The organism is Lactobacillus sp. PV034 (assembly GCF_014522305.1).
In the GTDB taxonomy this organism is placed as follows: domain Bacteria; phylum Bacillota; class Bacilli; order Lactobacillales; family Lactobacillaceae; genus Lactobacillus.
Map to the genome: position 1 here is coordinate 351,029 of NZ_CP041982.1, position 461,373 is coordinate 812,401.

General features: G+C 33.5%; 447 protein-coding genes, 2 tRNA genes, 2 other RNA genes, 17 pseudogenes and 1 riboswitch (2 of these 469 only partly in view). Of the genes and pseudogenes, 109 read left to right on the top strand and 359 right to left on the bottom strand.

From position 1 onward, the window contains the following. The 24 genes and pseudogenes from aspS to FP432_RS01935 form a co-directional block, all read left to right on the top strand. Positions 1–478: the 3' end of an aspartate--tRNA ligase gene (gene aspS / locus FP432_RS01815; RefSeq protein ID WP_265489164.1), read on the top strand. The gene continues 1,367 nt to the left of window position 1, outside the view; 478 of the gene's 1,845 nt are visible here — the last part of the coding sequence; the start codon falls outside the window, past its left edge; its stop codon occupies positions 476–478. 194 nt (positions 479–672) lie between these two features. Next, positions 673–1,107 (top strand): LytTR family DNA-binding domain-containing protein, encoded by a 435-nt coding sequence (locus FP432_RS01820; protein WP_265489165.1) that lies wholly within the window; start codon positions 673–675, stop codon positions 1,105–1,107. Then, positions 1,104–1,550: a DUF3021 domain-containing protein gene (locus FP432_RS01825; RefSeq protein ID WP_265489166.1), complete on the top strand. Its 447-nt coding sequence runs from the start codon at positions 1,104–1,106 to the stop codon at positions 1,548–1,550. The genes FP432_RS01820 and FP432_RS01825 overlap by 4 nt, the downstream gene beginning before the upstream one ends. A gap of 119 nt (positions 1,551–1,669) precedes the next feature. Next, the gene (gene msrB, locus FP432_RS01830; RefSeq protein ID WP_265489167.1) at positions 1,670–2,095 is read left to right on the top strand and encodes a peptide-methionine (R)-S-oxide reductase MsrB; all 426 of its coding nucleotides are present in this window, start codon (positions 1,670–1,672) and stop codon (positions 2,093–2,095) included. A gap of 70 nt (positions 2,096–2,165) precedes the next feature. Next, complete coding sequence (msrA, locus tag FP432_RS01835; protein WP_265489168.1) at positions 2,166–2,720, top strand: peptide-methionine (S)-S-oxide reductase MsrA; 555 nt, start codon at positions 2,166–2,168, stop codon at positions 2,718–2,720. A 103-nt stretch (positions 2,721–2,823) separates the two neighbouring features. Further along, entirely contained in the window at positions 2,824–3,702 is an 879-nt protein-coding gene (locus FP432_RS01840; RefSeq protein ID WP_265489169.1) for a YitT family protein, read from the top strand. Positions 3,703–3,816: 114 nt separating this feature from the next. Continuing rightward, a complete protein-coding gene (rpsU, locus tag FP432_RS01845; RefSeq protein ID WP_003647180.1) occupies positions 3,817–3,993 on the top strand; it encodes a 30S ribosomal protein S21 in 177 nt (58 codons plus the stop codon). A 97-nt stretch (positions 3,994–4,090) separates the two neighbouring features. Then, on the top strand, positions 4,091–4,534 hold the full coding sequence (locus FP432_RS01850) for a GatB/YqeY domain-containing protein (RefSeq protein ID WP_265489170.1): 444 nt from the start codon (positions 4,091–4,093) through the stop codon (positions 4,532–4,534). A gap of 68 nt (positions 4,535–4,602) precedes the next feature. Then, positions 4,603–5,511 carry a PhoH family protein gene (locus FP432_RS01855; RefSeq protein WP_265489578.1) on the top strand — a complete coding sequence of 303 codons (909 nt, stop codon included), beginning with the start codon at positions 4,603–4,605 and terminating at the stop codon, positions 5,509–5,511. Next, positions 5,511–6,035, top strand: a complete 525-nt coding sequence (gene ybeY / locus FP432_RS01860; RefSeq protein ID WP_265489171.1) for an rRNA maturation RNase YbeY — start codon at positions 5,511–5,513, stop codon at positions 6,033–6,035. The genes FP432_RS01855 and ybeY overlap by 1 nt, the downstream gene beginning before the upstream one ends. Positions 6,036–6,083: 48 nt before the next feature. Next, positions 6,084–6,992: a GTPase Era gene (era, locus tag FP432_RS01865; protein WP_265489172.1), complete on the top strand. Its 909-nt coding sequence runs from the start codon at positions 6,084–6,086 to the stop codon at positions 6,990–6,992. Continuing rightward, positions 6,992–7,744: a DNA repair protein RecO gene (gene recO, locus FP432_RS01870; protein WP_265489173.1), complete on the top strand. Its 753-nt coding sequence runs from the start codon at positions 6,992–6,994 to the stop codon at positions 7,742–7,744. The genes era and recO overlap by 1 nt, the downstream gene beginning before the upstream one ends. Positions 7,745–7,989: 245 nt before the next feature. Next, positions 7,990–8,907, top strand: coding sequence for a glycine--tRNA ligase subunit alpha (gene glyQ / locus FP432_RS01875; protein ID WP_265489174.1), 918 nt, complete (start codon positions 7,990–7,992; stop codon positions 8,905–8,907). Then, positions 8,900–10,972, top strand: coding sequence for a glycine--tRNA ligase subunit beta (gene glyS, locus FP432_RS01880; RefSeq protein WP_265489175.1), 2,073 nt, complete (start codon positions 8,900–8,902; stop codon positions 10,970–10,972). The genes glyQ and glyS overlap by 8 nt, the downstream gene beginning before the upstream one ends. 16 nt (positions 10,973–10,988) lie before the next feature. Further along, a complete protein-coding gene (gene dnaG / locus FP432_RS01885; RefSeq protein ID WP_265489176.1) occupies positions 10,989–12,800 on the top strand; it encodes a DNA primase in 1,812 nt (603 codons plus the stop codon). Between the two features lie 14 nt (positions 12,801–12,814). After that, positions 12,815–13,936: an RNA polymerase sigma factor RpoD gene (gene rpoD, locus FP432_RS01890; RefSeq protein WP_265489177.1), complete on the top strand. Its 1,122-nt coding sequence runs from the start codon at positions 12,815–12,817 to the stop codon at positions 13,934–13,936. A gap of 81 nt (positions 13,937–14,017) precedes the next feature. After that, entirely contained in the window at positions 14,018–14,704 is a 687-nt protein-coding gene (locus FP432_RS01895; RefSeq protein ID WP_265489178.1) for a tRNA (adenine(22)-N(1))-methyltransferase, read from the top strand. Continuing rightward, on the top strand, positions 14,697–15,494 hold the full coding sequence (locus FP432_RS01900) for a Nif3-like dinuclear metal center hexameric protein (protein WP_265489179.1): 798 nt from the start codon (positions 14,697–14,699) through the stop codon (positions 15,492–15,494). The genes FP432_RS01895 and FP432_RS01900 overlap by 8 nt, the downstream gene beginning before the upstream one ends. 14 nt (positions 15,495–15,508) lie before the next feature. Continuing rightward, positions 15,509–16,753 (top strand): peptidase T, encoded by a 1,245-nt coding sequence (gene pepT, locus FP432_RS01905; RefSeq protein WP_265489180.1) that lies wholly within the window; start codon positions 15,509–15,511, stop codon positions 16,751–16,753. A gap of 434 nt (positions 16,754–17,187) precedes the next feature. Beyond that, on the top strand, positions 17,188–17,559 hold the full coding sequence (locus FP432_RS01910) for a GntR family transcriptional regulator (protein WP_265489181.1): 372 nt from the start codon (positions 17,188–17,190) through the stop codon (positions 17,557–17,559). Next, entirely contained in the window at positions 17,556–18,263 is a 708-nt protein-coding gene (locus FP432_RS01915; protein WP_265489182.1) for an ABC transporter ATP-binding protein, read from the top strand. Before FP432_RS01910 ends, FP432_RS01915 begins: the two co-directional genes overlap by 4 nt. Next, complete coding sequence (locus tag FP432_RS01920; RefSeq protein WP_265489183.1) at positions 18,263–19,054, top strand: hypothetical protein; 792 nt, start codon at positions 18,263–18,265, stop codon at positions 19,052–19,054. The genes FP432_RS01915 and FP432_RS01920 overlap by 1 nt, the downstream gene beginning before the upstream one ends. A 5-nt stretch (positions 19,055–19,059) precedes the next feature. Beyond that, the gene (locus FP432_RS01925) at positions 19,060–19,875 is read left to right on the top strand and encodes a hypothetical protein (protein WP_265489184.1); all 816 of its coding nucleotides are present in this window, start codon (positions 19,060–19,062) and stop codon (positions 19,873–19,875) included. 270 nt (positions 19,876–20,145) lie between these two features. Next, positions 20,146–21,353, top strand: a pseudogene (locus tag FP432_RS01935) (IS110 family transposase). Positions 21,354–21,592: 239 nt separating this feature from the next. On the opposite strand, the gene FP432_RS01940 reads toward FP432_RS01935, so the two are convergent. Beyond that, positions 21,593–21,778 carry an LBP_cg2779 family protein gene (locus FP432_RS01940; protein WP_265489185.1) on the bottom strand — a complete coding sequence of 62 codons (186 nt, stop codon included), beginning with the start codon at positions 21,776–21,778 and terminating at the stop codon, positions 21,593–21,595. Positions 21,779–21,799: 21 nt separating this feature from the next. Next, complete coding sequence (lepB, locus tag FP432_RS01945) at positions 21,800–22,387, bottom strand: signal peptidase I (protein ID WP_265489186.1); 588 nt, start codon at positions 22,385–22,387, stop codon at positions 21,800–21,802. Positions 22,388–22,470: 83 nt separating this feature from the next. Between lepB and FP432_RS01950 the strand changes: the two genes are divergently transcribed. From FP432_RS01950 to FP432_RS01960, 3 genes are read left to right on the top strand one after another with little or no spacing between them, the layout of a single operon-like run. Beyond that, positions 22,471–23,214, top strand: a complete 744-nt coding sequence (locus tag FP432_RS01950) for an SAM-dependent methyltransferase (RefSeq protein ID WP_265489187.1) — start codon at positions 22,471–22,473, stop codon at positions 23,212–23,214. Continuing rightward, positions 23,214–24,194, top strand: a complete 981-nt coding sequence (locus FP432_RS01955) for a hypothetical protein (RefSeq protein WP_265489188.1) — start codon at positions 23,214–23,216, stop codon at positions 24,192–24,194. Before FP432_RS01950 ends, FP432_RS01955 begins: the two co-directional genes overlap by 1 nt. Beyond that, the gene (locus tag FP432_RS01960; RefSeq protein ID WP_265489189.1) at positions 24,187–25,587 is read left to right on the top strand and encodes an RsmB/NOP family class I SAM-dependent RNA methyltransferase; all 1,401 of its coding nucleotides are present in this window, start codon (positions 24,187–24,189) and stop codon (positions 25,585–25,587) included. The genes FP432_RS01955 and FP432_RS01960 overlap by 8 nt, the downstream gene beginning before the upstream one ends. 56 nt (positions 25,588–25,643) lie before the next feature. Here FP432_RS01960 and fni read toward each other — a convergent pair whose 3' ends face one another. From fni to mvk, 4 genes are read right to left on the bottom strand one after another with little or no spacing between them, the layout of a single operon-like run. After that, positions 25,644–26,669 (bottom strand): type 2 isopentenyl-diphosphate Delta-isomerase, encoded by a 1,026-nt coding sequence (gene fni, locus FP432_RS01965; RefSeq protein WP_265489190.1) that lies wholly within the window; start codon positions 26,667–26,669, stop codon positions 25,644–25,646. 13 nt (positions 26,670–26,682) lie between these two features. Then, the gene (locus FP432_RS01970; protein WP_265489191.1) at positions 26,683–27,759 is read right to left on the bottom strand and encodes a phosphomevalonate kinase; all 1,077 of its coding nucleotides are present in this window, start codon (positions 27,757–27,759) and stop codon (positions 26,683–26,685) included. Between the two features lie 32 nt (positions 27,760–27,791). After that, the gene (mvaD, locus tag FP432_RS01975) at positions 27,792–28,757 is read right to left on the bottom strand and encodes a diphosphomevalonate decarboxylase (protein ID WP_265489192.1); all 966 of its coding nucleotides are present in this window, start codon (positions 28,755–28,757) and stop codon (positions 27,792–27,794) included. 16 nt (positions 28,758–28,773) lie between these two features. Beyond that, the gene (gene mvk / locus FP432_RS01980) at positions 28,774–29,697 is read right to left on the bottom strand and encodes a mevalonate kinase (RefSeq protein ID WP_265489193.1); all 924 of its coding nucleotides are present in this window, start codon (positions 29,695–29,697) and stop codon (positions 28,774–28,776) included. 74 nt (positions 29,698–29,771) lie between these two features. On the opposite strand from mvk, the gene FP432_RS01985 reads away from it, so the two are divergent. The 7 genes from FP432_RS01985 to nth all read left to right on the top strand — a co-directional run bounded on the left by FP432_RS01985 (position 29,772) and on the right by nth (position 42,907). Further along, positions 29,772–33,239, top strand: a complete 3,468-nt coding sequence (locus FP432_RS01985) for a PD-(D/E)XK nuclease family protein (RefSeq protein ID WP_265489194.1) — start codon at positions 29,772–29,774, stop codon at positions 33,237–33,239. 1 nt (position 33,240) lies between these two features. Beyond that, positions 33,241–36,867 (top strand): helicase-exonuclease AddAB subunit AddA, encoded by a 3,627-nt coding sequence (gene addA, locus FP432_RS01990; RefSeq protein ID WP_265489195.1) that lies wholly within the window; start codon positions 33,241–33,243, stop codon positions 36,865–36,867. A gap of 21 nt (positions 36,868–36,888) precedes the next feature. Further along, entirely contained in the window at positions 36,889–39,696 is a 2,808-nt protein-coding gene (locus tag FP432_RS01995) for a helicase C-terminal domain-containing protein (protein ID WP_265489196.1), read from the top strand. Next, positions 39,689–40,183, top strand: a complete 495-nt coding sequence (locus tag FP432_RS02000) for a hypothetical protein (RefSeq protein ID WP_265489197.1) — start codon at positions 39,689–39,691, stop codon at positions 40,181–40,183. The genes FP432_RS01995 and FP432_RS02000 overlap by 8 nt, the downstream gene beginning before the upstream one ends. Positions 40,184–40,250: 67 nt before the next feature. Continuing rightward, entirely contained in the window at positions 40,251–41,549 is a 1,299-nt protein-coding gene (asnS, locus tag FP432_RS02005; protein WP_265489198.1) for an asparagine--tRNA ligase, read from the top strand. Between the two features lie 59 nt (positions 41,550–41,608). Beyond that, a complete protein-coding gene (locus FP432_RS02010) occupies positions 41,609–42,262 on the top strand; it encodes a DnaD domain-containing protein (RefSeq protein WP_265489199.1) in 654 nt (217 codons plus the stop codon). Positions 42,263–42,265: 3 nt separating this feature from the next. After that, complete coding sequence (nth, locus tag FP432_RS02015) at positions 42,266–42,907, top strand: endonuclease III (RefSeq protein ID WP_265489200.1); 642 nt, start codon at positions 42,266–42,268, stop codon at positions 42,905–42,907. 46 nt (positions 42,908–42,953) lie between these two features. Here nth and FP432_RS02020 read toward each other — a convergent pair. Beyond that, positions 42,954–45,333, bottom strand: a pseudogene (locus FP432_RS02020) (PBP1A family penicillin-binding protein). 2 nt (positions 45,334–45,335) lie between these two features. Further along, entirely contained in the window at positions 45,336–45,953 is a 618-nt protein-coding gene (gene recU, locus FP432_RS02025; RefSeq protein ID WP_265489201.1) for a Holliday junction resolvase RecU, read from the bottom strand. A gap of 63 nt (positions 45,954–46,016) precedes the next feature. On the opposite strand from recU, the gene FP432_RS02030 reads away from it, so the two are divergent. The 5 genes from FP432_RS02030 to FP432_RS02050 all read left to right on the top strand — a co-directional run bounded on the left by FP432_RS02030 (position 46,017) and on the right by FP432_RS02050 (position 49,491). Next, positions 46,017–46,577 carry a DUF1273 domain-containing protein gene (locus FP432_RS02030; protein WP_265489202.1) on the top strand — a complete coding sequence of 187 codons (561 nt, stop codon included), beginning with the start codon at positions 46,017–46,019 and terminating at the stop codon, positions 46,575–46,577. A 147-nt stretch (positions 46,578–46,724) separates the two neighbouring features. Beyond that, positions 46,725–47,129, top strand: coding sequence for a DivIVA domain-containing protein (locus FP432_RS02035; RefSeq protein WP_265489203.1), 405 nt, complete (start codon positions 46,725–46,727; stop codon positions 47,127–47,129). Between the two features lie 21 nt (positions 47,130–47,150). Continuing rightward, positions 47,151–47,510: RNase P RNA component class B (gene rnpB, locus FP432_RS02040), an RNA gene on the top strand. 85 nt (positions 47,511–47,595) lie between these two features. Beyond that, positions 47,596–48,720, top strand: a complete 1,125-nt coding sequence (locus FP432_RS02045; RefSeq protein ID WP_265489204.1) for a THUMP domain-containing class I SAM-dependent RNA methyltransferase — start codon at positions 47,596–47,598, stop codon at positions 48,718–48,720. A 66-nt stretch (positions 48,721–48,786) separates the two neighbouring features. After that, complete coding sequence (locus FP432_RS02050; RefSeq protein ID WP_265489205.1) at positions 48,787–49,491, top strand: DUF975 family protein; 705 nt, start codon at positions 48,787–48,789, stop codon at positions 49,489–49,491. A gap of 51 nt (positions 49,492–49,542) precedes the next feature. Here the strand turns inward: FP432_RS02050 and FP432_RS02055 are convergent, their stop codons facing one another. Then, the gene (locus tag FP432_RS02055; RefSeq protein WP_265489206.1) at positions 49,543–50,469 is read right to left on the bottom strand and encodes a DegV family protein; all 927 of its coding nucleotides are present in this window, start codon (positions 50,467–50,469) and stop codon (positions 49,543–49,545) included. A gap of 152 nt (positions 50,470–50,621) precedes the next feature. Here FP432_RS02055 and FP432_RS02060 point away from each other — a divergent pair, with 152 nt between their 5' ends. The 6 genes from FP432_RS02060 to FP432_RS02085 are packed head-to-tail and all read left to right on the top strand — an operon-like array spanning position 50,622 to position 58,268. Beyond that, a complete protein-coding gene (locus tag FP432_RS02060) occupies positions 50,622–50,984 on the top strand; it encodes a hypothetical protein (RefSeq protein WP_265489207.1) in 363 nt (120 codons plus the stop codon). Next, on the top strand, positions 50,974–52,647 hold the full coding sequence (locus tag FP432_RS02065; RefSeq protein ID WP_265489208.1) for a formate--tetrahydrofolate ligase: 1,674 nt from the start codon (positions 50,974–50,976) through the stop codon (positions 52,645–52,647). Before FP432_RS02060 ends, FP432_RS02065 begins: the two co-directional genes overlap by 11 nt. Continuing rightward, positions 52,647–53,135 (top strand): signal peptidase II, encoded by a 489-nt coding sequence (lspA, locus tag FP432_RS02070; RefSeq protein WP_265489209.1) that lies wholly within the window; start codon positions 52,647–52,649, stop codon positions 53,133–53,135. The genes FP432_RS02065 and lspA overlap by 1 nt, the downstream gene beginning before the upstream one ends. After that, the gene (locus FP432_RS02075) at positions 53,128–54,039 is read left to right on the top strand and encodes an RluA family pseudouridine synthase (RefSeq protein WP_265489210.1); all 912 of its coding nucleotides are present in this window, start codon (positions 53,128–53,130) and stop codon (positions 54,037–54,039) included. The genes lspA and FP432_RS02075 overlap by 8 nt, the downstream gene beginning before the upstream one ends. A 1-nt stretch (position 54,040) precedes the next feature. Next, complete coding sequence (locus FP432_RS02080; RefSeq protein ID WP_265489211.1) at positions 54,041–55,096, top strand: carbamoyl phosphate synthase small subunit; 1,056 nt, start codon at positions 54,041–54,043, stop codon at positions 55,094–55,096. Positions 55,097–55,100: 4 nt separating this feature from the next. Next, positions 55,101–58,268: a carbamoyl phosphate synthase large subunit gene (locus tag FP432_RS02085; protein ID WP_265489212.1), complete on the top strand. Its 3,168-nt coding sequence runs from the start codon at positions 55,101–55,103 to the stop codon at positions 58,266–58,268. Between the two features lie 71 nt (positions 58,269–58,339). On the opposite strand, the gene FP432_RS02090 is transcribed toward FP432_RS02085, so the two are convergent. Next, entirely contained in the window at positions 58,340–60,031 is a 1,692-nt protein-coding gene (locus FP432_RS02090) for an Rqc2 family fibronectin-binding protein (protein ID WP_265489213.1), read from the bottom strand. 254 nt (positions 60,032–60,285) lie between these two features. Here FP432_RS02090 and FP432_RS02095 point away from each other — a divergent pair, with 254 nt between their 5' ends. The 5 genes from FP432_RS02095 (at position 60,286) to FP432_RS02115 (ending at position 64,261) form a co-directional block, all read left to right on the top strand. Next, on the top strand, positions 60,286–60,696 hold the full coding sequence (locus FP432_RS02095; protein ID WP_265489214.1) for a MarR family transcriptional regulator: 411 nt from the start codon (positions 60,286–60,288) through the stop codon (positions 60,694–60,696). A gap of 86 nt (positions 60,697–60,782) precedes the next feature. Next, positions 60,783–61,667 (top strand): DegV family protein, encoded by an 885-nt coding sequence (locus tag FP432_RS02100; protein ID WP_265489215.1) that lies wholly within the window; start codon positions 60,783–60,785, stop codon positions 61,665–61,667. Positions 61,668–61,734: 67 nt separating this feature from the next. Then, on the top strand, positions 61,735–62,733 hold the full coding sequence (locus tag FP432_RS02105) for an asparaginase (protein ID WP_265489216.1): 999 nt from the start codon (positions 61,735–61,737) through the stop codon (positions 62,731–62,733). A 24-nt stretch (positions 62,734–62,757) separates the two neighbouring features. Next, entirely contained in the window at positions 62,758–63,330 is a 573-nt protein-coding gene (locus FP432_RS02110) for a TetR/AcrR family transcriptional regulator (protein ID WP_265489217.1), read from the top strand. A gap of 79 nt (positions 63,331–63,409) precedes the next feature. Then, entirely contained in the window at positions 63,410–64,261 is an 852-nt protein-coding gene (locus FP432_RS02115; RefSeq protein ID WP_265489218.1) for an N-acyl homoserine lactonase family protein, read from the top strand. Positions 64,262–64,318: 57 nt separating this feature from the next. On the opposite strand, the gene FP432_RS02120 is transcribed toward FP432_RS02115, so the two are convergent. The 4 genes and pseudogenes from FP432_RS02120 to FP432_RS02135 all read right to left on the bottom strand — a co-directional run bounded on the left by FP432_RS02120 (position 64,319) and on the right by FP432_RS02135 (position 67,169). Next, entirely contained in the window at positions 64,319–64,663 is a 345-nt protein-coding gene (locus FP432_RS02120; protein ID WP_322555886.1) for a DUF2255 family protein, read from the bottom strand. 34 nt (positions 64,664–64,697) lie between these two features. Beyond that, the gene (locus FP432_RS02125) at positions 64,698–65,630 is read right to left on the bottom strand and encodes an aldo/keto reductase (RefSeq protein WP_265489219.1); all 933 of its coding nucleotides are present in this window, start codon (positions 65,628–65,630) and stop codon (positions 64,698–64,700) included. Between the two features lie 10 nt (positions 65,631–65,640). Beyond that, positions 65,641–66,048 (bottom strand): MerR family transcriptional regulator, encoded by a 408-nt coding sequence (locus FP432_RS02130; protein WP_265489220.1) that lies wholly within the window; start codon positions 66,046–66,048, stop codon positions 65,641–65,643. 88 nt (positions 66,049–66,136) lie between these two features. After that, positions 66,137–67,169 (bottom strand): annotated as a pseudogene (locus FP432_RS02135) (alcohol dehydrogenase catalytic domain-containing protein). Positions 67,170–67,429: 260 nt separating this feature from the next. Between FP432_RS02135 and FP432_RS02140 the strand changes: the two are divergent. Together FP432_RS02140 and FP432_RS02145 are read left to right on the top strand one after the other, a co-directional pair. Then, positions 67,430–67,840 (top strand): annotated as a pseudogene (locus FP432_RS02140) (cyclophilin-like fold protein). A gap of 10 nt (positions 67,841–67,850) precedes the next feature. Then, entirely contained in the window at positions 67,851–68,738 is an 888-nt protein-coding gene (locus FP432_RS02145; RefSeq protein ID WP_265489221.1) for an alpha/beta hydrolase, read from the top strand. A gap of 56 nt (positions 68,739–68,794) precedes the next feature. On the opposite strand, the gene FP432_RS02150 is transcribed toward FP432_RS02145, so the two are convergent. Together FP432_RS02150 and FP432_RS02155 are read right to left on the bottom strand one after the other, a co-directional pair. Then, a complete protein-coding gene (locus FP432_RS02150; protein ID WP_265489222.1) occupies positions 68,795–70,159 on the bottom strand; it encodes an FAD-dependent oxidoreductase in 1,365 nt (454 codons plus the stop codon). A gap of 74 nt (positions 70,160–70,233) precedes the next feature. Beyond that, positions 70,234–70,617 carry a VOC family protein gene (locus FP432_RS02155; protein ID WP_265489223.1) on the bottom strand — a complete coding sequence of 128 codons (384 nt, stop codon included), beginning with the start codon at positions 70,615–70,617 and terminating at the stop codon, positions 70,234–70,236. 165 nt (positions 70,618–70,782) lie between these two features. Between FP432_RS02155 and FP432_RS02160 the strand changes: the two genes are divergently transcribed. The 8 genes from FP432_RS02160 to FP432_RS02195 all read left to right on the top strand — a co-directional run bounded on the left by FP432_RS02160 (position 70,783) and on the right by FP432_RS02195 (position 81,178). After that, complete coding sequence (locus FP432_RS02160) at positions 70,783–71,634, top strand: patatin-like phospholipase family protein (RefSeq protein ID WP_265489224.1); 852 nt, start codon at positions 70,783–70,785, stop codon at positions 71,632–71,634. 97 nt (positions 71,635–71,731) lie between these two features. Continuing rightward, on the top strand, positions 71,732–71,962 hold the full coding sequence (locus FP432_RS02165; RefSeq protein ID WP_265489225.1) for a hypothetical protein: 231 nt from the start codon (positions 71,732–71,734) through the stop codon (positions 71,960–71,962). Between the two features lie 173 nt (positions 71,963–72,135). Beyond that, the gene (gene alsS, locus FP432_RS02170) at positions 72,136–73,821 is read left to right on the top strand and encodes an acetolactate synthase AlsS (protein ID WP_265489226.1); all 1,686 of its coding nucleotides are present in this window, start codon (positions 72,136–72,138) and stop codon (positions 73,819–73,821) included. Positions 73,822–73,841: 20 nt separating this feature from the next. Then, on the top strand, positions 73,842–74,558 hold the full coding sequence (gene budA, locus FP432_RS02175; RefSeq protein WP_265489227.1) for an acetolactate decarboxylase: 717 nt from the start codon (positions 73,842–73,844) through the stop codon (positions 74,556–74,558). A gap of 170 nt (positions 74,559–74,728) precedes the next feature. Next, entirely contained in the window at positions 74,729–78,871 is a 4,143-nt protein-coding gene (locus tag FP432_RS02180) for a mucin-binding protein (protein WP_265489228.1), read from the top strand. 98 nt (positions 78,872–78,969) lie between these two features. Further along, positions 78,970–79,263 carry a type II toxin-antitoxin system Phd/YefM family antitoxin gene (locus FP432_RS02185; RefSeq protein ID WP_265489229.1) on the top strand — a complete coding sequence of 98 codons (294 nt, stop codon included), beginning with the start codon at positions 78,970–78,972 and terminating at the stop codon, positions 79,261–79,263. A 326-nt stretch (positions 79,264–79,589) separates the two neighbouring features. Then, a complete protein-coding gene (locus FP432_RS02190) occupies positions 79,590–80,807 on the top strand; it encodes an IS110 family transposase (protein ID WP_416202883.1) in 1,218 nt (405 codons plus the stop codon). A 179-nt stretch (positions 80,808–80,986) separates the two neighbouring features. Next, the gene (locus tag FP432_RS02195; RefSeq protein WP_416202887.1) at positions 80,987–81,178 is read left to right on the top strand and encodes a Txe/YoeB family addiction module toxin; all 192 of its coding nucleotides are present in this window, start codon (positions 80,987–80,989) and stop codon (positions 81,176–81,178) included. A gap of 45 nt (positions 81,179–81,223) precedes the next feature. On the opposite strand, the gene FP432_RS02200 is transcribed toward FP432_RS02195, so the two are convergent. The 4 genes from FP432_RS02200 to FP432_RS02215 all read right to left on the bottom strand — a co-directional run bounded on the left by FP432_RS02200 (position 81,224) and on the right by FP432_RS02215 (position 86,106). After that, the gene (locus FP432_RS02200; protein WP_265489230.1) at positions 81,224–82,567 is read right to left on the bottom strand and encodes a replication-associated recombination protein A; all 1,344 of its coding nucleotides are present in this window, start codon (positions 82,565–82,567) and stop codon (positions 81,224–81,226) included. Between the two features lie 183 nt (positions 82,568–82,750). Further along, positions 82,751–83,833 (bottom strand): tyrosine recombinase XerS, encoded by a 1,083-nt coding sequence (xerS, locus tag FP432_RS02205; RefSeq protein WP_265489231.1) that lies wholly within the window; start codon positions 83,831–83,833, stop codon positions 82,751–82,753. Between the two features lie 857 nt (positions 83,834–84,690). Next, complete coding sequence (gene glsA / locus FP432_RS02210) at positions 84,691–85,620, bottom strand: glutaminase A (RefSeq protein ID WP_265489232.1); 930 nt, start codon at positions 85,618–85,620, stop codon at positions 84,691–84,693. 45 nt (positions 85,621–85,665) lie between these two features. Beyond that, positions 85,666–86,106, bottom strand: a complete 441-nt coding sequence (locus FP432_RS02215) for an 8-oxo-dGTP diphosphatase (protein ID WP_265489233.1) — start codon at positions 86,104–86,106, stop codon at positions 85,666–85,668. 159 nt (positions 86,107–86,265) lie between these two features. Between FP432_RS02215 and FP432_RS02220 the strand changes: the two genes are divergently transcribed. After that, a complete protein-coding gene (locus FP432_RS02220; RefSeq protein ID WP_265489234.1) occupies positions 86,266–86,979 on the top strand; it encodes a C39 family peptidase in 714 nt (237 codons plus the stop codon). 313 nt (positions 86,980–87,292) lie between these two features. Here the strand turns inward: FP432_RS02220 and FP432_RS02225 are convergent, their stop codons facing one another. From FP432_RS02225 to FP432_RS02260, 8 genes are all read right to left on the bottom strand, one after another. After that, positions 87,293–88,033 carry an LrgB family protein gene (locus FP432_RS02225; RefSeq protein WP_265489235.1) on the bottom strand — a complete coding sequence of 247 codons (741 nt, stop codon included), beginning with the start codon at positions 88,031–88,033 and terminating at the stop codon, positions 87,293–87,295. Then, positions 88,033–88,482 carry a CidA/LrgA family protein gene (locus FP432_RS02230; protein ID WP_265489236.1) on the bottom strand — a complete coding sequence of 150 codons (450 nt, stop codon included), beginning with the start codon at positions 88,480–88,482 and terminating at the stop codon, positions 88,033–88,035. Before FP432_RS02230 ends, FP432_RS02225 begins: the two co-directional genes overlap by 1 nt. Before the next feature lie 97 nt (positions 88,483–88,579). After that, positions 88,580–89,851 (bottom strand): peptidase T, encoded by a 1,272-nt coding sequence (gene pepT / locus FP432_RS02235; protein ID WP_265489237.1) that lies wholly within the window; start codon positions 89,849–89,851, stop codon positions 88,580–88,582. A 20-nt stretch (positions 89,852–89,871) separates the two neighbouring features. Continuing rightward, positions 89,872–90,585: a YoaK family protein gene (locus FP432_RS02240; protein WP_265489238.1), complete on the bottom strand. Its 714-nt coding sequence runs from the start codon at positions 90,583–90,585 to the stop codon at positions 89,872–89,874. A 5-nt stretch (positions 90,586–90,590) separates the two neighbouring features. Beyond that, the gene (locus tag FP432_RS02245; protein ID WP_265489239.1) at positions 90,591–91,292 is read right to left on the bottom strand and encodes a YoaK family protein; all 702 of its coding nucleotides are present in this window, start codon (positions 91,290–91,292) and stop codon (positions 90,591–90,593) included. A gap of 12 nt (positions 91,293–91,304) precedes the next feature. After that, positions 91,305–91,892, bottom strand: a complete 588-nt coding sequence (locus FP432_RS02250; RefSeq protein ID WP_265489240.1) for a peptidylprolyl isomerase — start codon at positions 91,890–91,892, stop codon at positions 91,305–91,307. A 190-nt stretch (positions 91,893–92,082) separates the two neighbouring features. Continuing rightward, entirely contained in the window at positions 92,083–92,397 is a 315-nt protein-coding gene (locus FP432_RS02255; protein ID WP_265489241.1) for a type II toxin-antitoxin system PemK/MazF family toxin, read from the bottom strand. After that, entirely contained in the window at positions 92,387–92,659 is a 273-nt protein-coding gene (locus FP432_RS02260; RefSeq protein WP_265489242.1) for a type II toxin-antitoxin system RelB/DinJ family antitoxin, read from the bottom strand. The genes FP432_RS02255 and FP432_RS02260 overlap by 11 nt, the downstream gene beginning before the upstream one ends. Positions 92,660–92,820: 161 nt before the next feature. Here FP432_RS02260 and FP432_RS02265 point away from each other — a divergent pair, with 161 nt between their 5' ends. Together FP432_RS02265 and FP432_RS02270 are read left to right on the top strand one after the other, a co-directional pair. Next, positions 92,821–93,699 (top strand): LysR family transcriptional regulator, encoded by an 879-nt coding sequence (locus FP432_RS02265; protein WP_265489243.1) that lies wholly within the window; start codon positions 92,821–92,823, stop codon positions 93,697–93,699. A 36-nt stretch (positions 93,700–93,735) separates the two neighbouring features. After that, a pseudogene (locus FP432_RS02270) lies at positions 93,736–95,123 on the top strand (IS3 family transposase). A gap of 76 nt (positions 95,124–95,199) precedes the next feature. Here FP432_RS02270 and FP432_RS02275 read toward each other — a convergent pair. The 8 genes from FP432_RS02275 to parE all read right to left on the bottom strand — a co-directional run bounded on the left by FP432_RS02275 (position 95,200) and on the right by parE (position 107,253). Further along, positions 95,200–96,162, bottom strand: a complete 963-nt coding sequence (locus FP432_RS02275) for an alpha/beta hydrolase (RefSeq protein ID WP_265489244.1) — start codon at positions 96,160–96,162, stop codon at positions 95,200–95,202. A gap of 41 nt (positions 96,163–96,203) precedes the next feature. Beyond that, on the bottom strand, positions 96,204–97,208 hold the full coding sequence (locus FP432_RS02280; protein WP_265489246.1) for an alpha/beta hydrolase: 1,005 nt from the start codon (positions 97,206–97,208) through the stop codon (positions 96,204–96,206). A gap of 159 nt (positions 97,209–97,367) precedes the next feature. Beyond that, entirely contained in the window at positions 97,368–99,884 is a 2,517-nt protein-coding gene (locus FP432_RS02285; RefSeq protein WP_265489248.1) for an excinuclease ABC subunit UvrA, read from the bottom strand. A 2-nt stretch (positions 99,885–99,886) separates the two neighbouring features. Further along, positions 99,887–100,633, bottom strand: coding sequence for an alpha/beta hydrolase (locus FP432_RS02290; RefSeq protein ID WP_265489249.1), 747 nt, complete (start codon positions 100,631–100,633; stop codon positions 99,887–99,889). 50 nt (positions 100,634–100,683) lie between these two features. Beyond that, on the bottom strand, positions 100,684–101,619 hold the full coding sequence (locus FP432_RS02295) for a manganese-dependent inorganic pyrophosphatase (RefSeq protein WP_265489250.1): 936 nt from the start codon (positions 101,617–101,619) through the stop codon (positions 100,684–100,686). Positions 101,620–101,677: 58 nt separating this feature from the next. Continuing rightward, positions 101,678–102,607, bottom strand: a complete 930-nt coding sequence (locus FP432_RS02300; RefSeq protein WP_265489251.1) for a LysR family transcriptional regulator — start codon at positions 102,605–102,607, stop codon at positions 101,678–101,680. 196 nt (positions 102,608–102,803) lie between these two features. Next, on the bottom strand, positions 102,804–105,287 hold the full coding sequence (gene parC / locus FP432_RS02305; RefSeq protein ID WP_265489252.1) for a DNA topoisomerase IV subunit A: 2,484 nt from the start codon (positions 105,285–105,287) through the stop codon (positions 102,804–102,806). Between the two features lie 16 nt (positions 105,288–105,303). Continuing rightward, a complete protein-coding gene (gene parE, locus FP432_RS02310) occupies positions 105,304–107,253 on the bottom strand; it encodes a DNA topoisomerase IV subunit B (protein ID WP_265489253.1) in 1,950 nt (649 codons plus the stop codon). A 94-nt stretch (positions 107,254–107,347) separates the two neighbouring features. On the opposite strand from parE, the gene plsY reads away from it, so the two are divergent. After that, positions 107,348–108,010 carry a glycerol-3-phosphate 1-O-acyltransferase PlsY gene (gene plsY / locus FP432_RS02315; protein WP_265489254.1) on the top strand — a complete coding sequence of 221 codons (663 nt, stop codon included), beginning with the start codon at positions 107,348–107,350 and terminating at the stop codon, positions 108,008–108,010. 92 nt (positions 108,011–108,102) lie between these two features. Here plsY and FP432_RS02320 read toward each other — a convergent pair whose 3' ends face one another. The 13 genes from FP432_RS02320 to FP432_RS02380 all read right to left on the bottom strand — a co-directional run bounded on the left by FP432_RS02320 (position 108,103) and on the right by FP432_RS02380 (position 121,448). Beyond that, entirely contained in the window at positions 108,103–108,978 is an 876-nt protein-coding gene (locus FP432_RS02320; protein ID WP_265489255.1) for an aldo/keto reductase, read from the bottom strand. Positions 108,979–109,081: 103 nt separating this feature from the next. After that, positions 109,082–109,966 carry an aldose 1-epimerase family protein gene (locus tag FP432_RS02325; protein ID WP_265489256.1) on the bottom strand — a complete coding sequence of 295 codons (885 nt, stop codon included), beginning with the start codon at positions 109,964–109,966 and terminating at the stop codon, positions 109,082–109,084. Between the two features lie 19 nt (positions 109,967–109,985). Beyond that, on the bottom strand, positions 109,986–111,380 hold the full coding sequence (hslU, locus tag FP432_RS02330; protein ID WP_265489257.1) for an ATP-dependent protease ATPase subunit HslU: 1,395 nt from the start codon (positions 111,378–111,380) through the stop codon (positions 109,986–109,988). 9 nt (positions 111,381–111,389) lie between these two features. After that, positions 111,390–111,914 (bottom strand): ATP-dependent protease subunit HslV, encoded by a 525-nt coding sequence (hslV, locus tag FP432_RS02335; protein WP_265489258.1) that lies wholly within the window; start codon positions 111,912–111,914, stop codon positions 111,390–111,392. Position 111,915: 1 nt separating this feature from the next. Beyond that, the gene (gene xerC, locus FP432_RS02340; RefSeq protein ID WP_265489259.1) at positions 111,916–112,845 is read right to left on the bottom strand and encodes a tyrosine recombinase XerC; all 930 of its coding nucleotides are present in this window, start codon (positions 112,843–112,845) and stop codon (positions 111,916–111,918) included. Then, positions 112,842–114,155: a methylenetetrahydrofolate--tRNA-(uracil(54)-C(5))-methyltransferase (FADH(2)-oxidizing) TrmFO gene (gene trmFO, locus FP432_RS02345; protein WP_265489260.1), complete on the bottom strand. Its 1,314-nt coding sequence runs from the start codon at positions 114,153–114,155 to the stop codon at positions 112,842–112,844. Before trmFO ends, xerC begins: the two co-directional genes overlap by 4 nt. Positions 114,156–114,260: 105 nt before the next feature. After that, the gene (topA, locus tag FP432_RS02350) at positions 114,261–116,345 is read right to left on the bottom strand and encodes a type I DNA topoisomerase (protein WP_265489261.1); all 2,085 of its coding nucleotides are present in this window, start codon (positions 116,343–116,345) and stop codon (positions 114,261–114,263) included. 62 nt (positions 116,346–116,407) lie between these two features. Beyond that, on the bottom strand, positions 116,408–117,256 hold the full coding sequence (gene dprA / locus FP432_RS02355; protein WP_265489262.1) for a DNA-processing protein DprA: 849 nt from the start codon (positions 117,254–117,256) through the stop codon (positions 116,408–116,410). 53 nt (positions 117,257–117,309) lie between these two features. Then, positions 117,310–118,065 carry a ribonuclease HII gene (locus FP432_RS02360; protein ID WP_265489263.1) on the bottom strand — a complete coding sequence of 252 codons (756 nt, stop codon included), beginning with the start codon at positions 118,063–118,065 and terminating at the stop codon, positions 117,310–117,312. After that, on the bottom strand, positions 118,062–118,901 hold the full coding sequence (gene ylqF / locus FP432_RS02365) for a ribosome biogenesis GTPase YlqF (protein ID WP_265489264.1): 840 nt from the start codon (positions 118,899–118,901) through the stop codon (positions 118,062–118,064). The genes FP432_RS02360 and ylqF overlap by 4 nt, the downstream gene beginning before the upstream one ends. A 13-nt stretch (positions 118,902–118,914) precedes the next feature. Then, the gene (locus FP432_RS02370; protein WP_416202884.1) at positions 118,915–120,336 is read right to left on the bottom strand and encodes a S41 family peptidase; all 1,422 of its coding nucleotides are present in this window, start codon (positions 120,334–120,336) and stop codon (positions 118,915–118,917) included. A 15-nt stretch (positions 120,337–120,351) separates the two neighbouring features. Continuing rightward, positions 120,352–120,585, bottom strand: coding sequence for a YozE family protein (locus FP432_RS02375; RefSeq protein WP_265489265.1), 234 nt, complete (start codon positions 120,583–120,585; stop codon positions 120,352–120,354). 8 nt (positions 120,586–120,593) lie between these two features. Then, positions 120,594–121,448, bottom strand: a complete 855-nt coding sequence (locus tag FP432_RS02380) for a DegV family protein (RefSeq protein ID WP_265489266.1) — start codon at positions 121,446–121,448, stop codon at positions 120,594–120,596. A gap of 126 nt (positions 121,449–121,574) precedes the next feature. Here FP432_RS02380 and trhA point away from each other — a divergent pair, with 126 nt between their 5' ends. Next, positions 121,575–122,240 carry a PAQR family membrane homeostasis protein TrhA gene (trhA, locus tag FP432_RS02385; protein ID WP_265489267.1) on the top strand — a complete coding sequence of 222 codons (666 nt, stop codon included), beginning with the start codon at positions 121,575–121,577 and terminating at the stop codon, positions 122,238–122,240. Positions 122,241–122,271: 31 nt separating this feature from the next. Here trhA and FP432_RS02390 read toward each other — a convergent pair whose 3' ends face one another. The 17 genes and pseudogenes from FP432_RS02390 to FP432_RS02470 form a co-directional block, all read right to left on the bottom strand. After that, positions 122,272–123,477, bottom strand: a complete 1,206-nt coding sequence (locus tag FP432_RS02390; protein ID WP_265489268.1) for a CCA tRNA nucleotidyltransferase — start codon at positions 123,475–123,477, stop codon at positions 122,272–122,274. Positions 123,478–123,707: 230 nt separating this feature from the next. Further along, positions 123,708–124,964 carry a tetratricopeptide repeat protein gene (locus FP432_RS02395; RefSeq protein ID WP_265489269.1) on the bottom strand — a complete coding sequence of 419 codons (1,257 nt, stop codon included), beginning with the start codon at positions 124,962–124,964 and terminating at the stop codon, positions 123,708–123,710. 100 nt (positions 124,965–125,064) lie between these two features. After that, the gene (locus tag FP432_RS02400; protein ID WP_265489270.1) at positions 125,065–125,340 is read right to left on the bottom strand and encodes an HU family DNA-binding protein; all 276 of its coding nucleotides are present in this window, start codon (positions 125,338–125,340) and stop codon (positions 125,065–125,067) included. Between the two features lie 194 nt (positions 125,341–125,534). Continuing rightward, positions 125,535–126,842 (bottom strand): ribosome biogenesis GTPase Der, encoded by a 1,308-nt coding sequence (gene der, locus FP432_RS02405; RefSeq protein WP_265489271.1) that lies wholly within the window; start codon positions 126,840–126,842, stop codon positions 125,535–125,537. A gap of 83 nt (positions 126,843–126,925) precedes the next feature. Continuing rightward, positions 126,926–128,116, bottom strand: coding sequence for a 30S ribosomal protein S1 (rpsA, locus tag FP432_RS02410; RefSeq protein WP_265489272.1), 1,191 nt, complete (start codon positions 128,114–128,116; stop codon positions 126,926–126,928). A 50-nt stretch (positions 128,117–128,166) separates the two neighbouring features. Next, positions 128,167–128,844 carry a (d)CMP kinase gene (gene cmk, locus FP432_RS02415; RefSeq protein WP_265489273.1) on the bottom strand — a complete coding sequence of 226 codons (678 nt, stop codon included), beginning with the start codon at positions 128,842–128,844 and terminating at the stop codon, positions 128,167–128,169. Positions 128,845–128,958: 114 nt separating this feature from the next. Next, positions 128,959–129,672 carry a LysM peptidoglycan-binding domain-containing protein gene (locus tag FP432_RS02420; protein WP_265489274.1) on the bottom strand — a complete coding sequence of 238 codons (714 nt, stop codon included), beginning with the start codon at positions 129,670–129,672 and terminating at the stop codon, positions 128,959–128,961. A 71-nt stretch (positions 129,673–129,743) separates the two neighbouring features. Further along, positions 129,744–130,331, bottom strand: a complete 588-nt coding sequence (locus FP432_RS02425) for an ECF transporter S component (RefSeq protein WP_265489275.1) — start codon at positions 130,329–130,331, stop codon at positions 129,744–129,746. An 87-nt stretch (positions 130,332–130,418) separates the two neighbouring features. Then, a riboswitch (FMN riboswitch) is annotated at positions 130,419–130,531 on the bottom strand. 62 nt (positions 130,532–130,593) lie between these two features. Beyond that, a complete protein-coding gene (locus FP432_RS02430; protein WP_265489276.1) occupies positions 130,594–131,307 on the bottom strand; it encodes a pseudouridine synthase in 714 nt (237 codons plus the stop codon). Positions 131,308–131,322: 15 nt separating this feature from the next. Further along, a complete protein-coding gene (gene scpB, locus FP432_RS02435; protein ID WP_265489277.1) occupies positions 131,323–131,907 on the bottom strand; it encodes an SMC-Scp complex subunit ScpB in 585 nt (194 codons plus the stop codon). Further along, positions 131,897–132,640, bottom strand: a complete 744-nt coding sequence (locus FP432_RS02440) for a segregation and condensation protein A (protein WP_265489278.1) — start codon at positions 132,638–132,640, stop codon at positions 131,897–131,899. Before FP432_RS02440 ends, scpB begins: the two co-directional genes overlap by 11 nt. Before the next feature lie 6 nt (positions 132,641–132,646). After that, a complete protein-coding gene (locus FP432_RS02445) occupies positions 132,647–132,994 on the bottom strand; it encodes a reductase (protein ID WP_265489279.1) in 348 nt (115 codons plus the stop codon). A 10-nt stretch (positions 132,995–133,004) separates the two neighbouring features. Next, positions 133,005–133,904 (bottom strand): site-specific tyrosine recombinase XerD, encoded by a 900-nt coding sequence (xerD, locus tag FP432_RS02450; protein ID WP_265489582.1) that lies wholly within the window; start codon positions 133,902–133,904, stop codon positions 133,005–133,007. Continuing rightward, a complete protein-coding gene (locus FP432_RS02455; RefSeq protein WP_265489280.1) occupies positions 133,885–134,781 on the bottom strand; it encodes a S1 RNA-binding domain-containing protein in 897 nt (298 codons plus the stop codon). Before FP432_RS02455 ends, xerD begins: the two co-directional genes overlap by 20 nt. Before the next feature lie 116 nt (positions 134,782–134,897). Continuing rightward, positions 134,898–136,328, bottom strand: a pseudogene (gene pyk, locus FP432_RS02460) (pyruvate kinase); the annotation flags it as partial. Positions 136,329–136,375: 47 nt separating this feature from the next. Next, a complete protein-coding gene (gene pfkA / locus FP432_RS02465; RefSeq protein ID WP_265489281.1) occupies positions 136,376–137,335 on the bottom strand; it encodes a 6-phosphofructokinase in 960 nt (319 codons plus the stop codon). A 177-nt stretch (positions 137,336–137,512) separates the two neighbouring features. After that, positions 137,513–140,631 (bottom strand): annotated as a pseudogene (locus FP432_RS02470) (DNA polymerase III subunit alpha). A gap of 102 nt (positions 140,632–140,733) precedes the next feature. Between FP432_RS02470 and FP432_RS02475 the strand changes: the two are divergent. Next, positions 140,734–140,937 (top strand): YjzD family protein, encoded by a 204-nt coding sequence (locus tag FP432_RS02475; RefSeq protein ID WP_265489282.1) that lies wholly within the window; start codon positions 140,734–140,736, stop codon positions 140,935–140,937. Positions 140,938–140,993: 56 nt separating this feature from the next. Here FP432_RS02475 and FP432_RS02480 read toward each other — a convergent pair whose 3' ends face one another. The 8 genes from FP432_RS02480 to uvrC form a co-directional block, all read right to left on the bottom strand. Then, a complete protein-coding gene (locus FP432_RS02480) occupies positions 140,994–142,559 on the bottom strand; it encodes a bifunctional metallophosphatase/5'-nucleotidase (RefSeq protein ID WP_265489283.1) in 1,566 nt (521 codons plus the stop codon). 62 nt (positions 142,560–142,621) lie between these two features. Further along, positions 142,622–142,810 carry a 50S ribosomal protein L32 gene (gene rpmF, locus FP432_RS02485; RefSeq protein WP_265489284.1) on the bottom strand — a complete coding sequence of 63 codons (189 nt, stop codon included), beginning with the start codon at positions 142,808–142,810 and terminating at the stop codon, positions 142,622–142,624. Between the two features lie 116 nt (positions 142,811–142,926). Then, on the bottom strand, positions 142,927–143,283 hold the full coding sequence (locus FP432_RS02490; protein WP_265489285.1) for a LapA family protein: 357 nt from the start codon (positions 143,281–143,283) through the stop codon (positions 142,927–142,929). 18 nt (positions 143,284–143,301) lie between these two features. Next, complete coding sequence (locus FP432_RS02495; RefSeq protein WP_265489286.1) at positions 143,302–144,096, bottom strand: SDR family NAD(P)-dependent oxidoreductase; 795 nt, start codon at positions 144,094–144,096, stop codon at positions 143,302–143,304. Next, complete coding sequence (gene rnz, locus FP432_RS02500) at positions 144,089–145,033, bottom strand: ribonuclease Z (RefSeq protein ID WP_265489287.1); 945 nt, start codon at positions 145,031–145,033, stop codon at positions 144,089–144,091. The genes FP432_RS02495 and rnz overlap by 8 nt, the downstream gene beginning before the upstream one ends. A gap of 13 nt (positions 145,034–145,046) precedes the next feature. Next, a complete protein-coding gene (locus FP432_RS02505) occupies positions 145,047–146,969 on the bottom strand; it encodes an acyltransferase family protein (protein WP_265489288.1) in 1,923 nt (640 codons plus the stop codon). A 24-nt stretch (positions 146,970–146,993) separates the two neighbouring features. Further along, positions 146,994–148,292, bottom strand: coding sequence for a GTPase ObgE (gene obgE, locus FP432_RS02510; protein ID WP_265489583.1), 1,299 nt, complete (start codon positions 148,290–148,292; stop codon positions 146,994–146,996). Positions 148,293–148,370: 78 nt separating this feature from the next. After that, positions 148,371–150,173, bottom strand: coding sequence for an excinuclease ABC subunit UvrC (uvrC, locus tag FP432_RS02515; protein WP_265489289.1), 1,803 nt, complete (start codon positions 150,171–150,173; stop codon positions 148,371–148,373). 140 nt (positions 150,174–150,313) lie between these two features. On the opposite strand from uvrC, the gene FP432_RS02520 reads away from it, so the two are divergent. Together FP432_RS02520 and FP432_RS02525 are read left to right on the top strand one after the other, a co-directional pair. Then, complete coding sequence (locus FP432_RS02520) at positions 150,314–150,928, top strand: DedA family protein (RefSeq protein WP_265489290.1); 615 nt, start codon at positions 150,314–150,316, stop codon at positions 150,926–150,928. Positions 150,929–151,073: 145 nt separating this feature from the next. Beyond that, entirely contained in the window at positions 151,074–152,468 is a 1,395-nt protein-coding gene (locus tag FP432_RS02525) for an APC family permease (protein WP_265489291.1), read from the top strand. Positions 152,469–152,521: 53 nt separating this feature from the next. Here FP432_RS02525 and FP432_RS02530 read toward each other — a convergent pair whose 3' ends face one another. Beyond that, entirely contained in the window at positions 152,522–153,160 is a 639-nt protein-coding gene (locus FP432_RS02530; protein WP_265489292.1) for an SDR family oxidoreductase, read from the bottom strand. A 141-nt stretch (positions 153,161–153,301) separates the two neighbouring features. Here FP432_RS02530 and FP432_RS02535 point away from each other — a divergent pair, with 141 nt between their 5' ends. Both FP432_RS02535 and FP432_RS02540 read left to right on the top strand, forming a co-directional pair. After that, positions 153,302–153,436, top strand: a complete 135-nt coding sequence (locus FP432_RS02535) for an SPJ_0845 family protein (protein WP_265489293.1) — start codon at positions 153,302–153,304, stop codon at positions 153,434–153,436. A gap of 252 nt (positions 153,437–153,688) precedes the next feature. Continuing rightward, positions 153,689–154,126, top strand: coding sequence for a hypothetical protein (locus FP432_RS02540; protein WP_265489294.1), 438 nt, complete (start codon positions 153,689–153,691; stop codon positions 154,124–154,126). Between the two features lie 151 nt (positions 154,127–154,277). Here FP432_RS02540 and FP432_RS02545 read toward each other — a convergent pair whose 3' ends face one another. The 11 genes and pseudogenes from FP432_RS02545 to FP432_RS02595 all read right to left on the bottom strand — a co-directional run bounded on the left by FP432_RS02545 (position 154,278) and on the right by FP432_RS02595 (position 160,984). Beyond that, positions 154,278–155,006 carry a Rib/alpha-like domain-containing protein gene (locus FP432_RS02545; protein ID WP_265489295.1) on the bottom strand — a complete coding sequence of 243 codons (729 nt, stop codon included), beginning with the start codon at positions 155,004–155,006 and terminating at the stop codon, positions 154,278–154,280. A 110-nt stretch (positions 155,007–155,116) separates the two neighbouring features. Beyond that, positions 155,117–155,389 carry a hypothetical protein gene (locus FP432_RS02550; protein ID WP_265489296.1) on the bottom strand — a complete coding sequence of 91 codons (273 nt, stop codon included), beginning with the start codon at positions 155,387–155,389 and terminating at the stop codon, positions 155,117–155,119. Further along, complete coding sequence (locus tag FP432_RS02555) at positions 155,389–155,793, bottom strand: hypothetical protein (protein WP_265489297.1); 405 nt, start codon at positions 155,791–155,793, stop codon at positions 155,389–155,391. Before FP432_RS02555 ends, FP432_RS02550 begins: the two co-directional genes overlap by 1 nt. Before the next feature lie 75 nt (positions 155,794–155,868). Then, positions 155,869–156,252, bottom strand: a complete 384-nt coding sequence (locus FP432_RS02560; RefSeq protein WP_265489298.1) for a DUF1828 domain-containing protein — start codon at positions 156,250–156,252, stop codon at positions 155,869–155,871. 141 nt (positions 156,253–156,393) lie between these two features. Continuing rightward, a complete protein-coding gene (locus tag FP432_RS02565) occupies positions 156,394–157,260 on the bottom strand; it encodes an aldo/keto reductase (RefSeq protein WP_265489299.1) in 867 nt (288 codons plus the stop codon). A gap of 176 nt (positions 157,261–157,436) precedes the next feature. Continuing rightward, positions 157,437–157,694 (bottom strand): annotated as a pseudogene (locus FP432_RS02570) (Txe/YoeB family addiction module toxin). Then, entirely contained in the window at positions 157,694–157,960 is a 267-nt protein-coding gene (locus tag FP432_RS02575; protein ID WP_265489300.1) for a type II toxin-antitoxin system Phd/YefM family antitoxin, read from the bottom strand. Before FP432_RS02575 ends, FP432_RS02570 begins: the two are co-directional and overlap by 1 nt. A gap of 354 nt (positions 157,961–158,314) precedes the next feature. Continuing rightward, positions 158,315–158,452 (bottom strand): annotated as a pseudogene (locus tag FP432_RS02580) (MerR family transcriptional regulator); the annotation flags it as partial. 65 nt (positions 158,453–158,517) lie between these two features. Beyond that, positions 158,518–159,000, bottom strand: a complete 483-nt coding sequence (locus FP432_RS02585) for a hypothetical protein (RefSeq protein WP_265489301.1) — start codon at positions 158,998–159,000, stop codon at positions 158,518–158,520. A 4-nt stretch (positions 159,001–159,004) separates the two neighbouring features. After that, on the bottom strand, positions 159,005–159,955 hold the full coding sequence (locus tag FP432_RS02590) for a hypothetical protein (protein ID WP_265489302.1): 951 nt from the start codon (positions 159,953–159,955) through the stop codon (positions 159,005–159,007). A gap of 369 nt (positions 159,956–160,324) precedes the next feature. After that, complete coding sequence (locus tag FP432_RS02595; RefSeq protein WP_265489303.1) at positions 160,325–160,984, bottom strand: helix-turn-helix domain-containing protein; 660 nt, start codon at positions 160,982–160,984, stop codon at positions 160,325–160,327. Positions 160,985–161,845: 861 nt separating this feature from the next. On the opposite strand from FP432_RS02595, the pseudogene FP432_RS02600 reads away from it, so the two are divergent. Then, positions 161,846–162,038, top strand: a pseudogene (locus FP432_RS02600) (ISL3 family transposase); the annotation flags it as partial. A 30-nt stretch (positions 162,039–162,068) separates the two neighbouring features. Here the strand turns inward: FP432_RS02600 and FP432_RS02605 are convergent. The 31 genes from FP432_RS02605 to FP432_RS02755 all read right to left on the bottom strand — a co-directional run bounded on the left by FP432_RS02605 (position 162,069) and on the right by FP432_RS02755 (position 192,202). Further along, the gene (locus tag FP432_RS02605) at positions 162,069–162,800 is read right to left on the bottom strand and encodes a DNA/RNA non-specific endonuclease (RefSeq protein ID WP_265489304.1); all 732 of its coding nucleotides are present in this window, start codon (positions 162,798–162,800) and stop codon (positions 162,069–162,071) included. A gap of 306 nt (positions 162,801–163,106) precedes the next feature. Beyond that, positions 163,107–163,997 carry a hypothetical protein gene (locus tag FP432_RS02610; RefSeq protein ID WP_265489306.1) on the bottom strand — a complete coding sequence of 297 codons (891 nt, stop codon included), beginning with the start codon at positions 163,995–163,997 and terminating at the stop codon, positions 163,107–163,109. A 250-nt stretch (positions 163,998–164,247) separates the two neighbouring features. Continuing rightward, positions 164,248–165,672 (bottom strand): N-6 DNA methylase, encoded by a 1,425-nt coding sequence (locus tag FP432_RS02615; protein WP_265489307.1) that lies wholly within the window; start codon positions 165,670–165,672, stop codon positions 164,248–164,250. A 4-nt stretch (positions 165,673–165,676) separates the two neighbouring features. Then, complete coding sequence (locus tag FP432_RS02620) at positions 165,677–166,228, bottom strand: restriction endonuclease subunit S (RefSeq protein ID WP_265489308.1); 552 nt, start codon at positions 166,226–166,228, stop codon at positions 165,677–165,679. Positions 166,229–166,701: 473 nt separating this feature from the next. After that, complete coding sequence (locus FP432_RS02625; protein ID WP_265489309.1) at positions 166,702–168,126, bottom strand: hypothetical protein; 1,425 nt, start codon at positions 168,124–168,126, stop codon at positions 166,702–166,704. After that, on the bottom strand, positions 168,116–169,138 hold the full coding sequence (locus FP432_RS02630) for a dsDNA nuclease domain-containing protein (protein WP_265489310.1): 1,023 nt from the start codon (positions 169,136–169,138) through the stop codon (positions 168,116–168,118). Before FP432_RS02630 ends, FP432_RS02625 begins: the two co-directional genes overlap by 11 nt. Positions 169,139–169,165: 27 nt before the next feature. Further along, complete coding sequence (locus FP432_RS02635) at positions 169,166–170,596, bottom strand: polysaccharide biosynthesis C-terminal domain-containing protein (RefSeq protein ID WP_265489311.1); 1,431 nt, start codon at positions 170,594–170,596, stop codon at positions 169,166–169,168. 4 nt (positions 170,597–170,600) lie between these two features. Continuing rightward, positions 170,601–171,719, bottom strand: coding sequence for a UDP-galactopyranose mutase (gene glf / locus FP432_RS02640; RefSeq protein ID WP_265489312.1), 1,119 nt, complete (start codon positions 171,717–171,719; stop codon positions 170,601–170,603). Positions 171,720–171,786: 67 nt separating this feature from the next. Continuing rightward, on the bottom strand, positions 171,787–172,344 hold the full coding sequence (locus tag FP432_RS02645) for a serine O-acetyltransferase (protein WP_265489313.1): 558 nt from the start codon (positions 172,342–172,344) through the stop codon (positions 171,787–171,789). Beyond that, positions 172,307–173,575, bottom strand: coding sequence for an O-antigen ligase family protein (locus FP432_RS02650; protein WP_265489314.1), 1,269 nt, complete (start codon positions 173,573–173,575; stop codon positions 172,307–172,309). Before FP432_RS02650 ends, FP432_RS02645 begins: the two co-directional genes overlap by 38 nt. A gap of 38 nt (positions 173,576–173,613) precedes the next feature. Further along, on the bottom strand, positions 173,614–174,600 hold the full coding sequence (locus FP432_RS02655) for a hypothetical protein (RefSeq protein WP_265489315.1): 987 nt from the start codon (positions 174,598–174,600) through the stop codon (positions 173,614–173,616). A 1-nt stretch (position 174,601) separates the two neighbouring features. Beyond that, positions 174,602–175,348, bottom strand: a complete 747-nt coding sequence (locus FP432_RS02660) for a capsular polysaccharide synthesis protein (RefSeq protein ID WP_265489585.1) — start codon at positions 175,346–175,348, stop codon at positions 174,602–174,604. 220 nt (positions 175,349–175,568) lie between these two features. Continuing rightward, positions 175,569–176,504, bottom strand: a complete 936-nt coding sequence (locus tag FP432_RS02665; protein ID WP_265489316.1) for a capsular polysaccharide synthesis protein — start codon at positions 176,502–176,504, stop codon at positions 175,569–175,571. Positions 176,505–176,506: 2 nt separating this feature from the next. Then, entirely contained in the window at positions 176,507–177,487 is a 981-nt protein-coding gene (locus FP432_RS02670) for a glycosyltransferase family 2 protein (protein ID WP_265489317.1), read from the bottom strand. Further along, positions 177,484–178,590: a glycosyltransferase family 1 protein gene (locus FP432_RS02675; RefSeq protein WP_265489318.1), complete on the bottom strand. Its 1,107-nt coding sequence runs from the start codon at positions 178,588–178,590 to the stop codon at positions 177,484–177,486. The genes FP432_RS02670 and FP432_RS02675 overlap by 4 nt, the downstream gene beginning before the upstream one ends. 8 nt (positions 178,591–178,598) lie before the next feature. Continuing rightward, positions 178,599–179,705, bottom strand: coding sequence for a polysaccharide pyruvyl transferase family protein (locus tag FP432_RS02680; protein WP_265489586.1), 1,107 nt, complete (start codon positions 179,703–179,705; stop codon positions 178,599–178,601). Positions 179,706–179,715: 10 nt separating this feature from the next. Continuing rightward, positions 179,716–180,216 (bottom strand): glycosyltransferase, encoded by a 501-nt coding sequence (locus FP432_RS02685; protein WP_265489319.1) that lies wholly within the window; start codon positions 180,214–180,216, stop codon positions 179,716–179,718. Beyond that, positions 180,216–180,665 carry a PssD/Cps14F family polysaccharide biosynthesis glycosyltransferase gene (gene pssD, locus FP432_RS02690; RefSeq protein WP_265489320.1) on the bottom strand — a complete coding sequence of 150 codons (450 nt, stop codon included), beginning with the start codon at positions 180,663–180,665 and terminating at the stop codon, positions 180,216–180,218. The genes FP432_RS02685 and pssD overlap by 1 nt, the downstream gene beginning before the upstream one ends. A gap of 22 nt (positions 180,666–180,687) precedes the next feature. Then, entirely contained in the window at positions 180,688–181,341 is a 654-nt protein-coding gene (locus tag FP432_RS02695) for a sugar transferase (RefSeq protein ID WP_265489588.1), read from the bottom strand. Positions 181,342–181,362: 21 nt separating this feature from the next. Next, positions 181,363–182,130 carry a tyrosine-protein phosphatase gene (locus FP432_RS02700; protein ID WP_265489321.1) on the bottom strand — a complete coding sequence of 256 codons (768 nt, stop codon included), beginning with the start codon at positions 182,128–182,130 and terminating at the stop codon, positions 181,363–181,365. A 3-nt stretch (positions 182,131–182,133) separates the two neighbouring features. Then, positions 182,134–182,889 (bottom strand): CpsD/CapB family tyrosine-protein kinase, encoded by a 756-nt coding sequence (locus FP432_RS02705; RefSeq protein ID WP_265489322.1) that lies wholly within the window; start codon positions 182,887–182,889, stop codon positions 182,134–182,136. A gap of 11 nt (positions 182,890–182,900) precedes the next feature. After that, positions 182,901–183,770, bottom strand: a complete 870-nt coding sequence (locus FP432_RS02710) for a YveK family protein (RefSeq protein WP_265489323.1) — start codon at positions 183,768–183,770, stop codon at positions 182,901–182,903. A gap of 2 nt (positions 183,771–183,772) precedes the next feature. After that, positions 183,773–184,801, bottom strand: coding sequence for an LCP family protein (locus FP432_RS02715; RefSeq protein ID WP_265489324.1), 1,029 nt, complete (start codon positions 184,799–184,801; stop codon positions 183,773–183,775). 296 nt (positions 184,802–185,097) lie between these two features. Beyond that, complete coding sequence (locus FP432_RS02720) at positions 185,098–185,244, bottom strand: hypothetical protein (RefSeq protein WP_265489325.1); 147 nt, start codon at positions 185,242–185,244, stop codon at positions 185,098–185,100. 113 nt (positions 185,245–185,357) lie between these two features. Beyond that, positions 185,358–185,705 carry a sigma-70 family RNA polymerase sigma factor gene (locus FP432_RS02725; protein ID WP_265489326.1) on the bottom strand — a complete coding sequence of 116 codons (348 nt, stop codon included), beginning with the start codon at positions 185,703–185,705 and terminating at the stop codon, positions 185,358–185,360. Between the two features lie 361 nt (positions 185,706–186,066). After that, positions 186,067–186,954: a hypothetical protein gene (locus FP432_RS02730; RefSeq protein ID WP_265489327.1), complete on the bottom strand. Its 888-nt coding sequence runs from the start codon at positions 186,952–186,954 to the stop codon at positions 186,067–186,069. Between the two features lie 101 nt (positions 186,955–187,055). After that, the gene (locus tag FP432_RS02735; protein ID WP_265489328.1) at positions 187,056–187,898 is read right to left on the bottom strand and encodes a hypothetical protein; all 843 of its coding nucleotides are present in this window, start codon (positions 187,896–187,898) and stop codon (positions 187,056–187,058) included. Between the two features lie 199 nt (positions 187,899–188,097). Beyond that, entirely contained in the window at positions 188,098–189,348 is a 1,251-nt protein-coding gene (locus tag FP432_RS02740) for a NupC/NupG family nucleoside CNT transporter (RefSeq protein ID WP_265489589.1), read from the bottom strand. A gap of 169 nt (positions 189,349–189,517) precedes the next feature. Beyond that, complete coding sequence (locus tag FP432_RS02745; RefSeq protein ID WP_265489329.1) at positions 189,518–190,276, bottom strand: SGNH/GDSL hydrolase family protein; 759 nt, start codon at positions 190,274–190,276, stop codon at positions 189,518–189,520. A 22-nt stretch (positions 190,277–190,298) separates the two neighbouring features. Next, complete coding sequence (locus tag FP432_RS02750; RefSeq protein WP_265489590.1) at positions 190,299–190,865, bottom strand: DNA-3-methyladenine glycosylase I; 567 nt, start codon at positions 190,863–190,865, stop codon at positions 190,299–190,301. After that, on the bottom strand, positions 190,862–192,202 hold the full coding sequence (locus tag FP432_RS02755) for a dihydrolipoyl dehydrogenase family protein (RefSeq protein WP_265489330.1): 1,341 nt from the start codon (positions 192,200–192,202) through the stop codon (positions 190,862–190,864). The genes FP432_RS02750 and FP432_RS02755 overlap by 4 nt, the downstream gene beginning before the upstream one ends. Before the next feature lie 129 nt (positions 192,203–192,331). Here FP432_RS02755 and FP432_RS02760 point away from each other — a divergent pair, with 129 nt between their 5' ends. Then, the gene (locus FP432_RS02760; RefSeq protein WP_265489331.1) at positions 192,332–192,847 is read left to right on the top strand and encodes a hypothetical protein; all 516 of its coding nucleotides are present in this window, start codon (positions 192,332–192,334) and stop codon (positions 192,845–192,847) included. 50 nt (positions 192,848–192,897) lie between these two features. Here FP432_RS02760 and FP432_RS02765 read toward each other — a convergent pair. Next, positions 192,898–194,245 (bottom strand): annotated as a pseudogene (locus tag FP432_RS02765) (DHA2 family efflux MFS transporter permease subunit). A 271-nt stretch (positions 194,246–194,516) separates the two neighbouring features. On the opposite strand from FP432_RS02765, the gene FP432_RS02770 reads away from it, so the two are divergent. After that, positions 194,517–195,164 (top strand): hypothetical protein, encoded by a 648-nt coding sequence (locus FP432_RS02770; RefSeq protein ID WP_265489332.1) that lies wholly within the window; start codon positions 194,517–194,519, stop codon positions 195,162–195,164. Between the two features lie 195 nt (positions 195,165–195,359). Here FP432_RS02770 and FP432_RS02775 read toward each other — a convergent pair whose 3' ends face one another. The 8 genes from FP432_RS02775 to FP432_RS02810 all read right to left on the bottom strand — a co-directional run bounded on the left by FP432_RS02775 (position 195,360) and on the right by FP432_RS02810 (position 203,139). Further along, positions 195,360–196,247, bottom strand: coding sequence for an SEC10/PgrA surface exclusion domain-containing protein (locus FP432_RS02775; protein WP_265489333.1), 888 nt, complete (start codon positions 196,245–196,247; stop codon positions 195,360–195,362). 502 nt (positions 196,248–196,749) lie between these two features. After that, on the bottom strand, positions 196,750–197,331 hold the full coding sequence (locus FP432_RS02780; RefSeq protein WP_265489334.1) for a hypothetical protein: 582 nt from the start codon (positions 197,329–197,331) through the stop codon (positions 196,750–196,752). Positions 197,332–197,618: 287 nt separating this feature from the next. After that, positions 197,619–198,593, bottom strand: coding sequence for a DUF3642 domain-containing protein (locus tag FP432_RS02785; protein ID WP_265489335.1), 975 nt, complete (start codon positions 198,591–198,593; stop codon positions 197,619–197,621). Between the two features lie 889 nt (positions 198,594–199,482). Next, on the bottom strand, positions 199,483–199,740 hold the full coding sequence (locus tag FP432_RS02790) for a HigA family addiction module antitoxin (protein ID WP_265489336.1): 258 nt from the start codon (positions 199,738–199,740) through the stop codon (positions 199,483–199,485). A gap of 828 nt (positions 199,741–200,568) precedes the next feature. Then, positions 200,569–200,880, bottom strand: coding sequence for a HigA family addiction module antitoxin (locus tag FP432_RS02795; protein WP_265489337.1), 312 nt, complete (start codon positions 200,878–200,880; stop codon positions 200,569–200,571). 41 nt (positions 200,881–200,921) lie between these two features. Continuing rightward, on the bottom strand, positions 200,922–201,047 hold the full coding sequence (locus tag FP432_RS02800; protein ID WP_265489338.1) for a hypothetical protein: 126 nt from the start codon (positions 201,045–201,047) through the stop codon (positions 200,922–200,924). A gap of 164 nt (positions 201,048–201,211) precedes the next feature. Continuing rightward, the gene (locus FP432_RS02805; protein WP_265489339.1) at positions 201,212–202,156 is read right to left on the bottom strand and encodes a restriction endonuclease; all 945 of its coding nucleotides are present in this window, start codon (positions 202,154–202,156) and stop codon (positions 201,212–201,214) included. A 68-nt stretch (positions 202,157–202,224) separates the two neighbouring features. Continuing rightward, positions 202,225–203,139 carry a restriction endonuclease gene (locus FP432_RS02810; RefSeq protein ID WP_265489340.1) on the bottom strand — a complete coding sequence of 305 codons (915 nt, stop codon included), beginning with the start codon at positions 203,137–203,139 and terminating at the stop codon, positions 202,225–202,227. 83 nt (positions 203,140–203,222) lie between these two features. On the opposite strand from FP432_RS02810, the gene FP432_RS02815 reads away from it, so the two are divergent. Further along, on the top strand, positions 203,223–204,320 hold the full coding sequence (locus FP432_RS02815) for a restriction endonuclease subunit S (protein ID WP_265489591.1): 1,098 nt from the start codon (positions 203,223–203,225) through the stop codon (positions 204,318–204,320). An 88-nt stretch (positions 204,321–204,408) separates the two neighbouring features. On the opposite strand, the pseudogene FP432_RS02820 reads toward FP432_RS02815, so the two are convergent. From FP432_RS02820 to FP432_RS02830, 3 genes and pseudogenes are all read right to left on the bottom strand, one after another. Beyond that, positions 204,409–204,708: pseudogene (locus tag FP432_RS02820) on the bottom strand (HigA family addiction module antitoxin). A 154-nt stretch (positions 204,709–204,862) separates the two neighbouring features. After that, a complete protein-coding gene (locus tag FP432_RS02825) occupies positions 204,863–205,171 on the bottom strand; it encodes a type II toxin-antitoxin system mRNA interferase toxin, RelE/StbE family (protein WP_265489341.1) in 309 nt (102 codons plus the stop codon). Continuing rightward, the gene (locus FP432_RS02830) at positions 205,171–205,473 is read right to left on the bottom strand and encodes a type II toxin-antitoxin system RelB/DinJ family antitoxin (protein WP_265489342.1); all 303 of its coding nucleotides are present in this window, start codon (positions 205,471–205,473) and stop codon (positions 205,171–205,173) included. Before FP432_RS02830 ends, FP432_RS02825 begins: the two co-directional genes overlap by 1 nt. Before the next feature lie 436 nt (positions 205,474–205,909). Here FP432_RS02830 and FP432_RS02835 point away from each other — a divergent pair, with 436 nt between their 5' ends. Together FP432_RS02835 and FP432_RS02840 are read left to right on the top strand one after the other, a co-directional pair. After that, the gene (locus FP432_RS02835) at positions 205,910–206,800 is read left to right on the top strand and encodes a restriction endonuclease subunit S (protein WP_265489343.1); all 891 of its coding nucleotides are present in this window, start codon (positions 205,910–205,912) and stop codon (positions 206,798–206,800) included. A 68-nt stretch (positions 206,801–206,868) separates the two neighbouring features. Further along, on the top strand, positions 206,869–207,801 hold the full coding sequence (locus tag FP432_RS02840; protein WP_265489344.1) for a site-specific integrase: 933 nt from the start codon (positions 206,869–206,871) through the stop codon (positions 207,799–207,801). Between the two features lie 25 nt (positions 207,802–207,826). Here the strand turns inward: FP432_RS02840 and FP432_RS02845 are convergent, their stop codons facing one another. From FP432_RS02845 to mazE, 14 genes and pseudogenes are all read right to left on the bottom strand, one after another. Next, entirely contained in the window at positions 207,827–209,023 is a 1,197-nt protein-coding gene (locus tag FP432_RS02845) for a restriction endonuclease subunit S (protein WP_265489345.1), read from the bottom strand. Further along, positions 209,013–210,649 (bottom strand): annotated as a pseudogene (locus FP432_RS02850) (type I restriction-modification system subunit M). The gene FP432_RS02845 and the pseudogene FP432_RS02850 overlap by 11 nt, the downstream one beginning before the upstream one ends. Positions 210,650–210,664: 15 nt before the next feature. Further along, complete coding sequence (locus FP432_RS02855) at positions 210,665–213,778, bottom strand: type I restriction endonuclease subunit R (RefSeq protein ID WP_265489347.1); 3,114 nt, start codon at positions 213,776–213,778, stop codon at positions 210,665–210,667. A 123-nt stretch (positions 213,779–213,901) separates the two neighbouring features. Next, positions 213,902–214,765 carry an NAD(P)-dependent oxidoreductase gene (locus FP432_RS02860; protein WP_265489348.1) on the bottom strand — a complete coding sequence of 288 codons (864 nt, stop codon included), beginning with the start codon at positions 214,763–214,765 and terminating at the stop codon, positions 213,902–213,904. Positions 214,766–214,832: 67 nt separating this feature from the next. Further along, entirely contained in the window at positions 214,833–215,678 is an 846-nt protein-coding gene (locus tag FP432_RS02865) for a DNA/RNA non-specific endonuclease (RefSeq protein ID WP_265489349.1), read from the bottom strand. Continuing rightward, complete coding sequence (locus tag FP432_RS02870; RefSeq protein ID WP_265489350.1) at positions 215,679–216,182, bottom strand: hypothetical protein; 504 nt, start codon at positions 216,180–216,182, stop codon at positions 215,679–215,681. Between the two features lie 58 nt (positions 216,183–216,240). Continuing rightward, entirely contained in the window at positions 216,241–216,516 is a 276-nt protein-coding gene (locus FP432_RS02875; RefSeq protein WP_265489351.1) for an FMN-binding protein, read from the bottom strand. Between the two features lie 74 nt (positions 216,517–216,590). Continuing rightward, positions 216,591–218,369 (bottom strand): DNA helicase RecQ, encoded by a 1,779-nt coding sequence (gene recQ / locus FP432_RS02880; protein WP_265489352.1) that lies wholly within the window; start codon positions 218,367–218,369, stop codon positions 216,591–216,593. 159 nt (positions 218,370–218,528) lie between these two features. Beyond that, positions 218,529–218,861 carry a hypothetical protein gene (locus tag FP432_RS02885; RefSeq protein WP_265489353.1) on the bottom strand — a complete coding sequence of 111 codons (333 nt, stop codon included), beginning with the start codon at positions 218,859–218,861 and terminating at the stop codon, positions 218,529–218,531. Between the two features lie 80 nt (positions 218,862–218,941). Further along, positions 218,942–219,607, bottom strand: a complete 666-nt coding sequence (locus FP432_RS02890; RefSeq protein ID WP_265489354.1) for a DsbA family oxidoreductase — start codon at positions 219,605–219,607, stop codon at positions 218,942–218,944. A 101-nt stretch (positions 219,608–219,708) separates the two neighbouring features. Next, on the bottom strand, positions 219,709–220,299 hold the full coding sequence (locus tag FP432_RS02895) for a DUF4767 domain-containing protein (protein ID WP_265489355.1): 591 nt from the start codon (positions 220,297–220,299) through the stop codon (positions 219,709–219,711). Positions 220,300–220,410: 111 nt separating this feature from the next. Then, complete coding sequence (locus FP432_RS02900) at positions 220,411–220,893, bottom strand: nitroreductase family protein (protein ID WP_265489356.1); 483 nt, start codon at positions 220,891–220,893, stop codon at positions 220,411–220,413. Between the two features lie 37 nt (positions 220,894–220,930). Continuing rightward, positions 220,931–221,317: a type II toxin-antitoxin system PemK/MazF family toxin gene (locus FP432_RS02905; RefSeq protein ID WP_265489357.1), complete on the bottom strand. Its 387-nt coding sequence runs from the start codon at positions 221,315–221,317 to the stop codon at positions 220,931–220,933. Continuing rightward, positions 221,283–221,507, bottom strand: coding sequence for a type II toxin-antitoxin system PemI/MazE family antitoxin (mazE, locus tag FP432_RS02910; protein ID WP_265489358.1), 225 nt, complete (start codon positions 221,505–221,507; stop codon positions 221,283–221,285). Before mazE ends, FP432_RS02905 begins: the two co-directional genes overlap by 35 nt. 149 nt (positions 221,508–221,656) lie before the next feature. Here mazE and FP432_RS02915 point away from each other — a divergent pair, with 149 nt between their 5' ends. Beyond that, positions 221,657–223,252 (top strand): Mbeg1-like protein, encoded by a 1,596-nt coding sequence (locus FP432_RS02915; protein ID WP_265489360.1) that lies wholly within the window; start codon positions 221,657–221,659, stop codon positions 223,250–223,252. Between the two features lie 68 nt (positions 223,253–223,320). Beyond that, positions 223,321–223,647: a heavy metal-binding domain-containing protein gene (locus tag FP432_RS02920; RefSeq protein ID WP_265489361.1), complete on the top strand. Its 327-nt coding sequence runs from the start codon at positions 223,321–223,323 to the stop codon at positions 223,645–223,647. A 30-nt stretch (positions 223,648–223,677) separates the two neighbouring features. Here FP432_RS02920 and FP432_RS02925 read toward each other — a convergent pair whose 3' ends face one another. The 10 genes from FP432_RS02925 to rpsO all read right to left on the bottom strand — a co-directional run bounded on the left by FP432_RS02925 (position 223,678) and on the right by rpsO (position 233,833). Beyond that, positions 223,678–224,154, bottom strand: a complete 477-nt coding sequence (locus tag FP432_RS02925; RefSeq protein WP_265489592.1) for a low molecular weight protein-tyrosine-phosphatase — start codon at positions 224,152–224,154, stop codon at positions 223,678–223,680. A 211-nt stretch (positions 224,155–224,365) separates the two neighbouring features. Continuing rightward, positions 224,366–225,133 carry a hypothetical protein gene (locus FP432_RS02930; RefSeq protein WP_265489362.1) on the bottom strand — a complete coding sequence of 256 codons (768 nt, stop codon included), beginning with the start codon at positions 225,131–225,133 and terminating at the stop codon, positions 224,366–224,368. 17 nt (positions 225,134–225,150) lie between these two features. Next, positions 225,151–225,669 (bottom strand): SA1002 family membrane protein, encoded by a 519-nt coding sequence (locus FP432_RS02935; protein ID WP_265489363.1) that lies wholly within the window; start codon positions 225,667–225,669, stop codon positions 225,151–225,153. An 85-nt stretch (positions 225,670–225,754) separates the two neighbouring features. Then, entirely contained in the window at positions 225,755–226,339 is a 585-nt protein-coding gene (gene yihA / locus FP432_RS02940; protein WP_265489364.1) for a ribosome biogenesis GTP-binding protein YihA/YsxC, read from the bottom strand. After that, positions 226,336–227,613 (bottom strand): ATP-dependent Clp protease ATP-binding subunit ClpX, encoded by a 1,278-nt coding sequence (gene clpX, locus FP432_RS02945; RefSeq protein WP_265489365.1) that lies wholly within the window; start codon positions 227,611–227,613, stop codon positions 226,336–226,338. The genes yihA and clpX overlap by 4 nt, the downstream gene beginning before the upstream one ends. A 124-nt stretch (positions 227,614–227,737) precedes the next feature. Further along, positions 227,738–229,126, bottom strand: coding sequence for a trigger factor (gene tig, locus FP432_RS02950; RefSeq protein WP_265489366.1), 1,389 nt, complete (start codon positions 229,124–229,126; stop codon positions 227,738–227,740). Between the two features lie 171 nt (positions 229,127–229,297). Further along, complete coding sequence (tuf, locus tag FP432_RS02955) at positions 229,298–230,488, bottom strand: elongation factor Tu (protein ID WP_265489368.1); 1,191 nt, start codon at positions 230,486–230,488, stop codon at positions 229,298–229,300. A 196-nt stretch (positions 230,489–230,684) separates the two neighbouring features. Beyond that, positions 230,685–231,542 (bottom strand): hypothetical protein, encoded by an 858-nt coding sequence (locus FP432_RS02960; protein WP_265489369.1) that lies wholly within the window; start codon positions 231,540–231,542, stop codon positions 230,685–230,687. Positions 231,543–231,546: 4 nt separating this feature from the next. Next, positions 231,547–233,397, bottom strand: a complete 1,851-nt coding sequence (locus FP432_RS02965; RefSeq protein WP_265489370.1) for a ribonuclease J — start codon at positions 233,395–233,397, stop codon at positions 231,547–231,549. A 166-nt stretch (positions 233,398–233,563) separates the two neighbouring features. Beyond that, positions 233,564–233,833: a 30S ribosomal protein S15 gene (gene rpsO / locus FP432_RS02970; protein ID WP_265489371.1), complete on the bottom strand. Its 270-nt coding sequence runs from the start codon at positions 233,831–233,833 to the stop codon at positions 233,564–233,566. Between the two features lie 194 nt (positions 233,834–234,027). Here rpsO and rpsT point away from each other — a divergent pair, with 194 nt between their 5' ends. Next, on the top strand, positions 234,028–234,285 hold the full coding sequence (gene rpsT, locus FP432_RS02975) for a 30S ribosomal protein S20 (protein ID WP_265489372.1): 258 nt from the start codon (positions 234,028–234,030) through the stop codon (positions 234,283–234,285). Between the two features lie 47 nt (positions 234,286–234,332). Here rpsT and holA read toward each other — a convergent pair whose 3' ends face one another. The 9 genes from holA to typA all read right to left on the bottom strand — a co-directional run bounded on the left by holA (position 234,333) and on the right by typA (position 243,863). Continuing rightward, entirely contained in the window at positions 234,333–235,319 is a 987-nt protein-coding gene (gene holA / locus FP432_RS02980) for a DNA polymerase III subunit delta (protein WP_265489373.1), read from the bottom strand. Continuing rightward, on the bottom strand, positions 235,306–237,429 hold the full coding sequence (locus FP432_RS02985; RefSeq protein WP_416202885.1) for a DNA internalization-related competence protein ComEC/Rec2: 2,124 nt from the start codon (positions 237,427–237,429) through the stop codon (positions 235,306–235,308). The genes holA and FP432_RS02985 overlap by 14 nt, the downstream gene beginning before the upstream one ends. Before the next feature lie 133 nt (positions 237,430–237,562). Then, on the bottom strand, positions 237,563–238,237 hold the full coding sequence (locus FP432_RS02990) for a helix-hairpin-helix domain-containing protein (RefSeq protein WP_265489375.1): 675 nt from the start codon (positions 238,235–238,237) through the stop codon (positions 237,563–237,565). Positions 238,238–238,309: 72 nt separating this feature from the next. Continuing rightward, complete coding sequence (locus FP432_RS02995) at positions 238,310–239,347, bottom strand: SepM family pheromone-processing serine protease (protein WP_265489376.1); 1,038 nt, start codon at positions 239,345–239,347, stop codon at positions 238,310–238,312. Beyond that, a complete protein-coding gene (gene coaD, locus FP432_RS03000; protein WP_265489377.1) occupies positions 239,340–239,828 on the bottom strand; it encodes a pantetheine-phosphate adenylyltransferase in 489 nt (162 codons plus the stop codon). The genes FP432_RS02995 and coaD overlap by 8 nt, the downstream gene beginning before the upstream one ends. Positions 239,829–239,831: 3 nt before the next feature. After that, positions 239,832–240,380, bottom strand: coding sequence for a 16S rRNA (guanine(966)-N(2))-methyltransferase RsmD (rsmD, locus tag FP432_RS03005; RefSeq protein ID WP_265489378.1), 549 nt, complete (start codon positions 240,378–240,380; stop codon positions 239,832–239,834). Next, a complete protein-coding gene (locus FP432_RS03010; RefSeq protein WP_265489379.1) occupies positions 240,377–240,709 on the bottom strand; it encodes a DUF2129 domain-containing protein in 333 nt (110 codons plus the stop codon). The genes rsmD and FP432_RS03010 overlap by 4 nt, the downstream gene beginning before the upstream one ends. Further along, entirely contained in the window at positions 240,709–241,893 is a 1,185-nt protein-coding gene (locus FP432_RS03015) for an FtsW/RodA/SpoVE family cell cycle protein (protein WP_265489380.1), read from the bottom strand. Before FP432_RS03015 ends, FP432_RS03010 begins: the two co-directional genes overlap by 1 nt. Before the next feature lie 113 nt (positions 241,894–242,006). Next, positions 242,007–243,863, bottom strand: coding sequence for a translational GTPase TypA (gene typA, locus FP432_RS03020; protein ID WP_265489381.1), 1,857 nt, complete (start codon positions 243,861–243,863; stop codon positions 242,007–242,009). A gap of 256 nt (positions 243,864–244,119) precedes the next feature. Here typA and def point away from each other — a divergent pair, with 256 nt between their 5' ends. From def to FP432_RS03040, 4 genes and pseudogenes are all read left to right on the top strand, one after another. Next, on the top strand, positions 244,120–244,674 hold the full coding sequence (gene def, locus FP432_RS03025) for a peptide deformylase (RefSeq protein ID WP_265489382.1): 555 nt from the start codon (positions 244,120–244,122) through the stop codon (positions 244,672–244,674). A 351-nt stretch (positions 244,675–245,025) separates the two neighbouring features. Continuing rightward, positions 245,026–245,250, top strand: coding sequence for a DNA-dependent RNA polymerase subunit epsilon (locus tag FP432_RS03030; protein WP_265489383.1), 225 nt, complete (start codon positions 245,026–245,028; stop codon positions 245,248–245,250). Then, positions 245,250–246,929 (top strand): annotated as a pseudogene (gene rnjA / locus FP432_RS03035) (ribonuclease J1); the annotation flags it as partial. The gene FP432_RS03030 and the pseudogene rnjA, both read left to right, overlap by 1 nt. Positions 246,930–247,045: 116 nt before the next feature. After that, positions 247,046–247,972, top strand: coding sequence for a diacylglycerol/lipid kinase family protein (locus FP432_RS03040; RefSeq protein ID WP_265489384.1), 927 nt, complete (start codon positions 247,046–247,048; stop codon positions 247,970–247,972). Between the two features lie 37 nt (positions 247,973–248,009). Here the strand turns inward: FP432_RS03040 and FP432_RS03045 are convergent, their stop codons facing one another. The 26 genes and pseudogenes from FP432_RS03045 to FP432_RS03170 all read right to left on the bottom strand — a co-directional run bounded on the left by FP432_RS03045 (position 248,010) and on the right by FP432_RS03170 (position 273,455). Continuing rightward, complete coding sequence (locus FP432_RS03045) at positions 248,010–250,415, bottom strand: ATP-dependent RecD-like DNA helicase (protein WP_265489593.1); 2,406 nt, start codon at positions 250,413–250,415, stop codon at positions 248,010–248,012. Positions 250,416–250,802: 387 nt separating this feature from the next. Beyond that, positions 250,803–251,045: pseudogene (locus tag FP432_RS03050) on the bottom strand (tetratricopeptide repeat protein); the annotation flags it as partial. Then, positions 251,045–251,710, bottom strand: a complete 666-nt coding sequence (locus FP432_RS03055) for a histidine phosphatase family protein (RefSeq protein WP_265489385.1) — start codon at positions 251,708–251,710, stop codon at positions 251,045–251,047. The pseudogene FP432_RS03050 and the gene FP432_RS03055, both read right to left, overlap by 1 nt. Positions 251,711–251,810: 100 nt before the next feature. Then, entirely contained in the window at positions 251,811–252,938 is a 1,128-nt protein-coding gene (mnmA, locus tag FP432_RS03060) for a tRNA 2-thiouridine(34) synthase MnmA (protein ID WP_265489386.1), read from the bottom strand. Positions 252,939–252,959: 21 nt separating this feature from the next. Then, positions 252,960–253,295 (bottom strand): DUF1831 domain-containing protein, encoded by a 336-nt coding sequence (locus tag FP432_RS03065; protein ID WP_265489387.1) that lies wholly within the window; start codon positions 253,293–253,295, stop codon positions 252,960–252,962. A 120-nt stretch (positions 253,296–253,415) separates the two neighbouring features. Further along, positions 253,416–254,567 (bottom strand): cysteine desulfurase family protein, encoded by a 1,152-nt coding sequence (locus FP432_RS03070; protein ID WP_265489388.1) that lies wholly within the window; start codon positions 254,565–254,567, stop codon positions 253,416–253,418. A 39-nt stretch (positions 254,568–254,606) separates the two neighbouring features. Further along, positions 254,607–255,308: a 5'-methylthioadenosine/adenosylhomocysteine nucleosidase gene (locus FP432_RS03075; RefSeq protein ID WP_265489389.1), complete on the bottom strand. Its 702-nt coding sequence runs from the start codon at positions 255,306–255,308 to the stop codon at positions 254,607–254,609. A gap of 18 nt (positions 255,309–255,326) precedes the next feature. Further along, positions 255,327–255,656 (bottom strand): hypothetical protein, encoded by a 330-nt coding sequence (locus tag FP432_RS03080; protein ID WP_265489390.1) that lies wholly within the window; start codon positions 255,654–255,656, stop codon positions 255,327–255,329. After that, positions 255,649–256,218, bottom strand: a complete 570-nt coding sequence (locus FP432_RS03085; RefSeq protein WP_265489391.1) for an NUDIX hydrolase — start codon at positions 256,216–256,218, stop codon at positions 255,649–255,651. The genes FP432_RS03080 and FP432_RS03085 overlap by 8 nt, the downstream gene beginning before the upstream one ends. Then, positions 256,219–256,443: a cold-shock protein gene (locus tag FP432_RS03090; protein WP_265489392.1), complete on the bottom strand. Its 225-nt coding sequence runs from the start codon at positions 256,441–256,443 to the stop codon at positions 256,219–256,221. Further along, positions 256,443–259,235, bottom strand: a complete 2,793-nt coding sequence (gene ileS, locus FP432_RS03095) for an isoleucine--tRNA ligase (RefSeq protein ID WP_265489393.1) — start codon at positions 259,233–259,235, stop codon at positions 256,443–256,445. The genes FP432_RS03090 and ileS overlap by 1 nt, the downstream gene beginning before the upstream one ends. Positions 259,236–259,461: 226 nt before the next feature. Beyond that, the gene (locus FP432_RS03100; protein WP_265489394.1) at positions 259,462–260,283 is read right to left on the bottom strand and encodes a DivIVA domain-containing protein; all 822 of its coding nucleotides are present in this window, start codon (positions 260,281–260,283) and stop codon (positions 259,462–259,464) included. Positions 260,284–260,287: 4 nt separating this feature from the next. Continuing rightward, entirely contained in the window at positions 260,288–261,082 is a 795-nt protein-coding gene (locus tag FP432_RS03105) for an RNA-binding protein (protein WP_265489594.1), read from the bottom strand. Between the two features lie 21 nt (positions 261,083–261,103). After that, positions 261,104–261,394, bottom strand: a complete 291-nt coding sequence (locus FP432_RS03110) for a YggT family protein (protein WP_265489395.1) — start codon at positions 261,392–261,394, stop codon at positions 261,104–261,106. Beyond that, the gene (locus FP432_RS03115; protein ID WP_265489396.1) at positions 261,394–261,825 is read right to left on the bottom strand and encodes a cell division protein SepF; all 432 of its coding nucleotides are present in this window, start codon (positions 261,823–261,825) and stop codon (positions 261,394–261,396) included. The genes FP432_RS03110 and FP432_RS03115 overlap by 1 nt, the downstream gene beginning before the upstream one ends. Before the next feature lie 14 nt (positions 261,826–261,839). After that, positions 261,840–263,168: a cell division protein FtsZ gene (ftsZ, locus tag FP432_RS03120; protein ID WP_265489397.1), complete on the bottom strand. Its 1,329-nt coding sequence runs from the start codon at positions 263,166–263,168 to the stop codon at positions 261,840–261,842. A 20-nt stretch (positions 263,169–263,188) separates the two neighbouring features. Continuing rightward, positions 263,189–264,562, bottom strand: coding sequence for a cell division protein FtsA (gene ftsA, locus FP432_RS03125; protein ID WP_265489398.1), 1,374 nt, complete (start codon positions 264,560–264,562; stop codon positions 263,189–263,191). A 67-nt stretch (positions 264,563–264,629) separates the two neighbouring features. Continuing rightward, a complete protein-coding gene (locus FP432_RS03130; RefSeq protein ID WP_265489399.1) occupies positions 264,630–265,481 on the bottom strand; it encodes a cell division protein FtsQ/DivIB in 852 nt (283 codons plus the stop codon). Positions 265,482–265,496: 15 nt separating this feature from the next. Beyond that, positions 265,497–266,612 carry an undecaprenyldiphospho-muramoylpentapeptide beta-N-acetylglucosaminyltransferase gene (gene murG, locus FP432_RS03135; protein WP_265489400.1) on the bottom strand — a complete coding sequence of 372 codons (1,116 nt, stop codon included), beginning with the start codon at positions 266,610–266,612 and terminating at the stop codon, positions 265,497–265,499. A 1-nt stretch (position 266,613) separates the two neighbouring features. After that, positions 266,614–268,002 carry a UDP-N-acetylmuramoyl-L-alanine--D-glutamate ligase gene (murD, locus tag FP432_RS03140; RefSeq protein WP_265489401.1) on the bottom strand — a complete coding sequence of 463 codons (1,389 nt, stop codon included), beginning with the start codon at positions 268,000–268,002 and terminating at the stop codon, positions 266,614–266,616. 27 nt (positions 268,003–268,029) lie between these two features. Further along, on the bottom strand, positions 268,030–268,998 hold the full coding sequence (gene mraY / locus FP432_RS03145; protein WP_265489595.1) for a phospho-N-acetylmuramoyl-pentapeptide-transferase: 969 nt from the start codon (positions 268,996–268,998) through the stop codon (positions 268,030–268,032). Positions 268,999–269,014: 16 nt separating this feature from the next. Then, complete coding sequence (locus FP432_RS03150; protein ID WP_265489402.1) at positions 269,015–271,171, bottom strand: penicillin-binding protein; 2,157 nt, start codon at positions 271,169–271,171, stop codon at positions 269,015–269,017. Next, on the bottom strand, positions 271,171–271,536 hold the full coding sequence (gene ftsL, locus FP432_RS03155; protein ID WP_265489403.1) for a cell division protein FtsL: 366 nt from the start codon (positions 271,534–271,536) through the stop codon (positions 271,171–271,173). Before ftsL ends, FP432_RS03150 begins: the two co-directional genes overlap by 1 nt. A 24-nt stretch (positions 271,537–271,560) precedes the next feature. After that, the gene (rsmH, locus tag FP432_RS03160) at positions 271,561–272,508 is read right to left on the bottom strand and encodes a 16S rRNA (cytosine(1402)-N(4))-methyltransferase RsmH (protein ID WP_265489404.1); all 948 of its coding nucleotides are present in this window, start codon (positions 272,506–272,508) and stop codon (positions 271,561–271,563) included. Positions 272,509–272,513: 5 nt separating this feature from the next. Next, positions 272,514–272,945, bottom strand: a complete 432-nt coding sequence (gene mraZ / locus FP432_RS03165; protein WP_265489405.1) for a division/cell wall cluster transcriptional repressor MraZ — start codon at positions 272,943–272,945, stop codon at positions 272,514–272,516. Positions 272,946–273,119: 174 nt separating this feature from the next. Then, entirely contained in the window at positions 273,120–273,455 is a 336-nt protein-coding gene (locus tag FP432_RS03170; RefSeq protein WP_265489406.1) for a DUF3397 family protein, read from the bottom strand. A gap of 105 nt (positions 273,456–273,560) precedes the next feature. On the opposite strand from FP432_RS03170, the gene FP432_RS03175 reads away from it, so the two are divergent. Continuing rightward, a complete protein-coding gene (locus FP432_RS03175) occupies positions 273,561–273,686 on the top strand; it encodes a DUF4044 domain-containing protein (RefSeq protein ID WP_265489407.1) in 126 nt (41 codons plus the stop codon). A 41-nt stretch (positions 273,687–273,727) separates the two neighbouring features. Here FP432_RS03175 and mreD read toward each other — a convergent pair whose 3' ends face one another. From mreD to ezrA, 24 genes are all read right to left on the bottom strand, one after another. Then, positions 273,728–274,264 (bottom strand): rod shape-determining protein MreD, encoded by a 537-nt coding sequence (mreD, locus tag FP432_RS03180; protein WP_265489409.1) that lies wholly within the window; start codon positions 274,262–274,264, stop codon positions 273,728–273,730. Then, positions 274,264–275,115, bottom strand: coding sequence for a rod shape-determining protein MreC (gene mreC / locus FP432_RS03185; RefSeq protein WP_265489410.1), 852 nt, complete (start codon positions 275,113–275,115; stop codon positions 274,264–274,266). The genes mreD and mreC overlap by 1 nt, the downstream gene beginning before the upstream one ends. A 46-nt stretch (positions 275,116–275,161) precedes the next feature. Continuing rightward, positions 275,162–276,163, bottom strand: a complete 1,002-nt coding sequence (locus FP432_RS03190) for a rod shape-determining protein (protein ID WP_265489411.1) — start codon at positions 276,161–276,163, stop codon at positions 275,162–275,164. 135 nt (positions 276,164–276,298) lie between these two features. After that, complete coding sequence (locus FP432_RS03195; protein ID WP_265489412.1) at positions 276,299–276,922, bottom strand: JAB domain-containing protein; 624 nt, start codon at positions 276,920–276,922, stop codon at positions 276,299–276,301. Between the two features lie 29 nt (positions 276,923–276,951). Continuing rightward, entirely contained in the window at positions 276,952–277,629 is a 678-nt protein-coding gene (locus FP432_RS03200) for an HAD family hydrolase (RefSeq protein WP_265489413.1), read from the bottom strand. Further along, a complete protein-coding gene (locus FP432_RS03205; protein ID WP_265489414.1) occupies positions 277,619–278,878 on the bottom strand; it encodes a bifunctional folylpolyglutamate synthase/dihydrofolate synthase in 1,260 nt (419 codons plus the stop codon). The genes FP432_RS03200 and FP432_RS03205 overlap by 11 nt, the downstream gene beginning before the upstream one ends. Further along, positions 278,878–281,517: a valine--tRNA ligase gene (locus FP432_RS03210; protein WP_265489415.1), complete on the bottom strand. Its 2,640-nt coding sequence runs from the start codon at positions 281,515–281,517 to the stop codon at positions 278,878–278,880. The genes FP432_RS03205 and FP432_RS03210 overlap by 1 nt, the downstream gene beginning before the upstream one ends. Before the next feature lie 300 nt (positions 281,518–281,817). Beyond that, positions 281,818–282,936: a zinc ribbon domain-containing protein gene (locus tag FP432_RS03215; protein WP_265489416.1), complete on the bottom strand. Its 1,119-nt coding sequence runs from the start codon at positions 282,934–282,936 to the stop codon at positions 281,818–281,820. 122 nt (positions 282,937–283,058) lie between these two features. Continuing rightward, positions 283,059–283,781 carry a pseudouridine synthase gene (locus tag FP432_RS03220; protein WP_265489417.1) on the bottom strand — a complete coding sequence of 241 codons (723 nt, stop codon included), beginning with the start codon at positions 283,779–283,781 and terminating at the stop codon, positions 283,059–283,061. Positions 283,782–283,785: 4 nt separating this feature from the next. After that, the gene (locus FP432_RS03225) at positions 283,786–285,726 is read right to left on the bottom strand and encodes a M13 family metallopeptidase (RefSeq protein WP_265489418.1); all 1,941 of its coding nucleotides are present in this window, start codon (positions 285,724–285,726) and stop codon (positions 283,786–283,788) included. A gap of 193 nt (positions 285,727–285,919) precedes the next feature. Further along, a complete protein-coding gene (locus FP432_RS03230) occupies positions 285,920–286,534 on the bottom strand; it encodes a hypothetical protein (RefSeq protein ID WP_265489419.1) in 615 nt (204 codons plus the stop codon). After that, positions 286,521–287,288 carry a DUF3114 domain-containing protein gene (locus FP432_RS03235; RefSeq protein WP_265489596.1) on the bottom strand — a complete coding sequence of 256 codons (768 nt, stop codon included), beginning with the start codon at positions 287,286–287,288 and terminating at the stop codon, positions 286,521–286,523. The genes FP432_RS03230 and FP432_RS03235 overlap by 14 nt, the downstream gene beginning before the upstream one ends. Before the next feature lie 18 nt (positions 287,289–287,306). After that, complete coding sequence (locus FP432_RS03240) at positions 287,307–287,906, bottom strand: hypothetical protein (RefSeq protein ID WP_265489420.1); 600 nt, start codon at positions 287,904–287,906, stop codon at positions 287,307–287,309. Between the two features lies 1 nt (position 287,907). Further along, positions 287,908–288,444, bottom strand: coding sequence for a hypothetical protein (locus FP432_RS03245; protein ID WP_265489421.1), 537 nt, complete (start codon positions 288,442–288,444; stop codon positions 287,908–287,910). 270 nt (positions 288,445–288,714) lie between these two features. Next, complete coding sequence (locus FP432_RS03250; RefSeq protein WP_265489422.1) at positions 288,715–289,284, bottom strand: hypothetical protein; 570 nt, start codon at positions 289,282–289,284, stop codon at positions 288,715–288,717. Positions 289,285–289,321: 37 nt separating this feature from the next. Then, a complete protein-coding gene (locus FP432_RS03255; RefSeq protein ID WP_265489423.1) occupies positions 289,322–289,903 on the bottom strand; it encodes a hypothetical protein in 582 nt (193 codons plus the stop codon). Positions 289,904–289,907: 4 nt separating this feature from the next. Then, positions 289,908–291,812 (bottom strand): DUF3114 domain-containing protein, encoded by a 1,905-nt coding sequence (locus FP432_RS03260; RefSeq protein WP_265489424.1) that lies wholly within the window; start codon positions 291,810–291,812, stop codon positions 289,908–289,910. A gap of 15 nt (positions 291,813–291,827) precedes the next feature. Continuing rightward, entirely contained in the window at positions 291,828–292,127 is a 300-nt protein-coding gene (locus tag FP432_RS03265; RefSeq protein ID WP_265489425.1) for a hypothetical protein, read from the bottom strand. Then, positions 292,127–292,384: a hypothetical protein gene (locus tag FP432_RS03270; protein ID WP_265489426.1), complete on the bottom strand. Its 258-nt coding sequence runs from the start codon at positions 292,382–292,384 to the stop codon at positions 292,127–292,129. Before FP432_RS03270 ends, FP432_RS03265 begins: the two co-directional genes overlap by 1 nt. Positions 292,385–292,556: 172 nt before the next feature. Then, the gene (gene gtfA / locus FP432_RS03275; protein ID WP_265489427.1) at positions 292,557–294,017 is read right to left on the bottom strand and encodes a sucrose phosphorylase; all 1,461 of its coding nucleotides are present in this window, start codon (positions 294,015–294,017) and stop codon (positions 292,557–292,559) included. A 27-nt stretch (positions 294,018–294,044) separates the two neighbouring features. Then, positions 294,045–295,262, bottom strand: a complete 1,218-nt coding sequence (locus FP432_RS03280) for an MFS transporter (protein ID WP_265489428.1) — start codon at positions 295,260–295,262, stop codon at positions 294,045–294,047. 327 nt (positions 295,263–295,589) lie between these two features. After that, positions 295,590–296,807, bottom strand: coding sequence for a tRNA uracil 4-sulfurtransferase ThiI (gene thiI / locus FP432_RS03285; protein ID WP_265489429.1), 1,218 nt, complete (start codon positions 296,805–296,807; stop codon positions 295,590–295,592). Between the two features lie 10 nt (positions 296,808–296,817). Beyond that, the gene (locus tag FP432_RS03290; protein ID WP_265489430.1) at positions 296,818–297,972 is read right to left on the bottom strand and encodes a cysteine desulfurase family protein; all 1,155 of its coding nucleotides are present in this window, start codon (positions 297,970–297,972) and stop codon (positions 296,818–296,820) included. A gap of 85 nt (positions 297,973–298,057) precedes the next feature. Continuing rightward, on the bottom strand, positions 298,058–299,785 hold the full coding sequence (gene ezrA, locus FP432_RS03295; protein ID WP_265489431.1) for a septation ring formation regulator EzrA: 1,728 nt from the start codon (positions 299,783–299,785) through the stop codon (positions 298,058–298,060). Positions 299,786–300,071: 286 nt separating this feature from the next. Here ezrA and rpsD point away from each other — a divergent pair, with 286 nt between their 5' ends. From rpsD to FP432_RS03320, 5 genes are all read left to right on the top strand, one after another. Beyond that, positions 300,072–300,683, top strand: coding sequence for a 30S ribosomal protein S4 (gene rpsD / locus FP432_RS03300; RefSeq protein WP_265489432.1), 612 nt, complete (start codon positions 300,072–300,074; stop codon positions 300,681–300,683). Positions 300,684–300,805: 122 nt separating this feature from the next. Next, complete coding sequence (locus tag FP432_RS03305; RefSeq protein ID WP_265489433.1) at positions 300,806–301,279, top strand: YueI family protein; 474 nt, start codon at positions 300,806–300,808, stop codon at positions 301,277–301,279. A 2-nt stretch (positions 301,280–301,281) separates the two neighbouring features. Next, on the top strand, positions 301,282–302,595 hold the full coding sequence (locus FP432_RS03310; RefSeq protein ID WP_265489434.1) for a replication-associated recombination protein A: 1,314 nt from the start codon (positions 301,282–301,284) through the stop codon (positions 302,593–302,595). A 297-nt stretch (positions 302,596–302,892) separates the two neighbouring features. After that, a complete protein-coding gene (locus FP432_RS03315) occupies positions 302,893–303,177 on the top strand; it encodes a hypothetical protein (RefSeq protein WP_265489435.1) in 285 nt (94 codons plus the stop codon). Positions 303,178–303,242: 65 nt separating this feature from the next. Beyond that, complete coding sequence (locus tag FP432_RS03320; RefSeq protein WP_265489436.1) at positions 303,243–303,725, top strand: universal stress protein; 483 nt, start codon at positions 303,243–303,245, stop codon at positions 303,723–303,725. 203 nt (positions 303,726–303,928) lie between these two features. On the opposite strand, the gene FP432_RS03325 is transcribed toward FP432_RS03320, so the two are convergent. The 20 genes from FP432_RS03325 to FP432_RS03420 form a co-directional block, all read right to left on the bottom strand. After that, complete coding sequence (locus FP432_RS03325) at positions 303,929–305,155, bottom strand: IS110 family transposase (RefSeq protein ID WP_265489437.1); 1,227 nt, start codon at positions 305,153–305,155, stop codon at positions 303,929–303,931. A 269-nt stretch (positions 305,156–305,424) separates the two neighbouring features. After that, the gene (locus FP432_RS03330; protein ID WP_265489438.1) at positions 305,425–306,615 is read right to left on the bottom strand and encodes an FtsW/RodA/SpoVE family cell cycle protein; all 1,191 of its coding nucleotides are present in this window, start codon (positions 306,613–306,615) and stop codon (positions 305,425–305,427) included. 14 nt (positions 306,616–306,629) lie between these two features. Next, positions 306,630–306,857, bottom strand: a complete 228-nt coding sequence (locus tag FP432_RS03335) for a DUF2969 domain-containing protein (RefSeq protein WP_265489439.1) — start codon at positions 306,855–306,857, stop codon at positions 306,630–306,632. Positions 306,858–306,865: 8 nt separating this feature from the next. Further along, positions 306,866–307,153: a membrane protein insertion efficiency factor YidD gene (gene yidD / locus FP432_RS03340; protein WP_265489440.1), complete on the bottom strand. Its 288-nt coding sequence runs from the start codon at positions 307,151–307,153 to the stop codon at positions 306,866–306,868. 7 nt (positions 307,154–307,160) lie between these two features. Then, on the bottom strand, positions 307,161–307,343 hold the full coding sequence (locus tag FP432_RS08005) for a DNA-directed RNA polymerase subunit beta (protein WP_322555884.1): 183 nt from the start codon (positions 307,341–307,343) through the stop codon (positions 307,161–307,163). 1 nt (position 307,344) lies between these two features. Continuing rightward, positions 307,345–308,340 (bottom strand): rod shape-determining protein, encoded by a 996-nt coding sequence (locus FP432_RS03350; protein ID WP_265489441.1) that lies wholly within the window; start codon positions 308,338–308,340, stop codon positions 307,345–307,347. A 106-nt stretch (positions 308,341–308,446) separates the two neighbouring features. Continuing rightward, the gene (locus tag FP432_RS03355; protein WP_265489442.1) at positions 308,447–308,677 is read right to left on the bottom strand and encodes a DUF1146 domain-containing protein; all 231 of its coding nucleotides are present in this window, start codon (positions 308,675–308,677) and stop codon (positions 308,447–308,449) included. Positions 308,678–308,725: 48 nt separating this feature from the next. Next, entirely contained in the window at positions 308,726–309,166 is a 441-nt protein-coding gene (locus FP432_RS03360; protein ID WP_265489443.1) for a F0F1 ATP synthase subunit epsilon, read from the bottom strand. 11 nt (positions 309,167–309,177) lie between these two features. Beyond that, complete coding sequence (gene atpD / locus FP432_RS03365; RefSeq protein WP_265489444.1) at positions 309,178–310,620, bottom strand: F0F1 ATP synthase subunit beta; 1,443 nt, start codon at positions 310,618–310,620, stop codon at positions 309,178–309,180. Between the two features lie 29 nt (positions 310,621–310,649). Further along, positions 310,650–311,600, bottom strand: a complete 951-nt coding sequence (locus FP432_RS03370; protein WP_265489445.1) for a F0F1 ATP synthase subunit gamma — start codon at positions 311,598–311,600, stop codon at positions 310,650–310,652. Between the two features lie 14 nt (positions 311,601–311,614). Next, positions 311,615–313,126 carry a F0F1 ATP synthase subunit alpha gene (atpA, locus tag FP432_RS03375; protein WP_322555885.1) on the bottom strand — a complete coding sequence of 504 codons (1,512 nt, stop codon included), beginning with the start codon at positions 313,124–313,126 and terminating at the stop codon, positions 311,615–311,617. After that, on the bottom strand, positions 313,116–313,685 hold the full coding sequence (atpH, locus tag FP432_RS03380; RefSeq protein WP_265489447.1) for an ATP synthase F1 subunit delta: 570 nt from the start codon (positions 313,683–313,685) through the stop codon (positions 313,116–313,118). Before atpH ends, atpA begins: the two co-directional genes overlap by 11 nt. After that, on the bottom strand, positions 313,685–314,185 hold the full coding sequence (gene atpF / locus FP432_RS03385; protein ID WP_265489448.1) for a F0F1 ATP synthase subunit B: 501 nt from the start codon (positions 314,183–314,185) through the stop codon (positions 313,685–313,687). Before atpF ends, atpH begins: the two co-directional genes overlap by 1 nt. A 42-nt stretch (positions 314,186–314,227) precedes the next feature. Then, complete coding sequence (gene atpE / locus FP432_RS03390; protein ID WP_265489598.1) at positions 314,228–314,440, bottom strand: F0F1 ATP synthase subunit C; 213 nt, start codon at positions 314,438–314,440, stop codon at positions 314,228–314,230. A 30-nt stretch (positions 314,441–314,470) separates the two neighbouring features. Further along, positions 314,471–315,187 (bottom strand): F0F1 ATP synthase subunit A, encoded by a 717-nt coding sequence (gene atpB / locus FP432_RS03395; protein WP_265489449.1) that lies wholly within the window; start codon positions 315,185–315,187, stop codon positions 314,471–314,473. A 108-nt stretch (positions 315,188–315,295) separates the two neighbouring features. Continuing rightward, positions 315,296–315,925 carry a uracil phosphoribosyltransferase gene (gene upp, locus FP432_RS03400; RefSeq protein ID WP_265489450.1) on the bottom strand — a complete coding sequence of 210 codons (630 nt, stop codon included), beginning with the start codon at positions 315,923–315,925 and terminating at the stop codon, positions 315,296–315,298. A gap of 116 nt (positions 315,926–316,041) precedes the next feature. After that, positions 316,042–317,043: an L-threonylcarbamoyladenylate synthase gene (locus tag FP432_RS03405; RefSeq protein ID WP_265489451.1), complete on the bottom strand. Its 1,002-nt coding sequence runs from the start codon at positions 317,041–317,043 to the stop codon at positions 316,042–316,044. After that, positions 317,044–317,886, bottom strand: a complete 843-nt coding sequence (gene prmC / locus FP432_RS03410) for a peptide chain release factor N(5)-glutamine methyltransferase (protein ID WP_265489452.1) — start codon at positions 317,884–317,886, stop codon at positions 317,044–317,046. Then, positions 317,879–318,967, bottom strand: coding sequence for a peptide chain release factor 1 (gene prfA / locus FP432_RS03415; protein ID WP_265489453.1), 1,089 nt, complete (start codon positions 318,965–318,967; stop codon positions 317,879–317,881). The genes prmC and prfA overlap by 8 nt, the downstream gene beginning before the upstream one ends. Before the next feature lie 28 nt (positions 318,968–318,995). Beyond that, positions 318,996–319,598 carry a thymidine kinase gene (locus FP432_RS03420; RefSeq protein WP_265489599.1) on the bottom strand — a complete coding sequence of 201 codons (603 nt, stop codon included), beginning with the start codon at positions 319,596–319,598 and terminating at the stop codon, positions 318,996–318,998. A gap of 136 nt (positions 319,599–319,734) precedes the next feature. Between FP432_RS03420 and FP432_RS03425 the strand changes: the two genes are divergently transcribed. Next, positions 319,735–321,087: a Mur ligase family protein gene (locus tag FP432_RS03425; protein ID WP_265489454.1), complete on the top strand. Its 1,353-nt coding sequence runs from the start codon at positions 319,735–319,737 to the stop codon at positions 321,085–321,087. 66 nt (positions 321,088–321,153) lie between these two features. On the opposite strand, the gene FP432_RS03430 is transcribed toward FP432_RS03425, so the two are convergent. After that, positions 321,154–322,170, bottom strand: a complete 1,017-nt coding sequence (locus tag FP432_RS03430) for a serine hydrolase domain-containing protein (protein ID WP_265489455.1) — start codon at positions 322,168–322,170, stop codon at positions 321,154–321,156. A 104-nt stretch (positions 322,171–322,274) separates the two neighbouring features. Between FP432_RS03430 and FP432_RS03435 the strand changes: the two genes are divergently transcribed. Continuing rightward, positions 322,275–322,346: transfer RNA gene (locus tag FP432_RS03435), tRNA-Glu, on the top strand. A gap of 6 nt (positions 322,347–322,352) precedes the next feature. After that, positions 322,353–322,425, top strand: a tRNA-Gln gene (locus FP432_RS03440). A 175-nt stretch (positions 322,426–322,600) separates the two neighbouring features. Here the strand turns inward: FP432_RS03440 and FP432_RS03445 are convergent. The 6 genes and pseudogenes from FP432_RS03445 to FP432_RS03470 all read right to left on the bottom strand — a co-directional run bounded on the left by FP432_RS03445 (position 322,601) and on the right by FP432_RS03470 (position 328,847). Further along, entirely contained in the window at positions 322,601–323,146 is a 546-nt protein-coding gene (locus FP432_RS03445) for a DUF1440 domain-containing protein (RefSeq protein WP_265489456.1), read from the bottom strand. An 89-nt stretch (positions 323,147–323,235) separates the two neighbouring features. Next, positions 323,236–323,676, bottom strand: a complete 441-nt coding sequence (locus FP432_RS03450; protein ID WP_265489457.1) for a hypothetical protein — start codon at positions 323,674–323,676, stop codon at positions 323,236–323,238. A 190-nt stretch (positions 323,677–323,866) separates the two neighbouring features. Next, a complete protein-coding gene (locus tag FP432_RS03455; RefSeq protein ID WP_416202883.1) occupies positions 323,867–325,084 on the bottom strand; it encodes an IS110 family transposase in 1,218 nt (405 codons plus the stop codon). A gap of 263 nt (positions 325,085–325,347) precedes the next feature. Further along, positions 325,348–326,731, bottom strand: a pseudogene (locus FP432_RS03460) (MFS transporter). 78 nt (positions 326,732–326,809) lie between these two features. Next, positions 326,810–328,150, bottom strand: a complete 1,341-nt coding sequence (locus FP432_RS03465; RefSeq protein ID WP_265489458.1) for a glucose-6-phosphate isomerase — start codon at positions 328,148–328,150, stop codon at positions 326,810–326,812. Positions 328,151–328,226: 76 nt separating this feature from the next. Further along, the gene (locus FP432_RS03470) at positions 328,227–328,847 is read right to left on the bottom strand and encodes a VanZ family protein (RefSeq protein ID WP_265489459.1); all 621 of its coding nucleotides are present in this window, start codon (positions 328,845–328,847) and stop codon (positions 328,227–328,229) included. Between the two features lie 158 nt (positions 328,848–329,005). Here FP432_RS03470 and FP432_RS03475 point away from each other — a divergent pair, with 158 nt between their 5' ends. Then, the gene (locus FP432_RS03475) at positions 329,006–331,180 is read left to right on the top strand and encodes an LTA synthase family protein (protein WP_265489460.1); all 2,175 of its coding nucleotides are present in this window, start codon (positions 329,006–329,008) and stop codon (positions 331,178–331,180) included. Between the two features lie 53 nt (positions 331,181–331,233). Here the strand turns inward: FP432_RS03475 and FP432_RS03480 are convergent, their stop codons facing one another. From FP432_RS03480 to FP432_RS03565, 18 genes are all read right to left on the bottom strand, one after another. Continuing rightward, a complete protein-coding gene (locus FP432_RS03480; protein ID WP_265489461.1) occupies positions 331,234–332,685 on the bottom strand; it encodes a sensor histidine kinase in 1,452 nt (483 codons plus the stop codon). A gap of 2 nt (positions 332,686–332,687) precedes the next feature. Further along, complete coding sequence (locus FP432_RS03485) at positions 332,688–333,398, bottom strand: response regulator transcription factor (protein ID WP_265489462.1); 711 nt, start codon at positions 333,396–333,398, stop codon at positions 332,688–332,690. Further along, complete coding sequence (locus FP432_RS03490; protein WP_265489463.1) at positions 333,398–333,790, bottom strand: SdpI family protein; 393 nt, start codon at positions 333,788–333,790, stop codon at positions 333,398–333,400. The genes FP432_RS03485 and FP432_RS03490 overlap by 1 nt, the downstream gene beginning before the upstream one ends. 19 nt (positions 333,791–333,809) lie before the next feature. Next, the gene (locus tag FP432_RS03495) at positions 333,810–334,778 is read right to left on the bottom strand and encodes a type I phosphomannose isomerase catalytic subunit (protein ID WP_265489464.1); all 969 of its coding nucleotides are present in this window, start codon (positions 334,776–334,778) and stop codon (positions 333,810–333,812) included. 37 nt (positions 334,779–334,815) lie between these two features. Continuing rightward, positions 334,816–335,988 carry a MalY/PatB family protein gene (locus FP432_RS03500; RefSeq protein WP_265489465.1) on the bottom strand — a complete coding sequence of 391 codons (1,173 nt, stop codon included), beginning with the start codon at positions 335,986–335,988 and terminating at the stop codon, positions 334,816–334,818. 1 nt (position 335,989) lies between these two features. Further along, positions 335,990–336,886, bottom strand: a complete 897-nt coding sequence (locus tag FP432_RS03505; RefSeq protein ID WP_265489466.1) for a DUF3737 family protein — start codon at positions 336,884–336,886, stop codon at positions 335,990–335,992. Positions 336,887–337,143: 257 nt separating this feature from the next. Further along, positions 337,144–337,510: a transfer-messenger RNA gene (gene ssrA / locus FP432_RS03510) on the bottom strand. 56 nt (positions 337,511–337,566) lie between these two features. Continuing rightward, positions 337,567–338,751, bottom strand: coding sequence for an acetate/propionate family kinase (locus FP432_RS03515; protein ID WP_265489467.1), 1,185 nt, complete (start codon positions 338,749–338,751; stop codon positions 337,567–337,569). An 18-nt stretch (positions 338,752–338,769) separates the two neighbouring features. Continuing rightward, positions 338,770–339,774, bottom strand: a complete 1,005-nt coding sequence (locus FP432_RS03520) for a class I SAM-dependent methyltransferase (RefSeq protein WP_265489468.1) — start codon at positions 339,772–339,774, stop codon at positions 338,770–338,772. Positions 339,775–339,972: 198 nt separating this feature from the next. After that, entirely contained in the window at positions 339,973–340,536 is a 564-nt protein-coding gene (locus FP432_RS03525) for a ComGF family competence protein (protein ID WP_265489469.1), read from the bottom strand. 5 nt (positions 340,537–340,541) lie between these two features. Then, entirely contained in the window at positions 340,542–340,742 is a 201-nt protein-coding gene (locus tag FP432_RS03530; protein ID WP_265489470.1) for a type II secretion system protein, read from the bottom strand. After that, positions 340,735–341,160 (bottom strand): prepilin-type N-terminal cleavage/methylation domain-containing protein, encoded by a 426-nt coding sequence (locus FP432_RS03535; protein WP_265489471.1) that lies wholly within the window; start codon positions 341,158–341,160, stop codon positions 340,735–340,737. The genes FP432_RS03530 and FP432_RS03535 overlap by 8 nt, the downstream gene beginning before the upstream one ends. Then, positions 341,132–341,455: a competence type IV pilus major pilin ComGC gene (comGC, locus tag FP432_RS03540; RefSeq protein WP_265489472.1), complete on the bottom strand. Its 324-nt coding sequence runs from the start codon at positions 341,453–341,455 to the stop codon at positions 341,132–341,134. Before comGC ends, FP432_RS03535 begins: the two co-directional genes overlap by 29 nt. A gap of 11 nt (positions 341,456–341,466) precedes the next feature. After that, positions 341,467–342,468, bottom strand: a complete 1,002-nt coding sequence (locus FP432_RS03545; RefSeq protein ID WP_265489473.1) for a type II secretion system F family protein — start codon at positions 342,466–342,468, stop codon at positions 341,467–341,469. Continuing rightward, positions 342,434–343,414 carry a competence type IV pilus ATPase ComGA gene (gene comGA / locus FP432_RS03550; protein WP_265489474.1) on the bottom strand — a complete coding sequence of 327 codons (981 nt, stop codon included), beginning with the start codon at positions 343,412–343,414 and terminating at the stop codon, positions 342,434–342,436. The genes FP432_RS03545 and comGA overlap by 35 nt, the downstream gene beginning before the upstream one ends. A gap of 175 nt (positions 343,415–343,589) precedes the next feature. Next, positions 343,590–344,231, bottom strand: coding sequence for a uracil-DNA glycosylase (locus FP432_RS03555; protein ID WP_265489475.1), 642 nt, complete (start codon positions 344,229–344,231; stop codon positions 343,590–343,592). A gap of 171 nt (positions 344,232–344,402) precedes the next feature. Then, the gene (locus tag FP432_RS03560) at positions 344,403–345,134 is read right to left on the bottom strand and encodes a YebC/PmpR family DNA-binding transcriptional regulator (protein ID WP_265489476.1); all 732 of its coding nucleotides are present in this window, start codon (positions 345,132–345,134) and stop codon (positions 344,403–344,405) included. Between the two features lie 77 nt (positions 345,135–345,211). Then, complete coding sequence (locus tag FP432_RS03565) at positions 345,212–345,715, bottom strand: VanZ family protein (RefSeq protein WP_265489477.1); 504 nt, start codon at positions 345,713–345,715, stop codon at positions 345,212–345,214. Positions 345,716–345,884: 169 nt separating this feature from the next. Here FP432_RS03565 and FP432_RS03570 point away from each other — a divergent pair, with 169 nt between their 5' ends. From FP432_RS03570 to FP432_RS03580, 3 genes are all read left to right on the top strand, one after another. Further along, on the top strand, positions 345,885–346,142 hold the full coding sequence (locus tag FP432_RS03570) for a hypothetical protein (RefSeq protein ID WP_265489478.1): 258 nt from the start codon (positions 345,885–345,887) through the stop codon (positions 346,140–346,142). Between the two features lie 114 nt (positions 346,143–346,256). Then, complete coding sequence (locus FP432_RS03575; protein ID WP_265489479.1) at positions 346,257–347,486, top strand: DUF4097 family beta strand repeat-containing protein; 1,230 nt, start codon at positions 346,257–346,259, stop codon at positions 347,484–347,486. A gap of 91 nt (positions 347,487–347,577) precedes the next feature. After that, positions 347,578–348,989 (top strand): IS3 family transposase gene (locus FP432_RS03580; RefSeq protein WP_265488160.1). Its coding sequence is split into 2 segments (ribosomal slippage): positions 347,578–348,058 and positions 348,058–348,989, totalling 1,413 coding nucleotides; the frame shifts between segments, so codons are not numbered across the junction. 56 nt (positions 348,990–349,045) lie between these two features. Here the strand turns inward: FP432_RS03580 and crcB are convergent. From crcB to murB, 7 genes are all read right to left on the bottom strand, one after another. Beyond that, positions 349,046–349,408, bottom strand: coding sequence for a fluoride efflux transporter CrcB (crcB, locus tag FP432_RS03585; RefSeq protein WP_265489480.1), 363 nt, complete (start codon positions 349,406–349,408; stop codon positions 349,046–349,048). 3 nt (positions 349,409–349,411) lie between these two features. Then, complete coding sequence (locus tag FP432_RS03590; protein ID WP_265489600.1) at positions 349,412–349,795, bottom strand: fluoride efflux transporter FluC; 384 nt, start codon at positions 349,793–349,795, stop codon at positions 349,412–349,414. An 86-nt stretch (positions 349,796–349,881) separates the two neighbouring features. Continuing rightward, positions 349,882–351,690, bottom strand: coding sequence for a glutamine--fructose-6-phosphate transaminase (isomerizing) (gene glmS / locus FP432_RS03595; RefSeq protein ID WP_265489481.1), 1,809 nt, complete (start codon positions 351,688–351,690; stop codon positions 349,882–349,884). Between the two features lie 200 nt (positions 351,691–351,890). Continuing rightward, entirely contained in the window at positions 351,891–353,249 is a 1,359-nt protein-coding gene (gene glmM, locus FP432_RS03600) for a phosphoglucosamine mutase (RefSeq protein ID WP_265489482.1), read from the bottom strand. Between the two features lie 14 nt (positions 353,250–353,263). Continuing rightward, positions 353,264–354,232: a YbbR-like domain-containing protein gene (locus FP432_RS03605; RefSeq protein WP_265489483.1), complete on the bottom strand. Its 969-nt coding sequence runs from the start codon at positions 354,230–354,232 to the stop codon at positions 353,264–353,266. Further along, positions 354,229–355,074, bottom strand: coding sequence for a diadenylate cyclase CdaA (gene cdaA, locus FP432_RS03610; protein WP_265489484.1), 846 nt, complete (start codon positions 355,072–355,074; stop codon positions 354,229–354,231). The genes FP432_RS03605 and cdaA overlap by 4 nt, the downstream gene beginning before the upstream one ends. Positions 355,075–355,176: 102 nt before the next feature. Next, positions 355,177–356,082, bottom strand: a complete 906-nt coding sequence (murB, locus tag FP432_RS03615; protein WP_265489485.1) for a UDP-N-acetylmuramate dehydrogenase — start codon at positions 356,080–356,082, stop codon at positions 355,177–355,179. A 103-nt stretch (positions 356,083–356,185) separates the two neighbouring features. Between murB and FP432_RS03620 the strand changes: the two genes are divergently transcribed. Further along, positions 356,186–356,719: a 3'-5' exonuclease gene (locus FP432_RS03620; protein ID WP_265489486.1), complete on the top strand. Its 534-nt coding sequence runs from the start codon at positions 356,186–356,188 to the stop codon at positions 356,717–356,719. Between the two features lie 16 nt (positions 356,720–356,735). On the opposite strand, the gene tsaE is transcribed toward FP432_RS03620, so the two are convergent. From tsaE to FP432_RS03635, 3 genes are all read right to left on the bottom strand, one after another. Continuing rightward, entirely contained in the window at positions 356,736–357,215 is a 480-nt protein-coding gene (gene tsaE, locus FP432_RS03625) for a tRNA (adenosine(37)-N6)-threonylcarbamoyltransferase complex ATPase subunit type 1 TsaE (RefSeq protein WP_265489487.1), read from the bottom strand. A 2-nt stretch (positions 357,216–357,217) separates the two neighbouring features. Beyond that, complete coding sequence (gene pta / locus FP432_RS03630; protein ID WP_265489488.1) at positions 357,218–358,192, bottom strand: phosphate acetyltransferase; 975 nt, start codon at positions 358,190–358,192, stop codon at positions 357,218–357,220. A 62-nt stretch (positions 358,193–358,254) separates the two neighbouring features. Next, positions 358,255–358,950: a uracil-DNA glycosylase gene (locus FP432_RS03635; RefSeq protein ID WP_265489489.1), complete on the bottom strand. Its 696-nt coding sequence runs from the start codon at positions 358,948–358,950 to the stop codon at positions 358,255–358,257. Positions 358,951–359,031: 81 nt separating this feature from the next. Here FP432_RS03635 and FP432_RS03640 point away from each other — a divergent pair, with 81 nt between their 5' ends. Next, complete coding sequence (locus FP432_RS03640) at positions 359,032–359,550, top strand: hypothetical protein (protein WP_265489490.1); 519 nt, start codon at positions 359,032–359,034, stop codon at positions 359,548–359,550. 6 nt (positions 359,551–359,556) lie between these two features. On the opposite strand, the gene FP432_RS03645 is transcribed toward FP432_RS03640, so the two are convergent. The 10 genes from FP432_RS03645 to FP432_RS03690 form a co-directional block, all read right to left on the bottom strand. After that, positions 359,557–360,099: a hypothetical protein gene (locus FP432_RS03645; protein ID WP_265489491.1), complete on the bottom strand. Its 543-nt coding sequence runs from the start codon at positions 360,097–360,099 to the stop codon at positions 359,557–359,559. 317 nt (positions 360,100–360,416) lie between these two features. Beyond that, positions 360,417–360,983 (bottom strand): GNAT family N-acetyltransferase, encoded by a 567-nt coding sequence (locus tag FP432_RS03650; protein ID WP_265489492.1) that lies wholly within the window; start codon positions 360,981–360,983, stop codon positions 360,417–360,419. Between the two features lie 17 nt (positions 360,984–361,000). Next, entirely contained in the window at positions 361,001–361,459 is a 459-nt protein-coding gene (smpB, locus tag FP432_RS03655; protein WP_265489601.1) for an SsrA-binding protein SmpB, read from the bottom strand. A gap of 12 nt (positions 361,460–361,471) precedes the next feature. Next, positions 361,472–363,796 carry a ribonuclease R gene (gene rnr, locus FP432_RS03660; protein ID WP_265489493.1) on the bottom strand — a complete coding sequence of 775 codons (2,325 nt, stop codon included), beginning with the start codon at positions 363,794–363,796 and terminating at the stop codon, positions 361,472–361,474. A 67-nt stretch (positions 363,797–363,863) separates the two neighbouring features. Then, on the bottom strand, positions 363,864–364,097 hold the full coding sequence (gene secG / locus FP432_RS03665; protein ID WP_265489495.1) for a preprotein translocase subunit SecG: 234 nt from the start codon (positions 364,095–364,097) through the stop codon (positions 363,864–363,866). 119 nt (positions 364,098–364,216) lie between these two features. Beyond that, complete coding sequence (gene eno / locus FP432_RS03670; protein ID WP_265489496.1) at positions 364,217–365,515, bottom strand: phosphopyruvate hydratase; 1,299 nt, start codon at positions 365,513–365,515, stop codon at positions 364,217–364,219. A 39-nt stretch (positions 365,516–365,554) separates the two neighbouring features. Then, positions 365,555–366,310 (bottom strand): triose-phosphate isomerase, encoded by a 756-nt coding sequence (gene tpiA / locus FP432_RS03675; RefSeq protein WP_265489497.1) that lies wholly within the window; start codon positions 366,308–366,310, stop codon positions 365,555–365,557. 21 nt (positions 366,311–366,331) lie between these two features. Beyond that, complete coding sequence (locus tag FP432_RS03680; RefSeq protein ID WP_265489498.1) at positions 366,332–367,549, bottom strand: phosphoglycerate kinase; 1,218 nt, start codon at positions 367,547–367,549, stop codon at positions 366,332–366,334. A 107-nt stretch (positions 367,550–367,656) separates the two neighbouring features. Further along, entirely contained in the window at positions 367,657–368,673 is a 1,017-nt protein-coding gene (gap, locus tag FP432_RS03685) for a type I glyceraldehyde-3-phosphate dehydrogenase (RefSeq protein WP_265489499.1), read from the bottom strand. Between the two features lie 51 nt (positions 368,674–368,724). Next, a complete protein-coding gene (locus tag FP432_RS03690) occupies positions 368,725–369,756 on the bottom strand; it encodes a sugar-binding transcriptional regulator (protein WP_265489501.1) in 1,032 nt (343 codons plus the stop codon). A gap of 416 nt (positions 369,757–370,172) precedes the next feature. Between FP432_RS03690 and FP432_RS03695 the strand changes: the two genes are divergently transcribed. Together FP432_RS03695 and clpP are read left to right on the top strand one after the other, a co-directional pair. Continuing rightward, on the top strand, positions 370,173–371,621 hold the full coding sequence (locus FP432_RS03695) for an APC family permease (RefSeq protein WP_265489502.1): 1,449 nt from the start codon (positions 370,173–370,175) through the stop codon (positions 371,619–371,621). A 179-nt stretch (positions 371,622–371,800) separates the two neighbouring features. Further along, positions 371,801–372,385 (top strand): ATP-dependent Clp endopeptidase proteolytic subunit ClpP, encoded by a 585-nt coding sequence (gene clpP, locus FP432_RS03700; RefSeq protein WP_265489503.1) that lies wholly within the window; start codon positions 371,801–371,803, stop codon positions 372,383–372,385. A gap of 43 nt (positions 372,386–372,428) precedes the next feature. Here clpP and whiA read toward each other — a convergent pair whose 3' ends face one another. The 16 genes from whiA to FP432_RS03780 form a co-directional block, all read right to left on the bottom strand. Continuing rightward, entirely contained in the window at positions 372,429–373,379 is a 951-nt protein-coding gene (gene whiA / locus FP432_RS03705; RefSeq protein ID WP_265489504.1) for a DNA-binding protein WhiA, read from the bottom strand. Continuing rightward, on the bottom strand, positions 373,376–374,413 hold the full coding sequence (locus tag FP432_RS03710; protein WP_265489505.1) for a gluconeogenesis factor YvcK family protein: 1,038 nt from the start codon (positions 374,411–374,413) through the stop codon (positions 373,376–373,378). Before FP432_RS03710 ends, whiA begins: the two co-directional genes overlap by 4 nt. 11 nt (positions 374,414–374,424) lie before the next feature. Beyond that, entirely contained in the window at positions 374,425–375,309 is an 885-nt protein-coding gene (gene rapZ / locus FP432_RS03715; RefSeq protein ID WP_265489506.1) for an RNase adapter RapZ, read from the bottom strand. A 101-nt stretch (positions 375,310–375,410) separates the two neighbouring features. Continuing rightward, positions 375,411–375,953, bottom strand: coding sequence for an HdeD family acid-resistance protein (locus FP432_RS03720; protein ID WP_265489507.1), 543 nt, complete (start codon positions 375,951–375,953; stop codon positions 375,411–375,413). Positions 375,954–375,995: 42 nt separating this feature from the next. Then, the gene (gene uvrA / locus FP432_RS03725) at positions 375,996–378,839 is read right to left on the bottom strand and encodes an excinuclease ABC subunit UvrA (RefSeq protein WP_265489508.1); all 2,844 of its coding nucleotides are present in this window, start codon (positions 378,837–378,839) and stop codon (positions 375,996–375,998) included. Then, positions 378,829–380,874 carry an excinuclease ABC subunit UvrB gene (gene uvrB / locus FP432_RS03730; protein WP_265489509.1) on the bottom strand — a complete coding sequence of 682 codons (2,046 nt, stop codon included), beginning with the start codon at positions 380,872–380,874 and terminating at the stop codon, positions 378,829–378,831. Before uvrB ends, uvrA begins: the two co-directional genes overlap by 11 nt. A 96-nt stretch (positions 380,875–380,970) precedes the next feature. After that, positions 380,971–382,698 (bottom strand): phospho-sugar mutase, encoded by a 1,728-nt coding sequence (locus FP432_RS03735; RefSeq protein ID WP_265489510.1) that lies wholly within the window; start codon positions 382,696–382,698, stop codon positions 380,971–380,973. A gap of 120 nt (positions 382,699–382,818) precedes the next feature. Beyond that, on the bottom strand, positions 382,819–383,772 hold the full coding sequence (trxB, locus tag FP432_RS03740; RefSeq protein WP_265489511.1) for a thioredoxin-disulfide reductase: 954 nt from the start codon (positions 383,770–383,772) through the stop codon (positions 382,819–382,821). 64 nt (positions 383,773–383,836) lie between these two features. Continuing rightward, entirely contained in the window at positions 383,837–384,847 is a 1,011-nt protein-coding gene (locus tag FP432_RS03745; RefSeq protein WP_265489512.1) for an NAD(P)H-dependent glycerol-3-phosphate dehydrogenase, read from the bottom strand. A gap of 34 nt (positions 384,848–384,881) precedes the next feature. Continuing rightward, positions 384,882–385,709 (bottom strand): prolipoprotein diacylglyceryl transferase, encoded by an 828-nt coding sequence (gene lgt / locus FP432_RS03750; RefSeq protein ID WP_265489513.1) that lies wholly within the window; start codon positions 385,707–385,709, stop codon positions 384,882–384,884. After that, a complete protein-coding gene (gene hprK / locus FP432_RS03755; RefSeq protein ID WP_265489514.1) occupies positions 385,709–386,662 on the bottom strand; it encodes an HPr(Ser) kinase/phosphatase in 954 nt (317 codons plus the stop codon). The genes lgt and hprK overlap by 1 nt, the downstream gene beginning before the upstream one ends. Before the next feature lie 33 nt (positions 386,663–386,695). Then, a protein-coding gene (prfB, locus tag FP432_RS03760; protein WP_265489515.1) for a peptide chain release factor 2 occupies positions 386,696–387,812 on the bottom strand; the annotation gives its coding sequence in 2 pieces (ribosomal slippage) (positions 386,696–387,739 and positions 387,741–387,812; 1,116 coding nt in all). Between the two features lie 42 nt (positions 387,813–387,854). Next, positions 387,855–390,254, bottom strand: coding sequence for a preprotein translocase subunit SecA (gene secA / locus FP432_RS03765; RefSeq protein WP_265489516.1), 2,400 nt, complete (start codon positions 390,252–390,254; stop codon positions 387,855–387,857). A gap of 133 nt (positions 390,255–390,387) precedes the next feature. After that, the gene (gene hpf, locus FP432_RS03770) at positions 390,388–390,930 is read right to left on the bottom strand and encodes a ribosome hibernation-promoting factor, HPF/YfiA family (RefSeq protein WP_265489517.1); all 543 of its coding nucleotides are present in this window, start codon (positions 390,928–390,930) and stop codon (positions 390,388–390,390) included. A gap of 71 nt (positions 390,931–391,001) precedes the next feature. Then, positions 391,002–391,685 (bottom strand): ComF family protein, encoded by a 684-nt coding sequence (locus tag FP432_RS03775; protein WP_265489518.1) that lies wholly within the window; start codon positions 391,683–391,685, stop codon positions 391,002–391,004. Beyond that, on the bottom strand, positions 391,682–392,926 hold the full coding sequence (locus FP432_RS03780) for a DEAD/DEAH box helicase (RefSeq protein WP_265489602.1): 1,245 nt from the start codon (positions 392,924–392,926) through the stop codon (positions 391,682–391,684). The genes FP432_RS03775 and FP432_RS03780 overlap by 4 nt, the downstream gene beginning before the upstream one ends. A gap of 82 nt (positions 392,927–393,008) precedes the next feature. Here FP432_RS03780 and FP432_RS03785 point away from each other — a divergent pair, with 82 nt between their 5' ends. Next, the gene (locus tag FP432_RS03785) at positions 393,009–393,671 is read left to right on the top strand and encodes a YigZ family protein (protein ID WP_265489519.1); all 663 of its coding nucleotides are present in this window, start codon (positions 393,009–393,011) and stop codon (positions 393,669–393,671) included. A 29-nt stretch (positions 393,672–393,700) separates the two neighbouring features. Here the strand turns inward: FP432_RS03785 and FP432_RS03790 are convergent, their stop codons facing one another. The 12 genes from FP432_RS03790 to FP432_RS03845 form a co-directional block, all read right to left on the bottom strand. Further along, positions 393,701–394,816 carry a glycosyltransferase family 4 protein gene (locus FP432_RS03790; RefSeq protein ID WP_265489520.1) on the bottom strand — a complete coding sequence of 372 codons (1,116 nt, stop codon included), beginning with the start codon at positions 394,814–394,816 and terminating at the stop codon, positions 393,701–393,703. Between the two features lie 121 nt (positions 394,817–394,937). Further along, complete coding sequence (gene rny, locus FP432_RS03795; RefSeq protein WP_265489521.1) at positions 394,938–396,569, bottom strand: ribonuclease Y; 1,632 nt, start codon at positions 396,567–396,569, stop codon at positions 394,938–394,940. A 123-nt stretch (positions 396,570–396,692) separates the two neighbouring features. Beyond that, the gene (gene recA, locus FP432_RS03800; protein WP_265489522.1) at positions 396,693–397,763 is read right to left on the bottom strand and encodes a recombinase RecA; all 1,071 of its coding nucleotides are present in this window, start codon (positions 397,761–397,763) and stop codon (positions 396,693–396,695) included. A gap of 163 nt (positions 397,764–397,926) precedes the next feature. Continuing rightward, positions 397,927–398,502, bottom strand: coding sequence for a CDP-diacylglycerol--glycerol-3-phosphate 3-phosphatidyltransferase (pgsA, locus tag FP432_RS03805; RefSeq protein ID WP_265489523.1), 576 nt, complete (start codon positions 398,500–398,502; stop codon positions 397,927–397,929). Further along, a complete protein-coding gene (locus FP432_RS03810) occupies positions 398,502–399,620 on the bottom strand; it encodes a helix-turn-helix domain-containing protein (RefSeq protein ID WP_265489524.1) in 1,119 nt (372 codons plus the stop codon). The genes pgsA and FP432_RS03810 overlap by 1 nt, the downstream gene beginning before the upstream one ends. Before the next feature lie 55 nt (positions 399,621–399,675). Continuing rightward, on the bottom strand, positions 399,676–400,404 hold the full coding sequence (gene ymfI, locus FP432_RS03815) for an elongation factor P 5-aminopentanone reductase (protein ID WP_265489525.1): 729 nt from the start codon (positions 400,402–400,404) through the stop codon (positions 399,676–399,678). Next, complete coding sequence (locus tag FP432_RS03820; RefSeq protein ID WP_265489526.1) at positions 400,401–401,639, bottom strand: M16 family metallopeptidase; 1,239 nt, start codon at positions 401,637–401,639, stop codon at positions 400,401–400,403. Before FP432_RS03820 ends, ymfI begins: the two co-directional genes overlap by 4 nt. Beyond that, a complete protein-coding gene (locus FP432_RS03825) occupies positions 401,636–402,850 on the bottom strand; it encodes a M16 family metallopeptidase (RefSeq protein WP_265489527.1) in 1,215 nt (404 codons plus the stop codon). Before FP432_RS03825 ends, FP432_RS03820 begins: the two co-directional genes overlap by 4 nt. Positions 402,851–402,852: 2 nt before the next feature. Further along, positions 402,853–405,345 (bottom strand): DNA translocase FtsK, encoded by a 2,493-nt coding sequence (locus FP432_RS03830; protein WP_265489528.1) that lies wholly within the window; start codon positions 405,343–405,345, stop codon positions 402,853–402,855. 12 nt (positions 405,346–405,357) lie between these two features. Then, on the bottom strand, positions 405,358–405,792 hold the full coding sequence (locus tag FP432_RS03835) for a DUF1149 family protein (protein ID WP_265489529.1): 435 nt from the start codon (positions 405,790–405,792) through the stop codon (positions 405,358–405,360). Further along, on the bottom strand, positions 405,782–406,348 hold the full coding sequence (locus tag FP432_RS03840) for a tRNA (cytidine(34)-2'-O)-methyltransferase (protein ID WP_265489530.1): 567 nt from the start codon (positions 406,346–406,348) through the stop codon (positions 405,782–405,784). Before FP432_RS03840 ends, FP432_RS03835 begins: the two co-directional genes overlap by 11 nt. A gap of 70 nt (positions 406,349–406,418) precedes the next feature. Continuing rightward, the gene (locus FP432_RS03845; protein WP_265489531.1) at positions 406,419–407,606 is read right to left on the bottom strand and encodes an AI-2E family transporter; all 1,188 of its coding nucleotides are present in this window, start codon (positions 407,604–407,606) and stop codon (positions 406,419–406,421) included. Between the two features lie 175 nt (positions 407,607–407,781). Here FP432_RS03845 and FP432_RS03850 point away from each other — a divergent pair, with 175 nt between their 5' ends. Continuing rightward, positions 407,782–408,801: a lactonase family protein gene (locus FP432_RS03850; RefSeq protein WP_265489532.1), complete on the top strand. Its 1,020-nt coding sequence runs from the start codon at positions 407,782–407,784 to the stop codon at positions 408,799–408,801. A 34-nt stretch (positions 408,802–408,835) separates the two neighbouring features. On the opposite strand, the gene FP432_RS03855 is transcribed toward FP432_RS03850, so the two are convergent. The 3 genes from FP432_RS03855 to FP432_RS03865 are packed head-to-tail and all read right to left on the bottom strand — an operon-like array spanning position 408,836 to position 411,146. After that, positions 408,836–409,711, bottom strand: a complete 876-nt coding sequence (locus FP432_RS03855) for an RluA family pseudouridine synthase (RefSeq protein WP_265489533.1) — start codon at positions 409,709–409,711, stop codon at positions 408,836–408,838. After that, positions 409,711–410,520: an NAD kinase gene (locus FP432_RS03860; RefSeq protein WP_265489534.1), complete on the bottom strand. Its 810-nt coding sequence runs from the start codon at positions 410,518–410,520 to the stop codon at positions 409,711–409,713. Before FP432_RS03860 ends, FP432_RS03855 begins: the two co-directional genes overlap by 1 nt. Then, positions 410,520–411,146, bottom strand: a complete 627-nt coding sequence (locus tag FP432_RS03865) for a GTP pyrophosphokinase (RefSeq protein ID WP_265489535.1) — start codon at positions 411,144–411,146, stop codon at positions 410,520–410,522. Before FP432_RS03865 ends, FP432_RS03860 begins: the two co-directional genes overlap by 1 nt. 91 nt (positions 411,147–411,237) lie before the next feature. On the opposite strand from FP432_RS03865, the gene FP432_RS03870 reads away from it, so the two are divergent. Then, complete coding sequence (locus FP432_RS03870) at positions 411,238–411,861, top strand: CYTH domain-containing protein (protein ID WP_265489536.1); 624 nt, start codon at positions 411,238–411,240, stop codon at positions 411,859–411,861. An 81-nt stretch (positions 411,862–411,942) separates the two neighbouring features. Next, on the top strand, positions 411,943–412,557 hold the full coding sequence (locus FP432_RS03875) for a DsbA family protein (RefSeq protein WP_265489537.1): 615 nt from the start codon (positions 411,943–411,945) through the stop codon (positions 412,555–412,557). A gap of 12 nt (positions 412,558–412,569) precedes the next feature. On the opposite strand, the gene FP432_RS03880 is transcribed toward FP432_RS03875, so the two are convergent. The 6 genes from FP432_RS03880 to FP432_RS03905 form a co-directional block, all read right to left on the bottom strand. Then, the gene (locus FP432_RS03880; protein WP_265489538.1) at positions 412,570–413,481 is read right to left on the bottom strand and encodes a competence protein CoiA; all 912 of its coding nucleotides are present in this window, start codon (positions 413,479–413,481) and stop codon (positions 412,570–412,572) included. 11 nt (positions 413,482–413,492) lie between these two features. Next, on the bottom strand, positions 413,493–414,167 hold the full coding sequence (locus FP432_RS03885; protein ID WP_265489539.1) for an adaptor protein MecA: 675 nt from the start codon (positions 414,165–414,167) through the stop codon (positions 413,493–413,495). A gap of 102 nt (positions 414,168–414,269) precedes the next feature. Continuing rightward, on the bottom strand, positions 414,270–414,674 hold the full coding sequence (gene spx, locus FP432_RS03890; protein WP_265489540.1) for a transcriptional regulator Spx: 405 nt from the start codon (positions 414,672–414,674) through the stop codon (positions 414,270–414,272). 290 nt (positions 414,675–414,964) lie between these two features. Further along, positions 414,965–416,704 (bottom strand): phosphoenolpyruvate--protein phosphotransferase, encoded by a 1,740-nt coding sequence (gene ptsP / locus FP432_RS03895; protein ID WP_265489541.1) that lies wholly within the window; start codon positions 416,702–416,704, stop codon positions 414,965–414,967. Then, positions 416,704–416,970, bottom strand: a complete 267-nt coding sequence (locus tag FP432_RS03900) for a phosphocarrier protein HPr (protein WP_265489542.1) — start codon at positions 416,968–416,970, stop codon at positions 416,704–416,706. The genes ptsP and FP432_RS03900 overlap by 1 nt, the downstream gene beginning before the upstream one ends. Positions 416,971–417,086: 116 nt before the next feature. Then, positions 417,087–417,275, bottom strand: coding sequence for a hypothetical protein (locus FP432_RS03905; RefSeq protein WP_265489543.1), 189 nt, complete (start codon positions 417,273–417,275; stop codon positions 417,087–417,089). Positions 417,276–417,473: 198 nt separating this feature from the next. On the opposite strand from FP432_RS03905, the gene FP432_RS03910 reads away from it, so the two are divergent. Beyond that, positions 417,474–419,633 carry an ATP-dependent Clp protease ATP-binding subunit gene (locus FP432_RS03910; RefSeq protein ID WP_265489544.1) on the top strand — a complete coding sequence of 720 codons (2,160 nt, stop codon included), beginning with the start codon at positions 417,474–417,476 and terminating at the stop codon, positions 419,631–419,633. Positions 419,634–419,698: 65 nt separating this feature from the next. On the opposite strand, the gene FP432_RS03915 is transcribed toward FP432_RS03910, so the two are convergent. Further along, a complete protein-coding gene (locus FP432_RS03915; protein WP_265489545.1) occupies positions 419,699–421,267 on the bottom strand; it encodes a peptide chain release factor 3 in 1,569 nt (522 codons plus the stop codon). Continuing rightward, the gene (locus FP432_RS03920) at positions 421,267–422,136 is read right to left on the bottom strand and encodes a hemolysin family protein (RefSeq protein WP_265489546.1); all 870 of its coding nucleotides are present in this window, start codon (positions 422,134–422,136) and stop codon (positions 421,267–421,269) included. The genes FP432_RS03915 and FP432_RS03920 overlap by 1 nt, the downstream gene beginning before the upstream one ends. Before the next feature lie 112 nt (positions 422,137–422,248). Between FP432_RS03920 and FP432_RS03925 the strand changes: the two genes are divergently transcribed. Then, the gene (locus tag FP432_RS03925) at positions 422,249–422,710 is read left to right on the top strand and encodes a hypothetical protein (RefSeq protein ID WP_265489547.1); all 462 of its coding nucleotides are present in this window, start codon (positions 422,249–422,251) and stop codon (positions 422,708–422,710) included. Positions 422,711–422,713: 3 nt separating this feature from the next. Here the strand turns inward: FP432_RS03925 and FP432_RS03930 are convergent, their stop codons facing one another. The 3 genes from FP432_RS03930 to recX are packed head-to-tail and all read right to left on the bottom strand — an operon-like array spanning position 422,714 to position 424,616. After that, on the bottom strand, positions 422,714–423,205 hold the full coding sequence (locus FP432_RS03930; RefSeq protein ID WP_265489548.1) for a hypothetical protein: 492 nt from the start codon (positions 423,203–423,205) through the stop codon (positions 422,714–422,716). Continuing rightward, positions 423,165–423,767 (bottom strand): DUF402 domain-containing protein, encoded by a 603-nt coding sequence (locus FP432_RS03935; RefSeq protein WP_265489549.1) that lies wholly within the window; start codon positions 423,765–423,767, stop codon positions 423,165–423,167. The genes FP432_RS03930 and FP432_RS03935 overlap by 41 nt, the downstream gene beginning before the upstream one ends. Before the next feature lie 33 nt (positions 423,768–423,800). Next, the gene (gene recX / locus FP432_RS03940; RefSeq protein ID WP_265489550.1) at positions 423,801–424,616 is read right to left on the bottom strand and encodes a recombination regulator RecX; all 816 of its coding nucleotides are present in this window, start codon (positions 424,614–424,616) and stop codon (positions 423,801–423,803) included. Positions 424,617–424,726: 110 nt separating this feature from the next. On the opposite strand from recX, the gene rlmD reads away from it, so the two are divergent. Continuing rightward, positions 424,727–426,100 carry a 23S rRNA (uracil(1939)-C(5))-methyltransferase RlmD gene (gene rlmD / locus FP432_RS03945; protein ID WP_265489551.1) on the top strand — a complete coding sequence of 458 codons (1,374 nt, stop codon included), beginning with the start codon at positions 424,727–424,729 and terminating at the stop codon, positions 426,098–426,100. Between the two features lie 305 nt (positions 426,101–426,405). Here the strand turns inward: rlmD and FP432_RS03950 are convergent, their stop codons facing one another. The 7 genes from FP432_RS03950 to map form a co-directional block, all read right to left on the bottom strand. Continuing rightward, positions 426,406–427,569, bottom strand: a complete 1,164-nt coding sequence (locus FP432_RS03950; protein ID WP_265489552.1) for a hydroxymethylglutaryl-CoA synthase — start codon at positions 427,567–427,569, stop codon at positions 426,406–426,408. Beyond that, complete coding sequence (locus FP432_RS03955; protein ID WP_265489553.1) at positions 427,569–428,774, bottom strand: hydroxymethylglutaryl-CoA reductase, degradative; 1,206 nt, start codon at positions 428,772–428,774, stop codon at positions 427,569–427,571. The genes FP432_RS03950 and FP432_RS03955 overlap by 1 nt, the downstream gene beginning before the upstream one ends. Next, a complete protein-coding gene (locus tag FP432_RS03960; RefSeq protein WP_265489554.1) occupies positions 428,774–429,937 on the bottom strand; it encodes a thiolase family protein in 1,164 nt (387 codons plus the stop codon). The genes FP432_RS03955 and FP432_RS03960 overlap by 1 nt, the downstream gene beginning before the upstream one ends. Positions 429,938–430,053: 116 nt before the next feature. Beyond that, positions 430,054–431,007, bottom strand: a complete 954-nt coding sequence (locus FP432_RS03965) for an alpha/beta hydrolase (RefSeq protein ID WP_265489555.1) — start codon at positions 431,005–431,007, stop codon at positions 430,054–430,056. Between the two features lie 436 nt (positions 431,008–431,443). Further along, positions 431,444–432,343 (bottom strand): UTP--glucose-1-phosphate uridylyltransferase GalU, encoded by a 900-nt coding sequence (gene galU / locus FP432_RS03970; RefSeq protein WP_265489556.1) that lies wholly within the window; start codon positions 432,341–432,343, stop codon positions 431,444–431,446. A 61-nt stretch (positions 432,344–432,404) separates the two neighbouring features. Continuing rightward, positions 432,405–433,322: a YihY/virulence factor BrkB family protein gene (locus FP432_RS03975; protein WP_265489557.1), complete on the bottom strand. Its 918-nt coding sequence runs from the start codon at positions 433,320–433,322 to the stop codon at positions 432,405–432,407. 6 nt (positions 433,323–433,328) lie between these two features. Beyond that, a complete protein-coding gene (map, locus tag FP432_RS03980) occupies positions 433,329–434,156 on the bottom strand; it encodes a type I methionyl aminopeptidase (protein ID WP_265489558.1) in 828 nt (275 codons plus the stop codon). Positions 434,157–434,312: 156 nt separating this feature from the next. On the opposite strand from map, the gene FP432_RS03985 reads away from it, so the two are divergent. Both FP432_RS03985 and FP432_RS03990 read left to right on the top strand, forming a co-directional pair. Further along, positions 434,313–434,759, top strand: a complete 447-nt coding sequence (locus FP432_RS03985; protein WP_265489559.1) for a flavodoxin domain-containing protein — start codon at positions 434,313–434,315, stop codon at positions 434,757–434,759. Further along, complete coding sequence (locus FP432_RS03990; RefSeq protein WP_265489560.1) at positions 434,752–435,273, top strand: GtrA family protein; 522 nt, start codon at positions 434,752–434,754, stop codon at positions 435,271–435,273. The genes FP432_RS03985 and FP432_RS03990 overlap by 8 nt, the downstream gene beginning before the upstream one ends. A gap of 23 nt (positions 435,274–435,296) precedes the next feature. Here the strand turns inward: FP432_RS03990 and wecB are convergent, their stop codons facing one another. From wecB to FP432_RS04155, 33 genes and pseudogenes are all read right to left on the bottom strand, one after another. Next, positions 435,297–436,439 carry a non-hydrolyzing UDP-N-acetylglucosamine 2-epimerase gene (gene wecB, locus FP432_RS03995; RefSeq protein WP_265489561.1) on the bottom strand — a complete coding sequence of 381 codons (1,143 nt, stop codon included), beginning with the start codon at positions 436,437–436,439 and terminating at the stop codon, positions 435,297–435,299. A gap of 1,060 nt (positions 436,440–437,499) precedes the next feature. Beyond that, positions 437,500–438,399, bottom strand: a complete 900-nt coding sequence (locus FP432_RS04000; RefSeq protein WP_265489562.1) for a GH25 family lysozyme — start codon at positions 438,397–438,399, stop codon at positions 437,500–437,502. Beyond that, positions 438,392–438,709, bottom strand: coding sequence for a hypothetical protein (locus tag FP432_RS04005; RefSeq protein WP_265489563.1), 318 nt, complete (start codon positions 438,707–438,709; stop codon positions 438,392–438,394). Before FP432_RS04005 ends, FP432_RS04000 begins: the two co-directional genes overlap by 8 nt. An 81-nt stretch (positions 438,710–438,790) precedes the next feature. After that, positions 438,791–438,838, bottom strand: coding sequence for a hypothetical protein (locus tag FP432_RS08010; RefSeq protein WP_416202888.1), 48 nt, complete (start codon positions 438,836–438,838; stop codon positions 438,791–438,793). A 175-nt stretch (positions 438,839–439,013) separates the two neighbouring features. Then, the gene (locus FP432_RS04015) at positions 439,014–439,427 is read right to left on the bottom strand and encodes a hypothetical protein (RefSeq protein WP_265489565.1); all 414 of its coding nucleotides are present in this window, start codon (positions 439,425–439,427) and stop codon (positions 439,014–439,016) included. Then, entirely contained in the window at positions 439,390–439,569 is a 180-nt protein-coding gene (locus FP432_RS04020) for an XkdX family protein (protein ID WP_265489566.1), read from the bottom strand. The genes FP432_RS04015 and FP432_RS04020 overlap by 38 nt, the downstream gene beginning before the upstream one ends. Position 439,570: 1 nt before the next feature. Continuing rightward, on the bottom strand, positions 439,571–439,963 hold the full coding sequence (locus tag FP432_RS04025; RefSeq protein WP_265489567.1) for a hypothetical protein: 393 nt from the start codon (positions 439,961–439,963) through the stop codon (positions 439,571–439,573). A 14-nt stretch (positions 439,964–439,977) separates the two neighbouring features. Next, on the bottom strand, positions 439,978–441,372 hold the full coding sequence (locus tag FP432_RS04030) for a hypothetical protein (RefSeq protein WP_265489568.1): 1,395 nt from the start codon (positions 441,370–441,372) through the stop codon (positions 439,978–439,980). An 11-nt stretch (positions 441,373–441,383) separates the two neighbouring features. Beyond that, positions 441,384–441,941: a putative phage tail protein gene (locus FP432_RS04035; RefSeq protein ID WP_265488045.1), complete on the bottom strand. Its 558-nt coding sequence runs from the start codon at positions 441,939–441,941 to the stop codon at positions 441,384–441,386. Continuing rightward, on the bottom strand, positions 441,934–443,082 hold the full coding sequence (locus FP432_RS04040) for a baseplate J/gp47 family protein (protein WP_265488046.1): 1,149 nt from the start codon (positions 443,080–443,082) through the stop codon (positions 441,934–441,936). Before FP432_RS04040 ends, FP432_RS04035 begins: the two co-directional genes overlap by 8 nt. Continuing rightward, positions 443,069–443,446, bottom strand: a complete 378-nt coding sequence (locus FP432_RS04045) for a DUF2634 domain-containing protein (RefSeq protein ID WP_265488047.1) — start codon at positions 443,444–443,446, stop codon at positions 443,069–443,071. Before FP432_RS04045 ends, FP432_RS04040 begins: the two co-directional genes overlap by 14 nt. 3 nt (positions 443,447–443,449) lie before the next feature. Next, complete coding sequence (locus tag FP432_RS04050; protein ID WP_265488048.1) at positions 443,450–443,809, bottom strand: DUF2577 domain-containing protein; 360 nt, start codon at positions 443,807–443,809, stop codon at positions 443,450–443,452. Then, complete coding sequence (locus tag FP432_RS04055; RefSeq protein WP_265488049.1) at positions 443,776–444,858, bottom strand: late control protein D; 1,083 nt, start codon at positions 444,856–444,858, stop codon at positions 443,776–443,778. The genes FP432_RS04050 and FP432_RS04055 overlap by 34 nt, the downstream gene beginning before the upstream one ends. Continuing rightward, a complete protein-coding gene (locus FP432_RS04060; protein WP_265488050.1) occupies positions 444,855–445,529 on the bottom strand; it encodes a hypothetical protein in 675 nt (224 codons plus the stop codon). Before FP432_RS04060 ends, FP432_RS04055 begins: the two co-directional genes overlap by 4 nt. Position 445,530: 1 nt before the next feature. Beyond that, entirely contained in the window at positions 445,531–448,899 is a 3,369-nt protein-coding gene (locus tag FP432_RS04065) for a tape measure protein (RefSeq protein ID WP_265488051.1), read from the bottom strand. 241 nt (positions 448,900–449,140) lie between these two features. Beyond that, positions 449,141–449,551 (bottom strand): phage tail assembly chaperone, encoded by a 411-nt coding sequence (locus FP432_RS04070; protein ID WP_265488052.1) that lies wholly within the window; start codon positions 449,549–449,551, stop codon positions 449,141–449,143. A 21-nt stretch (positions 449,552–449,572) separates the two neighbouring features. Next, positions 449,573–450,043, bottom strand: a complete 471-nt coding sequence (locus FP432_RS04075; protein WP_265489603.1) for a phage tail tube protein — start codon at positions 450,041–450,043, stop codon at positions 449,573–449,575. Between the two features lie 14 nt (positions 450,044–450,057). Further along, complete coding sequence (locus tag FP432_RS04080; protein ID WP_265488053.1) at positions 450,058–451,410, bottom strand: phage tail sheath family protein; 1,353 nt, start codon at positions 451,408–451,410, stop codon at positions 450,058–450,060. Next, the gene (locus tag FP432_RS04085) at positions 451,411–451,596 is read right to left on the bottom strand and encodes a hypothetical protein (RefSeq protein WP_265488054.1); all 186 of its coding nucleotides are present in this window, start codon (positions 451,594–451,596) and stop codon (positions 451,411–451,413) included. Then, positions 451,574–451,981: a phage tail terminator family protein gene (locus tag FP432_RS04090; RefSeq protein WP_265488055.1), complete on the bottom strand. Its 408-nt coding sequence runs from the start codon at positions 451,979–451,981 to the stop codon at positions 451,574–451,576. Before FP432_RS04090 ends, FP432_RS04085 begins: the two co-directional genes overlap by 23 nt. Further along, positions 451,974–452,414 (bottom strand): HK97 gp10 family phage protein, encoded by a 441-nt coding sequence (locus tag FP432_RS04095; protein WP_265488056.1) that lies wholly within the window; start codon positions 452,412–452,414, stop codon positions 451,974–451,976. Before FP432_RS04095 ends, FP432_RS04090 begins: the two co-directional genes overlap by 8 nt. Further along, positions 452,411–452,773, bottom strand: coding sequence for a hypothetical protein (locus FP432_RS04100; RefSeq protein ID WP_265488057.1), 363 nt, complete (start codon positions 452,771–452,773; stop codon positions 452,411–452,413). The genes FP432_RS04095 and FP432_RS04100 overlap by 4 nt, the downstream gene beginning before the upstream one ends. Continuing rightward, positions 452,773–453,177: a hypothetical protein gene (locus FP432_RS04105; protein WP_265488058.1), complete on the bottom strand. Its 405-nt coding sequence runs from the start codon at positions 453,175–453,177 to the stop codon at positions 452,773–452,775. Before FP432_RS04105 ends, FP432_RS04100 begins: the two co-directional genes overlap by 1 nt. Positions 453,178–453,188: 11 nt before the next feature. Beyond that, positions 453,189–453,308 (bottom strand): annotated as a pseudogene (locus tag FP432_RS04110) (HeH/LEM domain-containing protein); the annotation flags it as partial. Next, positions 453,304–454,251, bottom strand: coding sequence for a capsid protein (locus FP432_RS04115; protein WP_265488059.1), 948 nt, complete (start codon positions 454,249–454,251; stop codon positions 453,304–453,306). The gene FP432_RS04115 and the pseudogene FP432_RS04110, both read right to left, overlap by 5 nt. After that, entirely contained in the window at positions 454,251–454,802 is a 552-nt protein-coding gene (locus FP432_RS04120; RefSeq protein WP_265488061.1) for a phage scaffolding protein, read from the bottom strand. Before FP432_RS04120 ends, FP432_RS04115 begins: the two co-directional genes overlap by 1 nt. Before the next feature lie 113 nt (positions 454,803–454,915). After that, complete coding sequence (locus FP432_RS04125) at positions 454,916–455,323, bottom strand: hypothetical protein (RefSeq protein WP_265488062.1); 408 nt, start codon at positions 455,321–455,323, stop codon at positions 454,916–454,918. Beyond that, complete coding sequence (locus tag FP432_RS04130; RefSeq protein WP_265488063.1) at positions 455,316–457,232, bottom strand: minor capsid protein; 1,917 nt, start codon at positions 457,230–457,232, stop codon at positions 455,316–455,318. The genes FP432_RS04125 and FP432_RS04130 overlap by 8 nt, the downstream gene beginning before the upstream one ends. Continuing rightward, the gene (locus FP432_RS04135) at positions 457,216–458,643 is read right to left on the bottom strand and encodes a phage portal protein (RefSeq protein ID WP_265488065.1); all 1,428 of its coding nucleotides are present in this window, start codon (positions 458,641–458,643) and stop codon (positions 457,216–457,218) included. Before FP432_RS04135 ends, FP432_RS04130 begins: the two co-directional genes overlap by 17 nt. Next, positions 458,634–459,851 (bottom strand): PBSX family phage terminase large subunit, encoded by a 1,218-nt coding sequence (locus FP432_RS04140; RefSeq protein WP_265488066.1) that lies wholly within the window; start codon positions 459,849–459,851, stop codon positions 458,634–458,636. Before FP432_RS04140 ends, FP432_RS04135 begins: the two co-directional genes overlap by 10 nt. Further along, the gene (locus FP432_RS04145) at positions 459,826–460,347 is read right to left on the bottom strand and encodes a terminase small subunit (protein ID WP_265488067.1); all 522 of its coding nucleotides are present in this window, start codon (positions 460,345–460,347) and stop codon (positions 459,826–459,828) included. The genes FP432_RS04140 and FP432_RS04145 overlap by 26 nt, the downstream gene beginning before the upstream one ends. A 128-nt stretch (positions 460,348–460,475) precedes the next feature. Further along, a complete protein-coding gene (locus FP432_RS04150) occupies positions 460,476–460,925 on the bottom strand; it encodes an ArpU family phage packaging/lysis transcriptional regulator (protein ID WP_265488068.1) in 450 nt (149 codons plus the stop codon). Positions 460,926–460,977: 52 nt separating this feature from the next. Then, positions 460,978–461,373, bottom strand: the 3' portion of a protein-coding gene (locus FP432_RS04155; RefSeq protein ID WP_265488069.1) for an NUMOD4 domain-containing protein. It continues 36 nt past the right edge of the window; the window shows 396 of its 432 coding nt (coding positions 37–432); its start codon lies off the right edge, out of view; its stop codon occupies positions 460,978–460,980.

A 461,373-nucleotide genomic window follows, 5' to 3' on the forward strand; every position in this document is an offset into this window, starting at 1 on the left:
CAAGGGAATCGAATTATTAGAAACTGAACCACATAAGGCGCATGCACGTTCATACGATATTGTTATGAACGGTGACGAACTTGGTGGAGGTTCAATCCGTATTCATAAGCGCTCAATTCAAGAAAAGATGTTCAAAGCGCTTGGTTTTACTAAGAAACGTGCTTATGAACAATTTGGTTACCTAATGGATGCCCTTGATTTAGGTTATCCACCAGAAGCAGGTCTTGCAATTGGACTTGATCGTTTTGCAATGTTATTAGCTCAAAAGGATAATATTCGTGATGTTTTGGCCTTCCCTAAGAATGCTAGTGCATCTGAACCAATGATGCATGCACCAGCACCTGTAGCTGATCAACAATTAGCTGATCTAGGAATTGAAGTTGAAGAACAATTCCATGATAGTGTAGCTGAAACTAATGCGCGTCTTGAAAAAGAAGCTCAAGAAGATGCTGCTAAGAACAGTACTTGGGATGAATAAAAAGTAAAAGATAATTTTAAAAACCTCTTACCAAATTAGTGGTAAGAGGTTTTTTGGTGAGATTGCTCAAAAGACCAAATTTATTGTGAAAGAGACCATTTGATAAATAGAAAGTACCAAATGATGATGTTTTAGTATTAGGGATAATTTATTGGTTATACTTAGCATATAAAAATAAAGGGAGGTTAAACATTTTGAAAATTGTTTGTCATGTTGATTCCTCAATTCAAGAGGAAAGAGGTGAAATTTGGGTTCGAGATCTAACGCCAGAATTATCTAATCTACTTAATTTCGTGAATAATGGGCAACAAGTACTCTGGTGTATTAAGAATAAAGAATTAAAACCAATAAGTTATGAAGAAATTTTTGCAATACAGACTTCTTCTCATGGATTAGATGTGTCTACCGAAAAAGGACACTATGTATATCATGAAACACTTTCGAAATTAAAAGAAAAATTAAATGATACTTTTATTGAAGCTTCTCAAAGTGCTATTTTTAATTTTCACCATATTGATCATTTAGAATTGAATGACAATGGGACGATTGATGTTATTTTGAAAAATCAACAACGTATCCAAATAGCAAGAAGAAAAATTAAAAATTTAAAAAAGAGGTTAGGTATATGAAAAAACATATTTTTTTATTAATTAATGGTATAGCCTGGGGAGAAGTATATGGACTAGCTTTCTCAATTTTTTTTAGCTATATATTCCGATTAAATACTTATGCTCCCTCCACACCTGCTTTTACTGAGCACTTTACACGTCCCCTAGATGCAGTTTTAGCCTCAATAATATTATGGGGCTTAATGGGGTTACTTTTTAGTGCAGGTGCTCTAGTTTTTAAAGTGAAAAATTGGTCACTAAGAAAACAAACTATTATTAACTTTATTATTTATTACTTTGGATTTACACCTCTTGCGATACTTGCAGGGTGGTTTCCATGTAACCTAGTGTGGCTCACAATATTTACTATTATTTTTATTTTAATTTATCTTGTAATGTGGTCAATCAATGTATATATCTTTAAACGTGAAGTAAGAAAGATTAACCAAAAGCTTCAAAAATAAATTATAGAATTTTTCAAATTAAAAGGACTATGGCTTTAACCATGGTTCTTTTTTGTAAGCAATTTTGTATTTACTTTTAGTAAGATTTGCTATAGTTAAGTTAGAAAGAAGGGTAAAAGATGAGTGATAAAAAAGATTTAAGTAAGTTAACACCACTTCAATTTGAAGTAACACAACATGCAGCAACTGAAAGACCTTTTACAGGAAAATATGATGATTTTTATGATAAAGGTATATATGTTGATGTTGTTTCAGGTGAACCTTTATTTTCTAGCTTAGATAAGTATGATGCAGGATGTGGTTGGCCTTCATTTACTAAGCCAATAGAAAAATTGAACTATCATCGTGACACAAGCTATGGAATGGAACGAACTGAAGTAAGAAGTCCGCAGGGAGATTCCCATTTGGGACATGTTTTTACTGATGGTCCGATTCAAGCAGGTGGATTAAGATATTGTATTAATTCAGCTGCTTTAAAATTTATTCCCTATGATGATTTAGAAAAAGAAGGCTACGGCGAATATAAAAAACTTTTTGATAAGTAAAAAAGTGTGCCACAAATGTGCCACTTTTATGAAAAATACTGAAATTTATTGAAAGAAAGGGAAAAATGCAATGAACGATAAAAGCCTTGATAGTAAAGAAAATAAGCAGTATGAAACAGCTATTTTTGCAGGTGGATGTTTCTGGTGCATGGTTGAACCTTTTGACACTCAGCCTGGCATAATTAGTGTAGTGTCTGGTTATACAGGTGGTGATGTTCCCAATCCTACCTATGAACAAGTCTGCACGGGAACAACAGGGCATACTGAAGCAGTAAAGATTACTTTTGATCCTAAAATTATTAGTTATGCGGATTTAGTTAAGATTTATTGGCAAGTAACTGATCCAACCGATGCAATGGGGCAATTCCAAGATCGTGGATCTCAATATCAACCAGTTATTTATTATAATTCGCCTGAACAAAAGGAAATTGCCATCAAGTCAAAGGAAGATTTAGAAAAATCTGGTAAGTTTGATGAGCCAATTGTAGTGAGAATTGAACCTGCAAAACCATTTTATCCAGCTGAAGAATACCATCAAGACTTTTATAAAAAAGATCCTTTACGTTATCAACTAGAGGAAATGGGTGGACGTGAACAGTATAAAAAGAAGTACTGGAATAACTAATATTACAAACATGAAACTTTTACGATTTGTCTTGTTTTTATCTTAGCTACTCATTAAACTTAAACTATTGGTTTAATTATTAGGAGAGTTAAGGAAAAAACTATTGAATAAATTAGAAGATCTATCACGTCAACATGATTCGATATCCAAGATATCAGCCGGAATTGTTTATGCTTTAGCCGTAGCAATTGCATTGAATTTCTTTTGGACTCCTGGTCATATTTATGCATCTGGAATTACAGGTTTTGCGCAAGTAGTGCATTCATTTTCAAGACACCTTCTACCAGTTCCATTAGCTACTTCAGTGATGTATTTTGTATTAAATATTCCTTTATTTATTATTGGCTGGCGTAAAATTGGTCGTCGTTTTACTATCTATACGCTTTTTACGGTTTTATTGGCATCAATTATGATGCGCGTAATTAGTCCCGTAAAGATTAGTTATGATCCAATTATCTGTGCTTTGTTTGGTGGGGTAATTAATGGTGTCGGTACTGGTCTAGCTTTAAAAGCAGGTATTTCTACTGGTGGGCTAGATATTTTAGGGATTGTTTTAAGACAAAAGACAGGAAAAAGTTTTGGAACAATTAATATTGCTTTTAATCTTGTGATTGTTATTTGTGCCGGCTTTGTATTTGGCTGGAGTCGTGCACTTTATACCGCCTTGAATATTTTTATTAATGGGCGTGTGATTGATTATGTTTATAATCAACATCAAAAATTACAGGTATTAATTGTCACTGAAAAGCCAAAACATATTATTGAAGGCATTCAAAATAAAATGCATCGTGGTATTACAATCTTGCATGACGTAGAAGGTGCATATAGTCATACTGAAAAGACAGTTTTAATTACCGTGATTGATCATTATGATATGTATGATATAGAAAAAATTGTAAGTGAAAATGATCCTTATGCTTTCATGAGTATCTGTCAAGTTGCAACAATACACGGGCGCTTTGTTGAACAAAAGCCGGTATAAAAAAGTTGAAGAAAATTTAGTAATTCTATTGACCGATATTTTCAGGTTAGCTATAATCAATATATATGTTGTGGCACATTTTATGTGTCAAGAAATGGAAGGAGGGATCTCACTATGGCAAAGACAATCGTTCACGAAAACGAGTCTATTGATGATGCTCTTCGTCGTTTCAAACGTTCCGTTTCTAGAAGTGGTACTTTACAAGAATACCGTAAACGTGAATTCTACGAAAAACCTAGTGTTAAGCGTAAGTTAAAATCTGAAGCAGCACGCAAGCGTAGACATTATTAATAAATAAAAAGCCCTGATAGATTTGTATCTATTCAGAGCTTTTTTTGTTGAAAAAGTTTACAATATAGATAGTTATTCATTAGAAAGGAATTATATAATGGCTCTTAATGATACTTTGATGGAAGATATGAAAAATGCTATGAAGGCAAAGGATAAAGATAGCCTCACCGTGATTCGTTCGTTAAAATCAGCTCTAATGAATTATAAAATTAAAGTTGGTCACGAATTAAATAGTGATGATGAACTTGATGTCTTGGCTACAGCATTAAAGCAAAGACGTGAATCATTAGAAGAATTTTCTAAAGCAAAACGTCAAGATTTGATTGATGCAACTAATAAAGAAATTGAAACTATTGAAAAGTACATGCCAAAACAATTATCTAATGATGAATTAGAAGCTACGGTTGAAGAAACCATTAAAGAAGTGGAAGCAACATCTAAGAAAGATTTTGGTGATGTGATGCAGGCCTTAATGCCTAAGATTAAAGGAAAAGCCGACGGTAAAGCCGCTTCTGTAATGGTAGGGAAAAAGTTAAATTAATTAGCTATGGAGGCTCATTAGTGGAACAAGCAACAGCTATTTTTACTCCTACTAAACCTGAATCTATTATGAATTTAGTAGGAATAAATGATTCGAATTTAAAATTACTAGAAGAATCATATGATGTTCGGATAACCGATACTGGAAGTGAAATTGAAGTAATTGGGGCTCAAGAAGTTGTTGAAAAAATTCTGAATATCCTAACTGCTCTGGACAAAGTAATTACTCGTGGAATTCATATTAATGCTACAGATGTTGTAAGTGCCGTAAAAATGGCAGACAAAGGAACATTAGAATTTTTTGGTGAATTATATAGCAAAGTTCTAATTCGTGATGCTAAAGGTCGTCCTGTAAGAGTAAAGAATATGGGACAAAAAGCTTACGTAGATGCAATTAAAAAATATGATGTAGTTTTTGGTGTTGGTCCAGCAGGAACAGGAAAAACTTTTTTGGCTGTTGTAATGGCAGTCGCTGCTTTTAAAAAAGGTGAAGTTTCGCGTATCATTTTAACTCGACCAGCAGTAGAAGCAGGTGAATCGCTGGGATTTTTACCAGGCGATTTAAAAGAAAAAGTAGATCCTTATTTAAGACCAATTTATGACTCTCTTTATACTATTTTAGGAACCGATACAACTAATCGATTGATGGAGCGTGGATTAATTGAAGTTGCCCCACTTGCTTATATGCGTGGACGAACTTTAGACGATGCGTTTGTTATCCTTGACGAAGCCCAAAATACTACTGAAGCGCAAATGAAAATGTTTTTAACTCGTTTAGGCTTTAACTCAAAGATGATTGTCAATGGGGATCAGACTCAGATTGATTTACCAGGGAGAGCCAGAAGTGGGTTATTACAAGCTGAGCACATTTTAAAGGGGATCGATCAAGTTAAATTTATTCGTTTTACTTTTAATGATGTGGTTCGTCACCCAGTAGTGGCTAAAATTGTTAAGGCTTACGAGGAAGAGGAAAGATAGTGGATCAATTAGATATTTCGTTTAATGATGAAATTAATTTTTTAGAAGATAGTAATCGTGATTGGGTAAAATGGATCACGGATTTGTTACTTTCTGCTAAAGAAGCTATTCATAAAGAAAACGCACAAGAAATTAGTATTAATTTTGTTTCGCCTGAAGAGATCCATAAAATTAATAAGGATTATCGTGGAAAAGATCGTCCCACTGATGTTATCTCATTTGCAATTGAAGATGATGAAGATAATTTAATGGCACAATTTTTTGATGATCCAGATTTTGTTGAAGATATTGGTGATTTATTCATTTGCATTGATGTAGTAAAAAAACAAGCGGTTGATTATGAAACAGGTTTTGAGCGTGAATTTGGCTATACTTTGGTTCATGGCTATCTTCATTTAAATGGCTTTGATCATATTGAAGATGATGAAGCAGAAGAAATGTTTAGCATCCAAGGAAAGATTTTACGTGAATATGGCTTACCACTTCGTGCGAATCAAGAAACGCACGGAAAACAGATTCACTAATTAAAAGATAATTTTTGAAGAGATATTTTCATACTAGAGGTTTGAATAATGAATAAAGAAAATGAATTTAAATCTGGGTTTGTAGCTCTAATTGGACGCCCAAATGTTGGTAAATCAACTTTACTTAATTATTTAGTTGGTCAAAAAGTAGCTATCATGTCACCTCAACCCCAAACTACACGTAATAAAATTTCAGGAATTTATACTGATGAACATGAACAAATTGTTTTCATTGATACTCCTGGAATTCATAAACCTAAAAATAAGCTAGATGACTTTATGGATAAATCTAGCTTGTCTACTTTGGATGAGGTAGATGTAGTTTTATTTATGGTCGAACCAGAACCTGCTGGTAAAGGAGACCATTATATAGCTGATTTACTAAGTAAAATTAAAAAGCCTGTATTTTTAGTAATTAATAAGATTGATACTATTCATCCTGATAAATTATTAGAAATAATGAATTCTTATCGTTCATTAGGTGATTTTGCAGAAATAGTTCCTATTTCTGCTAGTCAAGGAAATAATGTTGATGAGTTGATTAAAACTATTGGTAAATATCTTCCTGAAGGACCCCAATTTTATGATACTGATCAAGTAACTGATCGTCCTGAATACTTCATTGTCGCCGAATTAATTCGTGAACAAGTTTTGCGTTTAACTCATGAAGAGGTCCCACATGCTACTGCTGTTGTAGTTGATCGGATGAAAGATCATGAAGCGGGTAAATTACAAATTGAAGCTACTATCTATGTTGAAAGAGATGGACAAAAGGGCATCATTATTGGTAAAGGCGGAAAGATGCTTAAGCAAATAGGGATTGCTGCTCGTCGAGAAATTGAAAATCTTTTGGGTGAAAAAGTTAACTTACGATTATGGGTCAAAGTTCAAAAGAATTGGCGTTCAGATCCTGCGTTTTTAAAGTCAATTGGCTATAATGCCAAGGAATTACGTTAATGGTACGAGAACTAGAAGAAGTTCAAGGGATAATTTTTAAAAGAAAAAAATATAAAGAAGCTGATGCACTATGCAAGGTTTTTTCAAAAGAAAAGGGAATTTTTAGTTTAGATATTCGTGGTGCCTACCGTCCAAAGTCAAAATTGGGCCCTGTTACTATGAACTATTCTTTTGGTACTTATGTAATTAATACTACCGGTAAAGGAATAAGTAATCTTCGCACCTATAAAAATATTAAGCAATTTGATGGGTTGTATCATGACTTGGTTAAACAAGCTTATGCAAGTTACCTTTTAGATTTAGTAGATCATGCTTTTTTGGAATATCAGGATCTAGGTCCAACTTATGATTTGATTTTTACTGCCTTGCAGAAAATTGATGATGGAGCCGATCCAGAAATTATTAAGCAAATGGTAGAATTAAAGATTTTACAAGCTTACGGAGTAAAACCGCAATTACGAGCTTGTATTGTTTGTGGCAAAACACAGGGAAAGTTTGACTATTCGTTAGAAAAGGGTGGAATAGTGTGTGAAGAGCACTATTCATTAGTTCCAAGTAGAATGCACTTAAATCCCAAGGTAGTAGCTTTAATTCGAACACTAGCTCTTTTAAAAATTGAACGATTGGGAGAAACTAAGATAAATGATCAATTAAAACGTCAAGGCAAAAAACTAATCGACCGTATGTATTCTAGTTATTTAGATTTAAACTTAAAAACCAAAAAATTCTTAGATGAATTGACAATAAGTTGATGTAAAAACCTAAATATTATGCTAAAATGTAAACGTAGTTTTGGCATATTAGAGGAGAGAAAAAAGTACTAGTAAAGCGAGTGTAGTATGGTGAAAGTACACCTAGGAAAAGGCACCTCTAAGCTAAAATCAATTAAGAGCAGAAAGAATAAGCTTTCTGAATTAGGGTGGAACCGCGAATCAATCGTCCCTATGCAAATTTTGCATAGGCTTTTTTTATTGCCTATGGTATGAGGAGAGATATTATGTCAGAAAAACTGAATGTCCAAGATATGATTTTTAAATTGGAACAGTTCTGGGCCTCAAAAGGTTGTATGATTATGCCTTCATATGATGAACAAAAAGGGGCTGGGACTATGAGTCCATATACTTTTTTACGTGCGGTTGGTCCTGAACCATGGAAAGCATGTTATGTTGAACCATCTAGAAGACCAGCTGATGGTCGTTATGGAGATAATCCTAATAGATTGTATCAACACCACCAATTCCAAGTAGTAATGAAGCCTGCTCCAAAAGATATTCAACAATATTACCTTGATAGTTTAAGAGTGTTAGGGATTGAACCTTTAGAGCATGATATTCGTTTCGTAGAAGATAACTGGGCAAACCCATCAATGGGATGTGCTGGTGTTGGTTGGGAAGTATGGCTAGATGGAATGGAAGTTTCTCAATTTACTTATTTCCAAGTTGTGGGTGAACTAGATGTTAAACCAACAATGAGTGAAATTACTTATGGTGTTGAAAGATTGGCTTCCTATATTCAAGATGTAAATTCTGTCTTTGACCTCGAATGGGGAAATGGCGTTTTATACCGCGATATTTTCAAACAACCTGAATATGAACACTCAAAATATGCTTTTGAAGAAAGTGATCAAGAACAATTATTGAAAGACTTCGAAAATTACGAAGCTACAGCTAAGCGTTTATTAGGATTGAACTTAATTCACCCAGCTTATGATTATATTCTTAAATGTAGCCATACATTTAACTTGTTAGATGCACGTGGCACAGTTTCAGTTACTGAACGTGCTGGCTATCTTTCAAGAATTAGAAACTTGGCTCATTTAGCAGCAAAGGGTTTTGTTGAAGAACGTGAAAAACGTGGTTTTCCATTATTAAAACACCAAGAAGAAAAGCAGAATGCGGGGCAAGAAAATGACTAAAGATTATTTATTTGAAGTTGGAACTGAAGAAATGCCAGCTCACGTTGTTTCTCGTAGTGTTAAACAATTGGCTGATAAAACTGGAAAGTTTTTAAAAGAAAATGGTCTATCATTTAAGGGAATCCGAACTTATTCAACTCCGCGACGTTTAACTATCTTGGTTCAAGATCTGACCGAAAAACAAGAAGATATTGACGAAGTAAAAAAAGGTCCAGCCAAAAAGATTGCTCAAGATGCAGATGGTAATTGGACTAAGGCTGCGGAAGGTTTTGCTCGTGGTCAGGGAATGACTACAGAAGATATTTACTTTGATGAATTGAAGGGAACTGAATATGCCTATGTTCACGTTCAAAAAGAAGGAAAAAAGGCTGAAGAAATCCTGATGGGAATGAGTGATATTGTTAAATCAATGAATTTCCCTACTAAAATGCGTTGGGGTACTTCAGGTGATTTTGAATTCGTGCGCCCAATTCATTGGATGGTTTCCTTATTTGATAGTGAAGTGATTCCTGTAAGATTACTTAATATTGTTGCTGGACGTAAAACTGAAGGACACCGTTTCTTAGGTGATAGTGTTGTTTTAGCAAACGCCGATGATTATGAAGAGGCATTGAAGAGCCAATACGTAATTGCTGATGCCGATGAACGCAAGGGCATTATTTTAAATCAAATTAATGAACTTGCTGCCCAGCATAATTGGAAAGTTAATATTGATCAAGGCTTACTTGAAGAAGTTACTAACTTAGTCGAATATCCTACTGTTTTTGCTGGTAGTTTTGATGAAAAATACTTGATTATTCCCGATGAAGTACTAATTACTTCAATGAAGGATAATCAACGTTACTTTGAAGTTTATGATGAAAATGGTAAGTTAATTAATCATTTCATTTCAATTAGAAATGGTAACAGTGAGTACTTAGATAATGTTATTTCAGGTAATGAAAAGGTTCTTGTCGCTCGTTTAGATGATGCTCAATTCTTCTACGATGAAGATAAGAAATATCCGATTTCTCATTTTGTTGATAAATTAGCTAATGTTTCATTCCATGATAAAATTGGTTCAATGTCTGAACATATGTTAAGAGTAAAACTAATTGGTGAATATCTAGCTCATAAACTTGGATTATCAGAAGATCAAGATAAAGACTTTGATCGTGCAGCAGATATCTATAAGTTTGATTTGGTAACTGCTATGGTAGGAGAGTTTGCTGAATTACAAGGTATCATGGGAATGCATTATGCTCGTTTGGCTGGTGAAAATAGTAATGTAAGTAATGCTATTAAAGAAAGTTATATGCCAATCAGTGCTGAGGGTGAACTACCGGAATCAGTAGTAGGCTCTTTACTTTCAATTGCTGAGAAACTTGATACAATTATTACTTTCTTTGGTGCCGGAATGGTTCCAAGTTCTTCTAATGATCCTTACGCTCTTAGAAGAAGTGCTTATGGTATTGTACGAATCTTACTAAATGAAAATTGGTCTTTATCAATTGAACAAGTATTGCCAGATTTGATTGAAATTTTAAGTGAGAAAACACCTGCTAAGTTACCAAAGAGTCAAGATCAAGAAACTGAAATTTCTAGTTTTATTCGCGATCGTGTAAAACAATATTTACAAGCTAATAATTTTTCATATGATGTGGTTGATGCTGTTCTTGCATCAAGTCAACAAGATCCTATTCAAATGCTTGAAGCAGCAAGAGCATTACAATCTCACCATGATGATAAGGACTTCAAATCAGTCGTTGAAAGTCTTACTAGAATTAATAATATTCTTAATAAGGCTGAATTTAATAATGATACTGAGATTGATGAAGAATTATTCGAATCAAATAGTGAAAAAGAATTAAATGCAGCTGTAAATCAACTTTTAGAAGAAAATTTAAATATTGCTGATTTATACAATGGTTTTGTAGAGTTACAACCAATAATTGATAACTATTTCGAGTCTAATATGATTCTTGCCAAAGACGAAAAAGTTAAAAATAATCGTCTCGCACAATTAGCTAAAGTTAATACTCTTGCAGCACGAATTGGTGACTTAAGTCAATTAGTAATTAAATAAAAGGAAAGAAAAACTAATGGCTGGTCGAATTCCAGAAAGTTTTATTAATGAAGTTAGTAATGCAGTAAATATCGTTGATGTAATTGGACAATATGTTTCTTTAGAGAAAAGGGGAAAGGACTATATTGGCCTTTGTCCTTTTCATCAAGAAAAGACGCCTTCATTTACAGTCAATGAGAGTAAACAATTTTTTAAGTGTTTTGGATGTGGTAAAGGTGGAAATGTCTTTAAGTTTTTAATGTATCAGGAAAATTTAAGCTTTCCTGAAAGTGTAAGACGCGTTGCAGAATTTGCTAATATATCGATGCCTAATGGGGTTGGTGCTCAAAGTACACCTCTTAGTCCATTATTAAAAATGTATGAAGAAGCAACCGAATTCTACCATCACATCTTACTTACTACTAAAGCTGGAGAAGTCGGCTTAACTTATGCCAAAAATCGTGACTTAAATGAAGAACTATTAAAGCATTTTAAGATTGGTTATGCTCCGGATAATGACACTATTCTTTTAACTTTTTTAAAGCAAAAAGGTTATGAGGAAGAATTACTTCGTCGAAGCGGTTTATTTGTTGAAACAAAAGATGGCCGCTTATTTGATCGCTTTCGCAATCGTTTAATGTTTCCTTTATCTAATGAGAATGGCAGAACAATCGCTTTTTCTGGTAGAAGAATTAGCGATAATCCTGAAATAGCCAAATATGTAAATAGCCCAGAAACAGAAATCTTTACCAAATCAAAACTTCTTTATCACTTGAGCGAAGCAAAAAAGGCTGTCCGTGATGAGGGCCACTTAGTACTTTACGAAGGTTATATGGATGTAATTGCAGCCTATAAAGCAGGAGTCAAGTCAGGAGTCGCCTCAATGGGAACCAGCTTGACCGATGAACAAGTTTATCTTTTAAGACGAATCAGACCTAATGTAATCATTAATTATGATGGTGACAAAGCTGGAGTACACGCTGCTGAAAGAGCAATTACACTCTTTAATAAAGTTTCGGGGTTTAACATAGGTATCGTTGTTTTACCTGATAACCTTGATCCAGATGAATATGTAAAAAAATATAGTGCAGAAAAGTATCGTCATGAAATTAATGGTGCAATTTCACCGACTAAGTTTTTATTAAAACGTAGTGCTGCAAAATACAATTTGCATAATGAGCGAGAAAAATTAGCTTATATTAATGATGGAATTGCCATTATCGCACAGTTAAATAATCCTGTCGAAAGTGATATCTACTTGTCAGATTTTGCCAAGGAAGTAGATGTTTCAATTGAATCGCTAAAAGTTTCATTGTTGAGAGAACAAAGGAAGCTGAGAAAGTCTCGCCAACATCAACAGCCTTCTTTACCAGCATCACAAATTAATGAAGTTGCGGATAATGTAGCAAGAGAACCAAAGCTATCTCCACAATATTCCTCTAAATTTCTAAGTTTACAACGTTTACTTTACCTATTTATTCATAGTGAAGAAGCGAGAAATTATTTACTTAATCTGAATTTCTTATTTCCAGATAAAAGTTATGCTTTAATAGCAGAAAAATGGTTAGAGTATTTAGGAAAAGATAGTGAACATTCAATTAAGGATTTTACAAATTTTATTCCTGAAGATTTGGGGAGTATAATAGTAGACATGGAATTGGCTGATATGCCAGCTGATTATTCAAAACAAGAGATTGATGATCAGATAAGAGCTTTAGAAGTTAACCGAATTGATGACCAACTAAATCAGTTACAGGAAAGTCTGAGAGAAGCTCAAAGAAAAAATAACAATTCAGAGTTATTAGATATAACTAAAAAAATAATCGAATTAAAGAGACTGAAAAGTTAGAGGAGGACTTATAAATGGCAGAAAAAAAGGCTACAGAAAGTATGCCTTCTTTATCATTAGATAAAAAGGTCAAAGAAGTAGTAAAAGATGTTAAGAAAAGTAAGTCTATTACAGAAACTGACTTTACAGAGCAATTAATCACTCCTTACAAACTAGAAGGCAAAGCTGTTGATCAGTTGGTTCAAGAATTTGAAGATAACGGTATTTCAATCGTTGATGAAAATGGTGAACCTTCAAAATTAGCTTTGAAGAAGCAAAAAGATGTTGAAAGAAAAGAATTAAATGACATGTCTGCGCCTTCAAGTGTAAGAATGAATGATCCTGTAAGGATGTATTTGAAGGAAATTGGACGTGTTTCCCTTTTAAGTGCTGATGAAGAAATTGCACTAGCCAAGAGAATTGAAGCTGGAGATGAAGAAGCTAAACAAGAATTGGCCGAAGCTAACTTACGTTTGGTTGTATCAATTGCTAAGCGATATATTGGTCGTGGAATGTCCTTCCTTGATTTAATACAAGAAGGAAACATGGGCTTGATGAAAGCTGTCGATAAGTTTGATTATCGTTTAGGTTTTAAGTTCTCAACTTATGCAACTTGGTGGATCAGACAAGCTATTACTCGTGCAATTGCTGACCAAGCTAGAACTATTCGTATTCCAGTTCACATGGTTGAAACCATTAATAAACTTATTAGAATTCAAAGACAATTGTTGCAAGATTTAGGTCGTGAACCAACTCCTGAAGAAATTGGAGCAGAAATGGATATGCCAACGGACAAAGTTAGGGATATCTTAAAAATTGCCCAAGAACCGGTTTCTTTGGAAACACCAATTGGTGAAGAAGATGATTCTCATTTGGGTGACTTTATCGAAGATAAAGATGCTACAAGTCCTGAGCAACATGCATCTGCTGAATTATTGAAAGAGCAATTAGAACAAGTCTTGGATACTTTAACTGATCGTGAAGAAAATGTTTTACGTTTGCGTTTTGGTCTAGATGATGGACGTACTCGTACTTTGGAAGAAGTTGGTAAAGTATTTGGTGTTACCCGTGAACGTATTCGTCAAATTGAAGCTAAGGCTTTACGTAAGTTAAGACATCCTAGTCGTTCTAATCAATTAAAGGACTTTATGGATTAAACATAAAAAGACTTTGGAAAAATATTCCAAAGTCTTTTTTACTACTATTATGCTAGAATTTATAGTTGAGGAGGGCGAATTATGCTTGAACAACGTCTAGCACAATTAGCAGATATGGTAGAACCAGGAAGCCGCGTGGCTGATATTGGAACCGATCATGCCTATTTACCAATTGCATTAGTCAAAGATGAAAAAGTTAATTTTGCAATTGCGTCTGATGTGGCCGCTGGTCCTTTGAATAATGCTATTAATGACATTAAAATGGCAGGATTAGAGGGCAAAATCATTACAAGATTAGGGTCAGGCTTAGAGACACTAAAACCTGAAGATAAGATTGATACAATCATTATTGCTGGTATGGGTGGTAAATTAATGCGTGATTTATTGGATAAACCAGCTCAAGAAAATAATTTTTATGAGAATTTAATTCTAGAACCTAATGTTGGTGAACCTATAGTAAGAAAATGGCTAATGGATCATTCATATAAGATTGAAGCTGAAAAGATAATTGAAGTATCAGGTCATATTTATGAATTGATAAAGGCTAAGTGGGTGAAAGATTTAGTTAATCTTAGTACTGCACAAATTCAGTTTGGTCCATTTTTATTAAAAGAGAAAAACAATATTTTTATCAAAAAATGGTCTAAGCAATTAGATTTTCAAAAAAATCTATTAAGTAACTTACAAAAAGCTAAACAACAAGATGCGAATAAAATAGAAGCTACGAAAAAGATAATAGCGATGATTGAGGAGATACTTCATGACTAAAGTAAAAGAGATTATTAATCAGTTGAATCAAATTTTTCCTGAAGAAATTGCATCAGCTGGAGATCCGGTAGGAATTCAAATTGGTTCAGTAAACCAAGAAGTAACTAAGGTGATGACGACCCTGGATGTAAGACCTCAAGTAGTTGATGAAGCGATTGAAAAAGGAGTTAATTTAATTATTAGTCATCATCCTTTGATTTTTCGACCAATCAATAATTTAGATTACGCTGATCCTCAAAAGGCAATGTACGCCAAAATCATCGCTAATAATATTACAGTTTATTCGATCCATACTAATTCTGATAAAGCTCAAAATGGGTCAGCTGACTGGGAAGCTGAAGAATTAGGCTTAAAAGAAGTTGAGCCTTTTGCTTTAGATAAAGATGGAATTGCAATTGGACGTAAAGGAAAATTACCTAAGGTAATGAGTGCAAAAGAATTTGCTTATTATGTAAAAGATCGGATGAATATTCCAATGGTCCGTCTAATAACTGCAAATAATGATGCAAAAATCTCAAGTGTTGGCTTTATTTGTGGAGATGGAGGCAAGTTTTGGCATCGAGCTGTAGATGAAGAACTTGATGCTTTCATTACCGGTGACGTTTATTATCATGTGGGGCATGATATGATTTCAAGTGGTATTACTGTTGTTGATCCTGGTCACTATACAGAAAAATTATTTAAATATAAGGTCTTTGATCTCTTACAACAATGGAACAAAGAAAATAATTGGAATGTGGGGATTGAATTATCTGAAGTTTCCACCAATCCATTCCAAGATTTATTTTAAGTAAGGAGAATAAAATGTCAGAATATCCAACTTTATTACCTAGATTTTTAAAGTATGTGAAGGTTAACTCGCGTTCTGATGAGCAGGCTGATAGATTTCCTTCAACTCAAAGAGAAGAAGATTTTCAAAAAGATGTAATTATGAAAGATCTTCAAGAATTAGGGCTGGAAGATGTTCATTATAATCAAAAAAGTGGTTGCGTAATTGCTACTATTCCATCCAATTTAGATTATGAAGTACCTACTTTTGGTTTATTAGCTCACTGTGACACAGCGGACTTCGACTCAGAAGATGTTAAACCTCAAATTGTAAAAAATTATGATGGAATTTCAAAAATCCAACTTGGTGAGAGTGAATTTTACCTAGACCCAGAAGTATTTCCACATTTGAAAAATTATAAGGGGCAAACTATTATATCTGCTTCTGGAGACACTTTGCTTGGTGGGGATGATAAGTGTGGTATCTCAGAGCTCATCACCTTTGCAGAGTATTTAATGAAGCATCCAGAAGAAAAGCATGGTAAGATTCGTTTAGCCTTTACTCCTGATGAAGAAATTGGAACAGGTGCACAACATTTTGATGTCGAAGAATTTTGTGCAGATTTTGCCTATACAGTTGATGGAGAAGCACCAGGTAAGTTAGACTGGGGTACATTTTCAGCAGCTCAATTTAGCTTAGACATTCAAGGTGTAAATGTTCATCCAGCGGTAGCAAAGGGTCAAATGATTAATGCGATTCAAGTAGGAATTAATTTCCAAAATGCTTTACCTAAAGATGAAGTCCCAGAACAAACAGATGGGAAAGAGGGATTTTTCCATTTAATGAATTTTGAGGGAACGGTTGACCATGCTCATCTAGATTATATTATTCGTGATTTTGAACGAGATGGCTTAGAAAAGCGTAAAAATTTAGTAAAAAGCATCGTTGAAAAAATGAATAAAGAATTTGGTACTGAACGTATTAAATTAAAGATGTGGGATCAATACTACAATATGGCTGATGAGCTTAAGAAGCATATGGAAATTGTAGATTTGGCACGAGATGCTTACAAGGCTGAAGGATTAACTGTTAATGAAGATCCCGTACGTGGTGGTACAGATGGTTCGCAACTAACTTATATGGGTTTACCATGTCCAAATTTGTTTGCTGGAGAAGAAAACATGCATGGTAGATATGAATATACAGTCCTAGAATCTATGTGGAAAGCAGTAGATGTTTTACGCCAAATTAACCGTTTGAATGTCGAAAGAAACAAGTAATATCAATGAAAAAAAGAGGGGTAGCATTATTGGTGCTAACCCTCTTTTTTTTCATTGCTTTACAAATTTAGGACAATTTTAGGTTAATTTGAGGTGAAAATTATAAAATGTGGAAAAAGTAGTTATAATTTCTTAGAAATTAAAATGTGAAACAAAAACAATAAAATATCTTTATGAATTGTAAAGGTAAATAAATATATTTATTTAAGAAACCCTTTAATATCGGGAAATAAAAATTAAATAACTCTTAAATATTTTTGTACACTTACATTAATAAAATTAAATATTAAAATTATTATCGTACACGACAAAAGGTTAAACGCTTACACAAAATAATTAAAGCAATTTAATTGGAATTGTGAAACAAAAAAGTTTATTGAATTATTTGTTTCAATATAGTAGTGTAATAGTTAATTAATACAGCAGGAGGGAATATGGAATTCCAAGATAATATACCAATATACCAGCAAATTCAAAAATACTTATATAAACAAATAGCATTGGGCTTAATTAAACCAGGAGAGAAAATTCCTTCAGTTAGACAACTAGCTGTTGATTTAACAGTAAATGTTAATACGGTTCAGCGAGCGTTAAATGAAATGAATAACGAAGGTATTTTAGAAGTTAAGCGAGGATTAGGATCATTTGTAACCACTGATATTAATCTGATTACTAATAAACGTCAGGAGTTGATTAAAGAAACTATGAGCGAGTTTTTGGAAAGCACTAGACAATTGGGCTTGACGCCGGAAGAAACGCTAAAAGAACTTAAAAATTACATTGAAGAGGAGAATAAAAGTAAATGAGCGAATGTGTAAAGCTAGCAAAGATAAATTATAAAAAGAACCGTCAGACAATTTTACAAGATGTAAATTTAGAAATTGAATCAGGAAAAATAGTAGCCCTTTTAGGTGAAAATGGTGCAGGTAAGACTACTTTAATGCGAATTATCGCTGGCTTAGCTAAACATTATCAAGGTAATGTGGCCGTAGTAGGAAAAGAAAGTGTAGTTCAAAGAAAAGCTCATTTATCGATGACTGATACCCTTCAGGGCTTTAGTGATGCATCTACGATTGCAGAAATTAAAGTATTTTATACTCATTTATACAAAGATTTTGATGTTCAAGAATTTGAACAACTAAAAGAATTTATGAAACTTAATGATGATATGAAATTAAATCAGTTGTCAAGAGGAATGAAACAAAAATTGGAGATTGCCTTAACATTAAGTCGAAAAGTAGATCTATATTTGCTTGATGAACCATTTTCCGGCATAGATGCTATGGCAAGAAAAAGAATTATTAATTCTATTCTCTTGTGGAAAGAACCTAAATCAACCATGATTATTTCTGATCATTTTGTCAACGAAATTACTTCAATTTTAGATGAAATAGTGATTATCAAAGATAAGACAATCTATCGTCACGCTTCTGCAGAAGATATTCGTAGTGAAGGTAAAAGTATTGAGGAATACTACGAATCCTTATATGAAGACGGAGGTGTTGAGTAGTGTTATCTTCGAGTTCTTTATTAAAATACATGTGGTGTAAAAAGAATAAGACAGTTAATTTACTTCTTTTAATGCAGTTTATTATTGCCATAATTGGAGCTATTTGGTCTGTATGTGCCAACTCTAAATTTACTTTTTGGCAAAAATGGTCTCAAGGTATTGCAATGGTAGGGATCACGACACCATTTGTTATAATTATTTATCTTTTTCTATCGATTTATCGCAATGAAAAGATAAATTCTTCTCAGAGCTGGCAGCTACTACCTATTTCAAGCACAAAGCTGTATTTGATAAATTTGTTTACGGCTATTCTCAATGGTCTTTACCTAGTTCTTGGGCAAATTTTGATGGCTTTGGTAGTCATAATTCCATTAATTTTTGATGAAAAATTTAGAAGGGGAACAGGAATTATTTGGCATAAAATTTGGAGTGATACGACCACTCTTTTCAAAGATGATCTTTCAATTTTCATTCTTAGCATACTTTTGATTTTACTTTTTGCGATTGCCATCTATTTATTCGTAACAACAATTAATTTTGTCAGTACTTTACTCTTAGAACAATTTTCAAAAAATAATACAAAATTTTTACGTTTCTTTTTAGTTATAATCTTAGTGGTTATAGCATTTATAATGGGACTTTACATTATTGATCTTTTGTCTAATGGTAATTTCTTTAGTTCAACAGGTTGGATTGAGGGGTGCCAAGCAAACTTTGTTATGTTAATAATTGATGCCATATTCCTTTCGATAAATCTGTGGCTTTTTCATAATTATCATGAGGGAAGGTAGGAGAAATGACAAGCTTTAAAAGTATTCTATGGGAAGAGTTAAAATTAAAAAGTAAAACAATCTATTCAATTTTCATTATCCAGCTAGTTGCAGGTTTATTAGTTAGTTTTTGGACGATGACCGATCATGTCTTTAGTCCATCGTTCTGGCAGGTAGACTTATTTGTGACGATGACTTGGTCTACAGTCATAGGATTGATTAGTTACTTTGTTATCTCTATTTATCAAAATAAAAATATTTTATTGTCTAAAACTTGGAATCTTGTACCAATCGAAACAGCTAAATTGTTATATACAAATTTTTTATCATCTATCATTGGCTTTTTTTATTTTAGTTTTTTACAGATAGTTTTATTATTAATTTTGTTGCTTCCGATTAATAAGATTTCCTCAACTGAATGGATGATTCATCTTCCTTTTGTCGGACCATATCTTGCATCTTCTTCGTCTTGGTCAAATCTTACGATTGATGATTATTTTAAAATTATTATTCTTGTATTGATTGCAGTTTTATTTATATATATTTTATTTGCATTTATTTCAATTTCTTCTCATGTGTTGAGTAGTTTTGTGAGAATAAAGTATCAAAAATTTGCTAAATTCCTGACAGATTTTGTTTTAATTATTGTCTCTTATTACATGTTTGTTCAGTTTTTTAGAGGAATAGGTGATATTTTACGGATTAATTTTATTATGAAAAATAATTTAACTAATTCAGGGATAGAGACGACAATCTTTTCAATTTTAATACTTGATATCGTATTTCTATTATTGACAACATGGGAAGTAAATAATCTTTTTGAAACTAAAGCACAAAATTAGAAGATAAAACATTCTAAGCTAAATAGTGAATTAGTTATCCGACGGGATAATTAATTCACTATTTTTTATTCTCTTGTAGAATTTAAGTAGTAGTAAAACGATATGTCAAAGCCTTTTTAGACACTTGATGTCGTAGACAAAACTGGCAGTTTTACTTAGGCTATCAATAATCTCTTCGAAGAATGTGGACACGTTGATGTCGAGTTTAGAAAATTAGATCTGATTTCTTAAGTAAATACGTTTTACTACTTAAGCTTAGGGGGTTATATAATGCAAATTACTTTTGGAATTGATGTAAGTAAGTCTACTTCTACTATTTGTGAGCTAATTGGTGAAAGTAAAAATGAATTTACCATTACTAACGACCGTCCTGGTTTTATTAAATTACTGCACGAATTAGCTGCTTTTACTAAACAGCCAGAGAAGCTACTGGTGTTTATTCACGCAGACTACAAGCTTTTCTAGAAGATTACGGTTATGAATATGTTGTGCTTAATCCTCTTAAAGCAAAAAAAGAAATGGATTTGGGACTACGTCATAATAAGACTGATAAAACTGATGCTTATCATTTAGCCTTAATTCAAAGACTTTATCATCATCCAGTTAGTCAAAATCAGTCTCAGTCTTATAAGCAACTCAATGCTTTGAGTCGTTTCTATGACCAGCTAACAGATGATTTAGTCACAGCTAAAAATAGACTTCACCAGGCTTTACAATCAACTTTTCCCGAAATTGAAAATCTATTTTCTACTGCTAAAGGTAATAATTACTGGCAAATAGTTGCTCATTACCCTCATTGCGATTTAGTAAGACAAGAGAACAAAAATCAAATTATTAATTGGCTAATGAATTTAAAAGGTATTGCATTTAAACATGCTCAAAAAACTGCTGATAAACTTATTGAATTAGCTTATCAAGCTTATCCAGTTGTCTCCGAGACTAGTATAGAAGTTCAACAAGTACAATATTATACCCAAAGACTACTTAATCTAAGTAAGCAAAGAGAACAATTAATTACAAGAATGGTTAAACTCGCTAAGACTTTACCTAATCATGATTTAGAAAATCTAGAAAGTATTCCAGGTTTTGCCCAAACTACTGCAGTTAGAGTTTTAGCAGAATTGGGAGATGTACGCAGATTTAGCAATCCCAATAAAATTAATGCTTTTATTGGCATAGATCCAGGTAGATATCAGTCAGGTGAAATGGATTCTAATTTAAGTATTACTAAGCATGGTAATGCAATAGCACGTAAATTGCTTTATCGTGCTATTGGTCAAATTGATAATGCGGCTAAGACTAATCCGTGTCACATAGCAGATTATTATGAAAGCAAAAAGCTATCTTCTCAAACCAAAGGGTTTAAAAAGATAGCTATTGCTTCAATACATAAACTAATCAGAACAATTTATGCCCTGATTATTAATGATCAACTATATGATTACAACGTAGCCACACATAACCAAAAAAGACTTTAGTCGTAATTAATTGATCAACTACATTATAACGCTAAGCCCAAAAATCAGATATAAACTTGGGCTTATTTATCGTGCTTAATTCCAAAAATATATCGACATTAATAGCTACTTAAACTAAAATTCAAGCTAAAAACATAGTCAAACATCGTATTGTGCTTGACTTTACGTAGAAAAAATGGACTAAATAAACTTTACTTTGTTTATTTAGTCCATTTTGTTTTGATAATTAATTATGAAGTTTAGGAATTAGTTTGGATATATTCTAAAATTCGTTCAACTTCTTCTGTTGTATAATTATTTTTCGCCTGTTTCATTGCATGAATTTTTTCAACTGAAAGATGACTTGCAAAAGCAAGGGCAGAATCAGTTACATCATTTTTTGCTTCAAATTCAATGATTTTATTTGATAATTCATCTGGGTTCATAACTTCTATTCCTTTCCAAAATTAGTTGTTAAAAACTTTCATATCATTAAATGGGAAATATCTTACTTTAACTTCACCGACAATTTGACTTTGTTTTACAAAACCAAAGTAACGAGAATCTTTAGAAACATCACGGTGATCACCCATTACAAAGTAGGAGTCCTTAGGAACTTTAGAAACGCCAGTTACCTGCTTTAGGGTGAAATTATTAGTATAAAGTTGCCCCTTAGGCATCTTCTTTTTGTATTGATTTAAATACGGTTCTTTTAGAGCTTTTCCATTCACATAAACCGTATCATTCTTGGCGTAAATTGTATCACCAGGCATCCCAATGATTCTCTTAATATAAAGCTCTCCTGGGGCATCAGGCGCATCAATAATCACTATATCCCCACGTTGAAGTTTTGTATGTCTGACGGCAATGTTTCTATCACCTGATTCAAAAGTTGGCTGCATTGATGGTCCTGAGACCGTTTCATTTGCTAAAACATACTTGAAGAGTAGGAAATACGCAAGCATACATACTACAACGGTAATTACAATCTCAAGAACTGATTTACCTAAGGATTCTTCAGATTGCGGCTTACTATTTTTTTTATTTTTTGACATTTTTTCTCTCCTTTTATTGACCAACTTCTATTATAACTTTTTTTATCAAAATTGAATGGTAAAATCATTATTGGGTAGATATAATGAATAATTATCAGAAGAAATTACATCACATTCAGCAAATCGTTTCTCTTCCAGAAATAGATTTACAAATTACTGAAATTGATCATATTATTGAGAGTTTAAATAAAAAAAGGGTTTTAAAACAAGCACCTGCAAAATTAGGTTTTTACCCAGATCAATTAGAAGAATTACTTGCTAAGAGACCAGTATATAAAGAAGAATTGATTACTTTAACCAATTTATTGGATAATTTTAGAAGCTTTTTGTCACGTCATTTTGGACTTTGGTCGTTAGCTAATCAGACTACAATTGAAGCTATTAAAGAGACTTATCATTGCAAAACTGGGTTAGAATTGATGGCAGGAAATGCTTATTGGTCTAAAGGATTCAATGAAGCAGGGGTAAAAATGCAAGCAACGGATTCCTTCAGTTGGGCTAAAAGTTCAGCTACAGGAAGACAAACCTTTTTTCCAACTAAAATGTATGAAGCTAGTCAAGCAATACGAGAATTCACTGATGTAGACCTTATTATTTGCTGCTGGGCGCCGAATTTTGGTGATGGCGATAAAAAAATATTGGAAACTTGGCGCCAATATGGCAATCCCAAAACAACGCTTTTATTTATTGGAGAGAAGAATGGTGCTACTAATACACCAGCTTTTTGGAAAGAAGCAATTGAAATTCACTCACCTCAATTAAGAAAAATTAATCGATCATTTTCTAGTTTTGATTTTATTGAAGAAAAAATATTTGAGATAAAATAATGAAATTACGCAATTTTATAGTTACACTAATATCTTTAATTTGTTTTATTGGAGTTGGTTTGAGCTTGTCACGTCAACAATCTCAGCGTGCCGATCAAGTTTTGAATAATAGCGGCTTATCTTCCCCATATTACGTATTTGATCCTAAAAGTCACCAAACGATTCAGCAAGTTATTCACTATCTGAACAAGGAGTGGCCTCATACGAATCTCCAAGTCCATTTTCGGTCTAAGTATGATTCAAATCAAATTTTAATTTGGGCTAACTATAATTTAAAATCCCAGCCAATGGCTAATTCAAGTTCAAGATATTTTAATAAGAGTGATTTTAAGGGGAGTATTCCTTTTGCAGTAATTTCATCAGAAACAAAAGAGAATCTTGTAACTTTGCAAAATAATCGATATCTAAATGAAAATGGTCACTATTTTTCCGTTATTGGACAATTAAAAAGGAATAGTGAAAGTCCTTATCGTCAGACAGCATATTATTTAACTACGGGTGAAAAACAAGTTACTGGGAAAGCAAAGGTAGAAAATTTTTATGTTGTCATTGATGGGTTACCAAAGAATAATAAAAATAAAGTTGCTCGCCATTTGAATGCTTCCACTCAAACCGTTAACTACGCTAATAAATATAATAAGCGCCATGGTATAAGTCCAACTAAAAAATTCATTTTTACTTGTATCTGTATAATTATAGCCTTAGTAAATAGTGGTGTTTGGGCAACAATAGCGATTGCCCCGGTAACAAAATTTAGAATAAAAAGTCCTATTCTTACTAAAATATTTACAAATTCATTTTTTAGATTTTTTGTTATAAATACTTTTTTATTAATTGTTTCCAGTATCGTCTTACCATTATTTAATTTTTATTCGAATCTTTCACAACTTTATCAGTTATTAGGATTTTTATGGATAATGGAAAGTTTAACTTTTATTATTGTTTTAATCTTATTACGGAGTAAACGGAAAAATGCTTAAATTACCAACTGAATTTGTCGAAAAATATCAAAAGTTACTTGGACTAGATGAAAGTAAAAAATTCTTTGAAGCAATTGAAGGAGAAAATAAAAAGGGATTTCGCTTAAATCCTTTAAAAAATGATTTTAAAAATGTAAGTTATGACTTAACTCATCCTGTTCCTGGAGTAGATAATGCTTATTATGGGAATATTAATGGCTTAAGTAGTGAATGGACAGGAGGCTATGTCTATTCTCAGGATCCATCAGCAATGTATCCTGCTCAATTTGCGCAAGTAAAACCTGGAGAAAAAGTATTGGATTTGTGTGCGGCTCCTGGAGGAAAATCCACGGCTTTAGCACAAGCTTTAAAGGGAGCGGGCTTATTAGTCGCAAATGAAATATCAGCCAGTCGTGCTAGTAATTTAAGAGAAAATTTAGAGCGCTGGGGTGCAAGTAATGTTTTAGTTACTAATGAAGATACAGAAAGTTTGGCAAAAGTTTTTCCAACTTATTTTGACAAGATTGTTGTTGATGCTCCATGTTCGGGAGAAGGGATGTTTAGAAAAGATCCAGATGCTATTCAGTATTGGTCTCAAGATTATGTGCTTACTTGTCAAAAACGCCAAAAGGATATTTTAAATGAAGCTGTAAAGATGCTGAAGCCAAATGGTGATTTGATTTATTCAACTTGTACTTTTTCACCTGAAGAAGATGAAGAAATAGTTGAATGGCTAAGTGAAAAGTATAATTTTAAAGTTTTAGATTTAGAAAAAGTTGCTGGGATGACATCAGGCGTTCCAAAATGGACCTTAAATAATTTTACTGATGTTGAAAAGACTGGACGTTTCTGGTTTCAAAATGGGGTAGGAGAGGGCCAGTTTGTAGCCTACTTGAGAAAACCTGGGAACGAATCTAGCTCTGATAATCTAGATAAAAAATCTAAAAAGCGAAAAAATAAAAAGAATAAAGATGATTTACCTCATTTAAATAAGAAGGAGAGAGAATTAGTCCAAAAAGTATTGCAAGATTTTACTTTACCTAATTCTCTTACAAATTGGGAAAAAGAGGCTCTTATTAGTAAGGATCATGTATTTATACCAATTATTGATCCAAAAGTAATTAAAAATCTCAGAATATTAAATAATGGGGTTGAACTAGGATTAATGAAAAAGAATAGATTTGAACCTGGCCATCAATTAGCTGAGGTACTAGGTCAACTTCCTCAAAAAAAAGTTGTTGAATTAAAAGATGAGGCCGAATACAGGGCTTATCTACATGGTGAAACTGTTCATTCTGATTTACCATATCGTGGGTATGTTCTAGTTGCATTTGAAGGACATATTTTTAGTTTTGGAAAAGTTGGTAATGATAATATTTTGAAGAATTATTATCCTAAAGGATTAAGAAAATAAAGAAAACCAGGATAAAAAATAGACGAGTAGATAAAGTTCTACTCGTCTATTTTGGTCTAGTTTATTTGTTTAGAAAAAATATATAAATTATTATCTAAATAATATTTAACTTTTTTGGCTTGAGATATGTCTGATAGGCCAAATAATGCCGTTAGCATTACAAGTTGATCCTTAATATTTTCAATTTCTTTAGTTAATTCATCAGTACCACGATAAGCAAATTCTAAAAAATGACTGGCCATTCCAACAAAATTCGCTCCTAACACAAGGCATTTAAAAATATCTAGACTATTTCTAATGCCACCTGAGGCAAATAACTGTTTTGGAAAATCGTGAGCTGCTTGCAACCATAGAAGTGCTTTTGGGGTAGATAAATTGATATCTTCTAAGAAGCTGAGTTCATGATGGGGACGACGGGAATTTTCAATCTTTGCAAAATCAGTTCCCCCACTTCCGCCAAGATCAAAATACTCAAATCCCTCTTTTTGTAAGATTGTAATGGTATCTTTATCTAATCCTTGGCCAACTTCTTTAATAATAATTGGAATATCAATGGAGTTTCTAATTTCCTTAAGGTTATCAAGCCAGAAAAAGTTTCTATCTCCTTCTGGCATAGCTGCTTCTTGAACTGTATTTAGATGAATTTGTAGGGCATCAGCATTTAAATCTCTTACAATCGTTTTAACACTTTGAGAAGAGGTATTAGGATTAACATTTGCAAATAGGAGACCATCAGGATTTTCTTGACGAGCTACATAAAAACTTTGAAGTTGGTCAGGTTCTTTTTCTAAAATACTAGCTGACCCTAAAGCTAAAGGAATATTTGCTTTAGCAGCAGCTTGACCTAATGTCTTATTAATACGAAGGGAAGTTTGTGAACCACCAGTCATTGCATTAATGTAGATAGGGGCAGCGATAGTTTTACCAAATAAGCGAGTATTAATACTTTTTGTTTGATAACTACTTTCAGGTAGCGCAGGTCTAATCAAATGAATATAATCAAAATCTGAAGGTATTTCTTTATTAAAAAACATCTTGGCTAATGCAAGATGTTCTTCTTTTCTTTGAGATCTTTGAGACATAATTTTCCTTAAATTAATGGGTTAATGAATGAACTTTGAAATTTAATGGTAAAATTCCATTCTTGCGCCACAAATTTTTTAATTCAGAAATATCAGTAGAAGAATCGGCAATAACGATTCCACAATCACCATTTCCAGCGCCTGAAGTTTTAGCAGCACCATTAAATTTTTCAGCAATATCAATTAGTTTAGTCAATTTTGGAATTTCAATTGCAATATGATTAAGTGAAGCAAATTTTTTTAAGATAGTGCGGTTAACGCGAATTTGTTGCTTAATTAGATCAATATTACTTGAACTAAACCCTTCAATCATTTTTAGAACACACTGACGGGATTTTTCCAAAAAGTCCTCATATTGATGTTTAATAGATTCCTTTTTAGCATTAGTTTTATCAACTAATTGAGAGGTAGAAGCTGGCTTTTGGCTCCAGCCAATTAAAAGTTCCATGCCAGTAGGTGGAGTTAAAAGATGAATTTTAAGTCCTGGCCAAGCTTCATTTAAAATTGTGCTTAGGCTCTGGTGTTTCAATTCATTAGTAAGCCAATTCTTGTCGAAAGTTTGATAGGCAAGCCAGCCACCATAAACACTAGCTGCAATATCGCCAGCGGAACCATTTCCTTGAACGGTGTAGTGTGAAATAGCAGAAAGTTTGTAAATTAAGTCGTTACTTGCATCAACATTGTAATATTGTAAAATGGCTTTTACCGTTGCAACAGTAACTGCTGCAGAAGAACCTAAACCATATTTTTTTCCATCTGCAGAATCTAGATCTGAATTTACATGAAGATCATATACCGATAGATCGATGCCTTGTTCTAAACAATATTGTTCAGTGAATTTAATGGCTGACAAGATGTATTCAAAAGGATTATCACGATTATCAATTACCATTTTATTGCCTTTGCGTACCCAATGGATTGAATCTTGTGAATATTGTTTTGAATAAATTAAACCACTTGTACTTTTGCTTTTAGAAATCGAAACTCGTACAAATTCGTTTACAGCTACTAAAATAGCAGGACAGTTTTGCTCTAAAACTGCATATTCACCTGCAATATACAGTTTTCCAGGAGCTTTTACAGTAACCAAATAAGTATTCCTCTAATCTATTACCAAATTTTTTAGTCCAAATAAGTTAGTCCAGGACCAAAACTCGCATCAACTATTTTAACATTCCCAAGTAGGTTATGAACAGCAGAAGATATTGAATTAATATTTTTTTCTTGAGTCAAAATCTTAACGTTAGGGCCTGCATCAATTGTGTAATAACATTCAATTCCTTGTTTGCGAAGATTATGGACGAGATGAATGAGCTTAATTGTTGCCGGTTCAAAGTAGGTAAAGCTTGGGGTGGCAGTCAAATTAGTTGAATGCATTTCATTGGCTGAGAGCTCAGCTAATTCACCTAATTTGGAAAAGTCTTTATTTTTAATCGCTACTTCAAGTTCATTAATTTCTAGGTCATTACGATCAAGCCATGGTTGATAAAAAGGAGAGGTTTGAGCATGTAACATCCCTTTACTTGAAGAAATTTTCTTTTCTCCAGTATTGATTTCAACTGCTAGCATATGTAAATCCCAATCTGGATGTTCATTAATTGGGATGGCAATTGATGTAATATCATCACCTTTAATCCATTTTACAAAACCACCATAAACTGAGCGCGTTGCAGATCCTGAACCTAAACGTGCTAAACGCGATAATTGCGGCATAGCAAGATCTAAGTTATAACTTTTAGCAAAAGCACCAGCTAAGGCCGCAAATGCAGAGGCAGAAGAAGCTAAGCCGGCTGCGGTAGGGACGTGGTTATAAGAATGAATTTCAAAATGATCATTTACCTTAAACATCTCTTGAAGCCGGCTAATATAATTAAAAACGCGTTTGCTATGCTCAGCATCTTGTTCTACATCATTTAAATAAAAACGATTTTTAGTCAAAGAGGGATCATGAATGACCTTAGTATCAGTATAAAAAGCATCAAGTGTCATTGATAAGCTAGACATTAAAGGGGTTTTTAATGTTTGATTATCTTTGCCCCAATATTTAATTAGCGCAATATTAGTATGTGCACGTACATTAGCTTCCATAAATTCTTTTTCTCCTCTAAATTTCTTCAATCCAATAATTGGCAAAGTAAGGTTGAGCAAGATGCGCAATTTTTTTGGCAGTTTCTTGGTCAGGACATAAAGAAATGACAATACCTCCCATACCACCACCGGAAAGTTTGGTTCCTAAAGCACCATTAGCTTGAGCAATTTTACTTATTTGATCAATTCGTTTAGTCGAAAGACCAAAAGAGGCAAGGATATTTTGAGCTTGGCTAAAAATTTTACCTACTTTTTGTGGGTTTCGTTGTGCCCAAGCATTTTTGGTCTCATCGGCTAATATTCCAAGTTGGTCTATTTTAGCTTTGTTTTCAGAAGAGGCTTCATACTGCTGCTTTACTAAACTAACGGCTTCTTTAGTATTACCTAATTCTCCCGTATCCATAATTAATAGGGTAGCACCCAAGGAGCCAGTTAATTCTTTTGGACCATCGTTTTTGTTAAAGAAAACAATTGAATCAGCTTTAACTGTTGCGCTGTCGATTCCTGATGCTTTACCATGATTAATCATTTCAGCATGATTGGTAATTGCCATAATTTCAGCATCATCTAAATTTAGCTCTAAATATTTATTTAAAGCAAGCGTAGTACCATAAGCTACTACTGCGCTTGAGCCTAAACCACGTTCCATTGGAATCTCGCCAGTATAGGTAATAGCTATTGGATCATCATACTTAGCTTTTTCCATTAAAGTTTTAAAAACATACTTAAGACCGTCATATTCACTGGGAGCTTTTAAGTAAGGACCGTGGTAATGAGTGGTACTCATCGTACTTTCATCACTTGCCGGTGAGACAGTTGTTGTAATATTTAAAGCTTTAATTGGCATGGCTAGTGCATTCTTCCCATAAACGACTGAGTGTTCACCGATCAAGATAACTTTTCCATGTGCTTTAACATCAAGAGATAAATTATTTTTCATTTTGTGATCCATCCTTTAAAACGACAATTTACTAAGTATCCCTATGATAAAATAATAATAAGGAGAAAATGTCAATGATTAATATTATTACTGGACGTCAAACTGATCATTTACAAAATACAATTTTGGATCAGGCAATTGAAGCTTATCATAAGGATGTGAATCATCCTATATTTATAATTGTACCTAACCATATAAAATTTTCGGTTGAGGTCAGAACACTTAATAAATTATCAAACCTCACTAATCAAAACCAGGTAACAGTTAAAAATTTACAAATTCTTTCTTTTTCACGTCTAGCTTGGTATTTTTTACGAGATAGTCAACAAATTATGCCCGAAATACTTGATGATGCTACAAGTATTATGCTTTTAGAGCAAATTGTTCAAGAAAAAAAAGATGATTTGTTACTATTTAAGGACAATGAAGTAACTCCTGGAGCGCTCAAACAATTATACGATGCAATTTTAATGATGCGTCAGGGTAATTTAGAAATAGATGAATTAGATTATGACAACTTAAATGAAGAAACAAAGTATAAAGTTCATGATTTAAAAATAGTTTCAGAAGAATACATTGAACGCCTAGCAAATAAGTTTGCTCCAAAAGACCAAATGCAATTACTCTTAAATCAGTTTCTAGCTGAAAATGATTTAAAAGAGATCGAATTTTATTTTAGTGACTTTTCACATTTTTCACGCCAGGAGCAGTTAACCTTACAATTAATTGCTAAAAAAGCTAAAAATATGACAATTGCATTTAAAACTCGAAACGGTGCTATTAATTCTCACTTTGAGCCGGGTGATTATGATTATGTGGTCCAAAAAACTATTAATAATCTTGAGCATTTTTTACAAAATCAAGCTTTAAACTATCAGGTTAGTGAAGTTCCAGTCAATAAGACTTTAACCAAACGTGAAAAGTTAAATAATATCTGGGCGAATAATCTCACGCAAACTGATCAAGAGCTTGAAAGTTTTGTTCAACCAGTTAAAGCAGATTCGCGGTATGCTGAAGCCTACTTTGTTGCGCGAACTATTTACCAACAAGTAGCCTTAAATAATTATCGCTATTCTGACTTTTTAGTTTTAGCACCTAATTTAGAAGCTTATGAGACTTATTTGACTCCAATTTTACGTCAAAATAAAATTCCGTTTTTCAATGATTTACAGCGAAAAATGAAATTTCACCCTTTAGTAATAGCAATAGAAAACCTATACCAGATTTATCAGCGTGGCTTTCAAACGAATAATTTACTTGCGTTTATTAAGAGTAATTTATTTGTTCCAGATTGGTATCATAATGATTCAGAATTTCAAAGCGATGTCGATCAGCTAGAAAATTTCGCTTTGGCACATGGTATTAATCAACACTTATGGACGCGCAAGCTCCAAAGTTTTGTTGATGCCCAAGTAATTGCGTTAGATGATTCTAAAGCACAGGTTGAGCGGCTAGAAAGGTTGCGCAAATACTATGTTGATCAAATTGATCAGTTATTTACAGAATTAAAAGTTGAAAAAGATTCTCAAACCGCCTTAACTAAGTTTTGGAACTTTTTAATTCAAAATAGGGTACATAAGCAATTAGAAAATTGGCGTACGCAAGCTAATAATGAAGATGACTTACAAAAGGCGCAAGAGCCTGAGCAAGTATGGTCAACACTGAACCAGCTATTAAAAGATTACCTCTTACTTAATGAGTCTTTTGATTTTGAAAGTTTTTTACAAGTTTTGATAGCTGGGTTTGGGGAGGCTGACTTTTCACAGATTCCATCTACTTTAGATGCAGTTAATATCTCTGAATTAGGGATGGTTCAAGGCCAAGAGTTTAAGCAAGTTTTTATTATGGGAGCTACCAGTAACGACTTGCCACAAATTGAAAAAATTCCTGGCTTTTTTAGCACGGAAAATCTTGAGCAATTAAATCAAAGCTTACAGGAAACGCAAAAAATAGAGGATAGTCAAAAGATTAACAATTTAGATCAAAATTATCAGTTTGGTAGAGCATTAAGTTTAGCCCAAGATAGAATTTATTTATCTTATCCTATTTTGAATACGGCTAATGAAGAACTTGAACCTTCTATTTTTTATCGTCAACTTCTAAATCGCCTAAATCTAAAGGAATATGAACAACACGACCTCCCACAATCTAGTGGCGAGATTTTATCATTTATTACTAATCCAGCTGCAAGTTTAGGATATGTGACCCACTTAAAGCGCGAAAACTATCGCGAGGCTGCACCACTACTTAAGCTTTCACAAGCTGAGCAACCAGATTTAACTAAAGAAGTGCTCCTAGCAACAGAGTTCAAAAATATTCCTCATCAATTAACTCCCGAACTTGCTCAAGCATTATACGGAGCAAACATTGAAACCTCGGTGTCGCAACTTGAAACTTATTACGAAAATTCTTTTGAGTATTTCTTAAATTATGGACTTCATCTGCATAAGCGTTTTGAAAATGAACTTGATGTCGTCCAAGCAGGAAATTACTATCATGAAACTTTTGATCGCTTAGTTAAATACTTACAAGATACTAAATTAGACCTGGTAAGTCTTTCCACAGCCCAATTACAAGAAATTTTGCTTAAAATTCATCAGCAAATGCAAGAACTGGGACGTTATCGTCAACTCTTAACCGATCCTTTTAATCAGTATCTTTTCCGTCAGTTAGATCAAACAACAGAGAATGTAGCTAAGTACTGGCACCGTAATATCAAAAAAACCACCTTTAAACCTCGCTACTCTGAATTAAGTTTTGGCCGCAATCAGCGCGTAAAAGGATTGGACTATAGTTTTACCAATCCAACTGGTGAGCACCAAATTGATTTAAGAGGAAAAATGGATCGCGTAGATCTTGCTGCCAACAGTGACAAAGTAATTGGTGCAGTTATCGATTACAAGTCCTCTGCTAAAAAGTTTGATTTAGGCTTATTTGCCAATGGAATTTCACTTCAAATGGTCTCATACTTGGATGTATTGAAGAAAAATCACGAATTCTTTGCTGGCGATAAAGAACTTGATTTGCTAGGTGCTTTTTATCAAACCATTACTAAGAATGTGGAACGGCTTAATTCTGATACGAATATTTATGCTAACTTTAGTCTGAAAGACATTAAAACTGATAATGATAAAAAGTTAATGTATAACGGTATTTTAAATAAGGACCCAGCTTTATTAGAAAGTATCGAGCCTTTATTACAAGAAGATCGTGCAGTTTCGGAACTTTATACTGGAGTAAAACGAAAAGTCGATGGAAGTTTGACTTTGCCGCGAGAAACGAGCTTTTCTAGTGATGATTTAGATAAGATTTTGAAATATAATTCTTACTTGATTGAGCAAGCAGCACAAAAAATACTTAATGGTAATATCGAGCTTAATCCATATCGTTATAATAAAAAGACACCGCTACAATATTCTGACTTTAAAGATATTTTCTTCTTTGATGCCATGTTAAAAGAAAATAATTACCATAAAATTACTTCTTTGAAAAAGAAAGAGTTGTTAGACCTAATTAAGGAAAAATTAGATAAGGAGGATTGAGATGGCAACTTTTACACGTGCCCAACAACAAGCAATTGATGATCATGGCAAAGATATTTTGGTTTCAGCCTCTGCTGGTTCCGGTAAAACCTCTGTTTTAGTTGAACGCGTTTTAAATAAGATTTTAAAGGGAACACCAGTTGATAATTTATTAATTATTACCTTTACTAAAGCAGCAGCTAACGAGATGAAGGAAAGAATTAAAACTGAATTAAGTGAGCGGCTAAAGAAAGAACAAAATAATAAATTTTTACGTGACCAACTATTAAATGTAGATACTGCTAATATTTCTACGATCGATTCTTTTTGTGTAGATATTATTCGACGTTTTTATTATGTGATCGAATTAGATCCTAGTTTTTCAGTTTTAACTGATGAAACTCAAGCAGCTCTTTTACGTGAACGAGCTTTAAATGAAATTGAGAAAGAATATTTAGAGCGCGATGATCAAGATTTTATTGAATTCTATGATAATTTTGCTGGCGATCGCGAGGTTGATGGTGCTCACAATCTCTTGTTAGATCTTTATAATAGTGCGATGACACAGCCGAATTATGAGAGCTTTTTAAAAAATTTAGCTAATTACTATGAAGTTGGTGAAGATTTAGTAAGTAGTAACTTATGGCAGGAAAAAATCAAACCATTTTTATTGGCTCAGTTAACAAGTATTAGAGCGCAAGCAGAAAAATTACTAAGTTTGAGTCAGTATGAACAAAAAGAATTAGCTAAGCAAAAAGAAAGTTTTATGCTTTTTGAAGCTAATCTAAATAATTTAATCACGGCAATTGAGCAAGATGAAGCCTACGATAATCAAGTCGCCCTCTTTAAATTGTGTAAATTTGAAGGAAATGCACGTATTTCTAAAAAGTGGGATGAAGATTTAAAGGAAGTTTTTGAAGAAGGCAAAACGTTTAAAAATACTGCTACAAAGCACCTCCATCAGTTATTTGCTCAATTTTACATTACTAATGAAGCTGAACAAATTAAAGTATTAAATAAATCCAAGAAATTAGTAACTACAATTGGAAAAGTAGAATTAGCTTTGATTAAGCGGTTTAATCGCTTAAAGAGAGAGCAAAACTTACTTGATTATTCTGATATGGAGCAACTAGCATATCAAATTTTGACAACAGATTCTTCAAAATCCCAATTAGCGCAAGAATACTACCAGAATAAATTTTCTGAAATCCTGATTGATGAATATCAGGATGTGAATGAACTTCAAGAAGAAATTGTTCAAGCTATTAAGAAAAAGGGCAAGAATAATTTATTTATGGTAGGGGATGTAAAACAATCAATTTATGGTTTTCGACAAGCTCGTCCCCAGTTGTTTTTGGAGAAGTATGAAGCATATGCGACTGCACAAGATGAGCAAACTGAAAGAATTATTTTAGCTGACAACTTTAGATCAACTAAAAATGTTACGACGACTGTAAATCGATTATTTAACCCTGTTTTAACTAAAGATTTTGGTGGGATTGATTACCAAGCAGAAGGTGAATTGGTCTTTGGAGCAAATTATTATCCTGATGATCTAGATACAACTAGTGAATTTATTTATGGTGATCAAGAAGAGAATCAAGTAAAAGTTGCTACTGCATCAAATGACAAAGAAGATTTTGCTGAAATTCAAATGGTTATTCAGAGAATTAAACAATTAAAGGAAAACCATTTTCAAGTCTATGATCCTAAAACAAAGTTAAAAAGAGGGATAGAATATTCGGATATTGCAATTTTAACCAGAACTCGTAGTGATAATTTAGAGATCATGCAAGAATTTGCAAAAGAGAATATTCCATTATTTATCTCTGATGCGCAAAATTATTTTCAAACTTTTGAATTAATTATCATTATGAATTTGTTGCGGATTATTGATAATCCTAGACAAGATATTCCTTTAGTGGCCGTTTTGAGATCACCAATTTTTAATTTTACTGAACCAGAATTGGCACAGCTAAGAATTAAAACTAAAAAGGGAGATTTCTTTGATGCAGTAGCTAATTATGCTAGTGAAAGCTCAAAATTAGGAGAAAAAAGCAGGAACTTTTTAAATCAATTGGAAGAATTTAGGAAATTTGCTACGACAAATCGAATTTCAGAATTAATTTGGACGATTTATGAAAAAACTCACTTATTAGAAATCGTAACTGGTTTACCAAATGGTCAACAACGTCGTCTCAATTTGCAATCTTTATATGAGCGAGCAAATTCGTATGAAACTGCTGGCTTTAAAGGGTTATATCAATTTATTTCTTTCATTGAAAGAATGCGCCGTAATCAAAAGGATTTAGCTCAACCTTTATTAAGTAATGATGTTGATAATGCAGTAAAATTAATGACAATTCATGGATCCAAAGGATTAGAATTTCCAGTGGTGTTTGTAGTGGGATTAACCCATCAATATCAAAAGCGTGACTTAAGTAATAGTTACGATATTAATAGTGATGTCGGTTTAGGTTTAACTCTTAAGACCCCTGAATATAAAATTGATTCTCTAGTAAAATCAGTAATTGATACCGCGAAGAAAAGGGAAAATTTAGAAGAAGAAGCAAGAATTCTTTATGTAGGCTTAACTCGTGCAAGACAAAAGTTGATTTTAGTTGCGGCCTTAAAGAAAGGTAAATCGGAAGATGATTTTTTCTCAAGATGGGAACAAGCCTTAGATAAACATCATAAAATTCCATTTAACCAGAAAGTTGCAGCTACATCCCCTTTATCATTTCTTGGGCCAGAGTTGGCAGTAGAACGAACGATTGATCATCGCATCACCGACCTAGCTCCAATAACTAGTGATAATAAAAATATTTATTTTATTAAATATGAGACTAGCCATCACAATAACAAGCATGACGTAGAAAAAAGTAAGTTAGGACAAGAAAATCCTAAATTGATCTCTGTGGTAGAAAAGCTATATAACTTTAAGTATCCTTTCATTGATGCTACTCATACAACTGCCTATCAAGCCGTGTCCGAGATTAAGCGAGCTTTTAATGATCCAGATGAAAATAAATTAGAAAATGCGCGGTTTATTCCATCTACAAATCGTTACCTTCAACCAATTGATGCAACCCCGAGTTTTTTGAAAAAGAATAATTTTACTGGAGCTGAGATTGGGACTGCAACCCACCTTTTGCTTCAATACTATGACTATCAAGGAGAGAAGGAAAACGAAAATTTAGATAAGGAAATTGAGAATTTAATTGCTTTGAAGAAGCTTAATCCTGATATTGTGAATTTTATTTCTAAAGATGCCATTAACTGGTTTGTTAATAGTGAATTTGCAAAGCCGTTTTGGAAAAATCCACAAAATTTAAAAAGAGAAGAAGAGTTCTCTAGTTTAATTGAGGCTAAGCAAATATTTAATGATTTTTCCGATCCAAGTGCCAAGATTCTAGTACATGGAACCATTGATGGATACTATATAGAGGATGATGGCATAGTATTGTTTGATTATAAGACCGATCATATTGATAAAAGTCATCTTGAAGCAGCAATTGAAAATATTAAGAAAAAATATCAAGGTCAGTTAAAACTATATGAGACTGCGCTAAATGGATTTAGTAAAAAGAAAGTAAAAGCTAAGTACCTAGTGTTGCTAGATATTCAAAAGCTAGTAAAATTAGACTAGTAGAGTTAGGAGGTGGGAGATATGGAACAGGCTTTTAAAAATGATACTTTTGCTGTAGTAGATTTAGAAACTACTGGTACGCAAAGAGAACAAGGGGATCGTATCATTCAATTTGGCTGTGCAATTATCAAAAAAAGAAAAGTAGTTAAAACTTATTCATTTTTAATTAACCCACATCATGAAATTCCTCAATCAGTAGAAAACTTAACTGGCATAAAGAATGAAGATGTAAAAGATGCTTATGATTTTTCATTTTATGCTAAGAAAATCAAACAAATTCTTGATAATACAATTTTTATTGCTCATAATGTGAATTTTGATTTACCTTTCTTAAATTATGAGTTGGTAAATGCAGGTTTAGAACCTTTAAGAGGGAAAGCTATAGATACAGTTGAATTGGCACAAATTGCTTTTCCGACTTATCCTTCTTATAAGCTAAAAGATTTAACTGCTCGGCTTAAAATTAAGCATTTAAATCCTCATCGAGCTGATTCAGATGCACTCGTAACTGCCAAGTTATTATTAAAAATAATTAAGCGTTTAGAACAGCTACCTACGGCAACCCTTAATCTTTTGACTACGCTGTCAAAGGGTCTTCTGCGAGATACATATTATATTTTTTTTGAAATAAGTCAGATGGCACGCCAGACTAAAAGACCGATATCAAAAGATTTAATTCAAGTTAGAAATCTAATTCTTAAAAAACAAAAATTACCTGAGCCCAACATGCGGGCAAACGAAGATAAATTTCCAGTTAGTGATAAAGAAAAGAAAGAACTTTTTAAAGGGAAAATCCGTTACCGTAAGGGTCAAACCGCATTAATAAATCGTCTTCATGAATTTATTGAGCATGATCAACAAGAAAATTTGATTGTCGAGGCACCAAATGGAAGTGGTAAGACTTTTTCTTATCTCATGGCTTATGCCTATGAACTATATTCTGGAAGAAAATTAGTAATTGCCACACCGACTAAGGTGCTTCAGGAACAAATTTTTCGTCAAGAAATTCCTCAATTAATTGATATTACTGGACTAGATTTATTTGCACAAGAAGTAAAGTCAAGTAGTCATTATTTAGATTTGGATGGCTTTTATAATTCACTATATCAACGCAATTACGACCAGCAAACCTTAGTCTGGCAAATGGAAATTTTGGTCTGGCTTACGCAAACTACAACTGGCGATCTTGATGAGTTACAATTAACCAATTATAATAATCCATTCTTTTCTCAAATTCAGCATCCTGGAGATGCTCGTCTTGGAACATATTTTTCAGAAGTGGATTTTTGGAATTTAGCACGTGAGCGGCAAGAACAAGCTGATATTCTGATTACTAATCATGCCTATTTGGCTAATCATTTTACTGATTCAATATGGGGACAAAATCCTTACCTTGTAGTTGATGAAGCACATCGGTTTGTTGATAATGTAACTAGTTCAAGAAGTGATGGATTACAATTTGAATCTTTTTGGGGAAATGCTAGTCATTTACGTAATTTACTTTTATTTGGTCCTAATTCGGTTAAAGAAAAATTTGGTAACCAGCAGGAATTTGGTTTAATCCTTGACCAATTGGAAGTCGATATTGCCAATTTAATTCATGCCATTAATCGGACTCAAGAATATTTTTATCAATTTCTTAATCAGGCAACTAGTAGAGTTGAGAAAAGACAGAATCGTGTAGACTTTGGCTTTCAAGGTCAAGATCTTTTCCCTAATCCTGACAAAACTAAACAATTACTAAATCAAATTCAAACTAGTATTGAAAAAGTTAGACAAGAAACAAATCAGGTTTTGTTTTTACTTTATCAGCAACAAGAACATCTAATTTCAAGTAATGATGTTTTAGTGCAAGATATTCAAGAGGCTCTAGACCAGCTAGACTTTTATGCTGAACAAACTTATCTATTGCTAGATCAGCTCAATGATAAAAAATCCTTAGCTGAGAAAGGATTTATCTTACAAGTTACGGATGTTAATGATCCATTATCTACAAATATTGTATGGATGATGCTTGACCCTAGCAATGAATTAAAGCAACTTTATCATTTTTTCTCCAAACGATTATTTATTTCAGCAACAAGTATGAATAATAATTCTTTTGAATTTATGGAGAAGAATTTATCTTTAGCTCCAGAAGACACATTAAGTTATCAAGCAAAGGCTTCATTTAACGTTGAAAAACATTTAAGTTTTTGGGCTTTATCTGATCCTAATGTTAACTTTGATCCTAATAGTACAGAATATGCTCATTTTATTGCTGAATTTTTAAAAGAAGCAATTTCACACCAAAGTCATGTTTTGGTACTTTTTACAAATTTGGATACAATTAAGAATGTCTTTACTGAGATTATCAACGATCCTAATTTAAAAGACTATGAAATTTTAGCCCAAGGCATAACCGGTTCTAACCAAAGAATTGCTAAGCGTTTTGGTATTGCAGAAAAGGCCATTTTGTTAGGTGCCAATAGTTTTTGGGAGGGGATTGATTTTAAAAATAAGGGAGTAGATTTAGCGATTGCTGTTAAACTACCATTTGAATCTCCTGATAATCCTGAAGTTAAGTTAAGAGAAGAAAGATTAAAGAAGCAATCAAATAATATGAGTATTTTTGAAGAAGATACACTTCCTCGAGCTTTAATCAGATTTAAACAAGGTGCGGGGCGGTTAATTAGAAATGAGAGAGATCATGGTATTTTTGTTATTCTTGATCAAAGAATTTGGCATAAAAATTATGGTCAACAATTCTTAAATGCTTTACCTGTAGGAGCAAAAAAAGTAACTTATAAGCAATTGATTTCATTACTAAAGGAAGACCATAATGAATAATCATGTTAAATCAATTTTTAAAACTGCCTTATGGACATTTATTGTTATTTTAATTATCTATTTTATCTGTTTTATAGTTTTCATGTTTGGAACACATCCTTATCGTGCACAAGCAAAAACAGTCAATAATTTAGCCCTAACTAAAACTCCTATTACTAAAATTAATCATACGTATCATATGAGTTTAAGCAAAGTAAGTAACAGTGTAGAGGGTACTGATAAAAAGGGAGCAAAGTACTATTTTACCTATCTTGAAGGGTCTAATAAAGCCTACTTATACAAAGCCAGTGAAGGTATAAGTCGAGCTCAAACCCAAAATGCATTTAATTCCAGGCATCCTGGGCATCACAATTTAATGACAACTTTTGGCTGGTATCAAAATAAACCAGTATGGGAGATTTCATATAAAAAGTCTAATGGCAATTATGGCTATGCTATCTATAGTTTTAAGACTGGAAAACAATTATTCTATGTTGATAATTTATAATGTTTTATAACAATAACTTAAGATTTTTAGTATAATTAAAGTAGTTTATTTATAAAGGTGGGTAATTATGACAGAATTAATTTCGATTAAAGATGCACCAAAACATGTAGATGAAGAAGTGAAGATGCATGTTTGGCTTACAGATAAACGTTCCAGCGGAAAAATTATGTTCTTACAATTACGTGACGGAACTGCATTTTTCCAGGGTATTGTTCTTAAAAAGAATGTTTCTGAAGAAGTTTTTGAACAAGCAAAGAAATTACACCCAGAAGCAAGTATGTACATCACTGGAACGATTCATAAAGATGAAAGATCCCAATTTGGCTATGAAATTCAAATTGCTGATCTTGAAGTAGTTACAAATACAGAAGACTACCCAATTGGTAATAAGGAACACGGAATCGATTTCTTATTAGATCACCGTCACTTATGGTTAAGATCAAAACGTCCATTTGCGATTATGCAAATTAGAAATCAAGCTTTCAAAGCAATTGTTGATTTCTTTGAACAAGAAGGCTTTATCAAGTTTGATGCGCCAATTTTGATGCAATCAGCTCCTGAAGGAACTACTGAATTATTCCATATTGACTATTTCAATACTGATGCTTACCTATCACAATCAGGTCAATTATATGCAGAAGTTGGGGCAGAGGCATTTGGTAAAGTATTTACTTTTGGGCCAACTTTTAGAGCAGAAGAATCTAAAACTCGTCGTCACTTAACTGAATTCTGGATGATGGAACCAGAAATGGCTTGGATGCACCAAGATGAATCTCTTGATGTTCAAGAAAGATTATTACAATTTGTAACTAAACGAATTCTTGATAACTGTGAATATGAATTAAAACTTTTAGGTAGAGATCCAGAAAAATTAAGACCAACTACCGAAGGCAATTTCCCACGTATCTCTTACGATGAAGCTGTTAAAATGTTACAAGATGCCGGAAGAGACTTTAAGTGGGGTGACGATTTTGGAGCTCCTGATGAAGCATATATCTCTGAACAATTCGATCGTCCTGTGTTTATCTTAAATTACCCTACAGCAATTAAACCTTTCTATATGAAGAAAAATCCTGATAATCCTAAAGAATACTTGTGTGCTGATGTGTTAGCACCAGAAGGATACGGCGAAATTATTGGTGGTAGTGAACGTGAAAGTGATTATGAAACACTTAAAGCCCAAATTGAGGAAGCAGGATTAAATGAAAAAGACTATGAATGGTACTTAGATTTACGTAAGTATGGTTCTGTTCCTCACTCTGGTTTTGGTATTGGTTTTGAAAGATACTTAGGCTGGATTTGTAAATTAGATCACATCCGTGAAGCTATTCCATTCCCAAGAATGATTAATCGTTTACAACCTTAATATTCATTAAATTGAACTGGAGATTTCTAGTTCAATTTTTTATTTTTGAAAGGCATATCATGGCTAATTTTTATGATTATCGTAGAAATGGATTTTCTACATTTTCGAATGTATTATTTAAGTATTATTCTAAATTAGATCTTTCTGAAATTGAGCTTGTGCTATTACTTCAATTAGAGGTATTTGATCAAGAAGGTAATTATTTTCCTAGTAATCAAAATCTCGCTGCTATTACTAATCTCTCGGCAATTGAGGTATCAGAAATAATTCAAGGTTTAATTAATAAAGAATTTATTTCTTTAGAGCAAACTCATGATTCTCAAGGAAAAATAAATAATTATTATAGTTTAAAGCCTTTTTATGAAAAATTAGATCAACTTTTAAATCAAGAAATGATCAACTTAAAATCTAACCGAGAAGTGGATGAGATATCTCTTAATAAGGAAGATAAAACTGATAATCCGATTCAAAGAACAGTGAGACAATTTGAGATCGAATTTGGGCGATTGTTAAGTCCAATTGAAAGACAAGAAATTGCTGCTTGGATTAATGAAGATCACTATGATCCAGAAGTGATAAAACTAGCCTTAAGAGAGTCTGTCTTAGCTCAAATATATAATTTCAAATATGTAGATCGTATTCTGCTTAATTGGCAACGGCACAATTTAAGGACAGTAGAGCAAGTAAAGAATTATTTACAAAGAAATGTATAAATTATGGAAAGTAAAGAACAATTATTAACTGATGAGGAAGCTCGTAAGGTGCTATATCGAATTCTATCTCTTTATCCTGATGCAAAAGGAGAACTTAATTGGGACACACATTTTCATTTAGTATGTGCAGTAATGATCAGTGCACAAACTACTGATAAAATGGTAAATTCGGTTACACCAAAGTTATTTTCAGATTATCCCGATAGTTTTGCAATGGCAAAAGCAGAATTAAAAGATATCGAAGAAGATATCAAAAAAATTGGGCTTTTTCATACCAAAGCAAAACATTTAAAAGAAACTGCTCAAATTATTTCAAGTAAATATCATGGTAAAGTACCAAATAATAAAAAGGAATTGATGGCTTTACCAGGCGTAGGTGAAAAAACTGCCAATGTAGTTTTAGCAGAAGGATTTGGTGTACCAGCAATCGCAGTCGATACGCATGTATCACGAATATCTAAGCGATTTAAAATAGTAGGAGCAAAAGCGAGCCCACATGAAATTAGCTTGCGCCTACAAGAATTATTACCCAAAGGGGACTGGATCAGAGCTCATCATGCAATGATTTTATTTGGGCGTTATACGATGCCTGCTAGAACTAAAGATAAAAATCCTTATGATTTTTTACCACCAGAAAATAAATAATTTTGAACCAAAAAGAGTGTCTCAATATTGAGACACTCTTTTTAGTCTAATGGGTATTAGAATTATTGGTAGTTGACGAAGAATTACTGTTGCCGTTTGTATTGTTATTAGTATTATTTTGGGTTTGTCCAGTTGAGTTATTAGCATTGCTGGAACTAGTAATTGAGCTTGAATCAAAATCCGCACTAGAGGATGAATTAGAATCCTTTTCCTTACTTGTATCATCATCTGGCTCAGATATTTTTATATCATCACTTGAAGAATTACTTGAGGAATTTGACTCTGCAGAGCTTTCATCATGGTCATCACTAGAATAAGTGTCAAAGTGACTATCTATTTCTTCATCATCTTCATTATCATCCTTGTATGGATTACTTGGAGCATGACCTTTAACAAATAACTGCCATGAGTAGTTGGTTGAAGTAGGTGAGGCTACCTTTTTTTCAGTACCGTTCACGATTCTACGTTTAACGACAGTACTTGGTTGTTTCCAATTCTTATTTTCCTTATTCTTCATTAAATATTCCATCATGTATTTATATAATACCTGAGCTGAAGTTTCACCAACCCCTGAGGGAGTACCATCCTTTAAATTATCATATCCCGTCCAGATGGCCATTGAGTAAGCACGAGTGTAACCAGCAAACCAAGCATCTTTTGGTGAGTTAGCATACTGCGGATATTTAACTAAATCATCATCAGAATATTTTACCGTTCCAGTTTTACCAGCTTCATATAAATCGCCAGCCTTTGCGGCAGTACCAGAACCGTGAGTAAATACGCCTTTAAGCATATCAGTCATAATGTAGGCAGTTGAAGTTTTCATCACACGTTTTCCTGAACTATCATAGTTGCGTGAAAGGCCGTCAGGAGTTTCAATTTTTGAAACAAACTGAGGTTTGTAATAAGTTCCGTTATTAGCAAAAGCCCCGTAAGCTCCGGCCAATTGGAGAGAAGAGGCATTTGCACCAATTCCGATTGAAAGACCAGAATCAGAGGGCACATTAACACCCATATTTCTAGCAAATAGGGAAGCCCGCCCAATACCTACCTTATCTAATGTTTTAACAGCAGGTACGTTACGAGATTGTTCTAGTGCTTGACGCATAGTAATCTTGCCCATATAAGTATTATCCCAATCATGTAACTGGATATTAGTTCCAGGATAGATATATTTGGTGTCATCAACCATATGAGAAGTACCCCAATTTAGATATTCAATTGCAGGACCATAATCTAGAATTGGCTTAATGGTTGAACCGGTCGATCGACCAGTTTGGACTGCTCGATTCAAGCCTAATTGAACGCTCGGTAGTTTTCTTCCACCAATAATAGCAATGACATGTCCATTTGAGGGGTCTACTATTGTAGCTCCAACTTGCATTTTATCGTTGGTAAACGGAACCTGACCATTATTAGCAAGATCGTAAAGTTTTTGTTGAGCTTTTTGGTCAATATTAACGGTAATTTTAAGATTATCGTAGGGGTTAAAGCCTTTATCTTTAACTTCTTCAAGTACTTCTTTAATGTAAGGGTCGTCAACTTTTCTCAAATCTGAATTAGTTGAATTTTTCTGAGGAACTAACCCTTGAGTTATGGGCTCTGCTTTTGCTTGGTCATATTGGCTTTGACTAATTTTTTTGTTCTGTAGCATAGATTTAAGCACAACATCACGACGATACTTAGCGGCATCTGGGTGTAAATATGGATCATAGGTAACTGGGGCATTTGGCATTCCAGCAATTAAAGCAATTTGTGCTAGATCTAATTGATCGAGATTTTTCCCGTAATAATAGTTAGCAGCTGTTCCCATGCCATAATTTCCGTAATTCATGTAAACCTTGTTGATGTAGAATTCGAGAATTTGATCTTTTGAATATTCTCGTTCAACTTTCATTGAAAGCCAAGCTTCCTGGGCTTTTCTTTTGAGGGTTCTCTGTGAAGCGGCAGTAGAAAATACAGATAATTTAACGAGTTGTTGAGTTAAAGTAGACCCCCCCTGCGGCAACACTATTCGACTTAGCATTTACCAAAACTGAACCAATAATTCTAATTGGATCTAGACCAAGTCCTTCATGGTAAAAGCGTTTGTCTTCTACTGAAACTACTGCATCTTTTAACTGTTGTGGAATTTTACTATTTGTAACATAGGTTCGTTTTTCTGAACCAAGTGATAGTAAAAATTTGCCATCAGTGGTATAGAGTGATGAACTGCCGCCGCTCTCTAGTTGAGCTCGTGAGATGCTAGGTGCATCTTTGGCATAAAAAGCGAACAGTCCCACACCAGCTACAATTATTAATAATGCGGTCACACATACCCACTTTAGAACTTGAAGCCAAATTCTTTTTTGTTGTGGACCTTGTTTATGGTGATAGTTTTCCATTCGTGATGATGGATGATTTTGATTTAAGTCTTTATTTTCCATTTTTATTTCCCATCTTGGATAAATTTATCAACGATATCTAAATACGGTAGCGTAGGCCTAAAACCACTTTTAATTTCATAAGAATTATGTTCAATTTCTTTAAGGGTAAGCGATTTTTTTGCCTTATCATTCCAGGCTTTAATAATAAAGCTTGCTGGAGTAATAAAATATTTATTTAAAGAAACAAATCTAATAATAGTAAAGCAGATCCCATTCTGCTGCAAGCATTGGTCTAAATGCGTAATTTGATGTTCATGAAAATTCTTTAACGGAAAAGCTGTCCTATTTCTTGTCTCTTTTGCTTCAAAATCCAGATAGCGTCCCTTATATACACCGTTATAATCTGTTGTTGAAGCTTGTCTAAAATAGGCTTCTTTGATAACTGCGCGTGATCTTTTTGGATAGTCAACCTTTACGATCTGAATAGGCGTGGGTTTCTTGTGAACGACAGCAATATTTTGAGTTAAATAATACTTATTTGACTCGTTAATTTGCTGTTCTAAGGACATTCCACGATCAGAGAAAATAATATTTTTCTTATGATAATGTTTATTTAATTTTAGAAGATCAGTGTGATCTGCATTGTAGTTAGTTAAACTACCAGTTGGATATTTGACCATAAATTATACTCCTGCTAGCATTATAACAAATTAATAAATAATAAATGAATAGGTAAAAAAACAATGAAAAGACTTTGGGTTTCAGGATATCGTAGTTATGAATTAGGAATTTTTAATCAAAAGGATAAGAAGATAGAGGTAATTAAATATGCTTTAAGAAAGTATTTTTTGCAAAAACTTGAATCAGCTGATTTAGATTGGATAATTTCTGGTCCAAATCTAGGAGTAGAGCAATGGGCACTGGAGGAAGGTGTGTCCTTAAGAAGTGATTATTCGGTCCATGTTTCAATGATCAGTCCATATTTAGATTTTAGTAAACGCTGGAATGAAAATAATCAACTTGCTTTTAATAAACTAAAAGATAAAGTTGATTTTTTTGGTGCAACTTCTAATTCTCCTTATCAGAATCCTGGTCAATTGAGAAACTACCAAAATTTTATGTTGCAACATACTGATGAAGCTTTATTAATATACGATCCTGAGCATCCGGGAAAAACTAAATACGATTATGATTTAATCAAAAAATTTCAAGATAACCATGCTTATCAATTAACCTTATTAGATTTTTATGATTTACAGGATCTGGCAGAAGAATATGAAGAGAGTTTACATTCTGATTTTTAAATAAAGTTTCTTTAAATATCATTAAGGATGTTTATCTAAATTGAATGGACTTAATTAATATTCTATACTTTTAATAGCTAGTACTTTAGCAAATATTTTATTAAGAACTTAAAAACATCAAATTTATGAATTGAAGGAATTAACACAATGGATTTAAATGATATTCGTCTTTCACCAAATGATATTTTAAAGAAACAATTTAAAGTAAAAATGAAAGGATATGATCAAGAAGAAGTTGATACCTATCTTGACCAGATTATTAGTGATTATGAAGTTTTTGCCAAAATAATTGCAGGCTTAAATGAAAAAGTAAACCAGCTAGAAAGTCAACTTAACCAAAATCAAGCAGTAAGTGTAGGTAATGAGGATGACGTCAAAACTTATCAGCCATCCCACCTTCAAAGTTATGAACCTAGTTCAACTTCATCTGAACCGGTGGAAAGTGAAACTACGAACGTGGCTATGATTCAGCGAATTTCTACGTTAGAAAGAAAAGTATATAATTTAGAACAAAGAATGAATGCACAAGATCGTACTTACCAAGCAAATTAATATGATATAATAGTTAATGCAAGTTTTGAGCAATCGCGGTTAACTTATGTTAGCTGAGGAAAGTCCACGCTCGCACGAGCTGCGATGCTCGTAGTGATTGTACTCAGCCCAATAAGCTGGGGGATTTCATCTGAAATCACGGCGGAGAAAACACTAAATCAGTTAGACATGTGTGAATATCCTTAAAAGTGCCACAGTGACGGAGCAATAGTGGAAACACTATTGGTGGAACGAGGTAAACCCTGCAAGCGAGCAACCCAAATTTGGTAGGGGCGTCTTATCTATGGAATTGAACTAAAGATAAGATCATATAATGAAGATAGATGGTTGCTGAAAATAGTCATTGATCAAGACTATTGGAACAAAACGTGGCTTATAGAAACTTGTTGGTCGGTTGAGCTTTTGCTCAACCTTTTTTTGTCGAATAAAGTAACAGATAACTGAAAAATAGAAAAAAGTGAAAAATATGAGTAAGTATAAACTATATGCAACAATGGGTGCTGGATTTGAAAGTATCGTTGCCAAAGAATTACAAAATTTAGGTTACGAAACTAAAACTGAAGATGGACGCGTATTTTTTGAAGGAGATCAGGCGGATATAGTTCGCACTAATTTATGGCTTCGTGCAGCAGATCGTGTAAAAATTCTTTTAAAAGAATTTAAGGCGACATCTTTTGAGCAATTATATGATGAAACTTATGATTATGATTGGGCAATGCTTTTACCAGTTGATGCAAAATTCCCAGTAAAGGGGAGAAGTGTCAAAAGTAAATTACATTCAGAACCAGATGTACAGTCAATTGTTAAAAAAGCTATTGTTAATAAGATGACTGATCAGTATCATCGACGTGGTTTTTTACCCGAAACGGGGAGTGAATATCCATTGGATGTTCATATCTATAAAGATCGGGTTCGTTTAAGTTTAGATACAACAGGTCCAAGTCTCTTTAAGCGTGGTTATCGTGTTGAACATGGTGGTGCGCCATTAAAAGAAAACTTTGCAGCAGGGTTAATTGAGCTTACTCCTTTTGATGGCTCACATCCATTCATTGATCCGATGACGGGATCTGGAACAATTCCAATTGAAGCTGCATTAATTGCTAAAAATGTTGCACCTGGTTTAAACAGAGAATTTGCTTTTGATAATTTTGATTGGTTTAATAAGGAACTTCATCCAGAATTGGTTGCAGAAGCTAAAACTAAGGAGAAAAAAGAACATGCACCAATTATGGCTAGTGATATTGATCAGTCTATTTTAGAAATAGCTAAAGTTAATGCGCATAATGCTGGCGTTTTACAGGATATTCGCTTTAAGCAAGTAGCTGTGAAGGATTTTGCAACGGATCTAGAAAATGGTGTGATTATTGCCAATCCGCCATATGGTAAAAGATTGAAAGATCGCGAAGCTGCAGAAAAAATTTATGAAGAAATGGGACAAACACTGCGCCCATTAACTTCATTTAGCCAATATTATTTGACCTCTGATCCAAATTTTGAGAAATATTTTGGCGAAAAAGCTACTAAGAAGAGAAAATTCTTTAATGGTAACTTAAGAACTGATTATTACCAATACTGGGCAAATCAACGTTAAATTCACATTTATCTTTTTCCTTGAGATTGATATAATTTAAAAGATATCTAAATTTAGGAGGAAAAAATGAAATTTTCTGAATTAAAAAGTGAAGCTCGATCATTATTAAGTGGTCATTGGGGTTGGGGGGTAGCCATAGCCTTAGTAAATAGTATTTTTGCTGGTATGCTTGGAAGCGCAACTAGTACAAGTACAGTACATGGCTTGGACGATTTGACTAAAATTCTTAATTTTGAGGGCCTTGATATTGACAAGATAGAACTTTCAGTTTCAACCCAAACTACGGTTGTTTTAAGTTTATTAGTTGCAGCAATGATAGGTTATAGTATTTTCTATACCTTTTTAAGATTAGTAGACACGAAGGAAACTGGAAATGTAGCAACTGGTGCTTTATCAGCTATAACAAGTAAAAGAATTTTACCAACATTTTTAACTAGTTTTATGACTGGTATTTTTGTATTTCTATGGAGCCTACTCTTAATTGTTCCTGGAATTATCAAAGGTTATGCTTATTCAATGGCACCATATATCGTAAAAGATTTAACTGATACTGGTAAAGAAGTAGAACCAACGGAAGCGATCAATTTAAGTCGTGAAATTATGAAAGGCCATAAATGGCAATTATTTTGTTTAGATTTAAGTTTTATTGGCTGGTTTGTTCTATCAATCATTACTTTAGGAATTGGCTTTTTATGGTTGCGTCCATATTTTGGTGTGACTCGTGCCAATTACTACCGTCATTTAGTTGGTGACCGTTTTACTAAAGCTTAAAAAAATAGACCTTAGAGTTTTAAAACTCTAAGGTCTATTTTTTGCTTTCTATTACAATGAGGGAGAATTAATTTGATCAGCAGCAAGGGGAGTTCCATCAGAAGTAAAGTAGGAATCTAAATCTCGACACCAGATGATAGCAATCGTATCTTGGCCGACATGAACACCTACAACAGGCCCAATAATACTATGATTAATTTTAACTTCTGGGAAGGCAGAAGTATAGTTCTCATTCCATTCACGGGCACGTTGATCAGAATCCGCATCAAAAATAGTTAACTGAACCGGGTAGGGAAGCTGATTAATTATTTGGGCAAAATCAGTTTGAATTCGCTTGACTGCTCTTTTATATTGACGTTCCTTACCCGAAGCAATAATTTTACCTTCTTTTTGTACATCCATGGTTAAGATCGGTTTAATATGTAACAAGCTACCCACAAAACTTGCCGCATTTGAGAGGCGACCAGTACGTTTTAGATGCTTTAAATCATCAACCATAAACCTTACGCCAATGGTTTTTCTGAGATCACTTAAATCATGTATAATTAAATCGAGCGAAGCACCCGCTTGAATTAAACGAGCCGCTAAAATGACTAGATCTGCTTGACCAGCGCAGGTTACTTTAGAATCAAAGGCATGAATTTTAATCCGATCTTCATTTTTGGCGATTGTAGTAATATTGCTATAAGTACTAGAAATTCCACTAGAGAGAGGAATGATAATTAAATCTGTATAGCCTTCATCAATGAATTTATCTATATGTGCTTGAATTTCACCAATTGAAGGTTGAGAAGTGGTTGGCAGGCTCTTTTGACTGGCAAGTCTCTGATAAAATTCATGATAACCAATATCAATCATATCGTGATAAACTTTATTATCCCAAATAAGTGAGATTGGAATAACATCGATATTATATTTTTTTACTTGTTCGTCAGTTAAATAAGCAGCGCTGTCAGTAATAACACCAATTTTTGCCATTAAATATCTCCATGTTTCTTAATTAGTATATCTGTTTAACTATCTTTAAATTATAGTTATTTTAGCTTAAAAACCTGGTAAAATAAAATAATTTTTTTATTATCTGTTATAATAAGCAAGAGATTTGTAAGTAGGAGGGGACCTAAATTCTAATGAAGCGGCATTTTATCTTTTTGGGTGCACCAGGCATTATTTATTATTCATGGTTACTTGTAGTTATTTTTGTGGGCGTTAGTTTTGCCTACGAGAGTAATAAAACTATTAGTTTACCAAGTTTGATATTATGTTCACTTTTTGTCATTTTACTGATTTATACTTGGTTTTTCTCATATACAAAGCGGGTTAAGTCAGAAGAATTTGAATTTAAGTTACCGTATCGTAAAAAATCTAAGATTTCTAAACCACAAATAATTTTCCAATGGCATTTTATCCGTACACTCAAAATTAATGATAAGTATCAAAAATATTATGTTATTGAATTTAATAGAAAAAAGGAGTTATCCAATGGAATCTGATATTAAAATAGCACAAAAAACTAACGCATTACCTATTACTGAAATCGCAGAAAAAGTAAATTTAAGTTCTGATGATATTGAACTTTATGGTAAAGATAAGGCTAAGATTTCTTGGCCAGCAATTAATCGCGTAATGCAAAATGATAAATTGGGTAAATTAATTTTAGTCACTTCAATCTCTCCAACCCCTGCAGGCGAAGGAAAGTCTACTATTACTATTGGTCTTGGAGATGCATTTAGTAATCAATTAAAGAAAAATACGATGATTGCGCTTAGAGAACCATCTATGGGGCCTGTTTTTGGACTAAAGGGTGGAGCCACAGGCGGTGGTTATGCTCAAATTATCCCTATGGAAGATATTAACCTTCACTTTACTGGTGATATGCATGCACTTACTAGTGCAATCGATACTTTAGCAGCTTTAGTTGATAACTATATTTATCAAGATAACAGTCTTAAACTTGATCCGGAGCGTCTTTTACTTAAACGCGGAATTGACGTAAATGATAGAACTTTGAGAAAGGTTACTATCGGTCAAGGATCTAAATTTAATGGAATTGAGCATGAAGCTAGCTTTGCTATTACTGTAGCTAATGAATTAATGGCTATTTTATGTTTAGCAACTGATATTAACGATTTGAAGAGAAGAATTGGAAATATGTTAGTTGGTTTTTCAACTGACGATGAACCAATTTTTGTTAAAGATCTTGGCTTCCAAGGTGCAATTGCTGCTTTACTATCAACTGCTTTAAAACCAAATCTTGTTCAAACTTTAGAGCACACCCCAGCTTTAGTTCATGGAGGACCATTTGCTAATATTGCTCATGGTGCTAATTCTGTGATGGCAACTAATTTGGCGCTTCACTTAGGTGACTACGTTTTAACTGAAGCGGGATTTGGTGCCGATTTAGGTGGACAAAAGTTCATGGACTTTGTTTCCAAGAATCTTGCTAAAAAGCCAGATGCAGTAGCAGTTGTAGCCACAGTACGTGCCTTAAAATATCAAGCTGAAAAATCAACTGAGAATTTAGCTAATGAAAATTTAGATGCGCTAGAAAAGGGATTTGCTAACCTTGATCGTCATATGAAGAATATGGCTAAGTATGGGCTTCCTGTAATGGTTTTAATTAATCAATTTGATACTGATACTCCAGCTGAATTAGCTAAGCTAAAGGAACTAATTGAAAATGAAGGCTTTACTTGTGAAGTAGTATCTTACCATGATGATGGTTCTAAGGGTGGAGTAGAAGCTGCCCAAAAATTAGCTGAATTAGCTGATAAGGGTGGCAATTATCACTCTATTTATGAAGACGATGATGATCTCAAAGTAAAAATTGAAAAGATTGCTAAAAATATTTATGGTGCTGCTGAAATTGAATATTCAGATAAAGCTGAAGAACAATTAAAGGAAATTAAGGCAATGGGTAAAGATAAGTTGCCCGTAATTATTGCGAAAACTCAAGCTTCATTTACTGATGATAAAAAGCAATTAGGAGCACCGACCGGCTTTACTTTGCATGTAAAAGATTTGGCCCTTAAGAATGGAGCTAACTTTGTTGTTGTAGCTACAGGTCATATTTTAGATATGCCGGGACTACCAAAACATCCTGCGGCCCTTGATATTGATGTTGATAACAATGGTAAGATTTCTGGCCTATTTTAATGAAAAACTCTAAAAAGATTTTTTATCTCTTAATTTCACTTTTAGCAGTAATTGCTGATCAAGCCTTAAAATTTTATATTGTTAGCAATTTTCATCTTGGCGAAAGTAAGTCATTTATTCCGCATTTAATATCTTTTTACTATCTAAGAAATAATGGAGCTGCATGGAATATTTTTCCAGGACAAATGATCTTGTTTTATATAATTTCAATTGTCGCCATTATCGTAACGCTTTATTATTTGTTAAATCCAAATTATAAAAGTAAAACTTTTAATGTGGGTTTGGCTTTAGTTTTAGGTGGAATAGTTGGAAACTTTATTGATAGATTGAGACTACATTACGTAGTTGATATGATCCAGCTTGATTTTATTAATTTTAATATTTTCAATATTGCTGACAGCTGTATTACCATTGGAATAATTTTGATTTTTATCTATTTATTATTTATAGAAGGTAAAGATAAAAAGGAAACTGGTACAAGTGAATAAAGAATATGAATTAACCGTAGAAGATGAAAAGGGACGTTTAGATAAATTTATTTCAAGCAAAATAGATACTCTAAGTAGAACCCAAGTACAAGATCTCATTGCTAAAAAGCATGTTTTAGTAAATAACAAAGAAGTTAAGGGATCTTATAAGGTCACCCTTGGTGATAGAATTCTTATTACCGTTCCGCCTAAAGAGCCATTAAGTCTTGAACCTGAAGATTTAAACCTGGAAATAGTTTATGAAGATCAAGATGTTATTGTAGTTAATAAACCCCAAGGAATGGTGGTTCATCCAGCAGCAGGGCATCCAGATCATACTTTAGTAAATGGACTGCTGTATCACACAAAGAAATTAGCCCAAAGTCCTGAGGGATTTCGCCCGGGAATTGTCCATCGCATCGATAAAGATACGTCTGGTTTGTTAATGGTAGCTAAGAATGATCAAGCACGTTTAAGTTTAGAACAACAACTGGCAAGTAAAACTAATAAGCGAGAGTATTTAGCAATAGTTCATGGAAACTTTGATAATACGGCCGGAGTAATTGATGCTCCTATTGGGAGAAATCCTAATAATCGTAAACAAATGGCTGTTAATCCTAAGGGTAAGCCTGCGCGAACTCATTTTGAAGTTTTGGAACAGTTTAAGGGCTATTCTTTAGTTAAGTGTGTGCTTGAAACTGGTAGGACTCACCAAATTAGGGTTCATATGAAGTACATTGGACATCCTTTAGCTGGTGATCCTTTGTATGGTCCTAAGAAAACACTTAAAGGAAAAGGACAATTTCTCCATGCTGCAACTCTAGGTTTTGAACAGCCCACAAGTCATCAATGGCTTGAATTTTCAGCACCAATACCCTTAATTTTTCAGCAGCAACTTGAAAAATTACGTAGCTTGAGGAGGTAACATGAAACGCTATTTAATTTTAGAAGATGGGTCAGCTTTTAGTGGCCATCCGTTTGGCGCTACCACTACTTCTACTGGCGAATTAGCAATTCAAACTTCTAATTTTGGTTATCAAGAAGCAATCTCAGATCCTGCTAATTTCGGTAAAATTTTAACTTTTACTACTCCCATGATTGGTGGTAGTGGAATTAATCCAATCGATTATGAATCAATCGATCCCAGTGTTCGCGGAATCATTGTAAATGATATTGCACGACATATTTCAGCTAGTGCAAGCTTTCAAGACCTCGATCAATTTCTAAAGGAGAAAAGAATTCCTGCAATCTATGGAATAGATACTAGAGCAATCGTTAAAAAATTGAAAAAAAAGAGAGCAATCAAAGCTTCCTTGATGGATACAGACGATGATCATGCTTTTGATCAAATCAAAGCATTAGTTCTACCTAAGAATCAAACTGCACAAGTTTCTACAACACATGCATACGCAGCACCGAATGTGGGGAAGACAGTTGCCGTCATTGATCTTGGTTTAAAACATTCTTTATTGCGTTCACTTTCATTACGAAAAATAAATAGTGTAGTCTTGCCATATAATGCTTCCATTTATGACATTACCAATATCAGACCGGATGCAATTGTTCTTTCAAATGGGCCTAATGATCCCAAAGAATTAGAAAATATCTTAAAACCATTATTAGATAATTTTTATGGAAAATTACCAATCTTAGGAATTGGTCTGGGCTTTTTATTAATTAGTAGGTATCTAGATTTTGATTTAATTGACTTAATTCCAGCATACAATGGGAGTAATTATCCAATTATTGCTTCAAATACCAATAATATTTACCAATCAGCTATTAATTTAGGAAAACTTGTTGATCCTAATAGCATATCCTTATCCTTAAGCGAATTATTTTATGACATTAAATCTAATCTTGTTGCAGGTTTTGTTGATAATAAAAACAAGATCTTAACGGCTGCTTTTAATCCTGAAGGATCTCCAGGAAATTTTGATGCGACTGTAATTTATGATCGATTTATAGAGATGATGGAGTAATAGAATGCCACTACATAAAGAAATTAATAAAGTGCTGATTATCGGAGCAGGTCCAAGGGTGGTTGGAGAAGTAATGGATATGGATATTCTAATTGAACAAGCGCTAGATGCCTTAGTTGAAGAGAATATTCAAGTAGTTTTAGTAAACCCAAATCCTGCAACTATTGAAACTGATCCGCATAAAAATGTAAAAGTATACCTGGAGCCACTAACTATAACTTTTCTAAAAAGAATTATCCGGATGGAAAAGCCAAATGCTCTTCTTCCAGTCTATGGTGGCAAACCAGCACTTAAATTAACCAATCAACTTGTTCGTGATGGAATTATTGATGAGATGGATATTGAATTGCTTAATGTTAATAAATTAAGTTTGAAAATCCAAGATCATAAAACTTTACACGACTTTTTAGAGGTCAATAACTTACCCGTTGCTAATCAGTGGATGTTAGATAATGATGCAGATACGATTGAGAAATTGGCATCTGCGCACTATCCTTTGCTCTTAACAAAGAAACAGAAGTATCGACCTGATCAGCATCATAGTTTAAATAGCTTTGCCGATGTTAAACAATATTTTGAAAATGAACAAAAGCAAGAGCATTTTGACTGGCATAATTACCTCCTAAATGAAGATCTTTCTTCTTGGGAAGAATTAATTTTTAATGTAATTCGTGATAATCATGGTAATTATAATTTCTTTAATAATATGGGAAGTATGGAACCAGTTGGTATCACAGCCAACGACTCGTTATTAGTTAGTCCTATCTTAACCAGAAATAATAACCAAATTCAGAAATTACGTAATGCAGTGAAAAAAATAGCCAAACTACTGCATCTCCATGGTACTTTAGTTGTTCATTTTGCTGTTAAACAAGAAGAAGATAACTTTCTTTATAAGATTCTAATGGTTAAACCTCGTTTAACTGAAACGACTTTATTAGGATACCGAACTGGCATTTACAGTATTGGTTATATAAATGCCAAAGTTGCCTTAGGTTATAATTTAAATGAAGTGATCGACCCGCAGTCAAAGTTAAACGCGGTTATTGAACCGGTAAAAGATGCTATTGGCGTTAAATTACCATTCTGGTCTTTTGTTGAATCTGGCTATAATCATTATCACCTTGGAACACAAGAAACTTCAGGAGGAGCGGCTTTAGGAATTGGTCGCAATTTTGAAACAGCATTTTTAAAAGCTATTCATGCATCTACGAATTTTTCAAATAATAAACGAGTTTGGCAAAAGGAATTCGAAAAAGATAGAGAGAAAATATTATTAGATTTAAATCATCCACAAGAAAGTCATTTGATTACTTTACTTGCAGCAATCGCTAATGACATAGATTATCAGACAATCCATGATAATCTTCACATCCATCCGATTTTTCTTCAAAAATTTACTCATATTGTGATCTTAATTAAGGAACTGAAGGAAGAAGAATTAACTCCCCATTTATTACTTAAAGTTAAGAAAAATGGTTTTTCTAATAAGCTTATTGCATCTCTAACAGATAAAACTGAAAAAGAAATCACTGCGCTCCTTGAAGAAAATAAAATTTATCCGTCCTATTTGGAAATTGATGGTACAGCTGGTATTGAATCCCCTAAAGTTAATGCTGTCTACTCAGCGTATGATGTGCAAAATGAAATCGAAGCTATTGATACGCAAAATAAATGTCTTATTTTAGGTTTAAAACCATTTCAAGTTTCTCAAAATGAAGAATTTGATTACATGCTTTATCATGCGGCAAAAACTTTAAAAGAAAATGGTATTAGTCCGATTATCTTGTCCAATAATCCTGAATGTATTTCAAATTCGTATGATGTCTGTGACCGTATTTACTTTGACCCGATCACATTAGAAAACATTTTAGCAATTGCAAGAAAAGAAAATATCCATTGTGTACTTACACAATTTTCAGGGAAACAGGTAAATCAATATCGGCAGCGTTTATTAGATCATAACATTCAAATTTTGGGTCAAGAAAATCTTTCTGAAATGTTACATCAACCATTTACTACACTTTTTGAAGCTAAAAACTTTAAGCATGTACCATTCTTATTGAGCAAAAATGAAAAAGAAATTCTTGATTTCGCCGATAAGTTTCATTTTCCAGTATTAATTGGGGGAATAAATAATCATAAAAAGAGTAAATCTGCTGTAGTTTTTGATTTACCGGCTTTAAAACGTTATATATCAGAAAACGAATTAGACCAAATTTCAATTTCTAAATTTATTGAAGGCGAGAAGTATGAGGTTACAGCTCTTTCAGATGGTAATAAAGTGACAATCCCTGGAATAATCGAACATTTTGAACAAACTGGTTCGCATGCTTCTGATTCAATTGCTGTCTTTAAGCCACAAAATTTAACTCCTCACAGGGAGCGGCGATTAAAAGATGCAGCTCTCACGATTGCTCATAAATTACATCTAAAAGGGCCAATTAATTTACACTTTTTATTTAAAGATGATGAGCTTTATTTACTTCAGGCTAAAACTTATGCAGGTCATAACGTTGCCTTTTTAAGTAAATCTTTACATACAAACATTGTGAAATATGGCACTGAACTTTTACTAGGAAAAACATTAAGTGAACTTAATCTCCAAGAAGACAGTTGGTCAACAGATAGTTCGTTAATTCATATCAAAATGCCTGTTTTCTCTTTACTTCGATATCAAAGTGAAAATACTTTCGATTCAAAAATGAAAACATCAGGAAGTGTCATTGGAAGTGCAAAAACGCTTCCCACAGCACTATATAAAGGATATGAAGCAAGTGATTTAATTATTCCTTCTTATGGTACTGTCTTTATTTCAGTACGTGATCAAGATAAGGAGAAAGCCATTAAATTGGCAAGACGCTTGCATAAGTTAGGCTTTAATCTTTTAGCTACTGAAGGAACCGCGACCACCTTAGCCGAAGAGGGAATTACAACTGGTATTAGTGCCAAAATTCAAGAAGGAAATCAGAGTTTACTTGAAAAAATTGTGCAGCATAAAATTAATATGGTAATCAATGTTAAGGATCTTTCCGATTCAGCAAGTCATGATGCAATATTAATTCAGGATGCTGCCTTGAGCACTCATATTCCTGTCTTTTCTACCATGCAATCTATCGAAGATATAGTATTGGTATTAGAAACAATGGCGATGTCAACACAACCTTTGTAATTTTTAAGTTAACAATAATTTTATTATGTAAACTAAATAACCTAGCTATCTTATCGATAGCTAGGTTATTTTTATTTTATTCTTTTTTTCAAAATTGTTTCTTCATCAGGTGTTACTTGAATAGATTTTTGTCCTGTATAAATTACAAAGCCTGGTTTAGCACCGTTAGGCTTTTTAATTCGTTTAACTTGAATGTAGTCAACCGGGACATGAGCAGAATGTTTAGCCTTAGAATAGTAAGCTGCAATTTCTGCTGCCTCTCTAATATCTGTTTCACTGGGATTATCAGACTGGAGAATGACATGAGACCCTGGAATATTTTTAACATGGAACCAATAATCCTTTTTATCAGCCTTTTTAAGAGTTAACCAGTCATTTTGATAATTATTTTTACCAACTAAAACTGTTTTACCATCACTTAGTTTAAATGTATTGAGTGATTTTTCCGTTATCTTCTTTTTACGACGATGAGAGGTTTGCTGCTTTAAATAACCTTGGTTAGTCAACTCATCAATGATGGCATCAATATCTTGGGGATCTGCATTATCAATTGCTGTTTGAATTGAATCAAAATAATCTAAATTCTCTTTCGTAATTCTTAATTGCTCATTTATATGCTTAATCGAATTACGTAGTTTTTGATACCGGGTAAAGTATTTTTGAGCATTTCGAGCAGGTGAGAGAGCAACATCTAATTTAATCTTTAAGTCTTTATTATTTTCATAGTAATTAGGCAAGGTGATTTCTTGCATACCTGGTTTGACTTGATGAAGATAAGTATTTAATAGTTCTCCTTTAATGCGGTAACTTTCTGAATTTTCAGCTCGATCTAACTCTTGATTGAGTTTAATTATTTTCTTTTCTAATTTTTTTCTTTCATTAGAAACAATATTTTCAATACGTTTTGCTTTTTGACGGACCCATTCCCGTTTTGCTTGTTCTTGGTAAAAATCTTCCAAAGCCTCATTCACATTGGTATTAGAGGAAATAAGTTGAAGATCTAAATGATAGGGAAGATAAATGAAAAAACGATCCTTATGTTTCTGTGTTTGAAAGACGTAACCCTTCGGATGATCAAACTGGTCAAAAAATGTTTTTAACGAAGAATAAGAATAATCATCTTCAAGATAACCAGTAAATTCTTTGCGGTCATCTCCATCTAAACCGTTAAAACGTTTAGCGAGATCAATTGGTTCAGGGTAAGTTTGCTTAAGCTGATTAAATTCTTCTTCAGTAAGCTTTAACCCGTTTATACCCTCAGTTAGTGGAGGCAATTCGTACTTGGCATGAGGTAATAATAAGCGCGCTCTATTTTCATCAGGGTTAATTCTTTTCAAAAGGTCAATAATTTTATTATCAGTTGCATTATAAAGAATTACATTGCTATGTCGTCCCATCAATTCAACTGATAGAATTAATTGCATTTCATCGCCTAGTTCATTACGGTTGGAAAAATAAAAATTTACTATGCGCTCAACTCCAACTTGTTCAATTTTTTGTAAAATTGAGCCTTCCAAGTATTTGCGTAATACCATTACAAAAGTTGGTGCAACGTCAGGATTAACGATTGTTTCAGTAGTTAAATAAAAACGTGGAGTTTGAGCATTTGCCGAAATTAAAAGTTTCTTATTTAGTCTATCTTTTCTAAAATTTAAGATTAAATCTTGCTCAAAAGGTTGGTAAATCTTAGTTAACTTTCCCTTTTCTAAAGTAGGAGAGAGACTAGTGAGTAAACTATGAATAAATAAACCATCAAAAGCCATTTTCGTATCACCTCAAATAAAATTCTATCTTACTAATTATACTATTTCTCGCCATAATCATAAAATCTCATATTATTGTTAAAGCATTCACAATACATTGATAAAAATTCACAAAGTTGAGTAAAATTATTGTTTTGGTCTACTATTTGAGCTACAATTAACTTGTTGTTTTTTAAAACCAATGATATACATAGCTTTAAGCGCTACTATCAGAATTTTCTTATGTGTTTCACAAATGTTGAATAGGAGAGAATATGGATATCCTAACTTTTAATTTAGTAGAAGATAAAATTAAGAAAATTATCTATCAAAAATGTGGTTTAAATCAATCTCAAACTCGCTTATTACTTTATTTTGATACAAACAATAATAAGAAGCTTTCTATGGGACAGTTGGCTGCAGAACTAAATATTTCGCTATCCACTTTAAGTAGACAAATTAACCAAAAGAAAACACTGGAATTAGTTGATTTGGAGCGCTCAAAAATTAATTCTACAAAGATGCTTTGTTTAAATGAAAATGGTTTAAAAAAAGTGACGCAATTGACAAAATTACTAGAGGATATTCAATTACTTCTATTAAATGCTTGGGGTAAAGAAGAATTGGCTCATTTTCAAAAGCAATTAAACAAAGTATTAGTAACTTTAAGTGAAGAAGTATCTTAAAGCGCTATGTTTAAAAAATATGGTTAACTATGGTAGAATTAGTTTAATTAATGATTAAACTAATATATTTAAGGTAGGTTTTTGTAGTGAAAATTGCTGTTGTTACTGATAGTACGAGTGACCTTACTTCGACAGAATTAAAAGAAAATCCAAATATTACTGTTATTCCACTTCCAGTCATTATTGATGAAAAAACTTATTTAGATAAAGTGGAAATTGATGCAGAACAAGTTTTTGAATCACAAAGAAATGGTTCGTCTTTCCCTAAAACTTCTCAACCAGCATTAGGTGAATTGTTAGAGTTATTTGATAAGCTTCATGATGAGGGATATGAGGCTATTATTGCTATTCCTTTGACTTCAGCAATTTCTGGTTTCTATAATTCATTAGTTAGAATTGCAAAAGATTATCCAAAATACAATTTACATCCATTTGATTCTGGGATGACTGTTCGTTCTATGGGAATGATGGTACTAGCTGCTGCGCGAATGGCACAAAATGGTTTAGATGTAGATGAAATCTTTAAGCGACTTGAAATGATGCGTGATTCAATGGGCGTTTTATTCGTTGTTGATGATCTTCAAAACTTAGTTCATGGTGGTCGTTTAAGTAATGCAAGTGCTTTTATTGGAACTTTGTTAAATATCAAACCATTATTAACTTTTGATAAGAAGACTTATGAGATTAGAAGTTTTGATAAAGTACGCTCGTTAAAACGTGCTATTAAAAAGAGTGAAGAACTAGCATTTAAACAAATTGCAGAGTCGCCATATAAAGATAAATTGCGCTTCTCAATTTATAACTCTAATGACGAAAAGCAAGCTGGAGAAGTAGCTGATAAGTTCGAAGAAATGTATCCAGATGCAACAGTCGATCGTCAAACTTTTGATGCAATCGTAGCTACTCACCTTGGTGAAAAATCTCTAGGTATTACTTGGATTCTGGACCCTGATAAAATGGATTTAAATTAACACTAAACCAGAGCTAATGAGGATTAGTCCTGGTTTTCTTTTTCTTAAAAAGTACTAAGGAGTAAAAATGGCAGAAAAGAGACTTTTATTATTAACTACTGGAGGAACGATTGCTTCAGAAGCTTCAGAAGCTGGCTTAGTCCCACGTGAATCTGGTCAAAGTTTAGTTGAACGCTTAGAAAAGCTGCCTTTTGACATTGATGTGAGGGATATTTTACAATTAGATTCTTCTAACATTCAGCCTGAAGAATGGCAATTAATTGCTACTGAAATTTATGACAATATGGATAAGTATGATGGAATTGTTCTTTCACATGGGACTGATACCATGTCTTATACTGCTTCCATGCTTTCTTTTATGATTCAAAATGTTAAGGTCCCAGTGGTCTTAACAGGAAGTCAGGTACCAATTAATGTTGTTTTAAGTGATGCTCCTGATAACCTCCGTTTAGCTTTCGTCGCAGCTGCCACTTGTAAACCAGCTATCTATTTAGCTTTTGATCGAAAAGTAATGCTTGGTTGTCGGACAGTTAAAGTAAGGACAATTAACTTCGATGCTTTTGAAAGTGTAAACTTACCTCCAGTGGCTACCGTAACGTCAGACGGCTTAGTATTTAATACAAATATTTCGCTTCCCCAAAGAAATAAAGAATGTTCATTAAAAACGAACCTTGAAACACAAGTATCTCTAGTTAAGTTATTCCCAGGATTTGATCCTAATTTATTATTTGCGATGGTTGATGCAGGGTGTAAGGGAATTGTTATTGAAGCATATGGATTAGGTGGCATGAATTATATTCGGCGTAACCTGGTAGCTGCCATTGGAAAACTAATTGCTCAAGGTATTCCAGTAATTACTAGTAGTCAGTGTCTCTATGAACGTAGTGATTTAACTCGTTATGAAGTGGGACGTCTAGCCTTGTTAGAAGGTGCAATTAGTGCCCATGATATGACCTCAGAAAGTGCAATTACTAAATTAATGTGGGGCTTAGGGCAAAGAATGGATGTTCATCAAATCGCTCGTTTATTTGAAACTGATCTAGTAGGTGAAGTTACCTTAGAATAGTATTGATAATTAAAAGGTTAGAAAATGAATCCTTATCAAGTTAATCTAAATCTTCCTCCTAATTACACCAAAGCACAAAAAGATATTCATCAAGCTGCAATTAATTTTTTAGCTAAGAATAGTGAAGAAGATTTAACAGTTTCAAAATTATGTAAAGTAGCAAAGATTTCGCGTAGTACGTTTTATTTAAATTATGGGTCGATTTATGAATTATTAACTGAGATTGAAGACGAATGGCTAAAACAATTACTTGATCTAGATCATGAGCTAACAAATTCAGAAAGAAAAAGTTGTACAGACTTTAGCTATTTTGCACAAGTACTAGATTTTATTGATGCTAATTTAAGTTTTGTTAAAGCCTTTTTGATTAATAATTATAATTTACGACTAGTAGAAAAATGGAAAACTGCCTTAAAGCAGCAATTCTGGGATCGCTTAGGTAAAAAAGAGATCACTTCCCAACAAGATTTTGTCTTTGAAGTAGTTGCATCGACCACAATTAATTCTTATATTTACTATGCTAAACACGGAACTTTGATACCCAGACACGAAATTTATGCAATAATTGCAAAAGTGCTGAAATTTCTCGAGGACTAGACAAATTTTAAAATATTGTCCTGTTAGTTTGATTTTTGACTTCTTATAATTAAAATAACTAATTTAAGGAGTGATAACTATGACTAATCAATATAAATTACATTTACTTCATACTGGTAAAGTTCGCATTGAACCCGAATTAGCTTTTGGTGGTGATCATGCTAGTTTGGCTAAAGCTTCAGGTTTTTCTTTAAAGCGTTCTCCTAAGATTTGGCTACCAGTTTCAGTATTTTTGATTGAATCACCACACGGCTTACTTTTACTTGATACTGGATGGAGTAGAAGTATGAGCCCGAAAGGAGAATTTGATAAAAAAGCTCAAATTAAATCTTTAGGTTCTCGGATTCTTTATCATGTTAATCAGGGTGTGGTACCTTATGGAGAAACTGCTTCAGAACAATTAGCACAAAAGGGTATCCAGCCTAAAGATATTCAAGCAGTTATTATTTCTCACCTTGATTGTGATCATGATAATGGCCTTGAACAATTTAAAAATGCAAAACGAGTTTTGGTTTCAGAAGAAGAATATGAATATGCTTTAAAACATCGAATTCGTTTCTATAAAAAATGGTGGTCAGATCTTAAAAACTTAGATCTATATCAATGGAATGATACTGAAGGTCCATTTAAGCAATCTTATGATGTTTTTGGTGATAAAACTGTTAAGTTAATTAACATTCCTGGACACACTGCGGGGCAAGTAGCTACTAAGATTACTAATCCTGAGACAGGTAAATTTATTTTGTACGTAGGAGATGGTGGCTACGGTGAAAAGTCTTGGAAGAAGATGATTACCTCTGGAATCTCCATGAATAAAGATTGGCAAAAGAGATCATTAGAATGGATTAGAAAACAAAGTCACGATCCTAATTGCAAAGGAGTGTTTGCTTGCCACGATGCCAACCTAGAACCAATGACAATTGAATTTTAAACATAAAATATTAAAAAAAGCTGCCAAGTTTTAAGACTTGACAGCTTTTTAATTATTTTAGTTTTTAACTAACTCAACAGTAGCATTAGCACATTGATCTGAAATCATCATATCAATGGGATATTGGCCATGATATTTTTCTAAATAAGCTTTTGTTACTTGTTCTTCTTCATTTTTATTATTGACTGGAAGATATTTAATTTTGACAATTTGTCCATCTACTTCAATTTGACCACCATTTTTAATACCTTCCTGATACCATTTACTTTCGCGTCCTTTTCCCGCACGTAGGTAAACACGGTCGCCAATAGTTACAGCCCAAAGAGGATTATCTTGAAAGGGTTCTTTATTATCATTATAAGGTTGATTTTGAATTGTAGTACTTTGATTAATTTTATCAATTCATTCTTTAGACCAAGTCATTATATCTTCTCCTTTATTCGTTCATATCAGGTTCCCAACTACCAGTTGTATTAACATTAATTTTATCAGCGATTGCTTCTAATTCTTTAATTTCTGCTTCAGTTAAACGAGTGGCTACAACTTGCGCTGCATCTTCAACCTGATTAACTTTAGTCACCCCGATAATAGGGAAAGTACCTTTTGAAAGAGCCCAAGCCATAGCCGTTTGAGCTGCAGATAAATCGTGCTTTTCACCAATTTCCTTTAATTTATTAACTAAATCAGTTAATTCAGGTAATTTGTCATTGTAAACTTGCGCACGGACACTACCAGCAGGGAAGAGGATATTTACGTTATATTTCCCAGTTAGAGCTCCTTGCTCTAAAACCATATAAGCAAAGAATTCTAAGTTATTTTCTTTACAGTAATCTAGGATGCCAGCTTTTTCTGAGCTACGGTCTAATAAACTCAAATGATTTTGAACTGCATCTAATTTAAATCCTTCTTCAGCTAAGATTTCTTGAACTCTTTTAATTTCACTTAAAGTATGGTTAGAGACACCAATGTGTTTGATTTTTCCTTCTTTTAAAACTGGTAAAAGATCATGTGTCCATTTTTCAACATCTGCATCATTATGAATCCAGTAATAATCAATATAATCGGTTTTTAAACGCTTTAAACTTTCATCAAGCATAGTTTGAACCGGGTTAGTTGTAGCAGGTGCCATTTGAGGGGTAAATTTAGTAGAAATTGTTAATTCTTGACGTGGTGTGTCTGCCATTAGGTCACCTAAGATTGTTTCTGAACCACCATTACCATATGCAGTTGCAGTATCAAAAAAAGTTAATCCTTTAGCAATAGCTGCATCATATACCGGTCTAAAGTGATCTTCATCATAACTATTACCAAAGTAACTATTGTTATCTCCCCAAGCCCAAGTTCCAAGGACAATTGTGTTTTGTGTCATAATTATTCTCCTAATCATCTAAAATTTTATATTCTTCAAAATAGTTCTTATTTTCTTTGATTTCACCAGATTCATAAAGTGAAATCTTATGCTTTAATCGCTTAATTGAACGATTAAGATTTTTCTTTTTATCTTCTAACTCTTGTAGTTGTTCTTTTAAAAGATCTTCACGAGCAAGGAGAGTGCTATCTCCTTCACGTAACATATCTGCATAATCAATCAGTTTTTCGATAGGAACACCTGAATGTCGCAAGCAGACAATCATTTCAATCCAGCCTTGCATGCCTTCATTAAAGTAACGATTCCCATTACTTTTCCGTGGAATAGGGGGTAGTAAGCCAATTCGCTCATAATAACGAATGGTATCTGGTTTAATATCGTATTTTTTACTAATTTGGGTAATAGTTAAATCTGCCATTGCTATACCTCCTAAATTTAATGTACTACTTAGAGTTAACTCTAAGTCAACAATTATAATTAAATATTTAATCACCTTATAATTACTATTAATCAATTTTAAGATAAGATTTAATTGTTTTCCGATCAGCCATATCTTGATAAGCATCGTTAATCTCTTCCAGAGTATAAGTATGAGTAAAAACTTTTCCTGGATTAATTCTGCCTTCTAAAACGGCTTTAAGTAAAATTTCTTTATCATAAGTAGTAACGGATGCAGGTCCACCTGCTAAAGCTTTATCTTGATAGAAAGTTTGTGCAGGATCAATCTTACTTCCATGAGGCAGACCGACACGGCCAATAATTGAGCCTGGACGACCTACTTGCAGTGCTTCTTGAGTTTGATTGTTCAGTTCCCCCACATTCTAAGACAGCATCAGCACTACCATTTGTAGTTTCAAGTAATTGCTTAATTCCTTCATCACCACGTGTAGCGATATTTTCAGTTGCACCAAATTCACGAGCTAAAACCTCACGATCAGCATGACGACTAGTTGAAATAATGCGATTAGCTCCGCGCATTTTAGCTGCAATAATTGCGCAAAGTCCAACAGCTCCATCACCTAAAACAATTACAGTATCGCCTGGTTTTACATTGGCTACTCGGGCAGCATGATAGCCAGTAGCCATTACATCAGCTAAGGTTAAAAGAGATTTTAACATTCCTTCACTATAATCTTCAGGTTTACCTGGAACCTTAACTAATGCCCATTGACCGTATTTAAAACGTAAATATTCAGCTTGAAAGCCATCACTCCAATTATCGTTGTGACTCATGCATACGCCATCAAAGCCAGCTAAACAAGCACGACAGTGACCGCAGCCATGGGTAAAGGGCACAATAACAAAGTCGCCTGGTTTCACACTTGTAATATCTTTACCCACAGCTTCGACAATTCCCAAAGCTTCATGGCCAGAATTAATTAAACCCTTTTCGGGAACATCATGATAAGTCCATAAATCAGACCCGCAGACACAAGTGCGAACTACACGAATTAAAACATCTTGATCATTTTTAATTACTGGTTTGTCTACTTCAACGAGTTCAATTTTGTTATTTAGTTTAAATTTAGTACTTTTCATATCTTTTGCTCCTTTGTTTAGTTTAAGGAACAGTTTACTACCTTGAGTTAGCTCTAAGTCAATATTTTTATTTATAGTTTTTGAGAATAGTTTTTAATAACAAAAAGGCATTTTAATTCGGAGATAGTAAATGTTACAATCTCTTCAAAACAATTATTTAGGAGGAAAAAATGAAAAGAATCAAGCTTTTGCTAATTGCTGCTTGCATATTATTTTTAGCTGGATGTAGCACACATGGATCCCATTTACAAAGTCATGAAATGGTAAATACTGGAAAAAATAATAGTAAAAGCGAGAATAAAAAATTGACAAATTTAAAAATTACGATTGATGGCAAAATTTTAAATGCACAGTTAAATTCAACGGCGGCAGCTAAAGAGTTTAAACAAGAGTTACCTAAAACCTTAACTTTTACTAGTTTTATGAGTAATCCCGAAAAAATGGCAGATTTAAATCATTCTCTATCTTTAAAAGGGATGAGTACCGGCGAGGAAGGTAAGGCGGGTGAAATTGGTTAGTGGGCACCTGATAGAAGGATTATCTTTTATTATGGACACGTCGATTATTATCCAGGTATTCATATTATTGGTAAATTTACAACTGAAGATTATCATAAAGTAGTAAGTAAAATGAAAGATAATACTAAAGTAAAAATAGAATTAGCAAGATAAGGAGAAGAGTATGCAACACAAAAGCGCTAATATTGTCGCATTTGTAATATTGTTGATTGCGATTATTTGTGGATGTTGGTTTGCATTAAGCCAAAACAACCAGAACCAACAGGTGGTTACTAAGAAAATTACATATAAAAATGTCCCAACTTTCTTTTTTCATGGTTGGGGGAGCAGTTATCATGCTGAAGAAGATATGGTGAATGCTATTAGAAATGCGAAAGTAACTGATAACGTGATTCGCATCAATGTTACTAAAAATCAAAAAGTAATTTTCCATGGTCATTTAAAAAAGAATGCTAAAAATCCAATCATTGAAGTAAACTTTGATGACAATAAGTTAAATGCCTATCGGGGTAATTATGCCGATGGCTATAAAGATTTAGGAGCTAAATACGTCAAAGCAGCAATTATTGCTGTTAATGAAAAATATCATTATAAAAATATCAATATCGTAGCTCACTCAATGGGTAACTTAGAAACAGCTTATTATTTTGAACAATATCCTAATTTACAAAAGAAATATCCAGTAGATCATTTTATTTCGATTGCTGGCCACTACGACGGTATTATTGGTGAAAATGATAGTCAAAATAGATTAAAACTTAATGCCAAAACTGGTAAACCAAATATTATCCAACCAGAATACCGTGGACTTTTGCCTTTGCGCCAGACTTTCCCAAGAAACACTCGTGTGTTAAACATCTTTGGTAATTTGGAAGATGGTACTAATTCTGACGGGGATGTTTCAAATAATTCTGCTAAATCACTGAAATACTTGGTTGCAGGTCGTGCAAAGAGCTATCGGAACTTGATGATTAAGGGGAAAAATGCGCAACATAGTAAATTACATAATAACCAAGAAGTAAATAAAGCGATTATTAATTTCTTGTGGTAACAAAAAGTCGTTGCTTTTAGGGCAACGACTTTTTATGGTTCAAATTATTCAATTATTTAGAATCTTGCTCGACCTAAAGCATGTTGAGCAGCTAAATTAAGCAAACTCCATTGACGATCAAATCCTGGTTGGAAGAAGAAGTCTTGTTCTGCCAAGTCTTCAAGAGTCATCTTATGACTAATTGCTAGAGCTAGAACATTTCCTTGAGTAGTAATATCATATTTAGATAATACTGCACCACCTAAAATCTGATGGGTAAGTTGGTTAAACGTTAAACTTACATAAACTTCTGGATTATTTGTACTTGGTACATAAGCTGGACGCATAGAATCTTCATAATAACTTTCTGCATGATCAATTCCTAATTTCTTAGCAGAAAATTCATTTAATCCTGCGGTAGCAAATTTATAATCAAAGAAACTTAAAGCTGATGCACCCACAACTCCTTTGAAAGGATACGCAGGTTTTTTATCAAATATATTATTTACAATATATTGAGCTTCACGTCTGGCAGTAGTTGCCAAAGCAATTGGCATCTTTTGATTGGCGGGAATGGAGAGAGGCTTAATTGCATCCCCAATTGCCATAATATCTTCATGATTAGTACGTAAATAAGCATCAGTTTTAATAAAACCACGTTCGTCTAAATCAATTACGTCTTTAAGCCAAGCAGTAGCAGGTTTTACACCAGCAGCAATTACTACTAAGTCGGCATCAACGTCTCCGTTGTCAGTTTTAACCTTAGTTACAGTCTTATCACCTTCAAAACCAAGAATTTTTGCTCCCATCTTAAGGTCCATATGTTCTTCAAAAATAGGCTCCAAAATATGAGTGAATTTTTGATTTAAATAAGTTTCAAGTGGGTGATCAATCATATCCATTAAAGTTACATGTTTGCCAGCTTTAGCAAATACTTCACTCGCTTCAGTACCGATATACCCCGCTCCGATTATTGCCACATTTTTAATTGCGGGATCGTTAGCAGCATCTTTGAGTTGGATTGCCCAATCACGACCACGCATTAAATATATATTACCTAAATCATTTCCCGGAACTGGCAGAGTCTGCGGTTTAACACCAGAAGACAAAATTAATTTGTCATAGTGAACATCTTTACTGGTATCAGTTTCTAAATCTTTTACTGTTACTGTATGTTTATCTGGATCGATATCAGTCACTAAATGATTGGCATAGATATGACCACCACGTCTTTCAATATCTTCAGCTTTAAAATTACGGACATCATCACGATGAGTTACTTTATCTTCTAGGTATAGTTGCATTCCGCACGACATAAATGAAATAAAGTCAGCTGCTTCATAAACTGTTACATCTACGTCGTCATACTTATCTAATAATTCAATGGCAGATTCATGACCGCCATGAGAAGCTCCGACAATAACTACTTTGCGTTTATCCATTGGAAAAACCTCCTTAAATACAATCACCATAATTTTAGTTTAGGAGCTTTTCCGGCAAAATAAAAATTATTAGCTTAAGAATAGGAACATATCTCTACTAAATTTTGATCAGGATCTCGTAAATAGATTGATTTCATTTCTCCTTTAGCACCATGACGAATAACTGGTCCTAATTCAAGCGGGATATGTTTGTGTCTTAGTTCTTGGCATACTTCTTCAAGAGAAGAACTGGTTTGAAGGCAAAAATCAAATGCACCGGCAACTAAATTCTTAGCTACGATTGAATTAGAGCTATTAGTTAGAGGCCGCAATTTGATTAAACTAGAACCAATTCTAAAATTGATACTCCCATTATTTGATTCAATTAGCGGTAAATTTAAAGTATCTCGATAAAAAGCGATGGATTTATCTAAATTAGCTACTGTTATGACAAAGTGATCGAGATTAGTTAGTTTCATTCGAACATACTTCCTTTCATAATAAAAGATTATCTTTAGTTTAATTAAATTAACTAATTGATCAAATAAAGAATTACTCACTTTTATAAAGAAAAATATTACCTTAATTGTATTTAGTAAGTTAAAATAAACTATATTTACAGTAAAGTAAAGGAACATAAGATTATGAAAGAAAAAACTTCATTAGTTTTAGAAGGTGGAGCAATTCGAGATATCTTCACAACCGGTGTCTTGGATGTTTTTTTAGACAATAATATTACATTTGATCAAGCAGTAGGTGTTTCAGCTGGGGCTGCTTTTGGAGTAAATTATAAGTCTCATCAACCCCAAAGAGCCTTGCGTTATAATAAACGCTTTGCTAAAGATGATCACTATGCTAGTTTAAAAAGTTGGCGCAAGACTGGGAATCTTTATAACGTAGAGATGTGTTACCACATTATTCCTGATTTGATAGATTACTTTGATTATGATGCCTTTGCCAGAGATCCCATGGATTTTTGGGTATGTGCAACCGATATTCAAACAGGAGAACCAACTTTTCATCGCTTGATTAGTGGTAGAGGGGAAGACATGAATTGGATCAGAGCTTCAGCTTCAATCCCAGTTTTTGCTACTCCAGTTGAAATTGATGGGCGTACTTATTGGGATGGTGGCGTTAGTGATTCAATTCCAATTGATTTTTTTCCTCGCTTTGGTCCTACCAAGCAAGTTGTGATTACTACGCAGCCTCGTGATTACCGCAAGACTCCAGGTAAACACCAAAGACTTTATTCGCGAATTTTTAAAGACTACCCAGCTGTTAAGGCAAGAGTTTTGAATCGGGCTAATGATTATAACCACACTTTAGAAAAAATGCTGGAATTAGAAAAAGCTGGAGAAATGTTAGTAATTGCCCCACCTGAACCCTTAAAAGTCAAAACCTTTAAAAATTCTCCGCAAGCAGTGCAACATATTTATGACATTGGGGTTAAAACTGCTTATAATAATCTTCAAAAGATTAGACAGTTTTTAAACTAAGAAGTAGAACTTCTATTATTTGATTGCTACGCTGATTCTTTTTATAATTTATATGAAAGTATTATTAATGAATCTTCAAGAAAAGGAGTTGTGAATTATGAGTGCAAATGAAAAGATTATTGCATTAGTTAAACCAGAATACTTAGAAAAAATTCCTAAGATGTTTCGTAAGCATGCTATGGAAGGAACTTGCAATTTAATCGCTCATGAACATGCAAGCCTTTATGCGGCCTTTGAAGGAGAACCTAGTGCTGCAGATAAAGAAGAAATGACCAAATTAGTTAATGGCATTTTTGAGCAAAGAATGAAGAAGCATAAATTCTTATAAATTACCTATTTGATCAATGAAAGCATATTTCACTTTAAAGAAATATGCTTTTTTATTTCTTAGATTAAAAAACAACTCTGATTACACGTTAAACAATAGCTTATTTAACTATATTGGTGTTACAATAACATAGTTAGCTTAAGTAAGTATTTAATAAAGAAAGAAGTAGGAAAATGGAGAAAAAATTACATGGGGCAGATATCATTATCGATAGTCTAAAAAAACATAAGATCGATATGGTTTTTGGTATTCCAGGAGCTAAAATTGATCGGCTTTTTGAAGCATTAGATGGGAAAGATAGTGAAGATGCACCTGAATTAATTGTTACGCGTCATGAACAAAATGCGGTTTTCATGGCACAAGCTTATGGTCGTTTAACCGGTAAAACAGGAGTAGCTATTTCAACTTCAGGACCAGGAGTCGGTAATTTAACCACTGGATTAATGACTGCTAATGCCGAAGGAGATCCAGTTTTAGCAATTGGTGGTCAAGTTCAACGTAAAGATCTTTATCGTGCTACACACCAATCAACTCCTTCAAGAGCATTAATGAGTCCAATTACGCAATTTAGTGCTGAAATTCAAGATCCTAATAATATTTCAGAAACAATGGCTAATGCGATTGAAGCTACACAAAACGCACCTAAAGGAGCTGCTTTTGTCAGTTTACCTCAAGATGTTGATGATGCTGTCATTACTGAAAAGCCACTTCCAGTTTATCCTTATCCTAAGATGGGGCCAGCAGATCCAAGAGACCTTGAAGAAGTAGCAAAATTATTGAATAAGAGCAAATTACCTGTAATTCTTGTGGGTCAAAGAGCAGGGGATGAACGTTCTACTGAAGCTTTACGTATGTTACTTGAAAAATTCCATTTTCCTGTAGTTGAAACTTATCAAGCTGCTGGAGTAATTTCCCGTCAATTAGAAAAGCATTCTTATTTCGGTCGTGTCGGTTTATTCAGAAACCAAGTTGGTGACCGCTTATTAGCAGAAAGTGATCTTGTCTTAGCAATTGGTTACGATGCAATCGAATATGAACCTCGTAACTGGAATAAAGAAGGTAAGCTTCAAATTGTTAACCTCGATACTGTTCCAGCCCAACTGGATAATAATTACACACCAGTAATGCAATTAATTGGTAATATTGCAACTAGTTTGGTTGAGTTAAACAAGATCTTAGAAAAAGAAGATTATCATTATCCTGAAGCAAGTGCACAAAGATTAGCAGAGTTTAAGCAGGATCTAGATCAAGAAACTAAATTACCAGTTCATCAAGAAAAAGAAAAATCAGATCCATTAAATATTGTTGAAGCCCTACAAAATAACGTTAACGACGACACCATTGTTGCCTTAGATGTAGGATCACACTACATTTGGATGGCACGCTACTTTAGAGCATACCAGCCAAGACATTTACTTATTTCTAACGGAATGCAAACTCTTGGAGTTGGTCTGCCTTGGGCAATTGTGGCTGCTTTACTATATCCTGAGAAAAAGGCTGTTGCAGTTTGTGGTGATGGTGGCTTTATGTTTTCTGCTGCTGAACTTTCAACTGCCGTTGAACATAATCTTAACTTAGTAACCATTGTTTGGAATGATGGTGGTCACTACGATATGGTTAAATTCCAAGAAGAGTTAAAATACCCTCAAGCAGCCGGAGTTAACTTTGGTCAAGTTGATATTGTTAAGTTTGCTGAGAGTTTTGGTGCAACAGGGATGCGCGTAGAAAAACCAGCTGATTTAAATAAGGTTTTGGCCAAAGCCTTTGCCACTCCTGGCCCAGTTGTGGTAGATGTGCCAGTTGATTACTCTCATAATAAAGAATTAGCTGAACACTTAATTGATAGTCAATTAGGTTAATGAAAGGTGAGATGATAAGAATGAGAACTTTATTTGAACATGGTACTCTAGCTACTTTAATGGCCGCTAATTTGGATGGAACCATTACTTTAGAAGAATTATTAAAGCATGGTTCCCAAGGATTAGGAACCTTTGTTGGGCTTGACGGGGAAGTTGTTATACTTGATGGCAAAGTTTACCAAGCAGTTTCAAGTGGTAAAGTAAATGAAATTACTAATATGAAGCAAAAATTGCCTTTTGCCTCAGTTCATTTTCCAAAACCCCAAGAAAAAATTGAATTAGCTAAGGCTAATTTTGAAATTATAAATAAAGAGTTACCAGAAAAGTATGAATTACGTAATGTCTTTGCCGCATTAAAATTAGATGGTACTTTTCCTTTAGTTCACACGCGAATTGCTGCTAAACAAGTTAAACCTTATCCAAGTTTATTAGAAGTAGCACAGGATCAAGCAGAATTTACTTACGAAAATCTCAAAGGTACGATTGTTGGCTATTATGCGCCAGAAATTTTTAACTCAGTAACTGCAGGTGGTTGGCATTTACACTTCATTAGTGATGATCGTCAAGTTGCGGGTCACTTACTTGAGTTCCAAGGACAGAATTTAACTGGTAATTTGGAAGTCTTTGATACTTTTGAGCAACATTTCCCAATTGAAGATCAAGAATTCAGAAGAGGTAATGTAAATCTTGAGACTTTAAAAGCTGATATTGCAGCATCTGAAGGAAATAACGATTAAACACAATAACACATACAAAAACCGACCAGGTGATATCCATTTGGTCGGTTTATTTTTATCTCAAATTTTTAGGAAAATTTATTATATTAATATTTTATAATTCCATAGAATTAAATAACGTATTATGCTATACTTTAGTCAAATGTTAATGTATACAAAAAGGATAGAGTATGGAAAATAAAAATAAAACAAAAAACAACAAAAAATTAGTAACCAGTGAAACAACCCAACATTATTCTATTCGTAAATTTAGTGTTGGGGTAGCTTCAGCATTGATTGGAACAACTTTATTTTTAGGGGCTAACAGTCAAAAAGTTCAAGCTGCTGATAATAAGCCTACTGTTACAGAAGAAAGTAACTCTCAATTAGCTTCAGGTAAAGATAATTTGGACAGTAAAAGTGACAATCTGTCAGGAAAAGAACAAGCTCTTGTTGCGCCTTCTAATGAAAAGAAGGATAGTAATGCTACTAATCCATCCGTTGAAGGCAACGAGACTAATGAGCAAGTATCAGCATCAGCACAAGATGATATAGCTAAACAAGAGTTAACTGGTGATACGAATGGATCAGGTAACCTTGATAAGCAACAATTGAGTCATAAGGCGACATCAATAAATACCGATTCAAATAAGTTTGAATTAACTTCAACTATTACCAATAATGCTGATTATGATGATAAAAACATCTTTGTAGTTACAGTATTGCCTAATACAAAAGATGGTAAGAGTGAATTTAACACTCACTTAACCGGTCCAGTTGAAGTCAGTGGTAGTGAAAATGCTGAAAATATGACAAACTGGTATGTCACAGGAGAAGCTGGCCAGTCATTAGATAAGTTGCTCATTAAAGACAGTGAGGGTAATTATGTTCCAACTAAAGAGGCACTTGAATCAGCTACTGTTGAAGGCTACTTTAAAGTAAAAAAGTGGAAACAAGCTGATTGGGATAAAGTTACCGCAGTTATTACCACTGTTGATAGCTTAAAGAGTAAATCAAACTTGACCATTCATTTGCATACTTATGATCCAACTGTTGAAACCGATGTTAGCAAAAATGCATATATGTCTCAAGCTGTAATGGATTCAACTTCTTTTAAGAAGTTACGTACTGGAAGAACTATTAATTTTGTCAATGGTGCTGATAAAAGTTTAGGATCACAAAAGCAATCCATTAACGATGTTGCAATCTATCACACCAATGCTGTTACTGGAGATATGGTTGGGGATACTGTTTTAGAAAAAGGTTTACCAGGATTTGAAATTCCAACATTTGATGGCTATAACTTTAAAAGTATTTCTGGTGGGAATAATGAGTTTTGGCAAGACTATAATCCTGATAATCCAACAGAGATTCTGCCAATAAAAACTATTAAAAACTTACAAGATGCTAAAGTAAGTACACGCACTGGATATGCCCAAATTCCAAATTATACTATTACAGTTATGTATGATACGGTTACAGATAATACTGCTTCTAATGCGGGCCGCAATACTAATGCTTTGACTCTGTTCAATATGCTTGCTGCAGTTCCTCAAACACCTGATCAAGTAGAGCAACACACTTCAATCATCAATCCTGGTGATAGTAATAGTGCCAAGTTAACTGTTGTTGGTAAGCAAAAGATCAATATTAGTTATATTGATGACACTGAAGGCAAGCAGCTTGGTCAAACTGATTCAGTTGAAGGTTTACCTGGTGAAACGGCAGCTTATTCTACAGCAGATCGAATTAATGAATATAAGAAACAAGGCTATGACTTAGTCAGTGATGGAACTAAGTCTCCAGCTGGTCAAAGTACTTTAATTTACGATAATGACTATCAAACTGATCAAAACTTTGAAGTTCACTTGAAGCATGACACTAAACCTATTGACGATGATAGTACAGTAACTGAAACCATTCACTATATCTATAAGGATGGTACTACTGCAAGTCCTGATAAGGTTCAGACTATTAACTTTAAACGCACTGGTACTAAAGATCTTGTAACTCAGGATGTAACTTGGAATCCAGTTGATCCGCAAACTTTTGCGAAAGTAGATTCTCCAGAAATTACCGGTTATACTCCTGATCTTCCAGCAATCGATGCAATTACAGTTAACTTTGGTGATTTGAACATTGAAAAGACTGTAACTTATACTGCAAATGATCAAAATGCGAAGATTACTTATATTGATGATACAACTGGTACTTCATTAAAGAGTGAAGCTGCCAATGGTAAGTTTGGCGAATTAATTGAATTTCCTACTGATGTAGATAATCAAATTAAAGCCTATGAAGATAAAGGCTATGAATTTGTTTCAAATAACTTTGAATCCAATAAATATCAAGCCGATAATGCCAAAAATGTCTTCGAAGTTCATTTAACTCATGGTTATACCACTCCTGAAATTACTGTGCGTCATGCTACTTGGACTATCAATTATGTTGGTAGCGATCATAATCCTGAATCTAACCACCAAGAAGTGACCTTCACCCGTACTGTTTATACTGATAAGGTAAATAATGAAGTACATGATTCTGGTTATGTACCAGATAACCAATTTAAAGATATTAAATCTCCAGCAGTAGCTGGCTACAGCCTTTACAATCCAGCTGAAAATGCAGTTGTGCACCAAGATACCAAATTAGGCGAGAACGATAGTGATATTCATTACGTAACTACTGTGCCTTACGTGAAAGACCGACCAGGTACTGACTTACCTGATCCAATGGAAAGTCGTCAGTCAACATGGACTATTCACTATGTTGGGTTAGATAAGAACCCTGAGGATGTAGTTCAAACTGTCCACTTCATTAAGGAAGGTGACAAATTTGTTCCTACTACTAGTTTTAAAGATATTGATTCACCTAAAGTTGATGGTTACGATGTTGATATTCCAACTGCTCATCAAGATACTGTTTTAGGTAAGGATAATACTGATGGTAATTTTGAAACCACAGTAATTTATACCAAACCTAGCCAATTCGTTGATACTGATACTCCAGTCGAAAGTCACCGTGCTACTTTAACTATCAATTATGTTGGTACTGATAACAATCCTAAATCAGTAGTTCAAACTGTTTACTTCTTTAAGAAGAATGGTAAATTTGTTCCAACCGGCAATTTTGAAGATGTAGTTTCACCTGAAATCAATGGTTATCGAATTTGGCAACCTAAAGATGAACCAACTAAATATATTAACGTTCATCAAGATACTAAACTTGGTGAAAACGATACTGATATTGATTATGTAGTTGATGTACCTTACGTAAAAGATGAACCAGGTATTGATTTACCAAACCCTGTAGAAAGCACTAGTCAAACTTGGACTATTCATTATGTTGGTCTAGACAAAAATCCAGAAGATAAAGTTCAAACTATTCATTTCATTAAGAAAGGTGATAAGTTTGTTCCCGTTGATTTTTATGAAGATGTAACTTCACCAGAAGAAAAGGGCTACAATGTTGATACTAAGATTGCAAAAGCTGAAAATGCTAAGGTTTTACCTGATGGTAATCTTGAAACTACTGTAATTTACACTAAGCCAGTTGCACCTATCGTTGATACACCAATTGCTGGGGAAGGTATGGTCCCACCCGAGGTCTTTGAAAATCCAGAAGCACCGATTCCTAATATCTACATTGATACCCCAGGCATGGAAAGTACAGATCAAACTTGGACCATTCACTATGTTGGTTTAGACAAGAATCCTGATGATGTTGTTCAAACTATTCATTTCATTAAGAAGGGTGATAAGTTTGTACCTATTGATTCTTATGAAGCTATACCTTCGCCAGAAGTCGCTGGTTATGATGTCGATACCAAGGTTGCTCACGCTAAAAATGCAACGGTACTCCATGATGGAAATCTAGTAACTTTTGTTATCTATACCAAATTAAATACTTTTGTTGATACTCCACCATTAACTGACAAGAAAGTTCCAAAGGATCCTGATCCAGAAATTAAGATTCCCGACGAACCAACGCCAGTAAGACCAACTCCAAAGGTACCTCAACATCCAACTCCAAACAAAACACCAGCTCCTGTTCCTGATCCAATTCCAGATCCTAAGCTAATACCACGTAAGACGCCTTTAACCCCTGATGAATATGCACGAAGTAAAGCACAAACTTTAGGTTTTGATGTCAATAAGACACGCCCTGAAAAACAAAATAAGGCTAAAGTAATTCCTAAACAATATCTCGACAATCGTTTCTTACCCCAAACTGGTAAAAGAAGTTCTAGTGCAGATTCAATATTAGGTTTAGCTGCTCTAAGTCTAAGTGGTTTAATGAGTCTAGCAGCGACTAAAAAGAAAAAACATAATTAATTGATAAACTAAAAACACCTAGCTCTAAAGGAGACAGGTGTTTTTTCTGTAGACGTAATTGTGGACACATAGTATACTTAAACTAAGAGGTGAAGAAGATGGACTATATAGCTAACCAATTAAAAGCTGTGACTGCACGAGATTTGCGAAATAACTTTAAAAAAATAGCTGACGACATCAGTGAATACGACGATACTGTAGTTGTAGCCAGACCAAAGAATAAAAATGTAGTTATTATTTCTGAAAAACAATATAATTCATGGATGGAGACAAACTATCTTTTGAGTAGTGAAGCAAACAGAGCTGCCTTACAAAAATCAATCAAGGAATTAAAATCTGGAAAGAGTAAATTACTTACTCCTGAAGAATTTAAACAATTAAATAATGACTAAGTTAAATATAATGTTCACTGCTTCTGCTTGGAAAGAATATATTGAATGGAAAAAAGAAGATAAAACATTCTAAGCTAAATAGTGAATTAGTTATCCGACGGGATAATTAATTCACTATTTTTTATTCTCTTGTAGAATTTAAGTAGTAGTAAAACGATATGTCAAAGCCTTTTTAGACACTTGATGTCGCATTAAAAACTGGCAGTTTTACTTAGGCTATCAATAATCTCTTCGAAGAATGTGGACACGTTGATGTCGAGTTTAGAAAATTAGATCTGATTTCTTAAGTAAATACGTTTTACTACTTAAGCTTAGGGGGTTATATAATGCAAATTACTTTTGGAATTGATGTAAGTAAGTCTACTTCTACTATTTGTGAGCTAATTGGTGAAAGTAAAAATGAATTTACCATTACTAACGACCGTCCTGGTTTTATTAAATTACTGCACGAATTAGCTGCTTTTACTAAACAGCCAGAAATTATTTTTGAAGCTACTGGTGTTTATTCACGCAGACTACAAGCTTTTCTAGAAGATTACGGTTATGAATATGTTGTGCTTAATCCTCTTAAAGCAAAAAAAGAAATGGATTTGGGACTACGTCATAATAAGACTGATAAAACTGATGCTTATCATTTAGCCTTAATTCAAAGACTTTATCATCATCCAGTTAGTCAAAATCAGTCTCAGTCTTATAAGCAACTCAATGCTTTGAGTCGTTTCTATGACCAGCTAACAGATGATTTAGTCACAGCTAAAAATAGACTTCACCAGGCTTTACAATCAACTTTTCCCGAAATTGAAAATCTATTTTCTACTGCTAAAGGTAATAATTACTGGCAAATAGTTGCTCATTACCCTCATTGCGATTTAGTAAGACAAGAGAACAAAAATCAAATTATTAATTGGCTAATGAATTTAAAAGGTATTGCATTTAAACATGCTCAAAAAACTGCTGATAAACTTATTGAATTAGCTTATCAAGCTTATCCAGTTGTCTCCGAGACTAGTATAGAAGTTCAACAAGTACAATATTATACCCAAAGACTACTTAATCTAAGTAAGCAAAGAGAACAATTAATTACAAGAATGGTTAAACTCGCTAAGACTTTACCTAATCATGATTTAGAAAATCTAGAAAGTATTCCAGGTTTTGCCCAAACTACTGCAGTTAGAGTTTTAGCAGAATTGGGAGATGTACGCAGATTTAGCAATCCCAATAAAATTAATGCTTTTATTGGCATAGATCCAGGTAGATATCAGTCAGGTGAAATGGATTCTAATTTAAGTATTACTAAGCATGGTAATGCAATAGCACGTAAATTGCTTTATCGTGCTATTGGTCAAATTGATAATGCGGCTAAGACTAATCCGTGTCACATAGCAGATTATTATGAAAGCAAAAAGCTATCTTCTCAAACCAAAGGGTTTAAAAAGATAGCTATTGCTTCAATACATAAACTAATCAGAACAATTTATGCCCTGATTATTAATGATCAACTATATGATTACAACGTAGCCACACATAACCAAAAAAGACTTTAGTCGTAATTAATTGATCAACTACATTATAACGCTAAGCCCAAAAATCAGATATAAACTTGGGCTTATTTATCGTGCTTAATTCCAAAAATATATCGACATTAATAGCTACTTAAACTAAAATTCAAGCTAAAAACATAGTCAAACATCGTATTGTGCTTGACTTTACGTAGAAAAAAAGTATCAAAAAAATTGATAAATTAATTGATGATACTTTACGGCATCCCTTTGAAGGAATAGGAAAGCCTGAGCCCCTACAAGCAGAATTATCTGGATACTGGTCTAGAAGAATTAATACTAGGGATAGAATGGTTTATGGTGTTACAGAAAAAGCTATTGAAATACTTCAATTAAAATATCATTACTCCAAATAAGTCCAAAAAGGTGTTACCGAGGAATTAAAACCTGGGTAACACCTTTTATTCTTGATAAGGATTGAAGTGTTCAAAATGGGATAAATCATCATTTTCTTTGAAGGGCATCCCATAAATATATTCAAATAATTTTTGATATTGATAATACAAAGTTTGCTCATTTTTATTAGGAGCAGGTTCATAGTAGTGTTTACCAATTAGATCTTCTGGTAAATAAGCTTGCTTAGCTACTTTCTTTGATTCAGCAAACATATTTTTCATGATCCCTGCACCACGCAATTTATCAGCTCCGCGGTAATGAGAATCACGTAAATAAGTTGGCATTGGGTGCCTGTTAGGGTGCTTAGCATCTTGAGCCGCTCGATGATAAGCTTGCATAACTGAATCTGAACGCGGGCTAATCGCTAATAACATTGTTGCCATTGCTACGTGAGTAGTTGCACGAAGTAACCCAATTTCTAACGCAGTATTAGCTAAAGTGATTATCTGCACACTGCGTGCAGGATCAGCTAATCCTAAATCTAACGCACTCATATCTTTTAAACTACGTACTACTGATTCTAAGTCACCAGCTTCTAGCAAAACGGCTAAATAATAAAGAGCTGCATCAGCATCAGAGCCCTCAATCGAATCGCGCCAGGCAGATAAGTAATCATAATGCTGTGTAGCATCTTTATCATAAGCTAGATGTTGCTGGCGACTAAAACTTTTTACTTGTTCCACTGTCAATTTGTCATGATACATGGCAAAAAGCGTCTCAAGAACGTTCAAAGAGGTCCGCAAGTCTCCATTTCCTGTATTAGCAATCATATGGGCAATTTCTCTAGGAATCTCATAGTTAAACACTTGATAAGCTGCACGGATAATCATTTTTTCGACATCATCGATTTTTAAAGCTTCAAATTCAAATATCTGACATCTTGATCTAACGGCTGGTACTAAAGAAAGAATTGGATTTTCTGTCGTTGCCCCAACTAATAAAATATGCCCATTTTCTAAATAAGGTAATAGGTAATCTTGAATAGGCTTAGTTAGACGATGAATTTCGTCTAATAGCAAAACAAAAGATTCATTTGGATGACGATTGATAATTTTAGTTAATTGCGATTTATTTTCAATACTGGCATTAAATTGTTCCAAAGGATAATGCAATTCATTTGCTATTACGTGAGCTAAAGTTGTTTTACCAGTACCAGGAGGGCCCCATAAAATTAAAGAAGTAGGAATATGCTCATCAATAATTTGACGTAAAGGTTTTCCCGAGGCAAGTAAATGTTCTTGCCCTACCATTTCTGAAAGATTATTCGGTCTCATTTGAGCTGCTAAGGGTTCTTTAAAATGCTTATTTGAGGATTCTTCTTCTGGAAAAAGTGAAATATCTTCTGTCATTATAATTTTCTTTCTTAATTCTTACTTACTTTTAGTATACATCAAACTTGAGTTGACTAAGAAGTAGAGTAAGTTAAAATAGCAACTAATATGAGGTGAGCTTATGGTATTAAAAATGAAAGATATTGCTAAATTAGCCCATGTATCGACTTCTGCGGTTTCATTAGCCTTAATAGAACTGACCTATTTTTTTGTTTGATTATCTTTTTTAGTAATATTATTTAATGCCTCCCGCTGTTTAGTCTGATCAATATGAGTATATAGACCAGTAGCTGAAGTTCCTTTTTGACCTAATTGTTGTGCAACTAATACTTGATCCTTAGTTACAGCATAAAGTTCACTAGCTACAGTATGACGTAATTTATGAGGAGTAAGCGGATGACCAAAAGCAGTTGAATATTTGCTAACCATTTTTTCAATGGCATTACTAGTTATTCGACGCGTTTTACCATGCCAAGTAGTTAAGAAAAAAGTACTTTCTCGACTTAAAGGAGAATAAAAAACAGTTCTTTTTTCTGCGTAAGCTTTGATGTAGTCTAGAGTCCATTCAGCAATGGGGACACTGTCATGTTGACCACCTTTACGAGTAACTTCTAAATTAGCATTTTTTAAATTAATATCATCAACATCAACTCCAGCACATTCAGATACCCGAATTCCTGTGCCAAAAATTAAAGCAATTATGGCTAAATCTCTAGTTTTATTTTTTAAAAAGGAAGTACGTGCGCGTGGACTACATTGCTTTTCATATTGAGTATTTAAAAAGTCAAAGAAATCATATTTTAATTGGCCAGTATACATATGAGATTCAAGCATATGAGCACGATAATTAAGTGTTTGGGTATCATTTAAAGACTTTACTTTTAGCATTACATTGCGATAAAAGTATGGTTCACCATCTTGATGTTCAGAAGTAACAGTTAGGAATAGGAACTTGAAAAGTGAGCGCAGTGCATTTAACGAGCGATTAATAGTAGTAGGAGAATTTAAATTTCCCTGTTGGTTTTTAGTATGACTTAAATGATCTACGTAGAGCATAATTTGAGTACGTTGTAAGTGTTCGAGGGTAGTGTACTCAATCTCAGCATTTGTTTTTGCTGCTGAGATATTTTCTTGACGCAACCAATCGAAAAAACGACGAATTTCAGTTAAGTACTGATATGAAGTAGCAAGTGAATGATGAGTAATTAAATTATATTCTTGAACAAATGGTGGCATTTGCTTTAATTCAACTTTAATTAATTCAAGGTATTTACTAGTTTCCAAAATAAAGCTCCTAATAAGCATAATAAAACATATGTTTGCTAGCATTAATTATAGCAAAAAATAAAAAAGATAATCTCGAATAAAATCAAAATGGATAACTTAGGTAAAAACCTATTTTCTTAATTTAAAATCTAATGATTAAAAACATATGATCAAATGTAGGCGATGATTCTATATAACTGTTCATTAAAATATTAGTTTTAATGAACAACATCTATAAATGCTTTGATAGATCAGTATTTATAATATATTTTTTATGATACTTATTCTTAAACCTTTTATTTATAACTTTAAATATTGTTTTATTATTACTAAATTTATTGATCTATAGCTTGATTTATAGCCTTATAGCAACAAATCTTGATCAAATTATCTACATATTCTAATCATTTATCACTTAATGGTAAATTTATTCGTTCTAGCTGTCTCAAGTAATTATTATATTTAAAGTTTAAAAATTTATGCATATATGGCAATTTAAATGCATTTAAATTAGGTTTAAGTGATTAATTATCAAATATGCCAAATAATTAGTCATAATATATGACATATATTAAAGAAATTAGTATTCAACAAATAACAAATAAATAAGCTAAATAAGATATAAGATATATAGTCACTAAAATATAAGAAGCCAAATTTTTATGTAGTTAATTTAAAATAATATTTAATTTAACTAATAAGTTGACCGCATGAAAAAAGAGTTGCTGAAACAAAAACAGTTAGTAATAAATAAAAGATAAACTTAATTAGAGACTATAAATTTATACTGAATATGTCTCTCTCGATTTTATTCATTTTACTTTACATAATATATATTATACGAAGTTATACTAAAAGAGAAAGACTTCTCTTTTTTATTTAAAGATATTCAAATCTAGCTTATCAACTATGCTTTGAAGTAAAGCGAGTCCTGCAACACTATTTCCTTCATCATTCAATGCAGGGCTAAAGATGCCAATCCCAAATTTATGTGGAGCAGCAGAAACTAAGCCGCCACCAACGCCGCTTTTAGTAGGAACACCAATTAAGCGTGAATAGGTTCCAGATTGATTATATAACCCAGCAGTCATCATTAATGATTTGGTTACAGTAGCACTTTCACTAGAAATAAGACGTTGATTATCCCAAGGCTTAATGCCATCATTTGCTAATACAGCACCCAAATTGGCTAAGCTTTTAGTAGTAACCATAATTGAACATTGTTTAAAGTAAGTATCTAAACTTGGCTCAACTTTGGCAATCATCATGTTTTTTGCCTTTAAATAATAAGCTAGTGAACGATTCAAATCACCAGTTTCTTTTTCTGAAAGATAAATCTGAGTATCTAAATATAAATCTGGATCATTACAAATTTCTTTTGTAAAAGCTAAAATTTCTGCAAAAGGATGCGGATTAATCTCTTTATCTTGAACTATTAATGATGTTGTCATGATTGCACCGACATTAACAAATGGATTCAAGGGCTTTTTTGCATGGGTTATTTCCATATTAAGAGCAGAATTAAAAGCAAAGCCTGTCTGCCTTGAACCAACGTAAGTAAATACTTCTTGAATCCCTAACTTTTTGATTGCCCAAAGTAAAGCAATTACTTTTGAGATACTTTCAATTGCAAATCTCGTTTTACTATCACCAGCCTGAATTATTTGCTGATTTTTTAAATCATAAAAAGCAATGCCTAATTGATTGGGGTCAACACTAGCCAAAGCTGGAATATAGCTAGCTACTTTACCTTCTTTTTGTTTAGGTAAGATTTCTTCAATTAAAGCGTTTAGATCTAAATTCATGACTATCACTCCTTTCTTGTAATAACTTATTGCTATGAGTGAGCTCTAAAAAAGTTCATCTCGTTTATCATCTAACATATGTTCACTAATATTTTCATCAAAATAAACTGGTAAGTCATGATCAAAGTTATATGCTAATTTTGATTGTAATAACTCAGCTTTAGTCATCCAGCTAAGTTTTCCTTCATCACTAGCATGCAAATGCCCATTAAATGCGGTTGCAATATAGAAAAATACTAAATACCGATGATGTTCTTTATCATAAAATTGCTTTACTCCTGAAAGCTTTGGTTCTTTAATAGTAAGTCCAGTTTCTTCTTTTACCTCCCGAATTACTGAATCATGAAATGATTCATGATCCTCAACATGTCCTCCCGGAAAGGTAAGACCAGGCCAGACGGGATCATTTCGATCTAAAACCAAAATTTTATCTTGTTTTTTTATCATACACATATTAGTTAAAGTAACCGGTTCAGTTCTACTCATTACGCTCTTCCCTCTTTTAAGACTTTGATGTTTACAGTTAATTATACCTTTAATTTAGTCATTAAGTTTTACTGATAAAACTTAAGTATCTAATTATTTTACCCGCTCATCTGTTATAATAATTATTAATATAACAAGTAAGATGGGAATACAAAAAGAATGCATAAAAAAAGAAATCATAAACGTCACATCTTGATCATTTTACTTACCTTCATTCTTATTGGTGTAGCAGGAGTTTTCATTACCATTAATCGAGAGCAAATAATTGATGAATGGGATTGGCTCACAATTAAGTCCGAACAAAAGATGGATGTTCCAATTGAAAACCAGTTGCCGGAATACCCTAATGGTTGTGAAGTGACTGCACTATCTATGCTTTTAAACTATTATCACGTAGATGTAACCAAACGGACTTTAGCAAGAAATATCAAACATGTACCATCTTTTGAAGGCGGAAAATACATGGGGAATCCTCATAAAGGATTCGTCGGTTACATGACAATTGCAAATGCTGGCTGGTGTGTTTATAATGAACCACTTTATGATGTTGCCCATAAATATACTAATCGAATTCGGAATTATACCGGCCACTCTTTCATTCAGGTAATGAAATTAGTTAGTGATGGCCATCCTATCATGATAATTTCAACACTCAAATTCAAACGGGTTAATGACATGCAAACATGGGACACTCATCAAGGTAAAGTAAAAGTAACCCCCTCTTCTCATGCTTGTGTAATTACAGGGTACAATAAAAAGAAACTAATTGTTTATGTAAATAATCCGTATGGGAAAAAGAATCAAGCTGTTAGTTGGAAAGATTTAGAAGCGAGCTTTAATCAACAAGGAAAACAAGCTCTATACATGAAATAAAGCACCAAAAAGTAGATTTTCTACTTTAGGTGCTTTTTTATTTGTTCTTTAGTAATTTATACACTTTGGATGATTGGCATAACAATAAAAAACATTAATAGTCGCTTTTATTCCAATCTCAATGCTTAATAGTTTATTGAGCAATAAAAAAGCATTACCTTTTGTCCTGATTGGTAATGCTTTTTTGAATCTATTGAATTTTAGATCTTTTAACTTGTCGCAAAGATAGTATAGCATGTTTTAAATTAACTGTACAATAATTAATAGCTAAAAAGTTACTAAGACATAAATTTTAGAAAGAATTATTATCCTTTTACATAAAAAGTTTCATATAAAGCGGAATCAAAATATCCATTGATAATGAAGTAACCAAAACAGCTACTCCCGCCATCGCTCCTTGAACTTCACCTAAAGAAAGAGCTTCAACTGAGCCGATAGTATGACCAGATGAACCAAGTGCTAATCCAGTAGCAATTGGAGAAATCTTATCTAAACGTAGGGCCTTAATTAAATAAGTTGAGCCAGCATAAATAATAACAGAGTTAATAATACATGCCATAGCAGTAACCGCACCAATTCCGCCAACACCTTCAGAAATTGGCATTGCTACTGCAGTAGCTGCAGCTTGTGGCATTAAGGAAGCTGTTGAAACTTCAGAAATTCCTAATAAGGCACAGAGATGTTGAATTAAGAAGATGGCAATAAATCCACCTAAAAAACAAATGATTAAAATATCAAACCAATATTTCTTAACTAAATAATTGACCCGATAAATTGGAATAGCAAAGGCAACCGTTGCGGGCTTAATAAACCAAGTAATAATATCTCCACCAGGTAAATAAAATTTATGGTAGACATAAGATGGATTTCTACCAATTCCCTTAGACCAAAGATAGATAATCGCAATACCTAATAATATTCCGAAAAATAAGGGGTTAAATAAAAAGAAGCCATGACTAGCCTTTGTAAGTCCAATTCCGATTAAGTAAACCATTAAAGAAATTAATACCCCCGTAATTGGCAGGGAAAGATTATTAACGATTGTGGTTTCCATTACTTGTTACACTCTCCTTCCTTATTACTTGGTGTACGACGACGAATCCGATGATGTATCTTCATTACCAAAGCACCCACATAAGCAATTGACGCAAGGATTATTAAAGTAGAAACAATTGCAATAATAAATACTTTAATTCCTTCTTTTTTAATTAAATCCATGTGATCAATCAATTGAATTCCAGAAGGAATAAATAAGAAAGGCAGGATCGACAGCATCGCATCCCCAGCCTTTTCTACCATCGGGAGCTTGATAACATGGGTTGCCAGTAAAATATAGAGAATAATCATCCCCATCAAAGGTGCGGGCACCACAAATGACTTAGGGAACAAATCAGAAATAATTTGTGCGAAAAACAAAATTACTCCAAAAATTCCCCATTGAACTAACATACTTGGTGCATTTGACTCTTTCTTTTCTTTTTCTACTTTTTTGTCATTATTCATTTAGTATTCTTCATCTCCAAGTTAGTAGCTATTTGTTACTTACTTATAGTAATTGCTACTTATTTTCGCATATATTTTAATCAATGTCAGCAAAATTTTATTTTCTTCTTAAAGGCGTATTATCTCTCTTTTTATCTAAGTCAACATGTAGATTAGCAATCGTTAATAAGGTTTTTGCTAACAAAGCCATATTTTCTACGGTTACATATTCATACCTGCCATGAAAATTAGCTCCACCATTAAATAGATTAGGAGTAGGAATGCCCTTTTCCGTAATAAAGTCGCCATCTGTTCCTCCTCTAAAAGGAACATAATTAATTGGCAACCCTAATTTTTCATAAGCATGTTTAGCAAGATTGACAACATATGGATGTTTCTTAATTTCATCACCGGGTGAATGATATTGATCATGCATTTCTAAACTAACGCGATCTTCACCATATTTATTATTCAAAGTATTAACAAGATTTTTAACCAATTGCTTTTTTGCTTTAAATTCTTCAGTATCAAAGCTACGAATAATTAAATCAATTTGTGCATGATCAACATTACTTTCATTTGATAAAACTAAAATAAAGCCTTGGTAGTCCTTACTTTTTTCTGGAACAAAGTCACTTGGTAATTGATTAATGAATTCATTGGCAATCAAAGTTGCATTAACCATCAAACCATATGCTTCTCCTGGATGAACTACTGTCCCTTTAATTTTAATTCTTGCACTTGCTGCATTAAATGTTTCATAAGTGATATCTCCTGGATTTCCATTATCTAAGGTATAAGCAAACTCAACTGGAAATCTTTCGATATTGAATCTAGCTGCTCCTTTACCAATTTCTTCATCAGGTCCAAAAGCAACCCAGATTTCACCATGCTTAAAGTCAGGATTTTCTTTTAAGTACTTTACCATCCCTAGGAGTCCAGTTATTCCAGCTTTATCATCAGCACCTAATAACGTATCTCCTGAAGTAGTAATCAGAGTTTGTCCAAGTACCTTATTTAAAGAAGGAAATTCTTTCCTAGATAGGGTATACCCATGTCCAAGATTAATATCTTCTCCGTTATAATTACGATAAACTTGTGGCTTAATCTTTTCCGCATTAAAATCCGCTGTATCCACATGAGCGACAAAGCCAATCGGAGCTACCTCTTGTGCTACATTACTAGGAATTCTTCCTACTACATAAGCATCTTCTTCTGAGTAAGAAACCTCCTTAACACTTAAAGACTTTAGTTCCTGGATTAACTTTTTTAATAAAACTATTTGCCGAGACGTTGAAGGAACATTAGTTGATTCCATCTCTGATCTAGTATTTAATTTAGCGTACTCAATAAACTTCTTTTCGAGATAGTCTTGTTCAATTGCTTTCATTTTATCTCTATCTCCCCTTACTACTTATTTCCCTTAAAACTAAATGACTTTCTTCGGTTTAACATCCAAATATAAGTTAAGTTGATAATTGTAATAATAAGAGCTCCTAATAAAATTGTTCTTAAATGCATTACTGTCTGTAAACATGCAGAAACAATTGCACCTAAAGCAAAGGCAATTACCAACCACATATAGTTGCGGGCAGCTGTCCCTTTTACCTTCTCTGCTCCAAAGAAATAAGCTGACCAAGCAATAACTGAATTACTTAAGTTACCTGTAGTAAAAGCATTACTATAATTCATTCCTTCAATCTTACTAAAAGAAGCATTTTGTAAGGCAAGGGAAAATGAAATCGCAGGCACGATCAGATAATTAGGTACAGTAGATGGTAAGAATCCAACAATTATACAGACTAATAAGATTGGAAATAAACAAAAAACACGCCAATAATTACTCTTAATATACTTATGAAAAAGACCTACAGTTAACAAACCAATCGAAAAGGCAAAGAAAGTTGAACCTCTAGTAAACATTCCCTCCAGGTTATCATTTACTAAAGATTCCCCAAAAAAGATTACATTGGCTGTTTGTTCTGCAGATAAGGTGTGACCCCGTTGCACAAAAGTATAACAGTCAACAAAGCCCCCAGAAAAAGTTAGCGCACAAGCAAGAAGACGGGATTCAGACGGCTTTTTTTCAGTAAAAAGTCCCCTAATTTTTGCTACTAATCTCACTTTTCTCATTCCTTATTATTCAAATTAAATTTGCGCCTTTTCATTAATAGCGAAATATAAACAATATTTATAATTCCTAAAATTACAACTCCAAACCAGATTGTTCTTAAATAGAAATAATTTTGGAGTAAAGCTGAAACAATCGCACCTACTGCAAAAGCAATCACCAGCCACATATAGTTAACTGCTGCATTGTATTTGGTTTTATCTTCACCAAAAAAGTAAGCTGACCAAGCGACCATTGACTTCTTTAAATTACCAGTTGTAAAAACATTGTTATAGCCGAGTCCTTCGATTTTACTAAAAGAAGCGTTTTGAATTGCCATGCAAAATGCAATTGCAGGAACAATGTAATAATTAGGGAATTCTTTCGGCAAGAAACCGACGATTGCACAAATTATCAAAATTGGAAACAGACAGAATACGCGCCAAAAGTTGTTTTTTACGTATTTATGAAATAGTCCTACCACTAGTAAACCGATTGAAAAAGCTAAAAATGTAGTTCCACGAGTTAACATCCCACGAACGTTTCCTTGGGCAAGTGAGTTCGCAAAAAAGATTACATTACCAGTTTGTCCAGCAGAAAGAGTGTGTCCTCGTTGAATATAAGTATAGGCATCAACAAAACCTCCAGAAAAGGTTAAGGCACTTGCAAGAAGACGTGATTCTGATGGTTTATTTTCATTAAATAATTTTTTTAAGTCCACAACTTCTACCTATTAATCTTCAATTGTTACTTTTTCGATGACAACATCTTCTTTAGGCTTATCATTTAATTTATTACGAGGTACTTTAGCAATTTCATCCACTACATCCATTCCTTCAATTACCTGCCCAAAAACAGTATGCTTTTGGTCCAGCCATGGCGTACCACCTTGTTTGTAACGCTTGATAATTTCTTTAGGATAGCCAGCTGGTTCCATTTCACGAATATAACGTTTAGGCATATTTTTGTTTTGAACAATAAAAAATTGGCTACCATTAGTATTAGGGCCTGCATTTGCCATTGAAAGTGCTCCACGGATGTTAAAAAGCTCATCAGAAAACTCATCTTCAAAACTTCCTCCCCAGATACTTTCACCACCAGTTCCATCACCATTAGGATCTCCACCTTGAATCATAAAGTCACTGATTACGCGATGAAAAATAGTCCCATCATAATATCCCTTTTTGGCAAGTTCTACAAAGTTCTCTACTGTTTTAGGTGCTTGTTGGCTAAACAATTGAATGACAATTTTTCCATGATTTGTGTCTAAAGTTGCTTTAGGTCCTTTAACATTTGCTAAATCTAGTTGTGGTAAGGTCATAATAATTCCTCCATTTATATTAATAGTATTATTCTAACACTCTTAACATAATAATGAATTGAGAGATGATCGGCGAAACAACAAAAAGCATTACCCTTGGTGGCAATCTGGTAATGCTTTTGAGCTCATTAAATTTTAGGACTTCTTACTTATTATTAATTATCACTAAACTATCGTGATATAAGTAATCTTATCTGTTTATAAATTTGGCCAGTTCAAGAATATCTTCCGTGCTAAGTTTTCCAATTTTCTTAAACTTAATCTTCTCCGGGTTCAAAGAATAAGTTTTAATTGTATCAATGTAAGATTGCTTTAGCAATCCTGCAGAAGATAAGTCTTGTATTTTATAATACTTATTTTTTATTGATTGGGATTTATTTTCATATTTTGTAGTAATCTTAAAAACCCGTACTTCTGTATTGGTAACATTAACAATTAAAACAGGTCGGCGCTTTCCACCATCTTGCCAAGAAATATAAGCAGTATAGACATCATTAATCTTCATCAAAGAACTCCGTCAATTCTTTATCTGTCTCGACTTTTTGAGTTGGAAGGTTCATAGCAGCTTCTTTGATTCTCATAGTTGCCAATTGTTCTGGAGTTAATGAAAAACTCAAAGGTATTTTACCAGTTGCAACAATCTCCCTATACAACGAATTAATCACTGCAGATGGCGTAAGACCAATTTGACTCATTACATTTTCTGCATCTTCAGCAATTTCCTTATTTACGTTTACTTGAACTTTTTTTGTCTCACTAGTTTTCATCATATACCTTCCTTTTTAAAATGCTTTATAATCATATTGTACTACAGAATGATTATATTTGAATATATTTAGCAAGTATCAAAGATATTAAATACTTGCTTTTGCCTATTCTACATTGTTAGTATCTGATCCGGATAAGTATTTGTTATAATGAAGTTATTATGGAAATGCGAATTTTGCGATATTTTTTAAAAGTATGTGAAGAGAAAAATTTTTCACGCGCAGCTGAGAAACTATTAATCTCTCAACCCGCTCTATCTAAACAGATTAAAGATTTAGAAAATGAATTAGGAGTTACATTATTTATTAGATCTCATCACCAACTTAAGCTGACTCCTGAAGCTTATTTTTTGCGTCAACGAGCTCAAGACATTATTAATCTTAATGATATTACCGAACAAACCTTAAAAAAGGAAAAAGTTATCAGTGGTGTATTAAGAATTGGTGCCGGTGAAAGTCTTGAATTAGGTAATTTGATGAAAATCCTTGGAGAACTTGGAAAAAATAATCAAGATGTTCAAATTGTGTTAGAAGATGGGAATGCAGATCAAATTGAAGCCAAGGTTGAAAATGGATTGTTAGATTTTGGTATTGTAATGGGCAATCGGAATCTAGATAATTTTAATAATATAGTATTACCTCAGAAAAATGAGTTTGTAGCCTATTTTAATAAGAATCTTAAGCTTTCAGAAAAAGATATTATTACTGCTAAAGATTTAATTGGATATCCCTTAGCTATTAGTAGTCAAAGTATGGTTAACAATAAATTTAAGATTTGGGCTCAAGAAAATTTCGATAAATTGCACTTTTATGCCTTTTCAAATTTGGCATATAACTCTGTTTTAATGGCATATAAGGCAAATACTGTCGCAATTACGTATAAGGATTTACCAGCAATTAATGACAAAGATTTTATTTATCGTCCACTTTCTCCTCAAGTTTTTGATTTAAATACCATTATTTGGAAGAAAAACAGTCAATTATCAGCCTTAGCTAATAAATTCTTAACCGAAGTAAAAAGACAGCTTATAATGATATGAACCCCGAAATTTGGACAAGAATTTCGGGGTTTTATTATGTCTAAATTAACAAAACAAGATAAAATTGATATTTATAATTATTGGAAAAAATATGGAAAAACTTCTACATGGTTAAGTAAAAAATACAGGATAAACTCAGGTAATATCCGTTATATGCTTAATTTGATAGATCGTCATGGAATCAATATTTTAGATAGATCTTCTTCTGCTTATACAATTGAATTTAAGGAAGAAGCAATTAGAAGAGTACTTATTAACAATGAAATTGCGCAACACGTATCCTTAGATTTAGCCTTGCCTAGCCAGGGTCTAATCCATAATTGGATTCGCAAATATAAAGAAGATGGGTATAATGTCATTAATCACAAGAAAGGCAAACCATCTCATGAAAAACAAAGACCAACAAATCAAAGAACTTCAAAAACAACTAAAAGACCTAAAACAAGAGAACTTAAGGCTTACTGTCGAAAACGAATTTGTAAAAAAATTAAGCGCCTTAGTTTCTCAAAGAAAAAACCAAAAGCCAAAGAAATAGCTCAGGTGGTTACTGAACTAAGGCATGAACTTCATGTAACCGTAACTTTTATCTTAAATACAATTAATTCTAATCCTGATTTGCCTCATTTATCTAAAAGCAATTACTACTATGTTTTAAAACAGGATGATAAAGATTTAAAAAATCAAGATATCATGAAACGGATTAAAGAAATATTTGAGGAACACAAGCATAGATACGGCTATAGGAGAATTACAGCCCAATTACACATTGAAGGCGTTAAAATTAATCACAAGAAAGTAAAGCGTCTAATGAAAAAGATGCATCTATTTGGTATTGCAATTAGACGTAGACGAAAATACTCAAGTTATCAGGGTACCGTAGGTAAAATCAAACCTAATTTGATCTGTCGCAATTTTCTAGCTATTTTGCCAGATAGAAAGTGGTACTCTGATATAACCGAATTTCATTTAAATGGAGAAAAACTATATTTATCACCAATTATGGATGGTTGCACTCATGAAATAATTTCTTACACTCTTAGTTGTCATCCAGTCTTAGAACAAGTAATGAACATGCTTGAATTAGCTTATAAAGATCATCCTGCATTAAATGGGCTTATCTTTCATACTGATCAAGGCTGGCAATATCAACATCCAGCTTTTCAAAATTGGCTTAAAAATCACGGGATTGAACAATCAATGTCTAGAAAAGGTAATTCATTAGATGATGGATTAATGGAAGGATTTTTTGGCATTTTAAAGCGAGAAATGTTCTATGGCTTTGAGAAAACATTTAAGAATTTAGATGAGCTGGAAGAAGCAATCAAAGAATATATTTATTACTACAATAACAAAAGAATTAAGAGCTCAATAAAAACCATACTCCGATTCAATATCGAAATATGGTTTTAAATCAAATGGCTTAATAATATGTCCTAATTTTAGGGTTCATATCATTATAAGCTGTCTTTTTGGGTGGATTCTATAAATTAATAAACTCCCTTATAAATTTTTATCAAAAAATGCAGTTATTTTATCAAATGGAATTATATTAGTATTATCATAAAAATCAATATGCTGACCATGTGGTAAAACAAACTTCTCTTTTGGTTCAGCTAATTTTTTATAAACTTCATCAGTAAATGCTTTAGAGTGAGCTTCTTCACTAGTAATCATTAATACCGGTCTGGGTGAAATGCTATCAAGATGAGTTGTAACACTAAAATTCATAAAGCTAGGAAAAGAAGTTGCCGTAATATTTGTTAAAGCGTGTGGATTCCAGCCACGCTTCATCCCGTAAAAACTAAAAAACTCGGCATCAACAGGATTTAAATTAGCAGGAACTTTATCAGCTGGCTTTTCAGGATACATCAGTTGATATTTTTCTGGATCAGTCCAGCGAACTTCGCTACCAGCATGAAGTTGCTTTTGTCGGTCTTCTCCCTTTACTGAACCTGCCAGAGATGGAATATCATATAGTACACTTGTTACAACTGCTTTAATACGAGTATCTTGCCGTGCAGCACCTAATGCAAAGCCACCACTAGCACATATTCCTATTGCACCAATCTTGGTACGACCAACAAAATCAAGAGTTCCGAGAAAATCTACTGCTGCAGAAAAATCTTCAACATAAGTATCAGGTGAACCAGTATAACGTGGCATTCCTCCACTAAAACCATGATAAGCAGGATCAAAAGCTAAGACTACGAATCCTTTTTGGGCTAATTGGTTTGCATACACTCCTGGTCCTTGCTCTTTCACGCCGCCAAAAGGAGGCCCAATTACAATTGCCTTATGAGGCAAATTTTTATCAATATCTTTTGCATAATAAAGATCAGCCGCAATTTCAATGCCGTAACGTGTATAGTAATTTACATGCTCACGTTCAACATTATCACTAAGTTTAAAAATATAATGCTCATTTTCTGCGGTCATCGGAAAAGCTTTAACTGAATGCTCCATTAAATCTTTCTCCTAACTAATTAAAATTAGATTTTACAATCTTAAAGATTCTTCTTAAAGAATTCTTCAAATTTATCAAAAGGAATCTTATCCATTTGATCGTATAAATCTACGTGGGTGGCATTAGGAACAATTACTAACTCTTTTTTATCTGTTAAGCGTTCATAAGCTTCTTCAGCCATATAGCGTGAATGAGCCTTTTCACCAGTTACGATCAATGCTGGAGCTGTAATTTGATCAATTTTTTGTTGTAAGGGGAAGTTGTAGTAACTCCAAGGAGTAGTTGCGTCCCAAGCTGAGTTAGAATTGATTGAACGTTGATGAAAAGCACGCACCTTATAATATTCAAAGAATTGTTTAGTTACATCATCTGCATCAGCAGGTAAACTTTCTCCAAATAATTTAGGAGCATAAATAGGATTATTATCTTTATCAAAAGGTAATTCATGCAACCCAGTAATTTGCTCCCCTTCATCTACTTCTTTCCAGCGCATTTCAGCTAGATATTGCTTTTCTAATTTTCTTTGTTCGTCGGTCTTGGTATTATTAAGTCCCTTCCACATTGAATCGGACATATCATACATGACACTTGTTGCCACAGCCTTAATGCGTACATCAATTGAAGCTGCAGTTAAAACATGAGAACCTAGACCACAAATACCAATGGCACCGATACGGTCACGATCAACAAAAGCTTGTTTACCTAAAAAGTCTACGGCGCTGCTATAATCTTCAACAAAGATATCACTACTTGCAACATCACGACGCTTGCCAGAACTTTCACCAGTCATTGACTGATCAAATGCCACAGTTACAAAGCCACGTTCAGCTAAGGTTTGGGCGTAAAGGCCGCTTGACTGTTCTTTGACTGCGCCAAATGGTCCAGAAATAGCAATTGCAGCATATTTTTTACTATTATCAAAATTTTCCGGAAGATATAAATGTCCTGCTAAAGTAAAACCATATCTATTTTCAAAACGTACATTTTGGACATCAATTTTTGGATTAATGTTAAAGACTCTTGTATCATTAGCTAGTTTACTCATTAAATCTCTCCTTTTATTTGTTATAGATATTATAGGATGCGTTTTTCACTAATACCAATATTTAGTAGTTAGAATCACCTATAACTTTTATTTATATAAAATTAGTTCTAATTCAAAATTACTACAAAAGGCATATCTCAATAGAGAGATGCGTTTTACTTATTGATTAAATTCTTTCCAATAATTAGCTAAATATTCAGTAGTCAAACTACTTGGATACTTAACCAACTCTTGTGTTAAGCCAGATGCGACAATCTGACCACCATTATTTCCTCCTCTAGGTCCCATATCTAGCATATAATCACTATTAACAATTAAGTTAAGATCATGAGAAATGGTGATAATAGTAGCACCTTGGTCAAGTAAACGTTGCATAACTTGGAGTAAAACTTTTACGTCTAAGGGATGCAAGCCAATAGTTGGTTCATCAAAAACAAATAGAGTATCGTCTTCTCTTCTGCCTAAGTGAGTTACTAATTTTAATCGTTGTGCTTCACCACCAGAAAGTGCCGGAGTACTTTCACCTAAATGCAGATAGCCCAACCCAACTTCTTGTAATAGTTTTAATTCACGTTCAATTTTTGGAACTTCTTTAAAAATTGGAATAGCCTCATTAACATCAAGTGCTAAAAGATCAACGATTGAATAACCATTCCAACGAACTTCTTGAACTTGTTCATTATAGCGATCACCATTACAAGTTGGACAAGTCTGCTGCATATCAGGTAAGAACTGAATATCCAAGGTAACAATTCCTGTACCACCACAAGTCAGACAAGCTCCTTCTTTATTGTTATAAGAAAAGTAACTAGGAGTATAATGCTTTTCTTTAGCTAAAGGCTGTTTGGCAAATAGTTTACGCAAATTATCCATAATAGAGGTATAAGTAGCTACGGTTGAACGTGTGCTCTTACCAATTGGACTTGCGTCAACACTAACTACTTTTTTAATGGAAGAAGAAAAATTAGTTACTTGTTTGGGAAAATCTTGCTTATCTTTTGCTTCAATTGCGGGAACTAAAGAATCTAAAATTAAACTTGTCTTCCCTGCACCCGAAAAGCCGGTAACAGCTGTTAATTGGTTAATTGGAATCTCAGCCTTAACATCTTTTAAATTGAAATAATTTTTAACTTCAAACTTTATTTTCTGCTCATTGACCTTCGATGCTGGTGTGCGGGCTAAGAGATCAGCGGTTCCATTAAGATAAGGTGCAATTAAAGAGTTAGAGTTATTACTTATTTGAGCAGTTGTACCTTGAGCAATTACATTGCCACCCTTTTGGCCTGAGCCAGGACCAATTTCAATAATTTCATCGGCAGCTGCAATTATATCAACGTTATGATCTACCACTACTAAGGAATTACCTTGTGCAACTAATTTACGCATAACTTTAATTAAGCCATCAACGTTAGCTGGATGAAGTCCAATTGATGGTTCATCTAACACATATAAAACACCAGTAGTTTCTGTACGTAAAGTACGTGCCAACTGAATTCGTTGTAATTCTCCCGTCGATAATGTGTTGCCTGGCCGTGCCATTGTTAAGTAGTCTAGTCCTAAGTCAAGTAAAGGTTGCAAATTATTAATAAATTCATTAATTAATTCACTCGCCATTTGCTGCATTTCTGCTGGCAAGCTTGCTAAAACATCCTGGCTCCACTGGGGTAATTCTCCCAGTGACATATTTTCAACTTCAAAAATATTTTTACCATTAACAAGCTGCTTAAGTAATTCTGGTCTTAAACGTGAACCATGGCATACCTCACAGGTAGAATATTTAAAGAATTCAGAAATTCGTTTTTGCGCGCGTTCACTCTTACTACTTTGAGCTGATTTTAGAACTGCTTGGTGAGCATTTTCGTAAAGTGCATTGAAATCGTGAAAGACACGGCCAGTTCCAGAAAGAAAATCCATTTTGTATTTTTTCTCTGGCCCATTTAGAACAAAATCCTTTTCTTTTTCAGTAAGATCTTTAAAAGGAACATCAATTCTCACACCAGCAAATTCTGCCACATTTGGCATAAAGTTACGCCCAGGAAGTGACCATGAAGCCACGGCTCCTTCTTTAATTGTCAGATTTTCATCTGGAACTAACTTGCTTTCATCTAGTTCTCTTACTTTTCCAGTTCCGCCACAGTTTTGACAAGCCCCATCAGAATTAAAGGCAAAATCTTCAGCACCAGGAACATAAAATTCTACACCACAGACTGGACAAGTAATTTGACCCATTTCACGTCCACTTTTACTCATCGCTTCAGCAATCACTAAACTTGGCTCTAAGCGGTGACCATTCGGACAAACTGGACTTCCAAGTCGAGAAAAAATCAGACGTAAAACATTAAAAGTTTCAGTTGTTGTCCCCACGGTATCTCGTTCATTAGGGACACTTGGGCGTTGACGTAAAGCTAAAGCTGATGGAATATGCTTAATACTATCCGCTGCCGCATTAGTTCCCTGTTTAATCCGTCTGCGCATATAGGTTGAAAGCGCATCTAAATAGCGCTTAGATCCCTCCTCATAGAGTGTTCCCATAGCTAGAGAAGATTTTCCTGAACCTGAAAGGCCTGAGATAGCCACAAATTTATGCAAGGGAAGATCAACATTAATATTTTTCAAATTATGCAGATGGGCTCCACGTACCTCAATATTAGTTGGTAAATTAACTTCAGTTGCCATAATTAACCTTCTTTTTTACTTAAAAAATCAGTAGCTATTTTTGCTCCAACTTCTTGATACGGAGGGTTAAAACGATGATCTCCACCATTGATTAATTCCAATCGACTATTGGCGTAAATAGTATTATATTTTTTCGCATACATTGGATCAACAGTTTTATCATTTGTCCCTGCTATTACAATTACTGGTCCAGCATAACGCTGTGCTTGCTCATAAATATGTAAGGCTTGCGCTGTCCGCAAATAAAAACCGCCTAATTTTTTACCATGGTAATCGACATAAGTTGGAATATGTTTAGGATCATAAGTAACTCCTTGGGTATTCCCAACTAATGCATCATTATGTAAGGCTGCAGCAGGAGCCATCAGGACTAGTTTTTTGATAATATCGGGATAAAGTGCGGCTAATAAGGAGGCTACAACACCACCTTGAGAATGGCCAAGTAAGTAGATATTTCTAACGCGTTTATCCTTAAGAGCTTCTTCTAAAACCGCATTAGCATCAGCTACTTCGTTAATAACAGTCATATTTTCGAATTTGCCGCCGCTTTCACCATGACCATTAAAATCAAACCTTAAACTCGCTATTTCTGCTTGGTTTAAATCAGCTACAATTTCTTTAAAAAGCGGTGTATTACGATTTGCTGTAAAGCCATGCATCATAATTACTAAATCATAATTATCTTGATTAGGTATTTCTAAATCTCCTACTAATTCTAAGCCATCACGCATAAATGTTACTCGAGTCATTTTCTTCTCCTAACAAAAAAACATCCCAAAAGAGGGATGTTTAAATATCTTTATCCTTCAAATGCTTTAGTCAATGGAGGAACAACTTGTTTCTTACGTGAAACAACCCCTGGTAAGTCAACACTTGAATCTTCAAGCTTTTTATCAAAAGCTTTTTCAAAAATTGCTTTATTTTCATCACTACCCACAATGATAGCTTCAGAATCTGAATCTAAAACATTAGTGATTACCAGCATAAACATGTCGTAACCATTTGCCTTACTTGCATCTTCCATTGCTTTAATAAAAGCTGCTTTTCTTTCCATAGCTTCTGGTAAATCAACAGTATTGATTTGTGCAATACGTACATTGTTACCGTTTAATTCAAAGCTCTTAGCATCTAAATCGATTAATTCTTCTTCAGACTTATCAGCAATATTAGTACCAGCTTTAAGCAAAGCTAAACCGTATTCATTGTAGTCAACACCAGCAATTTTTGCTAAGGCTTCAACTGCGGCTTTATCCTTATCAGTAGTAGTTGGTGACTTTAATAATAAAGTATCTGAAATAATTGCAGAAAGCATTAAACCAGCTAAATCCTTAGGAATTTCTATGCCAGCTTCGTTAAACATTTCCCACATGATAGTGCTGGTACAACCAACAGGTTCTGCACGATAGTATAAAGGATCAGCAGTATTAAAGTTCATAATACGGTGGTGATCCACAACGTGAGATACCTTAACCTTATCAATATCTGAAACACTTTGTTGAGGTTCATTATGGTCAACAAGCATTACACTATCTACTTCATTTGCGGCAGTTTCAATTACACGAGGTGCTTTAAAACCAAACTTATCTAAAGCATATTGAGTTTCATCGTTTGGTTCACCCAAAGCTACTGCTTCAGTATCAAAACCATTTTGATTTTGAAAGTATGAATATGCAATTGCAGTACCAATTGCATCAGTATCAGGATTTTGGTGTCCAAAAATAAGTTCTTTTGCCATTATCGTATGAGCTCCTTTATAAAAACATTCTACCTATATTTTAGTAGAATGTTCCTACCTAGTCTAGTCTAGAAGCGTAGTCTTTTGCGTTTAAAAACTTGTCCCATTCAGTTAAGAAATTGGCTAAACGAGGAATTTGTGCCTTATTTTTACGGTAAATAAAACAACCTTGAAAATCAATTAGCTCACTTGTTCTCACTTCATTTAAAGTAATTTCTTTCTGGTGAACTAGATAATAACTTTTAGTAACAAAGGTATTTAATTTATTTGATTGCGCAAAATCAACTAATTCATGCACACGAGAAAAACGTGCTTTTATCTCATTTTGCGGAATAATTGAAGCATAAAAGCGTTTAAAAATATGAGTAAGATAAGAATTTTCAGTATAAGACGCCCAGTTTTCATGCAGCATACTCTCTAATGAGGTATCCTTCTTAGAGCTTAGCAAAACAATTGATTCTTTGTTAATTTCTTTAGTCGTAAATTGACGCATCGTAGCGGCATTAGCATTAATATCTGGAATATATGAAACTGCGAAATCAATTTCGTTTTTATCAATTTTATTCCAAAGTTCTTCCCGATCATAAAAATTAACTATTAATCTCACATCAGGATATTTTTTACCAAAATTAATCAAAAATTCCTCAATAACTTTTGGCTCAAAAATATTTAGAATTCCGATAGAAATATAACCACTATCTGAATCAGTAAATTGTTGAATCTCATCAACAGTATCGTGTACTGTATCAAATAAAGTTCGGGCAGTTTCCTCCATCTTACTTCCAGCGTCAGTCAAATAAAGTTTTTTTCCGATTTGACCAAATAGAGGTGAACCAACAGCACGTTCTAATTTTTTGATTTGCTGAGTCAACGCAGGTTGAGTTATCCCTAAAATCTGCGAAGCTTGAGTATAACTCATGCTATCAACTAATTGTAAAAAATAGTGAAGTGATTTTGCGGATAAAACCGCATCTGCATTTGCTTTCACTTCGATTTACACCCTTTCTTTTTCTATTAAATAGAAAATCTTAAATTTTATTTAACTAATCATCCATACTCTATAATAACATCTGTTCTTTTATAGATAAACTATTATTTATAATTATTAATGATTCTTCCTATACTCAAAGTAAAAAAAGACTCTTATTAATAATAAGAGTCTTTTGAAATTAATTTTCATAAATTTAATTAAATAAGTTACTTACATCATCTTTTTTGTCTGACAAAACCTTACCTAGTTTAAGAGTAACAGGTTGACCATCAGTTGTTGGGTCTAAAACAAATGAGCCATTTGAATAGCGATCACCTAAAGGAAAGGCATTTGTGTCAATCTTAACTTGACGCTGAGAACTTGTTGTCAAAATTAATTCATGATTTTGACCATAACTTGTTAAAGTCGAAATACGATGCGGTTTCGTCTTTAACTCTCTTAAAATCATTACTCCACGTTTAGCACGTGTTACTTTATTAATCAGATCTAATTTCAATTGCTTAAAGGCTCCACGTTGAGTAACTAAACCAATTTTAATTTGCTCAACTGTTTCAGGTGAAGCAAGCAAGTAATCTACTACATAATCATTTTCCTTTAAGTTAACTGATTTTACACCTGCAGCTCGTGCACCTGAAGTAGGAACTTCGTTAATATCATAGCGAATTGCATATGCCTGATTAGTAATAAGAGTAATCTCTTGCTTACTATCAGTACTTACTTTATCGACCCTCACGACTTTGCTTTCTGGTGTCTTAAGCTTCATCGCAATAATTGCACGAGATTTATAAGTCCTCGTTGGTTGTAAATCGCTTAGGACAACTTGCTTAATGTAACCATCATCAGTGGCAAGTAAGAAATTAGCTGTTTCACTAAGGTCTTTAATTTCAAAGACACGAATAATTTCTTCATCTTGAGCTAAACCTAACTCTTGTGATAAGTGTTGTCCAGTTTCTTTCCATTTAGTTTCTATTAATTCATGAACTGGTCGATAAATTAAATTACCCTTATTTGTAAAGAGATAAAGATTATTTAAAGTAGACATTGTTTTTTCAAATACTACTTCATCCCCTGCTGGTAAGCCGTTATCTTGATCATCAGTTGATTGGAAAGAACGTAAAGATGAACGTTTTAAGTAGCCATCGCGACTTACTAAAACTCTAACTGTTTCGTCAGCAACTAGAGCTTTTTCGTTAATTTCAATTTTGGCAGCCTTTTCAGTAATTTCAGTTCTTCGTTCAGACCCAAAATTTTTCTTTACCTCTTTGAGTTCTTTTACAACTACCTTTTCTAAGACATCCTCATTATTCAAGATATCTTCATAAGTGGTAATTTTATCATTTAAGTCTGCCTTTTCTGCTTTTAATTGATTGACATCAGTATTGGTTAAACGATAAAGACGTAATGAAACAATAGCTTCAGCTTGATTTTGCGTGAAATCAAAGTTCTTCACTAAATTAGTTTGAGCTTCTTTTTTATCTTTTGAAGCACGAATAGTCTTTATTACTTCGTCTAAAATATCTAAAGCATGGATAAGACCTTCGACAATTTCTAATCTTTGTTTAGCTTTTCCAAGATCAAATTGTGTTCTTTTAGTAACTACTTCTTTTTTATGTTCTAAATATGAAGCTAAGATCTTTTTCAAACTAACTTGAACTGGTGCCATATGGTCAATAGCAACCATATTAAAGTTATAGGAAACTTGCAAATCAGTATTTTTAAATAAGTAATTTAAAATATTTTGACTGTCTGCACCCTTTTTAAGTTCAATTACAATTGATAAACCATGACGGTCAGTTTCATCACGAACTTCGGCAATACCATCAATTTCTTTATTTAGACGTATTTCATCAATTTTCTTGACCATCATCGCTTTGTTTACACCAAAAGGTATTTCGGTTACCACAATTTGTTGACGATGACCTTTAATATCTTGAATGCTGGTTTTTGATCGAATTTGAATTCTACCACGACCAGTTTCATATGCTTCTTTAATTCCTTTTTTGCCTAAAACAATTCCGCCTGTAGGAAAATCTGGCCCCTTAACGAACTTCATTAAATCATCAGTATTTGCTTCTGGATGATTTAAAAGATAAACAGCCGCATCAATAACTTCTCCTAAATTATGAGGAGGAATTTCAGTTGCATACCCAGCTGAAATTCCAGTTGAACCATTTACTAAAAGATTAGGAAAATGACTTGGCAATACAGTGGGTTCATACTCTGTATCATCAAAATTCAAAATCATTGGTACTGTATCTTTATCGATATCTTGTAAAAGTAAATTTGAAATTTTACTTAAACGCGACTCGGTATAACGCATAGCTGCAGGACCATCACCATCCATCGAACCATTATTACCGTGCATTTCTATTAATGGTTCACGCATTTTCCAATCTTGAGAAAGGTGAACTAAGGCACCATAAATGGAACTATCACCATGAGGGTGAAAATTACCCATGACATTACCAACTGCTTTGGCAGCTTTTTTATAGGGTTTATCAAAAGTATTATTATCTTTATACATTGCATAAAGAATACGTCTTTGAACTGGCTTTAAACCATCTCGTACATCCGGTAAAGCTCTTTCTTGAATAATATATTTTGAGTAACGTCCAAAACGTTCACCCATTACTTCTTCAAGGGGTAATTCTTTAATTCGTTCTACTGTATCAGCCATCTAATCGAAATACCTCCTAGACTCTTTCAGTTTCTAAAATTGAGCCATCTTCGCCCATACGGAATTTTACATTTTCATCAATCCATTTACGACGTGGAGCAACTTTATCCCCCATCAATGTAGTTACACGTTTCTCTGCTAGTTGAGCATCGTCAATCTTTACTCTAATCAAAGTTCGTGTTTCTGGATTCATTGTAGTTTCCCATAATTGATCGGCGTTCATTTCACCCAATCCTTTGAATCGTTGCAAGGCAAAGCCCTTGCCCATTTCTTTTTCGGCTTCACTTAACTCTTCATCTGTCCAAGCATATTCAATTTTATTCTTTTTACCTGATCCTTTTTCTAATTTATAAAGTGGGGGTAAGGCAATATAAACTTTACCTGCTTCTATCATTGGTTTCATATAACGATAAAAGAATGTTAATAATAAAATTTGAATGTGAGCTCCATCTGTATCCGCATCAGTCATGATAATAACTTTATCATAATTAGCATCATCAATTTTAAATTCTGCTCCAACACCGGCGCCGATAGTATGGATCATCGTATTAATTTCTTCGTTTTTAAAGATATCTTGTAACTTAGCCTTTTGGGTATTTAGAACCTTCCCCCGGAGAGGAAGAATAGCTTGGAATTTACGATCTCTCCCTTGTTTTGCAGAACCTCCAGCCGAATCACCTTCGACTAGGAATAATTCATTCTTTTTAGGATTTCGTGATTGCGCAGGAGTTAACTTACCCGATAAAATTTCTTTCTTTCGACGCTTTTTACCACTTCTACTTTCATCACGAGCCTTTTTAGCTGCTTCACGTGCATCACGAGCTTTTTGAGCTTTTTGAACTAAATTTTGAGCAAACTCACCATTTTCCATTAAGTAATATGAAAGTTGCTCGTAAACAATAGTATCTACTACACTTCTTGCTTGTGGAGTACCAAGTTTACCCTTTGTTTGTCCTTCAAATTCCAATAATTCTTCAGGAATCTTAACAGATAATACTGCGCTTAAACCTTCACGATAGTCGGATCCTTCTAACCCCTTACCCTTTAGTAAGCCTTGTTTCTTAGCGTAATCATTAAATGCTTTAGTAAATCCACTACGAGCACCGGCTTCATGACTACCACCATCAGCAGTACGCACATTATTTACAAAGGAAACAAAGTTTTCTGAATAACCATCATTATATTGACCAGCAAATTCAACCTCAATACCGTTTTGCTTACCGGAAAAATAGAAGACATCTCCCATCGTATCTTTTTCTTCATTAAGATAAGACACAAAAGATTTAATTCCGTCTTCATATAAAAATTCATCGTGATGTTGTGGTTCACGTTCATCTGTTAAGGTGAACTTAACCCCCTTCAATAAGAAAGCTGATTCACGAATTCTTTCTTGGATAGTTTCATAATTATAAGTTGTAGTAGAAAAAATTGTTGGATCCGGTTTAAAAGTAATTGTTGTTCCGTTCTTTTCTTTAGTTTTACCTAAATGCTTCAAGGTTCCAACAGGATGTCCCCCATTACGAAATTCTTCTTCATAAGCTTCTCCGCCACGAACAACTCTAACTTTTAAATATTCAGATAAGGCATTAACTACAGAAGAACCAACTCCATGTAAACCACCAGAAGTTTGATAATTATTTTCGGTAAATTTACCTCCTGCATGGAGAACCGTCAAAATAACCTCAATTGTTGGAGCTCCAGATTCATGCATCCCTGTTGGCATTCCACGACCAAAGTCTTGCACAGTGACAGAATTATCTTGATGAATAGTAACATTTATCTCATTACCATAACCAGCCATGGCTTCATCAACTGAATTATCTACAATCTCATAAACCAAATGATTTAATCCATGACGATCAGTAGAACCAATATACATACCTGGACGTTTTCTTACTGCCTCAAGGCCATGTAGAATTTGAATGGATGAATCATCATAATTATGTGTTACTTTTTTCTCAACCAAATGAATTCCTCCGTTTTAAAAGTCAACAAATTTCACAACAACTTACCTAATCTTTGATAAAATAAAGCTAAGATTAAATTAAGGATGAAAATTGATGACTATTTTTGCTTATTGTCTTACATTTATTTTAGCATATTTAATTGGGTCATTTCCGACCGGTGTTATTATTGGAAAAATATTTTTCCATGAAGATATTCGAAAATATGGGTCTGGAAATATTGGTACAACTAATTCTTTTCGCGTAATGGGTCCCTTAGGCGGGTCAGTTGTCTTAGTAATTGATATTTTCAAAGGTGCACTTGCTACCGAATTACCTCTTCTCTTTCACTTAAATGGTCCTCATTATCTTTTATTAGTTGCTGGATTATGCGCCATTCTTGGTCATACTTTCTCAATCTTCTTAAAATTTAAGGGTGGTAAGGCTGTTGCTACAAGTGCTGGTGTTTTTCTAGGGTATAACATTAAATTTTTTGGATTTTGTGCAGTAGTTTTCCTACCAATCCTCTTTATCACATCTTACGTAAGTTTGAGCAGTTTAATTTCTATCACCATAATTTTTATTGGTTCTTTCTGGTTCCATGATATTTTCTTAACTGTCATTGCAGGGATTATGATGGTTATCCTCTTCGTTCGTCATAAGGATAATATCAAACGTTTAATTCACCACGATGAAAATATTGTCCCCTTTGGATTATGGTACTGGTATAAAAAAGCTCACCACAAGTTGCCAATTAAAAATAAAACTAATAAAAGTTAGTCTTAAGGCTAACTTTTATTTATTATAATTAATCGAACATACGTTTGCAATACTATAAAATAAAATGGATACTTCTTGAGTATCCATTTTTTCTATTCTGAATCACGTAATTGCTTTAAACTCTCCCCAAAAATATCATCAATTACTGCAGGATCACGATGATCAAAGAATTGTGATCCACCTTTATCTAAGTGTCTGATCTTTTCCATTTCTTCGCGAGTAAGTTCAAAATCAAAAATATCCATATTTTCTTTTTGGCGCTCATCATGAACGGACTTAGGAATCACAATAATACTTCTTTGGACTAACCAACGTAAAATTACTTGACCAACAGTCTTATGGTGATTTTCAGCAATCTCTTTTAATACTTCGTTATTGAAGATATCGCCCTTTCCTTCAGCAAATGGAGCCCAAGCTTCCACAGCAACATCTCTACCTTGGAAGAATTTAACATCATTAGTTTGTTGGAACCAAGGATTAATCTCAATTTGATTTAAAGCAGGCTTATCTTCATGAGCTAATTCAAGATTCATATACAAGTCAGGATAAAAATTAGACAAACCAATAGAACGAATCTTACCAGCTCTTTTAGCCGCTGCCAAAGCATTCCAAGCGCCATAGACATCTCCATAAGGTTGGTGTAAAAGCATTAAGTCAATATAATCAGTTCCTAACTCTTTTAAATCCTCATCAATAGCTTTTTCCGCTTTTGCAAAAGATGCATTTGAAACCCAAAGTTTTGTGGTCAAATATACATCTTCACGTTTTACGCCACTATTTTTCAAGGCTTCTTGAAAGGCGCCTTGATTTTGATAGACTTCAGCGGTATCAATTAAACGATAGCCATTATTAAGAGCTTGAGTAAGGGCTTTTACGGCATCTTCGTGTTTAGGAATTTGATACATCCCAAAACCTAATTGAGGGATCTTATTACCATCATTTAATGTAATTGTTGGAATATTACTCATACTAAAACTTCCTTTTTCTAATCTTTCACTCTTATTGTAAAACTAAAATATGCAAGAGTTAAAATTTATGCACTGAAAAAAGAGAGCGTTTGCTCTCTTTTTTTTAATTTATGTCGTGAAAAGTTATGTTGAATCCATTTTTCCAGGTCTCACCTGCAGGAAGATGATTCATACCCTTTTTATCTTCCAAATTACCACTTGCATCTATGGTATCAGCGATTCCCCACCAAGGTTCAATACAAGCATAATCAGCAGTGGTCGGATATTGCGACCACAGCCCAACATACGGTGCATTATCCATAGCTACGTCAACTTGATAAGCATTTTTATTGCAGGCCAGAGTTACTTTATTACGGTCTTTTAATTCGAATACCCAAGCATCATCTTTAAACATTAAATTACTAATTTGCAATAACCTGTGAGTATCATCTTCACTCTTTTCTTCCCAATCTAGCAGTGGCGCCTTTAGAGGAATTTTAATATGATTAATTGCAGGAGAAAATTTAAAATAATAGTTATCTTTGTGGATATTAGCATCCGTTGGCAAATTAAAACCTGGATGGCCGCCAATACCAAAAATCATAGTTTTATTATCTAAATTCTTAACGATAAATTCTTCTCTAACTGTATTCTGGTCTAAACGGTAATTTAATATTAATTCAAAAGCAAAAGGATAAACTAAGAAAGTTTTTTCATTTGATTTAAGAACTAAACTAATATAGTCAGTTCCTTGTTCTTTTACTTCAAAAACTGAATCTCTCGCAAAACCATGTTGCCCCAGATTGTAAACTTTCCCTTGATAACTGTATTGGTCATTTTTTAGACGGCCGACAATTGGAAAAAGAACGGGAGCGTGTCTTCCCCAAACATCGGGATTTGCTTGCCAGATATATTCGCGACCACTTTTATTGTCTTTGATGCTCTGAACTTCTGCACCTTGATTAGAAATTGTAACGGTTAAATTATTATTTTTAATTTGATAATCCATTTTCCTGCTCTAAACCCATTTATAGAATAAACTTAGTGAGATCTTTATTAGTAATTACATCATCTAATTTTTCAGTTACATACTTTTCAGTAATAGTAATTTCTCCCATATTCATATCTGGGCCTTCATATAGAACATCTTCCAGTAATTTTTCTAAAATTGTTGTTAAACGTCGAGCCCCAATATTATCGGTTCCCTGGTTAACTTGGTAAGCAATTTCGGCGATTTTGTCGATTGCTTCCTGTGTAAAAATAAGTTTAATCCCATCTGCATTCATTAACGCAATATACTGTTTTAAGAGCGAATTTGCCGGATCCTTTAAAATTTTCACAAAATCAGCCTGTGATAAAGCATTTAACTCTACCCTAATTGGAAAACGTCCTTGTAATTCAGGAATCAAATCACTTGGCTTGCTTTCAGCAAATGCCCCTGCACCAATAAATAAAATGTGTTCGGTAGAAACGGGGCCATATTTGGTGGAAACAGTTGAGCCTTCAACAATTGGCAAAATGTCTCTTTGCACACCTTCCCGTGATACTTGTCCTGAGTTACGTTTATCTCCAGCTGCAATTTTATCTATTTCATCAATAAAAATAATGCCATTTTGTTGTGCTTGTTCAATAGCATCTTGATAAAGGGAATCATAGTTGACTAAATTTTTAGATTCTTGTTGTATAAGAATTTCACGTGCTTCAGATACAGGAAGTGTTCGCTTGACTTTCTTCTTTGGTAAAAGGTCACCCATTAAACTAGACATGTCCATGCCCATTTGTCCCATCATATCTCCCATGGGATTTGCTTTAGGTGCTTGTTCTACTTCAATAGTTACTTCTCTATCTTCTAAAAGTCCATGAGCTAATTGATCTCTAACGCTCATGCGCTGGTTGCGGATTTCATCAGTTACTTCTTCAGTTTCTTGATTAGCTGATAAGTTCAAATTACCAGATAACATTTGCATCATCTGCTGCATTGAATTTTCACGGTTTTCTTTTTTGATACCTGGAACTAAAAGCTTGACTAATTGATCATTAGCCTTCTGGGTAGCAACAGATTTAACACGTTCAAATTCTTGTTGTTCTTCCATGCGAACAGCAGCTTGAGCTAAGTCACGTACCATCGATTCAACGTTGCGTCCAACATATCCCACTTCAGTAAATTTTGTTGCTTCAACTTTTACAAAAGGCGCATTTACAATTTTGGCCAAACGTCGTGCAATTTCTGTTTTACCAACACCAGTAGGTCCAGCCATTAAGATGTTTTTAGGTGTAATATCCTGTTGCATCGTCTTTGATAATTGAGTACGACGATAACGGTTATATAACGCAATTGCTACCTGCTTCTTAGCTTCGTCTTGTCCAATAATATATTTATCTAATAATTCAACTATTTGTTTTGGTGTTTTTTCTTTTGTCAATATATTCACCTAGATTTCATCTGTAACTATTTGATCATCTGTAAAGACGTCGATTCCCGAAGCAATTTTGACAGCCTCTTTGGCAATTTCATCTGCTTGCATCCCTTGACTATGACGCGTCATTGCAATCGCAGCTGCCTGGGCAAAATTTCCACCTGAGCCAATCGCAACTACGTTTTCATCAGGTTCAAGTACTTCTCCATTACCTGAAATTAATAAGAGATCTTTATCGTTAAAAGCAATCAGCATTGCCTGTAATTTAGCTAAAGCGGGATCTTTACGCCAACTCTGAGCTAATTCAACAGCAGCTCTTCTCAAATCACCAGAATAAGTTTCTAGTTTTCCCTCTAACATATCTTGAAGAGTAACTGCATCTGCCACACCACCAGCAAATCCAAGAACAACCTGGTTATGATAAATGCGACGAATCTTTTTGGCACTTGCCTTGGCAATAACTTTTTCTCCCAAAGTTACTTGACCATCACCAGCAATAGCAGTTTTACCATTATATCTAACTGAACAAATTGTTGTCATTTTAATTAGCCTCGTTTTCTTTTTTGTTTCTAGGAAAGAATTTATTGTAGTCACGTTGTAAATGTTGCATATTCACGTGAGTATAAATTTGAGTAGTAGAAATTGACTCATGTCCTAAAAGTTCTTGCACGCTACGTAAATCTGCTCCATTATTCAAAATCTCTGTCGCAAAAGTATGACGTAACATATGAGGATGAACATTGGAGCCAATTCCAGCTTTAGCAAAAACCTTCTTCATAATATATTCTATTCCACGTCCGGTAAGTGAATTACCTTGCTCATTGAGAAAAACATAATGCAAATCTTGGTTTTGTCCTAATAAATTGGGACGACTATCTTTTAAATAAGCTAAAAGAGCAGCATTTGCTTGGCTTCCAAAAGGAACATACCGATCTTTATTGCCTTTACCATGAACTAAAATCATTTTTAAATCAAAATCTATTTGATCTAATTTCAAATTACTAATCTCACTTAAACGCATCCCCGTTGCATAAAACAATTCGAATAATGCGCGATTTCTCAAAGATAGCTCATCATGGTCAAGTTGACTATCCAAAACATTTCTAATTTCATTGGCATAAAAAAATTGCGGTAATTTTTTTTCACCAATTCTAACCGTAATTGCAACCATTGGATTATTGGTTACAAGGTTACGCTTATTTAAATAACGATAAAAAGATCGTAAACTTGATGCTTTTCTTGCTTGCGTCGTACGTGACAATTTTTGTGAAGCCAAATTCTGAAGAAAAATCTCGACATCTCTAGTTTGAATTTTATCCCAACCAGAAAAACCGCCATTTTTTTCAAAAAAGTTCTTCACTTGCCTTAAATCTCTTACGTAAGAATCAATTGTATTTTTACTATATCCACGCTCATTTTTTAAATAATCAATAAATTGATCCAAATACTGATCATTTTGATTAGTCCTCAATCAAGATCTTCCTTTTTAAATTCATCCAAATCGGCTAAAGCTTTCTTTGAAATCTCCAGATGTCTTTCCTGTTTATTTCTAACTTTATGATCTAATTTAGGAATCAAGGCATAAGAAGCATTCATTGGTTGAAAATGTTTAGCACTTGTAGAAGTAATGTAGTGTGCCATTGATCCAAGAGCCGTAGTCTTAGGAAAAGTTACAGTCGACTCACCTAAAGCAAGACGCGCAGCATTAATTCCAGCTACTAATCCTGAACCAGCACTTTCAACATAACCTTCTACGCCAGTCATTTGACCCGCAAAAAACAATCCCCTTTGTTTTCTTGCTTCATATGAAGGCTGCAAAACTTCTGGACTTGCAATATAAGTATTACGGTGCATTTTACCATAACGAACAAATTTTGCATTTTCCAAACCCGGAATCATGGAGAAAACACGTTTTTGTTCACCATATTTTAAATGAGTTTGGAAACCAACTATATTATACATCGAAGCTGAAGCATTATCCTGTCTTAATTGGATCACAGCATAAGGTTTTTTACCAGTTCGTGGATCTTCGAGTCCTACTGGTTTTAAAGGACCAAAGAGCATAGTCTTTTCACCACGTTGTGCCATTACTTCAATTGGCATACAGCCTTCAAAGACATTACTATTTTCAAAACCATGGAGTTCAGCCGTTTCTGCAGCAATTAGATTTTTATAAAAATTAAAAAATTCCTCTTTGCTCATGGGACAGTTTAAATAAGCGGCTTCTCCTTTATCATAACGAGATTTTTTATAAACAATGTCATAATTAATTGAATCAGCATCAACTATAGGAGCAGCAGCATCAAAGAAATGTAAAGAATCGGTACCACAAAAATTCTGAATTTGGGCTGCTAACTTTTCTGAAGTTAAAGGTCCAGTGGCAATAATTGTTATGCCTGTTTCTGGAATCTTCTCAATTTCTTCATCATGAATATGAACATTATCCAGTGAGTGTAAAGTTTTAGTAATTTGGGTCGAAAAGCGATCACGATCTACAGCCAATGCCCCACCAGCTGGAACGGCATTTTCATCAGCAGCTTGCATAATTAAAGAATCAAGTTGACGCATTTCCTCTTTTAATAGACCGACCGCGTTAGAAAGTTGGTTAGATCGCATAGAATTGGTACAAACTAATTCAGCAAAATTTCCGGTTTCGTGAGCAGGAGTTAATTTATGGGGACGCATTTCATATAGATCTACCTCAATCCCACGTTTAGCTAATTGCCAAGCTGCTTCACTACCAGCTAAACCAGCACCAATGATAGTAACTTTCTCTGGCATATTTTTACCTCTCTTATAATTTATAAACTAATATATAAAAATAATATCATCAAACTTTTAAAAAGTAAGATGATATTATTTAACTTTTTAAATTCTTAAATAAAATTAATTTTCATCTTGGTCTTCACGATAATCCCCATTTGGACAAAGTACAACTAGACCCTTTTTCGTCTTCTTTTGAACCAAATAATGGCCATCATTAGGGCAATTACGCCCAATTGGTTGATCCCAAGAAACAAAATCACATTCTGGATAGCGAGAGCAACCATAGAACTTTCTATTTTTCTTAGATTTTTTCTCTATAATTTCACCTTTGCCACACTTTGGACATTTAACTCCAACTTTTTTGACAATCGGTTTGGTATTACGACAATCTGGGAAACGAGAACAAGCATAAAACTTACCATATCTTCCCATTTTAATTACCATCGGTGCTCCACAAATATCGCAATTAAAGCCAGCTGGTTCATCTTTAATTTGCACCTTTTCAATTTGTTCATCAGCTTTCTTAAGCTCTTGAGAAAATGGTTTATAATATTCATCAACTACTTTTACCCAATTTTTTTGACCTTCTTCAACATTATCGAGGTCATCTTCTAATTGTGCAGTAAAATCAACATTCACAATATCAGGGAAAAACTTTTCAATTAATTGATCAACTATTTCACCCAACTCAGTTGGAACAATTGATCGGCCCTCAAGTTTAACATAGTATCGACGTTGAATTGTATCAATTGTTGGCGCATAAGTTGAAGGGCGTCCCACCCCATTTGCTTCTAATGCGTGAACTAAACTAGCTTCGGTATATCTTGCTGGTGGCTGGGTAAAGTGCTGGCGATCATCTGTTTTAGATAATTTAACCTTATCGCCTTCTTGAAGGTCGGGTAATTCTTTATTCTTTTCCTTCTCATTATCATAAACTTTAGTGAAACCAGCAAATTTCATTTTTGAACCATTTGTGCGGAAAGTCACACCATTTTGTTCAATATCAGCTCTAACAGTATCATAAACTGCTGGTGTCATTTGACTAGCAACAAATCGTGACCAAATTAAATTATATAAGCGATATTCTTCTGGTGTAAGATATTCTTTAATTGATTCAGGCGTTCTAAATGCTGATGTTGGACGAATTGCTTCGTGGGCATCTTGAGCTTCAGCATCATTTTTAAAGTTTTGTGGCTTCATTGAAGCATAGCTTTCACCATACTTTTCATGAATAAATTTTGAAGCTTCGTGACGAGCAACATTGGCAATTCTTTTTGAATCAGTACGCATATAAGTGATTAATCCAACTGATCCTTTTCCCAAATTAACTCCTTCATAAAGAGATTGCGCAATTCTCATTGTGCGACGAGTACGATAACCTAACCGCTTATTTGCCTCTTGTTGCATAGTTGAAGTTGTAAACGGTGCAGCTGGATTACGACGACGTTCTTTCTTTACTACTTTTGTTACTTCAAAGTCTTGCTTTTTATCAATTTTAGATAAAACTTCTTTTACAGCATCATTATTTGGCAAATCCGTCTTTTTACCATTAAGGCCATAAAAACTGCCAGTAAATTTTTTGCGACTCTTGGTAAAATCCGCATCAATCGTCCAATATTCTTCAGGCTTAAAGTTTTTAATTTCTTTTTCTCGATCAATTACTAACTTTAAAGCAACTGATTGAACACGACCTGCTGAAAGTCCTTTTTTAACTTTAGCCCATAAAATTGGTGATAAAGAATACCCAACTAAACGGTCTAATACTCGTCGAGCTTGCTGGGCATCAACAATATCCATGTCAATTGAACGAGGATGTTTAAAGGCATTTTTAACAGCGTCTTTAGTAATTTCATTAAATGCAACCCGATTATTTTCTTTGGGATCAAGATCAAGTGCATGAGCAACATGCCAGGCAATTGCTTCTCCTTCTCGATCCGGGTCAGATGCAAGATAAACATATTTAGACTTTTTAGCTTCTTTTTTTAATTCCTTGATTGTTTCGCCTTTACCACGAATTGAGATATATTTAGGTTCATAATCTTTGTCAATATTAACTCCCATTTGCGATTTAGGGAGATCACGAATATGTCCCTTAGATGCAATCACATGGTAATTACTACCTAAATATTTTTCAATTGTTTTAGCTTTGTGAGGTGATTCGACGATTACTAAATTTTTCTTTTTTTTGTTTTTAGTAGCAGGCATAAGATGCCCCTTCCTATTTTTTCTTTCAAAGTCTAAATTACCAGAAAATGTCCCGCTGTCAACTAAAGCGTTGTTAATAAGTCTTCTTTTAAAATTGGGTAAGCCCCAGCAGCAATCAAAGCATTAGGCCCCTCTGATAAAGGACTCGAAACTGGTCCAGGGACTGCAAAAATATTACGATTTGCCTCTAAAGCATAATTTGCTGTGATTAGTGATCCCGACTTTTTCTTAGCCTCAGTTACAATTACGTTTTCACATAGACCTGCCAAAATCCGATTTCGTTCAACAAAACGAAATGGTAATGGTGGAGTATCGGGTAAGTATTCACTGATAACCAAACCATTTTTCATTATTTCTTGTTGTAAATTTTGATTGGATTGCGGATAAAAATAATTTAAACCATTTCCAATTACAGCAATCGTTTTTCCATTATTTGCTAAAGTTTCTCGATGTGCAATTCCATCCACACCACGCGCTAGCCCACTTGCTATCACAACATCTTGCTTAACTAACTCGGGTACCAATTGTTTTAAAATATAGGAACTATATTTGCTAGGATAACGAGATCCAACAATGACCGTGATTTTTTTCTTTAAAAGTCTTATATTTCCTCGCGCAAATAAAACAATTGGAGGATTGTAAATTTCTCTTAATTGCTCTGGATAAAGTTGATCAAAAAAAGTAATAACTTCACACTGAAATAAAATTCTTTCAACACATTGATTCAATTGCACATTTTTCATTGCATGGAAAACTTTATTGCATAGCTCTGATGATAACCCCAACTCTTGAATTAAGTCAAAAGTTATTTCTTGTTGTTGAAACCCTAATTTCTGAATAATCTCTTGCCGATTACGCGCCGTAATCCCCTTTTCTAGTTTTAGTCGTAAGCAAAATTCTTTTTGATTCATTAAAATAACCTCCAATATTCATTACGAAATTAAGAGGTTATTTTTTCTATCTTTTACTGGAAGTAATCACTTACAGGAGCAAAAGAACGCCGATGGATGGGGGTAGGTCCGTACTTCTTTAAAGCTGCAAGATGTTCTGCTGTTCCATAGCCGGCATTATTATGAAAGCCATATTCAGGGTATTTTTCTCCATAGGCATCCATTAAACTGTCTCGAAAAACTTTAGCCACAATACTTGCTGCCGCAATTGAATTGGATTTGGCATCCCCCTTGATTAATTCAATTTGAGGAATATCAATAGGTACATTCATTGCATCCACTAATAAAGCTGCGGGTTTAACTTGTAATCCTTCAACTGCCCGTGCCATTGCTACACGATCAGCTTCATAGATATTTATTTGATCAATTAAATCATTGTTAGCTAAACCAATACTTACAGCAACTGCCTGCTGCAATATTTTTGGAAAAAGTGCTAAACGTTTTTGCGGACTTAGTTTTTTAGAATCATTGACATCAACTAAGTTAAAATCTTGATCGATTATAACTGCTGCCGTAACGACTGGTCCTGCCAGCGGTCCACGGCCCACTTCATCTACTCCTGCAACAAGCTGATTCTTTTGCCAAAATTCTTGTTCATAACTGAATCTCTTTTTAAAAGCGGCAAGCTTTTCTCTGCGACGCACTTGCTCTTTTTCAAAGCTTTGGATTAAAGTTTGCACACCTTTACGCGGATCCTTCTTTAATTGGACTAATTGGTCGTCACTTAAATTTTGATTTGCTAGTAATTCTTTTATTTCTTTAATTGTCATCGTAAATCAAAGGTTATCCTTCCAATTTTACCCTTGCGTAATCGTTGTAACATAAAAATAGCAAAACGATCATAGTCATCTCTCATCCCATATTTTTGGGTCATTTCCAAAAGAATATCAGCATCGGATAACGTTTCTATTTGTTCTTTAGTAATTCGAGAAAATTTAAATAAGTCATTGAAATAATGTTCTTTTAAAAATCTAATCACAAATAAAGCTACATCATCTGCATGAAAAATATCTTCTTTAATTGCACCACAAGCAGCTAGTTTATAACCAACGGTTTGATCTTCAAACTTAGGCCATAAAATACCAGGTGTGTCTAAAATTTGAATATTAGTTTTAGTTTTTAACCAAGTTTGTCCTTTTGTTACACCGGGTTTATCCCCTACAATCGCAGCATTGCGGCCAACCAAACGATTAATAATCGTAGATTTTCCACAATTTGGAATTCCTGCAAGAGCCACACGGATAATAGGATTAGCTGCTCCTTTAGCGATCAATTTGTCGTTTTTTTCTTTTCCAGCAAGTTTAATTAACTTTATTAAAGCACTCATATTGGTATTATGCTGAGCATCCATCGAAATAACAAAACTACCTTCTTTTTGAAAGTAATGGGTCCATAATTTAGTCTGAATTGGATCTGCCAAATCACACTTATTTAATACCACAATATGTGGCTTTTTTTGAACTAACTTGCCAATCATTGGATTACGAGATGAAACAGGTAATCTTGCATCTAAAACTTCAATTAGGACATCAATTAAATCAAGATTGTCTTCAAGTTGATTTTTTGCCTTATTCATATGTCCTGGATACCACTGAATAGTTGCCATAAAATCTCCTTCTTTAATAGTTTAAACTCAGCGCTTTTTTAAGAGCTGGATTATCGTTTTGTAATTTTTGACCGGCAGTAAAGTACAACTCTTGCTCAGTATTTTGGTTAACTTCACCTGTTGCTGGAAGGCTATTAGCCTTTTGAAAAGCGATTACAGCTTGTTTTGTTTGTTCATCAAAAATTCCCGTTAAATGATCAGTTAAAAAGCCTAATCCCTCTAAATATTGTTGTAGAATCACAATATCAAGACCTGTCATAATTTCTTTTAGCGTTGTCTTAGTATGAAATAATGATAAATTAGCCAGCGGTGAAGGTTTTACGTAATATGTCGGTTTAAGTCCTTGATGATTGATCCAATTACCATTGGGTGTAAGCCATTTAGCTACTGTATATTTATATTCTGTCTGCTGACTTGTCCCTACTTCTTGTACAGTTCCTTTACCATAAGTAGTTTGACCCACTGTGACAGCACGTTTATTTTGAACCAGAGCTGCTGTAAAAATTTCACTTGCACTGGCCGTATTCTTATTAATCAAAATAATCGGTTTTAGCTGTGTCTTATAACCACCAGCTAACTTTTTACTTGACTTGATTACTTGTTTTTCTTGACGGCTTTGATATTGCATTAGCGTTTTGCCATTAGGAACAAAATATGCCGCACAAGTCAAAGCATCACTCATTACACCACCAGGATTATCTTGAAGATCAATAATTAGTTTAGGCGTTTTTTGAGGATTGATTTTTTTAAGAGTAGCTTTTAAATCTTTGGCAGTATTACTGTCAAATTGGCTTATTGTAATTATTGTAGCCTTGCCTTGAGTTCGCACACTAAGCATTGACTGCTTCAAACTAGTACGCTTTAAAGTGACTTTAAATACACGATTGTCCCGTTTTAGCTGGAGAGTGACTTTTGAGCCATTTTTACCGCGAACTTTTTCGACAACTTGATCCAAGTGATCTGGAGAAACTTGGTAATCATTAACTTTAATTAACTGATCACCTGGTTTAATGTTACTTTTAGCCGCCGGTGAATCTCTAACTAAAGAATCAACTAAAACCTTACCATCAGCTATCTTCATCTGGATGCCCACACCACTATAACTAGATCCTTCGAGCACATTATTAACATCAGTTTGATTTTGTCCAGTTAATTGAAGTGAATATGGATCATTTAAACTATTAAGCATCCCCTTGATTGCACCGTCTTGCAAAGTTTTTGAGGGGATTTTTTTAAAGTAGTTGGCTTGTAACTGGTAATACATTTTTTCAACAGGAGCTAGGGGAGAATGTTGCTGTTGATATGACATATAAGCGAACGTTCCCCCAGCACCAATTCCCAAGCTAACTAAACTGGTCAATACAAATTGAACTTTTCTATTAGGCTGTTTAACTTTTTTGGAATTAGCTGAAGTTTGTATTTCCTCGTCTTTCATTAACTGCCTCAAATTCTATTTATTATGCATATGTTCAACGTAAGATTGGTAAGCATCATCAAAAATACTCATACTTGGTAAATATCCCGCATTAAGTTCTAAATATTCCGAAATCTTATCATAATTCTCTTCATGCTTAGGAAATTGCGCATCGTGCTGCGCATTATTTGCAAATTGAGCAATTTCATCTTGAGAATCAGGATTACGTTGTGTCATTAGAAATTGATAAAAACTTTCTCTATATGCCATTAAATCACCTATTTATCGAGATAATACAAAATTGCATAAGCACCATTTCCAGAGTGAGTAGCAATAATCGGACTTGTTTGTTGAACCAAAACATTAATATCAGGATTTATTTCTTTAATTTTTTCAGCGAGTTCTTCACACTCTTCTGGTGTATTTACGTAAGAGATGCCAACTTCCTTAATTTCATGTTTGTGTTCTCTAATATCTTTTAATACACGACGATCAAAATTCTTGGAGAATTTCTTACCTCTTCCTTTCTTCGAGATTTCTAACTCTCCCTTAATCATAGTTAAGGCAATGCGAATATTCAAAAGAGTCGCAATTTTACCTGCAAGTGGCCCTAAACGCCCACCTTTGATAATATTATCAAGATTTACAACCATCATCTCTAGAACTTGATTATCACGAATTTTTTCTACATGAGCAATAATTTCAGCCATTGATTTTCCCATTTGGGCATCTTTGGTAGCAGCTAAAACTTGAAAACCTTCAGCCCGATCAGTTAATTGAGAATCAATAATTTTGATTTGTTGTTCTTTACCAATTAATTGGCTAGCTTGACGAGCTGCTTCAATTGTTCCACTTAAAGAGCGAGCTAAGAAGATACCAATTACTTCACTTCCATCTGCTGTTAACTCCTTAAAAATCTCTTCAAATTTTCCAAGTGCAGGCTGACTTGTTTTGGGTAAATTTTTAGCTTCATTCATCTTTTTAACAAATTCTGCACGTGAAATATCTTCCCCATCAACGTAATTATGTCCGTCAATTGTAATTGTTAAAGGAACGACTGTGATATCGTATTTCTTAATTTCTTCACTTGTCAATTGAACTGATGAATCTGTAACTACTTTAATTTTTGCCATCTTTTGACCTTCATTTCTTAACTGTAAAATTTGCAACTAATTATTAATTGTTATGTTAGAATTTAGCTAATACTTTAAACAAGTATAACAAAAATTTAAACGTCAGTTAAAAGGAAATCAAATTTTATGTCACTTAAACATCTTTTTAAAGAATCTAACCAACGCTCAAAAACCTATTATATTTTAGATAATATATTTAGTGCAGTTACACATGGTATTGGTTTTAGTCTTGCAATTGCCGGATTAGTGATTCTAATTGTAAAAGCAGCCCAAACCGGAAGTGCTATCCGTATCGTCTCTTTTACTCTCTATGGTGCAAGCTTAGTCTTACTTTATTTATTTTCTACCCTTTACCATAGCCTTATATTTACTCGTGCTAATAAAGTATTTCAGATCTTTGACCATTCATCCATTTTCATTTTGATTGTTGGTTCATATATGCCTTATACCCTTGTTACGATTGGTGGCAAAAAAGGTTGGTGGATGTTTGGTTTGATTTTAGCAATGGCAATCATTGGAATTTTATATTATATCCTTATTCCAGGTAACCATGTAATTGTTAATACTATTATCTATATCGGAATGGGCTGGCTAGTTGTTATTGCACTTAATACTCTCTACTTAGCTTTAGGGAAAATTGGATTTTGGCTCTTAGTTTTGGGTGGAGTCTCTTATACCATTGGTGCCATCCTCTATTGCTTAAGAAGAATCCCCTTTATTCATGTAATCTGGCACTTATTTGTAATGCTGGGTTCCATCTTAATGTACTTTTCAATCTTACTTTATGTGTAAAAAAGATCACTGCCAGAAACAGTGATCTTTTTTATTCATGATTAATGGTTTCAGTTAAAAATTGGCTAATCTCTTTTTGCTCGTTGGCCAATTCTCCTTCTACAATTTTCTCTTTAATTTTCTCTAAAATCTCTCCAACTTGTGGGCCTGCAGGAATCCCATTTTTTAATAAGAAACTACCATTAATTACTAAATCGCTATTCTCTTTAATTGGTAAAGCTTCATAACGATCAATCAAAGCTTGCCCATTAATTGGCTGCCCCAAAATATGAGCTAAATCAATGGCGGATGCAATAGTTGCTACATTAACTTTAAATAGATCATAATTAGTTGGATCTTGTGCCGAAATTAAGTCAAAAAATTCTACTGTACTTGCTACTTGTCTTTCTAGAGCATTAGAATTCTTCCACATTCTCATAAAATGAGCAATTTTATCATCAGGAATTTTAAGGAGAATAATCATTAAAGCCCACAAATTTGCTTCAGTCGATGGGGCAAAATTTAGTTTTGGGAAAATCGCCAAGGCATCGTTTTTACCAGCAAAGCCTGGAACATGTTCTGCTAAGCCAGTATCCAAAAATACTTGAAATGCCTCTCTACTTCCTGGCCCAATCCCCATTTTAACGAATTCATCACGAATACGTTCAACTGAAATTTTAGCTAATAATTCATGATTATCTTCAATTGCTTTACGTGTCAATGGATCTAAGTCAAACTCTAACTGACTCATAAATCTCACAGCACGCATCATACGAAGTGCATCTTCATGAAATCTATTTTCTGCTTTGCCAACGGCCTTAATTTTGTGTCGTTGCAAATCCTCTAAACCGTTAAAATGATCAATTATATTGCCCTCGGTATCCATTGCAAGAGCATTAATTGTAAAATCTCTTCTTTTTAAATCTTCGCTCAAATTTTGAACAAAAGTTACATGATCTGGCCGGCGAAAATCCTGATAACCAGATTCAGTTCTAAAAGTAGTAATTTCATAACTTTCATTACCCTGCAGTACTGTTACGGTTCCATGTTGAATTCCTGTATCAATCGTTTTTTTGAAAATATTTTTTATTTCTTCTGGGTAAGCACTCGTTGCGATATCAATATCATGAATATGTCGCCCTAAAAGCAGATCACGAACGCTTCCACCAACAAAATAAGCTTCAAAACCATTATTATTTATTTCTTCTAATACAGGTAGCGCTTTAGTAAAGATATCAGGTAATTCAGTAATTTTCATAGTTACCTCGTTTTTCTATTATCATAATTTATTAACAACTTGTGGTCATGAGTTTGTTAATTATGTTCGAAAAAATCAGTGTATTTTACACTTAAAATGAACCTTACTATTCTATTATAAACTATTTCATTTTTAACTGTATCCCAAAATATCACTACTTAACGATTCAATACCCATTTATATTACACAAAAATACATGATCCGCTAATAAAAGGACCATGTATGGAAGTTTATTCTTCGCTTAATTCATTATAAAGACTCTGCATCTCAGCATCTTCAGGAACTAACTTTAGATACTTCTCTAGAATTGCCTTTACGGTATTCCAGTCTGAAATTTCACGGAAAAATGTCAACATTTGTTTCAAGAAATCAGGATTTTCCTGAAAAGCTGGATAAGCACTCAAAAATTCACTCTTTGCCTTATCATAATCTTCATTACGTTGATAAGATAGGGCTAAGTTCCAGTGAGCTTGCGGTTCTATTTCTTCATCATCTAAATCCCTAAACAAGGCTATATTTTCTTCGTCTTGATTTTGATGTAAATAAAGATTCGAGAGTTCTAAGCGCAAATCACTACTTTCAGGGGCATGCTTTATTCCCTTTTGTAATAAACGTTCTGCTTCATCGACTTTATCTAAATTTGCAGCTGCTTTTGCTCCTAGTGCATAAAGGGTTTCATCATAGTCATTATAAGAAAGACCGGTTTGTGCTATGCGTAATACTTCTTCATTATTATCTTCATTGCTGTAGGCTTGAGCTAACAAAGGATAAGCATTCACATAATCTGGCTGATTTTTAATAACTTGGTTGAGATAATCAATGGCAGCTTTATTATCTCCTGCTGAAAGTAAAATTAAGCCCGCTTCATAAATGGCATCAATTGTTAAAAAGTCACTACTATTGTCCTTTACAACTTGAGCTGCTTCTTCATACTCACCTAATTTGGCTAAACATTCTGCAATTCGTTGAGAAAGCATCACTTCACCAAAGGTTTTTTGCTCTTTAAATAATTTTTGATAATATTTTAGAGCTTCTTCGTATTCCCCAGTCAAGTAATCAAGTTCGGCTAAGCCAAAAATAATAGCAGGTTCATCAGGAGCAAGTTCTTTAGCTTTAAGGAGCTTTTGTCTTGCTGTCTCAATCAGACCATTACTTTGATAATAATCAGCCTGAGCTAATAAGCTTTCGATATAGGCATCACTTTCGGGACTTATATCATAAAGTAAAGTTAAACCATCATCTTCTTGACCTTCATTAATTAATATTTCCGCTAAATATACTTTAAATAAATCTTCACGAGGAAATTTAGCAATCAAAGCTTGATATATCTCTTTAGCCATGTCAGAAAAGCCGAGATCAGTTAAATTGTCAGCCAAAGAAGCTAAGATTTCTGGATCATCATTATCTAAAGCATTTTTCAATAAAATATTAGTTTCTGAAAAATTATGATTTTGAATTGCATCTAATAATTGTTCTGAATAAGTCATGAATTAATCACCCGTTTTGTAAAATCCTTCTTATTCATTTTACACAAAAAAACACTAAACAAGTAGTTTAGTGTTTTTTTGTGTTAAATTATTCTTTTAATTACTTAACTGCATCTTTAAGAGCTTTACCTGGTTTAAATGCAGGAACCTTAGAAGCTGGAATTTGAATTTCAACACCAGTTTGTGGGTTACGACCCTTACGAGCTGCACGGTTACGTACTTCAAAAGTACCGAAGCCGATTAATTGAACCTTTTCACCCTTAGCAAGATCTTCTTGGATTGAGCTAAAAATTGCGTCAACTGCAGTAGCTACATCTTTCTTAGTTAAGTTAGTCTTTGAAGCAACTTCAGAAACTAATTCAGCCTTGTTTGCCATTCTCTTCACCTCCTGAATTGAATCTTATTTATCAGATTCAAAACTTACTCCCTATTTGGAAATAAGGAAGAATGATGACTACCAATCATTACTCTCTGCATTAAAATTTAGCATAGAAATCCCGGTACTACAAGCTTTTTTATTAATTTTTTATAAAAAAGTTCAATTTCATCATACAAAACAACTTTAAACTTTTATTTTCGTTTACGTGCCAAGATTTTTATTGGCGTTCCCTTGAAATCAAAGTTTTGCCGTAATTGATTAATTAAGAAGCGTTTGTAAGAAAAGTGTAGTAATTCAGGATCATTTACAAAAACAACAAAAGTTGGTGGATTTGATGCCACTTGAGTCATATAGTAAATTCTTAAACGTTTACCATTTACTAATGGCGTAGGAGTAATTCTAGTTGCTTCCAGTAACAAATCATTTAAGACACTAGATTGAATCCGACGCGTTTGATTTTCATGAACTTCATCAACTAAATTTAGGATATCAGGAATCCTCTGTCCTGTTTTGGCTGAAACAAAAATGATAGGAGCATAATCTAAATATTGAAATTCTTGACGAATGGTTTGCTCAAACTGCTTCATACTGTGAGCATCTTTTTCTGGTACATCCCATTTGTTAACCACAATAATTACTCCACGACCTGCATCATGAGCATAACCGGCAACATGCTTATCTTGCTCTCTAATTCCAGTACTTGCATCGAGCACAAGCAAAGTTAGATCACTATTTTCGATTGCACTAACAGCTCTTAAGACTGAATACTTTTCAGTTTTTTCATAAACTTTTCCCCGTCGTCTGATCCCAGCCGTATCCACGATGGTATATTTTTGACCATCATGCGTGAAAGAAGTATCAATTGCATCACGCGTAGTACCTTCCATATCAGCTACGATAACTCGCTGTTCTCCTAAAATAGCATTGACAATTGAAGATTTACCTACATTTGGCCGACCAATCACACTGAAACGAATTGAATCATCTTCATGTTGATTTGCCTTATCTCCAAATTGGGCTACTACTGCATCTAACAAATCTCCAATTCCTGTTCCATGGCTACCAGAAACTGGAATTGGATCACCAAATCCTAAACTATAGAAATCGTAGATATCGGTTCTTTGCTCTGGATTATCTGCCTTATTTATAGCTAAAACAATTGGTTTTTTGGTACGGTAAAGCATCTTAGCAATTGTTTCATCCATATTAGTCATATGACTAGTTACATCACCCAATAAGACAATTACATCAGCTTCATCAATGGCAATTTCAGCTTGGGCCTTAATTTGTTCTTCTATCTCACCAGAGTCTAAAGTTATCCCTCCAGTATCAATTAAGATAAACTCATGTCCCATCCATTCAGCTTTAGCATAAATTCGATCTCGGGTAACACCTGCTTCATCTTCAACAATCGCTACACGTGACTTAATTATGCGATTAAATAAAGTTGATTTCCCAACATTAGGACGTCCAACAATTGCAACTATAGGTAGTGCCATCTAGCTCGCTCCCTTCCCTCTATATTTATTCTTTCTATTTTCTAAAAGAAAAAAAGCCGACCGGAGTCAGCTTTTGATCAAAATTAGTCGTTATCTTTAAGTTGATCACCGACGATGTCACCTAAAGCAAATCCATTATCGTTGTCATTCATGTATTTATCAACACTAGAATCAGCTTCACGACGTGGAGTTTCACTCTTAGCTGCTGGATCAGCTTGCTTAATTGATAAGGAAATTCTTCTATCGCTAGGATCAATGTTTAAGACCTTAACCTTTACCTTATCACCAACTTTAAGAACATCACTAGGTTTTTCAACATGTTTATTAGAAATTTCTGAAACATGAACTAAACCTTGAATACCATCAGTAACTTCAATAAAGGCACCGAATGAAGTCAAAGTCTTAACTTCACCTTCAATAATATCCCCTTCAGTTAAGCCTGAAGTTGCTTCTTCAAATGGGGATGGTAAAGTTTGTTTAATTGAAAGGGAGATGCGATTTCTATCATTATCAATACCGATAACCTTAACTTTAACATCTTGGCCAGCCTTCAATACATCACTTGGCTTCTCAATGTGCTTGTATGAGATTTCAGAAATGTGTACTAAACCGTCTACACCACCAACATCAATAAAGGCACCGAAGTTAGTTAAGCGAGAAACTTTTCCTTCAACAGTATCACCAACAACTAATTGGTTTGCAACATTTTCAAAAGCTTCTTCTCTTTCCTTTTCAATTAAGTCTTTTCTAGAAAGAATCAAACGGTTCTTGTTTGGATCTATTTCTGTGATCTTTAAGTTCATCTTTTTACCAATGTATGGCTTAAGATCTGAAACATAACGATTAGAAATAAGTGAAGCTGGTAAGAAACCTCTGGTACCGACATCTACTAATAATCCACCGCGAACAGCACCAGTTACAGTACCTTCTACAGTTTGACCATCTTCGTAAACTTTTTCTAATTCTTTGTATGCTTCTCTTTCCTTCAAACGAGTTACTGAGAAGAAGAATTCACCGTTTTCTTTATCACCGCCAGCTCTTCTAAGAACTAAAGCTTCAAAAGTATCACCAGTTTTTACTAAATCACGTAAATCTGCATTTCTATCTGATGTAAATTCACGTCTAGTAATAACACCTTCAACACCGGCATTTTCTACACCAACAGTGACTTGACTGTCTTCAACATCTAAAGCTTCAACGTTTACGATGTTGCCGACTTCAACTCCTTGCATTTGCTCTAAAGCGTCTAAAAATTGATTACTATTATCTGACATATGTACCTCCCAATATCATTTTCCATTTTAAATTAAATGAACAATTTTTTCTACTCTTTTGTCTCTTTTTTTTGCTTTTTTTCGATCAATTCAGTAATTTTTTTGACAACCTCATCAATTGTTAAGTTAGTGGTATCTAATTCAATTGCATCAGCTGCTTTTTTTAATGGCGATATCTTTCGATGAGAATCTTTATAATCTCTTTGTTCAATATCTCTTTCAATTTCTGCTAAATCTTGATTAATTCCTTTTTCTTCAAAATCTAAATAACGTCTTTTAGCACGAGATGCTACACTTGCAACCAAAAATACTTTAAGATCTGCATGTGGTAAGACTGTAGTTCCTATATCTCTACCATCCATAATGACATTATTTTGACCAGCCATTTCTCTTTGAAGTTCTACCATCTTTTTTCTTATTCCTGGTAAAGCAGATACTTGAGAAACATTAGCAGTGATCTCTGGTGTTCTAATTGTCAAAGAAACATCTTGTCCATTAACAAATACTTTTTGTTCTTTTTCACCATTCTTAAATTCAATCTTACTATTTTCTAACAAGTCAAGAATCTTAGCTTCATCACCATAATCAACTTTACCGTTTTTGGCAATCAGTGTACAAGCTCGATACATTGCTCCGGTATCTATATAGATGAAATTTAAATTTTTAGCAACGATTTTAGCAACCGTACTTTTACCAGCAGAAGCTGGACCATCAATTGCAATCTGCATTCAAAAATAATATCCTTTCCAATTTATTCATCAGCAATTTTATCATAATCTTTATTTAAAAGTTTAATTCTAAACAAAAAAGAGCCAAATTATTTAAAATTTGACTCTTTTAAACTACTTAAGCTTTAAACTTTGGCCGGGATTAACAATATCATCTGATAAACCATTAAGTGATTTTAATTTATCTACAGTAAGATTATTATCTGCCGCAATCTTTGATAAAGAATCTCCAGTTTGAACTTGGTAAGTCTTGTTATCAGTAGTTTGGCCTGAAGTTTGGGCTTCATTTTGAGCAGAATAATTATTTGTTCCCGCTGCTACACTATTACTTTGATTTCCGGTAGTTGTATTAGCTGCCTGATTAGTAGTGTTTTGATAATTTTGAGTTGTTTGAGTATCAGAACTCTGACTTTGTGTCTGTTCGTGTTTGACAGTGGTCTTTTTAGCTTTCTTAGTTGTTTTCTTTTCAACCTTTTTCTTATTGCTCTTTTTAGGACTAGAAGAACTTTTTGAAGATTGAACTGGCTTTTCTGCCAAATTAGAACTTGATTTGTGTACCTGATTATTAATAATTGGAACTATCGCAATTATTAAAATAGCAATAATAATTAAAGTAGCCCAAATTTTTGTTGATCCTTTTGACGGCTGATCATCTTTATGAGAATTTTTTGGTGGTCTACGTCTAACTTCCTGGTCTCTTGAAGCGCGACTAACCGCTTGTGACTGATTATCTGCCTGAGCCCGCTTATGATGACGTAGCTCACTCCTACTTTGTGAAGGACGCTGTACATGCTTAAGTGGTTCTTCCTCACCTGATTGCTTATTCATCCATCTTCTCCTATCTGTAGCTTATTCAACTATCAATTTTATCATAGGAGTAAATATCCTGCAGAAACTTTTTAAAATCTGGATTTTACGAAATGATTTAAGGTTGGATAAACTGACTTCATTAATAAAATAATTAAAATTCCGTTTATTACACCCTTAATAAGATTAAAAGGTATAACTCCAACCACAATGGCATTGATAACCGCTTTATTGAATCCTAATCCTACTACCTTAAAGTAAAGTGGCATTAAGAAGAAATTAGCAATAGCCATTACAACCGTTAAGCAAATAGTTCCAATGATTAATCCTATAATTTGTGACTTAAGCTTCAATTGTCCTTTTTTTGCAATCAAATAAAATGGATAAATATAAGCTAGGGTTGCAATAAAACTAGTCAAATCCCCCAAAACTGATAAAGGATTAAATCCCGATAAGGCTGCCTTAAGTAAGATTTTAAATAAGGCGACCATCGTTCCACCAAAAATTCCAAAAATCATTGTCGCAATGGCCACAATTACATCAGAAACATCAAATTTTAAATAATCAATTCCTGGAATAATTGGAATTTCAATTTGCATGACCAAGAAGGCAATTGCTCCTACCATGGCCCAGACTAGCCAATATTTTAACCCATCTTGAGATGTACGATAACTTTTCATTTTTACCTCTTTTCTATATATGCAAAAAGGGTCAATTGCTTCAACCGCAAACAGACCCTTCAATTACTATCGAGATAATGTTAAAAAGTCTGTCTTCTCTCATCTAGACTTTACTATCGGTACAGAAAACTGATTCAACCAAAAATGGCTCGCGGACTTTTACCGCCGGTCGGGAATTTCACCCTGTCCTGAAGACAATTCATCCTTTATTCTTGCATGTCTAATCTTAATCTAAATTAGACCTTTTGTAAATTTAATTCAATTAATATTTTTTAAGTTGGGCAATTTCTTTATGATTTAACTCACGATATTGTCCAGAAGTTAGGGAATTTAAAGTTAAAAAGGCATATTTTTCACGCGATAATTTATCTACCAAATGTCCAACTGCTTGAAACATTCTTTTTACCTGATGATATTGACCTTCATGAATCGTTAATTGTACGATTTGGGTATTCTTTTTACGATCAGTTTTGACAATATTAACTTTCGCTGGTGCAGTCTTACGATTGTCAATTCTAACACCATGTTTAAGTGCATATATTTCTTCAGGTTTTAAAATTCCTTTTATTTTAGCTGTATAGACTTTTGGAACTTCATGACGGGGATGCATTAACTTATTAGCTAAATCCCCGTCATTGGTCATTAACAATAATCCTGATGTGTCATAATCTAATCGACCAATCGGATATAAGCGATAAGGCAATTCTTCAAAGAAATCCGTGACTGTTTTTCGCCCTTTATCATCACTTGTTGTCGAAATCACACCACGAGGTTTATAGAATAAGTAGGTATGTAAACTTTCGCGTTCGATAGGTACTCCATTAACTTCAACCGTATCCTTATCTTCGACCTTTGTTCCTAATTCCGTAATAATCTTGCCATTAACCTTAACTTGACCGGCCAAAATCATTTTTTCAGCTTTTCGTCTTGAGGCAACTCCGGCTTGTGCAATTGCCTTTTGTAATCTTTCTGACATTGAACTACCTCATTTCTATTCTATTTTTTGATTCAGATCTTCTTTTTCGTTAAATAAGTCTAGTTGCTCATTATCAGCATAATCTTCGGTAAATTTTTCAATTAGCGGCAAGTCATTCAAACTTGAATAATTAAAATATTGTAAAAAGTAATCGGTTGTAACGTATAAGTTAGGATGACCGGCCACTTCTTTTTTTCCTTCAACCTTTATTAGACCACGCCAAACTAAAGTCTGAATGGCACCAGCAGAATTTACCCCTCGAATCTCATCAATTTCTACCCGAGTAATTGGCTGCTCATATGCTACGATCGCTAAAATTTCTAATGCAGACTGACTTAAGTTCTTAGAAGAATCTTTCTGAAAATATTGTGAGATAACTTTACTACAACTAGGATCTGTTACTAACTTAAAATTATGATTAATTTCAATCAAATTAATGCCGCGATCTTTATCATTAATTAATTTATCTTTTAAATTAGTAGTTAATTCACGCAAAGCAGTGGGAGTAATAGCCAATAACTGACAAAGATCTTGCTGACTTATGCCTTCATCTCCAGCCGCATATAAAACTGCTTCCAATTCAGCGGTTTTAGTGGTCATTCTTATCTTTCCTCTCTATTAATAAGTCCCCAAATTCTCGATTTTGACTAACTCTAATTTTTTGATATCTAGCTAATTCTAATACCGCTAAAAAAAGAGAAATTACTGCATCTAAAGTGGTAAAGCCTTCTATTATTTCGAAGAAACTTAGTTTTATTTTTTGATTTACTTCTGCTTCTAAAAATTGCACCATATCTTCAATTGAAGTTTCATGAACTTCAACTTTTGCAGCATCAGGTTGGCGCAACTTAAATCTTTTTAAAATTATCGCAAAAGTATGTGCTAATTCTTCAGCTTGAATTTCACCTAAAGGCAAAGGATCTAGTGCTTTTTTGGGTTCAACAGAAGGCTCCTTAGCTATTGTAAAAGGAACTTCCTCATTGCGCTCTTTAAAGTAAGTAGAAATTTTCTGGAAAACCGAATACTGAACTAATTGTTCAACTAATTCATTACGAGGATCTTCTTCAAATTCTTCCACTTGTTCATCAAAATCATTCTTTGGTAATAAGTATTGCGATTTAATTCTTAAAAGAGTTGAAGCCATCACAAAATACTCACCAGCAATTTGTAAGTTTAGTTTTTGCCAGTGAGCAATATAATTGAGATACTGAGCAGTTATTTTTGCAATGGGAATATCATAAATATCAATTTTTTGTGAGCGAATCAAATGTAGTAACAGGTCCAATGGCCCTGAAAAATTAGGAAGTTCTAAGGTTAAATCTACGTTATTCATGATGCTTTATTTCGTATATTTTAATAAATTTGTCCAATTTGGGAAGGTAGTCAATTTCTTTTCGGGATATAGTTTATCCAATTCTTTGATTATATCTTGCGCTACTTCTGCAGTACGGTAACTTGGAGCTAAAGAAAGGTATCTGATAATAACAAAATGTGAAGTTAATTGAATTCCTACAATTCCCAAACAGTTACCCATCTCATTAGTGTAAGTTAAGACATCAAACTGATTATTATCGGAATTATAGAGTCTCATTTCATCAGCTAAATTTTGAAAATTTTTGAAGTCTGGTAAATATGATAAATATCCCATTACTTGTTTTTCAAAACTTTTTTTGTATTTACTAAGCATAAGATCCCTTCTAAGCACGTGGATGAGTCTTGCGATAAACTTCCATAATGTGTTTTTGCGTTAAGTTAGTATAAATCTGAGTTGTAGCAATATCACTATGTCCTAATAATTCTTGCACAACTCGCAAATCAGCACCATTTTCTAGTAAGTGCGTTGCAAATGTGTGACGCAAGGTATGAGGAGTAACATTTTTAGTGATTCCAGCAGTCTGACAATACTTTTTAAGTAATTGCCATACTGCCTGGCGACTAAGTTTACCACCACGTTGGTTAAGAAAAATAATATCTGTAAAACTTTTACTTTTCAAGAGTTGTTTTTGGCGTACTTGCTTATCATACTCATCAATCCAGGAAAGTGCAACATCACTAATTGGAATCAATCTTTCTTTTGATCCTTTTCCTAGTACTTTAATCAACTTAAGTTCTTGGTGCAAGTCACTCATTTTCAAATTTATAAGCTCACTCACACGCATTCCAGTCGCATATAAGGTCTCTAAGATAGCTCGATCTCTTAACCCACCACTTTTTTCTACTTGAGGTTGAGCTAGTAATTGATCAACTTCTGCTTCACTTAGGGCTAAAGGTAGTCTTTTTTCTTGCTTAGGAGCATCAACTTTTACCAATGGATCGCGCTCAATTAGGTCCTGACGCAAAAGCCATTGATAAAATTTTCTCAAACTAGAAACCATGCGACTAATAGAAGAGGTCGCCTTACCTTGATCACGAAGTTTTCCTAAGAATAAATCAACCTCAACTGCATCTACTTCCCAGATAGATTGTTGTTCTAACAATAAGAAATTCAAGTACTCGTTGAGATCTTGGCGATATGAAGCAATTGTATTATCACTTAATCCACGTTCTACTTGAGCGTAGCGAAGATAATCTGCCAGATTATCTTGTAACGTCGTCATTTTCCTTTTCACTACTTTCATTTAAACTTATTGTTCCAGCATCTTTATCTTCTGTAATTAATCCCGCTTTTAAGAGATGGCCCAAAGCACGTTTAAAGGCTGATTTCGAAATACCAAAATGTTGCTTAATATCACTGGCATTACTCTTATCATAGAAGGGCAAAGTCTTTGTTGCTTCACGACGTAAACTCATTAAAATCATCTGTGCATCATCGTCAATTTCTTCATGTGCACGAGGTAATACACTCATATTAAGGCGACCATATTGACTCACACCAATTACGCGTCCCTTTACCTTTTCTCCTAATCTTAATGGTCTAAATGTTTCTGAATTGTGAACAAAAGCCAGATAATATTGGTCCGTAATCAAAAATGCACCTATTTCATAGGTTTTGTATACAGTCCCCATTAAATTTTTATTTTCTAGATTAGAAGGAAAATTAGCAGCCAATTGTTCAAAAATGTTTTCGTCAGCCATTTTAGCCCAAATACGTTCTTTTTCATCTGTTTCAAGACGCACTAATACGCGATCATCTTTACGAGGCCATAATTCTTTATCAAGTGGTAAATCATCCAAAGAAATTACTACATCTTTATCATTTAAACCCACATCCACAAAGACACCTAAATCACGTCTTACTTCAGTGACAGTTCCCCAACCATACTGATCTTTTTGAGCAAAGGGATAAAATTGCGTCATTTCTTTTTTACCATCTTTATTTTCATAAATGAAACCTTGAACGGTATCACCCAGTTTAATTGGATCATCTTGAGTAATTTCTAATTTTTTTAATTCAAAAGTAAGACCATTAACTTGGACATAATATGCATCCGTGTTTTTATCTATTACTTTACCTTTAGTAATTTCTCCTAACATTTTCTTCCTCACTTCTTTTTACTTCTGTAGCCTAGTATAAGGTAAAAAGGCTAGAAAAGGCAAAAAATAGCCAGCTTACGCTGACTATTTTTCCAATATATTTAACTTAATTATTTAACTTTTCTGATAGTCATTAAGTTAGTCTTACCACTTTCACCTAATGGTAAACCAGCAACGATGATAATGTCATCTCCAGCTTCTGCAAGACCATTTTCTTTAGCTAATTTCATAGCTTGGTCAAGAGCAGCATCAGTATCTGCAGGCTTATTAGTAAGAACTGGGTCTACACCCCATACAATACCTAATGAGTGTTGTACCTTTTCGTCAAATGTCATAGCAAGAATGTTTGCATTTGGACGGTACTTAGAAATCATACGAGCAGTGTAACCTGAAGCAGTAATAGTAACGATAGTCTTAATACCTAATTCTTCAGCAGTTCTAACTACTGATTCACCAATAGCTTCAGTAATGTTTGAACCCTTGTAAGCTTCAAATCTTTGAAGTGCTAAAGTGTTACGGTCATCAAGCATTTGCTTTTCAGTACGTTCATCAATTTCAGCCATTGCTTGAACAGCCTTAACTGGGTAAAGACCGTTTGCTGATTCACCTGAAAGCATAGTTGCATCAGTACCATCTAAAACAGCGTTAGCAACGTCAGAAACTTCGGCACGAGTTGGACGTGGGTTTTCTTGCATTGAGTCAAGCATTTGAGTAGCAGTAATAACTGGCTTACCTAAAGCGTTACACTTTCTGATGATATCTTTTTGAACAAATGGAACGTTCATAAATGGAATTTCAACACCCATGTCACCACGAGCAACCATAATACCATCTGAAACTTCTAAGATTTCATCAATGTTATCGATACCTTCTTGGGATTCAATCTTAGGGAAGATCTTAACGTATTCACAGTTACCTTCCTTAAGTAAATTACGGATATCTAAAACATCTTGTGCTTTACGTACGAATGAAGCTGAAATGAAGTTAATACCTTGCTTCATACCAAACTTAATGTCATCAGTATCTTTTTCAGTGATACCTGGAAGGCGAATTTCAACACCAGGAGCGTTAACACCCTTCTTAGAACCAATTACACCAGTATTTTGTGCTTCACAAACAAGTTCACGGTTTGCGTCATCCTTGTCAAGGATAAGTAAGTCAACTAAACCATCATCGATTAATACGTGGCCACCCTTTTTGGTATCATCGTATAAACCATCGTAGGTAACGTAGATCTTATCCTTGTCACCCTTCTTAGTAGCGTCCATAGAAATTCTAATCTTGTCACCAGTATTAAGAGTGAACTTACCATCTTTTTGTTCAGTAGTTCTGATTTCAGCACCCTTAGTATCAAGGTCAATGCCAAGTAAAATACCAGTTTGCTTTTCAACATCACGAACCATTTGCATACGAGCTGCGTGTTCTTCGTGGTCACCGTGTGAGAAGTTAAAACGGAATACGTTTGCACCAGCTTTAGCTAATTCAGTAACAGTTTCAATATCATTTGAGGCTGGTCCTAAAGTACTAACAATTTTAGTTTTCTTCATTTGAAAAAATCTCCTACTTAAAAATATAAAATCAAAAACTACCTAACCTATTTAGCTAAGTCTTTGTTTAATGAGTATAATGACAAATTACCTTGGTGTTTTGCATCAAACAAGTCAAGCATGTCGTGGTGAGTTAACTTATTACCTTGGATACCAACGGCTAAGCCGCCTTTACCTTCTAGTAATAATTTAACAGCATATGCACCCATTTCGCTTGCTAAAACGCGATCACGAGTAGTTGGGCTACCACCACGTTGCATATGTCCTAAAACATTTGCACGAGCATCAAAATCACCATATTGAAGCAATTCTTTAGTAAATTTATCAGCATCCATAACACCTTCTGCTAAAACTACTAAACCATGCTTCTTACCATTTGCAAAACCTTGTTTTAAAGTTTCTGCAATTTCTTTAATATCATATGGTTCTTCTGGAATAACAATAGCGTCCGCACCAGTTGCAACTCCAACATGAAGTGCAATATCACCACAATCACGACCCATAACATTTACAACAAAGACACGTTGGTGACTTGTTGCAGTATCACGAATCTTATCAATTGCATCCATTGCAGTGTTACATGCGGTATCAAATCCGATTGTATAATCTGTATATGGAATATCGTTATCAATTGAACCAGGAAGACCAACTGCATTATAACCATGCTCAGTTAATCTCAATGCCCCATGATATGATCCGTCTCCACCAATTACGACTAATGCTTCAATACCATGCTTCTTTAATTGTTCGATTCCCTTTAATTGAGTTGCTTCTTCAGCAAACTCTGGAAAACGAGCTGAATAAAGAAAAGTACCACCACGACCGATTTTATCAGCCACAGTTGCGGAAGTCATTTGGAAAATATCACCAGCAACAAGGCCAGCATATCCATAACGAATTCCAAAAACTTCTAAGCCATTAGCGATAGCAGTGCGAGTAACGGCTCTAATAGCAGCGTTCATACCAGGAGCATCTCCGCCACTAGTTAAAATACCAATCCGTTTCATGAATTCACCTCTGCGATAATCTGTTTACTCACATCGACTTTATAGTACCATTTTTTCCTAAAGATGTCTGCATTAAATAGTGATATTTCTCTTAAACTTACTCCTTTATAAAATAATGTTTCCGCTTCCATTGCCTTTACTTTGTGATTTATTTAATTTATTTTTGGTTAAAATTTTTTATTCTTGATAATTAACTTGTTTGGCTGAAGTTAATAAATATTGCTTCTTTGTCGGGTCATATCGATCAGCCTGAGTTCTAACCTGTAGTAAATAAATCTGGCCCAATTCTAAAATAGTAGATAATTTTTCATATATTTTGGGAAAAATTGTAAATTCAAATTCTCCCTGACTATCAATAAAAGTTACAAAAGCCATTACCTCACCCTTTTTAGTGCGAATAGGCTTAATTTTTGTGAGTTTTCCGACTCCAACTCCAGTTTCATTAATTGAAAAATCTTTTAAAAGTTTGGCACCAAAACGTTGGGCATATTTTTGGACAGCAATTAAGGGATTCATTGTTGTCGCAAAACCCATCACCTCATCCTCCATCTGAGCTTTTTCACTATTGGTAGGCATCGGTTTTTCAATTGGTTTAGGCTCTAAGGTTTCAAACAAAGAAGTATTATTTCCCGACATCTTTACCGTATCAACTAAATCCTTACTTGTAGCTAATAACTTATTACGGTTAGGTTCTAATTTATCAAATGCACCGGACTTTATTAAGTTATCAATTGCTGCTTGATTTAAAAATTTGGAATCTATTTTAAGTAAAAAGTCAGATAAAGAAGTAACGGGTGACTTAAGCGCTGAAATAGCATCAATAAAATCTTGTCTTAATCCCTTGATTGCTCTTAAACCAACTAAGATTTGATTATTTTTTAAAGAAAATTCTTTTTGCGACTCATTAATATCAGGCCCAAGGACTTTTATGCCATTACTTTGGACCTGGGTTAAAAAGTCATTTATTTTATGCCGATTACCTAAATTACTATTTAACAAAGCTGTATAAAACGCAGCTGGGTAATGAACCTTTAAATATGCTAGCCAAAAGGCAATTTCACTGTAAGCAACTGCATGCGACCGATTAAAGCCATAGTTAGCAAACTGAGCAATATAATCATATACTTTTTCTGCAACTTGTTTTGATCTTCCCAGCTTGAGTGCACCAGCAATAAACTTGTCTCTCTGCTTTTGAATTACAGTAATATTTTTCTTCGACATTGCACGCCGTAATAAATCCGCTTCTCCCAGAGAAAAGCCAGCTAAAACTTGAGCAGTTTGCATTACCTGTTCTTGATAAACCAAAATACCGTAGGTTGGACTTAAAATCTCTTTTAAACTTGAATCAGGATAAGAAATAGCTTCTTTACCATGTTTACGATTAATAAAATGATCTATATTTTGAATCGGACCTGGACGATAAAGTGCATTTACGGCTACAATATCTTCAAAATTATCAGGGTGCAAACGGCGTAAAACATTTTTAATTCCATCTGACTCAAATTGAAAAACTGCATCTGTCTTGCCTTCTTGAAATAATCTCAAAGTCGCTGGATCATTCAAAGGTATTTGATGTGGGTCAAGCACAACTCCATCATTTTTTAATAAGTCCAACGTTGTTCCTAAAATTGTTAAATTACGCAAGCCCAAGAAATCAATCTTTAAAAGTCCCAAAGCTTCAACGTTTAACTTAGTTTGTTGCGTCACAGGAATACCTTCGCTACTTGCTTGCAGTCCCACTAAACTAGCAATTGAATTATCAGTAATTACTAAACCAGCCGCATGAATAGAATAATGACGTGGCAAACCTTCAAGATGCTTCGCGGTCGCAAACAATAATTGGTTAAAAGAAGAACTATTGACCAATAATTGTAAATCCTTTGATTCCTTATAAGCTTGATCAAGAGTAATTTGTGTTTTTGAATATGGAATTGCTTGGGTCCACTTTTTCATTTCAAATTGATTTAAACCAAAAACCCGACAAACATCACGTAATGCCTGTTTGGCTGCTAATGTACCAAAAGTTAAAATTTGAGCTGCATGATCCATTCCATACTTATGAAACATATACTGAATCACTTCTTCGCGCCGATCATCTGGAATATCCAAATCAATATCGGGCATTTGTTGACGGGCTGGATTCAAAAAACGTTCAAATAAAAGTTGATATTTTAAGGGATCAACTTCGGTTATTCTTAAAGAATATGCGACTAAACTTCCGGCTGCACTTCCACGACCTGGACCAGTAGTAACATCTATCGAGTGAGCATAATTCATTACATCCCAAACTATCAAAAAATAATCATCAAAGCCCATTTGATTAATTACTTGTAACTCATAATCTAATCTTTGCTGGTAAGCAAGCGGGATTTTTCCATTTTTAAAACGTTTAGTCAAGCCTGTTTGGGCTAAGTGACGCAAATATTCTTTAGAAGTGGGAAACTTATTTTGTTTAAACTTAGGTAATTCTGGATCTTTAAACGTAACTTGCGCATTGATTTCTTGACTAATTTTCTGTGCGTTCTTGATAGCATCATCTAAATCAAATTTATGATAATCGCTTATTAATTCACTACTCGTCTTTAAGTAATGTGACCCCGTTTGCTTTGCAAGCTGTTCAACATCATGTAATTGTGCATTGTCATTAATAGCCTGTAAACTTTTACGTAAAAACTGCTCATGCGGATTAAGATATTGCACATCCTCTGTTGCTACTAAAGGAAGATTAAATTGCTGGCTGAGACCGCGCACAAAATTAATATAATTTTCTTCAGTTTTACTTGCATAAACGCCTAAATATAAAGAAGAATTAGTAGGCAGTTCAGTCTTTAATTGGCGTAAATAATCACTTGCCAAACTAGGATTTTGGCGATATAAATTATGTAATTCACTCTGCTCATTTGCTGGAATCACTACAATTAAATCCTTAAAATATTTTTTAATTCATCAAATAAAAGTACTTTCTCTGTTTCACCATTATTCGTTAGTAAATTAATAGTGCTTGATAATCGTAAAATATTTTCAAATCCCCGATTATTTTTTGCTAAAACGATGAGATCATAGAGATTAGTTTGATCAATTAAGCCATTGAATCGAGCTTGCATCCCTAAAAGTGGCTTAATTCCAACTTCTTGAGCTGCTTTATAAAATTCTACTAACCCGTAAGTTACATTTAGATCCGTTAAAGCAATTGCCTCATAACCCCGGTCTTTAGCTGTTTGCGCTAGCTCTTTAACTTTTATTGGACTTTGAAGTAAAGAATAACTCGATAAATTCTGTAGGCCAATTGCACCCATTATGCTCGCTTCCTTTCTTATGTTATAAGTATACCAAAGCTTGCTATTTTTGAGTTTTTAGACTATCATTTTGTTATCGAGCTTGTGAAAGAAGGGAATTCCATGCGCTTTATCGTTACAATTTTTTGGGGTGAAATCTTCTTTGAAGTTATGGGCTTTATCGCTGCAAGTTTAACTTCAATGAAATTTGACCCTGTACAATCAGCTATTATTGGCTTAATCTTTTCAATTGCTTATGCCTTAATTATTCCTGCAATTAATGCTAAAAGTCATAAAGATAAGTCTAAATATGGCAAAATGCTCTAAAAAATTAAAATAAGAATATTAAAAAGAGGACTCACTTTAGTCCTCTTTTTTTGCTTCTAATAGAATTTATAATTCTTTTTGGTATCTACTTTTACGTCATTCTTAGTTAAGTATTCACTAAACATTTGGACATAGTCTTGATCAAAGGTCTTTTCAATTTTATCCATACTATAGCCTGGATAAAAGCCACCGCCTAAGGCACGATAATTATTAACCGCTAATTTATAGATCTTATCGTCTTCAATTTCTTTACCATCTAAAGTTAACTTAGTTAAACGGTGGTTAACTGGCTTAGATAAATCAGCTTCATAATGAACTGGATAGAACATATCAAAATGATAAAGCATTGGTTTAGGCTTAATCCAGCGATCAATAAATTTAATATTACCCTTTTTATCTTTTTCTAAAAAGGCACACGAATATTCAATGATATTTCTTAGATCTTTTCCAGAAACATTTACAATGCAAAGTTGATTAGCGTAAGGATAATTCAAAAGTACTTCACGCATGGTAACATTCTTAGAAAAGCCTTTAGCTGTTTCTGACATAATTGCTGTGGCAGAAATATCAGCATTTGTAAACCAAAGCTGCATTTGTTGAATTAAATTAATAAATGGTGCTCCATTAATTCTTCCTTCAATAGCATTTTCAATTGGTGCAGGCTCAGAAAGATGTGCAATTGGTTGATCAAGCCATTCTTGAGTACCCTTATCTAATGAACTAACAATTTTTTCAATCGCTGGATCTGGATCATAATCTTTGGTATCAATTAATTCTGTTTCCATTTTCTTAATAACTGCTTTGCCAGAATCATCTTTTTGAATATCTAACACTATCTTAGCTACAGCTTCACCACGATAACCAGGTTGAACAATCGCCGTATCTTTAGTTACTAAATTCAAACGACGATGTTGGTGTCCAGTTAAGAAAGCATCAATTTCTGGGATTTCAGTTAAGATTTTATAACCTTCATTTTCACCGGTATGTGGTTCAGTCGCTTCACCACTTAATGGATCTGATTCAAAACCGCCATGATATAAAGCTACCAAGACATCAACTTTTGGACGTAATTCTTTAGCCAATTTACTTAAAGTTTCAAATCCTGAAACAAATTTTAAACCTTTAGTATGCTCTTTTGGTTCCCAATGGGAAATGTATTGGGTGGTAATCCCCATAATACCAATTTTTAGGCCTGCTTTTTCAACAATAGTATAAGGTTTGCCAAAAGCAGGTTGATTAGTATCTTCGTCTAAAATATTGTCATTAATAATGGGGGCGTCATTATGATCAATATAATACTTTAAATAATCTAAGCCGAAGTTAAAATCATGATTTCCTAAGGCACGGGCATCATAACCTACTTCATTATAAGCAGCAGTAAATTTTGCTAATCCCTCATCAAGCGGTAATTTATGCGTATATGACGCTAAAGGTGAGCCTTGCAAGCAATCTCCACTATCAGTTACTAAAACGTTCTCTGAACCATACTTTTTACGTTCGGCTTTTACCACACTACTTACTCTGCTCAATGAGATTGGCGCTTGATAATTGTTTTTATCTTGATAATCCGTCGGTAATAAAAAGCCATGCGTATCACTAGAATGCAAAAGAACAAGTTTCATCTTTTTTCTCCTTGATATAATAATATTTTTGTATAAAAAAAGACACCAACCGGTGTCTTTTCTTAATCGTTATTTTGTTGCTTTTCGTTGGCAACTTGACGGCCTTTGTAGAAGCCCTTTGGTGAAACACGGTGGCTTAAGCGGTATTCGCCAGTAGTTGCATCATAGTGCATTGCTGGAGTAGCTAACTTAATATGACCACGACGTGAACGTTTCTTTTGCTTAGAAGTTTTTCTTGCAGGAACTGCCATTTGTTTTAATCTCCTTTGTTATAGAATTGAGACTGTTTGGACCTAAAAATAAGTCACTAAATACTCACGTATTTAAATCATACAATCTAAACCTTTAGAAATCAAGTCCAATCTGATTAATCCCCAGAACTTTCTGAATTTTTCTCTTGTTTAAGACGATCTACTTCTGCCTCTAATTCGGAAATCTTTTGTTCTTTTTCAGCAATAGTTCTTTCATATTGCTTCTTAAAACTTGATTCTTGCTTTTTAAGTGACTTATTAACTTTATACTTATTCTCGCTATTTCCAAGTAACCAAGACACGATTGCTCCTAACAACATCATTAATACTAAAATAATTATTAACGGCATTTTAGGTTGGAAAAAGCCAAAATTGATAGCAACTGGTTCAACATTTAAAACAACAAAAATAAGTAAGATCAAGGCAATAATAAGCCCTAAAACCAACTTAAATTGATTACTTTGTTTTTTCATTTTACTCTTCCCCATTTATTACTTTCTACTCCCAAATTTTAAACTTGCCCAATCTCCAAATGAAGGAAAAATTTGGTAGAGCTTACCTAAGAAAGCAAGACTTAGCGGTAAGTTCAATTCACGACGATTTGAACCAAAGAAATGAACTACTTGCCAGGCAACATCATCCGGATCTAGTACAAAACGCTTCACATTGTCCAAATACTTGCCTGAATGATCAGCAATATTAAAGAAATTTGTATATACTGGGCCTGGATTTACTGTCATCACTTTAACATTAAATGGTTTTAATTCTAAACGTAAAACATTTGAGAATTGAATCACAGCAGCTTTAGTAGCGCTATATACCGCAGTTTTAGTAGTTGGGATAATGCCAGCCATAGAACCAATATTGATAACTTGACCTTGATTTTGGTCAATCATTACTCGCGCAATTAAACGTGTAAAGTACATTAATCCTAAAACATTAGTTTGAAACATTTCAGTTGTTAATTGCGGATTCATATCCATAAAGGGCTCAAAAACCCCAAATCCAGCTGCATTTACTAAAAAGTCAATGTGATCTACTTTTTGAATAATCTGTCTAAAAGCTGCATCTATTTGATCAGCCTTACTAATATCAGTAGTAATTACATATGCCTCTTCACCAGATAAACGCTTGGCTTCATCAGCAATTTCCAATAAGCGCTCCTTACGGCGTGCAATTAAAATTACAGTTGCACCTCGACTTGCACTTTCTAAAGCAATCGATCTTCCTAAACCACTCGATGCTCCCGTTACAATTACTACTTTATCTCTTAATGAATCACTCATGATTTTCTTGCCCTCTTAATTCAACTTCAAACGAACTTAAATCTGTTGCTAAATGTACATTCTTAAATACACGACGAGCTTGTTTTTCTAGTTCTCGTCCATTTCTTCCAGTATACCTAGCAGATATATGGGTTAAATAAAGGGTGCCAACGTTATGTTCCGCTGCTACCTGTGCTGCATCAATACAAGTTGCATGATAATACCTATGTGCCATCTTAGCATCTTCCCCACTGAAAGTTGATTCATGAATCAGCACATCGGCATTCTCAGCTAACTCGCCGATTGAAGGAGTTGGTCGTGTATCATAAATTACCGTCACAATTCGTCCTGGACGTGGTTTACCAACAAAATCATGACCATCTAAAATGGTGCCATCAGCTAATTTAACCTTTCTTTTCGCCTTTAGCTGTCCAAGAAGAGGTCCATTAGGAATATGATATTCAGCCAGTTTATCCATTAATAATTCACCAGGACGCGGTTTTTCAACTACACGAAAACCAAAACTAGGTATTCGATGATCTAACTTTGCCGTATAAACAGCAAATAAATCATTTTCGTAGATTAACCCACTATCTTTTAAAATAACATACTTAATAGGATAAGCAACTTTTGTGCGTGAAACACGCAAAGAGGTTTGAACAAATTGATCGATTCCAGGAGGCCCAAAAATTGTCAATGGTCCCCCATCCCCCTGAAAAGAGCGTGAAGAAAGTAATCCCGGTAAGCCAAAAATATGATCACCATGATTATGAGAGATAAAAATTTTGGTGATTTTTCGGGGCCTAATATTGGTTTCCAAAACTTGATGTTGGGTTGCTTCTCCAACATCAAATAACCAAATTTCATTTAATTCATCAAGTAGTTTAAGTGCTGTAGAAGAAACATTCCGCCCTTTAGAAGGCTGACCTGCTCCTGTCCCTAAAAATTGTATTTCCATGTAACCCTAATTTCTAATATCTACCTTTTTCAACAATATTCTTAGTAATATAGGCAGAATAGTATTTTGAACCTGTTGGATTTGGATGTGTTCCATCTCCATAGAACCAATTTGGATGCTTAGCGGCTAAATCATACCAGTCGATTACCGTAATATTAGAATATTTTTTACTTGCAGCCTTAATTGCGGCATTTACTGATCCTTGCCAATCTTTAGATGGAACATAAGTATTAATCCAGAAAACTTTACGTTTAGTACCAATAATTTTCATCAAACGATCCAAATCTTGCGTACTAAATGGCCCATTTGTGCCCAAACCAATTAAGACATTTTGGTTAAGCGCACCTTGATTTTTATATTGTTGGAATAAGTCAATCGTTGACTCAAGTTGGCGAGATACTGCTGCATCAATAATTGCATGAGGCATTAATTGTTTCAAATTCTGGCTTGAACCTGCCATCACTGAATCACCAATTGCTGTTACACGAATATCCTGTGCCAATTGTAAATCAACTTGCGAGATATCAAATTTTTCAAACTCTTTATTAACAGGATGACTCTTAGCTCTCGCCTTAGCCTCAGCTAAAACTTTATTTTTAGTCTGATTCTTCCCTGTTTCATGTTGAGCCTCTTTGATAAGCTTCTTATTATCACGTAATTGTTGACCGCGGTTAGCCTTAATCTGTTTTGCTAATGGTGAGTTATTAGGATTAGCTGCTTTAGCAGTATTAGACTTGATCATCGCTGCTGACCCAACAATAAAAATGATAGTTGCAAGTACAGCAGTGGCCTTTTGCAAGAGATTAGTATTCTGTAAGCTAATTACTTTAGCAAAGTAAGCTTTGGTCTTGGCCCAAGTGATTTTACCAAGTGGTTTTTCAACATAACGATATGCTAATTCAGCTAAAACTAAAATGATAATTACTTCAATCACGCGATATAAGACAACATGATCAGCAATATTTTTAACTTTATCTTCGAAAAAAATCATTACCGGGAATTGATATAAATAAATCCCGTAACTTCTTGACCCAACCCATTTAAAGACAGAATTGGTTAACCAGCTATTCCAATGACTTCCGGGATGCGCAACAATTGCTACTAAAAGTGTAGTAAAAATGGTAAAGAGGAACATTCCACCATGGTAAACAAATCCTTTAACCGGATTGGATAAAGGTGACATAGCTAACCATAGCATCCCTACTAAAGCAATAGCTCCAATACCATCTAATAAACGCGTACTTTGCTGATCAATATCCTCTCTTAAACGCCAACTAGGCCATACTACGGCAAGCATTGCACCTAGTCCTAAAGAAAAGAAACGCGTATCTGAGCCATAATAAATTCTACTAGTATCAACACCAGGCTTAAATAAAAGAGCCATTTCAAGTGCTGAAAGAATTGTTAAAATGGTTAAAATCCAGAATCGAGTGCTCTTTTTTCTAACATACTTAACTAGCAAGAAAATTGCAAGCGGCCAAATAATATAGAACTGCCCTTCAATTGACATCGTCCACAAATGAGTAAAAGGAGATTCATTGGCTGCAAAACGTTCAAAATAACTTTGACCATTAAATATTTGCCACCAGTTATAAACATTAAGTAAATTACTAGCAACAATTTGATTTAATTTTGGTAATAAATTTCTTTGAAAGAGAAGGATATATGAACTACATAGCCACAATAAAGTAATCATTTGGGGATAAAGTCGTTTTAAACGCCGCAAATAAAATCCTTTATTATCATATATTCCCTTAGTCTCATAAGCATGAAACATATGATCTGTTACTAAATAGCCGGTTAAAACTAAGAAAATTGGTACTCCCAAATAACCACCCATAAAACGATTAGGATCCAAGTGGTATAAGATAACGCCAATTACAGCGAGAGTACGTAAACCAGCATATCCTGTAATGAATCGGTTCTTAGTTTTCAATTTAAATCCTCATTCAACTTAAAATTATTCTACATATTCAAAAGTGAAATCACCAATGGTTACATCATCACCATTTTGGGCTCCCTTTTCACGTAGAGCATTATCGACACCCATATTCTTGAGTTTACGAGCTAAGAGCATTACCCCATCATTGTGGTCCAAATTAGTTCTTTGTACTAGACGTTCAATTCGTTCACCAGTAATTTCAAAACTGTTTTCACCAGTACGGGTAATTTCAAAATGATCATCGAGCTTCTTAGCATTATAAACGTAAGCTTTTTCTTCAACCTCAGCTTGTGCAGGCTTTTCAGCTTCTTGTTTAGCAATTTTATCAACTAAATCTGCAGCTTTACTCATTAATTCTTTAACACCTTGATGAGTAACACTAGAAATTGGATAAACTGTTACATCCTCACCTAATTTTTTCTTAAATTCGGCTAATTTTTCTTCACTGCCAGGAATATCCATTTGAGAAGCTACAATGAGTTCCTTCTTGGCAGTTAAATCTGTAGTATATCCTGCTAATTCTTTGCGAATTGTTTGGTAATCTTCATATGCATCACGACCATTATTGGGATCCATCGATACCAGATGTAAAATTACTTTAGTTCTTTCAACGTGGCGGAGGAACTGAATTCCTAAACCGACACCTTTAGAAGCACCTTCAATTAATCCCGGTAAGTCAGCCATAGAAAAGTCACGTCCATCAGGTAAGACAACCATTCCTAAGTTTGGTGTTAAGGTGGTGAATTCATAAGCAGCAATCTTAGGCTTTGCCTTAGTAACGGTGGAAAGCAAAGTAGATTTACCGACAGATGGGAAACCAACTAATCCTACATCAGCCAAAACCTTAAGTTCTAAGCGTAATGTACGTAATTCACCTGGTTCTCCATTTTCAGCAATCTCAGGAGCGGTTCTAGTAGGAGTAGCAAAGTGGATATTACCACGTCCGCCACGTCCGCCACGAGCCACTAACAACTTTTGCCCATTTTCAACTAAATCACCAATTAATTCATTAGTATTAAAATCATAAACACTAGTCCCCATCGGTACCTTCAGATAAACATCTTTGGCACCGCGTCCATATTGTGATTTTATTCGACCATTTTCACCATTATCGGCCTTAAATTTTCGACGGAAACGAAAGTCCATTAAAGTACGTAAGCCGGAATCGGCAACCAGATAAATGCTACCACCACGGCCACCATCTCCACCAGCTGGTCCACCAAGTGGGACATATTTTTCATGGCGAAAAGCAACAGCGCCGTCGCCACCTTTACCTGCTTGGATATCAATTTTTGTTTGGTCTACAAACATCGCTATCCCTCCTTTTATTTAATAATCTCATTCTTCTATAATACCACATGGAATCACTTACTACATAGGCATTTGAAGCAATTTTTATAAGCTCAGCTTAACTGTTTGTGCTTGGGGCAAAGTTAAGCCAGCTGCCCGTAATTCTTCGATTGAAGCTTCTTTTATTTTTTTGAGTGAACCAAATTCACGTAATAACTTATTACGACTCTTTGGTCCGATACCCTTAATCTCATCTAATTTACTTGATAAAGCATTTTTTGCATGTGTTTTACGGTGGAAAGTAATTGCAAAACGGTGCACTTCATCTTGAATTCTAGTCATCAAATAAAAACCTTGAGATTTTGGATCCATCGGGATTAATTTTAATTCTTCACCTTTAGTTGGATCACCAAAAAGCAAGTGGTTAGTGCGGTGGTGATCATCCTTAACCATCCCGGCAACTGGAATATTTAAATCTAGCTCATTTCTAAGCACATCTAAACAAGCTTCTACTTGAATCTGACCACCATCCATTAAGATCAAATCAGGCATTCTTTGCTTTTCCCGCTTTAAACGACTATATCTTCGTCTCACTACTTCACGAGTATTGCGAACTTCGTCACCACCATTTTGGTGCTCAACTTCCCCCTTTAATTTATATTTACGGTAAGCATTTTTATCCGGTTCACCATCAGTAAACACCACTAGAGCCGATACAGGATCTGTACCTTGAATATGGGAGTGGTCAAAACTTTCGATCCGGTGACCATAAGGTAAGTTTAAAGCATCAAAAATTTCTTTTTGGGCGCCTTTAGTTTTGCGATTTCCTAGTTCTAAGAGACGGAATTTCTCATCCAGTTTAAGCTTAGCATTGTCATAAGCCATCTTTAATAAATCACGTTTTTGCCCTCTTTGCGGAATACGGACTGGTACTTTCAACACTTCACTCAGAGCTTCAATATCGGTTCCTGCGGGAACTAATACTTCTTTTGGCAAAACATGATTCTTCTGGCCATAAAATTGAGCAATAAAGGACATAAACTCTTCGCTTGGATTGCCTATATCAGTTAATGGAAACAACTTAGTTTCACGACGCAATAGTTTAGCTTGCCGAATAAAGAAAATTTGTATTGAAATCCAAGACTTATCAACATAAAAGTTGAAGATATCTCTTTGCGTATTATCATGAGAAATAATCTTTTGTTTTTCAACTGTTTGTTCAATGTAATTCAACTGGTCACGAATTTCTGCTGCACGTTCAAATTCAAGATTTTCTGATGCTTCTTGCATTTTTTCAGTTAACTCTTTTTTTGCCGGTGCAATATCTCCATTCAAAAAGCGCTTAATTTTCTTGATTTGAGCATCGTATTCTGCTTGAGGCACCTCTTTAAAACAAGCTCCCAAACATTGGTCCATATGATAGTAAAGACAAGGTCGACCTTGATGACCCTGACATCTTCTTAAAGGCCAAACTTTTTGAATAAATTTCAAAGTAGCTTGCGCTGCATATACATTTGGATAAGGTCCAAAGTAATAGCCCTTATCTTTACGAACAATCGAAGTTAATTTTGTTTGCGGATCACGCTCGTTAGTAATTTCGATATAAGGATAACCTGTTCCTTGCTTTAATTGGACATTATAGTAAGGTTGATATTTTTTAATTAATGTAATTTCTAGTAAAAAAGATTCTTTATCAGAAGAAACAGTAATAATATCAAAATCTCTAATTTCCTTAACTAGTTCTGCCCTACGCCCAACTTGTTTACTCTTAAAATATGATCTAACACGATTTTTTAAGTTTTTAGATTTACCGACATAGATCACATTTCCATTTACGTCTTTCATGAGGTAGCAACCGGGCTTATCAGGCAAAAGTTTAAGTTTATTCTCAATATGTTCTGTTGCCATTTTTAGCCTCCTCATAATTATTAGCACTAAATAGTTTAACACGATACACACAATAAGTAAGTATAAAAGATTAATCATAATATTTACTAAAGAAATTTCTCCCGATAAAATAGAAGAAAAACACTTGAAGGGATTCTTTAATGACTATTTGGCTCACTCATTTTATCGAACAATTTGGCTATCTTGCTATTTTACTGTTAATTACAGTTGAGAATATCTTTCCTCCTATTCCTTCTGAAGCAGTACTTACCTTAGCAGGTTTTCTTGTCACCAAAACTAAATTAACTGCTGCAGGCGTCATCTTGGCTTCAACACTTGGTTCTCTAATTGGGGCTATTATTCTATTTGCCGTTAGTCGTTTTTTAACACTAGCACGCTTGGAAAAGTTATTAGAAACAAAATTTTTTAAAGTATTAGGTTTTAAAAATACTGATGCCCAAAAAGCAATCGCTTGGTTTGATAAACATGGTACGGGGTCTATTCTTTATGGACGCTGCATTCCTGTGGTGCGAAGTTTAATCTCCATTCCGGCTGGAATTGCCCATGTATCATGGCCTAAATTTTTAACCTTAACTGCTTTTGGCTCATTAATTTGGAACAGCATTCTAATTTTACTCGGATTGTATACGGGCAAAAAATGGCAAATAATTGTTAAAATCTTCGATGATTTCACTATAGTGATTCTTGTTTTAATAATTCTAGCAGTATTATACTTTGGTTATAAATGGTATAAAAATCGCATTAAAAGCAAGTAAAAAAAGATGTTTGAGTTTTCAAGCATCTTTTTCTTTATCAAGATTAGCTTTCATTATTTTGAAATTTAAAAGTCTTTATCTACACCGAACTTTTTAAAAACATTTATACTTAAGATGAAAGAAAATAAAAAAGAGGTAAAATTTTATGAATAAAAAAAATTCTGTACCTAAAAAGCTTTCTTTCATTTCAATCTACTTTTTAGGTATTAATGCTGTTATTGGTTCTGGTACTTTCCTATTACCATCAACCATTTATCATTACATGAATCTAGCAGCCATTGGGGTTTTACTTTGTACCGCAGTTACGGTTTCAATGATTGCCCTCTGTTATGCTGATTTATCTAGTCGTTTCACTGGATCTGGTGCTGCATGGTTGTATTCCTACAATGCCTTTGGTCGATTTTCTGGGTACGAATTAGGTATTTTTACTTGGTTCTTAGGTTGTACTACTCTATCTGCCGAAGTTGTAGCGATGTTAACCATTTTGCGTAGTTTCTTGCCTATTTTTAAGAACCCTATTGTTTATGGTGCAGGAGTAGTAATTTTGATTTTACTATTCTCGATCATCAACTTCTTTGGCCGTTCTTGGGTAAAGGCAGTTAACAATATTTCTGCTGCTGCAAAAATTATCACTTTAATCGTCTTTATTGCAGTTGGTGCTTTCTTCATCAAGTTACAACACTATACTCCAATTATTCCAAAGGCAGCCTTAACTGGTGTCGGCCCATTCTTTAAACACTTTGGTGCTGCATTTACACCAATCTTTTATTTGTTTACTGGCTTCTCATTTATTCCAATTGCCGCTAAGCAAATGAAAAATCCAGAAAAGAATGTTCCTCGTGGTCTAATTGCTGTTATGACTAGTGTTACTATTTTGGATTGTTTGATGCTTTTAGTTGCTATTGGTTTATCTGGAGATAAATTAGGTGGTTACACTGATCCTTTAGCCAGTGCTTTAAAGACTGGTGTTGGTCAATGGGGCTTTGCCTTAATGATCGTTGGTATGTTGATTTCTATTTTTGGTGTTGCCTTTTCAGCATCATTTAATACCCCTTCATTAATTGCTTCACTTGCTACTGAACACAGTATGCTGCCAAAATGGATTGGTAAGAAGAATAAGCACGATGCACCTTGGGTAGGAATTATCTTAACTGCCATTCTTTCTTTAGCATTATGTACTCAAGATTATCTTTTCTTAGTTAACTGTACTGTGCTTGCATCATTCGTCCAATACGTACCATCAATTTTAGCTGTAATTAAATTTAAGCATACTAATGAATATCCAACTCATGGATTTTCACTTCCTGGTAAATATACTATTCCAGTTATTGCTTTACTAATTTCTTGCTACATGGTAACTAACTTTAATGTTAAAACTTTGCTTTTAGGTGCAGTTGTTGCTGTCATTGCTGCAGGATGTTACTTCTTTATCGATAGAGATAAAGATGAAGATAGACGTCACGAAGCTTATCTATCTGATTTAAGAAATGGTGTTGAAGATCTTGACACTCACTTTGATGATCTAAGCAACAGATTCTAATTAAAAGTTTAAATAAAAATAGTGAATTAGTTTTGTACTAATTCACTATTTTTTTACTCTATTTCGCTTAAAGCTTGGTCGATTGGAGTATCGCCTGATGCCATGATGATAACTTTACCAATAGTATTATCGAATTTTAAAATATCCGCTAAAGTTTGGGCAACATCAGGAATTGGATTTGTGCCAGGTTTGACTACATCTAAACTAATCTTCCCAGTTGCCTTTTCTTCGGTTAAGCCTCCTGGCTGTAAAATCGTATAAGCAAGCTTAGTTTGATTAATTAAGTAATTATCTGCGAAAAATTTAGCAATATTATAATCCATTAATTCTTTTAGCCCTGGCAGTTGCCATTTTTCAGGTTGAAGGGCAAAGACGGAACTAAGCATAATGTAGCGTTTAATTCCAACTTTTTCAGATGCTTGCATGGTCTTAACCGCACCAAAGGCATCCGTTTGGAGTAAATCTTTACCACGTGATCCAGCAGTAAAGTAAACGGCATCATTGCCCTCCATTAATTTAGCTAATTCATCAACGCTTACATGCAAATCTAAGTGAACTTTAGTTACACCAGCTAAATCAATAATATTATCTTCATGACGAGCTCCCGCTGTAACACTATGTCCATCTTTGACTAAATCTTTAATTAATTCAGTTGCGACTCGACCAGAACCACCAATAATAAAAATCTTCATGAAAGTCACTCCTTTTAATATATCTTTATTATAAAATATTTTCACCATTCAACTAAGCCATACAACTTGTAATCATAACTTAATGATTGAGCCTTAATTTTTCCTATATAATATAGGATGAAAAATGAGGAGGTATAAATCATGGGATTAACTTTTAAACGTAATGATGATTTAGAAAAGATGCTTGATAAATTTGCTATTATGCCCGATGAAGATAAAGATAAGGCTAAGAAGAAGCCAACAGATAAAAAGGAAAAGTCTGAAAACAAAAATTAATCAGTCATTATCTGGCCAGAATTTTAAGTTAAAACAGGAATAATTATTTAAGTCAACCTCATTACACCTAGTATGTAATTTTCATTATTAGTATTTTTTGTTAATAGAATGCATTTTACCCCCCCCCACTTTTTTTAAAACATGTTATATTTAATATATTGGGTTTATGACTACAACCTCTCATGCTCACAATTTGTAGTCTCTAAACCTCTTTGTATTAATATGTTAGACGATGAAGTGAGATGAGGAATTATGGAGACACGTCCAAAATGGTTACAAGTTTTTAATTTGTTAAAGCAAGAGTGCATATTCGATAAATGGGAGTTTCTCTACACTCCCCTTTTTCAGCAAAATAATAATACTCCAACCCCAAAAGAGTTTAAACAAGATAAAGCGAGCATCGTTTTTAGCCTAACTTTTGATAATTCACAGGATTTATTTGCTTCAATTGCTGGTGGCAACATTAAAGTCGAACCAGCAATGAATAATGCAGATTTTGATGATATGTATACGACTCTTACAGGTGGTGTAATTAGTGCTGAAGAGTTAAATGAAAATGTTCAGTACAATACCCCCCTTCTTAATAAAGCCTTAGAGAAAAAAGTTTCAAGAATGCAAAATGTTGTAAAGATGCATTTTCCTGAAGAATATGAACAAGGTGAACATGACTGGAATGCCTTATTTAATTAATCTAGTTTAGGGTAAAGTAAAAATGGCTAGCAGTAATTTTGAAACTGCTAGCCATTTTATTATATAGTTAATATTAAGAAAATTAATATAAAATAGGTTGTAATTCATTATTGAACTACAACCTATTTTTCTTACCGCTTAACTTTTAAAATTAATTTCTTTCTTTTACAGCAAATAAACCTAAACTTGCAAGAACGAGCATCATTCCTGAAATAAGAGTAACTATAACGTTCTTACTACCAGTTTGAGGTAAAGCACCGTCACCTTCAACGTGACTAGCTTCATTTTCAATTACAGCTGCTTCTGTCTTTGGCGCTACAGCTTCAGGAGCATTAGCACCATCTTTTTCAATAACTTTGTTTTGCTTAACATCAGATACAGTTACAGGTTCTGAAACATTGCTAGTGTCGCTTGCTGCTTGAGTTGAATCTTCATCATTACTTGTGACGCTATCTTCACTTGCTGCTTGACTTTCATCTTTTACTGCAGCACTATCAGTTGTCTTCACATCAACAGCTAAAGCAGAAGCAGAGCCATCTGGGAAAGTTACAATAATTTGACCGTAACTCATACCAGCCTTAGAAATATCTGGATTCATATTCCAAACTGCGGTTGTTCCTGCTGGTAAACTTGACCAGTTAGCTACACCAGCTTCAGCTGAAGGAAGTTCACCAACTGTAGTAGTAAGTTCTTGAGCAGTTAAAGGATAGTTATAAGCTTGCAAATCCTTATGTGCATTTAATTGATCTTGATCAACTTTAGCTTGATCATTAGTATCAGCAGCTTTAACACTTTGGCTGGTTAAACCTAAAGTTGCTACAAGAGCTAGAGCTCCTAAACCCATAAATAATTTATTTTTCTTAGTGCTTAATTTCTTCATTTTAATTTCTCCTCAATTGGGTTTAAGTTATCCCTAACCCTTTTTAATATAAACTTATTATACTGCTTTATTTACAAAAATGTTACATAAAAAACAACTTTTTTTACAATTTATTTACTTGCAATCAGATAAGCAAAACGTAAAATCTCTGCTGGTAAATTTTCTTCCTTGATATTGGTTAAGCTAAGCATGCGTTTACCCTTTTGATAACGCATCCGATATGTGCCATCTTCATCAAAAAAGAGATTAAAAGAAATCGGCTTGTCGTGTTTATTAAGCAAGCGTGTTGTCACTAAATAGTTATTTTCCTGAACAGTAGAAAATGAAACTAAGTTTTGACTCCAATCATTCCAGATTAGTTTAAGACGTTTACTTTCATCCATTAGCGAGCCCGTAACTGAGCGAAATCTACTACGTTGTCAAGAAGCTCAGCAAAATTTTGAACGGCTACATTTAAGTCATCTAAAGGAATACCATTATTGATAAATGCGCCTTGATTATCAATCAAAACACCATATTCTGAAGCCATTTGTGCTAAGTCAGTCATTAAAGGAGTAATATTGGTAATCTGTGAATTTACCAAATATGAGGTTAAAAGTTTATCGGTTAAGGAATAAGTTCCATCACTATTCAAAGTTAAATAAAAACTAATACCATCATTTAAACCGTTAACTCGATTAGTTAAAACTAGGTATTCATTATCTTCATAAGGCTTAATCGCAATATCGTCTTCTTTCCAGCTATTCCAGCTACTAGAAAGGACGTCAAATAAAGCATCGTTAAACATAATCGCACTCTCCTATCTTTTATTCTGTACTTTTATTTTAACGTAGGAACATTAGAAGTTTCAAAAATAAGAACTTTATCTGAGAAAAGAAATTGCAACTTGTAACTGAGCTAGATTATTAATCATCTCAGGCAGGTCTACTTGCTCTACCTCTTGAAAAATCTCATTAGTTTCTTCATCAAAATCAAAGCCTGATCCAACGGTGATATCAACTGCTGACTCGTAGAATTCTTCGTCTTCTTGATTAGGATCTAATTTATACATTAACCAGCTATCATCAGAAATACGATAGCCATCAGCTATTTTTTCAATGAAACAATAAATTTTTTGACCAAAGGCATCAATTAATGGAGTTTCTCCTTCAATAGTACTCTCACCCATCTGGTAAAATTCTAAATTATTCTTGATCCAATTAAAACTCGCCTGCGAAATTTCTTTTAATTCTTTATCTTCTGTCATTTTCTTTAACCAGCTTTACATAATTTTATTAATGTTTAATTACATCTAAAGTTAGTTTTATTTTACAAAAAAAGTCAGCGAATAAAAAGATCTTCGTTGACTGAACTGATTAATAATAAAAAAATGAACTAATCTAGAGATTTACATCTTGCCACCAAAAACCGGAAAGACACTTGCATCTCCATAATCTAATGGCTTCATTTTCTTCAAAATCTCCATATCTGCTGGCGAAATTTCAAAATCAATCTCACTATTGGCCTTCATATGCTCCGGATTAGTAGACTTAGGCAATACGACTGTATTTAATTGCCAATCATAGCGAATACACAATTGTGGCACTGATACACCATACTTTTGCGCCATTTTTATAATTTCTGGATCCCTCATTGCGGCTCCATGAGCTACTGGTGAAAAACTTTCAACTACAATATCGTTATCTTGACTATACTTAATCAAATCAAGTGGAGTAGCTGCGATATGGCAAAGAATCTGGTTAACCATTGGTTTATTTGATGAATTATCCATCAAATTATCTAAATCTTCTTTTTCAAAAGAAGATACCCCAATTGCACGCAATTTTCCTTCTTTCATAGCATCTTCAAGTGCACGCCAAGCTTCTAAATTGCCTTCAAAATGGCGATCACTTGATTGATTCACTTCATTCCATGGTTGAGGATTATGAATAATCATCATATCCAAATAATCCATCTTCATCTTTAATAAAGTTTCATCAATTGAAGCCTTAGCATCTTGATAATTCTTAATACCTGCTTCTACTTTAGAATTGATAAAAATTTCATCGCGAGCAATGCCACTCTTGCGCACGCCTTCCCCAACGCCTGCTTCATTACCATAAGCCTGTGCAGTATCAATATGACGATAACCAATCTTAATTGCTTCTTCAACTGCCTTTGGAGTTTGTGCATCAGTAATCTCCCAGACACCAAGTGCTAAACGAGGAATTTTTACGCCATTATTTAAAGTATAAGTATCATCAAAAATAGTCATTTATCTTTCCTTTTCTATATCTATACTAATCCTTAATAGTTTAACAACAGATATTTAAAAAGAAAAATACTTAGAATCTATCAATTTTGATAACTTTTAGGTATGAAAAAATGCTAATGAAATAGCGACAATTCTAATAAAAAATAGAATTGCCGCTATTTCGTGTTCTCTTTTAACTAATAGTGATCTTTACAAGAAAAAATTATTATCTGTTTATTTTCATAAGAATAGATCAGTCTATTTTTGGCATCAATTCTTCGGGACCAATAACCTGTTAAATTATCTCTTAGAGCCTCGGGCTTACCAATACCTTCGAATGGGATTCGCATAACGTCTTTAATTAATTTATTAATTCTTTTAATCTGTCGCTTCTCTCCACGTTCTTGCTAATAAAGGTAGTCTTTCCATCCCTTACTGGTCCAAATCAACATTATTAATTATTATCCGGATCTATTAAGTCAAGACTTTGCAATTTGGCTGCATTTACCTCACGATGTCCTGCAGCAATTTTTTCCATTAAATAGTCATTTGACTGAATTTTCATCGTTTCAATCATTGCATCATATTCATCTTTACTTAGTATCACTACATTATCTTCAGGTTGTTTGTTTGTAACAATTAAGGGTTCACTTCTATCATTTACTTGCTTAAAGTAATCTTTTAGATGTTCTCTAAAATTACTATAATTTACGGCATCCATTTAAAAGACCTCCTCTACTAAACGGACTATTAATTGTACAATAAAGAACTAATCTACGTAATTATTTTATAGATGAAAAAGGCAGCTCTATATTACATAGAGCTACCTTTCCGCAACGGTCTCGCTTAGAGTTCACCGTCACTGTTCATTTATTATTTTAATCATAAAATTATCTAAGTCAATTTTTGATTGCGTATGCAGCAATTTGTTATACTTAAATTATCAAAGATAACTTGTAAAGGATTAAAGCTGAGTTTCCGAATGGAAGTAAGGTATGAGACCAAGAATTCTCATGCTCCTGAGGTTATCTTTATTTTTTTGCTCTTATATAATTTTTCTTTCTAATTTATATTGTGAAAATCCTAAGTATTTTAAAAGTAAAATCTGTTGCAACTTAGCAAAATCTTGATCTGTATAACGTCGTGATACACTCTTATTATGAGTAGAAGGTTTTAATAAATTCTTTTGATCATAATAACGAATTGTGCGGATTGATACATGTACTTATTCTACAAATTCGCCGCTGGGGGAGTATTGTATATTCGGCTATTTTCAATCTAAAAATTATTTTTATCAGATTTTTTTATATTTTTATACTCAGCTTCTATTACCTTAAATAAAATATGAATAATTACAAATGCCTCAATAAATGAAAATATTAATATTCCAAATAAAAGTGCAAGTAACAGATGTGCTAACCCATTTGATGATTCAGAGTTAAAAAATAACATTATTAATGAAAGTAAAGACCCCAAAATAAATCCTATCATTGTAATTAACATTCTATCTAGTAATTTTAAATCTGTATATGAATTTCTTAACAACTTTATTAATTTTGAATTTGGTAAAGCAGGAATTAATGCAAAACTTGCCATTAGAAAGCCTGTTGCAATAGAAGATATAGATAAAATTCCAGACATAAAATCAGTATAGTTAGAAATCATCTTGGGTTGAATATTTAATCCAAAATAACATATTAAACTTGTAATTACCCCAATAGTAATCGGAATACTATTTCTCTTTAACCTACCCTCGTACATTCATCTAATTCTCCGTTCTAAGTAAATTTGCTAAAGAACTATATACTTGTCCATATTGTGTATCCAAAAATTCCATAACATTCTTATCAGTTATTCTATTATCAAATTCTAAATCACCTTCTGTTTTAAACTTATGTTGAATTAAATCTAGTGGTTCTTCAATACCATCTGCATTCTTGATTTGAGCTTGTAATTTCTTCACATGTAATTCTTCACTATGTTTAAATAAAAAACTTAATTTATTTTTAACTCCCTTAATATTTAAATTTCCTTCTCCTGCAACTATGGTTATTTCCATTTCTCTTCCACCAATTTCTTCAGCATATTCAATATCAGCTAATTCACTCCTATTAGGATCTCTCAAATTTTTTAATGCATCTATCTGTGCAATTTTATATGTAACTTTGCTTCCAGCTACCATATTATTTATATCCTTTAACCCATCCTTATCAGGAATAATAGCAAATGTAATACCTCTTACATCACAAAACTTTAATAAAAAACTTTTTAATAACTGAATATTCATACCTCCAGTTGTTCTAATTGTAGCAAAGACATGAGTAACAGGATCATATAAAAACTGAGTTTCCACTACCAAACCTTCTGAAGGGTTTATTTTTATCGGACGATTACGCTTATCCACCTTTTTTTGGGCCATATCACCTACTTCAACTTTTTTATTAGGATCTAATCTACTGATAGAGATTAACCAGGCAAAAGACTTTCCATTATCTGGATCCTTACTATATCCTTTGTCCATTGCACATATATAATAAGTATTATCTTTTATCTTAACTGAATCAATTTCATCTGATTTGTTATCTTTTAAAAGATTAAACGTATCTTCAAACTTTTTATCAATTTTAGATAAAATCTGTCCTTTTTTCTTACCATCAATAATACTTTTACTTTCTTCCAAATGATAGTAATTAACCACTTTATGTTTAAACTTCATATATTCTATGCATTCCTATTCTATCTTTATATTTATCTATAATTTCTAGCCTTTATTTATAATATTATCCTTTTACTTGCACTCTCTCACTTATTCCTTTCTCCTTAATTATTCGTATATTTGATTGTAAGAATTTAAAACTGAATCATCAAAATTATGGTTTCCTATAGCGATAAAGTTATGCTAATTCATTTAATTGCTCACCAGATTAAAGTAAAAATCCAAGTATGTATTTTAAAATTTTATTTTTTGACAGTTTCTTTATATAAAAGCAATTAAAAGATCAACAATATTTAAAAAGTAATTATGTATTTATAATCTTTACACCTAAAGACAAAAGTAAATGCCTTCATCTTTAAGATAATTATTTTAATTGAGATCTTTATCGTACTTCCACAATTGATTGACATAATTTTCGTTCTCAGAGAAAAATTGTGTATACTTTTCGCGAAAATGATAATTTTTAAAAAGATCAATATCTTTATATAATTTATGTTGTTCAATAAGGTAATTAAAGAAAAATAGTGCCGTATCATAAATTAAATTTAGATTATCTTCGTAGCTATCTAACTCTCCATTATTCCATTCTAAATTATCAAAAAAATTTACAAAAATATCGATAACCTCACTATAATTTGTGCTGATACTATCATTTAAATATAGTTCTTCATACATATCTTTTAATAATATATGCATTAATTGAATTGTTTGAATGTATTTTCCTTGATGTTGTTCTTTCCACTTTTCTATATTAACTGTTTTTTGTTCTAAACTTAATCTATTTTCATTTTTTATATCTCGTCTGGTGATATTTTTAGGAACTTTATTGGATAAAAATGAATCAGGAATATCTAAAGCGACTGACAATTCATGAATTAAATAGGCAGGTATATAACGATCTCCTCGCTCATAATTTCCAATTGCCGCACCACTTATTCCGACTTTTTTCCCTAATTGTTCTTGTGAAATTCCTTTTATTTTACGAATAAATGAAAGATTTTTACGAATTTGATCATTCCAAGTATTCATTAATCTTCAACTCCATTCTTTTTCTAACTATTAAAATTGTACCTCTTATTTTGTTGCTAATATAGTATCATTTTGTTGTTATCTTTGACATAAAATCCTTATTTTTTTCTATTATTTCATCAAATTACAACAAAATGATGTTTTTGGCTCCATAATTTTACTTATTATTAGAAGTATGATTAGAGTGTTTATACATAAGGATAATGCAATAAAATATTATCTGTCGTTTTTTACTTTTGCAATATCCTTCTATAAAACATAGAGTAGTTTTAGTCATCCTCTTAAAAATTTACTTGTTAAGCAGTGTTATGATGGATAATACATAGCCTTCACCTAATGATTATTTGGTCAATAAATAAGAACATAGGATTCATTTAAAATGTACTAATCTCAGCAAAAATTGAAATGCTTTCATTTTTTACTTAGGATTCTTCAAGAGAATAAAAAGTATTGAATCAATTTTCCTTCAGAAAACCAGCTCACTATTTAACTAATGATTTTTTCTAAGTTACTTTTATATTTAATACTACTATTTTTTATTAAATTACTGCTCATATCTTTATATAGTCTTAAGGATTGAAGTACCTCACATCTATGTATAACAATTATGAGCCACTTCATTTTACTTAATCTAGAAATATATTTTTATTCATTAAACTATTTAGTAAAAACCTCATAATCATTAGATCAATATCTAACGATTATGAGGTGCATGAGTTTCTGGCTCTATAATTTTTCCTATCGCTGAAATATCATATGACATTCTATTGACAGGATTTTTTTATTAAAAAAGAGGCCATAGCCTCTCTAACTTAAAATCCTTCTTCGACCAATTCAATTAAGTTTTTTAGGAGTTGTGCTATGTCCTCTTTTAATGATTGTATTAAATTTTCTCTTAATATTAAAGATAAAAATATTATTTTTCTTGATTTCTTTAACAAATTGATTAAGGGTAGAGCTCGTTCAACCAGCTTGTCCTTTTTGTGAATCTCTTAATCTTAAATATAATGGCCATTATCTCTCTAATATTCATTACACGACTGCTGATGCTAATATCCTGTCATTACATAAAATCTTCAAGTTATCATTCAACAATTCCTGTTTTATAAAAATTTAAAATACTATACCTCAAATTAGGTTTACCTTCAAAATTTTTCCAAAATTCCTCATTTCCAACATTTGGTATAAAAATATGGAATGGAACTTCGCCATTATCATTTGAGTTAAAATCTTTTATTCTCGAATCTTTTTCAAAGGCAATTAATTCACATCCTGCCGGAATTTTATCTTCTTCATCAAAAAATTTAGGTTTTATTTCATAATAAATATTTTTGTCATTTTCAACTGCATTTCTAATTTTAGCTTCAAAATATGATTGCCCCTTATATCCATCTGTACTCGAATTTATATTGGAAAATTGCAGAATAATATTTCGAATATTATTTTTAAAAAAGAATTTAACTTTTTCGGGAGTAGTAATTAAATATTTTTGAAATTTCTCCGCAATTAAATGTCCCTTATTTAAAATATTACGATTTTGAATATCAAATGAATATACTTTAATATTTGGTAATATCTCCTCATTATTTATAGGATTTTTAGTAAGATAAACTATCCATGATATTGGACGCTTTATCACCTCATAATTTTGAAATGTTTTGATTGGTTCGTTAATATTAACTGCATTAATTATTTTATTTAATTCTCTTTGTGTTGTATTTAAATTAAAATACCCTAGGATGTTTATACCACTATTTTCTTCTGAATTTATATCTAACTTAAATTTTTCCATAATTAATTTTTTTATTGCGTCCATGATAACTTTCCTATTTTTAAAATTCTTTTCAGGAACCCTCAATATATTACTTAAACTTTTATATAATCTCTGTAGCTCTTAATTTTATATTGTCAGATAAGATTCAAAACTTCTATGTCAAAGTCTATCATTTTTACTTCTCTTTATATTGTTTACTAAATTAAATTTAATCCTGTAAACTAAAACTATACCTTAATAATCTAGTAGTTTAAGTATATACTTGTTATTGGATGAATGAGTACGATATATTTTGAAGTTTCTCTCTTATTACCTATCATTTTACTACTTAATAACAAGCTTCTGCTTCTATTCGACATACAAGTTCTTATACATCGATTTATTAAATCCCACAAAATTATTAGACTCATCAACTTTACCTAGAAAATACCAAATTTCTTTTGAATTATTCCTTAATACATTTACTACTTCTGGTGCCCATGCACTTTCTCGTAGATAATATAAATTTGTTGCAATTGGCGCATATCCACTTACGCTAGGAATATCATTAACTAAGAAATCTGGTGTTATTAATAATAAATTTTTATTTTTTACCTTAACTTTTGCAGGACCATAAAAAATTCTAAATGTATTTTTAGGTAAATTCATATTATTTTGGGTATTTACAAATAAATCTTTCAATTTTATGCTTTCACCATTTATTCTACACTTTAAATTTCTTTTAGTTTTATCCCTGTATAATTCTAATAAAGAAGCTATAAAAGATACGCTTGTTGAATTATTTGCACGAGAGTGTATGTTGTCCTTTTTTCTTTTTTTATTATTAATTTTAGACATATCTTTATTTATTGGAAAACGCTTTATAAAGACTTCATTTAACTGAGTATCATTAATGATTCTTTTTTCTTTATTCATCAACAAATTATTATTTTTCACTAATTTAGTATTTATACCCTTCTTACCACTTACATTTGAACAATTACGATGTTTATTTTTATCCTTTTTTCTATTTTTCAAATAAAAATAAACTCGTTTAACTGTGTCATCTTCCCAACCGCTACATTTTAATGCAGCACCACAATTTATACAGAAGAAATTATTATCTTTTAATATATTTTTGAAATGATAGTCACGTGCCACTCGTGCATAAATACTTCCATCTTTTTCTACCTGTGACAATTCCACATTTTCTTTTTTTAGTGCTTTAAGAATTTCAACACTTTTAGCCCTTTCTGTCATATGACAAAGCCTCCAAATTCGAATATTCTATTATCTAATGTTATATTTTTAAATCTTTTTGATTTTAAATGAGATTATTTTTAACTCTCTTCAGATGATAGGAATTAACACATTTGTATTCAAAATCCATGTTTAACTCTGATGAAAATTTATATTATTAACTTAAAATATATCTAAATTCATTAAGTTACGATAATAATATTTCATTTATAAAAAATTAATTATTTCCTCCTTATAACTTAGAGCTTCACTATTTGACTTTTATCAAATCAATAAGTCTCTTAAGTTCTTCATTATCACACTTACTGTCAATTTGTTCTAAAGCTGATACTAATTCCTTATTATCTTTTTTTATTTTTTCTTGTATCTCTTTCAATTTAAAATTACTTTCTTGGAGAGAAGGTAATTTTGACTCATCAAAAGGACTAATATACCTAGAAATATTTAAATTAAAATCATTTTTTTTGATTTCATCCCAAGTAGCTAAGTGCGAATAGTTCTTAATTTCTGTCTTATTTTTGTAAGTATCAACAATTTTTTTTATTTCTTGATTATTTAACGCATTTATAAGGCGCCCTTTTTCATATTCCTGTGACGCATCAATAAAAAAGACATTCTTATCATTTCTATTCTTTTTTAAAATTATGATAATTAATGGAATTGCAGTGTTATATGATAAATTAGATGGTAATCCAATTACAGCTTCAATATTACCGTCTTCTAAAAGTTTTTGACGAATCTTTCGTTCTTTAGCACTTCTAAATAAAACACCATGGGGAAGAACAATCGCCATCGTACCACTTTCTTTAAGATGAGCTAACCCTTGTAGTAAGAATGCATAATCTGCTTTAGATTTTGGTGGTAAAACACCATATTTTTTAAATCTTAAATCCTTTAATAATTCTGGATTTGCATCCCACTTAGCTGAATACGGAGGATCTAAAGAAACAAAATCTGCATTTCCCTTACCATTCCATTTTTCCTCTAACGAATTAATATTTTTAATAGTGAATTGATTTAATTTTAAGTCATGAATAATTAAATTCATTTTTGCAATATTATATAGTGCTGGATTTATTTCATCGCCAATAATTGATACTTTTGTAGTATCAAGATTATCTAGGAAATTTACAATCATATTTCCAGTACCAATTGTTGAATCATAAATAGTCATTGTTTCATTCTTATTGTTAGTAATAAGTAGTTTAGCCACAACGTTTGAAATAGATTTAGCAGTACTAGTTATTACTGATTTAGCAATATATTTTTCAAATAAAATTTCAAAAAATTTTCCATAACTTATTTCAGTGAACTCTAATGTATTGACCAAAAGTAAGGCTTCTTTAAATAATGAAATTCGTTCATCAGTTGAATTACCATATTCAACTGAATTTAAATTTAAGTTTTGAAATATTCCATTTAAATTTTTACTTGCAGTTTCAACCGTATTCAAAGCACTCTGTAATTCTACAATTGTAAGTTTACCTTTTTTTGTTTCATCAACAATTGTTTGGAAATTACTTTGCTGGGAAAATTTCAAATTTAATGAAACTTTATGTTCCGAAATATATCGATAAAAAATAAAATTGGATATAAGTATGACAGAATTAAATAAGGAAGTCCGACCTCTTAATTGATTCATAACTTTCCAAACATACTCTTCTTTATTTTTCATTTTGTTAAACCTCCTTAACATAATTATTCAACATTGCTATAGTTGACAACTGCATTTGTTTAATAAAATCTTGATTATCCTTAATCTTCTTTTCAAGTGCTCGGTATGATTGACCAATTTGTTTTTGTTTCTCTAACCTTGGTAAATCTATCTCAAGATTTTTAATTAATCTAGCAGTAACTCTCCTGATAACTGTACCTTCCATTTTTTTATACTCTTGCTTTTTAACATCTATTGATTCATTTAACAAGAAACATAAAAACCAGGGATCAATCTGACCATTTGGCACTAGCTTCATAATTCGTTGCGACATTAATTTACCGTCATTATCTAAAGCAACAATAGTACTGGTGTTAGTCATTAAATTAATTACTAAATCACCTGCACTTAATAGATATTTGGTTGCTTTAGGCTTAGGTGGTTTTTTGTACCCCTTTGATAAATCCTCAACAAGATTTTCAGAAGTGTAAAGCACGTAATGTTCTTCATCTATTAATCTTTTTTGTTCTTTTAAATTGGGACCTGAAATGCAAGTAACAAAATCTGATAATTTCATTTTGTTTTCCTTTCATTAATATCTCACTCGAAATATTTTTCATTACAAGAATATATTAGCATTTTATTTTTAAAATATCAAATATTTCAAGCGAAACATTTTTAATTTAGAATGTACAAAGCTAGTAGAAAACCCAAAATGACCTAAAATTATTTATCAGAAAAGTACTGCTGACATCCTAGCATAATTAAAAATTTATCTCAATCTTCTGAAGATCGAATATTAAAAAATTATTTATTAAAAATAACTATCTCTGCTTCTACTATTCACAAAGTCTTAGATAGATATGGGACCTCCATCTAATGTTTTTCTTTTAGTATAATTACAAAAATTAGTAAAGTATTTATTTTTACTCAAAATTAGGTTGAAACAAAATAGAGTAAAAGAAAAAGAATCAAACGAATTAATCGTCTGATTCTAATTCATTGTCTCTCCATTAACAGGATTTGATAGAGAGACAATTTATAAATTCTTTAATTTTCTAATAAACTTTTTTCTATCTTAATAAATCCATTATATAATCTTTCATTTAGTCTTTCTTTTTTGGAAATGATTGATGCAACAATTAACTGATTATTTGGAAATTCCTTTTTTAAGAGAGTAAACATTAAATTTAAATTATTTTCATCTAATTCTCCAGTTTTGGGTGAATCTAGTATGATAGGTAACTCAATTTTAAAATAATCTTGCACTTCTTTTAATAAGGCCATTCTAAAAGTAAAAACTAGGAGATGTAATTTTGCACCAGAATATTGTTTTAAATTTTTTGTAAAAATAAAATCTTTTGATTCATCAATACTATCTTCTATTTTTAAAATTCGGCTATACTTCTTTATTCTCTTATAAATTTGCCTTGTAACTTTGGAATTATATAATTGATTCCTAAATAATTTATTTAATTTTTTTAATTCTTTAGTATACTTACTTATTAGTATCGAAATTTCTTGTTCAGAAAACATATTTGAAGAAATATATCCATTCAATTCTTCTAATCGATCCTCTATATTAATTAATTGGAGTTTTTGATTTAATTTTTCTTCTATCTTATATAATTGATATTCATATTCTTTTAAAAAACTCCTTTTCCTTGTTAATATTGCATCAATCAATCTTTGATTAGTATTATATCCAATAATGTTTTCTTTAGTTACGGCAACTTCTTTGTCTTCCATTTTAATTCGAATACCCGATTCTTCAATAAATTCGATTAATTTCTTATTATCCTTTTGTATTTTCACGTAGTCAGATATTTCTTTTTTTATTTGCTTTATTTCTAATCTTAATGATTTATGTCTACTTTGTAATTTTAAAGTAGATTCTTCTACTAAGTGTTCATTTCCATTATATTCAGTTTGTAAATTAATTAATTTCTCTAATTGACTGTATATTTTTCTTTCCTTAGATAACTTATCTATTTTATTTTTTAATTCTATTAAATTAGATTTTTCTAGTCCTTCAATTAATTCTTCGATTTGAAAATGTATACTCCCTATTACTAATCCTCTATTTAATAGAGTCCACCCCTTCTCTTGATCAAAATAAATTAATCCTAAAATATTATTTACAATTTCAGGAATATCAATTCCAAAAAGACTACTATGAAATTCATTTTGTTCTTCATCAATTTTCATTGAATATAATTTATTTTTAAAAAGATTAGTAGTTAATTCGTTATTACTTCTATTTATCAGAATAGTATGATTTTTGTCTGATAATTTTAAATTTAATGAAAGATTTTTAAAATTTAATCCTTTAGTAGAGGGAACATTATAGCCTAATGCATAAAGAATTAATCTTAATAAAGTAGTTTTACCTACACTATTTTTTGTGCTATATACAAGAGTTTTATTACTAAAATCAAACTTTTTATTATTTACTGATAATTCTTTAATCTTCATCACTAATTATGCTTTCCAAATTTCTAAAATATGTATCATGAATTATCCTTAACCAAATAATTAATTTAACAATATCCTGATCTGCCTCTTCTTCATTTAATCCCATTAGCTTAGATATTTTTTCATATTCATAATTTACAAACTCAATTTCCAGATCATTCTGTAGCATATTTTGATTTTTATTTGTATATTTATCAAAATCTTGTTGTATTACTGACATATATTTAAAGTTATTAAGAAATTTTTCTAACTGTTCAGAATAATTATTTGAAATATAGGTTTTATTACCAGTTCGTATTTGAAAAATACTAAAAAATTTATCTAAATTCGGTTCATCCATTATTGTAACTGCAGTTCTTTCAATAAATTTCTGGGGCGTTATTTTATACTTAATATTTTCTGAACTTCTATTAAACAAAAATGACCAATCCATTAATAACTGGCGATATCTACTCCTCTCTATTCTCGCCATTGTCATAAAGCTATAAATTGGAATCTCTAATCTTTCTAGAAGAGACGCATCATCACTACCCTGATAGGCAAGTTTTGTTACGCTTAATTTACTAAGAAGAAAATCAATATCAATCTCTTTTGGAAATTCTTGTAATATATCATTTATTCGCTTAGTTGCTATACTGGATAACCCTGAATAATCTATTTTTTTATAAGGAACTTTAAAATTATAATCTTTCTGAGTAAATGGATAATTACAATTAGTAATAATGCCTACTTCATCTAAATGATTATAATTTTGTCGTATGATATTATTGCTTAATGTATGTAAAGCGTCTCTTAATTCTGTTTTCTTCAGAGCGTTATCTATATTTTTTGTTTCCTTTGCTTGAAAATAACGTATTGTTCCATCTTTCAATTTTACATCTATATCTTCATTTCCTTCATTATTTAATTCAGCAATTTCAGATATATGCATCAAAAAATAGTATAAAGCTGCCATATCTTGATAATTAAAACCTTTTCTAACATATGAAGCATTCGTTGGGAATCCATTCATTCTTACTTCTCCTAATATAGTAAATATTTACTTTCTCCTTACCACACTCATCACAATATTCTTACCATCCTTCAAAATAGCAGCGCGCAGGATAAGCAACATTACTACATAAATCAATATTCCACATACGACTTCTACTCCAAGCATTAACCAAGAGTTCTTAAGGTGAGTATTCATCCAAAAAACAGGAATAAACATTACTAAACCCGCTACAAAATATTTCCAAGTTTCTTTCAATAAAATTTTAAAACTTAATAATTTTCGTACTGCAATAAATTGATAAAGAGTTACACTGATCTCTGAAATTACGGTTGACCACATGGCGCCGTATAAGCCCCATCGATGAATTAATGGAATATTCAAGATAATATTAATAATTGCTCCAAAAGTAACAGATGCAGTGAACTCCTTATTTTTCTTCAAAGGTAACAAATACTGTACTCCTATAACATTACTCCAGGCAATCATTAAAATTACTATCGATTCAATTAACATAGCAGGTCCCACGGGCCCATAACCAGAACCATAGTATTTCACTGCCAAAGTTAACGAAACACTCGCTAAACCAAACATCATTGGATAAGCAATTGCAGATACAAAGTCAAAAGATTTATAAAGCATATTATTAACTTTTTCCATATTTCCTTTAGCTACAGCATTAGCAACGTGAGGTAACATCACAGTTCCTGTCGCTGTCACTAAGGCCAAAATAAGTTTTACTAGATTATCTGAATATTGATAATAACCCGAAGCAGTTTCATTTACCATTCCACCAAGCATTGTTTTATTTAATTGAACATACACTTGGGTAGCTATTTGAGGGATAAAAAGCTCCGCCATAGGTAGAAAATGACGCCATGGATTTAAAATATTAGGACTAACTTTTGGCAAATCCTTAATTATATTTGGCCACAAAGTAAGATTTCCAAATAAAGTCGATAATGCTAGAACAATGATATATAGCATTAAATCACTCGGATTTTTAATAAAAATAAAAATGGCCCCCATTGACAATATTTTTACAAAAGAATTCTTTAAAACTGTTACCTTAAAATCTTCAATTCCTTCATAAAACCATGAAATATCAAATGCCACAGCTACTAAATTAATGGATTGAGCCCACATATAATTGCTTTGACGTGTATAAAATATCAAAAATATTTCAAATACAATAAAAGATAGAAGCGTCATCAAAGTTTTTACAATCTGAATTTCCCAGAAAGTTTGAGACATTTTTCTTCTATCTTCACGAACATATGCTATCTGCCTATTTCCATAGTAACCTATACCCATAGTTGCAATTAAAATAAAATAATTGATTATTGAGTTAGTAAACGCATTAATCCCCACACCTTTAGGTGATAAAACTCTGGCTACATAAGCTGAGGTAATCAACGGTACAATAATAGCTAAAACTTGATACCCAATATTATATAGATAATTCTTTATTACTTTCATTATTTTATTTACCAATAGTGTTTTCTACACTCTTCAATGCTTCAGCAATAACTTGATCCATATTGTAGTACTTGTATTGACCTAAACGTCCACCAAAAATAACTTTATCTTGTTGTTCAGCTAGTTCTTGATATTTCTTATATAACTCATTATTGCGTTCATTATTAACTGGATAGTAAGGTTCATCTCCATGTTTCCAATCAGCTGGATATTCACGGGTAATAATAGTTTTATCTTTATCTCCCTTACCAAATTCAAAGTGCTTATGTTCAATTACACGAGTATATGGAATTTCACGTTCCGTATAATTAATTACCGCATTTCCTTGGTAATTACCTACATTCTTTTCTTCGGTTTCAAAACGCAAAGAACGGTATTCAAGCTCACCCAGTTGATAATCAAAGAACTTATCAATCATGCCAGTATAAACTACTTTATCGTAATTCTTAAGATACTCGTCTTTCTTATCAAAGAAGTCAGTATTCAACTTAACGGTAATGTTAGAATTATCTAGCATCTTTTCTACCATTTTAGTGTAACCACCAATTGGAATACCCTGATAATCATCATTGAAATAGTTGTTATCATAAATTAATCGAACTGGAAGACGCTTGATAATGAAAGCAGGAAGTTCAGTACATTTTCTTCCCCATTGTTTTTCAGTATAACCTTTGATCAATTTTTCATAGATATCTCTACCAATTAAAGAAATAGCCTGTTCTTCTAGGTTTTTGGGCTCTTTACCAGCCATCTCTTGACGCTGTTCATTAATCTTGTCAAGAGCTTCTTGTGGAGTTCTTACTCCCCACATTTCGCTGAAAGTATTCATATTGAATGGCAAATTATACATATGTCCTTTGTAATTGGCCACTGGACTATTAGTATAACGGTTAAAATCAGCAAATTGATGAACATAGTCCCATACCTTCTTATTAGAAGTATGAAAAATATGGGCCCCATATTGGTGTACTTGAATTCCATCTATTTCTTTTGTATAAATATTTCCTGAAATATGATTTCTTTTTTCAATTATGGTTACTTGATATCCCCTATTAGCAGTTTCATATGCAAAAACAGTCCCATACAATCCCGCTCCAACTATCAATATCTTTTTATTTTTCACCGACTATAACCTCTTATAATATTTTTTTGACTACAAAGTTTTTATTATTTATAAAGAATTAATTTAATTATATTCTTTTATGAATTTTATTTATTTTCTTTATCACTTTTGCTGGATTTCCAACCACTATTGAATTACTTGGTATAGATTTAACTACCACACTACCTGCACCGATTATAACATTATCACCAATTGTACAATTTCCTAGAATTATAACATTTGCACCAACAGATACATTATTTCCTATTATAGGCGTTTTTCCATCAACGTGACCAATGGTAATCGAATGTCTAATATCAAAATTACTTCCAATTTTAGCCCCACTTCCTATAACTATCCCTCCATAGTGGTTTATTGCAAATCCACCTTTAATCTGTAGTTTATAACCAATTTGAATACCATACTTCACTTGTAATTTTCTATATTTTAATCTCGCCATAAACAAAATCATTTTAGAAAATCTTTTTGTAGAAAGATATTTACATATTCTCATCCAAGTAGTTACTTTAAAGCCTGGAGTTTTTATATATCGTACTAAAAAGTTTTTTAAACTTACCGAAGTTAATGAATTATCATAACCTACTACATCACTCTTTATTAATTGCTTCAATGGAGAATATTTCATTATTGTTCTCCCTGGTCGTAGAAAAGCTACTAAACCATATTAGTAAAAAAATCAAAATATAATTGTACGTAAATGCCGTTGTAACAAATAAATAAAATGTCATTACTACAAAAATTTTTTTAAGGCCGTCCTTAGTTAGTAAACCTTTAAAAAATGATCCAAAATATAGTATACCTAAATATAATCCTCCATTTGCCAATACTTCAGTTATAGAATTACTAAAACCAGGATTCCCCATCCTCCATAGTTCCATATTATTTCTTAAAGCATTGGAATTTGAAATTCCGGTTCCAAAAATAATATGTTGAGTCCATGTTTTTAATCCCACTCTATAATCATCAAATCTCACATCAACTGAACCACTACCATAAATTCTTTTTTGATTAAAAAGAACTATTAACAGTAAACTTCCCACAATTAAAATAGGAAGAATAAATATTAAATAAGAGATATTAAAAGAATTTTTCTTTTTTAAACGATCTATCCAATGTCCTAAAATTAAGATAGTTAAAAAGATGTAGCCTGTAGTTGTAAAAGTACTTGCTAGAGAAAAAACTAAAATTGTATTTTTTAAAACTAAATTTTTGGAACTACTATTTATTCCAATTAAAAGAGCCAATGAAAAGTTTAAAGCAGCCATTGGACCTTCAGTAAAAATTGCAGTATTTCTAATAAAAGTTCCTATAATACTATTAACACTTTGGGTTTCATAATATACATTAAAGTAACTATTAACTAAATGAGGAATTCCATCGAAAGCACCCCAAAAAGATTCTACAGTCCCAGTTGGCGAAATTAATCTAAATAATGAACCCAATACCCAAAATAATAAAGAAATTAATCCAATAATTATCATCAAATTCCAATAAGATATTAAAATACTAGGAATTCTCTTATTTTCCAACTTTATTAACCAAAAAAATAAAACTACTACTATCAGTAATCTAAGAGCAAATAACTTAGTATTAGGATATGTACTAAAAAAGATAAAAAGGCCCAAATAAACTATAATAAATAAACTATCTATCAGAATTGAAGATAGATTAACCTGATTTTTAGATTGAGTTAATAACAGAATTATATTTATGAGAGCAGAAGCAACTAATATAAAATACGTTACTGTATTTAATACTTCATTATTCAATCCACTTGCCCAAATAGATTGACAATTATAAATTAGTATAGCTGCTATTATATAATTAAAGAAGTTATATATTCGTCCTATTTTCAAAACTTATCTCGCTTTCTCCTCTCACCACACCAATATCGCTATTGTATTTTATCCAAAGCTTTATTTAAAAAGTATCCTTTTATTATTTTTTTTCTTAATTTTAATTCATTATTGACCATTTGAGTATAGTCATCCGGTGTTATATTCCTTAATTTATTCTCTAATTCATTTAGATTAGAAATAGTAATTCCTATTTTATATTTCTTTACTAGATCGGCCATTGCAGCATTTTTCCAAATAATTATTGGTAACTTTGCTACGATGTACATTGACACCTTATGAGGATTATTTATAGAAAGATACTTACCAAAGTATCCTTCACACGTTTTAGTACTCGGTCCATCCCATACTAATCCATATTTTCCTTTGAGCCGGCAATGAATAATACTTGATGGATATGCTCCATTATAATTTAAAGAAGTATATTTTTTATTTTTATTAAATCCTATTCCATATAAATTTACCTTTATTTGTTTAAAAACAGAATCAAGTTTATATATAAACTTTGATTTTTCTAAATTTCCAGCAAAACAAATTTCTTCTCTATCATTTATATGGTCATTTATACTATCTATATCTATCAGATAATCAAAAATTTCTAAATTAATTATTTTTTCTTCGGCTATTCCTTGTTTTATAAAAAAATCTGTCATTTTAGTATTATGTGAAATAATGTATTTAGCAGATTTTATTCTTTTAATTTCTTTTTTAACATTGCCATCGTATCTCAAAGTAGCTATATCATGAACTAATAAAATAACCTTTTTTCTTTTTTCAATTACTTTTAATAATGGATTAAAACCAACAGGTAGTGGGTATTGAATTAAAATATAATCCTGCTCTCGTACTTTACCCAATACGGACAAAATCTTGTATATTTTCTTTAAATGATTATTTCCAATATATGAATAAGGGAACAAGGGTATCATATCTCTCTTTTTTAATATCTTTTCTGCGTCTATTCGAGCTTTTGATCCCGCAGTTTTATTATCGCCAATTTGTTCACTAAAATAATAAATACTCATTTTATATCTCTTCTTTTAAATATTGTTCCTTCAATTTACCAAATACAGTTAAATTTCCATTTACATCTTTTTCAGAATAATTTTTATGAAAATTCAATTTATTAAAAGTATTATTTTTTAAAAAAACATCTATATTTTTATCATATTCGGTATTTAATTTTTTTACTAAACCTAAAACGTCTTTTTTATTATTAAAAAAAGTATCTATTTCTTTCTTTAACCAATTATTATGTTTTATTGCAATATAAAGAATATTTTCTACTAAAAGATAATTAATAAGATCATCTTCTTTTAAAATATATGTTTCTAGCATCTTTTTACAAAAAGAAAATATCTTTCTACTTTTTGGAGAATCATTTCTTCCCATAATAAATGGAGAAATTTTTCCACTAATATCTTTTTTTTGAGCCTCGGTTCTTACTACTGTAAAAAAATCCTTAGAGAATATGCTTTGAGGAATAGGATGAGATACAAAAACTGTTGCATCCAACCATAAACAATTATATTTTTCTAATAAAGAATAGCGAATTAAATCAGACTTTAATTGCATTGAAAATATACCATTATCAAATTTTCTTTCTATCTCTTTTGGAAATTTGGGTATCCATTCATATAAATTATGATCATCTAACACAATTACTTCATGATCAGCAGAATTATTTTTAATACTCGAAATACACAGCTTTACTAAATCAGGGGCATTTTTTTCTCCTTGATACCACAAAACAAAAATTTTACTTCTTTTCATTTTCACTAAAAAAACTCCTAATTATTAAACTATAGTTATTATTCAAATATGTATCTATTTTTTTATCTTTTTTTTGTGTCAATATATGTTCAAATTTAGAATTAGATCTATGACAAAGTTTTATTAATACTAATAAAAGAACATAGGTGTATCCATATTTTTTATTTTCTTTTTAGTTACTGTTGTTTTAATAAAAATAATAAAATTATTTGCTAACGATTTAAATTTTGACATTTGTAGTATTATTTCCAATATTCAATATTAAGTTCTGATATAAAGTTTGTTGTTTACTATTTACATTAAAATTCATCTTATAACTTAATTTATACAAATAAGTATCCTTAAAGTATTTACATTTTTTTACCGGAATATTTAAATATTTTCGTAAATCAAATACATGTGAATTATTTTTAGGAATATTATCAATTATCAATCTCACTTGATTATTAGATTCATATGCAAGTAATATAAAATAGTCTAAAAGAATATAATCAACCATATAATTATATTTTTTAAAGTATATATTAAAAGCATTAACCAAATATTTCATAATGATTGATCCTTGAATAGCCTCCATACAAAAAGTCGTCCATCGTCCGTGAGAAGGATCATTTGTATAATTCTCTGTTTTTATACTATAAAATTCTTTTTTCAAGATAGAATTTTGAATTTTTTTAGTAGCTAAAACTGTAGAGTCTATCCACATTCCCCCATAATTAAATAGTAAATTAACACGAATAATATCAGAAAAATGAGTAAATGATATTTTTTCTTCTTTAAATTTTTTTACTATTTCTTTTTCTAAAGTTACATATTTCAAATAATTGTCTTTGGTTATTACTACTACCTTTTTATTTTCATCACGTAGTTTTTTTATACAAACTTTTACAATATCAGGGGCATTCTTTTCACCTTGCCACCACATGGTCCAGATTGTGTTATTAATCTCTATACTTTTATTAATTGGATTGGGTTGAAGACTTATTTTATATGCTTCATTCCAAATATTTTCTATCAAAAATTTTTTTATTATATTTTCATTTTTTAAATTTATTTTTTTCCCGATCCAAGTATAATTTTTAAAAAATAGCCTTCTAATTGATTTACTCAAAAATATTTTTAGCCCAAACTCATTAATATATGTAATTTTTTTCATTTTTATAATTTCTTTTTTCTTAATTTCAATAATAATGGTATAAATAACGGACAAACTCTCATCATTGTAGCTCTAAGCCTATTTTGTTTCGACGTTGATACATTCCATGCAATAAGGGCCTGTTTTTTTGTAACTTTCATAATCCTATCAAATATATCAGGGTATTTTTGTTGTGCATTTGCTAATACCATATTATCGTATACATCCGAATTAGTTCGCCACCATGCGAAATTCCATGCATTTATTAATTGTTCAGAGGGATTATCATCTAATTTATTTTTTATTTTTTTAATTGCATATAATCCATTTTCCCACTTCTTCATTGAAAATCGTGTAGTTGCACTAGTTTCATTATCACGACGATAATAATAAATTTTTTTATCTGAAACAACTACTTTATTAGCAGCCATAAATGCATCGAAATTAAAATTAAATCCTTCTCCTATATACAGTTCCGTATCAAATTTTATTTTATTTTTAATTAAAAAGTCATGCTTAAATAATTTACTATAAACTCCAATCGGTATGTTATATGTAAGTATATCTCTTGCTGCATCTTTACCTGACACCAACATTTCATTATTCTTTTTAACCTGTTTTTTATTGAAATTGCTATACATTTTTCGTGTTAATGCAATATCTGCATGATAACAAATTAATAACTTATATAAATAACTTACATAATCTGTCGTAAGAATATCATCTGCATCAGAAAAACATATATATTCTCCATTAGCTCTTTCCAACCCATAATTTCGTGTATCACTAACACCCGTATTTTTTTTATGATATACATTAATTCTTTTATCTTTTTCAGAATAATTGTTCAAAATTTTTAAAGAACTATCTTCTGAACCATCATCAATTAGAATAATTTCTAAATTTTTGTAGTTTTGATTTAACAGCGAATCTAAGCACAGTGATAAATATTTTTCATCATTATAAACAGGTACAATGACCGAAATTAATGGTTGTTTCTTCATTTATTATTTTCCTTTAAAATTTTTTGATATTGTTTGTCTAAAATATCTACATCATTTTTTATACGATAATGATCTATAGCAGAAATATTTTCCTTAAAAAAATTATTTCTATCTTCTAATGAAGAGTTCATAATCGTTTTAGTCCATTTTTTTGGTGCATTATTTAATGACATAAATTTAAGATTCTTAGATAATTGAACTTCTGGTGTTATTACATCAGATACTAAACATGGTAGTCCAGAAATTTGTGCTTCTATCAAAGTCAAAGGTAATCCTTCAAATCTAGATGGAAAAACAAAGTAATCCATAGCTTGATATAAATCATTTGGTTTATTAGTTTCTCCATAGAGAATAATATTTTTTGAAAATTTTTTATAAATTATACTATTTCTAAACTTTTCAAAATCTGGACCATTTCCCACTAAAAGTAACTTTGCATTTTTCTTTTGTTTGAGTATCTCTTCAAAAACTGCTAAAAGAAATTTATGATTCTTTTGATAATTAAATCTTCCAACATGTCCAATAACAAAACTTTTATCTAGTTTCAATTCTTTTCTTATAAAGTTTCGTTTAACAGGATCAAATTTAAACCTATCTACTTCTACTCCATTTGGAATTATAGTAAACGGTTTATCCCCAAATAACCATTTCCCAGCTAATTTTCCACAAGCAAACCCATCAGTATAAGAAAAATTAAAAATTGGTTTCATCATTTTATGTATTCTCATACTGGTACTCGTAGTATTATGACTATGCGCTATACGAATTTTTATCCCACTTATTTTTGCTAAAAAAAGTTCCATTCCAATAGAAGCGTTACTTCCATGAACATGAACTATATCAAAATGATGAAATAATAAGTATTTGTATAATCCGTAATAAAATCTTACTGGACTTTCTTTTCTTGGAGCTAACTCAATAATTTGTACTTTTTTTCTCTTACAAATATTTCTATATTTTTGAGCCACGCCTTTTCCTACTATTAGAGTTACTCTATATTTATCTAAATCTAAATACGAAATATAATTCATAATAACTGTACTAATCCCGTTTAATTTAAGATTAGTGGCTATCATGGCCAGTTTGATTCTTTTATTTGACATAAATCCTATCACTCAACTTCTACTAACTGTTTTTTTAGATACTCTAAAGTTTTATGTCTTTCGTCTGAGATTATATTATCAACTTTTAAATAATCAATTTTATTATTTAAAATAGTATCCAACTTATCAATAGTATCTAATCTCTGATTATTTAAATTCAATCTATTTAAAAGGTCTGTAATCTTCTCTGAATTACCATAGCCTTGATTTCTAATTAAAGTTGCGAATCTTTTATGATTAATAATTGACATTATCGTTCCATGAAAAGTATCTGTAATTATATATTTAGCATTTTTAAAGTATTCGAGAACCTCAAACGGCTTACAATTAATAAAATAATCACAATAATGTTGTATTCCGCCTATACAAAGGATCTTTAATTCTTTTTTATCTGCAAATTCTCGTATTCTTTTACATTCTGCTTGAGAAAAGCGACCGTTATAACCATATAAGATCAAATAATTATATTCTACATTTATATTAGGAATAGATTCATATCTCATAAAATCGTAAATTAGAACCGGATCCAAATTTATATTTACTTCTTTGTTTGTTAAAGATTGAATAATATCTAATGAATTTTCATCTCTAACTGATAAAGCATCAAAATTATTAATCCACTTTTTTATAGACTGATCTTTATTATATTTCTTTATTTTTTTTAAAGTAGTATTTCCAAAAGAAGCAGCATAAGAAATTAATCTTTCGGCCTCTGAATTAACTCCAAATAAATCTCTCGAGAAACCTACATTTGGATTACTTTGGATACAATTAAATACTTCATCACTGCCGATAATCAACAAGTCAAGATTTTTGGTATCAAAATTTTTTTCTGATTTTAAATCTAAAAGAGGAAAAATTGTCTTACCATAGTTTCTTTTATAATTGATATAATCTAATTTAGATTTGATTGAAGCCTTAATCTTTAAGGTTTGAAAAACCTTTTTTAATTTTCTAACTAAATTAGTCCCTCTCTCTGTACTTATAATTGGCTTTCCAGGATGATAATCAACAAATTTGACTTGAGCATCTAAGGATTCAATTATTTTTTTTAATCCGTATGCCTGCAAAAAAGAACCATAATTGTAAATCCTTTGCATAGACATAATTCCCACTTTTTTCAAATTAATTCTCCATTAAATTATTTATAATTTTTTCTAACTTCTCATTAAATTGCTTATTATTGCTATTTTCACCAGCATTTTTAGTTTTAGCAATTTCATCATAATCATCAATTGTCTTCTTTAAATCATCAATCTCATAAGCAGGAATAATATTGTTCATTCTCTTTGCAATTAATTTAGTAACATCGACCTGATGATTATTTACATGCTCGTGAAATTTTTCTTGTCTTGGGACAACGATTGGAATTTTTCCAAATTGAAGAGCTTCAATAAAACTAGATGGTCCACCATGTGTAATCACTATTCGAGCATTTTTTAATGCTTCTTGCATTTCATCATAGGACATCATTTTATATGCTTCACAATGCTCAGGAATATAAGTACTAAACCCTATTTGAACAATAACTTTTTCTTGGATATCACCCTCAGCTACTAAGTCATCAATTTTTTTAACCAACCTATTAAAAGGTTGTTCATGTGTTCCAACAGTTACAAAAATCATTAAAAAATACTCCCTAAATTGATTGCTTTAGGATAAACTTTTTTCATTTCTTCCCATTCAACAATAAAACGATCGGTAATTGGATAAACAAGCTTTCCTGTTATAGTGGGTTTGTCATATCTATCAAATACCTCAATATATATAGTCTTTGCCCCCATTAATTTTCCGATATAAAAAAAAGGAACTGCTACTGCAGCTCCACTAGAAATGATAACGTCAGGACGTTCCTTGCGGAGCACTTTAATAGCTAGGAAAGTATTTTTAATCAAATTCTTTAGGTTTCTATTTGTAGGATAATAACAGCCATACATCTTCTCACCATTAAGCTTACTTCGCGCATCTTCTTTATCAAAAGTTACCCAAAATCTATCTTTATTTTTCCAAAAAGGCTTCAACATGTATAAATGGGTTAAATGTCCACCACTCGAACCGACTAAACATACTTTCATATTTGCTTTTTTTTCTCCAATTCTAATACCCACTATTTGGTTTAAACAATACACCAACAGTCTTAAAGATAATTCCCATATCATAGAAAAATCCACTGTTGTTAATATAGTCTAAATCTAATTCTACCATTTCGTCAAAGTTAGCATCATTACGCTTAGTTACTTGCCAAAGACCTGTACAGCCTGGAGTAACTTTTAAACGTTGTTTATCATAATCAGTATATTGCTCAACTTCAGATGGCAACGGTGGACGTGGTCCGACAAGCGACATATCACCCTTAAAAACATTAACTAATTGCGGTAATTCATCTAAAGAATGCTTACGAATAAACTTACCGATCTTAGTAATGCGGGGATCATCTTTAATCTTAAACATCGCCCCATCGACTTCATTTTGATCTTCGAGCTGCTTGACCATCTTATCAGCGTTAGGGATCATCGAACGAAACTTGTACATTTTAAAGAGCTTACCATCTTTGCCCACACGCGCTTGATTATAGAAAACTGGACCGCCATCTTCATGATGGACTTTGTAAGCAACCCAGGCAAAAACGGGAGAAAGTGCAATTAGCCCTAATCCGCTGCCTATAATATCAAACCCGCGCTTAACAAAATGATAAAAAGGACGAGGACCAACTTTACTAGGTGAAAGCTCTACCTGCTTAAACTCCGTAATTGTTCTCCCCCCCCTTTTTTTCTAAAAAATCCAAAATTTCTTTTTCTTTTTTAATGGTTTCCAGTCTAAATCCACTTGCTCTCCATTAATGAAGTTCTTGGCATTTTGTTGGAATACCGTAACTAAACTTTTGTCTTGTTTAGCAAGCTTTTGGTAAGCTTGCGTCATTTTTGATTCACGTTTAGCTAAGCTGTGAGCATCAGAAGCAAAAGTTGCTACCTGGCCTGCAGCAATTAAACGTTCACTCAAATCAGCAATTTCTTTACCAAAAACTCCGATATAAGAACTAGCAGTAACCTGTGTCAAACAGCGTTGCTGTAAGAACTCAGCTAAAATTTCTGGTTCATGTAAGATCCGATTATTACGTTCTGGATGGACAATGATTGGTGTAATTCCCCGACCTAATAAATTAAAGGTCATACTTTGTGCGTAAGTTGGTACATCTTCACTGGGAAATTCCAGTAGCATATACTTGCCATCTTCATCACAAAATAAAATATCATCATTGTCCAAAGCATCAGGAATATCAGCTGATAAGCGTACTTCTTGACTTGGATAAACGGTCAGTGGAATTTCAGCTTCATCAAGAGCTTCTTTGAACTCACTAGTTAATTTAATCACATCACTCTTGTGATTATTATAACGTCCATTTAGATGGTGTGGTGTCATCAAAGCATGAGTAATACCATCTTTTACTGCTGTTCGCGCCAGGTCTAATGAAGTTTCCATATCAGGCGACCCATCATCAATTCCTGGTAAGATATGTGAGTGAATATCTACTAAGACCATTGTTTAAGCCTTCTTAGTATCTTGTTCATAACCATAGCCGTAGCCATAACCGTATCCGTAACCATAGCCATCAGCACCAGTACGAACATCATTCATGATATAACCCAAAATTCTAGTCTTAGTGATCTCAAGCATTTCTACCGCACGCTTGATCCCAGCCTTTTGCGTTACACCTTGCCGAGCTACGAGGACAATTCCATCCATTTCACCAGCTAGAATTTGTGAATCAGAAATTTCAAGAATTGGTGCCATATCAAAGATTACGACATCATAGTGACTTGAAACATTCTCTAAGAATGCCTTCATTCTTTTTGATGAAAGTAATTCTGCTGGGTTTGGTGGAATTGGACCAGAAGTTAAAACTGACAAGTTAGGAATTACATCAGCATTAACTACTTGGTTCATGTAGATTTCATCAGCTTCTGATGTAAGGACAGTTGTTAAACCAACAACATTTCTTAATTCAAAGGTCTGATGCATGGTTGGGCGGTGCAAGTCGGCATCAATTAATAATACCTTCTTCCCTGCTTGGGCCATCGTGATTGCTACATTAGCACTCACAGTTGACTTACCTTCAGAAATGTTAGCTGAGGTAAAGGCAATTGTTTTAACCTTTTCATCAACACTCATAAAGTTGATGTTAGTTCTGATGGTTCTAAATTGTTCTGCAATTGGGCTCTTAGGTTTTGCGAGCGTGATTAATTTGGCACCATGCTTCATGGTTTCATTGGTACCACGTTTTTTCTTAAATAAAGCCATTGATGTCCTCCTTAAACACGTTTATTACGACGATTACCCTTATTCTTATCCTTGTTAAGACTGAAGCTGTTAGATAAGTTGAAGTGAGTAACCGTACCTAAATTGGTCAAACCTAATTCATTGCTTAAGTAATCATCCTCACGCACAGTAGTGTTCATGGCATCACGCGTAATAATAATTGCAATTGCGATAATGAAACCTAAGACTAAGCCACCAAGGGTGAACAACTTAGTATTAGGGAAACTCTTTACACCCTTACTTGCATGAGAAACAATAGTCACATTGTTTACATTCATGATCTTAGGAATCTTTTTCTTAAATGAGTTAGCCACTGCATTCGCAATTGCCTTTGATTGGTCAGGGGTAATTGCAGTTGCAGTTAAAGTGAAGACTTGAGAATTTTGTTGGGTTTGGACACTAACAGCCTTATTTAATTCTTTAGCTGAATAGTCGTAACTTTGACCATCACGTTCAGTCACAGCTGGTTGAGCTGCTCGTACTCGACGCCGAACACCATCTGCACCAACAACATATTTTGCTTTTTGTGCTTTCTTCACTACCTTAACTGGGTTAGCAAGATACTTAGAAGCATCATTCAAAATTACCGGACTAGTGATAATGTCCTTATAAGTATTGATCATTTGCACGTCGGCTTGTTGAGCATTGTAAAGCGCGTTGGGATCACGGTCTTTCTTCTGGTTAACCAGAATTTGCGCACTAGAACTATATTTTGGTTGAATAGCAAATTCTGCAACTGCAAAACCAATAATTCCTAAACCAACAGTCCAAATAATCACTGATAAGATATGTTGTTTAAATAATCGCCATAAGCGCAACAAATCAATTGAATTACTTTGTGCTGCGTTGTTGTTATTTTCCAATCCTATTCTCCATCCTCTATTACGGTTGCTTTGCTTAAACCTAAGTTTGAGCGAATTTCGTTACTTACGCGTTGGCGTTCCTTTTGGTTGATGTATTCTTCTTCCATCTGACCAAATCTTGGCGTATCAATCATTTGACCATGACCTTGGGCGTGATCAGTTGAAGTATGGTCAGTTGCCTGACGGTAATTCATTGCAATCTTCATCATTTGACCCATGGTCAAATCAGTTTGCATGTTAGAAGACATTGAATCTAAGAACTTCTTATTTAATAAGGTAGTTGGTGAAACTGACTTCTTAAGCAAAGCTACGATGACACGACGTTCACGATCTTGACGACCATAGTCATTATTTGGATCACCATGACGCGTTTGGGTAAAGGCCAAAGCTTTTTTACCATCAAGGTGGTACTTGTGACCCTTAACGAACTTGTAACCCATGTTTTCGAAAGTTAATGGTGAAACAACATCGATACCACCGACTTGATCAACACCCTTAACTAAACCTTCCATATTAACTAAGATGTAGCCATCAATTGGAACACTATAGTATTTATCAAGAGTCTTAATGGTTTCAGCTACGCCACCTTCAGCATAAGCGGCATTAATCTTAGTAAAACCATCTTGGCTGTAACCTGGAAGCTTAGCTTTCATATCACGAGGAATTGAAACAATCTTAGTTTGATTAGTCTGAGGATTGATGCTGACCATCATGATCGTATCGGTTCTACCTTTATAATCACGACCCATTGCACCAGTATCAGTACCTAATAGCAAAATATTGATTGGTTTCTTTTCATCGAGTAATTTATCAAGCTTTGCCCGATTCTTATTGCTTTGATTTGTTTTAGCAACTGGTGAGTAAGAACCATTAGTAGCATCCCGCAAGTTCTTATACATAAAGCCACCAACTAAAACCGCCGCAACAAAAAGCACGACAATAATACCGCCTAGCCACCACCAGAACTTTCTCATACGGTGGTGATGGTGATGATGTCTCTTCTTTACATTTTTCTTTTTATTTTCATCCATGTAAAAATTAACTCTCTTCTCTCAAGATTGCTTAAACATAAATGTTGCTATGAAAAGTTTACAATAAATTTAAGAATTTTACACCCTAAATTTCAAAAATGTTATTAAGAAGTCTCATCTGCAAATTTTCTAGACTCTTATTCTTATACCTTTAGCAGCTACTTTGAATATACAAATCTTTTAACTTAACAAAATTAACAAACTATTTCAGTTATAGTTTGCTATAAGCGTTATTTTATCAATCACATTAAATTTAGTTATAGAAAAAACGATACTTCGTTTTTGAAGTACCGTTTTTAATTCTTAGCTTTCATTTCATTACTTTCTTTTTTGTTAGCAGTTAATCTTAAGATAGTAATTACTAAGCCAATTGCCATGTTCACAATTGAAAAAATTAAGCTAATTCTTTTTAAAGTTGAAATTTCTTTATCTTTTTTTGTCATTTCTTCCACTCCACTTCTATTTTTATATTTTTATTGTACCCCTGCACCATTTATTCTTCTAGCAAAAAAGACAGCTTTTTTAGCTGCCTAGTGTATGTGTCCCTTTATTCAATTTATAGTTGTGCTCTTAGTTTTAAGAGTAGCTTTTTCTTCATTCTTTGCAAGCTGATGCGGGGAATCCCACATTCTTGGGCTAACTGGGTTACTGTCTTGTTGGCAAGTAAATGTTCAAAGAGCAAAGCATATTCAATTGGATTTAGCTTTTTGATTTCATCTTTTAAAACCACCAAGTTATCCCAATCAAGTTCTGGCTGATAGAGCTCATAACTTGCTTCTAAATCAGTATTACGCTCATCATGTTTTTGTACTTTACGCAAAGAATCAATGGTCTGCCAGATAATTTTTCTAAAGGCTAACTTATCGACTTCTGCTTGGTCCTTATCTGCCCACTTATCTAACATCTGGGCATAAAGAACCACGCCATCCTGCAATAAATCTTAGTAATTAATATAATCACGACGCACCGAAGCTGCTTTTAAGGCTCCGGCAACTAACTTCTTATTGTTCCAAGCTTTCATAAAACTTATTTGACTAATCATTGTGTGACAATCTCCTTAATTTCTTGTCACAAGCGCTTGTGCACTATTAGATTAGCAAGGATCAATTTTTGATAAAAACCAAGGTGAATTGCAGTTAAACAGACATCCCTCTTAAAAAGTTATCTCATTACTACATTCAAGTTTTCCTATAAGTGACGGCTAAAATCCTTTTTACCTTGGGACAAAAAAATCAGCAAACTTAGTTGCTGATCTAATTATTATGCTATTTTTGCTTCATAAAATTGTAAGTCGCCTTACCATCAAGACTAGTGTAAAGAATTTTACTTTGATCTGTAGGGTCAATTAGTGAAATTGGCTCATGGACCTCTAAAGTATCATAAATATTACTGGAAAGATCATCAAGAACTTTAGTTAATTGCCTCCATCCCTCCGGATCTACTCCTTCTTTTATTTCAGTAATATTCTCTTTTACATTTTCCCTAAGTGGTAGGAAAGTGAACATTTTCTTATTCTCATCGTAGCCAAATTGAACCTCGCCGTTAAAGTTATCATTCAATTGCTTTACTGCTTCATTAATCAAGAATTTTTTGCTTGCTTTTTCCCTATAAGCTTGACTAACATGCCCCGTAGCAAAAGCCTCGATATATTTATCTTCTTTCACTTTATATGGTTTAATATCAGCTTGTTTTACTGCTTGATCAAGTTCTTTTGTAATTTTAAGTTCACTGTATTTTACGTTATAGCCAGTAACAGCAAATATCTTAACTTTCATATATTTATGCTCATAGAGATTTTGATTTTGTAAAAGAACTAAACCGATTGAAATACATAATTTAAATTTATGATTCTTTACTTTGGCATAGCTTGTATCTTCACTAGAACCAAGGTTAGAAAATTTACTACGTCCTACTATAGGTGCCTGTGCCATCACTTTTGCACCATCAGGTGCATTGGTTGTTCCTGTTACTTCAACAATTGAACGAATATCAAGATCTGATGTTTTCACACTTTTTATCTTTGTTGAATAAACTGTTAATCCCTTATAAGTAGTACCACCACTACTTATGTTTTTCTTAGTGCCACAGGCAGCACTTACGATCCCAATCAAGACTACTATCGCCACTAAAGAAAAATATCTTAATTTTTTCACAACTTTTATCCTCATTCTTCCTTAAAATAACTTGCATTATTTTATCCTTTCTAAGAATAAAAAAACAACCAGCAAATTTACTTGCTGATTGCTGTTAAATCTTAATAAATTGAATCTTGACGTTTGCTGATTCTTTTCAATAATTTTAGATCACTTTCATTAACTGGCACATCGAACAGGTGGCTAATGGCACGTCCAATTTGTTTGAAATCAAGATCTTCTAGTTTAGTAATAATCTGTTTTAGCATCACTTCGTCATAAGTAATGAGCCGGCGTGGCATTAAATAGGCTTCATCATCTAAAATAGATGACGATCGTTTAAGACGCTTACAAGCACGTAAGTGCAAACCCAATTCATGCAAACTCTCTTTAATAATCTGACCCAAAATCCAGTTATGGGTAATCCCTTCGCCCAATCTTGCTGGCAAATGACGACAACAATTATTAAATTCAAAGCGATATCCCACCGTGGTAATAAATGAGATTTCTTGCTTATTTACTTGATAATCACTAATATGGTGCAAGCTAATCCAATCAGTATTCTGATCAAAATAGCCATTTAGTGAGAAATAGGCAGTTTGCCAGACGGAAATGATATGGTGATATTTAAAGCCGAGCATTTCATTAATATGTTTTTGAAAACTAGCACCGAAAAGTAATTTATTCCTAAAAAAATCGTGCACTAGCTGACGACTAGATTTTCTACTTAATACAATTCCTCTTTCTTGATCAAAAATGACGGTCTGATATTTACCTAACAAAGGCTCCTGCGAAAAGTCATATAAAGCAATCATCTGCGGATTTATGCTATAAGTAGAATCCTCATGCATCCGAGCTAAACTTCCTGCTTGCTTAACAATTGCTCGCTTAACCTTCTCCTTTGACCAAATCTTCTCTTGGGGCAAGCCAGCTTGGTATAAACTTAAGTCAGTTTGTCCTATCATGTTTTTCTCCTTTACAATATATTTTTCTCAAAAAATAGCATAGCAAGAAAGAAATTTAATAGGAACTGTTATTTTTGATCTTACCCAAAATGGATAAAACCCTGCACAAGTTACACGTTTTGGTTAAAAATTAGTCCTTTACTCATTTCTAGAGAAAGAAAAAAAGTTACTAGAAAATTCTAGTAACTTTTTAATATTTTTACCAAACGAATAAGCCCATCATTCCAGCAGTTAGCAATGATACTAAGATACCAGAAAGTAATAAGTAAGCAACGTTCTTAGAAATAAGATTATTCTTTTCTTTGTTAACAATTCCCTTGAAACATCCGATAATCATACCCAAAGTTGAGAAGTTAGCAAAACTAGTTAAGAAGGCCGTTAAGACTGCTTGGTAGTGAGGAGCATAAGATTTAACATGACCTGTTACTTGTCCCATTACCACAAACTCGTTAGTAACTAACTTGGTACCCATATGTTGGGCAAATTGGAGGGACTCAGTTGGGTTAAGTCCAGTTAGCCATGCAAATGGATACATTACGATTCCCAATAAGTGTTCAAGTGAAAGCCAAGGATTAATAAGTCCTAAAAGCTTGTTGATTAAGTCTGCTAAAGCAACAAAGGCAATAACATTAGCAGTAATAATTAAAATCAACTTACCTGCACCAAGGATTGAATCACCTAAGAAGGAGAAGAAAGGTTCCTTACCAGGAGTTGGTTCTTCAGCAGCTTTACCACCTTCAACTTCTTCTTCCGCAACTATTTCGCTACTCTTCATTGTCGCAATGGTATCTTCTTCAGGGGTAACCTTGATTGGATTAAGCATTGCAGTAACAATCAAAGCATTAATTACGTTTAATGGGACAGCGGTCAAAATGTATTGACCAGGCATCATTTTGGTATATGAACCAATAATTGAAGCAGTAACGCAAGACATTGACATCATGGCCAAAGTCAAATTACGTTTAGCGTTGATTTGCTTTAATTGTAAAGCGGAAACAGCTAAGGCTTCAGTGTTACCTAAAAACATCATTTCAACAGCGAAGAATGATTCAAATTTAGGTTGACCAGTAAGTTTAGATAAGCCCTTGCCAATCCACTTAACAATCCAAGGTAAGATACCAATATAAGTCAAAATATCAAATAATGGTACAATCATTAAAATTGGCATCAATACTTGGAAGAACCAATCCATTTGCTTGACATTCACCATACTTGGGAAGGCAAACTCAATTCCTTTGTAGGCAACATCCATCAATTCGTTAAAGCCACTAGCTGCTCCTTCAACAATGGCACGTCCAATAGAAAAACTAGTCAAGAACCAGGCTAAGATCAGGTTAAAGATAACCATGGTAATAACCCCACGCCAATTGATGGCTTTTTTATCCTTAGAAAAGATAAAACCGATCAAAAGAAAAATCAACACACCGACAATATTGATCGCTAAATACATCATGACCCTCTCTCATAGATAATCTCAAAATATTTTAATTTAAATTAATGTAAGTTTAGCCGAATATTAGCCAGCTGTAAACCTTAAATTGTTACTTTTTTGGATATTTTTATGAGAAAGTGTTTCACCTTAATCTAATAAAAGAGATCCAGCTTTTACTGGACCTCTATTACTTATTCAATATTTGCGTTAATTCTTGTTCAAAAACTGGTAACCAAAGCTTCAAGTACCCTTCTCGTGTTGGATGAATATTATCAAACATCGCATTTGGATGGGCAGACGTTGCCGCCATTAAAGCTTGATTATTGAAAAGATCAATAACTTTAAAATGCCACTTTTCTTGGATCTTTTTCAATAAGTCCACTAACTCTTGATATTGTTCAACAGGCTCTATTTGCGGACAAGTATAAAACACCAAGGGACAATCTAGTTCAGTAGTTATATAACGTGCTACTTCTTCAATGGCACCAAGCGTTGTCTCGCAGTCAAAATTTTCCTTTTGGCTAGCTGGTGTAATCTTACCGAGTTCTTTGTCATTTTTATAATCATTAGTCGATAGCTGACAAACAAAAAGATCATAATTCTGCTTTTGGTCAAAATCATGATAAAGGCGTTCAAGATAACCATCTTCAGTTAAACCTGCTAAGGTTGTCCCCGAAATAGCTGACTTAGTTATGGCAACCCCATCTTTAGCAGCCAAGTAATCAACAAATGACACATCTTTAGCCGCAAAGCCAGCAGTAATCGAAGAACCCAAAAAGGCAATCTTTTTACCAGCTAAAGGTGAAGTTGCATCAAAACTAACATAATCCGGACTAAAGCATTCAGCGTTTCCTTCTTCATAGCGAGGCGAATTAAGCATGGACATGATTTGCTTTAAACCTTCCCGTCTTTGACTATTACTTAATTCTTGCTTATTTTTACTCATTCATAATTCCTTCATTGTTACATTAATTCCTAAATTGACAGTTTGCTAAATGATCATTGACTAAACCCACTGCTTGTAAAAAAGAATACACTGTCACAGGACCAACAAACTTGAAACCCTCTTGCTTCATTGCCTTTGAAACCTTGGTAGACAGAGGTGTACTTGCTGGAACATCTGACATTTTTTGATAGTGATTATCAAGAGGCTGCGGAATATATTTTAATAAAAAGTCACGAAAAGTTTTATCTGCTTGATGCCACTTAACTAATACCTGAGCATTATTAATAGCCGCCCTAATTTTTAAACGATTTCGAATAATACCACTATTCTGCATTAATTGCTCAAAATCTGCTTGCGTAAATTGAGCGACTTTTTCGACATCAAAACCTGCAAAAGCTTGACGGAAGTTCTCCCGTTTATGGAGAATTGTTGCCCAGGTTAAACCTGATTGAAAACTTTCTAAAACAAGCATCTCATAAAGGTACTTTTCATCAAGATTCAACTTACCCCATTCATGATCATGGTAATTCCGATAAAGCTCATCACTGTTGTTACCCCAAGTGCAACGAGTTAATTCTTGCTTCACTATCTTAAGTCACCACCAACTTTATCAGCTAATGCTGGATAAATTGGTACGATTTGCTTTTCCCAATCTTTGCGACTAATTCCAAGAGCGATTGCTGGAATAAAGTTATTAATATCATCTGCGGCGGTGGCAGATAGTTCACTAGCACCAACTAAACGATCATCTTGATCAAAAACAAGGGTCAATTTTGCTGGCTTTTCATTAAGCCCAGCATAAAGGCTACTACCTGCTAAGTCATGTTCTTCCACCGTGTAGTGTTTGCTATCAGCTTCAGCCACTTCAGGATTAAGACCTGCTTGCGCAATCTCTGGGAAAGTAAAGGCTGCTGTACCAACAGTTGGACGCAAGTATGGTGCATCGCTCCCCTTTTCAAAGATTTCAAAGATATAGTTAGCTTCACTTTCAGCTACAGTAGTTAATTTAGGTAATTTTTGGTTAGCAACATCACCGATAGCATAAACGCCTGGTACACTTGTTTCAAGGTGGTCATTAACTTCAATGCCATGTTTTGAATATTTGATGCCAACATGGTCAAGGTCAAGTTTTTCAATATTAGGAATCCGGCCAGTAGCATCCAAAACATAATCAGTCATAAAGACAGAACCGTCTTTGGTCGTCACTACCATGCCATTACCAGTATCAGCGTTTTCAAGGGTATTTACCTCGCTAAACAAGCGAATATGAATGTTACGTTTTTCCATTGCTTCAACTAACTGCACCGTATATTTATGGTAGAAACCACGCAAAACGCGATCTGAACGAACTAAAATAGTGACGTCACTACCAGCAGCTGCGAGGAAAGTTCCTAGCTCCATACTGATATAACCCCCACCAATAATTGTGGTTCTCTTAGGCACATTATCAAGAGATAAAACATCATCGGAAGTATGGGTCTTATCATCACCGGGAAAACGTACTTTATGAGAGTGAGCACCTGTAGCAATGATGATCTTATCGCCTTCGTATTTTTCACCATTTACTTCAATTACATGAGGTTCAACAAACTTGCCATAACCTTCAGCTACATCGCCTAGCTTATAAAAATTAGCCTTAGTTTCTTCAGGCCAAGAATCAAAACGCGCCTTCTTATTTTGCATTAATTGTTGCCAATTAATTTTTGCTGGTTGGACTAAGCCACGTCCAGCTAATTGCTCAGTCATTAAAGCTGTATGAACTGTTCCCTCAAGAAAAATCTTCGGTTCACAACCAACGTTTGGACAAGTTCCACCAAACATGCCACCTTCAACAGCCAAAATCTTCTTGCTAGCTGCTGATAATTTACCAGCCAATTTATAACCAGCTGGACCAGTACCTAAAATAATATAGTCATATTTCTTCATCTTAAGGACCTCTTTTTTTCTTACTTTCACATATAGAATACTATTTTTAACCAGCAGATTAAATTTTTTAGCTTCATATATTATTGGTGAAAGTTTATAATTAAATAAAACACTTTTTTGGAGGAAAAGATGAAAAAAATTATTTTTGGTTCGATGATTGCTTTGCTTTTAACAACTGCTGGTTGTCGTGAAGATCCCGACGCCCATATTATTAAACATCCAAAAACAAGTACAAAAGTCGTTAAAAAGACTAAGAAAACTAGCAAGAAGTCTACTAAAAAGACTACACCTAAAAAAGAAACCACTAAAAAACCAGTAGAACAAAAAGAGTCACCTGCAGACGATTCACAAGCAGATACTGCTACTCAAAATCAAGGGACAGATTCAACTACTAGTTCTAATTCGCAAACAAGTCAAACTCAAAGCAGTCAGCCAAGTACTACTTATAACAATAGTAATAGTAACAGCTATTATCGTCCAACTACGCCAAGTTATCCAACTTATCACTACACTTCAAGCTACACGGCTCCAAGCTCTAATAATACTAACAGTGCCACATCAAGCAATGACAATACTAGTCAAATTACTAGTGAAGACACAGCAAGCAGTGAAGATATTAGTGATGACACTAATCTTGCAGAATAAAAAGAAGGAAGGTTTGAAGCCTTCCTTCTTTTTTGCTTTTATGCTTAAAGTTATTTTTCTTTCTTAATTAAGAGTCCAAGTAATAATCCAATTACTACTAGAACAACTGTGAAGTAGAAACCAAAGTGAGCACCATTAGTAAAGGCAACTGCTTTATTAGCAGTATGAGCTGCAGTTTGACCAGCTGCAAGTAAAATGGTAGCAATCGCAGTCGCAATCGCACCAACAATTTGTTGTAAGGTGTTCATAATTGTACTACCATCAGCTGATTGTGGTCCTTGAACTGCATTCAAGGCATAAGTTTGAGCTGGTGACATTGCTAATGGACAACCAATCATCAAGATAACTTGAGACAAGATAATGTACCAAATTGGTGAGGTAGTTGTTACACAAGCAAGCATAATTGCACCAACCAAGGCGAGCACAAATCCAATCATCACTGGTGCTTTGGCGCCGATTTGATCATAAACGCGACCACTAATTGCAGAAGTAATCGCATTAATCAAACCACCAGGTAACATAATAATACCGGTTAAAGCTACGGCTAATAAACGACCACTTTGGATGTATTGTGGTAATAAGTACATTGACGAAAGGATGATAGCAAAGTCAACCATCACAATTAAAGCCCCTACTCTAAATTGTTCGATTGAAAAAATACGTAAGTTTAAAATAGGATTCTTTAAGCTAACTTGGCGATGTACATATAAGGCCAAAATCACAATTGCAACGATGATTAAAGCCCAAACAACGAATGAACCTAAACCCATATCTCCAGCTAAACTTACACCACTAACTAAAGCAGAAAATCCAACTACTGATTCAATAATTGAAATAAAGTCTACTTTTGGTCTCGTTACTTCGTTAACATTAACTAAACCAGCAATGGCAAAAATCAAGGCAACTACTAAGAATGGGACAAACATCCAGAAAATCCAGTTCCAGCTAAGGACACCTAGGATTAAACCAGTAACAGTTGGGCCAATTGCAGGAGCAAGCATGATAACCATCGCACAGGCACCCATTGCAGCACCCAATTTATCTGGTGGAAACAAAAGCATGGCCACAGTAAACATTAATGGCAAAACAATCCCTGTTCCTATACCCTGGATCATTCTTCCTGTTAACACAATGGCAAAATTTGGTGCAAGAGCAGAAATAATTGAACCAATTAAAAAGGCCAAAAGACTAAAAAAAAACTAATTGTCTGGTTGAGAACCATTTAGTTAATAAACTTGACAATGGTAAGACAATTCCGATTACTAACATATAACCAGTAACTAACCATTGCACTGTACCAGTTGGTACATTAAAAGCTTTCATTAATTGAGGTAATGCAATATTCAATGAAGTTTCAGAAAGCATTCCTACGAAAGCTCCGAGCATTAAAGCAACCATCGCAATCCATGGATGATCAGCATGCACGATTGCTTGGCGTTTTGATGTTGTATTTTCCAAAAAAATTTCCTCCTTATTTTTGGGTCGTTGATTATCATACACTTTTATTTTTATCTTCGTAAGTAATTTTTTTGTAAATCAAAGAAAAAAATTTTATAATGTAGTTTTACATTAAAATTTAATAAGCTTTCGGTTGAATATGAATTTTCTTTGAAATATTTGTGAATATATATTAAAATTAAAAAACAACGTATTAATAAGAGGAGTAATTATGTCACCAATAGATGTATTAGATGAATTTGAAGAAGAAGAAGAAAATAATCTCCCTCTAGACGCTGATGACTTCGAATTAACTCTTTTTCTGAGTAATTTTGCTGAAAATTTAAAAAAAGAGTATCACTTTTCTGTTCGGCAAATCGCATGGACCATTAAAATGTACCTCTATGAGCGAACAATTGATTCTTTGCTCGATGAGCTAGATACTCTCGAAGAATCAGAAGTTATCACAGGGCTAGAAAAAGAAGGTCAGATTAATGAAATTACCAAGCAAGTTGCCAAACTAGAAGCACGCATTTGTGTGAAAAGATGCTTTGACCAAAATTTTCGGATTAATTTAACTAAAGCATTAGTTGCCCACCAGGTTCCAGAAAAGGTACAAACGGAAATTCTATTTTTGATGTGTGGTTTTAACGAGACACAATTTGAAGATGATATCGATGAAAAAGCCGATGTTTCTATTGCCTTAGCTCCATGGATTGATGATACGCAAGCAACTGAAACAGGCTGGCAAACCGGCTTAAGTGAAGAATTTGATGACATTATGGATACTTATGGTGGAATTATTATTCCCGCTTTAACTAAGTATTTGGGCGAAGATGAAGTCGAAGAGATCTTTGATAAAAGCTTTAATCAAAACTAAAAAAGAGCGATCAATAATTGATTGCTCTTTTATTTTGTATTTCTATCCAGTTTGCCTCCCCCCCTAATTTTAAAATCAAAAAATTATGGTTGGGGTTAGAAACATAACAGTAAAACAAAAAACCGAGATATTAATATCTCGGTTTTTATATGCTTATTATTTAATCGATAAAGACATGTATATTAGGAAAAACAATTAGATGTTTGCCTTAGTGTTAAATACACGACGGTTGGCAATGTATCTGTCTGCAACACCCATGAAGTGAACAGAAATTCTTGACTTGTTGTTCTTTAAGCCTGAGAAACTAAGACCAAAGTACTTAGTAGGAGCATCAGCACCCTTTAAACTTCTAAGACCTAATAAGTCACCAGCATGTTCCCATTCAGTGTAATGTGAAGCATCATTGAAGTTAGTCATTGAACCATAGAAACCACCGAATAACATTTGTTTAACGTTAAAGTAAATTTGTTCTTTTAAGGCGTACATGCTACGAACAGAACCGTTAAATTGTGAAGTAATTGGAAGACCTGATTCATCTTCGTAAACTTGACCAGCATTCTTTAAACCAGAAGCAACAGCTGCACGAGTAATACCTGCAACATAGTGATCTGCATCCCAATCGCTCTTACCGTTGTTAGTGTATTCTTTAGCAACTCTGTCAGCAAAAGCAATAGCTGAAGTGTTAAGAACCCAAGCCTTTTTACCCATTTGGCTACGAGCTGAGTTAATTAAGCTTAAAGCGTAACGGTTAATTTCAACTTTTTGACTCCAAGTCATGTTAGTAGTGTTAACCATAGTAGTTTTATCTTTAGCATTGTTGTCGTAGAAGTTGTTTTGCTTCATACCTTGTTGAGAAGCTTGAACTAAAGCTCTCTTATCAGCGTTAGAAATGCGGTTGTTGTTTACGTTTAAAATTCTTCTTGCAGTGTAACCAGCTGGTAAAGTAATTCTAGTTTGTTCAGTAGTAGCTGCGTGAACAGTTTCAGTCTTAACAGAATTATTTACTTGGTTAATAGTAGTAACTCCACCAACAGTTAATAAAGCGGCAATAGAAATTTTAGATAACAATTTAACGTTCTTCATAGATATTCTTCTCAACTTTCTAAAATAGTTAGTAACATGTTTTTCTCTTTTTCTCTCAACAACCTTATAGTACCAGGTTTTTAGAGCATGTCTAGGTGTGTATAGTGTTAAATAACAATATGTTATAAATAACAATTACACCCGTTATTTTTGAAGACAAAGAGATTACTCATTAGGTAATAGGTGTTATTTTAAAAAGTGAGAAATAAATAATTTCAAAAAAATTTTCAAAAAATCTAAAATATATAAAAAAGGAATGGAATTACAAGTGTTATAAAACAAGATGCTGATTTTATGGGGTTTTTGCCCCCTTTATAAAGATAAAATTTGATGAATTTTTCCTAGTTTAAATAATTCATTATTTAAACAGTAGTAAAATTACTTCCTAATTCAGATAAACAAAAAAACACTTAACAAATGTTAAGTGTTTGAAAATTGGTATTAAGAAAGAAAGAATTATCCTTCTTCACTATTAGCATTAAAACTTAATATTATCCCTTTATTAAGCTCTCTTCTTAAAGAAATAAGTAACTACACTAGCTAAAACAAGTGCTAATGAACCAAAAACAGTTCCTTGTAAAAGAGTTGCATTCTTCTTAACGTGCTTTTTAGTGGAAGCTTTTTTAGTAACATGCTTCTTAGCTTGAGTTTTTACTTCTTTCTTAGAAGCTTTTTGATTAGCCTTTTGTTCTTGGTGAGCTGGTTGAGTTGAAGTTGCTTGAGAACTTGCGGCTGGTTGGTTTGTAGTGGTTTGTGCAGGTTTTGCAGTACTTTTAGCTGCTGGAACTTGCTCTACATTAGAAGTTGTAACATTTTTGGTTGAAGTTGAGACTGTTTGCTTGTTAGTTGAATTTGAAGTTTGTTCTTCTTGAGGTGCATCTTGTGCTGGAGCTAATTTTGGATATTCAACATTAGTACCTTCAACACTGTTATCAGGTGATTCTTCACCACCACCTGCTAATGGTGCACAAATTGCTTCTTCATTATTATTTGTTGCAGCGTGTACATTTGAAGTAGTTCCACTGATCATTAAACCTAAAGTAGCAATAGTAACAAAACTGGTTAAATTCTTTTGTAATTTCATAATTAATATCTTTCTTTCTAATAACTTTTTTTCTTGGTGACTTAATCTATAAATATATTAACTCTTTTATCCGGATAAAACAACACCTGTTATTTATATTTTTATAAAATAATTATTATAGTTCACGAAAAATGTTGTTATACAAGGCTTTTTACCATGTTATAAAATTTGAAATTTTTTATATTTTTGTTTTTTGACGCTATTTTTAGGGTTATAAAATAAAAAATTGGGTCTAACAAAGAAAAAAGAGTTAATGACATTACTCATTAACTCCCTTTATCGATTCTTTATTCATCATCTGAATTATCACTATTTAAAGTTGCATCGTTATCCTGGGTTGGAATATCGCTAAATGATTTATTAGCATTCTTTTGGGCAGTAGCTTGATCCTTCCAATAAATCGCATTAGCCCACATACCGGCACCTGATGCGCTAACTAAAACAGTTTGTCCATCTTCGTGAGCGAGATAGTAATAACCACCTGCACCTGCGCTTTGCATCCAACTATAGGTATGAAGCAAGCGTCGGCCACGATAAGTTTCTAAGTATCCACGACTCCAATTCTTAGTTGCTTCCGTATATGATTGATCTTGTACATAACGAGAAAAGTCAAAACCTTTAGTCATCTTATGTAGAATTACAGTACCGCTTTCCTCTTGATTGCGATAAGAAATACGATGCTTATCAAGTGTTAATGTCGTGATTGATGAATTATCATTACCAGCATTATCCGCACTATACCAAGTGCCTTGCATGTCTGCTGGGATATCAAATAGTCCCTCATCACCTGCCACGGTCGATTTTTGCTCAGCGTTTGAAGTTGCCACTTGATTCTCAGAGCTTTTATCTTTTGCTAAAAAATTATCTAAGTTAAGCTTGTGTCCTTTCACACGTTTAAAAGTTTCAGTTTGATCATCTGCATCCTTAAGCTTTAATTTGCCTTTAGCAAGCTTAGCCGTAAATTCATGATTATTTTTGCGGTCATTAATTGTGACAACAAATGTTGAACTATTCTTTTTCTTCCAAGTAAATTCTGCATCGAGGTCATCTTTGCGAGAAACGTAACGCCCAGTGCCATCTTTTTTAAACAAAATAACAGCATTCTTACCATCTTGATAAGTACCAGCAATCTCGGCAACTTTTGTCTTAGTCACTTGGCTTGACTTTGCCGTTGAACCCTTTGGCTGGGTAGTTTTATTACTACATGCAGCTAAACTAGTCATAGCCAAAATCATTGACGCAATTCCTACAACTTTTTTCATAAAATACTCCTCTTTTATAATTGGTTTACCCCATTATTTAACCATAAGGTGAGTATTTTAGCTATTTTATCCTGTAAGTTCTGCGATCTTTCAATTTGTTATAATAGATATCAGATTAAAGTTAATGCCTAGCTACCATTAACTTTAATTTAGTAGATCAGAATAACTATCACCCCTCATTTAATTAATATCTACGGAGGTGAAGAGTTATGTCTAAATTTTGGATAAACTGGAGGGAATTTCACGGTTGATTTTGCAACCGGAATTTTGATTCTTTCGATTGCTGCAATTAACTTTGCAAAAGCATATCGGATAATCAAAAAAGCTAATCATAAAGATTAGCTCTTCCCAAAAGTTATTCAAATCTACGATTGAGAGTAATGAGTGGCCGCTCATTACTCTCTCTTCATTTATATTCTATTATAATTATGTAAGTTAATTAAAGCAAATTCTTAAGGAAATTAATCATTGAAATAAACAGTTTTTCCTAGTAAAATTGTAAGAGAAAAGGAGCTAACGAATGCGACTCGTTAACTCCAATCGTAACTCGAATGACTGAAGAGATTAGCTAATCCTTGTGATTAGCTTTTTTTGTTATTACATATGCCGTTGCACACCTAATAACAAATTTGCCTAATGCATTAAGAATGATACTTACTGCAATGGCTAATGCTACCGACAAGGCTGCCTACTTCTCCAGTCTATTCCATATTGCATGGCTCTCACCTCCGTAACTTCATAGATGTTGAGGGGTGCGCAGCCATCCTAGTTACTAAACTTTTGGGAGCTACCCAAAAGCCTAATTAATATTTTAACAAAAGTAGTTGAATAAAACTTCAAATTATTAAAACAAGCATCCTCTTAAGTTTGGGGATGCTTGTTTTGGTGTTTACATATACTTTGTATTTCTTAACTCAATTTCATTTTGAATATTAAAAAAGTATTTTGGAGATACTCCAAACAATTTTCCTAAGCTACGAGAAGTATCTACAGTAATTTTTCTTTTATCATGAAGAATATCTTGAATTATTGAAGTTGATTCATTGGTATATTGCGCAATCATATTAATAGACATATTCAAGGGTACCATGAATTCTTCATATAAAATTTCACTTAGTTTAGGAGTAGGAATATTATTATTTAACATTGGCTGTTTCCTTATCGTTATAATTTATACTTTGTACAATTAATACTGGAGTAGATAACAATTTGCTATAATATTGATAGGCTAGCATTAATATCTAGCTAATACTTAATGCTAGCTTAGTAGATAAGAATGACTAACACCCCTCATTTAGTTAAATTTTACGGAGGTGAAGAGTCATGAATAATTTGGATAAACTGGAGGTATATTTACGGTTGATTTTGCGACCGGAGTTTTGATTCTTTCGATTGCTGCAATTAACTTTGCTAAAGCCTATCGAATAATCAAAAAAGCTAATCACAAGGATTAGCTCAACCTCAGTTATTCAATTCTACGATTGAGAGTAATGAGTGGCGGCTCATTACTCTCTTTTCATTTATACTTATATTATAGTTATGTGAGTTAATTAATGCAAATACAATCATGTAAGGTAAGTACTACAAATTCTTAATGAAATATAATAATTGAAATAAAAAGTCTTTACGAGTAAAATTATAAGAGAAAAGGAGTTAACGAGTGCAGTCGTTAACTCCAATCGTAACTCGAATGACTGAAGTGGTAAGCTAATCCTTGTGATTAGCTTTTTTTGTTATTACATATGCCGTCGCACATCTAATAACAAACTTGCCTACTGCATTAAGAATGAAACTTACTGCAATAGCTAAAGCTACCGACAAGGCTGCCTACTTCTCCAGTCTATTCTATGTGGCATGGCTCTCACCTCCGTAACTTCATAAATGTTGAGGGGTGTGTAGCCATCCTAGTTACTAAACTTTTGGAAGCTACCCAAAAGCCTAGATACTATTTTAGCAAAAGTAGTCGAATAAAACTTCAATTTATTAAAACAAGCATCCCTTTATTTTTAGGGATGCTTGTTTTTGTTGTTGACATATATTTTGTATTTCTTAACTCAATTTCATTTTGAATATTAAAAAAGTATTTTGGAGATACTCCAAACAATTTTCCTAAGCCAGTAGAAATATTCACAGTAATTTTCTTTTTATCATTAAGAATATCCTGAATTATTGAAGTTGATTCATTGGTAGCTCGCGCAATCATTTTAATAGACACATTCAAAGGTACCATAAATTCTTCATATAAAATTTCACTTAGTTTAGGAGTAGGAATATTATTTTTCAGCATAAGTTTATTATCTATCTGGTTATAGTTTTCTAATTTTATCATCAAACGCCCAATTTTTTGAAATAGTCGTTTAAGTCATCAACATTATTGTCATCATCAGGTATTAGCCCATTCATAATAGCAAGTTCCTTATTCATGGCTTTTTTGCTTTCTTCATCTATAATCACTGTGATCTCTCCTCCATGTTTACTTATATATAAATTATATCTATTATTTCTATCTTTAATAAATTTTGAATGAAAATTCTTGGATATTTTGGGAAAATCAAAAATTAAAACAAGCATCTCTTTAAGTTTAGGGATGCTTGTTTTTTACTATCTTATAAGTTCTACTATTCAAAAAATTCATCATCAATATCATAAAGTTCATAACTTTGATGAATCTGAACTCCAACTTTATATTGAACCATCAAATTCGTTAACATTTCGCCATCAACCAACGCAATGTTAAGTTGTTTAGCTGCTACTTTTGCTCCACTGGTGAATGAGGAAGTTGTAATAAACACACCTCGATCTGCATGCTGGCGTCTTAATGCCCCAGCAAAACCATCAATTTCAGGACTTCCCACTACATTACCTTCCGCATAGCGCTTAACCTGAACATAAATTGTTTCCATTCCAAGCGGGTCTTTATTAATAATTCCGTCAATTCCACCATCATTAGACTTCTGAGTAACTAATGATTGTCCATCAGTTCCTTTATACCCCATTTCACTCAGTAGCTTGATCATCATGTGTTCAAATTCATAAGGATCAGTACTTCTTAGTTTTAATAAAAGTTGCTCAGTTAAATCGCTTTTCTGTTTATCAAACCAATTTGAAACTTGTTTTTCAGTAAGTTCAAATGTTTGCTCTTCACTTACTGCATTCGTCTCTGCTTCATTACTTTTATCTTTTAGTTTTTTCTGATGCTCAATATAAGCAGACTGAGAATGAACCAATTCACGAGTAATGCTTAAGCCGTGCTCTTTTAAAATTGTTCTTCCTAAATCTGAAATTTGATATACACCCCGTTTAGGTGCATCCAACAAACCGGCTATTTTCAAATCACTTAATGCCCAATTTACTCTATTAATAGCAACTAAATCATGCCATTTTGATGAATAAGTCATTTTAGCTAAATTATCAGGTAAGTTTACTTCTTCAAGAACATTGTTAATTAAATCTTGACGTTTCCAAATTTTTTCAGTCTCTGCTACTTTTAAAATTGGACCTAAGAATCCATCCCAAGTTGGCATACCATTATCACTATGCTTTAAAGTTTTATAATCTATCATGCTCTAGTCTCTTTAGTTAATACCTTTATATTTTTAATCTTTTAGGTGATAAGAATGCCTCACCTTGTTTAATCAAAAAAATCTTTATCTATCTCATATGTCATCTTTGGCGTTACAAATACTTGATACTTTGCAGTTAAATCTAATAATTTTTCGCCATCAATTAAAGTAATTACTCTTGTGCCTGAACGAGCAGCATTAATGGCATCTCTAGTGAAGGATGAAGTGGTAATAAAGATTCCATATTCTGCCCTAAATTTATCCATTGCCCCTCTAAATTTATCAATCTCAGGAGAAGACACTGAATTATTTAAATTCCATCTTTTTGCCTGTATTGCCACACGTGTTGTACGGAAATCATCGTTAATTAAGTAACCGTAACCATCTATTCCACCATCACCTGAAACATTTACACCGATTTTTTCATCAATATTTACACCCATCTTTTTAATTAATTGTCGGCAAAATTCTTCAAACTTAGCAGGTGACAGATTGTTAAGTGCAGTTTGAAGTTTTTCACGCCAATCATCATTATCATTGATTACTTTTTGAACTTCTTGCTCCTTAATCTTTAAAGAAGTTACTTTGGATTTTCTTTTTGATTTTTCTTTCCAAAGAGGCTCAGTTATTTGATAAATAGAAGTTATAAATTTATCTTCTTTATTTTCAAATTTATAGCTAGCCTCTCTACCCTTCTCTGTTAAAACTACTATTCCTGCCTGAGGTCGATCAAATAATTTTGCCATATTTAAATTTGTAACAGCAAAATTAAAGGGATAATCAAAAGGATGATAAGAATTACCATTTTTTGAAATTTTAATATATGTTAAGGCATCTTCAGGAATGAAATCTGCATTTTCAACTAAAGAGCGTTTTAATTCCTTAGTGGTCGCTTCTCCACCTAATCGTTTTAGTTCTTTTACTAAAGGAAATAGCAAAGACGATTCTTGTTCATGTCGAGATAAATTATAAAAATCTTTCATTTTATTACCTTTTAAAATTATTACCTTTTAAAACTATATCTTTTCTTTAATAGTGTAACTTTGATTTATATTTCTATCTACTTATTTTTGATTGGCAGCAAGGTAAGTTAGGAGATCTTGGGTCAGTTGCAATGAATAAAAGAATTTTTAAGCATCAAACTTCACCAATTGGAGAAATTCCCTTTTATAAAATTGGAACTTTTGGTAAACAAGCAGATTCTTATATTTCTCACGAACTCTTTGAAGAATATAAGAAAAATTATCCTTTTCCTAAGAAAGGTGATCTTCTTATTGCTGCTTCTGGAAGTATTGGAAAAATAGTTGAATATCATGGAGAGAAGGCGTATTTTCAAGATTCAAATATTGTTTGGTTGGATCATAATGAAAAAGTATTAAATTCTTACTTAAAAGCTTATTATCAGATAATCAACTGGTCCGGAATTGAAGGAACTACTATAAAAAGACTTTATAATAAAAATATATTAAAAACTAAAATATGCTTTCCTTCAATAAAAGAACAAAAGCAGTTAGGAATACTCATAAAAAAGCTTGAATTTCTTATCACCCTTTTGCAAAAGAAATCTTCTCTTCAAGCCCAATTACAGCAAGGGATGTATCAAAAGTTTTTTTCCCTTAAACAAAATTATCTTAAATTTAAAAATGAAGAAAATACTTCGAAAATTGTCCCCTTAAAAGAAGCCATCACTCATGAAATAAAAGGAAAAGCAAAAAAAGAAATGTTTGGAACAAATTCAATCTATTTAGATACAGCTTATTTAAATGGAGGAAATCCTTTTTTTGTTTCTACTTCAAGTGACGTTAAAAGAAGTGATATTTTAATATTATGGGATGGCTCAAAAGCAGGTACTATTTATCATGGTGTTGAGGGCGCTTTGGGTTCAACTTTAAAAGCATATACTCCTAAATACTTCAGTTCCTATTTATACCATTATTTAAAAAGCAACCAAGCAAAAATTTATTTTAGTTTTCGAACACCTAATATTCCTCATGTAATTAAAGATTTTACTAATAGATTCATGGTTAAATTACCATCTAACAAGGAACAAGAATTAACAGGCAAATTGTTAGATAAATTTGATAATTATAAATTGGAAACAAACAAATCTATAACTATATTTAAACAGCTTAAGCAATTCCTTCTTCAGAATATGTTTATATAAGCTTTCAAAAATTTTTAATAAAAAAGAGTTAACGACCATACATTCTACAGTAGTAGAATCTATCAGTCGCTAACTCTTTTTACTTTAATTATGCAAAAGATAATTGTTTAATTTGATTATAACTATCACTATGTTCTATTTCTGCATTTCTTCACTCAACATTATTTTGAATATTCAAAAAGTACTTTGGAGATACTCCAAATAATTTTCCTAAGCGTATTGAAGTGTCTACAGTAATTTTTCTTTTATCGTGAAGAATATCTAATATTCTTGAAGATGGGACATTAATTGCTTTAGCCACAGCATAAGCAGATATATTTAAAGGCAACATAAATTCTTTATACAGAATTTCACTTACCTTCGTTGTAGGAATATTATTCTTTAACATAGATATTTCCTCCTTGTTAATGATAGTCTACAACTCTATGTTATAAAAATAATTTTTTGTTTCTAAATATAACACAAACACAACATTAACTAAGGATTTTGTCTATTCAAAGTATATAGAGAAACTTTGAAAAAAATAAATATAAGACTATTGTTTAACGTAAATTTGAATGAAAAAGTTCTTTATGAGTTCCTAATCTCACTAATCTAAATATTTTTCTCGAATCATTTTTAGTATGAATTACCAATAAATCTATTTTTCCATCTAGAAGATGGAATTCCAAATAACCCACATAATTTAAACTATCATTAGTTAAAAGATGAGGATCATATTCTTTAGGAACCTCACCAGATTCTTGCATGTATTCAGTAACTGATTGAATTTCATCCCATAAATTTGGAATCTCTTTGCTCCAACGATTTACATCTCTTAAAAATGTATCTTCAACTTTAATTTCATACATTATTTAAGATCCTTTGCACGATTTTTCATATAATTTATCAAATCTTCATTATTTGTAAAACCAGGAGTATTATCTTCAATTAATCCCATATCTTTTGCCTCAGCTAAAAGAAGTGCTTTTTTAGTTTCTTCAGTTGGGGTATCAGAATTAGTAGTAATTGAAAAAGGGATACCTTTTTGTTTAATGATTTGTTTAAAATAAATTTTTATACTGGTAGATACATCTAAGCCTAATTCATCAAGTATTTTTTTTACTTCGTCATGATCTTTTTCATTAGCACGATAACTATAAGTATGTGACATAGATAATCAATCCTTTCACAATTTATTTATAATATTATACCACACATAAAATACAATGTATTTATATAGATAAGCAACGTATAAGCAAAAATACCTTATACTTTAAGCCTTGTTACTCTAATGATGATATATTTTTATACTAAAATTAACTTGGCAGCAACGTACCATTTCTAAAATTTCTAAACGTATAACTAGAAAAAATAAAGAATTAACCTCGAAGCGACCTTTAACTATATCTGCTCAATATGGTCTAGTTGATCAAACTAATTTTTTTAACAAGCAAGTTGCAAGTAAAGATCTTTCTAACTATTTACTATTATCCAAAGGTGATTTTGCATATAATAAAAGCTATTCATCTGAAGCACCTTTTGGAGCTATAAAACAGTTAGAACGCTATAAAAGTGGGCTAGTTTCTTCTTTATATTTTGCTTTCAAAGTGAATGAAGACATAAATGATAAGTTTGTTAAGTATTATTTTGATTCAGATAAATGGCATAAAAATATATATGAAAATGCTACTGAAGGTGCTCGAAACCATGGATTATTGAATATTACTGCACAAGACTTCTTTGCGAGCAAATTAAACATTTCCCTTAATACATTAGAACAAAATAGAATCGGCCAGCTTCTTTCAAAACTCGATGATACTATAACCCTTTTGCAACGAAAAAAAGGCAATTATGAAGAGCTTAAAAAATCTCTATTACAAAATTTATTTCTCGAAAAAAATAAACTTGAACCTATTTTAAGATTTAAAACTTTTAGTAATAAATGGCAACAAAGAAAGTTGAGCTACTACTTAAAGGAATATAAAGAAAAAAGTAAAATTAATAATCAATATCCAATTCTTACTTCTTCACGGAAAGGAATATTTTTTCAAAGAGATTATTATGATGGTCACCAAATCGCTTCAAAAAATACGGTTGGTTATAATATTGTACCTAGGGGTTATTTTACCTATAGACATATGTCTGATGATTTAGTTTTCCACTTTAATATTAATAATCTTTGCGATTACGGAATTGTCAGTACTTTATATCCAGTATTTAATGTTAAAAATAATATGGATAAAAAATGGTTATACTATTACTTAAATAATAGTAACGATATGAAAAAGTACGCTCTCCTTCAGAAACAAGGTGGGTCGAGAACTTATATGTATTATTCTAAATTAAAAAATTTATCTTCTAATTTTCCTACAAAAGAAGAACAAAAACAAATTGGAAATCTTCTTTCAAAACTTGATAAAACAATAATAAGTTTCCAAAAACAATTAGATCATCTTAGCAGACTGAAACAATTCCTTCTTCAAAATATGTTTATCTAAATAATTGCAAACTAAAAACCTCTTTGAAAAATAGTCTATGTGACTAATTTATTCAAGGAGGTTTTTATATGTCACGAAAGAAATATAGTACTAAGTTGTTTTATAAGTATTATCTAGATTGGATTCACCTGTATAAAGAAAATGCTATTCGACCAGTTACACTAAATAAATACTATCTTGTTCAAAGAACACTCAAAGAGATTGCACCTGGTTTACACATGAATGAACTTGATAGAAAAAGCTATCAAAATTTATTAAATATTTATGCATTAACTCATGAAAAAACAACTACTTTGGATTTTCATCATCATCTCAAAGCCAGTCTATTTGATGCAGTTGATGATGGTATCATCAAAATGGATCCGACTAGAAGAGCTATTATCAAAGGAACTGCTACTAAGAAGAAAAGGCCAAAATTCTTAAATCTTTTTGAGCTTCAAACTTTACTAAGATCTTTAAAATTAGGATCAGAATTAAATTGGGACTGGTTTATTCTGTTAGTTGCAAAAACAGGCTTAAGATTTGCTGAAGCATTAGCCTTAACACCTGAAGATTTTGATTATGAAAAACAAAGTATCATTATTAATAAATCCTGGAATTATAAAGAAAAAACTGGTCATTTTCAGCCAACAAAGAATCCATCGTCAAATCGTACAGTGATGGTAGACTGGCAAATAATGCAGCAATTTAAGCAAATGATAGAAAATAAAGATCAGAAGAAGCCAATCTTTTTTGAAGAAGAACAAAGAGTATATAATTCAACCTTAAATCAGCGATTAGCTTCTTACTGTAAAAAAGCTGGAATCCCACCAATTTCAATTCATGGTCTTAGACATACACACGCATCATTATTACTTTATGAAGGTGTTTCAGTTGCTAGTGTTGCTAAGCGTTTAGGACATTCAAATACAACGACAACTCAAGAAACCTATATTCATATTATTCAAGAACTTGAGAATAAAGATAATGATAAAATTCTGCATCATTTATCACAACTGTAATTAAAAAAGCGCCATTGGCGCTTTTTTAGATGAACATGTTTTGAAGTAGGAATTTTTTTAGATTAGTGAGAGCCTTTTTTTGTTTTTGTAACAGTATTAGAGTTTTATCAAGTTCTGATAAAAGCATACCAATTTTTTTCTGTTCATTAATAAAAGGAATTTGTACTTTTATATTTTCAATATCTTGATTGTTATATGATGGAAGTGCACCAACTTGAGCGAACGAAGGTAAATAAATAGTTTCAAAAAGCTTTTTAGTAAAATCAATATTCAATTTATTTATATCTAATGAAAATGCCATAGTATTGTTATCGAATAGGAAAGGTTTTCTACACAAACGTTTTCTATTTAAGAATATTGCTGCTCCAACTTTTGCAAAAAAAATAGCTGGTACTTCATTTAAAGGATGCCAATTGTTAGAAATAATTTGCTCAGTGGTAACATAATTTTGTGCTACTTTCATTTCAATTTCATTGCCTTGAAGACTCATATCTGAGACTTTAAAAAATGGAATTCCATTTTTACCAGATTGTTCTTTTTCTGGAAATCCTATTCCAGAAAAAGCTTTGCCAACGTCTTTTAACTTCCGTTGCTGCCATGTATCAGTGAAATTTTTAAATCTTAAACTTGGTACTATTTCTTTATTCTTTAAACTTGGTACTATTTCTTTATTCTTAGGAAATAAATTTTGTAATAATGCCGTCTTAAGAGTATTATATTTTTTCACTTTTCGTTGCAAAAGCGTGACAATATTATCGAGCTTTAAAAGAAAGCGGCCAATTTTCTTCTGTTCAGATTTAGAGGGAGTATTTTCTTTAATATTATTAATTGTTTTTTTAGATAAACTTGGTAATCCTGTTGATTCATCATATTTATTCCAATTAATATTTTGAAATAAATAAAATAAAAAGTTTAAATTGTTGTTTGCCTTAGGAGTTAAGTAAAATAGCGTATCTACAGTCCAAAAAGGCGCATGTAATAACTGTGGTTTATTAATTGTTCCTTTTCTTCCAATTCCAATTGCATCTTTTTTACTAAGTGATTTATCAACTGAAAGCATATATCCACCGGTCCCATAAACTGGTATTTTTCCTATATTAAGCTCTTTATAATCTTTTCCAGAATGAATTTTTAATCTATCCGCTAACTTACTTTGCTGCCATGCATCAGTGTATCCCTTAAATCTCAGTTTTGGCGCAGTTTGCTCTTCTTTATTCTTCATGTAATTCTCCCTCAAGTACTTTTATCATCTCATTTAACCCTTCCATAATCTCATCATCTTCTGATGTTAATTCTTTAAGCATCCCCACTAATTCTTTTTGATTCTTCTCAATTTCTGCATCAGTTTCTTTCAATTCAGCCGCAACTTTTTTCAAATCAACTGGTGGTTCAGGGACAAAAGTATCAACATAACGTGGAATGTTCAAATTAAAGTCATTTTCTTCAATTTCTTCCATTGTAGCTACATGAGCATAACGTTCTACATCTTCACGCTTCTTGTAAGTTTCAAGAATCTTATTAATATCTTCTTCTCTTAATTTATTCTGATTCTTCCCCTTTTCAAAACCTTTAGAAGCATCAATAAAAAGAACATCTTTATTAGGTTTATTCTTTCTTAAAACCAATACAACTGTTGGAATACCAGTTGAATAAAATAGTCCGGCAGGCAAACCAATTACAGCATCTATATGATTCTTTTTAAGTAGACTTTCGCGAATCTTACCTTCTTTAGCTCCTCTAAAAAGTACACCGTGCGGTAAAACAATAGCCATAGCTCCATCATCTTTTAAGTGATACAAGCCATGTAGTAAGAAGGCATAATCAGCCTTTGTCTTTGGCGCCAAACCGTATTCCTTAAAACGTGGATCTTTTAATTTGCGATCACTGTTATCCCAACGTGCTGAATACGGAGGGTTAGCAACTACCACATCGAATGATCTTGGACGATCAACTCCTTGAGCATCAAGACCATCTGGCCAATCTTGCTCTAAAGTATCCGCGTTCTTAAGTGTCATTCGATCATACTTAACTCCATGCATCATCAGATTCATACGCGCTAAGTTATATGTAGTAGTATTTAACTCTTCTCCAAAATATAGAGGTTTATTATTAAATTCATCTTTCAGAGTTAATAATAAAGATCCACTACCACAAGCAAAATCATAGACTGAAGGTTTCTTAAGATTTCGATCTAAATTAGCAGTGGCAAGTCTTGCCAATACTTGTGATACTTCATGAGGAGTATAGAATTCTCCCGCCTTTTTACCAGAATTACCTGCAAATTCCGCAATAAAAATTCATAGATATCACCTAAGATATCATGTCCACTTTCATCCTTATAATCAACTTGATCTACTAAGCTCACAATATCAGTCAAAGCCTTTGCTCTAGCAGCCGTTGTATTTCCAAGACGTGAATTAGACAAATTCATATCATCAAATACACCAGTAAAATCTTGTAAAGCATTAACGTTTAACTTTAAATTATTATCAAAGTTGCTAAACATACTTTGGAAAGTATCAGGAGAAATAGTACTATTATTAACTTCTTCAACAATAGTTTTCCAGGTATATTCAGGTGCAATTGCATAGCCCAAAGAACTTGCAATTTCTGCTAAATAGTCAGCTTTGTCTTCTCCACTTGCTTCTTCCTTATAGGCTTCATTAATATCATCAATATTATCTGCTAGTTGTAATTCAGTTAGCAGGTAATTTTCTTGGCGTTCTGACAAGTAACGATAAAACATGAATCCTAAAATATAATTTCTATATTCAGAAGCATCCATATTCCCTCGTAAACGATTAGCCATTTCCCAAATTTGACTAGTTACATCTTTTGCTTTACTCATAATCCTAAAATTCTCCTAATATTTTTTAACAATATCATCGGCAAATTCTTGCAAATGATCTCTTAGTTGTCGACGATATTTAATCTTGTTTAATGACTGTACTTCTTTATCTTCTGCATCTGTCTGATATACTGCTGAAGCTTCGCGGACGATGTCATCCATCTCTCCCGATAGGTTCAAATCATCTGTTCCCTCTATATGATTGTAAATTACGCTATTAACCTTCTGACTAGAGGCAATATCAACTAAGCCCCACTTCCGTTTGAAGGCTAAAATATCCTCACGCTCAGATTTATCAGAATAGTTTTGTAATAAGTTATCAATATCTTCTTGTTGAACTGGATATTCTTTACCCTTAACTTTATTTGCCAATACTTGATCAGCAAAATCGTTAATCTTATCAGCTTTTTTACGGTCATCCATTCGAGCAGAAAGTTCTTTAATCTTTTGAGCTGTAGCTTTGGCTCCTTCTTCATCATTTTCATGCTTTTGATTCATTAATTTTGCAATTAATTGTTTCAAATATGAATAAGAAACCCGAACTTCTTTAACGTGTTCCATTTCAAGATCTATTGCAGAAAAATCAATATTTCTACGTTTTGCAATCGTCTTTTTAAGATCAATAGCAAGAGTGGTAGTTAAAACTTCTTCTTGCTTTTCCGAAATTCCAATTTCATTTAAGAGAACATTAGGATTATCTGCATCATATTGATCATCTTGTTTAGCCATCGCCATTAGATGATTATATTCACGCAAATCTTTAAGCATTTGATCCTGACGTTCTTTTTCGAGCGATTGTGGAACTGTTGTAAACTCATCAGTCAAATCACTTAATGAACTAACAACTTTAGTTAAGTCCTTTTTTATTTCACTAAAGTTTGGTGCGATTACGCCAGTATTATCTGAACCTTCATCTGTTACTCCAATATCTAGTTGTTCATCAGCAGAATGGCGATCAGCATATTTACCTAGCGCCTGCTTCATATACTTTTCATTTTGAACAGGCCAACGATAATTGACGATTCTGCCAAAAGGTTTAGTTTGCATATTAAAGACACGATTTGTTCGAGAATATGCTTGAATTAAAGAAGCACCTTTTAGAGTACGGTCAACATATAGCGTATTTAATTGTGGTGCATCAAAACCAGTTAATAATTGGTCTACTACGATAACAATATCAAAGTACTTACCATCATCAATTGAACGGTTAAGCCTTGCTACTACTTGATTGGTATATTCTTTGACATCTTTTGGACCAAAGTTAGTACCAAACTCCGCATTATAATCGGCCATTGCCTCATACAGAGACTTGTTATTCTCTAATTGTTCATCATCATTGCTCTTATCTTGACTAAAAGTAATTCCAATTTTTAACGGTTTATCGCGTAAAGAATTTTGTTTCTTAAATTCTCGATAGTACATCATTGCCATTGGTGTAGAAGCATGATTTCCACCTACGTGAGTAGTAAAGAGAGCATTAAATTCTCCATTACGTGAGCGTTTATCCCAATTATCTAAGATATCTTTAACCACTTTCTCGACGTGCTTTTCATTATTATCATAGACACTTGGTTCAATCATATCGTCAGTATCTTCCGGTTGGAGGTTAGCAATTCTATTTTTAATATCATCCTCCGTATAGTTAGGATATCGAGCTTTAAAATATGCAGGTAAGTATTGCTCTTTTAATACTTCTTCACTTAAAGTTGTTTCAAAATCAACCTTAAAGCCTAAAGTATTACCATCCCTAATGGCATCAGAAATAGTATAGCTATGGATATTACTGCTAAATATATCTTTAGTAGTTGGAGAATTATCAAAATTAGGCGTGCCTGTATAACCTACCCAAGCTGATCTTGGTAAAGCCCTCTTAATATTATTCAACATGTCACCAGCAGTTGAACGGTGAGCCTCATCAACAATGAATAAAATATTCTTGTCAGCTAATGTACTAATATCCTTTTTGTCTTTTACTAGTGCTGACATCTTTTGTAATGAGGTAACGATGATACCATTACGTTTAGACTTAAGCTTATTAGCCAAAACCCATCTATTAGCTGCGTCAGTCACTACACCACCAATACCATTTTCATCCTTTTCAGGATCATAAGCACTATATTCTTCTACTGTTTGATTAGTAAGAGCAACTCTATCAACTAGAAAGACAACTTTATCTACATTTGGTAAATGAGAAGCCAGCCAAGCAGTCTTGAAAGAAGAAATTGTTTTTCCTGAACCTGTGGCATGCCAAACATATCCAATCCCTTGATCATGGATATCAAAATTATGTTGACGAACTTTATCAATAATTGAGCTTGCAGCATAAACTTGATACGGACGCATAACCTTAATTGCTTGATTCTTAGGCGTACCATCCAGAATCATGTAATTGGTTGCCATTTGGTGTGCCATTGGAATAGATAAGACATTAGAAGTAAATTCATTCCAATCCATCACTGGAGAATTATCTTTTTTTCTTTGCCATCTGAAGGCAAAAGTTTTATTAAACTTTTCATGCGTGGTATTGGCCATATATTTCGCATCTTCAGGCGTCATCCCCACAAGAATTTGTAAGGTAGAAAAAATACCAGTATATTGTCTTTCATAGATGTATTGCTGCATTTGATTTAGGGCTTCATCAACATCATGATTAGAAGCTTTTTCTTCAATTTGAATAATTGGTAAGCCATTAATAAGCAAAGTAGTATCAAAGCGCCGGTCTTGATAACCAGGAATAACAGCTGGTCTTTGAATCTGATTTACAACTTGATATTTAGTATTACCTGCTCCGACTTGAGCTTGATCAAACACCGTTAAATAAACATGATCTCCTGAATCTAAATCAACTTCAATTTGTGAGACACCATTTAAACCATAAAGAAACTGTCCTGCCTCATATGGGGTCTTTAAATTTTCAATAATTTGTTTTACTTGATTAAATTCGGTCTTAGATAAAGGATGATCAAGCTTATCTTGGTTATTATTTTCTAAGATATTTTTGAAATTATCCCATAAGTCAGCTGTAGTTTTAATATCTTTTCGATATTCCCATTGTTTAACTCCACCTAAAGTAGTTAGTTTATCTATTAATTCATCTTCAAATTTCAGTTCACTAGTTTGAATTGCCAAAACAATTACTCCTCTATTAATTTCTAATAATTAGATTATACAATATAAACTATCACTTGATTGGAACGAAAGTCATAAGACAAAACAAAAAAATAGCTAGTATTAAACTAACTATTTTCATCTCTATTTCCACCACAATTTAACCAGGGCTTGGGTACCATCATTACCTAAGCCTTTTTGGTCTACCAAAATTTCATATAACTTTTTAGCTTGCGTAGTGGCAGGTAAATCTAAGTTCATCTTTTCTGCTTCTTCCAAAGCAATACGTAAATCTTTCAAAAAGTGCTTGGCAAAAAATCCTGGTGTATAATCTTGCTTCAAAATTCTTGGACCATAATTGCTCAAACTCCAGTTTTGACCGGCCCCACTAGATACTGTTTTAATAACTTCATCCAGATCTAAGCCTGCAGCTTTGCCATAAACCAACATTTCGCTCATTCCAGTCATTGTGCCAGCAATCATAATTTGGTTAGCCATCTTGGCATGTTGACCGCTACCAGCTGGACCAAAATAATATTGTTGACTACTAATTTTAGTTAATAAAGGTTTAATTTTTTCAAAATCAGCCTTTTCTCCACCAATCATCATAGTCAAAGTTCCATTCTTAGCCCCAATATCACCACCTGAAACTGGAGCATCTAAAACTGCTACTCCCTTTTTGGCTCCATCTTGAGCAATTTTCTGAGCCAAACTTGGTTTACTAGTTGTCATCTCGATTAACAATTGCCCAGCTTGAGCAGCACCGAGAATACCATTTTTCCCATAATAGACTTCTTCAACATCTTTTGGAAAACCAACCATGGTCATCACTACATCATTATTTTTTGTTGCTGCCGCTGGCGTATCTGCCCAAACAGCACCTGCATCAAGTACTGCTTGCGCATGTGCCTTAGTTCGATTAAAAACTGTTACTTCATTTCCGTGTTTTAGGAGATTTTTAATAATTCCAGTTCCCATAACACCAGTACCAATAAATCCAATTTTCATAAAAATTCTCCTTTTTCAAAAAAATATTCTGATATTTTGCGTAATTAAAGATAGCTCTACTTTTATCTTACGCTACTTTGCTTGTGCCATCGTCATAATTTAAAGTTACGCCATTTTCCACATTAAAAATATAAACATTGAAGTGAACAGTATTAGAATTAATAGATTGGCCTTCCATCTCTACTCCACGTGCCAAAAGTTCATCACCACGAAAAATTGGCGTAACCCGATAACGAACATAATTATTAGGATTGGCTTTTAAATAATCAGCTACTTGATCTTCATATCTCACCATATCTGGATCATTTAATTGCCGTGTACCAGTCATTAAATTTTTCCAATTATTATTTTGACCAGTTAACTGATATCCAATTAAGTGTGAGCGATTATAGAGCCAGCCTCCAGCAATTCTCTTATTATGCCAGCCAGTTGGTGTAACATTTAAAGGCTGACGTTTAGTATGAGGCATAAGAGATCTATTTAGTAATGCATTAGCGGAAGTCACCCGGTTCAAGTTATCTAAATTACCATATTCTTGCCAAGCTCCCTTTTGTGTTGAAAGGTCAGCTGCACTAAATTGGGGATCATTATTATTTACTGTAATTACATCTTGGCCCGAATAATTTAACTGAGCTAGTTTATTAGCTGAAACAGATTCAACTGCATGCGCCCCAGTATATTTTTTTAATTGCTGGCGCGCTTTGGCAATTTTTTGATCTAAATCTTGAATCTCAGTTTCAGTTTTTTGATTTTCGGTTTCAATCTTTTTAGCTTTTTGTTCTGGGCTACGATCATACTTAATTACTTGCTTGATTTTAGCTTCAACATTAGTTTGAAGTGGTGAATTCAAAGTTGTTACCAGTCCACCTACTGCTAACCATCCAGTAATTAAGGTCACAATCTTTTTATTCATTTATCTCTTAGCCTTTCTATATCCTGCGGCTATTGCCTCTTGTTCACTATTAAAATAAACTACATTAGCTGAATTCATCCGATAACCAGCTTGTCCGGGAACATGATAAATATGAGAATGAGAATTACCAATAATCTTTTGTGAATTACTTGTATCTAAATCACCGTGCTGGGTAGTAGAAGTTGTTGTATCTACACTTGAAGAAGTATTATTTTCTCTTTGCTGCTTTTGTTCTTCTTGGGCCTGCTTTTGCTGCTCTTCTTGCTGTTTTTGATCATTGAGTTGATCTTGCAACTTCTGATACTCTTTTTCTTTATCCTTTTTTTCTCGCGTTAGCGTATCTTTTTTGGCTTTTGCACTTGCTAATCTTTTCGTTCCAACTTTCTTAACTTCGATATGTTCCTGGTTTGACGTTGAGTTAGTCGAACTGCAAGCACTTAAACCTAAAAAAGTGCCAAACAACATTACTCCACCTACAAATTTAACCAACTTATTCTTTTTCACCTAAAACTCCCTCATTACAAATAAAAGCGAAACTAGATTACTAGTTCCGCTTTTAAAATTACTTTTCAGCTTTACTCAAAGCTTCTTTAGTTGCTTCAATAACTGCTTTAGACGTAGTGGTTGCACCAGTAATAGCATCGACATCAGCCGATTGCTTAGCTAAAATCTCATCTTTTAAATGAGGTCCAGCCATTTTACCAAACATAATGCTTTCACAAGAAACATCAATGTTTACATCTTCTATAGCCGTTTCATTAACAGTTAAATCAACTTTAATCTCTCCTGACATACCTTTGGCAGTAGCAGAATATGAACCTGGATTGTACTTAATCAATTTACTCTACACTTTCCTTAAAACATATAATATGAGTTTATCATGAATTGACCTACATAAAAAGATGAAATTTACTAATTTTCATTAATTACAGCTAACATCTCTTTACCAAAGCGACGCATTTTTGTTTTACCAATTCCATTAATAGCTAACATTGCGGCTTCATTTTTTGGTTTGAGTTGGGCCATCATCTTTAAAGTTGCATCAGAGAATATCATAAAGGCAGGAACTCCTTCTTTACGTGCCAGTTCCCAACGTTTAGAACGTAGTGCTGCAAATAAATCAGCATTTTGCACTTCATCAACACGTGCTCCCTTTTGACTAACTGCACGTTTTCTTAATTCTCGACGTTGAACTTTCTTCTTACCATCAAGCACATCCCATCCCTTATTGGTTACATGCAAGATAGGATACGGATTACCATCAGATTCTAAAAATTCATTAGCAACTAAATAATTAATTAAATCACTGGCATATTGTTGAGAAGTTTTTAAACTTCCAAAATGCTTCATTTCATTAGCACCTATTTCGCGCATCCGCATTGTGGTTGAACCGGTAACTGCTTGCGCAATTACGCTCTTGCCAAATCGCCCATCTAATTCATAAATCATTTGAATAATCTTTTGAGCATCAGCTGTTACGTCTAACAATTTACCCCTTAATTTACAATTAGAACAATGGCCACAAGGATCACAATCCTGGCCAAAATAGCGCACAATAAACTGCTGCAAACATTGATCAGTATTCGCATAAGCACTAATAGCCGCTAACTTGCGATATTGCCGCTTCTTATAGTCATCATCAGCATCTGATTCATCAATAAACCAACGATATTGGTGCATGTCTCCAGGATGATAAAGAAAAATTGCTTCACAATCATCACCATCACGTCCTGCTCGCCCTGCTTCTTGATAGTAAGCTTCGATATTTTTGGCAGAATTAGCATGAATTACAAAACGAACATTACTCTTATCAATACCCATGCCAAAGGCATTAGTCGCTACAATTACCTGGACGCGATCATAAAGAAAATCATCTTGCACCTGACTCCTTTTTTCACTAGACATCCCACCATGATAGCCAGCCACTTTAATACCTTTAATAGATAAATATTCATTTATTTCTTCAACACGTTTACGGGTATTAGTATATACAATTCCCGCCTGATCTGGATGTTGCTGAATATAGCGCAAAATATAACGCTTGCTATCACGCACTCCATTTTCTACTGTAAACGCTAAATTCGGTCTTGCAAAGGAAGTAATCACATAATTACTAGTTGGAATCTCCAATTGCTCTCCAATATCTTTTTGGACTGCCGGAGTAGCAGTTGCGGTCAGTGCAAGAATATTAGGCTGACTTTTCAAACCATTAATTCCTGCAAGAATTTGGCGATAAGCTGGTCGAAAATCATGGCCCCATTGTGAAATACAGTGAGCCTCATCCACTGCTACGAGACTAATATTAAGAAAATTTAACTGATAGCGAAAATAATCTAAAGCTAAACGCTCAGGTGTAACATATAGTAATTTAAGCTTACCTTCATAAGCCCGACGCAAGATGGGATTAACCTCTTCTTGCGGCGTAGTCGAATTAAGTGCAGCTGCAGCAATCCCATTCTGGCGTAAAGTATCTATTTGATCCTTCATTAATGAGATTAAGGGTGAAATAACTAAAGTAACACCGTCCATTACCAAAGCTGGAATTTGATAACATAACGATTTACCGCCACCAGTTGGCATAATGGCAAGGGCATTTTTTCCTGAAAGTGCTAAATTAATAATTTTTTCTTGTCCAGGACGAAAAGAATCATAGCCGAAAAAATCTTTTAAAACTGTTTTTGGGTTACGCATTTTTCCTCCTGTTTCTTTTTAAAATACATACCAGATTATTTTACTCTTTTTTGTCTAAACAAAAAACCATTCCAAAGGAATGGTTTTTTCATAGTTAATTCAAGTGTGCTTTGTTTAACAATAAATCGTTTAATTAAAATTGGCTTAACAAGTTTCGTTTTATTGTTCAGCTTCTTCAATTAATTCTTTCAAAGTACTGTAAGTGCAATCTTTACCATACTTATTTTCCAATGATTCAAGAATATAAGCATTATCTTTGTTGCGGTGAATCATTTCACGGGCATCAGCAATAATTTGTTCCTTTAAATCATCAGAAACTTTGATATTACCATCTTTATCTACTTCAGCTAAAGTAGTATCACTAGCATCGGTATCACTACCGTTTTCAGCTTCATTTAAATGCTTTTGCTTAAGGTAATATGCAGTAGCAGCTGCAGCAATTCCACCTAATCCAGCAATCAATCCAACTTTGCCTAATACTCTTTTACTCATAATTATTACCTCTATTTCATATATTAACTCTACACTTATATTGTAGGTCCTTTCGCTTAAAAATACTAATAATAAGCTTTTTATTTAATCAAAAAATCATTAACAAATTCGTCAGCCTTAGGGTTTAGAGCTTGAGCATAAGCTACCTTAGGCTGTAATCCTTCTAGAACTTTATTATTGATTATAATGACAGGAACTTGATAGTTGCCCAAGTCTCTAAAACTTGCTTCTTGAACAATTACTTCTTCTCGATAAGCTGATGTACTTAAGACTTCTTTTGCTGCAGCAAGATCAAAACCAAGACTTTTAATGATATCTAGTAATACGGCATGATCACTTATATTCTTATTTTCAGCAAATTCAGCCTTAAAAATTGCATCAATTAGGGCTTGAGTTTTGGTAGAATTAGCTTCAACACTTTGAATCCACGCCACTAAACGGTGAGCATCCAAGGTATTAGTATTATAAGCAAATCCTGCTTCAACATCTATGCCTTCTTTTTTCCCTTCTTCTTGCCACTTTTTAAAATACGCTTGTGCCTTATCTAAAGTAATATCTTTTTTCAACGATAATTTAGCTGCATTAGTTTCTACTGCTTTATCAGATGCATTTGGATTAATTTGATAAGCACGTGCTTCATACTCTACTTTATCTGTTAAATTTAATGCTTTAATTACATTTTGTAATCTTACTTGTGCTAAATAAGATGCCGGAGATGTAAAATCCGACCAAACTATAATTTTCACATTTATCACCTCTCAACTTAAGTTTAATAATCCCAGATTTAACTTGCAATAATAATGACTCCAAGAAAAAATAAAAAGACAGGTCAATCCCTGTCTTCGTGTTAGTCTTGAGCCATAACTTGGTCAAAATTATTATTAAGAGTCTTATCTGTACTTTCAACTAAATTGATACGACTACTATCCCTTGTCGTGTCTACCAAAACAATTGGTTTATTATCATGCATACAGAATAAATACGTTTCATGATGTCCTTGGTTACCTAAATCATGATTGTAAATCGACATCACATCATAGTCATACTTATGCTCACCTTGAGGACTCCAACCAATTGATATTTTTTGTCCCTTTAAGTAGAAAGTATCCTTTTTAAAAGTATCCGGATAGAGCCGACCACCAGCCACTTTCAAGGAATGTTTATTATCATATTTAGTTAAACTAATCTTTCTTTGCTTAGCATACGCCTGCATTTTTTGATCAAGGGTAGCACTTTTACGCTCATCCCAGCGTTGAGTTTCTTGCTTACTACTTTGACTAGGAACTTTTTTAGTATTAGAAGTAGATTTTTTAACTGTCTTCTTAGTGGGTTTATTAATCTCTAAACTATTACCATCTTTAGATACATTAACACTACAACCTGTACTTAAACCAGCTACAACCAAGGCCAAAGTACCTAATAAATATACTTTTTTCATTTCTAACCTCTAGATTTATCTTTTTCTTTTATCCTACCATTAATCCCAAAAAATGCACAAAAAAATAATGATAGCTCAATACTACCATTGTTTTTTAAATCATCAATTAACTTATTTACGCGTAACCTTATAACGATTACTACGATCTACCTCTTTTAATTCCTCTTCAGGATGACCAATTGCAACAATCACACTGGCTTCAAAGCCATGATCAATGCCAATGTGTGACATCACTTCAGGATTCTTATTTAGTTCCATTGCAGATAAAGTATAAGTAGATCCCAAACCTAATGAAGCAGCTTCAATCATCACATTTTGGGCTGCTACAGAAGCATTTCTTTCGCCCATAGGGTCATCTTTGCGAGTAGCAATTACAAAAAGTAATGGTGCATTATGACCATGACCGTTAATGGCATTTTCAACTTCATCCAAATACTTAGGCTTTTGGACTACCATAGCCTGCATATTTTCAAATTTACCCATTGCAGCTGGCGAAGCATTAAAAGCCTTAACTAGTTTTTCCACATCTGCTTCACTAACAGTTTCACGACTAAATTTTCTAACTGAAACACGTTTTAAAACTGGATCTGACATAATAAATTCCTCTTTTCTTTCTCTCAATTTCATTTTATTAGTAATCAATCATTAATGCCAATGAAAGCAACTGGTGAACAAAAGTAAAATCAGAAGCTGTCATCCGCTCACCAGTTTTATCAATAATTCGGCTCTGGTCAAAACTATGGATTTGGGAACAATTAACACGTCCATGAACGGTTTCATAATTTACCAATTTAAAATATATTGGTGCATCCGAACCATGAGAGGTAATCGGACACACAATAACATAATTGCCCGCCCGATTATAACTGTCAGTTGAAACGATTACCGCAGGGTGCTTGCCACGCATTTCATTTCCTTCTGAGGGTGAAAAATTAAGCCAAACAAAGTCTCCCTGGTGATATTGGTTCTCTGGCTTTTCTTCTTTAATCTTCCCAGTCTTCACTTGCTCTTTGTTCAAGATACTCACCTTCTGGATCATTCATATCAATTTTTCCTTGTGTATAAGGGTTTTCAAGCTTAGGTGTCAGAATCAAAGCACCATTATGGGTTTTTGTAATCAAAAAAGCTTGATTAACTTCAATATTTAAACTTTTAGGTAAGATAATCGAAACTGAATTTCCTACTTTTCTACTTCTAATTTCTAGCATTACTATATCTCCTCTATCTTTTGCCTTAATATAATTATACATGTAAAACTTGAAATTATAAATATTAGTTACTTTTTAGCTTAAATTGTGTGCTTGGCCTTGACTAGAGGTAAAATATAAGTGATAGAAAAAAGGAAAGTCGTGTAATTATGGACAATAATAATATTCTTTCTTACATAACTTGGCGCGGAGATCTTGATTTTTCATCCCGTGCATTATCTGATGTAGATGCCTTAGTTTTGGCATGTTTTTCATATTTAGATTTAAATAATGTAGTTTCTTCGGGTAATGAAACAATTACCGTCAAAGCTGCTGCAAAAAAATACTTTAGTTTCAAGCACCCCCACTATAACGGTTCCCGATATGAACCCTTATTTCGTTTAATGGCAAAATCGGCTCGTTTTAGTGATGCAAAACTTTCTAACTTTGTGTTTGCTTTAACTGATCAAACCCAGTTTTGTGCAATAAAAATTCAGCTTGATGATGGTACTAACTTCATATCATTTAGAGGTACTGATGATACAATTGTTGGCTGGCGTGAAGACTTTGAAATTTCTTTCAAAACTACGCCTGCTCAAGAAGCAGCTGCAACTTATTTAAAAGAATTACTCAAAGATAACGATGAAATCTATAGCTTATGTGGTCACTCTAAAGGTGGTAATCTAGCAGAATTTGCGCTTTATGCACTCCCCAAAGATGAAAGAGACCGTATTTCAGCAGTTTACACTTTCGATAGTCCTGGTCTAGTAAAACGAGTTGAAAAGCATAATCCTAAAATTCATCGTTTTGTGCCTGAATTCAGTATTGTTGGTCGACTATTTGAACCCGATGAAGGTGATGAAGCCGTAATTGTGGTGTCTGATCGCAAAAAATTTGCACAGCATGACCCCCTTAGTTGGCAGATTGAGGGCTCACAATTTGTAACCAAAACTCACCGTAACGGTGAATCTAAGCTATATAATGACATGATCAATCAGTGGATTGCGGAAGCTTCACCCGAAGAAAGACAATCTTTAACTAATGATTTATTCGATGCTTTTGCGGCTAGTGGCTCTGACAAAATTACCGAACTTGGAAAAAATGGTTTAGGTAGTTTTGGTGCAATCTTGCTATCCTTAACTACCTCTTCTCGTAGGACGCGTTTTGTTCTGGGTAGTCTTTTTCAAACTATTTGGGAAAAAATTCGTAATCTGCACTTAGAGCGGTTATTTATCACACGTGATTCAATTATTGGATGGTCTTGTATGGTAATTGGAATAATTGCTTTACTAGTGCCTCACTATGCTTTTAGAGCTCTTGGATTGTTGGCTGCATTCTTTGGTCTATTTTGGAGTAGTCTCAAGATTATTCATACCGGGAATGCCAAGCTCAATTCTAAGTCAAAACGATTTTTTATTATTACATATTTAGTAGTGTTTGCCTTTTGCATGGGCATCATCTCTAATAGTACCTGGTTAGCTTTCCTAGCCCACTTTGTAATTGGTATTTTCTTAATTGGTTTTGCTTACAATCGACTGCGAGCAGTCATCTTTAAGCGCATTGAAGGTGTTCTACGAAACATCATCGATGTAATTGAAGCTATCTTAGCTTTCATCGTTGGTATTTTGATTATGATCAAACCAAAAAGTTTAAGTACTCAGGCAATAATTTCTTTAGGAATTTTCTTAATTGTTTACGGTCTGTTCAAATTAATTATTGATCTCTTTCGACAAAGAAAAATTCGTTTTCCAAAATCACATAAATAAGATCAACCTCTTCAAATTAGTTAGCCCGATAGGTATAATTAATTCTAACTAATTTGGGAGGTTTTTTTATGGAAAAAATTTTAGTCACTACTACCGAAACAATTCCAGGCAAAAAATACGAGATTATTAGTGAAGTTTTTGGAGTAACGACTCAATCACGTAATGCAATATCCGATTTTGGCGCAGGTCTTAAAAGTCTCGTGGGTGGTGAAATTAAAGGTTATACCAAAATGCTAACTAATTCACGTAATGCAGCAATTGATCGCTTACGTGAAGCAGCATTGGATTTAGGTGCAGATGCTGTTGTCATGATGCGATTTGACTCAGCTTCAATTGCCGGGGATATGCAATCAGTTGTAGCTTACGGTACAGCAGTAAAATTTATTGAGGATTAATAAAAAGCACTTCATAATGAAGTGCCTTTTTTAGTTATTAAGATTTTCAATTTTATTGTAAAGAGATTGACAGCCACGTTTAATTTCTTGATAAGCAGTTTCAAAATCACCGGTATACCAAGGATCATCAACATCAGCCATCGAATCAGCATAAAATAATAATTTCTTTTCCTTAAGTTCAGGATCCCCACTTGAAATTCTATTCATATCGTAGAGATTTTCTTCATCCATGCCAACTAAATAATCATAATTTTGATAATCTGCTTTGGTCATTAAGCGTGCAGAATGATTTTTAAAAGGAATTTGGTGTTGATCTAGCACTCTTCGTGCGCGATTATCCATTGCATTTCCTAAACCGGTTGGACTAATTTCATCGGTAGTTGTAGCAGCAGAATCAATTTGGTAGTCTGCTTGATGTCCATTTTTATTAACAATATCTTGCATAATAAATTGCGCCATCGGTGAGCGACAAATATTACCATGACAAACAAACAAGATTTTTTTCATATTTTTCAACCAACCTTTCCTTTATTCTAGGGCTTCTCGCTAATTTCTACATTCAGTAAATTTCAATATTATCATAAATTTTGTTTCTTTTTTGTCCCTTGTGATAAAAAAACATCGGAAAAGTACCGATGTTTTTGATAATGCAAGTTTTACATCTTAAGTATATCATGAATTCAAATTACTAAATTTATTTTTGCTTAGATTTACTTAATTATGAAGCAGCATGTTTTCCTTGATAGTCATTCTTATTGGATATTCTTTGCTTTCTCTTCCTTCTCTTTTCAATAGTTGCCCACCAAAACCAGATAATACCGATAATAATTGCGAGGACAATACTATTGTTAAAACTATTAGCCATAGTAACAGTTATGCCCTGATAAATTTCAGTTTGTAATTGTGTTTGTACTTGGCTAGTCACAAAAGCAATTATGGCATATCCACCTAGCGCAGCTAGCAAATATGGATAGACACCAAATCTTTTACCAAATAATACCAAAATAATTCCCAACAAATAAAGGCCAATAATAGCATAAAAAATCATCTGGTAGTAATTAATTCCTTGATTTATCTCTGACTTATTTTGTTCTAAGGCATTATTTACATACTTAGTTACTAAATCACTAATAGTTTTTTGTTGGTCAGTTTGATAAGGTAATCCAAGTTGACTACCTGATACTTCACCCTTATCTTGATATGCTTTGGCTAAATTATAAAGATCTAAATATGAGCTTGTAACTTTTAAATTTTTGGGAAGTTGATCAAAAATCTGATCTTCAAGTCCCAATGCATTAAGAATACCCCAACTACTCTTTACTACGTTACCTACTCCATACTGGTTAGCAGTCTTATTAATCGCTTCTTTAACAATGCCTTTTGTCGAAACTTGCATTGAAATATTAGATGATAAGGTTAACGACATTGTAATTACCATGCCAATAGAAATAACCAGTCTGACTACCCATGAAACTATTTTTCTCAAAATATATACTCCTTTAGCTAAATAGCCTTAATATGCTTTTTGAACAAGACAATGCTAATCCATGCAGACATAAACGATGGTAGAATTACAACTGCTAGCAGATTTGGATCTAAAATATTTCCGACCTTAATATATTTTGCCCAGTGTGATACTTTATCAATATTTGCAAAGATCGCTTGATAAACCGTAAAATAAATCAAAGTCCATTGAATATAATATTCAATAATAGTAAAAATTGTAGTTTCAAAGGGAAAGAATTTATTGCCAATTCTTAATCCTAAATATAAAAATTCTCCTACAATCACAATCATGATTGCCAATAGAATAAATAGATTCCCCAATTTTAATTCTTTATTAAAATGCATAGTTAAAAAGGCAATATACAAAAGAATTAAGAAAAGAATGACTGATGTAATTAACATTCCAGCAAACAGGATCAAAGCTTTGATAAATTCAAAATGACCTTGCTCTTTAAACAGCATAACAATGAATGGCACTAATAAGATTGCTAAAAAAATTGGCCAAATTTGTGTCATAATTTTATCTCCTTTAACTTCTTATATTATAAAAGTTCTTGTAGACAAAATAAAATAGGAAATAGAACTAAGTCTATTTCCTATTTTACATATTAGCTTGGATCCAATTCCAAAATTCATCAACATTTAATTTAGTAACACTTGAAAACGGTAAAAATGAGACATTATCATGATTTAAATCTAAGCTTTTGCCAACTTTTTGCTTAATTTGACTAGCTTCCATTTTCTTCAACTTATCCATTTTAGTTGCAACTACCAAAATAGGAATATCTAACATTAAAGCATAGTTATACATATTGATATCATCGGCTGTTGGATCATGGCGAGCATCCACTAAAAGAACTAATCCCTTTAAGTCAGCCCTTGTTTCTAAATAATCTTGGATCATTTCACCAAATTTCGCACGCTGCTTTTTAGAAACTTTAGCATAACCATAACCAGGTACATCAACTAAGTACAAATCTTCATTAATGAGATAAAAGTTTAAAGTTTGTGTTTTTCCAGGTTGCTGTGAGGTACGCGCCAATTTCCTACGATTAACAATGGTATTGATTAAACTAGATTTTCCCACATTAGAACGCCCAGCCAAGGCAAATTCTGGCAAATCATCCTTAGGGAATTGTTTTTCACCGACAGCACTAATAATAAAATCACTTGATTTTATTTTCATTTTTTAGCCTTTCCTACCACTTCTTCATCTTTTGTTTCATTGTCCTTTTTATAGGTAATTCGTGGTTGCGCATGTTTGGTAATTACGTCTTTTGTTACCTGCACGCTTTCAATGTTATCTTCACTCGGTGTACGATACATTACATCCATCAATGCATTCTCAATAATTGAACGTAAACCTCTCGCACCCATATGGCGATTAATAGCCAATTCAGCTATTGCTTGTAAAGCACCATCACTAAAAGTTAAATCAACATTATCTAGTGAAAATAACTTTTGATATTGTTTTACTAATGCATTTTTTGGCTCAGTCAAAATTCTAATCAAATCTTTGTCTTCAAGTCGATCTAAAGTACTAATAATTGGAATACGACCAATGAATTCGGGAATAAGACCAAATTTCACTAAATCTCCTGTAGTTAAATACTTCTGCCAGTTATCAGCATCTTTAGTATTAAAACCATTTTCAGCACCAAAACCAATTGTTTTTTCACCTAAACGATTCTTAACGATCGATTGAATACCATCAAAGGCTCCACCAACAATGAAAAGGATGTTACTTGTATCAATATGTAACATTTGTTGTTGGGGATGCTTACGGCCACCTTGAGGAGGAACTGAAGCCATTGTACCTTCAAGAATCTTCAAAAGTGACTGTTGGACCCCTTCACCTGAAACATCACGTGTAATAGACATGTTTTCAGCTTTTTTGGAAATTTTATCTATTTCATCAATATAAATAATACCTTTTTGGGCACGTTCAATATCATAATCAGCATTCTGAATTAATTTAAGTAAAATGTTTTCAACATCGTCACCAACGTAACCAGCTTCAGTCAAAGTAGTCGCATCAGCAATAGCAAATGGAACATTTAAAATTCTCGCTAATGTTTGAGCAAGATAAGTTTTTCCTGAACCAGTTGGTCCAATTAAAGCAATATTGGATTTTTGAAGTTCAGTCCCGTCTTGTTCTACTTCCATCTGATTAATTCGTTTATAGTGGTTATAAACTGCCACTGATAAGACTCTTTTTGCCCGATCTTGACCAATAACATATTCGTCAAGTTGTTTTTTTATTTCCATTGGCTTTGGCAAATCTTTGCTTTCTTTCAAAGAATCTGCCTTCAATTCGTCGTCAACTATGCGCTTTGAAAGTTCAATACATTCATTACAGATATAAACTCCATTACCCGCAACGATCTTTTTAACTTGAGATTGTGATTTACCACAGAAAGAACATTTAATTTCTTCTGTATCTTTAGTATCAATAGGCAAATTAAAAACCTCCTTATAAATAGTAAGCACAGTAACTTTATCATGAATAAAAAATATCGTAAAGTAATTTGTTTCAAAAAAAGAGCGGCCTCGAGCCGCTCCCTTTTTTCTCTTCTTACTCTAATTAGTCCTTATCAGATTTCTTAGTTGAAGATTTCTTAGTAGTCTTCTTTTCAGTAGACTTCTTAGTAGTTGACTTCTTTGCAGTTGATTTCTTAGTTGATGATTTCTTTGCTACTTCTTTAGCCTTATCAGTGATTAAATCGATAGCCTTTCTAATAGCAATATCATGCTTAAGCATATCATCTGACAAAGTATTACGTACAACTTTTTCATCCATGTTGTATTCTTTTGCTAAATCCTTGATTTCTTGTTCAATTTCTTTAGCAGTTGCGTCAAGTTTTTCTTCCTTAACAATTGCTTCTAACACAAGGTTAGTCTTAACTCTTTCTTCAGCATCCTTGGCAATTTGATCACGAAGTTGAGCTTCAGTCGTACCAGTTAACTTAAAGTAAGTTTGTGGATCAATACCTTGACGTTGCATATTACCCAAGTATTGATTCAATTGATTTTGTACGTCTTCATCAATCATTGCTTGAGGAATTTCGTCAATTTTGGCATTCTTCACAGCACCAGTAATAGCTGCATCTTGAATTGCTGCCTTAGCTGCATCTTCTTTTTGTTTCTTTAAATCAGCCTTGATTTTATCTTTTAATTCATCAAGTGATTCTACAGAGTCATCAATATCTTTAGCAAACTCATCATCTAATTTAGGTAATTCTTTAGATTTAACTTCATGAATCTTAGTAGCAAAGTGAGCTTCTTTACCAGCTAAATCTTTTGCACCGTAATCTTCTGGGAATGTTACCTTAACGTCAACATCATCACCCGCTTTGTGACCTTCAAGTTGATCTTCAAAACCTGGAATAAATGTATTAGAACCTAATTCAAGTGAGTAATTTTGGGCGCTTCCACCATCAAATTTCTTACCATCGATAGTACCTTCGTAATCAATAGTAACAGTGTCACCCTTCTTAGACTTACCATCTTTTAATACTAATTCAGCATTTTGTTCTTGACGCTTCTTAAGTTCAGCATCAACATCTTTAACTAAAACGCGCTTACTTTGCTTAGGAACTTCAATTCCTTTATAATCACCTAATTTTACGTCAGGTTTTACTGAAACAGTAGCCTTCATTACCCAAGGCTTGTTCTTTTCCATTGAAACTGGAGTGATTTGAGGTTGTCCAACAGGATCGATACCAGCTTCTTTAACAGCTTCTGTGTAAGCTTCTGGTAAAACAAGGTTTAATGCATCTTCATAAAGTGCTTCTTCACCATAAAATTGGTCAAAAATCACACGAGATACGTGACCCTTACGAAATCCTGGAACACGTAAGTTCTTCTTAACACGTTTAAATGCTTGATCTAAAGCTTTTTTAACTTGATCTTCTGAAATTTCAAAAGTTAATTCACCGGTGGTTTTACCGGTCTTTTCCCATTTTACAGACATTAATTAATACCTCCGATGTCAAATTTGGGTTTGCTATTGCACACTTAATTATATTACCCTAAACTAGCTCTAAACACAAATTTACAAGGATTTTTTTCAGATATTTCTCTCTTATTATCAAAAATTGGTAAAAAAAAAGATGTGCAAAGCACATCTTTTTTACTATTAGAATTAGTCAAGGATTTCAGTAACTTGACCAGCACCAACAGTCTTACCACCTTCACGGATAGTAAACTTAGTACCCTTTTCAATGGCAACTGGCTTAATTAATTCAACAGTGAATTCAACGTTATCACCAGGCATAACCATTTCAGTACCTTCTGGCAATTCAATCTTACCAGTTACATCAGTAGTGTGGAAGTAGAATTGTGGACGGTAATCTGAGAAGAATGGAGTGTGACGACCACCTTCATCCTTGTTCAAGATATAAACTTGACCCTTAAACTTCTTATGAGTTTGGATTGAACCTGGAGCAGCTAAAACTTGTCCACGTTCGATTTGGTCACGGTCGATACCACGAAGTAATACACCAACGTTATCGCCGGCTTCACCAAGATCAAGAGTCTTGTGGAACATTTCCAAACCAGTAACAGTTGATTTTTCAATGTCATCCTTTAAACCAACGATTTCAACTTCGTCACCAACTTTAACAGTACCACGGTCGATACGACCAGAAGCAACAGTACCACGACCAGTGATAGTAAATACATCTTCAACTGGCATTAAGAATGGCTTATCAGTATCACGTTCTGGAGTTGGAATGTATTCATCAACAGTGTCCATTAACTTCATGATAACTTTTTCTTGTTCTGGATCGCCTTCAAGTGCCTTTAAAGCTGAACCACGGATAACTGGTACATCATCACCAGGGTAATCGTATTCAGTTAATAAGTCACGAACTTCCATTTCAACTAAGTCGATCAATTCTGGATCGTCAACTAAGTCAACCTTGTTCAAGAATACAACGATGTATTGAACACCAACTTGACGAGCAAGTAAGATGTGTTCACGAGTTTGTGGCATTGGACCATCAGTTGCAGCAACAACTAAGATGGCACCATCCATTTGTGCAGCACCGGTAATCATGTTCTTGATGTAGTCGGCGTGTCCTGGAGCATCCATGTGAGCGTAGTGACGCTTAGCAGTTTCATATTCAACGTGGGCAGTGTTAATAGTGATTCCACGTTCCTTTTCTTCTGGAGCTGCGTCGATTTGTGAGTAATCTTCTGCTTGTGCTAAACCTTCTTTAGCCAAAACAGTAGTAATAGCTGCAGTTAAAGTGGTCTTACCATGGTCAACGTGGCCGATAGTACCAATGTTAACGTGCGGCTTGGTTCTTTCGTAATGTTCTTTTTCTGCCATTAAAATGACCCTCCTGTAAATTTGCAAGAAGTCCGTTGAGTAAGTAACGGATAATTCTCTGTTGATTATTATACTACTTTCAAAGGTAAAAGCATAGCTTTAATTGCTTTCTACCCCTTTGAAAATATCCTTAGTTGATTATACTAAATCTAGAAAAAAAGTAAACCTTTTTAATTGGGAAAATTAGTAAATATTATTAATTAAAATGATCATTAAGCCTCTCTTGTGCTAAAAATTGATAAATTTCATTTAATAGCTCTTGGTTGCTGCCACCCTTTTTTTCCTCAATATATTTACGAAAATCATGAGCAAATTGATCTGGATGTGAAATGAAATCATGTAGTTTAGGATAAAGTAACCCCATCACAATATTTAATTCTCCGATCATTAGGGTCAGCTTACTTGGATCGCGACGTAAATAATCTGCTATGCTGGTGCATACTTCACGATAAATTGGGTCTTTTTCCAAAAGCATTGTATTTTTTGGATTAAATGTTTTAACTTTTCCTAAAATAAATACTTGTATTTCTTGATCGATACCTAGCTTTATTAAATCTTCACACAAGGACAGACGTAAAGCAAAATTTTGACTCGGATCAAGTAAGAGACTTTGTGCAAGAAGTACAAAATTTTGCTTACTTAATTTAAATAATTTTAAATAATCTGATTCAGTTATATTCGTTAAGCGGCGAAAATTTTGCATTATGTTTTGTTGGTCTACTTCTGTAACCGGCATGATTTCGGTTTGAATTTTTTTACCTAACAGATATTCTAACTGCAATTTTTCAATATTAAAGTGACACGCCTTTAAAACTAAAAGGTAAGTTTGAAAGACATCTTGATTTGAAAAAAGATCAGGCTCTTCCTTAATTAGACTATATGCCTGATCTTCTTTTTTTTCACTTAAGTAAATTTCACATAATTCGCAAACTATCGCAGAATTATGTCCAATTCTTAAAGCTTCAAGCAAATACTGCTTAGCTTGCGGTAAATCATTTTTTTCTTTAGCTTGGTGAGCTAAAATAACTAAATTTTCTTGGCTAGAACTTTTCATCTTCTTAAGCCTTCTTTTGTGCTAAGTTATCTTTACTATGATTTTGCTTATTATTTGCTTTTTTATGTGGACGCTGATTTTTTGAACTAGTAGTATTAGACGTTTGAGAGCGATTTGGGCGAGCATTCTTATCTTTTATTTCTTCTTTTGCCTTGTGAAGCTCATTACGTTTTACCATCGCACGATGTCTATTTTGATTTACTTCCATTACGACTGGAAGTACAACTGGTCGACGACCGGTTTGCTTATACAAAAATTTTTCTACGCTATTTCTTACATCTTGTTTTAACTCTGTCCAATCAAAACGTTTATGTTCAAAATTATTAGCAATTGCTTCTTTGATAGCATCTACCGCACCATTCATCAACTCGTGGTTTGTCTTGATATAAACAAATCCTCTAGTTGATACTAATGGTTCAGAAACAATCTTTTTCTTTTTGCGGTCAATTGTTACTGCAGCAATGAAGACACCATCATCTGATAAAACTTCACGATCTCTTAAAACAATGTTTCCGACATCCCCTACACCTGAGCCGTCGATCATCGTATCTTCGCCTGGAACAGGATCACTAAGGTAGAATCTACCTTTTTCTAATTTTAAGACGTCACCATTCTTAGTTAAGTACACATCTTTAGGATCCATACCTACTTCAACGGCTAAATTCTTATGTAGTTCCAGCAAACGATATTCACCAATTGCAGGAATCAAGAATTTAGGTTTCATGGTATCAATTAAGATTTGCAAATCGCGTCCAGTAGCATGACCACTCGTATGACGTTCCCGGCCTAATTGTTTTACGGTACCACCAGCACGATAAATCATATCGCTGGTTTGAGCTACCATAGTTTCTACTGAATGAGAAGGAGTCGTTGCAATAAACACCATGTCTCCCTTTTTAATCTTAATCAAACGGTGACGATTAGTAGCCATCTTTTGAAGTGATTTAAGTGGTTCTCCCATTCTACCAGTTTCCAGAATTACTAGTTCGTTGTCTGGGATTTTCTTTAAATCTTTACTATGAACTAATAAATCTTTTGGAACATCAAGATAGCCCAATTTCATTGCAGTATAAACTATCTTACCAATGTCACGTCCGGTTAAATAGACATGACGTCCGGTTGCTGCTGCTGCTTGGAAAATTTCTTGAATTCTAACAATATTAGAAGCTTTAGAAGCAACAATAATTCTACCTTCATGGTTATTAAAGGTATTAAGAATATAGTTTTGAATTGATGACTGGCGATCGTTAGGGAAGACCGCTTCTGCATTAGTAGAATCACTTAATAAAGCTAAAACGCCCTTTTGAGATATTTCGGATAATCTAACAAAGTCAGTTCGATATCCTTCTTTAGCTGATGGATCAAACTTAAAGTCACCAGTATAAACAATTTCTCCTTCTTTTGTAGAAAGATCAATTCCGAGTGAATCAGGAAGTGAATGCGTAGTCTTAAAGAAAGATACACTTGCATTCTTAAAATCAATTTCAGTATCAGCATCAATTACATGGAATAAATTGTTTTTGCGACGCTTATTTTCACGTTGAACTGCAATTTTTGCTAATTCAATTGTAAGTTTAGAACCGAATACTGGAATATCATGATTGCGCAAAATATATGGAAGTGCTCCAATTGCATCATCATGACCATGAGTTAAAAAGATTCCTGCAATTCGATCGCCATATTCTTTGAAAAAGTCTAAATCTGGAATTACGACATCAATTCCAAGCATTGAGCTGTCTGGATATTTAAGTCCAGCATCCATAATAAAAATTTCATCGTCAACTTGAACAGCATACATGTTCTTTCCATTTTCACGCACGCCACCCAACATCATTATCTTAATGTTTTGTGCCATAATTTTCTTCTTTCTATACATTTATTCAATTTTCTTGTGGATCAATATGATCAAAACGAAATTTGTCTATTTAATTTTAGCATATTAAGACATGATTTTAAAAGCGTACAAAAAAAGACAGCCTCAAATTGATTCTGTCTTTTGTGTGCAATGCAAATATTTATTATTAACGACGTAAACCTAATTCTTGGATTAAGTCACGGTAACGTTGAATGTCCTTATTTCTTAAGTAACGAAGTAAGTTACGACGGTGACCAATCTTCTTAAGCAAACCACGGTATGAGTGGTGATCTTGTTTGTTTTCTTTTAAGTGTTCGTTCAAGTTGTTAATTTCGTCAGTAAGCAAAGCAATTTGAACTTCAGGAGAACCTGTATCACCTTCGTGACGACCATACTTCTTAATTAATTCATCTTTTTTTTCTTTTGAAATTGCCATGAATAAATACCTCTCTATATATAATTGCCACTAACATCGTTTACCGTCGGCAACGTGAAAACAGCGTTAATGGTTCCAACAAGGTTATATGATACCTGTAAGAATTTAAAAATGCAAGTACAATTTATCTTGCAAGCTATTGCCTCATTTAGTACAATTAACTGGTAAATCTATATTTTATCGAGGTGAAATTCATGCCACAAATTAAATCTGCAATCAAGCGTGTTAAAACTACTGCTACTGCTAACAAGCGTAATGCTTCTGAAATGAGTAAATTGAGAACTGAAATCAGAAAGTTCAACGAAGCTGTTGAAGCCAAATCAAAGGACGTCCTCGAATTACAAGTTAAAGCTGCTCGTGCTCTTGATAAGGCCGTTTCAAAAGGTCTTATTTCAAAGAACAAGGCTAACCGTGATAAATCACGTATGGCAAAAAAAGTTGCTGCTAAATAATTTTTAATCATAAAAAGACAGGAGTTAAAACTCCTGTCTTTTTTATTCTAAAGTGACAATATAAACATCTTAAGGTATTCATTACCTCGATATTGCCCATTTTTATAACCAAAATCAAGCGCAATACACTTTTGCAATAAGTATTTTAACTTTTCTAACGTGACCACATTTTGCATTGCTAATTTAATTCTGTACGGATTTGCCTTTAATTCTTTTATAATTTGTTCTCTAGTCCATCTTCTTGTTTGTAACGTCTTCACAACCATTAAAAATTCTATTTGCGACTCAAAAATTCCTAATATTTGGATAGCATTATTTCCTTCGCGTAAATGCTCATCCAGTCTAGCACTCGCTTGAGCGTAATCTCCTTTAAAAGCGACAGTTAGGATCTCAAATATATTTTCAGATAAAGAGCGATCAACATTCTGCTCGATTAAAGACTCTCTTATTTTTTGATCTTCACTGATACTTTTTAATTTAACATAATTATTTAAAGCTGTATCTAATACCTGGTCACTACGTTGAATTAGTAATTGTAAAGCCTGATTAGTAATAGTATAGCCTTCACTCTTACTGATTCCCTTTATCAGACCACTTATTTCATAAGGACGGTATTTAGTTTCAACTACATCGACTTGATCAAACAAGATTTTGCTTATTTTTTTACGTTTATCTATTTTTTCATAACTTGCAATAATAACTAGGATATTTTCTATTTCCTGTAGATGATCAAGGATTAGTTGTAATTTATTTACTTGTTTTTTGTATTTATCTGCGATTCTTGCAGTCAAAAAGAAGGGATTTTTAACAACAATCAATTTTTGTTGTGCAAATAATGAGGACTCGGTTAAGTTTGCAATTAATTCTTCTATCCCATCTTCACTACAATCAATAATAGTTTGTTCTAAATTTTTAAATTTTTCTTGTCTAATAAAATCTTTTGCAACATAATCATTTAAATATGCATCTGGTCCTGTAATTAAAGTGTGACTATTTTTTAAATTCGTGGGTTTGAATAATTCAATTAATGCCATGTAAAGATCCTTGATTAAAAGTTGTAAATTTATTCTGACGATTTAGTGGATAATATGTCCATGTAATTGTACCACTATCTTGAGTTGCATAATATGGAATTTTTAACGACTCCAGCGTTTGAAGTGTTTCTAAATGAGGATGTCCAAAACGATTATTTCTCCCCGCAGAAATAAAAACGAGTCGGGGATTAATAGTTTTTAAAAATTCGGGATTAGACGATGTTTTACTTCCATGATGTCCCAGTTTAAAGTAGTCCACTTGTATGGGAAATTGCTGAATAAGTTTTTTCTCTCCCTCCTGATCTAAATCTCCAGTAAAAAGCCAACTTTTACCGCCTAAATTAAAATATAACGAAAGTGAATCTTCATTTTTACCGGTTCCTGGTAAAAATGGATACATCACATGAAAAGTAATATCTTTATTCTTAACCACATCTCCAGCAAGTAATGGTACTAATTTTGTATGCTTAACTTTTCCATTAATTCTTTTAATAAATGAAGGATTCTCGTTTAAACCTTGAGCAAAATACAGTTTTCTTACGGGTACTTGATCTAATAATGGTCCCAAATCCCCAATGTGATCGGCATCCTGATGAGACAAGAAAACTGCATCCAAATGATCAATTCCTTGTGCATAAAGATAAGGTAATGTAATACGATTTATTTGAGGACTTGATTTTTTCTTACCAAAATTCACTTTTCCTCCTGTATCAATTAAGTAGGCTTTGCGTTTAAACGGTGTAGTAACTAAAATACTATCCCCCTGGCCTACATCTATAATTGAGACTCTACCGTACAAAGGAAAATGTATTGATACGAAAATAACCACATAGGTCATCAATAAACTTAAATAAAAGAGTCTTTTTTGCTGTTTCTTGTGACTATAAATAATAATGACTAATGAAAGAAGCAATAATAAGATAGTTTGCCACCAGTTAATTTTTCCAAAATTGATGATCCCTAAATTAGTTCTGGCTAATTTTTCCATGAGTTCCATAACTATATGAAAAATTTTTTCAATAAAGAAAGTTAGACCAGGGCATAATTTAAAAGTTATTACACCAATTAGCGTTAAAGGTAACAAGCAAAAATTAAAAATTGGTACAATTATAAAATTAAATAAAAGGCTTAAAGCATTAAATTGATAAAAATTATTTAACAAGATTGGTGTAATTAAGAGATTCAACAATAATCCCTGTTTAATTGCTCCTTTTTCGCCAATTAATTCTAAGCCCAAAACCAATAAATATGATAAGATTGCACCACAATTAAAAAATAAGCGTGGCTTTATAAATAGGTGAATTAGTGCTACTAACCCAAGACGATCTCCCCTAGTTAGGGGGATATTTTTCAAAGAGAATATTTTTCCTAGAAAAAAGCCTAAGCTTGCCCTAACAAAGCCAGCCTGAAAATCAGCTAAAGCAATTTCTATTCCCAAGACAAGGATGCAGATGAGAAAAGTTTGATATTCATCTCGTTTCAACAAAGTGCAAATAATTGAAATAAAAGTAGTATATAGTCCCACATGCAACCCAGAAATACTTAAGAGATGAATTACACCCAAATTTCGATAACTATCAAGAATAGTTTGATTTTTACTATCCAAATTTTCAGCTAGTAACATTTCACTTGTCATAAAGCCAACTAACCTCGGCAATTGTAAACAAAAATTTTTTAATTGATTACGTAAACCATGAAAATAGTCAATTAAGTTTCTTTTTTTAGGTAAAATTTGATAATTTTTTAAAATTACCCGCTCATAAATATGCTCACTAGCATAAAATTTTCGATAATCAAATTGACCAAAATTAGTGGCTGGCTCTATTTCTTGCGTTTGTCCAACTAAATTGGTAAGAATCACTGTTTTATTTTTATTCAAAGCCGCTTCTAATTCTTGCGATACTGGTAAACTAATTAGAATTTTATCATTTCCTATTTTAGCTTCTCCATGCCCAAATCCTTCCTTGATCTTTAATTGATCCGGTTGAAGGACGATACTATTACCTAAATCACACGTACTATATTTAGACTTAACTTTATCTCCTAAAAATATAAATACGATAATTAGTAAGAACATGAAAATATTTAGGCTGCGATTATATTTAATCATAATCAGACTCATCAGGTATCCAATAATAATAAGTCCTAAACAGTGCTGCAATGTTGTATTTGCTTCAAAATAATAAATTGAAAGAAGCGAAAACAATAATCCTAAAAGAAACAAATATCCAGGATTAAGACAATTATAAAGCCAATTGGTCTTTAAACTTCTCAAAGGTTTTATCTCCAATACCTGATACTTTAGTAATATCTTCTATTTGATTAAAACCACCGTTTGCATCTCTAAACTGAATAATTTGTTCCGCTCTTTTTTGACCAATTCCACTTAATTTTTGTAAGTCAGCTACACTAGCACTATTTAAGTGAATTTGTTCTTTGTTGGTATTATCAGTTGAAGTATTTGAGTTTTGTCCTCCAGTAGGCATAACGGGATCTACCTTTTCACCATCATGTGGGATATATATTTGATCTTGATCCTTTAATAATTGAGCGCGATTTATTGCTTTGATTTGTGCTTTTTCTGTTAGCCCTCCTGCTGCATCAATCAAATCTAATAAGCGAGCTCCTGCTTTCAAAGTATATACTCCACCATGTTTCACAGCCCCTGAAATATCACAGGTAATTTTAGTTGATGCAGATGTCTTAGGAGCCGTTGAAGCATTTGATGATAAATTTGGAGATGGAGCACTTTTGTTGGCTGACTGAGAACTTTGACTTGATTGTGGAAGTAAATTAGAATTATCAACCTCGCTTTTTTGAGCATTAATATAAAAAAACATTATTCCAATTAATAAAATTCCAATTAAGCAGTACTTCTTATTTTCTTTAATAATTTTCTTGATTTTTTCAAAATCCATTTTTATCACCTCATAACTAATTACGCATTTTTCGACAATTTTTATCATAAAAAAAGCTTTCAAATGAAAGCTTTAAATTTTATGTGTATTTAAATAAGAAAGAGCATCATTAAAATTATTTACTGGAATTATTTTCATTTTAGTATGAATTTTTTTTGCAGTTCTAACAGCTTCAGCATAATTTGTATCTCTTTGTTTAATTCCAACGGGTTGTTCAGCAGGAGCAAAAAATACTTTTATTCCTTGCTTACTGGCAGCGACAACTTTTTTATCTATTCCTCCAATCATTCCAACATGTCCCTTTTCATCGATCGTACCAGTTCCTGCAACCTTGGTTATTGATAATTTTTGATGAATAAAGTATTGATAAGCAGCCAAACTAAACATTAAGCCAGCTGATGGTCCACCAATATCACCTGCATCAATTGCAAGTCGCGGAATTGTTTTAACTTGCGAATGGTCAATTAACTGAATGCCAATACCAACTTGCTTAGTTCCTGCTATTTTGACTGTTTTTCCGGTCATTGTTAAAGAATGCTTAGCTCTGATTACCTTAAGTGTTATTGGAGTATTAGGTGCCAAATGATTGAGATAAGATTGTAGTTGTGCAGTAGACCTAAAATTTTTGTCGTTTACTGCTTGAATGTTATCACCAATTTGCAACTTATCTTTAAATGTTGAGTTAGATAAAATACTCATCACATAAACGCCTAGATATTTCTGGGAATATGGTACATTAGCTTTTTTTGCTGCATAAACCAGAGCATTATTTTGGCTAGTCTGCATATAATACTTTTGAATTTCATTATATTGTTTATTGCTAGCATCCCCTTGAATTTCCTTTTTTGTATATCGACTATCAAAGGGTCTTAAATAAGATGTAAGATAATCTATTAAAACTGCGGGACGTTCAGATACGGTAACATAATATAAATTATGATAATTATATTTTGATTTCGTTTTTATCAAACTACTTATCGGACTTGCTTGACCCGGGCTTTCAATCACATAATTAGTCGGCCAAAGACAAATTATAAGTGCAACAAAAAATGCTGCTATTATTAGCAGCCAATTTTTTATCTTAGATTTTGAATGTTCTTTTTTATTCATGTTGATTGACTTTCTTTTTTAGTCCAATTGCTACTTCACTAGGAACAAGTTTAGTTACATCTCCCCCGAACATTGCTGTTTCTTTAATCATCGATGAAGAAATAAAACTATTCTCTGGACTAGTTAACAAAAAAACTGTATTTAATTCTGGGGCGAGGGTTTTATTTATTTGGGCAATTTCACGTTCATAATTAAAATCAGCATCATTTCTAAGACCACGAACAATTATAGATGCATGCAGTTTTCGTGCTACGTCAACGGTAAGTTCCAGCGGGCGACCAATTACTTCAACATTCGTAATTGGATTCAATACTTTTTTTGCCAATTCAACTCGCTCTTTTTCATCAAATAAATATTTTTTTTGAGTATTGGTCATAATTACCACAAACAATTCATCAAACATTTTTGCAGCTGTCTTAATAGTTTCTAAATGACCATTGGTTAAAGGATCAAAACTTCCTGGAAAAATTGCCTTTACCATAAATTATATCCTCTCGTAAATCTTAACTTTGGTTCTTCCCAAGTGATGATTCTTTTTCAAATTAAAGCCATCTATCACTGGTAATTCCGTATGTTCATCAGTTTCTGCAATTACTAAGGCATGCTTATTTAGCAAATCTAGTTCCTGCAATTTTTTCATCACTTTAACAATCTTTTCTTTTGCATATGGTGGATCCAAAAAAATAAGATCAAACTTCTTACCATGTTCAGCCAACATTTTTAAAGCCTTAAAATCACTTGCTTTTAAAACTTTAAATCGGTCTGCTTCTCTAGTTAAATCAACATTTTTGTGAATAATTTTGCAAGCTTGGGCACTGATATCAACTAAATATGCTTCCTCATAGCCTCTGGATACCGCCTCAATTCCCAAGGCTCCGCTACCTGCATAAAGATCTAAAACACGTCCTCCTGAAAAAAACTGACCTAAAGAGTTAAACAGAGATTCTTTAACTTTATCGCTAGTTGGTCTCGTACTATTACTTTTTAGCGTTACTAAATTTCTTTTAGCATATTTTCCAGAAATAACTCTCAATTAAGTGTCTCTCCTTTATCTAACATTTCTTCAGCTTGAAGTCGCAAGTCTTCCATAAATTTTTCTTCGTATTCAGCTGAGAAATTTAAATTATCTTGCTGTGACCTTTCAACTTTTTTGACAAATTTTTCTTTTTTAAGAGAATTGATTGTTTGATCAACTTGTTCCGCATTTAAATAAATAATAACGTACTTGTTTTTTCTTGAAAAATATACAATATCACCGAAGTGTCTCAATTTATACTGGTCTCTTGCATTATAAAGCCAAACAATAATACTTTTTCTAGCTTCTATGTGATGCTTAGAATTATCCTGATAAACCAATCCCATTATTGTACGGTCTCGCTTTCCATAAGATATTTACGCTCACTTGCCGCAATATTTAATACGATTCCAAGTCCTGCACTTAAAACTATTAGTGACGAACCCCCATACGAAATAAAGGGTAAAGTAACCCCTGTAATTGGAAGTAAACCTAATACTGCTCCCACATTGAATAGGGTTTCGGTAAAAATCATTGTTGTGACACCAAAACATACTAAGGCATTAAACTGAGTATGAGCATGAATTCCTACTTCCATAATACGCCACATTAAGAAGAATAATAGTGAAACAATGGCGATTGCTCCGATTACACCAAGTTCTTCTGCCGTGATCGAAAGAATAAAATCAGTATAAGGTTCAGGTAAATAACCACGTTTTTGCATTGAATTTCCTAAGCCAGATCCAAACAAGCCACCATTGTGAATTGCGTAGTAAGAATTAACTAGTTGTGCACCACCTGTTTTTTCCAATTCGAAGGGATGAGCAAATGCAAGTAAACGTTGAAACTGATAAGATCCTTTAATAAATCCAGGTTCCCAAACGAGTAGGACAAAAACTAATAAAATAATGGCGATAAATAAGGTAGCTAACCATTCTAACGCTAATTTTGTCGGAATACCTGAAACCAAATACATCACAAATACAATCATAAAGAGAATTGCTGAACCACCAAAATCAGGTTCAACTATTACCAAAGCAATCATACAGAAAGAAATAATTGTTGGTCCAGAAAGATTTTCTCGGATTTGACCTGGAATAATTTTTCCATCTCGCCGATCTAAAACATAAGCTAAGTAAAGTACCAGAGACAATTTGGCTAACTCAACAGGTTGAATATTAATAAACCCTAAATTGATCCAGCCTACCGCACCATTAACAGCTGCTTGACCATGACTAATTATTTTTAGCGCAACTAAAAATAAAAGTAAGACAGCAGAAATCCCTAAATAAGATAAGACAAATTTTTTATTCTTGAATATTTTTAGCTTTAATCCAAAAGTTGGAATACCAAATAAAACAAATGCTGCAACAAAATAGATTATCTGACGTGACATATAGACTGTTGACTTGAAGCCATTGACTAATAAAATATCAGAACTCGCTGAATATACCATAATAATTCCCAACAAACAAAGAATAAGATAAGGAATTAAGATGGAATAATCTAAATACTTAATTTTTTTTCGCACGTTTGCTTACTTCCTCTCAGTTAATTGCTTATATTATATCATGCAATAATTTGAATTAAGACATAAAAAAAGACAAGGATTAATCATCCTTGTCTTTCAAGATTATCTTTAAATTACTTACCGCGTTTCTTGTCGGCTTTCTTTCTTTCATTGGTGTTTAAAATCTTCTTACGTAAACGAACACTTTGTGGAGTAACTTCACAATATTCATCTTCATTTAAGAATTCAAGAGATTCTTCCAAAGTTAACTTCTTAGGAGTCTTAATAGAAGCTGAGTGGTCCTTACCAGAAGCACGAGTGTTAGTTAAGTTCTTACCTTTAGTGACGTTTACGGCAATATCACGTTCACGAGATGATTGACCCACAATCATACCTTCATAAACTTCAACACCAGCTCCAAGGAACAATTCACCACGTTGTTCAACTGATTGAAGTGAGTAAGTAGTTGATTGACCCTGGTTAATCGAAACTAAAGCACCATTACGACGGCCTGGTTCCCAATTCTTAATTACTGGAGCATACTTTTCAAAAGTATGGTTCATAATACCATAACCAGCTGTTTGAGACATAAATTCGTTGTTGTAACCAATCAAACCACGAGATGGAACTAAAAATTCTAATCTAGTTTGACCATTACCAGTTGATTCCATATTCTTCATTTCACCTTTTCTTTGTGAAAGAGAATCAATAACAGAACCTACATATTCATCTGGTGTATCAACTTGAACAGTTTCATATGGTTCACTCATTACACCATCAATTTCACGATAAATTACTTTAGGACGTGAAAGTTGTAATTCAAATCCTTCACGACGTAATTCTTCAACTAAAATTGAAAGGTGAAGTTCTCCACGACCAGAAACAGTCCAAGCGTTAGTTCTATCAGTAGGTTCAACTTTTAAGGAAACATCAGTACGAGTTTCACGAATTAAACGATCTTCAAGTTTCTTAGGTGTAACTTGATCACCTTCTCGACCAGCAAATGGTGAATCGTTAGCAACAAAGTCCATTTGTAAAGTAGGTGGATCAATATTAAGAAGTGGTAAAGCTTCTGGTTTATCTGCTGATGCAATAGTTTCACCAACATAAATATCATTAATACCTGAAATAGCAATGATATCGCCAGCCTTAGCTTCTTTAATTTCATTACGCTTCAAACCGAAGTAACCAAATAATTTAGTTACTCTAAAGTTTTGAGTTGAACCATCACGTTTCATAACTGTAACGTTGTCACCAACTTTAACAGTTCCTCGGAAAACGCGACCTACACCGATACGACCAACATAGTCATCCCAATCAAGCATAGTAATTTGGAATTGCAATGGTTGATCAGCAGTATCTTCTGGTGCAGGAATACTCTTAATAATGGTATCAAAGATTGGATCCATAGTTTCTTCTTGTTTACTTGGATCAGAATCATATGAAGAAGTACCATTCAATGCACTAGCATAAACAACTGGGAAATCAAGTTGTTCATCAGTTGCTCCTAATTCGATGAATAATTCAAGAACTTCATCTAACACTTCTTGTGGACGCGCACCTGGACGATCAATCTTATTAATTACAACAACTGGCTTAACTCCAGCTTCTAAGGCCTTCTTTAACACGAAACGTGTTTGAGGCATGGTACCTTCATAAGCATCAACTAATAAAAGTGCACCATCTACCATGTGCATGATACGCTCTACTTCACCACCAAAGTCGGCGTGTCCTGGCGTATCCAAGATATTAATAGTAGTATCGCCGTATTTAACCGCAGTATTCTTAGATAAAATAGTAATACCACGTTCACGTTCAATATCATTTGAGTCCATTGCACGATCTTCAAGATTCATATGCTCTGGTAAAGTATCGGATTGCTTTAATAATTGGTTAACTAAAGTAGTTTTACCGTGGTCAACGTGCGCAATAATCGCAATATTTCTTACATCGTCTCTTGTTGCCAAAAGAAATTCCTCCCTGAATTTCATAAAAAAACTGTGACTCCAGTCACAGCCCTTCTATGCAAAAATAAAATTGCAGTTTGTTGAAGCTTTATCATCTGTATAGTTTCAGTTGAAGATTTTAACAAAATATTGGAGCAACGTCAATAAGGTCTACGATTTAAAGGTAGATAATACTTCAATAATCATTAAAAATGTTATAAACTGTTATAAGTTTGTTAATTAAATTTCTATTTCAATATAGTTTTATATTATATATTCTTAAGTTAAGGAGAGAATTATTTTGATCTTAATGCATGATATTGTTCGCGATGGCGATCCCGTTTTGAGAAAGGTAGCTAAGCCACTAACTTTTCCCCTTTCCGATGAAGACAAAAAATTTGCTGAGGAAATGATGGAATACCTTGTCAACTCACAAGATCCAAAAATTGCAGAAAAGCATCAATTACGAGCTGGAGTTGGTTTAGCTGCTCCCCAAGTTGGTCGTAGTATTCAAATGGCTGCATTATTAGTTCCAAATAACGAAGGCGAAATTATCTTTAAAGAAGTTTTTGTAAACCCTAAGATTCTTTCTGAATCTGTTAGACAAGCTTGCATTGCTGAAGGAGAAGGTTGTTTAAGTGTTGACGAAGACATTGAAGGGTACGTACCTCGACCAGACAAATTAAAAATTCATTATTATACTGTTGACGGTGAAGAAAAAACCATTCGTCTAAAAGATTATCCTGCAATTGTGGCTTCTCATGAAATTGATCACCTTAATGGTCATTTGTTTTATGATCGTATAAATAAAGAAAATCCATTTTCAATGGACGAAGATACTATTGTAATTTCCTAAAATTTCAATACTATAAAAAGACCAGGAACACATCACGAGTTCCTGGTCTTTTTGTCAACATGTTTATATAAATTATTGTAAGGCTTTTTCGCAAAAAAAGTGCTAGCACCACGCTAGCACTCCCATGTTACTTAAGAAGAATGAAGATACTCCTAATGTAGATGATAACCACTCATCTACATTAATAATAATACTTATAATTTTATAATTTGTCAATTATATATTAATAGATATTACAAATTCATCTTATATACTTACATTATAATTTATGGTAAAATTTTAATAGCTATTGAGTCAAATATTTAGTTTTGACTCACATTTGAACGTTTTATATATAAGGAGATTTAACAAATGATCTATAAAGTTTTATACCAAAAAGACCAGATCGTTAATCCAAGAAGAGAAACAACTCAAACTCTTTATCTTGAAGCAGATAATTTAGTTGAAGCAAGAAAATTGGTTGAGGATAACACCCCCTATAATATTGAACTCATCCAAGAACTAACTGGTAATTCCCTTGCTTATGAAAAGCAAAATCCAGAATTTAAGCTTACAACTATTGAATCTAAGGATTAATGGCTGTCAAATTAAAAAATAATGAAGTCGGCGTTTACGCTATTGGGGGTTTAGGCGAAATCGGCCGTAACATGTACTGCGTTGAATTCCAAGATGAAATCATCATCATGGATTGCGGTATCAAATTCCCTGAAGATGATGAAATGGGAATTAACTATGTAATCTCTGACTACTCTTACTTAGTTAAGAATCGTCATAAAATTAAAGCTTTAGTTATTAGTCACGGACATGAAGACCACATCGGGGGAATTCCATTCTTATTAAAGAAAATCCCTGAAATTCCGGTCTATGCCCCACCTTTTGCTTTGGCATTAATTAGAGGCAAACTTGAAGAACATGGTCTTTTAAAAACTACTGAACTCCATGAAGAACTCGAAGATACAGTATTAAAGTTTCCTAAACTTTCTGTTTCCTTCTTTAGAACTACTCACTCAATTCCCGATACACTTGGAATTACTGTTCATACTCCAGAAGGAGCCGTAGTTTTTACTGGAGATTGGAAATTTGATCTTACACCAGTTATGAATCAACCAGCACCAAACTTCCAAAAAATGGCTAAAATTGGTGAGGAAGGTGTACTTGCCCTACTTTCTGATTCTACAAATGCAGAAGTTCCTACCTTTACAAAGTCAGAAAGATTTGTTGCACAATCACTCCATAACATTATTACTGGTATTGATGGCCGGATAATTTTTGCTACTTTTGCTTCTAACCTTTATCGTGTATCAACTGCTATTCAAGCTGCAATTGATACTGGTAGAAAGGTAGCCATCTTTGGCCGCTCAATGGAAAACGGAGTTCAAAACGGTATTGATTTAGGCTACTTAACTATTCCAGACGGTACAATTGTAGATGCCAGTGAAATAAATAAACTTCCTCCTGAAAAGGTAATGATTTTATGTACTGGGTCACAAGGAGAGCCACTAGCTGCTCTTTCAAGAATTGCTAACGGTACACACCGTCAGATTTCTTTACAACCAAATGATACAGTGATTTTTTCATCTAACCCTATCCCAGGAAATACTACCAGTGTTAACCATTTAATTAATAAGTTAACTGAAGCTGGTGCAAAGGTGGTTCATGGAAAGATTCATAATGTGCATACTTCTGGACATGCCGGACAAGAAGAACAAAAAATGTTAGTTGAATTAATGAAACCTAAGTTCTTCGTCCCTGTTCACGGTGAATATCGGATGCAAGTAGTTCATACCCAAACTGCCCAAGAAACAGGTATGCCAGCTGATCATACTTTTGTATTAAAGAACGGAGATGTTTTAGCCTTAACCAGAGACTCTTCAAGATTAGCAGGTCATATCAACATTCCAGATGTTTACGTCGATACTTCTGGATCTGATGATGTTGGTAATGTTGTTGTCCGAGATCGTCAAATCTTAGCTGAAGAAGGTCTCGTAGTTGTGGTAGCAACGGTAGACTATGAACACCAACGTGTTTTAGCTGGTCCAGATATTCTCAGCCGTGGTTTTGTCTATATGCGTGAATCTACAGATTTAATTAGTGCTGCCCAAAAGCATGTTTACCATATCTTAAGAGGAGAAATGGCAAAGAAATCCAAACCAGATGAACGTGAATTAAAGAAGACGATTATTGAGAATTTACAAGATTTTCTCTATTCTCGCACTGAACGACGTCCAATGATTTTACCAATGATTATTGATAAAAATAGAAACGAAAAAACTTACAAAAAAGGTAAGAAAAAAGAACAAGACCAAAATCCAATAAAAAACGATTAAAGTAAAAACCCATCAAGGGTTTTTATTTTTTAGAACATATACTTATGAGTAAAAAATTTTATCTATTAGTTAATCTAAAATCAGGTGCAGATCGTGGTACCTTTTCTTATCGCAAAGTTACGAAAATCTTAGAGCAGCAAAATATCGAATATGAGACAATTCTCTCAAAATATCCACGTTATCTCATTAAAGCTGCACGGCAATTAGCAAATGAGCTCCAAAATGATCCGAATACTTATCTTATAGTAATCGGTGGCGATGGAACTTTAAATCAAGTTTTAAATGGCATTAAACAATCAGACTTCCCCTCTACACCGCTTGCTTATTTACCATCTGGTACAGGCGACGACTTTGCGCGTGCGCTTAATTTACAATCTTCGCCTGAAGCACTAATTAATAAATTGTGTACCAATCCTGAAGTAACTGAAATTGATTGTGGTTATTATTTTAATGTGAATAACCAACATGAAGGATATTTCATTAATAACTTAGGGATTGGATTGGATGCATATGTGGTAGCAGAAACCAATAATTCAAATTCTAAAAAACGCTGGGGCCATTTTTCTTATGGTCTTAACGTTTTTAAGGCGGTGCTCAACCAGCCAGGTTTTCCCGTCACAATTAAAGTTAATGATGAAGTTCATTCTTTTAATAATGCGTATCTTGTTACTACAACTAACCATCCGTTTTTTGGCGGTGGAGTCCCAATCTTACCTAAGGCAAGCCCTACTAATCATTTATTAGATGTCGTAATCGTAGAAAAACCTTCTCTTTTAAAATTTATCTATCTTTTTAGCAAAATGATCATTACCAAAAAACAAATAAAAGACCCTAATTTTCACTATTATGGTGCAAAAGAATTAGAAGTAAGTACAAAAGATCTAGAATATGGACAATTAGACGGTGAGGAATTAGGTAGTAAAAATTTTGATTTATTATTCCATATAGATAAATTTAATTTATTACATTAAAAAAGCCATTGAGTAATATAATACTCAATGGCTTTTTTTAACCTAATTTTATGTTTTCCATTCCAATCATCGGATCAATTTTTCCTGAATAAATTAATTCTGGCGTTAATATTTTTTCTGAATTGCTTATCTTTTCTTTATCTTCAATTTGAGAACCATCCTTCAATTGAGTATCTGATTTTAATTCTAAATTAGTTTTTATTGAATTAGTTAGCTCAATTTCAAGAATCTTTTGAATCTTTTGAATCTTTTTAGTTAGTCCAGTTTGACGATTATTTCCAGGTGTTCTTAGCGCCATTTCATACGCCCTTTTTTCACCTACCATCACCAAATTCTTGGACGCACGTGTAATAGCGGTATATAAAAAATTTCTTCGTAACATCATATAATTTTGCATCGTCAAATTTAAGATAACTAAGGGGAATTCTGACCCCTGTGACTTATGCACAGTAATGGCATATGCACGCGTTATATCAAGTAAATCTTTACTATCAAATTTTACTTCTCTTCCGTCAAAATTCGCGACAAGACACTCTTTGTTCTTCTCTTCATCAATCCCTATTACTTTTCCGATTTGACCATTATAGATATCTTTTTCAGGATTATTTTGTAATTGGAGGATGCGATCTCCAATATGAAAGACCTCATTATGAGCTTTTAATTCTTTTCTTTTATTCATATCCTCGGTTGCAGGGTTAATAATATCTTGAATTAAATCATTAAGATGGTTAATTCCGCCAATCCCATTATACATCGCACCTAAAACCTGAATTTCATCCTTTTTAAACCCCTTCTTAAGTGCATAATCAACAATTTGCTCAATTGCGGGGCCAACTAAATTAGGCTTACAAGGGATAAAAGAATAATTAGCAGTTTTCCCAAAAATTATTTTCTCAGCTAGTTTTTGATCTTCATTGATAGCATGAGCCAATTTAATAATTGAAGAATCTTCTCCTTGACGATGAATAGTATTTAACTGGGTAGTAGGAAATGCTCGAGAAGCAATCAAATCATGATAAATATTTCCGGCTCCAACTGATGGTAACTGATTTTGATCTCCCACAAAAACGATGTGCTTAGTTGAATCAATACTTTTAACTAGTAGACGAAAAAGAAACATATCAACCATCGACATTTCATCTACAATCAACATGTCGCCGTTTAATTCGTTTAACTCAGTATCATCATTTTCACCAATCCCTAATCCTAATAACCGATGTACTGTTTTGGCATTAATTCCAGTGATCTCACTCATTCTTTTAGCTGCCCTACCAGTTGGAGCAGCTAATAAAATTGGTGGGTCATCACTGTAAATACTCGCTGAAGGAATTTGGGCTAGTTCTTGTAGACATAAGATAATTCCATTAATAATTGTAGTTTTTCCAGTACCGGGACCACCTGTAAGAATAGTAACAGGATTTTGAATAGCATTTTTTATTGCTATTTTTTGAGTTTCATCATATTTTATTTTTAAAGATTTTTCAGCTTTCTTAATCGCTGAAGAAATTTCTTGATCAGAAAATTGTTTAGTTTTCGGACGCGTATTTACTATGCGCTTCAATTCTTGAGCTATATCTTGTTCTACCTGAAAGATATTTTGTAAGGCTGCGCTATCATCATCAACAACTACTTTTCCCTGCTTTTGAAGTTCATTAAGAGTAGTAGCAATTGGATCATATTCATTAATAGATAATAATTCACTAGCTTTAGTTAATAAATCAGCAAGTTTTACAAAAGTATCTCCCTGTGAAGCTAATGCACTTTGTAAAATTTGAAATATTGCACCTTTAATTCTACGTGTATCATATGGTTCAATTCCCAAATCCACTCCAATTTCGTCAGCAGTTTTGAACGCATAACCGCGAATTTCACTGATTAAATCATAAGGATCAGCCTGAATTTTTTCTAATGCTTGACCATGATAATTTTTATAAATTAAAGTTGCTACATTCTTTTTAATACCAAATTTTGCAAGTTTTAAAACTACTTCAGATAAAGAATCCATTTTATTAACACCGGATAAAAGACTATCTCTTTGTTTAGGAGTCAAATTTAAATTATCTATCTGATGAGGATTATCTTTAAGAGTATCCAATACATTGGTCCCCAATGTTGTAACAATTTTTTCAGCAGTTTTTTTCCCAATACCTGGAAATTGATCGGAACTTAGATACTTTGTTAGACTGTCTTCTTCATGGGGAAGCAGTTGTTCATAACTTGATGCTTTAAATTGAGGTCCAAATTTTGGGTGAACTATGAGTTCTCCTTTAAATTTATACGTCGATCCCAACTGAAGTTCTCCAAAATTTCCTGTTACCCGGATACTTTCTTGCTCATAATTTGGTAATTGGCTAATAAGATCAATATCTATTATTTTAAAAAGATCTTGATCATTTTCAAAAACAATATTATTTAATCTGCCAGTTAGTTCTGTTTCACTCATTTTTTCCCCTAAGCAGTTTGACCAGAGCAGCATACTGATTTTGCGCCTGTTTAAAATAGATTGGATCAATCTTTTTGCTAACTCAAAATATTTCTGTGCTTGATCACGATCATGATCAAATATTGTTAATCCTAACAAAAAGTTAACTTTAGCAGATCGCTGTTTCTTAGGAATTAGCTCAAATTGCTTTTGTGCCGTCGTTAATTCACCTAAGCTTAGCCAAATATCTCCTAACAATTCTAAAACTCGGTTATCTATTTGTTTAATTGTTAAAGCATATGCCAAAGCCTTTTGAAATTGGCCTAACTTCATAAAAATTAAAGCTTTTTGATATAAAGTTTCATCATCATTAGGTAAGGTATCGATAAGTGCTAAAGCCCTTTCAAAGTCACCTGAAAGATAGTAACAAATTGCTAAATTGTATGTTAATTTTTCTGGATCTGCTACAATTCCTTGAGCTTTTTGCAAAAGCTCCAAAGCTTGATCAATTGAATTTTCCTCTATCAAGTAAGTTGATAATTGAAGATAATTTTCAATATCTTTTGGATCTTGATCAATTTTTTTTACTAATAAATGGAAAGCCTGGTCTTTCTCATTATTGTTGAAAAGTTTATCAATATTCTTATCCATTAAATAGTATCCCTACTTGTAATTTTTCGATCTAAATATGAAGTTTCATTCCATAATTTTTCTTGGAATGTCTTTCCACCATCATCTGTTTCAAGTACGGTTAAGCTTGTATTAGTCAAACCTCCACGCTTTCTAATATCAGGTATCTCATACCCTTCTAACGTACGCGTTAAAGCACAGAGAGCTGCCCCATGACTCACTAATAAAACATTATCATCAGCTTTGGGATATTTTTTGACAATATCTTCGATTAACTCCTTGCCACGTTTAATCATATGTTCAAACGTTTCACCATTAAATGCTGATGAGTCATAATCTTTTGGTTCAAAGCGAAATGCATGAATTTGATCAGGATATTTTGCTTCAGCATCAACAAATTTCATCCCTTCTAATTCGCCTAAATTGAACTCTTTAAGCCGTCTATCTTCTATTACCGGCACTTGTATGCCCATGTCCTTTTTTAGAGTTTTAGCTGTTGTAACTGCCCTTTCAAGCGGACTAGCATAAAATGCTTGAAATTTAACTTGCTTTTTCTTTAAATATTCAGCCAATTTTTCTATATCTTCATAACTACTTGGGAGTAATGGAGAGTTCCCTCCTCCCCCTTGATAACGTCCCTCTAAGTTCCATTGTGTCTTCCCGTGTCTAACAAAATATAACTTCATAAATACGAATCTCCCATCATTATATTAATAATTATAATGATTTTTACTATTGTTTTACAAGAGAACTTAAAAAAAGAGGCCAAGTAATATTGGCCTCTTTTTATACTAATTGTAATTGCTTTTCGTTTTGATATGCCTTATCAATTGTCGCACTACCTAAACATTCATCACCTTGATAAAAGACGATTTCTTGTCCTGGAGTAACTGCACGTGCAGGTTCATCAAAATCAACATGAACAGTATTCTTAGCAGCATTATAATGCATAGTAACACCCACATCAGCTTGACGATATCTGAACTTAGCAGTACATTTGACAGTTAAATCTTCAGTTGGCATCCCTGTAAAGAAAGATACTTCACTTCCATCTAAACTAGTTGAGTAAAGTAAATTACTGTCATAGCCTTGTTCTACAATTAAACGATTATTTTCTAAATCTTTACCAACTACAAACCAAGGAGCAGTTGATTCCTTAGTAGAACCCAAACCAAGTCCTGATCTTTGACCAATAGTGTAGTACATCAAGCCCGCATGCTCACCAACAACTTTACCATCAGGGGTAACCATTTCCCCAGCCTTAGCAGGTAAAAATTCGCTCAAAAACTTCTTAAAGTTTCTTTCACCAATAAAACAAATTCCAGTTGAATCCTTCTTATTAGCAGTAATTAAACCAGCTTCTTTAGCAATCTCACGCACTTGTGGCTTAGTTAAATCAGCTAGTGGAAAGATTACCTTCTTAAGCTGATCTTGTGATAATTGACTCAAGAAATATGTTTGATCCTTATTACCATCCTTTGGACGCATCATATGAACAAGTCCGTTTTGATCCGTACTTGTCTTAGCATAGTGTCCCATAGCAATATAATCTGCATCTAAGCTCATTGCAAAATCTAAGAATGACTTAAATTTAATTTCTTTATTACACATGATATCAGGATTTGGAGTTCTACCTTTTTTGTATTCTCCTAAAAAGTACTCAAATACTCTTTCCCAGTATTCTTTTTCAAAATTAATGGCATAATATGGAATACCAATTTTATCCGCAACCTTTTTTACATCTTCAAAGTCTTCAGTTGCTGTACAAACGCCTGAATCATCAGTGTCATCCCAGTTTTTCATGAAGACACCAACAACATCATAACCTTGTTGTTTTAATAAAAGTGCTGAAACTGATGAGTCAACTCCTCCACTCATACCTACAACAACTCTGATTTTGCTGTTATCTACCATTTAAATCCTTCTCCTTTAAATTTAGGCCAATTTAATAATTTGATGATCTTCAAGATCCTTTAATGTGTAATCAAGTAGCTTAACCATTTCACTTAACTGTTCGTTTTTAAAAATATTAACTTTTTGTAATCCACTTCGATCTGTTATAACCATCGTAAGGTGATTCATCTCTTCGTTAATAGTTATTTTTAGCTTACAAGTAGCATTATATGGTGAATCATTATATAGTGGACGATCATATACAAAATTGCCACGTTTAGTTTGCTTGAAGCCAACGTCTATCAATGCATAACGTTTAACATTTGGATCAATTGTAAACTTTCTAGTATCACCGTTAATTATTATTGTATTTGCCATATCTATCATTTCTCTCTATTATTTTAGCTTACTTAAAATAAGTGTCAAGTTAAATTATTTATTTACTTAATTATACAAAAATAAGTCGTCTAAAAGTTCTTAATTAGACGACTTATCAAATTATTTACTTAATCGCTGACACATTTTAATTAAAGCCTTACTAAATTCCTCTACTTCTTCTTCAGTAGTAAAACGACCAAATGAAATTCTAATTGATTCAGCAATTCTTGGGGAATCTGCCCCATACATTGCAGTTAAAACATGAGATGGAGTAAGTGAGCCTGCAGTACATGCAGAACCACCCGACACAGCAAAACCAGCCAAGTCAAGATTTGTTAAAGCCGAATAAGTATTAATTCCTTTCAACCAAAGATTAAGAACATGATGAGAAACTTCTCCCGTAACATCGCCATTTATTGCATAATCAATTTTAGCATCATTCAAATTATCTAAAATAATTTGTTGCAAGCGAGCGTATTTTGTTTGCAAAGTCTCTTTATCTATTTTACTTTCTTCGTCAACTGCTACACCAAAACCAGCAATTGCAGGTACGTTCTCTGTTCCTGGACGACGTTTCTTTTCTTGTTCGCCACCAAGTAATAAATTAGAGATATTTAAACCATCACGTTCATATAAAAAGCCCAAAAACTTTGGTCCATTTATCTTATGAGCCGATGTGGATAAAAGATCAATGTGCATCTTTTTTACATCTACTTCAATATTTCCATATCCTTGAACATTATCAACGTGGAAATAAGCATTTGTTGGTGCAACAAGGGCCCCAATTTCTTCCAAAGGCATAATAGACCCTACTTCATTATTGACCGCCATAATAGAAACCAAAATGGTATCAGGTGTTAATTCTTTCTTTAATTGTTCTAATGAGATGTGGCCACTTTGATCAACATCTAAATAAACCACTTGATAGCCTTGTTCTTCAAGTTGTTTCATTGGATTCAAAACAGAAGGATGTTCGATCTTGGTAGTAATAATCTTTTTTCCAATATCACTACGAGTTTTAGCCGTTCCGAAAATAGCAGTATTATTACTTTCTGAACCACCAGATGTAAAAATAATATCACCGGGTTTTGCATTGATAGATTTTGCTAGAATATCACGAGCATGATCAACTGCTTCACGTGCCTTTCGGCCGAAAGCATGTTGACTTGAAGCATTACCAAAATCATTAGCCATTTCTTTACTAATTACTTCTACTACCCTTTGATCCATTGGTGTAGTAGCTGCATTATCGAGATATATGTTTTTAGTCAAAATTAATCTTTCTTTCTTTTTGTAAGTGAATGTTTAATACTAATTTAACACTTCTTTATCTAAATAGGAAGAAATAATTGTAGCTGCTTTTTGGCCGACTTCTTTGACAAAGGTATCAAAATCTTCATCTGCTCCTTCATCACCATTATCAGAGATAGCGCGTAAAGCAACTAAAGGAACGTTAAACTTGCTAGCTACTTGAGCAAAAGCAGCCCCTTCCATTTCAACACCTAAAGCATTTGGAAAGTTTTTCTTAATTGTTTCTTTTTGCTCATTAGAAGCAATAAAACTATCTCCTGTGACAATTAAGCCCTCTTTAAAGTCAATGTTATTATTCTTCAAATAATTTAAGAAATTACTTCTTGCCTCACTATTAAGTTCAAACTGAGCTGGTTCTTGAGGAATTTGCCCTTCAACATAATTTCCAGCCTTGGTATTATGCGCATCATGATAGGTAAAACTATTGGGCAAGATTAAATCTTTTTGATGAATATCTTTATTCATTGAGCCAGCTGAACCGGTCATAAAGATCAAGTCAATATTTTCATTTGCCAATAAAGCAGTTAAATTCATGGCTGCATTAACTTTTCCAATTCCACTTAATCCAATATAAACATCATTCCCACTAACAGAAAAATGTTCGAATTCTGTTGATCCGAACATTTTTTTGTCATCAGAATGGAAATGTTGCTTATAATATTCGGCTTCTTCAGCCATTGGTACAATAATTGCAACTTTCATTTTGATTCTCTTTCTTTTTTATAAATTAAATAATGCTACAAAAACTAAAATTAACAATAAAATTACTACTAATATCGCAAGATTCAATCGCTTCTTCAAACGACTAATTTTATTTTCACGTTCCTCATTCAGACTTAGTTGTTTTTGCGTAGAACGTGCAAGTCTCTGCTCGCTTACTTTAGTATCTTCCACAAAGGGAGTTCTTACTTTCTTCTCTTCTTGAGAAGAGCGAGTAAATTCTAGATTAACATCTACTTTATCATGAGATGGCGCTTTTGCTCGTTTCAGTAAACGCGATAAACTATCTTTTTGATGCTCCTTACGATATTGCGATCTTTTTTCAGTCATTATTTTGTTGTCCAGTTAGTAACATATTTTCCCAGAACATAATTGCGGTCACTGTTTTACCATCAACAATTTTTCCTTGAGAAATTAATTGCTTTAATTCATCCAAGCTATACCATTCTTGTGTTAAAAATTCATCTTCATCAAGTGGTCGCTTGTCTGTTTCATCTAACTTAGTTAACGTATCACAATAAAATAGATACATCTTTTCGTCACTAAATCCAGGAGAAGGATAAAATTCAGAAACCTTTTCCCAATATTCAGCTTTATAGCCACCCTCTTCATTAAGTTCACGCTTCATTGCATCTAAAGGCGAGTTATCAGTTGGATCAATTAATCCAGCAGGAATTTCTAAAGTAAGCTGCTTAATTGGTTCACGCCACTGCTTGACCAATAACATTTTTTTCTCACTATTAATTGCAATAGCTGCACTAGCATCGGGATGTTTTACTACTTCACGCGTAGCAGTTTTTCCATTTGGTAAACTAACCGTTTCAACTTTGAGATCAATTAATTTTCCTTCAAAAACAGGATTATTTGATATTTCGGTCTCAGTTAAATCCATTTAATTCTCCTCTTTATGGCCACGTTCAATGTAAATATTAATACATTGCAACCCCTTTTTACCTTGTGCAAGTTGGTAACGAACACGTTGACCAACTTCAAGACGTTTATAGCCATCTTCTTTAATAGATTTATAAAAGGCAAAATAAGTCGAATGCGTTAAATCGTCTTCAATAAATCCATAAGGTGCATTTTCATCAAATTGTGTTACAGTTCCAGTTCGCATTAATCATCAAGTCCTTCTTCAACTGCTTCTGGATAATTCTCACTAACAATTTTAGCACAACGTGCACATAAGTTAGGGAAATTAGGATCAGAACCGATATCTGTAGTAATGCGACGACATCTTGGACAAACTTCACCTTCCGCATGTTTCACCACAATTTTACCTGAAGGTAAATCTTGGGCATCAGCTGGTGCTTCATCATCTGGACTCTTAATGTCTAAATCAGAAACGATTAAGATTTGACGAATATTAGCATTAAGTTCTTTTAGTAATTCAGCGGTTGCTTGAGTTGGATAAATAGTAACTGCTGCATCAAATGATTTACCAATTACTTTATTGTTACGAGCAACTTCTAATGCCTTTAAGACATCTGAACGAACCTTCATGAATTCATTCCAACGAGCTAAAATTTCCGCTTCATTAGCAAAGTGTTCAATTTCAGGCATATTAGTTAATTGAATGAAGTCTTCAGGTTCTTTTAAGAAGCCCCAAATTTCTTCCATAGTATGGGGCAATACCGGAGTTAAAACTTTAGCTAATTTAACCAGGATATTGTAAATGACTGTTTGCATTGAGCGACGTGTTTCACTATTTTCGGGATCAATATAAAGAATATCCTTAGCCAAATCAAGGTAAAATGCTGACAAATCATTAGAGATAAAGCTCAAGATCTTCTTATAAACAGTCAAGAAGTCATATTTATCATAAGCAGCATAAACTTCATCAAGCAACTTATTAAGTTTTACTTCCATGTATTGATCTACGCCAGCCATATCAGGGTAAGCAATGGCATTAGCCTTTGGATCAAAGTCTGAAGTGTTGGCAAGCATAAAACGGAAAGTATTTCTAATCTTACGGTAACTTTCTGCACTTTGACGTAAGATATCTTGTGAAACAGCAACATCAGAAGTAGTATCTGAACTTGCTACCCAAAGACGGATAATTTCAGCACCCATTTGCTTAATTACGTCATTAGGTGCAATAACATTTCCTAATGATTTAGACATCTTGTGGCCTTTATCATCAAGCACAAATCCTTGAGATAAAGTAGCCTTATATGGAGAAAGCCCGTTAACAGCAGTTGAAGTAATCAAGCTTGAGTTAAACCAACCACGGTATTGGTCGCTACCTTCAAGATAAAGATCTGCAGGATAACCAAGGTTACGTGCTTCTAACACACCAGCCCATGATGAACCAGAATCAAACCAAACGTCTAGGATATCAGTTTCCTTGGTAAATTTACCATTTGGAGAATGTTCTGATTTGAAGCCTTCAGGAAGTAATTCTGTTGCAGTATGAGTATACCAAGCATTGGAACCTTCCTTAGCAAAGATTTCAGCAATATGTTCGATAGTTTCTGGAGTAACAATTGGAGTTCCATCTTCAGCATAAAAAATTGGAAGTGGTACACCCCAAGCACGTTGACGTGAAATTACCCAATCACCACGATCTTTAATCATATTGTGAAGACGTGTTTTACCCCAAGATGGAGTAAATTTAGTTTCATCAATTTGTTTAAGAATTTGATCACGAATCTTGTCAATGGAAGCAAACCATTGAGTAGTTGCACGATAAATCACTGGTTTCTTAGTACGCCAATCATGTGGGTATGAGTGAGTAAAGAAACTAAGCTTCAATAATGCCCCAGCTTTTTCAAGCTTGTCACTAACTACCTTATTAGCATCATCATAAAACATACCTACAAGGTCGGGATCTGGGATTTCAGCAGTAAAACGACCTTGTGCGTCCATTGGACTAAAGACTGGTAAACCATATCTTTGAGCTACATTGTAGTCATCTTCACCAAAGCCAGATGCGGTATGTACTAATCCGGTACCATCACCAGATGTAACGTGCATTGCATTCATCACTAAACTATCTTGATCGTATAATGGGTGCTTAGCGACCATGCGATCCATTTCAGTTCCCTTTAAATGTTGCACAACTTTATAATCTTCCCAACCAAGATCTTCAGCAACAGCATCTAAACGATCAGTACCAACAACATAGCGCTTATCGCCCACTTGAACTACTGAATAATCAAATTGTGGGTTAACAGTAATCCCTTGGTTAGAAGGAATTGTCCAAGGAGTAGTAGTCCAAATTACAAAGTAAGTATCCTTTTCATCTAAAATTCCTTTACCATCTTTAACTGGGAAAGCAATGTAGATGGAAGGAGATTTTACATCATGATATTCAACTTCTGCTTCTGCTAAAGTTGATTCACTTGACCATGACCAGTATACTGGCTTCTTACCTTTGTAAATCAAGCCCTTTTCAAACATTTTACCGAAGACACGAATTTCTTGTGCTTCAAACTCTGGTTGAAGAGTAATATATGGATGATCCCAATCTGCCATTACACCTAAACGTTTAAAATCAGCCCTTTGCTTTTGAACTTGTTCTTCGGCAAATTGACGACATAATTCACGATATTTGGCACGATCCATGGTCTTACGGTCAACACCCTTTTTAGCCAACTGTTGTTCAACTGGTAACCCATGAGTATCCCATCCAGGTACAAATGGCGCATAAAAGCCCTTCATACCCTTGTACCGAACAATAATATCTTTAGAAATCTTGTTCATAGCGTGACCCATGTGGATATTACCATTAGCAAATGGTGGGCCATCATGTAAATCAAAACGAGGGTGTCCTTCGTTTAACTTTAAACGCTTTTGATAAATATCATTATCTGCCCATTCCTTTTGCCATTGTGCTTCGCGAACTGGAAGATTTCCTCTCATCTTAAATTTAGTTTTGCCTAAATTTAAAGTATCTTTTACTCGCATATTAATTCCTTTCTAAAAATAAAAAAGGCTCCACCCAAATAGGGCGAAGCTTTCCTCGTGGTACCACCTAAATTGAACAATAAAAAATAATTGTTCCACTTAATTCCTCGTAACGTAAGGAAAACGATTAAGTCTATTGGCAGCTGATCAACTTTCAGCCTTGTTAGTCTTGCACCATCACTAACTCGCTAAACTGCTTACTTGTTTTACTGTCGACTTAAAATTATTAATGGTTTTTATAATCATCGGGGAAAACGATCGTTGGACCTTGGTCTCTCTTTGGAGCAGGTTGAGTAACGTTTTCTTCATGGCTAGGAGAATCCCCACTCAAGATTTGTGGTTGATGCTCATCTAAACCTTGTTCAGAGTTTACTTCATTTGATGTAGGATTGTCAACCGGAGATTGAACAGATATATTAATTGCATCTGCATTAACTTCTTGATTTGCCACATTTGACTCTGTTGAGCCATTACTTTCATTTTGATTAGTCTCATCCGTAGGAGTTTCATCAGGTAAAACTGGCTGTCCACCGTCTGCAGGATATAGACGCGTACGGCCATAATACTGATCTAAATAATATTGCCAGTTTTCATCATCTAACTCTTTAAGTTGATCCTTTAAAAGTTTTTGGGTCTCATCTCTAAAGTTTGCAACTTTTCCTTTTAACAATTCATAATCATTGTTTAAAGTATCATATTGCGCTTGTAAATCCTTCGTTTTATCAGCAGCATTGGTCTTTGCTTCATCTAAAATTTTTCGAGCCTCTTCATGAGCATCTTGCTTAATTTTTTCTGCATTAGCTTGTGCTGATATTAAAGACTTATTTAATGAGTCCTTAATTCGATCATATTCTGCTAATTGTTGCTTCAAATCGCTAATCTGTCTTTTTAATTGACGATTTTCATTAGTTATATCAATGTTCTTATCTAATGCATCTCCGTAAGCATCAACAATTCTGTCTAAAAAACTATCAACTTCTGTTTCATCGTATCCACGCATCTTAGTATTAAATTCTTTATTGTGGATATCCATTGGTGTTAATGACATATTTTCACCTTTTCTTCGATTGCCATAATTTTATATTCAAGCGATATTTTCCTTTTTTAGTTGTATTTACTCCAATAATTTTTATTCGCCCAAAATGACGAATACTTAAAATATCGTCCTCACTAACAATTATATTCGATTCCGTTGTTTCATGCCAATTTAATTTAATTTCTTTCTCCAAAAGCTGCCGTTTTACCTGACTTCGAGATAAATTCGTAACTGCAGCTACAACAGCATCTAATCTTAAAGTAACACTGACTGCTGTTGCCTCTACACTATCATCAGCAACTTCAACGATTTCTTTTTTTGAAATAGGAAGAAGATCAACTTTACTACGGCCAATTCTAGTAATATTCTCTATAAAAAAATTTGCCAGTTCTGCCTTAACAAAAAATTGCCAAACCTTATTATTGTTAATAATGTCGCCAAAAGTACTTAATTCCACACCTAAATGCGTTAATACACCCAAAATTTGACTATGACTTAACTCATTCCATTTTTGATTATAATTTATTTGAATTGGTACGATTTCAAACATCTCTGGACTGATGTTCTCTTCCCATTCACAAAGATAAATTCGTCTTTTTTCAGCATTTTGATACCCACCAAATTCTACTATTTGAGCTTCATTACCCACAATTTTTTTAAAAATATATCTTTCTCGGGGATTTAAAAAGTCAGTTAATATTGGCTCAGAAGTAAAAATAAACCGATTAAAAAGACCGGTAAAAAAATCAACTACCGGTCTTTCTTCAGGATCAAAATGTTGATAAAAACTACTTGCTTGTCGCTTTTCTATCATTTAGTTCCTTATTTAATTTTATCTAAATATGTGTATTAAAATATTTGCAATCCATACTAATACATAATTATTAACTAAGTAAATAACTAACAAAGCTAAAATTGGGGCAAAAGAAATTCCTGCAATGGGCGGAATTAGCCTTTCAAACCAATGTAAATATGGTTCAACAATTCTAGCCAAGATCTGTCCAACTTTAGTTTGTAGTAGTCTTGGAATCCATGTTAGTAACGTATATATTACTATTAAAATACTATAGATATAAAGGATCTGAGCTAAGATTCTTAATATCCACATACAAGCTAATAACATTAATCAATGTTATCTTTCTTTTCAACCAATTCAGCGATTTTTCCATCTGTTTCAAACTTAGGTGGAGTAGCTAAAAAGATTTTGTCACCTACTCGTTGAATTTCACCATTTAAAGCATAAACAGTTCCAGTAATAAAATCTACAATACGGCGAGATTGTGAATCATCCATACGTGCAAAATTAATAATAACTGCTTTATTGCTTAAAAGATTTTGAGCAACTTCTTTTGCATCAGAATACACACGTGGTTCATATAAAACAATCTTACTTGTTGGAGTATTTACTGAGTTAATTGAAACAACATTTGTACGTCTTTCGTTTTTCATTGGTTGATCATCTTCACTCATTTCAGGTTCTTCAACATATGAACTTTCATCCATCTCGTCATCTTCAGCAATGCCAAAAAATCTTCCTAATTTGTCAAATGCCATAATTTTCCTCCTAATTAACGCTTACGACGATGTTTAAAGAACGGAATATCATCATCGTCATCGTCTGTACTAGTTTCTATTTGTGAAATACTTTTTTGTGTATCCGCACTAAATGAATCAAAATTATTTTTTTCTTCTTCAATTTCAGCTTGATTCAAATCTGGACGGTTAACTTCTTTTTTATCTTGTTTCCAAACACTTGTTGGATCAAGCAATGAATCTTGATCTTCATGGTCTGTTTGCGCAGTTTGCTCAGCAACTGAAACATTATTAGATTGTTCATTTTCAGTTACTTGCGTATTTGTTGTTGGCTTTTCTGAAGTAGCTTGTTGCATTCTACTGCGGCGATTTAAGCGTCCAGTTTCTTTTGAAGCTTCTTCTTCGGCAGCTGCATCAATACCAGTTGCAATAACCGTAACAACTACTTCATCTCCCAAATTAGCGTTAATTGAAGTACCAAAAATAATGTTTACTCCATCTCCTGCTGCCTTGGAAACAATATCTGAGGCATCTTGAGCTTCAAATAATGTTAAGTCTGGTCCTCCAGTAATATTAAGAAGAACTTGTTTTGCACCATCAATGGAAACTTCCAATAATGGTGATGAAATAGCTAATTTAGTTGCTTCAACAGTTCTATTTTCACCACTTGCTCTACCAATACCCATTAAAGCGGCGCCTTGATTTTCCATTACAGTTTTTACATCAGCAAAGTCTAAGTTAACGTAATCAGTAGAGGTAATCAAGTCTGAAATACCTTGTACACCTTGTCTTAAAACATTATCAGCTTCTTTGAAGGCATCCATCATTGGAGTCTTCTTATCAACCATTTCTAATAAACGGTTATTTGCAATAATGACCAAAGTATCAACATATTGCTTTAATTGTGCAATACCCTCAGTTGCATTTTTAGAACGCTTTGGTCCTTCAAAAGTGAAAGGACGTGTAACCACGCCGACTGTTAAAGCACCTGTTTCTCTTGCAATTTTAGCAATTACCGGTGCCGCACCTGTACCAGTACCACCACCCATTCCGGCAGTGATAAAGATCATATCTGCACCTTTAAGAGAATCTTCAATAGTCTGTTGACTTTCTTCGGCAGCTTTTTCACCTACTTCAGGATGAGAACCTGCACCTAAACCTCTAGTTAACTTTGGTCCAAGTTGAATCTTGTTTTCAGCTTTGTTACTATTTAATGCTTGAACATCAGTGTTAGCAGCGATAAATGAGACACCTTGAACGCCTTCATCTATCATACGGTTAACAGCGTTTCCACCAGCACCACCAACACCGATTACTTTAATGACTGCATTTTTGTTGTCATCCGAATCGAAAGTAAAATCCATCTAAATTAACCACCCTTAAATTAATCGAAAAATTTCTTAAAGAAATCTCCGAGTCCTTTTTTATTCTTCTTATTATCTCTGGTACTGTCATTATTCTTTTTTTGCTGAGATACCACAGTACCTTTATTATAATCTTCTTTTCCAGCTATTTCACTATTAGACTGCACTCTTTTGAAAAATTTCACCTTTTCTGGAGAATTTTCTTGAGTTTCAGCAGCAGCCATAACAGGTGAATTATAAATTACACTATTTACTAAATAATCTATATCAGCTAAATCATAGGCATATTTTACCACGCCAAAACTAGCTGCATATAAAGGATTTCTCAGGCCAATTTGATTAGGCTGAAAAATTCGAGCTTTGACATCATAAATATCTTTTACAATATCATCAGTTCCTTGTAAAATGCTGGTTCCTCCAGTAATTGTTACGCCACCAGGTAGACGAAAGGCATCATGAGCTTCCAAGCCTTTACCAATTCTTGTCAAAATTTGTTCTAACCGAGCATTAATAATTTCACTTAAATATTCTTCATCAATCATTTGTGGTGCATTTTCACCTACAACATTAACTGGGAATTGATTATCAGGTGAAGTTAATTCTGGGTCTGCATAACCAAACTCTTGCTTAATTTTTTCAGCTTCTTTTTTAGAAGTATTAAGAACAACTGAAATATCTTTGGTAATGTCGTTCCCGCCTTCTAAATCTATTGTCGCATATTTAATTTTGTTTTCATGAATGACAGTAGCTGTCGTCGTTCCTCCACCTAGATCAAGAATAATCGAACCAAAGGTTCTTTCACCTTCATCAAGAGCAACACTTGCAATTGCCAATGGTGTTGGAACGAAGAAATTATTCTGATACCCTGCACGCTCGATTGCCTTACGAATATTATGCAAATCTGAAGCCGGAGCCGTAAGTAAAATTCCATGTACTTCTAAGGAATGTGCAATCATTTTTCGTGGGTCATCCACGTCTGTTTTGCCATCAATCAAAAATTTGTTTGGTAAAAATGCTATTGGTTCTTGCCCCTCTATAACAGCAGAGCTGATTGCAGATGCTAAAACTCGTTTAACATCATTGTCCCCAACTTCTTGTCCTTTTTCACCGATATTGATCAGGCCACTAGCACTATCTAATCTGAGCATTCCAACAGGAATTCCTGTAACAACTCGATAAATTTTAGAATTAGTCTTTTCAGAGACCTTTTTTAATGCTGATGAAATACTGCTTGCAGTTTGATCAATATCGACAATTTTGCCATGTCGCATTCCTTTTGTTGGACTACTTGCAGCGCCAATCACTCTTAATTCATTTGATGACGTATCTGCAACAACAGTTTTCACACTTGTTGTTCCAATGTCCAATCCAACTAATAAACCTGTCTTATCCATGATTATGCCCCCACATATTCACTGTTATTAAAAATTTTACCATAACAAAAGCGAAATAGTATAGTAATCATTTAATTCCTAATTTAGCTTTTTCGCTTGCAGATAATGGTCTTGAAAAAGCCCCAATTTCCAAATCTACAATTGATGGTTCACTTAATTGTTTTTTTATCTCTGGATAATACTTAATCTTATTATTAATGGTTGTCGTATTACCAATGATTACATTATTATCTTTCATTACCAAAATGATCTGCGTCGATCGTTTAGTTCGACCACTCATAATTTTAACTTGTTTTTGAATAGATTTAGGTAATTTTGCATAAATATCCAAATCATCTACCAAAGAAACACTCTTATTGTACCCTATAAATAAAGGCTTTTCCGGATTTATTTGTTTATCAGAAATAATTTGACTAGCTACTTTACCATTATTCAATATTTTTCGATAACCATTATCCTCTTTAATATAGCCAATTACTGGTTTTTCTTTGACATTCAAGACTAGATTATTTAAATGGTTCACGTGAAGACTAACACTTTCAACTTCAGGAAATCTTTTTTGTAAGCGTAAGCTGTAATCTTTATTTTTTAAAAGCAGGGGAATTACCTTATCCTGCGCTGTAATACCACTAGCTTTGACAACCTCATTGCCATTTAGTTCACTGGCACCCTTTATCTGGACACTAGCTATATTTGCTTTAGCTGAAACATAATAAGATAGGCTTAAAATTCCAATAACACAAATTGCAATGATAATACCTAATCTTTTAGTTAAAGACTTTCTACGTTCAGCTTGTAACTTATTTAATGAGGCAGACACCTTCTTTTTACTATTATTAGCTTGATCATTTTGTTTATATCGTATCCAACCTGATATTTCTTCATTTGGATCTTTTTTTGTAATTTTCTTTTTTGGCATCTACCTCACCTCTCTTTACTTCTTATTTTCGGTCAATTGTTCCATCACTTTAATTACTTGATCAGATGCATCCGGTACTCCTAATTGCTTAGAAGCTTTACTCATTTTTTTGGCATACTTTTGATCTAATAAAATATGATCAATTGAAGAAACAAAACTATTTGGATTTAAATCATTTTCTCCAATGACTAATGCTGCCCCTGCTTTTTCTAAATCAAGCGCGTTTTTCATTTGGTGATTATGCGTAACATTAGGGCTAGGAATCAAAATAACTGGTACTCCTAATGCAGTGAATTCAGCTAAACTAGTCGCTCCAGATCGTGCTACGACACAGGTCATCTCTGGTAGCAAAGCTGGCATATTATCAATATATGGCACAATCTTAATATTCTTATTTAATTGGTGTGATGCTAGTTCTTTTTTGATATTACCATAATATAATTGGCCCGTAGCCCAAATTATCTGATATGGCTTTTTCTCCAAATCTGGTAACGATTTCTGAACAATTTGATTAATTGCATAGGCACCTCGAGAGCCACCAAAAATTAATACCGTAGGTAAATTTGGATTCAAGTCCCACTTTTTAGCAATATCAATTTTCTTATTATTTAGACCTAAAACTTGTTGAGAACGAGGATTACCAGTTTTTACTAATTTTTTCTTTTCTGAAAACTGACTGGCTGCATCGTCAAAAGTATAACAAATTTTGTCAACATAATGAGCTAAAAATTTGTTTGCTAAACCGACAACTGAGTTAGACTCATGAATCATTGTCGGAATATGCATCTTTGCTGCTGTATACACAATTGCGCCTGAAACATATCCACCTGTACCTAAAACAATATCAGGCTTAAAAGACTTTATTATTTTCTTTGCTTCTTTGTTAGCTTCTAAAAACATTTTGATAGTCTCAAAATTTTTTAGTAAATGATGACGATCAAAACCTTGAATTTTTAATGTTTTAAAAGGAACGCCAGCTGCAGGCACAATTTTTGATTCGAGTCCTTTTTCAGTTCCAACAAATAAAATATCTTCATTTGTTACAAGCTTACGTTCTTTTAATCTTTCAATTAACGCCATAATTGGGTAAATGTGGCCACCAGTTCCGCCACCGGAAAATATAATTCTCATTTTATTTAGTATTTAAATCCTCTATAAATTTTACAAAATAGTCGCCACGTTCTTCAAACGTATTGAATTGATCCCAAGATGCACACGCAGGTGAAAAGAGAATAACATCACCCTCATTACTTGCTTCGTAAGCACGCGGAACTGCTTCTTGCAAAGTATTTACAATTATAATATTGCTATCTTTTATTCCAGCTTTTCTAGCTGCATCAGCTAAAAGATACTTTGTTTCTCCATATAGAACCGCAGTTTTAACATGCTCTTTAATTAATGGTACTAAATCATCAAAAGTAAATCCACGGTCTAATCCCCCCGCAATCCATACTTCAGGTACATTAAATGATGGAATTGCTACACTAGCAGCCTCAATATTAGTAGATTTAGAATCATTATAAAATCTTCTTTGATTATAAGTAGTTACATATTGTAGACGGTGTTTAGCACCAGAAAATGTACTTAAAACTGTTTGAATATCATCATTAGTTGCACCAAGTAGTTTAGAAATTGCAATTGCAACTAAACTATTTTGTTGATTGTGGATACCAGGAATCTTAATGTCATCTTTTTTCATGAATTGATGATCATTTTTTCCTTCAAGATACTCATCACCAATATAGTAATCAGCATGACTATCATTTTCAGAAAAAGTAATAATTTTTGCTTTTGTAGCTTGCTTTTCTTTTTCAAGAATATCTTTTTGATCCCAATTTGCAATAAAGTAATCACTCTCATCTTGTGCCTGGGTAATTCGTAATTTGGCATCAACATAGTTTTCAAATGTTTTATGATAATCCAAGTGCACATTATTATAGATATCAACTACAGCTGCGATTTTGGGCTTAATATCAGTTACTCCTAGTAGTTGGAAACTCGACATTTCTACTACCAATAAATCTTTTGCCGTAGCTTTTTCAACTACTTCAGAAATTGGCACACCAATATTTCCTACCGCATAGGCAAGTCCACCTTGCTTGCTTAAATGGTGATCCATAATTTTCTGAGTCAACATAACAGTAGTAGTTTTTCCATTTGAACCTGTTACACAAACGTATGGGGCTTCACTTACACTCAAAGCAACTTCCGGCTCTGTTATTACCGGAATATCTAAGGCCTGAGCTTTTTCAACCATTGGATTTTCATATGGAATTCCAGGATTTTTTACTAAATAATCAAAAGCTTCTTTTTCAAAAATATCAACTGGATGATAGCCAGAAATAACCTGAACACCCATTTTTTCTAATTCAAGTGCATTTGAATTATCACTCAAATCTTGTTGATCATTTAAAGTAAGTTTAGCACCAAGCTTTAATAATAGCTTAGCAACAGCAAAGCCACTTTTTCCTAATCCTAAAATTAAAATATTTTTTCCGTCATACGTTTTTACTTGTTTCATTTAACTACGACTCCAAACAATTTAAACCTAATAAATGCAGATTAAATAGATAGCACTACCAACTAGACCTACAATCCAAAAAACAATGTCTACTTTCCATTCAGACCAACCAAGCATTTCAAAATGGTGGTGAATTGGGGTCATTTTGAAAATTCTTTTTCCTGTAGTTTGGAAGGAAATAACTTGTAAAATCACACTAAGTGTTTCACCCACAAAAACAATTCCCACGAGTAGTAAAGACCAAGGATGGTGTAAATAAATAGATACCGCAGCTAAGCCCCCACCTAATGCAAGAGAACCAGCATCACCCATAAAGATTTTGGCAGGTTTGTGATTATATATAATAAATGCTACTAGACCACCAATCACACTACAAGTAAAAATTAAAACTGCCCAAGCATGTTGTTGGTAAGCCATAAATGCATAAGTTCCATAAGCAATAATAGATAATCCGGTGGCCAGACCATCCAACCCATCAGACAAGTTAACTGCGTTTGAAAAGCCAACTAACCAGAATAATACAAAAGCAATAAAAAGGATTGCGCTTTTTACCATTCCGATAAATGGAAGATAAAGTTCAAATGGAAAATGATCAGCAGCTGCAATAATAATGATAAGAGCAGCGATGATAATTTGCCCCAATAACTTTTGCCACGCACGTAATCCTAAATTACGTTTAAAGTAGAGCTTGAGCCCATCGTCTAAGAATCCAATTATTCCATATCCTAGAAATGCAATAATTAAAACCCAGATACTTTTATTTAAATTATGTTGCCAGATACCTACCCAAATAGAAGAGATAATACTAGATAAAACAAATACTACACCACCCATTGTGGGAGTACCTGACTTTTTCTGATGCCACTTAGGACCTTCATCCCTGATTTGTTGTCCCTCTTTATGCATAATCATATATCCAATAAATAATGGCAAACTAATGACAGCCAGTACAAAGCTTGATATAAATGGAATCAAACTATCCTGTAAATGCATAATCTAAACTCCTTTAAAATTATTTACAAGTTACCGTTAACTTACTATTTTGACTAATTACCTGATCTTTTGGTGTATTTTGAGAAGTTACCTTGTTGCCTGAACCAGAAATTGTAATCGAGATACCTGTTACTGAACTAAAACTCATTACTTCTTGTTTTGTCCAGCCTTTCATGTCTGGACATTTCACAGTACCACCTGTATATAATAAAACTTTTGTTCCATTATTCACCTTAACCCCAGCAGCAGTAGCTTGCTGAACAACAGTTTTACCATTACCAATTATTTCAGCTGTCAGTCCCCTGTCACCTAAGCTAGATTTAGCCTTATTAATACTCTTATTTGTTACATCTGGTACTTCAACCTTAGTAACTGAAGCATGGCTAGATGAAACGCTCAATCTATTAACTAAAGGTTTAAAAATTTGAGCTAAAATCATCTCGGGATCATCAGTCATTTTTTGTGGTTGACGCATTGTAATATAAACACAATATCGCGGATCATTAGCTGGCGTTAATCCTACTACAGAGAAAACATAGTTGTTATCACCTGTCAAATAACCACCAGTTGGTCCCGCAATTTGAGCTGTTCCCGTTTTGACAGCCAAACTTGTACCATCTATTTTATAAGCACGTCCTGTACCATACTCTTTATTTACAACATCTTGCATTAAGTCAAGTGTCTTTTTAGCTGTTTCTTCAGAAAAGACTGGACTACCAACTTTTTCACGATGGAATGATGAGACTGTTTTTCCATCCGGAGACACAATTTTATCTACCAATTGTGGTTTAATCATCTGACCGCCATTTGCTAACGCACTGTAAACTTGCATCATTTGCATAACATTTACATTAACACCCTGACCAAATGAAGTAACGGCACCGTCCAAATTACTTTTGACACTTACTAAACCAGGATTTTCTCCAGGAAGAGTAACATTAGTTTTTTCGCCAATATGAAATTTCTTTAAGTATTCTTTCCACGTCTTATTACCCATCTCTTGTTCGAGCGTTGCCATACCTACATTACTTGAACGAGGAAATGCTTGTGACATTGGAATTGAACCCCATCCACTTGTATTCCAGTCATGGATGGTTGAGCCATTTAAAGTAATTGAACCTGAACGATAAAGTTGATTAGGATTATAAGTACCAGTCTGAATTGCAGCAGTCATTGAAAGAATTTTAAAAACTGAACCAGGCTCATATGAATCTTGAATCAAAATATCACGCCAATTTGAATCAAGCCCCTTCTTGGTTTGAGGGTCAAATGTTGGTCGTTGAGATGCCGCAAGAATTTTACCTGTTTTTACATCTTCTACAACTGCGGTTAGACTTTTTGGATCATATTTATTTTGAACATTATCTAATAAGTTCTCCATATATGTCTGTAATTGGGAATCAAGGGTTAAATAAATATTATCCCCATCTTGCTTTGGTTTATAAACATGTGCATTAGAAGATGTTTGGTATTGAGCAGCATCAACGAAAGTCTCGCGATAACCATTTTTTCCAGCTAATTGTTTATTAAAATATTCTTCGATTCCCATTGTACCCACTAATGATTGACTTGAACTATTGTGAGAATCATTCTGTAATTGTGCCAATCCGATAATATGGGAAGCAAAGGTTCCATTAGGATAAAGACGAGAATTTGTTTCTTCAAATTTAATTCCTGGTAATTTCATGGCCTGAATTTTTTTCTTTTGTTCCATGGTTAAGCCAGAACCAGCACTACCAAATTCTACTTGATAAGCCTTATGCTTGGGATGAAGGTATTTCAGAATTTTTTCTTTACTAATAGGTAAAACCTCTGCTAGTTTACTGGCAGTCTTTTCTTTATCACTTACATACATGGGACGATTTTTGTAATCAACCGAACTTTTATCAAGAATCGCATATACAGTATAAGAATGAGAATCTTCAGCAATCGTTAAGCCATTACTATCATAAATAGTTCCCCGAGTTGCTTTTAAAACTTCATTACGCTTATACAAATCATTAGTTCTTTTAGCAATATCTTGGCCTGCGACATCACGTGAGATGCCTAAATATAAAAATCTACCTATAAATACAAGAAAAACCAAAGCCAGGACTACTTGGAGGATTCTCCCCACCGTAAAGCGGTAGCCGTGGGCTTTGGATCTATTCTTGTTCAAATTATTGAATTTTTTCATTAACGGACATTCCTAATGTTACTTTCAATTAGGCGTAAGCCTTCTTGTTTAGCAATTTTATTCATTCGAGATGATGAAGTTAATTCACCAATTTCTTGACGCAAATCTGTATTTCGATTTTGTGTAGCTAACACACTTTGTTCTGAATCGGTCAACTTATGCTGAGCATTAGTTGAAGAGATACTTGCTGAAACCAACAAGGTCATCATCACTAAAGTGATTAAGCTTCCTAATACAATCAATGTTTTCTCTAATCGATTTAAAGGAACATTTTTTGGATTAAGAATAATCTTTTTTTGTGGCTGCCCAGCCTCTCGAGTAACTGGTTCTTGATAATTATATATTTTTGCCGAGCTATCAGCCATACTTTTCTCCTTAGAATAAATTTCCTATAACTTTTCTGCAACCCTCAACTTGGCACTGTGTGAGCGATTATTCTCGTTCAATTCTTCACTACCTGCCACGATAGGTTTACGACTTACCAGTCGCAATGTTGGTTTGGCATCCGCAGGTGCCATTGGCATTCCTCGTGGAATCTCCACTTCGGAATATTTTTTAAAAATATTCTTAACGATCTTGTCTTCATGAGATTGGAAGGTAATAACACATATCCTACCACCTGGTTTAAGCAGCTCAATTGCTTCTTCAAGTGATTGTTTCAAGACATCCAGTTCATTATTCACAGCAACTCTAATTGCTTGGAAGGTCTTTTTGGCTGGGTGTCCACCACTTCTTCTTGCAAAAGCAGGGATTGCTTCTTTAATAATATCTACGAGTTCAAAAGTTGTAACAATAGGATGTTCTAGTCTTTTTTCAACAATCTTTCTGGCAATTTGGCGAGAATATTTTTCATCACCATATTGATAAAGAATGTCAGCTAATTCTTTTTGACTCCAGGTATTAACTATAGTATATGCATCTAATTCTTGATCACGGTTCATCCTCATATCTAGTCTTGCATCAAAGCGATAAGAAAACCCCCGTTCTGGTTGATCAAATTGCGGAGATGAAACACCTAAGTCATAATAGATTCCATCAATGCCATCAGAAAAACCTAGCTTTACTAGATTATCTTTCAAATGACTAAAATTATCATGAACTAATTCCAATCTCGGCTCACTGCCTGCTGCCATTTTATCCGCAAAGTTTAACTTTGCTGCCTCAATAGCATAGTCATCTTGATCAAATCCAACTAAAGTTCCCTTATCAAGTTGATTCAAGAGATAACGAGCATGACCACCGCCACCAAATGTAGCATCCACATAAAGTCCATTCTCTTTAAGATTTAAATTTCTAATTGTTTCGTGTAAAAGTACACTATAATGCTTGAATTCCATAATTATTATATCTCGATGTCATCCAAGTCTTCAGCGATGTCGTCATAGTTTTCGTTGGCATCATCGGCAAAATCTTCCCACCGATCTGCTGACCAAATTTCAATTCGATCAGATACCCCAACGATTACACATTCTTTCATCAATTCAGCGTGGTCTTTCAGTGTCGTGGTCAGATTGACACGGCCTTGCTTATCGAATTCAGTTTCCATCGCTCCTGAGTAGAAAAGACGTGTAAACTTACGCGCACTTCTCTTTGTCAGAGGAAGTTTGGCTAACTTAGCTTCAATTTTTTGCCATTCTGGTAAAGGATAACCAAAAATACAGCCTTCCATACCACGGGTAAATACTACTTTTTCACCAATCTCGTCACGAAACTTGGCTGGTATAATCAACCGCCCTTTGCTATCGAGATTATGATGATATTCACCCATGAACATGGTCTAGCCCTCCTTTCCAAATTCTAATTTACCACAAATCCCCACTTTCTACCACACAGTTTCCCATTTTTTTGAAAAATAAGTTATTTTATTAATACTTTTTATTTATATATACTAAAAAAGCCTTCTAGCATAAGAACTAGAAAGCTTAAATTAGACAAAAATAAGTGGGGCTTAAAGTAAAACTACAATAAATAAACCAACATACCAAAACACCGAGCACGCGATTAAATAATCCCACAATTGTCTCAAAGTCTTTTTCATTGAAATATTTTTATTTTGGACCGCTATCTTAATAGTAACAATTAAAATTAAAATAAAATAGAATAAAAACCCATACGGTAAAAACGAAGGCTTATGCTTCAAAGTTGTCAACAATTGACAAGCTGGAATGAAAAAGAGGGGCAAAATATCATATCCCTTAAATTTTGCTTTTGGAAATACTTTAACAATTAAAGCATCTAACAGTAAGCCTAATATTGGTAATAAAAAAATCCATATAATTTGCATGATTTCCTCCACTACATATTTTACCCTACTTTTCAAATTTAAAATATAGAATTGCAAAAGTTTAAGAGCTGGACTAGAATAAAAAATAATTTAGGAGGTTCGGTAATGAGCAGAAGAAAGAAAAAGAAGAAGTCAGGTTTTCAAAAATTAACCATTGTAATGGCTTGGTTGATGGCACTTATTACGCTAGTCGGCGTAGTTGCGACAGCTATTACTTATCTAATTCAATAATAAAAAAGAGAGGGACATATCCCTCTCTTTTTTATTGGAATTTATAAATAAGTTCTTTGACTTTCTAAAAATGGATATTTTTCTATTAAATTTTTCCAAAAGGCATAAGTAATAAAGAAAATAATTACACAAACTAACCAACTTGGAAGAATACTTAATAAAAACGTCTCAAAGCCAATTTGTTGAGTTCCTATAATCGCATAAATTAAGAAAACATATAATGAAACAAATAAATAGGCAAGTAAGCATATAATTAACCGAAACCACAAGGTTTCAGGTAAAAAGCGCGTTAATTTTTGTAAGATAAAATATACCAGCGGAAAAGCAACAGTATAAATACCAAAATAACCAAAATAATAACTATCAGCTAGTATTCCTATCCCGAGTACTAACCAGATATTATTTTTATTCAAATCGTCAAAAAGCGCAATTAAGCAAATACCCACGACAGTAAACCAACAAGCTGCACCCCAATTAGGATGATAAAACACCTTTTGAAAAGCTAGGGCTAACGAACCATCAAGAATCATTGCGAAAAATAGTGCAATTCCGACATACCATTTACATAATGTTGTCACTATTCTTCCACCTTTCTTTTGATTACACTTACAACAGATGGATCATTTAAATTTCCTGCAGGCTTAACTTCAATAATATCCGATAAACCGAAACTATCACGTGTAGTCTTGGTAACAGCTCCAATTAACAATCCTTTTGGAGAGTTACCACCCATGCCACTGGTATATATTTTAGTACCCTTTTTTAGCTTACTTGCATCTACTACTTGGGTAAATGCAAGTTGATTTTTACTCATAACAGTAATAATGCCATGGACTTTTTTTCCACTAGTAGAATCAGCTTCAACTGAAAAACGATTAGCTGATTTATCTGTTGAAGTAATTAGCTCAACCTTTGAACTAGTGGTATCAACTTCAATTACGCGTCCAATTACGCCTCCACCTGACATTACCGGCATATTCTTTTTAACGCCAGCTCGTGAACCTTGATTAATAATTAAAAGATCTGACCAGGTATCAGGACTACGTGAAATAACACTTGCATCTACTATATCATAATTAGTCAAAGTATCTTTAAGTTTTAAAGCATCTTTAAGTTGTTGATTTTCAGCTTCTAAAGCACTATTTCTAGCCTTTGTTTGGGCAAGACTATTAATTTGTTGCTTTAAATGATCATTTTCATTTTCTGCTTCAACTAACTGACTAACACTATCAGCACCACCTGAAACTAATCTGATAGGCCAATCCACTACCTGACTAACAATTGCCATTGTATCGTTACCTAGGCGCTGTACAAACAAAGGCGACTTTCGATTATTTCGCATCCTTACCGAAATAGAAAGCATGCACAAAACCCCAATAATGATAATTAAAATTGTTAGAACTTTTCTATTTCCAAAAAACTTTTTCATTTACTACATATCCTAATAATAAAAGCCGGCAATTGCCGACCCCTACTTACTTAACTTTACGCATTACTTCAATATTCTTTAATGATTCACCGGTTCCAATGGCAACACAATCAAGTGGATCTTGTGCAATAAAGACAGGAACTTTTGTAGCATCTGAGATAACTTCTGGAAGATTCTTTAGTAACGCACCACCACCAGTTAAAACAATTCCGTGGTCAATTACATCAGCAGCAATTTCAGGAGAAGTTTCTTCAAGAGTTTCTTTAATTGCAACAATAATGCTTTGAACCACTTCTTGAATAGCTTTAGCAATATCAACAGCATCAATATCAATGGATTTTGGTAAACCTGTTACTAAATCACGTCCACGGATATTTAATGATTCAATTTCGCTAGCTTTTTCAATAGATGCTGAACCAATTTGCATCTTAATAGCTTCAGCTGTACGTTCACCAATTAATAAATTAAAGTTTTGGTGAATATAGGCTGAAATAGCACTATTAAATTTATCTCCTGCCATTCTAGTTGAACGTGATGAAACAATTCCACCTAAAGAAATAGTAGCTACATCAGTAGTACCACCACCAATATCGACAACCATTGAACCAGTTGGATCCATAACTGGAAGTCCAGCACCAATCGCAGCTGCAAATGGTTCTTCAATAACATAAGCTTCGCGAGCTCCTGCAACTCTAGCTGCATCAATTACGGCACGCTTTTCAACTTCAGTAACTCCAGAAGGAACACAAATCATTGCTGCTGGTTTTGAATTGCCAACTGTCTTTTCAATAAAGTACTTGAGCATTGCAGCAGTAGTATCGTAATCAGCAATTACACCATCTTTCATTGGACGAATAGCCTTAATTGAAGCAGGCGTTCTACCAATCATTTCTTTTGCTTCAGAACCTACAGAAATAACTTCACCAGTTTGTGTATTCTTTGCTACTACTGATGGTTCTCTTAAAACAATACCTTTTCCTTCAGTATAAACGAGAGTATTGGCTGTACCTAAATCAATACCAATATTCTTACTTCCAAATCCAAACACGTTAGATCTCTCCTTAATTAGTTAATTTATTTTCTTAATTAATGCTAAATTTGTCGGTATTTAGTCCCTGTAATTATAGCATACAAAACTTAAACTTACCTCTTAGCTTTAAGAATTTAAAAACCTTAAGAGAATCTATAACAAATTTGCTTCACGCATACTGAGATAATTCTTATCAGTCACGATGAAATGATCAATAAATTCTAGCCCCATCATTACACTTGCAGCCTTGATTTTTTTAGAAATTTCAATGTCTTGGTGAGATGGTGTGTTGTCTCCACTAGGATGATTATGTACCAAAATAAAGCCAGCGCAATTATATAAAACAGCCCACCTAAAAATATCACGGGGATGAACTATAGCTTTGTTTAAAGTTCCTTGAAATACTAATTTTTCAGCAATAATTTTATTTTTAGTATTTAAAAAAATCACAAATAATTGTTCTTGCTCTTGACCACAAAGTTTATCACACAAATAGTATCCTACCTGTGAACTTGAACAAAAAGCTTCTAATTTTCCTGCTTCGACTTGCTTAATGCGCTTATAAATTAGTTCTACACAGAGAGCTAATTGCGGCCCGCAATTTTTACTGCGCGCAAATTCCCAGAGATCTTTAAAATCGGAAATTTTCATTTCATTTAGCCAAGTCTGAAGTTGGGCAAAATTCATAACTTGCATCTGTTCAAAATAATTAAACAAGCTAATCATCAATTCTTTGTCACTTTGCAAAGGATAAGGATTAAAATTTTTTTCTTTCATAAATACCTCCATCCCTTATTACGACAAAACTACTTAACTTGACTTAAGAACTTATCGAAACTGTCATAAATTAACGCATATTCTTTATCAGCAGCTGTTGGCTCCTTTAAATCAGGAATCATGACACAATTAATACCTGCATTTTTAGCTGCCATTACTCCAGTACTAGAATCTTCAAAAATTAATAAATTTTCTTTAGGAAGAGCTAATTTTTCTTGTGCCATTAAATAAATATCAGGAGCAGGTTTGGGCTTTAACTGATTTTCCAAAACATCTTTATAACTGAGTCTAAATTTAAAATACTGTCTAATTCCTGTCAGCCACACAAATTTATCAACTACTTTTTGATAATTGCTTGAAGCCATTCCCATTTTTAAATTTTGCTCATCAAAAAAATCTAATGCTTTCTGAACTCCTGGACGCAATTTTAGTTTACCTTGATCGCTCCATTGCCAAACTATCTCGTCTGTTCTTTTGATGAATTCATCTCTTACTTGATGGTTTGGAAAATATTGGTGATAAAATTTTTCCATTTGTTCATTACTGGCACCAATTAATTTTAAATATGAATCATCAGGAATATTTAAGTTAAACTCATGCGCTGCCTGCACATTAGCTTGCCAATACAACTTTTCTGAATCTACCAAAAGACCATCCATATCAAAAATTAGTCCTTGGATGTCATTTTTAAGTCCTTTAACTTTCATCTTTTTCCTCCCAGTAATTTAAGATTGCACCAACCAAATAAAAAGATCCAGTTACAATTAAGATATCATGCTTTTCTAACTTATTCTTAGCTAGGTCAAAGGCGGCTTTAAAGTCTTCAATATACTTCGCTCTATTCCTAATCGAGCTGGGAAAATCCTCAAGTTTTGCTGCTCTAGGATAATTAATTCTAGTTAAAATGAGCTTTTCAGAAGACTTAAATTCAGAAAATACTTCTTCAAGATCCTTGTCCTTCATCATTCCCATTAAAAAATATAGATTTTGATGTGGGACTTTTCGGACATAGTTTAACAAATTACTAATTGCTTGCACATTATGGGCTCCATCAAGAATAATCATTGGCTGCTCTTGAATAACTTGATAACGGCCTGGAATTACTGTTGTATTAAGGGTCTCACTTATTTCTTGAGCACTTAATTTGAGTGATAAAAGAGTAACAACTTCAATGGCAAGCGCCATATCAATTGCTTCGACGTCAGAACGAAAAGCAAGATAAAGATTATATTTATTATTAGAGAAATATACCTTTTTTGCTCCAATAATTTCTATTTTAAAATCTTTTCCATATTGAAAATAACTTGCTTTAACTTCTTGTGCTTTTCCTTTTAAAATTTCCTCTGGTTCAGTATCAATCTTTCCAAGTACTACTGGTTTATGTTCTTTAATAATGCCACTTTTTTCACGGGCGATATCTTTAATGGTTGGCCCAATAATATCTTCATGATCTAAACCAATTGAAGTAATTACACTTACTTCAGGATTAATTACATTAGTTTTATCGTGTTCACCACCAATCCCAACTTCAATTACAGCATAATCACTTTTTTTATACGCAAACAGCCAAAATGCCATTGCAGTTTCAAATTCAAATGTTACTAAGCTAAATTGCGGTTTACTTTTTCTGATTTGATTAATTGCTTGATTTACTACTTGATAGGCATTGATTAAATCTTCATCACTTATCAATTCCAAATTTACTTGAATTCTTTCATTAAATTTAGAAATATAAGGTGATACAAAAAGGCCGGTTTTTAAACCAGCCTTTTTTAAAAGATTAGTAATGTAATAAGCAGTAGACCCCTTCCCATTTGTCCCAGTTACATGAATTGTTTTAACTTTATTTTGGGGATTACCTAAATAAGCTAATACTTCCTTAATATAGGAAAGATCATTCTTTTCATGGAGCTTAGGCAAATGTTCAATCTGGTTAATTACTTCTTGAACTTTCATTAATTACTTTCTTTTAATTCTTGAATACGTTGACGGACGCCAGCTAATTGACTTTCATAATCAGCCTTCTTAGCCTTTTCTTTATCAACAACAGCTGCTGGTGCATGATCAACAAATCCTTTATTAGCTAATTTCTTTTCAGCACGTACAACTTCATCTTCAAGACGTTTTTCTTCTTTTTCCATCTTGGCAATTTCGTCATCAACATTGACTAATTCAGTTAATGGAACAAAGATTTGCGCACCTGGAACAACCGCATTCTTAGCAAGTTTTGGTGCATCAACACTTGTGCTTACCTTCAAAGTCTTAGGATGTAAGAAGTTTTCAACATATTCTGCATTATCAGTCAAAATATGTTGGTTCTTTTCATCATCTAATTGAATTAAAATATCAATTTCTGATGACATTGGGGCATTAACTTCCATACGAATATTACGTACTGCCTTAATCACTTCAATTAAGAAGTCCATTTCTTCATTAGCAGCTGAATTTTCAAATTCTTTATGGGTAGTTGGATATTCAGCAACCATGATACTTTCACCATCATGTGGCATTGACAACCAAAGTTTTTCAGTTACAAATGGCATAATCGGGTGCATCAAACGTAAAATTTGATCCAAAATCCAAATTAAGTTTTCTTGCTTACGAGCCTTTAATTCTTCATCATTACCATTTAAAGCGACCTTAGCCATTTCAATATACCAATCACAGAAGTCATTCCAGATAAAATTATAGAGTAATCTTCCTGCTTCACCAAATTGATATTCATCAAATAAGTGCGTTACTTCACCAACAGTCTGATTCAAACGGTCAAAAATCCACTTATCAGCTAAATCAAACTTAGTTGTATCTGGCATATGAGCTGGTTGGGCATCTTCTGGCAAGTTCATAATTACGAAACGACTAGCATTCCAAATCTTATTAATGAAGTTCCAAGCAGCATCCATTTTAGTATAACTAAAACGAGTATCTTGACCAGGCGCAGTACCATTCAGTAAGAACCAACGGAGTGCATCGGCACCATACTTATCAATGACATCCATTGGATCAATACCATTACCCAATGACTTAGACATTTTACGTCCTTGTTCATCACGAATTAAACCGTGTAACACAACATCATCAAAAGGTTTTTCTTCAGTAAAGTGTAAACTTTGGAAGATCATTCTTGATACCCAGAAGAAAATAATGTCATAACCAGTTACTAAAGCATTAGTAGGGAAGTAACGTTTAAAATCTTCTGAATTAGTATCAGGCCAACCCATAGTTGAAAATGGCCATAAAGCACTTGAGAACCAAGTATCTAATACATCTGGATCTTGTTCCCAATTTTCGATATCTTTAGGTGCTTCTTCTTGTACGACCATTTCACCAGTTTTTTTATTGTACCAAGCTGGAATTCGGTGGCCCCACCATAATTGACGTGAAATAACCCAATCATGAACGTTTTCCATCCATTGCTCTAAAGTATGAGCAAATCTTTCAGGAACAAAGTTAACTTTATTTTCACTATCTTGGTTTTCTAAAACCTTATCTGCTAAAGGCTTCATCTTAACAAACCATTGGGTAGATAATCTTGGTTCTACTTGAACACCTGAACGTTCTGAGTGACCCACAGAGTGAACAATAGGCTCTACTTTAATTAAGTAACCTTCATCTTCTAGATCTTTTACTAGAGCTTTACGAGCCTCAAAACGATCCATACCTGCATATTTACCAGCTTTATCATTCATCGTACCATTGGAATTCATCACATTGATTCTTTCAAGATTGTGACGATTACCTACAGCAAAGTCGTTAGGATCATGAGCTGGAGTAATTTTAACAAGACCAGTACCAAATTCTGGATCAACGTGTTGGTCTTCAATAATTGGAATATGACGACCTACTAATGGGAGAATTAATTCCTTCCCAACTAAGTCCTTATATCTTTCATCCCCGGGAGCAACAGCAACCGCAGTATCACCAAACATAGTTTCAGGACGAGTAGTTGCAATTTCAACAAAGCCTGAACCATCAGCAAATGGATACTTAATGTGGTAGAAGGCACCATTATCATCCTTGTGAATAACTTCAATATCACTTAGGGCAGTTTCTAACTTAGGATCCCAGTTAATGATATATTCACCACGATAAATTAAGCCTTCATTATAAAGCTTAACAAAGACTTTCTTAACCGCTTTTGATAAACCATCATCTAAAGTAAATCTTTCACGAGAATAATCAAGTGATAAACCAAGCTTAGACCATTGGCTCTTAATAATATTTGCGTATTCATCTTTCCAAGCCCAAACTTGTTCTAAGAATTTTTCACGTCCTAATTCATGACGATCCTTACCTTGTTCACGTAAACGAGCCTCAACCTTAGCTTGAGTTGCAATTCCAGCGTGATCCATTCCTGGTAAGTACAAGGTATCATAACCTTGCATTCTCTTTAAACGAATCAAAGTATCTTGAATTGCAGTATCCCATGCGTGACCCAAGTGTAATTTACCAGTTACATTTGGTGGAGGGATAACAATTGAATAAGGGTGAGCTTTTTTATCACCAGATGGCTTAAATAAATCTTCATCAAGCCATTTTTGGTATCTACCTTTTTCAACCTCAGTTGGGTTGTATTTAGGTGCTAGTTCTGACATAATTTCCTCCATAAAAAAAGTCCTAGACATTAGTCTAGGACGATTGAATTCTAATAACCGCGGTACCACCTAAGTTAGATACATTATGTATCTCTCTTGAATGCGGTAACGTTGCAAATAAACGGCATAACTTACTTATTAATTCAGCTATTCAGCTAACTAAGCTACAAACAAATTTCCAGCCTTTCAGCAACCTGGCCTTTCTCTGTTAATGAAATTCGTACCTCTTAGTTCTTGCTTTGTTAAAAATTATAGCATGTTTGCGTTAAATAAAAAAGAACTCAATTTTTATCAATCCATTTATCGTTCTCCTGGAGAAACCGGTAGTGTAAATTTAGTTGAAGAAACTTTTTCAACTTTTGTTCCATTTATATTATATAATTCTCCAACTTTTTCAAAAGTTATGGTCTCTGTACTTTCTTGATATGGTTCTCCATTTTGTAATTTAGGACTATTTTCAGGTAATGGACCTCCCGTCATTATTACATCAAATTTTAGTTTATATTTATCAGCACCTAATTTTTTATACTTTATATTACTTGCAAAATTAGTTGGCATGCCTGATGTCCAATAAGTTAAATGATCAGGCCGAAATGAGTAAACATCAGTAGGTTCTTGAGTTCGTGGAAGATCCTCATCACTATATTCCCCAACGATATCAGCAGGAATACCAGACTTCCAGTGACCAGCGTCAGAATCATTATCATCAGCATCCGTAGACTTTGAAGAAGAGATATTTTTGATTAATGACTTGATTATACTCATGTCATCACCAAATGTATTCTTTAAGCTATCCTTAGAAAAGGTAGTAGTTCCATCATTAGAAACCACAACTTCATCTTTTTTAACATCAACATCCACACTGCCATATTCATTGGATAAAGTATATGAATTAGACGAATTCTTTTGTGCAGTTAATTCGCCATCTTTAAAATAATCTTTTACTTCATCAATTGCACTAGCTGAATCTGAATCCTTGGCTTTATAGGCAATATACCCCATCATCATCCATTCATCATTACTATATTCAGAAGAAGTTTGATGAGTATTTTGGGTCTGCTTTTTAGTAGAAGGTGTCGCTTTCTTTGTAGTTGGCTTCTTACTTTGGACAGTTTTAACTTCAGCATTCTTATTATTTAAATATTGATGGCCAGCAAAGATCCCTCCACCAATAATTACGACAGCTAAAACGCCACCACAAATCCACATGATTTTTTTATTATTAGGTTTCTTTACCTTAAAATTGGCACGGGTAGGTGGCACTGTATTATTACTTGATAAATTAGAATTATCTTTAGTTTCAAACTTATTAACTGGTGAAGAATTAATTTCTTTTTTCTTTAACTGATAGCCACAGTTTCCACAAACATTATCACTGTCTTTAACTGGTTTCCCACAATTAGGACAAAATTTCTTCAATATTCTTTCTCCTCGTTAGTTGCAATTATTAATCTAGCAATCAGTTTACCTTTTAAATTTCATCTATGTCAATGAAGCTATTATCTAAAAATAATCTTCTCTAAAGATTAAAAGTCTAGGGATTACTCCCCAGACTTTTTCAATTTTTCCAATTCTGCTTCAGTCAGTTCACGGTATTGTCCCCGCTTTAATTGCGGATCTAAATGTAAACTGCCCATTTGTAAACGATCTAGTTCAAGGACCTTCATCCCTACTGCACCAAACATACGCTTAATTTGATGGTACTTACCTTCCTTGATTGTAATTCGAATCTTACTTCGATCCTGACTTTCATCAACGCTTAGAATTTCCAATTTTGCTGGTTTTAAAACTGTATCATCTTTTAACTTCATTCCAGCTGCAAAATCTTCTACTGTCTGCTGACTAACTTGTCCTGCAACTAATGCTTCATATACTTTATCAACGTGCTTAGTCGGTGCTAATAATTCATGATTCAATTGTCCATCATTTGTAATCAATAATAATCCCGTGGTATCTTTATCCAATCTACCAACTGGTGCTAAACCTTTGTACCTATCTTTGCTCTTCAATAAATCAATGACAGTCTTTTGGTGTAAATCTTCAGTAGCAGACAAGACTCCTTTTGGTTTATTAAATAAAAAATAATGATACTGCTGATAAGCTATCTCTTGACCATTTACTTCGACCAGATCATTCTCTTTTACTTTTTCCTTAGGTGTTTTGACCTTTTGCCCATTAATCGTGACGCTACCGGCTTTGATTAATTTATGAACTTCTTTTCTAGAACCAACATTCATATTGGCTAAATATTTATCAATTCGCATAATTTTACCAGATCTTTACTCTTTGATCAGGATCAAGCCACATCCCATCAGTTTCCTTTACATCAAAAGTTTCAAAGAATTCATCTTGACACTGGGCCGGAATATTAACTCTTGTTGGTTGAGGCGCATGCACATCGACCGCAATTTCTGTTTTAATTGCTTCTGGACGTTGTTTTTGAGCCCAAGAACGAGCATAATTTTCAAACAATTCCTTCATACTTCCGCCTTCTTGCTTATTCGCCTGAATTGCACAAGAAAGACCACCAAGATCAGCAATATTTTCAGCAACAACTTGCTTACCATTAAGTTTACTTGGTCCATAGCTTAACCCATCATAAATATCAATGACTGCCTGTGTCCGTTTGTTAAATTCTTTAAAGTCTTCATCGGTCCACCAGTTCTTCATGTTTCCATGTTCATCAAACTTAGCACCATTATTATCAAAAGCATGAGAAATTTCATGAGCAATAGTTGCGCCAATTCCACCATAATTAGTCCCACGAGATTGATTTAAATCATAAAATGGAGCTTGCAAAATTCCAGCTGGGAAAGTAATGTCATTTCTTTGTGGATCATAGCAGGCATTATTCATATTCCCTGGCATGAGCCATACGGAACGATCAACTGGTTTAGTTAATTGAGCTAAATTATATTTTTCAACGACTTGGGCAATATTTTTTTCATTTTCATATAGGTTCTTAGTTGGATCTACTTGAATTAAATCATATACTTCTTCTATTTTTTCAGGATAGCCAATTTTGAGTACTAAGGCACGTAACTTAACAATCGCTTTTTCTTTGGTTGCTTCAGATAACCAATTATTAGCCTGTATTCGTTCTTCATAGACCTTAATCATGCGTTGAATCATGTCGGTTACATCAGCTTTGGCTTCTTCGCCAAAATACTTCTTACCATAGTAAACCCCAAAAACTTCGCTAAAAGAACTATTTGCTAGATAGTAAGCATGACGCTTTTGTGGTGTTAATTCTGTTTGCCCACTAATAGCTTGTTGATAAGGGAACGCTGCTTCACGGAAACTTTGAGATAGGTAAGTTGCCACATTATTAATAAATTTTGTAATCATCCAGCCTTTAATTTCTTCAAAATTAGCAGGATTGATTAATTCTTCAGCATGATCCAAAAATCTAGGTTCTAGAACAATTACCTTCTCTGGCAGAACAGGTAAAATCTTACTTAAAAATTCTTTCATATCAAATGACTTAAATTTAGCCAAAAAGTCTTGTAAAGAATAAGGATTATAAGCTGCTGGATAATCTGCCCACTCTTCTGTTGACTTAACCACCTTAGCTAATTTTTGATCAAAGGCTAAAGCATCTTTGACATATTTAGCAGCTGCTGTTTCATCAACTCCAGCCATTGTTAACAAGTTAATTGACTGCTTTTCCAAAATACCGAGTAGCTTTTTAGCATCGCCTTGTTGATAACTAGTAGTGTCAGGTAAGAAAGTAGCTGGACCACCAAACTCAAAAACATGCTCCTGAGTATTCTTCATATCAGCCTCAACATCAAATGAAAACGGCAAGCTAGTTATTTCATTTAATGAACTTGCATTTTGATTAAATTGGTCAAAATTAGCCAGGTCCATTAATTTTTTTAGGTCAGCCTTAATTGGTTCTGCTCCATCTTGATTACGTCGATCAAAATCAAGAGCAAGTTTATATAGATTCAAGCCCTTTTCTAAATCTTGAATCTTTGGCAACTCTTCTTTTCCCACAGCTAAATTATCAAGATCAGCCATCATTCTTTTTTCAATTCGCATATCAATTTCAGTATTCACACCAATTTCAGTTCGGTCAGCTGGAATTACTGCATCTTTTTGCCAAGCAGAATTAACCGCCAAGTAAAGATTATCTTGAGGTCGAGTAGTAGTATTCAGTTCAGTTAAATCACCCGCACCGCCACGAATCGTAAAATTATTCTTCATTATTATCACCATTTATTATTAAATTAATTATTATCTTTCTAAGTTTATTTTAAACTATAGCACATTATTTACAAAAATTGGCACGAAGTAAATTAAACTTAAACTATTATAGGCAATCTAAAGAGTAGTAATCAGCAATTAAGATCAATTATAGACAAAAGCTCCATCATTGATGGAACCATTCTTCGATAGTTTATTCGTCTAAAAAATCCCCTGCTTTTATCTCCTTCACATATTCTTTCCAATTCTTTTCATACTCTTTGGCCGTTATATGAGGATAGGAATATTTGGCTATTGTTTCCCATTTATTTGTTTCTCTATCTATTAGTTGAACTTTTACTGGTAAACAATCATGATTGTAAAATATTTTTACTTTATATCCTTTAAATCCATCATCATGCCAGACATCAACTATCTTTTTTTGTTCAGGCCTATTTTTTACATTTTTTACTATTACATAGTTAGATTTTTTTACTTCACTAGTTGTGATTCGATCTTCCAGTATCGGATATAAAAAATATAAGTTTCTAAAATAGTTAAAACTCAACTTATTATCTCTAACTTTGCCGTCATAAGTATAAAGTAGACTATCTTTAACCACCCATTTGTACCCATACCACTGCTTTGTCGATAAATTCATATCTAGACTTATGCCGGATGATGGCAAATAAATTCGAACATAATTAGCCTTATCAATCTTTTCTTTAATTATTGCTTGGTTATTTGTACAGCCAGTAATAGTTCCTATAAAAATAAACGAAAATAATATATAAATAAACTTAATTTTTTTCATTTTAGTATTTTTCATTCTCTTTTATATATTCGTTAAATCCCGAAAATGCTCTTGCACCATGACTATCTTTCACCCATTTAACATATCCCTTATATTTCTTTGGCTTCTCTCTATCCGGTATCTTATTCCAGGCTTTCACATCTTTCTCTCCACCTGCTCCAACAATATTGACATAATTCCCACTCTTTTTCTTATCATCTACATCTCTTTCAGAAACATACTTGTGAGTTGCCACATCTCTAAGAACTGGATCCTGTGGATGATGTATATCAAGCTTATTATGCGTACTATCATATTCAGCTGAGAGTTCATATTTTCCTTTTGGTACCCCATAGTTAAATGATTCAGTATTCGCTATTTGATACAATTCTTTCTCTGTATAATCTGCTGGATTCGGATCTATTTTTCCATTATGCATGTGTTTATCATAGGCGTTCCATTCACTTACAGTTTGTCCAGTTTGAATATTGAAAATAAATTCGATCATTCGTGCATCATTATTTTTATCTTTTTTACTATCTTGTGTGAGTTGCACTTTCATATTCTCAGTATACTTATATTGCCCTTTCAAAGTTCGATTATGATAATTCACTCCAGTCTGGTAATCCGCCTTAAGGTTATTATCTTTTAAGGATTGCAAGAAGCGTTGATAATCACTCGCATTCCTCGGTAAATTGTGTTGCTTACCATCATAATTTCTAATATATTGAATATAAGTACGATCAAGATAGGATCTAAATAAGTGGAGGACTTTGCCTTCAAGCTTAATTTAAATATTTAACTGCATCTATTCATCCAAAAAGTCCCCTGCTTTTATTTTCTTCACATATTCTTTCCAATTTTTTTCATACTGCTTAGCCGTTATACGAGGATAAGAATACTTTGCAATTGTTTTCCATTTATTTGTCTCTCTATCTATTAACTGAACTTTTACTGGCAAGCAGTCATGATTATAAAATATTTTTACTCTATATCCTTTAAAGCCATAGTCATGTAGAAAATCCATTAATTTTTTTTGTTCTGAATTATTTTTTACATTTTTTACTATTACATAATCTGATCTTTTCACTTCACCTACGGTAGTTTTATCCGCAATTAATGGGTACAATAGATTTATTTTTTTCGTATAATTAAAGCCTAACAATTTATCCTGATAATTATCATCGTAATCATAGACTGTATTATTCTTCACCCCTTGACTATCTCCATATAGTTTTTTAGCAGCCAAATTAAAGTAAAGTTTTACCCCTGATTTTTGCAAATGCAATGTTACAATATTTGCCTTTTTTATATTTTCATTAATTGTTTCTTGGGTATTTACACAACCAGCAACACTCTCGATTAGAAAAAGGACAAACATGGCAAAAATAATTTTTACATTTTTCATCTTACTTTTTTTCTCCTTTCACATACTCGTAAAATCCCGCAAATTGATTATCTCTTTTATTATTCTTCACCCATTTAACATATCCCTTATATTTCTTCGGCTTCTCTCTATCCGGTATCTTATTCCAAGCTTCTACATCCTTCTCTCCGCCTGCTCCAACAATATTGACATAATTTCCACTCTTTTTCTTATCATCTACATCTCTTTCAGAAACATACTTATTAGTCGCTGCATCTCTAAGAGCTGGATCCTGCGGATGATTAATATCAAGTGCATTATGTGTACTATCATATTCAGCTGAGAGTTCATATTTTCCTTTTGGTACCCCATAGTTAAATGATTCTGTATTTGCTATTTGATACAATTCTTTATCAGTATAATCCGCTGGATTTGAATCTATTTTTCCATTATGCATGTGCTTATCATAGGCGTTCCATTCACTCACAATTTGTCCAGTTTGAATATTAAAAATGTACTCAATCATTCGCGCATCATTATTTTTTTCTTTTTTACTGTCCCTTTTGAGTTGCACTTTCATGTTGTCAGTATACTTAAATTGCCCTTTCAAAGTACGGTTATGATAATTTGCTCCTGTTTGGTAATCCGCCTCAAGATGGTTATCTTTTAGGAATTGCAAGAGTCTTTGATAATCGGTCGCATTCTTTGGTAAATTGTGCTGCTTACCATCATAATTTCTAATATATTGAATATAAGTACGATCAAGATAAGCTATTTATTCTCCAAACTTAATTTAAATATTCACCTCTACTTCAAACTATTAATAATCAACATCCAATCACATAGCTTCCTAATCAATGTATTCCCCATCTTTTATTTCTTTTACATGATTCTTCCAGTTTCTTTCATATTTTTTTTGAGTTAAATTAGGGTAAGAATACTTAACAATTGTTTTCCATTTATTAGTGTCAGCATCAAGCATTTGTACTTTTATTGGTAAGCAAGCATGATTGTAAAAAACTTTCATTTTATTACCTTTATGCCCATTATCATGCCAAATATCAATTATTTCTTTTTGGTTAGAATTATTTCTTACCTCTTTAACTATCAGATAGTTAGATTTTCTTACTTTGCTGATTGTTGTTTTATCCGCAACAATTGGATATAAAAGATTTATCTTTTTAAAATAGTTAAAACTTAACCAATCTGCTCTAAAATTTCCATTATAAGTATATGCAATATCATCTTTAACTGCCCATTTATATCCATACCATTGTTTTGTGGATAAATTCATATCTAGACTTATCCCAGATGACGGTAAATAAACTCGAACATAATTAGCTTGATCAATCCTTTGTTTAACTGTCGCGTGTTCATTCGAACAACCAATTAAAGTTCCTACAAAAACACATAAAAACAATATATGAATAACTCTTACTTTTTTCATTTATTCTTTACTAATCCAAAAAGTATCCCTCTTTTACTTCTTTCACATAATTTTTCCAATTCTTTTCATACTGCTTAGCCGTTATACGAGGATAGGAATATTTCACACTCGTTTTCCACTTATTTGTCTGTTTATCTATTAGCTGAGCTTTTATTGGTAAACAATCATGATTATAAAATATTTTCACTTTATATCCTTTAAACCCATCACCATGTGAGATATTAATTATTTTTCTTTGTTTAGAATTGTTTTTGACATCCTTCACTATCACATAATTTGATTTTTTTACTTCCCCAACCGTAGTTTTGTCTGCAATTATTGGATATAGTAAATAAATATCTTTATAATAATTAAATCCACTGGTCGTTGTTGAATACGTACCTTCGTATGTATAGTTCATATCTTCTCTTATTGCATGACCATTACCATACCAGCGTTTACTACTCAAATCCATATGTAATGTTGGGGGTAAATCTATTGTTACATAACTGGCCTTATCAATTTTCTCTTTAATTGTTGTGTGATTATCCGTACAACCAGTTAAAATTCCTACCAAAAAGCATAAAAATAATGTATAAATAATTTTTTTCATCTCATTATTCGTTCTCTTTCATATATTCATTAAATCCAATAAATTGTCTTTTATCAGTTTTTTCTTTCACCCATTTAACATATCCCTTATATTTCTTTGGCTTCTCTCTATCCGGTATCTTATTCCAGGCTTTCACATCTTTCTCTCCGCCTGCTCCAACAATATTGACATAATTCCCACTTTTTTTCTTATCTCCTATATCTCTTTCAGAAACATACTTGTGAGTTGCTGCATCTCTAAGAGCTGGATCCTTTGGATGGTCTATATCAAGCGTATTATGTGTTTCTTTATACTGTCTCGACAACTTCTTATGACTTCCTTTTGGTATCCCATAGTTAAATGATTCTGTATTTGCTATTTGATACAATTCTTTCTCAGTATAATCTGCTGGATTTGAATCTATTTTCCCATCTTTTAGCCTATGTTTGTCATAGGCATTCCATTCACTTACCAATTGTCCAGTTTTGATATTGAAAATATACTCGATCATGCGCGCATCATTATTTTTTTCTTTTTTACTGTCCCTTTTGAGTTGCACTTTCATGTTGTCAGTATACTTAAATTGCCCTTTCAAAGTACGGTTATGATAATTTGCTCCGGTTTGGTAATCTGCCTCAAGATGGTTATCTTTTAGGAATTGCAAGAGTCTTTGATAATCGGTCGCATTCTTTGGTAAATTGTGAAGCTCACCATCATATTCCCTAATGAACTGAATATAGGTACGATCAAGATAGGATCTGAACAAGTGTAGGACTTCGCCTAATGGCGTAGCTCCTACTTTTAAATCATCTTTACAATCAAGGCCATTTGTTTTTTCACCATAAGCATCAATTACGGTTTGCCGAAAAACAGGGAAGAACTTACTTAATGGATTAATCGATCCTTGCAAATGATATTTTGCGTTACCATTAGCATTTAATTGTAAGAAGTGATATTGATTGTCACCATCCTCTTCAACCTCACTTCCTAATTGATCCTGCATTAATTTTAATTTATGCATCTGATCTAACTTTGAGGCTTCAAAAACATCCGTATAAAGATCAGACCCTACTAGATGAAGTTCATTCCAGTAACCACTGATAGTCTGAGTCAATGAAAGATAAGAATTTTTGGCATCATCCACCGTATACTTGATGATATGTTTTAAATACGCATTGACTGCGGCTGGATCCCACCATTCACCTGCTCCGGCCATTTCTTTTACTTGCTGTGTCAACTGCTGCTTTAATAGGTCTATTTCCTGCTCGGATTTTCCTCTGGCAATTAAGGCTACTACAATACCCACTTCAAATTGGTATAGTTTGTCAGATTCGTCACCCTGTATTTTGTGGTCTAGAATCTGTTCAAAGTTTACTTTATCAAACAAGATGCCTGTTAATTTACCAGTAAGCATACGTAGTTCGCTGCTTACCCTGGTAAATAAATTGGCTGTATTGTGGTTAAATTCTCGCAAGTCTCTTAGCATCTTCTGATACTCATGTAATTGAACCTCAGCACTTTGAAAAAATGAATCTAAAAGTCCACTTACTCCCACCTTATCTAAAGCTGTTTGGAGTTCATGCATTCTATCTATTTTTGACCTGGTACGAGCAATTAAAGATTCAAGTCGGTCTTCATCTAAATATCCCCAATGATTAACTGAACTATCTTCCTGAATATAAATATTTAAGTTCCTTTGCATTTGTTCAGCTACATTTTCTAACTGATTAATCAGTGGTGTAACTTCATTTTCTAGGACAAACTTTCCAGCTTCATAAGCTAGTCCCTCCATCCCAGACCTACCGACCCTATTAACTAAGTTATTCTTGGCCGCTTTTAATTTACTTACTACTTCTTTTACTTCTCTAATATTGTGACGGGTAGTCTCAATTAAATTTTCAGACTCACTGCTTACATAAATTAATCCCATAGATTTATTCCAACTTTACCTTTCATCTATCCTATCTTGCAGCTGGTGCTTTTGCTTGCGATAATCCTCCTCAAGCTGGTCAAGTTCTTGCATACATCTTTGTTTTAATTTTCTTTGGTTATCTTGGACTTGCTCATAAATTAATCCCATCGTCTGGTTGCCTGCTTGAGCCATTAGCCCTACTGCTTCTAATATTTGTCGATCGTAGCTTTGAAGCTCTACAGCTGCACGATCAATCACTTCAATCGCCTTGTTCTTTTGCTGGTACAATTCACTAAGTTCTTCTTCTAATTTTCTTCGTTCTTCTGGCTTCATTACATCTCAAACTTTCCTTTATCTTGCCCATCTTCATTTTGTTTCTTGGCATCAACCTTTTTAAATTGTTCAGTAAATTCTTGCACACCTTTAACTAGCTGCTTCGCATACTTAATTACATCTTTATCAACTAACTGACATTCAATCATTCCGCGACAATTTGATCTTCCTAGTTCAACTTGCTTTCCCTTTACTTCAATATCTTGAAAATTCTTAACAACACTATTAACAATTTCTGAATCAGATGAAATTTTCATCTTACTCCTCCTTAATAATTATTATCCTAATTTTATCAAAGCCTGCTTACTCATAAAAATAAGCTCTTTATGCCCAATTCATTAGTTTTTCCTTTTAATTTTGCTCAAACAAAAAAGCTAGAAACCACTAATGTGATTTCTAGCTTTTTAAATTATAAATAGACTATCTAGATTATTTAGTTTGACTCATTACTTCTTCACCGTTAGCAGTGATGGTAAAGGTCTTGTTAGCAGCGTCTGCATCTAAAACAGCAACGTTCTTACCATCCTTATCTTTACGAGTGATCTTGATAGTAGTTTCAGTTGGAGTTTCAACATCGATTGAGCCATCAAGGTCAAAAGCGGCAAATTCGTTGCGCCATGAAAGAAGCTTCAAGAGGTTAGCAACGACTGGACGTTGAACTTCTTTAGCAACTTCTTCCTTAGTGTAGTAGTGACGGTTAATGTTTCTACCTTCTTTAGTCTTTTCAAGTAAGTCAAGGTCATTTGAACCAGCCAATAAACCAACATAGTAGATCATTGGAATACCAGGTGCAAAAATTTGAATCGCACGAGAAAGTAAGTAAGCATCATCATTATCACCCAATGCTGAGTAGTATGTGGAATTGATTTGGTAAATATCAAGGTTGTGGTATTCAGCACTTGAGTACTTACGTTTAACATTAGCCCCAACCTTGTAAAGTTCGTTAGAAGCGTAATCAATTTCATCGTCAGTTAAGATATCCTTAGCATCAACTACACCGATACCATCATGAGTATCAAGAGTAGTAAATTGTTTCATTGGAGACATCTTTAACCACTTAGCAAGACGGTTAGTTTTACCAGAGTAAAGAGTGTAAAGCGTAGTCATTGGTAAGGCAAAGTCGTAAACAAAGTAGCCATGCTTAGAGATCTTTTCTGGAATAGTGTAGTGTTCGTGGATTTCTGGCAAAATATCAGCCTTATATGGAGCAAGAATATCGCGAACTTCATTCAAAAGGTCCCAAATTTCTGGTTCAACAAAGAAATCATTAGTATCAACCTTTTTTACAGCGTAAGCAAAAGCATCCAAACGGATTAAGTCAGCACCGTGTTTAACCATGTCAATTAAGGTTTGCTTGAAGAATTCTTGAGCAACCTTACTCTTAACGTTGATATCAATTTGTTCTTCACCAAATGTGTTCCAAAGATGTTCCTTACTACCATCATCAAATTCGATTTCTTGTTCAGGAGCCTTGTCTTTGCGCTTGTAAATCATATCGATATCCTTTTGAGTAGGACGATCTTTACCAGCAGCTTCCCAGAACTTTTCCCAACGAATGAAGAAGTCCTTGTATTTAGAATCATCATGGTTCTTCTTGAAGTCTTGGTACATTTCTGACTTTTTAGAAATATGGTTGATCATGAAGTCAAACATTAAGTAGTATTCTTCTCCTAAGGCTTCAACATCATCCCAGTTACCAAATGCTGAATCAACAACATCATAACGGTATGGAGCAAAACCACGATCACCAGTTGATGGGAAAAATGGAAGTAAGTGAACACCACCAATAGCATCACCAATATAGTTTTTAAGAACTTCATGAGTTTCTTTAATGTTCTTACCCATTGAATCAGAATAAGTAATTAACATTGCTTTGTTTTGAATAGGCATAGTGAAAATCCTCCTAATTAATTTTAATTAAGCCTTTTTTGCATGACGACTTGCAAAGAAAATGATGATTCCAATTAGAATCAAGACAACACCATAAACTGGGAATGGAGCGGCAAGGCCAAGACCACTCAAAGGTTGACCAAGCAAATTGTTTGTCCATTGACCAATAGTTGGTGAGAAGAATGAACCAAAGTTAAATCCAATTAAACATAATGAGGTAACTAATGGTTGACGATTGGCAGGCGCCAAATCAGGAAGCAAGTTAAAGATTAATGGTGAAACTAATTGAAGTGGGAACCCAATTAAGAGTAATCCAATAACCATCAATACAAAGTTATGACCAGCAAAACCAAAGAAAAAGTTTGAAATAGCCATTAAACCAAGGCCAAGGTAAACAGTTCCAAAACCAAGTCGTTTATTAATTGGTCCGTAGCAAATTCCTCCAAGAGTTGCCCCAATCAGCATTAATGAAAGGAACATTGATGATCCAGTATATTGTTCACCATTAATAGCAACAGATAAACCAGGGAAACGGTTTTCCATCCCTACATAGTCAACAACCAAAAGGAAGGCAAACAAAACAAGAAGATAAACAACTGGACTAATCTTTGTGATTTCTTCTGTCTTTTCGTTGGTTAACTCTTCAGCCAAGTCATCTTCGGCAACACTATCATCTTGAGCTTTGCTATCATCAGGAACTCGCATTGCAAAGAAGAAGAGAATAACGAATGCAAAGGCATAAACAAGGAATGATGCGTGCCAGCCAGCATAGTTAAGAAGCAAGCCTGCCACAGCAAGGGTACATGCTTGACCAATTTGTTCAGCAGCTGCACGCCAACCGAGCATTTGTGCTCGGGTCTCACCTTGGTACCAAACTGAGATTAAGGAAATAGCTTGGGAATTATACAATCCATAACCGGCACCCAAAAGTAAACGAGAAATCAAGATGATGGTGTAGTTACTAATAAACATTGGCACCAACCCAGCAATCCCGACGATAGTAACACCAGTCATAATGATCTTTTTGTCAGAAATATTAAACCACTGTTGAAGTAATGGTGAAAGAATAACAAAGATCATTACCGCAAATGAAGGAGTGGTGACTAAATACTCCGATTGCGTTTGACTGATTCTTAATGCGTCCTTTAATTGAGGTAGTGAGCCTTGAATGGCATACGCACTAGTAATCATGAAGGAAACTGATAAGAAAGCTAGTTTGGTAACCAGTGAATTCCTATTGTTCATAGTTTAAATTACTCTCCATATATTAAAATTTTAATAAACTATTATTGTTTATATAGTTGAATAATACAATGGCTATTTTTTTATGTCAAACGATTATCAAAGATAAATACAATCGTTTTCATTATCTCTCAATTAGAATGAGGTGAGAAACAAAAACTTTTAATATTTAATTTCTAGTGGCGAACTTGAAGAAAAAGATGATGTGCGAAAAGAAAAAGCATTAAGCTATGACTAAATAGCCTAATACTTCCTCAAAAATTATATTGACTTCTATCTAGCAAATTGATCAAGAACTGAAATAAAATATCACCATAATTTACTTATACTTTAAAGTAAATCCATATCGATTTGAGCTTGATCATCCATAAATTTTTGGTTTGGATAGATTGGAGTAATTTCAATTCCATCAAGAGCTCTTTGAATTAGACCTTCAACATCTAATCTATCTTCCAATTTTCTTGCTTCATCCAACTTTGGTTTTGTCTTAGGACGAGGTGGAGCAAAAATTGTACAACAGTCTTCAAATGGTTCAATTGAAAGATCAAAAGTGCCAATATCTTCAGCTAATTTAATTATTTCAGTTTTATCCATAGTTGCAACCGGGCGTAAAACTGGAGTTGAAGTTACATCATTAATTGCAACCATTGATTCCAAGGTTTGAGATGCAACTTGCCCAACAGATTCCCCATTAAAAATAGCCAAACCGCCACGCATTTCACGAATACGATCTGCTAATTGCAACATGAATCTTCTTTGAATGGTCATTAAGTAGCCTTCTGGTAACTTTTCTTTAATTTGTTCCTGAATTTCAGCAAATGGTACTGCAATGAAGTTAATCTTTCCACTATAGTTTGCCAAAATACCAGTTAATTCTTTAGCCTTAGCTAAAGCCTTATCAGTAGTATAAGGTGGGCTAAAGAAGTGAACCATTTCAATATCTACCCCACGTTTTAAAGCTAAGTAAGAGGCTACTGGTGAGTCGATTCCTCCAGAGAGCATCATAACTGCTTTACCAGCAGTTCCAACTGGCATTCCACCTGCTCCTTTAAGCAATTGATTAGAAATATAAATAGCATCATTTCTAACTTCAATTCTTAAGACTAAATCAGGCTTCTTCATTTGAACTTTGAGATTATCCATATTAGCAAAAAGATAATCACCAATAATACTATTTAATTGGTTTGTGTCATATTCAAAATCATGATCACTACGACGAGTATTTACTTTAAAAGTCATCCCATCTTCAAAGGTTGCTTGCATTAATTCAAGTGAAGCTTTCTTAATCGCATCCAAATTCTTCTCTACTTTAATAGTTGGTGAGTAGGTTTGAATTCCAAAAACACGTTTCAAACGTTGATCAATTTCTTCAAATGGTGCACCATTTAATACAATGTGCATTCTGTCATGTTTAGGATGAATCTCTACTTCAGGAAAGTCATTGAGTAATTTAGTAATATTACCGGCAAGTCTTCCAATAAAATCCTTGCGGTTTTTTCCTTTAGTAGAAAGTTCACCATAACGAACCATTACTTCAGTATACTGCATAAATTTCACCTTACTTTAAATGATTAATTTCAGCAAAATGCTGATAAATATCGTCAAAAATGTCTATAAACTTATCTGCTTCTTCTAATGTATTGCTTGGATCAAAACTCAAGCGAATTGCACCGGTAGCAATACTATCATCAACTTTCATTGCGCTCAAAGTTGAACCTTCAACCCCGCTTCTTGAAGAACAAGCACTAGTTGTTGAAGTGAAAATGCCTTTATCTTCAAGAGTATGAACTAAGGTCTCGCCTCTAATTCCTTCTAAGGCAAAACAAAGAATACTTGGCGCAAATTTGTCATTATCTTGTGAAAAGATATGAATGCCTGGCTTATCTTTAAGATAAGCAATAATTTTTTCTCTAACTTTAGCTTCTTGTTCAGCGTTTTTCTTCTCATCTTCCAAATACAAACGCATCGCCTTAGCGGTCGCAGCAATTGCTGGTAAATTTTCGGTACTTGATCTAAGTGCCTTTTCTTGGCCTCCACCATCAATTAATGGCTTAATCATCTTACCAGCTTTTTTGTAAAGAATTCCTACACCTCTAGGAGCATGAAATTTATGTGAAGAAAGACTCATTAAGTCTACTCTTGGAGTAAATACTTCTGACCAAATGTTTTTACCAAGCGCTTGTACGTTATCTACATGGAAGGTTACGTTAGGATAATCTTCTAAGATTTGGCTAATTTCTTTAATCGGTTGAATACTGCCCACTTCGTTATTTACTCCCATAATTGAAACTAAAATTGTTTCATGGTCTAAAGCAGCCTTCAAGTCATCTGGATCAACACGGCCATCCTTGTCAACTGGCAAGACAGTAACACGAAAACCTAAATCTTCTAAGGCTCTAACAGAATTTGAAACAGCAGCATGTTCGACACTACTAGTAATGATATGATTACCGAATTCTTTTTTAGCTAAAGCAGTTCCCTTTAAAGCCCAATTGTCCGATTCACTTCCACTAGAAGTAAAAAAGATTTCATAAGGTTGCACACCTAATAAATCAGCCATTTGCTTACGAGATGCCTCTAATAATTGATGAGAACGGTCCCCTAATTTATGAAGACTAGACGGATTTCCCCAAATTTCTTTACTTACTTTTTCATAGGTATCTAAAGCAGCAAGATAAACCTGAGTTGTTGCACTATTATCAAAATAAATCACTTTTATTACTCCCTATAAAAAACGGCCACAATTGCGGCCGTTATATAACTAATAAGATACTAACTAAAAATTAGTAAAAAATCAATTATTCATCTTCACTTTCTTCATTTAATTCAGCGTAGTATTCTTTTTCAATTCTCTGGTATGCACCAGGCTCTGCCTTTTCAAGAGCTGTCGCAATCACATCAAGTGCATCCTTATAAGCATATTTATTCTTATAGAGATCATACGCTTCCTTGCGAGCGCGCTCAATCTCTTTACGACTACTATATTTATTTGAATATTGCATAGTTAATTCAAATAAATCTGCTGAATTTAAAATTTCTTCTGCTTCTTTTTGTAAGCGATCAATATCTTCTTGAATTTGAATCAATTCATGTGAGATTTTTTCTAAGTTAATACGAACCTGATTCAATTCTTCACTGGTTTCTGAAATTTCTTTAATAACAAGCGTATATAATTGGATAAATCCTTCCGGTTTTCCAGGAAGTTGACGCCGCTCAACTTTACGATAAATCAAAGAAACCTTTTGCTTAAATTGATTAATCGAGTCATTAGCAATCTTTTCCGCATCAAAAAGACCATCGACCTTATCTGATATTTGTTTTTCTCGCACATCAATTTGATCTAATTCTTTAAGCATGGCAAGCCATTTTGCTTCAATCTCAGAATAAACACCTTTTCCTTCTGTCAACTTTTGACAATCAGTATCAAAATCAGTGTTTAAATGGTTTACTCTACTTTCTAATTCTTTTCCTTCTTTTAATTCACCATGATTCAATTCATAGCTTTCATCAATGTGTTCGAGCTTAGCAACTAATTTCGAAGAACTAGTTCTCATGTGACTTAAGACATCAAATAACTTATCTCTATTTTTATCAACAAATGGTTTAGCTTTAAATTCCTTTGTTAGGATATCGTATAAATCATCAATCTCGATTTCAATTTCTTGATCTTGTTTTTTAACCGAATCCAATTCAAGAGTAGCAAGTTTATTCTTACTATCATCAATTTTTTCTCTTAGGCCCTTAACAGTTTTCAAGACATCAACTTCATTAATCATGTACTTATCTTTAATCATATTACGATAAGTATGAGTGATTTCATCCAATTGATCTGGAAAAATATTCTTTAGCTTATCATGAGCATCCTGAATATTAGGTAACTCATCTTTTAGATCATTTAGCTTAATTTGAATTTCGTCTAAAACATTCTTAGCTTCAACATGATCACCCTGATTAGATAAATTCTTTACAGCGTCAAATTGTTTTTCAAGTAAAGAAAGCTCCTTTTCCAATTCATCTAATGCTACTCCGTAATCAAAAGAATTGGCTAAGATACTTTTTCTTTGTTCTTGATATGTCTTTAATAAAGAAGCATATTTTTTTTTATTATCTTTGTTAGATTCCAATAAATCCTTGAGTATCTTTTTGCTATTTTCAACAACTTCTTTAGATTCGGCATAAATTTCTTGAACTTCTTTAATATATTTATGTGCCTTAATTAAAGAATATTTAGCATTAGCTGCAGCAGCTTCTTCCAAAAGATGACGTAATACACCAACTTTTTCTGTATTTACCCTTTGATAAGCTTCACGGTATTCTTGGAAGGTTTCTAAACTTTTACCTGCTAAATCCATCTTTTCTAGGCGCTTTATATCTTCTTTTACTTCAATATCATTTAATTGATCACACTCTCTATCTAAAAGTGCAATTTGATGATTAAAACGCTTATTAATAATAACTGCACTAGCAACACCAGCAATAATAACCAGTATTAAAATGATGATAAATATTGATTCACCTGATGACATAATTACCTCCAATACTAGTACTTCTAATTATAGCAAAAATATAATTGATAAACATAGGAATCTCTAAGTTTCAACTTGATTATTTAATTAAATATTCGTATAATTGAATTCGTGTAAAATATTTGCAGCAATAAGTGACAAGAACGTCAACATCTTAGGACGTTTAGTGAACGAGTAACCCGCCGCTGCACTGGGCGAAATATACAACTTAAGATGCACGAATGTTGAACTTATTCCTTATATTTTACTCCAGTAATTTTTATTAATTTAATGGAGGATATTATTTATGTCAAGATATACTGGTCCAAGCTGGAAACGTTCAAGACGTTTAGGTATTTCCCTTTCTGGTTCAGGTAAAGAAATTAGTCGTCGTAACTATGCACCTGGTGACCATGGTCCTAACAACCGTGCTAAGATTTCTGAATATGGTCAACAATTACACGAAAAGCAAAAATTACGTTGGATGTACGGCTTAAACGAACGTCAATTTAGAAACTTATTCGTTCGTGCTGGTAAGATTCGTGAAGGTAAACACGGTGTTAACTTCATGATTTTACTTGAAAGACGTTTAGACAACGTAGTATTCCTTTTAGGTCTTGCTACTACTAGAGAACAAGCAAGACAACTTGTTAACCACGGTCACATCTTGGTAAACGGCAAGCGCGTTGACATTCCTTCATACGAAGTTAACGTTGGTGACGAAATTAGTTTAAGAGAAAAATCAAAGAACTTACAACAAGTTAAGGATGCTCTTGAAGCAACTGCTTCTCGCCCATCATACGTTTCATTCGATGATAACAAGATGACTGGTACTTTAGTTCGTCTTCCAGAACGTGACGAAATGAACCCAGATATCGACGAAGCTCTTGTTGTTGAATGGTACAACCAAAGACTTTAATCTTAAGTCTATGTTTCAAAAAAGTCTTTTCATTTTTGAAAAGACTTTTTTTGTTTACTTTCTTTTCTTTATATTGGTTTCCCGGTAAACTAATAATTACAATGTAGTAGGAGGGATTACAAATGAGTGAATCGTTAAATGATCGACTACAACAAGCTGCTTCAGGTGTCACACCTCAAACTAAACCTGATGAACGCCGTAAGTTTTTAGGTTCTTTAAGAGAAAGAACCTATTTACGAATGACCGTAGCACAAACTCAAAATCCAAAATTACAGCAACTTTTTTTAGAGCATATAGATGACTATCGTCCCTATAGTATTTTAATTAATGGTAAGATGCCGCAAACTAATTTTGTAAATAAAGTGATGCAGGCATGCTCTCATAATAATATTAAATTTACTCTTATCAATGATCAGACCGCAAAAAATGAACCTGATGCAACTGGTATTTTAGTAGTGGCCAAAGATGCCATTAATCGTTATCGGATTGAAATCGATCAAGTATATGCTCCTTCTATTGAAGTGGCAGACAAATTAGATAATTCTCAGCCCAAGAAACATAGTTTCTTTAGAAAACTTTTTAGAAAAGGAAATTAAAGATGCAACCTTTAGCATATCGTATGCGTCCTACTAATCTCGATGAAGTTGTTGGTCAAGAGCACTTAATTGGTCCAGGTAAAATCATTCGTCGTATGGTTGAAGCACGCTTACTTTCTTCTATGATTCTCTACGGACCACCAGGAATTGGAAAAACATCGATTGCAAGTGCAATTGCTGGTTCGACTAAATATGCATTTCGTAAGCTTAATGCGGCTACTGATACAAAAAAAGATCTCCAAATTGTGGCTGAAGAAAGTAAAATGTCAGGAACAGTAATACTTTTACTCGATGAAATTCATCGTTTAGATAAAACTAAACAGGACTTTTTATTACCCTTATTAGAAGCTGGGCAAATCATTTTAATTGGAGCAACTACGGAAAATCCTTATATTTCTATTTCTCCTGCAATTCGATCAAGGTGTCAGATTTTTGAGCTTCATCCTCTTGAACCTACAGATATCAAAAAAGCAGTTCAAAGAGCCTTAAGCGACGAAGAAAAAGGATTAAAAAAGTATCATCCTACTTTAACACCAGAAGCAGAACAAATGCTAATTGATAAAGGAAATGGTGATTTACGCTCTACTCTCAATGGATTAGAGCTAGCTGTTACATCTACCTATCAAGAATTAAAATTATCCAATAAAGATACTACATCCCTAACCATTGATAAAGATGAAATGGGTAATTCTTTACAAATGAAAACTCAAAACTATGATCGCAACGGAGACGGTCATTATGATTTAATTTCAGCTTTTCAAAAGTCCATTAGAGGTTCGGACACGGATGCTGCTCTTTATTACTTAGCACAGCTCTGCGAATCCGGCGATCTTCCTTCAATCTTTCGGAGATTGTTGGTAATCGCATATGAAGACATTGGTTTAGCTAATCCTGCCGCTTGTCAACATACTACAGCCGCCGTTCAAGCTGCAAACATGGTTGGCCTTCCCGAAGCACGCATCATCCTTGCCAATGCTGTCATTGAACTATGTCTTTCACCTAAAAGTAATAGCGCAATTATGGCTATTGATGCGGCACTTGACGATGTACGTAATCAAAAAAATAATCCTATCCCTAATAGGTTAAAAGATGCTCATTATAAGGGAGCCAAAAAGTTAGGTCATGGTCTTAACTATATTTATCCTCATTCTTATCCGGGAGACTGGATTCCACAACAATACTTACCAGATAACTTAATGGGAAAATCATATTTTAAGCCAAAAGGAAATTCAAAATTTGAAAAAGCATTTAAAAAGCAATACGAAACCCTACTTAAATTACAAAAAGATGGCTTAAATAATGAGAAAAATAATTAAGATAATAAAATTGACTTAGACATCTAATTTGATAAAATATTAAATAGTCTGAGTTGATCGTGAGATTTAATAGAACAGTTGACCGATCAAACAATTGACGTTAGAGTTTGCGAATAACTACTGAATCGGAATACTAGCTTGTCCTAGGATCCATATTCACTGCGACGTAAACTCAGATTTTATCCATTATACGGGTTCAACTAGCGTCATTTTTTCTGAACGGACAACTCAGATCTTTTTGAAAATAAATAGCGCGGCAAGGAAACTTGTCGCGTTTTTTCGTGAAAGAGGAATTTTATGCTCATATATGTTGTAATGATTATTTTTATTTTTATTTTACTCCTAACCGGTGCATATATGCTATGGAGTGAAAGACATGGACAATTTTTAATTTTTAACTTTAGTAATGATTCTAAACTTAGCACTCTTTTTACTATAACCAGTGTTGCTCTTTTTGTAGTAAGTTTTTTGGGGATTTTTATCCTTTTCACTTTAAGCAAAAACTATAACTTTGTTACTTTAATTTTAGGCACTTTAATTATTTTGTTCTTTTCTGCCTCATTTAATCGTTATAATAAATAATCTAATCTTTTCGTTCATCTCTTATTCCAATATTTGGTAAAATAGAATTTGAGAGGTGAATTATTATGTTACAACAATATCAACATATTCAAGTAGCTGTCGATGGTTCAAAAGAAGCAAAGATGGCATTTGCAAAAGCTGTTGAGGTAGCCAAGAGAAACAATGCTACTTTGGAAATCGTTCATGTCATTGATACAAGAGCTTTTCAAGATATTTCTAGTTTTGATTCAGAAATGGTTGAACAAGTTACCAAGGATGTTAAAGGAAGAATTACTAATTACTATGACGAAGCAAAAAAAGCTGGCGTAGAGAAAGTAAATTACCATATTGAATATGGCTCTCCTAAAAATATTCTGGCACATGAATTTCCTGAAAAACATGATATTGATTTAATCATTATTGGTGGTACTGGTCTTAATGCAGTAGAAAGAATTTTAATCGGAAGCATTACAAAATATGTTACACGAACTGCAGACTGTGATGTGCTAGTTATTCGTGAGCCTGCTGCTCAAGATGAAGATATCCATAATAATAAAAACAACAATTAACGACTACTAAAAAAGCTTTGGAATAAAATTCCAAAGCTTTTTTCTACGTAAAGTCAAGCATATTAGGGTGTTTGGCTTTATTTTTAACTTAAATTTCAGTTTAAGTAGCTTGTAGTGTCAATATATTTTTAGAATTAAGCATGATAAATAAGCCCAAGTTTATATCTGATTTTTGGGCTTAGCGTTATAATGTATTTGATCAATTAATTACGACTAAAGTCTTTTTGATTATGTGTGGCTACGTTGTAATCATATAGTTGATCATTAATAATCAGGGCATAAATAGTTCTGATTAATTTATGTATTGAAGCAATAGCTATCTTCTTAAATCCTTTGGTTTGAGAGGATAGCTTTTTGCTTTCGTAATAATCTGCTATATGACAGGGGCTAGTTTTAGCCGCATTCTCAATTTGACCAATAGCACGGTAAAGCAACTTACGTGCTACTGCATTCCCATGCTTAGTAATACTTAAATTAGAATCCATTTCACCTGACTGATATCTACCTGGATCTATGCCAATAAAAGCATTAATTTTATTGGGATTACTAAATCTGCGAATATCTCCCAATTCTGCTAAGACTCTGACTGCAGTAGTTTGGGCAAAGCCTGGAATACTTTCTAGATTTTCTAGATCATGATTAGGTAAAGTCTTAGCTAGTTTAACCATTCTTGTAATTAATTGTTCTCTTTGCTTACTTAGATTAAGTAGTCTTTGGGCATAATATTGTACTTGTTGGACTTCTATACTAGTCTCAGGGACAACTGGATAAGCTTGATTAGCTAATTCAATAAGTTTATCAGCAGTTTTTTGTGCATGTTTAAATGCAATACCTTTTAAATTCATTAGCCAATTAATAAGCTGTCTTTTATCCTCTTGTCTTACCGAATCGCAATGAGAGTAATGTGCAACTATTTGCCAGTAATTATTACCTTTAGCAGTAGAAAATAGATTTTCGATTTCAGGAAAGGTTGATTGTAAAGCCTGGTGAAGTCTATTTTTAGCTATAACTAAATCATCTGTTAGCTGGTCATAGAAACGACTCATAGCGTTGAGCTGCTTATAGGACTGAGACTGGTTTTGACTAACTGGATGATGATAAAGTCTTTGAATTAAAGCTAAATGGTAAGCATCAGTTTTATCAGTCTTATTATGACGTAGTCCCAGATCCATTTCTTTTTTCGCTTTAAGAGGATTAAGCACAACATATTTATAACCGTAATCTTCTAGAAAGGCTTGCAGTCTGCGTGAATAAACACCTGTAGCTTCAAAAATAATTTGTGGTTGTTTAGTAAAGGCGGCTAATTCTTGAAGCAATTTAATAAAACCAGGACGATCGTTAGTAATAGTAAATTCATTTTTACTATCACCAATTAGTTCACAAATAGTAGAAGTAGACTTACTTACATCAATTCCAAAAGTAACTTGCATAATATAAACCTCCTAAGCATGAGTAGTGAAAAGTATTTACTTAAGAAATCAGATCTAATTTTCTAAACTCGACATCAAAGTGTCCACATTCTTCGAAGAGATTATTGATAACCTAAGTAAAACTGCCAGTTTTTAATGCGACATCAAGTGTCTAAAAAGGCTTTGACATATAATTTTACTACTACTTAAATTCTACAAGAGAATAAAAATAGTGAATTAATCATCCCGTCGGATAACTAATTCACTATTTAGCTTAGAATGTTTTTATTTTAAAAATCACCAGCTGTTGAGAACATGTAGTCCTTATGGTGCCACTTCATTGATAAGATTAGTCCAATACCAATCATATTTCCCAATAAGGCTGACCCTCCTTGAGAAACAAATGGTAGTGGAATACCAGTCAGTGGCAGTAAATCAATTCCCATTCCTATATTTTCAAATACGTGGAATAAGATCATCATAATAATTCCTGTTGAAATGTAAGAATAAAAGGCATTTCTCGTCTCAAACGTTATTTGTACCATTTGAAAGATTAGATAGAAATAAATAAATATTATTACACAGCAACCAATAAAACCAAATGTCTCTCCAATTACTGAAAATACCATATCTGAAGTACGAACCGGAACATAAACATTAATTTTTCCAAATCCTTGACCAAATAATTGACCAGAGCCAATGGCTTTCATACTTTGCCATAATTGGTAAGCTCCCTTGGAAGTATCACCTGATGGATCCAACCAAGAATTAATTCTTTCAAATTGATAGGCACGGAAAAAATGCCCTAAAATGGATTGACCACCAGGAGTCACAACCAATAAGATTGCTCCTGCACCTAAAATAAACACCGCCCCATAAATGGGCACAATAATTTTCCAGGAAATACCGGAAACTAAAATTACTCCCCCAACGATTGCAAAGAATACCAACATCGTTCCAAAGTCATTTTGTAGTTTTAACAAAACTGCAACTGGGATTAACCAAGCAAATATTTTTCCAATTAATAGCCAATCATTTCGTAAAGTATGAGCATATTCATTATTATGTTTCTGTACTACTCGTGCTAACATCAAAATAAAGGCTGGTTTCATTAACTCTGAAGGTTGGAATGTTAATGGACCTAGTTTAACCCAACTTTTCGCACCTGTATCAGCTGCTACTTGCCGATCATAAAGAAAAAGAACAGCAATTAAAAGTACTATTCCTATTCCATATGCAATTGGAGCTAACCGATATAACTGTTCAGCATCAAACTGCATCACTAATATTATCAGTACAACCGAAACTAGATACCATATAGCTTGAATTAATACTAATTGTTTTGGACTTCCCATCTTGGGGTCATTAGCTGCGGCAATCCAAATTGAATACAAACTGATTATCGCCAGTAATACTACGGGGATTACAATCCCCCATGCTATTCTGTCATACCAGTTCATTTTATTTTCAACTTTTGCCATAAATTAAACCTTAATTACTTTTCATGCAAAGTGAAGTAAGATAGCAATTCATTAATTGCACTTTCCAAAGTTTTTGAATATAAACTGTGGTTATTCTTACTGGAAACTGCATGATATTTTTCTTCAACTTGCTCAATAATTCCAATTGAGCGTTTCCCCGGAATTACAACTTCCCAAGTAGGATTAGCAACTCCTTTACGTTCATTAACTTCAATATCAATACTTTCTAATTTTCTAGACATACTTTCTCCTATTTTTTATGAAAAGCGTTTGCAATAATTTCATCCTCATAATTTTCAGGATGAGGATTTTTTCTTAAAGTAAAAAACTTTGGTACTGGATCTACTCCACCTTTGACAAAGGGATTACATCTCAAAATCCTAGCTATCCCCATTATTATTCCTAAAATAACCCCATGCATCTTTATCGCATCAATCATATAAGTTGAACATGTTGGATAATATCGACAAGTAGGAGGTAATAATGGCGAAATAAGATTTTGATAGAGCTTTACCAATCCAATAAATATATTTTTCATAGTTAAGTTAACTTAAAAACTGAAATAAGTGAATCCATGTTGAAGGGAAAAATAAATTAAAGGGGTTTCCACTAGCTATCCCACAACCAACAAAAGCTCCTATTAACATTACTATACAAAGTAATAAAAAGAACTTCCCTATTTTTTTTACTTCATTAATTATGGTCGCACTATTAAATAAATTATTCATTTTAATGCTTTCGTCGTGATTGTTTTTCAATATTCTTTAATAATGTTCCAGTTCCTAATGCCACCGCTTCAAGTGGTTCATCAGCCTTTAAAACAGGAACTTGCAAATAATAAGTTATTAACTTATCAATGTTAGCGAGTAGCGCACCACCACCTGTTAACATGATACCACGATCTATAATATCTGCTGATAATTCAGGAGGAGTTTCTTGGAGTACCTCTTTGGTAGCTGCCACTATTGACATCAATCCATCATTTAGTGCTCCCTGTACTTCTGGCGCGGTAATAGTTGTCTGCTTAGGTAAGCCATCAACCATGTCACGTCCACGAATCGTAATTGATGCTTCAGCATCAGCATCAAAGGCAGTACCAATTTCTTTCTTAATTTGCTCTGAAGTTCTTTGACCAATAAGCAAATTCTTTTCACTCTTAATATAGTTAGCAATAGATTGATCCATCTTATCACCAGCCCAACGTACAGATTGAGAGGTAACAATTTCACCCATTGAGAGCACAGCAATATCAGTAGTACCCCCACCAATATCAATTACCATGTTTCCTTGAGGTTTAAAAATATCTAATCCAGCACCTACAGCTGCTACTTTAGGTTCAAAATCTAGATAAACATTACCACCACCAGCTCTTTCCGCTGCCTGAATGATAGCCTTTTGTTCAATTGACGTAACCCCAGTAGGTGCACAAATTAAAATGTTAGGTTTGGACATAAATCCTTTAACATTTAATTTTTCAATAAAGTAAGTTAGCATTTCACCTGCTATATCAAAATCAGCAATTACCCCATTCTTTAATGGGCGAATTACTCGAATATTGCCGGGGGTACGGCCAACCATTTTATATGCTTCTGTTCCAACTGCTACTACTTTGTCAGTATCAGTGTCCACAGCTACTACGGAAGGTTCATTTAGAACAATACCTTTTCCTGAAACGTTGATTAGAACATTAGCTGTTCCTAAGTCAATTCCTATATCTCTTGCCACGTTAGTGCCTCCAGTTTTTAATCATTAAAAATTGTAACATAAAAAAGCTGTTTCTTTAAGAAATAGTCGCAACTTCTCTATTTTTAATAAAAACGTTAATTTTGCACTAAAACAGCATTTTTAAATATAAAGATTGATCAATTAGAGTAATTAAGAATTGTCCAACTAAAAATCCTAGAGCAATAGCTGAAAACAGAAGAAATAATTGAATCTCGAAATTATGTCCCTTTCGAAATAACTTCTCTATTCTTAATCCTTGAATTGCTTTAAATGAAAAAGCAATTGTCACAAAGTATGTAATAATGCTCACTATTGCATGTATTCCTATTTGTTGCATAATTTTCACCATAAAAAAAGACGGATTCTTATCCGTCTTTCAGTAATACTATTTTCCATAATGATTACGCACATTAAGTCGGTTAATTGCACGCCGTAAGGCAATTTCATTTTCCAACATTGTACGTTTATCATGTTTAGCCTTAGCCTCTTCAATATGTTTTTCTGCACGTTCCTTAGCTTCTTGAGCACGTGTTGCATCAATATTACGGGCACGTTCAGCACTATCAGAAATGATAGTAGCAACATTATCAGAAAATTCTATATAACCACCACTAACGGCAATTTCATCAAGACGATTATCCATATCTTGTCCACGTTTAATTTTCACGTCACAAATTTCTAATGGCGCTACAATAGGCATGTGATTATACATAATTGTCATGTCACCATCAGTTGCACGCATTTCTACGAAGACAGCGTGGTGAGAATAAACAATACCATCTGGTGTTACAATATTAACTGTTAAAAGATTCTCTGGTTCTGCCATTTTGCATCACCCTACTTTTCTTCCAACATAGCTTTAGCATCTGGATTCGAAGGAGTTACACCCATTTTTTCAGCCTTCTTGATTACGTCTTCAATTGGACCGACATTACGGAATGCATCTTCTGGAAGGTCATCAAGTTTACCTTCAATAATCATCTTAAATCCTTTAATAGTTTCTTTAATTGAAACATAAGAACCTGGGAGACCAGTAAATTGTTCAGCAACAAAGAAGTTTTGAGACAAGAAGAATTGAATCTTTCTAGCTCTTTGAACAATTAACTTTTCATCATCAGATAATTCATCCATACCTAAAACGGAGATGATATCTTGGAGTTCTTGATAGCGTTGCAAAATATGTTGAACTTCTACAGCAACGTGATAGTGTTCTTCTCCTACTACTTCTGGATCCAAGGCACTTGAAGTTGATTCAAGTGGATCAACAGCCGGATAAATACCCTGTTCAACTAAACGACGTTCCAAGTTAGTAGTTGCATCCAAGTGAGCAAAAGTAGTTGCTGGAGCCGGGTCGGTATAGTCGTCCGCTGGAACATAAACAGCTTGAATTGAAGTAATGGACCCCTTCTTAGTAGAAGTAATTCTTTCTTGTAATTGTCCCATTTCAGTTGCCAAAGTTGGCTGGTAACCTACGGCACTAGGCATTCTTCCTAATAAGGCAGAAATTTCTGAACCGGCCTGAGTAAATCTAAAGATATTATCGATAAAGAGTAATACGTCTAAACCTTCAACATCACGGAAATACTCGGCAATAGTTAACCCGGTTAAAGCAACACGCATTCTGGCACCAGGTGGCTCATTCATCTGACCAAACACCATAGCAGTTTTGGCTAAAACACCAGAAGCCTTCATTTCAAAGTAAAGGTCATTACCTTCACGGGTTCTTTCTCCAACACCAGTAAATACGGAAATACCACCATGTTCTTGAGCAATATTATGAATAAGCTCTTGGATAATAGTAGTCTTACCAACACCGGCACCACCAAATAGACCAACTTTACCACCACGAATATATGGTTCCAGTAAATCTATAACTTTAATACCGGTTTCCAAAATTTCTTCACTTGTGCTTAATTCTTCATAACTAGGAGCACCCTTATGGATACCTTCACGTTTTACATCCTTACCGATTGCTGGACCCCCATCAATTGGTTGACCTAAAACGTTAAATACACGACCTAAAGTTTCTTGACCAACAGGTACAGAAATTGGAGCACCAGTGTCTTCAACTTCCATTCCACGTTGTAAACCGTCGGTAGATTCCATTGCGATAGTTCTTAATACACCATCACCAAGTTCAAGCGTTACTTCAAGAACAATGGTCTTACCATCTTTGTTTTTAACCTTTAAGGCATTATTAATATCTGGCAAAGAATCATTGATTGGAAATTCAACGTCAACAACAGGACCAATAACTTGGTTGATTTCGCCTTTACTCAAAAATATCTACCTCCTTTTCTTTTCTATTATTATTCAAGAGCATTTGCACCACCAATAATTTCAGTAAGTTCAGTAGTGATTTGTCCTTGTCTTGCTCTATTTAATTTCTTCTCTAAATCAGAAACAATATCTTTAGCATTATCAGATGCACTTTGCATAGCTGTCATTGAACTGGCATGTTCAGCAGTTTTAGCATCCAAAATCGCACCAAATATCATTGATCTTGCATATTGAGGTAAAACAGTTTGTAAAACAGCATCTACATTTGGTTCAATGAGATACTCAGTAGATAGGGCTTTTTTATCTTGATTAATATCGATATCAGATAAAGGTAGCATTTTTTCTACTCTAAAAGCGGATGTCAAACTATTTACATGGTGAGTATAACAAACATATAGCTCATCATATACACCATTTAAATACATCTTTAGTGCAGTTTGAATAACATCTTTTACATCTTCATAGGTTGGTACATTTGCTACTCCGCTGTCTTCATAAACAACATTTAAATTTTGTTTTTTAAAGAACTGAGCAGCTACGCTACCAACAGCAAGAATTTTGCTGTCTTTCTTTTGAGCCTCATTATCCTTAAAAATACTCATCATATTTTTAATTACTTGACTGTTATATGATCCAACCAAACCTCTATCACCAGCAATTACGAGATAACCAGTGGATTTTATTTCCTTACGAGGCTGAATCAAATCGGTTAAACTACCAAGATTAAAAATATCACCATAATTAAGAGTAGATAAACTATTGCTATCACTGTTACCTACATCTAAAAATTCTGAGATTCTCCCGCTCATAAGGTGAGAAACAGTATCACGAACCTTATCGTGATAAACAGAATAATGTTCATCTAATTTTTCGGTCTGATTTAAGTGTACCCCTGAAACCATTCTCATAGCTTCAGTGATTTGACCAGTTTTCTGAGTAGAAGAAATTTTCTTCTTTAATTCAAGGAGAGATTCTGCCAATGAAAAAACCTCCTCTAATCTTTACTGATTGAAAAACCTTCGTTGAAGTTCTTTAAAGCAGCATTAAGCTTTTCTTCATCAGGTAAATCACCAGTCTTACGAATTACATCAAGTAAGTCATTATAGTTACTTGCAAAGTAATCGTACAAGTCAAGTTCATAACGTTGAATATCATCAACAGGAATTTTATCTAAAAATCCATGTGTTAATGCATAAAGAATCAAGACTTCATCTTCTACTGGTAAAGTCTTATGTAATGGTTGTTTTAAGACTTCAACAGTACGACGACCACGATTTAATTTAGCTTGCGTAGCTTGATCTAAGTCACTACCAAATTGGGCAAAACTTTCAAGTTCTCTATATGAAGCTAAATCCACACGCAAGGTACCGGCAACTTTCTTCATTGCCTTAATCTGAGCGCTCCCACCAACACGAGAAACTGATTCACCAGCATTAATGGCTGGACGTGTACCAGAATTAAATAAATCTGCTTCCAAGAAAATCTGACCATCAGTAATAGAAATAACATTTGTTGGAATATATGCAGAAATATCTCCTGCTTGAGTTTCAATAAATGGAATCGCAGTCATTGATCCACCACCAAGTTTGTCACTCAACTTAGCACTACGTTCCAATAAACGTGAGTGTAAGTAGAAGACATCACCTGGATAAGCTTCACGACCAGGTGGACGACGGAGAAGTAAGGATATTTCACGATATGCGACGGCTTGTTTACTTAAGTCATCGAATACGATTAATACATCCTTACCATTGTACATAAATTCTTCTCCCATGGCAGTTCCTGCATAAGGAGCAATGTAAAGCATTGGTGCAGGTTCACTTGGACCAGCTTCTACAACAATTGTATAGTCCATTGCACCGTAACGCTTTAAGGTTTCTACAGAATTTTTAACTGTAGATTCTTTTTGTCCGATGGCAACATAAATACAGATAACATCTTGTCCCTTTTGATTAATAATTGTATCAAGAGCAAGTGCAGTCTTACCTGTTTTACGGTCACCAATGATTAATTCACGCTGTCCACGACCAATTGGTACTAAAGCATCAATAGATTTAATACCAGTTTGAAGTGGTTGATCAACAGATTGACGATCCATAACACCAGGAGCCTGGCTTTCAATTGGACGAGTCTTATCTGTCTTGATTTCGCCTAAACCATCAACTGCTTGTCCAAGTGGATTAACAACACGTCCAATTAATGCATCACCCACAGGAACTTCCATAACACGTCCGGTTCTCTTAACTTGATCCCCTTCACGAATATTATCGAATTTACCTAAAATGATAATACCAACATCATTAGCCTCAAGGTTTTGCGCAATACCATATGAACCATTTGAAAATTGTAATAATTCACTTGATAAAGCATTATTAAGGCCGTGAGCACGGGCTATACCGTCACCGACGTAGGTTACAGTACCCACTTCGTCTATGTTGAGCTTGTCATCATATTTTTCAAGCTGTTGTTTGATTAAAGAGCTAATTTCTTCAGCTTTAATGCTCAATGGTTTCACCTCTTTTATTTTCTAGTAATTGCTCACGAATTTCTTGCAATTTGGTTCTAATTGAACCATCAATTCTAATATCTCCTACTTGGAGGACGACGCCACCCAAGATACTTGGATCGACTTTATTTTTAACCTTCAAAGTTGCTAGACCGTACTTCTTTGCGTAAGCATTAGCAATCTTGTCTAATTCTTCCTTTTGAAGTGCGATTGCTGTAGTAGCAATTCCATCAGCAATATTTTTAGCTTTGTTATAACGGACATCGAATGCTTCGATGATATCGATAAAATCACTAAAACGTTGATATTCAACTAAAAATTTTAAAAATTCTTTTGTTTCATCTGATGTTCCAGTAGTAAAAGTATCAAGGAAAGTTCTTTTTTCATCTTTACTTAAAATTGGATCAGATAAAAGTTGAATTATTTCCGGATTAGCTTTTGCAACTTGAAGTAAAACGTTTAATTCGTCATGAACTTCATCAAGAACATTTGCGTCATAACTATATTCAAATAAAGCCTTACTGTATCTAGCAGCAATTTCTTCTCTACTTAAAGCCATTAGTCATCGAGCCCCTTGATAAAACTATCTACCAAGTCTTTTTGATCTTCTTCATTTAAATTTTTACTAATTAGCTTTTCAGCAATTGAAATTGAAAGATCTGCAACTTGATCACGAGCTTCATTTAAAGCATCTGTCTTTGCTTGTTTTGCATCTTCAGCTGCCTTTTTTCTAATAGCGGTAGCTTCATCATCAGCTTGACTAATAATTTGATTTTTAGTCTTTTCCGCATTGCTTTTTGCAGTAGAAAGAATTTGAGTTGCCTCTTGTTTAGAGTCTTTTAGTGCTGCTTCACGCTCATTTGCAAGTAATTCTGCTTTTTTGCGGTCACTTTCTGCTTGATCTAAGTCATCAATAACTTTTTGACGACGCTTTTCCATCATATCAGTAACCGGACCCCAAGCATAATGCCCTACAAGAATAAGCAAAAGTGCAAAAATTAGAAGGTAATACAAAGTATCACCTAACTCTAGTTTTAAGGCTGCAAACATTAATTGCATAGTTTCCCCTTCTTTCTTGTAATAACGATCTCCTTAACGAAATTACATAAAGAGGATTAAGAAACCAATAACTAATGACAAAATAGGAACAGCTTCGATTAAACCTACACCGATGAACATCATTGATCTCAATGAGCCTGCAGATTCAGGTTGTCTTGCCATACCTTCAATAGTTTTTGAAATAACCTTACCGTTACCGTAGGCAGCAGCTAATGCGGCAAAACCAGCAGCGATTGCGGCACCAATATATTTCAAACCATCTTTCATAGTAAAACCTCCGTAAAATTATTCTTTAGTAACCTTCTTACCAATATATACCATTGATAAAGTTACGAAAACATATGCCTGGATAGAGCCAATAAAGACAGAGAAGCCTTGCCAAACTAAAGTTAATGGAATAGAAGCAACAGTAGTAATCCATCCTGCACTCTTAGCAAACCTATCACCGATTAAAGTTAGTAAAACTTCACCTGCATAAATATTACCGTAAAGACGTAATGATAACGTCAAGAAATTAGTAAATTCTTCGATAAGATTGATGGGCAACATAAAGCTGACCGGTCTTGCATATGATCCCAAATAGCCTTTTAATCCATACTTTGCAACTCCATAGTTATATGATAAAAGCAATGTCATTAATGCCATTGTCATAGTAATCATAGGGTTGGCTGTTGGTGATTTAACAAGGATATGGTCGTTAATTGAAAATTCAAAGAACAAACCTAATTGGTTCATGAAAAAGATAAACATGAACAATGTAAATGCATAAAGTGATAAGTGCTTTTGTGCATCTTTATCTTCAACATTGTCTTTTACAATATTATTTGTAAAATCAATGAAATATTCGATAAAGTTCTGCTTTTTGCTAGGTTTTAAACTAGCCTTATGGCCAAGCCAATAAAGTAGAATAAATGCACAAACCGCAACTAGGGTACCACCTAGACAGTTAGTTAGGTTAAAGTTCAATCCAAACAAATTAACAACGACTGATTTCTCACCCACTTCGTAACCTCCCTTCTTGTGCTGAATACCTCAAACACAATACTGATTTTAACACCAAGCAAAATAATTAAAAACCTGTTTTTAAAATATTTTGCATACTTTAGTAAGTTACTTTGTACCAAAAAGACGGTCACCAGCGTCTCCTAAGCCAGGATAAATATATCCGTTATCCATAAGTTTTTCATCTAGTGCAGCGGCATAAATATCTACATCAGGATTAGCATCTTGAATTGCTTTAACGCCTTCAGGAGCTGCTACTAAAACTGCGAGACGAATATTTCTAGCACCACGTTTTTTCAATGCTTCAATTGCCATATTTGCTGATCCACCTGTAGCAAGCATTGGATCAACAATGATACATTCACGTTCTTCAATATCAGGTGGCATCTTAAAGAAGTATTCATGGGGCTTTAAAGTTTCCTCATCACGGTACATTCCGATATGACCAACTTTAGCAGAAGGAATCATCTGTAACACTCCATCCACCATTCCCAAACCAGCACGTAAAATAGGTACTATTGCTAATTTTTTACCTGCAAGTTCTTTTTGGGTAGTTTTACCAACTGGAGTTTCAATTTCAATATCCTTTAATGGTAAATCACGTGTCATCTCATAAACCATCAGTCCACCAATTTCACCAACAATTTGGCGAAATTCATTAGTACCTGTATCTTTCTTACGAATGATAGTTAATTTATGTTGAATCAATGGATGATTTAAAACAGTAAATTTTCCCATAGTTACCTCCTATTTTTAATCCATTTCACCTATATTTTAGCAGACTATAAGGTTAAAGTTCGCACTAAATAAAAAAACTAAGGTTATCAATTCAACCTTAGTTTTATCAAATAATATTAATTATTTTTTTCAAAATGGTGACCTGCAGCTGACTTATTTAAACGATTCATGTAAGCTGCACTAATGTCACCTTGCTTAAATCCTTGGACGTAGATTTCTTTAATTTGAGCTTGATTGTCAAAAAAGCGCAGTGCGCCAAATAAATTATGGGCAGCCTCATCAATACTTGTACCCAAACTAAATTTATTCTTTGCTTCAATTTTATCTAAAACAGAATCTAAGGCGACTACACCAATATCATCCCCATGAGGGATTGAATTAAAATCTTCTTCACGATCTACAATATAAACGGGAGCACTTGGAGCATAATGTCGATACTTCATTCCTGGTGCTTTAGGTACACCAGCGGTCACTGCCGTCCCCTTATTCATTAATACTTCTTCACCAAGAACTTCTCCTAGTTCTTCAGGTGTAATTTCACCCGGACGCAAAACAATAGGTTTTGCTACTGACAAATCAATAATAGTTGATTCAAGTCCAATTGCTGTAGGTCCACTATCAATAATTCCAGCAATTTTTCCTTTCAAATCATGATAGACATGTTCAGCCGTAGTGGGACTAGGCTTAGTAGAAGTATTAGCGGAGGGGCCAACAATAGGAGCGCCTAATTGACTAATTAATTCATGTGTTAATGCATCATTTGGACATCTAAAAGCAGCAGTTGGCAACCCACCAGTTACTGCAGTTGGCAAACTTCCTTCTTTTGCTGGCAAAATCATAGTTAACGGACCTGGCCAAAAATGATTAATTAATTTTTGGGCACGTTCTGGAATATTTTCAACATATTGCGCCATCATCTTTTCATCAGCTACAGTTACAATTAATGGATTATCACTTGGCCGTCCTTTAGCAGCATACACACCTTTGACAGCTTTTTCATTAGTAGCTAAAGCCCCTAAGCCATAGACGGTTTCAGTAGGAAAGGCAACAAGTTCACCTTGCTTTAATAATTTTACTGCTTCAGGAATATCATCTTTCTTGAAAATCTTAGTTTCCAATTACTTTTGCCACCTTCCATGAACCATTCTTGGCTTTCCAGCTAGATCATTTCTAAATTCAATCTCAAAATCTGGCAATTCTTTTGCAAAAAGTTCTTCTAATTGTTCTTTTTCACTAAAACCAAACTCCATGAAGAATTGACCATAACTATTTAAGTGTTCACGAACTTGTTTGACGAATTTACGATAAAAATCTAAGCCGTCTGCTCCACCGTAAAGAGCCTCTTCTGGCTCATTCTTCTTTACATTTTCATCCATCAAATCTTTTTCAGAAAGTTTGATATAAGGTGGATTAGAAATGATTACATCAAATTTTTCTAGACCAATTAAGACATTTGCTTTTCTTGTAATAACATCAATATCATACTTTAAAAAGTTTTCTTCACTTTCTCGCAAAGCATTGTCAGTAATATCACTAGCATATAGTTGCAGATTATTAATATCTTTTTTGGCTAATTCTTGGGCTAAGGCTACCATAATAGCTCCAGAACCTGTTCCTAAGTCTAAAATCTTAGTCTGATCTTGGATGTTATCAAGTGCCCATTTGACTAGTTCTTCAGTTTCAAACCGAGGTATTAAAACTCCACGCTTAACTAAGATTTTATAGCCATAAAACCAGCTAAATCCAAGAATATATTGTGGAGATACCCCACGACGTAATTTTTTGATATCTTTGTTAGCTTGTTTTAGCTGCTCTTCATTTAACTCATCATTTAAATGTAACTGATATTCAGAAGGAGTGTAGCCAAGGCGTTCGCCTAAAACAAAATCAAGATCTCCTTCACGAATATCTGGGTTATCTTTCAAGGTGGTTTCTTTTATAGCATTTAAAGTATTAGGCATTTTCTTCCGCCATCTTCTCCAATTCTTGAGTTTGATAATACAAAACAAGGGCATTAATTACTTCATCAAGTTCACCGTTCATTACTCGATCAAGCTTATTAATTGTTAAGCCAATACGGTGATCTGTAACTCTGTTTTGTGGATAGTTATAAGTTCTGATTCTTTCAGAACGGTCACCAGTACCTACAGCACTTTTTCTTTCAGCATCATATTGATCACGATTTTGACTTTCGTAATAATCATAGACACGTGATTTCAAAATTTGCATAGCCTTTTCACGGTTTTGTTGTTGACTACGTTGATCTTGCATAGCCACTACAATACCTGTTGGCAAGTGAGTCATACGTACGGCACTGGAAGTTTTGTTAATGTGCTGACCACCGGCACCAGATGAGCGATAAACATCTACCCTAATATCTTTAGGATCTAAATCGATATCCACTTGTTCATATTCAGGCATAACCGCTACTGTAGCAGTTGAAGTATGAACTCTACCCTGAGATTCAGTTACTGGAATACGTTGCACACGGTGAGCACCATTTTCATATTTTAATTTGGAGTAAACCTTATCACCAGTAATCATAATCGCAACATGTTTGTACCCGCCCACTTCAGTTGGTTCAGAATCAATAACTGAAACTTTCCAACCTTGAGTTTCGGCATACTTTTCATACATTCTAAGTAAGTCGCCAGCAAATAAGGAAGCTTCATCACCACCGGCTGCTCCACGAATTTCCATGATAATATCCTTATCATCATTAGGGTCTTTAGGAAGCATCAAAATCTTGATTTTTTCTTCAAGTTCCTCTACTTCTTTTTCTAATTCTGAATTTTCTTCCTTTGCCATTTCTACTAAATCAGCATCAGATTCATTTGAAATAATTTCTTTGTTGTCAGAAACTTCTTTTTGATCAGCTGTATATTTACGATATGCTTGTACAACTTCTCTCATATCAGCTTCTTCTTTTGAAATTTCCATATAACGTTTTGTATCATTAATTACTTCCGGATCAGCCATCATTTCTTGAAGTTCTTCATAATGGGCAACTAATCCTTCTAGACGTGCCATAACTTTATCCATTAGTCTATAAATCCTTCCTTAAACAAAATTAATCTCTTTTTTCTCCCGGATGAAAATAATGAAAACGACAAACTGGATAATAGCTTTCATCGCCACCAATTTGTACTTGTTCTCCTTCATAAACAGGTTTTCCATTATTGATTCTCAAGTTCATGATTGCTTTATGTCCACAATAATGACAAATTGTTTTCATCTCTTCTATTTTATCAGCAAAAGTCAATAAATTCTCACTGCCTTCAAATAAATGATTTTGAAAATCATTTTTTAAGCCAAAAGTCATTACTGGGATTTTGAGTTCATCCACAATTCTAGTACATTCAAGGACATGATGCTTTTTCATAAATTGTGCTTCATCAATCAAGACACAGGCGATTCCTCCCTCACCTTTAGCAATATCTTCCTGATTTAGCTTATTTACATAATCAAAAAGATTGAGATTATCTTTAATTGGTAATGCATTACGATGAAGTCCAATACGAGAGGCAACCACTCCTTTACCAGTACGATCATCCAGTTCACTCGTCATTAATACAATCTGACGACCTTGGGCTTCATAGTTATGTGCTACTTTAAGTATTTCAATTGTTTTGCCTGAACTCATGGCTCCATATCGAAAAAATAATTGTGCCATCTTTAACCCCTTTTTCACTTTCTTCTGTCTAAATAGTATAGAGGAAATAAATATTGTTTAAAAGTACTTTGGAAATATCGTTTAAATGTGTTTCCTATGATATAGTAAAAGCTAGTTAAAAAGTGAGGGATTTACAATGAGTATTAAAACTGGAACTGCAAAATTAGCAGGCAAATCTTCTTATTGGTTTTTACACAATATTTTAAAGGGTGGAACAAGTTTCCCAGGAAAATTAGCTATGCAAATTGATCCTGATATTTTACATACCCTAGCTAAAGATTATGAGGTAATTATTGTTACCGGAACTAACGGTAAAACTATGACAACAGCTTTAATTACCGAAGCTTTAAGAAAAAAGTACGGGGATATTCTAACTAATCCCTCAGGTTCAAATATGCAACAAGGGATAGTTACGGCTTTCTTAGCGCATCATCCTCAACGCAATGGTAAAAAGATTGCCGTTCTTGAAGTTGACGAAGCCAACGTTAAATATATTACTAAGCTACTTCATCCATCTGCCTTCGTATTAACTAATATTTTTCGTGATCAAATGGATCGCTATGGTGAAATTTATACTACTTATGACAAGATTGTTGAAGGAATTAAATTAGCTCCTGATGCAACCATCATTGCTAACGGAGATGCAAGTATTTTCTCGTCAGTTGACCTACCTAACAAAAAAGTTTTTTATGGCTTCAAGTTACCTGACGATAAACCAGAAAATGATCTTACTGCTCCTGTTAATACAGATGGTGTTCTTTGTCCTAAGTGTAATCATATTCTTCATTTTCATGAAAGAATTTATGCTAACTTAGGAGACTTCTTCTGTCCTAACTGTGGCTATCATCGTCCTGACTTAACCTATACTGTCAATCAAATCATTAGCCAAACTCCTAACAGTCTTGAATTTAAAATGGGTGATAAAGATTACTCAATTGGTATCGGAGGAACTTACAATATCTACAATGCCTTAGCAGCTTACTCCGTTGCCCGTGAATTTGGTTTAACTGACGAAGAGGTAGCGCAATCATTTGCCGAAAATAAGCGCATTTTCGGCCGTCAAGAGCTAATCAACTACCAAAATAAAGAAATAGATTTAATCCTAGTAAAAAATCCGGTTGGGCTTGATGAAGTTCTTCATATGCTTAACACAGAAAAAGATGATTATTCACTTGTTACTCTACTCAACGCTAACCATGCTGACGGTATTGATACATCCTGGATTTGGGATGCTGACTTTGAAGGTCTTAACAAGGACAAAATTAAAAAGGTATTAGTTGGTGGTCAGCGCTGGCATGATATGGGCTTTCGTTTAGAAGTAGCAGGTTTTGATCCAGCTCTAATGACCACCGTCCCCAATGATGATGAAGTTATCAAGATGCTAGGTTCTTTACCTACTAAAAAGGTTTATATTCTTTCTACTTACACGGCTATGTTATCTCTTCGTAAAGCAATGGCTGAAAAGAAAATCATTAAAGCAGGAATGTAAATAATAAAAAGGTTTTCAAACTGAACTGAGACCAAAAAATTGGACAGTTCAAAACGAAAACCTTTTTTATTTTATCTTATTTTCTTGTAAAAACATCTTTACGATATGCTCTCGCATCGACAAAAATGCTAAGTTATGGCCACTAGGATGAATTCTATTAGTTAGTACAATCAATCCCGTTCTATTTAATCGATCAAGCAACATAAAAGTTCCCGTAAAGCCAGTATGATACAAAATGGGATGTCTATCTTCCGGGTCAAAGCACAAATCCCATCCCCATGTACGAGGATGTACACTCTTTGGTGTTTGAATATTATATAAGCTAGCCAAAGTATCTTGTTTTAAAGGCAATATATTTTTATCAACACCTAAATAAGCCTGAGATAATTTTATTAGATCATGAATATTACTAAACAAGCCAGCCGACCCACACCTATCTCCTAAGACTCGTGCCTTTGGATCATGGACAACTCCCTGTAAAACTTTTCCATTTGTCAATAAAGCGGTAGGAACACAATCCTTTTTAGAAGGAGTAAAAGTTGTCCTCTTTAAATTGGTTGGACGTAAAATTTCATTTGTAATTACTTTTTGAACTGGCTTATGATAAATTTTCTCCAGAATGAGACCAAGGATAATAAAATTAGTATCTGCATAACGCATTTTCGTTTCAAATTCATTTGTTACCGGTAAAGATACGAGTGCAGCGAGGAGTTCATCTTGATTAAGCTTGTCTCTATTTTCAATCCAGCCTCTAATTCCACTCGTATGAGTCAACAAATGAGAAATTCTAACCCTATTATCTTTAAACTGAGGCATAAAATTACTAATTTCTTCGCTAAAATTTAATTTTCCTTCTTCATATAATTTAAGAAAAACATTAGTTGTACCTAACACTTTAGTTAAGCTAGCTAAATCATACAAATCAAAAGGATTTAATTGCGTAACTGTTGGTAGTAAACTTTCAAAACCAACCGTAGAAGTAAAGACTTGGTTTTCTTTTAAAAGAGCATAATTTACACCAGGTACAATGCGATTTTTTACCATGCTCTCGATTAAATGCTTAGTTTTAAAATATTCGATCATTATTTCTCCTCTATAGATATAATACTCTATCATATTTACAGAAAAAAGCACTTTAACACTTGACAACATGGCCTCCATTCAATTATATTTACATATGTTAACTTTGCCCGTTGGTCAAATGGTTAAGACGCCACCCTCTCAAGGTGGAGTTACGAGTTCAATTCTCGTACGGGTGATATTACTGAGATATAGCCAAATTGGTAAGGCACAGGTTTCTGGTTCCTGGATGTTCCGGTTCGAGCCCGGATATCTCAATTTTGTGAAAGTCCCTTAATTCCGAGTGAGAGTAAGCCTTGGGGTTAAGGGATTTTTGTTTTTTAAAATTATCTAGAATTTGTGAAAATCATACTAAAAGGAGAATAATTCAAATGGATTGAATTATTCCCCTTTTTTTCATTCTTCAGGTATATATTTAAAATATTTACCTCTTTTACCAGTACTTATTAGTTAAAGTTTTAACTTTCTGCTTAGCAATCATAAAGTATCCAACAGCAGCAATTGACCAACCCCAGACCAAGTGACCTAAGAACTCTGATACATGTTCTGCAAACGGCATTTGCCAAGGCGCAGGAGTCGTCCCTAAAAGTGGCATTAAAATTATATGCCAAATGATCCAAATTAAGAATCCATAAAAAGTTCCTTGCCATAAACCAGCCCAGGCTGTCTTCTTATATTGCACCATATAAATTAAAAGCCAAGCAAAAAATATTGAAAATGAAAAGTGCAAAATTAAAGCTACCCAGAATACTTTTTGATCTGTATTATAAATAACATAAGCATGGGTAAACTGATAACTTGCACCCATTTGTTGCAACATATGCTGTGGTGGATTAACTACATCACGTGCCAAAGTTCTTGGTGGTAGAATCTTTTCCCAACCAATTTTAACCATACCTGAGATCATCCCAGCTATAATCCCTACCCAAACGCTTTTCCAGAAAATACGCCAGTTAGATACTTGCTTTGTATCTGCCATTTTAGTAACTCCTTTTTATAAATTATTGAGTTTATTATGTGCTTCTAAAATTTCATGTCAAGCATATTTTTTAGAATAACAAGGATGTTTTAGTTAAGCTCCAAATTTATCTGCTTAATAGAATCAATATTCATTTGGTCAATTCTATTTGTCATTTCTTGCCATTGGTGAGTAAGAGAATGTCCTTTTTTTGCGCGAACTTCTTTAACATAGCTTATTAATTTTATTAAATTATCATAATTTTGCAACAATTGATGAACTTGATTCTTTACCAGTTGAAAATCAGGTTTTATATCTTTAGCATTTTTACTTACCTCAATAATGGCCTTAACTTGCGGCTGACAAAAATCAATCAACGTTGCCCTAATCTCTTGCATTTTTTGAGCCTGCTCTTCTTTAAGAGTAAGTAAATCTTTCTGTGCATTTAAACTTACTAAATCAGCCATTGCTTCATTCTTAAAGAATAAATCTTTTGCAAAATTATAGATGGTACTTTCCATTTCTTGAAATTTTTCATTATTCTTAGCCATATTTAAACTCCCTCTTTTTTCTACGTAAAGTCAAGCACAATACGATGTTTGACTATGTTTTTAGCTTGAATTTTAGTTTAAGTAGCTATTAATGTCGATATATTTTTGGAATTAAGCACGATAAATAAGCCCAAGTTTATATCTGATTTTTGGGCTTAGCGTTATAATGTAGTTGATCAATTAATTACGACTAAAGTCTTTTTTGGTTATGTGTGGCTACGTTGTAATCATATAGTTGATCATTAATAATCAGGGCATAAATTGTTCTGATTAGTTTATGTATTGAAGCAATAGCTATCTTTTTAAACCCTTTGGTTTGAGAAGATAGCTTTTTGCTTTCATAATAATCTGCTATGTGACACGGATTAGTCTTAGCCGCATTATCAATTTGACCAATAGCACGATAAAGCAATTTACGTGCTATTGCATTACCATGCTTAGTAATACTTAAATTAGAATCCATTTCACCTGACTGATATCTACCTGGATCTATGCCAATAAAAGCATTAATTTTATTGGGATTGCTAAATCTGCGTACATCTCCCAATTCTGCTAAAACTCTAACTGCAGTAGTTTGGGCAAAACCTGGAATACTTTCTAGATTTTCTAAATCATGATTAGGTAAAGTCTTAGCGAGTTTAACCATTCTTGTAATTAATTGTTCTCTTTGCTTACTTAGATTAAGTAGTCTTTGGGTATAATATTGTACTTGTTGAACTTCTATACTAGTCTCGGAGACAACTGGATAAGCTTGATAAGCTAATTCAATAAGTTTATCAGCAGTTTTTTGAGCATGTTTAAATGCAATACCTTTTAAATTCATTAGCCAATTAATAATTTGATTTTTGTTCTCTTGTCTTACTAAATCGCAATGAGGGTAATGAGCAACTATTTGCCAGTAATTATTACCTTTAGCAGTAGAAAATAGATTTTCAATTTCGGGAAAAGTTGATTGTAAAGCCTGGTGAAGTCTATTTTTAGCTGTGACTAAATCATCTGTTAGCTGGTCATAGAAACGACTCAAAGCATTGAGTTGCTTATAAGACTGAGACTGATTTTGACTAACTGGATGATGATAAAGTCTTTGAATTAAGGCTAAATGATAAGCATCAGTTTTATCAGTCTTATTATGACGTAGTCCCAAATCCATTTCTTTTTTTGCTTTAAGAGGATTAAGCACAACATATTCATAACCGTAATCTTCTAGAAAAGCTTGTAGTCTGCGTGAATAAACACCAGTAGCTTCAAAAATAATTTCTGGCTGTTTAGTAAAAGCAGCTAATTCGTGCAGTAATTTAATAAAACCAGGACGGTCGTTAGTAATGGTAAATTCATTTTTACTTTCACCAATTAGCTCACAAATAGTAGAAGTAGACTTACTTACATCAATTCCAAAAGTAATTTGCATTATATAACCCCCTAAGCTTAAGTAGTAAAACGTATTTACTTAAGAAATCAGATCTAATTTTCTAAACTCGACATCAACGTGTCCACATTCTTCGAAGAGATTATTGATAGCCTAAGTAAAACTGCCAGTTTTGTCTACGACATCAAGTGTCTAAAAAGGCTTTGACATATCGTTTTACTACTACTTAAATTCTACAAGAGAATAAAAAATAGTGAATTAATTATCCCGTCGGATAACTAATTCACTATTTAGCTTAGAATGTTTTATCTTTTTTCTAATTTAAACATTCTCCAGTAACTAAATAAAATTAAAACTCCGATGCCAAAAATAATCCCAAAACTAACTTGGCTTCCTTTAGCAGTTAGTATTGCATAAGATTCTCCACCCTTATTTTGATAAATTGCTAAAATCGCCGCTAAAATTGTCGTCCCAACTGAGCCTGCCAATTGTTGTGCAGTTTGAAAGACAGCTGTTCCATCTGTCTGTAATTCACGTGGCTGAATCTTTGAAGCCTCTGCCATAGTATTGCCAAAAGACATCCGATGACCTAATGAAAATGTTCCATAAAAAATAATTATCATCAGCATGCTCAAATTAATACCCCAGATAGCAAATAAAAGGCCACCTAAAGTAAATAATGAACCTCCAATGTATAACAATACTTTTGCACCAAAATGATCATACAGGTTTCCAAACCAAGGTGTTAATAAACTAGCAATAATACTTCCGGGAAACAGAATTAAACCACCAATTAATGAAGACTGATGAGCTACTATTTGGGCATAGTTCGGTAAAACGAAACTTGTTCCAATATTACCAAATTGAAGTAAGAAGTATGCTAAAGCAGCAAAGCAAAAAGCCTTATTTTTAAATACTTCTAATATTTAAGATCTTCTTACGTGAATTTCTAGAATAACATCCATAACCTACAAAAGCCATAACCGAAAAGATTAGCAGGGCCCAGAATTTCCAATTACCTATTCCTTGTCCTAACTGGTTAAAACCAACAACTAAGCTTACTAATGCACAAATTAGGATTATATATCCCAACCAATCCATTTGTTCTATAGTTGGTTCATGATATTTTCCAACAACAAAAATCCCAATCAAAAATACAATTAAAGCAAAGCCAGTAACAATTAAAAAAATCCATTGCCAACCAAGAAAGTAAGTGACCACTCCACCAAATGAAGGACCTAAAGTTGGAGCTAATGCTAAAATCATTCCTCCAATCCCCATATAGAGTCCCCATTTAGCCTGTGGCATTACTTCGACAATTAAATTAAACATTAGAGGAATAGACAGTCCAGCCCCAAAAGCAGAAATTAACCGTCCTAATAGCATCAAAGTAAAATTACTTGCAAATGCTGAAACTAAACTCCCTACCATAAACGCAATGCATGCAAAAATAAAAATCTGTCTGGCCGTAAATCGTCTACTTTGATAGGAGGAGGTAAGCATAATAATCGCAATCATGAGCAAGTATCCTGTAGTTACCCATTGGATAATATTCATTGTGACGCTAAACTGTTTCATTAATGTTGGGAAAGTAACATTTAAACTCGTTTCTGTTAAAATTCCCACAAAAGACATGCACGCAACTGCTAATACAGCAAAAATATTCTTTTTTGTAGTTTCCTTTTTCATCGGTTCCCTTCCTATAACAAAATAAAAGAGTAGAAAGATTATCTCCCTACTCTTATATTCTGCTTTAATTTATTTAGATTAAAGACGCTTAGTTAAATCGTCATGTAAATCTTCATAACCAGGTTTGTTCAAAAGACCAAACATATTTCTCTTGTAACTTTCAACACCTGGTTGGTTGAATGGATTAATACCATTTAAGTAACCTGAAATACCAACTGCCAATTCGAACCAGTAAATTAAGTAACCTAAAGTATGAGCTGATTGATCTTCAATATCCACAGTCATAACCGGTACGCCACCATCAGTATGAGCTAAAACCACACCTTCGTAAGCACGGTCATTTACATAGTTCATAGTCTTACCTGATAAGAAGTTCAATTGATCTAAGTTTTCCTTATCATCAGGAATGGTTACATCGTGTTTTGGATGTTCAACACGAATTACAGTTTCCATTAAGTTACGACGACCTTCTTGGATGTATTGACCTAATGAATGAAGATCAGTAGTAAAGTTAGCACTTGATGGGTAAATTCCCTTTTGATCTTTACCTTCTGATTCACCCATTAATTGCTTCCACCATTCACCAAACATTCTTAAAGTTGGTTCATAGTTTTCAAGGATTTCAGTAGTGTAACCCTTACGGTAAAGAATATTTCTAAGAGCTGCATACTTGTATGGGTTATCACCAAGTACATCAGGATCTTGGTAAGCAGCACGTGCATCTGCAGCACCTTTCATCATTTCATCAATATCTCCACCAGCTACTGCAATTGGAAGCAAACCAACAGCTGAAAGAACTGAGAAACGACCACCAATATCATCAGGAACAACAAATTCTTCGTAACCTTCAGCGTCCGCTTCAGTCTTTAAAGCACCTTTAGCACGGTCAGTAGTAGCATAAATTCTCTTATTAGCTTCTTCCTTACCATACTTCTTGATTAATTTTTCTTTCAAGACACGGAAAGCAATTGAAGGTTCAGTAGTAGTACCTGATTTAGAAATAATATTAATACTAAAGTCCTTATCGCCTAACCATTCAAGTAAGTCATAAAGGTAAGAACCTGAAATTGAGTTACCACAAAATACTACAGTTGGGTATTTTTCTTTTTCTCTACCATAAAAAGCACTGTTTAAGAACTCAATTGAAGCTTGAGCACCAAGGTATGAACCGCCAATTCCGATACCAACTAAAACTTCAGAATCACTTTGAATCTTCTTAGCAGCTTTTTTAATACGATCAAATTCTTCTTTATTGTAATCAACTGGTAAGTTAACCCAACCTAAGAAATCTGCACCAGCACCACTACCTTCACGTAATTCCTTATCAGCAGCAGTTACCATTGGTTGCATTTCCTTTAATTCATTTTCATGAACAAAAGGCTTTAATTTACTAGCGTCAAAATGAACGACTTTTGTCATTTTAAATACTTCCTTTGTTTGATTTTTGTTTTCTTCTACATCATTTATTTTAGCAGATATTTAATAGAAAAATAAATTAATTAATTATTCTTGGATGAAACTTTATGATTAAATAATATAACCCATATCCTAGAATTGCACCGCACACATTAAAGAAGATATCATCGATATCACTAACTCCTGTCATCAAGATAAATTGAAAGCTTTCAATGGTAAATGACAATAAAAATCCTAAGAAGACGGTTAGTTTAAAACACCTTTTTCTTTGAGCAACAATTGGAAATAATAATCCAAAGGGCATAAACCATAAAATATTGCCAAAAGAATTGTAAAAGAAATCCAATAAACTAGCTCCTTTAGTAAGCTTCCAGGTTTCTTTCATAAATACTAAATTAATTTCATTCAAAGGTCTATGGAAATTCAACGACCACTGCCAGGGAAAATATGTATCTCTAAAAGTTGTTAACATTAATAATAATATTAAATAGAATGCAAAAATCCATACACATGCTTCTGATTTTAAAGACCGACGGTGTCGCACAAAAATTAACCAACATAATCTCAGAAATGCAAAAATTAAGAAATAAAAGATGGTTTTATCCAAGCTATAAAAAATCAACTTTAATAATGCAAAATGGTTTATTTTCCCAGCGGGAGAATTAGTTAAAATATTATAAAGTGGCTGTAAAAATAGCATAATCAGATCGCCTTTATGTTTTTTATTTTTATTATAGTTTACTTTGAATAAATTTCTTGTTTTTCCAGAATATTATTAAAAAATTTAAAACCTTGTAAGAAAATTTGTCGGATTAACAATAAACCAGTAAAATATTCCTTAATAAAAGGAGAAAAATTGTGAAAAAAAGAAAATTTTTGCAAACAAGAATTGGCTTTTTTACGCTATTAATACTTTGTTTTTGGCTAAAGTATATGTTTGCGGCTTATTTTGACTTTAAATTAGGAATCTCTGATCCTTATCAACATTTTATAATCTGGCTTACTCCCCTTGGCAGTGGGATTATTTTAATCAGTTTAGGATTATACATTGCAAAACCTATAATTTCATACATAGCAATGTTAATTTTAGATGTTTTGAATACTATCTTACTGTTTTCAAACATCATTTATTATAGGCAGTTCAATGACTTTTTAACTTTTAAAACAGTAGAAAATACCAGCAAGGTATCACAAGGACTTGGTAAAAGTACAATCGCTCTACTTCATCCCTCTGATATCATTATTTGGCTTGATATCATCATTATTATTCTCTTGCTTATCTTTAGAGTAATAAAGATTGATCCTCGTAAGTTTGGCTTTGTCCGACCTTTTGCCGTAACTTCATTTGGTGTTTTTATCTTAACCCTTAATATTATGTTAGCTGAGACATCAAGACCACGTTTAATGCGTAATACATTTGATCGCTCATATGTAGTTAAATATCTTGGAATTGATACTTATTCCATCTATGATATGGCAAAAAGTGCCCAGACTGATCAAGGTAAACGCAATGCAAATGCTGATGATATTAACAAGATATTAACCTTTGCGCAAAATAATTATGCTAAACCAAATGCTAAATATTTTGGTAAAGCTGAAGGTAAAAATGTTATTGTTCTTCACCTTGAAAGTTTCCAACAATTCCTAATTGGAATGAAAGTAAATGGTCAAGAAGTTACGCCATTTTTAAATTCTCTTTATCACAGTAAAGACACTCTCGCTTTTAATAATTTTTACCACCAAGTTGGATTAGGTAGAACAAGTGATGCAGAAAACATGATGGAAACAGGTACCTATGGTATTTCTGATGGATCTCTCTTTACTTCTTTGGGCTCAGAAAATACATTTCAAGCAGCTCCACAAATTCTTCGTCAAACCGGCTATACTTCTGCCGTCTTTCATGGTAATACTGGAACATTTTGGAATCGAAATAATGTCTATAAAAATCTTGGCTATAATTATTTCTTTGATGCTCAGTATTTCTCTAAAAATAAAGATGATTCTATTGGATATGGAATTAAAGACAAATTGCTCTTTGCTCAAAGTATTAAATACCTTGAGCAAATGCAGCAACCCTTCTATGTCAAATACTTAACTGTCACAAATCATATTCCTTTTGATATGAATCAAATAGATAAAGATAAAAACTTTACCACTACCGACACTTCTAATACCACTATTAATAATTACTTTGAAACCGCCCACTATTTAGATCAATCACTTAAAGAATTCTTTGATTATCTCAAAAAGAGCGGTCTTGAAAAAAACACTATGGTGATTCTATATGGAGATCACTACGGAGTAGGAAGTTCAAATAGTGAAACTAATGCTTTAGCACCTTTACTTGGGAAAGATAGTGCTAGTTGGAATGATTATGATCAGACGCAGATTCAGAAAGTGCCTTTTATGATTCATATGCCTGGAATCAAGGGAGGTATTAATTCTGAAATCGGTGGAGAAATTGATGCCCTTCCTACTATTCTTCATCTATTAGGTATTAAGACTAATAATTATATCCAGTTTGGTACTGACTTGCTTTCAAAACAACACAAGCAAACTATTGTATTCCGCAATGGAACAATTGTTACACCAAAATATATTATCCTTGGTAACAAGGGAATACGTGGTACAATTTATGATCAAAAAACTGGTAAGAAGATTACAAACCTAACTAAGAAACAAAAGAAGGAAATCACTAGCCTAACTAAATATGCAAAAACTTCTTTACATGATTCTGATCTTTTAAATAACCGCAATTTACTACGTTTCTACACTCCAAAAGGATTTATTCCTGATGATCCTAGTCAATTTGACTACAAAGATAATTATCTTCAAATGTTAAAAATTGCTAATGAATTAGGAAATAATTCTACTTCTCTTTATTCTCAACATAAAGGAACAACCACTGATTTATATGTCACTGATGCACCTGAAAGTACAAAAGATGAAATTACCAATATCCCTAAGAATATTGGGCCAAATCCTAATAGTTCTAGTTCAGAAGATAGTTCTTCTGAGCAATCAAATAAGTAGCAAAAAAATCGAAATTCTTAATTGAATTTCGATTTTTTATTGTATTTAATTTTCTACTTTTCTTTATTCTTTTCATATCCTTTATCATACAAAGTAACAATAAAAGTAGCTCCTTCTCCAAGCGTCGATTCAACTGCTATTTCTCCACCGTGTTGTTTAATTAGCGACATAACAATCGACAAGCCTAACCCCGACTCTCCAGAACCCAATTTTGCCCGAGAAGGATCTGCTTTATAAAATCTTTCAAAGATATATTTCTTTTGTTTTTCATCCATGCCAATACCTGTATCTTGAACTTCAATCTGAGTTCCATGTTCAATTCTTTTAGCAGAAATAATAATTTTTCCATTCTCAGTAAATTGTAAGGCATTCTGAACTAAGTTAACCAATATTTGAGTAAAACGATCCTTATCAGCATATATTGGTAATTTCTTAGGAGAAACTAATTTTAATTTATCATGTTTATCTTTTGCCTTCTGATTCATTTGAGTTAAAAGATTACGCAAGGTAGGATAGGCATTAAATTCAGTTTTATATAACTTAATTTGATTATTACGAATTTTTTCATAATCTAAGTTTTCATTTACAAGTCTTATTAATCTCTTAGTCTCACTTTGCATTAAATCTAAAGACTGAGGAACTGAATCTGCAGGAATAGCATTATATTTTAATCCCTCGATCAGTCCATTAATTGTAGTTAATGGAGTTCTCATCTCATGCGATACATCTGCCATAAATTCGTCTCTTCTTTTTTCTTGAGCTTGCACTTCATCATTAGCCCTTTTTAGAGAGTACGCCATTGAGTTAAAGTCTTGTGCTAAGTCATCTAGTTCATCTATGTCATGATTAGAAAGATGAACATTAAAATTACCCTGAGCAATTTTCTTAGTTGCTTGAGATAAGCGACGAAGACGCAAAGAAATAAAGTAAGAAATTATAAAACTTAGTACAATTGCAATTATTGCTGTAATTAATAAGGCTGTTAATAAATTACGTCTTTCGTGAATAATTACCTCTTCAACGTTTTGAACACGAGAACCAATCCAAATAACTCCTATTAGCTTTCCTTTATCAAACCATGGAACTAAAACACTTGTATATGCTTCATGATCTGAAAAAGCTAGCTGAGCATTTTGGTGATCATTTTTTATCCTAATAGTTTTTCCCTTTTTTAATTTATTGAAATAATCTTTAGGTAATTTCCATTGCATTGGAGAATGAGGATAAACTAAATGATTATCACGATTAAAAATTCTTAAAGTAGTATCTTCACCCTGCATAACTATCTGTAGTTTATCCAAAAAAGCCGCATCTAATTCATCCTCAGCAGGATTTTTTTGGGAGAGGACCAGTTGTTCTAATGAATCAGCATATCCTTCTAATCGATCATAGCTTTGGATATAAGCTTGCTCTGTATAGTAATTAGTGGAAGAATATCCAATAATAGTCAAACTAGAAAAAATAATCAATAAGAACCCGAGCATTAATTGATAAAAAAGCTTCAACTTTATACCTCGGTATCATCAAACTTATATCCAACTCCCCATACGGTTTGGATAACCTGCGGACCGGCTGCCTCTAATTTTTGACGTAACTTCTTAATATGCGCATCAACAGTTCTTTCTTCACCAAAGTATTCATAACCCCATACTAACTCTAATAATTTTTCTCTTGAGAATACTTGTTTTGGACTCTTAGCCATCGTCAAAAGTAAATCAAACTCTTTAGGAGTCAGGTCAGTGACAGGCTTATTCTCAAATAATACTTCACGGCGATCTTTTGAAATTTTTAAGTGTTTTGTAACTACATCAAATCCTTTATCTGTATCTTCACCGTCTTCACTATCATCAATATGAACCCGGCGATAAAGAGCCTTAATTCGCGCAATTAAAGCTAAAGGACTGAAAGGCTTAGTAACATACTCATCTGCTCCAATGCCTAAACCCAGAATCTGATCAGATTCTGAGTCTCTTGCCGTTAACATAATAATAGGGATATCTTTAGATATTTCTCTAATTTCTTTTGCAACTTGCATCCCATCTTTTTTAGGCAAGTTTAAGTCTAAGGTAATAATGTCGTATTTATCTTGATTAGCCATAAACATTTCAACTGCTTCTTGGCCATCGTTAGCGATATCAACTTCCCAATTTTCTTTTGCAAAAAATAATTTCATCATTTCTGCAACAGAATTGTCATCCTCAACCATTAAAATTTTCATTATTTGTTTCTAAATCCTTTTACTCTTTTTTTCTTTATTTCATCTAATTTTACATAATCATGAGGCAACTGTTTATTTTGTCTTAAATAATGTTGTAACTTTGTTTCTACTATCATCAATGGCGCAATTATAAAAAGATAGAAGGTTAATAACCAAATGATAAAATACTTATCCCAGTTTAGGCGATAAATTACGTAACCTAAAATCATTTGAATAACTCCAAACAAAATGAAGTAGTTTCTGCCCCATTTCTGAGCCAATTTAAAACTTTCTTTATTAGTCACTGCCAAATATGAAAGATAGCCATACATTCTATTTGGCCTTTTAGCTGGAACAAAAAGCCAAGTGACTCCAATTGCGAACATAATTCCTCCACAAGCTAGATAAATCATTTGGCTTCCTCTTTTCTATTTAATTTTCTCCAGGTGCAGAAATAACTAAACGTAAATTCTTACCAGAAAAACTAAATTTTTTCATCCCGTTTGGAATAATAAAATTAGTTCCTAATCTAATTGGATAGCTCTTTCCTTGATAAGTAAATTCTCCTTCACCCTTAATTACTGAAACTAGTAAATATGGATGATTGTTAAGACCCCACTTAAATTCTCCGTTAACATCTATTTGCCATAAATAAAAATGCGGAGATAAGGGTGGCTGTGCTAAAGTGGTAATTTCTGCACCAGGAACTTTTTCATGCTCAACATCTAGTTTAGGATCACTATGTGGTACTACTATTGTATCAAGAGATTGCTTAAGATGCAGGTCTCTTTTTTTACCAGTTTTCTTATCTACACGATCCCAATCATAAAGTCGATAAGTTACATCACTAGATTGTTGAGTTTCAATTACCATAATTCCTTTTGTTAGTGCATGGACAGTACCAGCAGGAACATATAAGAAATCCCCTGTTTTTACAGGGACATAACGAAAGAGGTCTTGCCATTTTTCCTCTTTAATCATGGACTCTAACTCCTCTTTACTTTTGGCATTATGGCCATAAATAAGCTTTGCCCCTGGTTCGGCATGAAGTACATACCAACTTTCCGTTTTACCAGAATCATTTTCATGGATATGAGCATATTCATCATCTGGGTGAACTTGTACTGACAAATTATCGTTGGCATCTAAAAACTTAACCAGTAAAGGAAATTCTTTTGCATTAGGATTTCCAAACAATTCAGGATGTGAAAGATATACTTCACGTAATGTTTGACCCTTGTATGGTCCTTGATTAACAGTCGAAGCATCATTTTTATACCCAGAAATTACCCAGGCTTCTCCCACTTTTCCTTCAGGAATATCATAATGTAATTCAGTATTTAATTTTCTTCCACCCCAAATTTTTGGTCGAAAATAAGGAGTTAAGAATAATGGTTCCATTTTTATTCTCCAATCAACTACGCTTTTACTTAATATTCTAATTATTTTTAGAATATAACGCAACGCCCCTTTCTAACTGCTTTAAGCCATCTTTCACCATAGGTAAAGGACAGGCCAAGTTAATTCGAATAAATTTATTTCCATCTCCACGATAAATTGCTCCTGAAGAAACAATTAATCCCGTTTTTTCCTTTAAGAAAGCAGTAAATTCTTCACTATCTTCAGTAATCTTACTTATATTAATCCACATCAAATATGTAGCTGGACCACTTTCCACTTTTAAATCTGGTAATTTTTCAGAGATTGTATCAATGGCATAATTAAAGTTTTCGTTTAATTGAACCTTTAATTCCTTTAACCATTCATGCCCCTTAGTATATGCGGCAATCGTTCCTGGTATTGCGAGAAGGTTAGGTTCAGCAACTTCATCTGAATTTATTCCTCTTTCTACAATCTGACGTAAATTTTTGTCCGGAACAATTGCTGTTGCTGCGTGTAAAGCTGCTACATTAAAAGTCTTACTTGGTGAAACTAGAGAAATTACAGCATCTTTAGCATGCCCCTTTACAGAAAACGCTGGAGTATAATCTTCACCATATCTAACAAGGTCACCATGAATTTCATCTGAAACTAGAGTTACATGATGCTTATGACATAATTCCGCAATCTTTTGAACTTCTTCTTTAGTCCATACTTGACCAATCGGATTATGTGGATTACAGAAAATCATCAGTGTAGTTAATGGATTTGCTAATTTTGCTTCTAAATCTGCCCAATCAATCTCATAATGATCTGTTCTAGGAATTAAATTATTAGATAATACGTGACGACCATTATTTTCAATTGAATTATAGAAAATATTGTAAACTGGCTCTTGCACTACCACATTATCACCGATATGAGATACTCGTCTTACAATTGATGATAAAGCAGGAATAACACCTGTTGAAAAAATCATCCAATCACTTTCAATGACAGCTTGATGTTCTTCTTTATACCATTTCTTTACCGCATCAAAGTAATCTTTTCTAGGCCATTCATAACCGAATGCTTGAAGTTCTATTTTCTTTTTCATCGCTTCTATTATTGCTGGTGCAGTTTTAAAATCCATATCTGCAATCCACATCGGCAATTGCCCCGATTCAACGTCCCATTTAATTGAATCAGTATTTCTACGATCTGGTGCTGTTTCAAAATCAAATTTTGTCATCTTATATCTCCTTGGGAGCCTGGTTAGTATCAGACTGATCAAACTCTTCTTTAATATCATTACAAATTATTTTTGTCTTCTCAGGATCTATTTTTGTTGGATCCATAATTAACCTTCCAATTTTTGGAACTTTTATTTTACCCGAAATTGGATTTTTAATACTCTCAATTGGTGCAATTAAAGTCGCTTTTATGTTAGACACATATTCAAAAGCCAAATCGGTATGATTTAATTTGCAATTATCCAAAACTAAATCATCGATATAATTAAGGCCTTGATTGCTTTCAATCTTACAATTGACAAATTTAATATGCTTACTATTCCATGCAAGATATTCACCATCAATTATTGAATCATAAATAGTAACATTATCACAATTCCAGAAAGCATCTTTAGAAACGAATTGGCAATTATGAACTTCAATATTCTTTGCCCCATCAAAAGCATAATTGCCAATGATATTAACATTTTCTAAATAAATATTTTCTGAATCTTTACCGAAATAATCTCCATTAATATCACTATTAGTTATCTTAATATCTTGGCAGGTCCACATTGTTTCTTCTGCATCAGAAAAATGTACATGATCCAATGTAATTCCTTTACCTCTTCTAAATAACTTAGGCGCCTGTAAAGAAGAATTACTAATTTGAATATTATTGGTATACCAAATACCACTTCGTGCCATTGTTTCAAAAGTAGTTCTTTCAACTTTTATATTTTCGTCATACCATAAAGGATATTTCCATTTAAATACTGAATCTATAACTGTAATATTCTTAGCTTCTTTTAGTGGGGATTCTCCATGACCCAAAGTTACATCAATTAGTTCAGCATCCTTTAAACCATATAAAATTCTTTCGCCCTCAAAATATTTATCTTTAATAATTTCTGTCATTGTCTAGTTTTCTTCTTTCTTTCATATTCATTTTAAGACTTATTTATCTTCACTACTAATATTTGAGATTCACTGTTCGCTTTCTGCAGTTTCTGGAACCTCTTATCTTAATCAGAGTACTCCTTGAAGTTAACTCCAAGTCAATAATAGAAAGATAAAACTTTGTAGCTAAATATAATAAAAAACACCTTTTATGTAGTCAAAGGTGTTTTTTATATTATATGTAAGCACTGATATATCAGCATTCCTATTTTATATAGTGGAGATGAGGGGAATTGAACCCCTGTCCAAACGCATTTTGTCATTAACCTCTACGATCATAGTTATATTACTTGAGTTCACTATAACTTCGCGCCATATAACAGGGCAAAGAAATTATAGCTAACCTAGTCAATCTTCTTTTTAACTATTCAGGTGAGGTAGTTAAACGTAGCTTGCTAAATGGTAAAACCTAATGATCATCACAAGCAAACCATCATTAGATCACACAGGCTGACTAAGCAGCTACTGCGTAAGAATTATTATTTTTTGCAGTTATATTTAAACTGTGACGTTTTTACGTAGACGTGACCTACGAATCGCAGTCAATGCAAATCTACGCCTGTCGAATCCCAAAACATCCCCATGATTAGGACAGAGTCCATTATACAATTAAATTACTCTATCCTCAATATTTTAGTTTATTCAAGACCTGCTAAACGTACCACATCTTCTTCGATCATCAATTCCTCATTGGTAGGAATGACCATTGCCTTTATCTTAGATTCTGGCTGAGTAATAAAGGTTTGTCCACCCTTTTCATTTGCCTTCAAATCAGGTTTTAATCCCATAAATTCAAAATATTCCATTACTCGCTTACGCAAATCATCATCATGCTCACCAACGCCGGCAGTAAAAATAATAGCATCAGCGCCCTTTAATTCTGCGATATATCCACCAACCGTTCTCACAATACGATTAATATAAATATCACGAGCAATTTTAGCACGTTCCTTATCTGATTTTCTAATATCACGCATATCTGGAGAAATTCCAGATACACCATACAGACCAGATTTATTATTTAAGATATCAATCATTTCATCCATACTTAAGTCTTCCTCATGCATTACATGTTGAAGAAGTGATGGATCTACACTACCTGATCTAGTAGCCATTTCAATTCCATCCAATGGACTAAAACCCATTGAAGTATCATAAGATTTACCATCTTTAACGGCAGTTATTGAAGCTCCAGAACCAAGATGACATACGATTAATTTAAGATGTTCAAGGTCAGTATTTAGCATATTAGATGCTTCTTTAATCACATATCTTACTGAAGTACCATGAGCTCCATATTTTCTTGCCTTATATTTTTCATAGTATTCATATGGAACTGGATAAAGATAATGAACAGGATCCATAGTTTCATGAAAAGCGGAATCAAACACTCCTACCTCTGGAACACCAGGTAAGACCTTCATGAATGCTTCAATTCCTTTACCTTCAGCCACATTGTGTAATGGAGCGTAATACTTTAATTCAAATATTTTTTGTAAGTTTTCTTTATTAATAATAGTAGATTTCTTGAAGTATTCTCCACCAGCCACAATTCTATGTCCAACGCCAGCAATTTCTGAGATTTCTTCAACAGCCTTATACTCCTTTAACATATCCAACAGTTTTTGAACTGCATCTTCTTGAGTAGGAATATCCTCTTTAATCGTATGTTTAATACCATCTGTTAATTTTATTTCAAAAGTTGAACCAGGTAAGCCAACACGATCTGCCATTCCTTCTGCTACCACTTCATTATTTGGGAGTGAAAATAATTTAAACTTAAATGATGAACTACCTGAATTAATTGCTAAAACTTTTTTCATAATCTCATCCCTTATCTACTACTGATTATTCTTATACCACTCATTCAATTTAACGCTAAATTCAATAAGTGCCTTATTATCTTTTAAAGAAGGTAATTGGGCAACTAATACATTTCTTTGCTTAGCAAGATCACCATGATTCTGGAAAACTAAAATTGATTTTTGCTGTGTAGCGTTAGCAAACATATCAGTAGGTAAATCAATAATAGCTTGAATATTAACCTTTTTTCCTAACCAATTGATAAATTCACCTTGCACTGCATTAGTAAACATGATCTTAGGTACTACTAAAAATGCAAAACCATTTTTATTTAAATTCTTTACTATTTGTTCAATAAATAAAATATGAGCAAAAGAATGTCCTTCTTTAGCATGATTTTCAAATCTTTTAGCATTATTATCAAGTGGATAATACCCCATTGGGATATCACTAAGAATAATATCAGCAGGTGGAACCATCCATGGATCTAAAGCATCTTGGTTAAATAATTCAATTTTTAATCCATCTAAGTGTGCTCCTACATCCGCCAAATCTAATAAGGTTTCGTCATTATCAATCCCAACTAACTTATAAGGATTCTTTGAATGATTTTCTTGAACTAATTGTCGAATTACTGAATAAAGTAAATTTCCAGTTCCAATAGCTGGATCGACTACTTCTAATTTGCTACTATCGGTATTAATTAACTTTTGCCATAACAAAGCAATAATTGTTGCAATAATTGAAGGCGTAGGAAGCTGCGTATAATTTCTTCCATCCTCATTAATTGACTTTAAGGCTAAAAGCGTGAAAACTTGTACCTTTAAATCTTTAGGTAAGTTTTCATAATTTAATTTACGATATTTTTCCGTTAATTCGGCAACTGTTTCCTTATCAGGGGCCCCCTCTTCAACTTTGATTTTTTCGTTTTCTAAATTATCAAAAGTTTCAGTTAAAGCAGAAGAGAAAGATACATTTAGGGCTTTTTGTAAAATTGAGACTACTTCTTGAAACTTTGGATAAATGTCAGTTATCTTTTCCATATAATGCCCCTCCTATGCTATACACTATCATTTTATAAATTTCTAAGTTCAGGGGCAAGAAGATAGGACCAAAATATTTAATAATTTAGATATCGTAATAATAATAAATTATTCTCCAAATTTTTCATAAAAATTTGTTGATAACAAGTAATGAACACAATGGAAACAAACAATAGTAAAATTGCACTTAAAAAAGCACTAGCTTTTAGATGAGTTACTTGATAAGTATTGTTCATTGGTTTTATTTCTGTCCTTATTTTTAATATCTTTTTTCTTAGTTTTCTCTTCAATTTTTAGTGGCTTATCTGTCTTAAATCTTAAATTACTTTTTCTTTTATCTTGCTCAATTACCTGAATTTCAAAAAAATCTTCTCCACATTTAAAAGAAGCTCTTTTGATATTAAGCAATAAAGGCATATGTCCTCTTTGATATCCAGTCATTCGGATCATATCATCATATTTTTCTAAGGAATATATCTTAAATTCGGGGCGTTTATTTTTTTCACCTATCTTTTTCTTTAAAATAATTTCCCGTGAATTTGAAGATCCAGTATCTACTTCTACATGCCCTTCTTCTTTTAAAAATTTCTCTAATTGTATGTATGAAAATGCTACTTCATTAATTGGCGCTCTTTTCCTATTAGCATTTTTTAAGCAACCTAGGATTCCTATTAGCATTTCAATGCATAACGCTGTAATTAATAAAGCTAAAATTGCTTCTGCAACAGAGAATCCTAATAACCTTGTATATTTTTTCATCATTTAAATTAATAAATTTTATTATGTATCTCTACTTTAGTTAAATTTGTTGTTTTTTTTATATGATTAGCCAACGCCTGATCAACCTTTGCTTCTATCTTATGTTCTACCTGTTTTTCTTGACCAAGTGTTAAAGCTAACAATCCTACTGTTAAGCAACAAATAATTAAACCAAGACTTGATTCCAGTAATAAAAATCCTTTAACCATCAATCATTCTTCCCCAACTCATTTGAATCTTTATTGTTTCCTGTCTCTTTTTCCCAATTACTGTTATTGTCCGAGGTGAGATAGTACCGTTATTTGAAATATAAACATTAAATAAATTATCAATAGTAATATTTGGATCAATTGGTATCCGATCAGTTTTATCCCCACAATTAATATCTATCTCATGATCATTTTTATAGTAACTTATTCGATAAACTTTTCGATTTAATAATGCCTTTCTCGTAGTATTTTCCACTACACTTTTGACTAAACGTGTTGTATTTCGGAGCTCTATTTTTTCTCTAAAGTCTACTAATTTCAGAGTTGGAATTGTAAAGATTAAACAAAAAATAAACAACACAATACTAGTTTCTAATAAAGTAAACCCTTTACTTCTTTGCTTCAGTAACATGGCCATTTACTATTGTGATCCCTTTTTCATTTGCTTTCTCTAATTGGCGATTAGAAATATATCCTTCTTTATTTAAAGCTTCTAAAGTAATATTTTTATCATCCGCTAGTTCTACTTGAGTTTGTAAAGTAGATCTAAATGCTTCATCAGTTCGATTTTCTGCTCGTTCTTTTTGTTTAGTTAAACTTGGCACGATTAATAAGATTAAAATCGCAATAATCGCAATTACTATTACCATTTCAATTAAGGTAAATCCTTTAACCGTTTCATTCTTTTTTAGTCTGTTCTTTAATCTTTTCATTATTTCTCCTTTTAAATTGTTTGCAACAAGCTGTACATCGGCATTAATATTTTTAGATACATTCCTAAGATACATATTCCGATAAACAAAAAACATATTGGTTGAACATTAACTATTAACTTGGTAAGTTTTAAATTTAATTCATAAAACAGCGTTTGACTCAAAAGGATTGCTTTTTTACCAATTTCTTCCCTATTTCCTCCACTACTTATCAGCATTAATAAATTATTTGGCAAAAACTCTTCTTGTCTAATCACTTCTGATAAATCTTTGCCTTGATTTAATTTCGATGCTACTTCATTACCAATGCATCCCTGTAATGAAGATTTTTCTTGTCCCTGAGCAAAATTACATATTTGTTGTAAAGAAAAACCATTTGTAATTAAAATTCCAATATCGTAAACCAATAAATATTGAATATAAAGATTAATTGTAGACCCGAGTAAAGGCAGCTTGATTAATTTTTTCAAGGAGTTATAGTCTTGCTTTTTTAATAAATAAAGAATAAAAATCCCTATTCCCATGCAAGCCACAACTATGCTTAAAAGCGCTAAAAAGATTAAATCATCTATTAAATTACGACTCGCCATTTCAGTTTTAAGAAATGTTTGTAAAGCAACCAATAAAAAAATCATCATTATAACAAGCAATGCCGGATAAGCTAATTCCGTCTTTAATTTTTTTAGCTGTTTATTTTTTAGTCTTAGGAGTTGCGTAAGTTGATCAAGACATTCAAGCAAACTTCCTTCTAAAAACGCCATGTTCAGCTGTACAGCAATATGTTTAGAGAAACCAAGTTTGTATAAAATTGTTCCTAAATTTTCTCCATTTTCTACTTTTAGATTTAAATTTTTCAATAAACTTGCTTTCTTTATCCATAAATGTGGCATCATTCGCAAACTCCAATTTAATGAAAAGCCATTTTTCAAACATTGGCTTAGATAATCTAAAAAGATTAATTGTTCTCCACTACTTAGCCTATCCTTTTTCGAAAAATGAAAATTGTTCTTCATTAATAATTTTCTCCTTTCTAAGCTTGGTAATATGTTCTTTCCAACTGATAAAATCATCTCGTTCATCATTTAGAATTGCCATTTGCAATTCTTTACCACTTACCGTATCCAATAAACAAGCTGGTTCTTGGAGCTTTTCATGCCAAATTAACCGTTGATAAGACACCGACGTTAAACTATTAAATAATTCACTTTTATTAATTCCTAGCCCTTCTAAACGACTAATGGTTTGAAGTGAGCTTTTGGCATGGACAGTTGCTAATACTAAATGGCCACTGAGAGCTGCATTTACTGCCATTTTTGCTGTTTTTTCATCTCGTATTTCGCCAATTATTAAAATATCTGGTCTATTTCGAAGAGCAGCTTTTAAAAGTTTTAAGTAATCAATATTTGCTTTTGGATTTATTTGAGTTTGTAAAAAGCGACTCTCATATATTTCAACTGGATCTTCAATAGTCATTACAATTTTATCTTTTCCTAAACTCCGAGCTAGTTGATACATTGTAGATGTTTTACCTGAACCTGTTGGACCACTTGTAATTACTAATCCCCTTTTTTGACATAAATTCTTTAATTCATCAATTTGTTCTTCAAAAAAATAATTATTCTTCTTAGCACCATAAATTAGACGAATTACTAATGCTTCTTGATTTAAAAAATTTCCAGTACTAGAAAATCTTAAATATACCTTTTCATTCCTTATCTCTTTCTTTAAAGCTCCAACTTGTGGTCGCCGATGTTCAGCAATATCCATTTCTCCAATAAATTTAAAATAGCTAATTAATTCATTTCCTTCTTGTTTATCAACCTTCTTTAAATTTTTAATACCAGTATTGGTTCGTACATTTATCTCAAAATACTCAGTATGGGGAAAAATAAAAATATCACTACTAGAATTTTTAACTGCTAACTCTAATATTTCTTTTGCTAATTTTTTAGTTTCCATATTTTTTCTTTCTTTAATTAATTTGGATCCACTTTAACTTACGCAAAAAGTAAAAATTTATTTTTAAATATCAAAAGTATTTTGTAAAAGATGTTTAAGCTAATAAAAAAGAGAACAATAAATTCTTAAGCGAATTTATCATTCTCATTTCTACTAAATATTAATTTGAATACTCTTATTCTCTTAAATAGGCTCTAATATGTAACCAATCTTTCTGAATCTCTTCCTGCAATTTACGTCGATATAATACTGCAGCAGGATGATATTCAAGAATAAGTGTATATGTTTTATTCGACCATTCATAACTATTTTTCTTTTCATTTAATTGTAAGATAGATTGATTTTTTAATACCTTGCCATGATCTTGAGAAATTTTATATCCTGGTCCTAACAGCCTACTAATAGCTGTTGATCCCATTGCCACAATCATCTTCGGATTCACCTGATTTAATTCATAGTCAAACAGGGGTGCATGAGCTAATATTTCTTTTTTTGTAGGTTTTCGATTAGGATATTTTATGATTTCTTTATTTAACTTTTTATCAAAAACAACTTTCTTACTATACGGCCTACTTCTAACAACTGATGTGATATACACATCCTCTCGTTTTAATCCCAATAACGATAAAGAATTCATCAGTTCTTTGCCAGAGCTTCCATTAAAAGGAATATTAGTTTTTATTTCATTACGGCCGGGAGCTTCTCCAACAAGCATTAACTTAGGATTTATTGGCCCAGCTCCTTCATTTATTCCTTCTAATTGCATCCCTTGACTTCGTTCTTTTACCTCTTCCAACAATTCTTCTGGATATTTCATTCTAATTATCCTACCATCTCTATTATTCTTTATATTTTCTTATTAGTCAGCTACTTCTACTTTAAGTATCCCATCTATTTTTCTCAATAAAAATTAAAAAGAACTAGTCTAAAAAAGCGATGAATTTTAAAATTCATCGCTTTTCTTAAATTGAGAAAATCATTCTCTTAATTATTCATCTTCCTCGGCTGCTGCAGTGTAAACGTTAGAAACATCATCACTATCTTCTAAAGCATCAATCAAATTATTAAATTGATCTTTCTTATCTGCAGGAACTGGAGTAGTATTTTGAGGAATCATAGTTAATTCCGCATTAGCAAGCTTGTAGCCAGCCTTTTCTAAGCTATCTCTAACATCAGTAAATTGCTTAGCATCAGTATAGATTTCATAAGCATCATCACTAGTTTGCAAATCGTCTGCACCTGCATCCATTACATCAAGTAACATTTGATCTTCATCAGCATCAGTAGTTGAACGATCAATTACAATGTAACCTTTTCTATCAAACATGTAGGCAACAGAACCGGTAGCACCAAGAGAACCACCATTACGAGTGAAAGCAACACGAACATCAGAAGCAGTACGGTTCTTGTTATCAGTCAATGCTTCAACTAAAATTGCTACACCACCTGGTGCATAACCTTCATAAGTAATTTCGTCATAGTGCTCGTCAGAGCCACCTTCGGCCTTTTTAATTGCACGTTCAATATTACTCTTTGGCATGTTAGCTGCACGAGCCTTATCCATTACCAAACGTAAAGCAGGGTTTCCGGAAGGGTCAGGACCACCACTCTTTGCAGCCATATAAATTTCACGAGATAACTTTTGGAATACCTTACCTCTTTTAGCGTCTTGCGCATTCTTGCGGCCTTGAATATTGTGCCATTTTGAATGTCCTGACATAAGAATCCTTCTTTCTTTTCATAAATATTGTATAACCTTGTTAATCTTAACGCAGTATGCCATTAAATTCAATTCGATTAACAAGCATTTTTTTGATTTATGTAATTTCTTATCAAATAGATTATCATGCAAATCAATATGGCAGCTAACGCACCACTAGAATCTAACACTACATCATGAATACTTGGAGTACGATCGCCAGTTAATAGTTGATGAAATTCATCGCAAAATGCTACAAAAATCGTACCTAGCCATATTAATAAAGGGCCACCCCAACTTTTAAAAATTTTATTTAATCCCAACGAACTAAAGAGTCCTAACAAGAAAAAGCTACCAAAATGAGCCATTTTACGCATTACAAATTGTGTCATCTCTGCACTACCATCTAATTGTGCATTATGCCAGCGACCACCATAATATATATTCCAGTGACCTACCCATGCTTCCATAAATGGCAAATATCTATGGATAAAACCTGGTTTCATTTCTTGTTGATGATACGTCATTGAACTTGACATAAATAAGAAAAGTAGGTCAAGCACCATTAACACAATAAAAATTACTCGCCAATTTTTTTTCATCTTTGTTTCCTCCCACTTATCCTTAACCTAATTCTCTTACTAACAAATTTTTATATATTTTCAAGACTTTATTTTTGATTTAATAAAATCTTAGTTCATAATAAAAGTTGAAAAGAGAAATCTAAATAATTTCCCAAATATATTTATTAACAAAAAGGAGATAATATTTATGTTTACAACAATTTTTTGGATTTTAGCTATTTGGTTTGTCATTAACGTTATTTGGATGTGGTTCCAACTCAACAACAAGACTTTACAAAAGACTTTTGCATGGATTAACGTTGCAGCAATTATTATTGGTTTCTGGGTTTACTACGGTGTAAGCCACGACGGTAACCCAGTTGCTGGTTGGTTCATTGCAATGAACTGGATCAACATTGTGGTTGCCTGCATCCAATTCTACTTTGGCTACCGTTCAAATAACTAAATTAGTAAATAGCAGAAAAATATTTAATTAAAGGGTATGACTATTTTGATAAAGATGGTTATATCCTTTTTTGCTTTTTGAATATGCTACAATTAAATATTAAAGGAGTCAATAATGTTTGAAAATCAATTTAATTCAATTTTAAGTAATTTGGATGAAGTAAAAACTTCATCTGCTGCTAACCAAACATTTTTTAAACAATTTAAAAAACAAGTTGTAGCTATAATTCAGAAAAGCGAACACCCTGAGCAAACAGAAAAACAGGTCAAAGATCATTTAACTCAAATTAATCTTTTATTAGAAAACATCAACTCTACTCAAGAAAATGAATCAATCAAAAAGAAAATTCAAAAACTTATTCAGCAATTATTTAATTTAGAGTTAGTTCAAGCTCTAAATCTTAACCTTACAGGCATCAGTGAATTGCACTTAAACTATCATATTGGGGACTTAATTATTTTACCCACTACTGCTCCAAATGCTACCTTGTGTGATTGGATGTCCAGAGATATTTCTAAATTACACTCTACCATCGAAAAAGTTGGTAATGTGATTAAAATAACTCAAGGCCCGCGTAAACACGTTGGTATATTTAAAAACAAAGTAATTTTATTTTTACCATTAGATTATACAGGATTTATTACTATTAGAAACGAATCTGATCAAATCTATGGTGCCAACTTACATAGTGATTGTATGGTTGATATTACTTCAATTACAGGAAATGTTTTATTAAATAATTTTCATGTTAAACGTCTTCAAGCTGATCTAACCTCAGGAAATATTCTTCTTACTAATTGCCAAGCCCAGGATATTCATGTCAACACACATTCTGGAAATATTACTACTATTAATGTAAAAGATACCAAACCTGATGCTGAAACCCTTTTAACTTCCACAAGTGGAAATATTAAATTAGATGATTTTTCTACGAATAGATTAGTTATTGAGACTAAGAGCGGAAATATTCATGCTGAAAGTCTCTTCAAGTCTGATTGTGATTTCTCTACCTTTTCTGGAAATATAAAAATATATAATTTAACTAATAGTGGAAATATAAGAAGTAACTCAGGGAAGATCAAACTTACTTTAAGTCCTAATTTTAATGAGATCCTTAAAGTAAAGACTATACTTAGTCCTATTAAGATCACAGTCGATGATAATTTTCCTCTTCAATTTCATGCAAAAGGAAAACTAGCTGCAATTACTTTACCCTTAGATGCAATCCTTTTTGACAATTCTAATTACGATAAGATTGATGGTTACTTAATTGACGAAAAAGCTTCCGCTTCAATTTATCTTGAATCAGAACATGGTACTATCGATGTCATGACAGAAAACTAAATTTATTTTAAAACACCTACTCTGAGAACTAATTTTCTGAAGTGCCTCATAATTGTTAGACATAAATCTAACGATTATGAGGTATTTTTTTATGACTAAATATTCTAATGAATTTAAAATACAGATTGTTTCTGAATTCTTTGATCATCAAAATTCAATGACAGGATTAAGTAAAAAATACAATGTTCCTTTATCTATGGTGCGTACCTGGATTCATCAAACTGAAGAAAATGGCCTTGACTCTCTTAAAGTTAAACATAAGAAAATGATCTATTCTCCTGAGTTTAAGTTAAATGTGATACGCTACTACTTAAATAATCCTAATTTAGGAAAAATTCCAGTAGCTACCAAGTTCAATATAAACGTTTCTCAGGTTTACACTTGGGTTAAAAAATTTAAAAAAGAAGGTATGGCTGGATTACTTCCTAAGCAGAAAGGACGTCCATCTAAAATGCCTAAGAAAACTAAAAAGAAACAAGCTCAAAAGATAAAACTTAGCGAAAAACAAAAATATGAAGAAAAGATTATTAAGCAAGAAGCTGAGATAGAAAAATTAAAACTGGAGAATCTTGTCTTAAAAAAAGTGGCTGCCCGATATCCTCGTTATCCAACAAAGAAAAAACAAGATTAATCTTGGATATTCGGGCTGAACAACCACAAGTAAAGCTTCAAATACTATTAAGCTTACTTAATTTAAATAGAAAAACTTACTATGACAATAAAAATAATCGTCTTAATAAGCCTGATAAATATGCAAAGGTAAAAGAAAGAATTAAGGCTATTTATTATGGCGATGAAGGGCGCGAAACATATGGCTATCGCCCAATGTGGGGAGCATTACGAGATGAAGGTATTTATCTTGCTCAAGAAACAGTACGCAAATTAATGCGTATGTTAGGTATCAAAACTACTCTATATCATAAAAATACTGGTAAATATAGTTCTTATAAAGGTAGTGTGGGTAAGAAGGCACCCAATATCTTAAAGCAAAAATTTGATGAAAAAATTCCATATCGCGTTCTCCATACTGATGTAACAGAAGTTAAGTTGACCACAGGTAAAAAAGTATATATCTCCCCAGTAGTAGATGAAGCTTCCTTAGAAATATTAGCTTGTTGCACTAGCTACTCACCTGAAATGAAAACTATTTATCAAATGCTTGATGAACTGGAAGAAAAATTACCCAAAGATGCCAATCCAATCCTACATTCAGATCAAGGTTTTCAATATCAAAATGCTGGTTATCAAGCCCGTCTTAAAGAAATGAATATTACTCAAAGCATGTCTAGAAAAGGAAATTGTCATGATAATGCACCTGGAGAGACCATTTTCAATCTTTTAAAACGTGAGCGACTTAATAGAGAAAAGATTAGCACCTTAGAAGAAATGAAAGAAATCTTAAAGGATTATATATATTGGTTCAACAATATCAGACGTTCAAACAAACTAAAATACACGACTCCTGTAAAATACAGAAATCGTGTATTAGCAAATAATATTTAAATTTTTATAAATGTCTAACTTTTTTGTAGCACTTCATTTCTCGTAGTAGGTGTTTTTTATATTAACTTTCCTATACTAAAGCCTAAAAATACAAATAAGAGTCCACCCAAATACGAGCAACACCCATAAAGTAAGAAGATCTTTTTTGAGTGCTTTTTAAATTCTTTTAGTAACTCAACATTTAAAGTTGAAAAAGTAGTATACCCACCCATAGTCCCCGTTCCAATTAAGGTATAGAAATCAAATTTTAAATTAAGAGCAAAAATAAGTCCTAAAATTAAAGCCCCACTTAAATTAATTACCAAAGTTGCCCAAGGAAAGTTTGTGGGCCAGTTTTTCTTACCATAATTAGTTAAACCATATCTAATCCAAGCACCAAAGATTGCCCCAATGCCTGCACTCGTAACTGTTGCTAGCATCCTTTAATTCCCCACTTTCTTTCCCAAACTTACTCCCACTCTCATCCCAAAATATGCAAAAACAAATCCTAAAAGAAGTGAAAGTATAAAATATACACTACTATTAAGCCATTGATTAGATTGTAATAGCTTTAATGTATCTAACTGAAAGGTAGAAAAAGTAGTAAATGCACCAACTAATCCTGTAGTCAAACCAGTTGTTAACCAACTTGGTACTTTTTTATATTCAACAAAAAAATAGGTAAATAGTGCTAAGAGAAAACATCCTACAATATTTGCAGCAAAAGTTCCATAAATTGACCATAATAAATTAAAATAGCAGCGCAAACCTCCACCCAAAAAGCCAAAAAAACCTACACTAACATAATTCTTTATTTTCCCCGACATTATCTTCACACTATCCTCTCTTCATACTAATTTTCATTAATGATTATACAAAAAATAGAACTTTCAATGAAAGTTCTATTTCTCACTTATTCAACTGTAACTGATTTTGCTAAGTTACGAGGCTTATCAACATCTAAGCCTTTATTCTTTGATGCATAATATGCTAATAATTGAGCTGGGATAGCAGTTACTAAAGGTGAAAGATAATAATCAATTTGTGGAAGAACTACATCGTCTCCTTCACGCGCAAAATCTTTTGCTACAAATGTCATAACATTTGCTCCACGTGATTCTACTTCTTGAATATTACCACGAGTTAGATCCGCTGTTGTAGGATCATTAATTAAAGTAATTACTGGTGTATCCTTTTCAATTAAAGCAATCGTACCATGTTTCAATTCTGCTGCTGCAAAACCTTCAGTTTCAATATATGAAACTTCTTTAAGCTTTAAAGCACCTTCTAAAGCTACGGCGTAATCAACGCCACGACCTAAATAAAAAGCATTACGAGTATTAGACAAGTATTTCTTAGCTAATTCATCGATCTTTTCTTTACCATCAACTAATTCTTGCATTCCTTCAGCTGCAAGTGCAAATTGATTCTTCAAATCAAAATTCTTAGCCTTTTCGAGGTTCTTCTTTTCACCAACTGCCTTAGCTAAAATTGCTTGTACGGCAATTTGTGCTGTATAAGCCTTAGTAGAAGCTACGGCAATTTCTGGGCCGGCTTCAAGTAACATAGTATAAGTTGCTTCACGAGAAAGAGTTGAACCTTCCACATTAGTCATAGTTAAACTTGGTAAGTTTCTCTCATTTACTTGCTTAAGTACTACGCGTGAATCAGCAGTTTCTCCAGATTGAGACAAGAAAATAAAGAACGGTTTCTTAGAAAGTTTAGGGAAGTGGTAACCAAATTCCGAAGCAAGTCCAACTTCAACTGGAATATCAGCGTATTCTTCAATAATGTTTTTACCAACTAATCCAGCATGATAACTAGTTCCTGCTGCTAAGATATAAATTCGATCACTTTGAGCCATTGCATCAACAATTGCTGGATCTACTTTAACATCATCACCATCAAAGTAATCTTGTGATAAACGTCTCATTACTGCAGGTTGTTCATCAATTTCCTTTAACATGTAAAATTCATAAGTGCCCTTTGAAGCAGCATTTGGATCAATATCCAAAGTATGAGGCTTACGTTCAACCTTTTTACCATCAATAGTTTCAATAACGACATTATCCTGAGTAACATCAGCTACATCACCATCTTGTAAATCAATAAAAGTCTTAGTTTGATCTAAAACAGAAATTGCATCTGAAGCAATAATGTTAAAGCCGTCACCAATTCCTAACATCATTGGACTCTTATTCTTAGCAATAAAGATGTGGTCTGGTTGAGTGTTATCAACTAATAAAAAGGCATATGAACCACGAACTAATTTAAGCGCTTCTTTAAATGCAGAAAAAGCATCTAAATTCTTTTCTCTCGCAATTTTATCAACTAATTGCACCACTACTTCTGTATCAGTAGTTGATTTAAAATCAACATCTTGAAGGTATTTTTCCTTTAATTCAGCGTAATTTTCAATTACCCCGTTATGTACTAAATAGAATCGTCCATCTTCTGAAACATGTGGGTGCGCATTGTCAACAGTTGGCTTTCCATGAGTAGCCCAACGTGTATGTCCAATACCAACTAATCCCTCTTCATCTGGAGTCAGCTTTTCTTCTAAGTTACTAATTCTACCAACTGCTTTAGTTAAGTATTCATTTCCTTGTAAATCATTTAAATAAATACCTGCAGAATCATAGCCACGATATTCAAGATTTTTTAAACCATTTAAAACAACTTCACGTGCAGGTTTTCCTACTACACCAACAATTCCACACATAATTTTTCTCCTTTGGTATATTCAATTTTTAAAATTGGTCTATACTATTAAATCCATTTGCAATAGCTCTATAACAGCTATGATATTAGTATTTTATAAATTGGTCAAGTGATTTATTTAGAAATTGGTATAAATATTTTAAACGTAAATAAAAAAAGACTTGTAACTACAAAGTTATAAGTCTTTTACTGAACTAATTATTAATCTTCGCTACCCATTTCTTGTTTAACAATATCAGCAACTTGTTTGCTATATTTATCAGCTAATTCTTGAGTAGGTGCTTCTGTCATAACACGTAAGAGGTCTTGTGTTCCTGAAGGTCTTACAAAAATTCTTCCATCATCGCCTAATTCTTTTTCAACAGTATCAATAGCATCTAAAATGGCTTGATGATCCTTCCAGCTCTTCTTATCTTTAACTGGAACATTAATTAAGGTCTGAGGATATTCTTTAAAATCAGTAAGTAATTCGCTCAATGATTTTCCAGTATCTTTCATAACATTTAGTAAATGTAAGCCAGTAAGCATTCCATCTCCGGTATTGTGATAATCACTAATTATTACGTGTCCTGATTGTTCTCCACCTAGATTATATCCGTTAGCACGCATTTCTTCAGATACATAGCGATCTCCAACTTGAGTACGTACATTCTTTAAGCCTTTTCTTTCTAAAGCTTTAGTAAATCCAAGATTACTCATTACAGTGGTTACAATAGTATCTTTTTTTAGTCTTCCATGATCTGCTAAGTAACTACCAATCACGTACATAATATGATCACCGTCGACCTCATTACCATTTTCATCAACAGCAATACAACGATCCGCGTCCCCATCAAAGGCTAAACCTAATTGTGCGCCCTGTTTGACAACTTCTTCTTGTAACTTTTCAGTATGTGTTGCACCAACCTTATCGTTGATATTCAAACCATCAGGGTGAGTGGCAATGGTAGTAAAATCAACACCTAAATCTGCAAATAAACGTGAAATTAGGGCACTTGATGCTCCATTTGCTCCATCGATAACAACTTTAATTCCACTTAAGTCTTCAGGGAGTGTATTCTCAATAAATTGAAGATATTTAGATGAACCTTCATGGTAGTTAGTTACAGTTCCTAAACCTTCTGCAGATGGACGAGGTAATTTATCTTCTGGAGCATCAATTAATGCTTCAATTTCTTCTTCTTTAGCGTCAGAAAGCTTTAAACCGTCACTACCGAAAAACTTAATTCCATTATCTTGAACCGGATTATGAGATGCTGAAATTTGAACACCTGCATCAGCACCTTGAGCTCTAACTAAATATGAAAGTCCTGGAGTAGTAATCACACCAAGTTCTAAAACTTCAATTCCTACTGATAAAAGTCCGGCAATCAAGGCATACTCTAACATTTGTCCAGAAATTCGGGTATCTCTTGATACAAGAACTTTAGCCTTTTCCCCTTCTTTTTTATCTTTAGTTAATACATAACCACCATCACGTCCAAGTTTAAAAGCCATTTCAGGTGTTAAGCCAGCATTAGCAACACCACGAACACCATCGGTACCAAAGTACTTAAGCATATTAAAAACCTCTCTTAATCTTTTTTACCATTACTATTTGAAACTTTAATTTTTACTGAAACTTGTGCAGGGTTAGTCTGATAAACACCCTTTGGTAATTTAATTGGTATAGTCTTTTCAGTATCTGCATTCACATGTGATAAATCAACATCAATAGGCAATTCATCAATCTTTTTCAAAGTTTCGTCTTTTCCATAAATTTTTATCGTATCAATATTACTTGACAATGAATAAATTTTGTCTTGATTGCCTCCATGAGATGTCAAACTTAATTTAACTGTTTTCTTAGGCAAACTAATAGGAATTGTCACATTTGTAGTCGCAGGATCAATTACCACATTTAATTGTCTTCCAGCTTTATCTTCAGCAATCAGAATTACTTCTCGTAAGTAACTCTTAATCTCATCTTTGGGAATAACAACCCGGGCAACGATTTTATCAATCTGGTTTACTTCACTTGTTGCCCCAGTGACTGTTACCACTGAAGGATCACTTTTAGCGGTACCAACCTTATAAGGAGTCGGTACAGCATCTTTATTATACTCTATTTGAACTGGAAAAGATTTAGATTTTCGTTTTTGAATATTAACCGTTATTTTCTTAGGATTAATGGAATAAGACAATTGATTACTCAAACCATTTACCTTGACTGGAACGGTGTGTTTTCCTGGTTTAAATTTACTCAAATCAATAAAGACCCTAAAATTTTGAGTATTTACTGTTGAAGTAACCAAAGCAGTTGATCCTGAAAGGCTTAAAGATACCTTCTCGGGATAGCCAGTCACGTAATACTTATCTGTATCAACCGATACCTGCAAAGGAACCTTAAGATTTTCTTTTTTGGTCGCAGTTTTTATAGTCGCGTTTCTTTGTCCCTCTGGCACAAAACCTGGTTGATTAAAATTAACATAAATGGCTAAAACAATTGCTAAAAATAGTGCAACTACCTTATAAAACCAGAGTCTATCAAAAAATTTTTTCATTTTTTGTTTGACCCCCAATTCCATATCTTATTAATAATTTGCTGATACCAACTTGGTTTTTTGTCTTGAGCTGGTACTAATTGTGCACGCAAATATTTCAAATATTCTTCCCGAGTTAAATCAACCATAAATTGGCTATTTCGTGTGATCGTAACACCACCAGTTTCTTCAGAAACAACAATTGTAATTGCATCCGTAACTTCCGAAATTCCGACTGCTGCTCGGTGTCTAGTCCCTAAATTTTTAGGGATAGCACTATTATCTGATAAAGGTAAATAAGCTGCTGCCACAGCTATCTTATTATCGCGAATAATTACAGCCCCATCATGCAATGGTGTATTAGGAATAAAGATATTAATTAGAAGCTCGCCGGAAATATCTGCATCCAATGGAATTCCTGTTTCAATGTAGTCTTCTAATCCAGTATTTTGTTGAATAGTGATTAAAGCCCCAATTCTTCTTTTAGACATATATTGAATTGCTTTATCAAGCTCTTCAACCATTTTTTCAGAAGTGTCATGCGCACTCATTGTACTACCACCAAAAATTGATGACCGTCCTAAATGCTCCAATCCACGTCTAATTTCAGGCTGGAATATCACAATTATCCCAATAACTGACCATGATAATATTTGATCAACAAAATAAGTTAAAGTGTGTAAATTTAAAAAGCCTGCAACAATTCTAATTATGATAATTAGAGAGATCCCTTTCAGCAATTGGACAGCTTTGGTCCCCCGAGCTAATAAAATCAGGCGATAGATTATGTACCAAACAATAAGAATATCTACTAAATTCATTAGATTTTGCCAAGTTAGCAGGCTTGAAATATCAAATTTCATAAGCTCTCCTTTTCTTACCATTTAATTATAACTAATCACCGATATACTGGCCATTTAATTTAAAAATAAAAGTCATGGCTCTCTAATAAATCTACCATGACTTTAATCTTTTTCTTTGCCAATAATCCTTACTTCTGTTTCTAGCTCAACATTAAATTTGGCTTTTATTTCCTTTTGAATTAAATGAATTAAATTAAGGTAATCAGTTGCAGTGGCTCCACCAACATTTACAATAAAGCCAGCGTGTTTTTTGGAATCCTCTGCTCCTCCAATTCTTTTACCTTGAAGTCCAGCCTTGATTATCATCGGACCAACATAATGGCCCGTAGGTCTTTTAAAGACACTGCCACAAGAAGGATATTCTAAAGGTTGTTTAGCTCGCCGTAATCCATTAAAATATTCCATCTTATTCTTGATTGCTAACTTATCACCTGGCTCTAAAATAAAAGTTGCTCCAATAACAATATCCCCATTTTCTTGCACAAGTGAATGGCGGTACCCGAATTTCATCTCAGCATGGCTATAAGTTTTTAAAATTCCAGTACGAGTTAAAACTTCTACGGTTTCAATAGTTGTTTGAGTTTCTCCTCCATAAGCTCCAGCATTCATGAAAACTGCTCCACCTACACTACCAGGGATACCTGCAGCAAATTCTAAACCACTTAAACTAGCATCAGAAGCCGCTTTTGAGACATCAATAATTCGTGCTCCCGCATCTGCTTTTACACGGTTGGTCTTATTATCAGTAACAATAGTCTTCATTTCGGTGAGAATTATTACTAAGCCTTTAATTCCACCATCACGAATTATCAAGTTAGAAGCATTACCAATTACTGTTAGAGGAATAGTTAGCTCATCAGTAAGTTTTACTATCCTTTTTAATTCGTCTAAATTTTTAGGAAAAGCCAAATATTCAGCAGGTCCCCCTGTCTCAGTAAAAGTAAATCGACTTAAAGGAACATTTTCCTGAATATCTATTCCCTCTTTTTTTAAGTCCATTAACTGCATAACTTTCCCTCCTTATTACTTTATAGTCTTACTGTATTGTACCCTAATATTTCCACCTTATGATATACTTTATCTAAAAATTATTCTATAAAGAGGAATCAACATGAATTTCACTGCAATGGATTTTGAAACTGCTAATCATTTTCCTGAAAGCGCTTGTTCTTTAGCACTAGTTTTAGTTAGAAATAACAAAATAATAGATCGTTTTTATACGGTCATTAACCCCCAAATGCCTTTTGATAGTCAAAATATAAAAATCCATGGCATTACAGCAGATGATGTTAAAAATGCTCCCACAATGGCTGAAGTATGGCCAAAAATAAAAAAATTATATCAACCAGGAATGCTAGTTGCAGCACATAATGCTCGCTTTGATTGTAATGTTCTCCAGAAATCTCTGGCACGCTATAATATTTCTGCTCCTCATTACTTAGCAATTGATACATTAGCTACAAGCCGTTTATTTGAACCTAATTTAAAAAATCATAAACTTGATACCGTTTCAGCTGCTCTAAATATTGATTTATGGCACCATCATAATGCTTTAAGTGATAGCGAAGCATGCGCTGAAATTTTAATTCACCAAAACAAAGAATTCGGAAATGAACCAATAAAAAATCTCGTAAAGCAAATTTAATGCTTCACGAGATTTTTTATTTATTCAAACTAGCTTTTACTTTCTGCCACCATTCTTTACTTTTTTCACCTAAAGCTGTGATTTCAACTTCACGTTCAGTCGAATCCCATGAATTATCTACACGACTAATTTTTAATTGTAAATAATTTTTTGGTAAATCATCAATAATAAATTCCGGCCATTCAATAACTACAATGCCAGGTTCAGCTAAATAAGCAGGCATATCAATACTTGATAAATCACCATTTTCTAGGCGATACATATCCATATGAAAAAGTGGCATTCGACCTTCCTTATATTCTCTTACAATTGTAAAAGTTGGACTTTTTACAGGACGACGTATTTTTAATGCTCTTGCTATTCCTTTAGTAAGGGTTGTCTTTCCTGCACCTAGATCTCCGGTTAATAATAAAAGGTCATGAGGAGAAGCAGTTGCGCCTAGTGCTTCTCCCAATTCTTGCATTTGAGTATCTGAAGTTATGTTTATTTTTTCCATTATTACTCCATATTAGCCTGTGCTGCAGTCAAAATTCCTAATAAATATACATCCTCAGTATTACAGCCACGAGATAAATCATTAATTGGAGCGGCTAATCCTTGCAAAACGGGACCGATTGCTTGAAAGCCACCTAATCTTTCAGCAATCTTATATCCTATATTACCCGATTGAAGCTCTGGGAAAATAAAGACATTGGCATGTCCTGCAACTTTAGAATTAGGAGCCTTTGCCTTTCCAACTTTTGGTACAATAGCTGCATCAAACTGTAATTCACCATCACATAGAATTTCAGGATGCTTTTCGTTCATTATCTTTACCGCATCTTGAACTTTTGTAACCATTGGGCCCTTAGCTGAACCTTTAGTTGAAAAGCTTAACATTGCCACTTTCGGATCTATATTTACCATCTTCGCAGTTCGAGCACTTTGATATGCGATTTCTGCTAAAGTTTCACTATCAGGATCAATATTAATTGCACAGTCAGCGAAAATATATTTTTCACTTTCGCGCTCCATAATCATTGCCCCCGATACACGCGTCATACCTGGCTTAGTTTTAATAATTTGTAATGCTGGACGAACTGTGTCAGCAGTAGAATGGGTCGCTCCAGATACCATACCGTCTGCATATCCTTCATAAACCATCATAGTTCCAAAATAAGGAGGAGTTTTTAACATTTCCTTAGCTTGTTCTAAAGTAGCTTTTCCATGTCTAAGTTCAACCAAATCCTGAGTCATCTTTTCAAGATGCGGATATTTTTCTACATCAATAATACTTACATCGCCCAAATTAATATTATTTTTTTGCGCTACTTCAAGAATTTCAGATGTCTTTCCTGCTACTTGTGCATTTGCATAACCATCTGCTTGAATTCTAGCAGCAGCTTTTAAAATACGTTCATCATTTCCTTCTGGAAAAATAATAGTTCTCTTTTTTTGTAAAGCCACTTCTTTTAACTTTTCAAAAACTTTCATAATCAAACCTCATTAACAAAACTTCTACACTAACAAAATTGACTTAACAGTTTATCAGTATCTCATACCACTTCTGCTTGCTCAATCTTCCGCGGAAGTTGCCAATCAATTGGAGCTTCACCAAAACTTTTTAAGCCATCATTACATTTAGAAAAGGGGCGGGATCCAAAAAATCCTCGATCAGCTGAAAAAGGACTAGGATGCGGAGATTTAATAATAATATTCTTCGATTGATCAATTAAAGGAATTTTATTTTGCGCAAATCTTCCCCAAAGAATAAATACAACTTTACCACGATTACTTAGTGCCTTTATTGCTTGATCTGTTACCAATTCCCATCCTTTACCCTGATGACCATTAGCATGACCATAAGGAACTGTCAACACAGCATTCAAAAGCAAAACACCCTGATCAGTCCATTTTTTTAGATACCCATGTTCTACTGGTACTGCACCAACATCATCGTATAATTCTTTGTAGATATTTTTAAGTGATGGCGGAAGCTTGACCCCGGGATTAACACTAAAACTCATTCCAGTTGCCTGACCGGGATTATGATAAGGATCTTGCCCTAAAATTACTACCTTTGTTTTTTTAAAGGAAGTTAACTTAAATGCTGTAAAAATATGGTACATATCAGGGTAAATAGTTTTAGTTTGATATTCACTTTTTAAAAAATTATGTAATTTACGATAATCTTCACTTATAAATACCGGTTCTAAAATTTCGTCCCAATCATTTCCAATTAATTTTTTCATTAAGAATTCCTCAGTTCTCAACCTTGTCCTAGCTTCATGATATCATAGAACTAGTTATTTAGTTAATTAATGAGGGAAAAGATGGAATACTCAATTTTACTCAACAAAAGTCCTATTTTGGGGCAGATGCCTGTAATTTATGATAAGGGAGAAATCTTATTTTTTTTAACAGGTAGTATCGATAATTTTAATCATACAATTATTCTTTCGAATAAATTCCAAAAAGAGATAGGTCGTTTATATTTGGATAATTCTAATCTGATAAACTCTTATATAATCGATGTAACCCACCATCCCATAGTAAAAATAATTAAGTTAAATAATCAACTTACTAATCTCTTTTATATAACCAAATTAAATTATTGGGTTAAGGGAAGTATAAAAAAGGGAAATTACTCTTTTTATAAAGGGTTAATTGAAAGGGCCAATGTTAAAACAATTATTACCACGGAAGGTAATACATTAGATTGTAATATTCAAAAACCAGAAGATGTCCCTTTCATTTTATTAACCAGTATTTTATTTACTCAATGGCATATAACTCCATTATCATTACCATCATTTCCAGTATTTCATCATAAATTTTGTGTACTTCATTAATCTACTTTATTCTTCAAATTCTTTGTCACCCCACAAATAGTGATAATTTTCTGATCTTAATTTTTTAATAAAAGATGGGTCTTCTTTTAGATGATTAAGGCGGTTTAAAATTGTTTCTAATTCTCGATACACAAGTTGCATATCTTTATGACAATCATGCGTTATCCAAACAAACAAATGCCCATAGATTAGATTAGTCAGTTCTTTAACTAAAAGTTGTGCAATACTTTCTTTTAGCTCCATTTTATTCCAAAAGAATTCACAAAGTTTTTCTTGTAAAAGATCACAGATACAAGTTTTTCCTAGTATTCGGAACATATTTTCATAATACATTCTTTCTCTTTGCAAATGTTGCAGTAAATGATAGAAAGAATCATTTAAACCTCGTCGCTTATGCTTTTTCATTTCGTCTTGTATATTTTGAATAAGGCATAAAGTCAAAAAATTCATCTTATTCGAAAATCGCTTATAAAAAGCATTACGACTACAATTTAAGGTTCGACATAAATAAACAACAGATACATCGTTTACTTCTTTTTTTGCTAACATTTCATAAATGGTCTTTTGTGCATATGTAAATTTTATTTGCATAACACCCTGGCCTTTCTTTCTATTATCGTCAAAGCGATTTACTTAAAAATCAGCTTACCAAAGCTTTTTATAAGAAACAAGCACTTAAATAAAAGTAGAACATTGCTATATTTTAAAAAAATTAAATAGCCCTTAACTTTAGCTCAATTTAAAATAACAAAAATTTTTTTGATTAATATAAAAAAATACCCTAGTGATTTAGAGTAATTCGTAATTATGAAATTTAATTATAAAAATCATTAATTACTTTATTTTTTCCTAATCACTAGGGTAATTTATTGTAAGATCATATGATCATAAACTCGATCTCCAATTGTCATTTCAGAAACGGTCTTAAAATTTAAATGATCGTACAATCTTTTTGCTCGAGTATTTTCTTTATCAACATTCAAACTAATTAACTTATATCCATGAGCTGCTGCAACTTTCGGAACAATACTTAACAAACTGGTCGCAATACCTTGGCCCCAAAACTTTGGATCAACCGCAAGCGAATCAATATACCATTCATTAACTAAGGCTTCATCATCGGTAAAAATAGTAAAATCTTTTGAAATACCTAATTGAGGTTGATACTTCTTAATTTCATCATGACTACCTGCTTCTTGATCCTCATAACTGTACATATCTAAGATTCCGATTGGTTTATCTCGGTTATCAGCTGCTACCCAAATATGCTTATAGCCAAAAGTAAATTTCGGGTCTCTAAAGCCAAGCTCCATTAACTGATAAAATTGTTCCTCAGGTATTTGCTTAATTGTTTCCAAATCCATTTCATCAAATATCTGATTTAAAATTGGAAAAACGTATTTAAAATCATCTAATTTTGCTTCTCTAATCATAGACATTGTCCAAAATGTTATACTCGATATTTTCTTCTAAGTTCGCGCTCTTGATCACGCTTTTTGATAGTTTCGCGCTTGTCGTATTGTTTCTTCCCTTGACCTACTCCAATTAGGACTTTGGCAAAACCATGTTTAAGATATACTTTTAAAGGAATAATAGTCATCCCTTGCTGGCTTTGAATACCAGCCAGACGTGCAATTTGTTTTTTGTGAAGTAACAGTCTTCTTTGGCGCAAAGGATCATGATTATAAATGTTTCCTTGCTTATACTCGCTTATATGAACATTTTCTAAATAAGCAGAGCCATTAATAATTTGAACATAACCATCACGCAAGTTAATTCTTCGGGCACGTACCGACTTTATTTCTGTCCCAGTTAAAGCAATCCCTGCTTCGAGAGTTTCCTTAATAAAATAATCATGACTAGCCTTTTTATTTTGGGCTATCACATTATCTTCTTTTTTTTGTTTCATCATAAACCCTTATTAACTCTTCTTTTTAAAAGAATTTTTTGCTTCACGACGCTTATGAATAGTAAATCTATTATTTTTACCACCAGAATTACGATTATTTCTATTTCTTGAATAGCTTCTCTCGAAATTGCGTCCTCGACGATTATTATGAGTCTTTGGTGCATTTGGATCATATATCTCAAAATCCAATTGATGTTGTTCAACATCTGCACGAATTAATTTAACTTTAATAGGCATTCCAACTTTAAATTCTTTATGAGAATTACGTCCAGTTAGAGTCATTGATTTTTCATTAAAGTTGTAATAATCATCGTTTAAGTTAGAGATATGAATTAAGCCTTCAACGGTATTAGGCAACTGAATAAACATACCAAAACTTGTAACGGATGATACTATTGCATCAAATACTTGGCCAACCTTATCAGCCATGTATTCTGTCATCTTAAGGTCATTTACACCACGTTCAGCATCAATTGAACGACGTTCTTGGCTTGAGGTTTGTTCAGCCACTTCAGGTAATTGGGATTTGAAATGATCCTGAATTTTTTCCTTCTTACCTTCATCAGCATAAGTATGAATCATACGGTGTACCATTAAATCTGAATAACGTCTAATTGGTGAGGTAAAGTGAGTATAATCTTTAGCAGCTAACCCAAAATGTCCTAAAGGATCTGGTGAATAGTGCGCTTGTTTCAAGCTACGAAGCATCATCATTTCCACTACTGCCTCTTCAGGTGTTCCTTCAGTCTTACTGATAATCTTTTGTAAATCTTTTGGACTAACATGGGCTGGATCAGCTGTTACGTGAAGTCCAAAAGCACTAACAAATTCAAAGAACGTCTTCATTTTTTCTTCATCAGGCGTTTCGTGAACACGGTATAAGAAAGGTACGTTCTTCTTGTAGTAATCTTGAGCTACGGTTTCATTTGCGATTAACATAAATGATTCAATCATTTTTTCAGCTGTGCCACGTTCACGAAGAATAATATCCACTGGTTTACCTTGAGCATCAACTTTAATCTTCGCTTCAGGTTCTTCAAAATCAATTGCTCCCCTTAAATGACGTTGCTTATATAATGCTTCATGCAATTTTGCCATTTCTTCAAGCATTGGTTTTAACTTGCGGTATTTTTCTTCCTTTGGATCTTCTTGATTTGGATCCAAAGTTTGATTTACCTTATTATAGGTTAAACGTCCATGTGACTTCATCACCGAAGGATGGATGCTATATTTAACTCGTTGTCCATCTGGTGTAATTTCCATATCACAAGAAAGTACTAAACGTTCTACTCCTTCATTTAAGGAACAAATACCATTTGATAGACGAAATGGTAACATCGGAATTACACGATCAACTAAATAGGTACTATTTCCTCGTTTGAATGCTTCTTGATCAAGTGGAGAATTTTCAGTTACATAATGGGAGACATCTGCAATGTGTACACCTAAATGATAATTTCCATTTGGTAATTTCCATAAAACTACGGCATCGTCAAAGTCCTTAGAATCATCCCCATCAATTGTTACTGCTGGTTGATCAGTAATATCAATACGTCCTTTTTTATCTGCATCAGTAACATGATCAGGAATGCTATTAGCTTGTTCCATCGCCTCAGTTGGCCATTCTATGCGAATTTCATTGTCGACAACAATTGACATAATATCCACACCAGGATCATTCTTATTACCAAGTGTTTTAATTGCAACTGCAGTCATTTCATCTGGATGATCTTCATTAGGGTAATCTTTTAAAGAAACTTGAACCATATCACCCATTTGTGGCTTTAAACCGGTATCCTCGATATTAATTTTAAATCGTTTAAGCTTACGATTTTCACTTGTTATATATCCAATATAACCGTATTTTGCTACTAAGTCATCACTATAGGGATGATATTCACCCACAAGATTTTCCACACCATGTGCTAAAATCTCATTGACTTTTCCTTCAGGGCCTTTTCCATTCCAAGGATTTGCGCCTGCAATGATAGTGACTTGAACTCTATCACCATCGATCGCATACCTAGTATTATGCTTATCTACAAATACATCCTCAGCTTTTTCATCATCTAATCTAACGAAGCCAAAACCTTTATCATTAGCCTTGAAGAGGCCTTCAACAATTATATTCTCTTGATTGAGCTGATATTTTCCTTTACCATTTGTAATAATTTTTTTCTCATGTTCTAAAAAAGTTAATGACTTTACAAGATCAGAAAACTCAAATTTATTATGTTTACTTAATTCTTTTTCTAATTGATCTACATCATATTGTTCTTGGGGATTATGGCGGAAAGTTTCATAAATTTCTGCTAATAATCGTTCATTTTGTGCCATATATATACCTCACATATTTATTCTAGGCCTAATAAAAAGACCTCCACAAATGTGGAGGCCGATTGTTTTACTTAGATGATAATGTCGCTAAAATAATCGCTAATACAAAGAAAATAACTAGTAATACACCAGTAATTCTTTCCATTAAAGCCTCAAAACCACGCTTTTTAGATTGGCCGCTAAATACAGCACCACCTGATAACGCATTTAAGGCATCTTGTTGTTTTTGTGGTTGCATCAACGTTGCAATAATAATTAAAATACTAACGATAATTATTAACGTCATGGTTAGGTTATACAAAGCGCTGCCTCCATTGCCTAAATTAACTACTATTAAAAGTTTACCATAAATCAAATACGATTGCTAAATAAAAAGGAGACTATTTAAAATAGTCTCCTTTTTATCAAATCATTTCAAGATTAGAATTGCTTGTGTAAGTTGTAGAAACTGTGGATACCTAAGTATTGACCAGTTGAGCCTAAAGCTTCTTCAATACGCATTAATTGGTTGTACTTAGCCATTCTATCAGTTCTTGACATTGAACCAGTCTTAATTTGACCAGCGTTAGTACCTACAACTAAGTCAGCAATTGAAGTATCTTCACTTTCACCTGAACGGTGAGAAACAATAGCAGTGTAGCTAGCTTGTTTTGCCATTTCAATGGCATCAAATGTTTCAGTTAAAGTACCAATTTGGTTAACTTTAATTAAGATAGCGTTAGCAACGCCCATTTGAATACCCTTCTTCAAGTAGTTGGTATTTGTTACAAATAAGTCATCACCAACAATTTGAATCTTCTTACCTAAACGGTCAGTAAAAGTCTTCCAACCTTCCCAATCGTTTTCGTCCAATGGATCTTCAACAGAAATAATTGGGTACTTGTCAACCCAGTCTTCGATTAATGAAGTCCATTCTTCTGCTGAGTAATCACGTCCATCAGCAATAGTTACATACTTCTTAGTTTCTTTGTTGTAAAATTCAGAAGCAGCACAGTCGAAGGCAATAGAAATATCTTCACCTGGTTTATAACCAGCACGTTGAATTGCTTCTACCAATAATTCAAATGGTTCTTCGTTATTTGCTAAGTTTGGTGCAAAACCACCTTCATCACCAACAGCAGTTGATTCGCCACGTTCTTTAAGAATACTCTTCAAAGTGTGGAAAGTTTCTGCACCCATACGTACAGCTTCATGTAATGATTTTGCACCAACAGGCATAATCATAAATTCTTGAATATCAACATTGTTATCAGCGTGTTTACCACCATTAAGAACATTCATCATTGGGGTTGGTAAAACGTGACCATTAGGTCCGCCTAAGTATTCATATAATGGGAGACCTAATTCATCAGCAGCAGCACGTGCAGCAGCTAAAGAAACAGATAAAATAGCGTTAGCACCTAGACGACCCTTGTTAGGAGTACCATCTAAATCAATCATAGTTTGATCAATAAGACGTTGATCAGTTACATCTAAACCAATTACAGCCTTTGCAATTTCGCCATTAACGTTTTCAACAGCAGTTAATACACCATTACCATCAAAACGTGACTTATCACCATCACGTAATTCAACGGCTTCATGTTCACCAGTTGAAGCACCTGATGGAACAATAGCGCGGCCAAAGCCACCTAATTCAGTATAAACTTCAGCTTCAACAGTTGGGTTACCACGTGAATCAAGAACTTCACGTGCGTGAATATCAGTAATTACAGACATAAAAATTCTCCTTTAAATTCTGTTTAAATAAATTGTTTATTAATCTTGGTAGTTAACTAATTCTAAGTAAGATTCTGGATCTAATGAAGCACCACCAACTAAACCACCATCAATATCAGGTTTAGCCATTAATTCCTTAATATTAGCAGGTTTTACAGAACCACCGTATTGGATACGAACATTTTCAGCAGTTTCTTCATTGTAAAGATCCTTAACAGTTTCACGAATGGTCTTGCACATTTCTTCAGCTTGATCAGCAGAAGCGGTTTTACCAGTACCGATTGCCCAGATTGGTTCATAGGCAATAACAACTTTTGATACTTGTTCTGCAGTTAAACCATCAAGTGCAGCCTTAATTTGACTAACTACCCATTCTTCTTGCTTATTAGCTTCACGAGTTTCAAGAGATTCACCACAACAAATAATTGGGGTTACGCCATTAGCAAATAAAGCCTTAGCTTTCTTGTTAATATCTTCATCAGTTTCGTGGAAGTAGCCTCTTCTTTCTGAGTGGCCAATAATACAATAATCAATACCCATTTCGTTCAATACTTTAGGTGAAGTTTCACCAGTAAAAGCACCTTCAACTTCAAAATAAGCATTTTCTGCACCAGTATGTAAGTTAGTACCCTTAGCATTTTCTGCTAAAACATAAAGGTCAACTGCAGGTGCAGCAATGACAGATTCAACTTTAGATGGATCTGGTAATTTACCTTTAACTGCCTTAACAAATTCAGCAGTTTGTTCCGGGTTCATATGTAATTTCCAGTTACCAGCAATAATTGGTGTACGCATAATAAATATTCCTCCTATGAATTACTTATCTGAAACGCAAGCGATACCAGGTAATTCCTTACCTTCAAGATAGTTAAGTGAAGCACCACCACCAGTAGAAATGTGGCTAATCTTTGGAGCAATACCTAATTGCTTAGCAGCTGCAGTTGAGTCACCACCACCAATAATAGTTACAGCATCCTTCAATTCAGCTAAAGCACGACCTACTTCTAAAGTACCTTCAGCATAGTTTGGCATTTCAAATGCACCCATAGGTCCATTCCAAACAACAGTCTTAGCATCCTTAAGAATATCCTTAAATTTAGCAACAGTCTTAGGACCAATATCTAAGCCCATCATGTTATCAGGAATATCATCGCCAACAACTTCGTGAGGAGCATCATTTGAAAATTCAGTTGCAGCAACGTTATCTACAGGTAAAACAATCTTGTCGCCAGCCTTTTCAAGTAATTCCTTGGCAAGATCTAATTTATCTTCTTCAAATAATGATTTACCAATCTTGTGGCCTTGTGCTGCTAAGAAAGTATAAGCCATACCACCACCAATTAAAATGTGATCTGACTTAGGAATTAAGTTTTCAATAACACCAATCTTATCAGAAACCTTAGCCCCACCCAAAATGGTTACAAATGGGTGAACAGGGTTTTCAACAGCATCACCTAAGAATTGAATTTCTTTTTCAAGTAAGTAACCAGCGGCAGCAGGCTTACCAGCTTTCTTCATAGCTTCAGCAATACCTACATTAGATGCGTGACTTCTGTGTGCAGTACCAAAAGCATCGTTAACAAAGATGTCACCTAAACTTGCCCAGTATTCGCCAAGTTTTGGATCATTCTTAGATTCACGTTTACCAAAGTCATTATCGATATCTTGGAATCTAGTGTTTTCAAGAACAACTACATCTCCATCTTTCATATTATCGATAGTTTCTTCTACTTCTTTACCTTCATTTTCAGGAACAAAGGTTACAGGCTTATTTAATAATTCACTTAAACGTTCTGCAACTGGCTTTAATGATAATTCCTTCTTATCTGCATCACTCTTTACACGACCCAAGTGACTTAATAAGATAGCCTTTCCACCATTATCAATGATGTACTTAATAGTTGGCAAAGCAGCAACAATACGGTTATCATCACCAATAACACCATCTTTAATAGGAACATTAAAGTCTACACGAACAAGAACTTTTTTGCCCTTAAGTTCATTTTTAAGATCAGAAACAATTAATTTAGCCATTGAATTAGCCTCCATGTTTTCATTTTTCTAAAAAAGGCGGAGGAAGAACTCTCCCTCCGCCTTCTCTTTGCTTATCTAATAGTCAAATAATATCTAAATATTACAGATTAAAGAGTAGCAAACTTCAATAAAGTACGAACCATTTGGCAAGTGAATGAGTATTCATTGTCGTACCAAGCAACAGTCTTAACTAATTGCTTGTCACCTGCAGTAGTAACCATAGTTTGAGTTGGGTCAAAGATTGAACCAGCAGTCATACCTAAAACATCAGTTGAAACGATGTTGTGGTCGTTGTATGCAAATGAAGGACTTTCGTACTTCTTCATAGCTTCATTAACTTCGTCAGCAGTTACGCTCTTGCCTAAAATAGTAACTAATTCAGTAACTGAACCATCTGGAACTGGAACACGTTGTGCGTGACCATTCAACTTGCCGTTCAATTCTGGGATAACAAGACCAATAGCCTTTGCAGCACCAGTTGAGTGAGGAATAATGTTGATTGCAGCAGCACGTGCAGAACGTAAGTTACCACCACGTACAGGACCATCCAAAAGCATTTGGGTTGAAGTGTAAGCGTGAATAGTAGTCATAGTACCAACTTCAATGCCGAATTCATTTTGTAAAGCATTAACCATTGGAGCTAATGAGTTAGTAGTACATGAACCAGCTGAAACGATCTTGTCATCTGGAGTTAAAGTATCTTGGTTAACACCGTAAACAATAGTCTTAAGATCGTTACCTGCAGGAGCAGAAATTAAAACTCTCTTTGCACCAGCTTTAAGGTGAGCTTCTGACTTAGCCTTGCTAGTGTAGAAACCAGTACATTCAAGAACGAAGTCAACACCATCGTTCTTAACCCATGGAATGTTTTGTGCTTGTGGTTCTGCGTAAACACGGTATTCTTTACCATCAACTACGATAGCGTCATCAGTAGATGAAACTTCGTGGTCAAAAGTACCATGAGTTGAGTCGTACTTAAGTAAGTGTGCTAAAAGTGAAGGAGTAGTTAAGTCGTTAATTGCAACAACTTCGATATCCTTAGACTTTTCGCCTAAATCCATAATACGACGGAATGCTAAACGTCCGATACGGCCGAAACCGTTAATACCAATTTTAACTGTCATATCCAATATTCCTCCTTAGGAATCTATGTAACAATTTATTTTAAACAGGAATTACTTCCCCTTTAAAACCATATTTGAAGCTCCCTCATCCGTGATAAGCCACGTCTGTTTAGGAGCATGATGCATGTAAGCTTCAATTGCAGCTGCTTTTTTAGCTCCTGCTGCAATTGCAAATACATGAGGTATTTTACCTAAATCTTCAAGTTGTAATCCAACTCTTGGGACTTGGTCAATCAGTCTTCCCTGCTGGTCAAAGAAATACCCAAAACTTTCGGCCACAGCACCCTTCTCTCGAAGTTTGGAACGAGTAATCACATCTAAATTACGCCTTTTGGCCATTTCATCTGCTAAACCAATTCCATGAATGACTGCATCACTATTATATATGTTTGAAATCGCATTCGCAATACCGGCATCTTTAATTAAAATATCCAATGCTTCCGCAGGTATATTCTCTGGTAAATACAATCCCTGATGTCTACCTCCAGTTTTAGAGGCCATCACTTGAGCAATTGTATTACTTTGAATTTCGACACTTTCGCCTAATGCTCCTCGTCCAGCAACAAAAAGCAAATCACGATAACGACTCAATTTTGTTGAAAGATGACTAGCTGCCTTTGAAATTGTTGCTCCGCCCAAAACAGTAATGATATTTTTTCCTAAAGGAAGTAACAAGTCTAAAGCAGATTCAAGTTGTTGACTTAATTGCTCAAAAACACGTTCTTGTCGATCACTGTTACCTGGCACCACTATCACTCGTTCAATTCCCAATTTATTTGCAAGATCTTTTTCTAAATTACTTGCATTAAAAATTCGGTCAATAAACGGGGCAGCTTCTTTCAAAACATGATTTCCCTTTTCGGTTAAAATCATTCCATATTTTTTAACCTCTATTAGGCCTAAGCTTTTCAAAAGATCAGTTTCTGTACGGATATTTCGTTCGCTTAGTCCTAACTTCTCCGCTATTACCCTTCGCCCCACAGGGGCAAATAAAGAAATTTGCTCAAGAACGAGAAATCTTTGTCGAACTATTTTAAGAATATCCGGAGCCAAATCTTGCAACAAGGTTAAGTCCGTGTCCATATTTGCTCCTTCTAATGGGTCAAATTGTGTCCCACGTTGTGACACTTTGTGACCCACAAACTTTAAAAATATTAGAGAAATTCAAAAACTTTCGTTTTTTCATTTCCCTTTCGACACCCATAGTATAACAATATAAAATTTAGATTTCAACCTTTAATAAAACGATTTCATATTATCATAACTAATTGTTAAAAATATGTCCCCCCTCAGAGTCGAACTGAGATCTTAAGAACCGGAATCTTACGTGCGATCCATTACACTAAGGGGACGAATATCTTAATAATATTGTAGCAGAAAAAAGAAATACGTAACAAGAATAAATATATCAATCAATCCTTTTATTCTTATCCAATTATTAGTTTAATTTCGATATAATTTACTTGGGTTAGTATTTATATCGAAGAAAGGTAATTTAAATGGAAGCTGAACTAAAACAAAATCAGGCTAAAAAAATGCTTTGGCCTACATTAGCCATGATGGCTTTCTCCACCGTATGGGGTTTTGGAAATATTATTAATGGCTATGGTTACTTTGATGGAACTCATGTCATCTTTAGCTGGATTATAATGTTTGCCTTGTACTTTGTTCCTTATGCTTTAATGGTTGGGGAACTGGGATCAACTTTTAAAAAAGCTGAAGGTGGAGTCTCTTCATGGGTCAATGCAACAATGGGACCTCGTTGGGCTTATTATGCCGGCTGGACCTACTGGGCTGTTCATATCGTATATATCTCAAGTAAAGGAACTGGTGGACTAAGAGCTATGGCTTGGGGTATTTGGGGATCAATTGATAAATTTGATGCTACACCAACGCTTTGGATCCAATTAGCTACTTTAGCAATTTTCCTTTTCTTTTGTTGGTTTGCCAGTCGCGGAATTTCATTCCTAAAAACTTTAGCTACAATTGCTGGGACATCAATGTTTATTATGTCAATTTTATTTATCATCATGATGTTTGCAGCACCTACAATTAATCCTAATAGTAATTTTCAAACCATTTCTTGGAATTGGAAGAATTTCTTACCTAACTTTAATATCAGTTATTTCACTTCACTTTCTATTTTAATTTTCTCAGTTGGAGGCTGTGAAAAAATTTCACCTTACGTATTTAAAGTTAAAGATCCAGCTAAGAACTTTCCTAAGTCAATGATCCTACTAGCCATTATGGTTATAATTTCAGCGATTTTAGGTACTTTTGCCTTAGCGATGATGTTTGATCCAAGAAAGGTATCTGGCAGCAGCGCTGATCTAGCAAATTACATTTCTAATGGGCCATATTGGGCTTTCCAAAACTTGGGTACTTACTATCATGCAGGTAATCTTTTCCTCTATCTTTATGCTTGGTGTAATGTAATTGGTCAATTTTCAACTTTAGTTATTTCTATTGATGCACCTTTACGAATGCTTTTAGGTAGTAAAGAGGCTCATGATTTTATTCCATCAAGTCTATTAAAGAAAAATCGTCACGGTGCTTACATTAATGGGATTTGGATGATAGTCATTCTTTCGGGAGGATTAACGTTAATTCAAGCTGTTGTTCCAGACGCTACTCAAGTTATGGAGCAGCTAGTCAAATTGAATTCTACAACTATGCCGCTCCGCTACTTATGGGTGTTTGCAGCCTATATTGCTTTGCGCAATGATCGAAATAAGTTTAATTCCGAATACCAAATGACAAAAAATCAATGGTTAGCCAAATTAAGTGGTTACTGGTGTTTCTTCTTAACAGCAGCTTGCTGTATAGTTGGTATTTATTCACCAGATCCCTTCACTTTATTTTTAAATATTTTAACGCCAATTATTTTGCTTGCCTTGGGTTTAATCTTACCTCTGATTAAAAAGAGACAAGATAAAAAATTAATCTAATTAATTCTAACCAACTTGTAATACCAGACAGATATCTGTCTGGTATTTTTGTGTAAATTATTGTAGAAAACATTTGAAAATTTTCAGTTCCAATAGTTGACCTTAAAACGATTATGTGCTTTAATTAGCACAGTACATGTTAGAGTGCTAATTTTTATACAATTTAGGAGGTATTTTATATGCTTGTACCTACAGTTGTCGAACAAACTGCGCGTGGTGAACGTGCTTACGACATTTATTCAAGACTTTTAAAAGATAGAATTATTATGTTGAGTGGCGAAATTAATGATCAAATGGCAAATTCTATCATTGCTCAACTTTTATTCTTAGATGCACAAGATAATACTAAAGACATTTCTTTATACATTAACTCCCCTGGTGGTGTAATTACTTCTGGCCTTGCAATTATGGATACTATGAACTTTATTAAGTCAGATGTATCAACTATTGCAATCGGAATGGCTGCTTCAATGGCATCTATTCTTTTAACTGCTGGAACCAAGGGCAAACGTTTTGCCTTACCAAACTCAACTGTTTTAATTCACCAACCATTAGGTGGTGCTCAAGGTCAACAAACCGATATTCAAATCGCAGCTGAAGAAATCTTAAAGAGTCGTAAGAAATTAAATCAAATCTTACATGAAACTACTGGTCAACCATTAGATAAGATTCTTAAAGACACAGAACGTGATAACTACCTTACTGCTGAAGAAGCTAAAGATTATGGTTTGATTGACGACATCTTAGTTAATAAAGAAAAATAATTTTTCAAATCAAAAGAGGATTCGCAATAGCGAATCCTCTTTTTTATTCTTTAACATTTTCAGCTTCCAATTTAGCAGCAATTTCTTTAATTTTTTGAAAGCGATGATTTACCCCTGACTTAGAGATTGGTCCTCCTGGAAGTTGTTGTGCAACCTCTTTTAATGAAAGCTCAGCGTGATCTAAGCGAAAACGTGCTAATGTTGCTAATTTTTCGGGCAAATTATCTAAACCCATTTCTTTATCAATGAGCTGAATTTGCTCAACTTGCTGAGCAGCTGCTTTAGCGACTTTTTTTAAATTTGCGGTATCACAATTTACCAATCTATTTACTGAATTACGCATGTCTCGCATAATTCTTAAATCTTCAAAAGCAAGCATAGCATTTACTGCTCCAACCACATGAAGAAAGTCACCGATCTTTTCTGCTTCTTTAAGGTAAACAATGTAACCACTTCGACGCTTAGTTTTACGCGCATTTAGATAAAAATACTTATTCATTAACGTAACAAGATCGGTATTATGATTTTCATATAAGGAATAGATTTCTAAATGATAGCGACTTGTCTCGGGATTATTAACGCTACCGCCGGCTAAAAAAGCACCTCTTAGATAAGACATAGCACGTTGTTCTGAATTCAGTATGTATTCCGGAATACCAGTAACTAACCCTAATTGATCATTGATTACATCTAAATCAGTTAGAATTTCCTTAACACTTTGTTGCAATCTCACCAAGTACTGATAATTTTTCTTTAATTTCATCTTCTTAGAAACAATCAGTAATGGTTCAATTCCATACGCCGTTTTTATCAAAGAAAATATTCTTCTTGCAATTGCTGGATTTTCGGTCACAATATCCAAACTAAAATGATGCTGGTGTAAACTCAAAGTCCCATTCATTCTTAAGAATGCAGCGAGTTCAGCCTTTGCATGTTCAGGATGAACGGGTAGACTAGTTAACTCTTTTTTCACATCACTGGCATAAGAACTCATCTTTCCTCCTGCTGTCTACGACAAAAGGCGTCGAAAGCCAAATTTAAAATCTCGTCGACTACTTTCTCTCCATCATGAAAAACTAATCCACTATGTTGATCAATAAAATCTGCCGTAATTACTCGACAATTTTGTTTTCTTAAACCTTCAAAATCATTTCTAACTGGTTCCAAATATTCATCATAGTCATTGGGGTTAAACTTCGACATATCAATTTTGGCACCATTAACAAGAACCGTATCAATATAATTACCACCTAAATGCTTATTCAGTACTCTTACATGATCAGCAACAGTGAAATGATCAGTTTCTCCTTTTTGAGTCATAATATTGCAAATATAAATAACTTCTGCCTTTGTTTGTCGTACTGCTTCTCCTAAATTTTTAATTACTAAATTAGGTAAGATAGAAGTAAATAAACTTCCTGGGCCTAAAACAACTGCATCTGCTTGCATAATTGCTGCTAAGACTGGTAAAACAGCTTTTGGTTCATCTTCCGAATTAGTATTCGTTACCCATATCCTTTTGATTCTTTTATCTTGAGCCGTAATTTCTGTTTCGCCTGCCTCCGTTGTCCCATCTACAAATTCAGCATTTAAAGTCAATGGCTCATTTGAAGCAGGATAAATTCTGCCATCTACATGCATCATTTTGGAAAGAGATTGTACTGCATCAAAAATATTTCCTTGCATTTCATTTAAGGCAGCAATAATCAAATTACCAATTGCATGCCCTGCAAAAAATGAATCTGATGAATCAAACCGATATTGAAAAACCTCTTTTTCCTTTTCTGGAATATCAGATAAAGATACTAAAACATTTCTGATATCTCCAGGAGGAACCACATTAATATAATCACGAATTGTTCCTGAAGAACCACCATCATCGGCTACTGTAACAATAGCAGTAATATCTGCATTTTGCTCTTTTAAGGCATTCAGAATAACTGGTAACCCAGTTCCACCACCAATAACTACAATTTTTGGCCGTCTTCCTTTTATGACACGAACTATTCGATTTTCTCCATATGCCATAAAACTCTCCTTTATTGTTTTATATAACGACTAATTTCTCTATGAGATATGTCTACGGGATTATTCGGATATTTTTCAGCTAGATCAACTGCCAATTGACGAGCAATGGAAACACTGCGATGTTGTCCACCTGTACAGCCAATTGCTATTGTTAATCTTTCCTTCCCCTCTTCAATGTACCCTGGAATTGCAGTTTCTAACATTTCCAAGAATTTTTGATAAAACTCTTTAGTTTCCTTCTTCTCCATTACATAATCGAAAACTCTTCTATCAAGACCTGTAAATGGTTTTAGTTGAGGAATATAAAATGGATTTGGCAAAAACCTGACATCCATCACAATATCCGCATCAATCGGAATTCCATACTTGAAGCCAAAACTCATTACTTCAATTGAAAAAGTATGAGTATCACTATCACTAAAAGTTTTAATTAATTTTTCTTTCAGCTGTTTTTTTGAAAGATTAGAAGTATCAATAATGTAATTAGAAACATTTTTTACACGATCTAAAACTTCTCTTTCTTTTTGAATTCCGTCCAATAATCTTCCCTTTTGTGCTAAAGGCGGGAGACGACGAGTTTCCTTATACCTTGATACCAGAGCATCATCAGAAGCATCTAAAAATACCAAGGTAGATTGAATATTTTGGCTGTCTTCAAGCGAATTTATTTCATCAACTAAATCTTTATAGAAGCTTCGAACTCTTAAGTCAATAACAACTGCAACTTTACTAAATTCATCCGAACTATAAATTAGATCCCAAAAATTGCCAAGAAGTTCAGGAGGTAAATTATCTACTACAAAATACCCCATATCTTCTAAAGACTTAATTGCTACAGTTTTTCCTGCTCCACTCATTCCAGTTACAATCAGTAACTGTTTTTTATTCTTAGCCATTGCGTTGCCTCCTTGACATAAATTATAACATACCGGGCGTTTCATTTTTATATAAACAAAAAAGCTTTGAACTATCATAAGTTCAAAACTTTTTAAAAGTATTAACGATGCATCCAAGATACCATTAATTCATTGAAACCAAAGACTAAAAGCCAGAATGCAACTAGATATACCATAGTTAATGCTGCCAAGGTAGGATTAAATAGCAAGACAATCGCAATAATTAAACTAATAATGCTCAAGATCAAACTAAAAATAAAGTATCCTGTTGAAAAAGCTCTTAAGTGAGCAGAGAAAATGATCCCAATAATTGAGTCAGCTAAGAACCAAATAGCAAATAATAATGCTAAAGTTAAACCGCCAATTACATTAGCACACAAGAACAGAATCCCGATTACAATGTCAATCACAGCCGAAAGAATTGTTACCCAACTCATACTGAAAATATCTCTAAATTTTGCATAAGCATAAATCCACAAAATACCTTGTAAAATTGAGATAATCCCAAACAAGTAAACAAAAGTTCTAAAGCTGCGGTCAGGATAAGACATCACTAAAATACCGGCAATAATTAAAAGAACACCACCAACAAAGGCACCCCAGTCAAAGCCACGGTGTTTATCAGAACTAGAAAAATTATTCATAATTTATATTTCCTCCCTAGAAATAATTCTACTAAAAAAGTGTTATTTTTTGCAAGCGTTCTTAGTTAATATAGTATCTCTTTCAAGTACTGGCTTTAAGTATTGTCCAGTATAGCTTTCTTTTACTTCTGCTACTTCTTCAGGAGTTCCAGTAGCCACTACTTGACCGCCGCCTTCTCCTCCTTCAGGACCTAGGTCAATTAACCAATCTGCATTCTTAATCACATCAAGATTGTGTTCAATTACTAGGACTGTATTTCCATCATCTACTAAACGCTGCAATACTTCTAAAAGACGCTTAATATCATCAGTATGTAATCCCGTTGTTGGCTCATCAAGAATATAAAAATTCTTACCTGTTGATAATTTTTGCAATTCTGATGCTAACTTCATCCGTTGTGCCTCGCCACCAGATAAGGTAGTAGCTGATTGCCCTAGTTTCACATAACCTAAACCAACATCAACAATAGTTTGTAGTTTACGATGAATCTTAGGAATATTTTCGAAGAATTTAGTTGCTTCATTAATAGTCATGTCTAAAACTTGAGCAATATTTTTTCCACGATAAGTAACTTCTAAAGTTTCAGAATTATATCTACTACCGTGACAAACCTCACATGGAACATAAACATCAGGTAAAAAGTTCATTTCAATCTTAATAATTCCATCCCCATGACAAGCTTCACAGCGTCCACCTTTAACATTAAATGAAAATCTAGCCTTAGTATAACCACGCATTTTGGCTTCATTTGTTTGTGCAAAAAGCGTACGAATATCATCAAAGACAGAAGTATAAGTAGCCGGATTTGATCTAGGAGTTCTACCAATTGGACTTTGATCGATATCAATAATCTTTTCGATACTTTTATAGCCTGTAATTGATTTATATTTACCCGGTTTAGCTGAATTATTATTTAACTTCTGTGCCAAAGCTCGTTTTAGAATCATATTTACTAAAGTAGATTTTCCGGATCCGGATACACCAGTAACTACAGTAAATTTACCAAGAGGAAAATCAACATTAATATCTTTTAAATTATTTTCTGCAGCGCCTTTAACACTAATTTTTTTACCCGAGCCCTTTCTTCGCTTTAAAGGTACTGGAATAAATTTTTTACCAGAGAGATATTGGCCAGTCAAGGAATTAGGATTTTTCATAATTTCTTCTGGCGTACCAGCGGCCATTACCTTACCTCCATAAACTCCTGCACCTGGACCGATATCTAGGACATAGTCTGCTTGACGCATTGTTTCATCATCATGTTCAACCACAATTAAAGAATTGCCCAAATCTCGCATTTTCTTTAAAGACGAAATTAAGCGATCATTATCACGTTGATGAAGTCCAATTGAAGGTTCATCAAGAATATACATAACTCCTGATAAATTTGACCCAATTTGAGTTGCTAAACGAATTCGTTGTGCTTCTCCACCAGATAAAGTACCAGCAGAACGTGATAAAGTTAGATAGTCTAATCCAACATTACTTAAAAAAGTTAAGCGATCTTCCACTTCTTTTAGAATTGGCTTTGCAATTACAGCTTCTTGTTCACTTAAATCAACATTTTTAAAGAATTCTATTTCCTTTTCAATTGGTAAATCAGATGCAGCTGCAATATCTGTGCCATTAACCTTTACCGCTAATGCCTTCTCATTTAATCTTTTACCTTGGCAGGTTGTACAAGTTAGCTCAGTTAAGTACTTACTCATCGAATCTCTCATAAAGCTGGACATTGGATGATTGTAACGACGATCTACATTATTCATTACGCCTTCAAAAGCTTGGGTAGTATCATTTACACCAAAATCACCATTTAAATGGAATTTTATCTTTTTAGTTGAACCATGAAGTACAAGATCACGCTGACGCTTAGTTAATTTATTAAAAGGTTTATCCATTGGAATTTTTAGAGCTTCACAAGCTTGTTCGAGCATTTGAGTATAATATTTTGAATTTTTCCAAGGAGCCAGTGCACCTTCTGCCAAAGTTAAACTTTTATCAGGTACCACCAAATCCTCATCAACTGCAAGTTTCATGCCCAAACCATCGCAATCAGGACAAGCCCCAAAAGGAGCATTGAAAGAGAATAAACGCGGCTCTAATTCTCCAACCGTAAAACCACAAACAGGACAAGCATATTCTTCAGAGAAATTCATTTTTTCTCCACCAATTACATCTACGTCCATATAACCATCTGATAAACGAAGAGCAGCTTCAATAGAATCAAAAAGACGAGTCCGAATACTATCTTTGACAATCAAACGATCTACTACAATATCAATTGAATGACGCTTATTTTTTTCTAATTGAATGTCTTCGCTAATGTCATGCATTTCACCATCAACAATTACCCGAACATAACCAGCTCTTTGAATTCGTTTAAAAACCTCTTTGTGCTCGCCTTTCTTATCACGAATTATTGGTGATAAAATTTGAATCTTCGTTCTTTCTGGTAAGGCCATAATCCGATCAGCCATTTGATCTACTGTTTGGCTTTCAATTAAGGTGCCATCATTTGGACAAACGGGATGGCCTACACGGGCCCAAAGCAAACGCAAATAATCATTAATCTCAGTTACTGTGCCCACGGTTGAACGGGGATTATGAGATGTAGTCTTTTGATCAATTGAAATTGCTGGATTCAAACCATCGATTGAGTCAACATCCGCTTTATCCATTTGACCCAAGAATTGACGTGCATAGCTAGAAAGAGACTCAACATAGCGGCGTCTACCTTCTGCATATAAAGTATCAAAAGCTAGTGAACTTTTACCCGAGCCCGATAAACCAGTAATTACCACTAGTTTATCTTTCGGTATAGTTACATCAATATCCTTTAAATTATGCTCACGTGCACCATGAACTACGATTTTATCATTTGCCACTTAAACTACCTCCCTTTTTAGTTTTCTTAGTATGTATTTGACTTTGTAAATCTTGAATTGCATCACGTAAGTTAGCTGCTTCTTCAAAATCAAGTTTCTTGGCAGCATTTTTCATCTGATCAGTCAAAGTATTAATCATAGCCTTCTTTTGTTTGACTGTTAATTCATCAAAGTTAAGGTCACTAAAGCTTTCAGTTTGTTCTTCACTATCATCTACTGCTTTAGTTGCAGAGATTACGTCCCTAATTGGCTTAACAATAGTCTTTGGTGTAATACCATGTTCCTTGTTAAATTGTTCTTGTAACCGCCGACGACGATTTGTTTCATCAATTGCTACCCGCATTGAATCAGTAATGGTATCAGCATACATGATTACTTCCCCATGGGCATTACGCGCTGCTCGACCAGTAATCTGAATTAATGGTCTGGTTGAACGTAAAAAGCCTTCCTTATCGGCATCCAGAATAGCTACTAAAGATACTTCCGGAACATCAATACCTTCTCTTAAAAGGTTAATACCCACTAAGACGTCAAACTTACCTAAACGCAGATCTCTAATAATTTGTAATCTTTCTAAAGTTTTAATATCAGAGTGAAGATAACGTACTTTAATCCCCAAATCCTTTAAGTAATCAGTCAAATCTTCAGACATTTTCTTGGTTAAAGTAGTTACAAAAACACGCTCATTTTTTTCAATTCGCTTGTTGATTTCTCCAACTAAATCATCTATTTGCCCATTAATTGGACGTACTTGAATTTTTGGATCTAATAATCCGGTTGGTCGAATAATTTGTTCTACTACACTATCCGTATGATGCAGTTCATAATCTCCCGGAGTAGCAGAAACATACATTATTTGATTAACGTGTTTTTCAAATTCTTCTAATTTTAAGGGACGATTATCCAAAGCTGATGGTAATCTAAAGCCATAATCAATTAACGTTTCTTTACGTTTACGGTCACCATTATACATAGCCTTTAATTCTGGCATTGTTGCATGTGATTCATCAACCAAAATTAAAAAATCATCTGGGAAGAAATCTAATAACGTATAAGGTGGTTGACCTGGTTTACGTCCATCCATATGACGTGAATAGTTTTCAATTCCGTTCGTATAACCAACTTCACTCATCATTTCCATATCATAAGTCGTACGTTGCTTAATACGCTGTGCTTCTAGAAGCTTACCCTCACCTTCAAATTTCTTAACTTGAATATTTAGTTCATCTTTAATAGAGCCTAGTGCACGGGCCATATTTTCTTCATTAGTCATAAAGTGAGTTGCTGGGAAAAGGGAAACTTGCTCTCTTTCCCCAATTACTTCGCCGGTTAAAGAATCTACTTCTACAATGCGATCAATTTCATCCCCAAAAAATTCAACTCGATAAGCATGTTCAGAATTACCAGCTGGGAAAATTTCAACTACATCCCCACGCACTCTAAAACGTCCACGTTGAAAATCGATATCATTACGATCATATTGAATATTAACTAAATCGCGCAATAAGGTATCACGACCATATTCTTGACCTTCCCGCAATGAAATCACGCTACGGGCATATTCTCGTGGATCACCCAAACCAAAGATACTAGAAACTGAGGCAACTACAATAACATCATTTCTTTCCATTAAGGCAGAAGTTGCTGCATGCCGTAATTGATCAATTTCATCGTTAATCGAGGAATCTTTTTCAATATAAGTATCGGAACTTGGTACATAAGCTTCCGGTTGATAATAATCATAGTAAGAAACAAAATATTCTACCGCATTCTTAGGGAAAAATTCCTTAAACTCACTGTATAATTGTCCTACCAAAGTCTTATTATGAGAAAGAACCAAAGTAGGTTTATTCAAGTTTGCAATTACATTTGCCATAGTAAAAGTTTTACCAGTTCCAGTGGCCCCTTGTAGAATTTGTTCTTTTTTGCCATTTTGAAAACCAGTTGTAAGTTTATTAATTGCTTGAGCCTGGTCTCCTGCTGGTTGATATTTGGAGACAAGTTCAAATTTTCTATCTTTTTGTCGTCTAATCATAACTTCGTCCTCCGCAAAAAAAGTTGGACCTGGGTCCAACTTTTCATTTTGTATACTTATTTTACTACAGCGAACGTATTTTCGCATTATATTTGATTAATTCTTAAGTAATTCACCTAAAGCATTTTGATAGTCTTGGGCAGCTTTTTCTGCTTCTTCAACTGTAGGCTTATTTACACCTACATAAGCCTTGATAACAGGTTCAGTTCCTGATGGTCGAAGAGCTACCCAAGTATCATCTTCTAAGTAATACTTCAAAACATTAGAAACAGGAAAACCTGTTAATTCCTTTTCACCATTACTATCAATTGATTTTTGAGTTTCAAAATCTTCAATCTTAACTACTTTAGTACCATTAATTTCATTAAGATGCTTATTACGTAATTTTTCCATTAAAGCAGCCATCTTCTTTTGACCACCAATTCCTGGCATTTCAATTGCATGAGTGATTTCATAAGAAACCCCATACTTTTGCCAAATTTCTTGAAGTCCATCAAAAACGGTCATACCTTTTGATGCATAGTAACTAGCTACTTCACCAAACATTAAAGCACCTTGCATCGCATCCTTATCACGAGCAAATGGTTTAAATAAATAACCATAACTTTCTTCAAAGCCCATGAGGAATTTACCGTCTTTTTCTTTATTCATACGGTCAACTTCTTCACCGATATATTTAAAACCAGTTAACACATGCTTAGTACGAATACCAAAATCCTTGGCAATCTTGAATGGTAATGCACTGGAAACAATTGAAGTGACTAATTCATAATCAGAAGTTAATGTACCATTTTCCTTCATATGTTCTAACAAGTAATATGCCATCAAAGTAGCAATTTGATTACCAGTAAGAACTTGGAAATCACCATCTGACTTTCTAACTGCTGCCCCCATACGATCAGCATCTGGGTCTGTTGCAATAATTACGTTTGCATCTACTTCATTAGCTAACTTAAAGCCAGGTTCGAATACATCACGATATTCTGGATTTGGTTTAATTGTAGTCGGAAATTCAGGATCAATAATTGATTGACTAGGTACAGGAATGACATTATCAAATCCGCCCTGTCTAAATGCTCGATCATAAAGCATTTTTCCTGTTCCATGTAATGGAGTGTAAATAATTTTTAGCTTATTAGCATTATTTTTAACCATTTCAGGATCAAAAGTTACTTCTTTGAGGTGAGCTAGATAAGCTTCATCAACATCTTCACCTATTAATTGTAAAGTATTATTTGCACGCAATTTTTCAACTGGAGCAGCTTCAACATCAAAAATATTACTTACTTTTTGGGCATAAGCAAACAAACGGTCAGCATTTTCAGGAGCCATTTGCGCACCATCTTCACCATAAACCTTATAACCATTATATTGCTTAGCATTATGTGAAGCAGTAATATTAATCCCTGCAAAAGTATGTAAATAACGAACAGCAAATGAGAGTTCAGGAGTTGGTCTCAAATCATCAAAGAGATAAACTTTAATTCCATGTGCTCCCAAAATTTGGGCAGCATGTTGAGCAAATTCACGTGAATGGTAGCGCGAATCAAAAGAAATAGCTACTCCACGCTTCTTAGCTTCTTCACCATTTTCATCAATTAAACGAGCTAAACCTTCAGTAACTTTACCAATAGTAAATAAATTAATTCTATTAGTACCTGGTTCAAGTTTTCCTCTCATACCAGCAGTACCAAAATTAATATCTTGGCCAAAAGCATCTTCAATCCAATTGTCATCTTGGCTCAAACTACTTAATTGGTCTTTTAAATAATCAGGAAGACTTGTTGCTTGTTTCCATTGTTTAAAGCTATCTTGTGCACTCATAATCTAATCCTCAATTCTTTTACTATCTCTTAGTAATCATTTTACTATTTTTTCATCTTTAAAAAACACAATATGCAAATTTCAGCAAAAAAAAAGAGAATTTTTATCTCAAATTCTCTCTTAACCTAAAGTTTCATTATCTAAAATGTCATCATTTAATCCTTGTAAGTAATTATAGGCTTCCTGACCACCAATACTACCATCACCTACGGCATTAGCAATTTGACGTAAATCTTTAGCCCGGACATCTCCTATTGCAAAAATTCCAGGAACTTTAGTATTCATCCTTTCGTCGGTAGGAATCCATCCCTCTTCGTCCAAAATTCCTAAATTCTCAAAAACCTCAGTTTGTGGTTTTACGCCAACATAAATAAATACCCCCGCAGCTGGTACTATTTTTTGCTTACCACTCACTTTATCTAAGTATTCTACTCCTTCAACTTTATTATCATTTCCGATAATTTTTTCAACTTGGGCATTCCAAATAAAGTGCATCTTTTTATTTGCAAATGCTCGTTTTTGTAGAACTGGCTGTGCCCTCAGTTGATCACGACGATGAATTACAGTAACTGACTTTGCTAACTGGGAAAGGTAGATTCCCTCCTCAATCGCAGAATCTCCACCACCAATAACTACTACATCCTCATCTTTAAAGAAAGCAGCATCACAAACAGCACAATATGAAACTCCTCGCCCTTCATATTCCTTTTCTCCAGGAATATTCAACTTTTTATGATCTGCGCCGGTCCCAATAATTAATGCTTTTGTTGTGAACTCATCAGTATCAGTTTTAATAATTTTTTCGTCACCATTTAGTGTGACAGTTTTAACCTCGCCATACTTAAAATCTGGCTTAAATTTCATAGCGGACTGATACATCTTTTCGCCCAATTCTGGTCCCTTAATTTCACTAAAACCAGGATAATTATCAATAATGTCTGTATTATTCATTTGTCCGCCATAGATGCCGCGATCTAAAATTAACACTTTAAGGTTAGCACGAGCTGCATATAAAGTAGCAGTTAAACCACCTGGACCTGCACCAATAATTATCACATCATAATTATTTGCCATAAAAATCCCTTCTTAAATCTTACTTTTGTAAAATTATCGTACTGTCTTTAGTGAATAATTACAACTATTCTGCTTTTGGACTTCTTCCCATCATTCGTGCAATTTCTTCATCTACATCGGCGTTTTCATAGAGTACATGATACACTGCTTCATTAATTGGCATATCAATTTTTTTTTCTTCTGCTAATTCATGTACAGCTTTTACAGTTGTAGCACCTTCTACTACTTGTCCCATATTCTTTAAAACATAATCCAAAGTTTTACCTTCACCAATTTGTTTACCAGCACGCCAGTTACGTGAATTTACAGAAGTACAAGTTACAATCAAATCACCAATACCAGAAAGGCCACTAAAAGTCTTAGACTTAGCACCAAAGTATTCTACGCCCAAACGACTAATTTCAGCTAAGCCACGCGTCATTAACGCAGCCTTAGCATCGTCACCATAGCCCTTTCCAGCTAAAATTCCCGCAGCAATTGCAATAACATTTTTAATTGCACCACCTACTTCAACCCCCTCTAAATCAGAGTTAGTGTAGAAACGAACATAGTTATTTGCAAATACTTCTTGAACTTTTTTGGCATTTTCTTCACTTTCTGAAGCACATGTAATAGCAGTTAAATCTTTTTGGGCAACATTTTCTGCATGACTAGGGCCAGAAATAGCTACAATTTTTTCGCTATCATTAGGATACACTTCTTCTTTTAAGATATCAGAAATTAATTTTTTACTTCCTGGTTCAATCCCCTTAGTTGCGGTTACTAAAAGAGGTTTAGCTCTGGTTTGATCTAAAACTTCTTTTACTTGTTTAGCAACAATTCTAATCGCGCTAGTTGGTAATACAAAAAGAACAATATCAGCATCTTGAATTGCTTCAGCTAAATCTCCCGTAGCTGAGGTCGTAGGATTTAATTGCCAATCTTTCATGTAATGAGAATTAGTATGATGTTCATTGATTTCATTGTTAACTGCATCAATATTTCCGTAAAAAGTTACCTCATTACCATTATCAGCTAACATTGAGCCTAATACAGAACCCCAAGATCCATTTCCTAAAACTGCAATTTTTGTCATTTTAATACTCCAAATCTATCTTTTATTTATCTCATTAATTAGGATATTTTAATCCGCTTGCAGCTAAATACCATTTAGGTTTTACAATCTTTCGACGATAAATCCAAATAATAATTGCCGCCACAAATAATACTACACTTAAGGCTTGTGAAACTCTAATTGTATTCCAAATATATAAGCTATCTGTTCGCATTCCTTCAACAAAAAATCTCACAATTGAATACCATATTACATAGGATAAGAATATTTCTCCTTGTTTAAATAAATGTTTTTTATGCCTTAAGCACAAAATAAGAATCAAACCAATCAAATTAAAAAAGGATTCATACAAAAATGTTGGTTGATAATATACACCGTTAATTCTCATTTGTTGAATAATAAAATTGGGAAGGTGCAAACTCTGTAGATACGCCAATGTTGTCGGACTACCATGTGCTTCTTGATTCATAAAATTGCCCCACCGTCCAATTATTTGAGCTGCCATTACTCCGGGAGCAATAATATCAAGCATTAACCAAACTGATAAATTTCTTTTTTTACAAAAAATAATTAGGACAATTAAGCCCCCTAATAATCCTCCATAGACAGCAATTCCGCCATTCCAAATGGCAATAATTTCACTTGGATGTTGTGAAAAATATCCCCATTCAAATACAACGTAGTATATTCGCGCACAGACAAAGCCAATCGGCACCGCCCAGAGTAACAAATCAATAAAATCATCTGGTGCAATATTTCGTCTTTTTCCTTCTTGAATAGCAATTAAGGTGGCTACTAAGACCGCTGTAGCCATAATTATACCGTACCACTTAACGGTAACTGGGCCAATATTAAAGGCAATCGGGCTCAATAATAAAGTCATTACTTCTTATCCTTTGCTTCCTTAGAATTATCTGAAATTAATTCTGCCAAATTTTGTTTAAATTTTTTGCTAGCATCATAACCCATTCTTTTAGCACGAAAGTTCATGGCTGCTACTTCGATGATTATGGCAAGATTCCGCCCAACTTTCACCGGAATAGTAATTTGTGGTATGGAAACTCCTACCAGTTCTTTTTTGTCTTCGTTTAATCCTAAGCGCTCATAGTTTGATTCTGGATTCCAATTTTCTAACTTAATTATCAGTTGGATCTCACTATTATCTCTTACCGAACCTGCACCAAACAAGTTCATAACATCAATTATTCCAATCCCACGAATCTCCATCAAATGCTTCAATATTTTAGGAGCTTCACCAACTACTGTTTTTTCATCCTTCTGGAAAACATCTACTCGATCATCAGCAATTAATCGATGTCCACGCTTAATTAAGTCCAAAGCAGTTTCTGATTTTCCTACTCCAGAATTACCGATAATCATGACCCCCATTCCATATATTTCCACTAAAACACCATGCATACTTTTACGTGGGGCAAGTTTTTCATCAAGATAATCTGTAAGTAAGCTAGACAATCTGGTTGTTGCTAACTTACTTTGAAGAACCGGAATTTTAGCTGCATTACATGCACTAATTAGTTCTTCTGGAACAGGCAAATCTCTTGAGATAACAAAACACGGAGTTTCAGGAGTTGCCATTCTTTCAAAAACTTTTTCTCTATCTTCGTGACTTAAATTCTTACTATAAGAAATCTCAGTTCTTCCCAAAAGTTGAATTCTTTCTTTTGGATAAAAATCAAAATAACCAGTTAATTCTAAACCCGGACGAGAAATATCTGATACAGAAATAACTTTTTGTTTTAAAAAATTCTCACCTTCAATAACTTTTAAAGTTGAGTTAGCCTTAACTAATTCATATACTGTAACCGGTTCAACCATGGCTATGCCTCTCAATATTTAAAATACTATTCTTTAATTTGGGTTCTGCTGACTTAGTTGCCATTGTAAAAATGCATAAATAAAGTCATCAATTTTACCATCCATTACTCCATTTACATCACTAGTCTCATAGTTCGTTCTGTGATCTTTAACCATGTTGTAGGGATGAAAAACATAAGAGCGAATTTGTGATCCAAAATTAATATTTTGTTGATCACCTTTTAAGGCTTCAGTTTGCTTTCGTTTCTTTTCTTCTTCTAATTGGAATAACTTAGCACGCAACATATTCATTGCAGTTTCACGATTCTGAATTTGAGATCGTTGTGCTTGAGATGAAGTTACAATGCCAGTAGGTAAGTGAGTTATTCGCACAGCACTTGAAGTTTTATTAATATGCTGTCCCCCAGCTCCACTAGACCTAAAAACGTCAATTCTCAAATCATCTGGATTAATATCAATTTTGATACTTTGATCAATTTCAGGTATGACTTCTACTGAAGCGAAAGAAGTATGCCTTCTTTTAGCAGAATCGAAAGGAGAAATACGTACTAAGCGATGTACCCCATTTTCTGATTTTAGCAAACCAAAAGCATTTATACCCTCGATTCGAATGCTGACACTCTTAACACCGGCTTCATCTCCAGCTTCATAATTCTCTATTTCAAATTTTAAATGATGACTTTCACTATAGCGCTTGTACATTCGTAAGAGCATATCTGCCCAATCCATTGCTTCAGTTCCACCCGCTCCTGGATGAATTTCAACAAGAGCATTATGTTGATCATATTTGCCAGATAGTAACAAATTCAACTCATAATTATGAAAAGCAGAATTTAACTTCTGTAAATCAGTACTTATCTCTTTTTCGAGAGAATCATCTGGCATTTCCCTTAATAAATCTAAGGCAACTTTAGTGTCCTCAAAACTTTGTTCTAATTCCTTAAATTTATTACTTTTTTCTTTTATTACATTAGTTTCATTAATTAATTTTTGAGCTTTTTCTTGATTATCCCAGAAATTTGGTTCTGTCATTTTTTGCTCATTAATAGCAATACTCTCATTCAAGGAATCAAAGTCAAAGAGACCTCCTAAAGTGATTTAATTTGACTTCCAGTTCATTTAAATTGTTTTGTATTTCACTAATTTCCATAAATTCACCTATAAGAAAAGGAGGTCTTTCACCTCCCTTATATTAACGACTCAAATTTTGTCTGATCTGTGCTTTCATAAATAAACGGGTGGCATCATATTCAATGTTACCAACCATTTCTTCAAACATGCGATATCCGGCTTCTTGATATTCCACTAAAGGATTCAATTGACCATAACCACGCAAAGAAATTGATTGACGCAATTGATCCATTGCATCAATATGATCTGTCCAACGATCATCAACCACACGCAATATTACAACTTTTTCAAACTCTAACATTTGACTTGGATCAGCAAGCTGTTCTTGCTTTTCTTTATAATTTTCTTCTGCTAACTGATAAAGTTTTTCTTTTAATTCATCAGCACTTAGCTTTGCCAAATCAATATTCTTAGTAGTTTCTTCATCAGTAAGACTAGACGAAATAAAGTCTCTTAATTGATCATTACGCCAGTCCTTCTTTTCACCTTGAGTATAAAGATCAACTTGATGTGAAATAGTGCGTTTAATCATTGGCATCAAGATATGACGCAAAGATTTTTCCTCATTAATTACCTGCATTCTTTCGCCATAAATAATTTCACGCTGCGTTCTCATAACATCATCATATTGCAAAGTTTGCTTACGAGTATCGTAATTATTACCTTCAACACGTTTCTGGGCAGACTCTACTTGATTAGTAATCATTTTACTTTCAATTACTTTATCTTCATCATTATCTGAGATTCGGTCTAAGAATGCTTTAATACGTTCTGAACCAAAACGTTTCATTAAATCATCCTCTAAAGAAAGATAAAAACGAGTTACTCCAGGATCTCCTTGACGACCTGAACGTCCACGTAATTGATTATCAATACGACGTGATTCATGACGTTCAGTTCCGATAACTGCAAGTCCACCAAGTTCCTTTACACCAGGTCCTAATTTAATATCAGTACCACGACCAGCCATGTTAGTTGCAATAGTAACGGCACCCTTTTGCCCAGCATTCATGATAATCTCGGCTTCTTTAGCGTGATTTTTTGCATTAAGAACTGCGTGAGGTATTCCAGCTTGATTAAGAAGATTACTTAACCGTTCAGAGCTTTCAATAGCTACAGTACCAACTAAAACAGGTTGACCTTTAGCATGACGCTCTTTAATTTCTTCAACCACTGCATGAAACTTAGAATCTAGGTTAGGATACAAGCGGTCAGGCATATCAATTCTTGCCTTAGGCTTATTGGTTGGAATTGTAATAACCTGCATATTATAAATTTCACGGAATTCTTCTTCTTCTGTTTTACCTGTACCAGTCATCCCTGAAAGTTTCTTATACATTCTAAAGAAGTTCTGGTAAGTAATCGTAGCTTGAGTCTTTGATTCCTCTTGGATTTGAACACCTTCTTTAGCCTCAATTGCTTGGTGTAACCCATCAGAATAACGTCTACCTTCCATTACACGTCCAGTAAAGGAATCAACGATCATTACTTCACCATCATTAACCACATAGTCAATATCTTTTAACATAATGTAGTTAGCACGAAGGGCCTGATCGATATGGTGAACAAGAACCTGATTATCAATATCATAAAGGTTCTTCAAACCAAAATGCTTACATGCCTTTTCAATACCTTGATTAGTTAGATTAATTGTTTTTGTAGGCCAATCAATCTTGTAATCGCCATGATCTTCATCGTCATCTACGTCATCATCGCTCTTATCTTCTACCAAAGTTTTAACAAAGCGATCTGCACGAATATAATCACCATTAGATTGAGTAGCTTGACCTGAAATAATCAGTGGAGTTCTGGCTTCATCAATTAAAATCGAATCGACCTCATCAATAATTGCATAATTTAAAGGACGTTGAACCATTTGTTCTTTATAGACAACCATGTTATCTCTCAGGTAATCAAAACCTAATTCAGAGTTAGTTGAATAAGTTACATCGCAATTATATGCTTCGCGCTTTTCATCAGGTGACATTGAATTCAAGTTTAATCCAACTGTTAATCCTAACCACTTATAAAGTTGGCCCATTTCACTTTCATCACGCGATGAAAGATATTCGTTCACAGTAACAACATGAACACCTTTGCCAGTTAAAGCATTAAGATATACTGGCATAGTAGCTGTCAAAGTCTTTCCTTCACCAGTCATCATCTCAGAGATATTACCAAAATGAAGTGAAATCCCACCAATAATTTGTACGCGATAAGGGTATAAGCCTAAAACTCTTCTTGCTCCTTCACGAGCTGTGGCAAAAGCTTCAGGTAAAATATCATCCAAAGTTTCCCCATTTTCCAATCTTTTACGAAATTCAGGGGTCTTTGCCTTTAGTTCATCATCACTTAACTTTTCATATTCATCAGCATAGGATTCAACCTTGTCTGCTAATTTTTCAAATCTTTTTAATTCTCTCTTATCAGTGTCATAAAGTTTTCTTAAAATATTAGCCATTAAATCGATCCTTAAATTAAAAATTGTGCACAAATCTAAATAGATATACCATGCAATTTTAACATTTTTCAAGCAAAAATAAAATGGGCTAATAAAAAAATGTTCCCATCCTGTAAATGAGAACATTTTTTATTTATTCATTTGTTTCTATCAAACCATAACGTCCATCATTACGTTTATAAACAATACTCGTACCATTGGTATCTGCATCTTGGAAAACAAAGAAATCATGGCCTAGCATATCCATTTGTAGGATTGCCTCTTCCGGATCCATTGGTTTTAAATTTAATCTCTTGTTACGAACAATATTAAATTTTTCCGGAGCTTGCTCTTCCTCAACACTTTCGTTAAAGAAATCTTTGATTCCCTTAGCTCTACTCTTACGATTAATCCTAGTCTTATATTTTCTAATTTGACGTTCTAACTTTTCTGATACAAAATCTATACTCTTATACATATCATCTGTAACATCTTCAGCACGCAAAACCAAATATGGTAAAGGAATTGTTACTTCAACTTTAGCTGAGTGATCAGGATAAACACGCATATTTACATGTGCAATTACATCGGTATTAGTTTCAAAATATTTTTCAAGTTTCTCAAGACGTTTTTCAACATAGTCTCTTAATGCATCTGTAATTTCAATGTTTTCACCACGTACATTATATTTAATCATAGTACTCTCCTTTACATAATTTTGCTCTTTCTTTATTTTTATTATACCAAATAATGTAAGCGATAACAAAATTAACGTGCTATTGTAAAACTTTGAATATCACAAGACGGAAAAGCTTTTAAAATTGCATCTCTAGCATGATAAATTGTTCTTCCCGTAGTATAAATATCATCTAGTAACAGAATCTTTTGTGGTTTTCTTTTAAAAAAATAATCTTCTTTAACACTAAAGGTTTGTTTAGTCTCTAATCTTTCCCGCTTATTCTTTTCTCCTTGAGGAGCCTCATGATCGCTTTTTTCCAATAAATTAGTCAATTCCACCAGCTCACAATAAATGCTTGTAATCGTATCATAACCACGTATTTTTAAGTGTGACGGAGAAGATGGTAATGGTACATATAAATCAGCCTTCGGTATTTTATATATTAAAGCTTGTAAAACTCGTCGCATTTCATAATCACCATAACGCTTGTATTGCACCATTAAGTCATGGAAAGCAGCGTTATAACGATATAACGAAATATTTTTAATTATTTTTCCCTGATAGCATTTTTGCCAATAGTGACAGTCCTTACATATTTTTTCCGCTTTAATTAAAGACTTGGAACAATTCTGACATCCATCTTTTGTTAGTTTATGAAACTTGTTTTTGCAATTTGAACAAATATATTGGGGTGTATTTTTCCTAAATAAAAACAATTCCCGATAATTAAGCTGAGCAGCAAATCTGGTAAAACACATTAAGCATTCGTTCATTGGTTCATCTCTCTTATCTGGCGATTCGCTTGCCTAATATTTTTGGTATAGCGATGATAACAAAAAATAACTTTTCCGGATTTATCATCCATACTCCGACCAACTCTACCAGCGATCTGCACTAAACTTGGAGTAGTATAAATTTTATCATCCGCAGCCACGACTATTACTTGAACATGCGGAAAAGTTACTCCCCGCTCTAAGATGGTAGTAGTTAATAAAATATCAATCTTACTATCTCTAAATTGTTGTACTTTTTCTTGTCTCTCCTTATCTCCAGCATAGACAGTAGCAATTCGTAATTTTGTACAAGCTTTCGCCAAAGTATTTTTGTAATCTTCTAATTCAGAAATTCTTGGAATAAAAATCAAGATTGGTTTATGCAGAAGCAATAAGTGGTTAATAGTATTCAATAATTTATAATTAATTTTTTTATTTTTGATAAAAGGTCTAAGATAAAATTGATTTTCTGGTACTGGCAATAATCCCCCATGAAATCTCCTATTCAAACGTGAATAATCAATCTTCCTATTCCGCACTTTTTCTAATAATTCGGGATCAGGAGTAGCAGTCAAATAAAATTGAACACCATTCTTTTTTACTGAAAATCTTGCTCCTGCCAAAAGCATTGGATTATTTACATAAGGAAATGAATCTACTTCATCTATAATTAAAAGATCAAAGCTCCGATAAAATTTTAATAATTGGTGTGTAGTACAAATGATAAATTGCTCATTTTGGGGTTCGCAAAATTCTTTACCATGATATTTTCCAATTGATACTGTTTTAAAAGCTTCGCAAAGTCGTGGATAGAGCTCGTTTACCACATCAATTCTTGGTGTTGCTAATCCCACCCTTAATCCCTGAATTAATGCAGCGTTAATTACTTTAAATAGCATTTCAGTTTTTCCTGCTCCAGTTACGGCATGAACTAAATGGTCACGCTTATTTCTTAATGATAACTGCAATTTTTCCGATACTTTCTCCTGTTGATCAGTTAACTTTCCATGCCACGTTAAATAAGAATTTTTACTAAGCGGATAAACTCTCTTATTAATCTCTTTAAAACGAATTAGGTTATCAGTACTATCAATCCGTCCTAAACCAATGCATTGACGACAATAAACGCATTTATCAGGTAAAATTCCTGATGCAACTTGGTGGCACCGCTGGCAAACACCATTCTGGATTGCCTTAACTTTAGTAGTTTGTTGCGGTATTGTATCATTATAGTTATCCATCACCCATTGTCGTCCATATAATTTTTCATAGTCTTTCAACTTTTTCACCTCATCCCTTATTACGCTAAAAGGAGGCTTTATTTTGTCCACTAAAAATTCTTATCTTACTATTAAGGAAAATGGTAGCAACGAAATAATAATCAAGAAAAGCAAATTTATTTGTTCTATGGCAAGAACCAGTACCATTGACGAAGCTCAAGCTTTCATAAAGAAAATAAGTAAAAAGTATCATGATGCCACTCATAATACTTATGCCTACACAATTGGAATAAACGATGACCAGGTTAAAGCAAGTGATAATGGTGAACCTGCAGGCACGGCAGGCGTACCTGAACTAAAGGCCTTGCAGCTGATGAAGTTAAAAAACGTAACTGCTGTAGTTACGCGATACTTTGGAGGAACAAAATTAGGATCTGGAGGATTAATTCGTGCTTATTCAAATTCAATAATAAAAGCTGCAGAAACAATTGGAGTAGTACGATGTAGTTTGCAGCAAGAAATTAATTTTACCATTAGTTATTCACAAGTAGATTCTGTTAATAATTTACTTAAGCAAAAAAATATTGCTATTATTAACCAGAACTATACAACTGCCGTCACTTATACAATTATGCTTGATCTTGAAGAAGTTGATCCATTTAAAGCAGAATTAATAGATTTTCTTTCAGGAAATGTTACCTTTACTTTGGGAGAAAAACGTTTTAATGAAACGTTACTCAAAACTAATAATCTTCATGAACAATAAAAGACCTGAGCAAATGCTCAGGTCTTTTATTACTTCTTTTTATTATGATCTTTCACTTCAGGATCAGCTCGCATCATTTTATTAATATTTCTTTGTAAAAAATGCAGCAATGGTTTAAATTTTTCACCTAATAATCCAATCGTTTCCACAAAGAGCTCTAGGGCAAATAATAACCCCAAAATTAAAGGCCATATTCCCCAACTTGGAGCACTAATAAAAATTAATGAAACAAACGAAAATATTAATGAAATACCATAAATGGCTAAAACTGTCTGTCGATGCGACAATCCCATTTTCATTAATTGGTGGTGCAAATGATGCTTATCAGCTGCAGAAATTGGTTTTTTATTCAATTTTCTTCGTATCATTGCATAAACAGTATCAGTAATTGGCACTCCTAAAATAATTATTGGAACAAGCATTGAAATAAACGTAACATTTTTCAATCCTTTAACTGAGAGAATTGAAATCATAAAACCGATATAAAGTGCCCCTGTATCCCCTAAAAATATTTTCGCAGGATGAAAATTATACGGTAAAAAACCAACTAAGCAGCATGCCAACATAACACACATCAAAGGAACATAATGTTGCCAAGTATGTAAAAAGAAATATCCTACAATTCCCATAGTTATGAGTGAGATCATTGAAACACCCGTAGCCAGGCCATCTAACCCATCAATTAAATTAACAGCGTTAGTCAGTGCTAAAATCCAAAATACTGTTATTGGCAAACTCCACCAGCCAAGTTGGATCCTTCCGAACCACGGTAAAGAAATTTCATTCATTTTTATTCCTGCTAAAAAATAAATTACTAAAGCTGCTAAAAGAATACCAAACATCTTTTGTTTAGGTTTTAATTCATTAATATCATCGATAAGTCCAGTCAAAATAATAATACTGGCAGCAAGCAATATCGAAAAAAGTTCATGAGTTGGAAATTTATCACGCAAAAGAATAAAAGTTCCAATATTAAAAGCAATAAAAATACCCAATCCCCCAATTGTAGGCATTGGACGTTTATTAACACGACGAACATTTGGATTGTCCACAGCACCTAAGACAAATGCTAATTTTCGTATAAATGGTGTAATTGCTGCTGAGATAATTACAAGTAAAAATAATTTAACAATTGTTTGAAACATAATTTGCTACTTTCTTAAACATCTTTTTTTATTATACAAAGAGCGTTCAACAAACACAATAAAGTCTAGATAATTACTTCACAAAAAAAGTACTAAGCTATTTTACTTAGTACTTTTTAGGTTATTTGGCTATCGCTACAGCCCGTTTTTCACGAATCACAGTAACTTTAATGTTACCTGGATATTCCATATTAGCTTCAATTTGTTTCTTTATTTCTCTTGCCAAAATAATAGTTCGAGCATCAGATATTTTATCTGGCTCAACCATTACTCGAATTTCACGTCCCGCTTGAATTGCGTATGCCTGGCTTACACCTTGATGGCCTTTAGCAATGGTTTCAAGTTCTTCTAAACGTTTAACATAGTTTTCAAGAGATTCACTTCTTGCTCCTGGACGAGCAGAAGAAATTGTATCAGCTGCTACAACCAATTCTGCAATAAATGATAATTTCGGCACATCATCATGATGGGCTGCAATTGCATTTATAACAACATCAGATTCATGATATTTACGGGCTAGCTCTACACCAATCTCAACATGAGAGCCTTCGATTTCGTGATCGATCGACTTTCCAATATCGTGTAATAATCCCGCGCGTACGGCTATTTTTTCATCTAATCCAAGTTCAGCTGCCATTACACCAGTTAATTTACCAACTTCAATTGAGTGGGCAAGAACATTTTGTCCATATGAAGTTCTGTATTTCAAACGGCCTAAAAGTTTTACAAGTTCAGGATGCATCTTATGAATACCAAGTTCCATTAAGGCACTTTCTCCTGCTTCATAAATGTCATCATTTACTTCTTTTCTTGCTTTATCAACCATCTCTTCAATTCGAGCTGGATGAATCCGTCCATCTTTAATTAGACGTTCCAATGCTCTTTTTGCAACTTCACGTCTAATTGGATCAAAACCACTTAACACAACAACATCTGGTGTATCATCAATGATAAGATCAACCCCTGTTAAGGCCTCAAATGAGCGAATATTGCGACCCTCTCGCCCAATTATTCGTCCCTTCATATCATCATTTGGTAAATTTACAACAGCAACAGTTTTTTCTGATACGGTATCAGCTGCACTACTTTGAATAGCATCGATAATTACTTTCTGAGCAAAACGATCAGCCTTTGCTTTAACCTCTTCATTACTTTCTTTAATTAATTCTGCTCTTTCTGTAATTAATTGATCAGATAAGTTATCAAGGATAATTTTTTTTGCTTCAGCCTGACTTAGCTTTCCTACCTCATATAACTTTTCTTGTCGTTGTGCTATTAAGTCTTCGGCTTGCTGTTCCCTTTCAGAAACCTTTACTTGCAATTGCTTAACTTGTTGTTCTTTTTGTGTGAGTTTAGCATCTTTTTGATCTAATAAATTGTCTTTACGATCAATTGCATCTTCACGTTGCAATAAGCGGTTTTCTTGCTTAGAAATTTCTTGTCTTCGCTCATTCAATTCGGTATCGATTCGTTCTCGATATTTATGAATTTGTTCTTGAGCTTCCAAAATTTTTTCTTTTTTAGTGTCTTCTGCATTTTTTTTCAATGATGACGCCATTTGTTCTTGGCGCGTCACTTCTTTTTGTGCAGCTTCTACTTTAGCTTGAGCAGCTGCAATTATATGATCTGCATCTTTTTGTGCATTTTTTACAGCTTTTTCCCATTTATTCTTACGAATAGAATAGCCAATAAAACCACCGATCAGAATTGAAACAATAGCGACAGCACAGGATGTTAAAATTATATTTATCATATTTACTATCGCCTTTTTTAATTAGAATTATTCACACAATAATAATAATAAGAGTCAAAGCAAATAAAGTCAATTAAACAAAAATAGATCCTAGATTAAATTCCAAGATCTAAATTAATTTGACTATTCTGTTTTATCTTTTTCGGCTTTACTCGCCTTATCCTTTTCATCAGCAGCTTTACTATCTTGATCAACCGAATCTTCATCCATACCATAAGCTGCTCTGACCTTTTTCATTACTTCATCATATACATCTGGATGATCTGCAAGATACTGCTTAGCATTTTCTCTACCTTGACCAATACGATCATCTCCATACGAATACCATGATCCAGCTTTATTAATAATATCCTTATCAGCCGCCATATCAATTAGCTCACCAGTTTGTGATACTCCATGTCCATACATAATATCAACTTCTGCGACTTTAAATGGAGGTGCAACTTTATTTTTTACAACTTTTAGTTTAACGCGGTTACCAATTACATCCGTTCCTTGTTTAATTTGCTCTGCTCTTCTAACTTCAAGACGAATAGTAGAGTAAAATTTCAAAGCCCGTCCACCTGGAGTGGTTTCTGGATTTCCAAACATTACACCAACTTTTTCACGTATTTGGTTAATAAATAGTGCAATAGTTTTTGTTTTAGAGATTGTACCAGATAATTTTCTTAAAGCTTGACTCATTAGACGAGCCTGTAATCCGACATGAGAATCCCCCATATCTCCTTCAATTTCTGCTCGAGGAACCAATGCAGCAACTGAATCCACAACTACAATATCAATTGCACCACTTGATATCAAAGTATCAGCAATTTCTAATCCTTCTTCTCCTGTGTTAGGTTGTGAAAGAATTAAAGAATCAATATCAACTCCTAGTGCTTCTGCATAAGCTGGATCCATCGCATTTTCTGCATCAATATATGCTGCAGTTCCTCCACGTTTTTGTACTTCAGCAACTGCATGTAAAGCCACAGTAGTCTTACCAGAACTTTCAGGCCCATAAATTTCAACAATTCTGCCGCGAGGATAACCTCCTACCCCGAGTGCAGCATCAAGCGCTAAAGAGCCACTTGGTACAGTAGAAATTTGCGTATCAGCTTTTGCACCCATTCGCATAACTGCGCCCTTACCAAAATTCTTTTCAATTTTTTTAAGTGCAGCATCTAAAGCCGCTTGTTTTTCATCTTTAGCCAATTTAGTCCTCCTTAATTTACTTCTCTAATTATACTTGGTTTTCATGATAAAAATCAAGATAAAAAGCGAACAAATGTTTCGTGTTTATTTTCTCTAACTTTTATTACGCTAAATTTTCTTATTCCAACCAAAAAAGAAGTCGAAAATTCGACTTCTTTTTAAATTACATTGAACCCTTAAAAATATCCCAAGAACTATGGAAATAATCCCATCCTGAATAAATAGTAAAAATTAGTGCAATGTATAGTAAAATTGTTCCAATATAGAAAAAGTTTCCAACGAGTAAAAAAATAATTGCTAGCATTTGACAGGTAGTCTTAATTTTTCCTGGCATTTTAGCTGCTATAACTTCACCATTATTTTCCACTACTATCTCGCGTAAACCACTAACTGCTAATTCCCGACAAACTATAATAGCAATTACCCAGGCTGGAGCTTGCCAACTTGAATTAGAATACAAATATACTAAAAATACAAATGCTGTCATAGTAAGCATTTTGTCTGCAATAGGATCAGCAAATTTACCGAAATTTGTAACCAAATTTCTTGCACGTGCTATATGGCCATCTAGCCAATCTGTAAATGAGGCTAAGGCAAAGACAACAGCAGCAATTACCCAACTCCAAGTTAAGTGCCATTGCCCAACATCTATTCCTGCATGACCACCAAAAATAATAATTAGCATAAAAACAGGAATTAATATAATTCTAAATACAGTTAATTTATTTGGTAAATTCATTATTGGTTCGTTTTGCCTCCAGCATTAGTTTGCGTTTGTCCACTACTTTGATTACTTTGACTTGCTTGTTCTGTAGTTGAGCTTGATGGTTGTGTTTGTTGTGATTGAACTGGCTGTCTTGTTTGTGATTCTCTAGTTGATGCACTATTTTGATTACTACTACTTTGAGTAGTTTGACTATTTTGGCTCACATTAGAATTACTAGTAGTATTATTAGAACTACTATATTGATTATAGCTACTATTAGTTTGAGTATTTGCAGAATTTTGACTAGTATCAGCAGTTCTAAAAATAAAGTTAATTGTCATCGAAGCAGCTGGATTAGTCTCATCCTGAGCTTTAACTCTCTTACCATCTAAAGTCAATTTGGTAGATTGAGTATTACTAAAGAGAACCGATACATTTTGTACATCTTTAGCTAAGCGAATAGTATGGGAATCATTACTACGAAGAGTACCTTGCCAAACTACACTACCATTAACCATAACTTGTGCATATGTTGATGTAGCGCCAGTAGCAAGTTTTAGATCACGATTACGTGCTTTACTCCAGTCTCGTACTCGATAAGTATTATTACCTAAACTTTCAAGTCTAATCTTTGAAGTTGAGGTACTCTTTTTAGGTGTCTTCTTCGACTTCTTGGGTGACTCTGAAGATGAAGAAACCGTGACATTATTTGCTTGATTTGCAGATTGTTGATTTGCAGTACCAGTGAAGAAATGGCTATAAAGCAAATAAACTACAAAAATCACTAAGAAAATTCCAATAATTGCAGCTGCTTTTGGAAGATAAGCACGCCATAAGCCCTTTTTATTATTGGTTGTACGGCGTACTTCTTCACGCTTATTATCAATAGAATTTTCTACATATTCTTCTGGTTTTGATTCAGGTACATCGGCGTGTAAATCATTTAATAATTCATTTCCGTTTAAACCGACTACTTGAGCATATTGTTTAATAAATGCACGTGCATAAAAATCACCAGGAAGTTGATCAAAATCATTATTTTCTAAGGCTTCAAGATAACGATATTGAATCTTAGTAATTTTTTCAATATCTTTAAGCGACATTCCCTTTTCTTCTCTTGCTTTACGAAGTTTATCACCAATATCAGACATAATAACCTCTCAATTCTCGTAATTTACTTAGAGTATAACAAATTTTGCGCTTTGATTAAACAAGCCAGCCACCATCAATGTAAATCGTTTGACCAGTAAGATAATCTGCCTGAGGAGAAAGCAAATTTTTTACCCAAAACGAAATATCTCTAGGTACTGCTAATCGATTAACTGGAATTTCATCTTTAACTTCTTCTATAACATCTGCAGAAAAAATTTCATTCATTGGTGTGTCTACTGCCCCTGGAGCTAGAACATTTACCGTTAAATTATTCATGGCCACCTCACGTGCATATGCCTGGACAAATCGAGAAATTCCACTCTTACTTGCACTGTATACACTTTCCAAGGCACTTCCTTGTTTTCCATAAACTGACCCCAAATAAATAATTCTGCTATGTTCGCGAGATAAAAGTAAAGGGGTCAAAAGTTTTGTCAACTTAATAGGCGTAACCATGTTAATCTTCAAAATTTTTTCTATGGTTGTAAGAGATTGAGCAGATAAAAAATTATAATCAGTTATTCCCTGTGCAAAAATAACTGCATTAATTGAAAATATTCCTTTACTTAGGTTAATAAATTTTTCATCGGGGTCAAGAAAAGATAATTGCAAAAGGAAAAATTCTTGTTGGGGATATAATTTTACTAATTTCTTTTGTATTTGTTTGGCCCTCAACTCATTCTTTTCAAAATGTAAATATAAGGACCACCCTGCTTCAGCTAAGTCAAAAGCAATTTCTTGCCCAATTCCACCTGTTGCCCCAAAAATAATTGCTCGTTTCATTCTTCAATTTCTTTCTCAAGAATAGTAGAAAAAATCTCACTACTATTTAAAATTTTTTCATATATTTGACAAAATTCACTAAACCCAATAGTTTGAATTTTTTGGTATAATTCAGATCTACTTTCCCCGTCTAATGAATATTCAGCCTCTTCTATTGCTAGATTTTCAATCTGATCACACTCACGAATATTATTAGCAAGAAAAATTTTTCTCTGTAAATTAAAATTACTCTCAACAATACTTCCAAATTGCACTTGACGCTTTATTTCATTTAGTAGTTTTTCTGGTTTATCACTCGAACCACTAATGATTGCATAGTTTCCCTGTCTGGTATAAGTCACATTAATAGACAGTGGCGTTGCAAGCAATTCAGCCTTTTGAGCTTCTTCAAACCATATACTACTAGCCCCTAAGCGTGCTTCCAACATCATTTCAACTAAAATTTGAACTTGACCTTTTGTTAAGGGCAAACCTAATGAATAAAAATCTGGTAATTTAATCCCAACTCCTATCATAGGAATGTTAGCACTCCCCTTAATCCTGCCATCTTTTATCTTCGACGATTGCACATCTTGCCAAGAATTCTTTCTTTTTTTCAAAGATCTAAAATACTTTTCCTGTAATTTGCCTACTTCACGCAAAATCTCGTGGGCTTGATTTTTACTAAAGCCCCCGCAAGCCACAAATTCTAAATTACCACTATAGTAATTTTTCGCATATATTTTACTTAAGATCTCAGGAGTCATTTTCTGTAATGATAAAGATGTACCAGTTAAGTCTTCAGCTAAATTAGTTTTTGGATACATTTTTCCAAAAAGATCATGATTTAATTGCCAACTTGGCTCATCTTGATACATTGCAAGTTCCTGGGAAATAATTTGCGCCTCTTTTTTTACATTTTTTTCTGTAAAATGAGTTGTTCCTACCAGTTCAAACAAAAGCGGAATAACTTGACGCCAATGCTCTAAAAATTCAACATAAAACATTGTTTCATTGTATGATGTAAAGGCATTAGTGATCGCATTTAAAGCTTCAATTCTTTTTGAAATATCTCCAGTAGTTTTCGCATATAATTTATGTTCTAAAAAGTGTGCTCCCCCACTTAATTCTTGTGTGTCACTTCCACCAAAATCTACAATAATTCCCATAAATTTTTTATAGAACTTAGGTCGACAGATTACTTGAGCCTTAAATCCTGAAGGAAAAGTGCGTTTAAATACTTCTAAATTTCTCATTTTAAACAATAGCTTTCATTCAAAAATAATGATTGAGCAAATTGAGTTAATTTCTTCTCATTAAAGTTCATCACTTTATTTATTCGATCATCAATAGTTAAATTTCTGCCCCTTAAAGAATTTGCTAGCATTTGCATCAATAGCACATTCTCTTGATCTTTATTTTCATGATACATGCGTTTTAATGCTCTTTGAGCCTTATTAAATAGTTCAGTATCAATTTTGCCAGCGGCAACTTCTTTAAGAACAGTTTTAATTTGTTTTTTAGTCTCAGCTAGCTTATTATAATTGATTCCTGTTGAAATCAAAAATAAAGAGTTATCTAATAAATTATCTGCATCAATTGCATAAGCCGCTCCCATTTTTTCCCGAATCGTAGCAAATAACTTTGAAGATTCGTCTCCTGCCAAATACTGACTTAAGATAATTCCGCCAAACTGGCGCAGATCAGATGATAATTTATTTGGATAACCAAAGCCAAGTAATAATTGTGCCTGTTCATGGTTTCCCGCTTCAACTTTTTTAATTGGATCATACTTTGCAATAATGGAAAGATTTTCAACACTAAAGGATTGTGAAAACCCAGGCCAATCTAGTTTTTCTTGAAGTAAATCTGTAATCAACTTCGGACTTTCAACTAAGCCTAAACAAATTGCTGGTTTTTCCTTTAAAGTTTTAAAAAAATTCTTTATCTGCAGGACAGTACATTTTTTTATAACTTCTAAATCACCAAAAATATTCTCAGAATACTCCGGTAGATTACGGTACCAATATTGATAAAAACGATTCAAGGCATAATTTGCTGGGATGTCTAAGTATTGTGTTCTGACACTAATAAGTTGACTCTTTGCTAAATAGAGTAAAGATGGATTAAAAAGTGGATTTTTAATAATATCCACAAAAGTTTCAATAATCTTTTGATAATTATAATCTGGATTTAAAACTTCCTTGGGTTCAATAAAGTTAATTACATAAAATAAAATTATTTGATTTCCAAAAACCTGCGGGAAAATTGCTAATTGTGCATCATAATATTCTTCTAGAGCTTTAGCTTGAATGCTAATTCCAGGATATCTAGCACTCGCATTATTTTGCATAACTGCTAATATATTTGCCAATGCAAGATTCTCTTGAGTTAAAGGTAAGCGCAAAAAACAGCCCAAAGTGGCTGTTTTAAATTTTGAATTATGCTCAATTTGAATATTAGTCATTGTTAACTATCTCCATCTTCTTCAGGAGGAATTAGAACTTGCCGAGGCTTCGATCCTTCTGACGGTCCCACAATTCCTTTAGCTTCCATCGTATCTACAATTCTGGCTGCCCTGTTATATCCAATTCTAAATCTTCTTTGCAACATCGAAACACTTGCAGATTGCTGTTTTCGAACTAGCTCAACTGCTTGTTGATAAAATTCATCATCCGGTTCGTCACTATCTTCATCCCCATTTCCATCCTGCTGAGAAGGAATCATAGTTTCATCATATTCAGCTTCTTGCTGTTGTTTTACCCATTCAACTACTTTTTCAACTTCATCTACGGAAATAAAAGCTCCTTGAACACGCTCAGGTTTTGAAGCGCCAATTGGTAAAAAGAGCATATCTCCGCGACCAAGTAATTTTTCTGCACCAACTTGATCTAAAATTGTGCGTGAATCGACTCCACTTGATACTGCAAAGGCAATACGAGATGGAACATTCGCCTTAATCAATCCGGTAATAACATCTACACTTGGACGTTGAGTAGCCAAGATCATATGTATACCAGCCGCTCTTGCCATTTGAGCTAAGCGAACAATGGCATCTTCTACATCATGACCAGCTACCATCATTAAGTCACTCAACTCATCTACTATTACTACAATGTATGGCAGTTTTTCCATTACTGGATTATCTTTATCTTGATTATTTTCATCAACCTTTTGGTTATATTCGGTTATGTTTCGAACGCCTCCAGCAGCAAAAAGCTTATAACGTCGTTCCATTTCTTTAACAGTTTTTCTCAATGCATTTGCCGCTAACTTGGCATCTGTAACCACAGGAATTAACAAGTGAGGAATACCGTTATAAACGGATAATTCGACCATCTTAGGATCAATTAAAACCAATTTTACGTCTTCAGGATGTGATTTCATTAGGATACTAGTAATAATTGTATTAATCGCTACTGATTTACCCGATCCCGTTGATCCCGCAATTAATAAGTGTGGCATCTTTCTTAGATCAGCAGAAATTATTTCCCCGGTAACATTTTTTCCTAAAGGAACTGTTAAATCAGATGACTTAGATTTTTTATCTTGATGCATCATTGCATCTTTAAAGGATACAGCTGATGTCGTACGGTTGGGAACCTCAATTCCAATCAAGGGTTTACCCGGAATTGGTGCTTCAATTCTAATATCTTTAGCAGCTAAAGCAAGAGCTAAATCATCAGCTAAATTAACTATTCTACTTACTTTAACACCAACTGCAGGTTGAACTTCATAACGCGTAACAGTAGGTCCTAAAACAGCCTTTTTAACATTGACATCCACCCCAAAACTCTTAAATGTAGATTCTAACACTTGAGTATTCTGCTGAATCAATTTCTTATCTTGGGATTGATCAACATTTTGAATCGGCGCTAATAAATCAAGCGGCGGGAGAACATAATTCTCATTATGATTGTTTACGGCTAATTTAGTATCAAAATCTCCATGATCAACACCACTGAGTTCCTGACGAATTTTATTATCTTCATCAGCGAAAGAATGCGATTTTGGTAAATCGCCTTCAACGTTTTGGTGTTGAATTATTGGTGATTTATTTTGCAAATCAGATTTTGGAGATACAAGAGAATTTTCTGATACAGCATCTTCTGATAGATGTTCACTAGAATCTTCAATTGGAATTGGTTTAAAGGGATCTTCTTCACTTAAACCAAGATTTTCTTGAGGCAGCTTATCTAAATTATCAATTTTAGTTTGCTCATGAAAATCTGCTGTATTTGGAAGAAAATCATCATCAGAGTCATAAGGATCTCTTAAATTTTTTCGGTTATCTTTTTGCTGTTCTCTTTTTTCGACAAAATCAGAATAAGTATTTTGAATTTTATCACTAATTACATTACCAGCAGCCTTATTCTTCTGAATAAATAATTGCGAAACTTTTTGAAAAATTCTTACAATATCAGCAAATTTCACATTAAAGATCATTAAAATACCGCAAATAATTCCGCAAACAGCCAGTGTCAAAGCACCAAGATGACCAAAAATTGGGAAAATTATTTGATAAAGGACAGTTCCAATCAATCCTCCGCCAACGCTAGTAGTGTTTTGGCCTCGAGCAAATTCACCATCAATGATATTAACAAAACTGTTAACGAAATCATGATTAATCATTAGATCTTTAAAGAAATTACTACTTTGCCAGAGCATAACGCCACCATAAGCTAGAATAACGCCACTACTTCGTTTAATTCCAAGATGAGGCTTTTGATTATAAATAATCATTACTAAACCAACAATTCCTAAAATAAAACTCGCTAAATAATGTGTATTACCTACTATAAAACGTAAACAGTTTACTAGCTGACGGCTAAAGATACCAAAGTGTAAGCAAGAGAAGATACTAATTAAGACTAATACGATACCAATCAAAACATTGGTCATATCTTGTTTTTGTTTTTTTGTATTATTTCTTCTCTTCTTTCTTTTCTTGCTCTTAGGCATAGGACATCCTTCCTAATTTTTATCAGAATTTTGTTTCTCTTTAAATTTGAGTTGATCAAAATTTGATTTAAAGTTTAAATTTACCGGTTGTTCCATTGTAATTTGAGTTAGCTGATAAGTTAATGTTTCTATTTCTTCAACCAGAGGGCGTGAAATTAATTCATAGTCGTTTGGCTTTAAATCTCTTCCTTCTCCAAAATAATCAATTAGCTGAACAACTTGGCTTACTAACCCTGATACAGTGAATTGTCCAGGCGCAGGTGCAACTTCAAAAGGAACTGCAACTTCAAAGAAGTGCCCAGACTTCCCTTCATACTGCTCACCTTGATCATTAGTTTGAAATACTTGGCGAATAGATACATTTAAATCATTTTTTACCTTTAAAGTATCATTTAAATCATAATGAAAGTGCTGTACCAAGATAGGAGTCATTTTTTTAATTTCCATTATTTTCACCTAAATTTCGTTCATAACGCTCTGGACGATTATAATCATCTTTTAATTTATCATTTTCATAATGATGCGACGTTTCTAAATTTGGAAATCCTTGTTGTCGTAAAGCTTCTAATAAAACCATAGCAACAGAATTAGATAAATTATAACATCTAATACTATCAGACATGGGAATTCTCAAATTGCGCTCGTAATAATCACGCATGAATGTCTCAGGTAAACCTGTAGTTTCTTTTCCAAATACAAAATAATAATTTTTATTGGTGTCTGTATAATCCACCTGAGCATAATTCTTTGATGAAAATTTTGAAATTAAATACATTTCATCATTTGGTCCTAGAGTATCTAAGAAAGCTTGTAAATCATCATGCAAGTGAATTTCAACTTTATCCCAATAATCTAATCCAGCTCTTTTCATTTTTTTATTATCAATTTGAAAACCTAGAGGTTCAATTAAGTCAAGAACCGTATTAGTTCCTGCACAGGTTCGGGCAATATTCCCTGTATTTGCTGGCATTACTGGTTCAAACAAAACAATATGATTAGTCATAAAATACCCCCTCGTAAAAAAACGTAGCACTTGGATTTTCAAGTACCACGTTAATTTGTTACCTACAATTCTACTCTTTTATTGATTTTTTATCATTACTTGAAGGCTTATTTTCGCTATATAGGGCTGAAATATTGCGATAATAGTTAAATAATCTAGTTAAAATAATTTTAATAACCGCATAAATTGGAATTGCAAAAATTACACCCCATAATCCTGAAACTGCACTTGCACCAATCAATAATAAAATAGTTGTTACAGGATTCATATTCATTTTGTTACCCATTACTAATGGAGAAATTAATCTTCCTTCAATGGTCTGTTCAATTGCGAATACAATAATCACTTTTAACAACATCATCGGAGAAGTCATAATTCCAATAATTAATGCTGGAATAAACGCAATAAAGGTACCAAAATAAGGAATTAAGTTCAAAAATCCTGCTAAAACAGCTAAAGTAATGCCATAGCGTAATCCAATAATTGAGTAGCCAATACTGAACATTACTCCTACCCAGAATGCTACTGTTATTTGTCCACGAATATATGAGGCAATAGCATCATTAATATCATGCAATAAGCTTGCAAAGCTTTCCTGTAAACGTTTAGGAGCAAACTGAGCCAGGTAGGGTTTAAACTTGTGTCCATCCTTTAACATAATAAAAAGAACAAAAGGTGCGGTTAATAATGTCATTACAATCATAGTAATAACATTAACTGCATTAGTAACATTAGCCAAGGCAATATCAATACTATCCTTACTAGTAGTAAATAGCTTGCTTTGGGCAGTTGCAATTGCATCATTGATATTGCCCCTTACACTATTTAAACGAGGATCATGCAGCATGTGATTAAAACTTTTTTGCGCATCTTTCCAATACTCCGGCCAATTATTAACTAATGATGTGGTTTGTTTTTGAACAATTGGTACTAAAATGGCGATAATCCAAATAATTAACCCAATAACTAATAGAAATAGGATAATAATTGTGATAATTCGTGGAACATGCCATTTTTCCTCTAAAAAATCGACTAGTGGATTCATTAAATAAAACTGAATAGAAGCGACTAATAATGGGGGTAAAATAGCATAAAAAAAGGTCCAAACAGGATTTAAAATAAAAGATATTTTATTAAATACCAAAAGAATTAAAAAGAATAAAAGAATATTTAATAAAACTACGCTAAAACGATTATTTAAGAACCACTTAACAAATATGTTATTCTTTGCTGACTCTTTATTTGTTTTTCTTTCCATCAACTAACTCTTTCATATTATAAATAATTCTAATGTGTAATTATGAAAATTAACTAATGTCTTAATAAATTTTACCATAAAACTCAACTTGTTTTTTTGACCTTCTTAACTTACAAATCTTACTTACTAAATGTGATATACTGCTATTAAATTATTAGATGGAAAGGAATCTTATATGAAAGTTTTACTTGGTGGTTATACTACAAAAACTTCAAAGGGAATCTACGCAGGTAAAATCGATACCTCAACTTCTCCCATTGAAATTGAGCAAGTTAAGAATGTTATTAATGTTAATCGTCCTACTTATTTTCAAATAGATGGCGATTTACTGATCACAATTATTCAAGATGGTGTTCAAGCAGGTATTGCCTCATATAAGAAAGATAAGGACACTTATACACAGGTTGATACTTTCTTTCATCCAGGTGCAGCGCCAGCTTATGTTGGTTTAGATCGTACTCATCATTTAATCTTTACAGCAAACTATCATTTAGCTACGCTTAATGTTTTTAGTTATGATGATGGTGGTCATATAACCTTTATTACTAATACTCAGCATCAAGGTAGCGGCCCACGTCCAGAACAAGAAGCGGCCCATCCCCACTACTTTGATCGCACACCTAAAGGTCACCTCGTATCATGCGATTTAGGAACTGATCGTGTAGATTTTTATGATTTTAAAGATAATAAACTCGTTCACTTAGCAACTTACCAAATGGAATCTGGGTTTGGTACACGCCATCTTACCTTTTCTCCTGATGGTAAAACTATGTTTATTGTTGGTGAGTTATCAAGTCAAGTTAACGTAGCTCACATAAATGAAGAGAACTGGACTTTTGAAAATATTGCTACTTATAAAACCATTCCAGATCATTTTGAAGGACACAATGGAGCAGCTGCCATTCGCTTATCTAAGGATGGCAACTTCCTTTATGTTTCTAATCGTGGGGATGATAGCATCGCTGTTTTCAAGGTAAAACCAGATTCACAGTTAGAACTTATCCAGCGAATTTCAACTTTTGGTGCATTCCCACGTGATTTTAACTGGGATAAAGCCCAAAAGTTGGTTGTTGCTGCTAATCAAAATACAAATAATGCTACCTTATATACACGTAATGAAAAAAACGGTACGTTAACGCCAATTCAAAAAAATATTTTAGCTCCTGAAGCAACCTGTGTACAGTTCATCCAATAAAAAATAAGTCATGCTAATCAGCGTGACTTATTTTTTATTGCCATAAATTTTTCATATCTTCTGGATCAGAAATTGTAATTTCTTTTCTTTCAGAAGTAAAAGGATCATTAAAACTTAAAAGAAAACAATTTAATGCTTGACGCTCAAAACTATCTTCTCTTCCATAAAGAGGATCCCCATATAATGGATGTCCAATATGAGACATATGAACCCGAATTTGATGAGTACGACCAGTGAATAACTGTAATTCTACTAGAGCGGCATCATTTGTTTGATCCAACACTTTATATTTAGTTTGCGACGGCTTACCACTTGGCAAAACCCAATGTTTTATGCTCTCATCTTTTTTTCCAATTGGTTGATCTATAATTCCTTCTAATTTATCACTAGCAAAATTTCCATGAACTATGGCATGATATTTTTTTACTAATTTATCTTTCCCCAACTCGCTAAAACGTGCATGAGCAACAGAATTTTTTCCAATTAATACTAGCCCCGAAGTATCACGATCAAGGCGCGTTACCACATGTGGTTTAACTTTTTCTTGCTTTTGTTCAAAATAACCTAAAACTCGATTTACTATGGCATCATCATCTTCGTAACGTGAAGGAATGGATAAAACCCCTGATGGTTTATTTAAAATTAAGTAATTCTTTGTTTCTAAGACAATACTAATGGGATTAGTTGACGCCTTTAGCCATTTATTTTCTTTTTCTCGCCCTATAATAAAGATTACTTCATCCCCTTGATGAAGAAGATACTTACTATATCGCCGCTTATGGTTAACTAACATCATGCCCCCATGATGCCGACTATTAGTCAAAGCTCGATGAGAGAATCCATTTTTCATCAAAAAACGCCCCAATTGTTGGGGAGTTTTTTGTTTAAACACTAATTTAAAATATTGCATTATACTTCTCGATCATGCCCAATAAAGGCATCTTCTACTCGATTCCAAAAATGAGTATGTTGATACTTATCAAATCTAATTACATGTTGTGAAATACGGTATTCAATCTTTTTAATATCTTTCCCTCTCAAAGTATATCCATCATAGGTAATAATATAATCATCATGCCGTGCTTTGGCAGGTTTAATTGTAATCCATTCATCAGGTGAAATAACAATAGGAGAAGAAAGTGTTCTAAAAATTCGATTATTTATTGAGGCAATTTCGGTCATTTGAAGTGCTTTTAAGCGAGGGTGAATAACTGCACCACCAAGTGATTTACTATAAGCTGTAGATCCGGTAGGCGTTGAAACACATAGCCCATCTCCCTTAAAGCTCTCAAAAAATTGGTCCCTAATAAATACATCGGCAGTTAATGTTTTAGAAACTCGTTTAATAGTAGCTTCATTCAAAGCTAAAAGCTTTCTCTTACTATTATCTTTTCGCGTAACTATCAATTCAAGTAATGGATAAGATGCAGTAGAGGGCTGCTTTTTAGTTAAGTTATCGACTAACTTATCTAATTCAAAATTTCGCCAATCAGTATAAAATCCTAGGTGTCCTGTATGCACCCCAATAAAGCGTACTTGATCAATAATATTAACGTATTTATGAAAAGCTGAAATTAGAGTTCCATCTCCACCAACGCTTATGATAACGTCTGGATTCTCCACATCAATTTCTATTTTTTTGGCAGCTAGTAATTTTTCTAGGTTCTTTACTACTGCCTTTGTTTCTACCCGATCATTACTTACAATTGCAACCTTCATTAATGCTCTTTTCCTTTTGTTTTGGTAAATATTCTTTGAGCCTCTTGGACTTCATCCTTAATCGATGACATTTCTTCATCGAGCTTATAAGCCGCTTCCGCAGTTATCTTTAATCTTTCAGAAATATCTTCTGGATATTCACCTTGATATTTATAATTCAAAGTATGTTCGACCGTAGCCCAAAAGTTCATCGCTAAAGTTCTAATTTGTATTTCAGCGATTATTTTTTTAGGTCCCTCAGGAAGATGAACAGTATATTCAATAACCATATGATATGAACGATAGCCAGATGGCTTAGCATTTTTAATATAGTCGCGCTCCTCCACGACCTGCATATCTTGCCGCTCATGAATTAAATCGACCACTTTATAAATATCGTCTACAAATTGGCACATAATTCTAATTCCAGCAATATCTTGCATATCAGTTTCGATAACTTCCGGAGCAATTACCCGTCTTTTCATTTTTTCTTTGATTGAATCAACAGTTTTAACGCGTCCCACTACAAATTCGATCGGTGAATGTTCACCTTCATTTAAAAAACTCTGCCGCAGCGAACGAAATTTAACTTTTAATTCCGAAACGGCTTCTTTATAAGGCCAAAGAAATGTATCCCAATCTTTCATCAGCTAAATCCTTTCCGTTTTTGCCAAAATTATTCTACCATATAGAGGAAGACATATTGAAGAAGATGTTTTGACTTTGGAGGTTAAAATTATGTCAAAAAATATCGAAATAGAATCAAAAACTTTAATAGATCAAAAGACCTATGAAAAAATGAGAGATGCTTTTGCATCAAGGTCTGAATATAATCAACAAAATTTTTATTTTGACACGCCAGATCTTGATCTAGCTAATAATGATGCTAGTGTTCGAATCAGAATTTTCGTAGAACGAGCAGAACAAACTTTAAAAGCAAAAGAAGATAATCCTAAACAGGATACTTTTCATGAAGTAGTTGAGATTAATGATCTTCTTTCTCTTGCACAAGGTGAACAGATGGTTAATGCAGCTCAAAGAGGTGAGCATTTTAGCTTTGGTGGTGACGTTCAAAAATACTTATTAGATCACTTCGGCAAAGAAGTAGCAGATAATTTGGAATTACGTACTTGGAGTAAAACAAGAAGAATTATTGCACCAGGTCCAGATAATTGTGATTTAACTTTGGATATGACCATTTATGAAGATGGCTTTACTGATTTTGAATTAGAAATTGAAAATGATGATCCAAAACTTATCAAAAAAGTTCTAACTGAACTAGAAAAACAATTTAATTTTAAGTCTACAAAAGACAATACTAACCAAAATAAAGTACAACGTGCCTATAGTCACGCAAAATAAGTCGTTTAAGTTTATTTTTGACTAAAAATCTGATAGAGTATTAAGTAGATTATATAGTGGAGAACATATGGAGGAAAAGATATGTTTGAAATCTTCTTCTTTATGAATCCTTTAGGTATTAATTGTTATTTAAATGAAAAAGCAATAATTAACGGTATTGATGATTCACAGAAAAAGGTCGACTATCATTTTATTCCAATGGCAAATATGACTACCATACGCAATGATCTTCTAGCGCGGAATTTGCCGACTTGCGATTTAAATTTGTTTAACAAGTTTAGTCGCCGCACCTTTAATGCTATTAAAGACTATCATGCTGTAAAGCTAATTAAGGGTAACAAAACTGCGAGAAAATTTATATTCGATTTGCAGGCAGCTGTTAATGAAAACGATAAAAAATACTCAAAGGATTTAGTCAACGAATTTTTGCAGAAATATAGTATTAATCCTTCTGCATTTGAAGAAACAAGAATGTCAAAATACGTTCTTTATTCAATGAATAAGGATTCACACTTAGCTAAGAAATTTAATGTTCAAACTACCCCAACTACATTATTTTATGATTATGATCACGATAATTGTAATTATAAAATTGAAGGGAAAGTTACAGAAGATGATGTTGATATCGTATTAAATGAAGCCAATGCTATCAACAACTCTAAGATTAGTGGACAAGCTAATTTGCATCTTTTATAAGAAGGGCATCTCTTAATGAGATGCTCTTTTTTTATGTAAAAAATCAACTATTCTTTTTGAAGTGAAAGGATCTCGGTTTACCATTAAGACTTGGTCAGGTATCTGATCAAGCGTTAATTTTTGCTTGTAAAGTAACTCTCCGACTTCTCTTCCGAATTTTGTTCTATCTCTTAATTGACGATAAAGATAATTTTTTCCTTTCTCAAGACTAGTCAATTTCAATGGTATCGTAGGTGGCATAAATGTAAAAAGCTGTTTTAACCCATCTTCATCTAATTTAAAATCTTTTCTTTGAAACCAAGCTCTGTTGCTATTAGCCTCTAACTGAATGTGATATTTTAAATGGATTTTTTGTCTTGTTGGCTCAATTTCAAGCAAGTACCAACCCCAACTAGGCGATTTTCGTAAATATTTATATTGTGATCGAATAAGTTTCTTTTTTAAGTAATGGCGCTTTCCTACTATCCAAATATCTTTAATATTAAGTTTCTCATATAAAGTATGGCGATGTTGATATTCTTCATCACTTAATGGCGCACATTGAATTTCAAAAGCTATTTTTTTTGACGCTAAAATATCTGCCCGTAATTGATTAAAGGCAAGAGAAACTTCCATCCTTGCTGGATAACCACAAGCTACCAGAGCACTACAAAGCAGCTTCTTACTTTCTAAATGTTCCTGTTTTTCCCCCTCACCGGTAATTAAACTTAAATGCTTGAAAAATGGCGCTTTATATTGAGAAATAATCAAAATTACCCTTTTTTTGCAAGATGGACAATGATAAAAAGTACCATTTAATTTCTTGTATCCTTGATGAACAAGCTGCGCTTCACTAATTGCTAAAACCAATTTCTTATCTAATAGTGCAGCATACATTTTTTCACCCCAATATTTATTACGAAAAAAAGAGTAAAGTTCTTTCAAACTCTACTCTTTTAAGCTTTTGTAAAATATTGTCGCAAATTTCCTAATGCATCTTCTTCAATTAAACGCTTAGCTTTAGGTTTTATCTTATTAAACTTCTTTAATGAAATATTATTTCCAAATTCATTAGCTATAACCCAGGCATCTTCAGGTTTCATTTCAATGTAATTATCATCAAGAAAGGCCAAATCTAAATAATATTGATGCAAATACGTATAAAGACTTGAAGCTAGTCCCTCTACTTTGAGAGTATCAGCTAGTCCTGCAACCATTTCAATACCCTTTAAGACATAAATACGCCGTTGTGATTGAAGTAAGTCAGGCGTTTCTTCTTCGATTTTTGTTTTGCGAAAAGCATTTTTATCACCAGTTTTTTGTAAATCACCTAGTCCATCTAGCAATTGCTTTAATTGAGCATCCCCCTTATCACTTTGATCAGAAACATTATTACCTACTTTAGAAATTAATAATTCTAATCCCGATCCACTTGGCATAACCTGGAAAGTTACAGGGTCATCTTTAGCAAAACTATGATCACCATCAACTTCATTTAAAATTTGATAAAAGAAGTTTTGAATTTGACTTTTATTTCCTAGGAGATCAAGCATAGTGATACCTCGCTCTTTTAATTCATCAGCATCAATGTTCACTTGAATTGTATTTTCATTAATTCTATGTACTTGCACTATTCTCACCTCGGATTATCATTTATCTCTATTGTACCTTATTTTTTGGTACAAACAAAAACGTTAGCTAACCAGCTAACGTTTTTAATATTTTATTTATTATTAAAATTCAATATTAATTAAAGCTTCTGCTTCTTCAAGTTCTAAGCGACGAACTTCTCTTGGCAAGAATCTTCTAATTTCATCTTCATTGTAACCAACTTGTAGTCGACGATCATCCATGATAATTGGACGACGCAACAAACTTGGATTCTTTTCAATTAAATCAAGCAATTGTTGAATAGAAAGATCGTCTAAATTTACCTTTAAATTTTGGAAAGTTCTAGAACGTGTAGAAATAATTTCTTCAGTTCCGTTTTCTGTCATACTAAGAATTTGCATAATTTCGTCTTTGTTTAAAGGTTTTGCAAAAATATTTCTTTCTTTAAATTCAATATCATGTTCCTTTAACCATGCTTTTGCCTTACGACAAGAAGTACAACTTGGTGATGTATATAAATTAATCATAAAAACTACACTCCTTTTTAGATAGAGCTATAAGACTGATTAGAATAATTAAAAAATGTTGGTCTCTCAATTAGATTAATAAGAATTATAGCAGATTTACTTATTTCTCTAAGTAAATCCAAGAACTATTTGTATCTTTCTTTATCTTATACATATACTATAACACGTATTATTAATTTGTCATAAAATAAGAACTCAATATTATAAATTTTTTAAGCAATTTCGTCCCTAGAGCAGAAAAAGAGAAAACGTTTCCACGTCTTCTCTTTTTAATTAAAATAATATTAAATTTATTCGTTGATTCCTAACTTCTTCATTGTTTCTTCAACTAACTTTTTGTTTTCTTCATAAGTTTCAGAAACATCACAAGCTTCATTAGCTAGTTCTTTAATATCATTAGTATTAATTTTCTTCATCAAACTTCTGATACGTAAAATTGAAGTTGCACTCATTGAATATTCATCCAATCCCATTGATAAAAGAATTGGGAACATTATGTCATCACCAGCAGCTTCACCACACATACCACACCAGATGCCATTTTCGTGGGCACCATCAATAGTATGTTTGATCAAACGTAAAACTGAAGGATTATATGGTTGATATAGGTAGGAAACATTGTCATTTCCACGGTCAGCAGCCATAGTGTATTGAATAAGGTCATTAGTACCAATTGAGAAGAAATCGACTTCCTTAGCAAATTGATCTGCTAAAACTGCTGCAGCTGGAACTTCAATCATCATACCTACTTGAAGATCATCACCGATCTTAACACCCTTCTTGACTAAATCATCTTTTTCTTCTGCAAGAATCTTCTTGGCCTTACGTAATTCATCAAGCGTACCAATCATTGGGAACATAATACCCAATTTTCCGTAAGCTGATGCACGTAACAATGCTCTTAATTGAGTTCTAAAAATATCAGGATTTTGCATTGAAAGGCGAATAGCACGAACACCTAAGAATGGGTTCATTTCTTCGGGAAGATCCCAGTAATCTAAGTGCTTATCTCCACCGATATCACAAGTTCTAATAACAACTTGCTTACCATCCATACCTTCCAATACAGCTTTATAAGCCTTAAATTGATCTTCTTCAGATGGAAAATCAGATGAATCCATATATAAGAATTCAGTACGGTAAAGTCCAATAGCTTCAGCACCATTTTCCTTTACACCCTCCATATCATCTGGAGTACCAATATTGGCAGCAATGGTAAAGTGTTTACCGTTAGCGGTAACTGAAGGTTCATCTTTAAGTTTCTTCCATTCAGCCTTACGCTTGGCAAATGCTTTACCCTTTTCAGTGTATTCTTTTACTTCTGAATCAGATGGATTAAAAAGCACATCACCATCTAAACCATCAGCAATAACCATTTCACCGTCTTTAACATCTGAAGTAATAGTTTCAGTACCAACTACAGCTGGGATTTCAAGTGAACGTGCCATAATTGCTGAGTGAGCGGTTCTACCACCAATATCAGTCACAAAGCCTTTAACATATTTTTTATTAAGTTGTGCAGTATCACTTGGGGTTAAATCGTGAGCAATAACTACAACTTCGTGATCAATTGAAGCAGGATCTGGCAACTTCTTACCAAGTAAGTGTGCCATAAGTCTTTTTGAAACATCGCGCACATCTGCAGCTCTTTCTTGCATATATGCGTTATCAGTCATACCTTCAAAAATTGCAATATACTTTTGTGCAGTATCATCTAATGCAGCTTCAGCATTGATCTTTTCGTCTTTAATTTCAGTTTCGATGGCACCAGTAAATTCTGGATCACTTAAGAATAAAAGGTGAGCATCGAAGACTTGTGCTTCATCCTCACCTAATGTTTCTTTAGCTTTATCTCGAACAGCTTCGAGTTCTTTAGTTGATTCTTCAACTGCTTTCTTAAAACGAGCAATTTCAGCATCAACATCAGTTATTGAAGTTTTTGAAAACGAAAGGTCAGGCTCTACTAAACGATATGCTTCTGCAATGGCAATACCGTCACTAGCTGCAATACCCTTTAATGTTTTCGTCATTATTCAGCTAAGCCTTCCTTTTTCATAGTATCTGCAATGGCTTCAATGGCTTCTTTAGCGTCATCACCATCAGCCGTAACAGTTACATCAGCACCTTGGCCAACACCAAGTGACATAACACCCATAATTGATTTTAAATTAACAGTTTTACCATTATATTCTAAGTTAATATCTGAATTAAATTTTGATGCAGTTTGTACTAATAAAGTAGCAGGACGTGCATGAATCCCGGTTTCAGCAATAATGTGAAATTCGCGTTTTTCCATTTTAAATTATCTCCTTTTAAATCAAAATAATCGGGAGTTATACCCCATTCGTCTATTAGATTAACATGTTTTCAATGTTAATACAACAGGAATGTAATGGTTTTCATTTTTCTAAACTAAACTTGGTTTTCCGCCTGTTTATAAATGATACTTCCCCCTCTTTGAGCAATTCCAGTAATATCCTGACGACGTCCAAAATTTCTCAAAGCTTGTTGAAATGCAAACGCATCTTTTGCCTCAATCTTATACTCACTTAATTTTCCATCAGCTAAACTTGTTAAAATTTCTTCGTAATTCTTTTCCATAAAAAATCCTATTCTTTTACTTTGTTTCTTTAACCATTATAAATTTAAAAAAATAAATTTTTAAGATAATTTAATAAGTAATTATTTTTCTTTCAAACACTTGCATTTAGTAAGTAAAGCAAGTATGATATAGACAAGTTAGCACTTAGTGCAACCAAGTGCTAAAATTAAAATCCTTGAGATAGGAGGATGATATCTATGCTTTGTGAAAATTGTCAACAAAGACCGGCATCTATCCATCTTCATACTCGAATTGATGGACAAGACCGTGAATTTTCTTTATGTGACTACTGTTATCAACAATTAAGACAAGAACAAGGAAAAATACAAAATATGGATAATGAATTTTTTAGTGATTTTGATGACTTATTTAGTGCCTTAAATGGTCAAAATTCTACTCAAAATAATAATCAAAATGGTCCAATAAATCAGGGAAATGGTCGTACACCTAGAAATAATCAAAACCGTAATAATTCCATTTTAAGTCAATTTGGTACTGATTTAACCGACCTAGCAAAAAAAGGCAAAATCGATCCAGTCATCGGACGTGATAAAGAGATTGCTCGTGTAATCGAAATTTTAAACAGACGTACCAAGAACAACCCTGTTTTAATCGGTGAAGCAGGAGTTGGTAAAACAGCTGTTGTAGAAGGCTTAGCGCAACAAATCGTTGATGGTTCCGTGCCAGAAAAACTACAAAATAAGCGAATTATTTCACTTAATATGGTTTCAATGGTTCAAGGTACCGGCGTGCGCGGTCAGTTTGAACAAAGAATGCAAAAATTAATTAATGAACTTGAAGAACAAACAGATGTAATTCTTTTCATTGACGAAATTCATGAAATCATTGGTGCGGGGAATGCCGAAGGTGGAATGGATGCAGGCAATATTATTAAACCAGCTCTTGCTCGTGGAGAACTTCAATTAATTGGCGCAACCACAATTAAAGAATATCGTAATATCGAAAAAGATTCTGCCTTAGCACGCCGCTTCCAACCTGTTGATGTCAAAGAGCCTTCCTTAAAAGAAACTATTAAAATTCTTCAAGGAATTAGAAAACGTTATGAAGATTACCACCATGTAAAATATACTGATGACTCCATCGAAGCCGCAGTAAACTTATCTTCTCGTTATATTCAAGATCGCTTTTTGCCAGATAAAGCAATTGATCTGCTTGATGAAGCAGGTTCTCGCATGAATTTAACAATTCCATACGTTGATAGTGCAAAAATTGAAGAACGCTTAACAGCAGCTAAAGATCTCAAAGAACAAGCTTCACAAAATGAAGACTATGAAAAAGCTGCTTATTACCGTGATCAAGTTGAAAAATATGAAAAATTAAAAGATCAAAAAGTTGATCCTGACAAAATTCCAACAATCACAAAAAAAATCATGAACAAGATTGTGGAAGAAAAGACCAATATCCCTGTTGGAGACTTACAAAAACAAGAAAAGAACCAATTGAAAAACTTAGAAGACGATTTACAAACTAAGGTTATTGGACAAAATGATGCAGTAGCTACGGTTTCACGTGCTATCCGTCGTAACCGAGTTGGTTTTAATAAATCAGGTCGTCCAATTGGTTCATTCTTATTTGTCGGTCCAACTGGTGTTGGTAAAACTGAATTGGCTAAACAGTTGGCACAGCAAATCTTCGGTTCAGCTGATGCAATGATTCGCTTTGATATGAGCGAATACATGGAACCCTACTCTGTTTCTAAATTAATTGGTTCTGCTCCAGGCTACGTAGGTTATGAAGAAGCTGGTCAATTAACCGAACAAGTTCGTCATAATCCTTATAGTTTGATCCTATTTGATGAAATTGAAAAAGCTCATCCAGATGTCCTTCATCTTTTCTTACAAATTCTTGATGATGGTCGCTTAACAGATTCTCAAGGAAGAACAGTTTCCTTTAAAGACACAATTATTATCATGACGTCTAACGCTGGTCAGGGCATTAAGGAAGCTTCTGTTGGATTTGCAGCTGAAAATACTAAAGAAGAACAATTTAAACGGGTATTAGGTCAATACTTCAAGCCTGAATTCTTAAACCGTTTAGATGACATTGTAGAATTTAACCCATTAGAAAAGCCAGAATTAATTAAAATTGTTGATTTAATGCTTGCTAATACTAATGAAATGGTTAAAGATCATGGCCTACACATTCAAGTAACTGATGTAGCCAAAGAAAAATTAGTAGAAGCAGGATATAATCCTGCCATGGGTGCTCGTCCACTGCGTCGAACTATTCAAGAAGAAATTGAAGACAAGGTTGCTGATTATACTTTGGATCACACAGAGGCTAAAGATCTAATTGCTGACTTAGTAGATGATCAAATCGTAATTTCAAATAATTAAAACAAGTTAGTTAAATAAAAAATCAAAAAAGAGGAAAGAATAAAATTTATTCTTTCCTCTTTTTGTTATAGTCTAGAAGTTAATTTAACATCTGGATATTTATCTTTGAACCATCTTTCTGCAAAAGCATTTTCAAATAAGAATAATGGTTCTTCATTTTTATCTTTGACTAACAAGTTTCTTGAAGAAGACATCTTAGGATCCAACTGATCCGGTTCAATCCAGCGTGCCACACGATTACCCAAAGTATGAAGTTCAACTTCAGAATTATATTCATTCTTCATCCGGTAGGCAAAAACTTCAAATTGTAATTGTCCTACTGCACCTAAGATGTAATCATCTGTACTCCAGCCACGATATAACTGAATTGCTCCTTCTTGAACTAACTGAGTCATTCCTTTATGGAATGATTTTTGTTTCATGACATTCTTAGGGGTTACTCGCATAAAAATTTCAGGAGTAAATTGGGGCAATTCTGGATATTCTATTTTATCTTTGCCAGCATAAATACTATCACCAATTTGGAAGTTACCAGTATCGTATAAACCAACAATATCCCCCGCAACAGCTTCTGAAACTTGAACACGTTCACTAGACATAAACTCGGTTGCATTATTTAGTCGGACTGGCTTCCCGGTACGCGCTAAGTTTACATCGATGCCCTTTTTAAATTCACCACTACCAATTCTAACAAAAGCAATTCGATCACGGTGTTGTGGATTCATATTAGCCTGAATCTTAAAGACAAAACCAGAAAATTCAGGGGTATCAGGCTTAAGAACTTGATCACCATTAACAATATGACTTTCAGGAGCTGGAGCAAGTTTTACAAAGCTATCTAAAAATGTCTCTACTCCAAAATTAGTTAATGCTGATCCAAAGAAAACAGGAGTTTGATCACCTTTAAGCACTTTTTCTTCATCAAATTGATTCCCAGCTTCTCTTAAGAGCTCAATATCATCCAAAGTATTTTGATATAGACCATCTTGGGCTAACTCAGTATCCTCAGCTAATTTCCCCTGGTCATTTAAAGGAATAAAACGATCTTCTCCATCCTTGCGGTAAAGTTCAACACGATTGTTAGCAATATCATAAAGCCCTTTTAATTGTTTACCCATTCCAATTGGCCAATTCATTGCTACACCTTCGATACCCAGTAAATCTTCCAGCTCTGCAATTAAATCTAATGGTTCTCGCCCATCACGATCTAACTTATTCATAAAAGTAAAAATTGGGATACCACGCTGCTTAACAACCTTAAAAAGCTTTTTAGTTTGAGGCTCGATACCCTTAGCCGAATCAATAACCATAACTGCCGCATCAACAGCCATTAATGTACGATAAGTATCTTCAGAAAAGTCTTGGTGCCCAGGAGTATCCAAAATATTAATACGCTTACCTTGATACTCAAATTGCATTACTGAACTTGTTACTGAAATACCACGCTTTTTTTCAATATCCATCCAGTCACTAGTAGCATAATGGCCTGTTTTTCTGGCCTTTACTGTACCCGCATTTCGAATAACTCCACCAAATAACAACATTTGCTCAGTTATAGTAGTTTTACCAGCATCTGGGTGAGAGATAATCGCAAAGGTTCTTCTTTTTTTTACTTTATCAGTTAAATTACTCATTACTTTTTATTAGCTTCCTCTTTTATATTTTTTTCAGGGATGGTCACCAAGAGAGTTAAAATTCTTGACCCTTTCATCCGTCTCGTAGTTAGGGTAATACCATTATCAAGGGTGACACTTAATTTTTCACCTTTTGCAGGTATCACTCCCAGTTTAGTGATTAAATAGCCTGCAATTGTATCGACATCTTCCATTTGTAAATCTGTCTTAAATTTATCATTAAATTCAGCCAAAGTCATTTTCCCATAAACAATATATTTAAATGGTGTTAATTCCTTATAAAGAACTTCAGCTTGATCGACCTCATCATCGATATCTCCGACAATTTCCTCAATCAAATCTTCAATTGTAACTAAGCCAACAACACCACCATATTCATCAGTTAAAATTGCAATTTGGCGCTGCGTTTCCTGCATTTCTGTTAATAATTCACTGATTTCGGTCAATTCTGAGGCATAAAGTGGTGTAGAAATTACATCATGATAAGTAATCCGATCAAAGCCTTTTTGCCAAGCAACTCGTAAAATTGTTCTGATATGAATTATACCTACAATCTTATCTTTTTCCCCATCATAAACAGGAACGCGAGAATATGGTTGACGCAAAATTTCTTCAAGATTTTCTTTTAAATCATCTTGAATATTGATCATAAAAGCATCTGTTCGTGGAACCATCACTTCACGGGCAATAGTTGATTGAAAGTCAACTATTCCTTCCATCATTGAGAATTCTCTTTCAGTAATTTCATTATTTTTATAAAGTCTTGTTAAATCTGTTCTTATCTTTTCAGCCGGTTCAATTTTTTCTTCTCGGTGAAATTTAGCTTTAAATTTACTGAATAAATCACTCGCCGGAGCATCTTTACTCATAGAGTTAACCTACGCTTTCATTAATAAATATAATCCAACCTTAAGAATGAAGGTCATTATATCATAGTCAATTAATATGATAAAATGTAAATCAAGAAATGAGGTTCAGTATATGAAAAAAGAACGAATTTATCTAGTTTTTACATTTTTACTCTTGATCCCTTATCTATGTAGCTTAGGATTAATCGGCATTGCTTACAATGCATTAGTTCGCCATGCAGCAGACTGGGGACGAACAATCATTGGCGCCGTTATTGGTGCCTTAATCATGTTTGCAATAAAGGCCACTATTCAACGTCCCTTAGACTTACTATCTGATGAAGTTGATGAAAAACTTTTTAAGCAATTCTTGCGTCTCTTTAGTATAAAAAGAAGAAAATTACTTTTGATTAGCAACTTAATTCTTGATTTCTTTTTATGCTTACTTGCAACAATATTTATTCGTTTAATCTTACCTCAATCCATTATTATTGGTACTTCAATTGGCTGGGTCTTCCTCATTATGCTTATCTCGACCTGCATTGGAGCTTATGTTGAATACGATAATCTTTCTATTGATCCTCAACAAAAATAAAAATTACTTTTGCAAACTGGAATCCAGATATAATGTTTGGGCCAGTTTTTTTGTACTCAAATTAAGGGTCGTTAATAGATAAGGATACTTACTATCACCTGGATTTTCGTGAAATACTACATCACTTTGAGCTAATTTATCTAAAAATGTTGGAATTACAAAATTCAATGGTTGACTAAAGAAACCCATGTTCATATTTTCAGTATCAATTTCAGCACCTTCAGCTGCAGGTAACATAAAATGATTCAATTGTTTAGGTAATTGCTTAAGCTTTTTTTCAGTTACAATTCCGTACCAGAACATAAAAGTTTCTGGTGCAAATACTACTAAACTTGCACGCTGATTGGTAAAACCATTTTTTTCTAAAAACTTTTTAAAGACTGGATCGTTCTCGGTTTCTTGTACTTGTTGAGCGAAGCTCTTATTGTTATCAATTTGCGCAGGCAAAAACACCTTACCGATAAAATTCATTTCTGAAAGTTTCTTTTTTTCCATTTTCTTTCCCCTTAAAGTTATTATTTTTAGTATCAGGCTTTAAATCAATATATCTGTTATACCAAATTTTAACAAAATCTGGTGCAAATGGTCCCTTTTTCTGATCAATCCATTGCAATAATTCAATTGTAGAACCATGTAAAATAGTATCGATTTTATTTCCATAATGCCAACGCTTTTTGTTTAAAGCATATTCATCTACATCTAAAAGACGTTTTTCTCCGTCAGGAAATACCTTTACATCTAAATCATAATCAATATATTTTAAGGCCTCTCGATCTATCACAAAGGGACTAGCAAGGTTACAATAATATGCTACCCCATCAGATCGTAGCATCACGATAACATTAAACCAAAACTTTTTATGAAAATAAACAATCGCTGGTTCTCTACTTACCCATCTTCGGCCATCACTCTCAGTAATTAGGGTCTTATCATTGACACCGATAATAATATTTTTTTCAGTTTTCACGACCATTGTGTCACGCCACTTACGGTGAAGCTTTCCATTATGCTTGTAAGATTCAATGGCAATATAGTCGCCTTCATTTGGCATTGCCAATTTTCTCACCTCTCACACGTATTATACAGCAAATCAAGCCTCATCTATTTCTGAAAGGTCTACTAACTCGCCTTTTAAAAATGAATCTATTTCACTACTTGAAAAGCCGTGCTGATATAGGTATCTTTTCACCTTTTGCTGGCGCGTAAAAGAATCCTCATTTCGATAACGACGATAGACTTTTGCCCCCTGCTTTTTTAAGGCCTCTATTTGTTCTTCTGCGTCATTTTGCAAGTCAAGTTCACTGATAATATTGGCAATTAACTCATTTGAAAAGCCATGACTTAAAAGCTTATTTTTAGCCTTACGCTCTATTTCTTTGCTAGCAAGCTTACCTTGCTGATGAATTAGGGAGTGAATTAGTCTCAGTCCAGATTTAATCCAATCTTCATCATTTATCTCAAATAGACTATCTTCAATTATATTTTCATCCACACCCTTACGTAGCAATTTATTTCTAATTGAATTCTGTCCATCTTTTCCTATTCTAAGATTATTTTTTATAAAGAGTTTAGCAAAGGCGCTATCATCTAAATAACCTAAGTCCTCTAAATCAGCAATTGCGCTTTCACTAGTTTCCTCACTTATTTCTTTGTCTTTTAGATATTGCTTTACTTCCGCAATCGTGCGCGGCTGATAACTTAAATAATTCAGGGCCAATTCAGTCGCCTTACTATCAGCCTCGGCTTCTTTTATTTGAGCAATTTTTTCTGAAGTTAACTCTGTTCCTTTTAATAATCTAAATTGTGTAAGAATTTTTTCACTGACGCTAAATGCATATTCATTATCAATAAAAATATTATAGCGCCCCTTACGTTTTTGAGACGTTACTTTGGTAATAATTGTCATATATTCCCCTTAATTCATTTTAAATTATCTTGATTACTTGTCTACAGATTAAATACCTTATATGATAATTGTGACACTTTTTCTAATGGAAAAGAAATGGAGATAAAATTTTGACTAAATTTACAAAAAATAAATCAGAAAAAGATATTATCATTACTATTAAGCGTCTAGGAATTAATGGCGAAGGTATCGGATATTATAAAAAGAAAATAATTTTTATTCCAGGAGCTCTTCCTGGTGAAGTGGTTGTTGCTAAAATAACCAACTCACATCCCCATTATTTAGAAGGAGAATTGATTCGTGTCAAAGAAAGATCTCCTCATCGCGTACCTTTTCCAAAAGATGTTAATCCTGCTACTGGTGGTCTCGAATTAGCCAATTTAGCTTATGCTCAGCAGCTTGAATTTAAACAACACTTAATCCTTGATGCTTTACGTAAATATCATCCCCGTAATTACAATAAAATTAAAGTTAAAAAAACTTTAGCTGCTCCTGATCAATGGCATTATCGCAATAAAGCCCAGTATCAAATAGAAACTTATAAACATAAAACCCGCCTCGGACTTTATGCACCAAATTCTCATCACTTGATTGATCTACCAACAATGCCAACTCAATCAAAAGCAACTCAAAAGACTGAACGTGCAATCAAACACTTAATTGATAAACTTCATCTCCATATCGCTGATTATCGTCGGCATTTAGATGGAATAAAGACAGTCGTCGTCCGCGAATCGCAAAGCAGTCATGAAATTCAAGTTACTTTAATTACCATCGGCAAACATATTCCAGGACTCAAGAAATTAGCTCAAGAAATCATGAAATTACCTAATGTAGTTTCTGTTTTCCAAAACGAAACTCAGTGGCAAAATCCACAAGTATGGGGTAATAAAACAACTAAGTTATTAGGAAAATCACATATTACCGAATCTATCTTGGATAAAAAATTCAAGCTTTCGCCTCGTGCTTTCTTCCAGTTAAATCCAGCGCAAACTATTATTTTATACAGTGAGGCATTAAAGCTCTTAGATTTAACACCTGAGCAAACTTTAATTGATGCCTATTCAGGAGTTGGGACATTAGGAATTCTAGCAAGCGATCAAGTTCGCCAAGTTATTGGTATCGAATCAATTCCTGAAGCTGTGGAAGATGCTCAAGAAAACTGCCACTTAAATCATGTTCGTAATGCCGAATACGTTCAAGGTAACGTTGAAAAAGTTTTACCAGATTTGAAAAAACAAGGTGTTCCAATTGATGCTTTGATTGTTGATCCACCTCGCACTGGGCTTAACAAAAAGCTAATTAAAACTTTGTTAGAAGTAAAACCCAAAACTTTTGTCTATATCTCATGTAATCCTTCAACATTAGCTAAAGATCTTGTACTTTTAAGTGAAGCTTACGATGTTCGCGTAATTAAACCAGTTGATATGATGCCACAAACTCCCCGTTGGGAAGGTATCACCAAATTAACATTACGCAAATAAAATTATAATTTACAAAAATAAATAAGCAGGTTGCTCATTGCAACCTGCTTATTCTTTTGGAGGAGGTAAACATCTAGTTTTCACATGTGATGTTCTTAAGCATCATATTGTAACATTGCCACATACTTTTATTAGTAAGGATAATGATTATTTGGTTTGTTATATAGTAGAGAATCTAGGTTAAATTCTACAAATTGGAGATAAAATCTTTAATTGAATAAAATTTTTACCTCTTCCACTTCCTTAGTATAGGAGGTTTAACAGCAAATTCAAATATATGACATTATAGGCTTTAATACTTGAATTTATTTTTGTTTATATAATCTAACCCCATTCTTTACACCAGCAAAATACCATACTCCTGCTTGTTCATCACTACTTAACTCTTTACCTTCTACTGGATCTGCCAAAGATTGAGTAAAAATAGTCTCATACTCTGGAATAGTTAACTTAGTTCTAGCATCTAATCTAGCTTGTACCTTATCTGGATGTAATTGTTGCTTAAATCCTTCAACTACGTTACCAGTAAAGAATTCAGCCATTGCACCAGAACCATATGAAAATAGTCCAATTAAATCATTAGGAGCTAATTCTCCATTCTGTAATAAACTTAATAGACTTAAATAAAGTGATGCAGTGTAGACGTTTCCCACATTAACACTCAATTTTTTACTTGCTTCAAAAGTCTTACTCAACTTTTCACTCACTACTTCTGATTCATCCGCAATTGCTAAACGATTAGCCTTAAGTCCCATTTTTGTAAAAGGCAAGTGGTAAATTAAAGCATCAAAATCTTCAGTTTTAAGATTTTTCTGTTTTTTATAGTCTTCAAATGTCTTGGTAAAGAAATCTAAATAAACTTGAGTTGAGTACTTTCCATCAACCATAGCAGTTTTAGAATTATTTGGACGCCAGAAATCATTAATATCGTCACTATATGCACTGTGACCTTCATTTAAGGCGAGAATACTTGGATCAGCTTTAACTAGCATACTAATACTACCTGCTCCTTGTGTAACTTCTCCGCCAGTATTTAAGCCATAACGTGCAATATCACTTCCGATAACAATGGCAGTTTGTTCAGGGTGTAATCTAACAAAATCTGTTGCCATCATTAAAGCAGCTGTTAGACCAAAACATGCTTCTTTTACTTCAAAAGTTCTAACTTCTGGACGTAAATTAAGCGCAGTTTTAACAAACAATGAAGCTGACTTTGATTGATCAACACTTGATTCAGTTCCAAAAATCATTAAGCCTACTTTATCTTTATCAATTTCATCTACAAAATCTAAAGTAGCATTAATTCCCATTGAAACTGCATCCTGAGTTTCATCAGCTACTGTCATCTTTTCTTGACCAATTCCAATTAAAAATTTATTTGGATCTTGATTACGGGCATTGGCTAAATCTATCATATCCACATACTTATTTGGGGTATAAAAACCAATTTTATCAATACCAACTTGCATTATTTTTTCTCCTGTAATTTTTTCAACAATTCTTTTGCATACTCTAAAGTATACTTTTTATCTTTACGCATTTGCTTTAAAATAAGTTCTTTATTTTCAGCAGTCGTTTCTAATGTAGCAACCATATTTCTTGCTTGAAGTCGCATATGACCTGCTTGAATACCTGCAGTAGAAATTGCTAATAGGGCCGCTAAATTATTCGCTAAACCAATCCCAACAATAATTGATGCTAAAGTTTCACTATCAACATCACCTAAAATTTGATAGGCATCTTGAATATCTGAGCGAGCTGAAATAGAGCCTCCCACAACGCCAATCGGCATCGGCAGAGTAAGTTGCCCCACCAAGCTATCTTCTTCTAACTTCCAACTACTTAAGCTATGGTAACCATTTTCTCCTGCTAATACTGCTGCGGCAGCTTCAACAGCACGAAAATCATTACCCGTTGCAATCAAAACTGCATCTACCCCATTCATAATGCCCTTATTATTAGTCGCACCACGATAGGGGTCTTCTATTCCAATTTGGCTCAATAATGCAATTTTTGCTGCAACTTCTTTCCCTCCTAAACTATTTACTGGTAAAGAAACTCTACCTGTAGCTAGTTGGCTAGGATAATTTGACAAAATAGCAAAAAGCTTTTCCTCAACACCATCAAAATCTACTAAAAGATTAGCTAAGAATTCTAAGATAGCATTCGTCTTATTTGCCCCCATGGCTTGTGCTGGATCTACTAGTACTTTTAAATAAACTAATTGCTTTTCTTGGCGGATCGTAATTTTTTTTACTCCACCACCATGATTAATTAAGCTAGTAAATTGATGATTAGCTACGTCAATTAAGTTAGGGATTTTATCTTTTATGCTTTTTAGTTTAAAAGTCTTATTTACTTGTAAAACAATTTGACCATAAATTCCTTTACGCTGATTTTTAACTTTTACTCCACCATGTCTAGCAAAAATTTTACTACCATGATTTGCCGCAGCAATTACTGATGGTTCCTCAGTAGCCATCGGAACCATATATTCTTTTCCATTAACTAACAACTTTTCCACAATTCCCAGTGGTAAACATATGCTTCCAACAACATTTTCACTAAGATTATCCATTGCAGTTAATTGTGCAGGACTAATAGGGCTTAAGTCTATCCCTTGCTGCTTTAATAAAGCTCGTCGCTTCTCTGGTGATAATTTATAGAATTTCATTAATCAAGTCGCCTAATTTCATATGCTATTCCTTGTCCACCACCAATACACAAGGAAACAATTCCATGTCTTTTATCAATTTGCTTAAGACTATTTACAATCCCACCAATTAATCTAGCACCAGTTGCACCTAAGGGATGTCCCAAACTAATTGCGCCACCAGCAATATTTAACTTATTTGCAGGGATCTTTAAATCTCTAGCTACTGGTACAGCTTGGGCAGCAAATGCTTCATTAATTTCAAATAGATCAAAATCATCAACAGTCGTACCAGTTTTGTCTAACAGCTTTTCAATAGCAAAATATGGCGCATATCCCATATATGCTGGATCACAACCAATTTCAGCAAAATTACTAATTACAGCAATTGGCTTTAAGTTTAATTCTTCCACCTTTTCTTTTGTGGCCACTAGCAACATGCTTGCACCATCATTAAGAGGAGATGAATTACCTGCAGTTGCACGTCCATCTTCTTTGAAAACAGGCTTTAAGCCTCCTAAAGCTTCCATTGTAGTTTCTGGTCTAACTGATTCATCATGATCCAAGGTTTTACCATTAATAGTGACAGGAATAATTTCATCTTTAAACCAATCATCTTCTATTGCTTTAGCAGCTTTTTGATGAGAATTTAAAGAAAATTCATCCATCTCTTTACGTGTTACATGATAACGGTCAGCAACATTTTCTGCGGTTAATCCCATTGGCTTTTGTGAATAAGCATCCCCAATTCCATCAATTTGAAGTGTATCTTTAAAATTAGGATTTTCTGCCTTCTTTTCAGACTTTGGTAATACTAAAGGAGCATTCGTCATACTTTCAGCTCCACCGACTACGGCTACTCCAAAATCTCCTAAAGCCATTTGTCCTTGGGCAAAACGCAAAGCTTTTAAACTTGAGCCACAAACATCATCAACTACTGTGGCAACTACTGATTCAGGTAAGCCAGCGCCCAAAGCAATTTGACGCGCAACATTTTGTCCTAAGCCAGCGCTTAAAACATTTCCAATTAAGACACTATCAATCTTATCCTTAGCAATTCCAGTTTTCTCGATCAAACCATTTAAAGCGATTTTTCCTAAATCAATTGCGCTTTGATCCTTAAAAAATCCACGATAACGACCAAATGGAGTTCTCTGTGCTCCAATAAGATATATTTCTTCCATAAATATTATCCATTTCTCCCAAATTTTGTATACTACATAAAAATGATAACTAATTTATTTATAAAAAGTAGAAATTTAATAAAATTTAAAGAAAAAAGAGTGTCTTTCACACTCTTTTATGCCATATATTTATCTAAAAATTGCCTTACTTTTTGTTCATACTCACGTGGATGAGTTGCAAATGATTTCGCATGACTGGCCCCAGGTACAAGCCATAATTCTTTTGGTCCTCGACTAGCATGATAATTGGCATACACCATTTTAGTTGGAACAAAATTATCTTTGCTACCATGAATGAAGAACATCGGTGAATGATTTTGCTTGAGTTGCTTCAAGCTATCAGCATCATTTAAAAAATATCCAGCGTTTAACTTTGTATAACCACTTAAAATTTCAACCAAAGGAAAACGTGGAAACCCTGGCATATGATAGATAGTTTGAGCTTCATGTTCAATCTCAGTTTTAGCATTAGTATAACCACAATCTTCAATATATGCTTTTACTTGTGAGGGCATTTTTTGTCCACTTGTCATCATCGTCGTGGCTCCACCCATACTTACTCCAAAAATGGCAATTTGGCTATTCTTCCCGTTATGTGCAATAACTTTCTTGGCCCATTTCCTCACATCGCCTTTTTCACGCCAACCATAACCAACATAATTTCCCTGACTCTGACCATGCCCACGTGCATCCGGTAATAAAGTGTTGTAGCCAAGCTCATGAAACATAGCAGCATAAGGTCCCATAGTGTCTTTATTATTCATATATCCATGCAAGATTATGACGGTTTTATTTGTTTTATGCGCTGCAGGAATATAATTAGCATCTAATTTTAAATTATCATCAGTAGAAGTTAAATACCAGCGCTCTTTTTTACTATCGTTATACCATTTGGTTTGTTTGTAAAGAGGATCACTCTTCTTTAAGGCATGCTTCTTACTTAGAAAACTTTTCTGTCCTGGAACAATAGCTACATTATAAAAATAATATCCTGCTCCAGCAAAGGCAATTACTAATACTCCTAACACTGAAGCAATCCAAATCCATAATTTTTTATGTTGTTTGAACATTTTATATTTCGATCCTTAATCATTTAAAGTAAAATTAAATCAACAATAATTACAAAATTAATTAGACTATCTAACTAATATCCACTAGTATATCATGCTTTTAACTAATTTTTTTCAATTATCTCAAGATTTAGATAAAAATCTTTATTTATTTTATAAATCTAAGCAAATGCAAAAAGCTTTTCCTATTCGAAAAATCAATTTGACTGCTAATAGCTGCGAATTAATTTGTAAAAATGGAACTGCCAAAACTTTAGGAGACCTTGCAAAAATGCTTGGTAAAATTAAGCAAAAAAATATTCCTTTAACTGTCCATTTATTAAGTGAAGATAATAATATTTATGGCTTTCAAATTGATAATCACCAAAATCGTATTTATCTAAAATAAAAGGTCGAGGAGCATATTAGTCCCTCGACCCTTTATTATTCTATTTAATTATTTTGAAGACTTATCTTCATTAGCAAGTTTTGCCCCTAAATTAATGATGTATTCTCTTAAAGCATCTTTTGTTTCTGGGTGAGTAAGACCATACTGGATGGCAGTTTCTAAATACCCTTCTTTATTACCAACATCATGTCTTGCACCTTTAAATTCATGTGCGAATACTCGCTGAGTCTTATTCATGGTATCAATCGCATCTGTCAATTGAATTTCACCACCACGACCAGGCTTTTGATTTTCTAAAATATCAAAAATTTCTGGTGTTAATAAGTAACGTCCAATAATAGCTAAATCACTAGGAGCATCCTCAACTGCTGGCTTTTCTACAAAAGATTCAACGTTATATAATCCTGATTCAATTTCACCTGCAGGATCAATAACACCATATTTTGAAACTTCCTCATGAGGGACTTTCATAACGGCAATTGTTGAAGCATGTGTTTTATTGTAACGTTCAATTAATTGTTGACTTAATGGTTTTTTGTCATCCATTAGGTCATCACCAAGCATTACAACAAATGGCTCATCACCAACAAAACTGCGTGCCCGATAGATTGCATCACCTAATCCAGCAGGATGTGGTTGACGAGTATAATAAAGGTTAACTCCCAATTCAGTAATTGATTGTGTCAATTGAAGAAGTTTATCTTTATGTTTTTCTTCAAGGTCAGCTTCTAGTTCTGGATTAGAATCAAAATGGTCTTCGATTGCACGTTTTGATTTACCTGTAACAATTAAAATATCTTCAATACCCGATTTTTTTGCTTCCTCAACAATAAATTGAATAGTAGGCTTATCTACAATTGGCAACATTTCTTTTGGCATTGCCTTAGTTGCTGGTAAAAATCTTGTACCCAATCCGGCTGCAGGTATAACTGCCTTTCTGACTTTCATACTTATATTCTCCTCAATAAGTTAGTTCTTAATCAAAATAATTATACTACTAAAATTCTCTTTAGTGCGAGCTATCTCGTCGTCTTTTATAAAAAGAAATTAAACTACTGGTACTATACTTAGTTTCGCCATATTTTAACTGATCACTAGCTGCATTTATGCAAACTCCAAAAAGTAATAGCAAAGCTCCCAAATTTAGCCAAAACATAAATACGATGAACGACCCAATAATGCCATAGTTTTGCCAACGAATTCCAAAATTACGCAAATACCAACCAAACCCATATGATAATCCTAACCACGAGATCGTTGTTACCCAGACTCCCGGCCAAATCCTTCTTTTAGCAGTATCAATATTTGGTAAAACAAGATTCACATATAAAACAACTATGACAATCATTAAAATAATCAAGGGCCATTTATAGCTCTCAATCTTATAGACCCATGCTAATGAAAAACCAAAAACTGGCACTAAAAATTCCATTATCTGGCGCCCAAATGCAAAAACAAACATTACTCCTGAAAAAGAAAGGACCAGTAGAACCGTAACCAGAAAAGTCACCGTGCGCGCAAAGAAAGTATACCACCACGCACGTTGCTTTTCTTTCTGATCTACTCCATAAATCTTATTCATTGCTAACCTAATCGAATTAGTTAATCCAGAAAAGGACCAAATAGAAACAATAATACCGAAAGAAATAAAACCACTTGAATGTTGTTTAAGAAGGGTGGTAATAATCGGTATTACTAATTTAGATACTTGGGCAGGAAAAATTAATGATAAATAATCTGCAATTGGGCGAGTATCAATTTTAAACAAGGGTAAAATATTTCCCACAATAATAATTATTGGGAAAATGCTAAACAGCGCATAATAAGCAATAATGATTGAATGCTGATTGATTTCACCTTGTGAAATCGTCTTGACCAATTCGTTAAAATAAAGTTTTATCTTTTTACTGACATTACTCGTATTCATTAATAATTAGTCTTCATCTTCATCAAAATGAGGAAGATATTTTTCATAACCATCATATGGCTTTTGTAAAGTTAAAATTTTAGGACCATCTTTGGTAATAGCAAAAGTATGTTCAAATTGAGCAGATTTTGAACCATCAGGAGTTGCATAGTAAACCCAATCATCATTAGGATCACTAACAGTGGTTTGTTTAATTCTCCAATCACCACCAGCTTCAACCATTGGTTCAACAGTAATAGTCATTCCTTCGCGTAGACGTAAGCCATGACCAGCCTTGCCAAAGTGAGGTACTTCTGGATCTTCATGAATAGTTGGTTGAATGCCATGACCGACTAACTCACGAACATCACCAAAGCCATTATCATCTTCAACGTATTTTTGAATGACACTACCAATGTCACCAATGCGGTTACCGACCACAGCTTGGTCAATCCCCATATACATTGCTTTTTTAGTGACATCCATTAACTTTTGGTCTTCTTCAGAAATTTTTCCTACGGCATAAGTAGTACATGAATCAGTTTCATAACCATCCAAATTGCAAGTCACATCAACTTTAACTAAGTCCCCTTCTTTAAGGATTTTATCCTTACGAGGAATAGCATGAGCAATTTCGTCATTTACACTAACACAAGTTCCATATTTATATCCTTCAAAGCCTTGTTCAGATAAACGACCACCATGTTTTTTCATAAAGTCTTGAGCAAATTCTTCAATTTCCCAAGTTGAAATACCTGGCTTAATTACATCACGCAAGCCTTCAAACATTGATGCTAAAAGGCGACCAGATCTTTGCATACCTTGAAGTTCACGTTTAGATTTTATAGTAATCAAAATAGTTTCTCCTTATAAAATTAATTAATTAAATTTCAAATAAATACAATTCTATTATAAAGCTTTTTTAAAACTTTTTCTTTATCTCTTTACTCATCTGCGCTTAGTATCTAGTATAATAAAAGATAATTATTCTTGAAAGAAGTTCGATAATATATGAAAGCTCAAATAGTATTTGCAAGTATGACTGGAAATAATGAAGACATGGCAGAAATTCTTGGCGAAAACTTAGAAGATTTTGGCTTTGATGTTGAAAGCACAGATATTAGTTTTGCTGATGCTAGCGCATTTGAAGATGCAGATTTATGTATTGTAGTTACTTATACTTATGGTGAAGGTGTGATGACTGATGAACTAAAGGATTTCTACGATCAACTACTTGAATTAAATTTAACCAATAAAAAATTTGCAGTTATGGGTTCAGGAGACAAATCATATAAAGACCACTATTGTGAAAATGTCTATGATTTTGAAAAGGCATTTAACAAAATTGGTGCAGTTGAAGTAGCTAAGCCAGTTACAATAGAAAACGCTGTTGATGATGCCGATATCTTATTAATTGACCAAGCAGCAAAAGAAATGGCTGGCTCATTTAATGACTAGAAAATTGACTAAGCAAAAGCCAATCACTAAAAGCCAAATTCGAGTACTAGGCAATCGATTAGTTGCTCGACATCGTGATTTTTATATCTATACGATTTTTGGTTTTCTTGCTTCCCTAATTAATATTATTGCCTTTGCAATATTTCATAATTGGTTAAAAATTCCATGGTTTTGGGCTAATATTTTAGCTTTTTTTGTGTCAACCTTGTCATCTTTTTCTTTTAATAAACATGGTGTATTTACTGAAAAGAAAAATCCTACCCATGGAGTAATTTATCAATTAAGCCTTTTTTTCTTATATAGAATTCTTAGTTTAATCCCAGATAACTTAATTATGTTTATTGGATTGTCTTGTTTACATTGGAATACTATCTTTGTAAAAACAATAGATCAAGTAGGCGTAGGGCTCTTTAATTACTTTGCAACTAAATCAATTTTCTTAGAATCAAGTAGTAAAGTTGCAACAGTTTTTAAAAAAATGACAAATTCAACATTCCAAAAAAGTCATAAGTAGTTAAAAACTACTTATGACTTTTTTTACTTAAAATCTATTGGACGTTCGTTCTTATCTTTTGCAAAATAATATGCAATAGCATCCATGATGCGATCAGCAGCATGACCATCTCCATATGGATTCTTAGCATTAGCCATTTCTTCATAAGCAGATTGATCTTCTAACAAGCGAATCATTTCTTGCTTCACCTGATCTTCTTGAGTTCCCACTAATTTTAAGGTTCCTGCTTTAACTCCCTCTGGTCTTTCAGTGGTATCACGTAAGACCAAGACCGGTTTACCCAAAGATGGGGCTTCTTCTTGAACACCACCTGAATCTGTCATAATGAAGAAAGAGCGCTTAGCTAAATTATGAAAATCTACAACATCAAGGGGGTCAATCAAATGGATCCGTGGGTCTCCACCTAAAACTTCTTTAGCCACTTCTTGAACCCTAGGAGATAAGTGAACTGGATAAATTATTTCAACATCATCATGTGAATCAACGACTTGTTTCATTACTTTAAAGACCCGTCTCATTGGTTCACCTTGATTTTCCCGACGGTGCATAGTTACCAAGATAACACGATTACCAGGTTTTATTTCATCCAAAACATCATGATGATAATCTTTTTGAACTGTTTGTTGAAGTGCATCAATTGCAGTATTTCCAGTAATAAAAATATTATCAGCTGGATGATTTTCAGTAATTAAGTTTGCCTTACTCAATGCAGTTGGGGCAAAATAAAGATCTGTCAGGTCATCAGTCATTTGACGATTCATTTCCTCAGGAAATGGGGAATATTTATTCCAAGTACGCAGTCCAGCCTCAACGTGACCCAATGTAGTTTGTTCATAAAATGTAGCTAACCCAGCGGCAAAGCTAGTTGTCGTATCGCCATGGACTAGAACAATATTGGGAGTCTCTTTTTTAATTACCTTTCCCATATCTAAAAGGACTTTTGCCGTAATATCACCTAAAGTTTGATTCTTATGCATAATGTTAAAATCATAATCAGGTTTGATTTTGAAGATATCCAAAACTTGATCTAACATTTCACGATGTTGTGCGGTAACAACCGTTACTTCATCAAATCGATCATCTTTTTTTAACTTTAAAACTAAAGGCGCCATCTTGATTGCTTCTGGACGTGTTCCAAAAACAGTCATTACTTTGATCTTCTTCATAAAATACCTCCCAATAATTACTTCTACTATACCTTAAAGTAAACGGTTTTTGTACTAGTGAAATATAAATATTAATTGCAAATCACTTTATTTTAAAGAAAGGAATTATCATGGATTGGATTTTACTTTTAACTGGTTTAATGATTATCATTACTATTTTTCTTTTAGTTTTTAGCTTAAATAACTTTTATTCGAAAAGAATGCGTTATTGCCTTGTAATAATGGGAGTTATCTGTTTGTTTATTACAATATATCTAATTTACTTAGTACTTTCTAAACCATGGTTAGAATTATAAAAGCTTCGATAATTATGACCCCCGTGAGAATAATACGGGGTGCTATATCAAGGTTTATGGCTAATTTGTGCATCATCTGTGCATCACTTCAAAAAAATAAAAAATTAATCCATAGATTGAGTATCTTTATTCTTAAAATTATTAGTAGAAATAATATCTATAAGAAGAAAGGAAAAAATATTATGAATTTTAAAAAATACAGTAATATCATAAAGTGGATAGTTTTTGGATCAATTGTAGGGATAATTATTTCAATAGGTGGACTATTGTGGACCTTAAGATTCAATTTGGAAGCATGGTTGTATAGTTCCTCATTTTTTATTCTTTTTGTAATATATTTAATTTGCTTTCGCCTAGTAATAAAATCAAAGAAATTAATAACTAAAAAAATATGTTTTTCTGTTCTCAACTCGTCTACTTCTTTATTAGGTACAATTTTCATAATTGCTTTTATAAACTATCTTATTTCTCTCAATGATAAGAAAATTAGTCTGATTATTTTTTATTTATAATTGGTTGTATTATAGTATATATTTTTATCAACCTTGGCAAAGATTATGCAAAAGAAAAAATCAACAAATAGCCGTTTTGTCAATAATTGTTCTTAATCCACCATACCTTAATTGACAAAATGGGGGTTTTGTCAATTAAGGTACGATTACTTAGTAATAATTATGGACAAAACGAAGTTTTGTTAATTTAGAAACGCAAAAAAGCCACTTCAGAGCATCAACGCTCCAAAGTGGCTTTTCTTCTATAATATTTTACTTAAAGGTTCCTAGTGGCTTATCGCCTTCACGGCAAACAAGGTAGCCATAGCTATCATTGCGTGGCTGTCTAATCCAGACATAGCCACCATGACGAGAATAAGCATCGTATTTAACTGTGGTACCTGCTGGTAAGGTGCTAATCAATTTGCTTTGTGGAGTAGCTCCCCATCTTAAATTGATGCTTGTACCAGTAGTAAAAGTACCTGTTTCTTTAGTCCATTTGTGACCTAAACTGTCTGTCCAAGTTTGAGGTGTTGGAGTAGCAGGTTGAGGTGCAACCGGCTTAGATGTTGGTACTGAAATAGCACTATCGCCCTTAGCAATTTTTTGCCAGCTTTCCTTATCAAGGTAGACCATACTTCTATCCATATCTCCACCAGTAAACTGCCATGCCGTCATAGCTTTATAAGGTGCAATACTGAAGCTTGCATTAGGAGTAGTCCATGAAGCCCAACTCATAGAAGCATACCAAGCTAACCAAAGCCCACAATTGTCAACGCAATTTGCTACTTGACTGAGTCCTGCTTGACCAGTGTAGACTAGTGGCCAAACCCCAGTTAGAGCATGGAATTTATCCACGAATCTTCTTACGTAAGTAGTGTTGCCCCAACTAGAGTTTTGATATTCTTCCCAGTCGACAGCGGGAACAGCCTCGCCGATGTAATTCTTTGCATTGTTGTAGAAGTATTGCGCTTCCGCTTCAGGATTACCACCGCCACAATAATGGTATACACCAAGGAGCTTACCTGCCTTCTTAGCCGCTTGATAGTCAGTATCACAATAAGGGTTTACATATCCTGTACCTTGAGTAGCCTTTACCATAGTAATATCAGTTCCTGCTTGCGTAGCGAAACTTCTAGGACTTCCGCTAAACACGTCTACCATTTTAAGCATCTTTGTTACCTCCTTGTTTATTTTTCATGTAGGCATATTGAACTGCTCCTTCAGCAGTATTTTTATCAGTTCCTTCTGGTGCTTTCATCATCACGTCAGCTACTGCATCTTTGAATTTATTAATCCCAGCCTTATCAGTAAAACGGCTTTGATTAGCAACTGCCCAATCAGCAAGTACACCAACATGTTTAATTTTCTCGGCCATGGTTGGGTCTGCTTTCTTTGCGTAGTGATAATAGGAAGAAATTGCACCTGCAATAGCAAATACGATTACTCCAACCCATGGGAGCCAATCATTAATCATTTGCATTTTCTTTTTCTCGCTTTCTAAGGTTGCTATTTTTAATTCTTAAAGTTTTATTTTTTTCTTCTAATTCTTCAATTTTATTTTTTAGTTCTTGGTTCTCTTTCTCAATTTCTTCATAGCCCTCTTCTGCATCCCTCCACCGCTGTCGATAAAGTTCTAAATCTTGCCGTAATTCTTCTTTATCTTCCTTAGTAGTATCATGTTTCTGCTTTTGAAAAGCAGAAAAAGCAGTTAATCCCCCGACTATGCTAGAAAGTAGAAGAGCAACTTGTTGAACGAAGTCCCGCCACTCTTGCATAGTTATCGCCTACTTTCTACGTTTAATCGTTGGACTACGTCTTGCACAATATTCAATTAATAGCAATGCCCCAAGCTGAAATATAGCAGCTACTACTAAACCAGGGACTTGAAATGCCAATGCATGACCTATTTCTAAAACGATAATCATGGTTAAATAAAAGGCACTTGCTCCAAGCAAAATTGTATTAGCAAGTTGATTAGTTCCACCTGCTAATACAAAAGCAAAGTAACAAGTACCTAAAATTATTGCAATTGCATCAATACGGTCATCATTAAAAATATCATGCCACTCAGGTGGCCAAAGGAAAAAACTATCTGTAACTAAAAGATAAAAACCAGTTAGAAGTAAAAGAAGTCCAATAATTAAATGAATAGGATTAGCATTAAGCCGTTGTCGTACTCTCTGAATTTCTTTCTTCATAATTTTCTCCTGTAATTCTCTTATATGCGTCTGAACCCACACAGCCCATTTTTACGAAGTTAGCAATATTTTTCTTCGTGTAAATTCCCATATCGTAGTATTTTTTATAAAAAAATTCAAAGCTTTTAGCTAAATCAAACATATTATTCTCCCTTCCGTGAGCTCATCAATGTACTCATCATCTGAATAATTTGCGCATTCTGCTCTGCATTGGCCTTATTGCTTTCTGTCAGTGTTTCTTGTAATCGAGTCATTTTCTGATATGCGTCTTCTGCACTGGCTTCTTCCCATCTAAACGTTTCCCAATTAAATTTCGGATGTTTAATTCCTTTTGGTTCTTCAATAATAAATGGTCTAACTGTATAGTCAAGTTTTGGAAAAGGAATAGCCACACAATCAAACTGATCATTTGATACGTAAACAATCTGATTATATAAAGGATTATCCTTCAAATATGTATTGGTAATTTTCTCTTTTGCTTCTTCAAGTGAAATATCTACACCCTTAGAATTCTGCACAATTGTTTCTTCTGCCATTTTATTCCTCCTAATTACTTAATTTTTCTTTGCAGTTCAGCAACTTCTCTTTTCAAATCTTTTATATCTGCTAAGGCATTATTATGGTCAATAATTGCGTTTAATATTCCTTGACTATTTGGAGTTCCATTCTCATCTGTAAATGTAATCCATGGGAAAATATTACTATTATCTATTGTTCTAATAGCAAATTGTCCCTGAACCCCAATAAATAACTGTTGTTTCCAGCCTTTCCATGCCTTTGGATTATTCAAAGTAATTATCTGACCAGAAGCTGTAAAATATCCACCCACATTAAAGTTATACACAGTCTGAATTCCTTGAGGTAGATTAGAAATAGTATTATCTGTTGGATTAGTTAAATAGTCTTTCGAGTAACCAACATAACTATCCAACTTCCCTTCAAATTCATTACGTAAACTAGGGATTTTAGAATTGGTTAATTGCTCAACTTGTTCAACTGTAGTTTCATCTGGTAGTTGTTGCCACTGCGTTAGTCGATAAATTGTACCAGAATTTTCTCCCATTATTCTTCTATAAATACTACCTTCAGCTGTCACCATAAACTGACTATATAACTTTGTAGAGTGATCGGATGCATTAATAGGTACATGTGGATCTGTTGTTATAATTAGGCCACTATAATGAACTTTTTGACCATCTACAGTTAATTCTGCATCATCTACCGGCTGCACTCCTGGATTAAGAAAATTAATTTCCGTTCCATCAAGGGTAGCCATATTGCTAGATAGTGTGACAGTATGATTATTAAGATGATTTATTTCATCGATATTGGCTTTATTCTTTAACTTATTATCAATCTCATTCTTAGTGTAGGTATCTATCTTATCAGCTTTATTAGTGTTGAGCTTAGAAATTTTATTGTCCTCTTCTTTAAGTAATTTTTCTATCTCTACTTTACTTAATGTTTCACCTTTGGTGTAGACATCATCAGGACTCACTTGTACAGAAACGTTATCTGTTCTTCCTACAACAAGGTATGCAATAAAATTAAACTTAAAAAGTGTATTATCGGTATACGCAGGAATAAATTCTGCATTCTTTGCTGTAACTATCGCATAAAGGAATTCTTTCCCATTTTCTTCCTGTGCATAAAATCCAATAGTTTTAACACTGTATCCTGTTTTTACTTCCCTATTATCAAAGGTAGCTCTAACTGCAATCGTTGAAGCTTGGTTAATATCAGTATCAGACACATCTTGTACTGATACAGTTTGTACAACATCTGCAATGGCTGTCATAGATTGTAATTCTTGAATATTCTTTTTTGTTAAATCGTCAAAAGATGAAACACCTTTTGTAAGTTTAAATTTTGCTTGTCCTTTATTAGCTCTTTTAGCTAAATCTAATCCCGCATCAGTAAGAATTGACTTATTATACTCTGACATTCTTTACCTCCTTAATTATTAAATTGGTCTTCATTAGCTAAAGCCATTCCATTAACTCTGACAACTGAACTTAATCCAACATTCAATCTTTCATTAATTGAACTTGTGGCAAGTTTTACTTTAATCTCATACAACATATTAGCTGGAAGATATATATTCAATAGTTTTCTTACTGTAATTAGTTGCGTGTCTGTAATATCATCTCTGTCAGCAACAATATTTACCTTTCGCTTACCATACTCAACGATTGCTGTAGCTTTGATATTCATAGTTCTTAGCAATTGGTTAAAATAAATTAATGTAATTGGCTTAGGAGGTAAAATATGCGTTAAGACCTCATTACGTCTTTCTTCTAATGTTTCTCCTTTTTGCGGAATAATCTGGTATTGACTTTCAAAGATGGAAATCCCTGTACTATCCGCTTGTGAAATAAATTGATTTAAAAGTTGCTGGTGATATAAATCTTCAAAACTTGCAAGACTAGATCCTTGAGCTTTTAGAAGCTCATCCATTTCATAAACCTTTTCATAGTAATCTGGTTTATATGCTAATAAGTCCGTCTTACGCATTGACTGTTACCTCCCCTAATATTGGCAATTGAGAAGTAGTTTCATTAAAAATCAAATTAATATCATTTTCTTTATCGTTAAGTTTAGGTAATTGTGCATTAGCAATACCATCTAAGTTCATTATTTTTGAAAGTATTTTCGAACGATAAATTGTTACCGCATATCCTCTTCCTATAACAGGATTGATGTTATCCCAGTCATTCCTTAATTCTTTAAAGTAGTCCTCGATGGTGCTTTGCACTGTGCTCCTTATCGTATTGATATTTGCATTAGGCGCAAGCATTATATCGATCATGACATTAACCTTTAAAAGAGTTGGTGTAACTACGGTAACTTTGTGGTCAATTGGTGCTAAACCAACTCCCATCCCACTTTGTTCAGCTGGATCAATAGTGTTTTTAACTTCATCTATCAAACCTTGACTAGCTGGCATCAAGTCATTATTAAGAATTACTAATTTGACTGTCCCTCCACCATTCCATACTGGATAGACTTGAACTGCTCCCACATCAGTGATTGAACTTGTCATCTTTACATAATCAGAAATATTTCCACCGTAAGAAATCCAATCTGAGGGGCTAAGAAGTCGTTCACGTAAATGTTCATCAGTTTCTTCATCTCTAGCAGGTGCTATAATCTCAGTAATTTCTGCCCACGATAAGGCATCGTTAGGAGTAATCGGTAGGATTTGACCTAAATACCCATTCGCTACACTCCCTGCATCTTCTGCACGTAAAACTAGACTTAAATCATCTTTTATCTGAATCACGGTATAAAAAATAGGACTATCGCCAATACTGGCGAATTGGTCCCCTACCTTTACGTTATCTAGTATTTTTTTATCTTCATTTTTTGCTATTGCTTTTACTTTAGCATTTGTAGCTGGGTATCTGTTAGTGCCATGCTCTACCGCTCGATAGTCCAGAAACTCACCTTGACTTGTTTGGGTATAGGTAAGCTTGATAATATTAGCTAATTGTAATGCCTGTTGTCCCATAACCTGTGCAGCTGGTGCTAGGGCATCCCAAATAATAGATCCTTCTCGTTTATCTATATCATCAGGCACTGTATCAAGCATTTTTTGTAAGAAATAGTTGCTATCTTTAGTTTGAATATCTCTAATTAATTCACTTGGCGTCACCTATTTGCACCTCACTTTCTATTGGAACTTCACCATAATTTGTAACACATGATCCTTCTATTAATAATGAAGTACTGTCTATCGGTTCAATTTTTGCGATTGTAACATCTGTCACTCTTGTATCAGCTAGAAGCGCTTCTTTAATCATTCGTTCAGACTCTGTTTTTGCATATCCAATATCTTTGCCAATAAGATCTTCCAAATCATTACCATACTGGTCAGTGTAAATTGGATAAACAAATCTTGATGTTAACAGGATTTTCTCAATAGCTTGCATCATTGCTGCATGTCCTGAAAATTTATTTCTAATTCTGCCATGGACAACTTGAAATGTAGTTGTTGGTTGTTCTTCTTCGTTATCCATTATTTATCGCTCCCTTTCAAAGAGATAAAAACGCTGACCACCATCGCCACGAATTAAAGAAACTTTATCTCCAGTATGCAAAGAATTATCCACGGTAATTTCAATATCACTCGTCATTTCAATATCTCCTTTTGCACTACCTTTCGTAACTTTGCCTTTGTTTGTAGCTTTACCTTTAAGCGTATAAGTACCAATATTTTTACCTAAGGTAATAAAATTACCATCTATTACCATAGTGTTAGATATTTGAACTTTAAGAGGACTAGCTGATACGACTGTTCCATAAATCAAGTCAGCATATTCACTATCGCTTCCGCCTCGTTGAGTCATTAGCTCATAGAGGCCCCTTCCAAGCTCTGCCATTTAGATCCCACCTTTACATCAAGACTACAAGTATAGTCATTTTCACTAAAATTATGAGTAGCTTTAATAATTGGGCAATTATGCCAAGTCATAGATAGGTCACTAATTGTCACATCAATTCCTGAACCAACTGTTAATCCTAAATCTCCTAAGCAATCAACTGATAAAGTTTTTTCAGATTGATTCAATTCTTTAAGCTTATCTTTTGCCTGTTGAACCATTTGAGCATAATTTGCTTTATTTTTAGCATTTTCTACTTTTTTTAAAGTTCCCCATTTTGAAACAGTATTGTTATCCCACGAACTCGCAATAGTGAAACTAGTTGTTTTTGGATCTTCTCCTGTAGAGATATTACTAGCATCCGCAGTGGCTGTCTTGCTTTGAGAACTACTATCGTTTTTTTGAACTACATAAACTAAATTTGCTGTATTATCAATACTTTCTGAAAAAGTAAAATCAGTCATTACCGTTCTTGAATCTACAACTAATCGCATACCACCATTATTTCTTGGTGCTATGCCAAGTTCTAAATGATTGTAGTTCATATATAAGAAGTGCATGTTTCCTGTTGCCGTATAAGTTTTATTTATAGCACTTTTAATCATGTCAAAGCCAGTTTTGCCATCACAAACTTCCGCTGGAACTGTATAGTTTGGAACTTCATTATATTTGACGTTATTAAAAGGCACATTGTCAAATCGACAAACTTGCTTAAATCTGTCCCAGACAGTCCCCGCCTGAAAGACAATAGATCCTTCACTTTTTAGGTATCTTTCATAGTCATAAGCAGTTACGCTTACTGTTTTATCAGCTTTAAATTCAGTTTTAAAAACAAATCCATAAAAAACATTTTTATGATCCCAAGCAAAATCTACCACTGCTCCCATTGCCGGAAGTACAGGAATGTCGTTTTGAACTAAATCAAACGTAAGAGTTCCTGCACTGTAATTCAGGTCAGTAACCCACTTTAGATTTTTTACCATGTCTTTTACATCATACTTTGGAGTCCCATTTGGTACTCGTGGAGAAATATCAAATTTGGTTATCATACTGGTCTCACTTCACTTTGTCGGACCCAGCCGCGGGGACCGCCTCCAACTAAAGCAACATGAATCGGGAATGCGCGACCTGGTGCCATATAAGTGATTTGTCTTCGAGCATTATGTTCAAAAACACCAGGTCCACTTCCATAGCTATCCAAGTGCAAACGACCATTACAAATAACAATTGAACCAATACCTAATTTTTTAGGTGGAGCAGGACGAGGTTTAGGAGGAATAGGTACTTTAATTTTCCTATATTTTGTTTCCCTGTACTCCTTTAAAGTCAATGAGTAAGTGTATTCGCCGTCGTATCCATTTTCAAATCCGTATTCAAACGAAGAAATTGTTGCGGTCATACTAATTGGTGTTGATCCAACGACTAATTGTACATGTCCTTTTCTTGCCCTAATCTCTTCAAACTTATTAATATAAAATTCAGGATTATTAAACCATCTTGATGTTAACCAAGGTACATAGTTTTTTGGAAAAGTACTGTCAATTTGAACTGATGACAATTTTTTGTTGCCAATATGATTGATTTCTCCAAGATTAATAACTGTTTCTGATTTATCATCAGTTTCCCATTTAAATTTTATTTCTTTGGGATTTATCGGTAATTCATAAGTTCGATTATCAATATAATCCGTAATATAAACTGCAAATCCATTTAATGCCATATTATGCACCTCCTAATGATTTGTTACGTTGTGCCATGATACTTTGCTCTAATCTTCTTAAAAGTGTATCAGCATCATATTGTACATCGCCTGTACTATTAATTTGAATAGCTCCTTTATCAATATTCACATTTGTGCTATTAGAATTACCACCATTTACAACAGAAGAGTGGTAACTTGATGGTGTAATGCTTTCAGCATTTAAAGAGCTTGTTCCAATACCTGTATTACCAGTGAGGCTTGCTCCTTGCCCAACTATACCGATATTTGCTTGAGACCCATCAATATTAGTAATTGCATCAGCAACATTATTAACAGCTCCAAGAGCACGTTGAAACCCTGTTGCTAATTCGTCTCCAGGACTAGAAACAGCAAAATCCATTCCCATTGTTGGATTCATAGTAGTAGCTGCATCTACAACACCTTGTGCCATAGAACCTGCCGCATTTGCTGCCTTGTTTGCATCATGATTTAATCCAATGATTAAACCTTGATCAAACCAACGCCCATATTGCTTCATTAATCTTGATGGAGAACCAATATGTAAAGCACCTTTAACAGCTCCAACAACTTTAGATGCAACGCTTTGAGCTGCACTCACTGCAGCTCCTACCATCGACTTAATACCATTAATTAAACCTTTAATCAGGTCAGCACCAGCTGATACCATTTGACCTGCCATATTTCTTGCAGCACTTACGGCTCTACTAATTCCACTTCGCACAGAACTAACAACATTATTCATAGCGCCTCTGATAGCTGACACCATCATTTGACCTGCAGCTATAAACATTGAAACCATGGCCATTGCTCCAACTCCTACCATCATTAAAGCGGAAGAAACCATCATTAGAGCAGCAGCCACAACCATTAATCCAACGGCTAATACCATAACTGCTACATCAAGCATCATGATTCCAACGGCTGCAATCATTGCAAAAACCATGATTAGCATTAAAGAAACACCTAGCATCATAATTCCTACTGCTGCAACCATGGCAAAGACCATTAATAGCATCAAGCCTACGCCCATCAGCATAAGACCTACTGCTGCAACTAGTGCGAATACACCTACAAGCATTATTCCAACACCCAGCATAATCATTCCTACTGCTGCAATAAGTACAAACACAGCAACTAATGCTAAACCAACACCCAGCAATAAAATTCCGACCGCAGCTACTAGGGCTGCAACTGCGACAAGCGTTAAACCTACTGCAAAGACAATTGCCCCCACACCAGCTATAGCTAATCCAATAGCCAATGCAACTAATGCCACTGCAAGAGCAATAATACCAATGGCTGCAACAACTGCACCAATTCCAAAGATAGCAATAGCAACAGCCAATGCAATAATTGCTAAGGCTGCCATAAGACCATATTGCGCAATTGTTGGTAATTGAGTTGCCAACAATGTCAAACCTACAGCTGCAATGGCGACTGCTAATACTACTAGAAGGATTCCTGCACCAAGAATAAAGAATCCAATTGCTCCAACTACAAGAGCTGGACCTAATGCAGAAACTAATACTGCTAATAAGGCAATTGCTATTCCAATTCCTAAAAGAACCGCAATAGCACCTCCTCCTGCGCTTGCTAATTTAATAGCAGCATTAGTGATTATTGTTAGCCCCGCTCCAACTAAAATTAATGCGGCTCCAAGGATAGCAAAACCAATAGCACCACCTATCATGCCTGCTCCTAAGGTTTTCACTAATACTGCTAATAGTGCAATCGCTGCAATCATTCCAAAGAACACTGCAATAGCTGCTCCACCAGCACTAGCTAATTTACTTGCTGCATCAGCCATCTGTTTGAAGCCAACTCCTGCTAATGCAACTCCTGCTCCCACAAACATTAAGGCAGCGCCTAACTTCATATAGGCACTAGCATTCTTAGCTATATTGCTTGATTTTTGCATCTTAGGTTCTTCTATTTCAGGAGTTTTAAGTTTCGGCATTTTTAGTTTTTTAAGTTTACCAAATGCATCGGCAACTCCACTTATACCTTTAGCAATACTTGTTGCTGCTTTCCACATTGCAAAAGCAACAGCTAATGCTGTAATAGCTGTTGCTAAAGCATTTAATGTTCCTGGATCAAGTTTATTTAATGCATTTAATCCTGCTACTACAGCACCTAATACTAGACCTTTAGTACCTGTTTTTAATACTGCAAAAGCGACTCCTAAAACTTGTAAAGTTGATGGGTCTATTTTTCCAATTGCAGTTGCCATTGAGCCAATAGCCTTAGCTATACCACTAATAGCACCTCCGCTTATTTTTCCCAATTGACTGAATAGCCCATTTTTACCTTTACCACTTATTTTTCCAAAGCTATCTCCTAAAGATTTAACCGCTTCACCTATCTTGCTAAACATTCCTTTAATCGATGAAAGTGCTCCACTTTCTTTAAATCCGCTAAACAAATCTTGAATTGCTTGTTTTGCAGTTTTAACAGCAGGAACTATATAAGAATTAATAACTTTAATTAATCCATCTGCCATTCCACTAAAATTGATATTTCCTAGTGAATCCGTAAGTTTTGACACTGCTTTAATACCATATTGACTAATTTTATCGAACGCCGGTTGCAAGCTATTCGCAAGCGTTTCTTTCAATCCATCGACAGCTTGTCCCACTGTCTTAAATTGTGTAGCCATTTTAGAGAAGTTCGCATTATTACCAGTTTTAGCTATTGCATCAAATAAATCCTGAGTTTTAACTTTTCCATCTTGTACATCCTTAATAAGTTGCTGAGTACTTTTACCCATTGATTTTGCCACAGCAGCAATACCAGCTGGGGTCTGTTCAAGCATCAGCTTAAAGTCTTGCCATTGTACTTTAGGCTTAGCAGCCATTTGGGTAGCTTGTTCTGATAAGGTCTTCATCGCTTGTTTGGGATTATTCGATGCTGCTGCTAATCCACCAAAGCCCTTAACCAATTGAGTAGTGTTTTTTGTTCCTACAGCAGCTAACTGAGCATAAGTAGAAGCCATATCTGAGGCACTATAAATTGTCTGTTGAGCAAATTGCTGCATTGACTTTTTAGCAGAAGCAATTTGAGCTGGTGATTTTCCTAATTGACGCATATTTCCATCAAATGTTTGCCATGAAGTGCTTGCTTCATTTAATTCATCAATCATTGAACGAATACCATTACCTGCTGCTCCCATAGCATTGGTAACGATTCCTCCAACAACATTAGCACCTAACATAGATTTAAAAAATCCATTACTACTTGATGTACCACTAGATAATTTAGTTTTTAAATGATCAAAACCGCTTTGTGATTTTTCAAGTCCACTTGATAACTTATTTAAGGCGCCACTAAATGCATCATTAATTTTTATAGTAGTAGTTATTGTTGACAATTATTTACCTCCTCTCTATTTTTTCTAGATAGCAAAAAGAGAAAGACCTTCTAAATATGCTTAGAATGTGCCTTTCTCTTTGCTTTTTTCTCTTCTTTTGCTTCATTTTTTTGGCGAACTTCGATAGATGCTATCACTAATGCTTTTTCTCTCATACTCATCTTTGCCCATTCGCTAGGCTTCCAATGGTATTCGTTTAACACGTAATGATAAACAGGAAAATCATCTATCGAGTTCTCAATTAGTTTTTTGCTTCTTCTACATCATCATCTAAAGATTCATTTAAACCAGATAAATCCATTACTTTTTCGGATAATTTGTTATATTCTCCAGCAGTAAGCATACGACCAAGAACTTTTTCAGGTTCTCCAAGCGCACCCCAAGACTTTTGTAATTCAGCATTACGTAAATCAGGAGAAACAACACTAGCCACAATTACTTCACTGGCAAACTTATTCTGGTCAGTTTGTTGTTCATACTGATGCGTCTTTTTATTCAAAACTCGTTTAGTCGCAAGTGATCTAATTTCAGTTACATCTTCACCACTTAATCCTTTAATCTTGAATGGTGACTTAAATCTCTTAAATTTAATTTCTTCTTCTTGATTAGCACTTTCAACGTTTTCTCTCAAAAAATCTGTTACATTAGTCATAATATTTTTTCCTCGTTCTTTCTATTCTAAGCCGTCAAAAGCTTGGATTACTTGGCTTCCTTCAAAAGTAAAGTCTGATTCCCATTCCATAACACCATCGTCTGCTTCAAAGTCCGCAATGTTGATGTCATCAAGGTTAACTTCAGTAAGCATAACTACTTGTTTACCAGTCTTTGATGTCTTATCTTCAATAGTCAAAGTGGCAGTGAAATATAAGTCAGAGCCGTCATTAACGTAAGGAATAGCCTTTTGAAGCCAAAGTGAGTTAACTAAGTAACCACCAAGTGTACCAGTGCCTTCAATAGAAGTAGTCTTCTTACGTTTAACATGTGAACCTAAGGTTTGAACATCTTCCTTGTTCTTTTCCCATTTTGCCGTGAACTTATTACATTCCATTACTTTGTAAACTTGTCCATCAATTTCTACTGTTAAAGTTGCATCTTTGGTAGAAATTGCATCTCTACCATTCATAAATTCTTGTACAGCCATTATATTCTAGCTCCTCTCTATCTCACTACTAATGTCATGTAAAGTTTTTCCATTGAATCAACTGGAATAACAGCAATATTAACCAAAATTGAATCACTATCATTACCTTTTTCAACAACAACATCAGCATTATCAAAACTTTGGATAATACCGTTTTGTTGAAGGTTAGATAAGTAAGCAATTCTATTAGCCTTAAACAAATCACGACCATTAGCGTCATTTCCAACCTTCCCTAAAAAGGTTTGTTCGAAAACATCCACAGAATTAGTGCAAATATCATCAATAGTTCTAATTACACGATTCTTACTAAATTCTTTTGGTCGATCAGCTGTGAACTTAGTTAGGGAATTAATATCCTGCTCAACTACTACTCTTTGTCCAGGGCGTGTTGTAAATACAATTTGACCTGCATTTAGAGCATTAATAGTCTTTTCATTATTAAGTTTTGGAGATGCTTCCATAGCATCTGAAACAGTGTAGTAAGTTAATGATGTACCAGCATCTGCAGAAGCACTTACTCCAGCAAAGAAGGCAGCAGCATTAGTAGTATCAATAATTCTTCCATCACTTTCGACGAATCCATTACCTACAACTGAAACACCTTCATAGTTATAGGTCGTAGTGCTATCGTCTCCAGGAACAACTGCACGAACTTTAATTCCCTCATCTTCTCTTAAACGCTTTACAGCTTCCACTAATAAAGCATGGATATTACTCTTAGTATCAATACCTCCAGTTGTAACAACGCTATAATTTTCATTTTCAAGGGCATCATTTAATAAATCTGTAACTTCTACTTTATTAGTGATACCATCTGATAATTTAATTGAAATTGCACTTGTAGGAAGAACTGGATTATCTACTGGAGTTGCAGTAACAAAATCATTAGAAAACTTTTCAATATCAGTTGCAGTAATTATACGTTGATCAACAATCGAAGCGCCAAATAAAGTAGTAACAGTAGCTTTTGTCGGCATTGCCCCATTTACAACAATCTCTGGCTCAATTGATACTGAAATATCATTGCCTTTAAGGCCTGGATAATTAGCAGTGAAATTAAAAGGACTATTTTCAGCTGTTCCTTTAGCCGCTTCTCCACCATTAGGGTTTAAAAAAAGCACTGTTTCAGCTCCCTTAAGAGCTTCTTTCAGTGCTAATAATTGTTCATTATCCAAATCTGTACCAAGCTTTGCTTTAAAATTAGATCCACTGGTTAGTGAAATTATTCCCTTTGCTCCCCAATCTAGAGATGCATCACTAATCATTAGTAATCTTCCAACGCTTGATTCACTAGTTGCATCACCAGTTCCTTTAACATTGACGTAAGCACCAGGTCGGCGCTTATTTTGTGCTTTCCATGTTCCAGCCATTTAAATACCTCCTTTAAAGTTTTTGATTGCTTTCTTAGCTTCATCAAGTGTATAGGTTTTACTATTATCTAAAACGATTTTTAAAATGTCACGCTCTGTAATAGTAAAAACACTACTATTCACAAGATTTTCTTTAGAATATTTTGGTGTGTCTAGTTTTATGTCAGGCTTTTTTGCTTTTGGCATTTAAATCCATCCTTTCTTGTAGAATATTATTATTTTGTTTTGCAGCTCGTATAAACACATCAAAGGTTAATATAACTGTCTTTTCATCTGTATTCTGAACTAGTTCTTTGTTCCTGATACTTGCATAATTTTTAATTTCAGTAAATGAATTTAGTAAACTCTCGCTAACTTTTTCAATCTGTACATTATTTTCTGCAAAAAAAACAATTTCATAACCGTATAAACGGTCTTGTATTTCATTTAGTCTTGGAGTTACTCGTGTTGTAGTACGAGCGATATAGAAGCTTGGAACGTTAAAACCACTAGCTTGATTTTCCGAGTAAATCGTATAATCAGGAAAAATATCCGCTATTTGATTTGCTATTCTTTCCGTTAAATCAATCATCAAATAAATCCCTCATTACTTTAGCAACTTCTGGATCTAATAATCTAGGTATTTGTCCTTCTATTTGACCCATTGATTTGTGCATAAAGAAATGTCCAGCTACCCATGATGCTTTTAAACGCTTATGAATAGCTGGAACATATCGTCCTGGGGTTTGTCTATGTCCCAATTCCACAAAAGAAGCATATTCAGCATTATTAGTCAGTCTAATAGTCCAACCGCCGGCTCCAAAACCAGGGCCATCTGCTGTCCACGATCGACGGAGATTTCCTTCATCAACAGGAGTATTACTTTTTAAAATTCTTAAGCTCTGTTCTCCAATACGCTTGGTTGACTTACTTATTTTTTGTTTTAATCCTCCTGAATTTATTTGTCCTTCTACTTTCTTTGCGAATTCTTGGAATTGAGCATCGTCTACCTCTCCTAAACTCATGCTTTTTCATCCCTTACCATAGCTAACTCTTGATGACTGTAATAACCTGTATATCCTCTACTCGAACGCTTGTATCTAACAGTGTTACCATTCTGATCAGTGACTACTATAACTGCCCCAGCTGGTATATTAATTCCATTACGAATAAGCAGTTTTGCATCGTATTGATCTGTATCAAAAAACGTTTGATTCCCAGCTTTTGTTGAATTAACAATTACTTTAGCAGGTTCATCTTCTACGATGGTTACTTCTTCGTTATTAGTAATTGCTCCATGTTTAACGGGCTTTGTACCAATAACTGTAACCTTATCCCTCCAAAGTAACGATATTGCCTGTTTTAGTCCTTCAAACATACTCATTAGAACTTAACTCGTCTGAAATTATTAAGAATGTTAACAAAATCATCACTAATTGTATTAATACCTCGTAATGAAGCATATATCTCTGAAACAGGCTTAAAGGAAACAGAGGTATCGCCCTCATTAAGGCTCTGTACGTCATTATTTCGCTCGTCAATTGGTTTTAACCATTTATGAGTATCAATAATTTGTACGCACAGACTAACAATTGTGCCATCTAATACCGGTGGTAGTTCTTCAATTGGAACATTCAGATAATTTGAAACGTCAAATATTACTTTTTCTAGCGTGAAGTTGATAACTGATCTGGTATATTCAGAATTTTCTTTTGGATTATCAGCATCTACGCCGATTAACAAGTTAACCTTTGATAAAACGTCATCATATCTTACAAAATCTTTCATATAACTCACTCCTATTTAATTAGAGCAAGCAATTCATCTTTTTTAGCGCTGTTATCGTAAGAAATACCATTAGCATCAAGATAATTCTTGATTTCAGCTACTGTATTAGCTGCTGTAGGCTTATCTTTACTTACTCGCATCTTTCTTTGCATCATCATTTGGAGTAGCTACCTTATCAGCGACTACAAATTCAATACCTGCTGACTTAGTTTGAAGTAAATTAACATCATCATAGGATTGTTCGTAGTAAACATAGTTACCAGAAGTTATAGCGGTAGGTGCATCAAATCCAACAAATGAATATTTTTCAGGTGCAACTTGAACACCATTGTAAATCAATAACATTTGAATTTGTTTAGCATCTGCAACTTCTTTAGACCCAATTTCAAAATCAAATTTAGTTTGCATTAAATTGCTTGGTACAACTTTAATAGTTACTTGATCTAAGCTATGAACAGTACGAGTAATATTACCAGGATCACTAATAACAATTTGACGATTCATAGCATCCGCACGCTTCAAAATTCCATTAACAACTGGATTTACATAAAGAATACGGTTGTTAGATGGAATAGATGCTTCATCAAAGTTAGTCATCATATCATCAAATGCTTGTAAGATATTCTTTTCATCTAAAGTATCAGTGTGAATACCTTTAGTGCCATCTAAATTTTGCTTTTCTAAAAACAAGTGTGAATACATGTAGCGGTCCTTTTCAGGCATCTTTTCAGTCAAATTAAACTGACGAGTGATGTTAGCAATTGAAACGACCATATTAGTTTCATCCACATCTGATGGATCTACCAAAGTTGACCAGTAACGTTCATTTTTCACTTCGTATGAATCCCAATCATTTGAATAGTTTGCGTGAGGCACTGTAATTTCTCGTCTCTTACGATCTTGACGTCCTTCGGTAATATTTAAACGTGGTAATTTGTAGTGCTTAGCACCATCCCACTTGATAAGTGCATTGCTTGGACTATTCCATAAGTCTGCTGAATATAAATGACCATCATAAAAAGCTGTTTGAATAGCTTGTTGATATGAGGTTGCGTAATTAATTAAATCTGGCATTATTTAGCTTCTCCTTTTTTAAATATATCAACCATTTGTTGAGTTGTGTCTACTGGCGCAGGCTCGCCATTAGTAGGCTTATAATCTTCTTTACTACCTTCATCAAATAAATATGGATCTGATTTCTTCATAGCTTCAACTTGTTCTTTTAGCCCTTGAACAGTACCATCTTCGTTCAACTTGATAGTATCGTTATCTAATAAAGCCTTAGCAGCCTTGGTATTTCTAACTTTGTTATGAGTCAAAAATTGTTCAATAGCACTATTAAGTTTCACTGCATGCAATTTGTTAGTAAGATTTTCAGTATCTTCCTTATACTTACTTTGAAGATCCTTGAATTGACCTGATAAGTCTTCATTATCCTTAACTTGTGACTGCAACTTTTTTAAATCCTTGTTACGTTCATCAATTTGTGACTTCAAAGACTTATTTTCTTCAGTAATTTCATTTAAATTGCTCTTAGCTTTTTCAATATCACTACCGTTTAAGTCCATAACTTTATTAATTTGTTCGTCATTAAGACCTAACTCTTTAAGGTTTTCTCTTTTCATATTGTCTGTTCCTTTCACACGTTTTTACGACTTCGCCTGTCATTAAGGCATAAAAAATAAGCCTTTTTACGACTTGCTTAGGTCAAAATAAAAAGCACTAACAATTATTAGTGCTATATTCCTTCAAAATCATCCCAATATTTATCCCACCAGCCTGGTTTTATCTTGACATTAGGGAATATTTCTTTACCGACTGCCTCATTAAAATCAGCCAAAACTTGTTCGCATCGTTCTTTGATATAAGCATCCACTTCACTTGGTGGCATCTCGCACTCAATTAGTTCTTTAGCAAATTTTTTCCGTTCCTCTAAGGCTTTTTGGTCTACTTTTTTTAGTTCTTCAGATGAATATTCCTCTGTAAAATCTCCTATTTGAGGCGGTCTATTGCCATGAGTTAAAAGATTTAAGATGTATTTAAGACGACCTACAGAATTACCTTTATCACCCACTAGGCAAATTAAATCATGACTAATTACTAAGTAATCATTAGTAGTTGGGAATTTTGCTATGACTTTAACCATCTAAAACCTCCTCTAACTTATACTTGATCTTTTTATTTTTTAGAAGTTTTTCTAAACTTTCAGTTAATTCATCTTTTGGAATAATTATATAATCAATATCTTTATAAGTTAAGTGTCCATGCAATTGTGCTTCATTATAATCGTATTGTTTATTTTTAATAAATTTATTTATATTATCATAGTTTTCATTTAACTCAAGATAAGGGTCTTTCCATAACTTACTTAAAAAAGTTCTACCTTGGTTAGACTTCATAAATTTTAAGTTTCGCAAATATGATTCATTAATAGTACCAATTTTAGACGGCTTAGCTAGCTTCTCTAATGGCATTCCTTTAATTCCTAGACTATCACCATGGTTATATGTTGTCCTGGATTTTATTGAGTCTTTGAAAATAATCTTACTACTTCCATACTGATTTAAATTTCTATTAAACGGCTCATCATCTCTACTATCCCACAAATAACCATATTTTTCGAAATCAATAGACTTATAATTATTAACTTCTTCCATTGGAATATTAAATAAATTAGCCGTAGCCTTCTTCCTACGAGCTGGATCAAATAGCCCACCACTTTTATGGGTTTCAAACTGATTTTTAAAGCCTGTATTGATAATGCTTTCTAAATCGCTTGTATTAACTCGCATTCTTACTTGTACAGTAGGTAAAGCTGAAATATCGGCAATTTTTTGAAGCTGTTTTTTTACATTTATTTTAACTAAGCGTTTAGTCTCTTCATCGGTATCATATTTATTAACATTTTTATTAATAAAATCATCAATACTTTTAGTAGTAAGGTGACGCAAAGTTTTAGGTAATGAATTAGTAAGGTGTTTATGAGCCGTAAATGTTAACTTAGGTTTGAACTCACTATCAACTTTAGGATTAAAAACATTTTGATAATTTTTCCATTGATCAAATGTCATATTTTTAATTAAATGACCTTTACCATTATCATCTCTCGCCCATCTTGTTTCTACATCAGGTAGGGCTGGATCATACGGTGTAGTGGTACATCTACAATAAGGATGGATCAATGGATAATTTATTCCTGTTTTTTGGTCCCTAACTTTAAATATTTTTACATCAAGATGACCACATTCAGTACAAGTACGTGATTCAAGCGTGGCCATATATTGATATTGTTCAATTTTGCTATCTTTATAAAAATCTAAGTTAGCTGTTTCTTGCGCATGACCCATTTCAGTAACTACTAATCTATGAATTTGATTTTCACTAAATTGCGTCATTCTTTGCCGCATCTCTTGAGTGATTTTACTATATGACTGTCCAAGTAAAGTGCCACGTAAGATAGCATCAGTAAGATAATCAGGTAAGACCTTAGTATAGTTTCTCCAAATACGTTTTGAAAAATCACTGCCTTGCCAAGGCCTACGAATTATATTCTCAACTTGCCGTTCGTTGAAGTGATTAATATTAATACTCAATTTTCCTTGTAACTTCTGCCGACTATATTCTGCCATCAAATAGCTTTCAGAATATTCTTTTGATAAAGCTGTTTGCATTCTAAGTACTTCACTAGCTGAATGTTTTTCTGCAAAAATAACCAGCTGATCATGCAAATCCTGTAATCTAGCTATCCGACTTCTAAAATATTCGGTATCAAGTTCTTTTTTATATCCACCTTTTTCAGCTTTAGCTTTAAATTCTTCTAATGTCATCCGCCAATGTCGGCTGTTAATAGTATTTAAAGCCTGTGCAGCATTTTTTAGAGATGTATTATTTTCTTGAGCGTACCTTGATATATAACCAAATGCTTCACACTCCATATCATTTTCAAGCTGCTTTAAACGATTTCGCATAGCCAACTCATAATCTGCAGCGCTTTGCAATTCTTGCTGTTTAGCAAAAATCATTCGCTTACGCCAATAACTATTCGTCTTCATCATCTACATCATCTTCTGAATCATCAGGCTTGTAATCAGAATCAGGAGCAAATGGATCACCATTTTTAGCATCTTCTTCTTGATACTTAAGTTCTTGTTGCCAGTCATCAACAATTGGATTAGCTTTTGCAATTGCTTCCTTGGAAGACCAATTTGCCACAGTTGATAACACTTGAGCTTGACTTAAAGAATCTTCAATCATGGTTCTTTGCCATGTCTGAATTACATTTGTACTCATTGCATTCGGGAGATTGAGATAAGTCATAATAGCTCTGACTAAATCGCTAATAGAATTTCTAAAATTAGCTTCAGTTGTTGAAGCTTTTAGCTCTAATGTTGAATAAAGCATCTTAATAGCTGTACCACTAGCATTAGTCGTATCAAACTTAGTTGGATCAATTCCTTGGCCTTGAACAAAAATATTATCTCTTGTGATATTTAAAACAGTATTTCGAGCTTCTGTTGGGATTTCGATTTGAAGTGTATCAATACCACTCTGGTCGCCATTACCACTGTTGTTGAACTTAACAGCTTTATATTCATTAAGATCTTTCATAAAGCTTCTCAGGTCTGTACCGCCATAATTTTTTAATACCAACACAACTTGTTGAATATCATCAATGTCATTTAAAAAGCCGTTATAAATATCATCGTAAGCATCAATTAAGCCCTTATACTTAAATAAATCAGGTTCTCTATATCTATTTTTTGGGAAAATAATAAAAGGAACTCGTCCAAATTTATGATGAAATACATTGCTTGCCCCAGTTTCATAACCAGCTGATACATCAAACGTAGTAATCCGATTATATGGTTCCAGTGTCTCTACATTTTCTGTATCCGGTGTTCTAAAAAACATAGCTTCTTGATCAGTCCAATATTCATGAACAATAAAATATTTTCCAGTATCAGAATCTAATTGTTTGTAACTCCTAAGTAATCCAATTAATTTTGAAGTTAACGTTGTATCAAAAATTGGTGTTACTTGATCAAATGGAACAACAGAATATCTAAAATTATTATCATCATCGAGCCAGTAATGTAAGCAACTATAACCACCTAAAGCAGCATCAACTACTAAATTATTTAAGGTTAGTGCAAATTGATCACCTAAAACATCTATTATTTGATTGTTAATTTTTTCATCCCCTACATCAATTTGAGGAACTTTGGTTGCCACATAGCTGGCCTCTTGATCTACAAGCAATTGATGAAAATTTTGAGGAACTCTATTATCTGCATGACGTAAAGGCTTGTCTTTACCTTCTTTATTAAGTCTAGACTTTCCATTATTACGGTTAGTAATATCAGTCTTGTTCTCATAATATCGCAGAGAAGTTTTGTATCTATTAACTCGCCGCTCTCTTAACGTAGCAGTATTTTTTATCAGATTTTGTAATACTTTTACGTCCACGGTACATAGCCTCCTTTATAGTGTTTGCTGTAAATTGCGTAACGCATCATATCCATTACATCATCATGTTCTTTAACTGGTTCCCCAGTTTTCTCATTCCAAATATATTGATAAACTTCATCGAGAAAATGTTCTATACCTTCTTCATTAACAAAAAACTTTCCTGTTTTCATTAATTTGGCCACAAATTCAATACCGGGAAGTACAGACTTATTAGCATTAATTGCATTGATGCCATTAGCTTGAAATTCACTTATATTATCAGGACGAGCACTATCACAATAGAAGACAATATCTTTTCCATATTGTTCCTGAATTTGATGTGCTACTTCTACCCAATGATTGATAAATTTATGTTTTCCTGTGAACTCTTTGATAAAGTATGTATTTCCTTTATCATCATCACCAAACAAGCCAATAGAATTAAGGTGTTCAAATCCCCAGTCCACACCAGCATAATAATGTAAGCCATCTGGTATTTCACTTTCAGTAATAAGCATCGTATCTTTATTAAAATCTTGATAAACAATACCTTCTCCGGTGACCCAAAGTCCTAAAATATCACGGTCATAAAACATCCCTTTTGGAGTTTGTGCTTTGAAAGATTTAACATATTCAGGATCTAAAAAAGTATTATCATCAATTGTAAAATTAAAACACTTTATTTTTGCAGCCGGATCGTGATTATCAATATAACGAGTTTTAAGCCAATGAGTAGGGATGTCAGGGTTTGTGTCGCAGATTACCCGTGAATCAGGTTCTGAACAACGAGAAACAATTTCTTGAAAAACATCATATACTGCAAGTGATGCTTCATTAACATAAGCTCCATAGGAAGTCATACCACGTATTGCAGCTAAGCCTCGAATTGAGCCAGTATAAGCAGGTACTATATCAACTCCGAATAGATGATAATGTCCATGCCGGTCAATCTTAATATCAATTCCAAATTGAGTAGCAATTGAACTAATAACATTACTGTAAATCGAGTTAGAACTATAACCAGCCAAAATATATTGTGGGTGTGGATCATTGCGTTCTTTTGCAAGCTTTGCAACCCTTTTAATTTCATAAAAGAAAATATAATTATTAGATACTGTTTTTCCTGCTCTTTTTGCACCAGCAAGTATCATCGTTTTCCAATCGTCATTAAAGTATGAGTAAAGTACTTCTTCCTGTTTTTTAGTCAGTATTTTCTTCATTCTCATCTTCAATTACTCCTGCGTTAACTTTGTCTAGTAAGTCATTCAATACACGATTATCTTCATTAGTTAATTGTTTCATTGCCTTAACTCGCTCTTCACTGTATTCTGCATCTGCATTAGCTTTACGAAGTTGTGCTTTGCCTAGTGGATCATCTGGATATCTTTTAAGTATCTCTTTAGCAGCTGAAATTCTATCTTTCGCTGTAACTGGAACATCGTCATAGACGCCCTTAGCAGTCGTTACAGACTCCGTTTGCTCTCCCCGCATAACTGATGATAAATACTCTAAAACCTCTCTAGCCCCTGCTATCTTTTCCGATTCAAGCTTTTTCATCTGCTTTTCTATATAAGCTTTTAATTCAGGTTTTTTCAGGTTTTCATTTCCAATCGAGTAAGCAGTTTTAGGAGAATAGCCAGCCTTTATTGCGGCTTCTTTGGCATTTCCGCATTTGATATACTCGTCACAAAATTTCTGCTGTTTAATCGTCAACTTATTCAACCCATTTCTCCACCACCTTTCAGAGCAAGCAAAAAGACCTAACCAATTAGGTCAGGCCTTTCATACAATTTTTTCACTATAACAAATATACACTATTTAAGTACGAACGAAGTTCGGTAAAATTCCGGTTAAAGTTCGGTTTTGTAAACATGTAAATCTACACAAGGGATGCATCCATAATGTTGTTGATAATAATCAAAACTATCAGCAAACTGGATTAATGCTTGTCTTCGAAGAATACTAAGTTGAGTATGTTCACGATAGATACGTTGCTGAACTAAAGTCCAACTTTCGTGTTTTATATACAAGCCAATTAATATCGTTCTACTAGTTTCAGGCAAATTAACTATTGTATGATGAATAGCTTGTACTTCCCTTGCAGCATCTAACCCCCGAATAATAGCTGCTTCTTGACTATTTACTCCATTCCTATGACTAGGGGCTTCACTTAAAACAGGTGAGGATAAATCTGTTAAGCTTCTACCAGACATCAATATTAATTTTTCTAGATCTTTCTTAAGGAATTTATCTACTCTGTTTGCTGTTTTATTAATATCAATCTCTGGAAATAATTCCACTGAAAATCCTCCTATACTTCATCTCTTACACAATTCATTCTCTACCTCTATTTTAACAATTTCCTACTATATGTTGTATTGCAATGTAATCCGCATCATTATGTGGCGTACTAGCTATCGAACCATATTTTTTTTCTATTTTGTGTAAATGAGAATAAAAGTTAGCATCTAATTTGAAAGAAGTTTTACGATATGAGTTATCCCATTTTAAATTTCTAGCTTTATTATTTGTAATATCACCATCTAAATGAATAACAGTTTTAAAGTTATTAGGATTTGGAACAAAATATGTAGCTACTAGTCTATGAACTAGATGAGAATGTCTAATTTTTTTAGAATCAAATAAAGCAACTCTATGTTCACCAAGTCTGTTAATTTGCTGCTTAAGAATTTTCATTTTATTATTCATTACCAAACCAGTATTTGAGATTAGATATTTTCCATCATA

Excerpts from the sequence above, each read along its gene's own strand:
- FP432_RS02790 (WP_265489336.1), bottom strand. The coding sequence starts at position 199,740 with ATGTTAAATAATAATATTCCTACTCCTAAACTAAGTGAAATTTTATAT.
- FP432_RS03710 (WP_265489505.1), bottom strand. The coding sequence starts at position 374,413 with ATGGCATATGGAGAAAATCGAATAGTTCGTGTCATAAAAGGAAGACGG.
- FP432_RS04005 (WP_265489563.1), bottom strand. The coding sequence starts at position 438,709 with ATGCAAATGATTAATGATTGGCTCCCATGGGTTGGAGTAATCGTATTT.
- yidD (WP_265489440.1), bottom strand. The coding sequence starts at position 307,153 with ATGAAAAATATATTTATTGGATTGGTAAAGCTCTATCAAAATCTTATT.
- FP432_RS02190 (WP_416202883.1), top strand. The coding sequence starts at position 79,590 with ATGCAAATTACTTTTGGAATTGATGTAAGTAAGTCTACTTCTACTATT.
- ftsZ (WP_265489397.1), bottom strand. The coding sequence starts at position 263,168 with ATGGATTTTACTTTCGATTCGGATGACAACAAAAATGCAGTCATTAAA.
- FP432_RS02085 (WP_265489212.1), top strand. The coding sequence starts at position 55,101 with ATGCCACTACATAAAGAAATTAATAAAGTGCTGATTATCGGAGCAGGT.
- FP432_RS04120 (WP_265488061.1), bottom strand. The coding sequence starts at position 454,802 with ATGAAAAGAGAAAACCTTAAAGAGTTAGGTCTTAATGACGAACAAATT.
- ftsA (WP_265489398.1), bottom strand. The coding sequence starts at position 264,562 with ATGGATAAGACAGGTTTATTAGTTGGATTGGACATTGGAACAACAAGT.
- FP432_RS03310 (WP_265489434.1), top strand. The coding sequence starts at position 301,282 with ATGCAACCTTTAGCATATCGTATGCGTCCTACTAATCTCGATGAAGTT.
- FP432_RS03965 (WP_265489555.1), bottom strand. The coding sequence starts at position 431,007 with ATGTTCAAACAACATAAAAAATTATGGATTTGGATTGCTTCAGTGTTA.
- FP432_RS03240 (WP_265489420.1), bottom strand. The coding sequence starts at position 287,906 with ATGAAAAATGTAAAAATTATTTTTGCCATGTTTGTCCTTTTTCTAATC.
- FP432_RS03830 (WP_265489528.1), bottom strand. The coding sequence starts at position 405,345 with ATGCCTAAGAGCAAGAAAAGAAAGAAGAGAAGAAATAATACAAAAAAA.
- FP432_RS03645 (WP_265489491.1), bottom strand. The coding sequence starts at position 360,099 with ATGTTAGCAAAAAAAGAAGTAAACGATGTATCTGTTGTTTATTTATGT.
- FP432_RS02420 (WP_265489274.1), bottom strand. The coding sequence starts at position 129,672 with ATGAATAAGCAATCAGGTGAGGAAGAACCACTTAAGCATGTACAGCGT.
- hpf (WP_265489517.1), bottom strand. The coding sequence starts at position 390,930 with ATGATTAAATATAATGTACGTGGTGAAAACATTGAAATTACAGATGCA.
- FP432_RS03495 (WP_265489464.1), bottom strand. The coding sequence starts at position 334,778 with ATGGAACCATTATTCTTAACTCCTTATTTTCGACCAAAAATTTGGGGT.
- glmM (WP_265489482.1), bottom strand. The coding sequence starts at position 353,249 with ATGCTTAAGTACTTTGGTACCGATGGTGTTCGTGGTGTTGCTAATGCT.
- FP432_RS02165 (WP_265489225.1), top strand. The coding sequence starts at position 71,732 with ATGAGTGCAAATGAAAAGATTATTGCATTAGTTAAACCAGAATACTTA.
- FP432_RS02795 (WP_265489337.1), bottom strand. The coding sequence starts at position 200,880 with ATGCTGAAAAATAATATTCCTACTCCTAAACTAAGTGAAATTTTATAT.
- FP432_RS04140 (WP_265488066.1), bottom strand. The coding sequence starts at position 459,851 with ATGAGAATGAAGAAAATACTGACTAAAAAACAGGAAGAAGTACTTTAC.
- FP432_RS02990 (WP_265489375.1), bottom strand. The coding sequence starts at position 238,237 with ATGGATTTTGAAAAAATCAAGAAAATTATTAAAGAAAATAAGAAGTAC.
- FP432_RS02295 (WP_265489250.1), bottom strand. The coding sequence starts at position 101,619 with ATGGCAAAAGAACTTATTTTTGGACACCAAAATCCTGATACTGATGCA.
- FP432_RS04130 (WP_265488063.1), bottom strand. The coding sequence starts at position 457,232 with ATGATGAAGACGAATAGTTATTGGCGTAAGCGAATGATTTTTGCTAAA.
- FP432_RS03850 (WP_265489532.1), top strand. The coding sequence starts at position 407,782 with ATGAAAGTTTTACTTGGTGGTTATACTACAAAAACTTCAAAGGGAATC.
- cdaA (WP_265489484.1), bottom strand. The coding sequence starts at position 355,074 with ATGAAATTTGATATTTCAAGCCTGCTAACTTGGCAAAATCTAATGAAT.
- lgt (WP_265489513.1), bottom strand. The coding sequence starts at position 385,709 with ATGACTTTATTATTGAGCCCGATTGCCTTTAATATTGGCCCAGTTACC.
- FP432_RS04050 (WP_265488048.1), bottom strand. The coding sequence starts at position 443,809 with ATGGCAGAGCTTGGAAGGGGCCTCTATGAGCTAATGACTCAACGAGGC.
- FP432_RS02780 (WP_265489334.1), bottom strand. The coding sequence starts at position 197,331 with ATGAAATTACAAAAGAATTTAACCAGTTTTGTTACTATTGCTACTTTA.
- atpF (WP_265489448.1), bottom strand. The coding sequence starts at position 314,185 with ATGCAATTAATGTTTGCAGCCTTAAAACTAGAGTTAGGTGATACTTTG.
- tuf (WP_265489368.1), bottom strand. The coding sequence starts at position 230,488 with ATGGCAGAAAAAGAACATTACGAAAGAACCAAGCCGCACGTTAACATT.
- fni (WP_265489190.1), bottom strand. The coding sequence starts at position 26,669 with ATGTCTCAAAGATCTCAAAGAAAAGAAGAACATCTTGCATTAGCCAAG.
- FP432_RS02285 (WP_265489248.1), bottom strand. The coding sequence starts at position 99,884 with ATGGCAACTGAAGTTAATTTACCAACTAATATTGAGGTACGTGGAGCC.
- FP432_RS02715 (WP_265489324.1), bottom strand. The coding sequence starts at position 184,801 with ATGGATGAAAATAAAAAGAAAAATGTAAAGAAGAGACATCATCACCAT.
- tig (WP_265489366.1), bottom strand. The coding sequence starts at position 229,126 with ATGTCTGTAAAATGGGAAAAGACCGGTAAAACCACCGGTGAATTAACT.
- FP432_RS04020 (WP_265489566.1), bottom strand. The coding sequence starts at position 439,569 with ATGTTTGATTTAGCTAAAAGCTTTGAATTTTTTTATAAAAAATACTAC.
- FP432_RS03565 (WP_265489477.1), bottom strand. The coding sequence starts at position 345,715 with ATGAAAAAAAATTGGCGAGTAATTTTTATTGTGTTAATGGTGCTTGAC.
- FP432_RS03130 (WP_265489399.1), bottom strand. The coding sequence starts at position 265,481 with ATGCCAAAAAAGAAAATTACAAAAAAAGATCCAAATGAAGAAATATCA.
- FP432_RS03905 (WP_265489543.1), bottom strand. The coding sequence starts at position 417,275 with ATGGAAAAGAATTACGAAGAAATTTTAACAAGTTTAGCTGATGGAAAA.
- eno (WP_265489496.1), bottom strand. The coding sequence starts at position 365,515 with ATGTCTGTAATTACTGATATTCACGCACGTGAAGTTCTTGATTCACGT.
- FP432_RS04090 (WP_265488055.1), bottom strand. The coding sequence starts at position 451,981 with ATGATTGATTTAACGGAAAGAATAGCAAATCAAATAGCGGATATTTTT.
- whiA (WP_265489504.1), bottom strand. The coding sequence starts at position 373,379 with ATGAGTTCTTATGCCAGTGATGTGAAAAAAGAGTTAACTAGTCTACCC.
- ileS (WP_265489393.1), bottom strand. The coding sequence starts at position 259,235 with ATGCGAGTAAAAGATACTTTAAATTTAGGCAAAACTAAATTTAAGATG.
- glsA (WP_265489232.1), bottom strand. The coding sequence starts at position 85,620 with ATGAATTTAGATCTAAACGCTTTAATTGAAGAAATCTTACCTAAACAA.
- FP432_RS01925 (WP_265489184.1), top strand. The coding sequence starts at position 19,060 with ATGACAAGCTTTAAAAGTATTCTATGGGAAGAGTTAAAATTAAAAAGT.
- FP432_RS02635 (WP_265489311.1), bottom strand. The coding sequence starts at position 170,596 with ATGAAAGTAATAAAGAATTATCTATATAATATTGGGTATCAAGTTTTA.
- FP432_RS03470 (WP_265489459.1), bottom strand. The coding sequence starts at position 328,847 with ATGCTATTTTTACAGCCACTTTATAATATTTTAACTAATTCTCCCGCT.
- uvrB (WP_265489509.1), bottom strand. The coding sequence starts at position 380,874 with ATGATTAGACGACAAAAAGATAGAAAATTTGAACTTGTCTCCAAATAT.
- FP432_RS02065 (WP_265489208.1), top strand. The coding sequence starts at position 50,974 with ATGGAATCTGATATTAAAATAGCACAAAAAACTAACGCATTACCTATT.
- FP432_RS02755 (WP_265489330.1), bottom strand. The coding sequence starts at position 192,202 with ATGAAGAAATATGACTATATTATTTTAGGTACTGGTCCAGCTGGTTAT.
- FP432_RS03525 (WP_265489469.1), bottom strand. The coding sequence starts at position 340,536 with ATGATGAAAAAATATACAAGGTTATTAGGATTCTCTGTTGCAGAAGCA.
- FP432_RS04080 (WP_265488053.1), bottom strand. The coding sequence starts at position 451,410 with ATGGCTGGAACATGGAAAGCACAAAATAAGCGCCGACCTGGTGCTTAC.
- comGC (WP_265489472.1), bottom strand. The coding sequence starts at position 341,455 with ATGAAAAGATTAAAGAACAGACTAAAAAAGAATGAAACGGTTAAAGGA.
- FP432_RS03485 (WP_265489462.1), bottom strand. The coding sequence starts at position 333,398 with ATGAAAATTTTAATGGTTGAGGATGACAATTCTGTTGCAGAAATGATG.
- upp (WP_265489450.1), bottom strand. The coding sequence starts at position 315,925 with ATGGGAAAATTTACTGTTTTAAATCATCCATTGATTCAACATAAATTA.
- FP432_RS03950 (WP_265489552.1), bottom strand. The coding sequence starts at position 427,569 with ATGCAAGTTGGTATTGATAAAATTGGTTTTTATACCCCAAATAAGTAT.
- FP432_RS02615 (WP_265489307.1), bottom strand. The coding sequence starts at position 165,672 with ATGAAAAATAAAGAAGAGTATGTTTGGAAAGTTATGAATCAATTAAGA.
- FP432_RS02220 (WP_265489234.1), top strand. The coding sequence starts at position 86,266 with ATGCATAAAAAAAGAAATCATAAACGTCACATCTTGATCATTTTACTT.
- FP432_RS02660 (WP_265489585.1), bottom strand. The coding sequence starts at position 175,348 with ATGAAAAGAAGTAAAATTTTTGTTTTGTGGTATCAAGGAGAAAAAAAT.
- FP432_RS02830 (WP_265489342.1), bottom strand. The coding sequence starts at position 205,473 with ATGTCACATACTTATAGTTATCGTGCTAATGAAAAAGATCATGACGAA.
- FP432_RS03210 (WP_265489415.1), bottom strand. The coding sequence starts at position 281,517 with ATGTCAGAACTAGCACCTAAATACAACCCAACTGAGGTTGAAAAAGGT.
- rpsD (WP_265489432.1), top strand. The coding sequence starts at position 300,072 with ATGTCAAGATATACTGGTCCAAGCTGGAAACGTTCAAGACGTTTAGGT.
- FP432_RS03090 (WP_265489392.1), bottom strand. The coding sequence starts at position 256,443 with ATGCGAACTGGAACTGTAACACAATTTGATGAAAATGCACCTTATGGA.
- FP432_RS02265 (WP_265489243.1), top strand. The coding sequence starts at position 92,821 with ATGGAAATGCGAATTTTGCGATATTTTTTAAAAGTATGTGAAGAGAAA.
- FP432_RS03045 (WP_265489593.1), bottom strand. The coding sequence starts at position 250,415 with ATGAGTGAAACAGAACTAACTGGCAGATTAAATAATATTGTTTTTGAA.
- FP432_RS02030 (WP_265489202.1), top strand. The coding sequence starts at position 46,017 with ATGAAAAGACTTTGGGTTTCAGGATATCGTAGTTATGAATTAGGAATT.
- FP432_RS04035 (WP_265488045.1), bottom strand. The coding sequence starts at position 441,941 with ATGCGTAAGACGGACTTATTAGCATATAAACCAGATTACTATGAAAAG.
- scpB (WP_265489277.1), bottom strand. The coding sequence starts at position 131,907 with ATGACCACTAAAACCGCTGAATTGGAAGCAGTTTTATATGCGGCTGGA.
- FP432_RS03810 (WP_265489524.1), bottom strand. The coding sequence starts at position 399,620 with ATGTCTGATATTGGTGATAAACTTCGTAAAGCAAGAGAAGAAAAGGGA.
- FP432_RS03650 (WP_265489492.1), bottom strand. The coding sequence starts at position 360,983 with ATGATTAGAGAAGCAAAATTAGATGATTTTAAATACGTTTTTCCAATT.
- FP432_RS03450 (WP_265489457.1), bottom strand. The coding sequence starts at position 323,676 with ATGGCTAAGAATAATGAAAAATTTCAAGAAATGGAAAGTACCATCTAT.
- FP432_RS03515 (WP_265489467.1), bottom strand. The coding sequence starts at position 338,751 with ATGAAAAAAGTTTTAGCAATTAATTCAGGTAGTTCATCATTTAAGTTT.
- FP432_RS03325 (WP_265489437.1), bottom strand. The coding sequence starts at position 305,155 with ATGCAAGTTACTTTTGGAATTGATGTAAGTAAGTCTACTTCTACTATT.
- FP432_RS02050 (WP_265489205.1), top strand. The coding sequence starts at position 48,787 with ATGAAATTTTCTGAATTAAAAAGTGAAGCTCGATCATTATTAAGTGGT.
- FP432_RS02095 (WP_265489214.1), top strand. The coding sequence starts at position 60,286 with ATGGATATCCTAACTTTTAATTTAGTAGAAGATAAAATTAAGAAAATT.
- FP432_RS03720 (WP_265489507.1), bottom strand. The coding sequence starts at position 375,953 with ATGAATAATTTTTCTAGTTCTGATAAACACCGTGGCTTTGACTGGGGT.
- FP432_RS03975 (WP_265489557.1), bottom strand. The coding sequence starts at position 433,322 with ATGAATACGAGTAATGTCAGTAAAAAGATAAAACTTTATTTTAACGAA.
- FP432_RS02360 (WP_265489263.1), bottom strand. The coding sequence starts at position 118,065 with ATGACAATTAAAGAAATAAAAGAATTACTAGCAAATCAAAATTTAAGT.
- wecB (WP_265489561.1), bottom strand. The coding sequence starts at position 436,439 with ATGAAGAAGATCAAAGTAATGACTGTTTTTGGAACACGTCCAGAAGCA.
- hprK (WP_265489514.1), bottom strand. The coding sequence starts at position 386,662 with ATGGTTGAACCGGTTACAGTATATGAATTAGTTAAGGCTAACTCAACT.
- FP432_RS03115 (WP_265489396.1), bottom strand. The coding sequence starts at position 261,825 with ATGGCATTTGACAAATTAGGAAGATTTTTTGGCATTGCTGAAGATGAC.
- FP432_RS02625 (WP_265489309.1), bottom strand. The coding sequence starts at position 168,126 with ATGAAGATTAAAGAATTATCAGTAAATAATAAAAAGTTTGATTTTAGT.
- FP432_RS02925 (WP_265489592.1), bottom strand. The coding sequence starts at position 224,154 with ATGAAAAAAATCTTGTTTGTTTGTCATGGTAATATTTGTCGCTCACCG.
- FP432_RS02125 (WP_265489219.1), bottom strand. The coding sequence starts at position 65,630 with ATGACACAAAACACAATTGTCCTTGGAACTTGGGCTTGGGGAGATAAC.
- FP432_RS02230 (WP_265489236.1), bottom strand. The coding sequence starts at position 88,482 with ATGAATAATGACAAAAAAGTAGAAAAAGAAAAGAAAGAGTCAAATGCA.
- rpsU (WP_003647180.1), top strand. The coding sequence starts at position 3,817 with ATGGCAAAGACAATCGTTCACGAAAACGAGTCTATTGATGATGCTCTT.
- FP432_RS03545 (WP_265489473.1), bottom strand. The coding sequence starts at position 342,468 with ATGAAGAACAATTTTCATTTTTCGAAAAAGGATAGGCTAAGTAGTGGA.
- FP432_RS02725 (WP_265489326.1), bottom strand. The coding sequence starts at position 185,705 with ATGTTAGATAAGTGGGCAGATAAGGACCAAGCAGAAGTCGATAAGTTA.
- FP432_RS02655 (WP_265489315.1), bottom strand. The coding sequence starts at position 174,600 with ATGAGTATTTATTATTTTAGTGAACAAATTGGCGATAATAAAACTGCG.
- FP432_RS03840 (WP_265489530.1), bottom strand. The coding sequence starts at position 406,348 with ATGACTAATCATATTGTTTTGTTTGAACCAGTAATGCCAGCAAATACA.
- FP432_RS02770 (WP_265489332.1), top strand. The coding sequence starts at position 194,517 with ATGTCACCAATAGATGTATTAGATGAATTTGAAGAAGAAGAAGAAAAT.
- FP432_RS02590 (WP_265489302.1), bottom strand. The coding sequence starts at position 159,955 with ATGAAGTTTAAACATAAAGTGGTTAATTACTATCATTTGGAAGAAAGT.
- trmFO (WP_265489260.1), bottom strand. The coding sequence starts at position 114,155 with ATGCCAGAGAAAGTTACTATCATTGGTGCTGGTTTAGCTGGTAGTGAA.
- pssD (WP_265489320.1), bottom strand. The coding sequence starts at position 180,665 with ATGAAAGTATGTTTAGTCGGTTCGAGTGGTGGACATTTAACCCATTTA.
- FP432_RS02810 (WP_265489340.1), bottom strand. The coding sequence starts at position 203,139 with ATGAAAGATTTTTATAATTTATCTCGACATGAACAAGAATCGTCTTTG.
- msrA (WP_265489168.1), top strand. The coding sequence starts at position 2,166 with ATGAACGATAAAAGCCTTGATAGTAAAGAAAATAAGCAGTATGAAACA.
- lepB (WP_265489186.1), bottom strand. The coding sequence starts at position 22,387 with ATGTCAAAAAATAAAAAAAATAGTAAGCCGCAATCTGAAGAATCCTTA.
- FP432_RS02225 (WP_265489235.1), bottom strand. The coding sequence starts at position 88,033 with ATGGAAACCACAATCGTTAATAATCTTTCCCTGCCAATTACGGGGGTA.
- FP432_RS02145 (WP_265489221.1), top strand. The coding sequence starts at position 67,851 with ATGCAACACAAAAGCGCTAATATTGTCGCATTTGTAATATTGTTGATT.
- FP432_RS01895 (WP_265489178.1), top strand. The coding sequence starts at position 14,018 with ATGCTTGAACAACGTCTAGCACAATTAGCAGATATGGTAGAACCAGGA.
- FP432_RS04030 (WP_265489568.1), bottom strand. The coding sequence starts at position 441,372 with ATGTCAGAGTATAATAAGTCAATTCTTACTGATGCGGGATTAGATTTA.
- FP432_RS02745 (WP_265489329.1), bottom strand. The coding sequence starts at position 190,276 with ATGAGTAAAAATAAGCAAGAATTAAGTAATAGTCAAAGACGGGAAGGT.
- FP432_RS02525 (WP_265489291.1), top strand. The coding sequence starts at position 151,074 with ATGAATAAAAAAAATTCTGTACCTAAAAAGCTTTCTTTCATTTCAATC.
- FP432_RS04105 (WP_265488058.1), bottom strand. The coding sequence starts at position 453,177 with ATGAAAGATTTTGTAAGATATGATGACGTTTTATCAAAGGTTAACTTG.
- FP432_RS02960 (WP_265489369.1), bottom strand. The coding sequence starts at position 231,542 with ATGAAAAGTTCTAGCCAAGAAAATTTAGTTATTTTAGCTCACCAAGCT.
- FP432_RS02700 (WP_265489321.1), bottom strand. The coding sequence starts at position 182,130 with ATGGTCTTAGTAGATATTCACTCACATATCTTACCAGGAATTGATGAT.
- FP432_RS02380 (WP_265489266.1), bottom strand. The coding sequence starts at position 121,448 with ATGGCAAAAATTAAAGTAGTTACAGATTCATCAGTTCAATTGACAAGT.
- FP432_RS02540 (WP_265489294.1), top strand. The coding sequence starts at position 153,689 with ATGGAGACACGTCCAAAATGGTTACAAGTTTTTAATTTGTTAAAGCAA.
- FP432_RS03955 (WP_265489553.1), bottom strand. The coding sequence starts at position 428,774 with ATGAAATTCTATAAATTATCACCAGAGAAGCGACGAGCTTTATTAAAG.
- FP432_RS03680 (WP_265489498.1), bottom strand. The coding sequence starts at position 367,549 with ATGGCTAAATTAATTGTTTCTGATCTTAAAAATGAACTTAAGGGCAAA.
- FP432_RS01915 (WP_265489182.1), top strand. The coding sequence starts at position 17,556 with ATGAGCGAATGTGTAAAGCTAGCAAAGATAAATTATAAAAAGAACCGT.
- rpsO (WP_265489371.1), bottom strand. The coding sequence starts at position 233,833 with ATGGCAATTTCAAAAGAAAAAAAAGATGAATTAATTAAGAAGTATGGT.
- FP432_RS02475 (WP_265489282.1), top strand. The coding sequence starts at position 140,734 with ATGCGCTTTATCGTTACAATTTTTTGGGGTGAAATCTTCTTTGAAGTT.
- FP432_RS03075 (WP_265489389.1), bottom strand. The coding sequence starts at position 255,308 with ATGAAAGTTGCAATTATTGTACCAATGGCTGAAGAAGCCGAATATTAT.
- FP432_RS02275 (WP_265489244.1), bottom strand. The coding sequence starts at position 96,162 with ATGGAGCATTCAGTTAAAGCTTTTCCGATGACCGCAGAAAATGAGCAT.
- FP432_RS01950 (WP_265489187.1), top strand. The coding sequence starts at position 22,471 with ATGAATAATTATCAGAAGAAATTACATCACATTCAGCAAATCGTTTCT.
- FP432_RS03735 (WP_265489510.1), bottom strand. The coding sequence starts at position 382,698 with ATGAGTGCACAAGATAGCTTTAAACAATGGAAACAAGCAACAAGTCTT.
- FP432_RS03820 (WP_265489526.1), bottom strand. The coding sequence starts at position 401,639 with ATGAGAAATTTAGAAGTATTTAAACGCACTTTTCCTTCAGGATTTAAG.
- FP432_RS02645 (WP_265489313.1), bottom strand. The coding sequence starts at position 172,344 with ATGAAATATTCTCCATTGAAGCAATTAATAAAGAGTGATGTAGTAGGT.
- FP432_RS02915 (WP_265489360.1), top strand. The coding sequence starts at position 221,657 with ATGGACAATAATAATATTCTTTCTTACATAACTTGGCGCGGAGATCTT.
- FP432_RS02000 (WP_265489197.1), top strand. The coding sequence starts at position 39,689 with ATGAATAATCATGTTAAATCAATTTTTAAAACTGCCTTATGGACATTT.
- FP432_RS03030 (WP_265489383.1), top strand. The coding sequence starts at position 245,026 with ATGATCTATAAAGTTTTATACCAAAAAGACCAGATCGTTAATCCAAGA.
- addA (WP_265489195.1), top strand. The coding sequence starts at position 33,241 with ATGGCAACTTTTACACGTGCCCAACAACAAGCAATTGATGATCATGGC.
- FP432_RS03260 (WP_265489424.1), bottom strand. The coding sequence starts at position 291,812 with ATGGGATTAATTTATGTAAGCAGTGAGTCTGAAAATTTAATTGAGACT.
- FP432_RS02375 (WP_265489265.1), bottom strand. The coding sequence starts at position 120,585 with ATGGCATATAGAGAAAGTTTTTATCAATTTCTAATGACACAACGTAAT.
- rnr (WP_265489493.1), bottom strand. The coding sequence starts at position 363,796 with ATGGCACAAAATGAACGATTATTAGCAGAAATTTATGAAACTTTCCGC.
- FP432_RS02995 (WP_265489376.1), bottom strand. The coding sequence starts at position 239,347 with ATGAATAAAAAAGAACATTCAAAATCTAAGATAAAAAATTGGCTGCTA.
- FP432_RS03355 (WP_265489442.1), bottom strand. The coding sequence starts at position 308,677 with ATGCAACAAATAGGAATACATGCAATAGTGAGCATTATTACATACTTT.
- FP432_RS03930 (WP_265489548.1), bottom strand. The coding sequence starts at position 423,205 with ATGGAAAAAAAGAAACTTTCAGAAATGAATTTTATCGGTAAGGTGTTT.
- mraZ (WP_265489405.1), bottom strand. The coding sequence starts at position 272,945 with ATGTTCATGGGTGAATATCATCATAATCTCGATAGCAAAGGGCGGTTG.
- FP432_RS03605 (WP_265489483.1), bottom strand. The coding sequence starts at position 354,232 with ATGAAAAAATTTTTTGATAGACTCTGGTTTTATAAGGTAGTTGCACTA.
- FP432_RS02630 (WP_265489310.1), bottom strand. The coding sequence starts at position 169,138 with ATGAATGGATTCCCAACGAATGCTTCATATGTTAGAAAAGGTTTTAAT.
- rapZ (WP_265489506.1), bottom strand. The coding sequence starts at position 375,309 with ATGGCTAAGAATAAAAAACAGTTACTGATTGTAACTGGAATGAGTGGA.
- secA (WP_265489516.1), bottom strand. The coding sequence starts at position 390,254 with ATGGCTAATATTTTAAGAAAACTTTATGACACTGATAAGAGAGAATTA.
- FP432_RS02840 (WP_265489344.1), top strand. The coding sequence starts at position 206,869 with ATGTCACGAAAGAAATATAGTACTAAGTTGTTTTATAAGTATTATCTA.
- FP432_RS02395 (WP_265489269.1), bottom strand. The coding sequence starts at position 124,964 with ATGACTTATTCAGAACAATTATTAGATGCAATTCAAAATCATAATTTT.
- FP432_RS03780 (WP_265489602.1), bottom strand. The coding sequence starts at position 392,926 with ATGGATAACTATAATGATACAATACCGCAACAAACTACTAAAGTTAAG.
- FP432_RS03270 (WP_265489426.1), bottom strand. The coding sequence starts at position 292,384 with ATGAAAATTTCATCTGATTCAGAAATTGTTAATAGTGTTGTTAAGAAT.
- nth (WP_265489200.1), top strand. The coding sequence starts at position 42,266 with ATGGAAAGTAAAGAACAATTATTAACTGATGAGGAAGCTCGTAAGGTG.
- FP432_RS02045 (WP_265489204.1), top strand. The coding sequence starts at position 47,596 with ATGAGTAAGTATAAACTATATGCAACAATGGGTGCTGGATTTGAAAGT.
- FP432_RS02885 (WP_265489353.1), bottom strand. The coding sequence starts at position 218,861 with ATGAGTAAAAGAGTATTAGGCAAAGTTGGATTGATTGCTGGATTAGGT.
- FP432_RS08005 (WP_322555884.1), bottom strand. The coding sequence starts at position 307,343 with ATGAATAATTTATTTAATAGTGCGACCATAATTAATGAAGTAAAAAAA.
- topA (WP_265489261.1), bottom strand. The coding sequence starts at position 116,345 with ATGCCTGCTACTAAAAACAAAAAAAAGAAAAATTTAGTAATCGTCGAA.
- FP432_RS02280 (WP_265489246.1), bottom strand. The coding sequence starts at position 97,208 with ATGAGTAAACTAGCTAATGATACAAGAGTCTTTAACATTAATCCAAAA.
- pepT (WP_265489180.1), top strand. The coding sequence starts at position 15,509 with ATGTCAGAATATCCAACTTTATTACCTAGATTTTTAAAGTATGTGAAG.
- FP432_RS03445 (WP_265489456.1), bottom strand. The coding sequence starts at position 323,146 with ATGGCAGATACAAAGCAAGTATCTAACTGGCGTATTTTCTGGAAAAGC.
- FP432_RS01940 (WP_265489185.1), bottom strand. The coding sequence starts at position 21,778 with ATGAACCCAGATGAATTATCAAATAAAATCATTGAATTTGAAGCAAAA.
- tsaE (WP_265489487.1), bottom strand. The coding sequence starts at position 357,215 with ATGGAAAAAATAAACATAACTTCAGATACTCAAATGCAAGAATTGGGA.
- FP432_RS02445 (WP_265489279.1), bottom strand. The coding sequence starts at position 132,994 with ATGCTTAGTAAATACAAAAAAAGTTTTGAAAAACAAGTAATGGGATAT.
- ezrA (WP_265489431.1), bottom strand. The coding sequence starts at position 299,785 with ATGTCATCAGGTGAATCAATATTTATCATCATTTTAATACTGGTTATT.
- asnS (WP_265489198.1), top strand. The coding sequence starts at position 40,251 with ATGACAGAATTAATTTCGATTAAAGATGCACCAAAACATGTAGATGAA.
- FP432_RS02320 (WP_265489255.1), bottom strand. The coding sequence starts at position 108,978 with ATGAGTAATATTCCAACAATTACATTAAATGATGGTAATAAGATCCCT.
- FP432_RS02670 (WP_265489317.1), bottom strand. The coding sequence starts at position 177,487 with ATGAAGAAACAACCATTAATTTCGGTCATTGTACCTGTTTATAATGAT.
- FP432_RS03100 (WP_265489394.1), bottom strand. The coding sequence starts at position 260,283 with ATGTCATTAACACCAATGGATATCCACAATAAAGAATTTAATACTAAG.
- FP432_RS02530 (WP_265489292.1), bottom strand. The coding sequence starts at position 153,160 with ATGAAGATTTTTATTATTGGTGGTTCTGGTCGAGTCGCAACTGAATTA.
- recX (WP_265489550.1), bottom strand. The coding sequence starts at position 424,616 with ATGACAATTATTACCAAAGTAACGTCTCAAAAACGTAAGGGGCGCTAT.
- holA (WP_265489373.1), bottom strand. The coding sequence starts at position 235,319 with ATGGCATTAATTGAATTATTCAAACCCACGAATTTAAAAAATAGTCAC.
- pfkA (WP_265489281.1), bottom strand. The coding sequence starts at position 137,335 with ATGAAACGGATTGGTATTTTAACTAGTGGCGGAGATGCTCCTGGTATG.
- FP432_RS02180 (WP_265489228.1), top strand. The coding sequence starts at position 74,729 with ATGGAAAATAAAAATAAAACAAAAAACAACAAAAAATTAGTAACCAGT.
- FP432_RS03575 (WP_265489479.1), top strand. The coding sequence starts at position 346,257 with ATGTTTGAAAATCAATTTAATTCAATTTTAAGTAATTTGGATGAAGTA.
- FP432_RS02920 (WP_265489361.1), top strand. The coding sequence starts at position 223,321 with ATGGAAAAAATTTTAGTCACTACTACCGAAACAATTCCAGGCAAAAAA.
- FP432_RS03845 (WP_265489531.1), bottom strand. The coding sequence starts at position 407,606 with ATGGAAAGAAAAACAAATAAAGAGTCAGCAAAGAATAACATATTTGTT.
- FP432_RS03335 (WP_265489439.1), bottom strand. The coding sequence starts at position 306,857 with ATGTCTAGAAAATTAGAAAGTATTGATATTGAAGTTAATGAACGTAAA.
- FP432_RS03775 (WP_265489518.1), bottom strand. The coding sequence starts at position 391,685 with ATGAACGAATGCTTAATGTGTTTTACCAGATTTGCTGCTCAGCTTAAT.
- FP432_RS02605 (WP_265489304.1), bottom strand. The coding sequence starts at position 162,800 with ATGGACGCAATAAAAAAATTAATTATGGAAAAATTTAAGTTAGATATA.
- FP432_RS03170 (WP_265489406.1), bottom strand. The coding sequence starts at position 273,455 with ATGCAAATTATATGGATTTTTTTATTACCAATATTAGGCTTACTGTTA.
- FP432_RS02105 (WP_265489216.1), top strand. The coding sequence starts at position 61,735 with ATGGCAGAAAAGAGACTTTTATTATTAACTACTGGAGGAACGATTGCT.
- FP432_RS04060 (WP_265488050.1), bottom strand. The coding sequence starts at position 445,529 with ATGGCATTAAATGGATTTGCAGTTTATATTACGGATTATATTGATAAT.
- FP432_RS02535 (WP_265489293.1), top strand. The coding sequence starts at position 153,302 with ATGGGATTAACTTTTAAACGTAATGATGATTTAGAAAAGATGCTTGAT.
- FP432_RS02555 (WP_265489297.1), bottom strand. The coding sequence starts at position 155,793 with ATGTTTAACGATGCTTTATTTGACGTCCTTTCTAGTAGCTGGAATAGC.
- FP432_RS02550 (WP_265489296.1), bottom strand. The coding sequence starts at position 155,389 with ATGGATGAAAGTAAACGTCTTAAACTAATCTGGAATGATTGGAGTCAA.
- FP432_RS04025 (WP_265489567.1), bottom strand. The coding sequence starts at position 439,963 with ATGGCAGAAGAAACAATTGTGCAGAATTCTAAGGGTGTAGATATTTCA.
- FP432_RS02685 (WP_265489319.1), bottom strand. The coding sequence starts at position 180,216 with ATGATTTTTGTAACTGTTGGAACACATGAACAACCTTTTAATAGGTTG.
- murD (WP_265489401.1), bottom strand. The coding sequence starts at position 268,002 with ATGAAACAAGTAAAAACGTATGACGGAAAAAATATTTTAATTTTAGGA.
- recQ (WP_265489352.1), bottom strand. The coding sequence starts at position 218,369 with ATGCGTAACCCAAAAACAGTTTTAAAAGATTTTTTCGGCTATGATTCT.
- FP432_RS02010 (WP_265489199.1), top strand. The coding sequence starts at position 41,609 with ATGGCTAATTTTTATGATTATCGTAGAAATGGATTTTCTACATTTTCG.
- FP432_RS02325 (WP_265489256.1), bottom strand. The coding sequence starts at position 109,966 with ATGGATTATCAAATTAAAAATAATAATTTAACCGTTACAATTTCTAAT.
- FP432_RS03860 (WP_265489534.1), bottom strand. The coding sequence starts at position 410,520 with ATGAAGGTTGCAATTGTAAGTAATGATCGGGTAGAAACAAAGGCAGTA.
- FP432_RS02250 (WP_265489240.1), bottom strand. The coding sequence starts at position 91,892 with ATGACCTTACCACAACTAGATTTAGCAAATGTTAAAGGACCTAAAGCA.
- FP432_RS03080 (WP_265489390.1), bottom strand. The coding sequence starts at position 255,656 with ATGACTGAAAAAAGATCGCAATATCGTAAGGAGCATCAAAAAGATAGT.
- atpH (WP_265489447.1), bottom strand. The coding sequence starts at position 313,685 with ATGGCTTTAAGTAGAGAAGAAATTGCTGCTAGATACAGTAAGGCTTTA.
- FP432_RS03990 (WP_265489560.1), top strand. The coding sequence starts at position 434,752 with ATGACTAGAAAATTGACTAAGCAAAAGCCAATCACTAAAAGCCAAATT.
- FP432_RS03490 (WP_265489463.1), bottom strand. The coding sequence starts at position 333,790 with ATGATTTATCTAGCTTGTGGAGGAATTATGTTCGCAATTGGAGTCACT.
- FP432_RS03535 (WP_265489471.1), bottom strand. The coding sequence starts at position 341,160 with ATGGCCATGTTACTGAAGCAAAGAAGTAAAGGGTTTACTTTATTAGAA.
- FP432_RS02255 (WP_265489241.1), bottom strand. The coding sequence starts at position 92,397 with ATGAAGATTAATGATGTCTATACTGCTTATATTTCTTGGCAAGATGGT.
- ptsP (WP_265489541.1), bottom strand. The coding sequence starts at position 416,704 with ATGACGAAAACATTAAAGGGTATTGCAGCTAGTGACGGTATTGCCATT.
- glyQ (WP_265489174.1), top strand. The coding sequence starts at position 7,990 with ATGTCAGAAAAACTGAATGTCCAAGATATGATTTTTAAATTGGAACAG.
- FP432_RS02260 (WP_265489242.1), bottom strand. The coding sequence starts at position 92,659 with ATGAAAACTAGTGAGACAAAAAAAGTTCAAGTAAACGTAAATAAGGAA.
- FP432_RS02495 (WP_265489286.1), bottom strand. The coding sequence starts at position 144,096 with ATGAGTGATTCATTAAGAGATAAAGTAGTAATTGTAACGGGAGCATCG.
- FP432_RS03555 (WP_265489475.1), bottom strand. The coding sequence starts at position 344,231 with ATGAAATATCCAGAAGAATTGTTGGAAGAGGTAAAAGAACGAAGTCAA.
- FP432_RS02150 (WP_265489222.1), bottom strand. The coding sequence starts at position 70,159 with ATGGATAAACGCAAAGTAGTTATTGTCGGAGCTTCTCATGGCGGTCAT.
- FP432_RS03825 (WP_265489527.1), bottom strand. The coding sequence starts at position 402,850 with ATGACTAATATTCAAATTGAGCATAATTCAAAATTTAAAACAGCCACT.
- mvk (WP_265489193.1), bottom strand. The coding sequence starts at position 29,697 with ATGAAAAATAATTTATCTCTTGATGTTAAAGCACATGGAAAAGTTATC.
- trhA (WP_265489267.1), top strand. The coding sequence starts at position 121,575 with ATGTCACTTAAACATCTTTTTAAAGAATCTAACCAACGCTCAAAAACC.
- FP432_RS01995 (WP_265489196.1), top strand. The coding sequence starts at position 36,889 with ATGGAACAGGCTTTTAAAAATGATACTTTTGCTGTAGTAGATTTAGAA.
- FP432_RS02620 (WP_265489308.1), bottom strand. The coding sequence starts at position 166,228 with ATGAAATTATCAGATTTTGTTACTTGCATTTCAGGTCCCAATTTAAAA.
- prfA (WP_265489453.1), bottom strand. The coding sequence starts at position 318,967 with ATGGATAAAGTTATGGCACGTCTAGAAGGATTAGTTGCCCATTATGAA.
- era (WP_265489172.1), top strand. The coding sequence starts at position 6,084 with ATGAATAAAGAAAATGAATTTAAATCTGGGTTTGTAGCTCTAATTGGA.
- FP432_RS02520 (WP_265489290.1), top strand. The coding sequence starts at position 150,314 with ATGACTATTTGGCTCACTCATTTTATCGAACAATTTGGCTATCTTGCT.
- FP432_RS04100 (WP_265488057.1), bottom strand. The coding sequence starts at position 452,773 with ATGAGTATGTTTGAAGGACTAAAACAGGCAATATCGTTACTTTGGAGG.
- FP432_RS03085 (WP_265489391.1), bottom strand. The coding sequence starts at position 256,218 with ATGGATTTAACTGAGACCGAAATATCAAATAATCCTGTTTTTGAAGGA.
- cmk (WP_265489273.1), bottom strand. The coding sequence starts at position 128,844 with ATGCAGATTGCAATTGATGGTCCAGCTTCTGCTGGTAAAAGTACGGTT.
- FP432_RS02425 (WP_265489275.1), bottom strand. The coding sequence starts at position 130,331 with ATGAAAAGTTATCGTACATCTCAAGATGGGTTAAAATATTGGCTAGTC.
- FP432_RS03920 (WP_265489546.1), bottom strand. The coding sequence starts at position 422,136 with ATGAGTAAAGATGCTCCGGCGAGTGATTTATTCAGTAAATTTAAAGCT.
- FP432_RS01960 (WP_265489189.1), top strand. The coding sequence starts at position 24,187 with ATGCTTAAATTACCAACTGAATTTGTCGAAAAATATCAAAAGTTACTT.
- FP432_RS02200 (WP_265489230.1), bottom strand. The coding sequence starts at position 82,567 with ATGACAGAAGATATTTCACTTTTTCCAGAAGAAGAATCCTCAAATAAG.
- FP432_RS02060 (WP_265489207.1), top strand. The coding sequence starts at position 50,622 with ATGAAGCGGCATTTTATCTTTTTGGGTGCACCAGGCATTATTTATTAT.
- FP432_RS03855 (WP_265489533.1), bottom strand. The coding sequence starts at position 409,711 with ATGCAATATTTTAAATTAGTGTTTAAACAAAAAACTCCCCAACAATTG.
- FP432_RS03900 (WP_265489542.1), bottom strand. The coding sequence starts at position 416,970 with ATGGAAAAACGCGAATTTCACATTATTGCTGAAACCGGGATTCATGCA.
- FP432_RS02585 (WP_265489301.1), bottom strand. The coding sequence starts at position 159,000 with ATGTACGAGGGTAGGTTAAAGAGAAATAGTATTCCGATTACTATTGGG.
- FP432_RS04085 (WP_265488054.1), bottom strand. The coding sequence starts at position 451,596 with ATGCCAAAAGCAAAAAAGCCTGACATAAAACTAGACACACCAAAATAT.
- FP432_RS03790 (WP_265489520.1), bottom strand. The coding sequence starts at position 394,816 with ATGTTTCAAACAATTGTTAAATTATTTTTACTTGTAATTATCTCAGCA.
- FP432_RS02185 (WP_265489229.1), top strand. The coding sequence starts at position 78,970 with ATGGACTATATAGCTAACCAATTAAAAGCTGTGACTGCACGAGATTTG.
- FP432_RS02455 (WP_265489280.1), bottom strand. The coding sequence starts at position 134,781 with ATGTTAGGAGAAATTACTAAAGGTAAAGTAATAGATAAAAACACGGAT.
- FP432_RS02775 (WP_265489333.1), bottom strand. The coding sequence starts at position 196,247 with ATGAAGAACGTTAAATTGTTATCTAAAATTTCTATTGCCGCTTTATTA.
- mazE (WP_265489358.1), bottom strand. The coding sequence starts at position 221,507 with ATGCTAGAAATTAGAAGTAGAAAAGTAGGAAATTCAGTTTCGATTATC.
- plsY (WP_265489254.1), top strand. The coding sequence starts at position 107,348 with ATGACTATTTTTGCTTATTGTCTTACATTTATTTTAGCATATTTAATT.
- FP432_RS03865 (WP_265489535.1), bottom strand. The coding sequence starts at position 411,146 with ATGAAAGATTGGGATACATTTCTTTGGCCTTATAAAGAAGCCGTTTCG.
- budA (WP_265489227.1), top strand. The coding sequence starts at position 73,842 with ATGAGAACTTTATTTGAACATGGTACTCTAGCTACTTTAATGGCCGCT.
- FP432_RS03220 (WP_265489417.1), bottom strand. The coding sequence starts at position 283,781 with ATGCGAATTGATAAATATTTAGCCAATATGAATGTTGGTTCTAGAAAA.
- FP432_RS02760 (WP_265489331.1), top strand. The coding sequence starts at position 192,332 with ATGAAAAAAATTATTTTTGGTTCGATGATTGCTTTGCTTTTAACAACT.
- rny (WP_265489521.1), bottom strand. The coding sequence starts at position 396,569 with ATGATAAATATAATTTTAACATCCTGTGCTGTCGCTATTGTTTCAATT.
- FP432_RS02215 (WP_265489233.1), bottom strand. The coding sequence starts at position 86,106 with ATGAGTAGAACTGAACCGGTTACTTTAACTAATATGTGTATGATAAAA.
- dnaG (WP_265489176.1), top strand. The coding sequence starts at position 10,989 with ATGGCTGGTCGAATTCCAGAAAGTTTTATTAATGAAGTTAGTAATGCA.
- FP432_RS02440 (WP_265489278.1), bottom strand. The coding sequence starts at position 132,640 with ATGAATAACGTAGATTTAACCTTAGAACTTCCTAATTTTTCAGGGCCA.
- FP432_RS02560 (WP_265489298.1), bottom strand. The coding sequence starts at position 156,252 with ATGACAGAAGATAAAGAATTAAAAGAAATTTCGCAGGCGAGTTTTAAT.
- FP432_RS03175 (WP_265489407.1), top strand. The coding sequence starts at position 273,561 with ATGAGCAGAAGAAAGAAAAAGAAGAAGTCAGGTTTTCAAAAATTAACC.
- FP432_RS02665 (WP_265489316.1), bottom strand. The coding sequence starts at position 176,504 with ATGAAAAAAATTACATATATTAATGAGTTTGGGCTAAAAATATTTTTG.
- FP432_RS01825 (WP_265489166.1), top strand. The coding sequence starts at position 1,104 with ATGAAAAAACATATTTTTTTATTAATTAATGGTATAGCCTGGGGAGAA.
- FP432_RS02720 (WP_265489325.1), bottom strand. The coding sequence starts at position 185,244 with ATGACAAAAAAAGATAAAGAAATTTCAACTTTAAAAAGAATTAGCTTA.
- FP432_RS02035 (WP_265489203.1), top strand. The coding sequence starts at position 46,725 with ATGGATTTAAATGATATTCGTCTTTCACCAAATGATATTTTAAAGAAA.
- FP432_RS02935 (WP_265489363.1), bottom strand. The coding sequence starts at position 225,669 with ATGACACAAATTTGGCCAATTTTTTTAGCAATCTTATTAGTGCCATTC.
- FP432_RS02080 (WP_265489211.1), top strand. The coding sequence starts at position 54,041 with ATGAAACGCTATTTAATTTTAGAAGATGGGTCAGCTTTTAGTGGCCAT.
- lspA (WP_265489209.1), top strand. The coding sequence starts at position 52,647 with ATGAAAAACTCTAAAAAGATTTTTTATCTCTTAATTTCACTTTTAGCA.
- FP432_RS03205 (WP_265489414.1), bottom strand. The coding sequence starts at position 278,878 with ATGAAAGTTCAAGAAGTAATTAACCAGATTGAACATTTGCCTAAGCTC.
- gap (WP_265489499.1), bottom strand. The coding sequence starts at position 368,673 with ATGACAGTTAAAATTGGTATTAACGGTTTCGGCCGTATCGGACGTTTA.
- mreC (WP_265489410.1), bottom strand. The coding sequence starts at position 275,115 with ATGAAAAAGTTTTTTGGAAATAGAAAAGTTCTAACAATTTTAATTATC.
- msrB (WP_265489167.1), top strand. The coding sequence starts at position 1,670 with ATGAGTGATAAAAAAGATTTAAGTAAGTTAACACCACTTCAATTTGAA.
- FP432_RS02490 (WP_265489285.1), bottom strand. The coding sequence starts at position 143,283 with ATGAAAAAACAAAGTAATCAATTTAAGTTGGTTTTAGGGCTTATTATT.
- FP432_RS02985 (WP_416202885.1), bottom strand. The coding sequence starts at position 237,429 with ATGATTAAATATAATCGCAGCCTAAATATTTTCATGTTCTTACTAATT.
- FP432_RS04095 (WP_265488056.1), bottom strand. The coding sequence starts at position 452,414 with ATGAGTTTAGGAGAGGTAGACGATGCTCAATTCCAAGAATTCGCAAAG.
- FP432_RS03305 (WP_265489433.1), top strand. The coding sequence starts at position 300,806 with ATGAGTGAATCGTTAAATGATCGACTACAACAAGCTGCTTCAGGTGTC.
- FP432_RS03230 (WP_265489419.1), bottom strand. The coding sequence starts at position 286,534 with ATGAAAAATACTAAAATGAAAAAAATTAAGTTTATTTATATATTATTT.
- FP432_RS02130 (WP_265489220.1), bottom strand. The coding sequence starts at position 66,048 with ATGGCAGATTTAACTATTACCCAAATTAGTAAAAAATACGATATTAAA.
- FP432_RS03505 (WP_265489466.1), bottom strand. The coding sequence starts at position 336,886 with ATGACAGAAATTATTAAAGATAAATATTTTGAGGGCGAAAGAATTTTA.
- FP432_RS02900 (WP_265489356.1), bottom strand. The coding sequence starts at position 220,893 with ATGTCAGATCCAGTTTTAAAACGTGTTTCAGTTAGAAAATTTAGTCGT.
- FP432_RS03465 (WP_265489458.1), bottom strand. The coding sequence starts at position 328,150 with ATGACAAAAGTCGTTCATTTTGACGCTAGTAAATTAAAGCCTTTTGTT.
- der (WP_265489271.1), bottom strand. The coding sequence starts at position 126,842 with ATGGCACTACCTATAGTTGCAATTGTTGGACGTCCTAATGTTGGGAAA.
- FP432_RS02675 (WP_265489318.1), bottom strand. The coding sequence starts at position 178,590 with ATGTCAAATAAAAGAATCAAACTGGCCATGATAGCCACTAATCTTAAA.
- typA (WP_265489381.1), bottom strand. The coding sequence starts at position 243,863 with ATGAAATTCAGGGAGGAATTTCTTTTGGCAACAAGAGACGATGTAAGA.
- FP432_RS02785 (WP_265489335.1), bottom strand. The coding sequence starts at position 198,593 with ATGAAAAAAGTTGTAGGAATTGCGTCAATGATTTTGGCTATGACTAGT.
- FP432_RS03360 (WP_265489443.1), bottom strand. The coding sequence starts at position 309,166 with ATGGCAGAACCAGAGAATCTTTTAACAGTTAATATTGTAACACCAGAT.
- FP432_RS03590 (WP_265489600.1), bottom strand. The coding sequence starts at position 349,795 with ATGTCGGGGAAAATAAAGAATTATGTTAGTGTAGGTTTTTTTGGCTTT.
- FP432_RS03500 (WP_265489465.1), bottom strand. The coding sequence starts at position 335,988 with ATGACAAAATTTGATTTTGAAACAGCACCAGATCGTAGAAATACTGAT.
- rpsT (WP_265489372.1), top strand. The coding sequence starts at position 234,028 with ATGCCACAAATTAAATCTGCAATCAAGCGTGTTAAAACTACTGCTACT.
- FP432_RS03225 (WP_265489418.1), bottom strand. The coding sequence starts at position 285,726 with ATGAAGAATAATTTTACGATTCGTGGCGGTGCGGGTGATTTAACTGAA.
- FP432_RS02430 (WP_265489276.1), bottom strand. The coding sequence starts at position 131,307 with ATGTCAGAAAGATTACAAAAGGCAATTGCACAAGCCGGAGTTGCCTCA.
- ftsL (WP_265489403.1), bottom strand. The coding sequence starts at position 271,536 with ATGGCTGATAGCTCGGCAAAAATATATAATTATCAAGAACCAGTTACT.
- FP432_RS02160 (WP_265489224.1), top strand. The coding sequence starts at position 70,783 with ATGAAAGAAAAAACTTCATTAGTTTTAGAAGGTGGAGCAATTCGAGAT.
- FP432_RS02805 (WP_265489339.1), bottom strand. The coding sequence starts at position 202,156 with ATGATAGATTATAAAACTTTAAAGCATAGTGATAATGGTATGCCAACT.
- FP432_RS03455 (WP_416202883.1), bottom strand. The coding sequence starts at position 325,084 with ATGCAAATTACTTTTGGAATTGATGTAAGTAAGTCTACTTCTACTATT.
- FP432_RS03520 (WP_265489468.1), bottom strand. The coding sequence starts at position 339,774 with ATGGAAAAGATAACTGACATTTATCCAAAGTTTCAAGAAGTAGTCTCA.
- pepT (WP_265489237.1), bottom strand. The coding sequence starts at position 89,851 with ATGAAAGCAATTGAACAAGACTATCTCGAAAAGAAGTTTATTGAGTAC.
- uvrC (WP_265489289.1), bottom strand. The coding sequence starts at position 150,173 with ATGGCAACAGAACATATTGAGAATAAACTTAAACTTTTGCCTGATAAG.
- FP432_RS03690 (WP_265489501.1), bottom strand. The coding sequence starts at position 369,756 with ATGGACACGGACTTAACCTTGTTGCAAGATTTGGCTCCGGATATTCTT.
- FP432_RS03560 (WP_265489476.1), bottom strand. The coding sequence starts at position 345,134 with ATGTCAGGACATTCAAAATGGCACAATATTCAAGGCCGCAAGAATGCG.
- FP432_RS01910 (WP_265489181.1), top strand. The coding sequence starts at position 17,188 with ATGGAATTCCAAGATAATATACCAATATACCAGCAAATTCAAAAATAC.
- recO (WP_265489173.1), top strand. The coding sequence starts at position 6,992 with ATGGTACGAGAACTAGAAGAAGTTCAAGGGATAATTTTTAAAAGAAAA.
- FP432_RS03065 (WP_265489387.1), bottom strand. The coding sequence starts at position 253,295 with ATGGCAAATACAATAATAATTAACGGTGATACTAGAAAGTTTACAATT.
- FP432_RS02115 (WP_265489218.1), top strand. The coding sequence starts at position 63,410 with ATGACTAATCAATATAAATTACATTTACTTCATACTGGTAAAGTTCGC.
- parC (WP_265489252.1), bottom strand. The coding sequence starts at position 105,287 with ATGGCTGATACAGTAGAACGAATTAAAGAATTACCCCTTGAAGAAGTA.
- FP432_RS01850 (WP_265489170.1), top strand. The coding sequence starts at position 4,091 with ATGGCTCTTAATGATACTTTGATGGAAGATATGAAAAATGCTATGAAG.
- FP432_RS03195 (WP_265489412.1), bottom strand. The coding sequence starts at position 276,922 with ATGAAAGAAAAAAATTTTAATCCTTATCCTTTGCAAAGTGACAAAGAA.
- rpsA (WP_265489272.1), bottom strand. The coding sequence starts at position 128,116 with ATGTCAGATAATAGTAATCAATTTTTAGACGCTTTAGAGCAAATGCAA.
- FP432_RS02740 (WP_265489589.1), bottom strand. The coding sequence starts at position 189,348 with ATGTATTTAGCGATCAATATTGTCGGTGTGTTGATTTTTCTTTTGATC.
- ymfI (WP_265489525.1), bottom strand. The coding sequence starts at position 400,404 with ATGAAACGAGCAATTATTTTTGGGGCAACAGGTGGAATTGGGCAAGAA.
- FP432_RS02390 (WP_265489268.1), bottom strand. The coding sequence starts at position 123,477 with ATGAAAATTACTGAATTACCTGATATCTTTACTAAAGCGCTACCTGTA.
- yihA (WP_265489364.1), bottom strand. The coding sequence starts at position 226,339 with ATGAAAATAAAATCAAGTGATTTTATTATTAGTGCTGTCGGTGAAAAA.
- FP432_RS03925 (WP_265489547.1), top strand. The coding sequence starts at position 422,249 with ATGAAAAAAGAACGAATTTATCTAGTTTTTACATTTTTACTCTTGATC.
- FP432_RS03200 (WP_265489413.1), bottom strand. The coding sequence starts at position 277,629 with ATGAAAGTTAAAGGACTTAAAAATGACATCCAAGGACTAATTTTTGAT.
- pgsA (WP_265489523.1), bottom strand. The coding sequence starts at position 398,502 with ATGAATTTACCAAATAAATTAACTGTATTTAGAATTATATTAATTCCT.
- FP432_RS03910 (WP_265489544.1), top strand. The coding sequence starts at position 417,474 with ATGCTTTGTGAAAATTGTCAACAAAGACCGGCATCTATCCATCTTCAT.
- FP432_RS02090 (WP_265489213.1), bottom strand. The coding sequence starts at position 60,031 with ATGGCTTTTGATGGTTTATTTATTCATAGTTTACTCACTAGTCTCTCT.
- murB (WP_265489485.1), bottom strand. The coding sequence starts at position 356,082 with ATGCAGTTAATGGACTTAAAAAAAGAGGGAATAGATATTCAGGAAAAT.
- FP432_RS02860 (WP_265489348.1), bottom strand. The coding sequence starts at position 214,765 with ATGAAAATTGGATTTATTGGTACTGGTGTTATGGGAACTGGAATTATT.
- smpB (WP_265489601.1), bottom strand. The coding sequence starts at position 361,459 with ATGAAACAAAAAAAAGAAGATAATGTGATAGCCCAAAATAAAAAGGCT.
- FP432_RS02895 (WP_265489355.1), bottom strand. The coding sequence starts at position 220,299 with ATGAAAAAAGTATATTTATTAGGTACTTTGGCCTTGGTTGTAGCTGGT.
- trxB (WP_265489511.1), bottom strand. The coding sequence starts at position 383,772 with ATGGCAAATAATTATGATGTGATAATTATTGGTGCAGGTCCAGGTGGT.
- rnz (WP_265489287.1), bottom strand. The coding sequence starts at position 145,033 with ATGGAAATACAATTTTTAGGGACAGGAGCAGGTCAGCCTTCTAAAGGG.
- FP432_RS03265 (WP_265489425.1), bottom strand. The coding sequence starts at position 292,127 with ATGAAGCCAGAAGAACGAAGAAAATTAGAAGAAGAACTTAGTGAATTG.
- FP432_RS03745 (WP_265489512.1), bottom strand. The coding sequence starts at position 384,847 with ATGACAAAAATTGCAGTTTTAGGAAATGGATCTTGGGGTTCTGTATTA.
- alsS (WP_265489226.1), top strand. The coding sequence starts at position 72,136 with ATGGAGAAAAAATTACATGGGGCAGATATCATTATCGATAGTCTAAAA.
- thiI (WP_265489429.1), bottom strand. The coding sequence starts at position 296,807 with ATGCAGTATACTGAAGTAATGGTTCGTTATGGTGAACTTTCTACTAAA.
- FP432_RS03570 (WP_265489478.1), top strand. The coding sequence starts at position 345,885 with ATGTTTACAACAATTTTTTGGATTTTAGCTATTTGGTTTGTCATTAAC.
- FP432_RS04055 (WP_265488049.1), bottom strand. The coding sequence starts at position 444,858 with ATGATAACCAAATTTGATATTTCTCCACGAGTACCAAATGGGACTCCA.
- FP432_RS03055 (WP_265489385.1), bottom strand. The coding sequence starts at position 251,710 with ATGAAGTTATATTTTGTTAGACACGGGAAGACACAATGGAACTTAGAG.
- FP432_RS03330 (WP_265489438.1), bottom strand. The coding sequence starts at position 306,615 with ATGGCAAAAGTTGAAAATAAAATGAACTGGTATGACAGAATAGCATGG.
- FP432_RS02055 (WP_265489206.1), bottom strand. The coding sequence starts at position 50,469 with ATGGCAAAAATTGGTGTTATTACTGACAGCGCTGCTTATTTAACTGAC.
- FP432_RS02610 (WP_265489306.1), bottom strand. The coding sequence starts at position 163,997 with ATGACAGAAAGGGCTAAAAGTGTTGAAATTCTTAAAGCACTAAAAAAA.
- FP432_RS02595 (WP_265489303.1), bottom strand. The coding sequence starts at position 160,984 with ATGAATACTTGGAATGATCAAATTCGTAAAAATCTTTCATTTATTCGT.
- FP432_RS02370 (WP_416202884.1), bottom strand. The coding sequence starts at position 120,336 with ATGAAAGACGAGGAAATACAAACTTCAGCTAATTCCAAAAAAGTTAAA.
- FP432_RS03110 (WP_265489395.1), bottom strand. The coding sequence starts at position 261,394 with ATGTTATTAGCTTGTATGTGGATATTAAGAATCTTAGCTCAGATCCTT.
- FP432_RS03960 (WP_265489554.1), bottom strand. The coding sequence starts at position 429,937 with ATGGAAGAAATATATCTTATTGGAGCACAGAGAACTCCATTTGGTCGT.
- rpoD (WP_265489177.1), top strand. The coding sequence starts at position 12,815 with ATGGCAGAAAAAAAGGCTACAGAAAGTATGCCTTCTTTATCATTAGAT.
- FP432_RS02965 (WP_265489370.1), bottom strand. The coding sequence starts at position 233,397 with ATGGCACAAAACATTAAGATAATGATGTTGGGTGGCGTGCGTGAAAAT.
- tpiA (WP_265489497.1), bottom strand. The coding sequence starts at position 366,310 with ATGCGTACACCAATTATTGCTGGTAACTGGAAATTACATATGAACCCG.
- hslV (WP_265489258.1), bottom strand. The coding sequence starts at position 111,914 with ATGACAACAATTTGTTCAGTTAGATATAATGGTAAAACTGCTATTGCT.
- FP432_RS03640 (WP_265489490.1), top strand. The coding sequence starts at position 359,032 with ATGGAATACTCAATTTTACTCAACAAAAGTCCTATTTTGGGGCAGATG.
- FP432_RS03245 (WP_265489421.1), bottom strand. The coding sequence starts at position 288,444 with ATGAAAGTGCAACTCAAAAGGGACAGTAAAAAAGAAAAAAATAATGAT.
- FP432_RS02845 (WP_265489345.1), bottom strand. The coding sequence starts at position 209,023 with ATGAAGAATAAAGAAGAGCAAACTGCGCCAAAACTGAGATTTAAGGGA.
- FP432_RS03530 (WP_265489470.1), bottom strand. The coding sequence starts at position 340,742 with ATGGTTAAAGGATTTTTATTACTGGAATCAAGTCTTGGTTTAATTATT.
- xerD (WP_265489582.1), bottom strand. The coding sequence starts at position 133,904 with ATGACGACGTTACAAGATAATCTGGCAGATTATCTTCGCTACGCTCAA.
- FP432_RS03695 (WP_265489502.1), top strand. The coding sequence starts at position 370,173 with ATGGAAGCTGAACTAAAACAAAATCAGGCTAAAAAAATGCTTTGGCCT.
- FP432_RS03620 (WP_265489486.1), top strand. The coding sequence starts at position 356,186 with ATGAATTTCACTGCAATGGATTTTGAAACTGCTAATCATTTTCCTGAA.
- FP432_RS04045 (WP_265488047.1), bottom strand. The coding sequence starts at position 443,446 with ATGGATAACGAAGAAGAACAACCAACAACTACATTTCAAGTTGTCCAT.
- clpP (WP_265489503.1), top strand. The coding sequence starts at position 371,801 with ATGCTTGTACCTACAGTTGTCGAACAAACTGCGCGTGGTGAACGTGCT.
- FP432_RS02480 (WP_265489283.1), bottom strand. The coding sequence starts at position 142,559 with ATGAAACTTGTTCTTTTGCATTCTAGTGATACGCATGGCTTTTTATTA.
- FP432_RS01985 (WP_265489194.1), top strand. The coding sequence starts at position 29,772 with ATGATTAATATTATTACTGGACGTCAAACTGATCATTTACAAAATACA.
- FP432_RS01900 (WP_265489179.1), top strand. The coding sequence starts at position 14,697 with ATGACTAAAGTAAAAGAGATTATTAATCAGTTGAATCAAATTTTTCCT.
- FP432_RS04070 (WP_265488052.1), bottom strand. The coding sequence starts at position 449,551 with ATGACTAATGTAACAGATTTTTTGAGAGAAAACGTTGAAAGTGCTAAT.
- coaD (WP_265489377.1), bottom strand. The coding sequence starts at position 239,828 with ATGGTAAAGGCAATTTTTCCAGGAAGTTTTGATCCTTTAACCAATGGT.
- FP432_RS02545 (WP_265489295.1), bottom strand. The coding sequence starts at position 155,006 with ATGAAGAAATTAAGCACTAAGAAAAATAAATTATTTATGGGTTTAGGA.
- FP432_RS04115 (WP_265488059.1), bottom strand. The coding sequence starts at position 454,251 with ATGCCAGATTTAATTAATTACGCAACCTCATATCAACAAGCTATTCAA.
- galU (WP_265489556.1), bottom strand. The coding sequence starts at position 432,343 with ATGAAAGTCAGAAAGGCAGTTATACCTGCAGCCGGATTGGGTACAAGA.
- FP432_RS02110 (WP_265489217.1), top strand. The coding sequence starts at position 62,758 with ATGAATCCTTATCAAGTTAATCTAAATCTTCCTCCTAATTACACCAAA.
- FP432_RS04000 (WP_265489562.1), bottom strand. The coding sequence starts at position 438,399 with ATGCTTAAAATGGTAGACGTGTTTAGCGGAAGTCCTAGAAGTTTCGCT.
- mvaD (WP_265489192.1), bottom strand. The coding sequence starts at position 28,757 with ATGGAAGCTAATGTACGTGCACATACTAATATTGCGCTAATTAAATAT.
- FP432_RS03915 (WP_265489545.1), bottom strand. The coding sequence starts at position 421,267 with ATGAGTAATTTAACTGATAAAGTAAAAAAAAGAAGAACCTTTGCGATT.
- dprA (WP_265489262.1), bottom strand. The coding sequence starts at position 117,256 with ATGAATCAAAAAGAATTTTGCTTACGACTAAAACTAGAAAAGGGGATT.
- FP432_RS04125 (WP_265488062.1), bottom strand. The coding sequence starts at position 455,323 with ATGGTTAAAGTCATAGCAAAATTCCCAACTACTAATGATTACTTAGTA.
- FP432_RS02565 (WP_265489299.1), bottom strand. The coding sequence starts at position 157,260 with ATGACTATTTTTGATGATACTTATACTTTAAATAATGGCGTAAAAATT.
- pta (WP_265489488.1), bottom strand. The coding sequence starts at position 358,192 with ATGAAAGTTTTTGAAAAGTTAAAAGAAGTGGCTTTACAAAAAAAGAGA.
- FP432_RS02825 (WP_265489341.1), bottom strand. The coding sequence starts at position 205,171 with ATGTATGAAATTAAAGTTGAAGATACATTTTTAAGAGATGTAAATCGT.
- glyS (WP_265489175.1), top strand. The coding sequence starts at position 8,900 with ATGACTAAAGATTATTTATTTGAAGTTGGAACTGAAGAAATGCCAGCT.
- comGA (WP_265489474.1), bottom strand. The coding sequence starts at position 343,414 with ATGGAAACTAAAAAATTAGCAAAAGAAATATTAGAGTTAGCAGTTAAA.
- FP432_RS03280 (WP_265489428.1), bottom strand. The coding sequence starts at position 295,262 with ATGAACAATAGGAATTCACTGGTTACCAAACTAGCTTTCTTATCAGTT.
- FP432_RS02865 (WP_265489349.1), bottom strand. The coding sequence starts at position 215,678 with ATGAATAAAAAGATTGTGACCTTAATTACTGGATGGTTAGCAGTAGGT.
- FP432_RS03320 (WP_265489436.1), top strand. The coding sequence starts at position 303,243 with ATGTTACAACAATATCAACATATTCAAGTAGCTGTCGATGGTTCAAAA.
- FP432_RS03255 (WP_265489423.1), bottom strand. The coding sequence starts at position 289,903 with ATGAAAAAAATTATTTATACATTATTTTTATGCTTTTTGGTAGGAATT.
- crcB (WP_265489480.1), bottom strand. The coding sequence starts at position 349,408 with ATGCTAGCAACAGTTACGAGTGCAGGCATTGGGGCAATCTTTGGTGCT.
- mnmA (WP_265489386.1), bottom strand. The coding sequence starts at position 252,938 with ATGGTAGATAACAGCAAAATCAGAGTTGTTGTAGGTATGAGTGGAGGA.
- FP432_RS03875 (WP_265489537.1), top strand. The coding sequence starts at position 411,943 with ATGTTTGAAATCTTCTTCTTTATGAATCCTTTAGGTATTAATTGTTAT.
- FP432_RS02705 (WP_265489322.1), bottom strand. The coding sequence starts at position 182,889 with ATGGCTTTATTTAAGAAAAAACGTGGTACCAATGAAACCATGAAGCAT.
- FP432_RS03985 (WP_265489559.1), top strand. The coding sequence starts at position 434,313 with ATGAAAGCTCAAATAGTATTTGCAAGTATGACTGGAAATAATGAAGAC.
- FP432_RS03010 (WP_265489379.1), bottom strand. The coding sequence starts at position 240,709 with ATGGGATTGGTTTATCAGGATAATTCTAAGCATCACATAGAAGCTAGA.
- FP432_RS04015 (WP_265489565.1), bottom strand. The coding sequence starts at position 439,427 with ATGAAGAAAGAAATTCAGAGAGTACGACAACGGCTTAATGCTAATCCT.
- FP432_RS03150 (WP_265489402.1), bottom strand. The coding sequence starts at position 271,171 with ATGAAAAAATTCAATAATTTGAACAAGAATAGATCCAAAGCCCACGGC.
- FP432_RS01955 (WP_265489188.1), top strand. The coding sequence starts at position 23,214 with ATGAAATTACGCAATTTTATAGTTACACTAATATCTTTAATTTGTTTT.
- prmC (WP_265489452.1), bottom strand. The coding sequence starts at position 317,886 with ATGCCTAATACTTTAAATGCTATAAAAGAAACCACCTTGAAAGATAAC.
- rpmF (WP_265489284.1), bottom strand. The coding sequence starts at position 142,810 with ATGGCAGTTCCTGCAAGAAAAACTTCTAAGCAAAAGAAACGTTCACGT.
- FP432_RS01855 (WP_265489578.1), top strand. The coding sequence starts at position 4,603 with ATGAATTTAGTAGGAATAAATGATTCGAATTTAAAATTACTAGAAGAA.
- murG (WP_265489400.1), bottom strand. The coding sequence starts at position 266,612 with ATGAGAATTATATTTTCCGGTGGCGGAACTGGTGGCCACATTTACCCA.
- FP432_RS03420 (WP_265489599.1), bottom strand. The coding sequence starts at position 319,598 with ATGGCACAATTATTTTTTCGATATGGAGCCATGAGTTCAGGCAAAACA.
- glmS (WP_265489481.1), bottom strand. The coding sequence starts at position 351,690 with ATGTGTGGAATTGTTGGTGTAGTAGGAAAACCTGCACGTGAAGTTGTT.
- FP432_RS02400 (WP_265489270.1), bottom strand. The coding sequence starts at position 125,340 with ATGGCAAACAAGGCTGAATTAGTTTCTGAAGTTGCTTCAAAGACTAAC.
- FP432_RS03430 (WP_265489455.1), bottom strand. The coding sequence starts at position 322,170 with ATGATCGAATATTTTAAAACTAAGCATTTAATCGAGAGCATGGTAAAA.
- ylqF (WP_265489264.1), bottom strand. The coding sequence starts at position 118,901 with ATGGCAACTATTCAGTGGTATCCAGGACATATGAATAAGGCAAAAAAT.
- FP432_RS03040 (WP_265489384.1), top strand. The coding sequence starts at position 247,046 with ATGAGTAAAAAATTTTATCTATTAGTTAATCTAAAATCAGGTGCAGAT.
- FP432_RS03870 (WP_265489536.1), top strand. The coding sequence starts at position 411,238 with ATGTCAAAAAATATCGAAATAGAATCAAAAACTTTAATAGATCAAAAG.
- gtfA (WP_265489427.1), bottom strand. The coding sequence starts at position 294,017 with ATGCCTATTCAAAACAAAGCAATGTTAATTACTTATTCTGATTCAATG.
- recU (WP_265489201.1), bottom strand. The coding sequence starts at position 45,953 with ATGGTCAAATATCCAACTGGTAGTTTAACTAACTACAATGCAGATCAC.
- FP432_RS03835 (WP_265489529.1), bottom strand. The coding sequence starts at position 405,792 with ATGGAAATTAAAAAAATGACTCCTATCTTGGTACAGCACTTTCATTAT.
- FP432_RS03635 (WP_265489489.1), bottom strand. The coding sequence starts at position 358,950 with ATGAAAAAATTAATTGGAAATGATTGGGACGAAATTTTAGAACCGGTA.
- FP432_RS02735 (WP_265489328.1), bottom strand. The coding sequence starts at position 187,898 with ATGATAGGACAAACTGACTTAAGTTTATACCAAGCTGGCTTGCCCCAA.
- FP432_RS02155 (WP_265489223.1), bottom strand. The coding sequence starts at position 70,617 with ATGAAACTAACTAATCTCGATCACTTTGTCATAACAGTAGCTAATTTA.
- FP432_RS03425 (WP_265489454.1), top strand. The coding sequence starts at position 319,735 with ATGAGTATTAAAACTGGAACTGCAAAATTAGCAGGCAAATCTTCTTAT.
- FP432_RS02575 (WP_265489300.1), bottom strand. The coding sequence starts at position 157,960 with ATGGATGCCGTAAATTATAGTAATTTTAGAGAACATCTAAAAGATTAC.
- spx (WP_265489540.1), bottom strand. The coding sequence starts at position 414,674 with ATGATTAATTTATATACATCACCAAGTTGTACTTCTTGTCGTAAGGCA.
- FP432_RS03315 (WP_265489435.1), top strand. The coding sequence starts at position 302,893 with ATGCTCATATATGTTGTAATGATTATTTTTATTTTTATTTTACTCCTA.
- rsmH (WP_265489404.1), bottom strand. The coding sequence starts at position 272,508 with ATGGAATTCAAGCATTATAGTGTACTTTTACACGAAACAATTAGAAAT.
- FP432_RS02290 (WP_265489249.1), bottom strand. The coding sequence starts at position 100,633 with ATGACTCGAGTAACATTTATGCGTGATGGCTTAGAATTAGTAGGAGAT.